This is a genomic window from Allobosea minatitlanensis, assembly GCF_964020775.1.
Genome location: NZ_OZ224509.1, coordinates 3,228,571 through 3,672,414, shown reverse-complemented (window position 1 = coordinate 3,672,414; position 443,844 = coordinate 3,228,571). Strand labels below are relative to the sequence as shown.

Below are 443,844 nucleotides of genomic sequence, written 5' to 3'. Positions count from 1 at the left end.
CCGCGCTCGGCCGCGCGCACGAACATCCGGCGCGGTGAGGCGAGGCGTTCCGGCATGAACTTGAAGCGCAGGGCGGCGAGCGCCGTCTCGCTGGTCTGCGCCTCGGCGACCAGCCCCCGGAAGACGCGTCCTGCCGCGTCCTCGCGCCAGAAGCGCCAGAGATTTATCGTGTAGCGCAGCAGGTCGGCGCGCAGCGAGCCCTCGTCCGGGACGGGAATGGCGGCGTCCTTCTCGACCCCGTAGATCGCGATGAACAGCTCGGCCTTGTTCGGCCACCAGCGATAGATCGTCGGCTTGCCTGCGCCGGCGCGCCGCGCGACCTCCTCGATCGAGAAGCCGGCATAGCCCTTTTCCGCCAGGAGGTCGCGCGCCGCCGCCTTGACGGCGGCTTCGGTCTCCGGGCTGCGTCGCGCGCCGATCGAGGCACGGCGCTTCGGTTTTGTCTCCATTCCCGCGAACCTCATCCGCGCATCGCTCCGGTCCTTGACATAACGAAACGGTCCGTTTAATTCAATCAATAGAAACGGAACGTTTCGTTACATGAAGATGCCCGATGACCCGCCCCTCGTTTTCGCGCCTGGCCTCGCGCTTGCGTTTTCTGATCGTCGCGATCGCCGGGGCCTACGCGGCGATCAATCTCGTCCTCGGGGCGCTGGCGCCCTTCACCGCGGGCTGGTCCATCCCCGGCGTCACGGCCCTGGCCGTGCCGCCCATGGTGGTGGCGATGGTCTACGGCGTGATCCCGATCGCCTTCCGCTTCGGCGCGCCGCGCTGAGCGGATTCCGCCCGCAGGGCAGGGTGCTAGAACGCCTCTTCCCAATTGCGGCTGAGGCGCATGGCGCAGTTGATCATGCCGACCATCGAATAGGTCTGCGGGAAATTGCCCCAGAGCTCGCCGGTCTTGAGGTCGGCGTCCTCCGAGAGCAGGCCGAAGCTGTTGCGCCGCTGCAGGATGCGCTCGAACAGTTCCTTGGCCTCCTCGTGGCGCCCGATCGCGTTCAGCGCATCGACATACCAGAAGGCGCAGATCAGGAAGCCGGTGTGCATGTAGCCGAAATCGTCCTGCGTGGCGTAGCGCAGCAGCAGGTCGCCGCGCTTCAGGTCGCGGCCGATCGCCTCGACCGTGGCGACGAAGCGCGCGTCCTCCGGCTTGACGAAGCCGATCTCGGCCAGCAGCAGCAGCGTCGCGTCGAGATCCTCGCCGTCGAAGGTCGAGACGAAATGGCCCTTCCGCTCGTTCCAGATCCGCTCGGCGATGATTTCCTTGAGCCGGCGGGCATGGTCCTTCCAGTATTCCTTGCGGTCGGCCCGGCCGAGCGTGCCGGCGATGCGGGCCAGCCGGTCGCAGGCCGCCCAGCACATCACGCTGGAGAAGGCGTGCACGGCCTCCTTCTCGCGCAATTCCCAGGGGCCGGCATCGGGCTTGTCGAAGACGGAGAGCGCCAGCTCGCCCATGCGCTCGAGCTGGGCGAAGAGCGTGTCCTTGCCGGGCTGGATCAGGCGCCGGTCGAAGAAGGAATGCGTCGCCGCCAGCACCACCGCGCCATAGCCGTCGTTCTGGATCTGCACGGCCGCGCCGTTGCCGAAGCGCACCGGCCGGTGCCCGCGATAGCCCGAGAGATTGCCGGCCTCGAACTCGGTCAGCGTGCCGCCGCGGGTGATCGGATAGAGCGGCGGCAGGTGCTCGGCGCCGCTTTCCGAGAAGGAATCGACGATATTGGTGATGAAGCCGAGATAGTCCTCCATCGTCCGGGTCGTGCCGAGGCGGTTCAGCGCATGCACCACGAAATAGGCGTCGCGCAGCCAGCAATAGCGATAGTCCCAGTTGCGCTGCGTGCCCGGCGCCTCGGGGATCGAGGTGGTCAGCGCCGCGACGATGGCGCCGGTCTCCTCGAAGGCGCAGAGCTTCAGCGTGATCGCGGCCCGGATCACGGCGGTCTGGTATTCGAAGGGGATCGAGAGCGAGCGCACCCAGTCGCGCCAGTAGTCGGTGGTCTTGTCGAGGAATTCGCGCGAGGTGGTCTCGATCTCGGCACGCAGCGCCTCGTCCGCGCCGATGAAGAAGGAATAGGTCTGGTCGACCGCGAAGGGGATGCCTTCGACGACATAGGAGAGGGGCGCGTTGGTGGTCAGCCGGATGGTCTGGGCGGCGCCGACGAAGCGGACATGGTTGGAGCCGCGCGTGACCTCGTCCGGCTCCTCGCCGATGCCGAGGCAGGGCCTGACCAGGACGCGGATGCGCGGCCGGCCCGAGACCCGCCGCACCCGCCGCACGAGCTGCGGCGGGCGGAAGAAGCGCTCGTAGCGCACGAAGCGCGGCGCGAAATCGAGGATCTCGATGGCGTTGCCCTGGTCGTCGGAGAGGACCGAGGAGAGGATCGCGGTGTTGTCGAGATAGCTCTGCTCGCAGCGCGTCATGCCGACGAGCTCGATCGCGAAGAAGCCCTTCTTCGGCGCCTCGTCGCCGTCATCCGCCTCGTTGTCGATCAGCGAGCAGAAGACGGGGTCGCGGTCGAAGCGCGGAAAGCAGCCCCAGACGATGCGGGCGCGCCGGTCGATGAGCGCGGCGATCGAGCAGTTGCCGATCACGCCGAGGTCGAGCGAGGCGGAGTGATGCCCCGCGGCCGTGGTCGTTACGGTCATGATCAGTCCTGGTTCGTCCGGGCGAAGTCGTCGGCGGAAAGATGGCCGCTTTCGGCGGCTTCGAGAAGGATGTGGCGCAGCGCCGTCGGCGATGCCAGCCGCAGGCCGGCCTGGCTTTCGCGGTCGGCGCCGATCCGCACCGACAGCCCGCCCATCGCATTGACCGCCGCGAAGCCGTCCTCGTCGGTGATGTCGTCGCCGATGAAGACCGGCCGGCGGCCGGCATAGGCCGGCTTCGCCATCAGCCAGGCGATGGCGTGGCCCTTGCTGGCGTTCGCCGGCACGATCTCGGCGACCGACTTGCCCTCCTGCAGGCGCACGCCCGGTCCGATCCGGGCGGCGGTGCGGCGCATCAGCGCCAGCGCCTCGTCCTGGAGCGAGGGGGCGAGCCGCCAGTGCAGCGCGACGGAGACGCGCTTGTCCTCGACGAGAATGCCGACATGGCTGTTGGCGAAGCGGACGAGGTCGCGCAGCGCCTCGCGCAGGCTGCCGGGCTGGGCGGACTGCGCGTGCAGTTCGCCGTCGAGCCGGATCTGCGCGCCGTGCAGGCCGGCGATGTCGAAACGATGAGGCGCGAGCATCGCGTCGAGAAAGGCGATCGGCCGGCCGGACACCAGGGCGAGGGCGCCGCCCAGCGTCCCGCGCAGCGCCGCGAGCGCGGGCGCCACGCGCCGGTCGAGCTTCACGTCTTCCGGCGAGGGGGCGATCTCGACGAGCGTGCCGTCGAAATCCAGGAAGAGAGCGAGCTGCTGGGCGGCGGGAGCGGTATCGGAAGCGCTGCGGGCAGATATGGGTTCGATCAGGGTCGTCATGATTCTGTATCTGTGCGGAGAAGGCGGCAGAAGAACGGCCGCCTGGCCCGCGAATCCTTTCGTTTGAGCGATTTCTCGACCGTGGCCGCTGAAAATTCGTCCTCGGGGTTGTCTCGATCTACTGAGAGCCTAACATAAGGACCACGATTTCCCCGCAGGGTCGCCATCGCTTCGCCACGCTCCCGGCTCTGCTCCACGGAAACATTACGTCTTTTCCGGCGTTCTGTTCCGGCCGCCGGTGGCGAAAATCGGGCGGCCTTCCTTCGGAGAACTCGCCGCCTATGCGCCTGGTCGTCGTTTCCAACCGCGTCACCATCCCCGATCGCCACGAGAAGGCGACGGCAGGGGGGCTCGCGGTCGCCTTGCGCGAGGCGCTGGAACGGCATGGCGGCCTGTGGTTCGGCTGGAGCGGGGTGGTCGGCGCGGCCCGGCAGTTGCGCGAGACCCAGCGCGGCAACGTCACCTATGCGGTGACCGATCTCAGCGAGGCCGAGCGCGAGAGCTATTATCTCGGCTTCTCGAACCGGGCCCTCTGGCCGATCATGCATTACCGGCTCGGGCTGACCGAGTTCCAGCGCAGCGACTATATGGGCTATCTCGGCGTCAACCGCCGCTTCGCGCGCGAGCTGGCCGGGATGATCCGGCCCGACGACGTCATCTGGATCCACGACTACCACCTGATCCCGCTCGCGGCCGAGCTGCGCCGCCGCGGCGTGACCAACCGGATCGGCTATTTCCACCATATCCCCTGGCCCTCGGCCGACACGCTGACCGCCCTGCCGTTCAGCGCCACGCTGGTGCGCACGCTCGCCGCCTACGATCTCGTCGGCGTGCAGACGCGGCTCGACGCCCGCAATCTGGTCGATTGCCTGGTGATGCTGTGCGGCGCGAAGTTCGATGGGCGGCGCGTCCGTCTCGGCTTGCGCGAGACGGCGGTGCGGGCCTTCCCGATCGGCATCGATGTCGAGGCGTTCCGCCGGCTGGCGGCGGCCTCGGTCCGGCAGGCGGCGACGCCGCTGCGAGCGACGCGCGAATCGCTCGGCGAGCGCAAGCTGGTGATCGGCGTCGACCGGCTCGACTATTCCAAGGGCATCGTCCAGCGGCTCGAGGCCTTCGGCCAGTTCCTGCGCAGCCATCCCGAGGAGCGCGGCCGTGTCGGCCTGCTGCAGATCGCCCCGCCGTCGCGCAGCGACGTGCCGGAATATGCCGAGCTCGACCGCATGTCGGACGAGGTCGCCGGCCGGCTCAACGCCCAGCTCGGCGAATTCGACTGGACGCCGATCCGCGTCGTCAAGAAGGCCTATTCCCGCACCGCGCTGGCCGGTCTCTACCGCAGCGCCCAGGTCGGGCTGGTGACGCCGATGCGCGACGGCATGAACCTCGTGGCCAAGGAATATGTCGCGGCCCAGAACCCGGCCGACCCCGGCGTGCTGGTGCTCTCCCGCTTCGCCGGCGCGGCGCAGCAGCTCGGCGAGGCGCTGATCGTCAACCCTTACGACACGCACGAGGTCGCGGAGGCGATCCGCACCGCGCTGGCGATGCCCAAAAGCGAGCGCATCCGCCGCTTCGAGGCGCTCTATCAGATCATCGAGGCGAGCGGCATCCACTGGTGGACGCGGTGCTATCTGGAGGCGCTCGCCGGAGAGCCCGTCGCGGCGGAGGATGTCGAGCCGCCCGGCAAGGCCGGGGCCAAGGCCGAGACGCCGGCCCGGCGCGCGGGCGCGAGATCGGCGCGATCAACGACCCGCCCGGCCGCGCAGGAGCGCGGCGAGGCTCGGGACGCCTCCGCCGGCCCGGGCCGGAAGCGGGCTTCCGCGGCCGGCGAGGCCTCGCATCTGACCCTCGTCCGTTGAGGCGAAGGGGCGGCCGGGCGCCCGCCGAAATCGGCGCGCGATCGTTTCCCGCGCGGCGCCCCGCGCATCAAGCTCTTGCCGAAGGCGGGTTTTGGTCGCTAGAAGGCGCAAGGACCCGAGCGGGCGACTCGGGGGTCTGGACAGGCATCGTATCGTCGATGGCTGAGGAGGCGGGCGGAGGGCTGAGATCGATGCGAGGCGCTCTCGGAGGACCGGGCGTTCTGCTGCGCCGCCTCCGCGAGGTGATGGCCGCATCCATCAGCCCGCAGGAGCGACTGGACCGGCTTGTCGTCCTGATCGCCGGCAATCTCGTCGCGGAAGTCTGCTCCGTCTACGTCCTGCGCGAGGACGGCTCGCTCGAACTCTACGCCACCGAAGGCCTCAACCGCGAGGCGGTGCACCTCACCACCATGCGCGCCGGCGAGGGCCTGGTCGGCCTCATCGCCAGCGAGGCGGAGCCGCTGGCGCTGTCGGATGCGCAGGCGCATCCGGCCTTCTCCTACCGTCCGGAGACGGGCGAGGAGGTCTACCGCTCCTTCCTCGGCGTGCCGATCCTGCGCGGCGGCGCGGTGATGGGCGTGCTCGTCATCCAGAACCGCGCCTCCCGGATCTATTCCGAGGAGGAGATCGAGACGCTGCAGACCACCGCCATGATCATGGCGGAGATGATCGCTGCCGGCGGCCTCAAATCCCTGGCGGCGCCGGGCGCCTCGATCGGCCTCGACCGGCCGATCCATGGCGTCGGCGTCTCGCTGGCCGACGGCGTCGGCCTCGGCCATGCGGTGCTGCACGAGCCGCGCGTCGCCATCACCAACCTCATCGCCGAGAATCCGACCGCCGAGGTCAACCGGCTCGAGGCCGCCATCGGCGAGATGCGCGCCTCGATCGACGAACTAATCGAGCGCGGCGACGTCGCCCATACCGGCGAGCATCGCGACGTGCTCGAGACCTTCCGCATGTTCGCTCATGACCAGGGCTGGCTGCGCCGCATGCGCGAGGTGGTGCTGACCGGCCTCACCGCCGAGGCCGCGGTCGAGCGCGTGCAGTCCGACACGCGCGCCCGGATGCTGCGCCAGACCGACCCCTATCTGCGCGAGCGCCTGCACGATCTCGACGACCTGGCCAACCGCCTGCTGCGGACGCTGACCGGCAAGGCCAACGGCGTCGCGCGCGAGGACCTGCCCGAGAACGCCATCTTGGTGGCGCGCTCAATGGGGCCCGCGGCGCTGCTCGACTACGACAGGGCCCGCCTGCGCGGGGTCCTGCTCGAGGAAGGGGGCCCGGCGAGCCATATCGCGATCGTCGCGCGCGCGCTCGGCATTCCCGCGGTCGGCGAGGTCGTCAACGCCACGGCGCTGGTGCAGCCGGGCGACGCCATCATCGTCGACGGCCAGGCCGGCGAGGTGCAGATCCGCCCGCAGCCCAACGTCGAGAACGCCTACAAGGACAAGGCGCGGCTGCGCGCCCGCAAGCAGAAGCAGTACGAGAAGCTGAAGGAGCTGCCCGCCGTCACCAGGGACGGCGTCGGGATCACCCTGCAGATCAATGCCGGGCTGATCATCGACATGCCGAACATCGCGGCGACGGCGGCCTCCGGCATCGGGCTTTTCCGCACCGAATTGCAGTTCATGGTGGCGCAGCACATGCCGACCACCGCCGAGCAGCAGGCGCTCTATGCTGCCGTGCTCGATGTGGCGGGCGAGCGGCCCGTCACCTTCCGCACCCTCGATATCGGCGGCGACAAGGTGCTGCCCTATATGGAGCGGATCGAGGAGGAGAACCCGGCGCTGGGCTGGCGCGCGATCCGCATCGGCCTCGACAAGCCGCGCCTGCTCAGGGCGCAGTTGCGCGCGATGCTGCGCGCCGGCGCCGGCCGCAACCTCAAGATCATGCTGCCGATGGTCGCGACGACCGAGGAGTTCCGCCGCGCCCGGGTGATCCTGCGCCGCGAGCAGGCGATGCTGGAGAAGCAGGGCGTGGCGCCGCCGCGCGACCTGCGCGTCGGCGTGATGGTCGAGGTACCCTCGCTGCTGTTCGAGCTGCAGGAGATCGCGCGTGAGGCCGATTTCCTCTCGATCGGCACCAACGACCTGATGCAGTTCCTGTTCGCGGCCGACCGCGAGAACAAGCGCGTCGCCGACCGTTTCGACCCGCTCAGCGTCGGCGCCCTGCGCGCCCTGCGGCGCATCGTCGATGCGGCGGAGGAGGCCCGCTGCCCCGTCACGGTCTGCGGCGAGATGGGCGGCAGGCCGCTCGAGACCATGGCCCTGATCGGTCTGGGTTACCGGGCCTTCTCGATGTCGGCGGCCTCGATCGGCCCGGTCAAGGCGATGCTGCGCGCGCTCGATGCCGGCAAGCTCCGCGAGCGGCTCGACTGGATGCTCGCCTCGCCCGAAGGCACGATCAACCTGCGTCCGCAGCTCGCGGCCTTCGCCTCCGAGTTCAAGGTGCCGGTCTAGCGCCGCTCCCCGGCTGCGCGGCCCGCTTTTCCGTTCGTTCCCAGAGTTCCCCCATGTCCCTACAGCTCCCTCAGGATCGTCTCGACGCCATCGTGGCGCGTCATGCCGCGGCGACCGAGGAGATCAACCATGCCGCGGACCCCGCCCGCACCGTCGAGCTCGCCAAGGAATTGTCGGAGCTCGATCCGGTGGTGGCGGCCATCGCCTCCTGGCACCGGGCGCAGGAAACCCTGGCCGAGGCCGAGGCGCTGATCGCGGACCCGGCGACCGAGCCCGAGTTCCGCGATCTCGCCTATGAGGAGCGGGACGGCGCTCGGGCCGAGATCGAGGCGCGCGCCCGCGAGATCCTGATCGCGCTCCTGCCGAAGGACGCCGCCGACGAGCGCGGCGTCATCCTCGAGATCCGCGCCGGCACCGGCGGCGACGAGGCCTCGCTCTTCGCCGGCGACCTGCTGCGGATGTATCAGCGCTACGCCGCCCAGAAGGGCTGGAGCGTCGATGTCCTGACCGAGAGCGAAGGCACGGTCGGCGGCTACAAGGAGGTCATCGCCGAGATCAGCGGCCGCGGCGTCTATGCGCGGCTGAAATTCGAATCCGGCGTCCACCGCGTCCAGCGCGTGCCCGATACCGAGGCGAGCGGGCGCATCCACACCTCGGCGGCGACCGTCGCCATGCTGCCGCTGGCGAGCGAGGTCGACGTCGCCCTCAACGACGCCGATATCCGCATCGACACGCTGCGCTCCGGCGGCGCCGGCGGCCAGCATGTCAACAAGACCGAATCGGCCGTGCGCCTGACCCATATTCCGACCAATACCGTCGTGCTCGTGCAGGACGAGCGCTCCCAGCACAAGAACAAGGCCCGCGCCTACGAATTGCTGCGCGCCCGCCTCTACGATCTGGAGCGCAGCCGCGCCGATGCCGAGCGTGCCGCCGACCGGCGCGCCCAGGTCGGCTCCGGCGACAGGTCCGAACGCATCCGCACCTATAACTTCCCGCAGGGGCGCGTCACCGACCATCGCATCAACCTGACGCTCTACAAGCTCGACGAGATGATGCAGGGCCTCGTTCTCGACGAGATCATCGACGCGCTGACGGCCGAGCATCAGGCGCGGCTTTTGTCGGAAGAAGATGTCGCTTGAAGGGGCGGCGATGAAACCAAAATCTTCTCCTCGCGTTGATGACGCATCGACACCAGGAAAGGGGGCTTCTTCCCATGCTCAAGACCGTATCGATGATCGCGATGGCCGGGCTGATGACGCTGGCGGTCAGCGGCGTCTCGCAGGCGCAGGAGCGGACCATGCGCAAGCTGACCTCCGGCCCGCCGGCCGCGCTTCAGGGCTCGATGACCCAGGCCCAGGCCCGCAAGGCCTGCCGGCTGGAGATGCGCGGCGCCCGCGAGAGCAAGAAGTCGCTGCGCATCAAGATGAAGCAGTGCGTCGACCAGAAGATGCAGGGCAACGGCTGAGGCCGGCTGCCGTTCGCAGCGCCGGATCGGGCGAAGGCGCCGCGCCGACCGTGAGGGAGGCGCGACGCCGCGCCGTGCCGATCCTGCGCGCGGCCGGCATCGCCGCGGCCGGGCTCGAGGCTAGGCTGCTGCTCGAAGGCAGCGTCGGGACGCGCGCGCTCGATCCGGAACGCGCGCTCGACGCCGCCGCGGCGGCCACCTTCGCCGGCTACCTGCAGCGTCGCGCCGCGGGCGAGCCGGTCTGGCGCATCCTGGGCGAGCGCGAATTCTGGGGGCTGACCTTCCGGCTGTCGCCGGCGACGCTGGAGCCGCGCCCGGACAGCGAGACGATCGTCGAGGCGGCCCTGGCGCAACTGGGCGCGCGCCGCGGCGAAAACCTCTCGCTCCTCGATCTCGGCACCGGGACCGGCTGCCTGCTGGTCGCGCTGCTCAGCGAATGCCCGCAGGCGCGGGGGCTGGGCGTCGATCTCTCGGAGGAAGCCTGCCGCACCGCGGCCGGCAATGCGATGCTGAACGGCGTCGCCGCACGGGCCTCCTTCCGCAAGGGGAGCTGGGCCGAAGGCCTTGCTGGCGCCTTCGATCTCATCGTCTCGAACCCGCCCTATATTCCGACCGCCGAGATCGCGACACTGTCGACGGAGGTGCGCGAGCATGACCCGCTCCTCGCGCTCGACGGAGGGGCCGACGGGCTCGGACCCTACCGGATCTTCGCGCGCAGCCTGCCGGCGCTGCTGGCGCCGGGCGGCTTCATCGTCTTCGAGATCGGCGCCGGGCAGAAGAACGACGTTGTTGCGATCATGGCGGCCGGGGGGCTTGAACTCCGGGGCAGCCGTCATGATCTTGGAGGTCATGAGCGCGCGCTGATCTTCGCGCCCGCCTGAAATACACAGGCTTTTGGTCGATTTCGCTTGGAGACGCGGCGAAAAGCGGTTATGCAGCTTCCAGCCGAAGCTGGCGGCGTCAGAGCCGGAGCCTTGGGCGGCCCCTTCATCGGTAGGCCTTTGCCCAGGATCAGCGTTTGTTTGCGGGCATGTTCCCTGAAGCGATGCGACTGACAGGCCAGATTGGACACCGAAGGCGCCGCGGCGCCGGTCGGCTCGCGGGGGATGCCCCCCTTTTGGATAAGAGCGCGTGAAGACCAGAAACGGCGCAAGGCCCCTTCAGGTCCACTCAGTCCGACACAGCGTCGCAACCCGCTGTGTATCGAAACGCGCATGACGACGCCACGGTTGCTTTGAACACAGAAGCGCGAGACAGACGCGAAATGAGACCAGGTCAGAACCGGCGTATGCGCGGCCGTAACAATAACGGCAACAATAACGGCAATCGTAAATCTCCCAACCCGCTGCAGCGTAGCTACGAGTCCAATGGACCGGACGTAAAGGTCCGCGGCACGGCCCAGCATGTCGCCGAGAAATATCTGCAGCTCGCCCGCGATGCGCAGTCCTCGGGCGATACCGTTGCGGCCGAGAGCTATTTCCAGCACGCCGAGCACTATTACCGCATCCTGCTCGCGGCGCAGGAGCAGATGACGCAGCAGTTCGGCCATACCTTCCCGCCGAATCGCGCCTTCGTCGAGGTCGAGGACGAGCTCGAGGAAGAGGGCGACGAGGATGGGCAAGGCGGCTTCGTGCCCGGCTCGGGACCGCAGCCGGATGTCCGCGGCGCCAACGGCCATATGAACGGCAACGGCAACGGCAACGGCTATAACGGTCATGGCGGCCAGCGGGCCGAGGGCGAGGCCGGCGAGGGCCAGCAGCAGGGCGGCCAGCGCTTCGACCGCCAGAACCGCCGCGACCGCTTCAACAACGAGCGCCGCTTCGACCGGCAGGATCGCGGCGAGCGCCGCTTCGATCGCAACGGCGAGGGCGGCCAGGGCGGCTACACCCCGCGTCCCGACGCGCCGCGCTCCGACATCCCCGTCGGCGGAACCGAGGAGGCGGTCGAGGCCGCCGCCGAGCAGCAGCCGCAGGCCGAGCGCGCTGTCGAGCGTGCCGAGCGCCCGCAGCGCAGCGAGCGGCGCCCGCGCCGCGAACGGCAGCCCGAGGCGGAGGCCGAGGACGTCTCCGGCGCCCTGCCGTCCTTCCTGACCAACCCCGTGCGCGCCGCCGCGCCGGCTCCCGCCGAGCCCGCCGCAGCGCCTGCCCCGGCCGAAACCGCCGCGCCGGCTCCGGCGCCAGCGGCGGCGGAAGGCTCCGCCGAGGCGGAGGCCGCTCCGGCCAAGCGGACGCGTCGCCGCCGCTCGCCGCGCGAGGTCATGGACGCGCTCGGCTCCGAGGCTGACGGCCCGGCCGAGTGAGCCGGCGACCAACGGAATGAGAAAGGGCCCGCAAGGGCCCTTTTTCGTATCCGGGCCCCGGCCGCCGCGTCAGGCCGTGTCGAGCGCGGCGGAGGCCTCGGCCGGGACGAGGACGTCGCCCTCCCGCACCACGCCGCCGGCGAGGATGCGGCAATAGATGCCGCAGTCGACATGCCCGTAATTCTTCATCAGGGCCTTTGGGATCTGCATGTCCCGGGCGCCGCTGTCGGGGTCGACATTGGTGGCGGCGCAGCGCTCGATCCGCTTGATGACCTGGAGCTTCAGGCCGCCCGGGCCGCCGATCTCGCGGCCGACGAGCTCGTTCTCGGCCCAGGGCTGCAGGCCGCTGACCATCAGATTGCCGCGGAAGCGCAGCGGATCGACCGGCCGGCCGAGGCGCGCTTCGAGGTCGGCGACGCTGGCGAGGTTGATGATCGAGACGAAGCCCGAACGCGAATCGGTGAAGCGGTAGGTCGGCGGCGCCGTCAGCAGCTTCGGCGCGCCGCGCAGCTCGTCCGGCATGAAGTCTTCGAAGAAGCGGGTGATCGCCGCCCGCCCGCTCTCGCTGTCGGTCGCGGCGCGCAGCACCTCGCGGCCGCCCTGCTGGATGACGAGCTCGCCGGTGGGGTCGTCATAGCGGCTGCGCAGCCGCGCCAGCGACTCGTTGCGCATCAGCATCAGATATTTGATCTTCGGCTGATGCACCGGCTCGCAGGCATCGAAGCCGGAGGGGCCGTTCTCGATGGCGAAGAGCCGGTCGCCCGGAAAATAGCCGCCGGTCGGGAGCGCGGCTTCCGGGATCCGCTCCGGCGAGAGGCCTTTCACGGGGTAGCGGTAGAGCGTCTCGATGCGCATGGTCGGTCCGGCGGTTGGAAGGCTTCGGCCATCGCAGCCTTGGCGAGGGCCGAGGAAGCGGGGCGTTCGGGTCGGCGGGGACCATATCCGCCTTCCAGCCCCCTGACAGATCAAATTCTGTATCCGTTTCGATCATTCCTCCGCATCCTCGCTTTCGCTGACCGAGCGCGTGCAGCCCCAGCCGGCGAGGACGCCGTCGGTGTCGCCGGCGACGAAGAAGCGAGCCGCATCGCGGTCATAGCCCTCCGCCAGCAAGCGGTCGTAATCGGTATAGACGTGGCGGGCATGGCTGCCGAGCGCCAGCCACAGCGCCGTCGCGGGCGGCAGCTCCTTCATGTGCCGCCGCTCGGCGAGAGCGATCACCGCCTCGGCGTCGGAGAGCGGAATGCCCGGTGCCAGCGCCCTCAGCGCCCTGCGAATCGCCTGCTGTCGCCTGGTCCCGGCCATGCCCGATCTGGGCCTGCCGCGGGCGCCGGGTCAATTGTCGGTCGCCCCTCTTCCGTTGCGCCGATGTCACACTATCTTGATGGGCGAGGGGCGGCCCGGAGCGGCGCCCCATCCTGACGGAAGGGCAGCGGAACCCGTCGCCACGGGGCGCGTTTCGCGGGCGGAGTGACGTGAATGAACATCGAGAAATATACGGATCGGGCCAAGGGTTTCCTCCAGGCGGCGCAGACGATCGCCTTGCGCGAGGGCAACCAGCAGTTCACGCCGGAGCATCTGCTCAAGGCGCTCCTCGACGACAATGAGGGCATGGCGGCGGGCCTGATCGACCGGGCCGGCGGCAATTCCAGGCTCGCCCTGCAGCTCACCGACCAGGCGCTGGCCAAGCTCCCGAAAGTTTCGGGCGGCGGCGCCGGCGGCCTCAACCTGACGCAGGGCCTCGCCCGCGTCTTCGACGCGGCGGAGAAGGCGGCGGAGAAGGCCGGCGACTCTTTCGTCACGGTCGAGCGGCTGCTGCTGGCTCTGGCGATCGAGAAGGACACCGAGGCCGGCAAGGCGCTGTCGAAGGCCGGCGTCACGCCGCAGGCGCTCAACGCCGCGATCGAGGCGATCCGCAAGGGCCGCACCGCCGATTCCGCTTCGGCCGAGCAGGCCTATGACGCGCTGAAGAAATACGCCCGCGACCTCACCGCCGCGGCGCGCGAGGGCAAGCTCGATCCCGTGATCGGCCGCGACGAGGAGATCCGCCGCACCATCCAGGTTCTCTCGCGCCGGACCAAGAACAATCCCGTCCTGATCGGCGAGCCCGGCGTCGGCAAGACCGCCATCGCCGAGGGCCTCGCTTTGCGCATCGTCAATGGCGACGTGCCCGAGAGCCTGAAGGACAAGGAACTGCTCGCCCTCGACATGGGCTCGCTGATCGCCGGCGCGAAATATCGCGGCGAGTTCGAGGAGCGGCTGAAGGCCGTGCTGACCGAGGTCTCGGCCTCCGACGGCGGCATCATCCTGTTCATCGACGAGATGCACACGCTCGTCGGCGCCGGCAAGACCGACGGCGCCATGGACGCCTCCAACCTGCTCAAACCCGCGCTCGCCCGCGGCGAACTGCACTGCATCGGCGCGACCACGCTCGACGAGTACCGCAAATATGTCGAGAAGGACGCGGCGCTGGCGCGGCGCTTCCAGCCCGTCTTCGTCGAGGAGCCGACGGTCGAGGACACCATCTCGATCCTGCGCGGCCTGAAGGAGAAGTACGAGCAGCATCACCGCGTCCGCATCACGGATTCGGCGCTGGTCTCGGCCGCGACCTTGTCCAACCGCTACATCACCGACCGCTTCCTGCCCGACAAGGCGATCGACCTCGTCGACGAGGCCTCGGCGCGGCTGCGCATGCAGGTCGATTCCAAGCCCGAGGAGCTGGATTCGATCGACCGCGAGATCGTGCGGCTCAAGATCGAGCAGGAGGCGCTCAAGAAGGAGAACGACGCCGGCTCGAAGGAGCGTTTGAAGCGGCTCGAATCCGAACTGGCCGATCTGGAGGCGCGCTCCGACGCCATCACCACCAAGTGGAAGGCGGAGAAGGACAAGCTCGGCCAGGCGGCGGAGATCAAGACCAAGCTCGACAATGCCCGCAACGAGCTCGCCCAGGCGCAGCGCAAGGGCGAGTACCAGCGCGCCGGCGAGCTCGCCTATGGCGAGATCCCGCAGTTGGAGAAGAAGCTGGCCGAAATCGAGGAGAAGGGCGAGAGCGCCGGCATGGTCGAGGAGGCGGTCACGCCGGACCATGTCGCGCAGGTGGTCTCGCGCTGGACCGGCGTGCCGGTCGACCGCATGCTCGAAGGCGAGAAGGAGAAGCTGCTCCGCATGGAGGAGGTTCTCGGCTCCCGCGTCGTCGGGCAGCGCGAGGCGGTGGAGGCGGTCTCGACCGCCGTCCGCCGGGCGCGAGCCGGCTTGCAGGACCCCAACCGGCCGATCGGCTCCTTCATGTTCCTCGGCCCCACCGGCGTCGGCAAGACGGAACTCACCAAGGCGCTGGCCTCCTTCCTGTTCGACGACGAGACGGCGCTCGTGCGCATCGACATGTCGGAATACATGGAGAAGCACTCGGTCGCCCGGCTCATCGGCGCGCCTCCCGGCTATGTCGGCTATGAGGAGGGCGGCGCCCTGACGGAAGCCGTCCGCCGCCGGCCCTATCAGGTCGTGCTGTTCGACGAGATCGAGAAGGCGCATCCGGACGTGTTCAACGTCCTGCTGCAGGTTCTCGACGACGGGCGCCTGACCGACGGCCAGGGCCGCACGGTCGATTTCCGCAACGTGCTGATCATCATGACCTCGAATCTCGGTTCGGAATTCCTGGTGAACCAGCCCGAGGGGCAGGACAGCGACGCGGTCCGCGACGAGGTGATGGGCGTGGTCCGCCACGCCTTCCGGCCGGAATTCCTGAACCGGATCGATGACATCATCCTGTTCCACCGCCTGCGGCGGCAGGACATGGGCGCGATCGTCGACATCCAGATGAGGCGGCTTCAGAAGCTGCTGACCGATCGCAAGATCACGCTCGAGCTCTCGAAGGAGGCGCGCGAGTGGCTGGCCGACAAGGGCTACGACCCGGCCTATGGCGCGCGCCCGCTGAAGCGCGTGATCCAGAAGTCGGTGCAGGATCCCTTGGCCGAGGCCATCCTCGCCGGCGAGATCAAGGATGGCGAGACGGTGCCCATCACCGTCGGGCCGGGCACGCTGATGCTCGGCCATGTCGCGGCCGTGAAGGAGAAGCGGCCGGCCGGCGTGGCGCTGAACTGAGGCCACGCGCCTTCCCTTCTCCCCTTGCGGGAGCAAGGTGGCTCGGCGAAGCCGAGACGGATGAGGGGTCTCGCTACCTTCGGGAAGAAGCGTCGCTGAAGCTGCACCGACGATTCAGCGCAGTGCGACCCCTCACCCCAACCCTCTCCCGCAAGGGGAGAGGGGGCCGGCCGGCGCTATCCCCGCTTCAGCAGAAACACCGCCTGCGCGCCGAACAGGTTCCAGAACCACCACGGCGCATTGACACCGACCTTGCCGCCGGCGGCGTCGAGCGCCACGGCCCGCTCCTTCTCCGCCCCGACGAGATCGCAGAGCGCGACGAAGTCGCGGATCGTGCAGAAATGGATGTTCGGCGTGTCCCACCAGCTATAGGGCAGGGCCTCCGTCACCGGCATCCGGCCCTGGAAGAAGACCTGCGCCCGCATCCGCCAATGCCCGAAATTCGGGAAGGAGACGATGGCGCGCCGGCCGATCCTGAGCATCTGCTCCAGCACCAGCCGCGGATTGCGCGTCGCCTGGATCGTCTGGGACAGGATGACGTAATCGAACGAATCGTCGGGATAGTCGGCGAGATCGGTATCGGCGTCGCCCTGGATCACGGAAAGACCCCGCGCGACGCAGTCGGCCACGCCTTCGCGCGAGAGCTCGATGCCGCGCGCATCGACCTTGCGGGTCTCCGCGAGCAGGGCGAGCAGCGCCCCGTCGCCGCAGCCGACATCGAGCACGCGCGTCTCCGGCTGCACCATCTCCGCGACGAGCTTGAGGTCGATGCGGTGGGTCTGGGTGTCGGTCAGCGCCATCGTCAAAGCCCCCGCGCCCGCGCCGCCGCGCTCAGGAAGCCGCGCGTGGTGGCGAAGAGGTTCGGCTCGTCGAGCAGGAAGGCGTCGTGGCCCTTGTCGCTCTCCAGCTCGACGAAGGAGACCGAGGCGCCGGCCGCATTGAGCGCATGCACGATCGCGCGGGAATTGGCGGTCGGGAACAGCCAGTCCGAGGTGAAGGAGGCGACGCAGAAGCGCGTCTTGGTGCCGGCGAAGGCGCGCGCCAGCACGCCGTCATGGTCGGCGGCGAGGTCGAAATAATCCATGGCGCGGGTGACGTAGAGATAGGAATTGGCGTCGAAGCGCTCGACGAAGCTCAGCCCCTGATGGCGCAGATAGCTCTCCACCTGGAAATCCGCGTCGAAGGAGAAGGTCGGCGCCTCGCGATCCTGCAGTTTGCGGCCGAACTTCCGGTGCAGCGCCTGTTCCGACAGATAGGTGATATGCGCGCCCATCCGCGCGACCGAGAGCCCCTTGGCGGGCCGGGTGCCCTCTTCGAGATAGCGCCCCTGCCGCCAGTCGGGATCGGCCATCACCGCCTGCCGCCCGACCTCGTGGAAGGCGATGTTCTGGGCCGAATGCTTGGCGCCGGTCGCCAGCGGCAAGGCCGAGAAGACGCGCGCGGGATAGCTCGCCGCCCATTGCAGCACCTGCATGCCGCCCATCGAGCCGCCGGCGACGCAGAACAGCGTCTCGATGCCCAGGCGATCGACCAGCGCAGCCTGCGCCCGCACCATGTCGCGGATGGTCACCACCGGGAAGGACAGGCCCCAGGGCTTGCCCGTCTCGGGGTTGGTCGAGGCCGGGCCGGTGGTGCCCGTGCAGCCGCCGATGACGTTGGCGCAGATGATGAAGAAGCGTTCCGTGTCGATCGGCTTGCCCGGCCCGATCATCGCCGTCCACCAGCCGCCCTTGCCGGTGACCGGGTTGCGGCTGGCGACGTACTGGTCGCCGGTCAAAGCGTGGCAGACCAGGATCGCGTTGGATTTGCCGGCGTTCAGCGTGCCATAGGTCTGGTAGGCGATCTGCCAGCGGTCGAGCACGACGCCGCAATCCATCAGCAGCGGCGCCTCCGGCCCGAAGCGCGCGACGAGGCTCGAAGGCTCGTTCGCTTCCTTCAGCGGGTCGGCCAGGCTGGGGGAAAGATCGCTCATATCGTCAGCTTCGGCAGCGGGATTTGTCTTGCCGGTCCATTCGTTCGGAAAATCGAACTAGCGATGCCGCGTGACGGCGGCGCTGTCAACGCGGGATTGCGCTGCCGGCTTTGCCAAGGCGCGGCGGGAGCGCTAAGGAGCGTGGCTCTGCCGGAAAGCGCGTAGCCCATGACCGAAGCCGCCCCGACCACTCTCGCCGACCTCCGTGCCGGGATCGACCGCATCGACAGCGAGATGCACGCGCTGCTGATGGAGCGCTCGCAGATCATCGAGACGCTGATCGCGGTGAAGAAGACGCAGGCCTCCGGCTCCGCCTTCCGCCCCGGCCGCGAGGCCGACATGATGAAGCGCCTCGCCCTGCGCCATAAGGGGCTTTTGCCGCTCGACACGGTCGAGAGCATCTGGCGCATCATCATCGCCACCTTCACCTATGTGCAGGCGAACTATTCGGTTCATGCCGACGTCTCCGGCGGCGACCCGGCGATGCGCGATTCCGCCCGCTTCCATTTCGGCTTCACGGTCCCCTTCGTTCCGCATGAGGATGCCCGCGCCGTCATCCGCGCCGTGGCGGAATCGGCCGGCGATCTCGGCATCTTCCGCATGGACCAGGGCGCCAGCGCCGGCATCTGGTGGCGCGACCTGATCGGGCCGGACAAGCCCAAGATCATCGCGCGCCTGCCCTTCATCGAGCGGCCGGACCACCCGGCCGGCACGCCGGTCTATTGCGTCGCCAAGCCGCTGGCCGATGCCGCCGTGCGCGAGATCGTGCTCTATGCCGCCCGTGTCGAGCGCTGGTCGGAAGGCTTGCGCCACGGCCTCGCCGAGCATCTCGCCGAGGTCTCGGCCTCGGCCGCCGACGGTTCGCATCTGTCGCTGCTGGTCGCCGCCTCCGGCGAGGTCGACCAGGCCGCGATAAGCGACGCGCTGGCCCCTGCAGGCCTCAGCGACTTCTCGGAAGTCGGCAGCCACGCCGCCCGCTTCGCCGTCGCATCCGCCCGTTCCTAGCCGCGATGATTTTCACCGTCTGAAACCACGACGCGGTCATCCCGGGCGACCGCAGGGAGACCCGGGATCCATGCCTGAACGCTGCCGGTCGACGCTCAGGCATGGATCCCGGATCTTCGCTTCGCTCCGTCCGGGATGACGGCGTGGTGACGAGATCGAAAGAGCTGCATCATGACCGCCTCCCGCCCCATTCCCCGTCCCGGCGTCCTCGACATCGAGGCTTACGTCCCTGGCAAATCCGCCGCGCCCGCCGGCGTGAAGCTGCACAAGCTCTCCTCGAACGAGACGCCGCTCGGCCCGAGCCCGAAGGCGGTCGAGGCCTTCCAGGGCCTTGCCGCCAAGCTGGAGTTCTACCCGGACGGCTCGTCGAGCCGGCTCAAGCAGGCGATCGCCGGCCGCTACGGCCTCGACCCGGCGCGGATCGTCTGCGGCAACGGCTCGGACGAATTGCTCGAGCTCGTCACCAAGGCCTATCTCGGCGCGGGCGACGAGGGCATCTACAGCCAGTACGGCTTCCTGGTCTATCGCATCGCCATTCTCGCGGCCGGCGGTAAGCCGGTCGTCGTGCCCGAAAAGGACTATACCGCCGATGTCGACGGCATCCTCGCCGCGGTGACGCCGAAGACGAAGATCGTCTTCCTCGCCAACCCGAACAACCCGACCGGCACCTATCTGTCCTTCGACGAGGTCAAGCGCCTGCAGGCTGGCCTGCCGCCGCATGTCCTGCTGGTGCTCGACGCCGCCTATGCCGAATATGTCCGCCGCAACGACTACGCCGCCGGCCTCGAGCTCGTAGCCGAGAGCGAGAACGTCGTGATGACACGCACCTTCTCGAAGATCTACGGCCTCGCCAATCTGCGCATCGGCTGGCTCTATGCGCCGGCCGCCATCGTCGATGCGCTCGAGCGCATCCGCGGCCCCTTCAACGTCAACGGCGCGGCGATCGAGGCCGGCGCCGCGGCGATCGCCGACGAGGCCCATGTCGCCGCCGCGATCGAGCACAACGAGACATGGCTCGCCTGGACCACGGCCGAGCTGGAAAAGCTCGGCCTGACCGTCACGCCCTCGGTCGGCAACTTCATCCTCATCCATTTCCCGAAGGAAGCAGGCCGGACGGCGAAGGACGCCGACGCCTTCCTGACGCAGCGCGGCCTGATCCTGCGCGCCGTCGCCTCCTACGGCCTGCCGGACGCGCTGCGCATGACCATCGGCTCCGAGGAGGCGAACCGCCTCGTCGTCGCCGCGCTCGCCGATTTCCTCGCCGGCAAGGCCTGACGCCGATGGCAGAGAGCTTCGCGCCGCGCCGCAGCGAGCCGGTCTTCGGCCGCCTCGCCATCATCGGCATCGGGCTGATCGGCTCCTCGATCGCGCGGACGGCGAAGGAGCTGAACCTCGCCGGCACGATCGTCCTCTCCGATCGCGACGGGGCCGTTCGTCAGCGGGCGCGCGAGCTCGATCTTGGCCATGCCGTCACTGACACGGCGGCCGAGGCCGCGCGCGACGCCGACCATATTGTCCTCTGCGTGCCGGTGGGCGCCTGCGGCGCCGTCGCGGCCGAGATCGCGGCCGCGCTGAAGCCGGGGGCGATCCTCTCGGATGTCGGCTCGGTCAAGGGCGCGGTGGTCGATGCGGTGCTGCCGCATCTGCCGGAGGGCGTCTCCTTCGTCCCGGCGCACCCCGTGGCCGGCACCGAGAATTCCGGTCCCGATGCCGGTTTCCCGAGCCTCTTCCTCAACCGCTGGTGCATCCTGACGCCGCCGGAGGGCACGGATGCCGGCGCGGTGGCGAAGACCCGCCAGCTCTGGGAAGGCATGGGGGCGCTGGTCGAGGTGATGAGCGCGCAGCACCATGATCTCGTGCTCGCCATCACCAGCCACCTGCCGCATCTCATCGCCTACAACATCGTCGGCACGGCCGAGGATCTGGAGGCGGTGACGCAGTCGGAGGTGATCAAGTTCTCGGCCGGCGGCTTCCGCGATTTCACCCGCATCGCGGCCTCGGATCCGACGATGTGGCGCGACGTCTTCCTGCACAACAAGGAGGCGGTGCTGGAGATGCTCGGCCGCTTCAACGAGGATCTGGCGCTGCTGACCCGCGCCATCCGCTACGGCGACGGCGAGACGCTGCACAGGCATTTCACCCGCACCCGCGCCATCCGCCGCGGCATCGTCGCGCTCGGCCAGGAGAAGCCGGAGACCGAGAAGCTGCGCAAGGATTGAGGTGCCGGGCGCCCATCGGCCCGACCTCGCCGGCCGGCCGCATGCGCCGCGCGAAGCTGTCTCGGCCGGGCATTGTGCGCGATATCGAGTATGGCTTGCCAAGCCCCGCGGCGGCTGTTACAGCGCCACCCGTCGCCGCAATAGCTCAGCTGGTAGAGCACCTCATTCGTAATGAGGGGGTCGGGGGTTCGAATCCCTCTTGCGGCACCACTTCTTCTTCCATCATTGTCCATAGACGTGTTGAGGCGGGCGAAAACAGGCCGAAAAGCGCTTGTTTCTCAGTCGGTCCGTCCGCTGCCGTCCAGCGGCGTCCATTGACAGCCAAAAGCTTTGTTGGTCTTTCTGTTGGTATCAGCGCATACCAACGCGGGGTGATACCAACATGCCGCTAACCAACGTGGCGATTCGAAACGCTAAGCCGACCGGGAAGCTTCAGAAACTTTCGGACGGAGCCGGCCTGCAATTGTGGGTGATGCCTGCCGGGTCTCGTCTCTGGCGTCTCGCTTATCGCCATCAGGGCAAGCAGAAACTCTTGGCGTTAGGCGCCTATCCGACAATGGCGTTGTCACAGGCGCGCGACCGGCGTGAGCGGGCGCGCAAACTCCTTGCCGATGGTATCGATCCGGGCGAGCAGAAGAAGGCCGACAAGAGGGCCAAGGCGCTTAGTGACGCAAATACCTTCGGCGCCGTAGCCGACGAGCTCCTTCGGAAGAAGGAAGAGGACGGCAAGGCAGAGCGCACATTGGAAAAGACGCGTTGGTTGTTCGATCTCGCAAAACCGTCGCTAGGCGACCGACCCATCACAGAAATCAGCGCTCGCGAAGTTCTCGACGTTTTGGAGCGTGTTCAAGCCAAGGGGCACCGGGAGACCGCCAAGCGCCTGCGCGCCGTGATTGGTCAGGTTTTCCGGTTCGCCATCGCGACCACGCGAGCCGCCAACGACCCGACCTTCGCGCTTCGGGGCGCGCTACTGGCGCCGAAAGTGAAACATCGTGCGGCCCTGACCAAAGAAGATGACTTCGCCGGGCTGCTGCGGGCGGTTGACGGGTTTCAGGGGCAGCCGACCACGAAGGCCGCGCTTCAACTGATGGCGCTGCTATTTCCTCGGCCCGGCGAACTGCGCCCGGCTGAATGGTCGGAGTTTGATCTGAAGGAAGCGGTTTGGACGATTCCCGCCTCGCGTATGAAGATGCGCCAAGAGCACCGGATTCCTTTGCCGAGTCAGGCGCTAGCGATCCTGAAAGACCTTAAGACCCTGACCGGGAACGGGAAACTGGTCTTTCCGGGCTACGGCATCAGCGGGGGCGAGGGGCGGACAGTAGCCCCGCGTCCGATCAGTGAGAACACGCTGAATGCCGCGCTGCGCCGAATGGGTTTCGGCGCAGACGAGATGACGAGCCACGGCTTCCGGGCTGCTGCGAGCACGCTCCTGAACGAAAGCGGAAAGTGGTCCGCCGACGCAATCGAGCGTGCTTTAGCGCATCAGGATAAGGATGCTGTTCGCCGCGCATATGCTCGCGGCCAGCATTGGGATGAGCGCGTGCAGATGGCTCAGTGGTGGGCCGACGAACTCGATCGGCTAAAGGCCAAGCGGAAGGGCAGGCCCGAATAGCAGGTGCCTCCCTGTCCGAAATTATTGACCAACTGTAGAGTCCGGGCTTTCATTTTCAGGAGGTTTTGGGGAGAAAGTGGCGCTCGATAGTTGGCATCTGCGCTTTCGATTGAAGCTCATATCCCGAGCGGCTAGCCTCCCAAGCGTTTTTGCGATGGGGCGAAGTTGAAATGAGCCGTTGTTTTGTAATTCAGCCCTTTGACGGCAGCGCGTTCGATGCTCGATTTGATGAGGTTATAGCGCCAGCGATCAAGGCGGCGGGGCTTGAGCCTTACCGTGTCGATCGCGACCCGAGCGTTAGCATTCCGATCCAAGATATCGCTGACGGCATTCGCAATTCCGTTCTGTGCGTCGCCGACATTTCGATCGACAACCCAAATGTCTGGTTCGAATTAGGTTATGCGATATCGGCCAATAAAGAAGTCGTCATGATCTGCTCGGACGCTCGGCAATCCGGCCAAGTTTGATCGTGAAGCCCGATCGAACGATGACATGCATTGATCACTTAGGGCGCTTCAGAATCGTGTGCGGCACGGCGCCGTCCTGGATATGAACGATCAGTTCGCGAAGAATGCGGGCGATGTATTCGCTATCGCTGACCCCGAGATGGCTTCCGTCTTCGAGGGAACCCTCTTCGAGAGCAGTGGCGAGTTGAGCCGCGTAGGCAAGATTTTTGAGCATTGTGTTCTCCAAGGCATGGTTCGCCGTTCACCGCGCGGGATTGCGTGGCGTTTTGGGCGGTCGTGTTGAAGGGAAGCGATCCCGACAAATCGGGATGATCAACGAAATCGAGTGACAGTCAAGTTATTGAATTTACAACGGATTTATCCGTTTAGGTCCGTTGGTTATCCGTTGGCGATCCGTTGCGTTAAGGCGGTCGTTCAGCTTTTTTGATTGGGCTGATGATTCCCCCCGCCTATGATCGGTGCGCTTTCGAGGAAGGCGAGCCAGTCCTTCTCAAGCACGAAAGTTGCCCGGCCAATTTTTCGCGCGACCAGACGCCCGGCCGCGATTTCGTTATAGATCGCCGAGCGGCTGATTGGTCCGTGCGGCTTTGCGATTTGACTAATCCGGTAGGCGGTCATTCACTGGCATCCTTGGTCGTCCATGTTCGTCTAAGTTTGCGCGGAACATGAACGGCGACGAGGCTATTTTGGTCGCCTGATCACACATTCGGCCTGCATCGGCCCCGGCGCGGTCAAAGACTCACCGCGCGAAATGTTGGTAGGATTGTTGATATTATAATGAAATTCTGTTCGGAAAATCGTTATTTACCAATTGGATGGAGAATTTTTGCGCAGCCCTCTTGCGCACCATCCTCCTCCTTTCCGCAGCGCATATCGTCCCGGTGGCTCGCTCACCCCGAGGTCGGCCGCATGCCGCCAGGCTTGCGCTTCAATGCGCCACCAGGGCCTGCAGAGCTGTCGGCTGGACCGAGACCTTTCCGATGAAGGGACGGTCATGGGTGAGGATTACGAAATAGGCCGCTGAAACGACGATGACGTAGAGATGCGCGGCGACGATCTGCATGCGGAAGGCGTGGCTGTTGCAGATCACGATCGACAGCAGGGTCGCGGTCGAGATCAGCCACATCGCGAACCATTGCGCCCAGGAGACGCCGGACTGCGACGAGGCGAGCCGGGCGAGCCGCGCCTGCCGGATCTCGATCAACCGGTCGAGCAGCGGCCCATAGGCCGCCGAGCCGCCGGGGGCCGCGTTCTGCCGCGAGACGTGCTCCAGCGCGCCGAGCAGGTGCCGCTCGGACTGGTCGAAGACCGGGTCGTCCGTCGGCGTGCTGGCTGCCATGGCGGGCCAGTCGATGGCGATCACGCCGCTCAGATAGGCGCGCAGGCGCGCGAGAAGCATGGCGCGGGCCTCCTCGGGGAGTGCGGTCGACAGGATCATCGCGCTCTCCACCGCATCCGCCTCGCGCTGGACGGCGTTGCGCGCCGACACCGCGTCGTTCCAGATGCCCGCCGCGGAAAAAGCCACGATCAATGCGAACAGCGCGCCGCTGGTGTTGATGATCGAATCCCGGATCGGCAGAGGCTCGTCCGGCGGATAGCCGAGCCGCGGCACGCAGAAGCGGACGAGCCCGATCAGCAGCCAGCAGACCAGGGTGCTGATCGACAGGATGACGATGAACATCGGTGCCAGCGGCAACTGATGGAAAACGATGAACATGCCCCGAATCCCCCTGCTGCCGGCGAGCGAGCTTACGCCTGATTCCGGGCGGCGATGGAGAGGGCAGGCGCCGTCGCGGCGGCGAAACCTCAGGTTTTTTCGCGCCGGCGAGCCTGGCGGAGCCGTTCGGGGGGAGCCAGGCTAGGCGAAGCGCTTGGCGCCGGCGACGCTGAGCACGACGACGCCCGTCGCGGCGACCATGCTCCAGGCGATCGGCTCGTGCAGCAGCAGCCCGGCCAGCAGCAGCCCGAAGAAGGGTTGCAGGAGCTGGAGCTGGCCGACGCCCGCGATGCCGCCGAGCGCCAGCCCGCGATACCAGAAGACGAAGCCGACCAGCATGCTGAACACCGAGACATAGCCGAGCCCGAGCCAGGCGGCGGCATCGATGCCGTCCCAGGATGCCGGGAGCTGGATCAGCGCGAGCAGCGCCATCGCCGGCAGCGACAGGAACAGCGCCCAGGAAATCACCTGCCAGCCGCCGAGGCGGCGCGAGAGGGTGGCGCCCTCGGCATAGCCGAGCCCGCAGAGCACGACCGCGGCGACCATCAGCCCGTCGCCGGCGAGGGAACCGCCATCGCTGTGGAGCAGCGCGAAGCCCGCGACCGTCGCGCTGCCGAGGAGCGAGAACAGCCAGAAGGCCGGCCTCGGACGCTCGCCACCGCGCAGAACGCCGAAGATCGCTGTCGCCAGCGGCAGCAGCCCGATGAAGACGATCGAGCGCGCCGCCGTGATGTGCAGCAGCGCCAGCGCCGTCAGCAGCGGAAACCCCACGACGACGCCGAGCGCGACGATGGCGAGGGGGAGCAGGTCGCTCCGCGCCGGGGCCTTCTGGCGCAGCAGCGCGAGGAAGACGCCGCCGAGCAGCGCCGCGATGACGGCGCGGGCGCAGGTCAGGAACAGCGGCGAGAAGCCGGCGACGGCGACGCGCGTCGCCGGCAGCGAGCCGCTGAAGATCACCACGCCGAGGAGCCCGCTGCCCCAGCCCTTGCCTGCAAACGACATCCTGCCTCGCTTCCCGCCCCGGCGGCGCCGCGACCGCCGGCGCGGCCCGAAATCCCCCGAAGCCGGCCATGGTCTAGGCGGCCGGGGCCGTGCGCGACAGAAACAATTCCATACGATCGGCCGAAACTGTATGGGTATCATGGGCAATACGGTGACGCAGGATGAGCGACAGGCGCAGGCAGACCCGGACCGAGGACGTCATGGCCGCCATCCGGGCGCAGGCGGCGGCGCGCCAGCTCGCGCCGGGCGAGCGTTTGCCTTCGATCCGCCGCTGCGCCGCGGCGATGCGGGTCTCGCCGTCGACGGTGGTCGAGGCCTATGACCGGCTCGCGGCGGAAGGGCTGATCCGCGCGCGTCCCGGCTCGGGCTTCTACCTGACCGGGCACGGTTTGCCGCCGCTGAGCCTGGCGCGCCCGGCGGTGCCGCGGGCGGTCGATCCCTTCTGGGTCTCGCGGCAGTCGCTCGATGCCGAGGCGGACATGCTCAAGCCCGGCTGCGGCTGGCTGCCGGCCGGCTGGATGCCGGAGGCGGCGCTGCGCCGCGGATTGCGGGCCCTCGCGCGCGGCAGCGACGCGGTCCTCGCCGATTACGGCAGCACGCGCGGCTCGCTGCCGCTGCGCCGGCTCCTGCTCGGGCGTTTCGGCGAGGAGGGGCTGCACCTGTCGCCGGAACAGCTCCTGCTGACGAATTCGGGGACGCAGGCTGTCGACCTCATCTGCCGCTTCCTGCTCCAGCCCGGCGACACCGTGCTGGTGGACGATCCCTGCTACTTCAATTTCCGGGCCTTGCTGCGGGTGCATCGTCTGCGCCTGCTGAGCGTGCCCCGCACGGCTTCGGGCCCGGACCTCGCCGCCTTCGAGGCCGTCGTGGCGGCGGAGCGGCCGCGCCTCTACATCACCAATTCGGCGCTGCACAACCCGACGGGCGCGAGCCTCTCGCCGCAGGCGGCCTATCGGGTGCTCGGCATCGCCGCCGCGCACGACATGACGATCGTCGAGGACGACATCTTCGCCGATTTCGAGCCCGAGCCGTCGCCGCGTCTCGCCGTGCTCGACGGGCTCGAGCGGGTGATCCGCGTCGGCAGCTTCTCCAAGACGCTCTCGGCCTCGGTCCGCTGCGGCTATGTCGCGGCCCGGCCGGACTGGATCGAGGGGCTCGTCGACCTGCAGATCGCGACCAGTTTCGGCGGGCCCAGCCCGCTGGCCGCCGGGCTGGTCGCCGACATCCTGGCGAGCGGCGGCTATCGCAAGCATATGGAGGAGATCCGCCGCCGGCTCGCCCAGGCCCGGCGCGCCGTGGCGCCCAGGCTGGAGGGGCTGGGCATCACGCCCTGGCTGATGCCGCGCGGCGGCTTCTATCTCTGGTGCCGCCTGCCGGAGGGCGCCGATCCGGTGCGGCTCTCGCATCTGGCGCTGGCCGAGGGCGTCGTCCTGGCGCCGGGGAACGTCTTCAGCGTGGCGCAGACGGCGGGCGACTTCATGCGCTTCAACGTGGCGCAGATGGGGGAGCCCCGGGTCTATGCGGTGCTGGAGCGGGCGCTGCGGGCCTTGCGGCAGGGCTGAGACGGGCGCCGGCGGCGCAGGTCCCGGCCGAGACGGGCGCACTCGTCAGCGCGGCGGGCGGCTGGTATAGCGGCGCGACGGAATTGCGGGCCGCCGCGCATCGGCGCGGCCGCGGCCCAGAGAAGGACGGAAGTTCAGCCCATGCATCTGAGGATCGGCACGCGCCGCAGCCCGCTGGCGATGGCCCAGACCCATCATGTCATGGGCTTGATCAAGGCGAAGGTTCCGCAGGCCGAATTCACCCTCTGCCAGATCGCGACGATCGCCGACCGGGACCGGAAGTCGGAGTTCCATCAGTTCGGCATGGTCGGGGTCTTCGCCGTCGAGCACGAGCAGCAGCTCGTCAAGGGCGAGGTCGACTTCGTCGTGCATTCGCTCAAGGACCTGCCGACGACGCTGCATGAAGGGCTGACCCTCGCCTCGGTGCCGGAGCGCGAGGACCCGCGCGACGGTCTCTGCGGCGCCACCATGCTGAGCCTGCGTCAGGGCGCCCATGTCGGCACCGGCTCCCTGCGCCGCCGCGCCCAGATCCTCAGCCTCAGGCCCGACGTGACCGTGGTGCCGATCCGCGGCAATGTCGGCCCGCGCCTCGCCAAGATCGACGGCGAGGACGCGCTCGACGCCGTCATCCTGGCCTGCGCCGGGTTGAAGCGGCTGGGGCTCGACGAGGCTTCTTCGGAGGTGCTCGACGCGATGCGCTTCCCCTATGCCGTCGGGCAGGGCGCGCTGGGGCTCGAGGCGCGGGCCGGCGACGAGGCCGTCATCGCGGTGCTGAAGGCGATCGAATGCCCGAAGGCGCGGGCCGAGGTGGAGGCCGAGCGGGCGATGATGCACGCTCTCGGCGCCGGCTGCAGCCTGCCGGTCGGGGCCTGCGCGGAATGGAAGGACGGTGCGCTGACGCTGCACGCCCAGGTCACTTCGATCGACGGTTCCGAGCATGTCGTCGCTGCCGAGTCCGGTCCGCCGGAGCAGGCGGAGCGGATCGGGGTCGCCGCGGCCGAGGTGCTGAAGCAGCGCGGCGGGGCCAGGATCCTCGAGACCAGCTTCCGCGGCTATTATCCGAGCTTCAAGAGCCTCTGACGCCGTGCGGGCGGCTGCCGGCGCCTGATTGTCGGGAAAGCGGGAGCCCCGGCCACCGCCAGGAGGTCCGGGGCTTGTGAAGGCGTCGCCGCCTATTCGGGGCGGCTGTGGCCTTGCGGCTTGGCGCCTTGGGCTCAGAGCGTCTGCGCGATGTCGCGGTGACGCGCGGCGAAATGCGCCGCCTCCTGCCGGAACAGCATCCAGGCCGGCTGCGGGCTCTCATGCCCGGGCGCCTGCATCGACATGGTGAACGGGCCCTTGTTGCCGGCCGGCTTGTCGGGGTCGATCCGGGCTGCACGGCACATCGCGCGGGCGATCCGCTTGATTCTCTCTTCGTCCATCTCCCTCTCCGCCGTGAAGGTTCAGCAGCGGGGGAACGCCGAATCGGCGCTGCGGGTTCCTCCCTGGAGAGAATTAGTTTATCCAGCGATTCCAGATGATTATGCGGATTTGCTGATTTTTTCGGCACCGCTGCGGCCAGGCTCGCCTTTGCCGGCGCCTCGGGCGTGGCGGCTGCCGGAGATAGGCAGGAACGCCAGGGCGGCGCCTCTCGCCGGGGGAGCCCGGCCAGCTCAAGATGCTCCCCTTAAGTTCAGCATATTCACCGCTGGCGGACAAGCGGTTGCAGCCAGGGGCATGTATGCGCTGAAATCAGTGGTGGCGGTGCCGGTGAACCGCCAAGACTGTCAAAAAAATTGAGCGGGACAAAAAATTGAGCGGGGGATGAATGACGCGGCGCGTGCTGATTGCCGAATTCATGCATGAGACGAATACGTTCAGTGTTCAGCTCACGGACGAGGCCGCCTTCCGGGCGCATGGCGCCTATCGCGACAACGAAATCCCCGAGGCCTTCCGGGGCACCCGCAGCGCGATGGGCGCCGCCTTCGAGGCGGCTGGGAAATTCGGCTGGAGCCTGGTCCATCCGCTGGTGACCGGCGCCAATCCGTCGGGGCGCGTCACCGATGCCGCCTTCGACCTCTTTGCCGGATGGATCGTCGGAGCGGCCGACGGGGTCGACGGCGTGCTGCTGCATCTGCACGGCGCGATGGCGACCGAAAGCTCCGACGACGGCGAGGGCGAATTGCTGGCGCGGCTGCGCAGGCGCATCGGCCCGGACGTGCCCGTGGTCGTGGTGCTCGACCTGCATGCGACCGTCACGCAGCTTATGGCCGACAACGCCAATGCCCTGATCTCCTACCGGACCTATCCGCATATCGACCAGTACGAACGCACCTGGCAGGCGGCCGAATTGCTGGAACGCGCCATGAAGGGCGAGATCCGGCCCAAGGTCGCGCTCGCCCGCCGGCCGATCCTCTATGCGCTCGACGGCGGGCGCACGACCTCGCCGCCCTTCCTGGAGCTGCTGCGCCGCGGCGATACGCTGGAGGCTTCCGGCGAGGCGCTGGTCGTCAGCGTCCAGGCCGGCTTCTCCTCGGCCGACGTTCACGATATCGGCCCTTCGGTCGCGGTCACGGCCGATGATCGCGGCAAGGCTCAAGGCATCGCCGAGGAGCTGATGGACTATGCCTGGGAGCAGCGCCATTTCTCCTCGATCCATTTCACGCCGCTGGCGGAAGCCATCATGCGCGCCAAGGCCGGCGAGGCCGATGCCGGCAAGCCCGGCGCCAAGCCGCTGGTGATCTCCGATTATTCCGACAATCCCGGCTCCGGCGCCTATGGCGACGCCACCCATCTGCTGCGCGCCGTGCTGGCGGCGAAGCTGAAGAATGTCGGCTTCCATGCGATCTGCGACCCGCAAGCCGTGCTTGCGGCGCAGGCTGCCGGCGTCGGCAACCGCGTCCGGCTGAAGCTCGGCGGCAAGGTCGATCCGACGATGGGCGGCGGGCCGCTCGATCTCGACGCCCATGTCGTGGCGCTGACCGACGGCCATTTCATCTGCTACGGCCCGATGGGCGGCGGCACCTGGCGCCATTACGGGCTCTCGGCGCTGCTCAGGGTCGACGATGTCGAGATCGTCGTCATCACCCATAACGGCCAGGCGACGGACCTCGCCCAGTTCACCTCGCTCGGCGTCGATCCGACGCGGAAATCGACGGTGATCGTCAAGTCGATGCAGCATTTCCGCGCCGCCTTCGAGCCGATCGCCCGCGAGGTGCTGGAGGTCGATACCGGCGCGCTCTCGACCCGCAATTTCAAGGAGCGGCCCTACCGGAAGGTGCGCCGGCCGATCTTCCCGCTCGACGACATCTGACCGCGGGCCGGACAGGGCCGGCGCCGCGACAGGCATTCAGGAGGAAACCATGGCAGTGCAGGCCGATATCGTGTTGCGCAACGGCCCGATCTGGTGCGGGCGCGAGGAGGGCGTGGTCGCGGCGCTGGCGATCTTCCGCGACAAGGTTCTGGCCGCCGGAAGCGAGGCCGAGATCGCGCCGCTGATCGGGCCCAGGACCCGCGTGATCGACCTGAAGGGGCGGCTGGCGACGCCGGGCCTCAACGATTCGCACCTGCATCTCGTCTCGCTCGGCATGACCATGGGCTGGGTCGATTCCAAGCCGGAGGCCGCGCCGACGCTGGAGGCGCTGCTCGACGCCATCGCGGCCCGCGCCGCGCAGTCGAAGCCGGGCGAGTGGATCCTCTCGCGCGGCTACGACCAGACCAAGCTCGATGTCGGCCGCCACCCCCGGCGCGAGGAACTCGACCGCGCCGCGCCGGACAATCCCGTCATGCTGGTGCGGACCTGCGGCCATATCGCCATCTGCAACTCGCAGGCGCTGCGCCTCGGCGGCATCGACGAAAGCTCCCCGACGCCGCAGGGCGGGCTGATCGAGCAGGAGAACGGCCGCCTCACCGGCCTGCTCGCCGAGAATGCCCGCGCCCCGGTGCAGGCCGCGATCCCGCCCGCGACCGAGGAGGACATCATCGCCGGCATCGAGCGCGGCGGCCGCTACCTGCTCTCGCTCGGCATCACGAGCTGCATGGACGCCGCCGTCGGCCAGAAGGGCGGCTTCGGCGAGATCGCGGCCTACGCCAGAGCCAAGCGCGACGGGCGCCTGCCAGTGCGCACCTGGCTGACGCTGCTCGGCGACGACGGCCGCTCGATCGTGCCGCAATGCCATGAGGCCGGGCTGATTTCCGGCACCGGCGACGACATGCTGATGATCGGCGCGGTCAAGCTCTTCCTCGACGGCTCGGCCGGCGGCCGCACCGCCTGGATGAGCGAGCCCTATCTCGGCGAGGACAAGACCAAAGGCGTCTGGATGTGGGAGGATGCCGAGCTCGAGCGCATGGTGATGGACGCCCATGTGAAGGGCTACCAGCTCGCCTGCCACGCCATCGGCGACGCCGCGATCGAGCAGCTCATCACCGCATACGAGAAGGCGCTCGCCGCCCATCCCGATCCCGACCGCCGCCATCGCATCGAGCATTGCGGCTTCTCGACGCCGGCCCAGCACGCGCGCATGGTCAAGGCCGGCATCTATCCCTGCCCGCAGCAGGTCTTCATCCATGATTTCGGCGATGCCTATGTGGAGGTGCTCGGGCCGGAGCGGGCGCTGCCGAGCTATCCTTTCCGCACCTGGTTCGATCTCGGCCTGAAGCCGGCGACGGGCAGCGACGCGCCGGTCTGCGACCCGAACCCCTTCCCGAACTTCCACACCATGCTGACCCGCAAGACCTGGAAGGGCACGGTGATGGACGCTGCGCAGCGCGTCTCGATCGAGGAGGCGCTGCAGGCCTATACCGAATACGGCGCCTTCTCGCAGAAGCGGGAGCATGTGAAAGGCCGGCTCGCGCCGGGCTTCCTCGCCGATGTCGCCGTGTTCTCGCGCGACCTGCTGACCGCCGACCCGGCCGATATCCTGAACGATACGCGCTGCGACCTCACCATCCTCGGCGGCGAGGTCGTCTACGAGCGGGCGCCCTGACCGAAGGGCTAAACCGGCAAGGGGCAGACAAGCGCGGCAAAGCCGCTATGGTTCCACTTGGAAGCAAAAACTCCGGATCAGCCGGAGCCGATGAAGAAACGGGAGGAGCAATCGTGTTGTTGAAGAAACTGGCCTTCGCCACCGCATTGACGCTGGCGGCGTTCACCGTGCAGGCGCAGGCCCAGGAGCCGCGCCATGGCGGGACGATCCGCTTCACCGCGCCCTATGGCGCGTCCTTCGTCAGCAATGACAGCCATGTCTCGAACCAGATCCAGGACGAGATCTACGGCTATGCGCTGCACAGCATGCTCTACAAATGGGATGCCAAGAACGGCAAGCCGGCGCTCGACCTCGCCAAGAGCGTGACGGTCTCGCCGGACGGCAAGACCTACACCTACAAGCTGCGCGACGACGCGCTCTTCCATAACGGCCGCAAGATGACGGCCGACGACATCATCTGGTCCTATACCCGCATCATGGACGGGTCGAAGAACTATCCGGGTGCCCGCTACATCGCCCGCATCGTCGGCGCGACCGACGTCCAGAAAGGGACGGCCAAGGAGATCTCCGGCCTCAAGAAGATCGACGACTTCACCCTGGAGATGACGCTGACGGACAAGGCCGATCCCGGCTACTTCCTGTTCCAGGCGACCACCGCGATCATGCCCGCCAAGGAGGCGCAGGCGCCGGACTTCTTCAACAAGCCGATCGGGCTGGGTCCCTTCAAGTTCGTCGAGCACGTCCCCGGCTCGCGCATGGTCTTCGAGAAGTGGGAGAAATACTACCAGCCCGGCAAGCCCTATGCCGACAAGCTGGTGATCTCGCCGATGGGCGAGGCGGCGGCGCGCGACGTCGCCTTCCGCAACAAGGAGATCGACGTCTCGATCCTGGGCTCGACCCAGTATGTCGCCTACAAGGCCGACCCGAACCTGTCGAAGGGCCTGCTTGAAGTCGCGGAAGTCTTCACCCGCAACATGGGCATGAACCCCGCGTTCAAGCCCTTCTCCGACAAGCGCGTGCGCCAGGCGATCAACTACGCGATCGACAGCGACCTGATCATCAAGCGCCTGGTCCGCGACAAGGCCTATCGCGCGGTGAGCTGGCTGCCGCTCTCCTCGCCGGCCTTCGACAAGAACGCCAAGCCCTATGCCTATGATCCGGAGAAGGCCAAGAAGCTGCTGGCCGAGGCCGGCTATCCCGACGGCTTCGAGTTCGAATGGACCGCGACGCCGAACGAGAGCTGGGGCATCCCGATCGTCGAGGCGACGATCCCGATGCTCGCCAAGGTCGGCATCAAGGTGAAGGTCAAGCCGGTCGAGACCTCGGCGCTGGGCGGCGTCATCGTGAAGGGCGATTTCCAGGCCTATATCTGGTCGAACACCTCCGGCCCGGATTCGCTGACGGCGCTGAAATGCTTCCATTCGTCGACGCCGCGCTCCTCCTGCAACTACACCACCTTCAAGAACGCGGCCTATGACAAGCTGATCGACGACGCTTCGGCCGAGACCGATGCGGCCAAGCAGCTCGAACTCCTGAAGAAGGCCAACGCCCTGCTGCAGGACGAGGCCCCCGTCTGGTTCTTCAACTACAACAAGGCGGTCATGGCCTATCAGCCCTGGCTGCACGGCCTCCAGCCGAACGCGACGGAGCTCGCGCTCCAGCGCTATGAGGACCTCTGGGTCGACGCCACCTCGCCCGCGGCGAAATAGGCCGCGCTACGCCACCCGGCCTAGCCGTCCGGGTGGCGGAACCGCTCCGGTCATCCCGGACAAGCGGCAAAGCCGCGCCGATCCGGGATCCATGCCTGAACCGTTCCGGCATGGATCCCGGGTCTGCGCTTCGCTCCGCCCGGGATGACGCTGGAACAAGACCTTTCCGATAGCGGCATGCCGGCCCGCCGCAATCAGGAGCTCGCCATGCTGCCTTATGTCTCTCGCCGCCTGCTGCAGGCGGTCCCGATCCTGCTGGCGGTCGCGGCGCTGATCTTCGTGCTGTTCAGCGTCATCCCCGGCAATTTCGCCACCAGCCAGATGGCCGACGGGCGCAGCAATATCGACGCCGAGACCATCGCGCGGATGAACGAGCAGTTCGGCCTCAACGACCCGCTGCCTTTGCGTTTCGCCAAATATGTCGGCGGGCTCGCCACCTTCGATCTCGGCGATTCCTTCCGCACCCGCCAGCCGGTGACCGGGCTGATCGGCGAGCGGCTCTGGCCGAGCCTGCAGCTCGCCTTCGCCGCCATGCTCTTCGCCGTCGTCGTCGGCGTGCCGCTCGGCTTCCTGGCGGCGCTGAAGCCGGGAAGCTGGGTCGACATGCTCTCGATGGTCTTCGCCGTCTCGGGGCTGTCGCTGCCGATGTTCTGGCTGGGCCTGCTGCTGATGTACGCCTTCGCCCTGACGCTCGGCTGGTTCCCGAGCTTCGGCTATGGCGACGGCGACCCGCGCTACATCGTGCTGCCGGCGATCGCGCTCGGCGTCTCGCCGCTGGCGCTTTTGGCGCGAACGGCCCGGGCGGCGGTGCTGGAGGTGATGCATGCCGATTTCGTCCGCACGGCTCGCGCCAAGGGTGCCGGCTCCTATCGGGTGATGCGCTGGCATGTCGCGCGCAACGCGCTCGTCATCGTGCTGACCACGCTCGGGCTGCAGTTCGGCTCGGTGCTGGGCCAGGCCGTGGTGGTCGAAAAGCTGTTCGCCTGGCCGGGCCTCGGCTCGCTCCTGGTCGACAGCGTCACCTGGCGCGACATCCCGGTCGTGCAGGGCTGCATCCTGACCATCGTCCTGTTCTTCCTCGTCGTGAACATCGCCGTCGACGTGCTCTGCGCCGTCGTCGATCCGCGCATCAAGTACAGCTAGGTCGCCCGCATGAAGTTCCGTGCCAATCTCTGGATCGGCGCCACCTGCTTCGCGCTCGTCGTGGCAGGCGGCGTCTTCGCCCCCTGGTTCGCCCATACCGACCCGGTGATGGACGCCAATCTGATGAATGCCGAGATCCCGCCGGGCTCGGAATTCTGGTTCGGCACCGACGCGCAGGGCCGCGACATCTACAGCCGCGTGCTCTACGGCGCCCGCATCTCGCTGACGGTCGGCATCGTCTCGCAGCTCATCAACACGGTGATCGGCGTGGCGCTCGGGCTCTCGGCCGCCTATTGGGGCGGCTGGTGGGACGATTTCGTCAACGGCCTCACCAATATGATGCTGGCGATCCCCTCGCTGATCTTCGCGCTGGCGATCATGGCGATCCTCAATCCGGGCCTGACCAGCCTGCTGATCGCGCTCGGCCTGACCAACTGGTCCTTCACCTGCCGGCTGACGCGGGCCGCCGCGCTCTCGGTCAAGCAGCTCGGCTATGTCGAGGCGGCGCGCTCGCTCGGCTATGGCACTTTCCGCATCATGCTGACCCAGATTCTGCCCAATGTCGCCGGCCCGATCATCGTCATCGGCACGCTCGGCATGGGCGGCGCGGTGCTGGCGGAGGCTTCGCTCTCCTTCCTCGGCCTCGGCATCCGCCCGCCCTTCCCGAGCTGGGGCTCGATGCTCTCGGATGCGCGCGACCAGATCTCGACCGCGCCCTGGATCTCGATCTTCCCGGGCCTGGCGATTTTCCTCACCGTGCTCGGCCTCAACCTGCTAGGGGACGGCCTGCGCGACATCCTCGATCCGCATTCCCAGCTCCGCAAAGCCTGACCAGAGACCGATGACGACCGAAGACACGCTCGATCCGCCGCTCGAAACCGTCCGCTTCCATGGGCTGAGAGCGGGGCCGAAGCTGCTTGTCTTCGGCGCCGTCCACGGCAACGAGACCTGCGGGCCGAACGCGATCGCGCGCGTGGTCGAGGATTGCCGCGCCGGGCGCGTCTCGATCCGGCGCGGCGAGGTCACCTTCCTGCCGGTCGCCAATCCCAAGGCCTATCGGCAGAACACCCGCGAGGGCGACCGCAACCTCAACCGCGACCTGCGCGTGCGGCCCCAGCCGGCCGACAACGAGGACCGGATCGGCAATCGCCTGACCGCCATCCTCGAAGAGCACGACATGCTGCTCGACGTCCATTCCTTCACGGGGGAGGGCGTGCCCTTCGTCTTCTTCGGGCCGCAGGACAATCGCGGCACGCTCGAGCCCTTCCGCCATGCCGCGGCCGAAATCGCCTTTGCCGGCTGTCTCGGGGTCGAGCTGATGATCCATGGCTGGCTCGACATCTATGTCCGGCTGATCGCGGCGCGCGAGCGGCTGAACCTGCCGCGCCTCGCCGTCACCGAGGGCTTCGGCACCACCGAATACATGCGTTTCGCCGGCGGTTACGGCGTGACGCTCGAATGCGGCCGGCATGACGATCCGGCCTCCGTCGAGGTCGGCTACCGGGCGATCCGCAACGTCCTCGCCCATCTCGGCCTGACCGACGAGGCGCCGCCCGCCGCGGCGAAGCGCACCGTCGTCCATATGGACGACCTCGTCATCTGCGAGGCCGAGGGCGACCGCATCGAGGGAACGTGGAAGACCGGGGATAGCGTCGCCAGCGGTACCCCGATCGCCCGCCGCGCCGACGGCACGGTCGTGACCATGCCGCGCGACGGCTTCATCATTTTCCCCAACCCCAAAGCGAAGCCGGGGGAGGGCATCTGCTATCTCGGCACGCAGAGCACCCGGACGCCGTGACGCGACGGCGCCGCGCCCATTCGATCCCGCTTTCCGCTCCGGGCGCGCCGCCCTGTCGCGGCATCCCGGGATGAAGGCCGAAGGCGGGCGGTTCAGCCTTCGCTCCTGGCCTTGCTCTCGCCTTTGGCCTTGCCGTCTCGGCTCAGGTCGATCTGCTTCTGCAGCCCGAGCAGCAGGTTGAAGGAATCGACCGGCGTCAGCCCGGTCTCCTTGGTCCGGCGCCATTGCCCCGAAGCGGTCGCCGTCAGCCCGTCGCCGAGCGCCCGCTGGTATTCGAGCCCGATGCTCTTCTGGTCGGAGCGGGCGTCGAGCCCGACATAGTCGTCGGTCTTGCGCCGCGCCACCAGGCTCACCGCGTTGCGCTCGTCGATCCTGGCGGTCAGCTTCGCCTCATGCGTGGTGACGAGGTCGATGACCGTGAAGGGCAGCGTGGTGTCCTCGACGGCGCGGTTCGAGCCGAGTTCGAGCGTGAGGGCCTTCCAGGGCAGCTTGAGCTTCGCCGTATAGAGCAGGCTGTCGACGGTATCGAACTCCTTGTCCGGGAAGGTGGCGCGGAAGGGCGACAGCGAGCCTTCCAGCGCGGCCTCGCCGATCAGGGTCGAGAAGAACAGGTTCGGTTGCAGCCGGTAATGGTCGCGGCGCAGCCCGATATAGTCCATGCCGTCGAAATAGCGCAGTTGCGAGGCGCCGAAGGAGAAGCCGATCTCGGTCTGCCCGCTCTTCCAGGCGAGGCCGGCGGTTCCCGCGAGCGTCCCGAAGTTCTGGTTGTGCGGCAGGAAATCGCCGAGATTGAAGACGTTGCGCTCGTTCAGCGCCGTGACGCGCGCCTCGGCGCTGCCGAAGAGGCGAAACGGGCCGATCCCGTGGTCGATCCGCTCGCGCCAGGCCAGGCTGCTCTTGCGGCGCGACCAGGTCTGCTCGTCGCCGGCGGTGAGGGAGGACTGGATCACCGTCGCCGCCCCGGGGCTGAGGCTGTGCCTCAGCGTCAGCGCATGGGCGCGCGAGGCGGCGAGGTTGCGCGGGTCGTATTGCGTTTCCAGCAATGTCAGGTTGAGGCCGTAGCCGTCCTCGATCGTGCCGTGAAGGTAATCCCAGCTTGCATAGAGCGCGGCGACGGGGCTGCCCTTCTCGCCCTCCACGCCTGACGGATTGCTGTCGAAGCCGCCCTTCAGCCCGACGACCGCGACCGAGCGCTCCGGGATTGGCGAAGCATTCTCGGCGCCGGACGCCGTGCGGGCGCTCGCCACAAGGACCAACGCCAGAGGAATGGAGAGAACATGCTTCATGTCGCCCTCGATGATGTGGCGACGTTAGATATCTATACTTAATATTTGGTTTCCATATGTATGTATTCAAATAGGAGTTCAGAATAGTAAATAGATATACATGAACATTGTCTTCATAAGTATTTGTCGATTCCGGGTGGTCCTGCCGTTAACGGTAGCAAGTATGGTTAACCAATGGATAAGGTTGTCTTGGCGGATATATGCAACTTATACGATGTGTCATCGCTTCGATGCCCGGAGCGACACCAGGGGAGAGTGAGATGAAATACGCGTTTGTACTCGCTGCGGTTGCGGCTTTCGCTGTGTCGCCGGCCCTGGCGGGCGGCCGTGGCGGCTCCTTGGCGGGCGGTTCCCTGCTGGGCGGCGTCCTGGCGCCGGTCACGGCGGCCGTCTCCGGCGTCCAGCTCAATGCGCTCAACAATGTCAGCGTGCTGAGCGGCAGCCCGATCGCCAACGGCAACAAGCTCGGCGTCGTCGCGCCGGTCAAGGCGATCGTCAGCAAGAACGGTCTGGTCGGCGGCCTGCTCGGCGGCCTCGGCCTGGGTCACGGCTGCGGCTGCAACTGAGTCGGGTCGGCGGAGGAGGGAGGCCCGGCCTTCCTCCTCTCGTCCCGGTCAGGCCGGCGCGATCGCGATCAGCAATTCGCCGGCCGCGGCCGTCGCGCCCGGCCTGGCCGCGACCCGCATGACGGTTCCGGCCGCCGGGCTTTTCAGGTCCATGAACAGCTTCATCGATTCGAGCACGGCGACGGTCTGCCCCATGGCGACACTGTCGCCTTCCTTCACATGGATGGCGGCGATGGTGCCCGGCATGGTCGCGCGCACCGAATCGCCGGCGCTGCCCGCCGCCTGGCGGGCCGCCGCCTCCGCCGCGACGGCGAGCGCGATCTCGACGCGCCCTTCGCGGGCGCCCCAGCGCAGCCACACCCCGCCCTCGTCCCGCACCGCATCGACCGTCAGGCGCCGGCCGTCGAGCATCGCCGGCCAGCGCGTCGGCTCGCTCCGCTCCGGCAGGGCGACAGTGGTTTCGCCGCTTTCCGCCACGACGCGGAAGCTGCAGTCCCGGCTTTCGACCTTGAGCCGGCGGGACGTGCCGGCATCGCTCAGCGCAAGATGGCTCGTGCCGGGTCTTCCGGCGGTGCCGAGCACCCTGAAATCGCCCAGCGCGCCCCAGGGGCCGGCAGCCCTCGGCCCGGTGCCGCTCAGCCAGATCGCGGCGGCGAGCGCATCGCGCGCGCCAGCCTCCTCCCGGCGCGGCCGCCAGCCGGCGGGCCAGGCCTCGGCGATGAACAGCGTCGTCGCCTCGCCAGCGGCAAAGACCGGCTGGCGCAAGGCGTCGACGAGGAAGGGCCGGATCGTCGCCGGCCCCAATACGGTCATGCGCGCGAGGCCGTCGGCGAGGCGCCGACGCGCCGCCTCGCGGTCGGGGCCATGGGCGATGACCTTGGCCAGCATCGAATCGTAGAAGGGCGAGACCGTGCTGCCGGTTTCGACGCCGCTGTCGACGCGCAGGCCCTCGGGCTCCCGCCAGAGCGCGATCGTGCCGGTGTCGGGCCGGAAGCCCTCATCGGCGCGCTCCGCGGTCAGCCGCGCCTCGATGGCGTGGCCGGTGCAGGCGATCTCCGCCTGGCCGAGCGGCAGCGTTTCGCCGGCGGCGATGCGGATCTGCCATTCGACGAGGTCGAGCCCGGTGATCGCCTCCGTCACCGGATGCTCGACCTGAAGCCGGGTGTTCATCTCGAGGAAGAAGACGTCCTGCGTCACCGCATCGACCAGGAATTCCACCGTGCCGAGATTGTCGTAGGCAATGGCGCGGGAGAGCTTCAGCGCGTGCCCGTGCAGCGCGGCGCGGGTCTCGGGCTTGAGGTTCGGCGCCGGCGCCTCCTCCAGCAGCTTCTGGTTGGAGCGCTGCACCGAGCAGTCGCGCTCGAACAGATGGACGATGTTGCCGTGCCTGTCGCCGGCAACCTGCACCTCGACATGGCGCGGCCGCGTCACGAATTTCTCGATCAGCAGGCGCCCGTCGCCGAAGGCGGCCTCGGCCTCGCGGCCGGCGGCGGTGATCGCGGCGTCGAGATCGGCCTCGGCCTCGACCTTGCGGATGCCCTTGCCGCCGCCGCCGGCCGAGGCTTTCACCATCACCGGCAGGCCGATGCGCAAAGCCTCGCGCTTCAGCGTCGCGGGCGACTGGTCGGCGCCGTCATAGCCCGGTACGCCAGGGACCCCGGCTTCGCGCGCGATCTGCTTGGAGCGGATCTTGTCGCCCATCGCCGCGATGGCGGAAGCGGACGGGCCGATGAAGGCGATGCCGTTCGCCTCGCAGGCGGCGATCAGGTCGAGCCGCTCCGACAGGAAGCCGTAGCCCGGATGGATCGCCTGCGCGCCGGTCTGCAATGCGGCCTCGATGATGCGGTCGGCGCGCAGATAGGAGTCGCGCGCCGGGGCCGGGCCGATCGGCACGGCCGTGTCGGCGAGCCGGACATGCAGCGCGTCCGCGTCGGCCTGCGAATAGACCGCGACGGCGCGGATGCCGAGCTTGCGGCAGGTGCGGATGATGCGGCAGGCGATCTCGCCGCGATTGGCGATGAGGATTGTGTCGAACATCAGTGCACCTTTGTCATTCCGGGGCTTCGCGCAGCGAAGAACCCGGAACCCACGACTGGGCGGGCGTTGAAGTCTGGAATCGGGTTCACCCAGTCGTGGGTTCCGGGTGCGGCCCGTCGGGCCGCCCCGGAATGACGGTGGAGGTTGTCCCGCATCGCCGTCACATCCGGTAGACCGGCCGCTTGCCGGTGTCGCGCGGTTCGCCGGCCGCGAGCGCGAGGCACAGCCCCAGCACGTCGCGCGTCTGCGCCGGCTCGATGATGCCGTCGTCCCAGAGCCGGGCGGTGGCGTAATAGGGGTCGCTCTGCTCCTCGAACTGGGCGCGGGTGCGCCGGTCGAGCTCGGCGATGGCCGCTTCGTCCGCCGTGCCCTTCAGCGATTGCCGGCGCAGTTCCGTCACCACGGTCGCGGCGACCTCCGGGCTCATCGTCGCGATCCGGGCATTGGGCCAGGAGAACAGGAAGCGCGGGCGGAAGCCGCGCCCGCACATGCCGTAATTGCCGGCGCCATAGGAGCCGCCGATCAGCACGGTGTATTTCGGCACCCGCGCATTCGAGACGGCATAGACCAGCTTGGCCGAATGCTTGGCGATGCCGCCGCGCTCGGCCTCGGTGCCGACCATGAAGCCGGTGATGTTCTGCAGGAACAGCAGCGGAATCTGGCGCTGGTCGCAAAGCGCGATGAAATGCGCACCCTTGATCGCGCTTTCCGAGAACAGCACGCCGTTATTGGCGAGGATGCCGACCGGATAGCCGTGGATATGGGCGAAGCCGGTGACGAGCGTCGCGCCGTAATCCGGCTTGAAGGCGCTGAAGGCGCTGTCGTCGACCATGCGGGCGATCACCTCGCGCACGTCATAGGGCCGGCGCAGATCGGTCGGCACGATGTCGACCAGATCGGCCGGGTCGAGCCTCGGTGCGGCGGGCGCCTGCAGCGGCGGCGTGATCCTGCCGATCTCGCCGAGCGCGCCAACGATCTCGCGCAGCTTGGCGAGCCCTTCCATCTCGGTCAGGGCGAGATGGTCGCTGACGCCGGAGGTGAGCGTATGCATTTCCGCCCCGCCCAGCGTCTCGCCGTCGACGATCTCGTGCACCGCCGCCTTCACGATCGGCGGGCCGCCGAGATGAATGCGCCCCGTCCCCTTGACCATGATGACCTGGTCGGACAGCGCCGGGATATAGGCGCCGCCGGCCGTCGCGCCGCCGAAGACGATCGAGATCTGCGGGATGCCTGCGGCCGACATCCGGCACTGGTTGTAGAAGGAGCCGCCGAAATGGTCCCGGTCGGGGAAGACCCGGTCCTGCTCCGGCAGGAAGGCGCCGCCGCAATCGACGAGATAGAGGCAGGGCAGGCGATGCTCCTCGGCGATCTCCTGCGCCCGCAGATGCTTGCGCACCGTCTCGGCGAAGAAGGAGCCGCCTTTCACCGTGGCGTCGTTGGCGATCAGCATGCAGGCGCGGCCCTGCACGATGCCGATGCCGGTGACGATGCCCGCGCCGGGCACCTCGTTGCCGTAGAGCCCCCAGGCCGCCAGCGGCGAGAGTTCGAGGAAAGGCGTCTGCGGATCGAGCAGGAGGTCGATGCGCTCGCGCACCATGATCTTGCCGCGCGCCTCGTGCCGGGCGCGCAGCTTCTCGCCGCCGCCCTGCGCGACGAGGCCGTGGCGCTCACGCAGCGTCTCCAGCATGGCGAAGAGCGGGGGAGGGGTGGCGATCGCTGAAGAGGTTGCTTCCGACATGCCGACTCCCGCTGGTTGTCATCCCGGGCGAGGCCCTTGGGCCGATCTCCGATCGGCCCAAGGATGAACTTCGCGGAGACCCGGGATCCATGCCTGAACCGTTCCGGCAAGGATCCCGGATCGGCGCCGCTATCGCGGCTTGCCCGGGATGGCCTGTTCTTCTTCTGGCAAATGACCGAGCTTGATCTCGCCGCGACATTCACCTACCTTCCGGTAGGTAGTCCGATCGCGGCGCCGCGGTCAAGCAGGGAGGAAGCCATGTCCGCCGTCGAGACGCTTGCAGGCGGGGGCGCGCGCCGCTCGCCCTATTTCACCGAGGAGCACGAGGCGCTGCGCGACCAGGTCCGCCGTTTCGTCGAGACCGAAATCAAGCCGCACGCCCTGCAATGGGAGGAGGACGGCTTCGTTCCGCGCGAATTGCTGCGCAAGATGGGCGCGCTCGGCTTCTTCGGCATCCGCTACCCGGCTGAATATGGCGGCTCGGAGATGGACACGCTCGCGACCGTCGTGCTGGCGGAGGAGCTCGGCCGCTCGACCTTCTCGGGCGTCGCGATCACGGCGCTGGTTCATACCGACATGGCTTCGGTCCATATCGCCAATGCCGGCTCCAAGGCGCAGAAGGACAAGTATCTCCCCGATATCATCGCCGGCGAGAAGATCGTCGCGGTCGCCGTCACCGAGCCCGATGCCGGCTCGGACGTGAAGGGCATCCGCACCACGGCGCGGCGCGAGGGCGACCATTACGTCCTCAACGGCGCCAAGATGTTCATCACCAACGGCGTCCATGCCGATCTCTACTGCGTCGCCGCCAAGACAGATCCGCAGGGGCGCCCCTCGCAATCGGTCTCGATCTTCATCGTCGAGAAGGGCACGCCGGGTTTTTCGGTCTCGCGCGCGCTCGACAAGCATGGCTGGCGCTCCTCCGATACCGCCGAGCTGTCCTTCGTCGATTGCAAGGTGCCGGCCGAGAACCTGCTCGGGCAGGAGGGCCGCGGCTTCTACGCGATCATGAGCAATTTCCAGAACGAGCGCACCGTGATCGGCGCCATGGCGATCGGCGAGTCGCAGGCCGCGATCGACCTGACGCTGGATTATGTGAAGACGCGCAAGGCTTTCGGCGCGCCGCTCTGGGAGAAGCAGGCGATCCGTCAGCGCCTCGCGGAGCTCTCGGGCAAGGTCGAGGCCGGGCGCCAGCTCGTCTATCACGCCGCCTGGCTCGATGCGCAGGGCTTCGACGCCACCCGCGAGGTCTCGATGGTCAAGGCCTATTGCGGCGAGCTGGTCAACGAGGTGATGTATGACTGCCTGCAGTTCCATGGCGGCATGGGTTATATGCGCGAGAGCGCGATCGAGCGCATGACCCGCGACGCCCGCGTCCAGTCCATCGGCGGCGGCGCCACCGAGGTGATGCTCGAAGAGGTGGCGAAGCGGCTGTGATGACGCTCCACCGTCATTCCGGGGCATCGCGTAGCGATGAGCCCGGAACCCGTGCACTCGGGTTTATCCGGACGATGCGCGACGAATCCGGCGCCTCTCGTGGCATGGGCGGTGTTCATGGGTTCCGGGCTCGGGCCTTCGGCCAGCCCCGGAATGACGGGGGCGGACAGTGAGCGCCTCGCCGGAACGACTCCAGCGCGACACCGAAACCGGCTCCCGCCGCCAGATTCTCGACCATGCCGCGCGGCTACTGCGCAATGGCGGCTATCACCAGACGACGTTGCGCGAGATCGCCGAGGCGGTCGGCATCCGCAAGGCGAGCCTCTACTACCACTTCGCCTCGAAGGAGGAGATCGTCGAGGCCGTGGTGAATGACGGCGTGCGCTTCGTGCATGAGGGCGTCGTCGCCGCGCTCGCCGCGACCGAGGGCGAGGCTCCCCGAGTGCGGCTGGAGGCGGCGATCCGCGGCCATCTCGCGGCGCTGCACGGCCATGGCGACTACACCACCGCCAGCATCAAGGTCTTCAATTTCGGTGCCGCGCCGGCCCCGGAGAGCGTGCGCGCCGTGCGTCGTGCCTATGAGGAGGTCTGGCGCGGGCTGATCGCCGAATTGCAGCAGGCCGGCGCGCTGCCGCGAGAGCGCTCGCCCGATGTGCTGCGCAATTTCCTGCTCGGCGCCCTCAACGGCTCGACCGACTGGTACCGCCCGGAACGCCACGACATCGCGACGCTGGCGCGCGAATTCGCGGCGCTGATCTCGCCGGAAGCGGCCTGAGCGCTCCGTCCCGGATGCAGGGGCTCATGGCGTGGAACGACTGGCGGAGGCCGGGCAGCTTGCTACGATGACGGCTGATTGCCGCCATGGCGGCCCTGCCAGAGGATTCTCCAGCCGATGCGTGCCTTCTACCATCCCGAGCAGGCGCTCCACGATCCCCAGCAATATATGCGTTTCGGCAAGGTCGTCGCGCCCAAGGACCTGCCGGAGCGCACGGACAAGCTGCTCGGCGCGCTGAAGAAACACGGCATCGCGCCGGAGCGGCCGGCCGCCCACGGCGTCGCGCCGATCCTCGCCATCCACGACAAGGGCTTCGTCGATTTCCTGCAGACGGCCTGGAGCCGCTGGCAGGAATTGCCGGCCGAGCGCGGGCCCGAGGTCTGGCCGAGCACCTTCCCCTATTGGAGCGGCCGGCCCGAGGAGGATGTCCGCCCGCCCTGCCGCCCGACCGGCTTCATCGGCCAGCTCGGCTGGTATCTGGGCGATCTCTCGGTTCCGATTGGGGAGCATTGCTGGCATTCGACCCTGCGCTCGGCCGAGACGGCGGTCTCCGCTGCCGATGCGGTCCTGTCGGGCGAGCACGCCGTCTATGCGCTCTGCCGCCCGTCCGGCCACCATGCCCGTGCCGACCGCGCCACCGGCTTCTGCTACGTCAACAACACGGCCGTCGCCGCCCAGCGCCTGCGCTCGACATTCGGCAAGGTCGCGATCCTCGACGTCGACGCCCATCACGGCGACGGCACGCAGCAGATCTTCTACCGCCGGCCCGACGTGCTGACGGTCTCGATCCATGCCGACCCGTCGAACTACTATCCCTTCTATACCGGCTACGAGGATGAGCGCGGCAACGGGCCGGGCGAGGGCTTCAACCTCAACCTGCCGCTCGCCCATGGCGCCGGCGGCGCCGAGATGCAGGCGGCCGTCGACTGGGCCGGCAGGGCGATCCGCGATTTCGGTGCCGAGGTACTGGTCGTGGCGCTCGGCTACGACGCCCATAAGGACGACCCGATCGGCGTGCTGAAGCTGGAGGCGTCCGATTTCGGCACGATCGGCCGGCAGGTGAAGGCGCTCGGCCTGCCGACGCTGGTGGTGCAGGAAGGCGGCTACGCCATCGCGGCGATCGGCGATTGCCTCGATGCGTTCCTGGGCGGGTTCAAATAGCGCCCGTCATCCCGTGTCAGCGCCGCAGCGTGAAACGCTGCGGCGCTGACACGGGACCGCGAGCAGAATGAGGCGCCTCTTCCTGAAGGCGGTCCCGCATCTGCGCAGCGGCTGCTCACGTGCCGCGGCGCGTGCGGGATGACACCCTTCAGATCGCCGCCTCGATCAGGAACGGCCCCTTCTTCGCCAGCGCGGCCTTGAACAGGCTGGCGAACTCCTCGGCCGTGGTCGCCCGGGCGGCTTCGACGCCCATGCCGCGCGCCATCGACACCCAGTCCAGCGCCGGCTCGTCGATATTGAGCATCAGCGTGGCGTTGCGGCCGAAATCGTTGACGCCGACGGCGCGCATCTCGCCATGCAGGATCTGATAGGTCCGGTTGGCGAAGACGACCGTGACGACGTCGAGATTCTCGCGCGCCTGCGTCCACAGCCCCTGAACCGTGTACATGCCCGAGCCGTCGGCCTGCATGCCGATGACCTTGCGGTCCGGGCAGGCGACGGCCGCGCCGACGGCGAGCGGGATGCCTTCGCCGATCGCCCCGCCGGTGAGCTGGATGTAGTCGTGCTGCGGCGCGCTGTGGCAATCATAGTAGAAGCTGCGGCCCGACGAGACGGATTCGTCGCAGACGATGCAGTTCTCCGGCAGCAGGGCCGAGACGATGGCGCAGGCCTTGTCGGCGTCGAGCTTGCCGGTCGGCAGGCCGGGCTCATCCTTGCGCGGCGGGGCGATATAGGCCGGCGCCGTCTTCGTCGCGCCCGTCTCCTCGGCGAGGGCGGCGATCGCGGCCGGCAGGTCGTCGCCGGGGCTGGCGAGGGTCGCGACCTCGCAGCCCTCGGGGACGAGCCGGCCGGGCTTGCCGGGATAGGCGAAGAAGCCGACCGGAACCTGCGCGCCGACCAGCACCAGATAGTCGACGTCCTTGAGCTGCTCGAGCGCCTTGTCGATCGGGTAGAAGATCTTCGGCATGGCGACGCGGCCGGCGCCGCGCTGGATGCGCCCGTTCGACATCTGGCTGAAGATCTTCGCGCCCGTCGCGGCGCAGATCCGGGCCGCCATCTCCATCGGCTGCTCGCGCAGCGCAAGGCCGGTCAGCATGATCGCGGCGCGCGCGCCATGCTTGCGCAGCCCGGCGGCGACGGCGCGCAGCGTGGCCGGATCGACCTGCTTCAGCGCCGGCAGCTTCACCGGCTTCAGCGCGGCGGGCTCGACGCTGTTCCAGGCACAGTCGGCCGGCAGGATCACGGTGGTGACGCCGGGAAGGGTCAGGGAGGCGACATAGGCCTCCTCGATCGCCGGGCCGACATCCTGCGCCGAGGCGATGCGCCGGACGAAATGCGACATCGGATGCGCCAGGCTCTCGATGTCGCTGGTCAGCGGCGCGTCGTGCTGGAGGTGATAGGTGGCGTGATCGCCGACGACATTGATCATCGGGGTGCGGGCGCGCCTGGCATTGTGCATGTTGGCGAGCGCGTTGGCCATGCCGGGGCCGCAATGCAGCAGCGTCGCGGCCGGCTTGTCGGCCATGCGGGCATAGCCGTCGGCGGCGCCGGTGACCACGCCCTCGAACAGGCCGAGCACGCAGCGCATCTGCGGCTTGCGGTCGAGCGCCGCCACGAAATGCATCTCCGAGGTGCCCGGATTGGCGAAACAGACATCGACATCGTTGACCAGCAGCGTGTCGCAAAGGCGGTCGGCACCGTTCATCCGGGAAACCTCAGAAAGACTGGAAGAGAACAGAGGCGAAGCGCCTCGCGCGGATGAGGGGAGAAAATTGCGGAGCGGATGTCAAACGAGAGAATGTCATGGCTTTCCCAAGCGGCCGTGATCGGCCGCTTGACGGATTTGCATAGGCATTTAACGTCGCTTGGAACGAGGCTTGCATCGCGCCGGGAATGAGGCTCCGGATCTCCGGGGCGGCGGTGCGGGCCGGACAATGCAGGGGAAGGTTTCAACCATGGCAGCATTCACGCGCATCGGCACCGCGCTCGGCCTCGGCCTCGCGGCATGTCTCGCGGCCGGCGGCGCGCAGGCGCAGACGAAGGTCGCGATCGGCATCTCCGGCTGGACCGGCTTCGCGCCGCTCGTCCTGGCCAAGGAGGCCGGCATCTTCGCCAAGAACGGCCTCGACGTGACGATCAAGAAGATCCCGCAGAAGGACCGCCACCTCGCCATCGCCTCGGGCGACGTCCAGTGCGCCGCGACCACGGTCGAGACCTGGCTGGTCTGGGATGCGGCCGGGATCAAGACCAAGCAGATCTTCCAGCTCGACAAGAGCTACGGTGCCGACGGCATGGTGGTGCGCAAGGACATCGCCGCGATCAAGGACCTGAAGGGCAAGACCGTCGCGGCCTCGGCGCCGGGCACCTCGCCCTATTTCGCGCTCGCCTGGATGCTCAAGGAGAACGGCCTGTCGGTGAAGGACGTCAAGGTCGTCAACATGGAGCCCGGCCCGGCCGCGCAGGCCTTCATCGCCGGCCAGAACGACGCCGCGCTGACCTACGAGCCCTATCTCTCGGCGGTGCGCGAGAAGCCGGATGCCGGCAAGATCATCGCCACCACCCTCGATTATCCGATGGTGATGGACACGGTCGGCTGCACGCCGGCCTTCCTCGCCGACGAGAAGGCCGCGGCCGCGCTGACCAGGAGCTATTTCGAGGCCCTCGACATGATCAAGAAGGACCAGGCCAAGGCCTATGAGATCATGGGCGCCGATGTGAAGCAGACCGGCGAGCAGTTCGGCAAGTCGGCGGCCTATCTGCGCTGGTCGGATGCCGAGGGGAACAGGACGTTCTTCGCCGGCGAGTGGCAGGCCTTCAACGCCAAGGCGGCCGAGGTGCTGCTGGAGATCGGCCTGATCAAGGCGAAGCCCGACCTCGCTTCTCTGGTCGACACCCGCTTCGTCGAGGGCAAGTGAGGCGAGGGCAAGTGAGGCGAGGGGCATTCTGAAAGCAGCGAGCCATTCCGGGCGACCGCAGGGAGGCCCGGGATCCGTGCCGGAGCTTGGCTTGCGGAGGCTCAGGCATGGATCCCGGATCTTCGCTCCGCCGCGTCCGGCATGGCTCCGTCGTTCCGGATATTGCCTGGCATGACCGAACCCGCTTCTCGGCACGAGGGCCGCAAGGCGACCACGGGCTGCGAACAGGCGGCCCCGATCCTGCCGGATGTCCTGGAGCCCGGCCTGCATGTCGTCTTCTGCGGCACGCAGGCCGGCGCCGCCTCGGCGGCGCGCGGCGCCTATTACGCCGGCCCGGGCAACAAGTTCTGGACGATCATCCATCAGGTCGGGCTGGTGCCGGAGCGGTTCGCTCCGGAGCGCTTCCGCGAGCTGCCGCGCTGGGGCATCGGCCTCACCGACGTCGCCAAGCGCAGCTCGGGCCCGGATTCCAACCTGCGCGGCGACCATTTCGACGTCGCCGGCCTGCGGGGGCGGATCGCCGCGCATCGCCCGCGCCTGCTCGCCTTCAACGGCAAGCGCGCGGCGCGGGCCGCGCTCGGCGCGGCCGCCGGCCCGCTCGCCTATGGCCGGCAGCCCGGCACCTTCGCCGGCGCGGGAATCTTCGTCCTGCCCTCGACCTCCGGCGCGGCGGCGGGCTACTGGTCGCCCGAACCCTGGAAGGAGCTGGCGCTCGCCATGACGGAGCTCGACACGCCATGAAACCGCTCAGGCCCGTCTCGGCGACGGAGCGCATCGGCTACGGCATCGCCTTCTTCGCGCTCTTCGTCGCGCTCTGGTCGGCCGCCACCTTCGGCGGCTATGTGCAGCGCCTGTTCCTGGCCGACCCGCTGACCATGGTCGGCGAAGGCTGGAGCCTGATGACCCGCTACGGCTTCGGCTTCGACATCCTGATGACCGTCTGGCGCGTCGTCGGCGGCTTCGTCCTGGCGGCGCTGGTCGCCCTGCCGCTCGGCATCCTGATGGGCGCCTACAAGCCGATCGAGGCGTTCCTGGAGCCCTTCGTCTCCTTCGCGCGCTATCTGCCGGCCTCGGCCTTCATTCCCCTGCTGATCCTCTGGGCCGGCATCGGCGAGACCCAGAAGCTGCTCGTCATCTTCCTCGGCTCGGTCTTCCAGCTCATCCTGATGATCGCGGTCGCGGTCGGCGGGGTCCGGCGCGATCTCGTCGACGCCGCCTACACGCTCGGCGCCAGCGACCGGTCGGTGGTGCGCCGCGTGCTCCTGCCCAATGCGGCGCCGCAGATCGCCGAGATCTTCCGCCTCGTGCTCGGCTGGGCCTGGACCTATGTCATCGTCGCCGAGCTGATCGGCTCGTCCTCCGGCATCGGCCACATGATCACCGACAGCCAGGCGCTGCTCAACACCGGGCAGATCATCTTCGGCATCATCGTCATCGGGCTGATCGGCCTGGTCTCGGATTTCCTGTTCAAGGCGGTCAACCAGCGCCTGTTCCCATGGGCGCGCCTATGAGCAAACTCGTTATCGAGAATGTCGGCAAGGTCTTCCCGGGCCAGCACGGCGCCGAGCCGACGCGGGCGCTGATGCCGACCACGCTCACCGTGGCCGACAACGACTTCATCGCCATCCTCGGTCCCTCGGGCTGCGGCAAGTCCACGCTGCTGCGCATCGTCGGCGGGCTGGAAAGCGCGAGCGAGGGCCGGGTCATGCTCGACGGCGCGGCCGTCGCGGGGCCGGGCGCCGATCGCGGCTTCGTCTTCCAGAGCTACACGCTCTTCCCCTGGCTCACCGTGCAGCAGAACATCGCCTTCGGCCTGCGCGAGAAAGGCTTGCCGGAAGCCGAACGGCTGAAAATCGCCCGCGACTGGGCCGGGCGCGTCGGCCTCTCCGGCTTCGTCGACCATTTCCCGAAGCAGCTTTCCGGCGGCATGCAGCAGCGCACCGCGATCGCCCGCGCGCTCGCCAACGACCCCAAGATCCTGCTGCTCGACGAGCCCTTCGGCGCGCTCGACAACCAGACCCGCTCGCTGATGCAGGAGATGCTGCTCGGCATCTGGGAGCGCGAGCGCAAGACCGTGCTTTTCGTCACCCACGACATCGAGGAGGCGATCTTCGTCGGTTCCCGCGTGGTCGTGATGAGCGCCAGGCCGGGGCGGATCAAGGCCGACATCCCGGTCGAGCTGCCGCATCCGCGACCCTACACGATCAAGACCAGCCGGGAATTCGTGGCGCTGAAGGAGCGGCTGGTCGAGGAAATCCGCGCCGAGGTCGTGGCCGCCGGGCCCTGAACCGGGCTTGCGCTCCCGCAGGGCGGCCATGCTTCCTTTGCGGGCTGTCGGGAATTATGCTGCGCTGTCATGCCGCAGGCGAGGGGCACCCTTGCATTCAAACGGAGTTACGCCCAGCATTTCTCTTGCCATCTTTTGAACAACAAGGGGGCGCTGCCGAAGGTGGGGCCAATGCGTTCACTGGTTGCAAGGATGCTGTCGCGGCTGGCGATCGAGCCGCGGATAGACGTGGTTTTTCCGGACGGGACGCTGCAGACGGTCGGGCATGGCACGGTGCCGCGGCTGCGCATGCGCATCGTCGATACGCCGACCGAGCTCAGGCTCGCGCTCAACCCCGAACTCGCCCTGGGCGAAGCGGTCATGGACGGGCGCGTCGTCGTCGAGCAGGGCTCGCTCTACGACCTGCTCGACGCGCTGGTGGCGGCGGTCCACAAGGCCAGGCCGCGGGGCTGGGGCAAGACGCTCGCCGGGCTGCGCACGGCGCTGCGGCGTTTCCACCAGCACAACACGCCGGCGCTGGCGAAGCGCAACGTCGCGCATCACTACGATCTGAAGAGCGATTTCTTCAGGCTCTTCCTCGATCCCGACATGCAGTATTCCTGCGCCTATTTCGCCCGGCCCGAGATGACGCTGGCCGAGGCGCAGCTCGCCAAGAAGCGCCATATCATGGGCAAGCTCGACCTCGCGCCGGGCCAGCGCGTGCTCGATATCGGCTGCGGCTGGGGCGGGATGGCGCTGTCGATCGCGGGCGAGACGGGAGCTTCCGTCACGGGCATCACCCTGTCCGAGGAGCAGCTCGCCATTGCCAGGCAGCGCGGCGCCGAATCCGGCCTGCCGGTCGAATTCCGGCTGCAGGACTACCGCCACCTGACCGAGAGCTTCGACCGCATCGTCTCGGTCGGCATGTTCGAGCATGTCGGCGTCGGCTACTATCGCGACTATTTCCGCAAGGTCCGCGAACTGCTGACCGATGACGGCGTCGCTTTGATCCACACCATCGGCCGCTCCTCGCCGCCGGGCGCCACCAACCCCTTCATCGCCAAGTACATCTTTCCCGGCGGCTATATTCCCGCCATGTCGGAGGTGGCGGCGGCGATCGAGAAGGAAGGGCTCGTCATCACCGATGTCGAGGTGCTGCGCATCCATTACGCCGAGACGCTGAAGGCCTGGCGCGAGAACTTCCTCGCCCGGCGCAAGGAGGCGGTGGCGATGTATGACGAGCGCTTCGCCCGGATGTGGGAATTCTATCTGGCCGCCTCCGAGGCGAGCTTCCGGCATGACGATCTGGTGGTGTTCCAGTTCCAGCTCGCCAAGAAACTCGACGGCCTGCCGGTCACGCGCGGCTATATCGAGGCGCGCGAGGGCGAGCTTGGGCGGGAGCCGGCTGCGGCGAAGGTTGCCGGGTCGGCTTAGGCAAGCCCCGCCTGCGTCATTCCGGGGCGCCGCTAGGCGGCGAAGCCGGAACCCAGAACCGATGCGGGTCTTCAAAAGGGCTTTTGCCGGTGCGCCTCTCAATCAGGCACGCCGGTTCTGGGTGCCGGGCTCTTTGCTGCGCAAAGCCCCGGAATGACGGCGCGGTTGCAGCTTAAGCCGGCTCCGGCCCGACATAGCGGGCGCGAGGCCGGATCAGCCGGCCGGTCTCGTTCTGCTCCAGCGCATGGGCGATCCAGCCCGTGCAGCGGGCGGCCGCGAAGATCTGGAAGGAAACGTCCGGGGCCAGCCCGAGCCGGGCCGCGATCGCGGTCAGCACGAAGTCGATATTGGGCTCCTCGCCGGTCAGCGCCGCGACGGCCCGGCGCACCTCCTCATAGGCCGGCGGCAAGGTGAAGGCCGCGAGCAGGCCGCGCGCCCGCGCATCGCCGTTAGGGTAGAGCGGGTGGCCGAAGCCGGGCAAGGGCACCCCCGCCGCGAGGCGGGCGGAAATCGCGCCCTTCGTCCCGTCCTCCGCGATCTCCCGCATCAGCCCGAGCACGCGCGACGCCATGCCGCCATGCAGCGGCCCCGAAAGCGTGGCGAGCCCGGCCAGCACGCAGGCTGCCAGCGAGGCGCGCGTCGAGGCCGCGACGCGGACCGCGAAGGTCGAGGCGTTGAGCTCATGGTCGGCGAGCAGAACGAGAGCGCGGCGGATCAGGTCGGCCCCGCGCGCATCGCAGCCCCAGGCCTGCGCCAGCCGAAGATGGATCGGCCCCTGGCCCGGCCGCCCGGCAATGGCGTCGACCAGCGCGTCGAGCACCGAGGCGGCCTCGAGATAGAGCGCCTTCTTCGCGCGCCCGGCCATGGCGGCATCGCCGGCGGCGCGCGCGGCGATGACCGCGAAGATCCGCTGCCGGGCCGGTGCCTCCGGGACGATCGTGAACAGCGGCGGGAAGCGCTGCGAGCCGCAATCCCAGAGCAGCCGCGCGACATCCTCCAGCTTCGCCGTCTCGGCCAGCTTCTCGGCGTCCTGCCCGCGATACCAGAGCCTGCCGCGCTGGATCGTGGCGATGCCCGAGGCCAGGATCGGCTCGCCGAAGGCGATCGCATCCTCGGCGATGGCGGCGGGCTTGCGGCCACGCGCCTTGCGCCGTTCGAGCCGCGCCACGTCCTCGGCCCGGTAGAGGCGGCGTCGCGAATCGGCCGCGTCGCCGCGCACCTCGATCAGCCCGCGGCTGACATAGGCGTAGAGCGTCTGCGGCTTCAGCCCGAGTCGCGCCATTGCCTGTTGCGCCGTCAGCCAGTCGTTCATCGGAATATATATTGATTATATCGATCAAGATTGATTCTAGCGCCGAAGCTCACGATCCTCAAGGCGTCAGATGTTGAGGAGAATCCGCCATGTCCGATGGCCTTGAAGATGTCGTTGCCGCCCATACCGTGCTCTCGGAGGTCGATGGAGCGGCGGGCCGGCTGGTGATGCGCGGCCACAGCCTGGACGCGCTCGCGGGCCACACCTCCTTCGAGGAGATGGCGGCGCTGATGCTCGACGGTTTCGTGCCGAATCTGCCACGACAGAAGCAGTTGCAGGTCGCGCTGGGCGAGGCCCGCAAGGAGCTGTTCGAGACGATCGTCAGCGATGCCGTGCCGGCGGCGCTCTCGCCCGTCGAGATGGTCCGCGCGATGACGGCGCTGATCCCGGACGGCGAGGGCGCCGGCGTGGTCCTGAAGCTGCTGGCGGCGCCGGCGGTCTTCACCCCGGCGGCGCTCAGGCTGCGGCGCGGGCTCGCCCCGGTCGCGCCCGATCCGTCCCTGTCGCAGGCGGCCGATACGCTGCGCATGCTGACCGGCGCGGCGCCGACCCCGCAGCAGGCCGCCGCGCTCGACACCTATCTCGTCACCGTGGCCGATCACGGCCTCAACGCCTCGACCTTCGCCGCGCGCGTGGTCGCCTCGACCCGGGCCGGCCTGGTCTCGGCCGTGCTGGCCGGGATCAGCGCCCTGAAGGGGCCGCTTCATGGCGGCGCGCCCGGCCCGGTCATCGAGATGCTCGACGCCATCGGCGCGCCGGCCGATGCCCGCGCCTGGCTGGAGGCGGCGCTGGACCGGGGCGACCGGCTGATGGGCTTCGGCCACCGCATCTACCGGGTGCGCGATCCGCGCGCCGACGCCCTGAAGGGCGCGATCCGCCGGCTCGGCGCCGATGCCGGGCGGCTCGCCTTGGCCGAGGCGGTCGAGCAGGCGGCGCTCGCCATCCTGCGCGAGCGCAAGCCGAACCGGACGCTGGAGACCAATGTCGAGTTCTACACGGCGCTGCTGCTGGAGGCGCTCGGCTTCACGCCGGATTCCTTCACCTGCGTCTTCGCGCTGGGCCGGACGACGGGTTGGCTCGCCCATGCCCATGAACAGATCGCCGGCGGCAAGCTGATCCGCCCGCAATCGGTCTATGTCGGCCCGCAGCCGCGGCAGGCGGCTTAGGCATCGGACCGGAAAGTGGAATCCGCTTTTCGGAAAAATCCGATGCGCCAGCAATGAGATGGATCATCCGTAAGTACGCGCGATGACCTAGCGCGCCGGGGCCAGCTTCACGACGAACAGCTCGCCGCCGTTCCGGGCGGCGAGTTTTGCTGTGGCGGGAGCTGCGAGGACGGCGCTGTCCCCGGCGGCGAGCGCCGTGCCGTCCACCTGCCAATCGCCTTGATGCGCCACGAGAACCAGCAGTCCCCGCTCGGCCGCGATCTCCCGCGATCCGCCGCTCAGCCTTTCGACGCTGTGGCGCCACGCCCCGCGTCGGCTCATGACATTCAGATCGTCGATCGGCCCGTCGACCAGCACGCCCTTCACGCCCCGGTCCGCGGCGAAGAAGAACGGGGCGGCGGTACGGTCGAGCGAAACCGTCTCGCCGTCGTCGAAGGCGAGGCGGATGCCGTTCCCGGTCAGCACCGACAGCGTCCGGTCGATGCCGGGGAAGGCGGAGAACGGCCCGTCTGCGCCCACATGCGCCATCGAGATGCGCCAGTCGAAATCGCTGAGGGGGGCTCCCTCGGGAAAAACCGCGATCTCGGTGGTGGTGCCGCCGCCGTTCTTCCAGGGCATGACCTTGCAGTCGGCGGCGCGGATGATGCGCATGATCCTTGTTTCTCCGCTCGGAACCGCGTGTCATTCCGGGGCATGGCGAAGCCATGAGCCCGGAACCCGGAACCGATACCCTACCCGAATGAATCGGGGAGTTTGCAGAACCAATGCGAAGATCGGCATCGGTTCCAGGTTCCGGGCTCGGCGCTGGCGCGCCGCCCCGGAATGACACGAAGGCTCAGCCCAGGATGCCCGGCAGGTCGAGCCCCTTCTCGCGGGCGCAGTCCAGCGCGATGTCGTAGCCGGCATCGGCATGGCGCATCACGCCGGTCGCCGGGTCGTTCCAGAGCACGCGCCCGAGGCGGGCGGCGGCGTCCTCCGTGCCGTCGGCGCAGATCACCACGCCCGCATGCTGCGAGAAGCCCATGCCGACGCCGCCGCCATGATGCAGCGAAACCCAGGTCGCGCCGGAGGCCGTGTTGAGCAGGGCGTTGAGCAGCGGCCAGTCGGAAACCGCGTCCGAGCCGTCCTTCATCGCCTCGGTCTCGCGGTTCGGCGAGGCGACCGAGCCGGAATCGAGATGGTCGCGGCCGATCACGACCGGCGCCTTCAATTCGCCCTTGGCGACCATCTCGTTGAAGGCGAGGCCGAGGCGGTGGCGGTCGCCGAGGCCGACCCAGCAGATGCGTGCCGGCAGGCCCTGGAAGGCGATGCGCTCGCGCGCCATGTCGAGCCAGTTGTGCAGGTGCGCGTTGTCGGGCAAGAGCTCCTTCACCTTGGCGTCGGTCTTGTAGATATCCTCCGGATCGCCCGAGAGCGCGGCCCAGCGGAACGGGCCGATGCCGCGGCAGAACAGCGGGCGGATATAGGCCGGGACGAAGCCCGGGAAGGCGAAGGCGTTCTCCAGCCCCTCTTCCTTGGCGACCTGCCGGATGTTGTTGCCGTAGTCGAAGACGGGCAAGCCCATCTGCTGGAAGGCGATCATCGCCTCGACATGCTCGCGCATCGAGGCGCGCGCCGCCTTCTCGACCGCCTTCGGATCGCCCTCGCGGCGCTGCTTCCACTCGCCCATGGTCCAGCCCTTCGGCAGGTAGCCGTTGACCGGGTCGTGCGCCGAGGTCTGGTCGGTGACCATGTCGGGGCGGATGCCGCGGCGGACCATCTCGGGCAGGATCTCGGCGCAGTTGCCGATGAGGCCGACCGACTTCGCCTCGCCGGCCTTGGTCCAACGGGCGATCATCTCCAGCGCCTCGTCGAGCGTCTGCGCCTTCTCGTCGAGATAGCGGGTGCGCAGGCGGAACTCGATCGAATCCGGATTGCACTCGACGGCGAGGCAGGAGGCGCCGGCCATCACCGCGGCCAGCGGCTGCGCGCCGCCCATGCCGCCGAGGCCGCCGGTCAGGACCCATTTGCCCTTGAGGTTGCCGCCATAGTGCTGGCGGCCAGCCTCGACGAAGGTCTCGTAGGTGCCCTGCACGATCCCTTGCGTGCCGATATAGATCCAGGAGCCGGCCGTCATCTGGCCGTACATGGCGAGCCCCTTCCTGTCGAGCTCGTTGAAATGATCCCAGTTGGCCCAGTGCGGCACGAGGTTGGAGTTGGCGATCAGGACGCGCGGCGCGTCCTTGTGCGTGCGGAACACGCCGACCGGCTTGCCGGACTGGACGAGCAGCGTCTCGTCGGCCTCGAGCCCGCGCAGCGCCGCGACGATGCGGTCGAAATCCTCCCAGGAGCGCGCGGCCCGGCCGATGCCGCCATAGACGACCAGCTCATGCGGGTTCTCGGCGACGGTCGGGTCGAGATTGTTCATCAGCATGCGCAGCGGCGCCTCGGTCAGCCAGCTTTTGGCGGTGAGCGCGGTCCCGGTCGCGGCGCGGATGGTGCGGGTGTTGTCGAGGCGGGTCATGAACGGCTCCGTTCGATGGCTGCTGCTGCGGCAAGCGCGGCTTCGATGATGGCGGACAGGGCGCTCTGCAGGCTGGCGGCCTTCGTCGCGTCGAAGGTCCAGGGCGCGGCTTCCTCGGCGAGATAGGCCGAGAGCGCGATCTCCATCTGCAGCGCGTGGACGCCCTCGAAGGGGCGCCCGTAATGGCGCGTGATCCAGCCGCCCTTGAAGCGGCCGTTGAGGATCTGGGTGAGAGGCTGGCCGGCCATGGCGGCGACGGCTGCGGTCTCGACGCCGGGCGCGCAGCTCTGGCCGGAATTGGTGCCGAGGTTGAGCGTCGGCAGCGTGCCCTCGAACAGGCGCGGGATCACCGACTTGATCGAGTGGCAATCCCAGAGCACGCAATAGCCGTGCTCGGCCTTGACCCGTGCGATCTCGTTGGCGAGCGCCGTGTGATAGGGCTGGAAATAGGCCGCCTTGCGCCGCTCGATCTCGGCCGAGTCCGGGGCCGTCCGCCAGATCGGCGCCCCGTCGAAGGTCGTGGTCGGCACCAGCTCGGTCGTCGCCTGGCCCGGATAGAGCGAGACGCCGGCCGGGTCGCGGTTGAGGTCGATGACGAAGCGCGAGAGCTGGGCCTCGACGATGGTCGGCCGGAACGGTGCGGCGAAGCCGTAGAGCTGGCGCATATGCCAGTCGGTATCCTCGACCAGCTTTCCGCGTTCGTTGAGCTGCGCCGTGACCTCCGAGGGAACGCCGGTGCCGGGATGCGGCATCGAGAGGATGAGCGGGGAGGGGCCCCGCGTCACGGTGACGATCTCGGTGCTCATGCGCTGCACTCGGCAAAGCTGTCGAGGCCCGCCGCCTTGCCGACGGCGCCGGAGAGCACGAGCTCGGTCGCGGCCGCGAGGTCGGGAGCGAGATAGCGGTCCTCGGTCAGCGGCGCGATCTTTTCGCGCAGGAGCGCCAGCACCGGCTCCAGCCGGGCGCTGGTCCTGAGCGGGCGGTGATGCTCGATCGCTTCCGCCGCCGCCATCAGTTCGACGCCGATGACGCTGGCGGCATTCTTCGCCATGTCGATCAGGCGGAAGGCGCCATGCGTCGCCATCGAGACATGGTCTTCCTGGTTGGCCGACGTGGGAATGGTGTCGACGGAAGCAGGATAGGCCTTCTGCTTGTTCTCGGAAGCCAGAGCCGCAGCCGTGACCTGCGCGATCATGAAGCCGGAGTTCAGCCCGGCATCGCGGGCGAGGAAGGGCGGCAGGCCGCTCATCACGGGGTCGACCAGCAGCGCCATGCGGCGCTCGGAGAGGTTGCCGATCTCGCAGACCGCCATGGCCAGGATGTCGGCGGCGAAGGCGACGGGCTCGGCGTGGAAATTGCCGCCCGAGACGATCTCGCCGGGGCCGAGCACCAGCGGGTTGTCGGTGACGGCGTTGGCTTCGATCGAGAGCGTCGCGGCGGCGTTGCCGATGAGGTCGCGCACGGCGCCCATCACCTGCGGCTGGCAGCGCAGCGAATAGGGGTCCTGCACCTTCGTATCGCCATGGCGGTGGCTCTCGCGGATGGCGCTGCCGGCGATCAGGTCGAGCAGGATTTTCGCGACCTTGATCTGGCCGGGCTGGCCGCGCAGCGACTGGATGCGCGGGTCGAACGGCGTGTCGGAGCCCTTCAGCGCATCGACGGAGAGCGCGCCGGCGACGAGCGCGGCATCGAAGACGCGGGCTATTGCCGCAAGCCCGGTCAGCGCGATCGTGGTCGAGACCTGCGTGCCGTTGATCAGCGCGAGGCCTTCCTTGGCGCCGAGCGCGAGCGGGGTGAGGCCGGCGCGCTTTAGCGCCTCGGCCGCCGGCAGGGTCTCGCCCTTCAGGCGGATCTCGCCGAAGCCCATCAGGGCCGCGGTCATATGGGCGAGCGGGGCGAGGTCGCCGGAGGCGCCGACCGAGCCCTTGGCCGGGATTACCGGCAGGGCGTCGGCGCCGAGCGCGCCGGTCAGCGCCTCGATCACGGCGGGGCGCACGCCGGAGGCGCCGCGCGCCAGGCTCGCCGCCTTCATCGCCAGCAGCAGGCGCACCACGCCGTCGGGCAGGGCAGGGCCGGTGCCGACCGCATGCGAGAGGATCAGGTTGCGCTGGAGCGTGGCGAGATCGGCATCGGCGATGCGGACGCTGGCGAGCTTGCCGAAGCCGGTATTGACGCCATAGGTCACGGTGCCGGCGGCGACGATCTCCTCGACGATCTTCTGGCCGGAAGCGATGGAGGTGGCGCTGTCGCCGCCGAGCGAGGCGACGGCGCCGTCGAGGATGGCGCGCCAGTCGGTGAGGCGGGCTGCGCCCGGGTTCAGCGAAACCGTGGTCATTGTCCGTTCCAGATGCGGGTGTGAAGCGGGTTGAAGCCGATGCGGTAGGCGAGCTCCGCCGGGCGCTCGATCTCCCAGATCGCGAGATCGCAACGCTTGCCGGCCTCGATCGTGCCGATTTCCTCCTGAAGGCCGAGTGCCTTTGCGGCATGGCGGGTCAGGCCCGCCAGCGCCTCCTCAGGCGTCATGCGGAAGAGCGTGCAGGCCATGTTGAGCACCAGGAGCGGCGAGGTCAGCGGCGAGGAGCCAGGATTGGCGTCGGTCGCCAGCGCGATCGCCGCGCCGTGCTTGCGCATGAGCTCGATCGGCGGCTTCTGCGTCTCGCGCAGGAAATAGAAGGCGCCGGGCAGCACGACCGCGACAGTGCCGGCCTTGGCCATGGCGACGACGCCGTCTTCGTCGAGATATTCGAGATGGTCGGCGGACAGCGCGCCCATCTCGGCCGCGAGCCTGGCGCCGTGGAGATTGGACAACTGCTCGGCATGGAGCTTGATCGCGAGGCCCTTGGCCTTGGCGGCCTCGAAGACCTGCCGCGTCTCCTCCGGCGAGAAGGCGATGCCCTCGCAGAAGACGTCGACGGCGTCCGCCAGCCCCTCGGCCGCGACGGCATCGAGGATCGGGCCGGCGACGAGCGCGGCGTAATCGCCCGAGCGGCCCTTGTATTCCGGCGGCACGGCATGGGCGCCGAGGAAGGTGGTGCGGACGGTGACCGGCCGCTCGCGGCCGATGCGGCGCGCGACGCGCAATTGCTTGAGCTCCGCCTGCTGCTCCAGCCCGTAGCCCGACTTGATCTCGACGGTGGTGACGCCCTCGGCCATCAGCGCGGCGAGGCGCCGGTCGGCGGAGGCGAAGAGCGCGTCCTCGCTCGCCTCGCGCGTCGCCTTGACGGTGGAGAGGATGCCGCCGCCGGCCCGCGCGATCTCCTCATAGGTCGCGCCCTCGAGACGAAGCTCGAACTCATGCGCGCGGTCGCCGCCATAGACCAGATGGGTGTGGCAATCGATCAGGCCGGGCGTGATCCAGCGGCCGGCGCAGTCGACGGTCTCGGCCGCGGCGAAGGCGGGCGCTTCGGCGCGCGGACCGACGTAAAGGATGCGCCCCTCGCGGCTTGCGATCACGCCGTCTTCGATTGTGCCATAGGGTGCGTCGATCGCCGGCGACATCGTCGCCAGCCGCGCATGGGTCCAGAGCTTGTCGCAAGCCAGCGTTTCACCGGGCGCTTTCGCCACCGCGCATCCTCCCGCTACTCTTTGATCGAGGCCTATGCTATCTAATTGCATATGCAAATGGCAAGCGCGTATTTGCATATGCAATTGAACGAGCAGCGAGACAGTGGAGCGAAGCGGTGACCGAGACCCTGCATCTGGCCGAGGCGCTTCTGCCGCAAGGCTTTGCCCGCAACGTGAAATTGACCGTCGATGACGGCTTCGTCACGGCCGTCGAGCCGGATGCGGCGCCGGCCGGCGCGGGGCTCCGCTTTGCGGGTATTGCGCTGCCCGGCATGCCGAACCTGCACAGCCACGCCTTCCAGCGCGGCATGGCGGGGCTATCCGAAGGGCGGGGCGCGCCGGAGGATTCCTTCTGGACCTGGCGCGAGGTGATGTACCGCTTCCTCGACCGGCTCGATCCCGAGGACGTGCAGGCCATCGCAGCCCAGGCCTTCGTCGAGATGCTGGAGGGCGGCTTCACCGCGCTCGCCGAGTTCCACTATCTCCATCACGACAGGGACGGGCGCGCCTACGCCAATATCGCGACGATGGGGCAGGCGATCGCCTCCGCCGCGCAGGAAACCGGCCTCGGCCTCACCTTGCTGCCGGTGCTCTACCGATTCGGCAATTTCGGTCAGGCGCCCTCGGTCCATGGCCAGCGCCGCTTCGTCAACCAGCGCGACGCCTATCAGCGCCTGCTGGAGGGGAGCGCCGCGGCGATCCGCGATCTGCCGGACGCCCGGCTCGGCGTCGCGCCGCATTCGCTGCGCGCGGTCGCGCTCGACGATCTCGGCTGGGTGGCGTCGCTGCGGCCGCATGATCCGGTCCATATCCACGTCGCCGAGCAGGTGCCCGAGGTCGAGGCCAGCCTGAAGATCACCGGCCGGCGGCCGGTCGAATTGCTGATGGATACGGTTCCGCTCGATGGCCGCTGGTGCCTGATCCATGCCACCCACCTCTCCGATGCCGAGCGCGACGGCATCGCCCTGAGCGGCGCGGTCGCGGGCCTGTGCCCGATCACGGAAGCGAGCCTCGGCGACGGCATCTTCGACGGCATCCGCTATGCGCAGGCCGGCGGCGCCTATGGCGTCGGCAGCGATTCCAACATCCAGATCGACGCGGGCGCCGAACTGCGCCAGCTCGAATATTCGCAGCGCCTGCGCGATCGCCGCCGCGCGCTCTTCGCGGCGGAGCATGCTTCGACCGGGCTCGCGCTCTGGCAGGCGGCCTGCGCCGGCGGCGCGCGCGCCTGCGGCCGCGCCATCGGCGCGATCGCGCCGGGCCATCGCGCCGATTTCGTCACGCTCGACGCGGATCACCCGGCCATCCTCGGCAAATCCGGGAGCGAGGCCCTCGACAGCGCGATCTTCGCCGCGAACGCCCTGCCTTTGCGCGATGTCGTCGTCGGTGGCAGGAGTGTCGTCGCAGAGGGGCGGCACATCGCCCGCGATTCGGTGCGGGCGCGCTTCGCCGGGGTGATGCGGCGCCTGCTCGCGGCATAGGCAAGGCAGGTCGGGACAGACGATGGCGGAGACCCAGCCCGACGCGGTGAAGCTGGACGGCGCCGGGCCGGTCTACGACCAGATCCGCCGCGCGATCCGCGACCTCGTCGTCAGCGGGGCCTGGCCGCCGGGCACCGGCGTGCCGCCCGAACATGCGCTGATGGAGCAGCTCGGCGCCTCGCGCATGACCGTGCACCGGGCGCTGGTGCAACTGGCCCGCGAGGGCCTGATCGTCCGCCGCCGCCGTTCCGGCACCATCGTCGCGAGCCCTCCGGCCAGCCACGCCATGCTCGACATCCTGTCGATCCCGGAAGAGGTGGAGCAGCTCGGGCAAGCCTATTCCTACGACGTTCTCGCCCGGGGCGACGGCCGCCCGGCGGCGGAGGTCGCCGAGCGCTTCGGTCTGCGGCGCTCCGACAAGGTGGCCCATCTCCTTGTGCTGCACCGTGCCGACGGCAAGCCGCATGTGCTGGAGGAGCGCGTCATTCACGTCGCGGCCGTGCCGGGCGTGGCCGGGGAGGATTTCGCGAAAACTCCGCCTGGCGACTGGCTGCTGCAGCACAGCCTCTGGTCGCAGGCCGAGCATGCGATCAGCGCCGTCGGCGCGCAGGCAGAGGAGGCGGGGCTGCTCGCCATCGCGGTCGGCGAGCCCTGCCTGCTGGTCGAGCGGCGGACCTGGAACCAGGATCGCCCGGTGACGGCGGTGCGCCTGCTCTATCCCGGCCCGCGCCACCGCTTCGTCGGGCGCTTCGGCCCCTATGGTCAGATCTGACAGGCGGCCAGGTTCTACCCACGCCCATGCTTGAGCGCAGCGTCGCTTCGCCAGCCGCAACGAAAAGGCCCGCCAGTGCTGGCGGGCCTTGCGATGCGTTTCTTCGCGGCGGCGCTCTCAGCAGTCGTAGACCACGCGCCGGCCCCACTCGTCCCGTCCGTAGCAGCGCTGGGGGGTCGCCGCGCCGCCGATGATGGCGCCGCTGGCGCCGCCGATGGCCGCTCCGGCCAGGGCGCCGCCGGCGCGGCCCGTGGCTGCGCCGCCGATGAGAGCGCCCGCGCCCGCGCCGATCAGGGCGCCCGTGCCCGCATTCTGTTCGCGGGGCGTGCAGGCGCCGGCGCCGATCGCGGCGCCCAGCGTGATGATCAGCATCATTTTCTTCATGCAAACTCCTCCTCTCGATTGCGCCTGTCTCTTCCCGATCCCAACGGCGCGGTGCGGCGAAGGTTCCGGTCCGGCTGCGGCGGGAACGGGGCGGGATGGTGGCGGGAGCGGGGAAAGGCCGCCGCCGCAAGCCTCCTCTCCAGGCGCCCGCCTCGCGGCCCCGGACGACCGGCAACGCAGGCGCGATCCGTCGGAACCTTCGCCACGACGGTGAGTTGCTTCGGCGAGTTGGTCAACGGCTCCCGGCCGGCAGGCCGCGGGGCGAGCAAACCGGATGGAGCGAACGATGACGATGTCCAATGCTGCTGGCGGCGCGAATCCGCTGATCGCCGGCGCGCGGGTCGCCGGCACGGACGTTTACAACGTCGCGGGCGATCACCTCGGCGAAATCTACGACATCATGCTCGACAAGCAGACCGGCAAGGTCGCCTACGCCATCATGTCCTTCGGCGGCTTCCTGGGGCTCGGCGAGAAATACCATCCCATCCCCTGGAGCGTGCTCGACTACGACCCGCAGCGCGGCGGCTATGTCGTGCCGCTGACGAAGGAGAAGCTCGAAGCGGCCCCGATGTATGACAGCGAAGGGGAGCCCGACTGGGAGGACAAGGCTTATGGCAAGCGTGTCCACGACTACTACGGCACGATGCCCTACTGGATGATGTAGCGGCAGCCAGACGCAGGTCGCGGCGGTCGCTATCCCCCCAGCCGAACCGTCGCGACGGCGGGATGCGGGCCGAAAGGCCCGCATCTTCTTTTTCCGGGGGCGTTTTCGCGCGGGGCACCGCTTTTTTTGCCGCGGGCCGGAACTTTGCCGACGGGCTCCGCGTCTGATCTGCGGGGGAAACGACGAGCCGCCGCGGCTTCTTCCCGCGGAAGGCTTCCCTTCAATCAGGAAGACACATGCACATCCGCTATGGCTACCGGATCGAGCTCGTCTGCGAGCACGACACGCCGATCGTGACTCTGCTGGACGTCCACCCTTCGCGCCGCCGTGACCTCGTCAGGCCGGACGAGATGCGGGTGACGGCCCTGCGCGATCCTTCGCGCCCGCTCGCCGTCACCCAGCACCGCGACGCTTTCGGCAATATCGGCCGCCGGCTGGTCGCCCCGCCCGGCGGGGTCAGGCTGGAGTCGGAGGGGGTGATCGAGGATTCCGGCGAGCCCGACCGCCAGTTCCCGGAGGCGCAGGAGGTGCCGCCGTCGCAATTGCCGCACGAGGTGCTGCCCTATCTGCTCGGCAGCCGCTACTGCGAGACCGACCGGCTCTGCGACCAGGCCTGGCATCTGTTCGGCGAGGCTGCGCCGGGCTGGGCGCGCGTCCAGGCCATCGCCGATTTCGTGCACAACCATCTCAGCTTCGGCTACCATTTCGCCCGCAGCACGCGCACCGCCGCCGAGGCCTTCCAGGAGCGGGTCGGCGTTTGCCGCGACTTCGCCCATCTCGCGGTCGCGTTCTGCCGCTGCATGAACATCCCGGCCCGCTACTGCAACGGCTATCTCGGCGATATCGGCGTGCCGCCCGATCCGGCGCCGATGGACTTCAATGCCTGGTTCGAGGTTTTCCTCGGCGGGCGCTGGCACACCTTCGACGCCCGCCACAACCGGCCGCGCATCGGCCGGATCGTCATCGCCCGCGGGCGGGACGCGACGGATGTGGCGATGCTCAGCACCTTCGGCCGCCATGCCCTGGGTTGCTTCGAGGTGGTCACCGAGGAGGTCGAGGCCTTGCCGGTGCCGATCGCGCTGCTGGATGCCCCCGCGCGACCTTACGGGGCCGGCCAGGCCGCGGCCTGAGCCGCCTCGCCGCGCGGGGAAGGCCCGGTATTCCGTCACGGTCGAGCGATGCGATACACGGTCGTCGTCAATGCCCGCGCGGGCACGGTTCTCCAGGCGGGCACCGCAGCCTTCGCGGCGCGGCTGCAGGCCGCCTTCGCCGCGCGCGGCGCGCAGGCCGAGGTGAGGCTCGTCCCGCCGCGCGACGTCGCCGGGGCGCTGGCGCTGGCCGTCGCGGACGGCGATGCGGTTCCGGTCGTCGCCGGGGGCGACGGCACCATCAACGGCGTGCTGCCGGTGCTGATCCGGGCGGGGCGGCCCGTCGGCATCCTGCCGCTGGGGACAGTCAACGTGCTCGGGCGCGATCTCGGCCTGTACGGCCCGCTGGAGCGGCAGGTCGCGGCGCTCTGCGACGGCGAGCCGGTGGCGATGGATGTCGGGCGGGTGAACGACCGGCTGTTCCATTCGCTCTCCGGCCTCGGCTTCTTCAGCCTGATGGCGCGCGAGCGCGAATCGGCCCGCCGGCGCATCCCGTTCAGCCGCGGCGCCGCATTTGCGCTCGCGGCGGCGCGCTCGATCCTGTTTACCCGATCGATCGCGGTGGAGATCGGCGTCGGCGGGAACAACCTCGTCGTCGAGGCCGATGCGGTGCTGATCACCGTCAACCGCTTCGACGGGGCCGAATGGCGCCGCGAGGCGCTCGACGGGGGCGTCTTCGAGGTCCATGTCCTGAATGCCGGCGGCCTTTATTCCCGCAGCAAGGCGGCGCTTTCGGTGGTTTCCGGCGGCTGGCGGGCCTCCGGCAACCTTGCCTCCTTCCGCGGCGACGCGGTCGTGCTGCAGCGGCGCGACAAGCGCCGGGGCCACGTCACTTTCGACGGGGAGGTCGAGCGCAAGGCGGGGCCTCTGTCATACAGCCTGCTTCCGCGGGCTTTTCGCGTTATAGCGGCGCGCGCGACGAAACCTTGAGAGAGAAGACCGCATGTCCCGTTCCGCATCCGGCAGGGTTCCCGCCCTGCTGCATCCCAGGCTCGTCGTTCCGGCGGTGGCGGGGCTGCTGTTCCTGGCGCTGGCCGCCGCCATCGCCTCGGGCCGCAGCTTCGCTTTCGACCGGAGCCTGATCCTGCTGTTCCGCGAGCCGGGCAATCCGGCGGTTCCGCTCGGCCCGGCCTGGTTCCAGGAAGCGGTGCGGGACATGACGGGGCTGGGCAGCTTCGTCGGGCTGTTCTTCATGATGGTGGGGGCGACGTTGGGGCTCTGGATCTGCGGCCGGCGCCGCCTCGCCGCCGGGCTGGTCGCCAGCGTGCTCCTGGCCGTGCTCGTCAGCAGCGGGCTGAAGATCGCGATCGCCCGCGAGCGGCCCGACATCGTCGCCCATGCCGCCCTGACCTTCACGGCGAGCTTCCCCAGCGGCCACGCCTTCCTCTCGGCCGCGGTGCTGCTCAGCATCGCCGGCTTCGTCGGGCTCGCCTCGCGGCGCGACGACATCGCCCTGTTCGCGTTGCTCCTCGCCGCGACGATGATCCTGCTGATCGGCCTGAGCCGCATCTATCTCGGCGTCCACTGGCCGACCGACGTGCTTGGCGGCTGGTGCCTCGGCGTGGTCTGGTCGAGCCTGGCGACGGCCTGGGCCGGCCGACGGGCGAGCGATCTCGATCCCGCGTGAGCCGCCTCCCGGTCATGCGAGGGGTCTAGCGCATGTCGATGGTGGCGTTGACGCCGAGATCCGGCGTGCGGCCGAGGATCTTGGCGGTCGCCAGCTTGAAGGCGACGAGCACGCTGCTGGACGGCCCGTCCCAGATTTCCGCGGAGACCGGCGTCAGCGCCAATAGCCCGGCATCCGGGTCGTCCGGGCCGTTCGGGAACCAGGCGCCCGCCATCGGCGTCCAGATCTGGTGGAGCAGCTCGCGGTCCGTGACCTCCGAGGCCGTGCAGGCGATCGCCGCATAGAAGTTGCGGTCTTCCTGGCTGATGGCGACGGAGACGGAGGGCGAGTGCAGCGCCGCCTCGATGATCCCGGTATGGCGGTGGGTGATGAAGAGCAGGCGATGACGCTCGCGGTCGATATGGCCCGCCATCGGACGGGTCTTCAGCATGTCGCCGGCGATCAGCGACACCATGTAGACCGGATGGGCGTCGAGCGCCGTCCAGATCCGTTCCTGCCATTCCGTCTCCGACATCGCCCCCTCCTGCGACGCGATATCCGCTGTCCGAACAGGTGAAACGCGCGGCGGCCGGCGGCGTTCCACGATCACCGAACTTTTGCGCGGAACTTTTGCGCGGACCGGCGGTTTCGCCTCCCGCCGCGGCCCCGGCCGCCTCATTCGGGAAAGCCCATGCCTGCATCGCGCAATCTGCTGATCGTTCTCGTCGTCGTGCTCCTGGCGGCGCTCGCCGTCACCGGCTACTCCCTCTATCAGGAGAAGAAGCAGCCCGACGGGGTCGAGATTTCGGTCGGCAAGAACGGGCTCTCGATCCAGCAGAAATGAACGGCCGAGGCGGCTGCGCGCCTTGCGGGCAGCGGATGGCGGGCAGGCGCGAGGGCATTGGCCTTCGCGGTCCAAAGAGGTTAACACCGCCTGCAGGACACCGTCTTCCGTGGGAGTGAAGCTGATGAATGCGCCCTTCAAGAACCTGATCGACGGCGAATGGACCGCCGCGGCTCACGCGTCGCGCAACATCAACCCCTCCAATACCGGCGACGTCGTCGGCGAATACGCGCAAGGGACGGTCGAGGACCTGAACAACGCCGTCGCGGCGGCCAAGGCCGCCTTCCCGGCCTGGAGCCGCACCACGCCGCAGGAGCGCTACGAGGTCCTGAAGAAGGCCTCCGACGAGATCCTCGCCCGCAAGGACGAGCTCGGCCGGCTGCTTTCGCGCGAGGAGGGCAAGACCCTGGCCGAGGGCATCGGCGAGGCCGCCCGCGCCGGCCAGATATTCGCCTTCTTCGCCGGCGAATGCCTGCGCGCCGGCGGCGAGATGGTTCCCTCGGTGCGCCCGGGCGTCGGTGTCGAGATCACCCGCGAGCCGGTCGGAATCGTCGGCATGATCACGCCCTGGAACTTCCCGATCGCGATCCCGGCCTGGAAGATCGCCCCGGCGCTGGCCTGGGGCAACTGCGTCGTGATCAAGCCGGCCGATCTCGTGCCGGGCTCGGCCTGGGCGCTCGTTGACATCATCCAGCGTGCCGGCCTGCCCAAGGGCGTGCTCAACCTGGTCATGGGCCGCGGCTCGGTCGTCGGCCAGGCGCTGCTCGAGCACAAGGACGTCGCGGCGATCTCCTTCACCGGCTCGGTCGCGACCGGCCGCAAGGTCGCGGCCGCCTGCATCGCCTCGAGCCCGATGAAGAAGGTCCAGCTCGAGATGGGCGGCAAGAACCCGCTCGTCGTGCTCGACGACGCCGACCTGAAGACGGCGGTCGAGGTCGCGGTCAACGGCGCCTTCTTCTCCACCGGCCAGCGCTGCACGGCGTCCTCGCGCCTGATCGTCCAGGCCGGCATCCACGACAGATTCGTCGAGGCCTGCATCGAGCGGCTGAAGGGCGTCGTCGTCGACGACGCGCTCAAGGCCGGCACCCATATCGGCCCGGTCGTCGACCAGAGCCAGCTCGACCAGGACCTGAAATACATCCAGATCGCCAAGGACGAGGGCGGCAGGCTCGCCTTCGGCGGCGAGCTCCTGAAGCGCGAGACTCCCGGCTTCTATCTCCAGCCGGCGTTGTTCACCGAGACCACCAACGCCATGCGCATCTCGCGCGAGGAGGTCTTCGGCCCGGTCGCCAACATCGTCCGCGTCAAGGACTATGACGAGGCGCTCGCCGTGGCCAACGACACCGAGTTCGGCCTCTCCTCGGGCATCTGCACGACCTCGCTGAAATACGCCACGCATTTCAAGCGCAACAGCGAGGCCGGCATGGTGATGGTCAACCTGCCGACGGCGGGCGTCGACTATCACGTGCCGTTCGGCGGCCGGAAGGGCTCCAGCTACGGTCCGCGCGAGCAGGGCGCCTACGCCAAGGAGTTCTACAGCACGGTGAAGACGGCCTACACGCTGGCCTGATCTCGGAACAGGCTGCGGTCGCGGCGGTTGATCGGGAAACGCACTTCTCCCGATCGGAGCCGCGACATGCACCACCCCGACCCGAAGACGCGCGAGATCGTCGATCTCGCGCTCGATTGCTACAAGCACTGCTTCGGCATGGCGACGACGCATTGCCTCGCCGTCGGAGGCGCCCATGCCGAACCGGGGCATCTGACGCTGATGCTGGCCTGTTCCGAGATCTGTCGGACCATGGCCCATCTGCTGATGATGGCCTCGCCGCATGCCAGGCATCTCGCCCCGGAATGTATCGAGATTTGCGAGGCTTGTGCCGCCGATTGCGAGCGCCTCGGCGGCATGGAGGATTGCGTCGCGGCCTGCCGCGCCTGTGCGAAGGCGTGTGCCGCCCTGTCGTGACGGGCGCTCAGCCGACCGGAATCACGTCGACCGCGACCCCGATCTGCTGCGAGCCCGGCCCGATCACCACCCCGTCGAGCGGCGCGACATTGGCATAGTCGCGGCCGATGGCGGTGACGATGTGGTCGTCGGCGACGATCAGGTCGTTGGTCGGGTCGAGCCCGATCCAGCCGGTTTCAGGCCCGCACCAGAGCAGCGCCCAGGCATGGCTGGCATCGGCGCCTTCCAGCCGCCTCTGGCCGGCCGGCGGGATGGTGCGGATATAGCCGCTGACATAGGCCGCCGGCAGGCCGAGGCCGCGCAGGCCCGCGATCATGATATGGGCGAAATCCTGGCAGACGCCGTGGCGCCGGGCGAAGGCCTCGGCCAGGGGGGTCGAGACCTTGGTCGCGTCGGGATCGTAGGCGAAGTCCCGCCGGATCCGCGCCATCAGCTCGCTCGCGGCCTCCAGCACCGGCCGCCTCGCCCCGAAGCTCTCGCGTGCATAGGCGATGACGGAGGCGACCTCGGGCACGAGCCGGCTGGGATAGAGGTGATGGGCGGGAGAGGCGGGCGCGAGGCTGCAGGAGGCGAGCGCCAGCGCCGCGACCTCCTCCCAGCCGCGCGTCAGCCCGGGATAGGGCGGGGCCGGGCGCTCGACGGCGACGCGCGCGCGCATCTCGACCTTGAGTTCGTGATGCGGGCTGGCGATCGTCGCCATCGTCATCCGGTTGCCGAAGAAGCAGGGCGCGTCGCTGCGCTCGGCCGGGCGCGGCGTGATCAGCAGTTCGCTGCTCCGCACGTGCTGGCCCGACCCGTCGCGCGGCAGCAGCCGCATCACGCAGCGCGCGAAGGGCACCTGCCGGCTGTAGTCGTAGGTGGTGACGTGGCGGACGTCGTAGATCACGCGATGCCCGTCAGTCGCGATCCTTCCGGGCCGCTGTTCTGGAGGAAGTACCGGTCGGCGATGGCGGCGGAGAGCCCCATCAGCAATTGCTCGAACAGCAGGATGCTGGTGCGGTCGAGCCGGCCGGCCTCGGCGATGCGGCAATCGGCGGCGAGCCGCAGCACCAGGCGGTAGGGCGTCTCCAGCATGCCGTCCTCGGCCAGCGTCGGCAGGCCCCTGATCTCGGCCTCGAGCCGCTCGACCTGAAAGGCGACCGAGCGGGGATTGTACGGGTCCAGCATGACCAGGTCGAGCACCGGCTGCAGGCTCGCCCCGAGCAGGTAGCGCGAGCGATAGGTGATCTGCGAATCGGTCAGGTCGAGCAGCGCGTCGAGGGCTTCGCCCGAGGGCTCGTTCTCGGTGAATTGCCGGGCGAAGCGGCAGGTCGCGATGCCGCGCTCCAGCCGCCGCCCGATATCGAGGAAGCGCCAGCCCGCGCCGCGCACCATGTTCTCCTGGCTGAGGCCGGAGAAGGCCGCGAGCGTCTTCAGGGCGCGGTCGGCGATCTCGTAGGCCTCGCCCTCCGAGGGCCTGCGCCCGTCCTGCGGCGTGAGCTGCTTCTGCAGGTCGCCGAACAATCGCCAGGCGTCGACCGAGAGCCGCTCGCGGATGACCGAGGCGGTGCGGCGCGCCTCCCGCACCGAGGCGGCGGCGGAGCCGTAGTCGTCGAGGCTGTAGAGCGCCGAATAGGCCTGCGCGGCTGGGTTTCGGCCGCGGTCATGCGGAGCCGCCCCCCAGGCGACGAGAAGCTCGGCCAGCCGGCGCACCGTGTCGCCGCGTCCCGGCGAGGGATCGGAATCGATCAGCCGGCCGAGCAGGGCGCGCACCAGGCGCAGCGTCGCCTCGCCGCGTTCCAGATAGCGCCCGAGCCAGAACAGGTTGTCGGCGGCGCGGCTCGGCAGCGTGCCGGTGACGCGCTGGATGCTGATCCGGTCCGGCGCCGGCAGGAGCGTGATCGGCTCGACCGGCGCGTCGGCGGTGACCCAGACATCGCTGGAGCGCACGCCGTTGCGCAGGCTGACGGCGCGTGCGTCCGGCTCCTCCGAGATCCGGCAGAAGCCGCCGGGCATCACCTTCCAGCCGTCCGGCGTCGCGGCGGCGAAGACGCGCAAGGTCATCGGATGCGGCTCGAGCCGGCCGTTCTGGAACACCGGCATGGTCGAGAGCCTGACGACCTCCTGCCCGACATAGTCCAGGCCGCGCGCAGCGATGCGGGCGCGCAGCGCCGCGCGCCCGGCCGCTGGCAACTCGCCGGCGAGCACCGATTCCCGGCCGAGCTCGCCGCCGGCGCTGCGGAAGGCGGGCGCGACGCTCATCTCGTCGAGTCGCGCCAGCACGGCCTCGCGCTCCCGCGGCTGGCCGCACCACCAGGTCGCGATATTCGGCAGGATCAGCTCCTCGCCCAGCACCTGCCGCGCGAGGGCGGGGAGGAAGCCCATCAGCGCCCGCGCCTCGACGACGCCCGAGCCGAGGCCGTTGGCGACATGGACCTGGCCGCCGCGCACGGCCTGCACCAGCCCGGCGACGCCGAGCGCCGATCGCGCATTGAGCTCGAGCGGGTCGGCGAAATCGCCGTCGATGCGCCGCCAGATCACATCGGCGCGCTTGAGCCCGGCGATGGTGCGCACATGCACCCGGCCCTCCCGCATCAGCAAATCGTCGCCTTCCACCAGCAGGAAGCCGAGATAGCGCGCGAGATAGGCCTGCTCGAAATAGCTCTCGTTGAGCGGGCCGGGCGTCAGCAGGCAGATCCGCGGCTCGACCCGCCGCGACCGTGCCACCAGCCCGGCCCGGAAGCCCTGGAAGAAGGCGGCGAGCCGCTCGATGTTCATGCTGCGGAACATGTCCGGGAAGGCGCGCGTCAGGGCCAGCCGGTTCTCCAGCGCGTAGCCGGCGCCCGAGGGCGCCTGGGCGCGATCCTGCAGCACCCACCAGCGCCCGTCCGGCCCGCGGCCGAGATCGGCGGCGTAGAGCTGCAGCGCGCCGCCGCCCGGCGTGCCGTGCAGGGGGCGCAGGTAATCCGGGCTGCCGGTGACGACCGCCGCCGGCAGCAGGCCCTTCGCGACGAAGTCGCCGGGGCCGTAGACGTCGTCGAGCAGGCGCGCGAGCAGTTGCGCCCGCTGCGCGACGCCGGCGGCGATGCTCTGCCATTCGGCGCCGGGGATGAGAAGCGGCACATGGCTCAGCGGCCAGGCGCGCTCGCCCGCGCTGGGATCGTGCGTATCGATATCGCCGTGGACGCGATAGGAGACGCCGGTATCGTGGACATGCCGGTCGGCGAGGCCGAAGCGCTGCCGCAACTCGTCCGGCGACAGCGCGCACCATTCCTGGAGGAAAGGTTCCCAGTGGGGCCGCACGGCCCCTGCCGCGTCGACGAGCTCGTCATGGGTGCCGGGCAGGGCGCGATAGCCGGCGAGCAGCGCCGCGCGCCGCTCCTCCTTGGTGCGTCCAGACCGGATGCGGCCCTGCACTGCCATGCGCTTCGCTCAGACCCATGCCGGGCGCCGCATATCCGGCCGGGGCGGGACTGCGGCGCTGCGTTCCTCCGGCGGAATCGCCGGACCGGCGGGACTATGACCGATCGCCTCGCGGCGCGCGAGCCGTCACGCCGTCGCCGCGCGGGAATTCGTGCCGGCGCTTCGCCGGCGAAACCGGCCTCGCGCGCCGCGCGGCGCCGGGAGACATGGCGGCGGCGCGTTCTTTCTCCTTTGCAAGCCGGCCGAACCGTCTCACTCTGGCCGCAGCGATCGGCTAGCCGAATCCGGAGAGCCGTACGGAGTTGCGAGTGCCATGGACGCCATCGTCGATCAGGGGCTGCGGCCCGAAACCATTCCCGAGCGCACGCCGGTCCCGCCCTTCGATCTGGTGATCTTCGGCGCCGGCGGCGATCTCGCCCTGCGCAAGCTCTTCCCGGCGCTGGCCCAGCGCAACCGCGAAGGGGTGCTGCCGGAGGAGAGCCGGGTTCTCGCCGTCGTCCGCAAGGAGGAGGATGTCGAGGGCCTGCCCAGACAGATCGCCCAGCGGCTCCGCGAGGAAGGCATCCCGGCCGACCAGGTCGAGACCTTCCTGCGCAGGCTCACCATGGTGCTGCTCGATGCGCTGAAGCCCGAGACCTACACGTCGCTGAAGAAGGCGCTCGGCGAATCGGAGCGGGTGCGCTCCTTCTATCTCTCGACGCCGCCCGACCTGTTCATCCCGATCTGCGAAAACCTCGCCAAGGCGCAGATCCTGACGCCGACCTCGCGCGTCATCCTGGAGAAGCCGCTGGGGCGCGATCTCGCCTCCGCCCGCCAGATCAACGACGCCGTCGCGCGCATCCTGCCGGAAAGCCGGACCTACCGGATCGACCACTATCTCGGCAAGGAGACGGTGCAGAACCTGCTCGTCCTGCGCTTCGCCAACACGCTGTTCGAGCGCTCCTGGTCGAGTCGGGACATCGACCATGTCCAGATCACGGTGGCCGAGACGGTCGGGCTGGAAAGCCGCGCCGGCTATTACGACAAGGCCGGCCATATGCGCGATATGGTGCAGAACCATCTCATGCAGTTGCTGACGCTGTTCGCCATCGAGCCGCCGAACATGCTGGAGGCCGGCGCCGTCCGCGACGAGAAGATCAAGGTGCTCAAGGCGCTGCGCCCCATCGTCGGGCCGGATGTCCAGCGCTACACCGTGCGCGGCCAGTACGGGCCCGGCCAGATCGACGGCCAGCGCGTGCGCGGCTATGCCGAGGAGCTGGGCCATGCCTCCAACACCGAGACCTTCGTCTCGATCCGCTGCGAGCTGGATAGCTGGCGCTGGGCCGGCGTCCCGATCTATCTGCGCACCGGAAAGCGCATGGCGCAGCGCTATTCCGAGATCGTCGTCACCTTCAAGCCGGTGCCGCATTCGATCTTCGGCAACGGCACCTGCGACCGGCTCGACGCCAACCGCCTGTTCATCCGCCTGCAGCCGAACGACGGCGTCCAGCTCCAGCTCATGATGAAGGTGCCGGGCTCCGGCCGGCTCAAGATCGTGCCGCGTCAGCTCGACCTGCGCTATTCCACCGCCTTCGACGAGCGCACGCCCGACGCCTATGAGCGGCTGCTCACCGACGTCATCCGCGGCGACCAGACGCTGTTCATGCATCGCGACGAGGTCGAGCAGGCCTGGGCCTGGGTCGATCCGATCATCGCCGGCTGGCAGGACTACACGCCGCATCCGCACCGCTACGCGGCGGGCTCCTGGGGGCCGTCTCAGGCGATCGGCCTGATCGAGCGCGACGGCCGCTCCTGGGCCGATCCGGACCTGGTCTGATGGCGGGCGGAGCCGTCGCCTGGCAGCGCTTCGCCACGCTCGCCGATGCCTCCGAGGCGCTGGCGGAAGCGGTCGCGATCCGGCTGAAGGATCTGCTGGCCCGCCAGGAGCGGGCCTCGCTGGTGGTGCCAGGCGGCAACACGCCGGCGCTCTTCCTCGCCGCGCTCGGCCGGCAGGAGCTGCCCTGGGAACAGGTCACGCTGCTGCCGACCGACGAGCGCTTCGTCGCCGCCGACGATCCGGCGTCGAACGAGCGGATGCTGCGGACGCAGTTCGCACCGCTGGCGCAGGGGCGCGTCCGGTTCCTGTCCTTCCACGGCCATGGCAGCGACATCGAGGCCGCCGCCTCGCAGCTCTGCGCCGAGCTCGCCGAATTGCCGCCGCTCGACCTCGTCGTCTCCGGCATGGGCGCGGATGGCCACATCGCCTCGCTCTTCCCGGGCGCGGAAGCGAGTTTCGACGCCGTGCCCGACAGCGGCATCGTGGTCGCGCGTCCGCCGGGGCTGCCGCCGCGCCTGTCGCTGTCGCCGAGGAGGCTGGTCGAGGCGGGCTGGGCGGGGCTGCTCGTCTCCGGCGCCGCCAAGGAGGCGGTGCTGAAAGGGGCCGGCAGCCGCTCCGTGCCGCTGCCGGTCGACATGCTGCTTGGCCGCATGCGGGGGCTCGACGTCTATTGGGCGAAGGAGTAGGGCAGGCCAGCGAGCCCGTTTTCCGTCTGCAAATCGATTGAAAGACCAAGCCATGGACGAAGCTGCCGCGATTGCCCGGCTGAAGAGCTGCGGAGTCATCCCCGTCGTCGTGATCGAGGACGCCTCGCGCGCCGTCGATCTCGCCCATGCGCTGGTGGCCGGGGGCATCGACGTCGTCGAGGTCACGCTGCGCCGTCCCGCCGCGCTGGAGGCGCTCGCCGCCATCGCGAAGTCGGTGCCGAAGGCGCTGGCGGTGGCCGGCACGGTCGTCGCCCCGGCGCAGGTCGCGCAGGTGAAGGATGCAGGCGCCCAGGCCGTCGTCAGCCCCGGTTTCAGCGAAAGCGTGGACGAGGCGCTGCGCCAGGCAGGGCTGCCCTGGCTGCCGGGCGTCGCCACGGCGTCCGACTGCATGCGCGCCGTCGCGGCCGGCCGCGTCGCGGCGAAGTTCTTTCCGGCCGAGCAGGCTGGCGGCCCGCCGGCGCTGAAGGCGCTCTCCGGGCCGTTCCCGCAGATGAGCTTCTGCCCGACGGGCGGGGTCGGCCTGAAGAATCTCGGCGATTACCTCGCCCTGCCGCAGGTGATCTGCGTCGGCGGCTCCTGGCTGGTGCCGGCCGACGCCATCGCAGCGGGCGACTGGAAGCGGATCGAGATGTTGGCGCGCGAAGCGAGGGAAGCGTTCCAGAAGGCGCGGGGATAAGAAGCAGGGAAAGAAGCGCGCCATCCCGCATCTGCGCAGCAGCACCGCGTGCCGCGGCGCGTGCGGGATGACATCCTATGACAGCTTCTCGCGCACCATTTCCGCGATCGCGAGCGAGCTGGTCAGCCCCGGGCTCTCGATGCCCAGGAGATTGACCAACTCCGGCACGCCATGCACCTCCGGCCCGTCGATGCGGAAATCCGGCATCGGCTCGCCCGGCCCGTGCAGCTTCGGCCGGATCCCGGCATAATCCGCGACCAGCGCCCCGTCCGGCAGCGCCGGCCAATAGGTCCGGATCGCGGCGTAGAACTTGTCCCCCCGCGCGGGATCGACCACCAGATCCTGGTCGCTCCCGACCCATTCGACATCGGGGCCGAACTTGACCCGCCCGCCCATGTCGATGGTGGCGTGGATGCCGAGGCCCGCGGCCTCCGGCACCGGATAGACCAGATGGGTGAAGGGCTGCCTGCCGGTCAGCGCGAAATAGTTGCCCTTGGCATAATGCTGCGCCGGCACATGTTCAGGCGGAAAGCCGTCGAGCAGGCCGAGCAGCTTCGGTGCGCCATGTCCGGCCGCGTTCACCACCGTCCGCACCGTATAGGTCGCGGGCTCCGCGCCGCCGAAATCGACGCTGAACCCGTCCGCATCGCGCCGCCAGCCGGTGATCGGCGTGTTCAGCGCGAGCGAGCCGCCGGCCGCCTCGCACTCGCCGAGCAGCGACAGCATCAGCGCATGGCTGTCGACCACGCCGGTCTCGGGCGAGAGCAGGGCGATCTCGCAGCGCACCTCCGGCTCCATCGCCCGGGCTTCCGCGCCGGAGAGCCAGCGCAGGGTTTCGACGCCGGAGGCCCGCGCCCGCGCCATGATCGTCTCCAGCGCCGGCTTCTGGCTTTCGGAGGTGGCGACGATCAGCTTGCCGCAGATCCTGTGCGGCAGGCCGCGCTCCTCCAGATAGCGGTAGAGCTTCCTGCGGCCCTCGACGCAGACCTTCGCCTTGAGCGAGCCGGGCGGATAGTAGATCCCGGCATGGATGACTTCGGAATTGCGCGCCGAGGTCTGGGTGCCGATGCCCTCGGCCGCCTCCGCTATCACGACTTCGCGGCCGGCGAGCGCCAGTTCGCGGGCCGCTGCGAGGCCGACGACGCCGGCTCCGATCACCAGGCAATCGATATCGCTCATGCCGTCCTTCTCCGGCCCATCCCGGCTGGCCGGGATGGGCTGCTCGATGGCGAAGCCAGCCGAAGCCGGCCTCGCGGCGCTCAACTGCGCTGCGGCATCGCGATTTCGATCAGGCTCGCCCAGTAGTTCACGCCGACCGGGATCGCCTGGTCGTTGAACTCGTAGGCCGGGTGATGCAGGCCGGCCGAGTCGCCGTTGCCGATATTGATGAAGGCACCGGGGCGCTCCTCGAGCATGAAGGAGAAATCCTCGGAGCCCATGGTCGGCGGGACGTTGGTGGTGATCGAGTCGGAGCCGAACACCTCCTTGGCGACGCTGGTGACGAAGTCGGTCTGGCCGTGATGGTTGAAGGTCACCGGATAGCCGAGATGGTATTCCAGCTCGTATTTCATGCCGAAGGCCTTCATCACGCCGTCGACGATCTCGGTGATGCGCTTCTGCGCGAGGGCGCGGGTCTGCGGCGTTAGCGTCCGCACCGAGCCCTTGATCTCCGCCGTCTGGGGAATGACGTTGAAGGCCTCGCCGGCATTGAGCGCGGTGATCGAGACGACGATCGACTCGAGCGGGTCGGCATTGCGCGAGGCCACCGTCTGCAGGGCGCTGACCAGCGCGCAGGAGGCGACGATCGGGTCGTTGACCCGGTGCGGCGCGGCGGCGTGCCCGCCCAGCCCCTCAATCTTGAGGTGGATGCGGTCGGCGGCGGCCATGGCCGGGCCCTTGGCGATCTCGAACTTGCCGACCGGCACGCCCGGCTTGTTGTGCATGCCGTAGACCTCCTGGACGCCGAAGCGCGAGATCAGCCCGTCGTCGATCATCGCCTTGGCGCCGGCGCCGCCTTCCTCGGCCGGCTGGAAGATCAGCACGGCGGTGCCGTCGAAGTCGCGGGTCTGGGTCAGGTAGCGGGCGGCGCCGAGCAGCATGGCGGTGTGGCCGTCATGGCCGCAGGCATGCATCTTGCCGGGGACGGTCGAGCGGTGCTCGAGATTGGTCTCCTCATGGATCGGCAGGGCATCCATGTCGGCGCGCAGGCCGATGACCTTGCCGGAGCCCTGGCCCTTGCCCTTGATCACGCCGACCACGCCGGTCCGGCCGAGGCCGGTGACGACCTCATCGACGCCCCATTCCTTCAGCTTCTCGGCGACCAGGCCGGCGGTCCGGTGTTCCTCATACATCAGCTCGGGATGGCGGTGGATGTCGCGGCGGATCGCCGTGATTTCGGGGGTCAGCGCCGCGATGATGTCGGTCTTGGGCATCTTGTCCTCTGAGATGGCTTGAGCGACCGCGCAGAAAGCGGGTGCCGCCGCGCAAGCTAGACCAGTCTCCCGCCGCCTGTCCAAGCCGTCCGGCGCGCAGGGGATGGGCATTGGCGGTATGGCGGAAGCGATCGGGAGCCGCAGGCCGTATTGTGAACGAGCGTTCATCGGATCTCCGCAAAGCAGCCGAATAAATAAAACGGCGCTCAGCCATGATTTGGCCTTTTCCAGCCAATAGCGAAGCGGCCTCTCCGCTCAGATCGTTCGCGATTGCCGATCTGACTTGGCTCACCTTCCCCATCATGTCTGGTTGATTATGCGTCGATTAATGTTGCTTGCGTGCCTGTCCGCGCTCTTGCCTGCTGCCGCCCTGGCCGACGAGCCGATCCAGAAAGTCTCCTTCCAGCCGCAGGTGAAAGGCCTGAACTGCCTCAAGCCCGAGACCCGCTCGATGATCACCGAGCTCGTCGCCAAGATCGGCCCGATCCAGATCACCTCGACCTGCGGCGGGCGCCACGCCCGGCATTCGCAACATTATCTCGGACGCGCCATCGATTTCCGGCCGCTCGCGACCTCGCCGCGCAAGGCCGCCGCCGCGGCCCGCTCTCTCGCGGCCGTCGGCGGCGTCGGGACCTATTCGAACGGCCTCGTCCATGCCGATGTCGGCGCGCGCGAGGCCTATTGGCACGGTCACAAGCGCAGCCGCTATGCCGCGGCCCGCAAGCGCGGCCGCTATGCGCGCCTCGCCCGCAATGGCGGCTGACGCAACCTCGGCCCGCCTCAGCGCGGCGCGGCGGCCAGCGGATGCCGGAAGACCAGATCCTCGGGATCGGGCCTTTCGGCGTCGGCGTCGGGCCGCGCGCCCAGCCGCTCCGCCACCGCGGCCGAGGCGGCGTTGCCCCGGGCGACATAGCTCACCAGGCTGGCGGGCCTCAGCGTCCGGACCGCCCAGTCCCGCAGGGCGCCGGCCGCCTCTGTGGCGTAGCCATGCCCCTCATGGCCGTCATAGAGCAGCCAGCCGAGCTCCTTCTCGGGAAAGAGCGGGCCGTCATTGATGCCGACCTGTCCGATGCAGGCGCCGTCCGCGCGCAGCGTCACCATCAGCGCGCCATGCCCGAAGAGCGCCCAGCAGGCGACATCGTGGCAGAACATGCCCCAGGCCTGGCGCAGCGGGAACGGGCCGCCCATCGCCGCCGATCGCGGCGAGGCCATGAAGGCGGCATAGGCGGGAAAATCGGCTTCGGCCAGCGGCCGCAGAATCAGGCGCTGCGTCTGCAACGTTGGAACGGCATGGTCGCTCATGCGGCGGTTTCTAGAGCCCGAGCGCCGGCGCGGCTAGGGTATCGGCCCGAAAAGCGGCGCGCGGTTTTCGGGAAAAGCCGATGCAGGATCGAGGAGCCGGAGCATCGGACTGGATACGATATCCGGTCCGATGCCCTAGACCGCGAATTCGCCGCGCCAGCGCGCCACCTCCTCCAGAGCGACATTCGAGCCGCAGAGCACGAGGCCGATGCGCTCTCCGGGCTGGAAGCTGTCCTTCCGCGCCAGCGCCGCCGCGACGACGCAGGCCGCGGCGGGCTCGACCAGGACGCGCTCGTTCTGCAGCAGCCAGACCAGTTCCCGCACCGCCTCGGCGTCCGGCACCACGACGATCTCCGACAGGAGCTGCCGGGCGGCGGCCATGGTCCGCTCGGTGGCGAAGGGGGCGCCGAGCGTGCGCGCGATCGAGCTTGGGCGGATCGGCACCGGCCTGCCGGCCTCCAGCGCCTGCGTCATCGTCGTCGCGCCTTCGGTCTCGACCCCGTGCAGCCGGACGGCCGGGTCGAGCCCCTTCAGCGCCGTGCCGACGCCGGCCGCGAAACCGCCGCCGCCGATCGCGACGAAGACATGGTCGAGACGGCCGCCGGCATCGCCGGCGAGCTCGAGCCCGAGCGTGCCGTGCCCGGCGATGATCGCCGGGTCGTCATAGGAATGGACATGGACCATGCCCTGCCGCTCGTATTCCTCGGCCCTGGCGAAGGCGGCGAGCGAATCCGCGCAGAGCGCGACCTCGCCGCCGGCCTCCTGCGTCAGGCGGATGTTGAGCGCCGGCGTCGCCTGCGGCATCAGCACCAGCGCGCGGGTACCCATTGCCCGGGCGACCAGCGAGACGGCGATGGCGTGGTTGCCGCCGGAGACGGTGACGACGCCGCGCCTCAGCTCCGCCTCGCTCAGCCCCGTCAGGCGGTTGTAGCAGCCGCGCACCTTGAAGGAGCCGGCGAGCTGCAGGCCTTCCAGCTTGATCCAGGTCTCGACCCCGAGCCGGGCCGAGAGGCCGGCGCTGTGGTAGGTCGGCGTGCGCCGCACCTTGCCGGCGATGCGCGTCGCGGCGGCCTGCACATTGGCGAGGGTGACGTCGAAATCCATGGTCGCGCGGTCCTGTTCGTCTGCCCGGGTTCGGGCGATACGAGAGCGTGCGGCGGGGGCATGCGTCAAGAACCCGCCGCGACCGGGCTTGTCCGCGGCCGGGCTCAGCCTCTAGCCTGCCGGCACGGAATCTGCCTGCGGCGGGATGCGGGAGCCTCGCGGCCCGGCGGCGTCCCGCTACCGGGCCTGATGCGAACGTTCCGAGGGAGAGATGCCGTGACGATGACGCCGAGAGAGATGCTGGCCAGGCTGGTTTCGTTCAATACGGAATCGCAGCGCAGCAATCTCGACCTGATCCATTACTGCCGGGACTATCTGGCCTCGCTCGGCGTCGAGAGCCGGCTGGTCCCCAGCCCCGACGGGGAGAAGGCCAATCTCTATGCGACGATCGGCCCGCAGCGCGACGGCGGCGTCATCCTCTCCGGCCATACCGACGTGGTGCCCGTCGCGGGCCAGAGCTGGACCTCCGACCCCTGGACGCTGACCGAGCGCGACGGCCGGCTCTACGGCCGCGGCGCCTGCGACATGAAGGGCTTCGACGCGATCGCGCTCGCCTTGGTGCCGGAGATGCTGGCGGCGCCGCTGACCCGGCCGATCCATATCGCGCTCTCCTACGACGAGGAGGTCGGCTGCCGCGGCGCGCGGGTCATGATCGCCGCGATGCAGCAGCATGGGCTGAAGCCCTCGGCGGTGATCGTCGGCGAGCCCTCGATGATGCAGGTCGTCACCGGGCACAAGGGCGTGCTGCGCATGCGCACCACGGTGCGCGGCTATGCGGTGCATTCGAGCCGCGTCGACATCGGCGTGCCGGCGGTGATGGTCGCGGGCGAGCTGGTTCACTGGCACACCGCCACCATGGCCGAGAACAGGGCGCGGGCGGCGGCGGAGAGCCTCTTCGAGCCGCCCTATTCGACGCTGCATGTCGGCGAGATCGCCGGCGGCTCGGCGGTCAACATCACGGCGGAGCGCTGCAGCTTCACGCATGAGGTGCGCGGCATTCCCGGCGAATCGCTCGACGACTACCAGGCCCGCTACCGGGCGAAGGCGGCCGAATGCGAGGCGGCGATGCAGGCGATCGCGCCGCAGAGCGGCATCGACATCGAGGTCACCTCCGAAACGGCGGCGATGGGGCCGGAGGAGGCGGGCGCGGCCGAGGCGCTCTGCCGCCGGCTGACCGGCGACAACGGCCGGCACGTCGTCGCCTATGGCACCGAGGGCGGCCTGTTCCAGCAGGCGGGCTGGTCGACGGTGGTCTGCGGTCCCGGCGACATCGCCCAGGCGCATCAGCCCGACGAATTCCTCGCGATCGAGCAGCTCGAGGCCGGGACGCGCTTCGTGCGCCGGCTCATCGCGGAGCTGTCGCGCTGAGCCGGCTGCGGCGGGGCCTGGAACGGCAGGGGCCTTGCCGCGTTGCCGACACAGCAGAGGAGGGGAGATGCCGCGCGGATTGGCTGCCGCCCTTGTGTCTGCGTGGCTGGCCCTTCTCGCCCCGGCCGCGGCGCAGGCTTTCGTCTGGGCGCGCTCGAGCGACGCGCTGACGCTCGACCCGCACGCGGTCGACGAAGGGCCGACCGTCGCCCTGATCCAGAACATCTATGAAGGCCTCACCGAGCGGGACCGCACCGGGCGGCTCGGCCCGTTGCTCGCCGTTTCCTGGCGCATGCTGCCGGAAGATCCGCGGGTCTGGGAGTTCAGGCTGCGCGGCGACGTCTTCTTCCAGGACGGGAGCCGGTTTTCGGCGGACGACGTCGTCTTTTCCTACCGGCGCGCGATGCAGCGGAACTCCGGCTTCCGCGACCATCTCGCCACAGTGGTCGCGGTGGAGAAGCGCGACGAGCTCACCGTGCGCGTGATCACGCGCGGACCCAACCCCGCCTTCATCGAGAGCACGCCGACGATCTTCATCATGAGCCGGGCCTGGACGGAGCGGCATGGAGCCGCGCTCGTCCCGGAGGAGCCGGCCTCCGGCGCCTCTTTCGCCAATGCCCACGCCAACGGCACCGGCGCCTTCATGCTGGTGTCGCGCCAGCCGCGCGTCAGGACCGAGCTGCGGCGCAACGACGGCTACTGGAATCGCGGCCATGTCCCGCTCGGCCTCGCCGAGCTGACCTATCTGCCGATCCCGCAGGCAGGCGCGCGCATCGCCGCGCTGCTCGCCGGCACCGTCGACTTCCTGCAGGACGTGCCGATCCAGGAGCTGCCGCGCCTGCGCGCCCAGCCGGGGCTGACGGTCACCTCCGGCGTCGAGAACCGCGCGATCTTCCTGGGTTTCGACCTGGCCTCGCCGCGCTTGCGGGCGACGGAGGCGGGCGGGCGCAATCCCTTCGCCGATATCCGCGTCAGGCGCGCCCTGGACCTTGCCATCGATCGCGACCAGATCCAGCGTATGGTCATGCGCGGGGAGGCCCTGCCGAGCGGCGTCGTGATCCCGCCCCTCGTCAATGGCTGGACCCGCGAGCTCGACACGCCGCCGCCCTTCGCCCCGGAGCGGGCGAGGCGGCTTCTCGCCGAGGCCGGCTATCCGAAGGGCTTCTCCACCACGCTCTATTGCCCGAACGACCGCTATGTCTTCGGCGAGGAGACCTGCCACGCCGTGGCCTGGATGCTGGGCCGGGTCGGGGTGCGCGTCACCGTCGTCGCCTGGCCGCAGGCCGAACTGTCCCGGGCGCTGCTGCGGACGCCGGGCCCCGACTTCTTCCTCGCCGGCTGGGGCGCGCCGACCTATGACAGCGAGCAGGTCTTCTCGGCGCTCTACCACACCCGCGACCGGCTGCGCGGCTTCTACAACGCGACCGGCTACAGCGACCCGCAGACCGACGAGATGATCGACAGGCTGTCGCGCGAGATCGACCGGGGGCGGCGCGACGCGATCATCGCCGAACTCTGGCAGAAGCTCCGGGGCGAGCTGATCTACCTGCCGCTCTACGACCAGACGCTCAGCTATGCGATGAAGGAGGCCTACGACATCCCCGTCGACGTCTCCAACATGCCCAAGCTCAAGCTGGTCGCGGCGCCGAGCCCGTAGGCCCAGGCCGATTCGAGATTCCAGAGCATCGGCCCGAAAAGTGGAAGGCGGTTTTCGGGAAAAGCCGATGCAGAATCAAAGAGCTAGATGCTCTAGGAGCCGGAGGCCGGAGGCGTCCCCGCCCTGGGGCGGGCAGGGCTGGCATGCCGCGTCGGCAGCGGCACCGCCGGTCGGTCGGTCCGGTACTGTCCGCGCGCGATCGCGCCGAAGATCAGCACCACGGCGGTCAGCGTCATCAGCCACCAGGGCAGCAGCGGCGCGAAGCCGAAGGTGCCGAGCGCGAAGGCGGTGGTGAACGCCGCGACGCCGCCGGCCGAGAGGGCGCCCGGCATCCGCCCCGCCGCCCTGATCGCGAAATACAGGCAGGCGGCGGCCGTGGCGGCGCCGACCAGCCCGAGCTCGTACCAGGTCTCGAACAGCAGCGTCGCCGGGGCCGGCTGCGGCAGCACGCCCGTCATCTGGCCGCGCAGCACGGTGTCGAGGCCGTGGCCGGTGACCAGCTCGACCGGCGACTGCCGGATGACGTCGGCCCAGATCGACAGCATCTGCGCGAAGTCGCTGGAGCCGTCCGGCAGGAGCGAGACGAGCGGCGCCAGCAGGAAGGGCAGCAGCGGCGCGAACAGCATCAGCCCGGCGACGATGGCGGCGATGGCCCGGGTCGCCCCGTCGCGGCTGGCGGTGACCGCCCCGAAGGCGACCGCGCCGAAGATCATCGCCATCGTCTCGCCGTCCTCGAAGCGGGTCAGCGCCAGCAGCCCGACGACCAGGGCGAGCCCGAGCGCGGTCATCCCGCGCTCGCGCGAGAGCAGCCAGGCCAGGGCGGGCCAGGCCATGATGAGGATGATCGAAACGCCGCGCTCGACGGCGCCCTGGGGCGCATCCGCATGGCGCAGCGCCGCGACGACGATCAGCCCGAGCGCGAAGACGCCGGCGATGCCGGTGCCCAGCGCGGCGAGGTTGAGGTTGGAGGCGCGCATCCGCTCCGGCAACGCGGCAAGCCCGACGAAGCCGAGGGCGACGGCGAGCGCCAGATTCCCCGCCTTCTCCGCCGCCGTGCCCGGAAAGGGACTCCAGACCAGCGAGAGCACCGACCAGGCGATCAGCCCGAGCAGGATCAGGCCGGGGCGGCTGAGCAGGGCCGCCTTGAGCGCGGCGAGGAACTGGCCCGGCTCCTCCACCAGGGCCGCGATGATCAGCAGGCTGATCCCGATCGGCACCAGCACCACGGCGGCGCGGCGCGAGACCAGCGCCGCCAGAGGCAGGACCAGGACGAGCGTGGCGAAGCCGATGCGCCGCAGCAGCCGGGCGGCGTCCGCGGCCGGGTCGAGCTGGGTGGGGGGAGAAGGTCGGTTCATGCGTTCCGGATCGATGACGGGCCTCTGGCCAGCCCGGCCGCCCGGATTGAGCCGCCGCCACCCTAGCGGCAGACTCCGGGCCCGGCTGTAGGTGCGCGGCAACACTCGGCCGGCATCTCGCCAGGAGCCGATCCTCGCGCGGAACGCTGGCACCTGCCGCGGCTTCGTGAGATGATTCGCCGATGACCCGCCTGGCCGCCATTCCCTATGCGAGCGATTTCAGCATCGACGCCTTCATGCACGGCGTCGTCGCGCGGCTGCGGCGGCGCGGCCTCAGGCTCGGCGGGGTGATCCAGCACAACGATGCCGAATGCGCCGACCGCTGCATGGCGATGTCGCTCGAGGATCTCGCCAGCGGCGCCCGCTTTCCGATCAGCCAGGATCTCGGCCCCGCCGCCGAGGGATGCCGGCTCGACGCCGCCGGGCTGGCCGCCGCCGCTTCCGCCTTTGCCGGCGCGCTCGCCGAGCGCGCCGATCTCGTCGTCGTCAACAAGTTCGGCAAGCAGGAGGCCCTGGGCGAGGGCCTGCGCGACGAGATCGCGAAGGCGGTGATGGCGGGGCTGCCGGTCCTGCTCGCGGTCCGGCTGGATTTCCTTCCGGCCTGGCGCGCCTTCGTCGGCGAGGACTGGGCCGAGCTCGCCGCCGATGCCGACACCGTCGAGCGCTGGGTCATCGATGCGACGCGCCTTGCGGCCTGACCGCGCCGCAACCCCCGCCGCGCGGTCGCCCGCTGCCGGCGTGCCGCGATGAGCGGCGCCGTGCCGGCGGCGACGCCGGGCCTCGTCCTCGCCGGCGGCCTCTCCCGCCGCATGGGCGGCGGCGACAAGCCGCTCCGGATGCTGGCCGGCCGGCCGATCCTCGCCCATGTCGTGGAGCGGCTGCGCGGGCAGTGCGACGGCCTGCTGATCAACGCCAATGGCGATCCCGCCCGCTTCGCCGCCTACGGCCTGCCGGTGCTGGCCGATACGGTGCCGGGCTTCGCCGGGCCGCTCGCGGGCATCCTCGCCGGGCTGGACTGGCTCGCCGCCGCGCGGCCGGGCGCCGGCTGGCTCGTCAGCGTCGCCGCCGACACGCCTTTCGCCCCGAACGATCTGGTCGCCCGCCTGCATGCCGCCCGCGCCGCGGCCGGGACGGCGCTGGCCTGCGCCGCCTCCGCCGGGCGGCGGCATCACGCCATCGGCCTCTGGCCGGTCGAATTGCGGCACGATCTGCGCGCCGCCCTGGCCTCGGGCGAGCGCCGGCTCGGCCGATGGACCGAAAAGCATGGCGTGGCCGTCGCCGAATGGCCGGCCGAGCCGGTAGACCCCTTCTTCAACATCAACACGCCGGAGGAACTGGCCGAGGCGGATGGCCTTCTGCGGCGACTGCGTTAGCGAAAGCCGAGTTCGGGTCCTCCCGGACGCAGCGCCCGGGTCCGATCTTCGATCGGCCCGAGGATAAACGCCGCGGAGATCCGGGATCCATGCCTTTGCCGGACAGGCTAGCGCATCGGACCGAAAAGTGGAATCCACTTTTCGGAAAAATCCGATGCACTAACAATAAGATAGATCATCGTTACCGCGTCCGAAAGGACGCGCGATGATCTAGGGCACGGATCCCGGGTCAAGCCCGGGATGACCGCGTCTTTCTGAACAGAATCGACAGGCTCTAACGACCTCCGCCCTCCAGCAGCGCCTTCAGCGCCGCGAGGTCGCGCGCCACCATGCCGGCATCGGCGGCCATCTCGTCGTCGGACATGCCGGGGCGCTGGAACAGGGTGAAGATCACCTCGGCGCCGTCGCCATTGGCGACGACGCGCATCGGGTTGTGCATGGCCGGGCCGCCATCGGGGATCACGGCATGGTCGAGGACGCCATGGTTGTTCGGCTCGCTGAACAGCACCCGCATCCGCCCCATCGGCGTCTCCGCCTGCCAGGTCATGCCCTCGACATGGACGAAGCTGTGGCCGAGCCCTTCGGCCCATTGCGGGAAATGCGCGGGGTCGGCGAGGAAGGCGTAGACCTCCTCGGCCGGCCGGGCGATGCCGATGCTGATATGCCGGGTGGGGAAGACGGCCATCGCATGCCCTCCACTGCTCGCGTTTAGAACAAAGGAAGAACATAAAGCCCGCGCCGTCAAGCGCCTTTCGACGCCGGCGGCCGGTGCTCTCGAGGCTGCTCCATGTTCACGGAGGCACGCTGCGGCGCTCGGCGCTCTACTCGATCACGATGCGCGGCGCCGCCCGCGTCGCGCCGCCGAGCGAGGCCTGCACCTGCCGGGCGAGCGCCAGATAGGCCTTGGCATGGGCGCTTTGCGGCTCGCTGGCGACGATCGGCCGGCCGCCGTCGGAGGTCTCGCGGATCGGCATGGCGAGCGGGATCTCGCCGAGGAAGGGCACGCCGAGCCGCTCCGCCTCGTGCCGCGCCCCGCCATGGGCGAAGATGTCGGAGCGGTGCCCGCATTCCGGGCAGATGAAATAGCTCATGTTCTCGACCAGGCCGAGGATCGGCACCGCGACCTTGCGGAACATGGCCACGCCGCGGCGCGCGTCGAGCAGGGCGAGGTCCTGCGGCGTCGAGACGATGACCGCGCCGGCGAGCGGCACCTGCTGGGCCATGGTGAGCTGGGCATCGCCGGTGCCGGGCGGCATGTCGACCACGAGCACGTCGAGATCGCCCCAGGCGACCTCGCGCAGCATCTGCGTGATCGCCGAGATCACCATCGGCCCGCGCCAGATCATCGGCGTCTCCTCGTCGACGAGGAAGCCGATCGACATCACCTTGAGGCCATAGGCCTCCATCGGCGCCAGCGTCCGGCCCGAGACGATCTGCGGCTTGCCGGCGATGCCGAAGATCTTCGGCATGGAGGGGCCGTAGATGTCGGAGTCGAGCACGCCGACCTTGAGCCCGAGCGTCGCCAGGGCGACGGCGAGATTGGCGGCGGTGGTCGACTTGCCGACGCCGCCCTTGCCGCTCGCGACCGCGATGATCTGCCTCACGCCGGGCACGCCCGCGGGCTTCGGCGGCGCGCCGCCGGGGCGATGCGCCTGCTGGCGCGCCTGCATCCCGGCGGAGGCCGGCGCCTTGTCGGCGGTCAGGCCGACCAGCACCTGCGTGACGCCGGGCAGCCCGCCGACCGCGCTTTCCGCCGCCCTGCGCACCGGCTCCATCGCATGGGCCTCGGTCGCGTCGATGCCGATGGCGAAGATCACCTTGCCGCCGTCGATCAGGATGTCCGCGACACGGCCCGACGCCGCGAGCGATTGCCCGCTCGCCGGCAGCTTCACCAGTTCGAGCGCCCGCAGGATGTCGGCTTGGGAAAGGCTCACCTCGGAAGACTCCGTACGTTGCGCGGCCGTCTCAGGCCGCCTTGCGGATGTGGAAGACCAGCGTGCGGCCTTCGCCGGCCCGCTGCTCGATCGCGTCGCCGGTCTCGCGCGCCAGGTTCGGCAGGTCGATCGCCGCCATCGGGTCGGTGCAGCGGACGACGATCAGGCTGCCGGCCGCCGCCGTGCCGAGCGCCTTGCGCACATGCAGCACGGGCAGGGGGCATTTCAGGCCGCGCAGATCGAGCGCAATCGTGTCCATGGTCGCGCCCGGTCGGGTCGTTGAGGTCGTCATGCTTCATATGATGGCTGTCCGGGCCGGGGCAACCTGCCTCGTCGCCGCGGCTTGACCGGCCGGCGCCTGGCAAGGGAGAAAGCGCAGGGGCTGCGGCATCGGCCGCGGCTGCCGGAGAGGCGGATTGCGATGGCAGCGGACGGTCGAGGGCAGCGGGAGCCGCGATGGCGCGCCTGAAGGGCATCGGCCCGGGCCGGGCGATGATGACGGTCGACGAGGCCGGCCGGCGCGCGGCTTCGCTGGCCGCTCCGGTCGCCGGCGTGGAGACGCTGCCGCTGGCCGAGGCCGACGGGCGGGTGCTGGCCGGCGACATCGTCGCCGGGATGCCGCTGCCGCCCTTCGCCAATTCGGCCGTCGACGGCTATGCGCTGCGCTTCGACGATCTGGCGGCGGCTGCCGAGACCCGCCTGCCGCTGCTCGGCCGGGTCACGGCCGGCGAGGCGGCGAACGCGCCGCTCGGCCGCGGCGCCCTGCGCATCTTCACCGGCGCGCCGATTCCGCCGGGAGCCGACACCGTGGTGATGCAGGAGGACGTGACCTGCGACGGCGCCGTCGTGGCGCTGCCGCCGGGCTTGCGCCGTGGCGCCAATCTCAGGCCGGCGGGCGAGGATGTCGCCCAAGGCGAGCGCGTGCTCGCGGACGGGCACCGCCTGCGTCCGCAGGATCTCGCCCTGCTGGCGGCGCTCGGGCTCGCGCGCGTCGCGGTGCGGCGGCGCCCGCGCGTGGCACTGTTCTCCACCGGCGACGAGCTGACCGAGCCCGGCCGCCCCCTGCCGCCGGCCGGGATCTACGACGCGAACAGGGCGTTGCTGCGCGCCCTGCTGGCGCGCGCCGGCATCGAGACTCGCGATCTCGGCATCCTGCGCGACGAGCGCGACAGCCTGGCCGCCCGGCTCGGCGAGGCGGCGCGCGACTGCGATCTCGTGATGACCTCCGGCGGCGTCTCGGTCGGGGAGGAGGACCATGTCAGGGCCGCGCTGACGGCGCTCGGGACGCTCGATTTCTGGCGCGTCGCGATCAAGCCGGGCAAGCCGGTCGCCTTCGGCGCGGTGGCGGGCACGCCTTTCCTCGGCCTGCCGGGCAATCCGGTTGCGGTCTTCGTCACCTTCGCGGTGGTGGCGCGCCCGCTGCTGGCGCGGCTGGCCGGGACGGCCTGCGCGCCGCTTCTGCCGGTGCCGGTGCGGCTTGGCTTCGCGCATCGCAGCAAGCCCGGGCGGCGCGAATATCTGCGCGTCTCGGTCGCGCCCGCGGCGGACGGGGTTGCGCTCGCCCGGCGGCATCCCGGCGAGGGGGCGGGCTCGCTCGCTTCGCTGGCGCAGTCGGACGGGCTGGTCGAGATCGCGGAGGAGCGGCCGCTGGCGGAGGCGGGCGAGATCCGGCCCTTCCTGCCCTATTCCGCCCTTCTCGGCTGAGCCGGCGCGGCCGCTCAGTCCCGCCGGAAGACGACGCTCGCGCCCCAGCCGAAGAACAGCGCGAGCAGGACCGTGACCAGCCCGTAGAGCCAGGGCCAGTCATAGGCGCCGGAGGCGAGGCGCTGTTCCGTGCCGGTCTTGATCACCTCGAAATTGGTCTGCTGGCGCGCCAGCGGCACGCCGCCGGCATAGAGCACCACGTCGACGGTGTAGGAGCCGGTCGGCGCCGTCGCCGGCACGTCGATGGGCGCGCTGAACAGCGCGCTGGAGAGGAAGGTCACGCCCCGCTCCTCATAGGCGTAGAGGCCCTTTCCCTGCATGATCCGCACCAGGCTTTCGCGGAACAGGGTGGTCGAGGCGCTGTCGTCGTACCAGCCCTGCGAGGTGCGTTCGGCGTTGAGCAGGCCGACGCGGTCGCGCCGGGCCGTCTCCGGGCTCATCATCTCGGCGATCGGCCGGCTGCTCGCGACGAGCAGGAAGACCGGGTTTTCCGGGAAGCGGCGCTGGGTGGCGTTGATCCAGATCGGCCCGAGCCGTTCCTTCTGGCGCACCAGCAGCATGCGGCGCGGGCCGCGCACCGTGACGACGATGTCGTAGGGGTCCCCGCGCGAGACGCTGCGCCCGTCGCGCTCGACCTGGCCGAAGACGGTGAGCTGGCTGCCGGTATAGTTGGAGGTGATCTGGATCTGGTGGCTCGACATCGCCGCGATCAGCGTCTCGGCCCGGCCGGCGGCGATCCCCGCGGGGAGGAGCAGGAGCAGCAGGGCGGCGAGATGCGGGAGCCGTCTCATCGCGCGCTCTCCGGCACGACCACGGAGAAGGGCTCGCTCGGCGCCAAGAACAGCTCGATCGCGAAGCGCAGGCCGACCGAGAGGATCAGCAGGGCGAGCAGCAGCCGGAAGGATTCGACGTTGAGGTTGCGCGCCGCCCTGCCGCCGAACTGCGCGCCGATGACGCCGCCGAGCAGGAGCAGGGTGGCGAGGATGATGTCGACGGACTGGTTGGTGACGGCGTGCAGCAGCGTCGCGCCCGTCATCGTCACCAGGATCTGGAAGAGCGAGGTGCCGACGACGACCGCCGGCGGGATGCGGAAGAAATAGATCAGCCCCGGCACCAGGATGAAGCCGCCGCCGACGCCGAGCACCGCGCCGATGAAGCCGATGACGACGGCGAGCAGCGCGATCGGGATCACGCTGCAATACAGGCCGGAGCGCGGAAAGCGCTGCCGGAAGGGCAGGCCCATCCACCAGGGATGCATGCCGCCGCGCCGCCTGCGCCGGGCCGGCTTGCCCGCCCGCACGCGCAGCATCGCCCTGAGCGCGTCGTAGAGCATCAGCCCGCCGATGATCGAGAACAGCGTGACATAGGACAGGGTGATGACCAGCTCGAGCTGTCCGAGCCGCCTCATCGCGTTGAAGAACAGCACGCCGAGCACGGTGCCGACGATGCCGCCGGAGACCAGCACGCCGCCGAGCTTGAGGTCGAGCGCCCTGCGCCGCAGATAGGTCAGCACGCCGGTCATCGAGGAGCCGGCGACCTGCGCCGCGACGGTGGCGACCGCCACCGCCGGGGGAATGTCGAGGAAGATCAGCAGCGGCGTCAGCAAAAAGCCGCCGCCGACGCCGAACAGCCCGGAGATGAACCCGACCGCGCCGCTCAGGCCCAGCACCATCAGCACGCTGATCGGAAGCTCGGCAATCGGCAGGTAGATCTGCACGTCTTTCCCTCACGGACGGCGCCCGGGCGGTCCCTGGGCGCCGCTGATTCTAGGCTAGCCGGGTTAAGGCGAACTGTCGAAAAGAGAAGACGGGCGCTCGCGCGGCCCGTCTCCGGAGACGATTCATCTTCCTGCCGCGCCGATACGTCGGAAGCATGACGTATCGGCGGAGCCCGGCGTATCGGGCTGAACATCGTATCCGGTCAGATCCGCCGGCTCGTCGATCCTGCGGCGGCTCGCCCCGGACAACCGCGTTCCGCTCTTCGGGCCGATGCTCTAGCTGCGCGACGGCTTGCCGGGTTTCGCCGCCGCGGCGGTGGGGCCGGCATCCCAGCCCTTCGGGGGCGGCGCGACCTCGTTGGCGGCGGCGTCGAGCGGCTTCGGCTTCCACTCGGCGGCGCGGGCCTTGGCGGCGGCGAGCTCGTCGGGCTTGAGGCGCTGGGCGACCTCGTCGCGCTTGCGGGCGGCGTCCTCGTCGCCCTGGCCCGCCGCGACGGTGAACCAGACATAGGACTGCGCCAGGTCGGTCGGGGCGCCGAGGCCGCGCCCGAGCAGGACGGCGAGGTTGTACTGGCTGTCGCGCACGCCGAGCTCCGCCGCCTTGGCGAACCAGGCGGTCGCCGTGGCGTAGTCCGGCTTGCCGGCCGCGCCCTCGGCCGAAAGCACGGCGAGGTTGTGCATCGCCTTGGCGTTGCCGCGCTCGGCGGCGCGCTGGTACCAGATCCGCGCGAGCGCGATGTCGCGCGGCGCTCCGACGCCCTTCTCGAACATGTTGCCGAGGCGGAACTGCGCCGGGGCGAGCCCGGCGACGGCGGCGCGCTCGAACAGGCGCAGCGCCAGCTTGGGGTCGCGGCTTCCGACGGGACCGTCGGCGGCGCGGCTCGCCAGCTCGTAGACGGCGCGCGCATCGCCGTCGAGCGCCGCCTTGCGCAGCCCGGCGCTGCCGAGCCCGGCCGGCAGCTCGCCGAGGCCGGTCACCGGCTGGACCGGCTCGGGGGCCGTGGCGGTCTCCGGAGCCGCCTGCGGCGCCTCCAGCGAGGGCAGGTTCGCGGCGGTGGAGGGAGTGGCGAAGGATGCGGCCTCGCCGTTTCCGGCCGTGGCCGTGCCGGAGGGGGCTGAGCCGGAGGCGGGCGACGCGGCCGAGGACCGGTCCTTGGCCGGCACCGGCTCGGCCGGCGCCGGGGCAGGCGCTTCCGAGGGGGTCGCGGCGGGCGCGGCCAGGCCGCGGCTCTGGTTGCTGACCGTCCTGGTGTCCTTGCGCAGCGTGGTGGTCACCACCTGGGCGGTGCCGAGCGCCAGGATCAGGGCGGCGAGGCCGAGCAGCAGCGGCCGCTTGCGCTTCTCCATGATCTCGCGCAGGCGGTTCGGGCTCTTGGCGGCGGGTTCGGCCGTGGGCGCGGGCGCGGCCGCGGCCTCGCTCGCGGCCTTGGCCGAGCGGCGCGCGGCGGCGATCAGGCTCTGGCGCACCGATTGCGCGTCCGGGCTCGGCGCGGCGGCCTCCGGCCGCGGGCGGCCGGAGCCGGGCTCTAGCGGCAGGTCGAAGGCCGAGGCCGGCAGGGCGAGGCTCGGCTCGGTGCGCCTGGCCGCGCCGCCGGCCGGGCCCGGGCGGCCCGGCATGGCGAGGTCCGGCTCGCGCGGCTGCGCGGCCGTCGACTGTGCCGGCTCCGGGCGCATCGCCGCTTCGAGGGTGCGCGCGGTGGCGGAGCGTCCCGCCGCCGGCTTGCGCTCGCCCAGCAGCTCGCCTTCGAGATTGGCGAGGCGGCCCATGATCGCCTCAAGCGTCTGGTTGAGCGCGCCGAGCGCGTCCTGGGTCTGGCGCTCGGACGAGATCTGCGTGTCGCGCAGGCCGGAGACCAGGCTCGACAGCTCGGTGATGCCCTTGCCCGGCGCGGGCGAACCCTTGCCCTGGGCCAGCGCGGCCCGCTCGGCGGCGGTTTCGTCCCGCATCGAGCGCAGATGCACGACGAGGTCCTGCAAGGTGCGCTCGAGGCCGCTTTCGGCGCTGCGCGTCGCGGCGGCCTCGTCGAGCCTCGCGGCGATGCCGGCGATCTGCTGCTCCAGCGCCTCGAAGGAATCGGAATTCGCGCCCGGCGTGCCGGCCTCGTCGATCTTGTCGGCGAGATGGCGCAGCATGTCCTCGATCGGGCGCAGGTCGGCGGAAGCTTCGCGGGTTTCGGCCATGCGGGCGAATTCGCTCGAGGCGGCGATGCTCTCGATCCGCTCGGCCAGCGTTTCGATCTGGCGGATGACGGCGGCCGGGCTCTGCGCGGCGAGCTGCTCGACATGCTGCTGGAGCAGGTCGATGCGCCGGTCGAGCTGGTCGGCGGGGCGCTGCGTCGCGACCTCGTCGAACTTCTGCGACAGCCTGTCGATCTGCTCGGCGAGCGCGGCCAGGGGCGCGGCCTCGAAATCGCGCGGCCGGCTCGAAAGCAGGCTGCCGCGGATGTCGTCGATGGCGGCGGAGAGGCTGCGCATCTCGCGCATGTCGGGCTGGGTCTCGCGCAGGCGGCCGATCTCGAAGCCGAGCATGGCGATCTGCTGCGACAGCTCCTCCAGCCGGTGGTCGCCGTCCTTCTGCGCGAAGAGGCCGCGCAGCTCGGCCATGTCGCGCGCCAGCGGCGCCAGATCGACACCGGCGCCGCCGGAGGCGAGGGCGTCGACCCTGGCGGCCAGCTCGGCGATGTCGTGCTGGAGACGCGGGTGGTCGCCCTGGGCACGATCGCGCGACAGGCGGGAGACCTCGGCCTCGAGCCGGGCGAGCGGCTTCAGGATCGGTTCGAAATGGTCGCGGCCGGAGAGCTTGTCGAGGCGCTCGCCGAGGGCGGCGATCTTGCTTTCCAGCGATGCGGCGCGCTCCGCGGCGAAGGGCGCGGCCGGCCGCTGCTGCGCCGCGCCGCGTCGCGCCTCGGGCGAGAGCCGGGCGCCGAGCTCGCGCAGATCCGCGCGCAGCGCCGAGATGCGCTCCTGGGAGGAGGGCTCGGTCGGTGCCGGTTCGTCCTCGTCGCGGTCGAGCAGGCGCTGGCGCGAGCGGATGTCGGTGACGGCCGCGGCGAGCCCGTCGCGGCTGAAGGCCAGCCGGGGGGAGCGTTCGCCGGCGGCCGGCTGCCGGGTTTCGCCGGCGCGGCGCTCGATTTCGACGATGCGCTCGCCCATCGTCTTGATCGCTTCCGCGATGACGCTGGTGGCCCGCTCCTGGCGTTCGGCGGCGGCCCGCTCGCCGGAGGCGAGGCGATCCTCGGTCTGCTCGATCCAGCGGGCGATCGAGTCGAGCGCGCCCGCAGTGCGTGCGCTGGTCTCGCGCGTCAGCTTCTCGGCGGTGGCGGCCTGGCGCACCAGCGCGTCGATCTCCGAGCGGGAAGGGGTCTGGCGGACGATGCGGGGCGCCGTGTCGGTCTTGCCCTGCGAAAGCTGGGCGAGGCGCTCGGACAGCGCCGCGATGTCGAGCTGCTCCGGCGGTGCTGCCGGCGCCTCGGCCTCGAAGGCGTCCTCATGCGCGTCGCGGATCTTGTGGTCGAGCCACGCGCCCAGCGTCATGCCGGCGCGGCGGGCTGCCGCCTTCGCCGCATCGCGGGTTCTCGGATCGACGCCCTTGACGCTCCAGGGCAAGCTGTTCGCCATCTTCGTGCTCGCCTCCAGGGCCTTGTCTCGCGGCAGGGCGGCTCCCTGCGCACCGCAGCCACCGCGCGATCCGGCGATCCGTGAAAGGAAGGTTGACGAGGTCACGGGACCGGTCCGCGCCTCCGAGATTTCGCCGGCATGGTAAACACCGGGTTAAGAATTCCGCCTCACCCGTTAATTTTCCGCGAAGAGGCGCCGGGCGATGCGTCATTTGGGCACATTTAACCGTAACTTACCCCGCGCCGGGCGGATATTACCTGACGCTAGGAGAGGGCATGCCGCATCATGGCGGCTCAAGCATCGGCGACGCTGCCAGTATGAGTCGGCGGAGCGATCCCTCTTTCTTCAAGGATTGAACGCATGTCGCGCCACAGCACGGCTTTGGCGGGTTCCTCGATTCCTGAGACCCGTGCGGACACAGACCCGGCCGGAGAATCCGACGCCGGCTTCACCATCAGCGATCTCGCCCGCGATTTCGGCGTGACGCTGCGCACCCTGCGCTTCTACGAATCCCGCGGGCTGATCGCCCCGGCGCGCTCGGGCATGACCCGCATCTATTCGGCCCGCGACCGCGCCCGCCTGGCGCTGATCCTCAAGGGCAAGCAGCTCGGCTTCACCCTGGTCGAGATCCGCGCCATGCTCGCCAACGAGGACAAGAAGGCGGCTTCCGCGGACAAGTCGGCGGCGGTCGGCGGCCTCCACCTGTCGCGCGAGCAGATCGTCGAGCAGCTAGATCTGCTGCGCAGCCAGCGCACCGAGATCGAAGACGCCATCAAGGAGCTGGAGGACGCCCTGGGCCGGCTGGGGCCGGCCTGAGCCCGGCTTCCTCCGCCCCCTTTCCCGGCCGGCCTGTCCCGGCTTTCCCGAAACCCCGGCTCCACCGGGGTTTTTTCATGGCGGGCCATGGACCGGCCGGAGCGCGGCGCCCACATTGCGGCGGCGGCCTTGCGGCTGGGCAAGGCCATTGCAAGTCGGCCAAGATTGTTTATATATGAACTATCTTGCGGCGGCACCCCGACGGATGCCGCCCTGCGACGTGAGGGAGGACCACGATGCCGGTCTACAAGGCGCCCGTCGACGATACGCTTTTCCTGCTCAACGACGTTTTCAGCATCGCGCGCTACAACAACCTGCCGGGCTTCGCCGATGCCAGCGCGGATGTGGTTGAGGCCGTGCTCGGCGAGGGCGCCAAGCTTTGCGAGGAAATCCTCCAGCCCCTCAATTATTCCGGCGACCAGGAGGGCTGCACCCGCAACCCCGATGGCAGCGTGACCACGCCGAAGGGGTTCAAGGAAGCTTATGAAGCCTATGCCGGCGGCGGCTGGATCGGCCTCGCCATGGACCCTGAATATGGCGGGCAGGGCCTGCCCTACACGCTCGGCGCCGTGATGAACGAATATGCCTCCTCGGCCAACATGGCCTTCGCCATGTATCCGGGCCTGACCATGGGCGCGATCGCCGCGCTCCATGTCCATGGCTCGGAGGAGCAGAAGCGGGCCTATCTGCCGAAGATGATCGACGGCACCTGGTCGGGCACGATGAACCTGACCGAGCCGCATTGCGGCACCGATCTCGGCCTGCTCAAGACCAAGGCCGTGCCGAACGGCGACGGCTCCTACGCCATCACCGGCACCAAGATCTTCATCTCGGCCGGCGAGCAGGACATCACCGAGAACATCATCCATCTCGTGCTCGCCCGCATCGAGGGCGCGCCGGCCGGCACCAAGGGCATCTCGCTCTTCGTCGTGCCGCGCAACAGGATCGACGAGGATGGCTCGGTGGGCGCCAATAACGGCGTCACCTGCGGCTCGATCGAACACAAGATGGGCATCCACGGCAACGCCACCTGCGTGATGAACTACGACGGCGCGCAGGGCTGGCTGGTCGGCGAGGCGAATCGCGGCCTCAACGCCATGTTCGTGATGATGAACGAGGCCCGCCTCGGCGTCGCCATCCAGGGCCTCGCCCAGTCCGAGGTCGCCTATCAGAACGCGGTGGCCTATGCGAAGGAGCGCCTGCAGGGCCGGGCGCTGACCGGCGCCAAGGAACCGTCCAGGCCGGCCGATCCGATCATCGTCCATCCGGACGTGCGCCGCACGCTGATGTCAATCAAGGCCTTCAACGAGGCGGCCCGCGCCTTCGTGCTCTGGAACGCGCTGAAATCCGATGTCGCCCATCGCTCGGGCGATGCGGCCGAGCGCCAGGCGGCCGACGACCAGCTCGGCCTGATGACCCCGGTGCTCAAGGGCGTGCTCACCGATATCGGCTTCGACAACGCCGTGAAGGCGCAGCAGATGTTCGGCGGCCATGGCTATATCGCCGAGACCGGCGTCGAGCAGTTCGTCCGCGATGCCCGCATCGCCATGATCTACGAGGGCGCCAACGGCGTGCAGGCGATGGACCTCGTCGGCCGCAAGCTCGGCCGCGACGGCGGCCGCGCCATCATGGCCTTCTTCAACGAGGTCGGCGGCTTCATCAAGGACCATGCCGAGGACGAGGGGCTGAAGCCCCTACTCGGGCCGCTCCAGCTCTCGCTCGGCCATCTCCAGCAGGCGGCGATGTGGTTCATGAACAACGCCCTCGCCAAGCCCGACAATGCCGGGGCCGGCGCGACCGACTTCATGCATCTGCTCGGCCTGGTCTCGCTCGGCTATATGTGGGCGAAGATGGCCGGCGCGGCGCAGGAGAAGCTGAAGGCCGGCGCCAATGGCGCGACCGAGCGGATGAACGCCAAGCTGGTGACGGCGCGCTTCTTCATGGAGCGCACCTTGCCGGAGACGGCCGCCCATCTGGCACGGATCACCGCGGGCGCCGACACCACCATGGCGCTCGCCGCCGACCAGTTCTGATACAAGAGGTCGTCGGCAATAGGCTGTCGGCAGTCGGCTTGAGGCGCCCCGACTGCCCATTGCCCACTGCCCATAACGGGAGGCCCCCATGGCAGACGCATTCATCTACGACCACGTCCGCACGCCGCGCGGCAAGGGCAAGGCCGACGGCTCGCTGCACGAGGTCACCGCGATCGAGCTCGGCACGCAGGCGCTGCGCGCGATCAGGGAGCGCAGCAATCTCGATCCGCTCCTGGTCGAGGACGTGGTGATGGGCTGCGTCGACCCGGTCGGCGAGGCCGCCGCCGACATCGCCCGCACCGTCGCGCTCAAGGCCGGCTACGGCAAGGAAGTGCCCGGCGTGCAGATCAACCGTTTCTGCGCCTCCGGCCTCGATGCGGTGAACCTCGCCGCGGCGCAGGTCATGTCCGGCCAGAAGGAGATGGCGATCGGCGGCGGCGTCGAATCGATGTCGCGCGTCGGCATGGGCGCCTCGGGCTTCGGCATCGCGGTCGATCCATCCGTCGCCATCGACACCTATTTCATGCCGCAGGGCGTCTCGGCCGACCTGATCGCGACGAAATACGGTTTCTCGCGCGACGACGTCGACGCCTTCGCCGTGCGCTCGCATCAGCGCGCCGCCCAGGCCTGGAAGGAGGGGCGCTTCCGGAACTCGGTGATCCCGGTCACCGACGTCAACGGCCTCACCATCCTCGACCATGACGAGACCATCCGGCCGGACGCCAACATGCAGGCGCTCGCGAGCCTGAAGCCGTCCTTCGTCCAGATGGGCGAGATGGGCGGCTTCGATGCGGTCGCGACGGCGGCGCATCCCGATGTCGAGTTCATCAACCACGTCCACCATGCCGGCAATTCCTCCGGCATCGTCGACGGCGCGGCGGCCGTGCTCGTCGGCTCGAAGCGGGCCGGCAAGGCCGCCGGCCTGAAGCCGCGCGCCCGCATCCGCGCCTTCGCCACGGTCGGCTCCGACCTCGCGCTGATGCTGACCGGCCCGATCGACGTCACCGAACGCGTGCTGAAGAAGGCCGGGATGACGCTGAAGGATATCGACCTCTTCGAGCTGAACGAGGCCTTCTCCTCGGTCGTGCTGCGCTACCAGCAGGCGCTCGACATCGACGACGCCATCCTCAACGTCAATGGCGGCGCCATCGCCATGGGCCACCCGCTCGGCGCGACCGGCGCGATGGTGCTGGGCACCGTGCTCGACGAGCTGGAGCGGCAGGACAAGCAGACCGCGCTGGTGACGCTCTGCGTCGCGGTCGGCATGGGCGTCGCCACCATCATCGAGCGGGTCTGAGCGGAAGGGCAGGGAGAGAGATCATGAACCTCACCAATTTCCGCTTCGAGACCGACGCAGACGGCATCGCGGTCGCGACCTGGGACATGCCCGGCCGCTCGATGAACGTCATCACCCCAGAGGTGATGGAGGAGCTGGACCGGATCGTCGACAAGGTCGTCTCGGACGAGGCGATCAAGGGCTGCGTCGTCACCTCCGGCAAGGAGAGCTTTTCCGGTGGCGCCGACCTCACCATGCTCCAGGGCCTGCGCGATCTCTATGTGAAACTCGCGAAGGAGAAGGGTGAGGCGGTCGCACTGCAAAACTTCTTCGACGAGAGCCGCAAGCTCTCGCTGCTCTACCGCAAGCTCGAGACCTGCGGAAAGCCCTTCGCCGCCGCGATCCATGGCGTCTGCCTCGGCGGCGCCTTCGAGCTTTCGCTCGCCTGCCAGTACCGCGTCGTCTCGGACGATGCCGCGACCCGGGTCGGCCTGCCGGAGATCAAGGTCGGGCTCTTCCCCGGCGGCGGCGGCACCCAGCGCGTGGCGCGCCTGATGCAGACCGGCGACGCGCTCCAGATGATGTTCAAGGGCGAGCAGGTGAAGCCGCTGCCGGCGCGCAATTCCGGCCTCGTCCACGCCGTCGTGCCGCGCGCCGAACTGATCCAGAACGCCAAGGACTGGCTCAAGGCCAACCCGCAGGCGACGCAGCCCTGGGACCAGAAGGGCTTCAAGCTGCCCTCCAACAAGGTCCATTCGCCGGCCGGCATGCAGATCTGGCCGCCGGCCAACGCGATCTATCGCCGCGAGACCAACGACAACTACCCGGCGGCGCGGGCCATCCTCTCGGCTGTCTATGAGGGGCTGCAGCTTCCGATCGACCTCGCCCTCAAGGTCGAGAGCCGCTATTTCGCGAAAATCCTGCGGACGAAGGAGGCGGCCTCGATGATCCGCTCGCTCTTCGTCTCGATGCAGGAGCTGAACAAGGGCGCCCGCCGCCCGGCCGATGTTCCTCCGTCGAAGCTGAAGAAGGTCGGCGTCGTCGGCGCCGGCTTCATGGGCGCCGGCATCGCCTATGTCACGGCGCTGGCCGGGCTCGAGGTCGTTCTGGTCGATCGCGACATCGAGGCGGCCGAGAAGGGCAAGGCCCATTCCCACAAGCTGGTTTCCGACCAGATCATGAAGGGCCGCGCCAAGACCGCCGACCGCGACGCGCTGCTCGCCCGCATCAAGGCGAGCGCCGATTATGCCGATCTCAAGGGCTGCGACCTGATCGTCGAGGCGGTGTTCGAGGACCCGAAGGTCAAGGCCGAGGTCATCGCCAAGGTCGAGGCGGTGGTCGGCCCGCGCACCATCTTCGGCTCCAACACCTCGACCCTGCCGATCACGGGGCTTGCCCAGTCGAGCCAGCGGCCGAAGAACTTCATCGGCATCCATTTCTTCTCGCCGGTCGAGAAGATGCTGCTGGTCGAGGTCATCATGGCGAAGAAGACCGGCAAGAAGGCGCTGGCCATGGCGCTGGATTTCGTCCGTGCGATCAGGAAGACGCCGATCGTCGTCAACGACACCCGCGGCTTCTACGCCAACCGCTGCGTCGGCAACTATCTGCGCGAAGGCCATCTGATGCTGATGGAGGGCGTGCCGCCGGCGATGATCGAGGCGGCGGGCAAGCAGGCCGGCATGCCGGTCGGGCCGCTCTCGCTCAATGACGAGGTCGCGATCGACCTGGCGCTGAAGATCGTCAAGGCGACCAAGGCGCAGCTCGGCGACGCGGCGGTCGATCCGCAGCAGGAGAAGCTGCTCGTCGCCATGGTCGAGACCAATGGCCGGCTCGGCCGCAAGAACCGCAAGGGCTTCTACGACTACCCGGAATCCGGGCCGAAGCGGCTCTGGCCCGGCCTCGCCGATCTCGTCGGCAAGCGCCTCGATCCCGACAGCGTCGACATGGAGGAGCTGAAGCAGCGCCTCCTGGTGACGCAGGCGCTGGAAGCCGCCAAGACCTATGAGGAAGGCGTCGTCACCGATCCGCGCGAGGCCGATGTCGGCTCGATCATCGGCTTCGGCTTCGCCCCCTTTACCGGCGGCACGCTGTCATACATCGACAATATGGGCGCGGCCGCCTTCGTGAAGCTCTGCGAGCGCCTGGCCAAGAAGCATGGCGAGCGCTTCAAGCCGAACCGGCTGCTGAAGCGCATGGCCAGGACCGGCGAGAGCTTCTACGCCACGGCCGAGGCCAAGGCGGCCTGAGCCTTCCGGTTCAGCCCGCCAGCCGCGCGCGCAACAGCGCCACGAGCCAGTCGGCGAAGACCTGCAGCCGGCGCGACAGGTGCCGGCGGTGGGGATAGAGCAAGGTCATCGGCATCGGCGCCGCCCGGTGCCGGGGCATCACCTCGACGAGCTCGCCGGCGGCGAGATGCTCGGCCACGTCATAGGCCGGGATCTGGATCAGGCCGAGCCCGGCGAGGCAGCAGGCGATATAGGCCTCCGCGCTGTTGACGGTGACGCGCCCGGGCAGGGCCCGCGTCCGCGGCGCGCCGTCTTCCAGCCACTCCCAGGGCTCGATCCGCCCCGTCGTCGGCGAGGCGTAGTTGACCGCCCTGTGTCCGTCGAGATCGGCGGGATGCCGCGGCGTGCCGTGGCCCGCGAGATAGCCGGGGCTGGCGACATTGATCAGCGGCAGTTCCCCGACGGAACGTGCGATCAGCCCCGAGTCGCTCAGCGGGCCGACCCGCAGCACGCAGTCGATGCCGTCCTCGATCAGGTTCGCCGCCTTGTCGGTAACGCTGAGCTCGATGTCGATCTCGGGATAGCGGGCGAGGAAATCGGGCAGGGCGGGCGCGACGATCAACCGCCCGACCCGGCCGGGCACGTCGACCCTGAGCCGTCCCGCGGGGCTGGCGGCGCTGTGGCGGAACAGCGCCTCGGTTTCCTCGACATCGGCGACGAGCCTCGCGCAATGCTCGTAGAAGGCCATGCCGTCCTGCGTCGCCGAGACGCGCCGGGTCGTGCGCTGCAGCAGGCGCGCGCCGATGCGCTGCTCGAGCGTGGCGACCGCTGCCGAAACGGAGGAGCGCGGCAGCCCGAGCGCCTTGGCGGCCTGGGTGAAGCTCTCGCATTCGACGACGCGGGCATAGATGCGGAAGAGATCGATGCGGTCCAATTCCGGCTGTCCGATTGTTCGCGATGCCTGACCAGTGATGTCCCGGATGCGAGCTTTATAGCCGATTTACTGACGATATCTTGCGGCTATCGATGACGAGCGAACAGGAGCAGGCGATGGCCGATCACGGCATCAAGGGTAAGACGGTTCTGATCGCGGGCGGCGCCAAGAATCTCGGCGGCCTGCTGGCGCGGGACCTGGCGCAGCATGGCGCGAAGGCGGTCGCCATCCATTACAACAGCGCCTCGGCCAGGGCCGCGGCCGAGACGACCGTGGCCGCGATCGAGGCGGCCGGCGCGCAAGCTTGCGCCTTCCAGGCCGACCTGACTTCGGCCGCCGCGATGGAGAAGCTCTTCGCCGATGCAAAGGCGGCGATGGGGTCGATCGACATCGCGGTCAACACCGTCGGCAAGGTGCTGAAGAAGCCGATGGTCGAGATCGGCGAGGCCGAGTTCGACGAGATGAGCGCGGTCAATTCGAAGACGGCCTTCTTTTTCCTGAAGGAGGCCGGGAAGCATGTCAGCGACAACGGCAAGGTCTGCACGCTGGTGACCTCGCTGCTCGGCGCCTTCACGCCCTTCTATGCGAGCTATGCCGGCACCAAGGCGCCGGTCGAGCATTACACCCGCGCCGCCTCCAAGGAGTTCGGCGGGCGCGGCATCTCGGTGACGGCGATCGGGCCGGGCCCGATGGACACGCCGTTCTTCTATCCGGCGGAGGGCGCCGATGCTGTCGCCTATCACAAAACGGCCGCCGCGCTCTCGCCTTTCTCGAAGACGGGGCTGACGGATATCGAGGACATCGTGCCCTGGATCCGCTTCCTCGTCTCGGAGGGCTGGTGGATGACCGGCCAGACCATCCTGGTCAATGGCGGCTATACGACGAAGTGAGCTTGCCGCAGGAACGGCGGCAGGCCTGCGGAGCAGGCGCATCATTCGATCGAATGATGCGCCTTCCGGCAACATCGGCAAGCGCTGTCCGGGTTAGGGGCGGCTCCGCGAAGCCTGGAGGCGGGGCCGCGAACGAGAAGTCGGAAGAAGTCCATGCCGTCGCGGCCGATCCTGAGCTTTCCCGATCCGCGTCTGCGCGTGGCGGCAGCGCCCGTCACGCGCTTTGACGCCGATCTGCGCGAGCTTGCGGCCGATCTGCTCGACACGATGCGGGCGGCCCCCGGCATCGGCATCACCGCGCCGCATATCGGTGTGTCGCTGCGGCTGGTGGTGCTGGAGCCGACCCCCGGCGACGTCCGGACCTATGCCAATCCGGTGCTGGACGGCGTCTCGCGCGAGACGATCAGCCATGTCGAGGGCAGTGTCTCGATGCCCGGCGTGACCGAGGAGCTGGAGCGCCACGCGCATGTCCGGGTGCGCTATCACGATCTCGACGGTGTGGAGCGGAGCGAAGAGGCGCACGGCCTGCTCGCCGTCTGCCATCAGCACGAGATCGACCAGCTCGACGGCGTCTTCTGGATCGACCGCCTGTCGCGGCTCAAGCGCGACAGGCTGATTGCCCGCTATCGCAAGCTGCGGCAAGGATAAGAGCGCGACTAGAGGTCTACTTGTCGCCGTAGGTCCGTTGAAGAATGGCCAGCAATTGCCGCCCTGTATCTTTGTCAAATTGGATTGTTTGGCTGAGTTTTCCAGGGATTGCGCGATCCGCAGAGCCAAATGTATCGATTTGGATAATGGGGCCTGCGGCCCCATTCCCAAAAATTTTCAACCGTGCATGAACGGTGCTTGGGTGAAGCACCCCTTCAGCCGGGCCAATTTCAATGGTCTTAATACGGGCCACTGAAACGCTCAGCCTCAGTTCGCGACGGCCCGGATCGTCCGGCGCAGCTTGCCGATCAGCTCGTCGACCTGCGACTCGGTGATGATCAGCGGCGGCGAGAAGGCGATGGTGTCGGCCGCGGTGCGGATCATCAGCCCTTCCTCGTGGAAGGCGCGCTCGATCACCTCGTAGCCGCGCTTGCCCGGGCCCTCCGCGCGCGGGGCGAGGTCGATGGCGCCGACGAGGCCGAGCGTGCGGATGTCGACGACGTTGGGCTCGCCCTTCAGGCTCATCACCGCATCGGCGAAGGCGCCTTCCATGGCGCGTGCCCGCTCGAACAGCCCTTCCTCGCGATAGATGTCGAGCGCCGCCAGCGAGGCGGCCGCCGCCAGCGGATGGCCCGAATAGGTGTAGCCGTGGAACAGCTCGATGACGTTGTCCGGTCCGCCCATGAAGGCCTCGTAGATGTGCTTGCGCACGATCACGCCGCCCATCGGCACGGTGCCGGAGGTGACGCCCTTGGCGAAGGTGATCATGTCCGGGATCACGCCGTAGCGCTCCGCCGCGAAGGCGAAGCCCAGCCGCCCGAAGCCGGTGATGACCTCGTCGAAGATCAGGAGGATGCCGTGCTTGTCGCAGATCTCGCGCAGGCGCTGGAGATAGCCTTTCGGTGGCGGCAGCGCGCCGGTGGAGCCCGCCATCGGCTCGACGATCACGGCGGCGATGGTCGAGGCGTCGTGCAGCGCGACGATCCGTTCGAGGTCGTCGGCGAAATGCGCGCCGTAGTCCGGCTCGCCCTTGCTGAAGGCCTGCTTCTCGCGGTCATAGGTATGGGCGAGATGGTCGACGCCGCTGAGCAGCGAGCCGAAGAACTTGCGGTTGTTCGACATGCCGCCGACCGAGATGCCGCCGAAGCCGACGCCGTGATAGCCGCGCTCGCGGCCGATCAGCCGGGTCTTGGCCGCCTTGCCGGTGACGTTCCAGTAGGCCAGCGCGATCTTGAGCGCCGAATCCGCCGCCTCCGAGCCCGAGCCGGCGAAGAAGACGTGATCGAGATCGCCGGGCGCCAGCGCCGCGATGCGGGCGGCGGCGGCGAAGACCTTGGGGTGGCCGTACTGGAAGGAGGGGGCGTAGTCGAGGTCGCGCGCCTGGGCCTGGATCGCCTGGATGATCGGCTCGCGGGCATGGCCGGCATTGCAGCACCACAGACCCGCCGTGCCGTCCATGACGGGCTTGTTGTCCGGCGTGTAGTAGAACATGCCCTCGGCGCGCGCGACCATGCGCGGATTCCTCTTGAACGACCGGTTGGCCGTGAACGGCATCCAGAAGGCTTCGAGATCGTTCGGCGAGGCGATGGGGGCGGCGGCGGTCATCACGGCATCCTGTGGATTAACGTTCGTTCAACCTAGCAGGTCGATGCAGGGTGTAAATCGCGTCGCTGCGGGGCATGGCTAGGCCGCGCCGCGAATCCGCCATGTCGGATTGGCAAGATGACCTGACGTCACCGACCGCAGACCTGCCCGAAGGGGCGAGAACCGAATGGACCCCCGATGGGCGATAGCGCCGATGATCACGAGCGGCTTGATGAAGAGGCCGTTGCGTCGATTCGGGCCGGTCTCGCTCGCGCTCTGGCTTCGGACGCCTTCAGCGCCGCACCTCAGCTCTCGGCCTTCCTGAGCTTCGTCGTCGAGCGCACGCTCGAGGGCCGCAGCGCCGAGCTGAAGGGCTACACCATCGCGGTCGAGGCGCTGGGCCGTCCGGCCGATTTCGATCCGCAGGCCGATCCGATCGTGCGGGTCGAGGCCGGCCGGCTGCGCCGCGCGCTCACCCAGTATTATGCGGGGGACGGCCAGAACGACCCGGTGCGGATGTCGATGCCGGTCGGCGGCTATGTGCCCGCCTTCGAATTCGTCGCCCCGGGCGCCGGGGCGGAAGGGCAGGAAGCGGAGGCCGGCGAGGAGGAGGCCGGGGAGGGCGAAGACGTCGCCGCCCTCGTCGACCCGGCCGCGCGGCGCTGGCCCGCGGCCGCCCTTGCCGGGCTGGGCTGCGCCCTTCTCGCGCTGCTGGTCTGGTATCTGGAGCCCTTCGGCCGGCATCCCGCGCCGCCGGCTCCGGGTTCGCCGCCGCCGGTGCGTGCGGCGGCGACGGCGCCTGCTCCCTCCTCCGACATGATCCAGACCGTCGCGGTGGCGATCGCCGCGCCGCGGGTTCCCGAGGATCCCCGGATCGCCGATGCGCTGCGCCGCGTCTCGGAAGCGTTCGTCGACGTCATGGCGCGGTTCGACGACATCGTCATCGTCAAGGCGCCCGCGCCCGGCGACGCGGCGCCCAAGGACGTCGACTACGTCTTCGAGATCAGCTCCGTCTCGACCGGCAGCGTGCTCGAGGGCTTCGGCCGGCTGCGCGCCGCGAAGGACGGGCGGATCGTCTGGACCACCTCCGCCACCCGGCCCGCCGGCGAGGAGTTGCAGGATCAGGACCTGGCGGACATCGGCCGGCGCGTCGGCACGCGGCTGGCGGAGCCCTTCGGCATCATCCATGCCGATTTTCGGCAGAACGGAACCTCGTCGGCGATGCAATGCATCTTCCAGGCCCTCGACTATCGCCGTTTCCTGACCGACGAGAAGCGCAACGCCACCCGGGAATGCCTGGCGAAGCTCGTCGAACGGGACCCGGAATTCTATCCGGCCTGGGCGCAGCTCGCCATGCTCGGCGCCGAGGAGGCTGCCGCCGGCCCGGAGGCCGACCGGCGCGCCATGCTCGACAACGCCCTCTCGGCCGCATTGGTGGCGATGCGCCTCGCGCCGTCCGGGGCGCGGGCGCAGCAGGCGATGATGGACGTTCTGTTCCTGCGCGGCACCGCCGGCGATGCGATCAAGGCCGGGCGCGAGGCGCTGAACCGCAACCCCTACGACCCCGACGTCATGGCCGATCTCGGATCGGTCTATGTCCGCCTCAACCGCCCGGCCGAAGGGCTGCCGCTGCTGGAGCGCGCCGTCATGCTGAGCCCCGGCCGGCCGCCCTCCTATGATTTCTACGCCTATCTCGCAGCCTATCTCACCGGGGCGAAGCGCCTGTCGGAGACCTATGCGTCCGTGCTGGCGGCCGACAGCACGCCCTGCAGCCTGCTCGGCCAGGCGCTGCAGGCCGCCGCCAACGGCGATTCCGCCAAGCGCGACGCTGCTCTGCAGGAGCTCGGCAAGCGCATCCCGCGTTTCGCCGCCGATCCCTATCTCTACCTGACGCGGAAGGGCTTCACCGCCGAGCTGGCGCAGCGGATCGTGGCCGATCTCGGATTGCCGGCTCCCTGAACGCGCCGAGGAGCCGGTCCTTCCGGTCTCGCAGGGCGGCTCCGGGTGGCGCCGCGCGGTATGGCTCGCTTGTCGGCGCGCGCGGGCGTATCCTCGCGCAAGCGTTGTGATTCGCCCCTCCATTTCCCGATCAACCCCGACGCGCGAGCGCTGCCTTGGCTCCTGTGCGCCTGAAAGCCCTGCATCCCCTGGCCGGCGCCGTCACCGGCGTTTCGCTCGGCGCCGCCGTCGCCCTTCTCGTGCCGGGCCCGCTCGGGCCGGCGCTGGGCCTGCTGGCGGCGGGGGCCGGTCTGGCGGCGAGCCTCCGGGCGCTGGAGCGGCGCAATGCCGAGCACCGCGAGCTGCTCCTCGCCGGGCTCGGCGAGGTCAAGGTGCGGCTCGCGACCGGGGCCATCCGCATCGATGCCCTGTCGCAGCGCGTCGAGCTGATGCCCATGCGCGACGTCGACGCAGCCCCGGCCCGGGCCGCGATCAACGAGCTGACCGCCGAGGTCGGGCTGCTCGGCGACCTCATCCACCAGGTCGCGACGACGCTCGCCGACCATGACGAGAAGCTGCTGCGCCTGCCGCAGGCCGCGCCGCAGATGCCGGCATCGCCGCTCGCGGCGCCGGCCCCCGCCCCGGAGGTGCGCCTCGATCCCGAGGCGGCGCGCCGGGAGCACGCCGAAAAGCTGGCGGCCGAGCGGGCCGCCGCCGCCCGGGCCGCGCGCGAGGAGGCGCAGGCCGAGCGGGCCGCCCTCATCGGCGCCGCGCTCAGCGACGGGCGGGTCGAGGTGCAGTTGCAGCCGATCGTCTCGCTGCCGCAGCGCCGGACCCGCGGCTACGAGGCGCTGCCGGGCCTGAGGCTCGACGAGAACACGCTGCTGCTGCCGCATGAATTCCTCGAGATCGTCGATGAGCGCGGCCTCGGCCAGACGCTGGACGCGCTCGTCCTGACCCGCGCGCTCGCCATCGCCCGCCATCTTGCCGCCAAGGACGGCGACGTCTTCATCACCTGCAATTTCAGCGCGGCGACCTGGGCGTCCTCGCGGGCCCTGGCCGCGCTGACCCGCATCCTCGAGCGCTATCGCGACCATATCGGGCGCCTCGTCATCGAGATGCCGCAGGCGGTGTTCCGGTCGCTCGACCCGACGAGCCTCGGCCTGCTCGGCGCGATGTCGGCCAATGGCGTGCGCTTCGCGCTCGATCAGGTCGCGGATCTGCGCCTCGATCCGCGTTCGCTGTTCGATCGCGGCATCCGCTTCGTCAAGGTCCGGGCGGCGCTGCTCGGCGCCCATGCCGAGGGGCGCGTCGCCAGCGACATCGCGGCCGGCGACCTCGCGGCGCTGCTCGGGCGTGCCTCGATCGCGCTCGTCGCCGAGGGGGTCGAGGACAATCCGATGGCCGCCGACATGATCGAGCTCGGCGTCGGCATGGGGCAGGGCAACGCCTTCTCGCCGCCGCGCCCGGTGAAGCCCGAGGTCTTCGCCGAACCCGCCCCGGCTGCCCCGGCACGGGCAGAACCGCCGACCGCTCGGCCCACGGCCGAGGTGCTGGATTATCCGCAGCCTTCCGCGCCCGCCGCGGCGGAGGCCCAGCCGAAGCCCGAAAGGCTGCCCTTCCGCGCCGTGCTGCGCCGCGCCAGCGCCTGATCGGCCGTCCCAGCGTCGCGACGGCTCCCTCCAGGCGCGCAACGGAGCCCTCCCGAAAGCGGTTTCCCCTTTCCGGCCCGGTGCTTTGGATCGTCGCGCCTCCTTCCGGATGCGGTAACGATGATCTATCTCATTGCTGGCGCATCGGATTTTTCCGAAAAGTGGATTCCACTTTTCGGTCCGATGCTCTAGAGCAGGCCGCGCTGCCGCCTGGCTTCACCCATGGGAGAGACTATCGTGCCGATGACGGGCTCCGAACCGGTTGCCGCCCTTTCGGGGTTTTCGCAGATCGCCGGACGCTTCGACCTCTGCTTCTGCGATGTCTGGGGCGTCGTCCATAACGGCGTCGCCGCCTTTCCCGGCGCGATCGAGGCCCTGACGAAAATGCGCGCGGACGGTACCGCGGTGGTGCTCATCACCAATGCGCCGCGCCCGCGCGACCTGATCGCGCGGCAGCTCGACGGCTTCGGCGTGCCGCGCGCCGCCTGGGACGCGATCGTGACCTCGGGCGATGTCTGCCGCGCGCTGATCGGCGCGCGCGCCGGCCAGCCGATGTTCCGGCTCGGCCCCGACCGCGACCTGCCGCTGGTCGCCGGGCTCGACGCCCCCGAGGCCGGGCCGGCCGAGGCCTCCTATGTGCTCTGCACCGGGCTCTTCGACGACGAGGCCGACACGCCGGAGACCTATGCCGAACTGCTCGCCGGCTTCGCGGCGCGCGGGCTGACGATGATCTGCGCCAATCCCGATCTCGTCGTCGAGCGCGGCGGCCGGATCGTGCCCTGCGCCGGTTCGGTCGCGCTCGCCTATGAGGAGATCGGCGGCGAGGTGATCTATGCCGGCAAGCCGCACCGCCCGATCTACGACGTGGCGCTGGCGCTTGCCGAGGAGAAGCGCGGCGCGGCGATCGCGCGCGACCGGATCTGCGCCATAGGCGATGCGATCCGCACCGACATCGCCGGCGCGGCGGAATTCGGCGCCGCCGGCATCATGGTGCTGGCCGGCATCCATGCGCAGGACCTGATGCAGGCCTCCTGGGAGGAGCGCCACGGCTGGTTCGGCCGCCAGACGCACCGTCCCGACTACGCCATTCCGCATCTGGTCTGGTGAAGGGCCTCAGGCGGCGCAGACGGATTCGATCTTCGTCTTCAGGGTCTGGGCGTTGAACGGCTTGACGATGTAGTTGCTGACCCCGGCCTTGCGGGCGGCGATGACGTTTTCGGTCTTCGATTCGGCGGTGACGATGATGAAGGGCGTCTGCGCCAGCTTCTCCTCCTCGCGCACCCGCTGCAACAGCTCGAAGCCGCTCATCGGCTCCATGTTCCAGTCGGAAATGACGAGGCCGTAGCGCTTGTCGCGCATCTTCTCGATCGCGGCCGAACCGTCCGAGGCGTCGTCGACATTCTCGAAGCCGAGCTGCTTCAGCAGGTTGCGGATGATGCGGATCATCGTCTGGTAGTCGTCGACGACGAGGATCGGCATGGACGTGTCGAGAGCCATTGGGATGCTCCAGGCATGACGGTTCCGGCACCGGACCGTCCCGGCGCCGCGCCGCGCGATCGAGGCGGCCTCCACTCGTCTCCGGTGATAGCCCCGGCGCGTTGCAAAGGGGTTAATCCGATCTCCGAGTGACCAAAGGGAAGGCGCCCGTCCGCACCAAAGTCCAATTGCCGTTTTTTTGCGGTTGCGAGACGATCGGTCGTCGAGGTCGGGGGTTGGGGGACCGCCAGAAGCCACGAGAGATCCATGACGGTTCAGCCCGTGCCCGGCACGCTCTATACGGTCCATGCTTTCGAGGATCTGGCGATCGGCCAGCGCGAGAGCCTGATGCGCACGGTGATGGAGCGCGACGTCGCGCTCTTCGCCGAGCTCTCGGGCGACGCCAACCCCATCCATCTCTGCGACCGCTTCGCCGCCGGCACCCGCTACGGCCAGCGCATCGCCCATGGCATGCTGAGCGCGAGCCTCGTCTCGGCCCTGCTCGGCACGCGTCTGCCCGGTCCCGGCGCCGTCTATCTCTCGCAGACCCTGACGTTCCTCAGCCCCGTCAAGATCGGCGACGTGGTTACCGCCCGCGTCGAGGTGGTCGAGCTGGTGGCGGAGCGGCGCCGGGCGCGGCTGTTCTGCGAATGCCTCGTCGACGGCAAGGCCGTGATGGAAGGCGAGGCTTGGGTCGCGATGCCGCCCGGAGCCGCGGCCTGACGTCCGCGCGCGGCCTGCGGCCTTGACGCCCCGCCGGCCTTGGCCGCAAAGACGAGCGTCGCCCGGCTGTCCGGGCCAGTGGACGTTCTCGATCGATGCCATCCCCAGCCGATGAGCCGCCGTGCCGTGAGCCGGTGGCCGTGGTCCTCGACCTCGACAAGCCCGTTCCCGACGCCTTGCGCGGCGCCGTCCTGGCGCTGGGCAATTTCGACGGCGTCCATCGCGGCCATGCCGAGCTCGCCCGCGTCGCCGCCGCCATGGCGCGCAATCTCGGCACGCGGCCGGCCGCCTTCACCTTCGAGCCGCATCCGCGCAGCGTCTTCCGCCCGGAGGAGCCGGTCTTCCGGCTGACCTCGCCGCAGCTCAAGCTCGAGGGGCTGGCGCAAGCGGGCTTCGCGCAGGTCTTCGTCCTGCCCTTCGATCGCGACATCGCGGCGATTCCCGCCGAGCGCTTCGTCGACGACCTGCTCGTCGGCCGGCTCGGCGCGGCGGGCCTCGTCTGCGGCTACGACTTCCATTTCGGCAAGGGTCGCACCGGCTCGCCCGAGACGCTGCAGGCCCATGGGCTGGCCGCGGACATCCCGATCGCGGTGGTGCCGCCTCTGTCCTGGCAGGGCGAGCCCGTCTCCTCGACGCTGATCCGCGCCGCGCTGGCGGAGGGGGACGTCGCCCGCGCCGCCGCCTTCCTCGGCCGGCCCTGGACCGTGCGCGGGCTCGTCGTCCATGGCGACAAGCGCGGCCGCGACCTCGGCTATCCCACCGCGAACATGCATCTTGCCCGCGATTGCCGCCTGCGCCACGGCATCTACGCGGTCAGGATGAGGATCGACGGCGTCTGGCATGACGGCGTCGCGAGCTTCGGCAGCCGCCCGACCTTCGACGACGGCGCGCCGCGGCTGGAGACCTTCGTCTTCGATTTCTCGGGCGACCTCTACGGCAAGCGCGTCGACGTCGCCTTCGTCGACTGGCTGCGCGGCGAGGCGAAATTCGACTCGCTCGAGGCGCTGGTCGCCCAGATGGACGCCGACAGCGCCCGCGCGCGCGAGATCCTGGCGAAAACGCCGCCCTTCCTTCCGTGAAGGCTGCCTGCTCGATCGCCCGCGCGTCGATAGGACGCGAGAACGGCGCTCGATCAGGACATGGTCGCATCGGATCGAATCCGAAAAGTGGATTCCACTTTTCGGTCCGATGCGATAGAAGCCCCTCATGCCCGCCGAACGCGCCATTCTGATCGATCTGTCCCGGCGAATTACGGGCCCGGCTGCCGCCTCGCGCTAGACAGGTGCGGGCGCTTGCGCAGTCCGGGTTGAAGACCGCTTTTCCCGTTTCAAATGCGGATGCGCCGGAGCCCGACGAGAGGCCCGCCGTCCCGATTGTCCGAGCCGGAACATGACCGACAAGACGAAGACCGCCCAGGCCCCGCAGGGCGCAGAAGCAACCGCCGACGGCGTCGATTACGCGCAGACGCTGTTCCTGCCCCAGACCGAGTTCCCGATGCGCGCCGGCCTGCCCCAGCGCGAGCCTGAGCTGCTCGCCCGCTGGGCCAGGATCGACCTCTACCGCAAGCTGCGCGAGGCCGGGCAGGGACGCGACCGCTTCGTCCTGCATGACGGCCCCCCCTATGCCAACGGCAACATCCATATCGGCCATGCGCTCAACAAGGTGCTGAAGGACCTGGTCACGCGCTCGCAGCAGATGCTCGGCCACGATTCCAACTATGTGCCGGGCTGGGACTGCCATGGCCTGCCGATCGAATGGAAGATCGAGGAGCAGTATCGCGCCAAGGGGCTGAACAAGGACGACGTCCCGGTCGTCGAGTTCCGCAAGGAATGCCGCGCCTTCGCCGAGCACTGGGTCGACATCCAGCGCAACGAGTTCAAGCGCCTCGGTGTCGAGGGCGACTGGGCCCATCCCTATCTCACCATGGCCTATCCCGCCGAGGCGCAGATCGCCCGCGAGATCATGAAGTTCGCCGAGACCGGCCAGCTCTATCGCGGCTCCAAGCCGGTGATGTGGTCGGTGGTCGAGAAGACCGCGCTGGCCGAGGCCGAGGTCGAGTACGAGGAGCATGTCAGCGACACGGTCCATGTCGCGTTCCCGCTGCTGAATGCACCCGCCGCGCTCGCCGGGGCCTCTGTCGTCATCTGGACGACCACGCCCTGGACGATCCCCGGCAACCGCGCGATCTCCTATCACCACAAGATCGGCTATGGGCTCTACAGGGTCACGGCCGCGCCCGAGACCAACTGGGCCAAGACCGGCGCGACCTATATCCTCGCCAAGAACCTGGCCGAGAGCGTCTTCAAGGCCGCCAAGGTCGAGGCGTTCGAGCTGGTCGCGGATGTGCCTGCCGATCAGCTCGCCGGCCTGACCGCCGCCCATCCCCTGCGCGGCCGCGGCTACGATTTCGACGTGCCGCTGCTCGACGGCGATCACGTCACCGACGACGCCGGCACCGGCTTCGTCCACACCGCGCCGGGCCATGGCCGCGAGGACTTCGACATCTGGATGGCGAATGGCCGCATGCTGGCCGAGCGCGGCATCGAGACCCGCATCCCCTATACCGTCGACGCCGATGGCCGCTTCACCAAGGAAGCGCCGGGCTTCGAGGGCGCGCAGGTCATCACCGACAAGGGCGAGAAGGGCGACGCCAACGAGGTCGTCATCAAGGCGCTGGTCGAGGCCGGCAACCTCGTCGCGCGCGGACGGCTGAAGCACCAGTATCCGCATAGCTGGCGCTCGAAGAAGCCGGTGATCTTCCGCAACACGCCGCAATGGTTCATCGCCATGGACAAGCCGATCGGCGAGGCCGGCGCGCCGGATGCGGCCGATCCCAAGCCCGTCGCCGGCGGCAATGCCGACACGCTGCGCAACCGCGCGCTCAAGGCGATCAAGGAGACCGAATGGGTGCCGGCGGTGGGCGAGAACCGCATCACCGGCATGATCGCCAACCGCCCCGACTGGGTGGTCTCGCGCCAGCGCGCCTGGGGCGTGCCAATCACCGTCTTCGTCGACAGGGAGACCAAGGACATCCTCGTCGATGCCAAGGTCAACGCCGCCATCGCCGCGGCCTTCGAGGCGGAGGGCGCCGATGCCTGGTTCACCGACACGGACGGCGCCCGCTTCCTCAAGCCCTTCGGCTACGATCCGGCCAAATACGAGCGCGTCACCGACGTGCTCGACGTCTGGTTCGATTCCGGCTCGACCCACGCCTTCACCCTGGAGAAGCGCGCCGATCTGAAGACCCATCGCGTCGTCGATGGCGGCAAGGACCGCGTGATGTATCTCGAAGGCTCGGACCAGCATCGCGGCTGGTTCCATTCGAGCCTGCTGGAAAGCTGCGGGACGCGCGGCCAGGCGCCCTTCGACGTCGTCCTCACCCATGGCTTCTGCCTGGACGAGAAGGGCGAGAAGATGTCGAAGTCCAAGGGCAACGTCACCGCCCCGCAGGACGTCATCAAGGATTCGGGCGCCGACATCCTGCGCCTCTGGGTCGCGGCGGCGGATTATTCCGACGATCTGCGCATCGGCAGGGAGATCCTCAAGACCTTCGTCGAGACCTATCGCAAGCTGCGCAACACCCAGCGCTGGATGCTCGGCACGCTCGCCCATTTCAGCGAGGAGATCCGGGTTTCCGATCCGCAGACCATGCCCGAGCTGGAGCGGCTGATGCTGCACCGCCTCGCCGAGCTCGGCCCGCAGGTGATGGAGGCCTACCGGACCTACGACTACAAGAAGGTGGTGTTCCTGCTCTCGCAGTTCATGAACACCGAGCTCTCGGCCTTCTATTTCGACGTGCGCAAGGACGCGCTCTACTGCGATCCGCAATCGAGCCATGTCCGCAGGAGCGCGCTCACCGTCGTCGACCATCTCTTCCGCTGCCTCACGACCTGGCTGGCGCCGATCCTGGTCTTCACCGCCGAGGAGGCCTGGCTGGAGCGTTATCCGCAGGTGAAGGCCGAGGACGGCTCGGTGCATCTCGAGCTCTTCGTCGAGGCGCCGGAAAGCTGGCTCGATCCCGAGCTGGCCGAGCGCTGGAGCAAGATCCGCCGTGTGCGCCGCGTCGTCACCGGCGCGCTGGAGCTGGAGCGCGCCGCCAAGCGCATCGGCTCCTCGCTCGAGGCCGCGCCGCAGGTCTTCGTCTCCGATCCGGATTTGCTCGCGGCGCTGTCCGGCGTCGACCTCGCCGAGGTCAGCATCACCTCCGGCATCGGCATCGACGGCGGGGAGGGACCGGCGGAGGCCTTCCGCCTCGCCAACGTGCCGGGCGTCGCGGTGGTGCCGCACCGCGCCGACGGCGTCAAATGCGCCCGCTCCTGGAAGTATTTCGATCCGGCGACGGCCGATCCGGCCTATCCGCTGGTGACGCCGCGCGACGCCAGGGCGCTCAGGGAACGCGGGGTCCGCGCCTGATGACGCCGGCCCGCCGCCTCGGCCTCGCCACGGTGCTGACCGTCTTCGTGGCGGACCAGCTCCTGAAATGCTGGCTGCTCTACGGCGTCGGCCTCGCCGAGAACGGCCCGTTCGATCTCGCCCCCTTCCTGACGATCGTGCTCGCCTGGAATCGCGGCATCTCCTACGGGCTGTTCCAGCAGGGCACGGATATCGGCCGCTGGCTGCTGGTGGTGGTCTCCGTCGTCGCGGCGGTCTGGCTCTGGCGCTGGATGTGGCGGGCGCAGGCGCGCTTCACGGTGTTCAGCCTGGCGCTGATCATCGGCGGCGCGCTCGGCAACGGGCTCGACCGGGCCTGGTACGGCGCCGTGGTCGATTTCGTCCATCTCCACTGGGGCGGTTTCAGTTGGTATATCTTCAACATCGCCGATGTCGCGATCGTTGTCGGCGTGCTGGGTCTCCTGTATGAGTCCTTCCGGCCGGCTGGGGAAAAGACGGCTTGACGACGATTTCGCCATCCTTTCGCCGTTCGTCTGTGGTTGAGGCAGGGGCGGGATTGTCCAAAGGGAGATTCGACATGGCGCAGCGCATCCGCGTGACGCATCTTTTGCTCGCCGGGGGGCTTGTGCTTGCGGCTCAGCCTGCGCTGGCGCAGGAAGGCATGTTCTTCAAGAATCTGCTGGAAGGCGTCGTCGGCGGCAGGGGCCAGGGCGACGACATCGACTACCGCGAGCGTCCCCCGCTGGTGGTGCCGCCGAATTCGGCCCTGCCGCGTCCGCAGGAGCCCGGTGCCGCCCGCAGCGCCGCCTGGCCGACCGACCCGGACGTCGAGCGCCGCCGGAACGAGAAGAACGTCGTTCCCTATGTGCTGACCGAGAAGGCCCGCAACAACACCCTGCTGTCGCAGGAGGAGCTGCGCCGCGGCCGCATCTCGGCGCGCGCCCCGCAGCAGCCCAACATCCCCGCGGCGGACAACAACAACTACGAGAACCAGATCAAGCCGATCATCATCGGCAAGGAAGTCGCGGCGCATCGCAACCAGGAAGCCGAGACCGCGCTCACCTATGGCTCGGAGCCGCCGCGCCGCATGCTCACCGAGCCGCCCGTCGGCTACCGCATGCCGGCCGCCAGCGCGGCGCTCGGCCCCGGCCGCTCCGGCCCGGTCGAGGACAAGCAGGCCTCCGGCCAGCGTGAATTCGTGACCGGCCAGCGTCCGCTCGTCGAGGCTCCGTCGGAATAGCGCCGGCGGCGGGATCGGGAGGGGCCTGACCCCTTGCCGAATCCCGCTCCTCCGACCAAGTTTCCCTTTCGGGGCGGGCGCGTCGCGCCCGCCCTTTCTCGTCCTGGAGCAGCCTTGCGCGATGCGGCGCGTGCGGGCGATGCGACACAACGCAACCTTGGAGCGGGCCCGCGCCCCGGAACGGCGCGCGACGGCTCGAATGTGGAGACGGCATCCGGTGAAGAGTCATGCGCGCCAGACCGGTCTGGCCGAGCCCGTCGAATCCTTCCGGCTGGATAATGGCCTCGATGTCGTGGTGGTGAGCGACCGGCGCGCCCCGGTGGTGACCCACATGGTCTGGTATCGCAACGGTTCGGCCGACGATCCGGCGGGCAAGTCCGGCATCGCCCATTTCCTCGAGCATCTGATGTTCAAGGGCACGAAAGCGTGGCCGGCGGGCGAGTTCTCCAAGATCGTCGCCGGTTACGGCGGGCAGGAGAACGCCTTCACCTCCTATGACTACACCGCCTATTTCCAGCGCGTGCCGAAGGAGCATCTACGCGCGATGATGGATTACGAGGCCGACCGGATGACCGGCCTGTCCTTCGACGAGAGCGTGGTCGCGCCCGAGCGCGACGTGGTGCTGGAGGAGCGGCGCATGCGCGTCGATTCCGACCCCGCCGCCCAGCTCGGCGAGGAGTTCTCGGCCTCGCTCTTCTTCCACCACCCGTATGGCACGCCGATCATCGGCTGGGAGCACGAGATCGAGCGGCTGAACCGCGACGACGCCTTCGCCTATTACCAGCGCTTCTACACGCCCGAGAACGCCATCCTCGTCGTCGCCGGCGACACCGATGCCGCCGAGGTCCGCCGTCTCGCCGAGGAGACCTATGGCAGGATCGCCGCGCGCGGCGCCGCCCCCGTGCGGGAGCGCCCGATCGAGCCCGAGCCGCGCGCCTCGCGCCGCGTCCAGCTCAACGATCCGCGCGTGCAGCAGCCCGCTCTGCGCCGCGGCTGGCTGACGCCGACCTATACCAGCGGCAAGGCGGAGGAGGTCTTCGCGCTCGAGCTCGTCGCCGAGATCCTCGGCGGCGGCACCACCTCGCGGCTCTATCGCAGGCTCTGCGTCGAGGACGAGGTGGCGGCCGGCGCCAGCGCCTATTTCATGGGCTCGATGGTCGATCGCGCCGCCTTCCAGCTCTCGGTCAGCCCGCGCCCCGGCGTCGCCATGGCGACGCTGGAAGGCGGGCTGGACGAGGCGCTCGCCGCCTTCCTCGCCGAGGGGCCGACCGAGCTGGAGCTGGCCCGCGCCCGCACCCGGCTCGTCGCCGAGACGGTCTTCGCCCGCGACAACCAGGCCTCGCTCGCCCGCATCTTCGGCTCGGCCCTGGCCGTCGGCGAGACGGTCGCCGACGTGCTCGCCTGGCCGCAGCGCATCGAGGCCGTGCCGCGCGAGGCGGTCGTCGAGGCCGCGCGCCTCTACCTCAGGCCGGACCGCAGCGTGACCGGCCTGCTGCTGCCGGCCTGACGCCGCCATTCCGATGCCGCAAAGAGGCGGGGCCCCCGGCCCGGCCGACAGGAAACGCCATGAACGCGCCCCTTCCGACCCCGAAGCTCAACACCGCCGGCCCGGCCATCGCCGTCCAGACCGTGCGCTCGCCCGGCGGCATCGAGGCCTGGCTGGTCGAGGAACACAGCCTGCCGCTGATCGCCGTCGATTTCGCCTTCGACGGCGGCTGCTCGCGCGACCCCGCCGATGCCGCCGGCAGCGCCTATCTGATCTCCGGCCTGCTCGACGAAGGCGCCGGCGATCTCGATGCCGAGGCCTTCCAGGGCCGCATGGCCGATCATGCCATCGGCCTCGGCTTCGATGCCCGCCGCGACGATTTCCACGGCTATCTGCAGACGCTCTCCAGCCATCGCGACACGGCCTTCGAACTGCTCGGCCTCGCGCTCAACAAGCCGCGCTTCGACGCCGACGCGGTCGCGCGCGTCAAGGCGCAGATCGTCGCCGGCCTGCAGCGCCAGGCGCAGAACCCGGAGGCGCTCTGCCGCAACGCGCTCTATGCCGCGGCCTTCCCCGGCCACGCCTATGGCCGCCCGGAGAAGGGCGACATCGACAGCGTCTCCCGGCTCGAAGCGCCGGCGCTGCACGCCCTGGCGCCGACCCTGCTGGATCGCGCCGGCCTGAGGATCGTCGTGGTCGGCGACATCGTGGCCGACGAGCTGGCCGGGCGCCTCGATGCGCTGTTCGGCGGCCTGTCGGCCGGCAGCCCGCGCCCGCGCCCGGCGGCGCCGCTGCCGTTGCAGGGGCTCGGCCAGACCCATGTCCTCGATCTCGACGTGCCGCAGACCGTCATCCGCTTCGCCGGGCCCGGGCTGATGTGGGACGATCCCGATTTCATCCCGGCGAGCGTGCTCAACCATATCCTCGGCGGCTCGGCCTTCACCTCGCGCCTGTTCATGGAGGTGCGCGAGAAGCGCGGCCTCGCCTATGGCGTTTCCTCCAGCCTGCTGCCGCTGCGCGAGAGCGCCATGCTGGTCGGCGGCACCGCCACCCGCAACGATCGAGCCGCGGAATCGATGAAGGTGATCCGCGAGGAGATGGCGAAGCTCGCCACTGAGGGGCCGACCGAGCACGAGGTCGAGGAGGCCAAGCGCTACATCATCGGCTCCTATCCGCTGCGCTTCGACACCTCGCCGAAGATCGCCGGCGAACTGCTCAACCTGGCCCTGCGCGGCGACACGCCCGACTTCCTCGCCACCCGCAACCAGCGCTTCGCCGCCGTCACCCTGGCGGATGTGAAGCGGGTGGCCGGGCGCCTCTTCGGCCAGCCCGACCTGCTGGTCGAGGCGGTCGGCCGGCCGGTCGGGCTCGCCTGAACCGGCCGCCCGGGGCTAAGCTTCGGGCAGGAGAATCGTCTGCGACCATGACCGTCCGCCGCCTCGACCCCGTCCTCGTCGACCGCATCGCCGCCGGCGAGGTGATCGAGCGGCCGGCCGCGGCCGTGAAGGAACTGGTCGAGAACGCCATCGACGCCGGCGCGCGCTCGGTCGCGGTCACCATCGCCGGCGGCGGGCGCGAACTGATCCGCGTCGTCGACGACGGCGCCGGCATGACGCCGGAGGACCTGGCTCTTGCCGTCGAGCGCCACGCCACCTCGAAATTGCCCGACGGCGACCTCTTCGCCATCGGCACATTGGGGTTTCGCGGCGAGGCGCTGCCTTCGATCGGCTCGGTCGCGCGGCTTTCGATCGCGACCCGCCGCCGCGATGCCGAGCAAGGCTGCGGCCTCGTCGTCGAGGCGGGCGAGAAGGGCGTCGTCCGCCCCGTCGCTGCGGCCCCCGGCACGCGCATCGAGGTCAGCGACCTTTTCGTCTTCACCCCGGCGCGGCTCAAATTCCTGAAGAGCGACCGGGCCGAGGCGCAGGCCGTCTCGGAGATGCTGCGGCGCCTCGCCATCGCCCATCCCGAGATCCGCTTCTCGCTCGAAGGCGAGCATGCCGGCCATTTCGACTGGCCGGCCGAGCCGATCGGCGAGGAGGGCCTGCTGCGCCGGCTCGGCCGGGCGCTCGGCCGCGACTTTCCCGAAAACGCGCTCAGGATCGACGCCGAGCGCGAGGGCTTCCGCATTTCCGGCTTCGCCGGCCTGCCGACCTTCCATCGCGGCACCTCGGCCGGCGTCCACATGTCGGTCAATGGCCGGCCGGTACGCGACAAGCTGCTCCTCTCGGCGGTGCGCGGCGCCTATGCCGATGTCGTGCCCTCCGACCGCCATCCGGTGCTCTTCCTCGACATCGGCTGCGATCCGCGCTCGGTCGACGTCAATGTCCATCCGGCCAAGAGCGAGGTGCGTTTCCGCGACCCGGCGCTGGTGCGCGGCCTCGTCGTCTCGGGGCTGAAGGCCGCGCTCGCCGCAGCCGGCCACCGCGCCACCACGACGGGCGGCGCCCGCACGCTTGACGCCTTCCGCGCCGTGCTCTCGATGGCTGGCAGCGGCAACGCGATCCCGCGCCCGGCCTTTCCGGAAACCGCCAATTGGAGCGCCCCGCCTTCGGCCTCCTTCGGGGCCGCGCAGGCCGGCTTCTCGGATTTCGCCGCCTCCTCGGCCGAAGCCCGCGCCCATCTGGCCGAGCCGGCGCCGGACGCGCTCGACCGGCCGCTCGGCGCCGCCCGCGCTCAGCTCCACGAGACCTATATCGTCGCCCAGACCCGCGAGGGCGTGGTCATCGTCGACCAGCACGCCGCCCATGAGCGGCTGGTCTATGAGCGGCTGAAAGCCGAGCGCGCCCGTTCCGGCATCGCCCGCCAGCCGCTGCTGCTGCCGGAAGTCGTCGAGCTCGATCCCGTCGATGCCGATCGTCTCAACGCGGCGGCGGGCGAGCTCGAAGGCCTCGGCCTCGTCCTCGAGCCCTTCGGGCCCGGCGCGGTGCTGGTGCGCGAGGCGCCGAGCCAGCTCGCCGGCGGCAATCTCCAGCGCCTCGTCCGCGACGTCGCCGACGCGCTGGCCGAGCACGGCCAAATCTCTTCAGCTCCCGGTTCGCTGGAGCGCCGGCTCGACCATGTGCTGGCGACGATGGCCTGCCACAACTCGGTCCGCGCCGGCCGGCGCATGCGGCCCGAGGAGATGGATGCGCTGCTGCGCGAGATGGAGGTCACGCCCAATTCCGGCCAGTGCAACCATGGCCGGCCGACCTATGTCGAGCTGAAGCTCGCCGATATCGAGCGGCTGTTCGGGCGGCGCTAGATCATCGCGCGCCGTTCCGGACGCGGTAACGATGGCCTATCTCGTTGCGGGTGCACCGGGTTTTTCCGAAAAGCGGATTCCAGTTCTCGGTTCGATGCCCTGGCGCCATTTACCCTAGCGCCATCATAGATACGATGATATCAACCTTTCATGCTTCTCGATGGAACGTCGCAGGCGATTGCGCATTCCATGAGCATGCTCAGGCAAGCCGAACGCCGCTCTGGTTGCGGACGGCCGGAGCCGAACCGCGAAGGAACGAGCCATGGCGACGCCCAAGAACACGATCTGCGTCTGGTACGAGAAGGATGCCGAAGCCGCCGCCCGCTTCTATGCCGAGACCTTCCCCGACAGTGCGGTGGGCGCCGTTCACCACGCCCCGGCCGACTTCCCCTCCGGCAAGGCGGGCGATGCGCTGGTCGTCCATTTCACCGTCGCGGGCATCCCCTGCATCGGCCTCAATGGCGGGCCGGCTTTCCGGCAGAGCGAGGCCTTCTCCTTTCAGATCGCGACCGACGACCAGGCGGAGACCGACCGCTACTGGAACGCGATCGTCGGCAATGGCGGCCAGGAAAGCGCCTGCGGCTGGTGCAAGGACAGATGGGGCGTCAACTGGCAGATCACCCCGCGGGTGCTGACCGAAGCCCTGGCGGCCGGCGGCGAGGAGGCCAGGCGCGCCTTCACCGCGATGATGGGGATGCGCAGGATCGACGTGGCCGCGATCGAGGCGGCGCGGAAAGGGTGATGGGCGGGCGCGCCGTCTTCACGCCGCCCGCAGGATCGTCACCAGCGTCTCGCCATAGGCGCGCCGCTCCAGCTCCGCGAAGCCGTCCGGCAGCGCGATCTCGGCATCGGCCGCCTCTTCCAGCATGACAAGCGCGTCCTTCTCCAGCCAGCCGCCGGCGCGGGCGGAGGCGAGCGCCTTCTCGCCGAGCCCCTTGCGATAGGGCGGGTCGCAGAAGACGAGGCTAAACGGCGCCATGCCGGTGATCGGGCCGAGCTTCGTGGCGTCGCGCCGGAAGATGCGGCTGAAGCCGGCAAGCCCGAGCGCCATCTGGTTCTCGCGGATCAGGCCGCGTGCCTCGGTTCCGTCATCGACGAGGAGGGCGAAGCCCGCCCCGCGCGAGAGCGCCTCGAAGCCGAGCGCGCCGGTGCCGGCGAAGAGATCGAGCACGCGCGCACCCTCGACCGCGTCGCCATAGGCATGGGCGAGCACGTTGAACAGCGATTCGCGCAGCCGGTCCGAGGTCGGCCTGATGCTGCCGATCCCCGGTTTCGGGCTGGCGAGCGAGCGCCCGCCCAGTCGTCCGCCGACGATCCGCATGGCTCAGCCGCGCTTGCCGCGCGGGCCGCCGGGGCGAGGGCCCTTGCCGCCCGGACGGCTGCCGCCGGGTTTGCCGCCCGGGCGTCCGCCGAAAGGCTTGTCGCCGAAGCCGCGGCCCCGCGGCCTGTCGCCGGCCGGCCGCTCGCCGAAGCGGCGAGCGGGGCGCTCCGCGCCGTCGCGGGGCGCGCGCTCGGAGCGTTCGCCGCGGGGCGCGCGGTCCTGCCAGGGGCGCTCATCGGCGCGATCGCGGCCGCCGGCTTCGTCGCGCGGGCGCCGGGCCGGCCTTTCGCCGACGCTGCGCACGGGCGGGCGCGATAGGCGGGTCTCGCCGCTGCCGCGCTCATTGCGGGGCTTGCGGTCCGGCCTGCGCCGGCTCTCCGGCTCGGCGGCTTCTTCGCGCGCAGGGGCGCTGATGCGCTCGACCAGCACGCGCCGGCCCTTGGGATCGGCGATGGCCTTGTCGCGCTTGCGCTCGACCGCGCCGGTCGCCTCGCGGACCTCGCGCTCGACGCGCGGATCGGCGCCGCGGCGCGGCGGCGCCTTCCGGACGCGCTGCGGCTCGGTCTCGGCGTCGCGCCAGACGCCGCGATTCCAGGACTTGTCGCCGCGCAGTTCGCGCACCGCTTCGCGCTTCGTCTCATGCGCTTCGTCGCCGGCCTCGCGCCGCCGGCGCGGACGATCCTCGGCCGCCGGCGCACGGCGCGGCGCGCTCGGCAGAGCGTCGCGGCGCGGCGCCTCGAAATCGGCGCCCGCCCTGGCCGCGAGCTCTGTGCCGAGCTGGTCCTGCAGCACGCGCGAGCGGACCTCTTCGACCTCGCCTTCCTCGATGTCGCCGAGCTGGAACGGGCCGAAGGAGATGCGGATCAGCCGGTTCACCGCGAGCCCGAGATGCTCGAGGATGGTCTTGACCTCGCGGTTCTTGCCCTCGCGCAGATCGACCGTCAGCCAGGTGTTGAAGCCCTGCTGGCGCTCGAAGCGGGCGATGACCGGGCCGTAATGCACCCCATCGATCTCGACGCCGTCCTTCACGGTGTCGAGCTTGTCCTGCGTCACCTCGCCGAAGGCGCGCACGCGGTAGCGCCTGAGCCAGCCGGTCTCCGGCAGCTCCAGAACCCGCGCCAGCCCGCCATCGTTGGTCAGCAGCAGCAGGCCCTCGGTGTTGATGTCGAGCCGGCCGATCGAGAGCACGCGCGGCAGATCCTCCGGCAGCGCCTCGAACACGGTCGGGCGGCCTTCCGGATCGTGGTTTGTGGTCACCAGGCCGCGCGGCTTGTGGTAGAGCCAGAGCCGGGTGCGCTCGCGCGCCGGCAGGGGCTCGCCATCGACCAGCACGACGTCAGTCGGCTTCACATCGAAGGCCGGGCTGTCCAGCACCGTGCCGTTCACGCTGACGCGGCCTTCCGCGATCATCGCCTCGCTGTCGCGGCGCGAGGCGACGCCCGCCCGCGCCATCACCTTGGCGATGCGCTCCGGCTCCTGCGCCGCGATCAGCTTGCCCTCGGCGGGGGCTTCCTCGCGGGCACGATGTGGCCGCTCGCTGCGCTCGGCCCGCTGCGGCCGGGGACGCGCGAAGCGCCTCTCGCCGTCGCCGGCTTCGTGACGGCGGGGCGGCCGGCCAAAGCCGCCACCTGCCGGTCGTTCCGCCCGTTCAGCGCCCTCGGGACGCTCACGGAAGACACGCTCGCCGCCGCGCTCGCTGCGACGGGGACGCTCCTCGCCGCTCCTTTCGCGGAAGGGGCGGCCTTCGCCTTCGGGCTTGAATCGTGCCGGCCTTTCGCCGTCAGCCCGGCGCGGACGCGGGGCGCTGCCCTCAGTCGGCTTGCTGAAACGGCGGACAAGGCGCTCCTCGCCCTCGGAATGGCCGCGGAAGGAGCGGCGCTCGCCGGCTTCGCGAAAGCCCTTGCGTTCGCCGCGGGCTTCACCATCGCGTCCGCCGAAGCTGCGCCCGCCCGGGCTCTTGCTTCCCGGCCCTCGGCTTCCGGCGCCCTTGCTTCCGGGACCCTTGCTTCCGGGACCCTTGCCGCCGAAGCCTCGGCCGCCGCCACGGCTGCCGGCGCCGCCGCCCTTGCCCGGGCCGCGGCTTCTGTTGTTGTCGTCGTCTTTCATGACTGCTCCTGAGCCGGCCGAGCACATCCGCTTTGCGGGAAAGGCCTGGCTCGCTTATTCGCTATAACCGGCGCTTGTAGCAGAGGCTTTTCCTCGCCGCGAGCACCAAAGCAGGGGTTCTCGATGCCGCAGCCGCAACCATCCTCCGCCATCGACGCCATGGCGCTGGCCTTCGACGAGGCGAAGGCGGCGGCGGCGCGCGGCGAGGTGCCGGTCGGCGCGGTCGTGATGCGCGAGGGCGCGGTGCTGGCCCGGGCCGGCAACCGCACGCTGGAGCTCAGGGACCCGACCGCCCATGCCGAGATGCTGGCGCTGCGGCTGGCCTGCGAGGCGATCGGCAGCGAGCGATTGATCGGCTGCGACCTCTACGTCACGCTCGAGCCCTGCCCGATGTGCGCGGCGGCGATCTCGTTTTCCCGCATCCGGCGGCTCTATTTCGGGGCGGGCGATCCGAAGGGCGGCGCGGTCGAGAACGGCGTCAGGCTCTATGACAGCCCGACCTGCCACCATGTGCCGGAAGTCTATGGCGGGCTGCGCGAGAGCGAGGCGGCGGCGCTGCTGCGGGACTTCTTCCGCGAGCGGCGCTGAATGACGGAGAGTTTGCGCGCAGCTCGGGTCAGGTATCCGACGAGGTGATGCCGAATTTCTGCGCGAGCTGGGCCCGGTCCATGCAGGAGACGTCGTAGGTCACCTGCCGGCCCTTGAGTTCCGGGCGCCTGGCGAATTCCTTGGTCATGGTGTGGGTGATGGCATCGATGCGCGTCTCGCAGGCCTGCGCGGTGGTGAAGCCCATCTCGCTGATCCGCGATGTGGTGCAGTGCGGCTCGCCCGAGACGCAGGCCATGATGACCATGGTGAAGACATCCATGCGGAATGCTCCTGTCGCTTCGGGTTGAGGCTGCGCCGGTATGGTTAGCGAGCGGTTAACGGCAGGCGAGGCGACCCGGACAGCCAAGCAAGAGACGGGCCGTCAGGCAAGGCTGCGCCAGCAGAGATAGGCGCCGAGCGCCAGCAATCCTGTGAAGAAGCAGATCCTGAAGGCCGCGGGCGAGATGCGGTTGCGGACGAATTGCCCGGCGCCCATCCCGAGCAGGGCCGGGGCCAGCGCCAGGGCCGATTGCCAGGCGACCGTCAGGTTGAGCGCGCCGGCCCCGATCAGCCCGAGGGAGAGGGCGAGCGTCGAGACGATGAAGGAGATGCCGAGCGCCTGCACCAGCTCCTCCTTGTCGAAGCCGAGCGCCTGCAGATAGGGCACCGCCGGCAGCACGAAGACGCCGGTCGCGGCGGTGACGACGCCGGTCGCGAAGCCGACGGCCGGGCCGAGCCAGCCCTCCCAGCCGGCGGGCACGCGCAGCTTCGCCGCCTTGAGGCCGACGGCCGCGTAGAGGATCAGCGCCGCGCCGAGCCAGAGCGTCGCCGTGCCGTCCTTCTCCTGCTGGAGCAGCCCGGCGCCGGCCCAGGTGCCGAGGCAGATGGCGAGCAGCATCGGCCAGAGCCGGCGCAAGGTCGCGGCGAGCTTCGGTCCCGTCGCGATCTGCCAGCCATTGGTGACGAGGTTGGGCACGACCAGCAGGGCCGCCGCCTGCGCCGGGGCCATGACGACGCCGAGGATGCCGACCGCGATGGTCGGCAGCCCGAGCCCGATGACGCCCTTGACGAAGCCGGCGAGCACGAAGGTCGCGGTGACGAAGAGAAGCAGAGCCGTGTTGTCCATGTCCCGCTTCTGGCATCGCCATGCCCGCCTGTCGCCGGTCGATGCTACGGCCGTCACCGTAGCGTCCCCGCTTGCGATAGCGCACCGGCGGCGCATCATGCAGCCATGAGCACGCCGAACAGCTATTCCGGTCCCTATCTCGCGGAGATCGCCCATCTGATGGGCGATCCGGCCCGCGCCAACATGCTGCACGCGCTGATGGACGGCCGCGCGCTGACGGCGAAGGAGCTCGCCTGGCTCGCCGGCGTCGCACCGCAGACGGCGAGCGGCCATCTCGCCAAGCTGATGCAGGGCGGGCTGCTCGCGGTCGCGGCGCAGGGCCGCCATCGCTATTACCGCCTCGCCGGGCCGGAGGTTGCGCAGGCCCTCGAAGGGCTGATGGTGCTGGCGAACAGGGAGGGCAGCGGGCGCCGCCTGCCGTCCCGAGTCGGGGCGGAACTGAGCTTCGCCCGCACCTGCTACGACCATTTCGCCGGCAAGCTCGGCATCGCCATCCATGACGCGCTGATGGCGGGCGGCCACCTCGCCGTCAGCGAGGGCGGCTATGCCCTGACCGCCTCCGGCAAGGCGATCTTCGTCGCGCTGGGTGTCGATCCCGACCAGAGCGGCAGGAGCCGCCGCGCGGCCCTGCGCCCCTGTCTCGACTGGAGCGAGCGCCGGCCGCATCTCGCCGGCCATCTCGCCGCCGCGCTCGCCTGCCGCTGCTTCGAGATGGGCTGGACGCGCCGCCGCAAGGACAGCCGCGCCGTGACGCTGACCGGGGAGGGGCGCTCGGTGCTGGAAGCGGCCTTGCCCGGCTTCCGCTGCGATGCGCCGGAACCGGCCGTCACCCCGTCGCGGCGAGAGCCCGCTCCAGCGCCCGCTTGACCTCGTCCTTGACCGGCTCGGCTGCGGCGAGGATCGCTTTCGCCTTGAAGAAGTCGAGCCCGCCGACGCCGTCGAGCCCGCTGCGGATCAGGATGTCGGGCGGCTGCCGCTCGACCATGCGCTGCACCAGCGTGCGCGTCAGGATCTGCGAGGCGCCGACGATCGCCTCCATCGCGCCCGGCACGCGGCCGTCGCTCGCGGCGACGGGCGCCGCGCTGACATCGACCGCCAGCACGATCCGGCCGGGCGCCATCAATCGCTCATAGGGCAGGGGGTTGATCGCCCCGCCGTCGATCAGCACATGGCCGCCGAGCGCGACCGGCCGCACCAGTCCCGGAATCGCGAGCGAGGCGGCGACCGCCGGGGTCAAAGGCCCTTGCGACAGCGTGACCTCGACATGGCGGTGGTAGTCGGCCGCCGTGGCGCTGAAGGGAATGGCGAGCTCCTCGAAACGGTCGGGCACCGCCTCCGGCCAGAACAGGTCGAGCAGGCGCTCGCCATCGATCAAGGCCGGGTTGCCGAGGCCGCGCACGAGATCGGCGATCTTGCCGATGCGGGCATCGAGCAACCTCGCCACGACCCGCGGCCGATCCCGGAAGCTGGCGAGGACGTGCTCGCGCAGTTCGGCGCCCGAAAGCCCGGCGGCATAGGCGGCGCCGATGATCGCGCCGATCGAGCAGCCTGAAATCGCCGCGGGCTTGAGGCCGAGCTCGTCGAGCGCTTCGAGAACGGGAATCTGGCTCAGGCCCCGCGCCCCGCCGGCGCCGAGCACCAGCGCGACCTCGCCCGTGAACGTTTTGGGCGCGGATCGGGACGCGATTGGACGGCGCGGTGACATCAGCCGAATCTGGGCCTTGCCGCCTTCTCAGGCAAGCGGCTGCGCCAGGAAGGGCTTCAGCGCGGCGAGCGTCGCCTGCGGGTTCTCCTCCGGCAGGAAATGGCCGCTCTCGATCGCCTGCCCCTGCGCCTGCGGCGCAAAGCTCTCGCGCCAGATTTCGAGGGGGCTCGCGCCCTTGGCCGGAATGCCGGCCTCGCCCCACAGGATCAGGGTCGGGCAGAGGATGCGCTTGCCGGCGGCGAGATCGGCCTTGTCCTGCGCGACATCGGTGGTGGCGCCGGCCCGGTAGTCCTCGCAGGCCGCATGGATGCGGGAAGGGTCGCTGAACGAGTTGGCATAGGAGCGCAGCGCCAGCGGATCGAACAGGTCGAGCTTCTTGGCCCGGCTCCAGCTCGCGATGGTGTGGTCGAGCCAGCCGACGGGGTCGGCCTTGAGCAGGTTTTCCGGGGTCGGCTCGGGCTGGGCGAGGAAGGTCCAGTGATAGACCTGCATCGCGCGGGACGCATTCATGCCGTCCCACATCGAGACGGTCGGGATGATGTCGAGCAGGGCGAGCCGCTCGACCCGGCCGGGATGGTCGAGCGCCAGCCGATAAGCCACCCGCGCGCCGCGGTCGTGGCCGATCACCCCGAAGCGGAGATGGCCGAGCGCCTGCATCAGGGCGACGATGTCCTCGCCCATGCCGCGCTTCGTATAGGTCGCCGTTCCGCCGTCGCCATGCGGCGCCGCCGACCAGCCATAGCCGCGCAGATCCGGGCAGACGACAGTGTGGCTCCCGGCCAGCTCGGGCGCGATCCGGTGCCATTCGGCATGGGTCTGCGGAAAGCCGTGGATCAGCACGAGCGGGGGGCCTTCGCCGCCGACGCGGGCGAAGATCTTGCCGACCGGACCGTCGATCCAATGGGCCTTGAAGCCGGGAAACAGGCTGTCGATGTTGCTCATGCCGGGAGCATAACCCCGGCATGGGCGGGCTGTCAGCCTTGCTCGCGCTTCACCGCCTGCCAGCCGATGTCGCGGCGGCAGAAGCCTTCGGGCCAGTCGATCAGATCGACGCCCTGATAGGCTTTCGCCTGCGCCTCGCTCGCGCTCTTGCCCAGGCCGACGATGTTGAGCACGCGCCCGCCGCTGGCGACGAGATCGCCGTCCTTGAGCTTGGTGCCGGCATGGAAGACAAGCACGTCGTCGAGCGCTTCCGCCTTCTCGATGCCGCGGATGACGCTGCCGGTCTCCGGCTGGTTGGGATAGCCCCTGGCCGCGAGCACCACGGTCAGCGCCGTCTCGTCCTTCCAGCGCAGGTCGACGGCGCCGAGCACGCCGTCGCAGGCGGCGAGCAGCGCCGGCACGATGTCGCTCTGCAGCCGCGGCATCAGCACCTCGCATTCGGGGTCGCCGAAGCGGACATTGTACTCGATCAGCTTCGGCCCCTCGGCCGTGATCATCAGCCCGGCGAAGAGCACGCCCTGGAACGGCATGCCGCGCCTGGCCATGCCGGCGAGCGTCGGCCTGATGATCTCGTTCATGACGCGCCCTTCCATGGCGGGCGTCATCACCGGGGCGGGCGAATAGGCGCCCATGCCGCCGGTATTGGGGCCGGTGTCGCCGTCGCCGACGCGCTTGTGGTCCTGCGCCGAGGCGAGCGCCAGCGCATGGGCGCCGTCGCAGAGCGCGAAGAAGCTCGCCTCCTCGCCGATCATCCATTCCTCGATCACCACCTCGGCCCCGGCGCTGCCGAGCCCGCCCGCGAACATCATGTCGATCGCCGCGTTGGCCTGGTCGAGCGTCTCGGCCATCACCACGCCCTTGCCGGCGGCGAGCCCGTCGGCCTTGACCACGATCGGCGCGCCCTGCCTTGCGGCATAGGCCTTGGCGGTGTCGGCACTGGTGAAACGGCCGAAGGCGGCGGTCGGGATGGCGAACTGGGCGCAGAGCTCCTTGGTGAAGCCTTTCGAGCCTTCGAGCTGGGCGGCGGCCTTCGAGGGCCCGAAGACCTTGATGCCGGCCTCCCGCAGATCGTCGGCGATGCCGGCGACCAGCGGTCCCTCCGGGCCGACCACGACGAGGCCGATCCCCTGGAGCCGGCAGAAGGCGACGACGGCGGCATGGTCGGAGATGTCGACCGCGACGTTCTCGCCGCATTGCGCCGTGCCGGGGTTGCCGGGGGCGATGAAGAGCTTCTCGCAGAGCGAGGAGGCCGATATCGCCCAGGCGAGCGCATGTTCGCGGCCGCCCGAACCGATCAGAAGAATCTTCATGGCATCCTCTCTGCTCCGTCACCGGCGAAATAGCGGCCCGGCGCCCCGGCGGCAACGCTTCTTCCGGCAGCGCGGTCCCGCTATGGTCCGGCCATGAACAGCGAATCGACCCTGCCGGCCGGCAATGCGCCGGAATGGAGCGTCTCGGATCTCTCCGGCGCGCTGAAGCGCACCATCGAGGACGCCTTCGGCTTCGTGCGCGTGCGCGGCGAGATTTCCGGCTATCGCGGCCCGGTCGCCTCGGGCCATGTCTATTTTTCGCTGAAGGACACCAACGCCAAGATCGACGCGGTGATCTGGAAGGGCGTCTTCGGCCGGCTGAAGACGCGGCCGCAGGAAGGGCTGGAGGTCATCGCCACCGGCAAGATCACCACCTTCGCCGGCAAGTCGAGCTACCAGATCGTCATCGATTCGCTGGAGCCGGCCGGCATCGGCGCGCTGATGGCGCTGCTCGAGGAGCGCCGCCGGAAGCTCGCCGCGGAAGGGCTCTTCGCCGAGGAGCGCAAGCGGCCCATCCCCTATCTGCCGCGGGTGATCGGCGTTGTCACCTCGCCGACCGGCGCGGTCATCCGCGACATCCTGCACCGGCTGGAGGACCGCTTTCCCCGCCATGTCCTGGTCTGGCCGGTGCGCGTGCAGGGCGAGACCAGCGCGGCGGAGGTCGCCAACGCCATCGCCGGCTTCAATGCTCTGGCGCAAGCCGGGCGCATCCCGCGGCCGGACGTCATCATCGTCGCGCGCGGCGGCGGCTCGCTGGAAGACCTGATGAGCTTCAACGAGGAGATCGTCGTGCGCGCCGCCGCGGCCTCCGGGATTCCGCTGGTCTCGGCCGTCGGCCACGAGACCGATACGACGCTGATCGATTTCGCCGCCGATCTGCGGGCGCCGACGCCGACGGGCGCGGCCGAAAAAGTCGTGCCGGTGCGGGCCGAGCTGATGGGCTTCGTCGCCGATCTCGCCCGTCGCCACGACGGCGCCATGCGCCGCCTCTCGGACCGTCGCCGCAGCGACCTGCGCGCGCTGGCCCGCGCTCTGCCCGGGCCGGAGGCGGTGCTCTCCGGGCCGCGCCAGCGGCTCGACCTCGCCTCGACGCGGCTCGCCCCGGCGCTGGCCCGCAACGCGCGCGCCCACGAGCAGGCGCTGCAGGGCCTCGCCCGGCGCCTGGAGGCCCGCTCGCCCCGCATCGCGCTCGCCCGGCTGCGCGCCCAGCTCGACGGCTTCGCCCGCGTGCTGGCGGCGGCGCGCGGCAATGCGATCGCGAGCGAGCGCACCCGCATCGCCCATGCCCGCGACCGGCTGGCGACGCTGGAGCTGCGGGCCGGCAACGCCTTCGGCCAGAGCCTGATCCAGCGCCGCGAGCGGGGGGGCTGCTCGCCGACCGCGCCCTGCGCGCCTTCGGGCAGGGGCTGCACCGGCGCCGCGACCGCCTCGACTCGCTCTGGGCTCTGATCCGCTCGCTCGGTCCCGAGGCCGTGCTGGCGCGCGGCTATGCGCTGATCCGCGACGAGGGCGGCGCGCTCATCCGCAGCGTCGCGCAGGCGCAAGCCGGGCAGGCCCTGACGGTGCAGGTTGGCGACGGGCGCTTCGAGGCGGTGGTCCGCGGAGCGGGAGGAACCCCCTCGAAGCCGCAGCCTCGCCCGGCTCGCAGGGAGTTGCCGAAGTCGGCCCAGGGCGATTTGTTCTAGAGCATCGGACCGAAAAGTGGAATCCACTTTTCGGAAAAATCCGATGCGCCAGCAATGGGATAGATCATCGTTACCGCGTCCGAAAGGACGCGCGATGATCTAGGCGGTTGCCGGCAATCATCGGGCCCTCGTCCTGCGGGACGCGATCCCCGTCGGAATGGCTCCTCAGGATCTCGGAGACCGGACAGGAGAAAATCAAGGCGCCTTCAGGAAGGCGTCGACGCGCTTCAGCGCGTCCTCCCGCGCCGCCGGGTTGGTGCCGACCGTGACCTTGCCGGTGCCGCTGGCGGAATAGGCGATGTTCTCGCGCTCCTTCACCTCCAGCCTGGGATGGTCGAAATCGTGGACCGCCCCGGGATAGAGCACGAATTCGACCTTTTCGCCGCGCCCCTGCGCCGCCTTGGCGAGGTAGCTACACGGGCCGGCGGGGGTCCAGTCGTCGGCTTCGCCCATCAGGATCAGCAGCGGCACTCGTGCGGCGAAGCTCGGCGATTCCGACTGGGCCCGGCAGCTCGGATAGAAGGTGACGGCGCGCGTGAAGTCGGGCCGGCCATCGGCCGGGCGGCGATCCTTGCGGATGGCGGTGAGCACGCTCGAGCCGCCGCCGGCCCAGCCGAGCAGGGCGATGCGGCCCCCCCGGATGTCGTCGCGCTGCTGCAGCCAGATCCGGGCGGCGGCGGCGTCCGCGACGCGCTCGCGCCCGGCCCGCACCGTCAGATCCTTCACGCCGCATTGCGAGCCGAGCCCGCGCGAGCCGTAGCTGTCGGGCATCAGCACCGCGAAGCCTGCGGCGGCGAGCCGCTCGCCCCAGTCGGCATGGCGTAGCGAAAGCTTGCCTTGCTCGCGCCACAGACCGCCGCAACCATGCAGGGCGACGACGGCCGGAAACGGCCCCGTCCCCGGCGGCCGGAAGAAGACGCCGTCGAGATGGCCGCCATCCATGGGAATGGAGACGCGCTCATACCCGCCGGCCAGCGCGGCCGACGCCCAGAGCAGCGCGAGACTCAACACGTACGCCGACAGGCGCCCGATACTGGACATTCCCAACCTGAAGATTATCTCAGACCGGCGAGTATCCCGGCTTTCCGTTTCGCGTTCAATGATTTAATGCGGTTTCGATGAATATCAGCGAGCGTCTTCCCAGCCCCGCTCCCGAGGCGGTCGTCGATTACGGCCATGGCGAGTTCCGCGTGATCAAGCCCGGCGGCTTCGTGCGCTGCGCCGTCACCGGGGCGCCGATCCGTCTCGACGATCTGCGCTATTGGTCGGTCGAGTGGCAGGAGGCCTATGCCTCGCCGGAAGCCGCCCTGCTAAGGCTGCGGCGCGCCGGCCGCGCCTGAAGCCCCTTCCAGCAGCGTCTCGATCCGCTTCGGATCGTCGAAGACCAGCCTGACCGGCACCACGACGAGCCGCTGCCGCTCGGTTTCCGGCCAGAGCGAAGCGAGCTTGGTCATGTCCTTTTCGGTCGTGGCGACGAGCAGATTGCCCGAGCGGGCTTCCGCGATGATGCCGGCCACATCCGCCGCCGTATAGGCATAGTGGTCGCCAAAGGCGCGCTCGCTGGCCACATTCGCGCCGAGCGCTTCCAGCGTCGCCCGGAACTTCTCCGGCCGGCCGATGCCGGACAGCGCCACGATCTTCTGCCCGCGCAGCGCGTCGGCGGCCCGTGCCTCGGGCTCCAGCCGGCCGGCCAGCACCGCTTTGCCCTGCCTCCGGGCCGCTTCCGCGACGCGTTCCCCCGCTGCGCCCGCCCCGATCACGATGACCGCGTCGGTTCGTCCGAGCTGCCCCGCCAGTGGCGCCCGCAAGGGCCCCGCCGGCAGGCAGAGGCCGTTGCCGGTGCCGCTCGCGCCGTCGACGACGGCGAGCCGCAACCGCTTTTCCAATGCCGGGTTCTGCAAGCCGTCATCCATCACGATGACGCTCGCGCCATTGGCGCGGGCCAACGTCGCGCCGGCAATGCGGTCGCGGGAGACGATGGTGCGGGTGTGGCGCGCCATCAGCATCGCCTCGTCGCCGACATCGGCAGGATTATGCCGTGCCGGATCGACCTCGACCGGGCCGGGCAGGCGGCCGCCATAGCCGCGCATCAGCACGAAGGGCATCTCGCCGCGCGCTTTCAGCAGCCCGGCGAGCGTGATGGCGGTCGGCGTCTTGCCGGCCCCGCCCGCGATGAAATTGCCGACGCAGATCACCGGCACGCCGGCATCCGTGCCGGGCCTGCGCATGCGTCCGAGCGTGATGGCGCCGTAGACCCATCCGAGCGGGGAGAGGAGCCGGGCGAGCAGTCCCGGCCGGTCGCGCCACCAGAAGCGCGGGGCGTTGAGCATTAAGAGGCGCTCTCGCGCTGGCCCAGCGCGACGCGCATCAGCAGGGGCTCGATCGCATGCAGGGTGCGGTTGATCGCGCCGCCGAGCTCGGTCGCGGTGTGTCCGGCCGCGCGCGCCGCCTGCCGGGCGCTGGCCGGGTCGCTCAGCCAGCGATGCACCGCGCCGGCCAGCGCCTGCGCGTCGGCGACCGCGCGCGAGCCGCCGTCGCGGTCGAAGGCGGCGAAGATCTCGGCGTTGTTGTGGACATGGGGGCCGTGCAGCAGCGCGCAGCCGAGCTTGGCCGGCTCGATCGGGTTATGCCCGCCGATGCCCTCGACCAGCGAGCCGCCGAGGAAGGCGACCTGCGACAGCCGGTAGAGCAGGCCGAGCTCGTTCAGCGTATCGGCGACGTAGAACTCGACGTCGCGCTCGGGATTCTCGCCATTGGCCCGGCGTGCCGCCGCGACGTCGTTGGCCTGCGCCAGCGCCTCGATCTCGGGGCCGCGCTGCGGATGGCGGGGGGCGACGATGGTGAGCAGCTTCGGCAGATAGGGCTTCAGCGCCAGATGGGCGGAGAGCACGAGCTCGTCCTCGCCCGGATGGGTGCTGGCGGCGATCCAGACCGGGCGCCCGGTGGTCATGCCGTCGAGGATGGCGAGGGTGTCGGCGTCGGCCGGCGGGGCGGGCACGTCGAATTTGAGGTTGCCCGCGACGCTGACGCGCGGCGCGCCGAGCTGCGCCAGCCGCTCGGCATCGGCCTGCGACTGGGCGAGGCAGGCCTCGAAGCAGGAAAGCAGGAAGCGCGCGGCCTGGGGCCGCTTGTACCAGCGCGCGAAGGAGCGCTCCGACATCCGGCCGTTGACCATCACCACCGGCACGTTGCGGCGCTGCGCCTCGATCAGCAGGTTCGGCCAGATCTCGGATTCGCAGATCAGGCAGAGCTCGGGCTGCCAGTGCGCGAGGAAGCGGCGCATGTAGCGCGGCACGTCGAGCGGGAGATACTGGTGGATGGCGCCGGCCGGCAGCCGCGCCGCGAGCAGCCGCGCCGAGGTCACGGTGCCGGACGTCACCAGCACGGCCAGCCCGCGCTTCTGCAGCCTGGCGATCAGCGGCAGCAGGGTCACCGTCTCGCCGACGCTGGCGCCGTGCAGCCAGATGAGCGGGCGGTTCGGCCGCCTGACGCTGGCGAAGCCCCGCCGCTCGGCCAGCCTGTCCGGGTCCTCCTTGCCGCGGCGGCGGCGCCACTGCAGCAGCCCGGCGGCGACGGGTTCGAGCAGGGCGGTCGCCAGCCGGTAGCCGCGGATCAGGGCGCCCTTGCCGCTCATGCCGGCGTCCCGGCCGGCTGCCGGGCGGCTTGCAGCTCGCGCAGCCCGGCGCCGGGGTCGCGGCTGCCGACGAGCTCGTAGGCGCGGGCATGGACGGCGTCGAGGCTGGCCTGGACGGCGAGGCGCGCCGCTTCCTGCGTCTGCGGGTCGGCATCGCGCGCGACCGTGATCGGCTCGCCCACCACGATGGCGCAGCGCCCGAAAGGCAGGCCGATCGAGGCGCGGTCCCAACTGTTGAAGTCGATGCGCCGGCTCGTCACCACCGCGACGGCGCGGATCGGCCGGCCGGAGGCGCGCGCCAGCGAGACGATGCCCGGCCCGGCGATGCGGGCCTGCTTCGGGATATCGGCGGTCAGCACCATCGACTCGCCGGCGGCGAGCCGCTTCACCATGGCGAGGAAGGCGGCGGCGCCGCCCTTCTCGCGGATCTTCCGGCCGAGCGCGCCCGAGCCGCGGATCGCGCCGATGCCAAGCTCGCGCAGGGCGATGGCGTTGAAGCCGCCGTCGCCATGGCGGGAGACCAGCGAGGCGGCCGGCATCCAGTCCGGCCGCGCGAAGGGGATCATGATGTGCTGGCCGTGCCACATCGCATAGATGAGCGGCAGCTCCGGCCTGACCTGGTCGTAGATGTCGGCGGGCTCGAACACGATCCGGTTCGTCCGCCGCACCAGGCGCAGATAGCCGGCCAGCAGCCGGCCGAGCGTTTCCTGTGCCATGCGGGTCTTGAGGATCGAGAAACCCATTTGCCTCTGATCTTGCTTGCGGTCTCGGTTCAGGCCTTGGGCCGTCGCGCGCTTGCCGGGCGCGGTGACGGCGATCTGTCCCATTGTCGTCGCCTCGGATGGCTCCGACAGGCGGCTCCGGCTCCCCGGTTCGGCGCTATGCCGCCTCGGGGTCGAGCAGGCGGTGGAGATGGACGATGAAATAGCGCGTCTGGGCCTGGTCGACCGTCTGCTGGGCCTTGGCCTTCCAGGCCATATGGGCGCTGGCGTAGTTCGGGAAGATGCCGACGATATCGAGCTTCGACAGGTCCCTGAAGGTGATGCCGTCGAGCGAGTCGAGTTCGCCGCCGAAGACGAGGTGAAGAAGCTGCTTCTGGTTCGGTTCCGCGCTCATCGTTCTCTCCAGCAGGATAGCCCCGCGCCCCCATAAGCCATCCCGCGCGCGGGCGCGAGCGGGAGCGGCTCTCCGCGTTGAAAAATTCAGCCCGGCTGCGCCTGGGGGTGCAGTTGCGCCAGGGCGTCGAGCAGGGGCGCCGCGAGGGCGCCGGCGCTCGCCACCAGCATGCCGTGCACCGGCGCCGGCCGGTTGTAGGCGACGGGCGTGCCGTCGCCGCCGCTCAGGCGTCCGCCGGCCTCGCGCAGCACGAGATCGGCGGCGGCGAGGTCCCAGTCGCGCGCGTCGGGCGAGATCAGCCCGGCGTCGATGGTGCCGTCGGCGATGCGCGTCAGCCGCAGGGCCAGCGACGGGATCCTGCCGACGGGCTCGAAGGGCTGCACCCGCGCCAGCGCGTCGAGCATCGGCTTCGGCCCGGCGATCCGGGCGCCGGCGAGCTTCCCGAGCGCCGAGCTGCGGATGGTCTCGCCGTTGCGCCGCGCGCCGCCGCCGATGACGGCGGTATAGGTCGCGGCGCAGGCGGGGGCGTGGACGATGCCGAGGACCGGCGCGCCCTCGTCGAGCAGCGCCACGCAGACCGCCCAGTCCGGCGAGCCGCCGATATAGGCGCGCGTGCCGTCGATCGGGTCGACCACCCAGACGAAGCGGCGGGACAGGCGCTGCGCGTCGTCGACGGTTTCCTCGGACAGCCAGGCGGCCTCGGGAAGCAGCTCCGAGAGGCGTATGCGCAGGAAGGTGTCGACGCCGATATCGGCTTCCGTCACCGGCGAGCCGCCGCTCTTGGACCAGGTCCGCGCGGCGGTCTTCTCTCCCGGGCGGAACAGGTCGAGGGCGATGGCTCCGGCTTCGAGACAGCTCTCGCCCGCCGCCTTCAGCAGGTCGGCGGCGAGGGGTAGCGTGGATGCGCTCATGGCTTCCCTATCGACCGCGAATGCCGCGGTTTCAAGCCGAAAATGCGCCGGCGGATCGAAAGATTTCGTCAAGCATCACGCCGGAAAGCGGCGTTTTCGGGGGCGATCGACCGCAAAACACGCTCCTTTAACCCAACCCATTAAGCGCTCGGACACGCCTGGGACACATCCTCGCAGGGCAAGCACGAGAGCCCCGGCATCGACAGAGGGCTCCGCTGCGGCAGGGATCTAGAGAGGCGTTATTACCGATGGCCAGCGTCACGCCGGCTGCCGGAGAGGGCGGCTTTGCGCCGTACCTCTCCGGTGGACCGACTTCCACCGCGATCGTTTCCCGCAACCCGATGCCGTGCCGCGCCTCGGCGCCTGGCATCGAGCGCGTCGGCTCCGTGCGCATCCTGCGCGGCGCGGCCGGCTGGAGCGGCGTCGCGCTGCGGCTGGCGAATCCGGCCGGGGACGACGAACGTTTCGAGCTCGCCTTGACCGCGGGCGACGGCCGCTCGATCGTCGTCGCCGGGGTCGATCAGGAGGATGCGGTCGCGCTCTGGCGCGATTGCGGCCGCCGGAGCGGCCTGCCGCTCCTGCTCGAATCGGTCGACGGCAAGGTCACGGCGCCGTTTCCGCAGATCGGCCGCGTCGCGCTCGGCCCGGTGCGGATCCGCCGCCGCCACGCCTTCCTCAACGGGCGCCGCCCGCGCTTCCTGACGCGCCGCAAGCCCGGCCGGCTGGCCGAACTGCCGCTCGTCGCCGCGCCCGAGCGGCAGGCCGATTAGGCGAGCAGGTTCCGGGCGACGGCGTCGAGCGCGAAGCCGGCGGCGAGCAGCAGCCCGGCATACTGGTTGGAGCGGAACAGCCTGAGCGCCAGCGCCGCGCCCGCCCCCTCGATCCGGCTGACCTGCCAGGCGAGATGGGCGGCGAAGGCGGCGAAGCCGAGCCAGGCGAAGGCGCCGCCGCCGACCAGCCAGATCGCCGTCCCGCTGAGCAGGGCCGTCAGGGCGAAGCACAGCCCCACCGCCTCGCGCGTATGCTCGCCGAAATAGCGCGCGCTCGACTTGATCCCGACGATGGCGTCGTCCTCGATATCCTGCATCGCGTAGATGGTGTCGTAGCCGACGGTCCAGGCGATGGCGGCGGCATAGGCGAGATAGGCTGGCGCATCGAGCCGGCCGAACACGGCGCTCCAGCCGAGCAGCGCGCCCCAGGAGAAGGCGAGCCCCAGCACGAATTGCGGCAGGTTGGTGATGCGCTTCATGAACGGATAGATCGCCACGATCACCAGCGAGGCGAGCCCCAGCACGACGGTGAAGCGGTTGAACTGCAGCAGGATCGGCAGGGCGAGCAGCGCCTGCGCGATCATGAAGAGCAGCGCCGCGGTGACGCTGACCTGCCCCGAGGGCAGCGGCCGGCCGCGCGTGCGCGCCACCTCGGCGTCGAGCTTGCGGTCGATGATGTCGTTGAAGGTGCAGCCCGCTCCGCGCATCAGGATGGCGCCGAACAGGAACAGCAGGCAATGCCATGGATCGGGATAGGGCCGGCCGGCGGCGATCGCGGCGAGCCCGGCCCCCCACCAGCAGGGCAGGAGGATGAGCCACCAGCCGATCGGGCGCTCGATCCGTGCGAGCTTCAGGAAGGGGCGGCTCGCCCGCGGCGCGCGGGTGTCGACCCAGTGGTCCTTCAGCGCGTCGGGGAGGGGAACGTCGCGCCCCGGAACAGGGCCGGCATGGACGGGGTCGGGCATGGCCGGCGCGACTCCGGCCTAGAGGGCGCCGCGGGGGACCTTCAGCCCGCCTCCGGCGCCGCTGGTGATCGAATCGGCGCCGCCGAACGGGTTGGCGCTCTGCGCCTGCTGCTGCGCGCGGCGCTGCATCGCGGCCTGCTGCTTGACGGCGTTGCAGGCCTGGCCGCGGAAGGTCGCGACCTTCTGGTTATCGGCCTTGAGGCCGTCGATGAACGAGCCCGGGATCTGGCACCAGTCCTGATTGGCGGTGGCGAACTTCACGGTCTCGTTGCCGTTCTTCACCAGCGTGCCGAAGGTGCTGCAGGCTTCCTGCGGGGTCATCTTGCGCTTGGCCTTCTGGGCGGCGGTGATCTTGCCCACCAGCGCCTGCCGCGCCTGCAGCAGCTTCTGGAGCGGTTCGCAGCCCGAGACCTGCGCGCTGGCCGGGGAGGCGATCAAGAGCGAAGCCAGGGCGAGGCTGAGCGTCGCTGCCAATCCCGATGCCATCCTGAGCCGCATGATGTCCCTTCTCCGCTTCCCGGCCGCCCGGGCCGATCCCTGAACATCTCCTTAACAGCAGGCGTCGTTGACGCCAACGACTCTTGCAAGCGACTCGCGAGCGGCTCTTGCAACTGCGTCTGCCATCGTGGAGGAAGCGAAAGCCGTTAGGCCAGGATTGTGGCGGTTTTTGCGCCGCTTTCGAGAGATTCGTTGCCGGAGGAGCGGCCGAGCCGATGTCCATTCCCGATTTCGCCCGCCATCGCCTGCATCTCGACGCGGCTTTCGCGGCCGGCGCGGAGCTGCCGCTGGAGCGCGACCAGGCCAATTATCTCCTCAACGTGCTGCGTCTGCGGACGGGCGATGCGATCCTCGTCTTCAACGGGCGCGACGGCGAATGGCTGGCGCGCGTTGCCCCCGAGGGCCGCAAGCAGGCGCGGCTGTCCTTGGAGAGGCAGGTGAAGGCGCAGCCGCCGGCCGCCGATCTGCACTATCTCTTCGCGCCGCTGAAGCATGCCCGGCTCGACTACATGGTGCAGAAGGCGGTCGAGATGGGCGCCGGCCTCCTCCAGCCGGTCATCACCCGCCGGACGCAGGTGGCCAGGCTCAACGGCGAGCGGATGCGGGCCAATGCGATCGAGGCGGCCGAGCAATGCGGCATCCTCGCCTTGCCGGAGATCGCGGCGGAGAGGCCGCTCGCGGCGGCGCTGGCGGCGCTCGATCCCGACCGCCTCCTGGTCTTCTGCGACGAGGGGGCGGAGCGGGACAGCCCCCTCGCGGCGCTGCGGTCGCGCGCGCCGGCGCCGCTCGCGGTGCTGATCGGCCCGGAGGGCGGCTTCGACGCGGGCGAGCGGCGGCTGATCGGGGCGCGCCCCAACACGCTGGCGATCTCGCTCGGCCCGCGCATCCTGCGCGCCGATACGGCGGCGGTCGCGGCGCTGGCCGTGGTGCAGGCGGCGCTGGGCGACTGGGCGAGCCGCTGAGCGCCTGCCTTCCGGCCCTGCCGCCAGCGCTTGCCGGCTTTTCGAGAATGGCGGCGCCAGGTCGTTGTCGCGCGTCGGGCTCTCGCCTATGTCTGTCTGCCCCACGCCTTGAACCCGCGGCCAGCCGGCTGCCGGGAGCTTTGGCCCTGTCGCCTGTTCTGCCGGAGCGCCCATGGCTCGCGATGTGACCGACACGACCCCGATCGGCTCCAAGGAGGAGCTGATTTCCTGGATCGCCGAGGGCGAGAAACCGGAAGCGCGCTTCCGCATCGGCACCGAGCACGAGAAGTTCCCGTTCTACCGCCAGGATCTCGCTCCGGTGCCCTATGAGGGTCGCGACGGCGCCGGCGGCATCCGCGCCCTGCTCGAAGGCATGCAGCGGCGGCTCGGCTGGGAGCCGATCGTCGATGACGGCCGGATCATCGGCCTCGCCGGCCCGGACGGCGGCGGGGCGATCTCGCTGGAGCCCGGCGGCCAGTTCGAGCTGTCGGGCGCGCCGCTGGAGGACATCCATCAGACGCAGGCCGAGCTCGCCGCCCATCTGGCCGACGTCAAGGCGGTGGCGGAGCCGCACGGCATCGGCTTCGCGGCGCTGGGCGCCTCTCCGCTCTGGACGCGGGCGCAGACGCCGGTGATGCCCAAGGGCCGCTACAGGATCATGGCGAACTACATGCCGAAGGTCGGCACGATGGGGCTCGACATGATGTTCCGGACCTGCACGGTGCAGGTCAATCTCGACTTCGCCAGCGAGGCCGACATGGTGCGCAAGCTGCGCGTCTCGCTGGCGCTGCAGCCGCTGGCGACGGCGCTCTTCGCCTCCTCGCCCTTCCTGGAGCGCAGGCTGAACGGCTTCCAGTCGCTGCGCTCGGAGATCTGGCGCCACACCGACAACGACCGTTCCGGCATGCTCGCCTTCGCCTTCGACGAGGGCATGTCCTACGAGGCCTATGTCGACTGGGCGCTCGACGTGCCGATGTATTTCGTCAAGCGCGGCGAGATCTATCACGACGTCGCCGGCGCCTCCTTCCGCGACCTGCTGGCGGGCCGGCTGCAGCAGCTTCCCGGCGAATGCGCCACCATGTCGGACTGGGCGAACCACCTCTCCACCTTGTTCCCCGAGGTCCGGCTGAAGCGCTTCCTCGAAATGCGCGGCGCCGATGCCGGCCCGGCCGACATGCTGACGGCGCTGCCCGCCTTCTGGGTCGGGCTGCTCTATGATCGCGGCGCGCTCGACGCCGCCTGGGATCTGGTCAAGGGCTGGAGCGCGGAGGACCGCCAGGGCCTGCGCGACGCCGCGCCCAGGCTGGGCCTCGACGCCGTCGTCGCCGGGCGCAGGCTCGGCGAGGTCGCGGCCGACGTGCTCGAGCTGTCGCGCGCCGGCCTCGCCCGCCGGGCGCGCCGCGACGCTTCCGGCCGCGACGAGAGCATCCATCTCGCTCCCTTGCAGGCGATCCTGGCGCGCGGCGAGACGCTCGCACAGCGCCTTGAGGCGCGGTATCGCGGCGAATGGGCGGGCAAGGTCGAGCCGGTCCTGACCGAGCTGGCGCTGTAGGCCGCGCTCGCGGCGGAAAAACGCGCGAAGCGCCGGATTGCAGCGGTCGGATTAACGATTTGGCCGCAGCTCGCGCCTAACCTAGCGGCATGGATCGGATCCGCGCCAGTTCTGTCGTGTTCCGCCGCGATGAGCGCGGCACGACAGCCATCGAGTACGGGCTCGTCGGCGTGCTGGTCTCCCTCGCCATCATCGCGGGGGCGATGCAGACCGGCGAATCCGTCCGCGGCTTCTTCGAGATGGTGCAGAACGCCTTCCTGGCGCTCTGAGCGCCGCTACTCCGCTGCCGTCTTGAAGCTCGCCAGATTGTCGAGGCTCTGGATGATGTGCTCGGCCAGCGCATTGGAGAGCACGGAGGGGTCGAAGCGCGTGCGCAGCAGGCCGATCTTGCAGGAGGGCAGCGTCGCGAAGCCCTCCGACGGCCCGAGGATCCGCATTCCGGGCCTGACCGCGCTCTCGGGCAGCACCGAGACCGCGAGCCCCGCCACCACAGCCGCGCCGACCGCGGTCGAGTTCCAGCTCGCATAAAGCACGCGGAAGCGGCGGCTCTTGGCCTCCAGCGCGTCGACGGCGGCCTGGCGCCAGTTGCAGGTCGGCCGCCCCAGCGCCAGCGGCAGCGGGTCCTCCTCATGCACGGTGTGGCGCGCCGAGGTGACCCAGAGCAGCGGCTCGATGCGGATGATCTCGCCCTGGCCGCGGTTCTCGACATGGGTGATGATGGCGAGGTCGATGTCGCCGGTGGCGATCCGCTCGGCCAGCATCGGCGTCGGCTCGCAGACCACCGTGACCTCGGCGCGCGGGTTCGAGCGCGCGAAGCGGGCGAGGATTTCCGGCAGGTAGCGGTCGGCGTAGTCGTCGGGCACGCCGAGCCGGATGCGCCCCTTCAGATCGGCATCGGTGAAGGTCGCGACGCATTCGAGATTGAGACGGACGATCCGGCGGGCGTAGTCGAGCAGCCGCTCGCCGTCCTCGGTCAGCTTGGCGTGGCGGCCGTCGCGCCCGAAGAGCGGGCGCCCGATGCGTTCCTCGAGCCGCTTCATCTGCATCGAGACGGCCGATTGCGTCTTGAACACGATCTCGGCGGCCCGGGTGAAGGAGCCGGTATCGGCGATGGCGACGAAGGTCTTGAGCTGGTCGGCGTCGAGCACATGGGCCATGGCGATCTCCGGCGAGCGATCATCAATATCCGTGTTGTCAAACATCATAAGCATTCGTTTGGCTGATGACCAGCCTGCCGATACTGTCCAATCGTTCTCCGGGATTTCGGCCAGTGGGTGCGTCCGGGCCGAGGGAGGGCGCCGATCCATCTCGCATTCCGTTGGGAGGCCGTCATGCTGATCATGACCATTGCCGCGAAGTCGCTGTCGTCCGTTCCGGCCGGCGTCCTGCGTCTCGCCGCCGCCGGAGTCCGGATGCCCGTCGTCCTTCTGCGAGCCCTGATCCATCGCCGCGAGGTGATGCGTCTCGCCGAGCTCGACGAGCGCGGCCTCAAGGATATCGGCCTGGTGCGCTCGGACGTTGCCGGAGCGCTGGCGACGTCCTGGCTGCGGGACCCTTCCGCGGTGCTGGCCTCGCGCTCGCGCGCCAGCGCCGACATCGCCCGGGCGCGGCGCGAGCACGCCTCGCGCCATGTCGCCGCTCCGCCGGCCGGGTCCGGGCCGGTGCTGGCGAAGGACGCCGATTTCAGGGTTGCACGCTGCGCCTGACCCCTTGGCGCTGCGTCCCTGCGGGCGGAAGCTTCGTGCTTCCGCCCTTTTTTATGCCCGCAGCCCGCCGGAATGCGCGTGTGGCGCATTCCGGGCGCGCGCCTAACGCATTTTTATCGTTTTGGCTGAAATGTGTCCGCGGGAGCGGCCCGCCGGCCGCCGGACAGGTGGCACGGGCATGACGTTCTCTCTGCGCCTCGCGGATCTGAGGATCCGCACCAAGATCGCGCTTCCGCTGGTGGCGATCGGGCTGATCAGCATCGGCACCGCGCTCTATGCCGGGCGTGAGAACGCCCGCATCCAGAAGAGCTATGCGGAGCTGATCGACCAGCGCTCCACGGCGATCCTGGATTCCGCGCAGTCGACGCTGGCGACGAGCTACGTCCTGCGCGACCTTTACAAGGCGATCGCCTATCCCGAATACATGAAGCAGAACGCGACGAGCATCGAGGATGCCCGCAAGGGCTACGAGCTCGCGCTCCAGCAGCTCGTCGACGCGAAGATCAGCTTCCCCGAGCGCCATGCCGAATTCGACGCCCTCTCGCGCGCGATCGCCGGGCTGAAGCCGAAGATCGACGACGTTCTCGGCCAGGCCTCGCGCGACGAGGACCTGCCGGCCCTGTCGGTGATGTCGGAGCTCGATCGCGCCTTCGCCGCGATCATCGCCGATGCGGTCAGGCTCAACGGCGCGATCAAGAGCCAGACGCAGGCCGACGGCCTCGCCCTCGACGCCGAGGCCAAGCGGCTCGACCTGATCCTGCTGGTCCTCTCCGTCGCCGGTGTGCTGCTCGGCCTGGCCGGGGCGATGCTCCTGGCGCGGCGCTCGATCACCCGGCCGCTCGACACGCTCAAGGCGCGCATGGACGACCTTGCGGCCGGCGACTACGCGGTCGAGGTCGACGGCCAGGGCCGCCGCGACGAGATCGGCGCCATGGCGCGCGCGGTGCAGGTGTTCAAGGAGAACGGCCTCGCCGTCCGCCGCCTCGAGGCCGAGACGGCCGAGGGCCGCGAGGCGACCGAGGCGCAGCGCCGCCTCGCCGAGCAGGAGCGGATCGCCCGCGCCCGCGAGCAGGAGGCGCTCGCCGCCGAGCAGCTCAAGGTGATGGCGGCGCTCGGCGAAGGGCTCGACCGGCTCTCGCAGGGCGACCTGACCTGCCGCATCGAGGCGGAGCTCGCCGCCGAATACGAGAAGCTGCGCGACGATTTCAACCTGGCGGTCGCGCATCTCTCGGAGACGATCCGCACCATCCAGGCGACCTCCGGCGATGTCGCCAACGCCGCCCGGGAGATCAACACCGGCGCCGACGACCTCTCCAGGCGCACCGAGGAGCAGGCCTCATCGCTGGAGGAGACCGCCGCCACCACCGAGCAGCTCGCGGCTTCCGTCAAGGCTTCGGCCCAGGCCTCCCAGCAGGCGGTCGCGCTCGCCGACGAGGCGATGGAGGTCGCGCGCAAGGGCGGGGCGATCGTCCATGACGCGGTCGACGCCATGGCGCGGATCGAGGCGGCCTCGCGCAAGATCTCGGACATCACCACCGTCATCGATGAGATCGCCTTCCAGACCAATCTGCTCGCCCTCAACGCCGCGGTCGAGGCGGCGCGGGCGGGCGATGCCGGCCGCGGCTTCGCGGTGGTCGCTTCCGAAGTGCGCACCCTCGCCCAGCGCTCGGGCGAGGCGGCCAAGAGCATCACGGCGCTCATCACCGAATCCGGGGCCGAGGTCGCCCAGGGCGTCGGCCTCGTGCGCTCGGCGGGGTCCGCCCTGGAGCGGATCGTCGAGGCCTCGCAGAAGGTCTCCGCGACCGTCTCGGACATCTCTTCCGCCGCGGCCGAGCAGTCGAACGGCATCGACGAGATGAGCCAGGCCGTCGCCCATATGGACGAGATGACCCAGCAGAACGCGGCGCTCGCCGAGCAGAGCGCCGCCTCGGCGACCGCGCTCGCCGGCCAGATCCAGCGTCTCAACGAGCTCGTCGCCAGCTTCCGCACCCGCGACGACGCCGCGGAACTGCACGCCATGGCCGCGGCGATGGCGCGGGCGGATCAGGGCTGGTCGCGGCGGCGGCAGGGCTGAGCCGGCGAAGCCTCCGGGTTTTCAGCGAACGACGCCGTCATTCCGGGCTCGATCCGGCATGTTTCCGGGTAGAACCGGCGCGTTCTAGCGCCGCTGGCCCCCGCCGAGCATGGCGTCGAGGATCGATTTCAGCGCGTTCTGGTGGTCGTCCTGGATCTGGCGGCCGTGCTCGAACATCTGGTTCAGGGCATCGAGGCCGATGGAGCCCGGACCGCCGGCGGAGGAGGGCGGCGGCTCGTCCGGCGCGGGCTCCGGCGCGCGACGCTGCTGCGGAGCGCTGCGCGGCTGCGCCTCGGGCGCGGCCCCGCCGGCCGCCGCGCCGCCGAACATGCCGCCCAAAATCTGCCCCAGCATGCCGCCGAACGGGTCGGCGGCGGGGCCGCCGGCATTGCCCTGCGACTGCGGCTGCGGCTGGCCCGGGGCCGCGCCCTGCCCGAACATGCCGCGCAGGATTGCCTCCATCGGGTTGTCGGGCATTTGCGGCTGCGGCTGAGCCTGCGGCGCCGGCTGGGCGCCCGGCATCTGGCCGCGCATCATCTCGGCGAACTGACCGAGAATGCCGCCGAGCCCGCCGCCGCTGGCCGATTTGAACAGGCCGCCCATCAGGATCGAGGCGATCACCGGCAGCATCTGCTTGAGGATGGCCTGGCTGACGCCGCTGGTCGCCGCCGCCTGCGCCGCGATGGCCTGGCTGACCTCGCGCGAGCCGAAGAGCTGGCCGAGCACGTCGTTGCCGGCCGCCTGCGCATCCGGCGGAATGCCGCCGCCGGCCTCGAAGAAGCGCGCATAGGGCGAGGCGGTCATCATCTGGGCGAGCGAGCCGAAGGCGTAGGGGTTCTGCGTCTGGCGCTGGAGCCCCATGGAGAAGGCCGGCAGCAGGGCGTCGAGCGCGGCCTGCGTCTGCTGCAGGCTCAAGCCGTATTGCCGGGCCATGTTCTGCATCGCCTGGCCGTTCTGGGCCGATTGCATGATCTCGAACAGATTCATCGTCGACGCCTCCAGGCCGGCTTCAGCTCCGCGCCTCGGCCGACGATAGCAGGGTGTCCTTGTCTGGCAAATCGAGACCGCCCCGTCGTTGCAGGGCCTCGCGCTCCAGCCGGGCGATGCCGCGATAGGCGAAGGCCAGCGCCAGCACGCCGAAGGCGACCGCGCCCAGCGCCGAGCCGGCGAGCGCGCCCTTCGGCCCGGCCATCTGCGCGCCGGCAAAGGCGAAGGGCATGGTGCCGAGCGTCGCCCGGCCCCAACTGAACAGCGTCGACAGGAACGGCATGCCGAGATTGTTGAAGGCGGCGTTGGCGACGAAGAGCATGCCGACGAAGAGCCACATTGGCCCGGCGATCAGGCAGAAGAAGTCGACCAGCTCCGCCGTCAGCCCCTGCGCCTGGAACACCGCGACGATCACGCCGCGCAGCGACAGCAGCACAAGCCAGGCGACGAGGACGCAGCCGGTCGCGAAGATCGCCGAATTGGTCAGCCCCCGCCGCATCCGGTCGAAGCGCCCCGCGCCCCAGTTCTGCCCGAGGATCGGGCCGACCGCGCCCGAGAGGGCGAAGACGGCGCCGAAGGCGACCGGCACCAGCCGGTCCATGATGGCGAGCGCCGCCACCGCCGCGTCGCCGAAGCGGGCGACGACGCCGGCGAAGACGGCGTTGGCGATCGGGTTGGAAAGATTGGTCAGGATCGCCGGCCCCGCGATCGCGAAGGTCCGGGCGCTGTCCTGCCTCACCCGGCGCCAGCGCGGGCGGGCGACCATGTTGTGGCGGATGACGGCCGCATGGAAGCCGGTCGCGACGATGACGACCCGCGCCAGCACCGTGGCGATCGCCGCGCCGTCGGGTCCGAGGCCGAAGCCGAAGATCAGCAGCGGATCGAGCCCGGCGGTGGCGAGGCCGCCGAACAGCGTCACCAGCATCGCCCGGCGCGCGTCGCCGATGGCGCGCAGAACGGCCGAGAAGCCCATGCCGACCGCCATCAGGACGTTGGAGGGCAGCGCGATATGCAGGAAGGAGAGCGCGACCGCATAGGACTGCTCGCGCGCCCCGATCGCGCGCAGCAGCCAGGGCAGCAGCGGCAGGACGACGAGCGACAGCGCGAGCGCGGCCAGCGCCATCAGGACCAGCGTCGAGGCGGCGATGCGCCGCGCGCCCTCCCTGTCGCCGGCGCCGATGCTGCGCGAGGTCAGGGCCGCGACCGCGATCATCAGCCCGACATTCACCGAGACCATCAGATAAAGCACGATGGTGGCGTAGCCGACGCCCGCCGTCGCCTCCGGCCGCCCGAGCCAGGAGACGTAGAGCAGCGAGAGCAGGTCGACGACGAAGACCGCCATCAGGCCGACAGAGCCGGTCGCCGTCATCACCGCGACGTGGCGCATCAGCGAGCCGTCGACGAAGACGGCCCGCGGCGGGCCGCTCGGAATCCGGGTCATCGTTCCGGCTCGCCCACGCCGCCGACCAAGATCTGCGCGCCGCCGTCCTCGATCACCTCCCGGGTCTCGTCGGTGAGCGCCTTGGGCTTGCCCTTCGGCGTGACGAGGGGTTCGGGCATCACGCGCGGAACCTGGTTGAGCGCCGCCGCGAGCCCCTCGTGGAACTGGATCTCCATGCGCTGCGCGTCGCGGTCGCGGACATGGTCGATGACGAGGTCGGCCTCGTCGCGGGTCAGCCCGACCGCCTCCAGCGTGACCCGGCCGAAATCGAGGGCCGATTCGAAGGTCTCGCGCATCTGGTAGTCGACATTCGCCTTCATCAGCTCGATGGCGTGGATGCGGTCGAAGGCTCGCGCATGCACGCGCACATTCGGGAATTCCGCCTTCACCATTTCGAGGGTGCGCAGCGCGGCGTCCTTATTGTCGACGCAGATGCAGATGATGCGGGCCTTGCCGGCGCCGGCGGCGCGCAGCACGTCGAGGCGGGTGCCGTCGCCGTAATAGACCTTGAAGCCGAAGCGCGCCGCGGCCCGGATCTGCTCCACGTCGGAATCGATCACGGTGATGTTGACGTGCTGCAGCAGCAGCGCCTGCGTCACCACCTGGCCGAAGCGGCCGAAGCCGATCACCATCACCTGGCTGTCGTCGATGCCGTCGAAATCCTCGTCCATCGTCTGCGCGCCGATGCGCGCGAGCAGGGCGCTGTCGAGCAGCTTCGCCACGACCGGGCCGAGCAGCATGCTGATCGCCGCCAGTGCCGTGACGATCGCCGCCTGGCGCGGGGCGAGAAGGCCGTTGGCGAGGCCCAGCGGCAGCAGCACGAAGGCGAATTCGCCGGCCGGCGAGAGCAGGGCGCCGGCGCGCAGCGCCTCCAGCGTGGTCGAGCACGACACGCGCAGGATCGAGGCGACGACGGCGATCTTGAACAGCACCAATAGCGGCGCGGCGACGGCGAGCAGCAGCGCGTTCTCGGCGACGAGCTTGAGGTCGAGCGACATGCCGACCGCCATGAAGAACAGGCCCAGCAGCACGCCGCGGAACGGCTCGATATCGGCCTCGAGCTCATGGCGGAAATGCGAATCGGCCAGCATCACCCCGGCCAGGAAGGCGCCCATCGCCATGGAGAGACCGACATGTTCCATCAGCAGCGCCGCGCCCAGCACGATCAGCAGGGCGGCGGCGGTCATCACCTCCTTGGCGCCGCTATTGGCGAGGATGCGGAAGATCGGGTTGAGCAGGTAGCGCCCGGCGAAGACGATCGCGACCAGGGCCGCGATCGCGATGCCGAGGCTGCCCAGCGCCCGCATCGGGCTGCCGGATTCGGCGCCGGTCGCCGCCAGCAGCGGCAGCAGCGCCAGCACCGGCGCGATCGCGATGTCCTGGAACAGCAGGATCGAGAAGGTGCGCCGGCCATAGGTCTCGTTGCCGTCGCCGCGCTCCTCGAGCAGTTGCAGGGCGATCGAGGTCGCCGACAGCGCGAGCGCCACGCCGACCGCCACAGCGCCCCCGCCCGAAAGGCCGAAATACCAGCCGGCGAAGCCGATGCCGGCGGCGCTCAGCCCCATCTGGGCCAGCCCGAGGCCGAGAATGTCGCGCCGCATCGAATAGAGGCGCGCCGGCTGCAGTTCGAGCCCGACCAGGAAGAGCAGCAGCACGACGCCGATCTCCGCCGTGCCCCGGATGGCGCCCGGGTCCTTGATCACGCTGAGCACGGAGGGGCCGATGAGCACGCCCGCCGCCAGATAGCCCAGCACCGCCGATTGCCCGAGCTTGCGGAACAGCGGCACCGCGATCACGGCGCCGGCGCAGAAGGTCAGGATCGGCGGCAGATAGCTGGCATGGGAGGCGGCATCGGCCATGGGCGGCTCACGCTGAGGGGACAGCCGACTCCGGCGCCGGCCGCTCCTATCTAGGCGCTCGTCCCGCCGAGCGCGAGGGGCAAACGCCGGGGGGCCTGCCCCCCGCGTGCAGCGGGGCGCCGCTCGGCTCAGTTCCCCAGGGCGCCCTCGGGCGATCGCGCCCCTTGCATGTTCTCCTGCATGCTCTCCCGCATGTCCTGCGCGCCCGGCCAGGCCGAAAGCGCGTCGAGCCCGCTGCGCAGCTCGTCGGGGCCGGGCGCGGTCAGCGTCGCCTCCAGCGCCGCATGCTGCGCATGCCAGACGGGCAAGGCGGCGAGCAGCCGGGCGTGTCCGGACGCGGTCAGCGAGATGCGCCGGGCGCGCCTGTCGTCCGGGTCCGGCGCCACGGCGGCGAGGCCCTCGCGCACCAGCGGCTTCAGCGCCGCCGTCAGCGTGGTCCGGTCCGTGCCGAGCAGCTTCGCCACCGCGCCGATGACGGGCGGCTGCGGCCGGTTGAGCGACATCAGCAGCGAGAACTGCTCGTTGGTCAGGCCGTGCGGCCGCAGCGCCTCGTCGAAGCGGCGCGCCAGCGAGCGCGCCGCGCGCTGCACATGCAGGCACAGGCAGCGGTCGCGCACATCCAGCGTGGCCTGGAACGGGACGGTCGGGGCAGGGCTTCGCATCATCCTACTCTGTTGGTATCAACCTATAAGTCAATGCATGCCGGCGTTTCCTTGACATCGCCTCGTTCCCGCCGAATGAAGACGCTGGCCCGACCGGAGACCGCCCCAGACGTGACCAAGCCGCCGCTCGATATCCTGCTCTGCGCCCCGCGCGGCTTCTGCGCCGGGGTCGTGCGCGCCATCGACGCGGTGGAGAAGGCGCTGAGCCTGCATGGCGCGCCGGTCTATGTCCGCCACGAGATCGTGCACAACAAATATGTGGTCGAATCCCTGAAGCGGAAAGGCGCCGTCTTCGTCGCCGAGCTGGACGAGGTGCCGGACGAGACCCGGCCGGTGATCTTCTCCGCCCATGGCGTCGCCAAGGCGGTGCCGGCCGCGGCGAAGGCGCGCAACCTCTTCGCCATCGACGCCACCTGCCCGCTGGTGACCAAGGTCCATCGCGAGGCGGAGGTGCACCACAAGCGCGGCCGCCACATCCTGCTCGTCGGCCATGCCGGCCACCCGGAGGTGATCGGCACGATGGGGCAGCTTCCCGATGGCGCGATCACCCTGATCGAGACGCTCGCCGACGTCGCGGCGCTCGAGCCGCCGCCGGGGGCGGCGCTGGCCTACGTCACCCAGACGACGCTCTCGGTCGACGACACCCGCGGGATCGTGGAGGCGCTGCAGCGGCGCTTCCCCGACCTGATCGCCCCGCACAAGGAAGACATCTGCTACGCCACGACCAACCGCCAGGAGGCGGTGAAGCGCGTCGCCCCGCTGGTCCAGGGGCTGATCGTGGTCGGCTCGCCCAATTCCTCGAACTCGCAGCGCCTGCGCGAGGTCGCCGAGCGCGCCGGCTGCCCGGTGGCGCGCCTCGTCCTGCGTACCGACGAGATCGACTGGTCGGTCTTCGGGGCGATCCGCAGCCTCGGCATCACCGCGGGGGCGAGCGCGCCGGAGGTGCTGGTCGAGGAGATCATCGACGCCTTCGCCGAGCGCTACGAGGTCCGCGTCGAGACGGTCTCGACCGCCAGCGAGGACGTGTTCTTCCCGCTGCCGCGCGAATTGCGCGGTGACGCGGCACCGGCCGCGGCCGAATAATCCCAACGAGAAAGCGACCGCCTTGGCCGTCTATACCGAAGTGCCCGACGACGAGATGGCAGCCTTCGTGGCGCGCTACGGCATCGGCGATCTCCTCTCCGCCAAGGGCATCGCCGAGGGCGTCGAGAATTCCAACTACCTGCTGCGCACGACCCGAGGGGCCTATATCCTCACCCTCTACGAGAAGCGGGTGAACCCGGACGACCTGCCCTTCTTCCTCGGGCTGATGCAGCATCTGGCGGCGCGCGGGCTGATCTGCCCGCAGCCGGTCAAGGACAGCCGCGGCGAGATGCTCGGCCGCCTCGCCGGGCGGCCCGCCGCCATCGTCACCTTCCTCGACGGGCTCTCGGTGCGCCGGCCGACCGCCGCGCATTGCCAGGAGCTTGGCAAGGGGCTGGCGCAGCTCCACGCCGCCGGGGCCGATTTCGCCATGGAGCGGGTGAATGCGCTCTCCGTTCCGGGCTGGCGCCCGCTGGTCGAGCAGGCCGGGGCCGATGCCGACAAGGTCTCGCCCGGGCTGGCGCGCCGCATCGCGGCCGAGGTCGCGGTGCACGAGGCGAGCTGGCCGCAGGCTTTGCCGCGCGGCGTCATCCATGCCGATCTCTTCCCCAACAACGTCTTCTTCATCGGCGACAGGCTCTCGGGGCTGATCGATTTCTACTTCGCCTGCACCGACGCCTTCGCCTACGACCTCGCCATCTGCCTGAATTCCTGGTGCTTCGAGGCCGACAGCTCCTTCAACCTCACCAAGGGCCAGGCGCTGCTGGCGGGCTATGAGAGCGTCCGGCCGCTGGAGGCGGCCGAGGTCGAGGCCCTGCCGCAGCTCTGCCGCGGCTCGGCGCTGCGCTTCCTGCTGACGCGGCTGGTCGACTGGCTGAACGTGCCGCCCGGCGCCCTGGTCAAGCCGCATGATCCGCTCGAATACGACCGCAAGCTCGTCTTCCACCAGCGCGTTGCGGACGCCCGCGAATACGGGCTGAAGCGGTGAGCGGCACTGTCGAGGTCTGGACGGACGGGGCCTGCTCCGGCAAGCCCGGCCCCGGCGCGCTTGGGGCCCGCCCCATTCGCGCAGCCAGGAATCGCCGGGGCCTGCCATGAGCGGCACCGTCGAAGTCTGGACGGACGGCGCCTGCTCGGGCAAGCCCGGCCCCGGCGCGCTTGGGGCCCGCCCCATTCGCGCAGCCAGGAATCGCCGGGGCCTGCCATGAGCGGCACCGTCGAAGTCTGGACGGACGGCGCCTGCTCGGGCAACCCCGGCCCCGGCGGCTGGGGGGCGATCCTGTCCTATAACGGCGTCGAGAAGGAACTCTCCGGCGGCGAGGAGCTCACGACCAACAACCGCATGGAGCTGATGGCGGCGATCGCGGCGCTGGAGGCGCTGAAGCGGCCCGTCACGGTCGCGCTGCATACCGACAGCCAGTATCTGCGCCAGGGCATCACCGGCTGGATCCATGGCTGGAAGAAGAACGGCTGGAAGACCGCCGACCGGAAGCCGGTGAAGAATGTCGAGCTCTGGCAGCGCCTCGACGCGGCGCTCGGCCGCCACAAGATCGAGTGGAAATGGGTCAAGGGCCATGCCGGCGACGCGATGAACGAGCGCGCCGACGCGCTGGCGCGGGCCGGCATGGCGCCGTTCAAGCCCGGGCGTTAGGGCAGCTTCGGGCTGCCCGTGCGCTTGTTGAGATGCTGGCGCTGCGCGGCGATCGTGGTGGCTGGCGGGCTTCGCCGAAGGCCGCGAGGCATGAATCGGGGATCCAGGCCTCGGTCGGAAGCGCTCGGGCATGGATCCGGGTCGAGCCCGGGATGATCCGCGTGCTTCCGACTGAGCTCAGCAGGTTCCCGGAAGAACCCTGGATGGCCTCCAGGCTGCGTGCCGGCCGGAGGAGCCGGCCGTCAGGCCGGCAGGACGACCACCTTCGTCTTGACCGGCGTGCGGTCGTAGAGGTGGATCATGTCCTGGCTGAGCAGGCCGACGCAGCCGCTGGTGATGCCGGAGCCGATCGATTCCGGGTCGCTGCTGGCATAGATCGTATAGAGCGTGTAGGCGCCGTTCTGATAGAGATAGAGCGTGCGGGCGCCGAGCGGGTTATCGAGGCCGCCGGGCATGCCGCGGGCGTATTTGGCGGCCTCGGGCTGGCGCTTGATCATCTCCCTGGGCGGGGTCCAGGTCGCCCATTCGGCCTTGCGCCCGACATAGGCGTCGCCGCTCCAGCGGAAACCGTCGCGGCCGACATTGGCGCCGTAGCGTGTGGCGTTGCCGTCGCCCTCGATGCGGTAGACATAATAGTTGCCGGGGTCGACGATGATCGTGCCGGGCTCTTCCCTGGTCTCGTAGCGCACCGTGCGGCGATAATATTTCGGGTCGACCTTGCTGATGTCGACTGCCGGGATCGGGAATTTCTCCTCGGGCACCGGCCCGTAGACCCGCTGCGCCTCGGCGAAGCTCATGCCGTCGGATGCGCAGCCGGCCAGCCCGAGCGCCCCGAGGCTCGCCGCCGAGCCGACGAGGAAGGAGCGGCGGCCGAGAAGGCCCGGCCGAAGCCCCGGCGAAGCGGCCGCGTTCATATCGCCGGTCGTGGCGTTTCCACCGTCGATGATCATGGTCTGGACTTTCCGTGTCTTGCGGCGCGATGCGAGAACGGGCCGGCCCGCGCCCGCCCGCCATCCTGTGGGGCCGAGATTGCCGCGACATGGTTCGGCTGGCAAGCACGGTCTTTCCACGCTTGCCAGCGCAAGAAGGCGATTTGGGGGCTTGCCGCGCCGACGCGCGTCCGGCGCCTCAGCGCCAGCCGAGCGCCGGCGCGACATGCTTCAGGATCGCCTCGATCACATGCGCGTTGTAGTCGACGCCGAGCTGGTTGGGCACGGTGAGCAGCAGCGTGTCGGCCTCGGCGATGGCCTCGTCCTGCGCCAGCTCCCTGACCAGCCTGTCCGGCTCGGCCGCATAGCTGCGCCCGAAGATGGCGCGGGTGCTCGCGTCGATATAGCCGATCGAATCGTCGCTCTTGCCGTCGCGGCCGAAATAGGCGCGGTCGCGGTCGTCGACCAGCGCGAAGATGCTGCGGCTCACCGAGACGCGCGGCGCGCGGGCATGCCCCGCCTCCTTCCAGGCGTCGCGATAGGCGCGGATCTGCTTCGCCTGCTGGATGTGGAAGGGCTCGCCGGTCTCGTCGTCCTTGAGGGTCGAGCTCTGCAGGTTCATGCCGAGCCTGGCCGCCCAGACCGCCGTCGCGTTCGAGCCGGCGCCCCACCAGATGCGTTCGCGCAAGCCCTCGGAATGCGGCTCCAGCCGCAGCAGCCCGGGCGGGTTGGGGAACATCGGGCGCGGGTTGGGCTGCGCGAAACCCTCGCCGCGCAGCACGTCGAGCAGGACCTCGGCGTGGCGGCGGCCCATATCGGCGTCGCTCTGGCCCTCGGCCGGCTGGTAGCCGAAATGGCGCCAGCCATCGATCACCTGCTCCGGCGAGCCGCGGCTGATGCCGAGCTGGAGCCGCCCGCCGGCGATGAGGTCCGCCGCGCCGGCGTCCTCGGCCATGTAGAGCGGGTTCTCGTAGCGCATGTCGATCACGGCGGTGCCGATCTCGATGCGCTTCGTCCGCGCGCCGATCGCCGCCAGCAGCGGGAAGGGCGAGGCGAGCTGCCGCGCGAAATGGTGGACGCGGACATAGGCGCCGTCCAGGCCCAGCTCCTCCGCCGCGACGGCAAGCTCGATCGATTGCAGCAGCGCGTCGCCGGCCGATCGCGTGCCGGATTGCGGGGAGGGCGTCCAGTGCCCGAACGAGAGGAAGCCGATCTTCTTCATGGCGAGCCTATGGCTGATCGCGGGCGGGCCGCGTTCCGGAAGGGAACCTTCCCGCGGCCCGCTTCTCAAGCCGGCCGCCGAAAAGGCATGCCCCACATATAGGACCCCGATCGCGGCTTAGGATTGCGCCGATGCAAGAACGACCCTGCGCCGGTGCAGGCCGGGCTGCATCGGTGCGCTGACCCGGGGCGCCTCAGCCGAGTGGCTGGCGGTAGACGATGAAGCCCGATTTGTCGGCGACCTTGTTGTAGAGTTCCTGCGCCTGCAGGTTGCTCTCATGCGTCTGCCAGTAGACCCGGAAGCAGTTCTTCTCCCGCGCCATCCGGTTGACGGCCTCGATCAGCCTGCGCCCGACGCCGCTGCCGCGCGCTTCCGGCGCGGTGAACAGGTCCTGCAGATAGCAGATGTCGCGGTCGCTCCAGGTCGAGCGGTGGATCACCCAGTTGGTGATGCCGAGGGCCTTGCCGTCGCGCAAGGCGATGAACCCGCCCATCGGCTCCTGGCCGCCGGTCAACCGCCCGAAGGTGACGTCGTCGATCCGGGCGGGGAGCGTCGCTTTGTAGAAGGTCAGGTAGCCGTGCCAGAGCGGCGTCCAGGCGGCGCGGTCGGCGGCGGTGAGCGGGCGGACGGTGATCTCGGGCATCGGCTGGTTCCTCCGGAGCGTGAGGTTAGCGCTCGCCTGCAATCCTGTCTTATGAGAAGCAGCGATCGAAAGGATCAAAGGAACAGCTTGCTGTTGCGAAAAGGGAGCCCGAAGCTCGGCGAAACAGCCCGCTCCCGATCCGTTGCGGATGCCACAACTCCTTGAAGCCGGAGCTAGAGCAATTCCGCAATTCTTCGAATCGCGGAATTGCTCTAGGCTGTTGTTTTAACGCATTTTCTTCACGCGAACCGGTGTCCACTTCGCTCGAAAATGCTCTAATTGCTCAGCATCCGCTGCCCTTCTGGTAGTCGCATGAACTCGACAGCTTCAACTGTCTCGCCGTTAACGTGGACACGCAGCCCTTCGCAATATGCGAAGGCAGGCCCCTCGATAGGTCTTCCGATCTCGCGTAAAAGGAAGATCGCTCCAATTTCGAGAAGCGTACCGTATGTTATGATCAAACCACAGCCTTTCTCAGGAATTTTTGGTAAAATAGATTTCCAAGATGCAACTTGCTTAGAGGCAAGTATTTGGTGTTCAGGAAATAGAGACAGGCGATGATCAATTTTTTCTAATGACGCAGGCCATTCAAGTTGCTCTGAAAGGGCTTCCGGGTAGAGGCCGATCTCTTCAGAGATATCGTTAAGCGCAAACCCCATCGCTACGGCGGTCTCTATTGCTCGTGCCAAATTGCTCGTGAGGACTGCTTCATAGGGTCCGAGATGTGCGCCCACTCGTCGAGCCAATTCTACCCCATCCTGTGATAGGTGTTGCCCAGGCTTTTGGCGCATCGAATGTCGCCGGATATCCAGTATCTTCACCGAAGTTTCCCTGCGAGAAATTAATCGGTCCTACGGAGACTTCCCTGCTTTCGTCGATCAGTAAAACCGAGCGATGATTGTCGCTTAAATCACCCCTCGCACCGTGTAAAATCCTATGAGACATATCGTAAATGCTATTTTTGTCCGACCGGACAGCGTTCTCCTGGCTCGACGAAGCATACATCGGAAGAGTTATCCCGGCCTATGGAGTTTTCCGGGCGGCCACGTTGAAGCAGGCGAAAGCTTCGACGAGGCGTTGGTGCGGGAAGTCGGGGAGGAACTCGCTGTGGCGCCTGTAAGATTTGAGCCCTTTATGGAGATAGCAGACCCTCATGTCGCAGTAGGAATGATCACGTATCATATGTATCTGGTCAGCGAGTGGCACGGCACTCCTAAGATCCTGGATACAGAACACTCCGAACTTCGCTGGTTCTCAGTTGGAGAAGCCTGCCTGCTAAGCAATCTCGCACTTGAGGAGTACGTCTACCTCTTCGAAAAGCTGCGCGAGCTAAATGGCTGACGGCGACCCGACCAAGACCTGTGCCGGATCAAGTCGATTGCTCTCCGTCGCCCCATAAAACCCGCGCAGCAGCGCCGCGCGGGCTCGAAATGCGTTGGACCTGGCCTCAGAGTTGGCCGAGCATCGCCTCGGCGCCTGAGGCCTCGGCCTTGCCGGCGGCTTCCTCGACGTTGAGGGCCGTGACCACGCCGTCCTCGACCACCATCGAATAGCGCTGCGAGCGGGTGCCGAGGCCGAAGCCGGAGCCGTCCATGGACAGTCCGATGGCCTTGGCGAAGTCGGCGTTGCCGTCGGCCAGGAACTCGATCACGCCGGCGCCGCCCGAGGCCTTGGCCCAGGCGTCCATCACGAAGACGTCGTTGGTCGAGGTTACCATGATCGCATCGACGCCCTTCGCCTTGATCTCGGCCGCCTTGCCGACATAGCCGGGCAGGTGGTTGCGGTGGCAGGTCGGGGTGAAGGCGCCGGGAACGGCGAAGAGCACCACCTTCTTGCCCTTGAACAACTCGTCGGTCGTCTTGGCGGCCGGGCCGTCGGCGGTCATGACCCGGAACGTCGCCTGCGGAAGCCTGTCACCCACCTTGATGGTCATGAGCCTGTTCTCCATGAAGCCTGCGGCTGCCGCGCCGCCTCGAGAACGCGCCGCCCGGATCGCAAGGCGGTCCGGAGGCCCGTTCTCTCCCGATATCTGAGAGACGGATCCGGCTCTCGCCGCTCGACTTACGGCTTGGCGGTCGGGATGTCGAGTTCGAGCCGGGTCTCGACCGGCTTCGGCGTGCCGCGCACGGTGAAGATCAGCGGGATCGGCCCGGAGGCGCCCTTGGGCCGGTCGTTGATGCGGATCTGCGCGGTGATCAGGCCGTCGGCCTGCGGCGTCAGATGGGTCTTGCCGAAGGACCACATGCCCGGCCCCTCGACGAAGACGTCCTCGATCGAGCCGTCCTGCGGCACCTGCAGCGTCAGCTTGATCCCGGGATCGACCACGGTGTCGTCGAGCTTGGCCTCGAGGATGGCGGGCTTGCCGCCATGCGGTCCGGGCTTGACCGGCGCCGGCACGCGCGCCTCGTAGCTTTCCAGCCGCGGCGACACCACCGTCGTCACGCCCGGCTCGAGCCACAGGCTCGCCTCGCCCTTGACCGGAACGCAGATCTTCTCGCAGACGGCGTAGTCGAGCTTCAGCACCACCATCACCGGGCGCGATGGATCGACCGGCTGGACCGAGACCGGGATCACCACCTCGCCGACATAGCCGATCGAGTAGCCGGCCGAATCCTGGAAGCGCTCCGGCACCGGCCAGCGCACGTCGAGCCCGCCGATATTGGTCGAGCCGGCCCAGTCGAAGGCCGGCGGCACGCCGAACTGTCCGGGGCTGCGCCAATAGGTCTTGTAGCCCGGCGACATCACGATCTCGACGCCGACGCGCTGCTTGCCGGTCGGCGCGGTCGGCCCGGCGATGAGCCTGAGCTTGGCGTGCTCGGCGATCGACCATGGCGAGGTCGCGGCCTCGTTGGCCATATCCTGGGCATGGGCGGCGGCGCCGAATGCGAGATGGCCGAGGGCCAGCAGGGACAGAATTCGATTCACAGCCCTGCCTTATCCATTGCCAAGCTGAAAAGCGAACAAAACCTCTGTCCTTCACCCGAACGGGACGGCGCCGAAAACGCTGCCGCCGCGTCCGGGACGGGCGTGGCGGGATGATCGATCATGCGTTTTCGCAGGCGAGATTTGCGCATGATTGGGGCACAATCGCGGTGACGTATTTTTGTGCCCGACGACGATTTCCCGCATGCGGAAAAGTGATCTAGCATGGACGCCATGAAGATTGGTTCGCAATCGAAGCTGGGTGGCCGCAGCTATCTCGACGGGCAGTGCCTGATCGCGATGCCCGGCATGGCCGACACGCGCTTCAGCCGCAGCGTCGTCTATGTCTGCGCGCATTCCGAGGACGGGGCGATGGGCATCATCGTCAACAAGCCGGCGGCGGACACGAAATTCCCCGACCTGCTCGTCCAGCTCGACGTAATCCCCTCCGAGGAGATCATCCGCCTGCCGAGCCGGGCCGAGAAGATGCAGGTGCTGCGCGGCGGCCCGGTCGAGACCAAGCGCGGCTTCGTGCTCCACACGGCCGACTTCTTCCTCGAATCGGCGACGCTGCCGATCGACGACGGCATCTGCCTGACGGCGACGCTCGACATCCTGCGCGCCATCGCCGTCGGCACCGGGCCGGAGAATGCGGTGCTGGCGCTGGGCTATGCCGGCTGGGCGGCGGGCCAGCTCGAAGCCGAGATCCAGTCGAATGGCTGGCTGCATTGCGAGGCCGACCCGGCGCTGCTCTTCGACGAGAGCGTCGAGACGAAATACCAGCGCGCGCTGAACAAGATCGGCATCGACCCCGCCTTCCTGTCGCGGGATGCGGGCCACGCCTGAACCTCTGCCTCCGTCATTCCGGGGCAGGCCGCGGGCCCGAGCCCGGAATCCGGCACCGATGCCTTGTGTCGCGAAGGCGCCGATGGCGCCTGCACGTCACGATGAGCCGCATCGGTTCCGGGTTCCGGGCTCTTCGCTGCGCGAAGCCCCGGAATGACGGCCGCGCTCAAGCCGCCTCGGTCGCGGCGGTCTTGGCGCCCATCAGGCGCCGCGCTTCCGCCGCCGTCATCGGCTGGCCGAAGATGTAGCCCTGCGCATACTGGCAGCCGAGCTGGTAGAGCTCGATCGCATCCGACTCGCTCTCCGCGCCCTCGGCCACGACGTCCATGCCGAGATCGGCGGCGAGCTGGACGATCGAGCGCAGGATCACCGGCGGGCGGCCATTGCCCATCTGGCGCACGAAGCTCTGGTCGATCTTGATCGTGTCGAAGGGGAAGCGCTGCAGATAGGACAGCGAGGAATAGCCCGTGCCGAAATCGTCGAGCGAGAGGCCGGCGCCGAGATCGCGGATGCGCTGCAGCATCTGCGCGGCATATTCGGGGTTCTCCATCACCAGGCTCTCGGTGATTTCGAGCTTGAGCGTGCCGGGCAGCACGCGCCGGCGCCCGAGTACCGTCTTCACGTCATGCAGCAGGTCGTGGCGCAGGAGCTGGCGGCTCGACACGTTGACGCTGGCGAAGATCGGCGGCTCGACCTCGAGCGCCGCCTGCCAGGCCTCGAGCTCGCGGGCGGTCTTGTCCATGACATAGACGCCGAGATCGACGATCAGCCCGGTCTCCTCGGCGATGGCGAGGAAGTCCTGCGGCATCAGCCGGCCTTCGCGCGGATGGTCCCAGCGCACCAGCGCCTCGAAGCCGGCGATGGTCCGGTCCTCCAGCCTGACGATCGGCTGGTACATCACCTGGATCTCGTTGCGCTCGATCGCCCGGCGCAGGTCGCTTTCGAGCGCCAGCCGGTCGTTGCGGTCGGTCCGCATCGCCGGCACGAAGACCTCGATGCGGTTGCCGCCCTGGCGTTTGGCATGGGCCATGGCGAGCTCGGCGTTCTTCAGCGCGTCGTCCCTGCGCGAGGCCGGCGCGGGGTCGAACAAGGCGAGGCCGATCGAGGGCGTCAGCACGATCTCGCGCTCGGCATAGGTGATCGGCGTCGAGACGGCGCGGCGCACCAGCTCCGCCAGCGCCAGGATGCGCTCGGGATCGCGCTCCGAGACGAGGATCATCGCGAAGGTGTCGCCGCCGATGCGGGCGAGCGTGTCCTGCGCCCTGAGCAGGCGCCCGAGCCGGCGCGCCAGCGTCAGCAGGATCGAGTCGCCGGCCGAGAAGCCGACGGATTCGTTGACCTGCTTGAAGCGGTCGACGTCGATGACCAGCACGGTCGGGCGGATATTGTCGTCGGCGCGGGTGAAGCCGAAGATCGCCCCCAGCCGGTCCTGGAACAGCTTGCGGTTGGGCAGGCCGGTCAGGTTGTCGTGCACGGCGTCGTGCAGCATGCGCTCCTGGGCCGTGCGCTGGTCGGTGACGTTGGCCAGCGTGCCGATCACGCGAATGACCTCGCCGTCCGAGCCGATCACCGGCCGCGCCTTGATGTTGAGCCAGTGATAGGCGCCGTTGGCGGCGCGCAGGCGCACGTCGAGATTGAGCTTGCCGCGCCGCTGCTCCAGCATCGCGTCGAGCGTGACGCGATAGCGGTCGCGGTCGGCGACATGCATATGCTCCAGCCAGCGCGCGGCCGAGCCTTCGAGCGCCCCTTTCGGCAGGCCGAGCAGCGTCTCGATCTGCGGCGAGACGAAGACCTTGTCCGAGCTGACGTCCCAGTCGAAGACGAGGTCGCCGGAGCCCGAGAGCGCCAGCGCCCGCCGCTCGGTGTCCGAGACCAGGCCCTGCGAGATCGCGCCGCCGGCGAAGGCGTGCTGGATCACGGTGAAGCCGATCAGCAGCACGATCAGCACGAGGCCGCCCAGCAGGGCAGGCGCCACCAGGTCGCGCTGGAACTGCCCGGTCACGGTGAAGCCGGCCGCCGTCACCCAGACGGCGAGCAGGAACCAGGTGGGGATCAGCATCACCGCGCGCTCGTAGCCATGCGTCGCCAGATGCACGACGAGCACGAAGCCGACCGCCGCGACCGCCGCGATCGAGATGCGCGCGATCCCCGACGCCATCGGCGCGTCGAAGACCGCAAGCCCGATCAGGCCGGCGAGGCCGAGGATCCAGATCGCGGTGACGTGGCCGTAGCGCACATGCCAGCGCTGCAGGTTGAGATAGGCGAAGAGGAAGACCAGCAGCGTCGCGGCCAGCACGACCTCGGCGCCGGCCCGGTAGATGCGCTCGATCTGCGGCGTCAGCGGGAAGAGGCGCTGGAAGAAGCCGAAATCGAGCCCCGCATAGGCCAGAACGGCCCAGGCCAGCGCCGCCGCGGCCGGGAAGATCACCGCGCCCTTGACCACGAAGATGATGGTCAGGAATAGGGCGAGCAGCCCGGCGATGCCGATGATGATGCCCTTGTAGAGGGTCAGCCCGTTGGTCTTCTGGCGGTAGGCTTCCGGCTCGTAGAGATAGAGCTGGGGCAGGTTGGGCGATTTCAGCTCGGCGACGAAGGTGACCGTCGTTCCGGGGTCGAGCGTGATCAGGAAGACGTTGGCGTCGGGGCTCGCCTCGCGGTCGGGCGAGAGGCCCTGGCTCGCGGTGACCGCCTCGATGCGGCGGTCGCCGAGGTCCGGCCAGACCACGCCGGAGCCGATCAGCCGGTGGAAGGGCGCGACCAGCAGCCGGTCGATCTGTTCGTCGGAATCGTTGGTCAGCGCGAAGACGATCCAGTCCGGCCGCGCGCCCGCCTCGCGCGCCTTCACCGCGATGCGCCGGACGATGCCGTCCTGCCCCGGCGCGGTCGAGATCTGGATGACGTCGCCGTCGGATTTGTTGCGCTCGACGATGTTGGTCAGGTCGATGACCGGCGCGTCGATCGGTACCCGCACCGCCTCGACCGCATTCGCCGTCCCGATGCCCGCGCAGCAGAGCCACAGGGCCAGGCCGGCGACGGCGAGGCCGATCCGGAGAATTCGCTCGGAAATGGACAAGCTGCGCTCGGCTATCAGGCGGGATAGGTTCATTCGATATTTAAGCAAAACTCCTACCGGCCGCTCGTGGCGAGGGCAAGGCAAAGCGCGCCTGCCGTCCACCATAGCGGTCACGGGATGAGGCCCGGCAGGCGGTCGGTCGAGAGGGCGGCATAGAGCAGGTGGTCGGCCCAGGCGCCGTTGATCTTGAGATAGGCCCGGGCCAGCCCCTCATGCCGGAAGCCGACGCGCTCCAGCAACCGGCGCGAGGGCTCGTTATTGGGCAGGCAGGCGGCTTCGACGCGGTGGAGCGCCAGCTCCGAGAAGGCGAAGCGCAGCGCCCCGCGCACCGCCTCGGTCATATGGCCCTTGCCGGCATGGGGCTTGCCCATCCAGTAGCCGAGCGTGCAGGCCTGCGCGACGCCGCGCCGGATCAGCCCGAGCGTCAGCCCGCCGAGCAGGGCTTCCGTCTGGCTGTCGAAGACGAAGAGCGAATAGGCCTCGTCGGTGGAGATCTCGCGCGCGGCGCGCTTGGTCCGCAGCCGGAAGGCGGCGCGCGTCAGGTCGTCCTCGTTCCAGCTCGGCTCCCAGGGCGTCAGGAAGGCCCGGCTCTCCATGCGCAGCGCCGCCCAGGCCGGATAGTCGTCGAGCGAGGGCGCGCGCAGATAGAGATTGGGGGTCCGGATCAACGGGCGGCTCTGCGGCTCGCTGGGGAAGCGGAAGAGCGCCATCGCCGGTCAGTCCGCCGCTCGGGCCGCCTGGCGCAGCCGCTTCGCCGGCGGCAGGCCGTGGATGGGCCCGACCGCCGCGATGGTGGGCTGATGCCCGAGCAGCGAGCGGCCCGCGGCGCGCACATCCTCCAGCGTGACGGCGTCGAGCCGGGCCGCGAGCTCCTCGCGCGGGATCGCCCGGCCGAAGAGCAGGACCTGCCGCGCCATCTGCTCGAGCTTGCCGCCGGGGCTCTCGAGCGAGGCGAGCAGCCCGACCTTCATCTGGGCGCGGGCGCGGGCGACCTCGACCTCGCTGACATCCTCCGCCGCCTGGCGCAGGCAGCCGAGCGCGACCTCGATCAGCTCGCCGGCATCTTCCGGCGCGGTGCCGGCGCCGATGCCGAAGACGCCGCAATCGGAGAAGGGCCAGTGGAAGGCGTCGATGGCATAGGCGAGGCCGCGCTGCTCGCGCACCTCCTGGAACAGCCGCGACGACAGCCCGCCGCCGAGCACCGAGGCGAAGATCTGCAGCGGGTAATGCTCGCCCTGCGCGAAGGGCAGGCCGGGCAGGCCGAGCACGAGATGGACCTGCTCCTCGTCGCTGCCGATGCGGGCCTCGCCGCCGCGATATTCGCCCGGCTCCCGCGCGAGCGGCTGGGGCGGCTGCGGCGGCAGTCCGGAGAGGTGCTCGCGGGCGAGGGCGACGAGCGCGGCGTGGTCGACGGCGCCGGAGGCGGCCAGAACCATGTTGCCGGCATGGTAGTTCCGCGCCAGATAGGCGCGGATCGCCTCGGGGGTGAAGTTCTTCACCGTCTTGGCCGTGCCCAGGATCGGCCGGCCGATCGGCTGGTCGGGGAAGGCGGCCTGCAGGAAGCGGTCATACACCAGGTCGTCGGGCGTATCCTGCACCGCCGAGATCTCCTGCAGGATCACGCCCTTCTCGCGCTTCAGCTCCTCGCCGGTCAGGGCCGGCGCGGTGACGATATCGGCGAGGATGTCGACCGCCAGGCCGAGATCGGCGCCGAGCACGCGGGCGGTGTAGCAGGTGTATTCGACGCTGGTCGCGGCGTTGAGGTCGCCGCCGACGCTCTCGATCTCCTCGGCGATCTGGCGCGCGCTGCGCCGGGCCGTGCCCTTGAAGGCCATGTGCTCTAGCAGATGGGCGAGGCCATGCTCGTGCGGCAGCTCGTCGCGCGCGCCGGCGCCGATCCAGATGCCGAGCGAGACGGTCGCGGCATGGTCCATCCGCTGCGAGACCACGCGCAGGCCGGAGGGCAGGGTGGTCAGGCCGACATCGGGATCATGCGCGCCGCGCTTCTCGTCCGGCGCCACGATCTCGGCCGTCTCGGCGGGGTGGGCGATGCTCACGCTGCGGCTCCCCGCACGGCGCGGGCATGCTCGCGCACGAATGTCTCGACCGCGGCGAGGTCGTTCGGCAATTGCGTGACCCGTTCCCTGCGCTCCATCAGATCCGCGAGATGGGCGGGCAGCGCCGGCTCGACGCCGCAGGCCGCCTTCACCGCGGCCGGGAACTTCGCCGGATGCGCCGTGCCGAGCACGATCATCGGCGTCGCCGGATCGCGGGCGAGCTTCTGCCGGGCGGCGCCGATGCCGATCGCGGTGTGCGGATCGGCGAGATAGCCGCTTTCGGTCCAGGTCTCGCGGATCTCGGCCGCGATCTCGGTTTCGCTGAGGGCCGCCGCGTCGAACTCGCTGCGGATGCGGGCGAGCGGCTCGGGCGCGATCTCGAAGCGTCCCGATTGCTGCAGCGACTGCATCAGCCGGCGGACAGTGGCGCCGTCGCGCCCATGCGCCTCGAACAGCAAACGCTCGAAATTCGAGGAGATCTGGATGTCCATAGAGGGCGAGGTCGTCGCCTGGACGCCGCGCATCTCGTAGACGCCGCTCGCCAGCGTGCGGGGCAGGATGTCGTTGCTGTTGGTGGCGATCGCCAGCCGCTCGATCGGCAGGCCCATCCGCTTGGCGACCCAGCCGGCGAGGATGTCGCCGAAATTCCCGGTCGGCACCGTGAAGGAGACCTTGCGGCCCGGCCCGCCCAGCGAGACCGCCGCGGTGAAGTAGTAGACCACCTGCGCCGCGATCCGCGCCCAGTTGATCGAGTTGACGCCGGACAGCCCGATCTCGTCGCGGAAGGCGTGATGGTTGAACATCGCCTTCACCAGGTTCTGGCAGTCGTCGAAAGTGCCTTCGACCGCGATGGCGTGGACGTTCTCCGCATCGACCGTGGTCATCTGCCGGCGCTGCACGTCGGAGACGCGGCCCTGCGGATAGAGGATGAAGACGTCGACGCTCTTCAGCCCCTTGAAGGCGTCGATGGCGGCGCCGCCGGTGTCGCCCGAGGTCGCGCCGACGATGGTGGCGCGCTGGCCGCGCTGGCCGAGCACATGGTCCATCAGCCGCCCGAGCAACTGCATCGCCACGTCCTTGAAGGCGAGCGTCGGGCCGTGGAACAGCTCCAGCACGAAGAGGTTGTCGCCGATCTGCGTCAGCGGGCAGACGGAAGGGTGCCGGAAGGTGGCGTAGGCCTCGCCGATCATCCGGCGCAGCGCGCCGGCTTCGATGTCGCCGTCGCTCAGCGCGCCGAGGATGCGCTCCGCCACCGCCGTATAGGGTTTCCCGGCGAATCCCGCGATCTCGGCCGCGCCGAGCGCCGGCCAGCTCTGCGGCAGATAGAGCCCGCCGTCGCGGGCGAGCCCGGTCAGCAGCGCGTCGGAAAAGCTGAGCGCCGGGGCTTCGCCCCGGGTGGAGACATGCAGCACGATCTTGGGCCTCGATGATCTATGGTGATGCTATAGGCCGCTCCGCCGCTTTCGGCAAAACGGTTTGCGAGGGAGGCGTGCCCGGTCAGGCCGTCCCCGCGCCCGATCCCTTGCGGGATTGCCAGACGAAGGCCGCGAACACGCCGATCAGCGTCAGCGCCAGACCGAACCAGGTCAGCGCATATTGCAGGTGGTTGTCGGGGATGCGGGCGATCAGCTCGCGCACGTCGACGCCGGCCGGCGGCGTCAGCCCGTCGCCCTCGCGCGCGGCTTCGAGATAGAAGGGCGCCGGCGGCAGGCCGAGCGAGCCGGCGATCGCGGCGGGGTCGCGCGTATAGAATTCGCGGATCGCCGGCAGGTCCTCCGGCGTGAAGGCGTTGCGCGTCTCCGGCGCGCGCAGGAAGCCGGCGACCGTCGCCGGGCCCGCAGCCGGGCCGATCTGGCCGAGCCTGCCTTCCGGCACGAAGCCGCGATTGACCAGGATGACGCCGCCATCCGCCAGCCGGAAGCCCTGGAAGATCCAGCGCCCGAAGCCGGAGAGCTGGCGCGTGCCGGGCGGCCCCGAGGCGATCGTGGTGCGCACCCCGGCGACATGGTCGCCGATGAAGCTGCCTGTGGCGACGACATGAGTCAGGTCGAGCGCGGCCGGGTCGAGCTTCGACCAATCGGCGCTGGGCGGCATCGGCGCCGGCGCGCCGGCAGCCTGGGTTTCGAGCCGCTCGATATAGGCGTGCTTCAACTGCATCCGCTCGAGCTGCCAGGCGCCGAGCCCGCAGAGCAGGGCGGCGCCCAGCGCGGTTAGCAGCGCCGGCAGGAGCAGGCGCGGCCGCCTTGGCGTGGGGGCCGGGGCCGTCACGTCCGGCGCCTGCCTTCCTCGGCCTTGTTGGCGTATTGCAGCGCGACTGCGAGCCCCTTCATCGGCCGCAGCAGCGCCAGGCAGACGACCAGCGCCAGCGGAAGCCAGATGACCAGATGCAGCCAGATCGGCGGCTCATAGGCGATCTCGACAGAGAGCGCCGCGCCCAGCACGAGGAAGCCGGCGATGAGCATGATGAAGACGGCGGGGCCGTCGGCCGAATCGGCGAATTTATAGTCGAGCCCGCAGGCGCTGCAGCGCGGCTTGAGCTTCAGGAAGCCGTCGAACAGCGCCCCTTGTCCGCAGCGCGGGCAGCGTCCCGAGAGGCCCGTCGCATAGGGCGAGGGAGGGGAGGGGTGGTGTTCTGCCATCGGAACCTCCTGAACGGAAAAGGCGGCCTCGCGGCCGCCTTTCGTCTGCGCGACCGCCGGGTGCGCGCGGGCAGCCGGTCAGTGCCCGGCCGCGGTCTGGGCGCCGGCGCCCCAGACATAGATCGCGGCGAACAGGAACAGCCAGACGACGTCGACGAAATGCCAGTACCAGGCGGCGAACTCGAAGCCGAGATGCTGGTCCGGCTTGAAGTGGCCGAGATAGGCCCGGTAGAGGCAGACCGCCAGGAAGATCGTGCCGATGATGACATGCGCGCCGTGGAAGCCGGTCGCCATGAAGAAGGTGGCGCCGTAGATGTTGCCGCTGAAGGCGAAGGCGGCGTGCGAATACTCGTAGGCCTGGCACAGCGTGAACACCATGCCGAGGATCACGGTCAGCCACAGTCCCTGCTTCAGGCCGGCCCGGTCGTTGTTGATCAGCGCGTAATGCGCCCAGGTCACGGTGGTGCCCGAGGTCAGCAGGATCAGCGTGTTGAGCAGCGGCAGGTGCCAGGGATCGAAGGTCTCGATGCCCTTCGGCGGCCAGTGCCCGCCGGTGAACTCGTAGCGGAGGAAGTTGATCTTCTCGTAGGAGAACAGGCTGGCGTCGAAATAGGCCCAGAACCAGGCGACGAAGAACATCACCTCGGAGGCGATGAACATGATCATGCCGTAGCGGTGATGGATCTGCACGACGCGGGTGTGGTGGCCTTCGCGCTCCGCCTCGCGGACCACGTCCGTCCACCAGGACAGCATGGTGTAGAGCACGCCGAGCACGCCGACGCCGAAGACCAGCGGGCCCAGATGCATGCCGCCGACCGCCAGCGTCTTCATCCACATCACGGCGCCGATCGCCATGACGGTGGCGCTGGCCGCGCCGACCAGCGGCCACGGGCTCGGATCGACGAGGTGGTAGTCGTGGTGCTTCGTATGGGCCCCGGCCATCGTATTCGGTCTCCGCGTGCGTCTTCTTGTGCGCGCTTCCTGATGAAGGCGCTTTTACAGTTTCGGATTCTTCGCGTCACCCTTGGCGTTGCCCGCCTGGCCCTCGGCGACCGGCTGCCCCGCCTTGGAGGCGAAATAAGTATAGGACAAGGTGATCGCCTTGATGCCGTCGAGCTCGCGATTTCCGGCGATTTCGGGGTCGATGTAGAAGACCACCGGCGCCTCGAAGCTCTCGCCCGGCTTCAGCGTGTGCTCGGTGAAGCAGAAGCACTGGATCTTGACGAAATAGGCGGCGCTCTGCTCCGGCGTGACGTTGTAGGTCGCGATCCCGGTGACCGTGCGGTCCGAGCGATTCGTCATCTTGTAGAACACGGTCTGGGTGACGCCGACCTGGGCCTTGATCTCCGGGCTTTCCGGCTGGAACTTCCAGCCGAGACCGGGCGCGACATTGGCGTCGAAGCGCACGGAGATGGTGCGGTCGAGCACCTTGCCGGTCGCGGCGGTCCCGACCTGCGGCGTGCCGCCGAAGCCGGTGACCTTGCAGAACAGGTCGTAGAGCGGCACCGCCGCGAAGGAGGCGCCGAGCATGCCGAAGGCCACGCCGACGCAGATCAGCGCCGTGCGGGCCGCCTTCCTCGCCTGCCGGTTTTCGGGCGCCCTCGTCATCACAGCGGCCGGTTCAGGATGGCCGGGCCGGTCTTCACCAGCGTGACCACGAAGAAGAAGATCACCAGCCCGCCCAGCACCAGGGCCAGCGCGACCGAGCGGCGGCGGCGGCGGGCCATGTCCTCGGGCGAGAACGGGGCCGGCGCGGGCTGCGGTTTGCGGTTCTCGCTCATCCGATCACCTTCGGCAGCGCCCATAGCAGGCCGAGGCCGTTCTCCGCCAGCAGCACCGCGAAGAGCAGGAACAGGTAGAGGATCGAGAAGCCGAACAGCGAATAGGCCGCCTTGACCGCCGGCTGGCCCTCGGTGCGCCGCCAGACGCGGATCGAAAGCCCGATCATGGCGAGCCCGGTCGTGACCGAGACGACGAGATAGAGCAGCCCGCCGAAGCCCATCAGCGCCGGCAGCACGGCGACCGGCGCCATGATCAGCGAATAGAGCACGATCTGCCGGCGCGTCGCGGCGGGGCCCGCGACATTGGGCATCATCGGGATGCCGGCGCGCGCATAGTCGCCGGACTTGACCAGCGCCAGCGCCCAGAAATGCGGCGGGGTCCACAGGAAGATGATCGCGAACAGCACCAGCGAATGCCAGCCGAACTGGCCGGTCACCACCGCCTCGCCGATCATCGGCGGAAAGGCGCCGGCGGCGCCGCCGATGACGATGTTCTGCGGCGTCCAGCGCTTCAGCCACATCGAATAGACCACGGCGTAGAAGAAGATGGTGAAGGCGAGCATCGCCGCCGCGAGCAGGTTGGCGACGAGGCCGAGCACCAGCACCGAGCCGATCGACAGCGTCAGCCCGAAGGCCAGGGCCTCCGAGGGCAGGATCCGGCCCGCCGGAATCGGCCGCTTGGCGGTCCGGCTCATCAGCCGGTCGATATCGGCGTCGTACCACATGTTGAGGCAGCCCGAGGCGCCGGCCCCGACCGCGATCGCCAGCAGGGCGGCGGCCGCGAGCACCGGATGCACCGAGCCCGGCGCGGTCGCCATGCCGGTCAGCGCCGTCATGATGACGAGCGACATCACCCGCGGCTTCAGCAGCGCGAAGAAGTCGCGGGCCTCGCCGGGCGAGGCGGCCATGACGGCTTCGGAACGGGTCTCGAACGCAGCGGACATCAGTCGGATCGTCTTCGTACTCTTCGAACGGCGCCGTTCGGGCGCGGGTGGCGTCGCGGGCGGGGGTGGAGCGCCCGTCTCCGGAACGCCTCGCCGAGGCGCTCGGGGGAAGGGCGGCGGCGGGCCCGGTGGCCCGCCGCCGGTGGTCTCAGTGGTCCGAGCCGGCGATGCGCGGCAGCGTCTCGAACTGGTGGAAGGGCGGCGGCGAGGACAGGGTCCATTCCAGCGTCGTCGCGCCTTCGCCCCACGGATTGTCGCCGGCGAGCTGCTTGCGGCTGAAGGCGACCACGATGCCATAGAGCCAGATCAGCAGGCCGGCGGCGAAGATGTAGGAGCCGATCGACGACCAGAAATGCCAGCCTGCGAAGGCGTCCGGATAGTCGACATAGTGACGCGGCATGCCGGCGAGGCCCAGGAAGTGCTGGGGGAAGAACAGCAGGTTCGCGCCGATGAAGGCGACCCAGAAATGCAGCCTGCCGATCCAGTCCGGCATGATGTAGCCGCTCATCTTCGGGAACCAGTAGTAGAAGCCCGCGAAGATGCCGAACACGGCGCCGAGCGACAGCACGTAGTGGAAGTGGGCCACCACGTAGTAGGTCGCGTGCAGCGAGCGGTCGAGGCCGGCATTGGCCAGCACCACGCCGGTGACGCCGCCGACGGTGAACAGGAAGATGAAGCCGATCGCCCAGATCATCGGCGCGGTGAAGCGGATCGAACCGCCCCACATCGTCGCGATCCAGGAGAAGATCTTGATGCCCGTCGGCACCGCGATGACCATCGTCGCGAACACGAAATAGCGCTGCGTGTTGAGCGAGAGGCCGGCGGTGTACATGTGGTGCGCCCACACGATGAAGCCGACCACGCCGATCGCGACCATGGCGTAGGCCATGCCGAGATAGCCGAAGATCGGCTTCTTCGAGAAGGTCGAGACGATGTGGCTGATGATGCCGAAGGCCGGCAGGATCATGATGTAGACTTCGGGGTGGCCGAAGAACCAGAACAGGTGCTGGTAGAGCACGGGGTCGCCGCCGCCGGCCGGATCGTAGAAGGTCGTGCCGAAGTTGCGGTCGGTCAGCAGCATGGTGATCGCGCCCGCCAGAACCGGCAGCGACAGCAGCAGCAGGAAGGCGGTGACCAGCACGCCCCAGGCGAAGAGCGGCATCTTGTGCATGGTCATGCCGGGCGCGCGCATGTTCAGGATCGTGGTGATGAAGTTGATCGCGCCCAGGATCGAGGCCGCGCCGGCCAGGTGCAGCGACAGGATGCCGAAATCGACGGCCGGGCCGGGATGGCCCATCGTCGAGAAGGGCGGATAGACCGTCCAGCCGGTGCCGGCGCCGTGGGCGCCCGGCGCGCCCTCCATGAACATCGAGATGATCATCAGGACGAAGGCGGCGACCGTCAGCCAGAACGAGATGTTGTTCATGCGCGGGAAGGCCATGTCCGGCGCGCCGATCATCAGCGGCACGAACCAATTGCCGAAGCCGCCGATGACCGCGGGCATGACCATGAAGAAGATCATGATCAGGCCGTGGCCGGTGACGAAGACGTTGTAGCTCTGGCCGTTGGCGAAGATCTGCACGCCCGGATACATCAGCTCGATGCGCATCATGATCGACAGGAAGCCGCCGACCAGGCCCGCCATGATCGAGAAGATCAGGTAGAGCGTGCCGATATCCTTGTGGTTGGTGGACAGGAGCCAGCGCCGCCATCCGGTCGGATGGTCGTGATGGGCCTCCTCGTGGCCGTGAGCGTGCGATGCCGCGGTTGCCATGATCTCGTCTCCTCGGCGACTTACTTGGACGCGGCAGCGAACTTGCTGCCGGCGTCTTCGGCATTGGCGAATTTCTGCTTGGCCTCGTTCAGCCAGGCGGCGTAGCGCTCCGGGCTGACGACGCGGAAGGCGATCGGCATGTAGGCGTGGTTCTGGCCGCAGATGAAGGAGCACTGGCCGTAATAGATGCCCTCGCGCTCGGCCTTGAACCAGGTCTCGTTCAGGCGGCCGGGGATCGCGTCGATCTTGATGCCGAAGGACGGCACGGTGAACTTGTGGATGACGTTGGCGCCGGTGACCTGGATCCGCACGATCTTGCCGACCGGGACCACGGCCTCGTTGTCGACCGCGAGCAGGCGGGGCGCCTCGGCGGCGGCGATCTTGTTGGAGGAGATCGCCTCGGCGCGGGCCTTCTCGTCGAGCATCAGCGAATCGAAGCCGAAATTGCCGTTGTCCTGGGCGTATTCATAAGACCAGTACCACTGCTTGCCGGTGACCTTGATGGTCATGTCGGCCTGCGGCACCTCGAGCTGCAGCTTGAGCAGGCGGAAGGAGGGGATCGCGATCACGACCAGGATCAGGACCGGAATCACCGTCCAGACCACCTCGATCAGGGCGTTGTGCGTGGTCTTCGAGGGAACCGGATTCTTCTTCTCGTTGAAGCGGAAGACGACATAGACCAGCAGCGCGAGCACGAAGATCGTGACCGAGAAGATGATGATGTTCACCCAGTCGTGGAACCAGTGGATGAACTCGGCGACCGGGGTCGCGGCACCTTGCAGGTTGATCTGCCAGGGCGACGGCATACCGGTGCCCGCCAAGGCAGGAGCGTTCGCCAGCACGATGGCGGCAAGGGCCGCTATGGCGGCGGTTGCAAGGGTCCTGCTCAGAAATCGCATCGGTCCGACTTAGCTCCTCAATCGACCTGCATGGGAGCCGGAGCTCGGGTCCACGCACGAAGGGGCGACCGCGAGGTCGCCCTGCTCTTCGGGATTGCGATAAATCAAAGATCACGCTTGCGCCAGAGGGGCAATGCCGAGAGCGCGGCGGGGCGTGCGGCATAATCACGCGAAGCCGTGTTGGAAGTGCGGCACGAAGGCGCGGGCCGCCTTGACAGGGCCGGGCCTGCATGGTCGGAACGCATTTCATGTTGATGGCGGCGGGATTCCGCGGCGAGGCCGGGCTTTTGCCTGAATTCTGCGCTCCTGCTGAAATTCGTGCGCATGATGCGGTTTGGAAGGATGGCAGGGATGAAGAGGATCCTGGGGGCGTTCGGCGTGCTGGCGCTGACGCTCATCGCGGCGGGGCTCGCCGCCGGCTCCGCTTTCGCGCAGGGGACCGTGCGTTCCACACATGGCGACTGGCAGATGCGCTGCGAGGTGCCCCCCGGCGCCAAGGCCGAGCAATGCGCGCTCGTCCAGAACGTCGCCGCCGAGGACCGCCCGAACCTGACCCTGCTCGTCATCGTGCTGAAGACCGCCGACCAGAAGAGCCGGCTGCTGCGGGTCGTCGCGCCGCTCGGCGTGCTGCTGCCTTCGGGGCTCGGGCTCAAGATCGACGACAAGGATATCGGCCGGGCCGGCTTCGTCCGCTGCCTGACCACGGGTTGCGTCGCCGAGGTCGTCATGGACGACACGCTGCTCAATCAGCTCAAGGGCGGCAAGAACGCGACATTCATCGTATTCCAGACTCCGGAGGAGGGGGTGGGCGTGCCCGTCTCCCTCAACGGCTTCGGACCGGGCGTGGAGGCGCTGCCGTGATCGACCAGACTTTGACTGCGGGCCGCTGGCTCGCTTTGCCGCTGCTCTGCCTGGGCCTCGCCGGTTGCGGCTCGTCCTCCTCGACGGGGGAGCCGAGCGCGGCCCAGAAGCTCGGCAACGTGCTGATGTTCCAGTCCACCACGCCGCCGCCCGTGGACCAGTTGCCGAAGGACGAGGACGACATCACCGTCGTCTGCCCCGAGGTGATCGTCGCCGATGGCGGCGCGGCGCTGCGCGCCCAGTCCGGGCAGGATTCGAGCGGCCTGCGCTACCAGATCTCGATCACCAACGTCGCGCGCGAATGCACGCCGACCGGCAATGGCGGCTTCCGCCTCAAGGTCGGCGTCGAGGGCCGCGTGCTGCTCGGGCCCGCGGGCGGCGCCGGCACCTATGGCGCCACGCTGACGACCACCGTGACGCGCGGCACCAGCGTCGTCGCGCGCCGCGCGGCGCGGGTCGGCGGGACCATTCCCGGCGGCCAGGGCGGGACCGATTTCAGCCATGTCGAGGACGGCATCGTGGTGCCGCCGGGCCAGAGCGATGTCGAGATCATCGTCGGTCTCGGACAGGGCGGCGCCGTCTCCCCGGCGCGCCATCGCCGCCGCTAGCGCGCGGCCGGCCGGCCGCGAGAGGGTCCGGCCGGCGCCGTTCGGCACCGTGACGGCTTTGCCGTGAAAGAAGGCGCCCCCCCCGATTGACTGGGCCGGCGCCTTCTGTATCTCTGCCCCAGCCGCATATCCCCGCGGGAGAGACCGGGCCTGATCCGTCAGGGCCGGCGCCGAAGGCGCAACCGCCCCGGAAACGCTCAGGCAAAAGGACCGCTTGGGGATTTGGCGCTCTGGAAAGCGGCGGGAGCGATCCCGCCCACCGACGGGTGTAACTCGTCCGGCCCGCGGGCCGGGCGGGGAAATCTCTCAGGTTCCGAGACAGAGGGGGCGCGCTCCGGACATCCGTCCGGCGCTTGCGCTCGATTCTGGAAGGGGCCGCCATGGCTGTCGAAGCCGCTGACGCTACCAACGAAGCCTCCGGCGCCGCTGCGCCGCTGAAGACGCCGCTCCACGCCCGCCACGTCGCGCTCGGCGCCCGCATGGTGCCCTTCGCCGGCTACGACATGCCGGTGCAGTACCCGACCGGCATCCTCACCGAGCATAACTGGACGCGCGAGAAGGCCGGGCTCTTCGACGTCTCGCATATGGGCCAATGCTTCCTGATTGGCCCCGATCACGAGACCACGGCCAGGGCGCTCGAAGCGCTGATTCCCGCCGACATCGTCAATCTCGCCCCCGGCAAGCAGCGTTATTCGCAGCTCCTCAACGAGGAAGGCGGCATCCTCGACGACCTGATGGTGACGCGCTCGATCGATCCCGACGAGGATGGCGCGCTCTATCTCGTCGTCAACGCCGCCTGCAAGGATGCCGACTACGCCCATATCGAGGCGCGCCTGCCGGCCGATGTGAAGCTGGTCAAGGCCGAGCACCGCGGCCTGATCGCGCTGCAGGGGCCGGGCGCCGAGGCTGCGCTCGCAAGGATCGCCCCGGAAGCCGCCGAGATGGGCTTCATGACCTCGCGCAGCATGAAGGTCGCCGGCATCAAGGCCAATGTCAGCCGCTCCGGCTATACCGGCGAGGACGGCTTCGAAATCTCGGCGGCCGCGACCCGGATCGGCGAGATCTGGGACACGCTGCTGCTCGACGCCGATGTGAAGCCGATCGGCCTCGGCGCCCGCGATTCGCTGCGCCTCGAAGCGGGCCTGTGCCTCTACGGCCATGACATCGACACCACGACCTCGCCGATCGAGGCGGGGCTGAACTGGTCGATCCAGAAGCGCCGCCGCGAGGAGGGCGGCTTCCCCGGCGCCGCGCGCATCCAGCGCGAGTTGGCCGAGGGCCCGCCCCGCATCCGCGTCGGCCTGAAGCCGGAAGGCCGCGCTCCGGCCCGCGAGGGCACCGAAATCGCGACGCCCGAAGGCGAGGTGATCGGCACCGTGACCTCGGGCGGCTTCGGCCCGACGCTGAACGGCCCCTGCGCCATGGGCTATGTCGTCAGGGCTCATTCCGCGCCGGGCACCCAGCTCAACCTGATCGTCCGCGGCAAGCCGCTGCCGGCGGTCATCGCACCGATGCCCTTCGTGCCCAACGGCTACAAACGCTGATCGCCTTTTCCGATTTTTCGCCAGGAGGAAACCATGGCCGAGACCCGCTACACCAAGGACCACGAATATATCCGCATCGAGGGTGACACCGGCACGGTCGGCATTTCCGACTATGCGCAGGGTCAGCTCGGCGACGTCGTCTTCGTCGAGCTGCCGGCCGTCGGCACGGCGCTGGCCAAGGGCGGCGAGGCCGCGGTGGTCGAGAGCGTCAAGGCCGCCTCCGAGGTCTATGCCCCGGTCTCCGGCGAGGTCGTCGAGGTCAATGCCGAGCTCGAAGGCGCCCCCGGCACCGTCAACGAGGACCCGGCCGGCAAGGGCTGGTTCCTCAAGCTCAAGATCACGGATCCGGCCGAGCTCGACGCCCTGATGAGCGAGGCCGAGTACCAGAACTACGTCAAGACGCTCTGATCCGGCGTCGTCCCGCATGCGCTGCGGCACGTGAGTAGCTGCGCAGATGCGGGACCGCTCTCAGGACAGGCGCCTTCTCGTCGCACGGTCCCATGTCTGCGCAGCGGCATTCACATGCCGCGGCGCGCACGGGATGACACCCGGAACGGAACCATTCCATGCGCTATCTCCCGCTCACCGAGACCGACCGCGAGGACATGCTCGCGCGCATCGGCGTCTCCGATATCGACGCGCTGTTCAGCGACGTGCCGGCCGGCAAGCTTCTGAAAGGCCCGGTCGACCTCCCGCGCGCCAAGGGCGAGCTCGAGGTCGAGCGCATCCTCGGCAAGATGGCCGGCAAGAACGTCGCGGCCTCTTCCGTGCCCTTCTTCGTCGGTGCCGGCGCCTACAAGCACCATGTCCCGGCGACGGTGGATCACCTGATCCAGCGCTCGGAATTCCTGACCAGCTACACGCCCTACCAGCCGGAGATCGCGCAGGGCACGCTGCAATATCTCTTCGAGTTCCAGACCCAGGTCGCGGCGCTGACCGGCATGGAGGTCGCCAACGCCTCGATGTATGACGGCTCGACCGGCACGGCCGAGGCCGTGCTGATGGCGCATCGCGTCACCCGGCGCCGCAAGGCGGTGCTCTCGGGTGGCTTGCATCCGCATTACACCGCGGTGGTGCAGACCCTGTCGGAGATGGCCAGTGACGACGTCGTGGCGCTGCCGCCGGACGTTTCCGCCAGCGAGGACATCCTCTCCCGGATCGACGACAGCGTCTCCTGCGTCGTCGTGCAGTCGCCCGACGTCTTCGGCAATCTGCGCGACCTGAAGCCGATCGCCGAGAAGGCCCATGCCCATGGCGCGCTGCTGATCGCGGTCTTCACAGAGGTCGTCTCGCTCGGCGCTGTGACGCCGCCGGGCGCTCAGGATGCCGACATCGTCGTCGGCGAGGGCCAGTCGATCGGCAATGCGCTGAATTTCGGCGGCCCCTATGTCGGCCTCTTCGCCGCCAAATCGAAATATATCCGCCAGATGCCCGGCCGGCTCTGCGGCGAGACGGTCGATGCTCAAGGCCAGCGCGGCTTCGTCCTGACGCTCTCGACCCGCGAGCAGCATATCCGGCGCGACAAGGCGACCTCGAACATCTGCACCAATTCCGGCCTCTGCGTGCTGGCCTTCACCATCCATATGACGCTGCTCGGGCAGGCGGGCCTCGCCCGCCTCGCCGAAGTGAACCACGCCAATGCCGTGAAGCTCGCCGACATGCTGGCGGGGGTGACGGGCGTGAGCGTGCTCAACGAGAGCTTCTTCAACGAGTTCACGGTGAAGCTGAAGAAGCCGGCGGCCGAGGTCGTCGAGGTGCTGGCGGCCAAGGGCATCCTGGCCGGCGTCCCCGTCTCGCGGCTCCTGCCCGCGGCCGGGCTGGACGATCTGCTGATCATCGCCTCGACCGAGGTGAATACCGATGAAGACCGGGCGGCCCTGGTGGCGGCGCTCGTGGAGGTGCTGTGATGCTGAACCGTCAGGGACGTCCCACCCAGGCCGGCGAGACCGCCCATGAGGAGCGCGCCACCTTCACCGGCAACAAGGCGCTGCAGCAGATCGAGCCGCTGATCTTCGAGATCGGCCATGGCGAGGTGACCGGCGTCGATATCGACAAGCCGGTGCCGTACAAGTCGCGCCTCGGCAAGCATGCGCGCCAGGGCGAGATCGGCCTGCCCGGCCTCTCCGAGCCCGAGGCGATGCGCCATTATGTCCGCCTCAGCCAGAAGAACTACGGCATCGACACCGGGCTCTTTCCGCTCGGCTCCTGCACGATGAAGCACAATGCCCGCCTCAACGAGAAGATGGCGCGGCTGCCTGGCTTCTCCGACGTGCATCCGCTGCAGCCGCTCTCGACCGTGCCCGGCGCGCTCGAGCTGATGCTGGAGCTCGCCCGCTACCTGATGACGCTGACCGGCATGCCGGCCGTGGCGCTGTCGCCGAAGGCCGGCGCCCATGGCGAGGCCTGCGGCATGATGGCGATCAAGGCCGCCATCGCGGCGAAGGGCGAGGGCGCGACCCGCAACGTCGTGCTGGTCCCCGAATCGGCCCATGGCACCAACCCGGCGACCGCGGCCCTGATCGGCTTCTCGGTGAAATCGGTTCCGGCCCGTCCGGACGGCACCGTCGCAGTCGAGGACGTCAAGGCCCTGCTCGGGCCGGACATCGCCGCGATCATGCTGACCAACCCCAATACCTGCGGCATCTTCGAGCCGCAGATCGTCGAGATCGCCGCGGCGATGCATGAGGCCGGCGCCTATTTCTACTGCGACGGCGCCAACTTCAACGCCATCGTCGGCAAGGCTCGGCCCGGCGATCTCGGCGTCGACGCCATGCACATCAACCTGCACAAGACCTTCTCGACGCCCCATGGCGGCGGCGGCCCCGGCGCCGGCCCGGTCGTGTTGTCGGAACGGCTCGCCCCCTTCGCGCCCGTGCCCTTCATCCATGTCGAGAACGACAAGCCGCATCTGGTCGAGACGCGCGAGGAAGCGCCCGCGGGCAACAAGCCCTTCGGCCGCATGACCGCATTTCACGGCCAGATGGGCATGTATGTCCGCGCGCTGGCCTATATGCTCAGCCACGGCTCGGACGGCATGCGCCAGGCTTCCGAGGATGCGGTGCTCAACGCCAACTATATCCGCGCCGGCCTCAGTGACCTGATGTCGCTGCCCTTCCCGGACCACCCCTCGATGCACGAGGTGCTGTTCGACGACGAATGGCTGAAGGGCACTGGCGTCTCGACGCTCGATTTCGCCAAGGCGATGATCGACGAGGGCTACCATCCGATGACGGTGTATTTCCCGCTCGTCGTGCATGGCGCCATGCTGATCGAGCCGACCGAATCGGAATCGAAAGCCTCGCTCGACCTCTTCATCGCGACTTTGCGCGATCTCGCCATGGCGGCCAAGGGCAACGACAAGGAGCGCTTCACGGCCGCTCCGCATCACGCTCCGATCCGGCGCCTCGACGAGACCCGCGCCGCCCGCCAGCCGGTGCTGAAATGGCAGAAGCCGGCTCCGGCGAAGGCGGCGGAGTAAGGAATCCCGGCCCGTGCTGACGGCGTTCGTCAGCATGGTGAAAGGCGCCCGCCGCTTCTTAAGCATTCCTTGACCATGTCGCGGAATGATCCCCCGGTGCCGCTCTCTGCGGCTCGGGGGTTTTCATGTTCATGCGTCCCTTCCTCGCCGCGACGGCCGCCATCCTTCTGGCCTCGACGGCGGTCGTGCGCGCCAACGAGCCGAGCTATGGCCCCAACACCTATGACCGCACCCTCCAGGCGCTGATCGCCCATGAAGAGGTCGCCAATCGCGGCGGCTGGCCGAAGGTGCCGGCCGGTGTCACCGCGCTGAAGCCGGATTCGCAGGGGCCGGACGTCGCCGCGCTGAAGCAGCGCCTCGTCGCCAGCGGCGACCTGGCGGCCGAGGACCAGCCGGGCGATGTCTATGACGCGGCCGTGGTCGAGGCCGTGAAGCGTTTCCAGCGCCGCCACGGCCTCTCCGATCTCGGCACCGTCGGCCGGCTGACGCTGCGGGCGCTGAACACCTCGGTCGAGACGCGGCTCAACCAGCTCACCGCGACGCTGGAGCGGCTCAAGGGCAACGGCTTCAACTTCGCCCATCGCTATGTCGTGGTGAACATTCCCGGCGCCAGCGTCGAGGCGGTGGAGGACGGGCAGGTGCGCGAGCGCCATCTTGCCATCGTCGGCCGCCCGGATCGGCCCTCTCCGGTGATCCAGGCCAACATCACCTCGGTCAACCTCAATCCCTACTGGACGGTGCCGATGTCGATCGTGCGGGCCGACATCATCCCGCATATGCGCAAGGATCCGGGCTTCATCGCCAAGTCGAACATGAAGCTGCTCGGCGCCGAGAACAAGGAGATCGATCCGGCCAGCGTCAACTGGGCCACCCTGACCAACCCCTATTTCTACGTCCGGCAGGAGCCGGGGCCGACCAACTCGCTCGGCCAGCTCAAGATCGACATGCCCAACAGCGACGCGGTCTATATGCACGACACGCCGTCGAAGACGCTGTTCCGCAACGATGTGCGCTTCAATTCCTCCGGCTGCGCCCGGATCGAGGGCGTGCGCGACCTCGCCGCCTGGCTGCTCGAGGGCACGGAGTGGACCCGGCAGGCGATCGAGGATGAGATTGCCAAGGGCGAGCGCAAGAACATCCCGCTCAAGAAGGCGGTGCCGGTGGCCTGGGTCTACCTGACCGGCTGGCAGGGCGCCGACGGCCAGGTCCAGTTCCGCGACGACATCTACGGGCTCGATACGCCGCAGGGCATCGTCACCTCGACGATCCAGCCGCGCAAGCCGAAGCCGAAGGCGGCGGTGGTGCCGCCGGTGCGCCCGGCCGCGGCGCCGATGGCGGCGGCGGGCAATCCGGCGGCCGTCCAGACGACCGCCAGCAACTGACGCCGCCCGAAGCTGCCGCCGGCATCCGCGGGCGGAGCCCGGCGCCGGGCCGGGAGGCCCGCGCGGAAGAGGGCGCCTTCTCGCCCCGGGATGCCCGGAGGCGCGGGGCCCGGCATGACGCCTCTCTCTCGCTCTCTACCCTGCGAAAACAAGAAACGCCGCGCTCCGGGGAGCGCGGCGTCTTCATCTCATGCCGGTCGGCCGGAGGCTCAGTTGAGCTTGGCCTTGACCTCGTCGAGCCCGGAGGCGAAGGCGGCGTCGCCGGCCTTCCCCGCCATCTGGCCGCGCAGGATGCTCTCGGCAGCCTTGGTGGCGGCCTCGGCGGCGGCGGCGCGGACCTCGGCCTCGGCCTGGCTCTCGGCCTGGGCGATCTTCTCCTCGGCCGCCTTGGTGCGGCGGGCGACGAAGTCGGCGAGCTTGGCCTCGGCTTCCGCCGCGAGGCGCTTGGCCTCCTCATTGGCGGAGGAGACGATCTCGGCGGCCTCGGCCTCGGCGGCCTTGCGCTTGGAATCGTACTCGGCCAGCAGCTTTTCGGCCTCCTGGCGCAGGCGGCGGGCCTCCGCCAGCTCCTGAGCCACCTTCTCGCCGCGTGCGTCCAGGCCCTTCACGATCAGCTTCGGCACGCCGAACTTGACCAGGATCGCGAGGAAGATGACGAGTGCGACGCCAACCCAGAAAGTATCCATCAGAACTCTCCTCAGCCGCGGGCCAGGGCCTGGTCGACCGCTTCCGTCGCCTCGGCGGCGGTGGGGGCCTGGCCGGTCAGCTTGGTGACGATCGCGACCGCGACGTCGCTGCCGAGGCCGCGGACATTGCTCATCGCCGCGGTCTTGGTCTTGGCGATGGTCGCCTCGGCCTGGGCCAGCTTGGCGGCGAGCTCGGCCTCGGTCGCGTGGCGCTTGGCATCGCTTTCCTTGGCGCCGGTCTCGCGCGCCGCCTGGGCGATGCCCTGGGCGTTGCTGCGGGCCTCGGCGAGGGCCTTCTCATAGGCCTGCGCCATCTCTTCGGCCTTGGCCTGCATCGCGGCGGCCTGGTCGAGGTCGCGGCCGATGGTGCCGGCGCGCTCTTCCAGGATCTCGCCGATGCGCGGCAGCGCGATCTTCGACATCAGCCAGTAGAGCACCGCGAAGGTGACGGCGAGCCAGAACAGGTTGCTGGCGAAGTGAGCTGGGTCGAAGGGCGGGAAGGAGGCCTTCTCGCCGCTCAGGCCATGCTCGGCAGCCTGCGCCGCTCCCGCCGCCAGAGTGGCGAACGAGACGGCGGCCAGCGGCCATCCTTGTCGCACGAACCCTGAAGATCGAACCGGCATAGCGTGCCTTTCAGCGCAGAGAAAAGGGAACCGTCGCGCGTGTGGCCGGGCGGCCGGGACGCGCGACGCGAAAGCGGTCGACGGAAGGGTCAGACCACGAAGAGCAGCACGAGCGCGACGACGAAGGCGAAGATGCCCAGACCTTCGGCGAGCGCCGCGCCGATGAAGGCGCGCGGGAACTGGCCGTCGGCGGCCGAGGGGTTGCGCAGGGCGCCCGAGAGGAAGTTGCCGAAGATGGTGCCGACGCCGATGGCGGCGAGGCCCATGCCGAGCGAGGCGAGGCCGGCGCCGATGAACTTGGCTGCAACAGGATCCATGATGTTTCTCCAGTGGGAAGGCTAAAGGGCGGGTTGAACTCGTCCGGGCGCTGGCCCGGCCTCAGTGGCCGGGGTGCAGCGCGTCGTTGAGATAGACGCAGGTCAGGATCGCGAAGACATAGGCCTGCAGCACGGCGACGAGGACCTCGAGCGCCGTCAGCGCGACGGCCAGCAGCAGCGGCAGCGGCGCGATCGCATAGTTCAGCACGGCGCCGGAGCCGAGCAGCACGACGACGAAGCCGCCGAAGACCTTGAGCGCGATATGGCCGGCGAGCATGTTGCCGAAGAGACGCAGCGAGAGCGAGACCGGGCGCGACAGGAAGGAGACGGCCTCGATCAGGATCATGAAGGGCAGCAGCCAGCCGGGCACGCCCGACGGCACGAACAGGCCGAAGAAATGGCTGCCGTGCTTGGCGATGCCGTAGATCAGCACGATGCTCATCACCAGCACGGCCAGCGCCGCGGTGACGATGATCTGGCTGGTGACGGTGAAGGAGCCGGGCAGCAGGCCGAGCAGGTTCGAGGCCAGCACGAACATGAACAGCGAGAACACGAAGGGGAAGAATTTCAGCCCTTCCTTGCCCATCACGCCGGTCATCGTCGAGGCGACGAATTCATAGGTCATCTCGGCGAGCGACTGCAGCCGGCCGGGAACGACCGAACGCTGGCTCGAGCCGTAGATCATGATTGCCGAGACGACGGCGAGCACGATCACCATCCACAGCGAGGTGTTGGTGAAGGAGAGGTCGAGGCCGAACGGCTTCAGCTCCACGATCGGAGCGATGTGGAATTGGTGGATCGGATCGATTCCGCCGCCAGCCGCCATGGTCTCGTCCCTCTTCGCGCGGCTTTGCGAGCCGCCCCTTCGGTCAATCTCTCTTCGGGTCCCGCATCGACCCGGAGGTCGGGCGCGAACCGAGCCGATAGACGGATTTGAAGCCCGCGATGGTTCCGATCGCCAGGAAGGCGATCAGCAGGAACGGGGACGTTCCCAGCCACCGGTCGCCGAGGTACCCGATCAGGGCGCCCGCGATGATGCCGCCTGCGAGATCCGTCGCGGCGCGAAAGCCTGAGGACATCGCGCCCGCGAGGGCCTTGTCCTCTCCAGCCGGACCCGCGCCCGGCTTTTCGTTCTCTTCCGCCCGTTTGATCGCGGACTTCAGGGAACCCAGTCTTGCGCGCAACTCCGAGTCTGAGGCGTTTGGGTCGGGTTCGGTCATGGCCTTGGCTCCGTCTCGATCGCGAAAGCGCCGCGATCCGGCGAAAAACCACTATAACCACGACCAAACCCGCGCATCGAGCCGTCGTCAGCACGGCCTCCTTTATTGGCAGCCCCCCGCGCTGTCAAGGCAGGTGGATAATGTCTAACGCATTGGAATATCTATAAATTCTGGCAAAGTGCGACAATCTTGCCGCATTGCGGGACGGAATGTGGCATTTTTTCAGCGGGGCGGGGCCGTGCTGCAACGCATCCGCCGCGCGCCGGGGGCGCGTTGTCGCGCCGCCATTGCCGGAGAAGGAAGCCGGGAAAGCGATCCCGGAAGGCCGGCCGGAGCGCCCGATCCTTCCGGATGGCGCGGCTGCGCAATGCCGGGATGGTTCCCGGTCACATCGGTACGCTCTATCCGGCCTCGCGGATGCGTTCGGCCGTCGCCAGGTCGACGGAAACCATCTGGCTCACCCCGCGCTCGGCCATGGTGACGCCGAACAGGCGCTCCATCCGCGCCATGGTGATCGGGTTGTGGGTGATCAGGATGAAGCGCGTCCGGGTGTTGCGCGCCATCTCCACCAGCAGGTCGCAGTAGCGCTCGACATTGGCGTCGTCGAGCGGGGCGTCGACCTCGTCGAGCACGCAGATCGGCGAGGGATTGGTCAGGAAGACGGCGAAGATCAGCGCCGTCGCGGTCAGCGCCTGCTCGCCGCCGGAGAGCAGCGTCATCACCTGCGGCTTCTTGCCGGGCGGCCGGGCGAAGATCTCGAGCCCGGCCTCGAGCGGATCCTCCGAATCCACCAGCTTCAACTCCGCTTCGCCGCCGCCGAACAGCACGCCGAAAAGCTGCTGGAAATGGCCGTTGACGATCTCGAAGGCGGCGGCCAGGCGCTCGCGCCCCTCGCGGTTGAGCGCCCCGATCGCCTGCCTGAGCCGCCGGATCGCCTCGGTCAGGTCGTCGCGCTCGCTCGACAGCCCCTCGCGCTTGCCTTTCACCTCGGTCAACTCGTCCTCGGCCCGCAGATTGACCGCGCCGAGCCGTTCGCGCTCGCCCTTGAGGTTGCCGAGGCGCCGCTCGACCGCTTCCGCCTCGGGCAGGGGATCGCCGGTCCTGTGTCCGGCGATGGCCTGCAGCCCGTCGAGCCCGGTTTCCAGCCCGTCCTCGATCTGGCGGGCGATGTCGCCGACGCGCTGGCGCGCCGCATCGCGCCGCGCCTCGGCCGAGGCGCGCTGTTCGCGCGCGCCGGAGAGACCTTCGAGCGCGATGCGCGCCTGCCGGTCGGTTTCCGCGAGGGCCGCCTCGCCCGCGGCCAGCCTGTCGGCGGCCTCGCGGCGCGCGGCCTCGGCCTGCTCGATCTCGGCGACGAGGCGCCGCCTTTCCGAGAGAAAGGTATCGGGCGCTTCCAGCAGGAGCTTGCGCTCGTCGGTCGCGGCCGCGATGCGCAGCCGGCTCTCCGCGGCGCTCTGGCTGCTCGCATCGGCACGCTTGCGCCAGGCGGCGATGTCCTCGGCGATGGCGGCGCGGCGCCGGGTCCGCAGCTCGGCTTCCCGCGCCAGCGTCTGGAGCGCCGCACGCGCGTCGGAGGCGGCCGCCCGTCGCTCCCCCAGGAGGGCGCGCGCCTTCAGCAGGCCGGTTTCGAGCGCGGCGGAAGCGGGCAGGGCGGCAAGCGCCCCGGCCTGCTCGGCGGCTTGCGCGCCGGCTTCCGCCGCGTTCTGGCCGAGACGGCTGATCGCCTCCGTCAGGCCCGAAAGCCGCGCCGCCGTCTCGGCCGCCTTGCGCTCGGCCGCGGCGAGCTGGTCGCGGCCCTGGTCGAATTGCCGCCTGGCCTGCCGCGCGGCCTCGATCGCGGCGGCTTCCGCCTGGGCCGCCTCGCGCGTCGCCGCCGTCGCCGCCTCCAGGGCCTTGCGGGCCGCCTCGGCCGCCGCGCGGGCGGCGGCGGCCTCGCGCTGGAGGTCGTCGAGCCGATTCGTCTCGGCCAGCCGACGCGCCGCGGGGGAGGGCGCATCGGCCGCGCTGGTGAAGCCGTCCCAGCGCCAGATATCGCCCTCGCGCGAGACCAGGATCTGCCCCGGGGCGAGCAGGGCGCGCAATCGCTCGCCCTCGGCGCGGGCCACCACGCCGATCTGGGCGAGGCGGCGCCGGAGCACGGCCGGAGCTTCGACATGGCGCGCCAGCGCCTCGGCCCCGGCCGGCAGGGCGGGATCGCCGCTGCCGGGCCCGGTTTCGCGCCAATGCACCGGAGCCGATGGATCGGCGGAGGCGTCGAGATCGTCGCCGAGCGCCGCGCCCAGCGCGACCTCGAAGCCCTTCGCCACCTTGATCGCGGCGAGGATCGCCGGCCAGCGATCTCCCGATGCCGGAGCCAGCAGCTTGCGCAGCGTGCCGATCTCGGTGTCGAGGCGCTGTGCCCTGCGGTCGGCTTCGGCGAGCGGCGCGCGAAGCTGGGTCTCGCGCTCGCGCAGGCCGGCGAGCGCCGCGCGCGACGCGGCCGCCTGCGCATCCGCCTCCCGCATCGCCGCCTCGGCCCGGGCGAGCGCTGCGCGCAAGCCGTCCAGGGGCGCGCCGGTGCTGGCGCTCTCCAGCGCCGCCTGGTCGCGGCGGAGCCTGTCGCGCTCGGCCTGGGCGCGGGCCTCGCGCTCGCGCGTCTCGCGCAGCGCCCCCTCCAGCGCGCCGCGGCGGGCGGCGAGATCGGACAGCGCGGCCTGCGCCGCATTCTGCTCGGCCTCGGCGGCGGCCAGCGCCTGTTCGGCCTCCGCCAGCGCCGCCGAGGCGGCGGTCGTGGCGCCGTCTGCGCCCTCGCTCTCGCGGGCCAGCGTGGCGTCTTCCTCGGCGAGCCGCGCCAGGCTTTCGGCCGCGTCCCGGCCGATGCTCTCCTGTCGCGCCAGATCGGTCTGCAATTCCGCCAGCCGCTTGCCGAGCTCCTCGGCCCGCTGCCTGGCGCGGCGATTCTCGGCTTCCAGCTCGTCGAGCCCGCGCTTCAGCCGGACCAGCGCGGCGGCGGCCTTCGCCTCGCCCTCGCGCAGGGCCGGCATGCCATGGGCGGCGATGGCCTGTCTTTTCGCCGCTTCCGCCTGGATGCCGGTCTGCTCCGCGACGGCGCGCACCGCCTCCTCCAGCACGCGCTCGGCCTGCGCCTGCTGTGCGCGCGCCGCGTGCAGCGCGATCAGCGCCAGCATTGCCTCGGCCCGGCGGATATCGGCGGCGAGGCTGCGATAGCGCCCGGCTTGCCGGGCCTGCCGCTGCAGGCCCTCGATCTGTCCGTCGATCTCGCCGAGCACGTCTTCGAGCCGGGTCAGGTTCTCCTCGGCGCCCTTCAGCCGCAATTCGGCCTCGTGCCGGCGGCTGTGCAGGCCGGCGATGCCGGCGGCGTCCTCGAGGATGCGCCGGCGCGACTGCGGCTTGGCCGAGATGATCTCGCTGATCTGCCCCTGCCGGACGAGCGCGGGCGAGCGCGCGCCGGTCGCCGCATCGGCGAAGAGGAGCTGCACGTCCTTGGCCCGCACCTCCTTGCCGTTGATGCGGTAGGTCGAGCCCTCCTCGCGCTCGATCCTGCGGGTGACCTCGAGAATGTCGGCCTCGTTGAAGGCGGCCGGCGCCTTGCGGTCGCTGTTGTCGAGGGTCAGCGCGACCTCGGCCATGTTGCGGGCCGGGCGCTCGTTCGAGCCGCCGAAGATGACGTCGTCCATCCCGGCGCCGCGCATGTTCTTGAACGAGCTTTCGCCCATCACCCAGCGCAGGGCTTCGACGAGGTTCGACTTGCCGCAGCCGTTCGGCCCGACGATGCCGGTGAGGCCGGGCTCGATCGGGAACTCCGTCGGCTCGACGAAGGTCTTGAAGCCGGTGAGCTTGAGGCGCGTCAGATGCATGGTTGCATCCCGGCGCCCCGAAATCGCCCGGCTCTCATCCGTCGAGGCGCCGCTGCGCGGCTCCTCGCAACGCGGGCCGGGCCGGGTCGGATTTTCCGGGCGTGCGCCGGTGTGTGCCGCTCACTGCGCGAGCAGCGGCTCCAGCACCTTGTCGAACTCGGCGATCGAGACCGCACCGGAGACTCTCTGCCCGTTGACGAAGAAGGTCGGGGTGGAATCGATGCCGGCCTTGGCGCCGGCGTCCTTCACCTGGGTAATGGCGTCATAGATGTCCTGCCTTTTCAAGCAGGCCTCGAAGGATTCCTGGCTGAAGCCGGCCTGCTTCACCAGCGCGGACAGCGCGTCGACCGGCTTGTCGACGAAGGCCCAGTTCTTCTGCTGGGAGAACAGCAGGTCGGTCATCGGGTAGTATTTGTCGTTGCCGTTGCAGCGGGCGAGCATGAAGCCCGCCGTCGCCAGCGGGTCGAGCGGGAATTCGCGCAGCGTGAAGCGGACCTTGCCGGTGTCGACGTATTTCTTCTTCAGCTCCGGCCAGGTCGTCTCGTGGAAATGGGCGCAGTGCGAGCAGGTCATCGAGGCGTATTCGATGATGGTGACCTTGGCGTCCGCCGGGCCGAGCCAGACATCGCCGAGCGGGCCGGCATCGGGCAGCTTGGTCTGGGCCCGCGCGGCGGGCGTGCCGACCAGCGCGGCGGCGGCGATCCCGGCTGCGCCGGTCAGGAGCTGTCGCCTGTTCGTCATCGTCAGGGGTCCTCGAAGGGTCAAAGATCGAAATCGGGAGCTATAGAGGCCGGCGCATTGTGGCAAGAGCGCTTCCGCCTCTGGGCGTGCCTGCTCACGAAGCCGTGTCATTCCCGGCCCGAGCCGGCCTGCCGCTGCCTTTGCGCCACGGCGCGCCCGAGCCGGGCGAGGGCCTCGCGCAGGCCGGGATCGGCGATGGGCGAGACCTGGTCGTCGATCCGCGCGGCGGCGGCTGCCTCCAGGGCGGGCGCCGGGCGGGCGGGGGCGGGGGGCGGCGCCACCGGGCCCTGCTTCAGCACGAGCTTGCCGACGGCGCGCCAGCCGAGATGGGTGTTGACGCGCTCGACCACCAGCGGGCCGAGCTGCTGCATCTCCAGCGCGAAGGCGCCTTCGACGCGCACCACCATCGTCGCCGGCTGGGCCGCCTCGCCGGGGCCGGGCCGTCGCTTCGGCCAGTCGATCCTGAGCGGGCGCGAGCGCGCTGCCAGCCTTTCGCCGACGATCTCCGGCCAGAGCGAGACGATGGCGCGCCCCGCGAAACCCTGCGCGGCGAGCGCAGGGGCGATGCAGTCGTCGATCAGCTCTGCGAGAGGCTTGGCGGACATGGCCGCATTGTGGGCATCGGGCGCGATCGCCGCAAGCGCTGCATCGAGACGTTTGCGGCGATCGCGCACTGCGATACACCGGCGGAATGACGTCACAGGCCCGCGCCTCCGACCTTCTCGCCTGGTACGACCGGCACCGGCGCGCCCTGCCATGGCGCGCCGGTGCCGGCGAGCGGCCCGACCCCTATCGCGTCTGGGCCTCGGAGATCATGCTCCAGCAGACCACGGTCGCGGCGGTGAAGCCCTATTACGAGCGCTTCATGGCCCGCTTCCCGACGGTGAGGGCGCTGGCCGAGGCGCCGTCCGAGGAGGTCATGCAGGCCTGGGCGGGGCTCGGCTATTACTCCCGCGCCCGCAACCTCCATGCCTGCGCGCGGGCCGTGATGGCGAACCATGCCGGCCGCTTCCCCGACACCGAGGAGGCCCTGCGCGCCTTGCCCGGCATCGGCGCCTATACGGCCGGCGCCGTCGCCGCCATCGCCTTCGACCGGCCGGCGGCCGCGGTGGACGGCAATGTCGAGCGCGTCATGACGCGGCTCTTCGCCATCGCGGAGGAACTGCCGGGCGCAAGGCCCCTGATCCGGGAACGGGTGCTGGCATTGCTGCCGCATGACCGGCCGGGCGACTTCGCCCAGGCCCTGATGGATCTCGGCGCCACCATCTGCACGCCGCGCAATCCCGCCTGCGGGATCTGCCCCTGGCGCGAGCCCTGCCGGGCGCGGGCCGAGGGCGTGCAGGAGAGCTTTCCGCGCAAGGCGGCGAAGAAGGCCGGCGTCACCCGCTACGGCGCCGCCTTCGTGCTGACCCGGGCCGATGGCGCGATCCTGCTGCGCACGCGCCCGGCAAAGGGGCTGCTTGGCGGCATGGCCGAGGTGCCGACCAGCGAATGGCGCGCCGATTACGAGCTCGACGGCGCGGCCCAGGACGCGCCGCTGCCGATGCGCTGGAGCCGGCTGCCGGAGCCGGTGCGCCACGTCTTCACGCATTTCCCGCTGGAGCTGACGGTCTTCACCGCCGGGGTGCCGCAAGGCGTCGCGGCGCCGGCGGGGATGCGCTTCACGCCGCTGGCGGCGCTCGCCGGCGAGCCCCTGCCCAGCGTGATGCTCAAGGTGGTCGAGCGGGCGGGCCTTGCCCGCCCGGAGAGGCGATAGCCGTCAGCCCGCCTTAGCGAGCTCGCTGCGGGCGGCGCTGCGGAACACGTCGATCGAGACGAGCTTGTCCTCGCGCTCGACATGCCAGAAGGTCCAGCCATTGCAGGCGGGCAGGCCCTGCGCCAGCGCGCCGACCTTGTGGATCGAGCCGATCGCCGGGCCCAGCATCAGCGTGCCGTCGGCGCGGACCACGGCCTTGTGGCGGCGCTTCTCGTCTATCACGGTCTCGCCGGCCTTGACCAACCCGGATTCGACCAGGCTGAGGAAGGGGATGCGCGGCTCGGTGCGCTTCGACGGCGCCGCGGCGAAGGCCTCCGGCGAAAGCGGCTGCACCGCCGCGATGCGCGCGCGCGCCGCCTCGGCATAGACGGTTTCGCGCTCGAGGCCGATGAAGCGCCGGCCGAGCGCCTTGGCGACGGCGCCCGTCGTGCCCGTCCCGAAGAAGGGGTCGAGCACCACGTCGCCCGGGTTCGAGGCCGACAGCAGCACGCGGGCGAGCAGCGCCTCCGGCTTCTGCGTCGGGTGCACCTTGGCGCCGTCGGCGCCCTTCAGGCGTTCCTCGCCGGTGCAGAGCGGCAGATACCAGTCCGAGCGCATCTGCAGGTCGTCGTTGCCGCCCTTCAGCGCCTCGTAATGGAAGGTGTATTTCGACTGCTCGCCGCGCGCCGCCCAGATCAGCGTCTCATGCGCGTTGGTGAAGCGCCGGCCGCGGAAATTCGGCATCGGATTGGCCTTGCGCCAGACGATGTCGTTCAGCATCCAGAAGCCGAGATCCTGCAGGATCGCGCCGACGCGGAAGATGTTGTGATAGCTGCCGATCACCCACAGCGCGCCGTCGGGCTTCAGCACCCGCCGCGCCGCCTGGAGCCAGGCCCGCGTGAAGGCGTCGTATTCGGCGAAGGAGGCGAACTTGTCCCAATCGTCGTCGACGGCGTCGACGAGGCTGTCGTCGGGTCGGCGCAGATCGCCGCCGAGCTGGAGATTATAGGGCGGATCGGCGAAGACGAGGTCGACGCTGGCCGGCGGCAGCGCGTTCATCGCAGCGACGCAGTCGCCGACCAGGACCTGATCGAGCGGCAGTTCACGCGGAACGCCGATCTGATCGGGAAAGCTGTGATTGGGAAGGCCCTTGGCCTTCATCCGAGCCCCCAGCGCGGGCCGTCCGGTACGCGAAACCTGAATCCGGACGGGAGCGCTGGCGGTCCCGGTACGCGAGATACCCATGACGCCAAGACCGTTACGCAACTTCAACGGGGGCGATACTGGCGAGTCAGGGTAAAGGCTGGGTTTCCGGTTTGAAAAAAATGCGTCCCATTCTGGGGCTGCAACTTTTGCCTAGCTCATTGGCAGAAAAGGGAAATTCGTAAACGCGCGTTAACGCGCGGGGCTTCCCTTGGGGCAGGCCGGAGGTGCCGGCGGCAAGCCCGGACGCCGCCCGGCCCGATGCCCGCGAGCGTTGCCGGAGAGGGGCGCAGGCCGCCTCGACCGCATGCCGCCGGGGGGGCCGGCCCGCCTCCGCCGATGAGGGCCGGGACCGGGCGTGCCTCGCGCGGGATGGGCTGCCGGCGAATCCTGCCCTACCGGAACCAGACGCCCTTCACCGGCGCGAAGGAATAGCGGTGCTCGGGGCAGGGGCCGTGCTCGGCGATGGCGCGGCGGTGACGGGGCGTGGCATAGCCGGCATGGTCGGAGAAGCCATAGGCCGGGTAATGCCGGCACAGCCGCGCCATCATCCGGTCCCGCGTCACCTTGGCGACGATCGAGGCGGCCGCGATCGAGGCGACCTGGCCGTCGCCCTGGATGATCGCCTCGCAGCCGCAGGCGAGCACCGGCGGATCGTTGCCGTCGACGAGGACATGCAGCGGCGGCAGCGGAAGCCCGGCGACGGCCCGGCGCATGGCGAGCAGCGTCGCCTGGCGGATATTGACCGTGTCGATCTCGCTGGCGGTGGCGCTGGCGACGGAAACGGCGAGCGCCCGCTCCATGATCTCGCCGAACAATTCCTCGCGGATGGGCGCCGGCAGCTTCTTGGAATCGTCGAGCCCGGCCGGCACGCGCGCCGGATCGAGGATCACCGCCGCCACCACGACCGGTCCGGCGAGCGGCCCGCGCCCGACCTCGTCGATGCCGGCGAGCGGCCACAGGCCGCCGGCGATGGCGTGAGTCTCGCGGGTGAAATCGGCAGGCATGGCGGGGTTATGCAGCAACGGGCCGTTTCAGGCCAGACCGATACCGTCCTCTTGTGTTTGGTCCTCCGTCGGTGCCGTCCCGGACAGGGCCATCCTGGACAAGTGGCTTCAACGGCGCCGATCCGGGGGCCATGCCGGAGCGCTGCCGCTTACGGCTCGGGCCCGACTTTCGGCCCTCCGCTTCCTCAAGCCTGTGGCGGCCGGGCTTCCGGGACAGGCACCGCCGTCAGAACAGGCTCAACTGCGCCTTCTCCTTTTCCGGCTTGACGAACAGGTCGGTCCTGAGCCGCTTGCGCGTCGTGTTGAAGCCGATGCGCTCCGCCGCCATCTCGAAGCGCCGCCCGACCATCCAGGCATAGGGGCCGGAGCCGACCATGCGCTGGCCCCATTGCGAATCGTAGTCCTTGCCGCCGCGGGTCGAGCGGATCAGCGACATCACGTGGCGGAGCTTGTCGGGGTGATGCGTCAGCAGCCAGTCCTGCACGATGTCGCGCACCTCCAGCGGCAGCCTCAGCAGCACATAGCCGGCCTCCTGCGCGCCGGCGGCCTTGGCGGCGTCGAGGATGCGCTCGATCTCGTGCTCGTTGATCGCCGGGATGATCGGCGCGACCAGCACCGAGACGGGGATGCCGGCCTCGGCGAGCGCCCTGATCGTCTCCAGACGCTTGCGCGGCGAGGCGGCGCGCGGCTCCATGCCGCGCGCGACCTTCGGGTCGAGCGTCGTCACCGAGAGCGCGACCTTGACCAGCCCCTTGGCGGCCATCGGCGCCAGGATGTCGATGTCGCGCTGCACCAGCGCCGATTTCGTCACGATCCCGACCGGGTGGTTGAACCTGGCCAGCACCTCCAGCACCTGCCGCATGATCCTGAGCTTCTTCTCGATCGGCTGGTAGGGATCGGTGTTGGTGCCGATGGCGATGGTGCGCGGCTGGTAGGAGGGGGAGGAGAGCTCCTTCTCCAGCAGTTGCGCGGCATCGGGCTTCGCCGTCAGCTTGCTCTCGAAGTCGATGCCGGGCGAGAGGCCGAGATAGGCGTGGGTCGGCCGGGCGAAGCAGTAGACGCAGCCATGCTCGCAGCCGCGATAGGGATTGATCGAGCGGTCGAAGGAGATGTCGGGCGAATCGTTGCGCGTGATGATGCTGCGCGCCTTCTCATAGGCGATCTCGGTCTTGAAGGCGGGCAGCTCGCCGAGCGAGCCCCAGCCGTCGTCCTCGGCGACCCGCTGCTCGGCCTCGTAGCGCCCGCCCGGATTGATCGTGGCGCCGCGTCCGCGCCGCCGCTCGGGGTCGATGCGATGACCGGCATGGGCGAGCGGGTCGGCCGGCGCGACGCGCGCCGAGATCGACATCGGCTCGCTGTCCTGCCGCCTGAGCGGCTGGGCCGTCGGCATCGGCCGGGAAGTCGGTCTGGCCTGGCGCATGGTGTCCCATCCTGCGGGGCGCCGGGGAATCGCTGCCGGTCGCCGAAGCTGAATGTGAACATAACGAGAACAAAAGGCAAGGGCAGGATTGCGGCATGCTGCGTCGCGTCATAGAGATGGCGGATGCTCACAGCCGTGATCCGCGCGCCCGGCCACGCGCCGGCCCTCGCCGCGACCTTCGCCGTGCTGATTCCGGCGGTGGCGGAGGGGATTCTCGGCCATGCCGTGGTGGTCGACACGGCGGGGGCGGACGACCTCCGGCGCATCGCCGAGGCGACGGGGGCCTGCTATCTGCGCGCCGGCGCCGCCGAGGCCTGGCAGCGCGGGGCCGAACGGGCGAGGGGCGACCGGCTGCTTCTGCTCGACGCCGGCGACGTGCCGCAGCCGGACTGGCTCCCGGCGGTCGAGCGCCATCTGCTGCTCGCGCCTTGCAGGCCGGCCCTGCTGCCGCTTGGCGGCCTTGCGGCCTCGTTGCGCGAACGGGTCGCGATCGCCCGGGCTCCGCGGCAGCTCAGGGCGGGCCTGATCCTGCCCAGGAGCGCGGTGCTCGCCGGTCGGCTGGAGGCTACGGCGCGACGGTTGTCGGCGGAGCGGGAGAGAGCGGGGCGGTAGGGCGCGCCGCCGGGCTTCGGCCCTTCCATGGCTTCGACACGATCATGCCTCACAAAACCCGCGACGGACACATCGCTGGGAGGCGGCATGACGGATTCCGACAGCTATCTGCTCGGCCGGACCGAGGCCGAGGTCGAGCGGCTCAAGCGCCAGATCACGACGCTCGCGCCCGATTCGCAGGAGCAGCTCGACCGGCTCGGCATCAGGCCCGGCGAACGGGTCGTCGATCTCGGCTGCGGGCCCGGCGGAGTCCTGCATCTTCTGGCCGAGCGCGTCGGCCCCGGCGGTTCGGTGCTCGGCCTCGATCGGGGCCATGAATTCGTCGCGCTGGCGCGCCGCTTCGTCGCCGAGCGTGGCCTGACCCAGGTCGAGGTTCGCGAGGGCGACGCCTATGACACCGGCCTGCCGAAGCGGAGCTTCGACGGTGCCCATATGCGGCTGCTGCTGGTCAATGTTCCCGAGCCCGAGCGGGTGGTGCGCGAGGCCGTCTCGCTGGTGCGGCCGGGCGGCTGGGTCGCGAGCTTCGAGGCCGATTACGTGCCGCATTGTTTCGATCCGCCCTTGCCGGCCTGGAGCCGCCTTCTCGAAGCCTATACGGCGCATGCGCGAGCGCAGGGCATCGACCTGTCGGTCGGGCGGCGCATCCACCGGCTGTTCCGGGATGCGGGCGTGACCGACATCCGGGTCGACGCCATCATCCATGTCTTTCCGGCCGGGCACGAGCGCCGCGGCTTTCCGCGAAGCCTGATCGCCAACAGCCGCGGCAAGTTGGTCGAAGGTGGCTTCGTCGCGCGGGACGATCTGAAGCGGGATCTCGCGGCGCTCGAAAGCCACCTCTCCCGGCCGGACGTGCAAGTGACGTCCAACCTGTTCTTCCGCCTCACGGGGCGGCTGCCGGACTGACCGGTCGTCGGCAAGGAAGCGCCCCGCCGGCAGGGCCGACGGGGCGGGAAGGGAATCGAAACGGAGAGCGCCCTCATCGGTCGCCGCTGAGGGCGGGGCGGTTCGACGAGCTCTGCGAAATCCCCGCATGCCGGCAGGGGGACGGCCTCCCGTCAGACCTGATTCCGGAACGTGTCGCAGCTCTGCATCGAGCCCGACTGGAAGCCGGTGTTGAACCACTTCGTCCGCTGCGCCGAGGAGCCGTGGGTGAAGGAATCCGGCACGACGACGCCCTGCGCCGCCTTCTGCAGCTTGTCGTCGCCGATGGCCGAGGCGGTGCGGATCGCCTCCTCGATATCGCCCTGGTCGAGCCGGCCCATCGCCTGGATGTTGTGGGCCCAGACGCCGGCGAAGCAGTCCGCCTGCAATTCGATCCTGACCGAGATCGCGTTCGCATCGCGCTCGGAGGAGCGCTCGCGGATCTGGTTGGCCTTCGGCAGGATGCCGATCAGGTTCTGGACATGGTGCCCGACCTCGTGGGCGATGACATAGGCATAGGCGAAGTCGCCGCCGCCGCCGAGCTTGCGCTGCATCTCCTGGAAGAAGGAGGTGTCGAGATAGACCTTGCGGTCGTTCGGGCAGTAGAACGGCCCCATCGCCGCCTGCGCCACGCCGCAGCCGGAGCGGTTGATGCCGGAGAACAGCACGAGCTGCGGCGCCTGGTAGCGGGTGTTGGCCTGCTGCGGCAGCACCTTGGTCCAGACGTCCTCGTTCTGCGCCAGCACGGCCGAGACGAAGCGGCCCATCTGGTCCTGCGGCGGCCCGGAGGACTGGCGCGTCTGCGGCGTCTGCTCGCGCCCGCCGATGCCGCCGATCATCTCGGCGCCGCCGATCAGCAGGCGCGGGTCGATGCCGAGCGCCCAGCCGAGCAGGCCGAGCACGACGATCGTGCCGAGGCCGAGGCCGCCCCTTCCGCCGGGCATGCCGGCGAAGCCGCCGCCGCTTCCCCGCCGGTCCTCGAGATTGTCGGACTGGCGGTAATCTTCCCACTGCATGGACAGGTCCCCGACGTAGCTTCCCGCAATTTCGCCAACTGTGCCGATGAACTCAAGAGGCGACGGCTTCAAGTCGTCTTTGCCGGCGGCGCCTGAACGCAGGCCGACTGCGCCGGTTCGGCCTCCGCGCTCCTCGCAACGACAATGACGGCTCAGGACGCTTGAGCCGGGCCTTCCAGCGCCGCCCTGAGCGCGCGCAGGTCGCGCCAGCTCAGGCGCTTGTCGAGCGGCCGGCGCAGCAGATAGGCCGGGTGCAGCGTCGCGATCGCGCGGATGCGCCGGGTGCCGGTGTCGTACTCCACCCATTTGCCGCGCGAGGCCATGATGCCCTTGAAGCCGAGCAGGCCCTGGGCCGAGGGCGCGCCGATGCAGACCAGGATGTCGGGGTCTGCGAGCTCGATCTGGCGCTGGATGAAGGGCAGGCAGATCGCCACCTCCTGCGGCGTCGGCGTGCGGTTGCCCGGCGGGCGCCAGGGCAGCAGGTTGGCGATGTAGACGTCCTCCTTCCGCGACAGCCCGATCGCCGCCAGCATGCGGTCGAGGAGCTGGCCGGAGCGGCCGACGAAGGGCAGGCCGATCCGGTCCTCGTCGGCGCCTGGCGCTTCGCCGACGATCATCACGCGGCCTTCGGGGTTGCCGTCGGAGAAAACCAGGTTCTTGGCGGTCGCCTTGAGGGCGCAGCCCTCGAATTTCGCCAGCGCCTCCCTGAGCTCCTCGAGCGTGCCCGCCTCGCGCGCCAGCGCGCGGGCGCTCTGGGTGGCGTCGTCCGGCGCGGTGGCGGCCGCCGCGTTCGGGCGGCTGGCGGCCAGGCGGAGCGGCTGGCCGGGCGCGCGCGCCGGCGCCGCACGCTGCGCCGGCGCGGCGAAATGGTCGTGCGCCTCGTCGTCGAGCGCCTCGGTGACGCCCATCTCGGCGTACCAGCTCAGGAGTTCGTAAGGGCTGGCCTCGTCGGGAGGGGCTGGATCGGACAGGCTCATAGCCTGATCCTATACCTGCTAGAGCCGCTTCGCGAGCCTTCGCGGTTGCAAAACGAACCGGAGGCTTGGATAGAGGGTTTCCAGACTGGCCGCGACCGATCGTTGAGCGGATCGGCGAGATAGTTTATATATAAACAATTGGCGAGGCGGTTTCGCCTGCGGAGGATGGGATGGACCTGAAGGAAGCGCAGAGCGAACCGCGCGAGAGCATGGACTACGACGTCGTGATCGTCGGCGCCGGCCCCGCAGGGCTCGCCGCCGCGATCCGGCTGAAGCAGCTCGACGAGACCATCTCCGTCGTCGTCGTGGAGAAGGGCGCCGAGGTCGGCGCGCATATCCTCTCCGGCGCCGTGATCGACCCGATCGGCCTCGACCGGCTGGTGCCGGACTGGCGCGAGGATCCCGAGCGTCCGCTGACCACCGCGGTCGAGGAAGACGTCTTCTATTTCCTGACCGAGCCCAACGGCATCCGCCTGCCGAATTTCGGGATGCCGTCGCTGATGAACAACCACGGCAATTTCGTCGGCTCGCTCGGGCTGGTGGCGAAGTTCCTGGGCGCGCGGGCCGAGGCGCTCGGCGTCGAGATCTATCCCGGCTTCGCCGCCGCCGAACTGCTCTTCAACGAGGACGGCTCGGTCGCCGGCATCGCCACCGGCGACATGGGTATCGCCAGGGACGGCACGGTCACGGACCGCTTCACCCGCGGCATGGAGCTGCGCGGCCGCTACACGCTGCTGGGCGAGGGCGCGCGCGGCTCGCTCTCCAAGATCGCGATCCGGAAATTCGCTCTCGACGAGGGGCGCGAGCCGCAGAAATACGGCATCGGCCTGAAGGAGCTCTGGCAGGTCAAGCCGGAGAAGTTCCACAAGGGCCGCGTCCAGCATTCCTTCGGCTGGCCGCTCGACAACGGCACCGGCGGCGGCTCCTTCCTCTATCATTTCGACGACAACCTCGTGTCCGTCGGCTTCGTCGTTCACCTGAATTACCAGAATCCGACGCTCTCGCCCTTCGACGAGTTCCAGCGCTTCAAGACCCATCCGCTGATCCGCGACACCTTCGAGGGCGCCAAGCGCATCGCCTATGGCTCGCGCGCGATCACCGAGGGCGGCTTCCAGTCGGTGCCGAAGCTGACCTTCCCGGGCGGGGCGCTGATCGGCTGCGCCGCCGGCTTCGTCAACGTGCCGCGCATCAAGGGCAGCCACAACGCCATCCTCTCCGGCATGCTGGCGGCCGAGAAGCTGGTGCCGGCCTTGCAGGCGGGCCGCCGGCACGACGAGGTCGTCGAGATCGAGAACGAGTGGCGCGACGGCCCGATCGGCAAGGACCTGAAGCCGGTGCGCAACGTCAAGCCGCTCTGGTCGAAGTTCGGCACGCTCATCGGCATCGGGCTCGGCGGCGTCGACATGTGGCTGAACCAGCTCTTCGGCTGGTCGCCCTTCGGCACGCTGAAGCACGGCAAGCCCGATTATGCGACGCTGAAGAAGATCGATGAGGTCAAGCCGATCGTCTATCCGAAGCCGGACGGCAAGCTCTCCTTCGACAAGCTGTCCTCGGTCTTCCTCTCCTCGACCAATCACGAGGAGGACCAGCCGGCGCATCTGAAGCTGACCGACCCGTCGGTCCCGATCACGCAGAACCTGCCGCTCTATGGCGAGCCGGCGCGGCTCTACTGCCCGGCCGGCGTCTATGAGGTCGTCTACGAGAACGCCGAGGCGAAGACCAATCCCCGCTTCGTGATCAACGCGCAGAACTGCGTCCACTGCAAGACCTGCGACATCAAGGACCCGGCCCAGAACATCACCTGGACGGTGCCGGAGGGCGGCGGCGGACCCGGCTACGCGAATATGTGATCGGCCCAGATCCCGCCCGTAAAGGCTCCGGCGTGGATTCCGGGTCGGAACGGGGAAGGCGCGGTGATTCCCCGCAAGCTCCGGAGAACGAACGGAAAAGGGCGCGCCGCAAGGCGCGCCCCTTGCTTTTCGTCAGGCCGGTCAGCCCTTGCGCACGATCGGAGCCGTCGGCTTCGGCTCCTCCTTGGCGCAGCCGGCGGCGAAGCCGGCGAGAAGAGCGACTGCGGCAAAGCTCAGGACAATCTTTTTCATTGCAATAATCCCAGAAAAGAAGCTTGCATGACCTGCGAGCCCAAAGAGTATAGAGGCGATATCCTTGGCTGATGACGGTTATTTCTTTGCGGTATCGCAGGGGCGATCGGTTTTCGTCGAGTGTTGCGCGGCCGCTACGAAAGCGCCGCATTCGCATGGGGGCCGGCTTGCCGGCTCGCCCGGAAACGGCCATCTTGACCGCCTACGCGAGCGATCACGGTCCGCTGGAAGAACGCCCCGGCACCAGAGCAGGATACGAAAAAGTGGGAACCGGTTTTTCGTGAGAATCCTGCGTGGAATTTTTCGAGTCGGGCGGCGGACCGAGGGAGTATGGCAGTCGTGACATTTTTGAAGAAGCTGCGTGCCTCCGGTACGGCTGCCGCGTTGTCTCTGGTCCTGGTGCTGCCCGTCGCCGCCGCGGCGCAGGGCGCGACGCCCAGGGCCTCCGAATTGCTCGAGCCGGCCGATACGCTCGAAGGCAACTATCTGGCGGCGATCGTCGCCGGCGCCTCGCGCGATCTCGGCGCGGCCTCCGTCTATCTGCGCGAGGCGATCAAGGAGGATCCGCGGAACAACGAGCTGCTCGAGCGCGCCTTCGTCGCCTTCCTGGCCGACGGCTCGATGCCGGACGCCTTCCGCGCCGCCGACCGGCTGATCCGCGTCGACCCCGGCAACGGCCTGGCGCAGCTCGTCATCGGCATCCGGGCGATCAAGCAGAAGAGCTACCAGACCGCGCGCAACCACCTGCAGCGCGGCGGGCGCGGCCGCGCCGCCGACATCACCGCGACGCTGCTCTCGGCCTGGTCCTATCTCGGCTCCGGCAATTCCCGCCGCGCCATCGAGATGCTGGAGCGGCTCAAGGGCGAGCCCTCCTACAATCTCTTCCGCGACTATCACGCCGGCCTGATCCTCGACGCGGCCGGGCGCCGCAACGAGGCGTCGAAGCGGCTGAAGAGCGCCTATGACGCCGAGAAGACCACGCTCAGGCTGGTCGACCTCTGGGCGCGCTTCCAGGCCCGCAGCGGCGATTTCGACGGCGCCGCCGCGACCTATGCCGATTTCGACCGCCTGTTGCCGAACCACCCGATCATCCGCGAGGGCATGGCGCTCGTCGGCAAGAAGGAGGCCCCGCCGCGCCAGATCGCGACGGCGCAGCAGGGGGCGGCCGAGGTGCTCTACGGGCTCGCCAGCGCCGGCAACCGCCAGGGCGATGAGGCCGCCGCGCTGCTCTATCTGCGCATGGCGATCTATCTCGACCCCAGCCACGACCTCGCCATCCTGACGCTGGGCGACATCCTCGAGCGCTCGCGCCAGCCCGAGGACGCCGTCGCCGTCTACGACAAGATGCCGCTGGCTTCGCCGTTGCGCCCGAATGCGGAGATCCAGGCCGGGCTCGCGCTGGAAAATCTCGGCAAGCACGACGAGGCGGTGAAGCATCTCGAGAGCGTCATCGCCGAGCGGCCCGACGACGTCGACGCGCTCGCCGCGCTCGGCAACATCTATCGCTCGCGCAAGCAGTTCGCCGAAGCCGCCGCGACCTACGACAAGGCGATCGACAAGATCGCCTCGCCCGGCCGCGCCAACTGGGACCTGTTCTATTTCCGCGGCATCGCCCGCGAGCGCATCAACCGCTGGCCCGAGGCCGAGGCCGATCTGCGCAAGGCGCTGGAGCTGCTGCCCGACCCGCTCGGCCGCGAGCGGGCGCTGGTGCTGAACTATCTCGGCTATTCTCTGGTCGACAAGCACATGAAGCTCGACGAGGCGCTCGACATGCTGCGGCGGGCGGTCGAGCTGCGCCCGCGCGACGGCTACATCATCGATTCGCTCGGCTGGGCCTATTACCGCCTCGGCCGCTACGAGGACGCCTCGCGCGAGATCGAGCGCGCCATGGAACTGCGCCCCTCCGATCCGGTCATCAACGACCATCTCGGCGACGTCTACTGGAAGACCGGCCGCAAGCTCGAGGCGAAGTTCCAGTGGAACCACGCCCGCGACCTCAAGCCGGAGCCCGAGGACCTGCCCAACATCCTGCGCAAGATCGAGCGCGGGCTGGACGAGCCGCCTTCGGCCAATGCCGGCGAGCAGGCGCCGGCCGAGAAGAAGGACGGCGGCTGACGCCCGCCCCGCGATGGAACCGGCACGCGACAGCAGGGCGCCGCCGGCGGCCGTGGCTGCCGCCGGGGTATTGCCCCTGCGGACGCGGGCCCGCGCCAAGGTCAATCTCGACCTGCGCGTGCTCGGCCGGCGCCCGGACGGCTATCACGAGCTGGAGAGCCTGGTGGCCTTCGCCGGGGTCGGCGACGAGCTGAGCCTCACGCCGCATGTCCCGTCCTCCCTCGCCATCGCCGGGCCGCGGGCCGCGGGGCTGGCGGCCGATGACGGCAATCTCGTGCTGCGGGCGGCGCGTGCCTTCAGGGAGGCCTTTCCCGGCGCTTCCATGGGCGCCTTCCGGCTGGTCAAGCGGCTTCCCGTCGCCTCCGGCATCGGCGGGGGCTCGGCCGATGCCGCCGCGGCGCTGCGCCTGCTCGCGCGGCTGAACGGCGTCCCCCTGTCGGACCGGCGCTTGCGAGCGGCCGCGGCGCGCGTCGGCGCCGACGTCCCGGTCTGCCTCGAATCGCGCGCGCGGCTGATGGCCGGCATCGGCGAGCGGCTCGGCCCCGTCCTGCGGCTGCCCGGCCTGTTCGCGGTGCTGGCCAATCCGGGCGTTCCGGTCGGGACGGTCGGCGTCTTCGGCGCGCTGGGGCTGGCCGCGGGCGAGACCTGCGCGCCCGCGCGCTGCGCTGCATCCGCGCCGCCCGCCGGGGCGGCCGAGCTGCACGCGGCGCTGGCCCGCTCCGGCAACGATCTCGCCGCGCCGGCGCAGCGGATCGCGCCGGAGATCGGCGAGGTTCTGGAGCGGCTGGCGGCGCTCCCGGGCAGCCGGCTCGCCCGGATGTCAGGCTCGGGCGCGACCTGTTTCGCCCTGTTCGACGATTGCGCGGCGAGCGCAGCAGCGGCGAAGGCCCTGGCGAGGGAGCGGCCCGGCTGGTGGATCAGGGCGACGTTGCTGCGCTGACCATCTGCGCACCTCAGTGAGCCCGTGCCACGCAGAAGTCGACGGCGTCGTTGAGCGCCTGCTTCATCGGCGAGGCGGGGAAGAGGCCGAGCGCATCCTTCGCCATCTTGGCGTAGTGGCGCGCGCGCTCGATCGTGTCCTCCAGCGCCCTGTGGCTGCGCATCAGCGCCCGCGCCTGCTCCAGGTCGCCGTCCCGGATCTCGCCGTCCTGCAAGGTGCGCTTCCAGAAGGCGCGCTCCTCGTCCGTGCCGCGGCGGAAGGAGAGGACGACCGGCAGGGTGATCTTGCCCTCGCGGAAATCGTCGCCGGTGTTCTTGCCGAGCTTGGCGGCGACGCCGCCATAGTCGAGCGCGTCGTCGATGAGCTGGAAGGCGATGCCGAGATTGAGGCCGTAGCTGCGGCAGGCGGCGTCGTTGGCCTTGGACGAGCCGGCGATCACCGGCCCGACCTCGCAGGCGGCGGCGAAGAGCTCGGCCGTCTTGCCGCGGATCACGGAGAGGTATTCGTCCTCGGTCGTCTCGGTGTTCTTGGCGACGGAGAGCTGCAGCACCTCGCCCTCGGCGATCACGGCCGCCGCCGTCGAGAGGATGTCGAGCGCGCGCAGCGAGCCGACCTCGACCATCATCCTGAAGGCCTGGCCGAGCAGGAAGTCGCCGACCAGCACGCTCGCCTCGTTGCCCCAGAGCATGCGGGCGGCGAGCTTGCCGCGGCGCATGTCGCTCTCGTCGACGACGTCGTCATGCAGCAGCGTGGCGGTGTGCATGAACTCGACCGAGGCCGCGAGCTTGACATGGCCCTCGCCCTCGTAGCCGCAGAGGCTGGCCATGGCGAGCGTCAGCATCGGCCGCAGCCGCTTGCCGCCCGAGGAGATCAGGTGGTTCGCGACCTCGGGGATCATCGTCACATCCGAGCCGGTGCGCGACAGGATCATGGCGTTGACGCGCTCCATGTCCTCGCGCGTCAGCGCCACCAGCGGCTCGATGCCGCTCTGGCCCGATTCCCGTTCCTCGAAGGATACGACGACACCCAATGGATAAACTCCGGCAGGACCCGCGCGCCGGGCGGCGTGCCCGGAGCCATTGCCACAACCGTCGCATGGGACGCCAGCCCCTGCAATCGCCCCGCGATGCCGCAGGCGCGTCAGAAGGCGCTTGCGCGCAGCCCCGGGCTCGCGCTCCATGGCCGCATGTACGAACTCGTCCGCACCAACGATCTGATTCTGCTCGGCGCCCTCGAGGCGCTGCTCGGCGCCGCCGATCTCGATTGCATGGTCGCCGACCAGCATATCAGCGCGCTGGAAGGCATGACCGGCGCCTTCCCCCGCCGGCTGATGGTGCGCGAGGGGGATCGGAAGCGGGCTCGCGCATTGTTGATCGAGGCCGGCTACGGCGCCGAGCTGCGCGATGAGTGAGGCGGACCCGGCCGGCGGCCTCGGCGAGATCGTCGAGGACCGCCTGCTCGGCGGCCGGCTCATCCTGCGCCAGCCGCGCAAGGGCCATCGGGCCGGAAGCGACGCGGTCCTGCTCGCGGCCGCGCTGCCGGCGCTGGGGGAGGGGCGGCTCCTCGATATCGGCGCCGGCGTCGGCACGGTCGGGCTGGCCGCGGCGCTGGCCGAGCCGCGGCTGCGCGTCACGCTGCTGGAGCGCGACCCGGAGCTCGCCGCGCTGGCGGCCGAGAACGCGGCGCTGAACGGCATGGACGAGCGGGTGCGGGTGGTCGCGGCCGATATCGCGGCGCGGGCCTCGGCGCTGTCGGGCCTCGGCCTCGCGCCCGCTGGCTTCGACGCGGTCGCGATGAACCCGCCCTTCTACCCGCCCGGCCGCACGCGCGGCTCGCCCGTGCCGAACCGCCAGGCGGCCCATGTCGCGGAGGGCGGTCTCGATGTCTGGCTGCGCGCGGCCCGCAGGCTGCTGAAGCCCGGCGGGTCGATCGCCGTCATCCATCATGCGCAGGCGCTGCCGGAACTGCTCGCCGGCCTCGGCATCGGCTTCGGCGGGCTCGCCATCCGGCCGGTCCACGCCTCGGCGGAACGTCCGGCGATCCGCGTCATCGTCACGGGGGTTCTGAACAGCAGAAAGCCGGCAGAGCTGCTGCCGGCTTTCGTGCTCAACGGGCCCGACGGGCACCTGACGGAGGCGAGCGAGGCGGTGCATCGCGGCCGGGCGCGCCTCGGCGGGGCCTACCAGTAGCGCGGGCCGTAGAAATAGCGCGGGCCGTAATAGGGGCGGTAGTAGCGCGGCCCGTAATAATAGCGCGGCGGGACCCAGTAGCGCGGGCCGTAATAATAGCGTCGCGGCCCCCAATAGCGCCGCGGCCCGTAATAATACTGCGCCTGCTGGATCAGCCCGCCGGCTGCGGCGACGCCGCCGCCGGAGAGAGCCGAGACCGGAGCGGCGGAGGCCGGGGGGGCGAGCAGCGCCGCGCCGCCGAGCGAGCCGGCCGCCGCAAGGCCCAGAAGCAAGGTCCGTAACATGAGATCCTCCATGAGTGACGCCGGCCTCCTCGGGCCGTCGGATCGTGCGTCGCCAGAACGGGCAGGCTAGGCCTGCGAATCTGAACGGCGCGAAATCGCGCCGTTCAGCCTGTCTTCAGGGAGCGGCCGGAAGGTGGCCGTATTGCGACGTCGCCGCCGGATCAGCGGCAGACGCGGACCGGGCGGACCACCCAGCGCCAGCCGTTCCAGACGCGCCGGTTCGACCAGAAGCAGCGCGGGCGATAATGCGGCCGGCCGTAATAGCGGCGCGGACCGCGATAATACTGCGCCTGCTGCAGCAGGTCGCCGGCAGGCGCGGCCTGGAGGGGCGCCGCGGCGACCGGGGCCGCGACCGGGGCGGCCGAGGCGGGAACCGTGGCGAAAGCGCCGGCGGCGAGGGTGAGGGCGCCGAAGGCGGCGGCGGCGATATGACGGGTCAGCATTGTAGAACTCCTGCTGGCTGTGGCCCGCCAGCCCGCTCGAGCGCTCACCCCGAACGCTGCGGACCGTGCGGATGGAGAGGTGATAGCCCATCGCAAATGAACGGAAGCTGTCTGACGCCGGCCGAGCCGGGCAGGGGCGAATCGGCTGGCCGGAGGGCGGGTGGAGCCGAAGCGCCGGCCCGGCCGGGAAAAGGAGATTCCCCTTTTCCGTCCGATGCTCTAATCACGCCGCCATCATCAGCGTTTTTCGGAAGGCTTTCGGCTCTTGTCCGCCCTCGTTTCGCATCCGCCCGCCTCGCCCTCCCCGGCGATGGACCCGACCCGCTCCTTCCAGGGGCTGCTGCTGACGCTGCAGCGTTTCTGGGCCGAGCGAGGTTGCGTGGTGCTGCAGCCCTACGACATGGAGGTCGGCGCCGGCACCTTCCACCCGGCGACGACTTTGCGCGCGCTGGGCCCCAAGCCGTGGAAGGCGGCCTATGTCCAGCCCTCGCGCCGGCCCAAGGACGGCCGCTACGGCGAGAACCCCAACCGGCTCCAGCACTATTACCAGTTCCAGGTCATCCTGAAGCCGTCGCCGCCGGACCTCCAGCAGCTCTATCTCGACTCGCTCAGGGCCATCGGCGTCGATCTCGGCCTGCACGACGTGCGCTTCGTCGAGGACGACTGGGAGAGCCCGACGCTCGGCGCCTGGGGACTCGGCTGGGAATGCTGGTGCGACGGCATGGAGGTCAGCCAGTTCACCTATTTTCAGCAGGTCGCCGGCGTCGAATGCGCGCCCGTGGCGGGCGAACTGACCTATGGGCTCGAGCGTCTGGCGATGTATGTCCAGGGCGTCGAGAACGTCTACGACCTCAATTTCAACGGCCTCGACGGCGAGGACCGCATCTCCTATGGCGACGTGTTCCTGCAGGCCGAGCAGGAATATTCCCGGCATAATTTCGAATACGCCAACACCGAGATGCTGTTCCGGCACTTCGCGGATGCGGAGGCCGAGTGCAAGGCCCTGCTCGCCGCGGGCGAGCCCGCGGCCGATGCCAACCAGCCCCGCCACGCACTCGCCCTGCCGGCCTATGACCAGTGCATCAAGGCCAGCCACATCTTCAACCTGCTCGATGCGCGCGGCGTGATCTCGGTCACCGAGCGGCAGAGCTACATCCTGCGCGTGCGCGAGCTTGCCAAGGCCTGCGGCGCGGCCTGGCTGAAGACCGCCGGCGGGGGAGCTGCGTGATGCCCGATCTTCTGCTCGAACTCTTTTCCGAGGAAATCCCGGCGCGCATGCAGCGCAAGGCCGGCGAGGACCTGAAGAAGCTCGTCACCGATGCGCTGGTCGAGCGCGGCCTGCTCTATGAGGGCGCGAAGGCCTTCGTCACGCCGCGCCGGCTGGCGCTGCATGTCGCCGGCCTGCCGGTGCGCGGCCGCGACGTCCGCGAGGAGCGCAAGGGCCCGCGCGTCGGCGCCCCCGAGGCCGCGATCCAGGGCTTCCTCAAGGCCGCGGGGCTCAACTCGCTCGACCAGGCCAGCATCGTCAGCGATCCCAAGAAGGGCGACAGCTACGTCGCCGTGATCGAGAAGCCGGGGCAGGAGACGATCCAGGCCATCGCCGAGATCGTGCCGGCGGTGATCCGCTCCTTCCCCTGGCCGAAATCGATGCGCTGGGGCAAGGCCTCGGCCGCAGGCGGCAGCCTGCGCTGGGTGCGCCCGCTGCATTCCATCCTCTGCACCTTCGGCGCCGAGACCGAGGACACGGAGATCGTGCCCTTCGAGGTCGATCGTCTCGTCTCGGGCAACGTCACCCATGGCCACCGCTTCCACGCGCCCGGCCCGATCACGGTGAAGCGCCTGGAGGACTATGTCGCCTCGCTCGAAAAGGCGAAGGTCGTGCTCGATGCCGACCGGCGCAAGGAGATCATCCTCACCGACGCCCGCAACCTCGCCTTCGCGCAGGGGCTCGACCTCGTCGAGGACGAGGGCTTGCTGGAGGAGGTCGCCGGGCTGGTCGAATGGCCGGTCGTGCTGATGGGGCAGTTCGAGGAGCGCTTCCTCGACATCCCCGGCGAGGCGATCCGCGCCACCATCCGCGCCAACCAGAAATGCTTCGTGCTGCGCGATCCCGCGACGGGCGCGCTCGCCAACCGCTTCATCCTGGTCTCGAACCTGATGGCCAGCGACGGCGGCGCGGCGATCACCGCCGGCAATGGCCGCGTCGTACGGGCGCGCCTCTCGGACGCCGCCTATTTCTGGCAGACCGACCGCGGCGCGCTGCCGGATCTCGAGACCTTCAGGGACAGCGCCGAGAAGCTCGGGCTCGATCTGGCCAAGCCGCTGGACCAGCGCATGGCCAAGCTCGACAAGCTCGGCGTCGTCTTCCACGCCAGGCTCGGCACGCAGGGCGAGCGCGTCCAGCGCATCGCCGCGCTGGCCAGGGAGCTTGCGCCGCTCGTCGGCGCCGATCCCGAGAAGGCCGAGCGCGCCGCCAAGCTCGCCAAGGCCGACCTGCCGACCGAGATGGTCGGCGAGTTCCCGGAGCTGCAGGGCCTGATGGGCCGCAAATACGCGGAGTTGCAGGGCGAGGACGCCTCCGTCGCCGCGGCGGTCGAGGAGCACTACAAGCCGCTCGGCCCCTCCGACCGCGTGCCGAGCGATCCGGTTTCGGTGGCGGTGGCGCTGGCTGACAAGCTCGACACGCTCGTCGGCTTTTGGCTGATCGAAGAAAAGCCTACCGGCAGTAAAGATCCTTACGCGCTCAGGCGAGCCGCGCTAGGCGTCATCCGACTGGTTATAGAGAACCAAGTTAGCTTGCTGCTCCGCAAGCACTTGTTTCAGCATGTTGGCAGAATGCCGCTGATAATGGAGATGACTTCAACGTTGGAGGGAGCGACTGGGCGTGTGCTGGGTAACGCCGGTGAACGCCCTGTGATTGCCGCCGACCTCCTCTCCTTCTTCCACGACCGCCTCAAGGTCATGCTCCGCGACCAGGGCGCGCGGCACGATCTCGTCGACGCCGTGCTGGGCGAGGGCGCTTCGGCCAATGACGACCTCCTCCTGATCACCCGCCGCGTCGCCGCGCTCGGCCGCTTCCTCGATACCGAGGACGGCAGGAACCTGCTCGCGGGCTACAAGCGTGCCGCCAACATCCTCAAGGCGGAGGAGAGGAAGGACGGGGAGGGCGCCTTCGCGGGCGCGCCGGACCTGCATCTCATCGCCGATGCCGGGCTGATCGAGGAGAAGGCGCTGGCCGTCGCGCTGGCGCAGGCGACGCCGAAGGCCGAGGCCGCCGTCGCCGCCGAGGATTACGAGGGCGCCATGGCGGCGCTCGCCGAGATCCGCCCGGCGGTCGATGCCTTCTTCGACAAGGTCACGGTCAACGACCCCGATCCGGCCTTGCGCGCCAACCGGCTGAAGCTGCTCAACCAGCTCCGCCAGGCGACCCGCGCCGTCGCGGATTTCGACCGCATCGCCGGCTGATATCCGCCGCCATGCCCGGGTTTCGCCCGGGCATGGCGGCAACCGGCGCCTGGAACCTATTCGCGTCCTGCGACGTTCTGTCCGCGAAGCCGACATGCCGCGAAAGCGTCGCGGCGGGCTCGGGGGGCCGGCGCTTCGGCCGAGACGCGGAGTTTTCAATGAACATCCTGATTTCGCTGCTGATCACCGTTCTCGTCATCGGCCTGGTGCTCTATCTGGTGCGGATGCTACCGCTCGACGGGCAGATCAAGAATGTCGTGCAGATCATCGTGATCGTCATCGGCATCATCTCGCTGCTGCGCTATCTCGCTGTTTTCTAAGGCGATTGACGGCGCGCTCGCGCTCGTCCACACTCGCCTAGGTCCAGAGGGCCCCGGACATGCCGTCGCGGGGCCCTTATCCGTTTCAGGGCGAGATCCGCGATGAACGCGCCGAACCGCACGGGCCATATCAGACTGACCTCCCATCCCGAGCCGGGCAGCGCCGCCGCGCGCTTCCCGATCCGATGGGGCGCCCCGACGGCGGCCGAGCGCGGGCCGATCATCGCATCGACCACCAATCCGGCCGACCGCAACGTGATCGGCGCCCATGGCGGCTCCTATTCGGTCTATCGGGCGCTCGCCATCTCGGCCCGCGCGATGAACCCGTCGCAGCGCCCGGACCTGACCAACACCCATCCCACGGCGGAGATCGCGCCGCAGCCGCAATGGGCCGACCCGAAGAAGATCGTCTCGCTCGACCCGTTCGGCCACACCGTGGCGCAGGATTTCGGCAAGCTGATCGGCGAGGGCATCGACATCCGCCCCTCGATCGCGGTCACCCGGGCAAGGCTCAACCTGCCCGAGATCCTGGCGGCGATGGGCGCGCACCGTCTCGCCGCCGACGGACACATCCTGCATGCCTCGGGCGACATCTCGGTCACCAAGATCGCGGTCGATCCGGTCTGGTACCTGCCCGGCATCGCCGAGCGCTTCGGCACGAGCGAGAACGACTTGCGCCGCACGCTGTTCGAGCAGACCGGCGGCATGTATCCCGAGCTGGTGACGCGGCCGGACCTCAAGGTCTTCCTGCCGCCGATCGGCTCGATCACGGCCTATGTCATGGGCGAGGTCTCGGGCCTCGCCGATCCGCGGCGGCGCATCGCCTGCCGCGTCCATGACGAGTGCAACGGCTCGGACGTCTTCGGCTCCGACATCTGCACCTGCCGGCCCTATCTCATCCACGGCATCGAGGAATGCGTGCGCGAGGCGCAAGGCGGCGGCGTCGGCCTGATCGTCTACAACCGCAAGGAAGGTCGGGCGCTCGGCGAGGTCACCAAGTTCCTCGTCTACAACGCCCGCAAGCGCCAGGAGGGCGGCGATTCCGCCGCGACCTATTTCGAGCGCACCGAATGCGTCGCCGGCGTGCAGGATGCCCGCTTCCAGCAGCTCATGCCCGACGTGCTGCACTGGCTCGGCGTCACCCATATCGATCGGCTGATGTCGATGTCGAACATGAAATACGACGCCATGGTCGAGAGCGGCATCGTCATCGGCGAGCGCGTCGCCATTCCGCCCGAGCTGATCCCGCCCGATGCCTCGGTCGAGATCGAGGCCAAGAAGGCGGCGGGCTATTACGCGCCCGAGGGCCTGCCGGGCGACAACGCGCTGAAGGCCACGGTCGGCCGCGACCTCGACAAGTTCTGAGCGACGAAAGCCGCAGATCCATGCCCGACATGCATTCCGAGGCGTTCCGCGCCCTGCTGAAACCTGCGGCCGTTCGCGCCCGCGCCCGGGAGATGCTGGAGCTCGGCCATGCCGGCCGGCTGCTGCATTTCTCCGTCCGGCCCGAGCGCCTGGAGGCCTGCGCCGACTACGTCCTCGACACCATCCGCGCGAACTACCCGACGCTCGACATCCCCTTCCATGCGCGCTGGCGCCATTTCGTCCTCGACGGGGAGGACCGCTGGAAGCGGCTCGACGCGGCGGCGGGCTTCGCCAATCCCGCTATTCGCGGCCGGGCCGCCTACGACCTCGCCGTGGTCAGCGTCCTGCTCGATGCCGGCGCCGGCCCCGACTGGCGCTATCGCGACGCGGCGGCGGGGCGCGAGATCGGCCGCTCGGAGGGGCTGGCGCTCGCTTCGCTCGACATGTTCGCCGCCGGCCTGTTCTCGAGCGATCCGGCCGAGCCGCTGCGGGCCGATGCGGCCGGGCTGAAGCATCTCGACGCGGCGGCGCTGGCGCAGGGCTTCCAGGTGCGGGCGGACAATCCGCTGCTGGCGCTCGAAGGGCGCGCCGCCCTGCTCAACCGCCTCGGCGAGGAGCTGGAACGGCAGGGCCTGTCGCGCCCCGGCGCGCTGTTCGACCGCTTCGCCGGCGAGGCCGAGACCGGGACCGTGCGGGCCGCGCATATGCTCGGCGAGGTGCTGGCGACCTTCGGCGGCATCTGGCCCTCGCGGCTGACGCTGGCGGGCGTCGCCCTCGGCGATACCTGGCGCCACCCGCTGATCGCGCCGGGCGAGCCGACCGAGGGGCTCGTCCCTTTCCACAAGCTCTCGCAATGGCTGACCTATTCGCTGATCGAGCCGCTGCAATGGGCCGGCATCGCCGTCCTCGACATCGACGCGCTCACCGGCCTGCCGGAATACCGCAATGGCGGGCTCTTCCTCGATCTCGGCGTGATCGCGCTCAAGGACGAGGCCGACCGGACCAGGCCGCACGAGGTCTCCTCGCCGCTGGTCGTCGAGTGGCGGGCGCTGACGGTCGCCCTGCTCGACGCGATCGGCGGCTTGATCCGCGGCAGGCTCGGCCGCTCTGCCGAGGAGCTGCCGCTCGCCAAGGTGCTGGAGGGCGGAACCTGGGCCGCCGGGCGGCGCATCGCGCGCGAAAAGCGTGTGGATGGCGGTCCGCCGCTCGCCATCGTCAGCGACGGCACGGTATTTTGACCCGCGCGGTGCAGGCAAAAGCACCGTCGCTCCGCGGCCTGTCCGGGATGACGCGAGAGAGCTGGGAACGAGAGGGAAACGGCGTATGACTTCGAGCCAGGATGACGGCGTCATCGTCGTCGACCACCCGCTGGTGAAGCACAAGCTGACATTGATGCGGGAGAAGGATCGCTCGACCAAGAGCTTCCGCCAGCTCCTCAACGAGATCGGCATGCTGCTCTGCTACGAGGTGACGCGCGACCTGCCGACCGAGATGGTCGAGATCGAGACGCCGCTGACGAAGTCGATGCAGCCGGTCATCGCCGGCAAGAAGCTGGTCTTCGCGCCGATCCTGCGCGCCGGCGTCGGCTTCCTCGACAGCATGCTGGAGCTGGTTCCGGCCGCCCGCGTCGCCCATATCGGCCTCTATCGCGACCCCGACACGCTGCAGGCGGTCGAATACTACTTCAAAGCCCCCTCCGACATCGCCGACCGCATGATCGTGGTGATGGACCCGATGCTGGCGACCGCCAATTCAGCCGTCGCCGCGGTGGAGCGGCTGAAGGAGCGCGGCGCCAGGGATCTGCGCTTCGTCTGCCTGCTCGCGGCGCCGGAAGGCATCGCCCGCCTGCGCGGCGCCCATCCCGATGTCCGCATCTGGACGGCGGCGATCGACGAGCGGCTCAACGAGCACGGCTATATCGTGCCGGGGCTCGGCGACGCCGGGGACCGCATGTTCGGCACGCGCTGAGGCCGGACAAGGCCCGCACCGTCCGATGCGGGCCCTCCGATGTGGAACTCGGGCCGGAAGGCGGCTGCTATTCGATGATCTCGATCACGCGACGGGTCCGCGGCTCGACGATGACCGCTTCGTCGTTCACCACCGTGTAGCGGTAGCCCGGCGCGCCATAGGCGTCGGGCACGGCGTGATAGGTCACGCCGCGCGCCGGCAGCACCGTGCCGACCTCGACCGGCTGGCGGACATGATACGACCGGACGTGCTGGCTCATCACATAGTCCCGGAAGGCCGAATGATCGGCGATCATCGTCCCGCCGGAAGGGTCGCGCGTCAGCGCGGGGCCGAACATCATCGGGCCGGCCAGGGCCGGGTCGCGGGTCGAGCCGCCCGAGGGATCGCGGATGATCGGGCCGGATGTCGGGCCGGATTGCGAGAAGGCGGTGGCGGGAAGGGCCGCGATGGCGGCCACGATCAGGATACGCTTGATCATCATTGTCCTCCGACATGGATCAGCCCCGTCCCAAGAACGACCTGGCGTCCCGGCGGTTCCCCGGGGCGGCGGCGATTCGAAAAAGCAAGGGCCCGCCGCGTCATCCGCGGCGGGCCCTGGCCGAAGGCGGCCAGACCTGAACGGCAGCGCCTCCGGCGCGGCGGCGTCACTCGATGATCTGGACGACGCGGCGGGTCTGCGGCTCGACGATCACCGGCCGCTCGTTCACGACGGTATAGCGGTAGCGCGAGGCCTGGGGGCCGTATTCGGCCGGCAGCGGGTGGTAGATCACGCCCTGCTCGGGCAGGACGGTGCCGACCGCCACCGGTTCGGCATAGCTGTAGGACGGCACCCGCTGCTCGACGACATAGCTGCGGAAGCGCGGGGTCGCCGCATCGCCGACGATCGCGCCGACCACGGCGCCGCCGACACCGCCGACCACGGCACCGACCGGGCCGCCCACCACCGCGCCGCCGACGGCACCGGCCGCCGCGCCGCTGGTCGCGCCGCCGACCGCACCGCCCGAAGGCTGGTTCTGGGCGAAGGCGACCGCCGGGGCGATGGCCAGGACGGACGCAAGAGCAAGCTTCTTGAACATGGGCTTTCTCCTTTCGAAGCGAACTTCGGCAGGAAAACCAGGGCAGAGCAAAAGCTGTTCCGGAGAAGGCGGGTCACGAGTTGTTAACGTTTCGCAACCCGCTCCGGAATCCGCAGGCCGCGCAAGAGCTTATCCGTTCAACCGGGAGTGATCGCGCCGTTCGCGACGGCCCGATCGTCGCCGGAGCCGAAACGAAAGCGGCGGGGACAGGCCCCGCCGCGCAGATCCTGGGTTTTCGGGCCGCTTATTGCTTCGGCGCGGCCGAGAGCGCGGGAGTCAGCTTGTCGGCGTCGCGCTTGATCAGGGCGGCGAAACCGGCCGGCGTCCGTTCCTCGGCCGTCGGCAGCACGGTGCCGAGATCGAGCAGGCGCTTCTTGGTGCCTTCGTCGTTCAGCGCCTTGTTCAGCGCGTCGACGAGCTTGTCCACGGCCTCCTTCGGCATCCCCTTCGGGCCGGCGATGCCGTTCCACGCCTCGATCTGGTAGTCGGGCAGGCCGGCTTCCTTGGTCGTCGGCACGTCGGGCAGGGCCGGCGAGCGCTGGGCCGAGGCGATGGCATAGGCCTTGATCGTGTTGGCGCGGACCTGCTCGGCGACCGAGACGATCTGGTCGCACATGAAGTCGACCTGGCCGGAGACGAGGTCGTTCAGCGCCGGGCCGGTGCCGCGATAGGCGACGGCGTTGATCTTCGGCGTGCCGAGAATGCCCTTGAGCAGGGTGCAGGTCGTCCAGGAGACCGAGCCGAGGCCGGCATGGGCCTCGTTCACCTTGTCGGTGTTCGCCTTCACATAGGCGACGAACTCCTTGAGGTCCTTCGGCTCGAAGCTCTTGCGCGCCACGATCAGGATCGGCGTGCCGCCGGCGAGCCCGATGGTCTGCATGCCGTTGATCGGGTCGTATTTCAGGCCGGGATAGGTGGCGGGCGCCGCCGAGAAGGTGCCCAGATGCCCCATCGCGATGGTGTAGCCGTCCGGCGCCGCCGTGACCGCGCGGGTGATGCCGGTGGTGCCGCCGGCGCCGGCGACGTTCTCGATCACGATCTGCTGGCCCAGCGTCTTCGACATGTTGTCGGCGACGATGCGCGCGATGATGTCGGTCGGGCCGCCGGCCGCGAAGGGCACGATCATGGTGATCGGCTTGGTCGGGTAGCCTTGCGCCTGCGCGCCGCCGGCGAAGGCCAGCGCGGTGGCGGCCGCGAGGCCGAGAACGAGCTTCTTCATGCGTATTCCTCCCTGTGGTCGTTGATGATGGAGCTTAAGGCGGGGGGCCGCCGCGGCAACCCCCGTCATTCGGTGAAGACCTCCTCGCGCTTCTTCGAGATCGCGGGCAGCAGCGCGATCGCCAGGACGAGCACGGCGACGATCAGCAGCGCCAGCGAGATCGGCCGCTCCTGATAGTCGATGAAGGTGTAGAAGGAGCCGCGCGAGATGATCAGCGCCTGGCGCAGCTTCTCCTCCATCAGCTTGCCGAGGACGAAGCCGAGCAGCATCGGCGCCGGCTCGAAGCCGAGCTTGATCAGGAGGTAGCCGAACAGCCCGAACAGCGCCGTGAAGGCGACGTCGAGCGGCTGGTTGTTCACCGAGTAGATGCCGATGCAGCAGAAGATCAGGATCGCCGGGAACATCAGCCGGTAGGGCACCTGCAGCAGCTTCACCCACATGCCGACCAGCGGCAGGTTGATGACGAGCAGCATCAGGTTGCCGATCCACATCGAGGCGACCATGCCCCAGAACAGCTCCGGGTTGCGGGTCATCACCTGCGGTCCGGGGATGATGCCGTGGATGGTCATCGCGCCGACCATCAGCGCCATCACCGCATTGGGCGGGATGCCGAGCGTCAGCAGCGGGATGAAGGCGGTCTGGGCGCCGGCGTTGTTGGCCGATTCCGGCCCGGCGACGCCCTCGATCGCGCCCTTGCCGAAGCGCGACGGGTCCCTGGCGATCTTCTTCTCCATGGTGTAGCTGGCGAAGGGGCCGAGCACCGCGCCGTTGCCGGGCAGGATGCCGAGGATGCCGCCGACGAAGGTGCCGCGCAGCACCGGCGCCGCCGCCTGTTTGATATCCTCCCAGCCCGGCAGCAGCCGGCCGATCTTGGCCTTGACCACGTCGCGCGCCTCGGGATTTTCGAGGTTGCGCAGCACCTCGGCGAAGCCGAACACGCCCATCGCCAGCACCGAGAAGTCGATGCCGTCCGAGAGCGAGGCGACGCCGAAGGTCAGCCGTTCCTGGCCGGTTTCGAGGTCGGTGCCGACGGTCGAGAACAGCAGGCCCAGCATGATCATGCAGAAGGCCTTGAGGATCGAGCCGCGTGCCAGCACGACCGCGAAGCAAAGCCCCATCACCATCAGCGAGAAATACTCGGCCGGGCCGAAGAGCAGCGCCATCTTGGTCAGCGGCGCGCCGAGCGCGGCGATGATCAGGGTGGCGACGCAGCCGGCGAAGAAGGAGCCGATCGCGGCGATGCCGAGCGCGATGCCGGCGCGGCCCTGCTTGGCCATCTGGTGGCCGTCGAGCGTGGTGACGACGGAGGTCGCCTCGCCGGGGATGTTGACCAGGATCGCCGTGGTCGAGCCGCCATATTGCGCGCCGTAATAGATGCCGGCGAGCATGATCAGCGCGCCCGTCGGGTCGAGGCCGAAGGTGATCGGCAGCAGGATCGAGATCGTCGCGATCGGCCCGACGCCGGGCAGCACGCCGATCAGCGTGCCGACGAGGCAGCCGGCGAAGCACAGCGCGATGTTCTTCAGCGTCAGCGCGACGCCGAAGCCCAGCGAGAGGTGGGAGATCGTCTCCATCATCGCTCAGATCCCCAGGAGCCAGGGCGCGAGCGGGATCGGCAGGCTCAGCGCGTATTTGAACAGCAGGATGCAGGCCGCCGACATCGCCACGGCGAAGATCAGCAGCTCCGGGAGCTTGCGGTCATCGGCGGCGAGCCCGGAGAAGAAGATCAGCAGCGGGCCCGCCACCATCAGCCCGAGCGCCGGAACCCGGATCGGCCCGAACTCGAAGCCGCGGATGGTGAGGCCGAACAGGCAGGCGCCGCCGAGCGCGAAGAAGATGCCCCTCCAGGACCAGCCCGCCAGCTTCTCGCCATGGTAGCGCAGGGCGGAGAGCGACAGCATCAGCCCGAGCAGCCCGCAGATCGCCGCGAAGGCCTTGGGCAGCATGCCCGGCCCGAGCTGGCGCAGCGTGCCGGCCGGCAGCTCCCAGGAGAAGACATAGGCGCCGATCGCCAGCAGGATCATGAACAGGCCGCCGGCGAAATCCTGCGTGGAGCGGATGCGCAAGCCCTGGGCTCGCTCTATCTGGTTCAAACTCATCAGGCTCCTCCGGCAGGCGATGGGGTTCGGGTCCGCTTGGGCGATTGTGCGGGTGGCAGGACGTGGCGCTCCTCGATCAGCGTCACGCTCTCGCGCAGGATCGCGAGGAAGTCGTCGCGGGCCGGCAGCTTCTGCTGCGGCCGCCAGGCGACGCCGACCAGCGCGCCGGGCGGCGGCGGGTCGAGCATCGCGCCGCGCAGGCGCCGCATCGTCACGCCGGGGAAGGAGAGGCGGGAGACCCAGTCGGGCGCCAGCGCCATGCCGAGACCGGCCGCCACCGCCGACATCATCGCCGGCTTCTCGGTCGCCTCGATCACCACGTTCGGCACGGCGCCGACGCTTTCGAAATAGGCCATGACGAGATCGTAAGCATAGGGCCGGATCCGCTTCGAGGGCACCACGAAGGGTTCGCCGACGAGGTCGTGCATGGTCAGGTGCTCGCGCGCGGCGAGCGGATGGTCGTCGCGCAGCACCACGAGCGGGCGCTCGACGCGCAGGATCTCGAAGGCGCAGTCGGTTGGCTTGCGCGGCGGGCGGACCAGGGCAAGGTCGAGCTTGCCGGCCTCCAGCATCTGCACCAGCGCGGCCGTCATCGCCTCGGCGAACTTGATCTCGATGCCGGGGAAACGCTTGCGGAAGGTCATCAGCGCTTCCGGCACGAAGCTCGACGAGGCGGCGTCGATGGCGCCGACGCGCAGCACCTTGCCGGAGGCCAGCGAAGCCTCGCGCACCGCCCGCGAAGCCTGCTCCATCTTGACCAGGATGCCCTTTGATTCCTCGAGCATGATCAGGCCGGCCCGGGTGAGGGCGACCTGCCGCGTGGTACGGGTCAGGAGATTGACGCCGAGCTCGTCCTCGAGCGCGCTGATCTGGCGCGACAGGGCCGGGGGAGCCACGCCCAGACGCTCGGCCGCGCGGCCGAAATGCAGCTCCTCCGCCACCGCGATGAAGCATCGCAGTTGCCGCACGTCCATGGTCGTCCCCTGTTCCCCGTATCGCTTGCCGCGATATCTCAGTCAGTGGGGCGTGCTGATAAAGCCTCCAGCCGACAAATCGACCCTAGGACAATTCATAATCTTTCGGCAATAAAGTCTTTCGGCCTAGGCTGGCCGTCTTGGCTCAGGCCGGCCGCAGGCGCGCCATCCTGAACAGCCGGCCGTCGATCAGGGCAAGCCCGACGAAGATCGCGGCCATGCCGGCGAAATGACGCGGCAGCAGAGCCTCGCCCAGCAGACCCGAGCCCAGCAGGATGGCGCTGACCGGGATCAGGAAGGTGACGAGCATCACATTGCTCGGTCCGGCCGTGCGCATGATCCGGAAGAACAGGAGATAGGCCAGCGCCGTCGAGATCAGTGCCAGCCCGACAAGCGCCAGAACGGCCTGGTGGGACGGCACCGGCAGGGTCCAGGGCGGATGCAGGACGAAGACGATCGGGAACATCATCAGCGTCGAGGCCGAGAGCTGGCCGGTGGCGGCGACCAGCGGCGACACGCCACGGAAGCGCCGGCCGAGCAGGCCGGAGAAGGCGTAGGAGACGGCGGCGAGAATGCAGGCGAGCTGTGCGGCCAGATGGGAGCCGAGGCCGCTGATCGCGTCGGGGCCCATCAGGATGGCGACGCCGACGAGACCGGCCAGCACGCCGCCGAGCTTCAACCCGGTCGCTTTTTCGTTGCCGGAGCAGTGCATCACCAGCACCGCGAAGATCGGCGTCGTCGCGTTCAGGATCGAGGCGAGGCCGCTCGCGATCTGCTGCTGCCCCCAGAGAAACAGGCTGAACGGGATCAGGTTGTTGAGGAGACCCATTCCGAAGAAGGCCAGCCACAGCTCGCGCCCGACGGCCATCGACTGCCCGGCAATGCGGACGACAAGGAGCAGCGCCAGCGCGGCGAGACCGACGCGGACCTGCACCACCGCGAAGGGCGGCCACTCCGCGACGGTCAGCTTGTTGAAGAAGAACGAACCGCCCCACAGGATCGACAGAACGATCAGCAGGAGCCATTCGAGCGGGCCCATACGCAGCGTGGGGGTGGAAATCGGCTGTGTCATGGCGGAAGCTCTGCTCGCTGGCCGGGTCATTCCGCGTCAGTAGGTGGCCGGACGAGGTCCGGCCACCCGGATTCTGGGCGGGCCTTTCCGCTCAGGCGGGCTCGGCGTCGCGCGCCTGCCACATCGCCTGGAAGGCCGGCCGCGCCTGGCAGGCCTCGAGCCAGGCCTTGACGTTCGGATTGGCGTCGAAGAGCTCGCTCGCCGGCCTGGCGTAGCGGATCACCTCGGCGACGTTGATGTCGGCGACAGTGAAGCGGCCGCCCATCACATGGCCCTTGCCGTCGGCCAGCGTCCTGTCGAGCACGGCGAAGGGCGCCTTCAGGGCGGCGAGGGCGGCCTCGGCCACCTCCGGCTTGCGCTTCTCCGGCGGGAAGGCGGCGAGATGCTGCTGCAGGCTGAGCGCGTTCGTCTCGCATTCCGTGGCGGCCCAGAGCGCCCACATGATCGCGAGCCCTTCCTCCTGCGCGTTCTGGGGCGCCAGCGGGCCGCCATGCTTGCGGGCGAGATAGAGGTTGATCGCCAGCGATTCGTGCAGCTTGAAGCCGTTGTCGTCGATGCTGGGGATATGGCCGTTGGGGTTGACCTTCAGGAATTCGGCGCTGCGGGTGTGGAGCGGCGCGCCGGGCGCGTCCGGGTCGGGCAGGCGGTAGGCCTGGATGACCGGCACATGGGTGAAGGGCAGGCCGAGCTCGTTCGCGAGCCAGATGACGCGCGTCGCGCGCGAGCGGTAGCAGCCGTAGATCGTCAGGGTCATCGCGTGAGGTCCGGTGTCGGATGCAGGATGACGGAGGTGCCGGCGGGCTGCCGGTTCCATCCCGGCCAGCATAGGCGGACGCCTCTTTCCGACAAGGCCCCGGAACCATGCTGCGCTGCCAAAAAGAGTTTGACGGCGCCGCCTTGCCGGTGCAGACAGCCGGATGTCGCCGGCCCATGCGGCCGGCACTCACAGGACAACCAGACCCGATGCCAACCGACAGTCCCAGTCGACAGTCGAAGCCGTCTGCTGCCGCCTCGCGCGGCTGATCCGGGTCCCCGGCTCAGCCGGGCGATCGGTGCGGACGGCCGATCGCCAGGATAAGAGCCATGAACGAGATTGAACTCGCCCCCGATCTGCTGTCGGTCGTCGTCGCCAAGACGCTGGCGGAGGAGCATGTCGCGGACATCGTCGAGATGCTCGACGAGCAGGACAGCGCCACCGTCGCGCATATCCTGCAGGAGCTGCCCTTCGAGCGCGCCGTCGACGTGCTCGACCAGCCCGAGCTGACCGACGCCGCCGAAGTGCTGGCGCTGCTCCCGGACGACCGGGCCGGCGCGCTGCTTTCGGCCATGTCGGCCGACCGCGCGGCCGACGTCTTCCAGGAATTCGACGAGGCGACCCGCCAGCGCCTCGGCGCGCGCATGGACCGCCAGATGCGCTCCGACCTGCGCAAGCTGCTGGCCTATCCCGAGCACAGCGCCGGCTCGATCATGACGACGGAGTTCGTCAGCGTGCCGTCGAGCTGGACGGTGCAGCAGACGCTCGACCATATCCGCCGCGTCGAGCGCTCGCGCGAGACGGTCTATGCGATCTACGTGCTCGATCCGGCGACCAAGAAGCTGGTGCGCGCCGTCTCGCTGCGCCGGCTGATCGCCGGCGATCCGTCTGCGCCTGTCGAATCGGTCGTGCCCGCTCACCGGCCGATCACCGTGGCGCCGGAGACCGACCGCGAGGACGTCGCGCGGCTGATCACGAAATACGACCTGCTCTCGGTGCCCGTCGTCGACGGCGAGGACCGCGTCATCGGCATCGTCACCTTCGACGACGTCATCGACGCGATGATCGCCGAGACGACCGAGGACGTGCAGAAGCTCGGCGGCATGGAGGCGCTCGACGAGCCCTATAACGAGATCGGCTTCTTCGCGATGATCCGCAAGCGGGCCGGCTGGCTCTCGATCCTGCTGCTGGGCGAGATGCTCACCGCCTCCGCCATGCAGTTCTTCGAGTCGGAGCTGGAGAAGGCGATCGTGCTGACGCTGTTCATCCCGCTGATCATGAGCTCGGGCGGCAATTCCGGCTCGCAGGCGACCTCGCTGATCATCCGGGCGCTGGCGCTGCGCGAGATCTCGCTGAAGGACTGGTGGCGGGTCATCCTGCGCGAATTGCCGTCGGGCCTCGTGCTGGGCTCGATCCTCGGCGCCATCGGCGTCGCCCGCATCGCGATCTGGCAATGGCTCGGCTTCTACGATTACGGGCCGCACTGGATGCTGATCGCGGCGACGGTCGGCGGCGCGCTGATCGGCATCGTCACCTTCGGCTCGCTGATGGGCTCGATGCTGCCCTTCCTGCTGAAGCGGCTCGGCTTCGACCCGGCCAGCGCCTCGGCGCCGCTGGTGGCGACCATGGTCGACGTCACCGGCCTCGTCATCTATTTCGGCGTGGCGGCGGTGATCCTGAGCGGCACGCTGCTGTAAGGGTGCCCGTCTTCGACCCGGGAATCGCGAGCGAGGGAGCGCCCTCTCGTCACGAGAGGCTCGGGGCAGGCCCGAGCATCAGGCGCCTGCCGGCGGCTCAGCGGCTATGCGACCGCCTCGGCCACCATCTCCGGATGCAGGCCGATCACCCGCACATAGGCGATGGCGAAATCAGGCGCGGTGGCCCGCGCCTGCTCCCAATCGCGCAGCGTGCCGACCGGCACCCGGAACCGGCTGGCGAATTCGGCTTGCGACAGGCCGAGCCCGGTCCGCGTCCGGCGGATCAGGCGCGCGCGCTGGCCCCGATCCAGCGCTTTGGCCGATGCGTCGAAATCCTCGGCGTCGATCGGATCAGCAGGCAGCGCGGTAGGCGCGTTCTTCACCTTTGTTGCTCCTTCTCACCGAGATGAAGCGGGGCAGATCACCCCGCCAGACGAAAACGCCGGTGAACAGCTTCTCCTCGACCAGGCCGACGACCTTGAACCGCTCCTCGCCGTCGATCTCGCGGATGGAGGGAATGATCAGATGATCGCTGTCCTCGAAGATCCGATCGCCGAAGGCTAGCGGCAGCCGGTGCTTCGCACGGTTGGCCGCGTCCTTGACGGGATCGAACCGATCGTCCGTCATCTGTAGCGATTATACGGGATTCCCGTATAGAGCGCAATCCTCTGCAAAACCGCGAGCGGTCGCTTCGATGCAAGGGCAGGCTTCGTCCTTAGGCTGCGCATCGATTGGTCGGCGCTCCTGGAGGGCGACCCATTTCCTGCCGGCCGCTCAGCTCGCCAGCACGCGCTGCGGCGGGAAGGTGATCTCGACCAGCGTACCTTCCTTCTTGACGCTGGTGATCGACATCGCCGCGCGGTTGGCCTCGACCAGCGCTTTGGTCAGCGGCAGGCCGAGCCCGGTGCCGCCCGAGCGGCGCGTCGTCGGCACCTGCCGGAAGGGTTCGAGCGCGAGCTTCAATTCGTCGTCGTCCATGCCGATGCCGGTGTCGCGCACCCGTAGGATCGCCTCGCCCTGGTCGCCCAGCGCCGTCGAGATGATGACCTGCCCGCCGGCATCGGTGAACTTCACCGCGTTGGAGAGCAGGTTGATCGCGATCTGGCGGATCGAGCGCTCATCGGCGACGACGGGCGGCAGCTTCGGCGAAAGCCCCGAGCGCAGCACGACGCGCGCGCGCTGCGCCTCCGGCTGCAGCAGCGCCACGGTCGAGAGCGCGATCTCGTTGAGATTGACCCCGACGAAGTCGAGCTCGAGCTTGCCGGCCTCGATCTTGGCGAGGTCGAGCAGGTCGTTGACCAGGCTGATGACGTAGCCGCCCGACTGGTGGATGTCTCGCAGATATTCCTTGTAGCGCTCGTTCTCGATCGGCCCGAAGCGCTCCTCGGCCATCACCTCGGCGAAGCCGATGATGGCGTTGAGCGGCGTGCGGATCTCGTGGCTGATCTTGGCGAGCACGTCCGATTTCTGGGCGCTCGCCATCTCGGCCGCCTTGCGGGCGTCGACCAGCTCGCCCTCGGTCTTCTTCCAGGCGGTGATGTCGCGCAGCACGGCGCAGAAGCGCGGCTCGGCGCCATGCGCGACCTGGCCCATGGTCATGAACAGCGGGATCCGGCCGCCCTGCCGCACCCGGCCGACGACCTCGCGCCCGTCGTTCAGCACCGAGGCGACGCCGCCGCCCTTGAGCCCTTCGAGATAGTCGAGCGCCGGGGCGTGGCTTTCGGCCGAGAACAGCAGGGTGAACAGCTCGCCCGTGACCTCGCGCTGGTCGTAGCCGAACAGCGCCTCGGCCGCCTTGTTGAGCGACAGGATGCGCCCGCGCTCGTCGATGGTGACGACGCCGTCGGTGGCGGTGTCGAGCATCGCGGTGAGCTCGGCGATGCGCCCGTCCCGCGCCTCGGCATCGAGCCGCAGCGCCTCGACGCGGGCCGCCGATTCCGCTTCCTCCGCCGCGAATTCGGCGGCGAGCTCGGCTTCCTCCGCCTCCTCCGGCGTCAGCACCGGCGCCTCGCCGCCGCCGGCCGGATGGCGGAAGGCCATCAGGGTCGCCGCCTCGCCGAGCCATTCGACGCTCGAGAGCATGGCGTCGACCCCGACCAACTGGCCGACCCGGTCGATCAGCGTCATCGAGCCGCCGCCGCTGCGGGACGCCTCCTTGATCAGCCGGCTGACGCCGCCGGCCTTGAGATCGGCGAGATCGGCGTAGTCCAGCAGGTCGAGCAGGGTGCGGTTGGCGTAGAGCGCCTCGTCGCCGCGATTGACCAGAACGGCGATCGGCAGCCGGTCCAGAATCTCGGCGTGGGAATTGCGCTGGCGGGCCGGCGCCGGCGTGCCGGCCTCGGCAGGGGCGGGAGCGCTCGCCTCCGCCTCCTTCACGCGGAGCTGCGCGACCGGTGGCAGGCGCGGCGCGTCATGCGGCTCGTCCTCGGCGAGCCGCGCGCCCAGCGCCTTGGCGATCTCGCGGAAGGCGTTGCGCTCGGCCGAGGTGAGATGAGCCTTCGACGGCTCCAGGACCGGCCGGATCGCGGCGTGCTGCCCGTTGCGCAGCGGCACGATATTGGCGGCGGGCAGATCCTGCGCTGCCGCTGCCGGCTCCGCCGGCTTCGTCGAGGCCCTGTCCGGGGACGCGGCGGCGTCGGGCGGCGGCGCATCGGCGCTCTCGGGAGGCGCGGGCTGCGTCGGCGCAGGGGGCGCATCGGCCGTGTCGTCGTCGCACTGGCCGGAGATCACCTGCCAGTCGCGGGCGGCGTCGGCTTCCGCAGGACGCGCCGACTCGGATGCGGGCGTCGCGGCGGGCGCGGGGGCGTCCGAGGGCAGGGCGGGGCCCGCCGGCGCCGGTTCGCCGGCGGGAGCGTCAGCGCATGCCGCGGCCGCCGCTTCGGCGGCGTCCATCGGCGGGGCCGGCGCCTCGTCCTGCGGGAAGGGCTCGCGCGCCTCCAGCCGGGCGATGCCGAAGCCGCGGAAGCCGGCGAACTGCCGGTCGGCGCCGAGCACCGGCATGCCGGAGAGCTCGACGGGGGCGGCTTCGCCCGGCGCTTCGGTGCGCCAGAGAACGACATGGCCGCTCCATGTCGCCGGGCTGCCGAGGCGGGCGAGCAGCCCGCCGCTGCGGTCGCTGAACTGGCGGCCGGCGAGATCGTCCCAGCGCTGGCCGACCAGTTGCGAGGCCGCGGAGGCGCCGGTCAGGACGGCGATGTTCTCGGAAAGGCGGGTCAGGCGGCGCTCCGCGTCGCTCTGCCACAGGAAGCGAATCGTCGAGGGCCGGGCAGCCGGGGCGGGCTCGGCCGGGGAAGGCGCTGCCGCCGTCGCCGGCTCGGCCGGGGCGGGAGCCGGCTCATCGGCCTCGGGCGGGACGGTGACGCCGAGGCGGCGCAATTCGGAAGCGGGCACCGCGATGGCGAGCACGCTGTGCCCGTCCTGCGGCCTCAGCAGCGTGACGCCGCAGGTGACGGGCAGCGCCGCGAAGCTCGCGGTCAGCCGCAGGCGCTCCAGCCTGACGCCCAATGTCGGGGCGAGGCCGCCGGCCAGCAGCGAAAGGCGTTGACGGGTGAGCGGCGGCAGCGATACGGCTGCCGGCGCGGCGCCGAGCAGGGCCCGGCCGGCCGCGTTCATGAAGCCCGGCCGGCCGGCCGCGGCGTCCCACAGGATCAGCGCGCCGCCGGCGGCAAAGGTCGTCAGGGCGGGGTCTTCACCCGCCGCAGCTCCCCATCGTGCCCAGTCCTGTCCGGCTTCGCTCATGCTGATCCGCTCGTCCGATCCGCCTCTTTATAGCTAACAAATCTTTAATAGCTTCCAAACGCGGACGAATCCATGGAACCGAAGATAGCTCTCCCGCTTCTCCTCGAAACAGCGTTAACGTAGCCGCGCGCCGGTCCCGTCGCATCGTTGTCATTGCACTGCAGTAATGATATTGCAGTGCACAATCAAATCGAGGCGCCTTTCGCAGCAGGAGGAACGATCATGGACAGCAAGCATTCCTATGAGGTGCCGGCAGAGATGCGCGAATTCGCCGAGCGCAGCGTAGAGCAGGCGCGCAAGGCTTTCGACGGTTTCATCGGTGCCGCGCAGAAGGCTGTGGATAGCGCGCATGGCTCGGCCGAGACCGCCCGCGTCAACACCCAGGAAGCGACCCGCAGGGCCATCGCCTATGCCGAGAACAACGTCACGGCGGCGTTCGACTTCGCCCAGAAGCTGGTGAAGTCGAAGGACCTCACCGAGGTGATGCAGCACCAGTCCGATTTCCTGAAGGCCCAGATGGCGGCGTTCCAGAACCAGATCAAGGATCTCGGCACCGCCGCCCAGGACGCGGCGGCCAAGGCCGCCGAGACCGTCAGCAAGGCCACCCGCGGCCGCTGAGCCCGCCTGCCGGGCAGCCCGCTCCCCGGCGCTGCCCCGAGACCGATGGCCGGGCGCTTCGCCCGGCCTCCCGCCCGTCCGCCGCTGAAGGAGAGCCGTGATGGTCAAGCCGCCTCCGACCCGAACCCGGGCCAAGCTCCCGGTCAGCCTGCCCCCCGTCAACGCGCTGTCCTCGGCCCCGGCCGATGGGAAGAGCGCCCCGCTCGCGCCCGCCGCCGGGCCGTCATCCGCGCCTGTGTCTGCGCCGGCCCCGTCCTCCTCTCCGCCTCCGGTTAGGTCGGCGGCGGCGCCGGCCGCCGCCCCGCCGGCCAGCGCGGCGCCTGCTCGGGCGAAGGCGCCGGGCAAGCCGCCGAGGAAGATCGTCTCTGCGAAGCTGCGGATCGAGAAGCCGGTGGCGAAGCTCGCGGCGGGGAGGCCGGCCGACCCCGTGCCGCCGGCCGCGCGCGAGATCCGGCCGGCTCAGCCCGGCCCTGCCGCGGCCAAACCCGCTGTGGGCAAGCCCGCTGCCGCCAAGCCGGTCGTTGCCAAGCCTGCCGAGCCGCCGAAGCCGGCGCCCGCCGCCCCGGCGGCCGCGCAGCCCGTCGCAGCGGCGCCGGTGGCGCCTGCCGGCAAGGAAGCGGCGAAGCCTGCCTCGCTCGATTCGCTGCCCTTGCCGCGCCCGCCGGAATTCGCCGCGCTCACCGGCGAGACGGTGATGAGCCAGGCGCTGACCATGGCGCGCGCCTTCGGAGCCCTGCAGGCGAAGATGCTGGAGCATGCCTGCTCCGAGCTGAAGGCGACATTGGGCGAGGCCGAGACGCTGGCGCGCAGCGACAGCGCCTCCGAGGCGATCGCGCTCCAGGCCAAGGCCGTGCGCCGCAGCTACGAATCCTATGCCGAGCATCTGAAGGAGCTCGCGCGCATCGCCAACGCGGCTCTGCGCAAGGGCTGAGCGGCCTTTCCGCGCGGTTGAAACGGCCCCGCATCGGCGGGTGCGGCGATGCGGACGGTTTTTCGCCGGGGAAGCGAATTACGCGGTTGCAAAAGCGCGGCGCCGGCACTAGGTTCCGCGCCGCTGGAGACCCCGCCTCGGCGCCGGGTCGGACAGCCTGTCATGGGCAGCCATAGCTCAGTTGGTTAGAGCGCTAGATTGTGGATCTAGAGGTCCCCCGTTCGAGCCGGGGTGGCTGTACCATTTCTTTCCGAAAATCCGTGGGGTTTCCCGAATCGATCGCGCCGCGGCCTGCGGTTGCGGCTCTGCGGCCGGCGCCGAACCGCGCTCTCCGAGATGAACGAAGCTGAACAATCGCGTTCACGAAGCGTTTGGGCTGGAGAGTGTTAAGTCGCCGGGAGCAGAAAGGGAGACCCTTCCATGCATCGGTTCACGATTGCAGCCTTCATCGTCCTCGGGGGCCTGGCCGCCGCGCCCGCCGCCTATGCCGGCGAGGCGCTCGCGCCATCCCTCGCGCAAGGGCTCGACCGGCAGCCGGCCGCCTACGCGATGACGGCGGCCAAGCGCGAGCGCCTGATGATCATCCAGGAGAACATGGCGCGGCAGCGCTATTACGGCCATCGCTACGGTTATCGCGGCGGCTACGGCTACGGCTATGGTTACGGGCGCCCTCCGGGCTACCCGCCCTACGGTCCCGCCTATGGCTACCGGCGCCACTATTACGACCATTGGTAGGAGCGCTCCGGCGCGCTCCGGCATCTGACCGGAAAACGGCTTCCGCGTTTCGCAGGAAGCCGGTGCCGGGACAAAGGGCGGAGCGCCGCTTCGCCCCGTCCTGTCCGCTATCGGCGGCGCGGCTCTCCGGGGCCGCGCCGTTTCATTTCCCCCAGCGCAGCGCCAGCGGGTCGAGCTCGCGCGCGAGTTCGAGCAGCCCTTCGCGAAGCTTGGGATGCAGCGGCGCCAGCGGGTGGCGCACCGCGTCCGACCGGATGACGCCGCCTTCCTTCATCACCGCCTTGGCGGCGCGCAGGCCGCATTGGCGGTTCTCGTAGTTGATGATCGGCAGTACCCGGGCATAGAGCGCCGCCGCCTGCTTGCGGTCGCCCGCGGCATGGGCGGCGAGGATCGGCTTGATCAGGTCGGGAATCAGGGCCGAGGTCATCGTGCCAGTCGCGCCGGCGTCGAGATCGGCCATCAGCGTGATCGCCTCCTCGCCGTCGAAGGGCCCGACGACGGCGTCGCCGCCCGCCTCGATCAGGGCGCGCAGCTTGGCGGCCGTGCCCGGCACCTCGATCTTGAAGTAGCGGACGAGCGGCACCTCCTTCGCCAGCCGGACCATGAAGGGCACTGTCATGGTGACGCCGGAGAGCGGGGCGTCCTGCAGGATGATCGGAATGCCGCAGGCATCGGTCACGGCCTTGAAGTGCTCGATCATGCCCTGCTCGTCGGCCTTGAGCAGCGCGCCGTGATAGGGCGGCATCATCATCAGCATCTTCGCGCCGGCATCGGCCGCGGCCTTGGCGCGGGCGGCGGCGATGCGGGTCGAGAAATGCGAGGTGGTGACGATCACCGGCACGCGGCCCGCGACCTGCTCGATCGAGAGCCGCATCACCTGGTCGCGCTCCTCGTCGGTGAGCAGGAACTGCTCGGAGAAATTGGCGAGGATGCAGATGCCGTCGACACCTTGGTCGACCATCAGGTCCATGACGCGGCGGTTGCCCTCGATATCGAGGTCGCCATTGTCGTGGAAGACGACCGGGGCGATCGGCAGGATGCCGCGATAGGGTTCGTTCATGGGGCAGGACCTTCGGCTGGGCTGAGGGTTAGACGGTGCGTGTTTCGCCCTGGCCGCGCAAGCGCCGCAGGCCCGCGCCGATCAGCGGCATGAACAGCAACACGAGGCCGATCGCCATCAGCGTGCCGACCAGCGCGTTCGACCAGAAGATCGAGAGCGAGCCCTGGCTGAAGATCATCGACTGGCGGAAGGCGTCCTCCGCCTTGTCGCCGATCACCATGGCGAGCACCAGCGGCGCGATCGGGTAGTCGAGCTTCTTGAAGAGATAGCCGACGAGGCCGAAGATCAAGGCGAGCCAGATGTCGAACTCCCGGTTCGCCGCGGTGAAGGCGCCGATGAAGCAGATCACCACGATTACCGGCCCGATGATCGCGAAGGGGATGCGCAGGATCGAGGCGAAGAGCGGCACCGTCGCCAGCACGATCACCACGGCGACGATGTTGCCGAGATACATCGAGGCGATCAGCCCCCAGACGAAGTCGGGCCGGTCGGTGAACAGGGTCGGACCGGGGTTGAGGCCCCAAATCATCAGCCCGCCCATCATCACGGCGGCGGTGGCGGAGCCGGGAATGCCCAGCGCCAGCATCGGCAGCATGGCCGAGGAGCCGGCGGCATGGTCGGCGGTCTCCGGGGCGATTACGCCCTCCGGCTCGCCCTTGCCGAACTTGTCCGGGTCGCGCGAGGAGCGCTTGGCCATGGCGTAGCTCATGAAGGAGGCGGCGGTCGGCCCGCCGGGGGTGATGCCCATCCAGATGCCGATCAGCGAGGACCGGGCCAGGGCGAGCCAGTAGCGCGGCAGCTTGGTCGCCGTGCGCAGCACGTCGCCGATGCGGACCTTGGCGGCGACGCCCTCGAATTTCAGCCCTTCCTCCATGGTCAGCAGCAATTCGCCGATGCCGAACAGGCCGATGACCGCGATCAGGAAGCTGACGCCCGCCAGCAGCACGTCGTATTCGAAGGTGAGGCGGACATTGCCCGAGACCGAATCCATGCCGATCGTCGCGAGCGAGAAGCCGATCCCCATCGAGACCACGGTCTTGAAGGGCGAGGCGCCGCCGAGCCCGATGAAGCTCGCGAAGGTCATGAAATAGACCGCGAAATATTCGGGCGAGGAGAAGCGCAGCGCGAAATTCGCGACCCAGCCGGACAGAAGCGTGATCAGCACGACGCCGCAGAGCGCGCCGAAGCCGGCCGAGAGGAAGGCGAAGGAGAGCGCTTCCGTCGCCTTGCCCTGCTTCGCCATGGGATGGCCGTCGAAGGTGGTGGCGACGGAGGAGGGCTCGCCCGGGATGTTGAACAGGATCGAGGTGGTCGAGCCGCCGAACAGCGCCCCCCAATAGAGCGAGGCGAGCAGGATGATCGCCGAGACCGGGTCCATGCTGAAGGTCAGCGGCAGCAAGAGCGAGACGCCGTTCGGCGCGCCCAGGCCCGGCAGCACGCCGACGAGCACGCCCAGCAGCACACCCGCGATCATCAGCAGGATGTGGTGGGCGGTGAGCGCGACCTCGAAGCCGTGCATCAGGTTGGCGATGTTGTCCATGCCTTGTCGCCGCTCTCAGAGACCGAGGAGGGGTTCGAGCGGCCCCTTGAGCAGGCCGATCTGGAAGAATTTTTCGAGCGCGAAATAGAAGAAGGCCGCCGTCAGAATGGCCGTCGCGAGGCTTGCGATCCAGCCATAGCCGCCCTGGAAGCGCATCGCGAAGACGAGATAGAGGATCGTCGCGACATACATGCCGAGCGTCACGCTCAGCACGACGAAGGCGACGAGCGGCAACAGGAAGGAGAGCACCCGCCTGCCGCGCGCGGCGTCGAGGAAGGCGTCAGCGAGCATCGCCTTGCCCGCCAGCCGCTTGCCGAACGTCAGCGCCAGCGTGCCGAGGCTCGCCAGCGCGACCAGCCCGCCGGCATAGAACGGGAAGGCGCCCGGCTGCGGCCCGCTGGAATCCCAGCCGATGCCGAATTCGAGCGAGCCCTTCACGATGACGAGCCCGAAGGCGAGGGTCAGGATCGCGGTGCCGATCTCGGCCCAGAAACGGGTTATCATGGAGCTGGCTTCCTCGTTGCCTGAGAAGCTGGAAACGCGTTCATGAATGAAAGATGCTGGTCATCCCGGACGGAGCCCTCGGGTCCGATCTTCGATCGGCCCAAGGATAAACTCCGCGGAGATCCGGGATCCATGCCTGAGCCTTGATCGAAAAGCACTTTGGCATGGATCCCGGGTCAAGCCCGGGATGACCCGCGTGTTTCAGAGCCGGATCAGCACGCGCTGATCCCGAGCCTTACTTCACCACCCAGCCTTCCGCCTCGAACACCTTCCTGTTGGCGGCGTCGTCCTTGGCGACGAAGTCGGTGAACTCCTGGCCCTTCATGAACTTCGCCGTCTGGGCGGTGCGCTGGATGAACTCCTTCCACTCCGGCGTCTGGCTGACCTTCTCCAGCACATTGGCGTAGTAGGTCACGGCGTCGGCCGGAACGTCGGCGGGCAGCCAGACGGTGCGCGGCATGCGGAAGGATTCGATCGGGATGCCGGCCGATTTGCAGGTCGGGACGTCGCCCCAGCCCTTGCCGTCATGGATCGGCTCGCTCTTGGCGAGCTGCTCCGGCGCGAACACGCAGAGCGGCTTGACCTGGCCGGCCTTCCACTGGCCGACATTCTCGTTGGGGTTGTTGACGTTGGAATCGATATGGCCGCCGGCGAGCTGCACCGCCGCGGCGCTGCCGCCCTGGAACGGCACGTAGATCCATTTGGCGCCGGTGGCGTCCTGGATCATCGAGGTCAGGGTCTGGTCGGTGTCCTTCGACTGGCTGCCGCCCATCTTGAAGCCCATCGGCTTGGCCTTGACCGCGTCGATATAGGCCTTGGCGTCGGCATAGGGGGCGTCGCCCTTGACCCAGAGCAGGAACTCGTCGAGCGCCATCGCCGCGACCGGCGTCAGGTCGGTGTATTTGTAGCCGAGCTTGGCGACATAGGGCAGCAGATAGGCGTTGTTGGTGCCGAAGATCACTTCGTTCGGGTCGCCCTTCTTGCCCTTGCCGTAGACATAGCCCTCGGCGCCGGAGCCGCCGCCCTTGTTCACCACCACGATCGGCTGTTCCATCAGCTTGTGCTTGGTGATGATCGCCTGGACGAGGCGCGCGAAATTGTCGGTGCCGCCGCCGGCGCCCGAGGTCACGACGAACTCGACGGGCTTGGTCGGCTCCCAGGCCTGCGCGGCACCGAAGCCTCCGAGGGTGAGCGCGCCCGCGAGCGCGGCGGAAATCGCGATGGTCTTCATCTGTTTCTCCCTGGCATGTTGATTGAACGACGCCGCTCTTGGATGGCGGCTTCGGTTGATCGGGGCCGGATCAGGCGGCCGCCTGCGCCTTCTCCCGTGCGTCCCGGGCCATCTTGATCGCCAGCGACAAGGCGGCGCGGCTGGCGCCGAGATTGGCGATGCCCTTGCCCGCGATCTCATAGGCGGTGCCATGGGCCGGCGTGCAGATCGGGAAGGGGAAGCCGCCGATCAGCGTGACGCCGCGGTCGAAGCCCATCAGCTTCATCGCGATCTGGCCCTGGTCGTGATACATCGTCAGCACCGCGTCGAAATCGCCGTTCTTCGCCCGCAGGAAGACGGTGTCCGACGGGAACGGCCCCTCGACGGTGAAGCCCCTGGCCCGAGCGGCCTCGACCGCCGGCGCGATCGTCTCGATCTCGTCGCGGCCGAAATTGCCGCCGTCGCCGGCATGGGGGTTGATGCCCGCCACCGCGATGCGCGGCGGGTTGAAGCCGGCCGCTCGCAGATTGGCGTCGGCCAGGGTCAGCGCCCGCAGGATGCGCTCCTGGGTGATGTTCTGCGCCACCGCCGAGAGCGGGATATGCGAGGTGACGCGCGCATTCCACAGCTTGTCGAGGATGTTGAATTCGCTCGCCGGCCCGTCGAAGCCGATGGCGTCGCGCACGAAGCGGATCTCGTCGTCATAGCCCGGATAGGCGAAGCGCATCGCCGCCTTGTTGAACGGGGTGAAGAACACCGCATCGGCCTTGCCGGCGGCGGCGAATTGCAGCGCCCGGCGGAAATTCTCGGTCGCCGCCTTGCCGCCGGCGAGCGTCGCCTGGCCGCGCCGGAGATCGGCCGGGTCGTGATTGGCGAGGTCGATGAAGAGCGGTTTGTCCGAGGTCGCGGGCAGCGCGTCCTCGGAGGCGACGAGCGCGACGTCCGGATCGACCTTGCCGTCGGCCGCGCCGAGGTCGAGCAGGCGCTTGTCGCCGAAAACGACGTAGCGCGCCGCGTCGCGCAGATCGGGCTCGCACAGCAGCCGCGCCAGCAGTTCCGGGCTGATGCCGGACGGGTCGCCCATCGCGATCGCGATGACCGGCTTTGCGCCGTTTCGGGAACTCTGCACCGCCGCTCTCCTTGGGGCGTGCCAGGGCCGGATCGCGGTACGATCGGGCCGGTCGCCTCCGTTGATGTCACTCGTCCCGGTCTGGCTAACACGGCGCCGGCACCGGCTGCAAGTATGCTGTATGCAGTATAATATGAAGCCGCTACAATGCCGCGAGAGGGCGGGGCAGGAGGCTGGCCGGCCGGGGACGGGAGAGCGAGCCGATGAATGTCCATGCCTGCCACGCGGCTGTTCGCGGGCCGGTCGCGGCCTGCCCGGTGCAGGCGCGGCGGATGCCTGGCCGGGAGGATACGTCCTTCGCCGGGGCGCCGGCCGGGCCGGGTTTGACAGGGCAGGGTGGCCATGGCGTAAACGCAGGCGACCCGGAACCGATGGCGGCACGATGAGCGAGGCAGCGACCGATTACCCCCGCATCACCCGCCGCACGCTGCATGACGAGGTGCTGGAACGCCTCCGCGACATGATCATCGAGGGTCGGCTGCAGCCGGGGCAGCGCATCAACGAGGGGCAGGTCGGCGCGCAGCTCGGCGTCTCGCGCACGCCGCTGCGCGAGGCGATCAAGACGCTGGCCAGCGAAGGGCTCGTCGAGGTCCTGCCCGCCAAGGGCGCGATCGTCCGCAAGTTTTCGGCGCAGGATCTCTACCAGGTGCTCGAGGTGCTGAAGGCGCTCGAGCAGCTTGGCGGCAGGATCGCCTGCGCGCAGGCCTCGGACGAGACGATCGCGGCGATCCATGCGCTGCATCGGCGCATGCTGGAGCTCTACCGGACGCGCGAGCGGCTCGAATATTTCAAGCTCAACCAGGCCATCCACACCGCCACCGTCGCCGCATCCGGCAACCAGGTGCTGGTCGAGATGCACGGCACGCTCCAGTCGCGGATCAAGCGCCTGCGCTTCATCGGCAATGAGGGGCCGGAGAAATGGGCCGGCGCCGTCGCCGAGCACGAGGAGATGATGGCGGCGCTGCTGAAGCGGGACGCGCAGGCCTTGTCGGCCGCGATCGGCAAGCACATGGATTCCACGCTGACGCGCGTCCGCGACGTGCTTTGAGCCGCGCGCTCACCGGGGCATGGGCCGGGCCGTCCCGGCGGGGCCGCGGTCTTGCGCCGGCTCCTCTTGAAGCGCGGCCGCGGCTTCGCCATATCTCGTTCAAGCGGAAGGGTTCGCCTTTCGCCCGCGGGATGCTGCCAGCGGCGGGTCCCGATGGTTCATGAGGCGCCTTTCGAGGGCTTCGGATATGACGCGCACGCCTAGCTTGTCCCACCCGTTCCTGCTCGGCTTCGACGATATCGAGCGCGCGCTGGATCGCGTCGCCAAAGGCGCGAGCGAGGGATATCCGCCCTACAATATCGAGCGGCTGCCCCGGACGGAGGACGAGCCCGACCGCCTGCGGATCACGCTGGCGGTGGCCGGCTTCGCGCGGGAGCAGCTCGAGATCACGCTGGAGGAAAACCAGCTCACGATCCGCGGCCGCCAGAGCGACGACAAGAGCCGGCAGTTCCTGCATCGCGGCATCGCGGCGCGTCAGTTCCAGCGCAGCTTCCTGCTCGCGGACGGCATGCAGGTTCTCGGGGCGGATCTGTCTAACGGCCTGCTCGCGATCGATCTGATCAGGCCGGAACCGGAGAGGTTCGTCAGGCGTATCGATATCATGAGCCGCGAATAGAGGACGGGAAATCGTCCGGCTTTGAAGGATGCGCCAGCGGTTTACGCATCTGTTCATCATTGAAGGCGCAGCATCGAACCGCATTCGCACTGCTCTGAAGGAGGGCGCGATGAAACAGGACAGGATTTTGACCCAGGACAACCCGCTGACCCCGGCCGAATTCGCGGCGCTCGGCACCGGCGAGGTCGCCTATCTCAAGCCGATGACTTCGGACGAGCTGATGCGGATCTTCCCGCAGGCTCCGAAGATCGAATCCGGCCTCAAGCTCTACACCCTGCTCTCGGCGGATGGCGCGCCGATCCTCGTGGCCGACACGCGCGAGGCCGCCACGGCCAATGCCTGGGAGCATGACCTCAAGATGGTCAGCGTCCATTGAGCATCGGCCCGCTGAGCGGATTTCGTTTGGCTGAGCGTTGACCCCGTCACTGCGAGCGTAAGCGAAGCAATCCGGTGTCGTAGAGTTCTACGTCTCGCTGGATTGCTTCGTCGCCGCGCTCCTCGCAATGACGGTTCAGGTCGTGGCCGCCACCGAGGCGACCGCCGCCTGCAGCCTTGCGATATCGGCCGGGGTCGAGAGGCGGTGATCGCCGTCCTTGACCAGCGTCAGCACCACCGGGTCGCCGCTGAGATGCTCCACCAGCTTGATCGCCTGCCGCCAGGGCACATCCGGGTCGCGCATGCCCTGCAGGATATGCACCGGGCAGCCGGCCCTGATCTCGCCGCCGAACATCAGATGCCGGCGCCCGTCCTCGATCAGGGCGCGGGTGATCGGCGTCGGCTCGGGCGAATAGTCCGACGGACGCAGCCAGACGCCTTTGTCGAGGATCGTGCGGCGGATCGAATCGGGCATCTGCGCCCACATCAGCTCCTCGGAGAAGTCGACGGCCGGCGCGATCAGGACAAGCCCCGCCGGCTGCAACGGCGTGCCGAAGAGCCTGCGGGCGGCGAGCAGGGCGATCCAGCCGCCCATCGAGGAGCCGACCAGGACCGGCGGCCGCCGGCACCGGCTCTCGATCATGGCGAGCGCGTCGCCGAGCCAGTCGGAGAGGGTGAAGGCGCCGAAATCGCCGTCGCTCTCGCCATGCCCGCCATAATCGAAGCGCAGATAGGCCCGGCCGTTGTCGCGGGCCCATTCGGCCAGCGCCTCGGCCTTGGTCGCGCGCATGTCGGAGCGGAAGCCGCCGAGCCAGACGACGGGCGCGCCTTCGCCCTCCTGCATCAGGAAGGCGAGGCGGCGGGAGGTTTCACCGACCTCGAGCCATTGCGGGGGCTGGCGCTCCAAGGCAATTCTCCTGTGACGAATCAGGGGGCCGCGGCGAATAGGGGCTGCGGCCGTCATCCGATAGGGGCATATTCGCCTCCGTTCACGAAAGTCCAGACCAACAGCCTCCAGAGCGCATGTCCTTCAAGCCGGGTGCCCATCTCTCACTGCCTTCGACCGAGACGCATCCGCTCGCCGGGCGCACGATCCTGCAGATCATCCCGGAGCTGGAAGCCGGCGGGGCGGAGCGCACCGCGGTCGACATCGCCAGGGGGTTGACCGATGCAGGCGCGCGGGCGCTGGTCGCGACCGAAGGCGGGCGACTCGTCGCCGAGTTGCAGGCAAAGGGCGGCGTCTGGCTGCCTTTCCCGGCCGCCTCGAAGAACCCGATCGCGATGGCGCTCAACGTGCGCAAGCTCGTCATGCTCTGCCGCGAGGAGGAGGTCGAGCTGATCCATGCCCGCTCGCGGGCGCCGGCCTGGGTCGCGCTCGCCGCGGCCAGGTTCCTGAAGCTGCCCTTCGTCACCACCTATCACGGCTCCTATAACAGCCGCTCGGCGGTGAAGACGCTCTATAACTCGGTAATGGCGCGCGGCGACGTCGTCATCGCCAATTCGGCCTATACCGCCGGGCTGATCCTGGCGAAGCACCCGATGGCGCGCGACAAGGTGCGCGTCGTCAATCGCGGCACCAATTTCGCGGCCTTCGCCCCGGCCGCCGTCAGCGCCGAGCGGGTGCAGGCGCTGCGCAAGGCCTGGGGCGTCGAGCCGCATCAGCGCATCGTGCTGCTGCCGGGCCGGCTCACCGGCTGGAAGGGCCAGCGCGTGCTGATCGAGGCGGCGCGCCTGATGCGGGACGCCGGCGACGCCGATACCGCCTTCATCCTGGCCGGCGACGCGCAGGGCCGCGACGGCTACGTCAAGGAGCTCGACGGGCTGATCGCCAAGGCGGGGCTGGAAGGGCGGGTGAAGCGGGTCGGCCATTGCAGCGACATGCCGGCGGCGATGCTCTCCGCCGCGGTGGTCGCCGTGCCTTCGACCGACCCGGAAGCCTTCGGCCGCGTCGCGGTCGAGGCGCAGGCGATGGGCACCCCCGTCGTCGTCTCCGATCTCGGCGCCGTGCCCGAGACCGTGCTCGCGCCGCCGCAGGTCGGGCCCGGCGAGCGGACCGGCTGGCACGTGCCGCCGGACGATGCCGCGGCGCTGGCGGCCGGCCTGCGCGAGGCGCTGGACCTGCGCCCCTCGGCGCGCGAGGCGCTGGCGCGCCGGGCGCGCATCCATGTCGAGCGGCATTTCTCGCTGGAGGCGATGGTCGCGGAAACCCTCGACGTCTATTGCGCGTTGCTGGGGCGCTGACCGGCTTTCGCGGCAGGAGATGCCCGTCGCAGCGGTGTCATGCATTGACAACGCGCATCATTGTGCAATGTGTCTGAATCAACGGCGCGAGCTGCGCCAAACACAGGAGAAGCCCCCATTCGCCGTCCTTACCGCGCCGCCCCCACCCCGACCAAGGAAGGTCCTCGCTCGAACCGTGACATCCGCGGGGTGCGCGAAGTCCAGCTCATCGACGATACCGGCGCAAACCGTGGTGTCGTGTCCTTTTTCGACGCGCTGAAGATTGCCGAGGATGCCGGTCTCGACCTGGTCGAGATCGCCCCGAACTCCGTTCCGCCCGTCTGCAAGATCCTCGATTACGGCCGCTTCCGCTTTCTCGAGCAGAAGAAGGCCGCGGAGGCGCGCAAGAAGCAGCGCACCATCGAGATCAAGGAGATCAAGCTCCGGCCCGGCATCGACAAGCACGATTACGACGTGAAGATGAAGGCCATGCACGGCTTCTTCGAGGAAGGCGACAAGGTGAAGGTCACCCTGCGCTTCCGCGGCCGCGAGATGGCGCATCAGGACCTCGGCGTGAAGGTGCTGGAGCGCGTCAAGGTCGACACCGCCGAGATCGCCAAGGTCGAGAGCGATTGGCAGCTCGAAGGCCGGCAGATGGTCATGGTGCTCGCGCCGCGCTGAGGCGTGCGTCACCCGCGATCGCTGCAGGTCAGGAAAATGGGCGCCGCTGGCGCCCTTTTTCATGATGGCTTGCGCAAGAGGCCGTCGAGCATCGCGCTGAAGGCGTCGGTCGCGCCTTTGAGCGCCGCTTCCGGGTCGGGCGCATGCGCGATCCATTGCGCCGCATGCTGGGTCGCGCCGAAGATCAGCGTCGCCACCGCTTCCGGATCGAGCGGCATCAGAACGCCCTCGGCGACGAGCGCTTCGAGGCTTCGGGCCATCATCCGGATGCAGTCGTTCTGGATCGGCCAGCTCCAGGGGTCTCCCAGCACGGCCGGTCCGTCGCGCAGCATGATGCGCTGGATCTCCGGCTCCAGCGCCATGGCGAGATAGGCGGCGCATTCGTCGCGGAACCCCGTCCAGCGATCCCCGGCCTTGGCGGAGACGACGCGCAGCCTGACCGTCATTTCCGCGTCGATCTGGTCGATCACGGCGGCGAACAGCCCCTTCTTGTCGCCGAAATGGTGATAGAGCGCGCCGCGCGTCAGCCCGGCCGCCGCCGTCATCTCGTCCATCGAGGCGGCGGCATAGCCCACCCTGCCGAACGCCGCGCGCGCGGCGGCGATCAGGCTGGCGCGGGTTTCCGCGATCATGTCGGCGCGAGGCCTGCGTGCCATCACATCCCTTTCACATACGGTCCGTATGTTAATTGACATGCGCCGCGTATGTAAAATAATCATTCACATACGCGGCGTATGCCGATCTCCCTCGGGACCCATCATGTCCAACCCCTATCGCGACATCTTCCGCGCGCCGGGCGCGCTCGCTTTCTCATCGGCCGGATTCATCGCCAGGCTGCCCGCCTCGATGGTCACCCTCGGCATCGTCACCATGCTTTCGGAGCGGCGCGGCGACTATGGCGTGGCCGGCGCCGTCGCCGCGACCTTCGCGCTGGCCAGCGCCCTGATCACGCCGCAGGTCTCGCGCCTCGTCGACCGCTACGGCCAGCGCCGCGTCCTGCTGCCGGCGGCCGGGGCGGGCGCCCTGGCGCTGGGCGGCCTGATGCTCGCGACCCGGGCCGGCGGGCCGAACTGGCTGCTCTTCGGCTTCGCGCTGCTCTCCGGCCTGATGCCGACCATCGGCGCGATGGTCCGGGCCCGCTGGACCGAGTTCTATCGCGGCACGCCGCAACTGCGTACCGCCTATGCCTTCGAATCGGTGGTGGACGAGATCATCTTCATCATCGGCCCGATCATCGCGATCGGGTTCAGCGTCGGCCTGTTCCCGGAGGCAGGCCCGCTCGCCGCCGTGATCTTCCTGGTGGTCGGCGTGCCGCTGCTCTGCGCCCAGCGGCGCACCGAGCCGCCGGTGCGCGCCCGCTCCGCCGAGATCGAGCGGTCGGTCGTCCGGCTCGGCGGGATGCAGGTCGTCGTGCTGGCCATGATCGCGATCGGCGCGATCTTCGGCACCGCCGAGATCTCCGCGGTCGCCTTCGCCGAGGCGCAGGGCCAGAAGGGGATGGCGAGCCTGGCGCTGGCCGTCTATGCGGCGGGCTCCCTGATCGTCGGCCTCGTCTTCGGCACGCTCAGGCTCAAGGCTTCGCTCGCGGCCCAGTTCGCCGCGGCGCTCGCCCTGGCGGCGGCGACGACCCTGCCGCTGCTGGCCGTGTCCGGGCTCGCCTCGCTGGCGGCGGTCTTCTTCCTGGCGGGGGCGGCGGTGTCGCCGACCATCATCATCGCCATGGGGCTGGTCGAGCGCCTGGTGCCGGCGCGTCAGCTCACGGAAGGCATGACCTGGGCCATCACCGGCATCGGCATCGGCATGGCGCTCGGCGCCTCCGCCGCGGGTGCGCTGATCGACCTCCTCGGCGCGCGCGGCGGCTTCTGGGTCTCGGTCTCGGCCGGCTTCGTCGGGCTGCTGATCACCCTCGTCGGCTATCGCCGATTGCAGGGCGAGCCCGAGCCGGCCGCCATCTGCGAGCCGGGCTGAGAGGCGGAAGGCCGGCTGCCGGGAACCCGGCGGCCGGCCCGCGCCGGGCTCAGCGGATCGGCGGGCCGTATTGCAGGCCGCCCTGCGTCCACAGCTTGTTGACGCCGCGCGGCAGCGGGTTGCTGGTCTTCGGCCCGAAATGGCGCTCGAAGCTCTCGCCGTAATTGCCGACGGCCTTGACGATGCGCACCACCCAGTCATTGGTCAGGCCCAGCGCCTCGCCGAACTTGCCCTCGGCGCCGAGCATGCGGCGGATCTCGGGATTCTGCGAATTCTTGGCCAGGTCCTCGACATTGGCTTGGGTCACGCCAAGCTCCTCGGCGTCGATCGTCGCGATCACCGTCCAGCGCACCAGGTCGAACCAGGCCGGATCGTTCTTGCGCACCCAGGGGCCGAGCGGCTCCTTGGAGATCACCTCCTGGAGCAGAACATGCTCGTCCGGATCCTTCAGCCGGCCGCGCGTGCCGGCCAGCGCCGAGAGGTCGGTGGTGTAGGCGTCGCAGCGCCCGGCCTCATAGGCCTGCACCGTGTCCTCCAGCGTGGCGAAGGCGACGGTCTCGAACTTGATGCCGTGGGTGCGGCCGTAATCGGCGAGGTTGAGTTCGGTGGTCGTGCCCTGCGCGACGCAGACCGAGGCGCCGTTGAGGTCCTTGACCGTGTTCACGCCGAGCTTCTTGCGCACGATGAAGCCCTGGCCGTCGTAATAATTGATCGCGGTGAAGCTGACGCCCTGGCCGATGTCGCGGCCGAGCGACCAGGTCGTGGTCCGGGCGAGCACGTCGATCTCGCCGGCCTGCAGCGCGACGAGCCGGTTCTTGCTCGACAGCGAGAGATAGCTCGCCTTGTCCGGATCGTTGAAGATCGCCGCGGCGAGCGCGCGGCAGACATCGGTGTCGAAGCCGTGCCAGACGCCGTCCTTGTCCTGCAGCGAGAAGCCCGGAACGCCTTCGCTGGTGCCGCAGATGATGTTGCCGCGCGCCTTGATCTTCTCGAGCGTCGACTGGGCGAGGGAGGGGCTGGCGGCGGCCGCCAGGGCGAGGCCGGCGGCCAGGCTGAGCAGGATGCGTTTCACGGGTGAGGCTCCGGTTGGAAAGGCGGGCGAGATCAATCTGCCTCTTTTGCGATGAAGCTGTGAAGCCGGTTTCCGCAAGGTCGTCGGCGAAGCCGGCTTTTCGCTTGCCAGCCGGCTTCTTTTCTGCGATAGGCCCGGCCTTCGATCGCCCGGCTGATAAGGGCTGCCGTGGCGGTCGTTCTTTGCTTCCTGAAAGCAAAATCTGGCCAAAGCCGCCGCGAGGCGTGCCGGCCTTATGACCGATAGGAGCTGAAATGCCCAAGATGAAGACCAAATCGGCCGCTAAGAAGCGGTTCAAGATCACCGGTACCGGCAAGGTGCTCTACGCCCAGGCCGGCAAGCGTCACGGGATGATCAAGCGGACCAACAAGCAGATCCGCAATCACCGCGGCACCACGACCCTCTTCGAGGGCGATGCGGCCAACGTGAAGAAGTACTTCCTCCCCAACGGCTGACGCCACCTGACACTCCGGAGATCATGACATGGCTCGCGTGAAACGGGGCGTGACGTCCCACGCCAAGCACAAGAAGACGTTCAAGGCCGCCAAGGGCTTCTATGGCCGCCGCAAGAATACGATCCGCGCCGCCAAGGCGGCCGTCGATCGCTCGATGCAGTACGCCTATCGCGACCGCAAGAACAAGAAGCGCTCCTTCCGCGCTCTCTGGATCCAGCGCCTCAACGCTGCGGTGCGCGAGCACGGCCTGACCTATTCGGTCTTCATCGGCGGCCTGATCAAGGCCGGCATCGAGCTGGACCGCAAGACCCTCTCGGCGATGGCGATCGACGACGTGGCTTCGTTCGCCGCTGTGGTCGAGACCGTCAAGGGCGTGCTCGGCCAGCCGGAGGCCAAGGCCGCCTGAGCGGACCGAACCGATCGGAATTGGAAAAGGCCGGCGGAAACGCCGGCCTTTTTCGTGTCTGCGGAAGCTCGCCCCGTCATTGCTTCGCCGCGCTCGCAGTGACGCCGGTGTCGGCAGACTATGTCTGCACGCTGCCGTTGCCCGGATGGTCCCAGCCGTCGCCGCCGCCGTCGACGATGCAGGCATAGGCTTCCTCCGGCGTGTCGGCATAGGCGAACAGCTTCAGGTCGTCGGGGCGGATGAAGCCGGCTTCGGCCATGGTGTCGAGCTTGAGCAGCCCCTGCCAATAGGCCTTGTCGAACAACACGATCGGCACCGGGTCCATCTTGCCGGTCTGCACCAGCGTCATGATCTCGAACAGCTCGTCGAGCGTGCCGAAGCCGCCGGGGAACACCACCAGCGCCTCCGCCCGCATCGCCAGATGCATCTTGCGCATCGCGAAATAGTGGAAGCGGAAGGTCAGGTCCGGCGTCGACCAGGCGTTCGGCTCTTGCTCGTGCGGCAAGGTGATGTTGAAGCCGATCGAGAGCGCGCCGGCTTCGGTGGCGCCGCGATTGGCCGCCTCCATGATGCCGGGGCCGCCGCCGGTGGCGATGACGTGATGGCGCCCGGCCTCGCCGTCGCGCAGCGCCCCGCCGCGTTCCGAGGCGAGGCGGCCGAAGGCGCGGGCCGCCTCGTACCAGCGGTTGCCCTCCCGCACCCGCGCCGAGCCGAAGACGACGATGGTGGAGACGACGCCGCGCGCCCTGAGATGGTCCTCGGCCTTCTGGTATTCGAGCATGAAGCGGGCGCCGCGGGTCGAATCGCCGAGGATGAAGTCGGGATCGAGGGCGGCGAGCCGGTAGGAGGGCGATTCCTTCTGGGCGGTGTTGTCGGGCAAGGCGTCCTCCTGTGTCGTCGCTCGCATCGCGCGAAAGCCGCCCCTTCTCGGAAGAAACCGCCGCCGAGGCAAACGGGCAGATCGTCGCCCTGCCGGGGAGGAGGGCGCTCGTTTCGATGCGATGCCGCTTCGCACTGGCATATGCCGGCCGTTCCCGCTAGAACGCGGCCGTTCCCACGCCTTCAAACGCTTGCGACCCGTTCATGACCGATATCGCCACCCTGGAACGCGACACCCTCGCCGCGATCGCCGCCGCCGCCGACGAGGCCGCCGTCGAGGAGCTGCGCATCGCGGCGCTCGGCAAGTCGGGCTCGGTCTCGGCCCTGCTCAAGACGCTGGGCGCGATGACGCCCGACGAGCGCAAGGAAAAGGGCCCGCTGATCAACGGCCTGCGCGACCGCGTGCAGGGTGCCATCGCCGCCCGCAAGGAGGCGCTGGGCGAGACGGCGCTGGAGGCGCGGCTCGCCTCCGAGCGTCTCGACGTCTCGCTGCCGGTGCAGGACGGGCCCGAGGCGCGCGGCCGCATCCACCCGATCAGCCAGGTCATCGACGAGATCACCGCGATCTTCGGCGATATGGGCTTCGCCGTCGCCGAGGGGCCGGATGTCGAGACCGACGACCTCAATTTCACCAGGCTCAACTTCCCGGTTGGCCATCCCGCCCGCGAGATGCACGACACCTTCTTCTTCGCGCCGGACTCGAACGGCGAGCGCAAGCTGCTGCGCACGCATACCTCGCCGGTCCAGGTCCGCACCATGCTGGCCGAGGCCCCGCCGATCCGCGTGATCTGCCCGGGCAGGACCTATCGCAACGATTCCGACCAGACCCACACGCCGATGTTCCATCAGGTCGAGGGGCTGGTGATCGACAAATCCGCCAATCTCGGCCACCTCAAATGGATCCTGGAGGAGTTCTGCAAGTCCTTCTTCGAGATCGATGACGTGAAGATGCGCTTCCGTCCGTCCTTCTTCCCCTTCACCGAGCCCTCGATGGAGGTCGACATCCAGTGCTCGCGCAAGGGCGGCGAGATCCGCTTCGGCGAGGGCGAGGACTGGCTGGAGATCCTCGGCTGCGGCATGGTGCATCCGAACGTGCTGCGCAATTGCGGGCTCGACCCGGACGTCTATCAGGGCTTCGCCTGGGGCATGGGCATCGACCGCATCGCCATGCTGAAATACGGCATGCCGGATCTGCGCCCCTTCTTCGAGGCGGATGTGCGCTGGCTCGCGCATTACGGCTTCCGCCCGCTCGACCTGCCGACCCTGACCGGCGGCCTCTCCTCATGACGGCGGCGACCCGGCAGGGGAGGGCGCGATGACGCCTGCGGGCTGGGCGGCGCTGGCCGCGGGGCTGCTGGTCGCGGTGAACCTGGCGAGCCAGGCCATCGCGCTCTGGCGGCTGCGCCGGCCCTTGCAGCGCTCGGCCCTGCTGGCGGAGCTGCCGCCCGTCACCATCGTCAGGCCGGTGCGCGGCATCGAGGCCTTCAGCCGCGAGACCGCCGTCTCGGGGCTGGAGCTCGACTATCCGCGCTACAGCACGATCTTCTGCGTCGCCGACGCAGACGACCCGATCGTGCCGCTGATCGAGGAGCTGATCGCGCAATTCGGGCCCGACAAGGCGCGGCTGCTCGTCGGCGACGTCGCCGTCAGCGCCAATCCCAAGCTCAACAACTGCGTGCGCGGCTGGGAGGCGGCGACGACCGACTGGGTCATCCTCGCCGATTCCAACGTGCTGATGCCGAAGGACTACATCCAGCGGCTGATGGCCGCCTGGCGATCCGATACCGGCCTCGTCTGCTCGACGCCGGCGGGCTCGCGGCCGCAGAATTTCGGCGCCGAGGTCGAATGCGCCTTCCTCAACGCCTTCCAGGCGCGCTGGCAATATGTCGGCGAGGCGCTGGGGCTCGGCTTCGCCCAGGGCAAGTCGATGCTGTGGAACAAGCCCTTCCTCGACGCGAATGGCGGCATCGCCGCGCTCGGCGCCGAGATCGCGGAGGACGCCGCCTCGACCAAGCTGGTGCGCGCCGCCGGCCGGCACGTCCATCTCGTCGGCCAGCCCTTCGAGCAGCCGCTCGGGCCGCGCCGCCTCGCCGATGCGGTGCAGCGCCAGTTCCGCTGGGCCCGCCTGCGGCGCGTCACCTTCCTGCCCTTCTTCGCGCTGGAGATCCTCTCCGCACCGCTGCTGCCGGCGCTGCTCGCGACCGTCGCGGGCGTCGGCTTCGGCCTGCCGTTCTGGCTCGGGCCGCTGCTGGTGCTGGCCGTCTGGTATGCCGGCGACATCGCGCTCTCGGCCGGGGTCGGCTGGTTCCTGAACTGGCGTTCGCCTTTTGCCATGCTGGTGCGCGACATCGCCTTCCCCGGTGTCTGGGCCTATGCCTTCATCGGCGGCGAGGTGAGCTGGCGCGGCAACGCCATGACGATCCGCGCCGACGGCGCCAACGCGCTCAACCAGGCGACGCCGGCCCTTTCGGCCACCAGCGCCAAGATTTCGACCGATCCCGCCCGACACTGATACGACGATGAAATTCACGATCTCCTGGCTCAAAGAGCATCTCGACACCGACGCCTCCGTTGCGGAGATCGCCGAGACCCTGACCCGCATCGGCCTGGAGGTCGAGGCGATCGAGGATCGCGCCGCCGCGCTCTCCGCCTTCACCATCGCCTATGTCGTCGAGGCGAAGCAGCACCCGAACGCCGATCGCCTGCGCGTCTGCATGGTCGACACCGGTGCCGGCGAGCCGGTGCAGGTCGTCTGCGGCGCGCCCAACGCCCGCACCGGCATGAAGGGCGTGTTCTCGCCGCCGGGCAGCTACATCCCCGGCAAGAAGATCACGCTCGGCAAGGGCGTGATCCGCGGCGTCGAATCGAACGGCATGCTGGTCTCGGAAGCCGAGCTGGAGCTCTCCGACGACCATGACGGCATCATCGAGCTGCCCGCCGATGCGCCGGTCGGCCAGCCCTACGCCGCTTATGCGGGGCTCGACGACGCCGTGATCGAGATCGCGGTGACGCCGAACCGGGCCGACGCGCTCGGCGTCGCCGGCATCGCGCGCGACCTCGCCGCCGCCGGCCTCGGCAAGCTGAAGAGTTCAGCCGTCCAGCCGCTGCGCGGCTCCTTCCCGTGCCCGGTCGAGGTCAGGCTCGATTTCACGGACGAGGACCGCAAGCTCTGCCCGGCCTTCGCGCTGCGCCTCGTGCGGGGCGTGAAGAACGGCCCCTCGCCGGACTGGTTGCAGGCGCGGCTGCGCGCCGTCGGCCTGCGTCCGATCAACGCGCTCGTCGACATCACCAATTTCATGACGCTCGACCGCAACAGGCCGCTGCATGTCTTCGACGCGGCCAAGGTGACGGGCGATCTCACCGTGCGCCGCGCGAAGGAGGGCGAGACCATCCTCGCGCTCGACGGCAAGACCTATACGCTGACCGACGAGCAGGTCGTGATCGCCGATGAGCGCGGCGTCGAATCGCTTGCCGGCATCATGGGCGGCGAGGCCTCGGGCAGCGGCGAAGGCACCACCGACGTGCTGATCGAGAGCGCGCTCTGGGACCCGCTCAATGTCGCCCGCTCCGGCCGGGCGCTCGGCATCAACTCGGATGCGCGCTACCGCTTCGAGCGCGGCGTCGATCCCGATTTCGTCCGGCCGGGCCTCGACCTCGCCACCGCCATGGTGATCGCGCTCTGCGGCGGCGAGGCCTCCGAGATCGCATTCGCCGGCGAGTTGCCCGACAGCCCCGGCGCGATCGACTTCCCCTGGTCCGAGGTCAAGCGCCTCACCGGGCTGGAGCTGCCGCAGGCGGAGATGAAGCTGGCGCTGACCTCGCTCGGCTTCCATGTCTCGGGCACGGGCGACCGGGTCAAGGTCGCGCCCCCCTCCTGGCGCGCCGATGTCGGCGGCAAGGCCGATCTCGTCGAGGAGATCGTGCGCATCGCGGGCCTGGACCGCGTCGTCTCGACGCCGCTGCCGCGCATCAGGGGCGAGGTGGTGAAGCCGGTTCTCACCGTTCTCCAGAAGCGCACCCGCACCGCCAAGCGCACGCTGGCCGCGCGCGGCCTGGTCGAGGCCGTGACCTGGTCTTTCATATCGCATGACCAGGCGAAGCTTTTCGGCGGCGGCTCGAGGAAGCTCGCCCTCGCCAACCCGATCGCGGCCGATCTCTCCGACATGCGGCCCTCGCTGCTGCCGGGGCTGATCCGGGCGGCACAGAACAATGCCGATCGCGGCTTCCCCGACGTCGCCCTGTTCGAGGTCGGCCAGATCTTCCTCAGCGACGAGCCGGAAGGCCAGCTCGCCGCCGCCGCCGGCCTGCGCCGCGGCACGGCGCGGCTCGACGGCGTCGGCCGCCACTGGGATGGCGGCGCTCGATCCGTCGACGCCTTCGATGCCAAGGCCGACGTGCTCGGCCTGCTCTCGGGGCTGGGGGTTCCGACCGGCGGCCTGCAGATCGTCGCGGGCGGCCCGGCCTGGGCCCATCCCGGCCGGTCCGCCACGCTGCAGTTCGGCCCCAAGGGCGTGATCGGCGCCTTCGGCGAGGTCCACCCGAAGATCCTGAAGGCGCTCGACGCCAAGGGCCCGCTCGTCGCCTTCGAGATCCATCTCGATGCGCTGCCCCTGCCGAAATACAAGCCGACCAAGGTCAAGCCGAAGCTCACCCTCTCCGATTTCCAGCCGGTGACCCGCGACTTCGCCTTCATCGTCGACAAGGCCGTGGCGGCCGGCGACATGATGAAGACGGGGCAGGGCGCCGACCGCGCGCTGATCGCCCATATCGGCGTCTTCGATCTCTATGAGGGGCAGGGCGTCGAGCCCGGCAAGAAGTCGGTCGCGCTCGCCGTCACGCTGCAGCCGGTAGAGAAGACCCTGACCGAGGCGGAGATCGAGGCTGTCGGCAGCAAGATCGTCGCGGAGATGGCCAAGCGCTACGGCGCGACGCTCCGGGGCTGAGCCGTCTTCCGTCATTGCGAGCCGCGCTCGCAATGACGGCGAGATTCTCACCATTGATCAGGATTATGTAATAATCCGGGGCAGAAGCCCCGGCGCTTTCGGGGTATCGGCAGGCGCATTGTTGCAGAATTCCGGCCTGATGAGTCTCACCGAGCTCCCCGTTTCCGACAATCTGTTCCCCGGCTTTCGCCTGCTCGACGTTCAAACGCCGGGCGCGCGCATCCGCGTGCGCGTCGGCGGCGAGGGGCCGCCGCTCCTGCTGCTGCACGGCTATCCGCAGACCCATGCGCTCTGGCACAAGGTCGCGGCGCGGCTGAGGGACCGCTTCACCCTCGTCTGCGCCGATCTGCGCGGCTATGGCGACAGCGACAAGCCGCCGACCGATTCCGCGCATCAGCCCTATTCCAAGCGCGCCATGGCGCAGGACGTGGCGCAGGTGATGACCGCGCTCGGCCATGAGCGCTTCTGCATCGGCGCGCATGACCGTGGCGCCCGCGTCGCGCATCGTCTCGCGCTCGACCATGCCGGGCGCGTCCTCCGCCTCGCCACGCTCGACATCGCCCCGACGCGGGAGATGTACGCCAACACCACCGATGCCTTCGCCCGCGCCTATTGGCACTGGTTCTTCCTGATCCAGCCCGCCCCCTTCCCGGAGCGGATGATCGGTGCCGACCCGGAGGCCTATTGGCGCAAGAAATGCGGCTCCGGCTCGGCCGGGATGAGCCCCTTCGCGCCGGAAGCGCTCGCCCATTACCTGCGCTGCTTCGCCGATCCGGGCACGATCCACGGCTCCTGCGAGGACTACCGCGCCGCCGCGACCATCGACATCCGCCATGACGACGCGGATGGCGGGCGCAAGCTGGCGCAGCCGCTGCTCGCCCTCTGGGGCGCCGACGGCATCATCGGCAAATGCTTCGACCCTCTGGCCTTGTGGCGCTCGCGTGCGCAGGATGTGCGCGGCCACGCCCTGCCGGGCGGCCACTACCTGGCGGAAGAGGTCCCGGACCTCGTCGCCGCGGAATTCACGTCTTTCTTCGGAGAAGCCGCATGAGCGGGATGACCACCAGCGGGACCAACCGCGTCTATCGGATCGCCGTCATTCCCGGCGACGGCATCGGCAAGGAGGTCATGCCCGAGGGCCTGCGCGTGCTCGAGGCCGCCGCGAAGACATACGGCTTCGAACTGCGTCTCGACCAGTTCGATTTCTCCTCCTGCGACTATTACGCCAAGCACGGCAAGATGCTGCCGGACGACTGGAAGGAGACGATCGGCGGCCATGACGCGATCTATTTCGGCGCCGTCGGCATGCCCGCCCAGGTGCCGGACCATGTTTCGCTCTGGGGCTCGCTGCTGCTGTTCCGGCGCGAATTCGACCAGTACGTCAATCTCCGCCCGGTGCGGCTGATGCCGGGCGTCCCCGGCCCGCTCGCCGGCCGCAAGCCCGGCGACATCGACTTCTTCGTGGTGCGCGAGAACACCGAGGGCGAGTATTCCTCGGTCGGTGGGCGGATGTATGCCGGCACCGAGCGCGAGATCGTTATCCAGGAGACGGTGATGAGCCGCGTCGGCGTCGACCGCGTGCTGAAATACGCCTTCGAGCTCGCGAGCCGCCGGCCGCGCCGGAAGCTGACCTCCGCCACCAAGTCGAACGGCATCTCGATCACCATGCCCTATTGGGACGAGCGGGTGAAGGAGATGGCGAGGAACTATCCCGGCGTCGCTGTCGACCAGTACCATATCGACATCCTGACCGCGCATTTCGTGCTGAACCCGGACCGCTTCGACGTGGTCGTCGCCTCGAACCTGTTCGGCGACATCCTCTCCGATCTCGGCCCGGCCTGCACCGGCACCATCGGCATCGCGCCCTCGGGCAACATCAACCCGACCGGCGACCATCCCTCGCTGTTCGAGCCGGTCCACGGCTCGGCGCCGGATATCGCGGGGCAGGGCATCGCCAATCCGGTCGGCATGATCTGGTCCGGCGCGATGATGCTCGACCATCTCGGCGAGCACGAGGCCGCCAAGGGCATCGAGGCCGCGATCGAGCGGGCGCTGGGCGATGCCCGCACCCGCACGCGCGATCTCGGCGGCACGCTCGGCACCGAAGCGGCCGGCAAGGCGGTCGAGCAGGCGCTGGGCTGAGCTGAGACAAGGGCCGGCGCGGCGCGGGCCGCGCCGGCCGCAGGAAAGGGAGCCGGCACGGGCCGGCGAGGACGTCGCCAACCATGGACCTGACATCGTTTTCTCTGGCCGACCCGCTGCTCTGGGGCAAGCTCTTCGAGATCATCCTGCTGAACGTCGTCCTCTCGGGCGACAATGCGGTGGTGATCGCCCTGGCCTGCCGGGCGCTCGCGCCCGCGCAGCGCACCAAGGGCATCGCGCTCGGCGCGGCCGTGGCCGTGGTGCTGCGCGTCGCCTTCACCGTGATCATCGCCTCGCTGCTCAGCATGCCGTTCCTGCGCATCGTCGGGGCCGGGCTGCTGATCTGGATCGCGGTGAAGCTGCTGGTCGAGGATGGCGAGCAGGACGAGGATTCGATCGCCGCCAGCAGCAAGCTCTGGAAGGCCGTGCAGACGGTCGCCATCGCCGACATCATCATGAGTCTCGACAACGTCCTGGCCATCGCCGGCGTGGCGCGCGACTCGATGGGGCTCCTGGTGGCCGGCCTCGTCATCTCGATCCCGCTGATCGTGGTCGGGGCCTCGCTGATCACCAATCTCCTGACCCGCTTCCCGATCCTGGTCTGGGCCGGCGCGGCGCTGCTCGGCTGGGTCGCGGGCGAGATGCTGGACAGCGACCCCTGGCTCATCGGCCATTTCGGATCGGAGCTTCTGCACCGGCTCGAATATCCCGCGGCGGCGCTCGGTGCGCTCCTGGTGCTGGGACTGGGCTATCTGATCAAATCGCGCCGGCCGGACCCGGCCCTCTGACAAGGGACTGACCGATGGATTTCGCCTCCTCGACCTTCTGGATCTCGCTGCTCCAGATCATCTGGATCGACCTGCTTCTGTCGGGCGACAATGCGGTGGTCATCGCGCTCGCCTGCCGCTCCCTGCCGGAGAACCGCCGCAAGCTCGGCATCTGGCTCGGCGCCGGCGCGGCGGTGGGGCTGCGCATCATCTTCGCGCTGATCGTCACCTATCTGCTCGGCGTGCCCTATCTGAAGATCGTCGGCGGGATCCTGCTGTTCTGGATCGCGATCAAGCTCGCGGTCGGCGAGGAGGAGGCGCATGGCGAGATCGAGGCGAGCTCGAGCCTGTGGAAGGCGGTGCGCACCATCGCCATCGCCGATGCGGTGATGAGCCTCGACAACGTCATCGCCATCGCCGGCGCGGCCAAGGGGCATCCCGAGCTCTTCATCTTCGGCCTGCTGCTCTCGATCCCGCTGATCATCATGGGCGCGCAACTGCTCACCTCGATCATCGAGCGCTTCCCGATCCTGGTCTGGATCGGCGCGGCGCTGCTCGGCTGGATCGCGGCCGAGATGATCCTGGGCGACGTCGCCGTGCTGCAATGGCTGCAGACGAGCCTGCCGGCCTGGGTCAAGACCGTGCCCGTCGACGTCAACCCGCTGGGCATCGGCCCGGCCGACCTGCCGCATTACGCGGCGGCGGCCATCGGCGCGGTCTTCGTCTGCGCGGTCGGCTATGCGCTGAGGCGGAAATCCGGCGGCGCGCCGGCCTGAGCCTCAGGCCCTGTCGAGAACGATCGCTGCGGCGGCCAGGGTTTCCCGGCCGCCGTTTTCGACGGTGCGCAGAAAGCCCTCCGCCGCGATGCCGCGCGAAGGGTCGTCGACATGGAAGCGCTCCGGCGAGGGGAACGACACGGCGAAGCTCTCCGGCGGATGGACGAAGCCGGTGCCGAGCGCCTTCACATAGGCTTCCTTCGCGGCCCAGAGCCGCGCGAAGGCGAGCGGGCGCGCGCCGGCCCCGATCGCGTCCAGCATGCTGAGCTCGTCCGGGTGCAGGGCCTCGCGCGGGACGATGCCGGCAGGGTCGACCAGCTCGACATCGACCCCGACCGGCTGCCGCGCCAGCGCCACCGCGACGATGCCGGCCCGCGTCGCCAGCGAGATGCGCAGGCCGCCCGCGCCGGGCCCGTCGATCCGGGGCTGGCCGGCGGGGTCATGGGCGATGACGCACCCGGCCCCGGCGCTGCCGAGCTGCCGCGCCACGACGAGGCGGGCCGTCCCGCGCCGCAGCCGCGACCGCTCCGCCAGGTTGCCCGGCCGCTCTTGCGTGTCCACCAGCCAGACGGCCGGATAGCTGGGCGCGGTCGCCGCGACGGAGTGGAACCAGTGCATGCCGGCGTTTATGGCATGGAGCCCGCGCCGAAACACGGGGTGGCGGGCCGGAGGCTCTGCTTCGCCTCCGGCCTCTGCCTTGCATGGAGCACATGCGCGGGCGCGGCCGGCATGCGTTGACCGGAACGCCCCTTCGGCCTTTGGAAGACGCCATGCAGCCTCACGATGCCGGATCGCCGCCAGCCGAAAGCGCCGCGCCCCTGACCGGGCGGGGCATGCTGCTCGGCCTGCGCCGGGTTTCGGTGCTGATGCCGGGCGTCGTCGTCTTCGCGGTCGCCTTCGGCGCGGCGGCCTCGGCCAAGGGCATGAGCCTCGCCGAGACCTTGCTGATGAGCGCCTTCGTCTATGGCGGCGTCTCGCAGCTCGTCGCGATGGAGCTGTGGCGGCCCGAATGGAGCTGGGGCGCGATTGCGGGCCTCGCCGTCGTCACCGCCACGGTCAACGCCCGGATGATCCTGCAGGGCGCTTCGCTCCAGCCCTGGTTCGCGCGCTACCCCAAGGCGGTGAACGCCTTCCACCTGTTCTTCTTCACCGATGCGAACTGGCTGATCGGCACGCGCTACCGGTCCGAGGGCGGCCGCGACCTCGGCGTGCTGGTCGGGGCGGGGCTCGCCCTGTGGGCCGTCTGGATCGTCGCGACGGCGCCCGGCCACATGCTCGGCATGCTGGTCTCCGATCCGCGCCGCTACGGCATCGACCTGGTCATGCCGATCTTCTTCGCCGCCATGATCGTGCCGCTCTGGCGCGGCCGGCGCGGCCTCGTCCCCTGGGCCGTCGCCGGCTGCGTCGCGCTGCTCACGGCGAAGCTGGTCGACGGCTACGCCTTCATCATCGCCGGCTCGCTGGCCGGGGCCGTGACCGGGGCCTTCCGCGATGACCCTGCCTGACCCCGGCTCCTGGGGAGCCCTGCTGGCGATCGCCGCCATGGCGGTCGCGACCTATCTCTGCCGCATCGCCGGCGTGGCGGCGATGAGCTTCGTGCCGCTGACGCCGCATGTCCGGCGCGGGCTGGCGGCGCTGCCCGGCTCGATCGTGGTGGCGACGGTGCTGCCCCTGATCGAGCGGCTCGGCCTCGCGGCGGGGCTGGCGCTGCTTGTGGCCGTGGCGGCGATGGCGGTGAGCCGCAGCGAGCTCGTCGCGCTCCTCACCGGCATGGCGGCGATCGCGGCGGCGCGCTTCCTCGGATTCTGATCCATCACCCCGCCCGATGGCTTTCATCACATCCCGTCATCGCGCCATGCGCGGCCGGCTGTTGACGGGGCGCGGCGGCGGGAGGACGGTGCGGCGGAGTAAAACCGACTGGAACGGAGCGCCGCTATGGCATGGTATTCTCAGACCTGGACCTGGTTCGACGGAGCCTGGCATGAAGGCAATCCCGGTCTCGTCGGCCCGCGCAGCCATGCGCTCTGGCAGGCTTCCAGCGTCTTCGACGGCGGCCGCTATTTCGACGGCGTCGCGCCCGATATCGAGCTGCACGCCGCCCGCGTGAACCGCTCCGCCGTGGCGCTCGGGCTCCAGGCCACGGTCACGCCGGACTTCATCGTCGAGAAGATGTATGAGGGCGTGAAGAAGTTCGCCCCCGGCACGGCGATCTATGTGAAGCCGATGTATTGGGGCGAGGCGGACGGCCCCTCCACCATCATGCCCGACCCGGATTCGACCCAGTTCGCGCTCTGCCTGTTCGAGGCCGCGATGCCGCAGCCGAGCAACGGCTTCTCGGTGACCAAGGGCCTCTACCGCCGCCCGACCTACGAGACCGCCCCGACCGATTCCAAGGCCGGCTGCCTCTACCCGAACAATGCCCGCATCCTCAAGGCCGCCAAGGAGGCGGGCTTCGACAACGCGCTGGTGCTCGACATGCTCGGCCATGTCGCCGAGACCGGCACCTCGAACATCTTCCTCGCCAAGGACGGCGTGGTGAAGACCCCGGTTCCGAACGGCACCTTCCTGAACGGCATCACCCGCCAGCGCGTGATCAAGCTGCTGCGCGGCAGCGGCGTCACCGTCGAGGAATGCAGCCTGCGCTACGAGGAGTTCGAGACCGCCGACGAGATCTTCATCTCCGGCAACTACTCGAAATGCATGCCGGTGACCCGGATCGACAACCGCACGCTCCAGCCCGGCCCGCTCTTCCGCAAGGCGCGCGAGCTCTACATGGACTTCGCCCACACCAAGGCCAAGGCCGCCTGAAACCTGCTATGGCGCGCCTCGCCACGCGATTGACCGAGCGGCTCGGCATCGCCCATCCGATCCTGTCGGCGCCCATGGCGCTGGCGGGCGGCGGGGCGCTGGCCGCCGCGGTGACGCGGGCGGGCGGCCTCGGCCTGATCGGCGGTGGCTATGGCGACGCCGATTGGCTGGAGCAGCAATTCACCGCGGCCGGCAATACCCGGATCGGCTGCGGCTTCATCACCTGGTCGATGGCGAAGAAGCCCGAGCTGCTGACGCAGGCGCTGGCGCACGAGCCGGCGGCGCTGATGCTCTCCTTCGGCGATCCGCGCCCCTTCGCCGCCGAGATCGCGGCTTCGGGCGTGCCCCTGATCTGCCAGTGCCAGTCGCTGGAGCATGTCCGGCAGGGGCTGGAGGCCGGCGCCGCGATCATCGTCGCGCAGGGAACGGAGGCGGGCGGCCACGGCGCCAGCCGCGCGACCTTGCCCTTCGTGCCGGAAGTCGCCGATCTCCTCGCCCGCGAGAGCCCGGACACGCTGCTGCTCGCCGCCGGGGGCATCGCCGATGGCCGCGGCCTCGCCGCCGCCCTGATGCTCGGCGCCGACGGCGCGCTGGTCGGCACCCGCTTCTGGGCGAGCCGGGAGGCGCTGGCGCATGAGCGCCACCAGGCCGCCGCCGTCGCCGCGACCGGGGACCGGACGGTGCGCTCCTCGCTGCCCGATATCGCCCGCCAGCTCGACTGGCCGAAACCCTTCGACATCCGCACCGCCAACAACGCCTTCATCGCGCAATGGGCCGGCCGCGATCACGAACTGAAGGCCGCGATCGCCACCGAGGCGCCGGCCTATCGCGAAGCCTTCACGGCCGGCGATCCCGACAGGGCCGCGGTGATCTTCGGCGAGGCCGCGGGGCTGATCGCCGATATCCCCTCGGCCGGCGAGATCGTCGGGCGGATGGCCGGCGAGGCCGCCGCGCTGCTCGGCCGGGCCGGGCGCTTCCTCGCCTGAGCCTCAGCGCACCAGCCTGAACAGCCCGGTCGCCTTCAGTCCGATGCCGGCAAGCGCGGCATAGATCGCCCCGGCCGCGGCCGACAGCGCCAGCACGCCGATCAGCAGCGGCTGGAAGGGCAGGGCGGCCGTCAGGTGCATGGCGCGCGGCGCCAGCCACCAGGCGAACAGGCCCGCCGCGACCGCCGCGCCGCCGACCACGGCGAAGAAGCCCGGCAGGCGCGGATCCGGCGTGGTCCAGCCGCGCTTCAGCCCGAGCACGAACAGGGTCAGCAGGTTGACCCAGGCTCCGGCGGCGGTCGCCAGCGCCAGGCCCGGCGCCCCCCAGTCCCGCCAGAGCAGCAGCTTCAGCGCCAGGTTGCAGGCGATGGCGCCGAGCGCGACCAGCATCGGCGTCATCGTGTCGCCGCGCGCCTGGAACGCCGAAACCTGCGAGCGCATCATCACGATGGCGGGCAGGCCGAGCGCATAGGCGAAAAGAACGGTGCCCGAGGCGATGCTGGCCTGGGCGTCGAAGGCGCCGCGCTGGAACAGCCCCGCGACGATCAGCTCCGGCACCGCGATGAAGGCGGCGACGAAGGGCGCGCTGGCGACGAAGGCGATGGCGAGCGCCCGGTTCTGCGCGCGGTTTGCGGCGGCCTCGTCGCCGCGCGCGATCGCCCGGCTCATCGCCGAGAGCGCGACCGTGCCGACGGCGATGCCGATCAGCCCGATCGGGAGCTGGTAGAGCCGTTCGGCATAATACAGCGCCGAATAGGCGCCGCGCGGCAGGAGCGAGGCGATGATGGTGTCGGCGAAGATCGCGATCTGCACGCCGGCAGAGCCGATCACCGCCGGCCCGAAGGCCTTGAGGAAGCGGCGCACGCCGGCATCCATATGCGGCCTGACCAGCCGGCTCGAGACGCGCGCGCGCCGTGCCGCGACATAGAGCAGGAGCCACTGCGCCAGCCCCGAGATCGAGACGCCCCAGGCCGCGGCATAGGCCGCGCTCGGAAACAGGAACGAGACCGACAGCGCCGCCATCATCCCGACATTCAGCAGGATCGGCGCCGCCGCGAAGGCGGCGAAACGGTCGACCGCGTTGAGCGTCGCGCCGAGGAAGGTCACCATCGTGACGAAGAGGAGATAGGGGAAGGTGATCCGCGTCAGCGCGACCGCGAGCGCGAAGACCGCAGGGTCCTCCTTGAAGCCGGGGGCGAGCAGCGTCACCAGCCAGGGCATCAGCGGCAGCGCCAAGGCCAGCAGCACGACCTGGATCAGGAACAGCACGGTGAACAGCCGGTCGGCGAAGAGATTGGCCGCCTCCTGCCCCTGCTTTTCCGCGACATGGGCATAGGCCGGCACATAGGCCTGGTTGAAGGCGCCTTCGCCGAAGATGGCGCGGAAATGATTCGGCAGGCGCAGCGCCACCGAGAAGGCGTCCATGGTCGCGCCGGCGCCGAGCACGGCCGCGAGCATGATGTCGCGCGCGAAGCCGGTGAGGCGCGAGATCAGCGTGTAGCCGCCGACCGACAGGATGTTTCTGAGCATGAAGGCCTAGCGGATCAGCGGCGGCAGGGCGTCGCCGCGCGGGTGGTCGACGGTGCGCGCCTCGAAGCCGACGCGCTCGCCGATGAGATAGAGCGGCCGGCGCTTCACCTCGGCGAAGATGCGCCCGACATATTCGCCGATCATCCCGAGCGAGACGAGTTGGATGCCGGAGAAGAACATGATCGAGACGATCAGCGAGGGGAAGCCGGGCAAATCGGTGCCGTAGAACAGCGTGCGCAGCAGGAAGTAGAACGCCGAGAGGGTCGCGACGCAGGCGATGATCGCCCCCGACCAGGTCGCGATCTTCAGCGGCACGGTCGAGAAGGAGGAGAGCCCGTCGAAGGCGAAGGAGAACAGCTTGCGGTAGCGGAATTTCGACTGGCCGTGCGCGCGCTCCGCTACCTCGAAGGGCACGCCGATCGAGCGGAAGCCGACCCAGGCGTAGAGCCCCTTGGAGAAGCGCGCCCGCTCCGGCAGGGCGCGCAGGGCGTCGACCGCCTTGCGGTCGAGCAGGCGGAAGTCGCCGGCGCCTTCCGGCAGGTCGGTTTCGCCGAACTGCGCGAAGATGCGGTAGAAGGCCTTGGCGAAATTGCGCTTCAGCCGGGTCTCGCCGATGCGGTCGGTGCGCTGGCCGTAGATGTTGAGATAGCCCTCGCGCCATTTCTCCAGGAAGGCCGGGATCACCTCCGGCGGATGCTGGAGATCGGCGTCCATGATGACGACGGCGTCGCCGAAGGCATGGTCGAGCCCGGCGGCGATGGCGATCTCCTTGCCGAAATTGCGGCTGAAGGAGACGGCGCTGATTCGCGGGTCGGCCGCGTTGAGCGCGCGGATGATGCCGAGGGTGTCGTCGCGGCTGCCGTCGTCGACGAAGACGATCTCCCAGGAGGCGACCTCCTTCGCCAGCACCGCCCGCAGCCGCTCGACCAGCGGACGCAGGTTGTCGGCCTCGTTATGGACGGGCACGACGACCGAGAGTTCCGGCCAGCGGGAGGCGCGGGGTGCGCGCGGGGCCGGTTGGGGCGCGATGTCCGACACGAAGGACCTCTTGCAAGGCGCCGCCGACAGGGTGACGCGCGACGCACAGAACCGTAAAGCTGGGCGGCCGACAAGCCCGTCGCTTCGAGACTTGCCCGGCTGAACCAGGGATTCCGACGACCATGGCGAACGGCTTCGTTCTCTGCGCCGATGATTTCGCCCTGACGGAAGGCGTCAGCCGCTCGATCCTGGAGCTTCTCGGCCGCGGCAGGCTCTCCGCCACCGGGGCGATGACCAACCGCCCGCATTGGCCCAGGCTGGCGCCGGAACTCGGCGCTTTTGCGGACGCAGCCGATCTCGGCCTGCATTTCAACCTGACCTGCGCGGCGCCTCTCTCCGCCATGCCGCGGCTGGCGCCGGGCGGCGCCTTTCCCGCGCTTAGCACGGTGGCGCGGGCGGCCGCGGCATCGGCGGCGGTCCGCCGCGAGATCGCCGCGGAGTTCGGCCGGCAGCTCGACGCCTTCGAGCAGGCGATGGGCCGCCCGCCGGATTTCGTCGACGGCCACCAGCATGTGCATGTCCTGCCGGGCGTGCGGCGCGCCGTCCTCGATGCGCTGGCGCGGCGTTACCCTGCCGGCTCGCTCTATGTGCGCGACCCCGCCGACACGGTCGCCGCGATCCGCCGGCGGGGCGTCGCGGTCGGCAAGGCGCTGGTCATCGCCGGGCTGGCGAGCGGCTTCCGCTCGGCGGCGCTGCGCCGGCAGTTGCGCGCCAACCGCGGCTTCGCCGGCGTCGCCCCCTTCGACCCGGGGCGCGACTTTGCCGCCGATCTCCGGCGCTTCCTGATCGCGCCCGGCCCGGCGCATCTGGTGATGTGCCATCCCGGCTTCATCGACGAGGAGCTGGCGCGCCTCGATCCCGTCGTGGCGACCCGGCCGGTGGAGCATCGCGCCATCGCGGCGTTCGTGCCGCCGGCCGGCCTGCCATTGCGCCGCTTCTCGCAGATCCAGGGCTAGCCTCCGCTGTCTTCTCGCCGGGGCGGTTGCACGGAAGATCGGGTCGCTCCCGGGGGCAGGCGGCCCCGCACAAGCAAATTATTTACCGTCCTGCGCCACTCTTCCGGCCGGGTGGAGGGGGCCGTTCGCTGATGGATGGCGCCGAGTCGAAGGGCGGTCGCTCGATGGCGTGGTTGATGCGGGCGGCCGGGACGGCTGACGACGGGCAGGCGGATCTCCGGATGAAGGGCCCGAGATCGCTCAGCCGGCAGATCGCGCTGGCCGCGGTGATCATCGTCGCGGCCGCGATCATCTTCGTGGTCATGGCCGTGTCCCGCTACAACGACAGCCGCACCCGGGCCGATCTCGACCAGAAGGCGACCGCGCTGACGCTGATGGTGGCGAATGCCGCGCCGTCGCCGATCCTGTCGCGCGACAACGTCATCCTGGGCAACATCCTCGAATCGCTGCGGCGCGACCCCGATTTCGACGCCGCCATCGTCGCCGACGATCTGGTGGCGCTGGCCTCGGCCGGCCGCAGCGAGGAGGCGCGGCTCTCGCTCACGGTGCGCTCGCTGACCAAGGCGCTCGGCCAGGAGCCCTGGGCGAAGCTGCTGAGCGCGGGCGCGATCGACAGCGAGGATGCCACCAGCATCACCAAGATCCAGCCCGTGCGCGTCTCGGGCAGGCAGATCGGCTATGTCGCCGCCCGCTTCGACAAGACCCGGCTGGTCGCGCGTGCCGCCTGGGAGCAGTTCGTCATCATCGGCCTGGGGCTCGGCGTGCTCGTCGTGCTGGGGCCGCTGCTCTGGATCTCGCTGTCGCGCACCATGCGGCCGCTGCGGGGCATGACCAACGCCATCGTCAGCATCTCGGACGGCAATCTCGACACGCCGATCGACGCGCTGGAGCGGCGCGACGAGATCGGCGCCATCGCCCGCGCCCTCGGCGTGCTCAAGATCAGGCTGGCGGAGCGCGCGGCGCTGGAGGAGCGGCAGAACCTCTCCGAATCGGAACGCCGGGTCCGCCAGCAGAATGTCGACGGCGCCATCGCGATGTTCCGCAGCGAGGTCGGCCTGGCGCTGGAGGCGTTCAAGAGCAATGCCGGGCGGATGCTCGAGGCCTCGGACGGGCTGGCGCGCGTCGCGGCGGAATCCTCCGAGCGGGCCGCGCGCGCCGCCGACAACGCCCATGACGCCTCGGGCAATGTCGAGAACGCCGCGCAGGCCGCGGAGGAGATGGGGGCGGCGATCCGCGAGGTCGAGTTCCAGGTGCGGCGGGTCCGCACCGAGATCGTCGAGGCCGCCTCGGCCTCGCGCGACACGGCCGGCTCGGTCCGCGAACTCGACGAGACCGCCCGCACCATCGGCGAGGTGGTCAACCTCATCCGCGACATCGCCGCCCAGACCAACCTGCTGGCGCTCAACGCCACCATCGAGGCGGCGCGTGCCGGCGAGGCCGGGCGCGGCTTCGCGGTGGTCGCCTCCGAGGTCAAGTCCCTCGCCGCGCAGACGGCGGATGCGACCGACCGCATCGTCTCGCAGGTCGCCGCCATCCAGGGCGCCACCGGGCAGGTCGTGCGCGCGATCCAGAACATCGCGGAGCGGATGAACGCCATCGAGACCTTCGCCAATTCCGTCGCGGTCTCGATCGAGCAGCAGGCGCTCGCGACCGGCGAGATCGCCAGCGGCGTGGCCATGGCCAGCTCCTCGGCCCTGTCCGTCTCGAGCGATCTCAGCGTGCTCGCCGACAGCGTCGAGGAGACCGGCCGCTCGGCGGAGCAGGTGAGCGGCGCCGCCGGCGAGGTGGCGGCACAGGCGCAGCGCCTGGATTCGACCGTGGACCAGTTCCTGCGCAGCGTCGCCGTCTGATCGCCAAGGGGCTGTCCCGTCATCGCTTCGCCGCGCCCGCAATGGCGCGCATCCCCGACCATAAAAAACGGGGCCGCGAGGCCCCGTTCCCGTCCCGATCCGCGAAATCGGCTCTTGCGAGGTCAGCCCTTGGCGGCCTTCTCGTAGAGTTCCGCGACGTACTCCCAGTTCACCAGGCTCTCGAGGAAGGCCTTGAGGTAATCGGGGCGGCGGTTGCGGTAGTCGATATAGTAGGAGTGCTCCCAGACGTCGACGCCGAGCACCGGCGTGCCGCCATGGACGAGCGGGTTCTCGCCGTTCGGGGTCTTGCTGACCGCGAGCTTGCCGCCCTTGACCTCGAGCCAGGCCCAGCCCGAGCCGAACTGGCCGACGCCGGCGGCGGTGAAGTCTTCCTTGAACTTGTCGACCGAGCCGAAGGCGTCGACGATCGCCTTCTCGAGCGCGCCCGGAATCTTGCCGCCGCCATTCGGCTTCATCCACTTCCAGAAGTGGAGGTGGTTGTAGTGCTGGCCGGCATTGTTGAAGACGGCGGCGTTCTTGCCATAGGAGCCCTTGACGATCTCCTCGAGCGACTTGCCCTCGAATTCCGTGCCCTTGATGGCGTTGTTGCCGTTGTTGACATAGGCGAGGTGATGCTTGTCGTGATGGTATTCCAGCGTCTCCTTCGACATGAAGGGCTGGAGCGCGTCATGGGCGTAGGGGAGATCAGGAAGAGTAAAGGTCATTAGGCCTCTCCTTGGGCTGTGAAATGGCTTGAATCAGAATGGCTTGCCATTCGGAGGCGGGGCCATGACAACCCTGCCGCTCCGGCTGGATAGTTAAGCGCCCCGGCGCGGCTCGACAACCGCCAAGACTGCGAAAAGCCCATGTTCCCTCGACAGGTGGCCATAATCGGGCCAGATTCCTCTTCTTAAGCCGGGTCGATTGGAAACTCTCTCTTATTCAATACGTTAGATATTGGCGCGTTTCCGCCCGCCTGCTGGGTGAGGCAAGCCCTGCATCGAGGATGCCGAATTGATCGCTGTTTTCTCTCTCGTCGGCCTCGCGCTTTTCGGAGGCGGCCTTTACGCCATCTATGATGGCTGGCCCTATCTGGTGCTGGAGCGCGGCTTCACCGAGGTCATCATCGGCTCGATCGCGGCAGCGGCCGGGCTCGTCATGCTCTCGCTGGCCTGGCTGCTGAGGGAGCTCCGGACGCTCCGCAGGGAGCTGGCCGGGGCGGCCGCGACCCAAGCCGCCGCGGCGCCGGTCGCCGAAGCCGCCTTGACGGCCGCGCCGCGCCAGGCGAGGCCCGAAAGCCCGGCCGCGACCCTGCCGCCGGCCGCGCCGGTCGCCGTCGGAGCCGCTGTGCTGGGCGCGGGAGCCGCCGCGGCCGTCGCCGTCGCGGAAACGCCCGAGGCGGGCTCGCCCGCTCCCGAGACGCTGGAGCGCGACCTGTTCGGCGCGCTGGTCGCGGAGCATCTCATTGCTCCCGACGCGGATGCGGATCTCGCGGAGGAGAAGCCCGAGCCGGCGCGCGACGAAGCCGTGGCGGACATGTTCGGGAAGGAGGCTTTCGGCATCGCGCCGGCCGTTCACGACGAAGCGGCCGCGGGCGAGCTGCCCGCCGAGGCGGCGCAGGCCGACGAGCCCGCCGCGGTCGTGGCCGCGTGGCCGCTACCTGACGAAACGCCTGACGCATCCGACGAGGCGGCGCAGGCGAAGGGCGAAGAAGCCGAAGGCCCGGCCGGTGATGCGGCGGATGACGCGGTTGCCGCGGAGCCTGAACCCGCCGCCGAGCCCGCCGGCCATGACGAATTCGCGGCCCTGCGCGAGAGCCTGACCAGCCAGCTCGGCGGCCTGCATCGCCCGGGCGGGCGGATCGAGCCCGCGCTGGCGCCCGAGGACGACCCCTTCGCCGAAGCGGAAGCCTGGATGGCCTCGCCCGGCGGGCGCCGGGAGCCGCGTTTCGATGCTCCGGCCGCGACGGCGGAAAGCGAAACCGCCCCGCCGGCCCCGGCATGGCCGCCACGAACCGAGCCGGCCCTGCCCGTCGCCCCGGCCGGTCGCGAGCCCGGACCGTCCGAGGAGGACGTCGCTGCGGCGCAGGACGAGCCGGTCGATCTGCCGCATGAGGCGGCGTCCCGCGAAGAGCAGGTCCCCGTCGCCGCAGAGCCGGCGGAGACCGAGGCCTTGCCGCAGGAGGAGCCCGGCCCGGAGCCGGCCGGCACGCAGGCCCAGGCGCCGGCCGCCTCGGATGAGGGGGTCGTCGGCGCCTATCAGGTCGGCGAGACCCATTTCACCATCTATGCCGACGGCTCGATCCGGGCCCGCACGCCGGAGGGCGAATACAGCTTCGCCTCGATGGACGAGCTCAAGGTCTATCTCGCCAGCGAGAAGAGCAGGCTCGGCGTCTGAGGCCGGGCCTCTCCGCGCAACGACGGGCGGTGCCGCTCAGGCGCCCGCCTAGGCCGCCGGCCAGCCTTCGCCTGCCGCCTTGATCGCGAAGGCATAGGCCAGCGCCGTCTCCTTCAGCGAATCGAAGCGCCCGGCGGCGCCGCCATGGCCCGCCTCCATATTGGTATGGAGCAGGACCGGGCCGCCGCCGGTCATGGTCGCCCGCAGCCGCGCCACCCATTTCGCCGGCTCCCAATAGGTGACGCGCGGGTCGGTCAGGCCGCCCATCGCCAGGATCGGCGGGTAGTGCTGCGCCGCGACGTTGTCGTAGGGCGAATAGCTGCGGATGTAGTCGAAGGCCTTGATGTCCCGGATCGGGTCGCCCCATTCCGGCCATTCCGGCGGCGTCAGCGGCAGGGTGTCGTCGAGGATGGTGTTGAGCACGTCGACGAAGGGCACCTCGGCGACGATGCCGGCGAAGAGATCGGGCGCCATGTTGGCGACAGCGCCCATCAGCATGCCGCCGGCGCTGCCGCCTTCGGCGACGATGCGCCCGCGGCTGGTGAAGCCGGCCTGCGCCAGCGCTTCGCCGGCGGCGATGAAGTCGGTGAAGCTGTTGCGCTTCTTCTCGCGCTTGCCGTCGAGATACCAGCGCCAGCCCTTGTCCGTGCCGCCGCGGATATGGGCGATGGCGTAGACGAAGCCGCGGTCGACCAGGCTGAGCGGCCGGGTGCGGAAGGAGGCCGACATCGCCGAGCCGTAGGAGCCGTAGCCGTAGAGCAGGCAGGGCGCGCTGCCGTCGAGCGCGAGATCGGCCCGGTGCAGGATCGAGATCGGCACGCGCTCGCCGTCGGCGGCCGTGGCGAAGATGCGCCGGACCTTGTAGGCGGCCGGATCGTGGCCGGACGGCACCTCCTGCCGCTTGAGCAGAACCCGCTCGCCGGTGACGAGGTCGTAGTCGTAGGTCTCGGTCGGCCGTGCCATCGAGGCGTAGAGGAAGCGCAGCGTATCCGTGTCGAACTCGTAGCCGGCATCCATGCCGAGGCCATAGGCCTCCTCGTCGAAGGCGATGCTGCTCTCGCCGCCGCCGGCCAGATCGCGGATCACGATCCGGGGCAGCCCGTCCTCGCGCTCCAGCCGGATCAGCCGGCCCTTGAGGCAGAGATGGTCGAGGATCAGCCGGCCCTGCCTGTGGGGAACGAGATCGCGCCATTGCTCCGGCGCGGGGTTGTCGAGCGGCGCCGTGACGATCTTGAAGTCCTCGGCACCGTCCGCGTTGGTCAGGATCACGAAATCCGCGCCGTGATGCTCGACGCTGTATTGCCGGCCCGGCCGGCGCGCGGCGACGAGCCGAAGCGCGCCCGCAGGGGAATCGAGGTCGAGCAGCCGGATTTCGGAGGTCTCGTGATCGCTGATCGAGATCAGCAGGAAGCGGCCGGACTGGGTCTTGTCGATATCGACGAACATGCCGGCATCGGCCTCGTCATGCAGCAGCTCGTCCGCCGTGGCGGCCGTGCCGAGACGGTGGCGCAGCACGCGCGACGGCCTGTGGTCGGCATCGAGCGCGACATAGAAGAAGGAGCGTGAATCCCGCGCCCAGACGATGTCGCCGGTGGTGTCGCCGACCGCGTCGGCGAGATCCTCGCCGGTCGCGAGGTCGCGGACTCGGATCCGGTGCAGCTCGGAGCCGGCCTCGTCCGCGCTCCAGGCCAGGAGCCGATGGTCGGGGCTGTGCGCCGTGTCGCCGAGGTCGAAGAAGTCCTTGCCGTCGGCCAGCGCATCGGCGTCGAGCATGATCTGCTCGCGGCCCTTGCGCAAGGGCGCCTTCCGCTCCGGGCGCGGGCGGCGGCAGATCAGCGGGTGCTCGGCGCCCTTGCGGTAGCGCGCATAGTAGAGCCAGGGGCCGTCCGGCTGCGGGACGCTGGAATCGTCCTCCTTGATGCGCCCGCGCATCTCCTTGACGAGCTCGCGCTGCAGCGTGCGGGTCGAGGCCATCAGGCTCCTGCAATAGGCGTTCTCCGCCTCGAGATAGGCGCGGATATCGGCCGGCAGCGTCTCGGGCGCGCGCAGGACCTCCTTCCAGTTCGGCGCGCGCAGCCAGTCGTAGTCGTCGCGCAGGGCGACGCCGTGGACGACGCTTTCCTTCGTCCTGATCTCGGCCCGGGGCGGCGCCGGCAGGCGGCGGGCTCGACGCGGCGCGCCGCTCTGATCGCGAGGGCCGGGGGCAGGGCGCATGACGGGTTCTCCTGGGCGGGTGAGCGAGAGGTAGAGGCCCCTCGGCGCGGTGACAAGACGCACGCGATGCGGGAAGGTTTACCTTGTCGTGTATCTGAAATCGCAGTCATGTCCGCATTTGAATATTGCGGCGGATCGATCTTGTTCCATTCATTTGTTCGCTTGCGTGACTAGTCAGTATCCATTACAGGCTGATCTCGATAGGTCGGGATCAATGATTCTGACGCGGGTAATGCCTGACACTATTGGCAAGAATGGCCAGGAGGCCGCGCTTCCAGAGACGGGCGATCGTCAAAGTCCACGCCAAGAACGATAAAGGAGCGACATAGCCATGGCTGAAAATGAAGGAGCGGACTTCATTGAGCTCACGGCAGACATTGTTTCTGCCTATGTTTCCAACAATTCAGTTCCTGCGTCCGACTTGCCGGCCCTGATCAGCGAAGTTCATTCGGCGCTGAATCGCGTGGTCGGCGGCGCGGCGCCGGTCGTCCCCGTCGAGGCGCCGAAGCCGGCGATCCCGGTCAAGAAGTCGATTACTGCCGATTATCTGATCTGCCTCGAGGACGGCAAGAAGTTCAAGTCGCTGAAGCGCCACCTGCGCACGCAGTACAATATGTCGCCGGAGCAGTACCGCGAGAAGTGGGGCCTGCCGCCCGACTATCCGATGGTCGCGCCGAGCTATGCCGAGGCCCGCTCGCAGCTCGCGAAGAAGATGGGCCTGGGCCAGCAGCGCCGCAAGCGCCGCTGAGACGCGCCGCGGGCTGCATCGCAGACGCATCGCAGCAAGCCATCGGACAAGCAAAGCCGCCGGGGATCCGGCGGCTTTTTTCATGCCGCCTCCAGCCGCGCCGCGGGGATAACCATCGAGCCGGGCTTGCCAAGCTGGATATAGGAATATAATCATATACCCTGCAAGCCGCACCGAAGACGCGCGGCGGGAAGCGAGGAACATATGATGAACAACGTGAGCGCAGTCGCTGACATGGCCTTGCAGGAGGCTGCCGGGGCGCGGCTGGCGGAGATGGCGGTCGCCGCCGCGGCCGGCATCCCGTCGCGCAAGCTCAGGGCCTTCAACCGTGGCCGCCGGCCGGTCGCCCGGGCGCGGCAGCGGGCGATGTACCTCGCCCATGTCGCCTTCGGGCTCACGCTCTCGCGCGTCGGCGTCTGCTTCGGGCGCGATCGCACCACGGTCCGCCATGCCTGCGCGCTGGTCGAGGACAGCCGCGACGATCCGCGCTGCGAGCTCGGCCTCAGCGCGCTCGAGGCGGCGCTCCTCGCCATCCGCTCCAGCCTGTCCGGCGCACCGCAGGAGGCGTCGCGATGACGGACGAGACCTTTCGCCGCGACCGCGACCGGCTGCTGCGGCATCTTGCCGAGCCCGGCGCCTATGGCATCGCCTCGCCGCTCGGCTGCGGCCGGATCGCGCTCTATCGCGAGCGTGGCGGCGCCAGCCTCGGCGCCGGCTATGTCGCGGCCGGGGCGGCGGCCGCGCTCGTCGCCGAGCGGCTGGCCGAATGGAGCGGCGAGGGCAGGCGCGCGCGCCTCGTCGCCCGGGCCGCCGGGCCGCCGCAGCAGGCGGCTCCGGCCGCGGACGCTGCGGCGCCGGCGCCCGCCCCGCGGATGGCGGCGCGCGAAAGCCCCTTGCTCTGGCTGCACCGCCGGCTCGGCCAGGATGGCAAGCCGCAGATCAGCGACGCCGAATTCGCGGCGGGCGAGCGTTTCCGGGCGGATATCACCCGGGCCGGCCTGTTGCCGCGCATGACGATGAACTGGGATGCGGCGCTGACGCCGGACGAGCGTGCGCCGGGGCCGCGCGATCCGGCCGGCGCTTCCGACGCCGCCATCGCCGCGCGCCAGCGCGTCCGGCGCGCCTGCGAGCGTCTGGGGCCGGAATTGTCGGGCCTCGCCATCGATGTCTGCGGCTTCCTCAAGGGGCTCGATCTCGTCGAGCGCGAGCGGCGCTGGCCGGCGCGCTCGGCCAAGGTGGTGCTGCGCGTGGCGCTGGCGACGCTGGCCGCGCATTACGGGACGGATCGCGTCGGCAGGGCTGCGGGACTCACGGCCTGGCTGGAGCCGGGAGCCCGGCCGGAGATCCCGCCCGCGGCCGGGACCTGAGGCGGCCCGGCCGGCGCGGGCGCCGCCTTAGGCCGCGGCGGCGGCCCGGGCGTCGCTCTTGATGCGCTCGATCATGGCGCGCACGCCGTTGGAGCGCTGCGGCGTCAGATGCGCGGCGAGGCCGAGCCGCTCATAGATGGCGAAGGCGTCGGTCGCGAGGATCTCGCCGGCCGGGCGGCCGGAGAAGATCGCGAGGGCGAGCGCGACCAGCCCGCGCACGATATGGGCGTCGCTGTCGCCGCGGAAATGCAGGCGCGTTCCGGTGCCGGGGCCGCCCTCGCTGCGCAGGTCGAGCCAGACCTGGCTGGCGCAGCCGCGGACCTTGTTGGCCTCGTTATGCGCTTCTTCCGGCAGCGGCTCGAGGCCCTTGCCGAGCTCGATCAGATAGCGGTAGCGGTCGTCCCAGTCGTCGAGCAGCTCGAAATTGGCGACGATCTCGTCGAGATTGGTGGTCATGTCCTGCCTTGCCGCCCTCGGCTTGAATGCGGGGCCGGCGCGCTCTCTTCCCGCGGCTCGCAGGCCGGCGTCAAGCATTCAACGCGGGACCGCGCGGCCGGTTGCGGCGGAGGCCATGGCGTCGAGCACGCGCCCGCGCGTTTCGGGGTCGAGCCCGGCCAGGATCTGCGCCGCCTCGCGCGCCGCGGTCAGGCTGCCCGTCGCGAGCCGCGGCTCGGCCTGGACCGCGCTCGCGATCTGGCGGACGGCCTGCGGCAATTCGGCCTCGGCCGGCTTGCCGCCATGGACCGGCGAATTCATCGCGATCAGGCCGATGATCGCGATCTTGCGCAGGAAGTAAGCCATTTCGTTCTCCGTCGCGGTTGGGGGCCGCGAGAGGGACCCTAGCCGGGGATCCGGAAAAATCGCGTCATTTCAAATGCTCAAATACGAGTCGAATGCCGCTGGCGATCTTCAGCTTCCGTTCACCCTGCTTTGAACTGCCCGGTCGGGCGCCGCAGCCGGTCCGGGCGGCGTAAGAGCATGATTTGACGTCATAAAAAACCGAAGCGGGGCAGTCCGGGGGCTTTCCGGCGGCTCCCGCCTTAAGCCCCGCTTAAATTCCCCGTGGCGAGATGGCCGGGAGCGGGCATGTCGGTCCGCGAGAGTTCGGGCGTTGCGTTTTTGATGGCGATGGCAGCACTGAGGACACAGGCGGCGGCACTGGTGCATGCATCGGTGCGGGCCGATTCCTGCGAGAGGGGGCGCCATGAGCGCTTCATCCTGTCGCGCCTGCTCGTCGGCGCCGCGGCGCTCGGCCTCGCCCCGGCCTATCTCGCCTGGCGCGGCACGCTCGGGGCCTTCGAGGCCGCCATGGTCGTGGCCGCGGCCCTGCCGCTGCTCGCCGTCTTCATCCTGTCCCGCAGCGGGCGGCTCGATGTCGCCCATGCGGTCTCGGCGGCGGCGCTGTCGCTCTTCGTCGTGACCCTGGCGGCCGTGACCGGCGGCGCGACCTCGCCGCTGCTCGCCGGGCTCGCCATCGTGCCGGTGGAGGCCGCGAGCTTCGGCGGCCGCAAATTCGTCTTCCGCGCCGGGGTGGTGGCGGTGACGGCGCTGCTCGGCGTCGTCGTGGCCGGCGAGATCGGCGCCTTCGCCGCGCCGCCAGCCTGGATGGGCCAGGCGATGCCGTTGCTCGTCATCGGCGCGCTGGTGCAGGCGCTCGTCGTCACCGCCCTGATGTTGCGCCGGCGCGACGCCGAGCTCGGCGAATACCGCGCCACGGATGCGCGGGCGCGGGCTCTGCTCGACCATGTCGGCGATCTGGTGACCTGGCACGATGCGGACGGCGCGGTCGTCTTCGCCAACGCCGCCGCCCGCAGGCTCGCCGGGGCCGAGCCGCGCGAGCTCGTCGGGCGCGGCCTGTTCGAGCGCGTGCATATCGCCGACCGGCCGCTCTTCCTGAAGGCGCTGAGCGACGCCGCCCATGGCGATGCCGGCGTCAGCGCCTGCTTCCGCACCCTGTTCGTGCCGCTCGATGAAGGCGAGGGGCGCGTCCCGGTCTCGCGCTGGCTCGAGATGCAGGCCCACCGTGTCGAGGACCGCCAGGCCCGCGACGGCGCCACCGTCGTCTGCGTGATGCGCGACGTCACCGAGCGCCGCGCGCAGGAGGAGGAGCGCGCCCGCGGCCATGCCGAGGCGCTGAAGGCCAACGACGTCAAGGCGAGCTTCCTGGCGACGGTCAGCCACGAATTGCGGACCCCGCTCAACGCCATCATCGGTTTCTCCGAGATGCTCAGCATGGACGAGGCCGGCCGGCTGGATGCGCAGAAGCGGGCGGAATATGCCGGTATCATCCACGCCTCGGGCAACCACCTGCTCGACGTCGTCAACACCTTGCTCGACATCTCGAAGATCGAGAGCGGTGCCATGTCGATCGCGCGCGATCCGCTCGACGTCGCGGCCCTCGCCAAGGATTGCTGCGCGCTGATGGCGCTGCGCGCCGAGAGCGGCGGCATCGCGCTCGAGCAGGTGCTGGGGCCGGCGCTGCCGCAGGTCGACGGCGACCGGCGCGCGCTGAAGCAGGTCGTGCTCAACCTGTTGTCCAACGCCATCAAGTTCACCCCTGCGGGCGGGCGCGTCACCCTCGCCGTGGTCCGGGACGGGGATGTGATCGACCTCTCCGTCTCCGACACCGGCATCGGCATCTGTGCCGCGGATCTGCCGCGATTGGGTGATCCCTTCTTCCAGGCCAAGGGCTCCTACGACCGCGCCCATGAAGGCACCGGCCTCGGCCTCTCCGTCGTGCGCGGGCTCGTCGGCCTGCATGGCGGGCGGCTCAGCGTCGAGAGCGCGCCGGGGATCGGCACCCGCGTCTCGGTGCGGCTGCCGATCGGCAGCGCCGGAATCGCCGAGCAGCCGGCCAGGATCGTGACCTTCGCCAGGGCGCCCCGCCGGGGCCTCGACACCAAAGAACCGCTTCGCCTGACCGCCTGAGAACGAGCCGAACCAATGTCCGCTACCATGGCCGCCCGCGCCCGCACCGGCGCCTCCCTGTCCGCCCCGGTCCGGCGGGCGCAGCCGGCGCGCCGCAAATCCTCTCCCTGGCTCGCGTCGCTGCTGCGCGGCGCCAGCCGGCGCCCGGGCCGTGCCCTGGTCTTCCTGGCTTTCGGGCTCGTCTCGCTCGCCATCGTCGTCAACGCGCTGATGTTCCAGAAGGCGCGCCACCCGCATCCGATGCTGTCCCGCTCCGGCGCGACGGAGGAGGCGCGCCCGGCCGCGGCCCTGCGGCGCGCCGAGCCCGCGCCGGCTCCGGCTCCCATGACGGCGCCGGTGGCGCCGCCGCCGGCCGATATCCCGGCGCTGCTGGCGCCGGCCCTGCCGCCGTCGCGGCCGACCGGCCTGTCGCAGGTCCAGCCGGCGCAGCGCGAGGCCGCGCCGCGGCCGCCGGCGGCCGTCACCACGGTCGCCCGCACGCCCGCGCCGGCCGCCGCCGCCCCGCGCGCCGCGGCTCCCGCGCCGCGCGATCCGATCGCCGATCTGATCAATGGCGGCGATTTCCGCCCGCCGGCGGAGATCCGGGGCGCATCGGCGCGTTCGGCCGCCGCCCCGCGCCGCACGGCAGCGAACTGAGGCGGGCGGCGCCGCGATGGCGCGTCTCACCAGCGAATTCTGGGTCTCGGCCTGGCTGCGCCAGGCGGCGCTCGACGGGCTGGTCGCGGTGCTGCGGCGGCGCGGCGCCGCCGAGGCCGGCGCCATTTTCGTCAAGCTCGACCGGCTGGACGGCAGGGCGGCGCTCTACGGCCCGGCACCGCAGGCTCTCGCCGCCGATGACGGGGTGCGCCGCTTCCAGCTCCTGCTCGAATCCGATCCGCTCGCGGTCGAGGATCGCGTCGCGCGCGAACTGCGCTTCGACGGCGATCTCTGGCTCGTCGAGATCGAGAACCGGGCCGGCGATCCGCGTCTGGAGCTGGCGCGGGACTAGGGCATCGGCCCCGAAAACTGGAACGCGGCTTTCGGGAAAAGCCGATACTCTCGCGTTTTCAGCGCTCCGGCGCGTCGCGCGGAGGCGTCAGCCGCGTTCCCGCTGCGGGCCGATCCGGCCGAGCACCTCCGACATCGCCGGCTGGCTCTCCGGCCGGAGGGCGCCGGCGCGCGCCGGCGTGCCGCTCGGGTCCATCGCCGGCTGATGCTGGCCGCGGCGCGGCGGCAGGGCCGGCGCCAGTCCGGCGATCTGCTGGACCAATCGCCGGGCGACGGCCGGCCGGGTCGCGCGCATCAGGGAGACCAGCGCGAAGATGCGTTCGACGGAATGGGCCGCCTCGTCCCCGAGCCGGATCAGAAACCGCGTCGCTTCCTCCACCGTGGCGCCGCTGGCGACGAGGGCCAGCGCGGCCAGCTCGCGCGAGGCGTCGCGCCGCATCGCATCGGCGAAGGCCGGGCCGCCGCCGAAGGAGCGGGCGATCGCGGCGAAGGCCAGCTCGTGATCCTCGCTGGCCAGCGCCAGCCATTCCGCGAAGGTCGCGGCCGCGACCGGCGTGAAGCGCTCGCCCGGATGCAGCGCCTCATGGGCGGCGAGCGAGTCCAGGATGGCGAGCCGCCGCTCGGGGCCCGCCTGCAGGAAGAGCGGCGCGAGGTCGAGATTGGCGAGGTCGGAACGGCCGAGGAGGCCGGGCCGGTAGGCCGGGCGGCTGCGGGCGCGCGCGATCAGGAGCGCGGCCGCCGTCCGGGGCAAAGGCGCCTCGGCATTGGCGATCAGCGCGAGGTCGAGCGCTTCCCGGTCGCGCTCGACCAGCATGAGCGCGGCGACGCCGGTCAGGTCCCGGCGCGCGGCGAGGGCCGCCAGCGTCTCGTCGTCGCCGGTTTCCGCCAGCCTTTCGATCTCGGCGGAGCCGAGCGGCAATCCGTGCCGCAGCATCTCGACGAAGACGGCGCCGCCGCGTGCGCGCAAGGCCAGCAGGACGGGCGCCGGCGCATGGGGCCAGCCGGAGAGCTTGCGCGCGAGGGCGAGGGCCGTCGTCTCGTCGACGGTCGGGATCAGCGCCGTCGCCATCTCCGCGAAGGCGGCGAGATCGTCGCGCTGCGGCTGGGACGCGGTCAGCAGCAGGTCGGCCTTGACGCGCAGCGAGACCTGGCTGAGGTCGAGCCCGCCCTCGCGGGCGAGGCGCGCGAGACGGGCGAGGTCGTGGGCGTCGGGCTTGGTCATCGAGGCAGGGATCCGGTGTCGCCGCGCAGATTATCCCCGAGGGTTTAAGACTGCGTTAACCACATTGGGCCGTATCTCCTTGATTTATCAATAGCATAGGCCGAGAAAGTTTTCACGAATTATCGCGAGTTGATTATTCCCGTTCCGTTCCCGTTCCGCGCGCCGCAGCTTTCTGGTCGATGTGGCGGCTGTATTTCATGACCATCTCGACGGACATCCCGACGATGGCGGCAATGCGCTGATGGCTCTTCCCACTGATCCGTTCATCGCAGACCTTGGTCGCGCGCAGGTCGTGCGGCGTGAAGCCTTTCAGCGCCGATCCTGCCTCGGTGGCAGCGAAATCGTTCCAGACATCTCGCATCGAGTTCGTGTTGTGACGCCTGCCGCTGTCCTGCATCACATAAGCGGCGCCCTTGAACTGCTTCCACCCATCGATGGTCTCGGCCTCCGCCTGGCTGAGGATGCACCAGTGCTGCTTATCCCCGAGCTTCTTGATCCGGCAGTTCAAGCCTTCTTGCTCGCGGCCGGCAGGCGTCATGCGGATGATGTCTGATATGCGCTGGCCTGTGGCCCGCCCGAGAATAGCAAACCGCTTGAGATCGTCGGGCGCGGCATCGGATGTTAGCGCCGCCCACGCCTCAGCGGAAAGAGGCTGCGCTCCATCCGGGTCTTCCTCGAACTTGTCTATCTCGCGGGCCGGGTTGTCCTTGCGCCAACCCTTCTGCACGGCGAGCTTCATCAGGGCACGAAGCTGGATCAGCACCATGTTGCCCATCGATGGGCGGTCGGAAAAGCTGTCCTGCATCTCCATGATGCCCGCCACCGTCGTTTCAGCGGGGTCCAGCTCGCCCCACATCTCTCGGATCGGGTTCAGCGCGGAATCGTAGGTCTTCAGTGTCCCGGCGCTCAGGCCCTTCTTTTCGAGCCGCGTGCGGTAGTCTTTGATCAGGTTCTTGAACGTGTTCGACGGAGCCCGCTGCTCTCCGGTGAGACGAGCGATTTCCGACCAGAACTCCGGGGTCCCGAATTCTGGCAGCTTGACGATAGGCCCAGCGTCAGGCTGCCCGCGACGCTTCTGGAAATACCAGTACGTCTTGTTCGGCTTGACCGTTCTGAAGACCCCGCTAGGCAGCGGCATGGCGACGGCCTTTCGCGGCATTGCGCACCCCCATCACAAAGGGATCATGCTGCTTTGCTTGGCTGTTGTCTGCAAGGTGCGCTTCCAGCGTCGGCCAATGCCAACGGATGATCTGGCCACGCTCGATCTGCGGACTAGGAATGAACCCAGCGCGCAGCCATGTCTCGAACGTGCCCGCGTTGATCGTGGCTGGATGGAGCAGCGCGGCAAGATCTACATGCTGATCCCCGCGAAAGTGGAGGCGGCTCGATGAACCGCCCCCTCTACTTCGGCGCTCTGATCCTCGCCTCCATTCCCGTCGTCCGCTTTGCGACGCTCCTGATGGAGCTGCGCGGATGATGGTTCCCGTTCCTCGCATGCTGGCTTCCTCCCCCTGTGTCCCGCGCGAGTGGTGGGGCGGCCTCAACAGCCGCCCCACCTGCCTTTTCCTCGGTCACGACGCGCAAGCCTGCCAGCACCCGCGCCACGACCTGATCCAACCGCTCCATGAGCGCTCCTTCCTTCGCCGCCTGACGCCCCAAACGTCAGAGATCGAAGGACCGAGATCATGGAAGCCAACCCCAAGAGCTTGGGTGATCTGCCCAAGGCCTATCAGTCGAGTACCCCTGACATGACTGTAGCCATCCAGGCACGTGCCCATATCGGCGCGGTGCTCCAGTTCGTTGCGCCCCAGCTTCCGCTCAAATCGGCTCTGCCGCGTGCGGCGGCCTTCATCGGCATCAACGCCCGCCGCGCTCGCGCGCTCTGGAACCGCGAAGCCCGAGCCGTCCTGGCTGAAGAGATCCACGCCCTTGAAGCCGCCCGCGCCCGGATCGCGGAGCGCATCATCACCCGAGAGATGCACCAGCATGCAAACACGATGGAGCTTTACGCCGCTCGTCTTGCGAGTGTCGATCCAGAGGGCAATCGGGCGGAGATTGATCGCCTTCGCAGAATGGCTCAGCGCGCGAGGCACTTCGCTTCTGACGAGGAGGCGGCGTAAATGATCGCCGTCCGCGAATACGCCTCCGCAGAGGAGATGCTGGCGGCCTATCGGGCGCGCCTTCGGCCGAAGGCTGCTGTCGTGCCGATCGAGCGTGTGCGCGTCATCGAGCCGGAGCCGGCGCCGGAGCCCGAGGAGATCCCCGACTTTCTCGCCATTCGGAAGCGGGAAGATTGGATCGACCTGACGACGAAGGCGGCGCTTCGCCCCGCGACGGCTTGCGTCATCCTCTCCTGCGTTCGCCGGAAGCCCTAACGCCGCTCTCGACGAGAGAAAGGTAAACCTCGTTCGGGAGGTTCGGCGTCGGGGTCGCGTTTCTAGCGGCAGCCACTAGCTCGCTCTCGATTTCATCAATAGTTGCTTTGGCATTGATGCCTGGCTGCTGAGCCAGCTTATCGAGCGTGAACTTGAAGCACAGCTCCATGGCGCTTCCAACAGCCCCCATGCGCAGCAGTTCGACGGTGTTCTTGTCCATATCTCAGCCCTCCCGTCTCGATCCTGACGGCGGCTCCTGAAAGAGTCGAGAGGTCAGGCCGCGAGAGCTTTCAGGGCGAGTTCGGGCTCCTTGGCTATAATCGTGAGGAGTGAACGTGCTGCCGGGTCAGGAGGGGTTCTCCCTTGCTCCCAATTGCGGAGCGTGGCGAGAGGCACCCGGATTGCCGTTGCAAAGCGCTCTTGCGTCATGTGTAGCGACAAACGGATCGTTTTCACGTCCTCGTCCGTGATTTCGCCGTCCTCTACCTGATGGCGGAGGATTTCGGCATCCGTAGTCGCTTCGATCCGAGCCCGGTCAAAAGTGGGGGGATTGTCGCGAAGGTCACTTAAAGACCGGCGAACAGTTGCCATAGCCTTCTCTCCTTCTGTTTGGCGCGTCGCGCGGAAATGATGCGCCTGATGCCGTCGCGGTCAGTGTATATCACCACAAGGATGATGCCTTGGACTGATCCAAGAGCCTTGATGCGAACCTCGCCATAATCATGGCGAGTGTCCTCGGCCTCCAAGACCGGTCCCAAGAATATCGACGCTGCGAGGTCGAAGCCAAATCCGCGCTCTCGCAGATTGCCTTCGCTTTTGCCCTCGTCCCATTCGAAATCCATAGCTCACACTACGCTTCGAGCGCAGAAAGAGCAAGTGAAATTACGCTTCAAGCGTATCTGAAAGAGTCCAGCATGGCTGAACTACCAGCAGGCTTCCAACTGATCGACGAACCGCCCTCCGATACTGGCAGTGGCCCGCTCGTCGTCAATGTCAGGCCGCACCAGAGGCAGAGCCCCGGACCGGCGCCGGCTGCGCTACCCGAAGGTTTCAAACTCATCGAGGATGCCCCGGCGCCAGTCGCGCCGGCCCCAGACGTGTCAATGGGCCGGTCCGCTCTTCTCGGAGCGCTTCAGGGCGCCACCTTCAATTTCGGTGACGAGATCGCCAGCGGCATCAATGCCGGTAGCCGTCATAGCGGCCCTCGTTCTGGCTCGGATTGACGACGTTCCCATCTCGTTCGCGGCGATAAGCCTCAAGGTGCCCATCATCCGAATAGTCGTCACCCATCGTTCTTCTCCTTCGCATCCGCAGGGGTGGACAGGGCAGAGCGGCCGGCTTCGGTGATGTGGTAGCGGAAATGCGTCGGCGAAAGACGCTCGATAGCTACCAGCCCCTTACGTTCGAGCGATGCTCGGCAGGCGCGCGCCGTGCGTTGGGAAGGCATATGCCAGCCGTAAGGCGCATTCGGGTTCTTGTCGTGCTTCGCCCGCAGGAATTGGAGCGCGCGAATTTCTGCTATGCCCAGCTTGCTCATTCTCCCATTCCCTTCTGATCCGGCGCTGGCGCGGGGGAAAGGGCGGCAAGCTTGCGCGCCCGGTCACAGACCGCGTGCCAGTCGGACGGTCGCAACTTGACAGCCTCCTTCGCGGGGAGGGTTCCGGCGCCGTTCTCTGCCCGCTGGACGGCCTTCATGAGAGATTTGATCGCGTATGCCTCCCCACCCGCAAGGGCGGGCTCGGGCGTCGCGGGAGAGGACAGGGCGGCCTCCAACAGCCGCCTCGCTTCATTCAAGCGTCGATCGTAGGACCGTTCCCCGCTGCAATAATCGTCCAGTTCAGTCAGCAGTCCTATGGCCGCCTCCCGCACGGCACCGCCCGCAGGCGAGGGCCAGAGGGCGTCCTTGCGCGTCTCGCGGAGCAGAGTGCCGAGCGACAGGTCGTTCAGGCCCGTCTCGTGATCTTTCGGCCATTCTCCCCCATCCTCAACGGGCGCCGCGGCCGGGGCGGAAGGGGTGGATTTCAGCGCCGCGAGATAGGCATGAACCGCCGCGCTGGCGTCCTTCAGGTAGTCGGGCGCGACGCGCTCTCCCGCCTTCCAGGCGTCACGACGTTTTGCGATAGCCCGCGCCGCGAGGGTGATTGGGGCCTCGTCCGCCTCCACACCGCCCGCCTCGGAGGGCGAGGGGCGGAGGAGTGCGACGATCTCTTCAGCCGCCTCATCGAAGCCTGTGAGGTAATGGCTGGCGACTGCGGGAGCGATCCCAGTCGCGTCGACCTTGATATGGCGCTTGAGGATGGCGAGAACCCTCTCGGCTTCTTCCCTTGCTGCTGGGGTGGGGCGGGTCATGCTGCGGCTCCGAAAAGGTCTGTGACGGGGCCAAGATCGCCCCACTGGTCAGCCATTGCCTCGGCAATGCCGGGGAAGAAGCGCGAGCGCTCGCGCCAGCGGTTCGGGCCGGGGGGCTGACGGTGAACACGGGCCTCGCGGCCATCGACGATGTCTGTCGGCTTCAGCGCCGGCAGGTTCTTCAGCCAGAAGCAGGTGCGCTTCACTTCTCCATGGCCGAACTGCCACGGCTGCACGCTTTGCGCCGGCTCGCGGTAGTTTTCGATCAACGCCTTCGCATGCCGGTGCATGACCGGGTTTTCGACGCAGATGCGGTCGATCGGCGCATTCCAGAACGCGGAGAACAGCGCCGCACCATCGGCAAGCTCATCCTGCATGTCGTCGACTGTCCGGCCCGGCGGTGGGACTGACAGCCAGCGCACCCCGGAATTGCAGAGCCGCGTGCACGGCGGATGAGCGACCATGAGCAGGTCCCACCCGTCGTTCAGGATGTCGCGGGCATCTCCGACGATATGCCGGTTGCTCCTGTCCTCTGCGGGCAGGAGGTCGCACGACCAGGCGTCATGTCCTCGGGCTGAAAAAGCCCTGCGCACCGTACCGCTGAACTCGCAGGCGACGAGCACGCGCATTGTGGGCGCTTCCCGCCCCTTCGTGTGCTCCCGCTCAGACATGGGGGGAGGTCCGGGGTAGGGGTGAAACCTGTTGAAAGCGGACACCCTTCGTTTCGGCTATGTCCCGCTTTGTTCCGGCAAGGCGTGAAAACTCATGCGATGAAAAAACAATCGCATAAGTCGAGGATTGGTAAGACTGCGTTAACCATGTCGGGCCCTGATGGTCTTGAGAGCTGCGACTCGGGGTGCGGCTTGCGCAACCTCCGTGGCTCCAGCGACCGCAACCACGCGCCGGGCAAGGAGGCGCTCATGGCCGACGTCATCCCCTTCGCGCTCTGGCGGCGCCACCGCCCGCGCTTCTGCGCCTTTCCGCAGGAGACGGCCGAGATCCTGTTCTTCACCGGCGTGCGCTACGAGCGCGCAGCCGAACCCGCGGCCGAGCGCAGCGTAAGGGCCGCCGCGGAGCCGGCCGCCGCGTCGCGCGGCCGCCGCCCGGCGCCGGGCAAGGCGGCCGGGCGCAGGAAGGCAAGGCGGCCGGCGTGACGACAGCTCCGTTCGCAAGGGCGTCCGGCCGGTGCCGCCCCGGCAAGATCGCTTCCGCCCTGCTGCCGGCCTGGCTGGCCTGCGCCTGCACCGCGACCACCGGCGATCTCGGCCGGCCGCGCCCGACCGTCTGGTCCCAGCTTCTGGCGCCCGAGGCGGGCTTCGCCGCGGCGGCCGGGCGCGGCGAGGCCGCCTCCCGCTTCCGCCTGACCGACGACGAGGAGCAGATGCGCGACCGCGCCTGGCGCTTCGTCATGCCGGCCAGCCCGAACAGCGTCTTCCAGGGCGAGGTCTCGAACCTGGCCCATACCCGCATCCTGCCGGTGGCGGCCCAGTCGACCGACGTCTCGGATTACTTTCGCGGGCTGACCGGAATCGCCTTCGCCTCGCAGGCCTCGCGCTACAACCGCATGACCGAGGACGCCAATGCCGACCGCCTGCTGATCGGGCCGTTCCGGGCCAATGCCATGCGGGTGGTGAGCATGGACCGGGTGAGGATGCGCACCGTCCAGGCCTCGCCCGATATCGCGCCGGAGAAGCAGGACCCGGCGCTGGCCCGGGTGATCGAGAACGAGGGGCTGATCTTCTGGGTCTGCGAGCGCCTCGATTTCCGCATCAGGAGCTACCGCCACGCGCTCGCCAATCTCGTCGTCGAGATGCCGTCGCGCGAGGCGGTCAGGGCCGAGCGCGCCATCATGGCGCTGGAGGCCGAGGCCGGCCCGCTCTGCAGGATGCCGCTGAACGACGCCTTCGGCGAGGGCGCGAAGCGCCCCGTGGTCTACAAGGGCTGAGAGCGCGGCGAGGCGAGGGGCTCAGTCCGCCGGGCCGCACCGGACGCCGCCGGCGAGGGCTTCCGCATCGCCCCGGTCGGAAGGCCGCTTGGCGAGCACCCGCGCCACGATCAGCCCGCGCTGCGTGTCCGACACCACGCGCAGCTCGCGGCTGGTCTCGCCCTCCTCGTCATTGGCGACGCGCTCGTCATATTGCCCCTCGGTGAGGACGAGGAATTCGAGCACGCCGCGGATCGCCGCCCGATCGGTGATCGCGTAGATCACGCCGCCGCCCTGGCGGTGCAGCGTCAGGCCGAGCGGCAGGGTCCCGGTTCGGGCCAGGACGCGCACGGGGCCGGCCGCGAGATCATAGGCGCAGACCGCGGTGATCACGTTGGGGTCGGCCTCCTGCAGGGCGGGGAGGGCGCCGGAGCCGCGCGCCAGCGGAACGATCTCGGCATGCCCCTCGGCGCCGAGCTCGCGATAGGCATGGGCCGCGTCGCGCTGCGACAGGACCGGAATCAGCAGGATCGTGACGATGTGCACGATCGCCGCGAGCATCAGGCCGGCCAGCGTCGTCAGGACGAGGCGCATGCCGGCGGCGCGCAGCCGCTGCGGCCAGCGGCGCTGCGCGGGTGCGGGCAGGGGCGCCGCGTCGTGGTCGATCGCGCTCATCGGCAATCCAGGCGGGCGATCCGCGGCAGGTTCGCCGCGCGCGTCTCGCCGGTCTGGCTGGAGACGGGCGTGTCGTAGAGCCGCAGCCGGAACTGGAAGCGGCCGGCAGCCGGCAGGGGCAGCCAGTTGCCGGATTGCGGCGCCGCCGCGGCGACGATCGACAGCGCGCCGTCCTCGCCCCGCACGATCTCGGCATCGCTGAAGCTCGCCCGGTCGAGCGGCAGGGCGAAGGGGCGGCCGGCGCCGTCGGTGACGCCGAGCGTCCAGCCGCGCGTCGTCGGCACGTTGCCGCTCAGCCGGTAGCGGCAGCGGCCGTCGAGATGGGCTCCGTCGTCGCTGCGCTCGGCGATCAGCTCGACCCCTTCGCCGGCGCCGAGCGGCAGATGGACGCCGCGCGCCAGATAGGCCCGCATATAGGGATCGACGCCGCGGCTGCCGCTGCCGGGCCAGGCCATCCAGGAGCCGACCTCGACCTTGCCCACCGCCGGCCGGCCGGCGACCGCCCAATGGGCGGAGACCAGCCCGAGGCCGGCGCCGAGCCCGAGGATATAGGCGAGATCGAGAATCCGCACGCTTGCCTTCCGCGCCCGCTCTGCGTCGCAGGCCGCCGGAGTTGAACCTCGCCGCCGCGGATCGTCAACCGCCAGCCGCCGCCTCGTCCTCCGGGGCTGCTTTGCGCAGCCTGTCTCCGGGCCTGCCGAGGGCGAGGCCCGAGGGCCCGCAACGACGGAAAGGACGAGGCCCGCCCCTCAGCGCAGCCGCGTCTCCGGCCCGGACAATTCGCGGATGCCGACCTGGAGCGGGCGGGCGGCGCTGCGCGAGGGCTCGATGGTCCTGAACATCGCCCCGACGGCCGACAGCACCTCGAAGGACTGCCGCGGCATATGGCCCGCGCCCGGCATGCCGGCGCCGAGCGGGTCGGGCGTGCTGGCGCCGGCCTTGGCGACGGCCGCCGCCTTCGGATCGACCGGCACGCCCGGAATCGGCTTCAGCTCCAGCCCGCGATGGGCGAACTGCATGACCTCCTTGAAGGTCATCGCCGGCAGCGCGCCGCCGGTCAGGTTCGCCGTCTCGGAGGAATTGTCGTTGCCGAACCAGACCGCCTCGACGAGGTTGCCGGAGAAGCCGACATACCAGGCGTCCTTGTAGCCGTTGGTCGTGCCGCTCTTGCCGGCCGTGACCACGCCGTCGAGGGCGGCGCGCCGGCCGGTGCCCTCGGTCGGCACCTTGGCGAGCATGAAGTTCATGTCATGCACGACCTGGGTGCTGAGCACCTGCTGCGGCTCCGGCTCGTCGCGGCTGTGGTCGTAGATCAGCTCGCCCTGCGAGTTGGTGATGTCGATCGCGGCATAGGGTTTGGCGCGCTTGCCGCCATTGGCGAAGACGGCGTAGCCGGCGGCCTGGTCGATCACCGTCACCTCCGCCGCGCCGATCGGCAGCGAGACCGTGTCGGTGAGCGGGGTGGTCAGGCCCATCGCGCGCGCCGTCGCCACGATCTTCTTGCGGCCGATCGCGGCGGCGCGCGCCTCATGGGTCTCGCCGGTGGCGCGGCCGATCGCGATCGACATCTGCACCGGGATCGAGTTGATCGACTTCGCCAGCGCCACATAGAGCGGCATCGAGCCCGAGAACGAGCCGCCATAGTTCTTCGGGCACCAGTTGCCGATGCAGACCGGCCGGTCGGTGACGATGCTGTTCGGCCGGTAGAGCCCGGCCGAGAGCGCCGTCGCATAGACATAGGGCTTGAAGGAGGAGCCGGGCTGGCGCAGGCTCGCCGTCGCGCGGTTGAACTGGCTCGCGCCGTAGTCGCGCCCGCCGACGATGGCGCGCACCGCCCCGTCCGGGTCCATCACCACCGTCGCCGCCTGCTTCACGCGATAGGCCGGGCCGTGCTGGCGCAGGATCGTCTCGATCGCCTCGTCGGCGCGCTCCTGGATCGCGGCATCATGCGGGGTCCTGACGGTGAGCACGCGGTCGGAGCCGAGCTTGCCCTCCTCGGCCAGCTCCTTCACCTGGTCGAAGGCCCAGTCGAGATAGTAGTCCGGGCTGGAATCGCGCTTGCGGTCGACCGGCGTCGCCGGGTTGCGCTTGGCGCTGTCGACCTGGCCGGCGGTCATGAAGCCGGCATCGACCATGGCGTTGAGCACGTCGTTGGCCCGCGCGCGGGCGGCCGGCAGGTTGACATGCGGCGCATATTTCGTCGGCGCCTTGAACAGGCCGGCGAGCATCGCCGCCTCCGCCAGCGAGACGTCCTTCACCGACTTGCCGAAATAATACTCCGCCGCCGCCGCGACCCCGAAGGTGCCGCCGCCCATATAGGCGCGGTCGAGATAGAGCTTGAGGATCTCGTTCTTGCTCAGCCGCGCCTCCAGCCAGAGCGCCAGGAAGGCCTCCTTGATCTTGCGGTCGAGCGAGCGCTCGTTGGAGAGGAACAGGTTCTTGGCGAGCTGCTGCGTCAGCGAGGAGCCGCCCTGCACCACGCCGGAAGCGCGGGCGTTGACGGTCAGCGCCCGGAAGGTGCCGATCACGTCGATGCCGAAATGGTCGTAGAAGCGCCGGTCCTCGGTGGCGATCACCGCCTTCAGCAGATGGTCCGGCATCTCCTCGAGCTTCAGCGAGTCGTCGTGCCTTGCGCCGCGATGGCCGATCGGGTTGCCGTAGCGGTCGAGGAAGGAGACGGCGAGCACCTGGCTCTTCAGCGCCTCCTCATTGCCGATGCGGAAGGCCGGCAGCGCCAGCATCAGCAGGAACAGCGCACCGACGATGCCGATGTTCAGCCCTTCGCTGGCAAGCTCGGCGGCGACGCGCCGGACGCCGGTGACGGTGAGGCGGTCGGCCTGGCTGCGGATGCGCTCATAGATCTCGCCGGCCCGGCGACCCGCGCCCCAGAGCCCGGCATCCAGCCATGAATCGACGGCGAGCGCTCCGCGCTTCAGCCGCGTCCTCCAGCCTGCCTTCCTGAACTCCATGGCCGTTCCAGGCTTCCCGAATGGCCCCCGACACAGTCCTGCCGCGCGATTGCCGCCTTGGCAACAGGAGAGCGCCCGGAATCGGACACATAATCACGACGCGCGCCCGATGAAGGGCGGCCCGGCGAAATCCTTATGCCAACGGCGTGAATCGACTGCAGGAAACGGGCCGGCGGCGCCGTCCCGGATCGGGACAGCCGCGGCTCGCGGGCCTGCCGCCCTTCCATCTTCCGCCGCATCGGCGCATAAGCCAGCCATGAAGCCGAGCAGCGCCGCAACCGAACCGTTCTGGCGAACCACGCCGCTGGAGGCGATGGACGCCGCGCAATGGGAGTCGCTCTGCGACGGCTGCGGGCGCTGCTGCCTCGTCAAGCTTCAGGACGAGGACACCGGGCATCTCTACGCCACCGATATCGGCTGCCGCCTGTTCGACGCCGGCAATTGCCGCTGCCGCGACTATCCCAACCGCTCCGCCGTTGTTCCCGACTGCATCACGCTGACGCCGCAGGAGGTGCGCACGCTGCCCTGGCTGCCGCCGACCTGCGCCTACCGCCTCGTGGCGGAGGGGCGGGACCTGCCCTGGTGGCACCCGCTCGTCTCGGGCGATCCCGAGACCGTCGTCGCGGCCGGCGTCTCCGTGCGCGACCGCGTCTTCGCCAATGAGGACGAGGTCCCGGAGGAGGAGGTGGCGGAGCGCATCGTCGCCTGGCCGCTGCGCTGGCCGCGGGCCGCGCGCAACCGGTCCGCGACATGAAACATCGCTATCTGTGCGGCTGCGGAAAGTTTGTTGCACCTGCTCATTGATTGTTCATGTCGTTTTGGGCATGACCGCCCCGTCCCGCCGCCCTGTGCCCATAGGGTAGGGGCGGCTCGCGCACGAAACTTTCGCATTGCCGCGGCGTTTGTTGGCGTCCGGCTGCAAACGAAGAGGTTGAAGTGATGGCAGGTGGGAAGTGGGTCTATACCTTCGGCGACGGCAAGGCCGAAGGTGAGGCCGGAATGAAGAATCTGCTCGGCGGCAAGGGTGCGAACCTGGCCGAAATGAGCAATCTGGGCCTGCCCGTCCCGCCCGGCTTCACCATCACCACCGAGGTCTGCACCTACTACTACGATCACGGCAAGCAGTTCCCGGCCGATCTCGACGCACAGGTCAAGGCCGCGCTCGCCGGCATGGCCAAGCTCACCGGCAAGACCTTCGGCGACCCCGCCAACCCGCTGCTCGTCTCGGTCCGCTCCGGCGCCCGCGCCTCGATGCCCGGCATGATGGACACCGTCCTCAATCTCGGCCTCAACGACGAGACGGTCGAGGCGGTCGCCAGGGCTTCGGGCGACGCCCGCTTCGCCTGGGACAGCTATCGCCGCTTCATCACCATGTATTCCAACGTCGTGCTCGACATCGACCACGGTCTCTTCGAGGAGGCGCTGGAGGACTACAAGGAGCGCAAGGGCTACCACCTCGACACCGACCTCAAAGCCGACGACTGGAAGGTGCTGGTCGGCAAGTACAAGGAGATCGTGAAGAAGGCGCTCGGCTCCGATTTCCCGCAGGATCCCGAGCAGCAGCTCTGGGGCGCGGTCGGCGCCGTCTTCTCCTCCTGGATGAACGCCCGCGCCATCAAGTACCGCGAGCTCAACAGCATCCCGGCCTCCTGGGGCACGGCGGTCAACGTCCAGTCGATGGTGTTCGGCAATATGGGCGACACCTCCGCCACCGGCGTCGCCTTCACCCGTAATCCCTCGACCGGCGAGAACGCGCTCTATGGCGAGTTCCTGATCAACGCCCAGGGCGAGGACGTCGTCGCCGGCATCCGCACGCCGCAGGACATCACGGAGGCGGCCCGCAAGGAGGCCGGCTCCGACAAGCCTTCGATGGAGACGGCGATGCCGGAGGCCTATGCGGAGCTCGTCCGCATCTACGGCATCCTCGAGAAGCACTATCGCGACATGCAGGACATGGAGTTCACCATCCAGGAGGGTAAGCTCTGGATGCTGCAGACCCGCTCCGGCAAGCGCACCGCCAGGGCGGCGCTCAAGATCGCGGTCGACCTCGCCGATGAGGGGCTGATCAGCGAGGAGGAAGCGGTCGGCCGCGTCGAGCCCTCCGCCCTCGACCAGCTCCTGCACCCGACCATCGACCCCAAGGCCGAGCGCCGCGTGCTCACCACCGGCCTGCCGGCTTCGCCCGGTGCAGCCGCCGGCGAGATCGTCTTCAACTCGGACGATGCCGAGGCCGCCAGGAAGGCCGGCAGGAAGGTCATCCTCGTCCGCGTCGAGACCTCGCCGGAGGACATCCACGGCATGCACGCCGCCGAGGGCATCCTCACCACCCGCGGCGGCATGACCTCGCATGCGGCGGTGGTGGCGCGCGGCATGGGCAAGCCCTGCGTCTCGGGCGCCGGCCAGATCCGCGTCGACTACGCCAAGCGCACGCTCTCGATCGGCCCGACGACGCTCAAGGCCGGCGACGTCCTCACCATCGACGGCGGCAACGGCCAGGTGCTGCTCGGCGAGATCAAGATGCAGCAGCCGGAGCTCTCCGGCGACTTCGCCAAGCTGATGAGCTGGGCCGACAAGGTCCGCCGCCTCAAGGTCCGCGCCAATGCCGAGACGCCGGAGGACGCCAGGACCGCCCGCAAATTCGGGGCGGAGGGCATCGGGCTCTGCCGCACCGAGCACATGTTCTTCGACGAGAGCCGCATCCAGTCGGTGCGCGAGATGATCCTCTCCGCTGACGACAGGGGCCGCCGCGCCGCGCTGGCCAAGCTCCTGCCGATGCAGCGCCAGGACTTCGTCCAGCTCTTCACCATCATGAGCGGGCTGCCGGTGACGATCCGCCTGCTCGACCCGCCGCTGCACGAGTTCCTGCCGCAGGGCGAGAAGGAGATCGCCGAGGTCGCCGGCGCGCTCGGCGTCACGCCGGATGCGCTGAAGCACCGCGCCGCCGAGCTGCACGAGTTCAACCCGATGCTCGGCTTCCGCGGCTGCCGCCTCGCCGTCGCCTTCCCCGAGATCGCCGAGATGCAGGCCCGCGCCATCTTCGAGGCGGCGGTGATCGCCGCCAAGGAGACCGGCAAGCCGGTGATCCCGGAGGTGATGGTGCCGCTCGTCATGGGCAAGCCGGAGCTCGACCTCGTCAAGGCGCGCATCGACGCCATGGCCAAGGCGGTGATGCAGGAGAGCGGCACGACCATCGACTATCAGGTCGGCACCATGATCGAGCTGCCGCGCGCCGCTTTGCGCGCCGCGGAGATCGCCGAGAGCGCCGAGTTCTTCTCCTTCGGCACCAACGACTTGACCCAGACGACGCTCGGCATCTCGCGCGACGACGCCTCCTCCTTCCTCGGCTCCTACACCGCCAAGGGCCTGCTGGAGGCCGATCCCTTCGTCACCATCGACCAGGAGGGCGTCGGCGAACTGGTGAAGCTCGCCGCCGAGCGCGGCCGCAGGGCCCGCTCCGGCATCAAGCTCGGCATCTGCGGCGAGCATGGCGGCGACCCGGCCTCGATCGGCTTCTGCGAGAGCGTCGGGCTCGACTACGTTTCCTGCTCGCCCTTCCGCGTGCCGATCGCCCGCCTCGCCGCCGCGCAGGCGGCGTTGGGGGCGATCAAGCCGAAGGACGGCTGAGCCGTGGCGGGCCCGCGGCTCAGCGGCTTCGGCGGCGGGCTGCTGCTCGCTCTCGGCTGCGGTTTCGCAATCCCGTCCGAGGCCGGGACGCCGGATCTTTGCAGCGGTCAGCCCGCCGCCATGCAGCAGCCCTGCCGCGAGGCGCTGAAGCTGCTCGTGCAGGGCGGCCCGCAGGAGTCTGAGCCCGAGCCGCAGCCGGCGCGCCGCATCCTGGCGACCGGCACGCCGGAGGGCTGGCGTTACGACTACGTCCAGCCGGGCGGCATGGGGCCCGACGATGCCTGCGTCGTGGCCGGCGAGCTGGTGGTTCCGGCCGACACGCCGGTGCGTCTTCTGGTGACGGCGAGCGATACGATCCGCCCCTGGCGGCTGCCGCAATTCGGCCTGGCCCTGACCGGGGTTCCCGGCCGGGTCGAGGAGGCGACCGTCAAGCTTCCGGCGGGAGAGGCCGGCGGCGGAGCTTCGGCGCCCGGGGGCGGCGAGCAGCCGGTCGCGGTCCGGGTGCTGGCGCCCGAGGCCTATGCCGAATGGGAGGGAAAGACCCTCCCTCCGTCCTGCTTCGCCTCCGGCTGAGAGGGAGGCGGGCGGCGCCGCGCCGCGCCGGTTTGCGCAGGCCGGCGATCAGTCGATCCAGAGGCCGTGCCTGCGGTGCCAGTCCCCGATCGATTCCTCCGGAGAGTCGTCGAAGCCGAGGTCGTTCGCCCCGATCGCGGGCTCGACCCAGCCGGCCTCGAAGCGCAGCATGACATGCGTCTTCTCGGGAGCCGGCGGCTCTCGACCGAGAAGCGGGCCGCTCCGCAGCGGCAGGAACCCTTCAGCGTCACGGGCATGGTTCAGCCTCCATCCGCCCGTGGACACGCGGTCGCGCGGCGTGGTCCGGCGGCCGTCGGGCGCCTTGCTGGACGTTTCTTGCATTTCGTGCTATCCGCACTGACGTAAGACGAGATGCGGCCGGGTTCTGGCCACTCCTCCGCTTGCTGGTCCCTCCGGCTCGTGGGCATGAATCAGATCCACCACACATCGCTACAAGGCCATGGCGAGGCGTCCGCGCGTCACGTCGTGTCATCACGATAGACGCGGGATCTGAATGCAAGGACATTTGCCATGAACAAGGGCACCGTGAAGTGGTTCAACGCCACCAAGGGCTACGGCTTCATCACCCCTGAGAACGGCGGCCAGGACGTGTTCGTCCACATCTCGGCCGTGGAGCGCGCCGGCCTGCGCGAGCTGCGCGACGGCCAGGTCGTCTCCTACGAACTCGTCGCCGATCGCAAGACCGGCAAGACCTCGGCCGGCAACCTCGTCGCCGAGTGAGATGACCGATCGACCGGGCGCGCTTCGAGCGCCCCGGTCCACGACAAGCCTGCCGGCGCTGTGGCTAGCGGTTCGCCGGCGGGACCGATTCTTCGATATCCAGGCCGGGTACGGGCCGGCGGCGCAGCCGAAACCACATGCGCCCCCCGTCGCCACGGCGCCCAGAAAGCTCCTTCTTGACAAAGTTTACCGATCTCGGCCTCGCCGAGCCCCTTCTCAAGGCGCTCGCGGCCGAGGGCTATGAAACGCCCACGCCGATCCAGGCGCAGGCCATCCCCCATATTCTGCAGGGTCGCGACCTGCTCGGCGCCGCCCAGACCGGCACCGGCAAGACCGCGGCCTTCGCGCTGCCGATGCTGAACAAGCTGCTGGCGACGCCGCGGCGCCTCTCGCCGCGCGCCGTGCGCGTGCTCATCCTGTCGCCGACGCGCGAGCTCGCCGCCCAGATCGAGGCCTCGACCCGCGCCTATGCCCAGTTCACCACGCTGAAATCGACGGTGATCTTCGGCGGCGTGCCGGTCGGCAAGCAGATCCGCGCGCTCGGCGACAAGATCGACATCCTCGTCGCCACGCCCGGCCGCCTGATCGACCTCGTCGACCAGCGGGCCGTCTCGCTGCGCGAGATCGAGTTCCTCGTCCTCGACGAGGCCGACCAGATGCTCGACCTCGGCTTCATCCACGCGCTGCGCCGCATCGCCACGCTGATCCCGAAGGAGCGCCAGACGCTGCTCTTCTCGGCGACCATGCCGAAGCCGATCCGCGAGATCGCCTCCGCCTACCTCACCGACCCGGTCGAGGTCGCGGTGACGCCGGTCGCCACCACGGCGGAGAAGATCGACCAGCGCGTCGTCTTCACCGAGCAGGGCGACAAGCCGGCGCTGCTGGCGAAGACGCTGAACGTGCCCGAGCTCGAGCGCGCCATCGTCTTCACCCGCACCAAGCACGGCGCCGACAAGGTCGTGCGCCAGCTCGGCCAGGCCGGCATCGAGGCCGCCGCGATCCACGGCAACAAGAGCCAGGGCCAGCGCGAGCGCGCGCTCGGCGCCTTCCGCGACGGCTCCTTGCGCATCCTCGTCGCGACCGACATCGCGGCGCGCGGCATCGATGTCGACGGCATCAGCCATGTCGTGAACTTCGACCTGCCGAACGTGCCGGAGACCTATGTCCACCGCATCGGCCGGACGGCCCGCGCCGGGGCGGCGGGCATCGCCATCGCCTTCTGCACGCCGGAGGAGCGCGGCGACCTCGCCGCCATCGAGAAGCTCACCGGCGTCAAGCCGGCGCCGATCGGCGAGGTGCCCTATTGGGACGGCCGCACGCCGAAGAAGCCGCAGCCCAACCGCGGCGGCGGCCGCGGCCAGCAGCAGGCCCGGCCGCAGGGCCAGGGCCGGCCGCAGGGCCAGCAGGCCAAGCGGCAGGATGGCAAGCGACAGGACGGCCCGCGCAGCCATGCCGGCGGCGCTTCGCGCCCGGACCGGACGGAGCGCCACGAGCACCGGCCGCGCAATGCCGAGCGGGCGCAGCGCCCCGATCAGGGCCAGCCGCGAAAAGAAACCGCTTCCGCGAAAGAAGGGCTTGGCGGCGTCGCGTTCTTGCAGCAAAGAACACAGCAACCACGCACCAACGGCGCCCGGCGGCGCGCGCACTGACGCGCGCTCGGCCAGAACGGGGCAGGCCTCTCCGATGACGGCCTGCCTCCGCGCCAGGAGCCGGATCCGGCCAGGTTGTTCGATCTGGCCGGCGAATCCGTCTCCGGACTACTGGTAGGGGCGCGTGCTCCGGTCAGATTGCCACGCAACCTGGCCGGCGCGTAATCCAGGGCTCACGAAGGACGACAGATGGCGAAAGAAGAACTGCTTGAATTCGACGGCACCGTGGTGGAGGTGCTCCCGGACGGCAACTACCGGGTCAAGCTCGACAATGATCACGTCATCCTGGCCTATGCGGCCGGCAAGATGAAGAAGAACCGCATCCGCACCATCGCGGGCGACCGCGTCATCGTCGAGATGTCGCCCTACGACCTCGACCGCGGCCGCATCAACTTCCGCCAGAAGACGGCGGGTCCGGCGCCCGGCGGCCCGCCGCGCCAGAATTTCCGCCGCCGCTGAGCGAAGCGATGCGCCTGTCGCGGAACGAGCTTCTCTTCGTCGCGCTGGGCGCCCTTCTCGGCGCCGTCGTCGCCTGTGCCGCGAAAGCCGGTCTCGTCGCGCGCGACGGGGCCTTTCCGCCTTTCGTCATCGTGCTGCTCGGCCTGGGACTCGCCGAATTGCTGTTCGGCCAGGCCACTGGCCGCTCGCCGGGCACGCTGGTCGGCATGCCGGCCCGCTTCCTCGCCTTCGTCGTCGGGGTCTGCGTTCTCCTGCTCGGCGAACGCTACGTCTGACCGCCGCGCGGCCCGGCGCTTCCCATCCGGACGGGCACAGGCCGCCGCGCCCAGAAAAAACCCCGGCGCGGGGCCGGGGTGTCAGTGGTCGTTTCCGTGGATGAAGGGTCTGCGTGAATCAGTTCGGCGCCGGGCTCAGTAGCGGGCGCGGGACCAGTATTGCGAACCGGGGCTGACCAGGACCTGGCGCTGCCGCGTCGCGTAGACGGCGGGGATCTCCTGCCGGACGACCCGGGTGGGACTCACCATCACCTTGCGCTGGCGCTGCGTGTAGACGGCGGGAATCGTCTCGTAGTCGACGCTCGCCGGCGAAACCTCGACCTGGCGGCTCCGGTAGCCGTATCGGGCGGGGACATCGACCCAGCAGCCGACGGTGTTGCCCCAGGCGTCCCGGGTGACTTCCCAGCGGCGGCCCGCCGGCGCGATCAGCACCTTTTCCGTGACGGTCTCGTAGACCGCCGCCCGGTGATGCGGGATCTGGCGGGCCGGGGCGATCATCACGTTTTCGGTGACGGTCTCGTATTCGGCGGGGACGACATGGCGCTGCACCTGCGCCGGGCGGAGCTGATAGGTCTCGTCCACGGTGCCGTAGACCGGCGGCGTGGTGACGAGGTTGTAGCAGGCCGAGCCGTGGCAGCCGCCGGCCTGGGCGGTGCCGGCGCCGAGCATCAGAAGGATCGTGAAGGCGGAGGCGGCGAGAAGCGGCCGGGATGTGAGCGAGCGCACCATGTTGGACCTGACCTGTCGGTTCCGGCGTCTCTGCGCCGTTTCTTGGGGTCAGGAAGCCCGCTCCGGGTGATGAACGCAAGGTAAACGCTGAAACAAGGTAAAATTAACCACATCCGCGGCGCGGCGGGTGCGGCCCGATCTTGCGTTCAACGACCTGGAATCGCTGGCGATTCCGTTCAGGTCTGGCCGGGGCGGAGCTGGTAGAAGACGTGCTGGCCGATGGTGTCCATCTTCTTCAGCCGCTTCGCCCAGTAGGGCCTGACATAGCGCGCGTGATAATGCGTCGAGGCGCCGACCTCGGCGAGATAGGTCGTGCCCTCATAGACCTCGCGGGCGATGCGCACGGCGTCGCGCCAGGGTCCGGGCTCGGTGATGCGCAGCGACTTGCCCTCGCAGGCGAAGGTGAACTGGCAGGAGAGGTAGCGGTTGGCGTTCTGGTAGACCGTGCCGCAGACGCTGTTCGGATAGAGCCCGCTCTTCACCCGGTTCAGCACCACCTGCGCGACGGCGGCCTGGCCCTCGGCCGATTCCGAGCGGGCCTCGAAATAGACCGCCTCGGCGAGGCAGCGCTGCTCGCGGGCCATGTTCTCCGGTGCGATCAGCCCGGCATAGCTCTGCCGCACGCCCGGCGCCGCGAGGCGCAGGTCCCGGCTGGCGGGGGCGGATGTCAGGGCGATCTGCTCCGGCTGCGCGCCATGCGGCGGCAGGGCGGGCGGCGTCAGCTCCGCCATGGCGATGGCGGAGCGCGGTGTCGAGGAGCCGTTCTGCAAGGCGACCGGCACGGCCGGCGAGGAACCGTCGATGCTGTCGAGATAGAGCTCCGCCTGCCGGGCGGAGGTGATCCGCGGCTTCGGCGAGACCGGCGAGGACTCCGACAGGGCCGGGTCGGTCAGCCCCTCGTCGAAGGGATAGGGCTCGAAATTGCGCGGCGGCCCGTCCACCGCCTCGGCCGCGCGCATCGCGTCGAGCGAGAAGCCGCCCGAGATGAGCCGGGGCTGCGTGTCGCCGAAGACGACCTGCTCCAATTCGAGGGAGGGCTGGCCGGTCAGCCCCGGCCGCAGGCTCGGCAGCATGTCGCCCTTGGCGGTGCGGTCGACCTCCGGGAAGCCGCTCGCCGAACGCTTCAGGTCCTCGCGCGGCTGCCGCGGATCGACCACGATGCGCCGCTCCGGATCCTCGAAGGACAGGCTCGTCCGCACGATCGCCGAGGTCAGCGCCAGCCCCGGCAGGCGGAAGGCGCTCGCCGCCACCAGCATCGAAGGGCCTTCGGCCAGCTCCGAGGCGGGGCCGGGCATGCTGCGCGGAATCAGGCTGGAGGGCAGGCCGGTCGGCCCGAAATTCTGCCCGGCCGAGGCGGTGAAGGACACCAGCAGCCCGACCGACAGCGCCCAGGGCGCGGCCGTGGCCGCGGCCCATCTGAGCCCCGGCGCCCGTCCGCCCCGCTTCCGTCTGTGAAGACGCAAATGACTCAAAACGACGCACCCGTCCCGGCGACACGGAACCGAAGACGGCCGGCGATTCCCCGTGTCCTCGTTGGAATCCGTTATCGCCTCGGTAAGGTTGAGCGGCGGTTAACGACGGAGCGTTCTTCGCTCCGATCGCCCTCGCCGTCGTTGCGCGGAGCAAGGCGACGAAGCGGTCCAGGGCACCGGGTTGAACGTCTCGCCCAGCCCCCTGGATTGCTTCGCTGTGCTCGCAAGGACGGCTGTGGCGTGGTCACCCATATCGCGGCCGTGATGTCGGGTTTCACGAAAACGCGCTGGTTGCAGCCGGGCCGAGCCGTTAACGTGTAGCCACACAGTCGCCATCTCGGAGAAATGCATGAGCTCCACCCCGGCAAGCGCCAGACCGGCGCGCAGCTACGCGCCGGAGATCATCGTCGCGGCCGGTTGCCTGATCGCGCTGATCACCTTCGGGCCGCGGGCCAGCGCGGGCCTGTTCCAGATCCCGATGACGCTGCAGTTCCACTGGGGCCGCGACATCTTCGGCCTGGCCCTGGCGATCCAGAACCTGCTCTGGGGCCTCGGCGCGCCCTTCGCCGGCGCCATCGCCGACCGCTACGGCACGGTGCGGGTGCTCTGCGTCGGCGCGCTGCTCTATGCCGCCGGCCTCGTCGTCATGGCCTATGCGACGACGCCGCTCCAGCTCCATCTCGGCGCCGGCGTGCTGATCGGCTTCGGTCTCTCCGCCTGCTCGTTCAATCTCGTCCTCGCCGCCTTCGGCAAGCTCCTGCCGGAGCAGTGGCGGCCGATGGCCTTCGGCGCCGGCACGGCGGCCGGCTCCTTCGGCCAGTTCCTGTTCCCGCCGATCGGCAACATCCTGATCGATACGCTCGGCTGGCAGCAGGCGCTGGTGGTCTTCGCCATGACGCTGCTGCCGGTGCTGCCGATCTCGGTCATCCTGGCGACGCGCAAGCTCGGGCCGGGAGCCGGCGCGGCCGCCGCGAGCCTGCCCAACCAGACGGTGATGCAGGCGCTGACCGAGGCCTTCCGGCACCGCAGCTACGTGCTGCTCGTGCTCGGCTTCTTCACCTGCGGCTTCCAGCTCGCCTTCATCACCGTCCACATGCCGGCCTATCTGCGCGACACCGGCCTGCCGGCCTGGGTCGGCGGCTGGACGCTCGCCGTGATCGGGCTGGCCAATGCCGCGGGCTCGCTCTCCTCGGGCTGGCTCTCGACCCGGATGCCGAAGCGTCATCTTCTCGCCTGGATCTATTTCGGCCGCGCCGTCGCGATCGCCGCCTTCATCCTGATCCCGGCGAGCCCGCTGACGGCGCTGACCTTCGGCGTGGTCATCGGCCTGTTCTGGCTTTCCACGGTGCCGCCGACCTCCTCGCTGGTCATGCTGATGTTCGGCACGAAATACATGGCGATGCTCTATGGCTTCGCCTTCTTCTCGCATCAGGTCGGCGGGTTCCTCGGCGTCTGGCTCGGCGGCGTCCTCTATGAATCGATGGGCAACTACCAGTTCGTCTGGTGGCTCTCGGTGGCGCTCGGCATCGCCTCGGCGCTGATCAACCTGCCGATCGTCGAGCGCCCGGTCGAGCGGCCGCAGGCGCAGCCGGCCTGATCCGGAAGGGGCTCGCCGCATGGGCGACGGGGTTGCGGCGGCGGCTCGCCCGCCGCTGCGACCTCGTCGGCCGTCGCGGCAATCGCCGCGCTACCCGGAGCCCTCGATCAGCGCCCTCTGCCGCATCAGTTCGCCGAAGCAATAGTCCATGAAGGCCCGCACGCGGGGCACATGGCGGATATCGGGATGGGTCAGCACCCACAGCCCCGTCGCGAAATCGGGATTGGGCGGCATCAGGCGCATCAGCCCCGGCCGCCGGTCGGCGATGAAGCAGGGCAGGGGACCGATGCCGAGCCCCAGCTCGACCGCCTCGGTGATGCCGAGCACGGCGGAGCTCTTCAGCGCGATCCGCTCGGGCGCGACATGCTCGCGCACGAAGCGCGCCGCCTTCACATGGGCGAGCTGGTCGCCGAGCGCGACCCAGTCGCGCCGGTAGAGCGCGGCGGGGTCGGCCTGTTCCGCCGTCGCGCCTTCGGCGGCCCGGCCGTAGATCGCCCAGGCGAGGGTGGCGACGCGCCGCCCGACCAGCGTCTCGCCCGGCGTGTCGCTGGCGCGGATCGCGACATCCGCGTCGCGCTTGGACAGGTTGAGCGCCTGGTTGCCGATCACGACATCGAGCCGGATCCCCGGATGCGCCTGCCGGAAACCGGCGAAGATCGGCAGCAGCAGATGCAGATGCAGCGTGTCGGTGGTCGTGACCCTGACCTCGCCGGAGGGGGCGACGTCGCGCCCGGCGAGGCGGCGGGAGAAGGCGGAGACGTCCTCCTCCATCCGGCCGGCCAGCGCCGCCATCTCGGCGCCGGCGACGGTCGCGACATAGCCGGTCTTGCGCCGCTCGAAGAGCGGCATCCCGACCATCTCCTCGATCTGGCCGAGGCGCCGGAACACGGTGGAGTGATTGACCGACAGCGCCGTGGCGGCGCCGGTCAGCCCGCCATGGTCGCTGATCGCCTTGACCAGGCGGAAATCGTCCCAGGCGAGCTTGGAAGCCATGGCGCGTCTTCTCCCGCCGCAACGCAAGCCGATATCTTGCATCGATGCAAGTTGACCATGCTGTGCCTTGGCCGAATGGCCCGGTCATCCCCGGGTCTTCCTCCGCTCGCCCCGGATGACCGCGCTATCGTGGTGCGGCCGCGCGGCGCAGCCGGTCGTTGATCGCCTCGCCCAGCCCCTGCTCGGGAATGCGGGCGACCGCGATGGTCGCCGGCCCGCTTGCGTCGAGGCGGCGCAGATAGCCGAAGAGATGGGCCGCCGCCTCGCGCAGGTCGCCGCTCGGGCTCAGATTGAGCGCCTGCGGATGGTCCTGCCGGTCGGGGCCGAAGCCGAGCCAGGCCTCGCCGTCGCGCGGCGCCTCGGCATCGAGCCTGACGCGCGCCGCCGGGGCGTAATGGGAGGCCAGCAGGCCGGGCGAGATCGGCGCATGGCCGGCGTCGCCGGCGATCGCCAGCGGGCGCCCGATCGCGTGCTCGATGGCCTCGCGCGGCACCCCGCCGGGACGCAGCAGGCGCGGCGCGCCGTCGAGGCAGGCGACGATGGTCGATTCGACCCCGACCTTGGTCGAGCCGGCGTCGAGCACGGCGTCGATGCGCCCGCCGAGATCGGCGAGGGCATCCTCGGCGCTCGTGGCGCTGATCCGGCCGGAGCGGTTGGCGGAGGGCGCCGCGATCGGCCGCCCGGCCGCCGCCAGCACCGCATGCGCGACGGGATGGGCCGGGACGCGCAGCGCCACGGTGGCGAGGCCCGCCCGGGCGAGGTCGCTCACCGTGCAGCCGGGAGCGGCCGGCACCACCAGCGTCAGCGGCCCCGGCCAGAAGGCTTGCGCCAGCGCCAGCGCATGGGCGTCGAACAGCCCCTGCCGGCGGGCGCTCGCCAGATCGGGCAGATGCGCGATCAGCGGGTTGAAGCTCGGCCGCTCCTTGGCGGCGTAGATGCCGGCGACGGCGGCGCCGGAGGTGGCGTCGGCCGCGAGGCCGTAGACGGTCTCGGTCGGCAGGGCGACGAGCCCGCCCGCCCGCAGCAGCGCCGCCGCCTCGGCGATTCCGGCGGCGTCGGCGGCGAGGCGCCTGGTCGGGCGGGAAGAGGAAGGTTGCTGATTCAAGCGAGATTGACCGGATATGGTTTATACATAAACTAACTCGCCGGCGGCGCGATACGGGACGAAGGTCGCGCTCGTCTGCGCGTGGCATAGGCGATAGTTCCTCGCTACCATCGCGGCAACGGCAAAAGCGGGGCGCGGCGGCGTTTCGGTCCGGCAGCGGCCCCAAGGAGATGATCGATGAGCTATCGCGCCCCGGTTTCGGACATGCTGGCGACCCTGCGCCATGTCGCCGGCCTCGACCGGCTGATCGCCGACGGGCTGGCGCCCGAGCTCGAGGGCGGCGTCGCGGAGGCGGTGCTCGACGAGGCGGCGAAATTCGCCGCGGACGTCATCGCGCCGCTGAACCGTGTCGGTGATCTCAACGGCTCGAAGCTGAAGGACGGCGCCGTCACCACCCCGCCGGGCTGGAAGGAAGCCTACAAGGCCTGGGCCGAGGCCGGCTGGAACGCGCTGCCGGCGCCCGAGGCCTATGGCGGGCAGGGCCTGCCGGCGCTGCTGCAATCGGCCTGCATCGAGATGTGGAACTCGGCCGCCTTCGCCTTCGCGCTCGGCCCGCTGCTGACGGTCGGGGCCATCGAGGCGCTGCATGCCCATGGCTCCGAGCACCTCAAGGAGACCTATCTCGCCAAGCTCGTCTCGGGCGAGTGGATGGGCACGATGAACCTGACCGAGCCGCAGGCCGGCTCCGACCTCAACGCGCTGCGCAGCAAGGCCGAGCGCGCCGGGGACGGCACCTATCGCATCACCGGCCAGAAGATCTTCATCACCTATGGCGAGCACGACCTGACGGACAACATCGTCCATCTGGTGCTGGCGCGCCTGCCCGACGCTCCTGCCGGCACGCGCGGCATCTCGCTCTTCCTGGTGCCGAAATACCTGGTCAATGCCGACGGCTCGCTCGGCGCGCATAACGACCTGCGCTGCTCCGGCATCGAGCACAAGCTCGGCATCCACGCCTCGCCGACCTGCTCCATGGCTTTCGGCGACAATGGCGGCGCGATCGGCTGGCTGATCGGCGAGGAGAATCGCGGCCTCGCCTGCATGTTCACGATGATGAACAATGCCCGGCTCAACGTCGCGCTGCAGGGCGTCGCCATCGCCGAGCGCGCCTATCAGCAGGCGCTGGCCTTCGCTCATGAGCGCAGGCAGGGCACCGCGCTCGACGCGCCGAAGGGCGCCCCGATGAGCCCGATCATCGTCCACCCGGATGTGCGCCGCATGCTGATGGACATGCGCGCCAAGACGCAGGCCGCCCGCGCCATCTCCTATCAGGTCGCCGAGGCGCTCGACCGTTCGCATCGCGAGGCCGACGAGGGCAGGCGCAAGGCGGCGGCCGAGCGCGCCGCCATCCTCACCCCCATCGCCAAGGCCTATTCCACCGATATCGGCATCGACGTCGCCTCGACCGGCGTGCAGGTCCATGGCGGCATGGGCTTCATCGAGGAGACCGGCGCGGCCCAGCATCTGCGCGACGCCCGCATCGCCGCGATCTACGAGGGCACCAACGGCATCCAGGCGATCGACCTCGTCACCCGCAAGCTGCCCCTGTCCGGCGGCGAGGCGGTCAAGGCGCTGATCGCCGAGATGCGCGGCATCGTCGCCGAGGTCGAGCGCGCCAACACGCCGGGCTTCGGCCATGCCGCGGCGCGGCTCGGCGCGGCCGTCGACGCGCTGGAGCGCGCGACGCAGTGGATGCAGGCGGCGCTCGGCGCGGCTCCGGCCGACGCCCTGGCCGGCGCGACGCCCTATCTCAAGCTCTTCGCGCTCGCGCAGGGCGGCACCGGGCTGGCGAGGAAGGCGCTCGCGACCCGCTCGGAGGCGGAGAGCGCCGGCGACCTCGCCACCGCCCGCTTCTATGCCGAATATCTCGCGGCCGAGGCGCCGGCCCTCGAGCTCGCCGTGACGGAGGGCGCCGGCGCCATCGCCGATGCGGCGGCGGTCTTCGCGGCGTGAATGGCTGGCGGCCTCGTTCAGGCCGGCGCGCCTTTGCGTGCGCGGATATGCAGGAACAGCGGCGCGACCCGCGTATCGGCGAGATAGGGCACCGCCCGCGCCGTCTGCGCATCGACGCGGGGCTCGGCCATATGCTCGATGGCGAGCCCGGCCGCGACGATCATCGCAACCCATTCGCTCAGGGTGCGATGGAAGCGCGGCACGCGGAACGGCTTGACCGCCGCCTTGACCTCGGCCGGCGCGGCGCCGAAGCGAAAGGTCTCGATCTCGCCGTCGACGCCGTCGAAATAGCGCCCGACCTCGATCGCGCGGATGCTGCCGTCCGCCTCGCGCAGCACCTTGCGATAGGGCGGTGCGAAGCAGGGATGCAGGATCGAGAACTGCAGGAAGCCGCCGGGCTTCAGCACCCGCGCCGCCTCGCCCAGGGCACGATCCTGCCGGGGCATGTCCATCAGCGACATGAAGGCGGTGGCGAAGTCGAAGCTGGCATCCGCGAAGGGCAGGGCGGTGCCGTCGGCTTCGCGATAGGCGATGCCGAGCGGCTGCGCGTCCTCGGCTTCGCGCGCGTGCCGCACGAAGGTCGGCGCCATGTCGATGGCGGACATGCGGGCTCCCGCCTGCGCCAGCTTGCGGGTGTTGCCGCCTTCGCCGCAGCCGATGTCGAGGCCGCACAGCCCCGCGATCGGCGGCAGGTCGGCCAGGAAGGCGGGCGTGTTCAGGCCGTCGCGATAGAGGTCGTATCCGGCGCGCGCATGCGCCGTCCAGGTTTCGGCATTGGCCTCCCAGAAGGAGGCGGCATCGGCGCTGTCCATGGCTCTGCTCCGGTTCGGGGGGAGGGGGGCTATAGAGCAGCGGTCGGTTCGTGGCTAGCCGATTTCCTTTCCACCCATGCGGGTCATCCCGGGCGCAGCGAAGCGGAGACCCGGGATCCATGCCTGAGCGTCTCCGGCAAAGGTTCAGGCATGGATTCCGGATCGGCGCCGCTGGCGCGGCTTGTCCGGGACGACGACGCTGGGATGGAGCGAGGGAGCCTATCAGGCTCGGGGGGGTCGGCATGAACACCGTCCCGCCGTCCCTCGCCGGCCGCATCTGCCTCGTCGCGGGCGCCTCGCGCGGGCTCGGGCGCGGCATCGCCGCGGCGCTGGGCGCGGCCGGCGCGACGGTCGTCGTCACCGGCCGCTCCAGCGAGGCCGGGCCGCGCACCGACCAGCGGCCCGAGACCTTCGAGGACGCCGCCCGCGAGGTCGAGGCGGCCGGCGGCAAGGGCCATCCCTATCGCTGCGACCACACCCGCGAGCGCGATGTCGACGGGCTGGTCTCCTGGTGTCTGCGCCGCTTCGGCCGGCTGGACTGCGTCGTCGATGCCGTCTGGGGCGGCAACGAGGGCTATGACGGCGAGCGCTACCCCGACGGCTCCGGCTACGGCACGCCGTTCTGGCGCCGTCCCGCGGCACGGCTGGGCGAGAGCTTCGAGAGCGGCGTCTATGCCCAGCTCCTGCTTGCCCGCGCGGTGGCGCCGGCGATGGTGCAGATGCGCTCCGGCCTGATCGTCACGGTGGGCTTCGACACCGGCTCGGGCTATCTCGGCGACGTCTTCTACGACCTCGCCAAGGCGGCGATGAACCGGCTGACCTTCGCGATGGCGGCGGAGCTGGCGCCCTTCGGCGTCACCGCGCTCGGCCTCTCGCCCGGCCATGTCCTGACCGAGCGCGTCCGCGATGCGGGCCTCGCATCCGAGACGACCGAGACGCCGCTCTATGCCGGCCGCGCCGTGGCGGCGCTGGCGGCCGACCGCCAGGTCGCGCGCCATGCCGGGCAGGTGCTGCGCGTCGCCGATCTGGCGCGCCTCTACGGCTTCACCGACCGGGACGGTTCGCAGCCGGGCCGTTTCACCATCACGGACGAACAGGGAGGCGGCGATGTCGCTCAAGGGTAAGACGCTCTTCATCACCGGCGGCTCGCGCGGCATCGGGCTCGCCATCGCGCTCAGGGCCGCGCGCGACGGCGCCAACGTCACCATCGCCGCCAAGACGGCCGAGCCGCATCCGAAACTGCCCGGCACGATCTATACCGCGGCAGCCGAGATCGAGGCCGCCGGCGGCGCATGCCTGCCGCTGATGGTCGATGTCCGCGACGAGGAGAGCGTCGCCGGGGCGATCGCCAAGACGGCCGAGACCTTCGGCGGCATCGACATCGTCGTGAACAACGCCAGCGCGATCCAGCTCACCAACACCGAGGCGACCGACATGAAGCGCTTCGATCTGATGCACCAGATCAACACGCGCGGCACCTTCATGGTCTCGAAATACGCCATTCCCCATCTGGAGAAGGCCGAAAACCCGCATATCCTGATGCTGTCGCCGCCGCTCGACATGAAGACGCAGTGGTTCGCGCCGCATCTGGCCTATTCCATCGCCAAATACGGCATGAGCCTGTGCGTGCTCGGGCTTTCCGGCGAGCTGGCGCGCAAGGGCATCGCGGTCAACGCGCTCTGGCCGCGCACCACCATCGCCACCGCCGCCGTGAAGAACCTGCTCGGCGGCGACAAGATGGTGCAGGCGAGCCGTACCCCCGAGATCCTGGCCGACGCCGCGCATCTGATCTTCTGCAAACCCTCGCGCGAATTCTCCGGCCATTTCCTGATCGACGACAGCTTCATGGCCGGCGAGGGCGTCACCGATTTCACGCCCTATCGCGTCGACCCCTCGGTGCCGCTGATGCCGGACTTCTTCGTGCCGGCCGACAGCCTGCCGCCGCAGGGCGTCAAGGGCGGGGTCTGAGGCAAGGCGCCCCACGCGCCGTCATGGGGAGGGGCGTGGCGACGAGGCAACCCAGGGGGACTGGGCGGCGCTCAGCCCCATCCTTCCCGGATTGCTTCGCTGCGCTCGCAATGACGGTAGCATGACGAGGCACCGTCATCGGTTTGACACGCGGCCCGGATCGGAGTTCCTGCCGATTCCCATCCCGCCCGTGCAGCGAGATTCGCGCCATGCTGACGATTCACGGCATCTGCCCGGATTCGGGCGACAGGCTCCGGCAGGCCAGCGCGGCCTCGGACGGGAGCTTGCCCGCCGATGCGATCTGGATCGACCTGCTCAACCCCACCCATGACGAGGACCGGCGCGTCGAGGAGCATCTCGGCATCGAGATTCCGACGCGCGAGGAGATGCACGACCTCGAGCCCTCGGAGATCATCTACACCGAGAACGGCGCCCGCTACATGACGGCGCGCGTCATCTGCCAGTCGGAGAGCATCGTTCCGAAGCTGGCCGACGTCACCTTCATCCTCACCGAGAAGGCGCTGGTCACCGTGCGCTACGACGAGCCCGGCGCCTTCAACATCTTCCTCAACCGGGCGACCAAGCCGGGCGGCTGCGGCCGGCAGCCCGAGGCGGTGCTCGACGGGCTGATCGAGGCGATCGTCGACCGCGCCGCCGAGGTGCTGCGCGGCGTCGGCGACAAGGTCGACATGGCCTCGCGCCGGATCTTCGCCGGCCGCGCCCAGGACGTCGAGCAGGGCGGCGTCTACCAGGTGGTGATCCAGCGGATCGGCCAGCACGAGCACATCATCTCGAATGTCCGCGAGAGCATGATGTCGATCGAGCGCGTGCTGCTCTTCCTCTCGGCCAACTACAACCGGCCGAAGAAGGCGGCGACCGGCTTCTCGGCCGAATGGCGCTCGGCGGTGCGCGACGTGCAGGCCATCGAGGAGCACGCGACCTTCCTCTCCAGCAAGCTGCAATTCATGCTCGACGCCACGCTCGGCCTCGTCTCGATCGAGCAGAACAAGATCATCAAGCTGTTCTCGGTGGTCTCGGTGGCGCTGATGCCGCCGACCCTGATCGCCTCGATCTATGGCATGAACTTCAGGGCCATGCCGGAGTTGGACTGGCGGTGGGGCTATCCGCTGGCGCTGGTCTCGATGGTCCTCTTCGCGGTGCTGCCCTATCTGTTCTTCCGCTGGAAGCGCTGGCTGTGACGCGGCGTTGCGGGCGGTTGCGCCAGAGCATCGGACCGAGAAGTGGAATCCGCTTTTCGGAGAAATCCGTTGCGCCAACAATGAGATCGATCATCGTTACCGCGTCCGAAAGGACGCGCGATGATCTAGGATCCGGATGACCCAGCCGCAGCTTCTCTCCGTCCTCCTCGTCGCCGGCATGATGGCCGCCTTCCTCTGGGGCCGCCTCCGCTACGACATCGTCGCGATGCTGGCGCTGCTCGCCGCGGTCGCGCTCGGGCTCGTCCCCGCCGCCGAGGCCTTCAAGGGCTTCTCCGACGACATCGTCGTCATCGTCGGCAGCGCGCTGGTGCTGAGCGCCGCGGTCGCCCGCTCGCGGATCATCGAAAGGCTGTTCTCGAAGCTGGGCTCCGGCACGGCCTCGACGCATTGGCAGGTGCCGCTGCTGGTCTTCTCGGTCGCGATCCTGTCGGCGATCATCAAGAACATCGGCGCGCTCGCGATGATGCTACCGATCGCCTACCAGCTCGCGCGCAAGGGTGGAAAATCCCCCTCCGTCTTCCTGATGCCGATGGCCTTCGCCTCGCTGCTCGGCGGCATCGTCACGCTGGTCGGCACCTCGCCGAACGTCATCGTCGCCCGCGTGCGGCAGGAACTCGGCGGCGAGCCGTTCCGCATGTTCGACTTCGCCCCGGTCGGCATCGTCGTGGCGCTCGCGGGCTGCGCCTTCCTCAGCGTCGGCTACCGGCTCCTGCCGCGCGGCCGGCGCGGCGCCGCCTCGCTCGACCAGGCCATCGCGATCAAGGACTACCTCACCGAGGCGCGGCTCGGCCCCAAATCGGCGCTGGCGGGCAAGACCGTCGCCGCGCTCAAGGCGCTGGGCGGCGGCAATGTCGAGATCGTGCAGATCCTGCGCGACGAGCGCCGCGTCAAGGCGCCCTTGCCCGATGCCGGGCTGCGCGCGGGCGACCTGCTGCTGCTGCGCGGCGACGCCGCCCTGCTCGAGCGCGTCGTGGCCGAGGGCGGACTCGACCTGATCGGCAAGGACCGGCCGACGGAGAAGGAGGACGCGCTCGACCCGGACCGCACGGCCGAGGCGATCATCGGCCCGGATTCCGTGCTGGTCGGCCAGTCGGCCGGCGATATCGGCCTGCATGCCCGCTTCGGGGTCAACATGCTGGCGATCAGCCGTTCCGGCGAGCGCTTCAGCCAGCGGCTGCGCGACATCCGGCTGCGGGCCGGCGACGTCGTGGTGATTCAGGGCGACGAGAAGCTGCTGCCGGAGAAGCTCTCGGAGATGGGCCTGCTGCCGCTGGCGGACCGCCTCGTGCCGCTGGGCTCGACCCGGCGCGTGGTGCTGACCGTCGCCATCGCGCTCGCGGCCGTGGCGACGCTGGCAGCCGGGCTCGCGCCGGTGCCGCTGGTCTTCTTCGCGGCGGCCGTGCTGCTCATTGCCTTCCGCTGCGTGCCGCTGCGCGAGGCCTATCGCAACATCGACGCGCCGATCCTGATCATGCTCGCCGCGCTGATCCCGGTCAGCGATTCGTTGCGGACGACGGGCACCACGGAGCTGTTCGCCTCCTGGCTGGCGCTGTTCGGCGCCGGGCTGCCGGGCTGGGCCGCCGTCGCGCTGATCCTGATCGCGGCGATGGCGGTGACGCCCTTCCTCAACAACGCGGCGACCGTGCTGGTGATGGCGCCGATCGGTGCGGGCTTCGCCCGGAACCTGGACTACAATCCCGACGCCTTCCTGATGGCGGTGGCGATCGGCGCGGCCTGCGACTTCCTCACGCCGATCGGCCATCAGTGCAACACGCTGGTGATGGGCCCCGGCGGCTACCGCTTCGGCGATTATGCCCGGCTCGGCGCGCCGCTCTCGCTGATCGTCATCCTGCTCGCCGTGCCGATGATCCTGCTGGTCTGGCCGCTGCGGTAGGGGCTCGGCGCCCGGCGGATGCCGTGCGGGCCCGGCTCAGGCCAGCACCCGCGCCATGACCTGCTTCAGCGCCCGGTCGTCGCGCTCCAGCCAGCCGGGAATCGGCAGGTCCTTCGAGCGCAGGAACTCCGGGTTGAACAGCTTCGACTGGTAGCGCGTGCCGTAGTCGCAGAGCACCGTCACGATGGTATGGCCCGGCCCCATCCGCTGCGCCAGCCGGATCGCGCCGGCGACGTTGATCCCCGACGAGCCGCCGAGGCACAGGCCCTCATGCTCCAGCAGGTCGAAGACGATCCGCACCGCTTCCGCGTCCGGGATCTGGAAGGCGGCGTCGACCGTCAGCCCTTCGAGATTGGCGGTGATCCGGCCCTGGCCGATGCCCTCGGTGATCGAGGAGCCTTCCGCCTTGAGCACGCCGGTCGTGTACCAGGAATAGAGCGCGGCGCCCATCGGATCGGCGAGGCCGATCGTCACCTTGGGGTTGCGCGCCTTCAGCGCCATGCCGACGCCGGCGAGCGTCCCGCCCGAGCCGACCGCGCAGATGAAGCCGTCGACCGCGCCGGCCGTCTGCTCCCAGATCTCCGGCCCGGTGGTGTCGAGATGGCCCTGCCGGTTGGCGACGTTGTCGAACTGGTTGGCCCAGACCGCGCCGTTGGGCCCGGTCTTCGCCAATTCCTCGGCGAGGCGGCCCGAAACCTTCACATAATTGTTCGGATTGGCGTAGGGCGCGGCCGGCACCTCGACCAGCGTCGCGCCGGCGAGCCGCAGCATGTCCTTCTTTTCCTGGCTCTGCGTCTCGGGGATGACGATGACCGAGCGATAGCCCAGCGCATTGCCGACCAGCGCGATGCCGATGCCGGTATTGCCCGCCGTGCCCTCGACGATGACGCCGCCCGGCTTCAGCAGCCCCTTCGCCTCGGCGTCGCGGATGATGGCGAGCGCGGCACGGTCCTTGACCGACTGGCCGGGATTCATGAATTCGGCCTTGCCGAGGACGGTGCAGCCGGTTTCCGCCGAGGCCCTCTGCAACTTGATCAGCGGCGTGTTGCCGATGGCTTCGATGACGCCGTCCTTGAGGTCGATCTTCGCGCGGATGGTCATGGCCGGATTTCCCAATTCGTCCCTGACCTGATAGGCGAAAGCCTTGCAGAGGTCACCAGCAAGCGGTCGGCCCGCCCCGAGTTCGGAACAATGCCAGTCGCCAAGCCGCAAGCCGGAGAGAAATCTTCTCCGAAGCTCGCCATGAACGAAATCCTGTCCGTCGATCGGCTCGGGCAGCGCGGCGACGGCATCGCGCGGGGGCCGTCCGGCAGTGTCTTTATTCCTTATGCGCTGCCGGGAGAGACCGTGCGCGCCGTGGTCGATGGCGAGCGCGGCCAGCTCGTCGAGATCATCGCGCCGGCCGAATCCCGCATCGCCGCGATCTGCCCGCTTTTCACCCGCTGCGGCGGCTGCGCCGCCCAGCACATGGCGCCGGGGCTCTATCGCGAATGGAAGCGCCGGCAGGTCGTGACCGCGCTGGAGCATGCCGGCGTCGCCGCCCCGGTCGGCGATCTGGTCGACGCCCATGGCGCCGGGCGCCGGCGCGTCACCTTCCATGCCCGCCGCCAGGGCGAGGCGATGGTCGCCGGCTTCATGGCGGCGCGCAGCCATGAGCTGATCGCGGTCGAGGCCTGTCCGGTGCTGGCGCCGGGCCTCGACCGCGCGCCGGCCGTGGCGCAGATGCTGGCGAGCCGCATGGGCGGCGCCGGCAAGCCGCTCGACATCCAGATCACGGCCTCGGAGGCCGGGCTCGATGTCGACCTGCGCGGCCACGGCCCGCTCGGCGACAGGCTCAGGCTCGCCCTGACCCAGCTCGCGGAGCGGCTCGACCTCGCCCGGCTCTCCAACCATGGCGAGATCGTCGTCGAGCGCCGCCCGCCCTTGCAGCGCATGGGCAAGGCGCTGGTCGCTCCTGCCGCCGGCGGCTTCCTGCAGGCGACGGCGCTGGGCGAGGAGACTCTGGCGGAGCTCGTCACCGCCGCCCTGCCGAAAGGCAGGCGCGCCGCCGATCTCTTCGCCGGCTGCGGCCCGTTCAGCTTCCGCATCGCGGAGCGGATGCAGGTCACCGCCATCGAGAGCGACAAGGCGGCGATGCTGGCGCTGGCGAAGGGTTTCGGCGCCACGCCGGGCCTGAAGCCGATCGCGACCGAGACGCGCGACCTCTTCCGCCGCCCGCTGCTGGAGCATGAACTCAACGGCTTCGACGTGGTGGTGCTCGATCCGCCGCGTGCCGGCGCCGAGGCGCAGGTCAGGCGGCTGGCGGCCTCGAAGGTCAGGGACGTGATCTATGTTTCCTGCGACGCCGGCAGCTTCGCGCGCGACGCCGCGATTCTGGTTGCGGGCGGCTATGCGCTGGAGGCCGTGACGCCGGTCGACCAGTTCCGCTATTCCGCTCATGTCGAGCTGGTCGGCGTGTTCCGGCGGGGCAGGAAGGGCTAGGGCTTCACGATGAGCGCAATTCTCGATCGTATGGCCGGCATCGTCGGCGCGAAGAACGTCGTCACCGATGCCGACGCGATGGTGCCCTATCTCAAGGAATGGCGCGATCTGTTCCGCGGCAAGGCTCGCGGCGTGGTCCGTCCCGGCTCGACCGCCGAGGTCGCCGAGCTGGTGAAGCTTGCGGCCGAGACCGGTACGACGCTGGTGCCGCAGGGCGGCAATACCGGCCTCGTCGGCGGCCAGATCCCGATCGCGGACGGCAGGGAGATCATCCTCTCGCTGCAGCGCCTGGACAAGGTCCGCGCCGTCGACGCCGAGGGCGACACCATGATCGTCGAGGCCGGCGTCACGCTGAAGCGGGCGCAGGACGCGGCGGAGGCGGCAGGCCGTCTCTTCCCGCTCTCGCTGGCCTCCGAAGGCTCCTGCACCGTCGGCGGCAATCTCTCGACCAATGCCGGCGGCACCGCCGTCCTCGCCTACGGCAATGCCCGCGAGCTCTGCCTCGGGCTTGAGGTCGTGCTGCCGGACGGGCGCATCTGGAACGGCCTGCGCCAGCTCCGCAAGGACAACACCGGCTACGATCTGAAGGACCTCTTCATCGGCGCCGAAGGCACGCTCGGCATCATCACCGCGGCCGTGCTCAAGCTTTTCCCGCTGCCGGCGGTGCGCGCCACGGCCTTCCTCGCCGTGCCGAATCCGGAAGCGGCGCTGGACCTGCTCAACGCCGCCAAGGCCGGCGCCGGCGGCACGCTCACCACTTTCGAGCTGATGCCGCGCATCGGCCTCGACTTCGTCCTGCGCCATGCGTCGGGCGCGCGCGATCCGCTCTCCGAGCCGTCGCCCTGGTATGTGCTGATGGAGGTTTCGGCCCAGTCCGCCGCCGGGCTCGACGCGCATGTCGAGGCCTTCCTCGGCGAGGCGCTGGAGAAGGGCATCGTCACGGATGCGGCGCTGGCCGGCTCGCTGACCCAGCGTGCCGATTTCTGGAAGCTGCGCGAGATGCTCTCGGAGGTGCAGACTTATGAGGGCGGCTCGATCAAGCACGACGTTTCGGTGCCGGTCCATGCCACCCCGGAATTCCTGAAGCGCGCGATCGCGCTGGTCGAGGCGATGGTGCCGGGCTGCCGGCCGGTGCCCTTCGGCCATCTCGGCGACGGCAACATCCATTTCAACGTCAGCCAGCCGGTCGGCGGGGACAAGCAGGCCTTCCTGGCGCGCTGGAGCGAGATGAACGAGGCGGTCCACGCCATCGTCGCCGAGCTGCACGGCTCGATCTCGGCGGAGCACGGCATCGGCCGCCTCAAGCGCGACCTGCTGCCGGGCGTGAAGGACCCGGTCGAGCTCGACCTGATGCGCGCGATCAAGCAGACGCTCGACCCGAAGGGCATCTTCAATCCGGGCGCGGTGCTGGCTACCAGGTAAGCTCGGACAGCGCGGGGAAACCTCTCCCGGAGGGAGAGGGCAGGGTGAGGGGTAGGCCGTTGGACGTTTCGGCTGTGACCTGACCGCTGCTGCGATTGGGACGTGAAAACTGGTCCAGGGGCCTACACCTCACCCCTACCTCTCTCCTTACAGGAGAGGGGATCCCGCGCCCCTTTTTGCAGCGGTGCTCAATTGCGACACCTCAGGGCGTCGCGACATACCCATCCCGGCGCGGATCGGCGGCACCCGTAAACACCCCCGTCTCCGGATCGACCGCGACCGCCTGCATGCCGCCGCAGCGCATGGTCCAGCCGACGTCGAAGGCGCGCGCGTCGTGTCCGCGCCGGACGAGCTCGGCGATCGTCTCGGGCGCGATGCGGTTCTCGATCTCGACGAGGCGGCCGTCCCAGAGCCGGGCGCGCGGCGCCTCGATCGCCTCCTGCAAGGGCAGGCCGAAATCGCAATACTGCACCATCGCCTGCGCCTGCGTCTGCATGATGCCGTAGCTGCCGGGCGTGCCGAGGGCGAGCACGGGGCGACCGTCGCGCGTCGAGATCGAGGGCGACATGCACATCGCCAGCGCGTCGCCGGGCTTCGCCCGGTTCGGGCTGCCGGTCTGCACGTTGGCCCAGTACAGGAAATTGTTGAGGCACAGCCCCGTTCCCGGCACGACGACGCCGCTGCCGAAGGGGCTGCCGAGGCTCTGCGTGATGCAGATCAGGTTGCCGTCGCTGTCCGCGACCGAGAGCGAGGTCGTATGCGCCGGGTCCTCCTTGTCCTGCGGCGTCCACTGCTCGGTCGGGCCGCTCACCGGCTCGCCGTCGGTCAGGCGCCGGCGCAACCGCTCGACCGAGGCGTCCGACAGGATCTCAGCCAGCTTGTCCGGGCCCGGATTGTTGTGGGCGATGCGCTCGCCCGCCGCCAGCCGGATGGCGCGATAGACGAGGTCGAGATGCTCCGGCCCGTCCTTCGGCAGCGAGGCGAGGTCGAGCCCTTCGAGAAGGCGCAGCGTCAGCAGGAACTGGAAGCCCTCGCAAGGCGGCGGCGGCACATGCACCGTGAGCCCGCGATAGGAAGCGGCGAGCGGTTCGCGCCAGACCGTCTTCACCGCGTCGAGATCGGCCATCGTCAGCGTACCGCCGAGCGCCTTGAGATGCGCCACGACCTTTTCGCCGAGCGCACCGCGATAGAAATGGTCCGGCCCCTCGGCCGCGATCTCGCTCAGCGACTGCGCCAGGTCGGATTGGACCAACAGCGAGCCGAGATGCATGGCCTTGCCGTCCGGCTGGTAGTTCCGCGACCAGGCCGGATAAAGCGCGGAATATTTCCGCAGCAGCGGGTCGTTCTCCTCGAACTCCGCCGCGCCGAACTCGGCCAGCGCGAAACCGTCCCGCGCCAGCGCGATCGCCGGTGCGAAGACCTCGGCCAGCGATTTGCGCCCATAGCTCTTCACCAGCTCGCACCAGCCGGCGAGGTTGCCGGGCGAGGCGATGGCGAGCGGGCCGCGCTCCAGATCGGAACGCTTGTTGAAGCGCCCGGCCGGGAAGCTCGCCGGGATCGGCGGCACGAAATCGAGAACCCGGATGCGCCGTTCCGCCCCGACCCACATGGTGGCGAAGCCCATCCCGGCCAGGCCCGACATGAAAGGCTCGACCACGTTGAGCGCGGCGGCGGTCGCAGCCGCCGCGTCGAAGGCGTTGCCGCCCTGGGCCAGCAGCCGCGCGCCGGCCTGCGCCGCGAGCGGATGGGCGGCGGCGACCATGCCGTGGCGGGAGGTCATGGTGGGGCGGCGACCGTGCATCAGCGTTTCCTCATCCTGCTTTTGCGCGATCAGAGCATGATTCCGGCGCTAGAACAGGCTGCCTTGCCCGTCATCGGCGGGAGGCCGGGTCGCTTTGCGCGCATGGCGCGAGGGCTCTGCCTGTGCGGATTCGGGCGCGTGGGCGGCCGGCATCTGCACGTCGGGCGTGTCGTTGGCGACCTTGTTGACCGCCGGGCCGATGGCGACGGCCTCCAGCAGCTCGTCGGGCGGCGGCCTCAGCAGGCGCAGCGTCTGCTGCGGCGTCGCGTCGGCATCGAGCCAGGCGTCATGGTCGCGCGGGTCGAGGATGATCGGGCAGCGATGATGGATCGCGGCCATGGTGCCGTTGGCCGGGCCGGTCAGCATGGCGACGGTGTCGAGCTCGGAGCCGTCCGGCGAATGCCAGGTCTCCCAGAGCGCCGCGAAGGCGAAGAAGCCGCGATCCGGCCGGCGGAAGAGGAAGGCCTCGGCGCGGGCCTGCCGGCCGCTGCCGCTGCGGCGCCATTCGTAGAAGCCGTCCGCGGGCAGCAGGCAGCGGCGCCGGGTCAGCGCGTGGCGGAAGGACGGCTTCTCGGCCGCGCTCTCGCTGCGGATATTGATGACCAGGGGGAAGTCCTTCAGGTCCCTGACCCAGCCGGGGACGAAGCCCCACCGCATCAGCAGGAACTGCCGTCCGCCGTCATGCGGCCGGATGACCGGCACGGGCTGCGTCGGCGCGATGTTGTTGCGCGGCGGGAAGTTCGGCTGCTCGCGATAGCCGAAGGCGGCGCGCATCGCCTCGGGCGGCAGGGTGATGGCATAGCGTCCGCACATGGCGCCTGTTTAGCGCGGGCCGAGCCCCGCGCGGCAACACTTTCTTCGGGGTTCGCTCACCATAATCGGCCCGGTTCGGGACAGGGCATGGTCGCCTCCGCGAGAAAACTGCAGGCTGGGACAGTGGCCGACAGCAAGAAACGGGCGCAGGCGCCGCGGCTTTCCACCGATTTTCTCAACCGTTTCATCGAAGCGCTGATGCTGATCGAGCTTTCCGCGAGCGACGACAGCGTCGTCGACGATCTGCGCCGCTGGCAGGGCATCGGCTATCGCGAGCATTTCGAGGGCTCGGCGCTGCGCTGCGCCGCCGCCGCGCTCGCGGCCTATGACGGCATCGATCCCGCCCGGCGCAGGGCGTTCGAGGAGGTCTGCCGCTCGATGACGCGGCTGGTCGCGACGGTGAACGCGCTGCTCGCCGAGACGCCGCGCCCGGCCGAATTCCCGATGATCGTCGAGGTGGCCGGCGAGGCGATGCGCAAGCTGATCTCGCGCTCGGCGCAGTTCATCAACGCCGATGGCATGATCGACATCGCCACATTCGACGACGCGGCGCTGCAGGGCCGGATCGACGCGCTGCTGGCGCGCTGATCAGGCGCCCCGCCGCGCTCCCGCGAGGAACTCGCGGTTGCCGTCGCCCCCCTCGATCGGGGAGGGGATCGGCCCCGCGACGGCGAAACCCAGCGCGCCCAGCAGCGCCACGATCTCCTCGCAGACCTGCCGCTGCACCGCCTCGTCCCGGACGATGCCCTTCTTCAGCGCGGCGCGCCCGGCCTCGAATTGCGGCTTGATCAACGCGGCGATGCCCGCCTCCGGCGCCAGCAACGCGGCGACGGCCGGCAGCACGAGCTTCAGCGAGATGAAGCTGACGTCGATGACGGCGAGGCTCGGCCGCTCCGGCAAGGCCTCGGCTGCGAGCGTGCGGATGTCCTGTCCCTCGAAGCTGCTGACGCGGGGGTTTTGGCGCAGCGAGGCATGGAGCTGGTCGCGGCCGACATCGACCGCGATCACATGCCGGGCGCCGCGCCTGAGCAGGAGGTCGGTGAAGCCGCCGGTCGAGGCGCCGACATCGAGGCAGATGCGGTCCTTCGGGTCGAAGCCGAAGGCGTCGAGCGCGGCTTCGAGCTTCAGCCCGCCGCGCGAGACGTAAGGATGCGGCGCCTGCGCGCTGAGTTCGGCGTCCTGCGCCACCATTTCGGAAGCCTTGCGCACCGCCGCGCCGTTCGCGGTGACGAGGCCGGCGGCGATGGCGGCCTGGGCCCGCGCCCGGCTTTCGAAGAAGCCGCGCTCGACGAGCAACTGGTCCGCCCGGCTCTTCATGGCGCGGGCCTCAGGCGCGCCGGATCGCGCTCGGGTTGCCCAGCGCGGCCTCGACGGCCTTGACGATGCCGGCGGCATCGAGCCCGGCGGCGGCGTACATCGCCTCGGGCTTGTCGTGGTCCTGGAAGGCGTCCGGCAAGGTCAGCGTCCGCACCTTCAGGCCGGCATCGAGCGCGCCGCTCCGCGCCAGCAGGTGCAGCACATGGCTGCCGAAGCCGCCCACCGAGCCTTCCTCGATGGTGATCAGGATGTCGTGCCCGCGGGCGAGCTTCAGGATCAGCGCCTCGTCGAGCGGCTTGGCGAAGCGCGCATCCGCGACCGTCGCGGACAGGCCGCGCTGCGCCAGCAGCTCGGCCGCCTTGAGGGATTCGGCAAGCCGGGTGCCGAGCGAGATGAGCGCGATCTGCGTGCCTTCCCGCAGGATCCGCCCCTTGCCGATCTCCAGCGGCACGCCGGTATCGGGAATCTCGACGCCGACGCCCTCGCCGCGCGGATAGCGGAAGGCGATCGGACCGGCATCGTAAGCCGCCGCGGTCGCGACCATATGGGTCAGTTCCGCCTCGTCGGCCGCCGCCATCACCACCATCTCGGGCAGGCAGGCGAGATAGGCGATGTCGAAGGAGCCGGCATGGGTGGCGCCATCCGCGCCGACGAGCCCTGCCCGGTCCAGCGCGAAGCGCACTGGCAGCTTCTGGATCGCCACGTCGTGCACGATCTGGTCGTAGGCGCGCTGCATGAAGGTCGAGTAGATCGCGACGAAGGGCTTGTAGCCCTCGGTCGCGAGACCTGCCGCGAAGGTCACCGCATGCTGCTCGGCGATGCCGACATCGAAGGTCCGGCCCGGAAACTCCTTGCCGAAGGCGTCGAGCCCGGTGCCCGACGGCATCGCCGCGGTGACGGCGACGATCTTCTCGTCCTCGCGCGCCTGCTTGATCAGCGCGCCGGCGAAGACGTTGGTGTAGCTCGGCGCATTGGCCGGCGCCTTGGCCTGGAGGCCGGTGACGGGGTCGAACCTGACGACGCCGTGGTACTTGTCGGCGCTGGCCTCGGCCGGGGCGTAGCCCTTGCCCTTCTGGGTCACGACATGGATCAGGATCGGCCCGTTGCCGGCGTCGCGGACATTGCGCAGCACCGGCAGGAGGTGGTCGAGGTTATGCCCGTCGATCGGCCCGACATAGTAGAAGCCGAGCTCCTCGAACATCGTCCCGCCGGTCCAGAAGCCGCGCGCATATTCCTCGGTGCGCCGCGCCTTGTCGTGGAAGAAGCGCGGCAGCTTCTCGGCGAGCTGCTTGGCGACCTCGCGCAGCGAGCGATAGGTCCGGCCCGAGACCAGCCGCGCCAGATAGGCCGACATCGCGCCGACCGGCGGTGCGATCGACATGTCGTTGTCGTTGAGGATGACGACGAGCCGCGAATCGAGCGCGCCGGCGTTGTTCATCGCCTCATAGGCCATGCCGGCCGACATGGCGCCGTCGCCGATCACGGCGATGACGTTGTTCTGGCGCCCGGCGAGGTCGCGCCCGACCGCCATGCCGAGCCCGGCCGAGATCGAGGTCGAGGAATGCGCGGCGCCGAAGGGGTCGTATTCGCTCTCGGAGCGCCTGGTGAAGCCGGAGAGCCCGCCGCCCTGGCGCAGCGTGCGGATGCGGTCGCGCCGTCCGGTCAGGATCTTGTGCGGATAGGCCTGGTGGCCGACATCCCAGATCAACCGGTCGCGCGGCGTGTCGAAGACATGGTGCAGCGCCACCGTCAGCTCGACCACGCCGAGCCCGGCGCCGAGATGGCCGCCCGTGACGGAGACGGCGTCGATCGTCTCCAGCCTGAGCTCGTCGGCGAGCTGGCGGAGCTGCGCGTCGTCGAGCCTGCGCAGATCGGCCGGGTCGTGGATCGTGTCGAGGAGCGGCGTGGCGGGACGGGGCACGAGGAAGACTGATCCTTCGATGAGACGCTCTGGAAATAGAGCTTGCGCGCCGCGCTGGCAAACCGGCCGCGGGATGCCGGCCCGGTCATCCGCCCGGGGCCGTGCCACGAAACGGGTGGTTCCGCTTCCCGGTTGCGCCTTTTGATGCGGTCACGACCACTTCCGGGGATGCCGAGCGATGGAAAATACCGAGACCGCAGCGCTGCCAGCGGCATTCAGGCGCATCGGCTGGTCCAATCTCGCGGCCCAGTTCTCGGAGCAGATCGCGCTCGCCGCCGCGCCTTTGGCCGCGGTCCTGCTGCTGGCGGCCGGGCCGGCCGAGACGGGCTGGCTGCAGACGGCGCAGACCTTGCCCTTTCTGCTGCTGTCGATCCCGGCCGGCCTGATGGTCGACCGGGCCTCGCGGCGCTCGCTGATGGTCGGGACTGAAGCGTTGCGGACCCTGTCGCTGCTGGCGATTCCGCTGCTGCTAGCCGCGGGCGGCCTCGATCTGAACCGGCTCGCCCTGCTCGGTGCCCTCGGCGCCGTCGGCACGGTCTGCTACAGCGTGGCGGCCCCGGCCTTCGTTCCTTCCGTGGTGCCGCGCGCGCGGCTGGCGGAGGCCAATCGCTGGCTCGAGCTCGCGCGCAGCGTCGCCTATGCCGGCGGCCCGGCGCTCGGCGGGGCGCTCGTCGGCTGGATCGGCGTTTCGACGGCCTATGGTCTGGCCGCGGGGCTTTCCCTGCTGGCGGTGCTCTTTCTGGCCGGATTGCCCGGGGATGAGCCGCCATCCGGTCCGCGCCGCCATCTGCTGCACGATCTGGGCGAGGGCGCCCGCTTCGCGGTCGGCCACGATCTGCTCAGGCCGATCCTGCTGACGGCGGTCTTCTTCAATGTCGCCTGGTTCGTCCTCCAGGCGGTCTATGTCGCCTATGCGGTCCAGAATCTCGGCCTCAGCGCGACCGAGGTCGGGGTCACGCTCGGCATCTACGGGGCGGGCATGATCGTGGGGGCCGCTCTCGCGCCCGCCATCGCCCGGCGGGTCTCCTTCGGGACGCTGATCCTGATTGGACCGTTCTTCGGCTTCTGCGCGGCCGGGATCATGCTGGGGACGCTCTGGCTCCCCTCCATCCATCTGGTCGGCGCGAGCTTCTTCCTGTTCGGCGTCGGCCCGATCATCTGGACGATCTCGACCATGACGCTGAGGCAGGCGGTCACGCCCAATGCCATGCTCGGCCGGGTCTCCGCCCTGATCATGACGGCGACCTTCGGCGCGCGGCCTTTGGGCGCCGCGATCGGCGCCACGGTGGCGGCGCATCTCGGCATCGCAGCCTGCCTGGCGCTCGCGGCCGCGGGCTTCCTGGTCCAGCTCCTCGTCATCGGCTTCTCGCAGGTGCCGCGGCTGCGGGACCTGTCCGAGATCGCCTGAACGGGAGGGGCCGTCGCCTCAGCCCTCGGGCAGCGGAATGAATTCCTTGTCATCGCCGGGCACGGTGTCGAAGCGGCCGGTCTTCCACTCCTCCTTGGCCTGCTCGATCCGTTCCTTCGAGGAGGAGACGAAGTTCCACCAGATATGGCGCGGCCCGTCCATGGGCTCGCCGCCGACCACCATCACCCGGCTCTGGTCGATGGCGAGGATCGAGATGCGATCGCCCGGCTTGAAGACGAGGAGCTGGCCGGCGCCGAATTCCTCGCCGGCGATGTCGATCTTGCCCGAGACGATGTAGATCGCCCGCTCGTCGTAATCGGGGTCGAGCGGCAGGATCGCGCCGGGCGAGAGCACGGCCTCGGCATAGAGCGCCTCCCAGGGGAACTGCACCGGCGAGGTCTCGCCATAGGCCGAGCCCATGATCAGGCTGATGCGTTTTCCGCCCTCGACGATGCGCGGCAGCTCCGGCGCGCCGTGATGCGTGAATTCCGGCGCGATCTCCTCATGCGTCTTCGGCAGGGCGAGCCAGGCCTGGATGCCGTAGAGCCTCGGGCCGGTGGCGCGGGCTTCCATGCCGGTGCGCTCGGAATGGACGATGCCGCGCCCGGCGGTCATCAGGTTGACCGCGCCGGGCTTGATCGCCAGCGCCGTGCCCAGCGAGTCGCGGTGCATGACCTCGCCGTCGAAGAGATAGGTCACGGTCGAGAGGCCGATATGCGGATGCGGGCGCACGTCGAGCCCCTCGCCGAGATGGAACTCGGCCGGGCCCATCTGGTCGAAGAAGATGAAGGGGCCGACCATGCGCTGGCCGATGGCCGGCAGCGCCCGGCGGACCTGGAAGCCGCCGAGATCGTGCGTGCGCGGCACGATCACCTTCTCGATCGCGGCGCAGGAGCGGGCATCGCCCAGGATCGGATCTTCGGCTGGCAGTTGCGACATGGCGGTCTCCTTGGCTGGACCGAATCTGAGCCCGGCCGGGCCGATCGGCAAGGGCGCCGGCCGGAACGGCGCTGCCGCGGCGCTGGCGGCCAGGGCCGGGCCGGCGCGCCGAACCGGCTATTCCGCCGCCAGCCGCGTCGCCCGCCACTGCGCCAGCAGGGCCCGCAGCGCCGCCGGCTTCAGCGGCTTGTTGAGCATATGGACGTCGAGCGCGCCCGAGGCCTCGCGCACATGCGGGGTGCGGTCCGCGGTTAAAAGGATCGCCGGCATCGGCGCGCGGGCGCGGGCCCTGAGCGAGCTGATGGCGGTGAGCCCGTTGCCATGGTCGAGATGATAATCGGCGATGACCACGTCCGGCTCGTCGCGGCCGCCGACCAGCGGCAGCGCCTCGTCGAGTCCGGCGGCGGTGGCCACCCGGCACCCCCAGCCCTCGAGCAGGCGCTTCATGCCGTCGAGGATCGCCGGCTCGTTGTCGATCACCAGCAGATGCATCCCGGCGAGCTGCCCGGCCGGCGACTGGCGCGGCGCGGCGGCGGTCGTCATCGCCGGCAGAGGCGCCACGCGCGGCACGGTGAGCGAGAAGCGCGTGCCGCGGCCGGGCGCCGAATCGAGCGTCAGCCCGTGGTCGAGCGCGCGCGCGATGCGCTGCACGATCGAGAGGCCGAGGCCGAGGCCGCGCGCCACCCGCGCGCCCTGGTCGAGCCGCTGGAACTCCCGGAAGACGGTCTTCTGCTTGCTCTGCGGAATGCCGAGGCCGGTATCGATGACCTCGACGGCGATCTGGCCGTTGCGGCGCCGGCAGCCCACCAGCACCTTGCCGTTCGGCGTGTATTTGATCGCGTTGGAGATCAGGTTCTGCAGCAGGCGCCGGAGCAGGCGCCGGTCCGAGCGCACCGCCAGCCCGGTCGGCACGAAGACCAGCTTCAGCCCTTTTTCATGCGCGCTCGGCTCGAATTCGCGCTGGAGCTGGCGCATCAGCTCGTCGAGACGGAAGGAGGAGAGCTCGGGCCTCAGCGCCCCGCCGTCGAGCCGCGAGATCTCGAGCAGCGCGGTCAGGATCTCCTCGACCGCGTCGAGCGAGGCGTCGATGTTCTCGGCGAGCTCGGGCCGGCCGGCGGCGCGGTCCCGCTCCACCAGCGAGGTCGCGTAGAGCCGGGCGGCGTTGAGCGGCTGCAGGATGTCGTGGCTCGCCGCCGCCAGGAAACGGGTCTTCGAGACGTTCGCGGCCTCGGCCTCGGCCTTGGCGCGCTGGAGCTCGGCATTGACGTGCAGCAGCTCCTCCGTGCGCTCGGCGACGCGCCTTTCCAGGCTTTCATTGGCCCGCTCCAGCTTCTCCTCGCCGGCGACGGTCTCGGTGATGTCGGTATAGGTGGTGACGAAGCCGCCATCCGGCAGCGGATTGGTGCGGACCTCGATCACGGTCTTCGACGGGAAGAGCTTGAGGCGGACCGGCTCCCGGTCCCTGACGAAGCTCTCCAGCCGGGCGGCCATCAGGTCGTCCTGCGCGCCGTCGCCATAGGCGCCGCGCGCCGCATTGTAGCGGACGATCTCGTCGAGCCCGGTGCCGAAGCGGACCAGCGAGGGTGGCAGGTCGTAGAGCCGCAGGAAGGCCTGGTTCCAGGCGAGGATCCTGAGGTCGCGGTCGAGCACGGTGATACCCTGGCCGGCATGGTCGAGCCCGTGCTGGAGGATGTCGCGGTTGTACTGGAGCGCGGCCGAGGCGTCGTCGAGCAGCTTGAAGGCGGCTTCGGTCGAGAGGTTGCGCTTCTTCAGCAGCAGCGACAGCACCAGCCGCGAGGAGGCGGCCCCGATCGCCGAGGAGAGCAGATGCTCGCCGAAGCGCAGCAGGTGGATGTCGGCGTCGCGGCCGGGCTCGGATGTCTCGCCGCGGCTCAGATTGAAGCTGTCGAAGGCGCGGGCGGTGCGCTCCTGGCCGAGATAGCGGGCGATCGTCGCCTGCAATTCGCCTTCGCTCACGCTGGTGCGCCAGAGCGAGAAGGTCTGCGCCATGGTGGCGCTGTCCGATTCGACGAAGGCGTTGGCCTGCAGCCGCTCCATCGCATTGGCCGGCCGGAGCAGCGAGAAGCCGACATAGGCGAGGATGTTGAGCCCCAGGCTCCAGACGACGCCATGGGTCAGCGGCGGCATGCGGAGGCCGAACAGCGCCTCCGGCCGCAGCATGTCGGTGCCGAAGGGGCCGTGATTGACCACCTCGCTCCACCAGCTTCCCGGAATGGCGAGGCTCGGCATCAGCAGCGTATAGGCCCAGACCAGGGTGCCGATGGCCAGGCCGGCGACGGCGCCGAGCGCGGTGCCCCGCCGCCAGATCAGGCCGCCGAGGAAGGCCGGCGCGATCTGCGCCGTCGCGGCGAAGGAGAGCAGGCCGATCGAGACCAGCGCCGCTTCGCCGGAGGCGCGGTAATAGGCGTAGCCGAGCAGGATGACGAGGAAGATGCTCGCCCGCCGGATGATCACCACCTGGGAGCCGAGGTCGCCGCCGAGATTGCTGTTCGACGGAACCCGCAGGCTGGCGGGCGCCGCCGCGCCGTTGGGTTCGCTGAGCGCGCGCCGGCCGCGCAGCAGCAGCGGCATGACCAGATGGTTCGAGATCATGATCGCCAGCGCCACGGAGGCGACGATCACCATCGCCGTCGCCGCCGAGAGGCCGCCGACGAAGACGAGCAGCGCCACCGCCCCGGCCCCGTTCTGGAGGGGCAGGAGCAGCACCGTCATGTCGCGGTCGACGCCGCTGCCCGGCATCAGCAATTCGCCGGCCGCCGCCAGCGGCAGGACGAAGAGATTGATCAGCACGAGATAGAGCGGAAACATCCAGGCGGCGCGGCGCACGTCCCGGCGGTCGCGGTTCTCGACGATCGCCATGTGGAACTGCCGCGCCAGCAGCAGCGCCGCGCAGCTCGACAGCAGGGTCAGGGTCAGGAAGCCGGGCAGGCTCGAGGTCCGCTCCCAGATCGGCGGCTGGCCGGGCGGCGGCAGCGCGGCCGCCCGGCCGAGCAGGTCGCCCATGCCGTCGAACAGCCCGTAGACGATGTAGAGCCCGAGCACGAGGAAGGCGACCAGCTTGACCAGGGATTCGACCGCGATGGCCAGCACCAGCCCGTCCTGGTGCTCGGTCGCGTCGATATGGCGCGTGCCGAAGGCGCAGGCGAAGCCGGCGAGCACCATGGCGACCAGGAAGGCGAGATCGCTCAGGATCGGCACGTTCTCGACCGGAGAATGCCCGCCGGTCGCGGCCAGGAAGACCGAGAGCGAGTTGGCGACCGCCTTGAGCTGCAGCGCGATATAGGGCAGGGCGCCGATCACCGCGACGAGGCAGACCAGCGCCGCCACCCGCTCGCTCTTGCCGTAGCGCGCGCCGACGAAATCCGCGACCGAGGTAATGTTCTGCGACTTGGCGATGCCGACGACCCGGTCGACGAAGCGGTGGCCGAGGCCGATCACCAGGATCGGCCCGACATAGATGCCCAGGAAGTCGAAGCCGGCGAGATTGGCGAAACCGACCGAGCCGTAGAAGGTCCAGGAGGTGCAGTAGACGCCCAGCGCCAGCGCGTAGATGGTGGTGCGCGCTCGCCCGGTCATCAGGCGCCGGCCGGACATGTCGGCGGTATGCGCAACGGCGAAGAGCCCGCACAGATAGGCGAGGGCGACCAGGACGACGGACCAGGCTGGAATCACGACGCGACGCCCCGCAAGGATGCCTGCCGTCGAAAACGCAAAGCCGGCGGCATGATCTTCCGTTTCAGGTTTCGCCCCAGTCTAGCGGCCGGCTTTCCGCGGCGCCACAGGTCATTCCGCCGGTTCATCCCCAAAATAGTTTGCGCAAACCGGCCCGAACCCGCCGATTTGCGGGGCGGCGGGCTTTTCCTGTCCCGGCGCCCTGGTCTAGCCTGCACCGGCTGACGGAGACGTCCCGGCGACGACAGGAAGAGGTGCGGCATGCTCGAGGAATTCAAGAAATTCGCTCTGCGGGGCAATGTCATCGATCTCGCGATCGGTGTGATCATCGGCGCCGCTTTCGGCAAGATCGTCGACTCCCTGGTCAACGACATCATCATGCCCTTCATCGGCGCGCTCGGCGGCGTCGATTTCTCGAACTACTTCATCGGGCTGAACAGCGGCGTCACCGCGACGACGCTGGCGGAGGCCAGGAAGCAGGGCGCGGTTCTCGCCTATGGCAACTTCATTACCGTCGCCGTCAACTTCATCATCATCGCCTTCGTGCTGTTCCTCGTCGTCAAGGGCATCAACATGCTCCAGAAGAAGAAGGAAGAGGAGCCCGCCGCCCCGGCCGCCAAGCCCGACGACGTCGTCCTGCTCGGCGAGATCCGCGATCTGCTGAAGCAGAAGGCGGTCTGAGCCCGGGCTCCTTCCGGTCGCGATTCATCACGGCGACCGATCGACCCGATCTCGCGATTTCATGCCCCCGGCCGCCGTCATCGGCTAAAGCTGGGGCCTCACAATCGCGAGGTCGAACCCGATGAGTTTCGTCGTTCCCACGGGCAGCACCCTGATCCCCGATCTGCGGCCGGAGGCGCGCGAGGCGCCCGAGAGCGGCATCGTCGAGGTGATGAACTACGGTCGCCTGCGCCAGGGGCTGATCCCGCTCTGGGTCGGCGAGGGCGACCTGCCGACCCCGGCCTTCATCCGCGAGGCGGCGGCGCGGTCGCTGGCCGCCGGCGAGACGTTCTACACCTGGCAGCGCGGCATCCCCGAACTGCGCGAGGCGCTGGCGCGCTATCACGAGCGCCTCTACGGCCAGCCCTTCTCGCCGGAGCGCTTCTTCGTCACCGGCTCGGGCATGCAGTCGCTCCAGATCGTGGTGCGCATGATCGCGGGCCCGGGCGACGAGCTGATCGTCCCGACCCCGGCCTGGCCCAATTTCGTCGCGGCGGTGAGCGTGGGCGGGGCCACGCCGGTCTGCGTGCCGATGGACTACGAACAGGGCCGCTTCACGCTCGATCTCGGCAAGCTCGAGGCCGCGATCACGCCGCGGACGCGCGCCATGCTGATCAACTCGCCTTCCAACCCCACGGGCTGGACCGCGACGCGCGAGGAGCAGGAGGCGCTGCTCGCGCTCTCGCGCAAGCACGGCATCTGGATCGTCGCCGACGAGATCTATGGCCGCTTCGTCTATGACGGCGCGGCGCGGGCCCCGTCCTTCCACGACATCGTCGCCGCGGAGGACCGCGTCATCTTCGTCCAGACCTTCTCGAAGAACTGGGCGATGACCGGCTGGCGCATCGGCTGGATCGAGGCGCCGGAGGCCTTCGGCCAGGTGATCGAGAACCTGATCCAGTACTCGACCTCCGGCTCGCCGGTCTTCATCCAACGCGGCGCCGTGGCGGCGCTGGACGAGGGCGAGGGCTTCATCGCCGAGCAGATCGCGCGCGCCGCCGAGGGGCGCCGGATCGTCTATGAGGGGCTGAAGGCGACCAACCGGGTTTCGCTCGCGGCCCCGGTCGGAGCCTTCTACCAGTTCTTCTCGGTCGACGGCCGCGACGATTCCCGCGCCCTGGCGCTGGAGCTGGTCGACAAGGCCAATGTCGGGCTGGCGCCGGGCCTCGCCTTCGGCCCCGGCGGCGAGAAGGGCTTGCGCCTCTGTTTCGCCCGCAAGGCGTCCGATCTCGCCGAGGCGGTGGCGCGGCTGCAGAAGGCGCTGGCGGCGGTCTGACCCTGCGCCGCGCAACGCGGCCCTGCGTGGGCCGTTGGACGGTGCGGTTGACCGCCGCGCCCGCCATGGCCATGAACGCCCGGCGTCGCCGTTTCCGCGACGCCTCGGGGCAGAATGAGCGTTTTCGGCTACCCATCCTCGCGCCTGGCGATCCTCGGGCGTGAAGCCGTCGTGATCGCGATCGCGACCGCGGGCGGCGCCCTGTTCGCGACGCTCGGCATGCCGGCTGCCTGGCTGTCCGGCTCGATGCTGCTCAGCACGGCGGTCGCGCTGGTGCGGCCGCTGCCGGCGCTGCGGCGCCCCTGGTTCGATTCGACGATGCTGCTTTCGGGCACCATCCTCGGCTCGGCCGCCACCCCGGAGGCGCTGGCGGCCCTCGGCCGCTACCCGGCCTCCCTGCTGATGCTGCTCGTCGGCGTCGCGGCGATCATGCTGGCGACGGGCGCCTATCTGCACCGCGTCGCGCGCTGGCCCTGGATCGACGCGCTGCTGGCGGCGGCGCCCGGCGCGCTCTCGACCGTGCTGGCGATCGCCCAGGAAAAGGGGGCCAATATCGGCCGCATCTCGGTGATCCAGCTCTTCCGGCTGCTCGTGCTGGTGGCGTTCCTGCCGAGCCTGATGCAGGCGACGGGCGCCTCCGCCGGCGCGCCGATTCCCGTCGTCACCGCCGTCGACCCCGCGGCGATGCTGGGGCTGACGATGGCGGGGCTGCTGACCGGGCTCTGCTTCGAGCGCATCGGGCTCGCCGCGCCGCTGATGTTCGGCGCGACCTTCGCGAGCGCGGCCCTCCACGGCATGGGGCTGGTCGAGGGCAGCCTGCCGATGCCGGTCCAGATCGCGGTGCAGATCCTGCTCGGCTCGACCATGGGCGGGCGCATCGCCCATATTCCGCGCGAGGAGCTGCGCGGCCTCTTCCCGCTGGCGATCGGCGGCTTCGCCGTGTCGATGGGCGTCGCCTTCCTGTTCGCCTGGCCGGCCGCCTGGCTGACCGGCGTGCCCTATGCCAGCGGCATGGCGGCCTTCGCGCCGGGCGGGCTCGAGGCGATGGCGATGCTCGCCTTCGCCATGGGGCTCGACACGCTCTATGTCGGTTCCCACCACCTCGTGCGCTTCGTGGTGATCGGCCTGTCGATGCCGCTCGTTCTGATGCGGATGAAGGGCAAGGCGCCGGAGGCCGGCCCGCCGGGACCGGGGCGTTAGCGTTAACGGTTGATGACGATCGGATCCCGCGATTGCGCGCTGGACGCAAGCCGGGATTCATCCGCTTCTGCTAGGCCGGTGATCGCCGGAAACCACGGCTGCACCCGGGGGCTGTCGTCATGAACTTCGCTGCAAAGGCGCCTGCCATCTGGCGCCGTCTCGCCAAACCCGTCGCGATCATCGGCGCCGGCATCGCCGGCCTGACCGCGGCCTTCGATCTGGAACGGCGCGGCCTGCAGGCGGCGGTGTTCGAATCCGGCCGCGCGGTCGGGGGAATGGCCTCCTCCTTCAAGGATGCCGAAGGCTACACCTATGATTTCGGCGCGCATTTCGTCAGCAACCGGCTGGCCGAGGCGCTCGGCGCGGCCGACATCTCGCGGACGGTCGGCCGCTATGGCGAGGCCGTGGCGCTGGGCGGCCGCAGCTACAGCTATCCCTTCGGCCTCGCCGCCTCGCCGCGCTATGCCGCGAGCGCCGTCGCGGCCAGGCTGCGGCCCGGCGAGGTCGCGAACGCGGCCGACTGGTTCCGCAACGCCTATGGCGCCGCCCTGGCCGAGGATGTCGCGATCCCGCTGGCCGAGGCCTGGTCCGGCGCGCCGGCGAGCAAGCTCTCGCCGGCCGTCGGCCAGAAGCTCTCCGCCGGCGTGCTGAAGACGCTCTATCTCAAGGCCGCCTCGCGGCTGACGGGGCGCGCCGTCTGCAACGGTTATTCGCACGAGATGCCGGAGAGCCCGGGCATCTACCATGTCTATCCCGAGGGGGGCGTCTCGCGCCTGCTCGAGCCGACGATGAAGCAGATCGGCCATCGCATCGCGCTGGAATCGCGGGTCGAGCGCATCTTCGTCGAGCGGGACCGCGTCGTCGCCGTGAAGGTCAACGGCCGCGAGATCGGCGTCTCGGCGGCGATCAGCACGGCGCCGGTCCATCTCCTGCCGCGCCTCGTCGAGGGGACCGACCGGCTCGACGCGCTCGGCGCGTTCCGCTACCGGCCGATGATCTTCGTCAATCTGCGCTTCGAGGGCCGCAACCTCCTGCCGGACACCATGCTCTGGGTGCCGGATCGGTCGCAGCCCTTCTTCCGGATCACGGAAGCGCCGTTCTCGATGCCCTGGCTCGCGCCGGAGGGGCGCACACAGCTCACCTTCGACATCGGCTGCGAGGTCGGCGACGCGCATTGGACGATGTCCGACGAGGAGCTGGCGCGGATTTGCCTGGACGGGCTCTGCCGCATCTATCCGCATCTGCGGGCGCGCTATATCGGCCCGGGCGGGATGCTGAAGACGCCTTTCGCCTATCCCGTCTACCTCGCCAGCTACGAGCGGCGGCGCCAGGACTTCGCCCGCGACACCGGCGTCGCCGGGCTCTACAGCATCGGCCGCAACGGCGAGTTCGCCCATCTGCTGATGGAGGACATCTACTGGCGCACGCTGAAGCGCATGCAGCATGTCGCCGATTACGTCGGGCAGGAGGTGTAGCGCATCGGCGGCTTCCCGGAAACGCAGCCTTCAGCCTGAGGTGCGCCGCAGGCGCGTCTCGAAGGATGTTTCAGGAGGCCCCGGAGACATCTGGACCATCCTTCGAGACGGCCCTTGGGGCTTCCTCGGGATGAGGGCTCGATCAGGTGCCTGGGATGACGGCTTCGCAGAGTTTGGCGGCCTTCAGGGCCGCCGCGCGCCGTTGGTATGGGTCATCACGGCATAGAGCGAGGTCGTGCCGCAGATGAACAGGCGGTTGAGCTTGGGCCCGCCCCAGCAGACATTCGCGACGATCTCGGGGATGGCGATCCTGCCGATCAGCGTGCCGTCCGGGTGGTAGACATGGACGCCGTCCGCGGCGCTCGTCCAGATCCGCCCCTCGACATCGAGGCGGAAGCCGTCGAACAGCCCGTTCGTGCAGGTGGCGAAGACCGTCGAGGCGCCGAGCGTCCTGCCGTCGGCGGCGACGTCGAAGGCGCGGATATGGCGCGGGCCGTTCCCGGGATCGTGGCTGGCGCCGGTGTCGGCGATGTAGAGGATGCGTTCGTCGGGCGAGAAGGCGAGGCCGTTCGGCTTGACGAAATCATCGGCGGCGACGGCGATCTCGCCGCTCTGCCCGTCGATCCGGTAGACATGGCAGGCGCCGATCTCGCCTTCCGCCTTGTCGCCCTCATAGTCGCTGAGGATGCCGTAATCGGGATCGGTGAACCAGATCGAGCCGTCCGACTTCACCACCACGTCGTTGGGCGAGTTCAGCCGCTTGCCGCGGTAATGGCTGGCTAGCACCGTGATCGAGCCGTCATGCTCGGTGCGCGTCACCTGCCGCCCGCCATGCTCGCAGCTCACCAGCCGGCCCTCGCGGTCGACCGTGTTGCCGTTGGAGTTGCGTGCCGGCTGCCGGAAGACGCCGACCTGCCCGGTCAGCGCGTCGAAGCGCAGCATCCGGTCGTTGGGGATGTCGGACCAGACCAGCGTGTTGTGGGCCGGGAACCAGGCCGGCCCCTCCGACCAGCGCGCGCCGGTCCAGAGCCGCTCGATTCGCGCCGAGCCGGGAACGATGCGGTCGAAGCGCGGATCGAGAACCGAAACGCCTGTGCCGTCGAGTACGCCGAACGTCATCTCTTTCCTCCGTGTCGTGCCGGGTCCGCGCGCCGGTGCCTGCCGGTCTCCCGCCGGACGCGGCCCCGGCCTGGCGGCCGGCGCGCCCGCTGCGATGCGGCCCGGACCGCCAGTATGGCGTTCACGGCCGGCTACAATGCAAGCCCCGCATCCCAGTAGGGCGTCGAGCCGTACAATTCGCCGAGATAGTCGACGAAGGCGCGCAGCTTCTGCTCCATGTGCCGGCGGCTCGGATAGACGGCGTAGACCGCGACCCGCGAGCCCACCGCATAGGCCGGCAGCACCCGCTGCAGGGCGCCCGATTTCAGTTCCGGCCCGACATCCCAGGTCGAGCGCAGGGCGATGCCGACGCCGGCCAGCAGCGCCTCCCGCACCACCTCGCTCGAATTGGTCCTGAGCGGGCCGCCGACCCGCACCGAGACCGGGCCCTCCGGCCCGTCGAGGCGCCAATGGTCGGCGTTGTGCGCGATCAGCGTGTGGCGCTGGAGATCGGCGATCTCGCCCGGCGTGCCATGCTCCGCCAGATAGCCCGGCGTCGCGCACAGGACGCGGTGGTTCGGGGCGAGGCGCTTCGCCACCAGGCTCGAATCCTGCAGATCGGCGATGCGGATCGCCAGGTCGAAGCCCTCGCCTACGACATCGACGAAGGCGTCGCTCAGCACGAGCTCGACCGTGACCAGCGGATTGGCGTCGAGGAAACGCTTGAGATGCGGCGCGACATGCAGCCGCCCGAAGGAGGTCGGCGCCGAGACGCGCAGCGTGCCGCGCACCTGGCCCGCGCCGCTCGCCACCCAGGCTTCCGCCTCCTCGATCGAGGCGAGGATCGAGACGACGCGCTCGTAGAAGCCCTGTCCGGCCTCGGTCAGGGCGAGCTGCCGCGTCGTGCGCTGCAGCAGCCTGACCCCGAGCCTTTCCTCGAGGCGGCGGATGCGTTTCGAGACAACCGCCGGCGACAGGCCGAGCTGCCGGCCCGCCGCCGACATGCTGCGGGCGGTGACGACATGGGCAAAGACGTCGAGGTCGCCGAATCGATCCATGGCGCAGCCACCTTTTCCATTCTGGAAATAATGGCTGGCTTTCCACACACGCTGCAAGGGGTCTTGAATTGGTCTAGTCTGCAGCGCAATCAGTGGGACGACCATGCTGGCCGAGGGAGGTAGGAAGATGAGCGCAATCGCTTTTCCGGCGCCGGATGCCGGCATCCTCGCCCGTCGCGACTCGATTCTCGCGGGGCTTTCGCGGCTCGTCCCGCCCCAGGCCCTGATCACCAGCGACGACGAGCGGCGGCCCTACGAGACCGATGCGCTCACCGCCTATCGGCGCCTGCCTCTGGCGGTCGTGCTGCCCTCCACCACGCAGGAGGTCGCGGCGGTGCTGCGCTATTGCCGGGACGAGGGCGTGCCGGTGATCCCGCGCGGCTCCGGCACCTCGCTCGCGGGCGGGGCGATCCCGCAGGAGGACGCGGTGGTGATCGGCGTCTCGAAGATGAGCCGCATCCTCGAGATCGACTATGCCAACCGCGTCGCCCGGGTGCAGGCCGGCGTCACCAATCTCGCCGTCACCGGCGCCGTCTCGGCCGAGGGCTTCTTCTACGCGCCGGATCCGTCCTCGCAGCTCGCCTGCTCGATCGGCGGCAATATCGGCATGAATTCGGGCGGGGCGCATTGCCTGAAATACGGCGTCACCACCAACAACGTGCTGGGCGTGACGATGGTGATGCTCGACGGCTCGGTGGTTGAAATCGGCGGCTCTCACCTCGATGCCCCCGGCTACGACCTGCTCGGCCTGATCAACGGCTCGGAAGGCCAGCTCGGCATCGTCACCGAGGCGACGGTGCGCATCCTGCGCGCGGCGGAGGGGGCGCGGCCCGTGCTCTTCGGCTTTCCGACCAGCGAGCAGGCGGGTGCCGCGGTGGCCGCGATCATCGGCGCCGGCATCATCCCGGTCGCGATGGAATTCATGGACAAGCCGGCGATCGAGATCTGCGAGGCCTTCGCCAAGGCCGGCTACCCGATGGATTGCGGCGCGCTGCTGATCATCGAGGTCGAGGGGTCCGATGCGGAGATGGACGCCCAGCTCGCCCGCATCGTCGCCATCGCCCGCGAGCACGGCGTCACCACGGTCAAGGAATCGAAATCGGCGATGGAGGCGGCGGCGATCTGGAAGGGCCGCAAATCGGCCTTCGGCGCCACCGGGCGCATCGCCGACTACATCTGCATGGACGGCACCATCCCGACCGGGCAACTGCCGCATGTGCTCCGGCGCATGGACGAGATCGTGAAGGGCTATGGCCTGCGCGTCGCCAATGTCTTCCATGCCGGCGACGGCAATCTCCATCCGCTGATCCTCTACAACTGCAACGACCCGGTCGAGGCGCAGAAGGCCGAGGATGCCGGCATGGACATCCTCAAGCTCTGCGTCGAGGTCGGCGGCTGCCTGACCGGGGAGCACGGCGTCGGCATCGAGAAGCGCGACCTGATGACGGTCCAGTTCAACGAAGCCGATCTCGCCCAGCAGATGCGGGTGAGGGCGGTGTTCGACCGGCAATGGCTGCTCAATCCGGCCAAGGTGTTCCCGCTGGAAGGCAGGGTGGCGGCGTGATGAATATCTGTCATTCCGGGGCTCGCGCAGCGAGAACCCGGAACCCACGACCGGGTGAGACCGATGCCGTATTTCGTCTATCTCCTCGCCCGAAAGAAGGACGGCACGCTTTATTTGAGGGTCACCAATGATCTGGCGAGACGTGTCCATGAACACAAGTCGAAGCAAAATATCGGCTTCACGTCTCGATACGATGTCGACCGCCTCGTCTGGTACGAGGAATTCGATCGCATCTACGATGCCATCGACCGGGAAAAGTCGGTGAAGAAATGGCGTCGCGCTTGGAAGATCAAGCTGATCGAGGACATGAACCCCGAATGGACGGATCTCTATGAAGGGCTGGCTTGAGCGCGCCTGCCCAGTCGTGGGTTCCGGGTTCTTCGCTGCGCGAAGCCCCGGAATGACAAAGGGGGGAGAATGACCATCCACACCCCCACCACCGAGGCGCAGGCCTGCGCCGTCGTGAAGTCGGTCGTCGACAATCGCGTGCCGCTCACCCTGCGCGGCGGCGGCACGCGCGCCGGCCTCGGGCGGCCGTCCCAGGCGGCGAGCACGCTCTCCAGCGCCGGCCTCACCGGCATCACCCTCTATGAGCCGGCCGAGATGGTCATCGCCGCCCGCGCCGGCACGCCGCTCGAGACGGTGCAGGAGGCGCTGGCCGAGCGCGGCCAGATGCTGCCCTTCGAGCCGATGGACCACCGCCCGCTCTTCGGCACGGACGGCACGCCGACCATCGGCGCCGTCGCCGCCTGCAACATCTCCGGCCCGCGCCGCATCAATGCGGGGGCGGCGCGCGATTCCCTGATCGGCATCCGCATGGTCAATGGCCGCGGCGAGATGGTGAAGTCGGGCGGGCGGGTGATGAAGAACGTCACGGGCCTCGACCTGGTGAAGCTGGTCTGCGGCAGCCACGGCACGCTCGGCTTCCTGACCGAGGTCACCTTCCGCGTGCTGCCGAAGCCGGCTGAGATCGCGACGCTGCAATGGCGCGGGCTCTCCGACGTGGAGGGCGTCGCGCTGTTGTCGCGGGCGCTGGGTTCGCCTTTCGAGCCGATGGCCGCCGCGCATCTTCCCGCAGGATTGGCCGGCGGGGAGGCCCTGACGCTCTTGCGGCTGGAGAATTTCCCGGACTCCATCGAATACCGCTCGGGGGAGCTTGCGCTGCAGCTCGGCGAATATGGCGTGCCCGACAAGCTGGAAGGCGAGCATGGCGCCACGCTCTGGCGCCATATCCGGGACGCGGCCTTCTTCGCCGGGACGGAGGAGGCGGTCTGGCGCCTGTCGCTCAAGCCGACCGACGGCCCGAAAGCAGCGAGTGCCATCGCGCGCATGCTGCCGGATGCGCGCTGGTTCTACGATTGGGGCGGCGGTCTGGTCTGGCTCGCGGTCCCGGCCGATGGCGATGCCGGGGCCGCGCCCATCCGCGCAGCGCTGAAGCCGCTCGGGGGCTATGCGACGCTGGTGCGGGCGCCGGACGCCGTGCGTGCCTCGGTCGACGTCTTCCAGCCACTGTCCGAGCCGCTGATGCGTGTTACGGCCGGTATCAAGAAGAGCTTTGATCCAGCCGGCATCTTGGAGCCAGGCCGGATGTATGCGGGGGTTTGATGGCGCTGACCGAACCGGTTTCCACTGACTTCGCCGCGTCGCGTGCTAGCTGGGCGCAGGGGCGCCTCGGCCTGCTTGCCATCGCCGGGCTGGCGCTGCTGCTGGTCGCTGCTGCCGCGGCGATCCTGCTCGCCATGGGGCGCGAGCCGATCTGCAAATGCGGTTACGTGAAGTTCTGGCAGGGACAGGTCGTCTCCTCCGAGAATTCCCAGCATATCGCCGACTGGTACAGCTTCTCGCACATCATCCATGGCTTTCTGTTCTACGGGCTGTTCTGGCTGATCCGTCGCGTCACCGGCCTGCCGATCAGCTTCGGCGTAGCCCTCCTGCTCTCCATTGTGGTCGAGAGCGCCTGGGAGATCGCCGAGAACTCGCCGGCCGTGATCGACCATTACCGCTCGGCGACGATCTCGCTCGATTATTACGGCGACAGCGTCCTGAATTCGGTCTGCGACATTCTCTCGATGGTGCTCGGCTTCCTGATCGCCCGCTTGGCGCCGGTCTGGCTGACGGTTTCGAGCGCGCTCGCGATGGAACTGATCGTCGGCTGGCTGATCCGCGACAACCTGACCCTCAACGTCATCATGCTGCTCTGGCCGATGGACTGGATCAAAGCCTGGCAGGGCGGAGCCTGAGCGATGCAGACCAACTTCACCCCCGAGCGCCTCGCTTCCGATCCGCGCATGCCGGCCTCGGAGAAGATCCTCCGGACCTGCGTGCATTGCGGCTTTTGCACCGCGACCTGCCCGACCTATCTGCTGCTCGGCGACGAGCTCGATTCCCCGCGCGGGCGCATCTACCTGATCAAGGACATGCTGGAGAACGGCAAGCCCGCCACCGACGAGGTGGTCAAGCATGTCGACCGCTGCCTCTCCTGCCTCTCCTGCATGTCGACCTGCCCCTCGGGCGTGCATTACATGCACCTCGTCGACCATGCCCGCGCCCATATCGAGGAGACCTATCGGCGCTCCTGGTCCGACCGGCTGCTGCGCAAGCTGCTGGCGGCGATCCTGCCCTATCCGAACCGCTTCCGCGCGGCGATGCTGGCGGCGCTGCCGGCGAAGCCGCTTGCCCCGCTCCTCGGCATGCTGCCGGCCGTCGGGCCGCGCCTGAAGGCGATGCTGGCGCTGGCGCCCGTCCGCCTGCCGACGCGCTCGGCGATGGAAGGGCCGCAGAGCTTCCCGCCGCCGGCCGGGCGATCGAAACGCGTCGCGCTGCTCTCGGGCTGCGCCCAGCCGGTGCTCGACCCGGCGATCAACGAGGCGACGATCCGCCTGCTCAACCGCCACGGCGTCGAGGTGGTGCTGCCGAAGGGGGAGGGCTGCTGCGGCGCGCTCGTCCACCATATGGGCCAGGAGCACGATGCCCTGTCCTTCGCCCGCGCGAACATCGACGCCTGGACGGCGGAGATCGAGGGCGAGGGGCTCGACGCCATCCTGATCACGGCCTCGGGCTGCGGCACGACGATCAAGGATTACGGTTTCATGTTCCGCAACGAGCCCGCCTATGCCGGAAAGGCGGAGACGGTCTCGGGCCTGGCGAAGGACGTCACCGAGTTCCTGGAGACGCTGGAGCTCTCGACAGTGCGCGATGTCGCCATGCCGATCGCCTATCACTCCGCCTGCTCGATGCAGCACGGCCAGCAGCTCAAGGACGGGCCGAAGCGCCTGCTCTCCGGCGCCGGCTTCAAGGTCAAGGAAGTGCCGGAGGGCCATATCTGCTGCGGCTCGGCCGGCGTCTACAACATCCTCCAGCCCGAGATCGCCGGCCGGCTGCGCGAGCGCAAGGTCGGCCATATCGAGCGGACCAAGCCGATGCTGGTCGCGACCGGCAATATCGGCTGCATGACCCAGCTCGCGAAGGGTTTTTCGGACAAGGGCGCCACGACGCCGGTGGTTCATACCGCGGAACTGCTCGACTGGGCGACGGGTGGACCCTTGCCGGAGAAGCTGGCGCGAGCGGGGATCGCGGATCGGCCTTTGCGGGGAGAGGCGCTGACGGCCGCCGAATAGCCGCCTTCTCCCCTCGGGGGAGAAGGGATCGCGCTTGCCCGTCGCGTCTGTGCAGGCTACCGAGCGCGGTGTTGGTTCGTGTTGTCTTTTGTGCTGACCAACACAAACCTACAAAGCGAAACGAATTGCCCATGTCCGCCGACAAATCCGCCCCTGCCAAGCTGAAGGCCCGCCAGCCGCGCGGCTTCGTCGATCGCGGCCCGGCCGATGTCGCCGCGACCGAGCGCATGCTCGCCGTCATCCGCGAGAGCTTCGCGGTCTATGGCTTCGATCCGGTGGAGACGCCCTTCGTCGAGTACACCGACGCGCTCGGAAAATTCCTGCCGGATCAGGACCGGCCGAACGAGGGCGTCTTCTCCTTCCAGGACGATGACGAGCAGTGGCTCTCGCTGCGCTACGACCTGACGGCGCCGCTCGCCCGCTATGTCGCGGAGAATTTCGACGCGCTGCCGAAGCCCTATCGCAGCTATCGCGTCGGCTATGTCTTCCGCAACGAGAAGCCCGGGCCGGGCCGCTTCCGCCAGTTCATGCAGTTCGACGCCGATATCGTCGGTTCGGGCAGCGTCGCCGGCGATGCCGAGATCTGCATGCTCGCCGCCGACACCATGGAGAAGCTCGGCATCAAGCGCGGCGACTATGTCGTGAAGGTCAACAACCGCAAGGTGCTGGACGGCGTGATGGATGCGGCGGGCATCGACCCTGCGGCTCGGCTGACGGTCCTGCGCGCGATCGACAAGGCCGACAAGTTCCCGCTGGAGGAGGTTCGCAAGCTCCTCGGCGACGGCCGCAAGGACGAGAGCGGCGACTTCACCAAGGGCGCGGGCCTGTCCGATGCCCAGTCCGACCGCATCCTGCGCTATCTCGAACTCGGCCAGACGCTCGCCGAGCTGGGCAAGACGAACGCCCAGGACAGCGAAGGCTCGGCCAGACTCTCCGCCTCGGCGCTCGCCGACCTGCGCGGCCTCGTCGAGGGCGCCGAAAACGGCCAGGCCGGCATCGCGGAACTGGAGCAGATCCGCGAATTGATCACCGCGGCCGGCTATCTCGGCCGGATCATCATCGACCCCTCCGTCGTCCGCGGCCTCGAATACTACACCGGCCCGGTCTACGAGGTGGAGCTGACCTTCCCGGTCACCAACGAGGACGGGCAGGTGGTGCGCTTCGGCTCTGTCGCCGGCGGCGGGCGCTATGACGGCCTGGTCGGCCGCTTCCGGCCGGAGCCGGTGCCGGCGACCGGCTTCTCGATCGGCGTCTCGCGGCTCTATTCGGCGCTGAAGGCGGTGAAGTCGCCGATCGTCGACAGCCGGAACGAACTGCCGCTCGTCGTCGTGACCGCGATGGACAACAAGTCGCCGGAGTTCATGCCGGGCTATCAGGCGATGGTCTCGGCGCTGCGGCAGGCGAAGGATGCGGACGGCCGGCCGTTGCTGCGCGCCGATCTCTATCTCGGCGCCTCCGGCTTCAACGCCCAGATGAAATATGCCGACCGGCGCGGCGCGGTCTGCGCGGTCATTCAGGGCTCCTCCGAGCGCGAGGCCGGCACGGTGGTCATCAAGGACCTGGTCCTCGGCGCCGAGCTCGCCGCCGCCGGCCGCGACGTCAAGGATTCGGCCGAGCACAAGGCCAAGCAGGCGCAGGCGCAGTTCGCGGTGCCGGTGGCGGAGCTGGTCGCGGGCGTGAAGCAGGTGCTGGCACGGCACGAATGAGGGCGGCCGTGCTCGGGCTCGATCCGGCATGACGCCGAAAAGTCCCGTTCACCCATTTCCCTCAAATCCCTCGAAAATCCTCCGCACCGCTGCTAGGACGACGCTCGCAACAGGACAGGACGACCCGTGCCCGCAAGCCGCGCCAGCATCGACACCGTGATCGCGCTCCTCGCGGGCGAAGGCTACGCCCGTGCCGAGCCCGCCATTCTCCAGCCCGCCGACGTGTTCCTCGATCTTTCGGGCGAGGACATCCGCCGCCGCATCTTCATGACGCAGGATGCCGAGGGCCGCGACTGGTGCCTGAGGCCCGAATACACCATCCCCGTCGCGCTCGATCATATCGCCTCGGGCTCGACCGAGCCGGCGGCTTACGCCTATGCCGGCCCGGTCTTCCGCATGCGTTCCGGCGAGCCGGGCGAGTTCCGCCAGGCCGGGCTGGAATCCTTCGGCCGCGCCGACTTCACCGCCACCGACGCCGAGATCATGGCGCTGGCCATCGAGGCCGCCGCCGCGCTCGGGCTCGAGGCCCCGCGCATCGTCATGGGCGACGTCGCGCTGCTCGGCGCCCTGCTCGACCGGCTCGCCGTCCCGCAAGGCGCGCGCCGCCGGCTCGCGCGCGCCATCGTGCAGGGCAAGGGCGCCGACGCCGTCGCCGCGCTCGACCCGCCGGCGCCGGACGGGGAGGCGGCCCATGCCGGCCTGCTCAAGGCGCTGGAGGGGCAAGACCCCAAGGCCGCCCGCGCCTTCGTCGAGGACGTGCTCTCGATCGCCGGCATCTCGACGGTCGGCGGGCGCAGCGCCGCCGATATCGCCGAGCGTTTCCTCGCCCGCGCCGCCGAGCGCGAGAATCCGGTGAACGACGACGTCAAGACGCTGCTCGGCCGGGTGCTGGCCGTGTCCGGCGATCCCGACGCCGCCTCCGCCTCGCTCCGGGCCCTGGCCGACCAGGCCGCGCTCGACCTGAACCGCGAGCTCGACGCCTTCGACGAGCGCACCGGCTTCCTCGCCGCGCGCGGCGTCGATGTCGGCGCGATCCAGTTCTCCGCCGGTTTCGCCCGCAATCTCAACTACTACACCGGCTTCATCTTCGAATTGCACGATCCGGCCCGCGGCGACGGCAAGCCGGCGGCCGGCGGCGGGCGCTACGACAACCTGCTCGGCCGCCTCGGCGCGCAGCGGGCGATTCCCGCGGTCGGCGCCTCGCTCTGGCTCGATCGCCTGGCGGGAGAGGCCCCATGACCCAAGCGCCCCAGGCCAATCGCGCGCCGCTCGTCCTCGCCGTTCCCTCCAAGGGACGGCTGCAGGAGAACGCCACGGCCTTCTTCGGCCGGGCCGGGCTGAAATTCGTCAAGGCCAGCGGCGAGCGCGGCTATCGCGGCGCCATCGCGGGCGTGGAGGGAGCCGAGGTCGCCTTCCTCTCGGCCTCGGAGATCGTCGCGCAGCTCGCCTCGGGCGCGGCCCATCTCGGCGTCACCGGCGAGGATCTGGTGCGCGAGCAGTTGTCTGACGCCGATGCGGCGGTGGAGATGCTGACCCCGCTCGGCTTCGGCCACGCCAATGTCGTCGTCGCCGTGCCGCAGGCCTGGATCGACGTCCGCACCATGGCCGATCTCGAGGACGTCGCCTCGACCATGCGCGCCCGCCACGGCCGCAAGCTGCGGGTCGCCACCAAATATGTGAACCTGACCCGCCGCTTCTTCGCGCAGCACGGGCTGGCGGATTACCGCATCGTCGAGAGCCTGGGCGCGACGGAAGGAGCCCCCGCCGCCGGCACGGCCGAGATCGTCGTCGACATCACCACCACCGGCGCGACGCTCGCCGCCAATGCGCTGAAGGTGCTCGACGACGGCGTCATGCTCGCTTCGGAAGCGAATCTCGTCGCCTCGGCGCGCGCCCCCTGGGGGGATCGCGCCCGCGCCGCGGTGCGCACCATCCTCTCCCGCATCGCGGCGGAGGAGGAGGCGCGCACCATCCGCGAGATCCGCGCTAGGCTCGAGCTGGATGCGGCGGCGCTCGCGGCTTTGACGGAACGCTTCGGGGCGCGTCTGCCCTTCGGGCCGCCGACAGCCGGCGCGCCGCTGACCCTGCATTGCCCGGACAAGGCGGTTTTCGCGCTGGTCGAGGAGCTGGCAGGCAGGGGCGCCGACGACATCACCGTCACTGCGCCGGCCTATGTCTTCCGCCGTGCGAACCGGCTGCTGGAGCGGCTCGACGCCCGGATCTGATGCGTGCGCGGGCACCCGGGCTGCACGCTTTTCCATGCGGCAGCCTTGATCCCGAACCAATTGGCCTCTAGGCGTTGAACCATGAAGGGGCCCGTGGCGCTTTCGCGCGCGTGAATGCAGGTATGATGACGATGACTCCACGCCTTGGCTTTGCCGCCGTCCTCGCCGCGCTGGTCGCGCCGATGCTGGTTCCGGGAGAAGCCGCGGCGCAGCGCCGCCAGCAGATGCCGTCCCGCCAGGAGCTGGGCGGCGGCAACACCCCGATCCCGCTGCCGCAGCAGGAGAAGACCTTTCCCGTCGGCGCGAGCTGGAGCGTCGTCCAACTCAACGGCAAGCCGGTCTATGACCGCCGCGCCACTCTGCTGATCGACCAGAATCTGCGCGGCACCGGCTTCGGCGGCTGCAACACCTTCTCGGCTGCCGCCTATCCGCTGCGCCAGCAGGGCTTCGCGGTCGGCCCCATCGCGATCACCAAGCGCAGTTGCGACAAGGCCACCCTCGATTTCGAGCGCTCCTTCCTGATGGCGCTGCGGGCCACCCAGAAATGGGACATGGTCAACGGCCGGCTCGTCCTCAAGGGCGGCGCCGGCGAGCTGGTGCTCAGCCGCTCGCTCTGAGCCGCTTCGGAAACGCCGTTTCGAGCGTCGGCCGCCTTCAGGCGGCCGGCGTTTTTTCCGTGCGGGTCGGCGTATAGGTGCCGTCCTCGTTCGGCTCCATCGTGACGATGGTCTCGTGCATGTCGCGCAGGGTCGCCCGGTGGCCGATCGAGACGATGCGCGCCTCCGGCAGCTCCTGGTCGATCGTCGCGTAGATCTCGCCCTCGAGCTTCTCGTCGAGCGAGGCGGTGGCCTCGTCGAGGAAGAGCCAGTCCGGCTTGCTCAGCAGGGCGCGCGCCACCGCGAGCCGCTGCTGCTCGCCGCCCGAGAGGCGCTGGCCCCAGAGGTCGATCTCGTCGAGCCTGTCGGCGAGATGGCCGAGCCGCACCTTGGCCATCGCCGCGCGGATCGCGTCGTCGTCATAGGCGCTCTCGCGCTCCGGATAGGCGAGGGCGGCGCGCAGCGTGCCCTGCGGCAGATAGGGGCGCTGCGGCAAGAGCATGATCCGCGCATCGGCCGGGATGCCGACCTTGCCGTCGCCGAAGGGCCAGATCCCGGCGATGGCGCGGAACAGGGTCGACTTGCCCGAGCCGGAGGGGCCGATCAGCAGGGTCGAGCGCGCCTGGCCGAGATCGAGCCGGTCGAGCCTGACGATCGGCCGGCCGTTGGGCAGCGCCAGCACCGCCTTGCCGACATGCAGGTTGCCGTCGCGCGAGGTCTCGCGGCCCAGCGCGTCCTCGCTGATCGGGCCGTGCTGCGCTTCGTCGACGGCCTTCTCGAAGGTCGTCAGGCGGCCGATGGCGGCGAGATACTGGGCGATCGAGGAATAGCTGTTGATGATGAAGGACAGCGCCGTCTGCACTCGGTCGAAGGCGCCGGCGACCTGCATCATGATGCCGAGCGTGATGGTGCCGGCGAAATAATAGGGCGCCAGGATCATATAGGGCATCACCACGCTGATCTGGTTGTAGGACAGCGTGAAGGTGTTGAGCTTCAGCCGGCGCCAGACCAGCCGGTAGAAGTTCTCGACGATGGCGCGGAAGCGCTCGGCCAGATGCGCCCGCTCGGTCGGCTCGCCGACCATCAGCGCGATCTGCTCCGAATATTCGCGCAGGCGCGCCAGCGAGAAGCGGAAATTCGCCTCGCGCTTCTCCTGCTCGAATTCGAGGTTGATCAGCGGCCGCCCGATCAGATGCGTCAGCCAGGTCGCGACCGCCGCATAGAGGAAGGCGACCCAGAAGATGTAGCCGGGGATGGCGAGGGAGGTGCCCGGAAAGCTGAAGGCGACCGGGATATTCCAGAGGATGATCGAGAACGAGACCAGCGTCGAAACCTGCGAGAGCAGGGGCAGGGCGAAATTATAGGTCTGGTTGACGAAGGAGCGCGTGTCCTCGGCGATGCGCTGGTCGGGGTTGTCGACGCTGCCGGCGAGCGCGATCCGGTAATGCGTGGCGTGGCTCAGCCAGCGCTCGGTGTATTCCAGCGCCATGAACTGCCGCCAGCGGATCAGGATGGTGTAGTTGGCGAAAACCTCGATCAGGCCCGAGACCACCCAGATTCCCGCCCATAGGCAGAATACCCAGAAGAGCTGGTACCAGAACGCCGCCGCATCCTTGTTCTGCAGCGCGTCGTACATGTCGCGGTTGAAGAAGGAGAGGCGCAGCGTGATGCCGACCTGCGCCTGGTTCAGCACGATCAGGAAGACGAAGAGCGCGACGCCGAGCCGTCCCAGCCGGATCTTGTAGGGGCCGATCGGCCAGAGATTGGCGGTGGTGATCTCGTCGGATTCGAAGAAGGGCGAGGCGAGCCGGCCGATGCGCGCGATCACCGGCACGAAGGAGATCGCGTAGATCAGGATGCCGAAGACGCCGACCGTGGTCGGCAGGCTGGTCGGCACCGCCGGGATACGCAGCTCCGGCGGCCACCAGCCGAGCTGGGCGAGCAGCGCGGCCCCGCCGAACAGCACATATTCGATGGCGAAGACGCTGGAGAAGATGCGCAGGAAGAAGGGCAGGCCGGGCGAGCGGAAGGTCACCACCGCGAGCAGCAGGCCGATCACGCCCATGCCGACGAGGCCGCCCGCATCGGCCTGCTGGCCGACCACCAATGCGGCTGCCGCCATCAGGGCGACGAGAATGCTCAACGGACGCATGGGCTGAAAATCCTGGCGGGAAAGGGTCGATTCCACGATTCGGACCATGTCCCAGCGAGGAAGGCCTTTCAATGGCGCCGGGGGCAGATGAGCGAATTGTCATCTGCCGGAGAGGGCGAGGAAAGCGGCCGTGGCGGCTGCGCGGTCATTCCGCGCGACCGAGGGGAGACCGGGGATCCATGCCGGAATCTCGGTCTGAAAGGCTCCGGCATCGGTGCCGGATCGGCGCTGCCTTGTCCCGGACGGCCCGTGCCCCGGCCCCGTGCGGCGCGCCGGCGCCGGAACGCAAAGCCCCGGACGAGCCGGGCTCGTCCGGGGCGCGAAGCGGGTGGGGCGGGCGGTTCGACCGCCGGCCGGGTTTACTCCGCCGCGACGATCTTGCCGCCTTCCCACTTGTACAGCGAGAAGCTCGGCGAGGTCAGGTCGCCGGTCTTGCCGTAGGTCAGCGTGCCGATCGCGGTCTTGACCGGCAGCCCGGCATGCAGCGCCTTGGCGGTGCCCGACGGGTCGCCGGCCTTGCCGACCTTCTCGATGCCGGCCTTCAGCACCTCGACGGCGGCATAGGCGTTGAGGGTGAAGGCTTCCGGCGGGATGCCCTTCTCCTTCAGCGCCGCGACGGCCGTGGCCGAATCCGGGTTCTTCAGCGCATCGGTGGCGTTGGTGAAGAGGGTGCCGGTGGCGTGGTCGCCGCCGATCGCGGCGAATTCGGTGTTGGACAGGCCCTCGCCGCCGATGATGGTCGCCTTGACGCCGGCATCGGCGAGCTGGCGGGCGAGCAGGCCGCCCTCCGGGTGATAGCCGCCGAAATAGATCACCTCGGCGCCGGCCGATTTCAGCCGGGTGATGACGGCCGAGAGGTCCTTCTCGCCCGGGGTCAGCGTCAGATAGGCCACTTCCTTGATGCCACCGGCATTGATGCCCTTCTGGAAGTTGTCGGCGAGGCCTTTGCCATAGGTGCCCTTGTCGTGGACGATGGCGATCTTCTTGCCCTTGAGGTTCTTCACCGCATAGGCGGCGGCGACCTCGGCCTGCTGGTCGTCGCGGCCGCAGGTGCGGAAGACGTTGCTGAGCCCGCGCGTGGTCAGCGCCGGCGAGGTCGCGGTCGGGGTCACCATCAGCACGCCGCTCTCGGCGAGCGCGTCGGAGGTCGCCATGGCGACGCCGGAGGTCACCGGGCCGACGACGAACTTCACCTTGTCGCCGACGAGCAGGTTGGCGGCGGAGACGCCCTGCTTCGGGTCGCCGGCATCGTCCGCGAGCTTCAGGACGAGCTTCTCGCCGAGCACGCCGCCATTCTTGTTGATCACGTCGACGGCGGTCTGGGCGCCGTTCTTGACCTGCTCGCCATAGGCGGCGACGGGGCCGGTCAGCGGGGCGATCAGCCCGATGGTGATGTCGGCGCGGGCGGCCTGCGCGGCGAGCAGCGTCGCGGCGAGGGCGACGCCGGTGAGGAATTTGGAGGTCTGCATGGGCCTCTCCCGATCGGTTCTGTCGTGTTCGCGCGCTCCTCGTGGAGGCGCTTGCTGCTTTTATAGGCGAGGAGCGGGGAGGAAGACCATCTCTTCGGCTCCCGAGCGGGGCGCTCGGGACGCATGGCGGCGGAGGCGGCTTGTCCGGGAAGACGGCGGAAAGAGCGCAAAAAAGGCCCGGCTTGCGCCGGGCCTTCCTGGTGGCTTGCGAGAAGCTGGACTTCCTCAGAAGTCCATGCCGCCCATGCCGCCGCCGCCCATCGGGGGCATCGGGGCTTCCTTCTTCGGCTGGTCGGCGACCATCGCCTCGGTGGTGATCAGCAGGCCCGCGATCGACGCCGCGTCCTGGATCGCCGTGCGCACGACCTTGGTCGGGTCGATGATGCCGGCCTTGACCAGATCGCCGTACTCGCCGGTCTGGGCGTTGTAGCCGTGGGCGTAGTCCTTGGCCTCGAGCAGCTTGCCGACCACGACCGCGCCGTCATCGCCGGCGTTGTCGACGATCTGGCGGGCCGGAGCGCTGATCGCCTTGCGGACGATCTCGACGCCGGTCTTCTGGTCGTCATTGGCGGTCTTGATCGACTTGACCGAGTTGAGGGCGCGCAGCAGGGCGACGCCGCCGCCCGGCAGGATGCCTTCTTCCACCGCGGCGCGGGTGGCGTTCAGGGCATCGTCGACGCGGTCCTTCTTCTCCTTGACCTCGACCTCGGTCGCGCCGCCGACGCGGATCACCGCGACGCCGCCGGCGAGCTTGGCCAGGCGCTCCTGGAGCTTCTCGCGGTCGTAGTCCGAGGTGGTCTCCTCGATCTGCGCCTTGATCTGCGCGACGCGGGCCTCGATGTCCTTCTTCTTGCCGGCGCCGTCGATGATCGTGGTGTTCTCCTTCTCGATGCGCACGCGCTTGGCGCGGCCGAGCATGTCGAGCGTCACGGTCTCGAGCTTGATGCCGAGGTCTTCCGAGATCATCTGGCCGGCGGTCAGGATCGAGATGTCCTCGAGCATGGCCTTGCGGCGGTCACCGAAGCCCGGAGCCTTGACGGCCGCGACCTTGAGGCCGCCGCGGAGCTTGTTGACGACGAGCGTGGCGAGCGCCTCGCCCTCGACGTCCTCGGCGATGATCAGCAGCGGCTTGCCGGTCTGCACCACGGCCTCGAGGATCGGCAGCATCGCCTGGAGCGAGGAGAGCTTCTTCTCGAAGACGAGGATGTAGGGGTCGTCGAGCTCGGCGACCATCTTCTCGGAGTTGGTGATGAAGTAGGGCGAGAGATAGCCGCGGTCGAACTGCATGCCCTCGACGACGTCGAGCTCGGTCTCGGCGGTCTTGGCTTCCTCGACGGTGATGACGCCCTCGTTGCCGACCTTCTGCATGGCCTTCGAGATCATCTCGCCGACCGACGAATCGCCGTTGGCCGAGATGGTGCCGACCTGCGCGACTTCCGCGTTCGAGGTGACCTTCTTCGAGTTCTTCTTGAGGTCGGCGACGACGGCCTCGACGGCCAGGTCGATGCCGCGCTTCAGGTCCATCGGGTTCATGCCGGCGGCAACCGCCTTGGCGCCCTCGCGGACGATGGCCTGGGCGAGCACGGTCGCGGTGGTGGTGCCGTCGCCGGCATGGTCGTTCTGGCGCGAAGCGACTTCGCGGACCATCTGGGCGCCCATGTTCTCGAACTTGTCGGACAGCTCGATCTCCTTGGCGACGGTGACGCCGTCCTTGGTGATGCGGGGAGCGCCGAACGACTTCTCGATCACGACGTTGCGGCCCTTCGGACCGAGCGTGACCTTCACGGCATTGGCGAGGACATCCACGCCGCGCAGCATCTTGTCGCGGGCGTCGGTGCCGAACTTAACGTCTTTGGCAGCCATGAGAGCTACTCCTTGGACTGGAACTGGAAAGGTGGGAAGAGGCTCAGCCGGCGATCAGCCGACGACGCCCATGATGTCGGATTCCTTCATGATCAGGAGGTCCTGACCATCGATCTTGACCTCGGTGCCCGACCACTTGCCGAACAGGACGCGGTCGCCCTTCTTGACGTCGAGGGCGACGAGCTTGCCGGCCTCGTCACGGGCGCCGGGGCCCACGGCGACGATCTCGCCCTCCTGGGGCTTCTCCTTGGCGGTCTCGGGGATGATGATGCCACCCTTGGTCTTCTCCTCGCTGTCGAGGCGGCGGACCACGACGCGGTCATGCAAAGGACGGAACTTCATGGTTCTGTCTTCCTCTTGTCATATTCGGTTCGGGCGCCGCAGGGGCCCCGGGGTGAGACTGTTAGCAGTCCTCCCAGGAGAGTGCTAACAGATGGCAGGGCAGATAGGCACGGGCTCCGGGAGAGTCAAGCAAGCCGCGAAGGATAAAGTGAACGCGTCCGGATGCGGCGTCGCGGCCGGTCGCTTGCCGGCTGCCGTGACGAGCCGAACACGCTAGGATGGCAGGATGACGACATCAGCGACGAGCCCTGCGTCCGACCTGCGCCTCGACGACATCGCCCGTTCCTGCGTGGCGCTGCATATCCGCATGACCGCCCGGGCGGTCACCCGCGCCTATGACGAGGCGATGCGGCCGAGCGGGCTCAAGATCACCCAGTTCGTGCTGCTCTCGGCGCTGAGCACCGGCCATTGGCGGTCGATCACCGAGCTGGCCGAGCGCTTCGCGCTGGAGCGCACCTCGCTGACGCGCAATCTCCAGCTCCTGGCGGCCGAGGGCATGGTCGAGCCGGTCGCGGGCCGCGGCCGCGCCGCGGTCTATGCCGTGACGGAGAAGGGCCGGGCGGCGATCGCGTCGGCGATCCCGTTCTGGCGGGCGGCGCAGGACAAGATCGAGAAGGGTTTCGGCGAGGAGCGCTGGCGCGAGACCAGGGACGGGCTCAAGGCGCTGCGGCGTGCGGCGCGGGGCGCGCGCTGAGCCGCAGGGCCGGCGAGAGGCTGGTCGATGCGGAGCGCTGCCGGCGAAGAGGCTGCGGGTCGTCGCGGGCGACCATGGGCAGATCCGGTAACCATGCCGGGGCCTTCATCGGACGTGCTCCGGCATGGATCCCGGATCGTCGCCCCGCTTCGCCCGGGACGACCGGGTTCGAGGTCGAGGATCATCCTCCTGGAATGCGCAGGCCATGTCCGGCTGGAACCGTGACGCCCCTCCTCGCCGTCTTCTCCGGTTGACGCGCCTGCAGGATCTTCCATATCGTGCAGATACACGTTTTGAGAGGCGGCGATGGATCGGACCTTTGGAGTGGTGTCGCGCGAGGTGCTGACCGCGGGCGATGGCTTGAGCTTCCTGCGCGGCATCGTCGACGGCTCGCATCCGGCCCCGCCCTTCGCCGGGGCCATGGATTTCGAGTTGGTCGAGGCGGATGAAGGCCGCGTCGTCTTCATCGGCCGGCCGTCGCCGCGCTTCTTCAATCCGCTCGGCACGATCCATGGCGGCTGGACCGCGACCATCCTCGATTCCGCCATGGCCTGCGCCGCCCATTCGACGCTCAGGCCCGGCGAGGGCTACACCACGCTGGAGATGAAGCTGAACTATGTCCGCCCGGTCATGCCGGAGAGCGGCACGGTGCGCTGCGAGGGCCGGCTGATCCACCGCGGTGGCTCGGTCATCACCAGCGAAGGCAGCCTCCTCGACGCGCGCGGCAAGCTGCTGGCCCACGGCACCGAGACCTGCATCGTGCTGCCGGCCCGCAAGGCGAAGTCCTAGCCGGAGCCGGAAGAGCCCTCTCGCAGCGCTTCCGGCATGGATCCCCGGGGCTTCGCCGCGCCGGGCGGCCGCGCGGCTATCGCCGGCTGACGGCGACGGCGCCGGCGATGATCAGCAGCGCGCCGAGATAGGTGGTGTAGAGCGGCACCTCCCCGAAGAGATGGAAGCCGAGCAGGCTCGCCCAGATCAGCGCGGTGTATTCGATGGCGGCGAGCCGCGATGCGGCCGCCCGGGCATAGGCCGAGGTCAGCGTCAGATGGCCGGCGACGCCGAGCGCGCCGGCGAAGAGATAGAGCGCGAGGTCGGCCGGCGCGATCGGCTCGAACAGGCTCGCCGCCGGCACGGCGAGGCAGAGCGCCGGCCCGACATTCTGGAAGGCGACGATCACCGTCGGATGCTCGCGCATCGCGATGCGCCGCAGCAGGACGAGGTTGAAGGCGTAGCTCACCGCCGAGAACAGGGCGGCCGCGACCCCGAGCCCGGCGCCGCTGACATGGCCCTGAAGGCGCGGCCAGACCATCACCAGCATGCCGGCGAGGCCGAAGGCGAGCGCCTGCAGCACGCGCTTGTCGATTCTCTCCCTGAGCAGCAATCCGCCCAGCAGCGCCACGAAGACGGGCGCGAGGAAGGACAGCGTCAGCGCCTCCGCCAGCGGCAGCACCGAGATCGAGTAGAAGAAGCTTCCGGCCGTGAGCACGACCAGCGGCACGCGGGCGAGGTTGCCGATCACGCTGTCGCGCGTCGGCCGCGCCGGGCGGGCGACGGCCAGCACCGCGAGCGCGCAGAGCCCGCCCATGGCGAAGCGCATGAACAGCGCCAGCGCGAAGGGGTGCTGCCGCATCTGCCCCTTCATCACCGCGTCCATGCCGGTGAGGAGCGCGATGCCGAGCGCGGCGCGCAGCGCTGTCGACCAGCTCATGCGGCGCCGCGCAGCGGCTTGCGGAAATGGATTTCCCAACTGGCGGAGACGTCCGCGAGGTAGCGCTCGCCCGGCCAGCGCCGGAAGCCGAGCTTTTCATAGAAGCGGTGGCCGCGCGCGAAGCGCGTATCCGACCACAGCATGATGTCCGCGAAGCCGCCCGCCTCGGCGAAGGCCAGCGCTTCCGCGAACAGGGCCTGCGCCAGCCCGGTGCCGCGAAAGGCCGGGTCGGCATAGAGCTTGGTGAGCTCGACGGCGTTCTGCTCGGCGACCGGCGTGACGCCGAGCGAGCCGGCGATGCCGCCGCCCGGCGCGTCGACGACCCAGAGCTGGCCGCCCTTGGCCGCGAAGGCGCTCGCGGGCCGGCGCAGCTCCGGGAACTCCTCCCACAGGAAATGGCAGTCCGGATATTCCGCGAAACACGCCGCGATCAGGGCGGCGAGGGGCTCCGAATCGGCGTCGCGGGCGGGGCGGATCGGCGGAAGCACGGTCATGATCAGCCTCTAGGCACAAAGCCGGCGCGCGCCTAGGGGGTGCAAGGCATTGCCGAGGCCTCCGCCATGCCGCCGCCGCATCCGCGCGCGCCCCGTGCCTTGCGCTTGGAAAACCGTCGATGGCCCGCTACGCCATGTCCTGCTGCGCCGGCCGGGCCCGGGCCGAGTCGCGGGGCGCCTTCCGGACGGGGCCGTGGCGGGAGGAGACGAGCGAGAGATGACCATCCTCCTGCCCTTCCTCGTCAATGCGGCGCTGAATTTCGCCCTCGGCCTGCTGATCGCGCTGTTTCTCGGCCCTGCGGCCTTCGGGCTCTATGCGATCGGCGCGGCGCTGGTCGTGCTGGTCAACACGGCCGCGCTCGACTGGCTGAAGCTCTCGGCGGTGCGCTTCTATACGGCGCAGGCGCGGGAGAGCGATCCCGGCATCCGCGCGACGCTCGACCTGCTCTTCGCCGCCGTCGCCCTGACGCTTTGCCTGCTGCTCGCCGTGGCGCTGCTCGCGGGCTTCGAGGGCGGCCTGCCGGCCTCCCTGCTCGGCGCCGCCGTTTTCGCTGCGATCGGCGCCGGCTGGTTCGACTATCACGGCGCCATCGCGCGAGCCCGCTTCCTCGACACGACTTATGCCCGGCTGATCTTCGTCCGGGCCGTGGTCGTCCTCGTGCTGATGGTGGGGGGGGCCTGGCTGACGCGCGATCCGGCGCTCGTGCTCCTCGCCGGCCTCGCCGGCACCGTCGCTTCCGTGCTCAGCGTGCGGCGCCGGCTCTCCGACGGGCCGCTCTCTATGACCGCCGCGCGCCGGGAGCTGGCGCGCGATTTCCTGCGCTACGGGCTGCCGCTCGTCGCGGGCAACGCCGTCTATTCGCTGATTCCGCTGCTCAACCGCAGCCTGCTGGCGCAGGCGCATGGGCTGGCCGAATCCGGCTATTTCTCGCTCGCCTCGGATATCGGGCTGCGCCTCTTCCCGATGCTGGCGACGATGCTGGAGATCGTGCTGCTGCGCGAGGTCATCCGCCTGGACGAGACGCGCGGGCGCCGGGCGGCCCAAAGGCGCATCGCCGGCAACATGGTGCTCGTCCTCGCCGTCGTCCTGCCCGCCGCGCTCGGCTTCTGGCTCGTCCTGCCGGCCTTCGAGGCGCTGTTCGTGCCGCCGGGCTTCCGCGGCCATTTCGCGCGCTTCATGGCGCCGCTATTGCCGGGCTTCGCCGCGATCGCGCTGTTCCAGGCGGCGATCTACCCGGTCTTCCTGCTCGAGAAGCGCACCTGGGTCGCCGCCGTCGTCGCCGTCATCGGCCTCGCCGCGAACCTGACATGGCTGTTCGGCGCGCCGGGGGCGGCGGAGCCCCTGCGCTTCGCCGCCGCGCAGAGCGCGGGCTTCCTCGCCGTGCTGCTGGTCACCGCCTTGATCGCCCTGCGCGCGCTGCCCTTCCGGCCGCCGCTGCGCGATCTCGCCGGCCTCATGCTGGCGTCCGGCGCGATGGCGCTGGCGGTTTGGCCCTTGCAGGGACGCCTGCCGCCGCTGCCGGAACTCGCTCTCCAGATCGGGCTGGGCGGGCTGGCCTATGGCGCGGTCCTCCTCGCCTGCGACGTCGCCCGCTGGCGGACCGGGCTCAGGCTGCGCTGGCTGGCCCGCCGGGCGAGGGCGCCGCGCAACCCTGTCTGAGGGGCTGGCGGAAAGCTTTCCTTCACCCTGTCTCTTCGGCGGATGCTAAGGTTAATTCCGCGAATTCGCGCTTTCGCCGGCGGTTTCCGGCTGCGGGCGCCGGCGATTCACCATTCCTTTGACGCCGCTCCGCAGGCTTTCCGGCACAGGTTCCGCCGAGAGAGTTCACGTCATGCGCCGCGCGTCCGTCCTCCCCTTGCTGGCTGTCGCCGCCGGCCTGGCCGCAACGGCCCCGGCCATCGCCCAGGGCTACGGCTATCCGAACGACCCGGTGCTGCAGGCCGGGCGCGGCCGCGCCAATTACGGCGGCGGGCTGATCGAGATGCTGATGACCGGGCGCGACCCGACGCCCTATGGCCGCGGCGGCGCCGTCTACAATCGCCCGGCCGGCTATGCCTATGGCGCGGCGGTCCGGGCTCCCTCCCGCTACGAGCCCGATCCTTTCGCGGAGGCGCGCCGGCCGCAGGCCGCTCCGCAGGCGGGCCGGCAGGTCGCGGCGCTCGGCCAGCCGGCCGAGCCGCGGGCTGGCATCCCCTATGTCATCGAGCCGCGCTTCCGCAAGCAGGAGGTCGCCTATGACGGGCCGCACAGGCCCGGCACCATCATCGTCGACACGCCGAACCGCTTCCTCTTCCTGGTCCAGCCCGGCGGCCGGGCGCTGCGCTACGGCATCGGCGTCGGCCGGCCCGGCTTTTCCTGGGCCGGCACCAAGACCGTGACGCGCAAGGCCGAATGGCCGAGCTGGACGCCGCCGGCCGAGATGCTGAAGCGCCGGCCCGACCTGCCGCGCTTCATGGCCGGCGGCCCGGAGAATCCGCTCGGCGCCCGCGCCCTCTATCTCGGCTCGACGCTCTACCGCATCCACGGCACCAACGAGCCGAACACCATCGGCCGCGAGGTTTCCTCGGGCTGCATCCGCATGACCAATGAGGACGTGGTCGACCTCTACGGCAAGGTCGGCGTCGGGACCAAGGTGATCGTGATCTGAGGGCGATCGCCCTCAGGAACTGCCGATCAGGATGCCGACGGCCAGCACCGCGAGGCCGCCGAGGATGATCTGCACGATCGCCGCGGTGAACGGCGTCTCCATGTAGCGGAAGCGCACCCAGGCGATGACGACGAGCTCGCAGGCGACGACGACGCCGGCGATGGCCGTGGCCAGCCAGAAATCCGGGATCAGATAGGGCAGGGTGTGCCCGAGCCCGCCGATAGCGGTGGCGAGGCCGCAGGCGGCGCCGCGCACCCAGGGATGGCCGCGCCCGGTCACCACGCCGTCGTCGGAGAGCGCCTCGGTCAGCCCCATGCTGATGCCGGCGCCGATCGAGGCGGCGAGGCCGACGACGAAGGCGTTCCAGGAATCATGCGTGGCGAAGGCGGCGGCGAAGATCGGCGCCAGCGTCGAGACCGAGCCGTCGATCAGCCCGGCCAGCGCCGGCTGGACGATCTGCAGCACGAAGAGGCGCTTGCGGGTTTCCTCCTCCTCGCCGGCCGCGCCCGAGCTCTTGAGCGTGCTGTCGAGCTGTTCCGCCAGCTTTTCGTGGCCGCGTTCGGCTTCCGCCAGATCGGCCAGCAGCTTGCGGGTGCCGGTGTCGTGGGCGCGCTCGGCGGCGCGCGCATAGAACCGGCTCGCCTCCATCTCCATCACCGCGGCGTGGCGGCGCGCCGCCTCGAGCTGGAGATCCTCGTGCAGCCAGACCGGGTTGCGCTTGAGGAAGCCCTTGACGTCCTGGCGCGTGATCAGCGGCAATTCCGTGCCGAACCGGCTCTCATATTGCGTCAGCAGCCGGTGGCGATGGCCGCTTTCCTCGGCGGCCATATCCTCGAACATCCTGGCGGAGTGCGGATAATGAGCCCGCAGCTTCTGCGCGAAGGTCAGGTAGATCCGCGCATCCTCCTCCTCGCTGGCGATGGCAAGGGCAAGGAGCTCGGCTTCGTCGAGATCGTCGAGGCGCTTCATGGAAGGTCCATAGATTAGAATAATTCTAATCTATATCCGGCCCATCCGTTTGTGAAGCCCGCCTATGCAAAAAGCCCGCCTCGGCGAGGCGGGCTCCATGGCCGGTCCGAGCCGTCGTCAGACCCAGCTATCGTCGTCCGCCGCGCCGCCGTCATCGTAGTCGGCGTCGTCGTAACCGGCCTGGTCGAAGGAGGCGTCCTGATGGTTGTCGCGGGCCTGGTCGTCGGCCCCGCGATCAGCGGCGGCCTGGTCGGACGCGCCCTTGTCGTAAGCCGCCTGCTGCGCCTTCGTGCCCGATCCGAAAGTGTCGACCGAGCTCGCCAGGCTGTTCGTGGCTCCGCTCGCGCCGCTGCCGCCGAAGGCGCGGGAGAGCACATTGCCGAGCATCATGCCGCCGGCGACGCCCGCCGCGGTGGTGAGAGCGCTGGCCATGAAGCCGCCGCCCGCGCCCTGCGCCTGCGCAGGCTGGCTGCTCCAGGGACCCGGCTGGGGCGGCGGAGGCTGGTCGGGCGGGCCGCCCTGGATGTTGGTCCAGGCGGCGGAAGGCGCGCCCTCCGGGCGGGGCGGGACCGGCGGCACCGAGCCGGTCCGCGTCTGGGCGGGGGCGCCACCGAAGATGCCGGACAGGAAGCCGCCCGAGGCCGGCGGCGCCTCGCTGGCCCGGTTCTGGAGCTCGCGAAGCTGCGCCTGCAGGCTCTCGACCTGCTGGTGCAGGTTGGTCAGCGCCTGTTCCTGCACATAGACGGTCTGCGCCATGGCGTAGGGCGCATAGGGCTGCTCGCGCAGGCGCTCGGCAATGAAAGCCTCCGCCTCCGGGTCGCGGGGCTGGTTGGCGGCCTGCCGGAGCCGATCGAAAATCCCGGCGATCACGTCGCGTTCCTGCGGCGTCATCGTCATCTCCTCTGGTTGGACGGCGCGGTTGCGCCGCCCTCAAGAGGTGGAACGGGCCTGTGACGGTATCAAGGCGGGGTGCGGCGGCGTGCCGCGCCCGCCTCAGAAATCGGTTTCGGGCGGCAGGAAGTCGTCGTCCGGCGGCGGCGCCTCGTCGGTCGCTTCCGGCGCCGACAGCTTGCCGCGGTTGAGGACGAGCACGTTGGTCCCGGTGGGGACGCGGCTGTAGAGGTCGATGATGTCCTGGTTGAACAGGCGGATGCAGCCCGAGGACATCGACTTGCCGATCGACCAGGGCTCCGAGGTGCCGTGGATGCGGTAGAGCGTGTCGCGGTCGCCCTGGTAGAGATAGAGCGCGCGGGCGCCGAGCGGGTTGTCGAGACCGCCCTTCATGCCGCCGGCCCAGGGGCCGTTCTTCTTCGGCTCGCGGCGGATCATGTCCGGCGTCGGGGTCCAGCGCGGCCATTCGGCCTTGCGCTGCACGCGGGCGCGGCCGCGCCAGGACATGCCCTGCTTGCCGACGCCGATGCCGTAGCGGATCGCCTTGCCGCCAGGCTGGACGAGGTAGAGGAAGTGGTTGTCGGTATCGACGACGATCGTGCCGGGATGCTCCGCCGTCGGGTAGGAGACGATCTGGCGCAGGAAGCGCGGATTGACCTCGGAGACGTCCGTGGCCGGCAGCGGGAAGCGCTCATTGGGGCGCTCGCCATACATTTCCAGATATTCCGGGCTGACAGCGAAGCCCCGGGGAGTCTGCACTTCGTAGGGCTGCTGGCGCTGGCTGACGCAGGCCGCCAGGAACAGCGGCGTCATGGCGGCGAAGACCCGGCGGGTCGGCCGGGCGAGGGGGGAGGCGTCTGGGCGGGAGGACATTGACGGCAACTCTGTCTGGGCGGCGGGCGGAGGCGGGCGGCGAGGCGACGGCGCATCTGCCTGCGTTGTCGCCCTGGCCGTTTCAAGGGGCCGGAGATGGCTGCGGGGTGAATACCGCGTGGCGAAATTGTGGCGGTCGATGAGTGTTGTGAATGAGCAACAATGTCTCCGTCCTGCCACAAACGCCTCCGGCAGACGCCGCGTTGGGTGGGATGGGCGCATTTTCGAGCCGAAAACGCCATTCTCCCTTAGGTTGAGGAAAACGGCGCGACGTTAACAAAACGTGACGGCCTGCCCGCCGGAATGCCGCCATGGCGCGGCAGGCCTTCACGTCTCTGTGAGTCATGCGCTGCGGGCATGGAGCGCTTGGCCGCGATCATCCCTGCCGCCGCGGCGGTCGGGCGCGGATCAGAAGGCCGCCGCCCGCGCCCTGGCGACGAGGCCGAGCCGCTCCCGTGCCGCCCAGCGCCCGAGCATCAGCGCGGCGACGATGGCGAGCCCGATCGCCAGGCCGATCCAGATGCCGCGCCCGGCGAGCGGGGTCAGGAAGCCGAGCGCGGCCGAGAGCGGCAGCCCGATGCCCCAATAGCCTAGGCCGGCGAAGATCATCGGCAGGCGCGTGTCGCCGAGCCCGCGCAGGATGGCGGAGCCGACGACCTGCGCCCCGTCCGCGAGCTGGAAGATCGCGGCGTAGGACAGGAAGACCATCGCCAGCGCCGCGACCTCCTCGGCGCCCGGCTTCGCCCGGTCGAGGAAGGGGGCGACGAGCCATTGCGGCGCCAGCGCCATCGTCAGCGCCGTCATGGCCATGAAGCCGAGCGCGAGGATCAGCGCCACCGCGCCGGCGCGCCGGATGCCCTCGGAGTCGCCGGCGCCGAAGGCGCGCCCGACCCGGACGGTGCCGGCCTGCCCGATGCCGAGCGGCACCATGAAGGTGAGGGAGGCGATCTGGATGGCGATGGCATGCGCCGCGAGCGGGGTCTGGCCGATCAGCCCCATCATGAAGGCGGCGCCGTTGAAGATCACCACCTCGAAGGCGACCGTCAGCCCGATCGGGAAGCCGATGCGCCAATAGCTCCGGTAGCGCGGCCAGTCCGGCACCCAGAAGCGCCCGAGCAGATGATAGCGCCGGAAGCGCCGGTCGCGCGAGACGACGAAAGCGAGGCCGGCGAACATCAGCCCCGAGGACAGCGCCGTCGCGAAGCCGGAGCCGGGCAGGCCGAGCGCCGGAAAGCCGAGATTGCCGAACATCAGGCACCAGTTGGCGAAGGCGTTGAACGGCACGGCGAAGAGCACGACGATGAAGGCCCAGCGCGGCCGCTGCAGCGCCGCCACGAAGCCGCGCAGGCACAGATAGAGGAAGAAGGGCAGCAGCCCCCATTGCAGCGTGTGGACATAGGAGGCGGCGGCCTTCGCCAGCGCCGGGTCCTGGCCCATGGCGTTCAGGATCGCCTCCGCCTGCCAGAGGAACAGCCACATTGGCACCGCCATGGTCGCGGCCGCCCAGAAGCCCTGCCGCACGGTCCGGCGCAGGTCGCGCACCGCATGGCGGTTGCGGCCGAGCTCGATTGCGATCATCGGCGAGACGGCGCTCATCACGCCGATGCCGAAGATCAGGAACGCGGTGTAGAGATTGCCGCCGAGCGCGCCCGCCGCCAGCGCCTGCGGGCCGAGATGGCCCATCATCACCACATCCGTCGCCGTCATCGCCGTCTGCGCGACATTGGTCAGCACCATCGGCCAGCTCAGGGCGAGCATCGCCCGCATTTCGGCGAGCCAGGGATGGGACGAGGCTGGGATCGTGGCGGCTGTAGACATGGGGCCCCGCTTCTAGCCGTGTTCGCACGGCGCAGACAGCCCCCTCTCAAAGGGCGCGGATGCGCGCCGGGCGGGTCGACAAGCCGGGGCGCGGCCTGCATCCTGCCCGCCGAAGCGAGAAGGACCGGCGCCCATGAGCACCAATCTGCGGATCGACGGCGGGCGGCTGACGTCGCGGCTGGCGGAGCTGGCGCGCATCGGCGCGACGCCGGAGGGCGGCTGCCGCCGGCTGGCGTTGACGGACGCCGACAGGCAGGGGCGCGACTGGCTCGTCGGCCAGCTCGAGGCGCTCGGCCTCGACGTCCGCGTCGATGCGATCGGCAACATCGTCGGCATCCTCAAGGGGCAGGAGGACGGCCCGGCGCTGATCATGGGCTCGCATATCGACACGGTCGGCACCGGCGGGCGCTTCGACGGGGCGCTCGGCGTCGTAGCCGGCGTCGAGGTGCTGGCGGCGCTGCGCGATGCCGGGCTGAAGCCGAAGCGCGACATGGCCGTCATCGCCTTCACCAACGAGGAGGGCGCGCGTTTCCATCCCGACATGCTGGGCTCCTATGTCTGGGCGGGCGGAATGAGCGTCGAGGCCGCCCATGCCGAAGCCGATTCCGAGGGCGTCGGCCTCGGAAGCGAGCTGAGGCGCATCGGCTATGACGGCGCCGAGAAGCCGGGCTTCCTGCCGGCCCACGCCTATCTGGAATTGCATATCGAGCAGGGGCCGGTGCTGGAGAACGAGGGCGGCGGGCTCGGCGCCGTCACCGGCATCCAGGGCATCACCTGGCTGGAGCTCACCCTGAAGGGCCGCCCAAGCCATGCCGGCACGACGCCGATGGCCTATCGCAGGGACCCCGGCCTTGCCGCCGCGCGCATCAACATCTTCGCCAACGAACTGACCAAGACCATCCCGCACCAGCTCGCCAATATGGGCGTCATCCGGGTGACGCCGGCCAATGTCAACGTGGTGCCCGAGACGGTGGTGATGACGCTCGACCTGCGCAATCCGCAGGACGAGCCGCTGGCCCGGGCCGAGGAGGCGGTGCGGCGCTTCTGCGCCGAGCTCTGCGAGCGCGACGGCATCGGGATCGCCTTCCGCGACCTCGCCCGCTTCCCGGCGACGCCCTTCGCCGAGGGGCTGATCGCCGAGGTCGAGCGCAGCGCGGCGGAGTTCGGTCTGCCGATCCGGCGCATGATCTCGGGCGCCGGGCACGACGCCCAGATGATGGCGCGGCTCTGCCCGACCGCCATGGTCTTCATCCCCTCGATCGGCGGGCTCTCCCACAACCCGGCCGAATTCAGCACCGAGGCGGACATGGTCGCCGGCGCCAATGTGCTGCTCGCCACCGCCTGGCGCGTCGCCAACGCCTGAGGATCCCGCATGACGACGATCGCTTCGCTCTCGGCCGCCGAACTCGGCCCGCTCTATGCCAGCAAGGACCTGTCGCCGGTCGAGGTCGCGAAGGACGCGCTCGCCCGCATCGCGCGCTTCGAGCCCGCGATCAACGCCTTCGTCCACCGCGACGAGGCGGCGACGCTGGCCATGGCCGAGGCCTCGCAGGCGCGCTGGCTGAAAGGCGAGGCGACCGGTCCGCTCGACGGCGTGCCGGTGACGATCAAGGACAACATCGCCGTCGCCGGCTGGCCGATGCGGCGCGGCACCACGCTCGCTTCCGGCGAGCCCGTCGCCGAGGACGCCCCGGCCGCCGCGCGCCTGCGCGAGGCCGGCACGGTCTTCCTCGGCAAGACCACCATGCCGGAATTCGGCTGGAAGGGCGTCGGCGATTCGCCGCTCACCGGCATCACCCGCAATCCCTGGAACACCGGCACCGGGCCGGGCGGCTCCTCGTCGGGGGCGGCGGCCTGCGCGGCGCTCAATCTCGGCTGCATCCATCTCGGCACGGATGGGGCCGGCTCGGTGCGCATCCCGGCCGCCTTCACCGGCGTGGTCGGGCTGAAGCCGAGCTATGGCCGCGTCCCGGCCTGGCCGGTCTCGACCATGGGCTTCCTCGCCCATCTCGGCCCGCTGACCCGCACCGTGACCGACACGGCGCTGGCGATGCAGGTGATCGGCCAGCCCGACGAGCGCGACATGACCGCGCTGACGGACCGTCCGCCCGACTATGTCGACGGATTGCAGGGCAGCCTCAGGGGGCTGCGCGTTGCCTGGTCGCCGCGGCTCGGCCTCGACGTGGCGGTCGATCCCGAGATCGCCGCTCTCACCGGCGCGGCGGCGCAGGTCTTCGCCGAGCTGGGCGCCACGGTCGAGGAGGCCGAGCCCGGCTTCGAGGACCCGATCGAGACGCTGCGGACGCTGTGGTCGGCGGGCGCGGCGCTGGCGCTGCGGGATGTCGACGCCGCCGGCCGGGCCCGCATGGACCCCGGCCTGGTCGCCGTGGCGGAACATGGCGAGCGCATCCCCGCCTCGAGCTATGTCGAGGCGCTGCTCTACCGCCGCAACGAACTGGCGCTGCTGATGGCGCGATTCCACGCCCGCTACGACCTGCTGCTGACGCCGGCCCTGCCGCTGCCGGCCTTCGCCGTCGGCCGCAACACGCCCGGGCATGGCGCCTATGGCGACGACTGGACCCGCTGGACGCCGTTCTCCTACCCCTTCAACATCACCGAGCAGCCGGCGGTCTCCGTACCTTGCGGCCTGACCGGCGGCGGCCTGCCGGCCGGGCTGCAGATCGTCGGCGCCTTCGGCCGCGACGCGCTGGTGCTGCGGGCGGCCGCGGCCTTCGAGCAGGCCAGGCCGTTCGCGCGCGTCGACGAGCCGGTCGAGCCGATGTGACCGCTTTTTTCGAGCGATCCTTCGCCATGCGAAAAGGGCCGGGTTTTCCGGCCCTTTTCGCGTTTCGGCACCGTCTGGCACGAACTCTGCAAGCCCCTGCCGTGCCTCGTGCGGCCGGAACCGGCGTGTTGTCAGGGATGCTTTTTCTGCTCACACTCGCCGCAAGGCCGCACGTCAGAGGCAGCCGTTTCAGGGGAGAGGACGATGGATCGCAGGAGATTTCTGAAATCCACGGTCGGCGCCGGCATTGCCGCCGCGACCGCAGGATTGTCGATGCCCGCCGTGGCGCAAGGCGCGGCCGGCAAGACGCTACGCTTCGTGCCGCAGGCCAATCTCGCCAATTTCGACCCGATCTGGGGAACGCAATACGTCGTCCGCAACGCCGCGGCGCTGGTCTGGGACACGCTCTACGGCATCGATTCGCAATTCCGGCCGCAGCGCCAGATGGTCGAGGGCGAGGAAGTCTCCTCCGACGGCCTGACCTGGACCTTCAAGCTGCGGGAGGGGCTCAAATTCCATGACGGCAGCCCGGTTCTCGCCCGGGACGTGGTCCAGAGCCTGAAGCGCTGGCAGGCCCGCGACCCGATGGGCCTGATGATCAAGGCGATCGAGAACGAGCTCGCCGCGACCGACGACCGTAGCTGGAAGTGGCAATTGAAGCAGCCTTTCCCGAAGATGCTGCTGGCGCTCGCCAAGAACAACGCGCCCTGTTCCTTCATCATGCCGGAGCGCATCGCCAGGACCGATCCCTTCCAGCAGATCACCGAATATGTCGGCTCCGGGCCGATGAAGTTCGCCCGGAGCGAATGGGTGCCCGGCGCCAAGGCGGTGTTCGAGAAATTCGCCGATTACGTCCCGCGTTCCGAGAAGGCGGACTGGCTCGCCGGCGGCAAGCGCATCCTGATCGACCGCGTCGAATGGGTGATCATGCCCGACCCGGCGACGGCCGCGGCGGCGCTGCAGAACGGCGAGGTCGACTGGTGGGAGACACCGCTCGCCGACCTCATCCCCGTGCTCAAGGGCAATGCCAGCATCAATGTCGATATCGGCGATCCGCTCGGCAATATCGGCGCCTTCCGGATGAACCACCTCTTCCCGCCCTTCAACAACCTGAAGGTGCGCCAGGCGGTGATGACCGCGCTGAACCAGGAGGACTACATGCGCGCCGTCGTCGGCGACGACGACAAGCTCTGGAAGGAGCTGGGCGGCTTCTTCACGCCCGGCACACCGCTCTACACCGAGGAGGGCGGCGCGATGATGAAGGCCAAGAACGTCGCCGCCGCCAAGAAGCTCCTGGCCGAATCCGGCTACAAGGGCGAGCCGGTGGTCTGCGTCGTGGCGCAGGACATGGCGGCGACCAAGTCGATGGGCGACGTCACCGCCGAATTGCTGAAGAGCATCGGCATGAATGTCGATTTCGTCGCCACCGACTGGGGCACGGTCGGCGCCCGCCGCGCCCAGAAGACGCCGCCGGACAAGGGCGGCTGGAGCATGTTCCACACCTGGCATGCCGGCGCCGACTGCATCAACCCGGCCGCCTACACCGCGATCCGCGCCAATGGCGACAAGGCCTGGTTCGGCTGGCCGGACGTGCCGGCGGTCGAGACCGAGGTGGCGAACTGGTTCGACGCCAGGGACCTCGCCGCGGAGAAGGCCGCGCTCGGCCGGCTCAACAAGGCCGCTGTCGAGAACGTCGTCTACGCGCCGACCGGCTTCTATCTCAACTACCAGGCCTGGCGAAAGAACGTCTCCGGCGTGGTGTCCGGCCCGCTGCCGTTCTTCTGGGACGTCTCGAAGGCCTGAGGATTGCGGGGCGCGGCGCCGCCGCCTCCCGCCTTCGGGGCCGCCGGCTCCGCCATTTCGCCTCGCCGCGACCGGGACTGCGTTCCGGCCGCGGCGCCCGCTCAGATGTGAACGAGGTTCGGACGGCTCCATGCTTTCATTCATCGTCAGACGCATCGTCGCGACCATCCCGGTGATGGCGCTCGTTGCGCTGTTCGTGTTTTCGCTGCTCTACATCGCGCCGGGCGACCCCGCGGCGATCATCGCCGGGGACCAGGCCTCGCCGGCCGACGTCGCCCGCATCCGCGAGAGCCTGGGGCTGGACCGGCCCTATCTGATCCGCTTCGGCGAATGGTCCTGGCGCATCCTGCAGGGCGACCTCGGCACCTCGATCTTCACCAACCTGCCGGTGACGCAGCTCATCGGCCAGCGCATCGAGCCGACCGTCTCGCTGATGGTGCTGACCCTGATCTTCGCCGTGGTGATCGCGGTGCCCATGGGCGTGATCGCCGCCTGGAAGGCCGGGACCTGGGTCGACAAGGGCGCGATGGCCTTCGCCGTTTTGGGCTTCTCGGTGCCGGTCTTCGTCGTCGGCTACCTGCTCGCCTGGATCTTCGCGCTCAAGCTCGACTGGCTGCCGGTGCAGGGCTACACGCCGCTGGCGGAGGGCTTCTGGCCCTGGCTCAGGAACCTGATCCTGCCGACCGTGACGCTCGGGCTGGTCTATGTCGCCCTGATCGCGCGCATCACGCGGGCCACCATGCTCGAGGTGCTCCAGCAGGACTATGTCCGCACCGCCAACGCCAAGGGCGTGGCGCAGAAGGACGTGCTCTTCCTGCATTCGCTCAAGAACGCGGCGGTGCCGATCGTCACCATCATCGGCATCGGCATCGCGCTGCTGATCGGCGGCGCGGTCGTCACCGAGAGCGTCTTCGCCATTCCCGGCCTCGGCCGGCTCACGGTCGATGCCATCCTGCGGCGCGACTACCCCGTCATCCAGGGCGTCGTGCTGATGTTCAGCCTGGTCTACGTGCTCGTGAACCTGCTGATCGACCTCACCTATACGCTCGTCGACCCGAGGATCCGGTATTGACCTTGCAGCCCCCCCTCTCGGCGGCCGCCGCCCCGGCCGTCCCGGCGCAGCCGGCCACGCCCGGCCGGCTCGCGCTGTTCCTGCGCTATCTGCGCCGCCACCCCTCCGTCGCGATCGGCGGCGGGCTGCTCGTGCTGATGGCGCTGGTCGCCGTCTTCGCCGGCTTCCTCGGCACGGTCGACCCGACCGCGATCTCGCCGGCCCGGCGCACGCGCGTGCCCTCCGAGCTCTACTGGTTCGGCACCGACATGCTCGGCCGCGACGTCTATTCGCGCGTGATCTACGGGGCGCGCGTCTCGCTGCTGGTCGGCTTCAGCGTGGCGGTGCTGGCCTCGGCGGCCGGGCTCGCCATCGGCCTCTTCGCCGGCTTCATGCGCTGGGCCGACGGCATCATCATGCGGATCATCGACGGCTGGATGTCGATTCCGCCGATCCTGCTCGCCATCGCCCTGATGGCGCTGACGCGGGGCTCGATCGGCAACGTCATCATCGCCATCACCATCGCCGAGATCCCGCGCGTCGCCCGCCTCGTGCGCGGCGTCGTGCTGAGCCTGCGCGAGCAGCCCTATGTCGAGGCGGCGGTCGCCAACGGCGCCAAGGCGCCGCGCATCATCTGGCGCCATATCCTGCCCAACACCTTCGCGCCGATGAGCGTGCAGGCGACCTATATCTGCGCCAGCGCCATGATCGTCGAGGCGATCCTGTCCTTCATCGGCGCCGGCGTGCCGCCGGCGACGCCCTCCTGGGGCAACATCATGGCCGAGGGCAGGGCGCTCTGGCAGGTCAAGCCGCACATCATCCTGTTCCCGGCGGTGTTCCTCTCGATCACCGTGCTTGCCGTCAATCTGCTCGGCGACGGCCTGCGCGACTCGCTCGACCCGCGCATCGCCAAGCGGCTTTGAACCCGCTTCCCGCAATCCGGGCCGGCGCCGCGCCGGCCCGGCCTTCCGTCCCGATCCTTCCCGGAGCATCCGCCGTGAGCCGAATCCTGACCATCGCCGCAGCCCAGCTCGGCCCGATCCAGCGTAGCGAGACCCGCGCCTCGGCGGTGGCGCGGATGATCGCGCTGATGCGGCAGGCGAAGGCGCATGGCGTCGATCTCGTCGTCTATCCGGAAGCCGCTCTGACCGCCTTCTTCCCGCATTGGTGGATCGAGGACGAGGCCGAGATCGACAGCTATTTCGAGGCGGCGATGCCCTCGAACGAGACCGCGCCGCTCTTCGAGGAGAGCAGGCGCCTCGGCATCGGCTTCCATCTGGGCTTCTGCGAGCTCGCCCATGAGGAGGGCCGCAGGCGCCGCTTCAACACAGCGATCCTGGTCGACAAGAGCGGCGCGATCGTCGGCAAGTACCGCAAGATCCATCTGCCCGGCCATCCCGAGCACCGACCCGAGGCGCCGTTCCAGAACCTCGAGAAGCGCTATTTCGAGACCGGCAATCTCGGCTGGCCGGTCTGGCGGACGATGGACGCGAATATCGGCATGATGATCTGCAACGACCGGCGCTGGCCGGAGAGCTACCGCGTCATGGGCCTGCAGGACGTGGAGCTGATCGTGCTCGGCTACAACACCCCGAAGCACAACCCGCCGGCGCCCGACCATGACCGGCTCGGAAACTTCCACAACCAGCTCGTGATGCAGGCCGGCGCCTATCAGAACGCCTGCTGGGTGGTCGGCGCCGCCAAGGCGGGGCCCGAAGCCGGCGTCGACCAGATCGGCGGCTCCTGCATCATCGCGCCCACCGGCGAGGTCGTGGCGCAGGCCGTGACGGAAGGCGACGAGCTCGTCATCGCCCGCTGCGACATGGATCTCGGCAGGAGCTACAAGGCCTCGACCTTCAATTTCGCGAAGCATCGCGAGCCGCAGGCCTATGGGATGATCGTCGAGCGCAAGGGCGCCGGGCCCCTGCTTTCGGCATGAGACCCGATCGCCGCCTTGCCGGACCGAATTCCCGCCGCGATCCGCGCCGGGGTCCGGCCCCGAGCTTTACGCAACGCATCATTCCCGAAACGCATCTGTCTTTCGGGCGCGCCTTCTCTATCGTGCCGTCCGGGACCGGGCGCCTCCTTCCGAGCGGCGGTGCCGTCGTCTCGCCGATTGGCCTGCGGAGCAGTTTTCGATGACCCATGACATCATCCTCAAAGGCGGACGCGTCATCGACCCGTCCCAGAAGCACGACGGCGTCATCGACGTCGCCTTCACCGACGGGAAGGTGTCCGGCTTCGGCAAGGATCTGAAGGGCGCCAGGGAGATCCGCGACGTCTCCGGCTACATCGTCACGCCGGGCCTGATCGACCTGCACACCCATGTCTACTGGGGCGGCACCTCGCTCGGCATCGACGCCGACGAATTCTGCCGGCTCTCGGGCGTCACCACCTCGGTCGACACCGGCTCGGCCGGCCCCGGCAACTGGGCGGGCTTCCGCAAGCACGTCATCGAGCAGAGCCAGGCCCGCATCCTCGCCTATCTCCACGTCTCGCATGCCGGCATCTACGGCTTCGACCATCGCGTCATGGTCGGCGAGAGCGGCGACCTGCGCATGATGAACCCGATCGACGCCGTCGCCGTGGCCGACGCCAACCGCGACTATATCGTCGGCATCAAGGTCCGCGTCGGGCTGCATGCCTCGGGCACTTCCGGCACGGTGCCGCTCAACATCGCGCTGCAGGTCGCCAACGAGGTCGGCATGCCGCTGATGTGCCATATCGACCATCCGCCGCCGTCCTATGAGGAGGTCATCGGCATGCTGCGGCCGGGCGATGTGCTGACCCACGCTTTCCGCCCCTTCCCGAACGCGCCGGCCACCGCGCAGGGCACGGTGAAGCCGGAGGTGCTGGCCGCCCGCAAGCGGGGCGTCATCTTCGACATCGGCCACGGCAAGGGCTCCTTCTCCTTCAAGACCACGCGCGCCATGCTGGCCAACGGCTTCGAGCCGGACGTGATTTCGTCGGACGTGCACAAGCTCTGCATCGACGGCCCGGCCTATGACCAGGTCACCACCATGTCGAAATTCCTCTGCATGGGCATGAGCCTGAACAATGTCATTGCCGCCTCGACCGTGAACGCCGCGATGGCGCTGAAGCGCCCGGAATACGGCTCGCTCAAGGTCGGCTCGCTCGGCGACGCGACCATCCTGACGATCAAGGAAGGCAAGTTCGACTATGTCGACGTGGTCGGCGAGCACCTGATCGGCGACAGGAAATTCGTCTCCGAGGGCGTCGTGCTCAAGGGCAAGTGGTGGCATCCGAAGCGGACGAGCAAGTTCCCGAAGGTCGCGGCGTAGGATTCCTCGCCGTCATTGCGAGGAGCGGAGCGACGAAGCAATCCAGGGGCGGCCGGGCTGGGCGTTTCACCCAGTCCTGCTGGATTGCTTCGCTCCGCTCGCAATGACGGCAAGCGCGGGACCGCGACGTGGCGAACGACGCTTTTCCAGCATGGCGCCCGATGGCGCCGGCCGACTTGCCGGCCGTGATGACGATCGCGGCGCGCGTCCATCCGGACTATCCGGAGGACGAGGCCGTCTTCGCCGAGCGGCTGCGGCTCGCGCCCGCGGGCTGCCATGTGCTGGACGACGGGCAGGGCGCGCTGCTCGGCTATCTCGTCAGCCATCCATGGCCGGCGGGGGCCGTGCCGGCGCTGAATTCCCTGCTCGGCGAGATCCCGCCCGGCGCGGCGAACTGGTATATCCACGACCTGGCGCTCCTGCCCGGGGGCAGGGGCACGGGCGCCGCCGGACGCATCGTCGCCCGGATCACCGATGAAGCCGCCCGCGCAGGCTGTTCCAGCCTGGCGCTGGTCGCGGTCAACGATTCGACCGGCTTCTGGCGGAAGCACGGCTTTCGCGCGGTGCATGACCCCGCGCTTGATCGCAAGCTCGCAAGCTACGACGATGCCGCCCGCTACATGCGCCGTGATTTGCCGGGCTGAGGCAGCCCGCATCGAGAGCGTCCGAGGAGAAGAGCATGAGTGTCGATGACAAGCTGAAGGAACTGGGGCTGACCCTGCCGGAGGTGCCGACCCCGGTCGCGACCTATGTCAGCTTCAAGCAGGTCGGCGACATGATCTATCTGTCGGGGCAGGGCCCCAAGCGCGCCGACGGCACCTATCCGACCGGCAAGGTCGGCGCCGACGTCAGCATCGAGCAGGCCTATGAGCACGCCAGGCAGACCGGCCTCGGCCTGCTCGCCGCGATGAAGAAGGCGGCGGGCTCGCTCGACAAGGTCGAGATCGTCAAGCTGCTCGGCATGGTCAATGCCGCGCCGGATTTCTCCGACCATCCCAAGGTCATCAATGGCTGCTCGGACCTGTTCGTCGCCGTGCTCGGCGAGCGCGGCCGCCATGCCCGCTCGGCTGTCGGCATGGGCTCGCTGCCGAACCGCATGACCGTCGAGATCGAGGTGATCGTGAAGGTGCTGTCATGAGCGTGACCGCCACCACGTCCCAGTCCCTCGACCAGCCGGCCGCGACGCCGCTTGCCGCCGAGATCGCCCGGATATACGGCACGCCGGCCGTGGTGATCGATCTCGACATAGTCGAGGCGAATATCGCCCGTCTCCAGGCCGCCTGTGACGCAGCCGGCGTCGCCAACCGTCCGCATATCAAGACGCACAAGTCGCCGGTGCTGGCGCGCCTTCAGGTCGAGGCCGGCGCGCGTGGCATCACCTGCCAGAAGCTCGGCGAGGCCGAGGTGATGGCCGATGGCGGGCTCGACGACATTCTGATCAGCTACAACATCCTCGGCGAGGAAAAGCTCGGGCGCCTCGGAGCCCTGCAACGCCGTGTCCGCATGATCGTCGCCGCCGACAATCCCGTCACCATCTCCGGCCTGCCGCGCGCGGCCGAGATCGCCGGGCGCGATCTGGAGGTCGTCATCGAATGCGACACCGGCCGCAAGCGCGCCGGCGTCGAGACGCCGGGCGAGGCCGTCGAGCTCGCCAAGATGGTCGCCGCTTCGCCGGGGCTGCGCTTCGCCGGCTTCCTGATGTATCCGCCGGAAAACGGCTGGGAGCGCACGCAGACCTTCCTCGACACTGCCAATGCCGGCCTGCACGATGCCGGCCTCAAGGCCGACATCGTCTCGACCGGCGGCTCGCCCAATATCCCCAATATCGGCAAGCTCAAGGGAGCGACGGAGCACCGCGCCGGCACCTCGATCTTCAACGACCGCATGCAGGTGGCGGCCGGCGTCGCGACGCTCGAGAATTGCGCGCTTAACGTCTATGCCACGGTGGTGAGCCGGGCGGCGCCCGAGCGCGGCATCCTCGATGCCGGCTCGAAGACGCTGACCAGCGATGTCGGCGGCCTCGACGGCCATGGGCTGATCCTCGAATATCCGCGGGCGCGGATCGCGCAATTCGCCGAGGAGCATGGCTTCCTCGACCTCTCCGGCACGAATGAGCGGCCGGTCGTCGGCGAGGTGGTGCGCATCGTGCCGAACCATGTCTGCGTCGTCGTCAACATGGTCGACCGGCTGATCACCGTGCGCGGCGACAAGCTGGTCGGCGAGCTGCCGGTCGCGGCGCGCGGCAAGCTCACCTGAGCTTTCCCTCTCCGCTGGCGAATCCTTCTCCCCTCGGGGGAGAAGGGCGCTATTCCGGATGTCGCGCGTTCCACGCCGCGGCATATTCCGCACAGAGCCGGTCGAGCTCGGCCCGGTCGGTGACGCCGGCCGGACGGCTGCGCGAGGGCGAGGCCTGCTGGAAGGGCACCGCGCGCTGATGCGCGACGCGCCAGAGCCGGCGCAGTTCCGCGAGCGGGTCGGCATGGTCGTCGACGCGGATGTCGAGGCTCGGCACCGGCTCGCCGCTCCAGATCCGGATCGCGGCGGATTGCCTGCCGCGCTTGTCGCCGCCGGCCTTCTCGCCCGCTTCGAGCGCGACCAGCAGGCGCTCGTCGAAATCGAGAGCCGAGGCGGCGATATAGGCCTTGAGCGTCTCCTGCACGACCTCGGGACCGGCCAGCATATTGCCGGCCACCGAGACCTGCGGCCCGTCCACGGCGCCGCACCAGTCGATGCAGGCCGCGCCCGTATGGGCGGCGATCTTGCCGTCGCGGTCGATGACATGGAGCTGGCGATGGGCGCGGCCCTCGTCGGCGGCCGTCAGGGTGGCGACGATCTCGACGGCCGAGCGCCCTTCCTGCAGCAGCCTCAGCCCGTCGATCCCGTAGAGCGGATTGGCGAAGGCCTGCGTCGCGATCGCCCCGACACGCCCGCCGCCATAGGGCACGCGGGCGCCGACGGCGAAGGCGCAGGTCGAGACGGCGACGCCATAGGCGCCGGTCGCGGCGTCGCGGGCGACGATGGACCAGGTCATATGGAATTCCTCGTTATACGGTCGATCTCAATCTTTCCGCGTCATCCCGGACAAGCCGCGGGAGCGACGCCGATCCGGGATCCATGCCTGACCCGTTCCGGCATGGATCCCGGGTCTGCGCTTCGCTCCGCCCGGGATGACGGCGGAGAGGGACGAACGAAAATCAGCGGCCGGCAGCATAGGCCTGCATCAGACGCGGCGTCGCGGCGGCGCGCAAGAGGCCGTTGCCGTCGCGCTCCGCCGCGGTGAGCCGGCCGACGGTCCAGGCCGGAGCCTTCTCGACCACGTGGCCGCGGCGCGTGAGCTCGGCCAGTGCAGCAGCGCCGATGCTCTCCTCGATCATCAGATGCCCCGGCCGCGAGCCGCGCGGGTAGAAGGAGGAGGGGAAATGCTGGGTGTGGAACAGCGGCAGGTCGATCGCCTCCTGCAAATTGAGCCCGTGATGGACCCGGCGCAGGAACAGCCCGAGCTGCCACTGCTCCTGCTGGTCGCCACCCGGCGTGCCGAAGGCGAGGCGCGGCTCGCCCCGTTCGAAGGCGATCGACGGCGTCAGGGTCGTGCGCGGACGCTTGCCCGGCGCGAGCGAGGCCGGCAGGCCCTCTTCCAGCCAGAACATCTGCGCCCGCGAGTTGAGCGGGAAACCGAGCTCCGGGATGACCGGCGAGGATTGCAGCCAGCCGCCCGAGGGCGTGGCCGCGATCATGTTGCCCCATTTGTCGATGACGTCGATATGGACGGTGTCGCCCTTGCGCCCGGCCGCGACCATCGAGGCCATGGTCGGCTCGCCCACGGCGGCACTGGTCTCTCCCGGTTGGGCGATGGCGCCGAGCGCCTTCAGCGCATGTGCCACCTGCGCCTCGAAGCCCGGCACGATGCCGGGGCGCAGCTCCAGCGAGGCGCGTTCGCCGATCAGGCTGCGCCGCCCCGCGGCGTAGTCCTCTGAGAGCAGCGTGGCGAGCGGCACCTTCACGAAATCCGGGTCGCCGTAATAGGCCTCGCGGTCGGCGAAGGCGAGCTTCATCGCCTCGACGATGGAGTGCACGAATTCCGGGCTCGCCGGGCCCATGCTTCCGAGGTCGATGCCTTCGAGGATCTTCAGCGTCTGCAGGAAGACCGGGCCCTGGCCCCAGGGACCGATCTTGAAGACCTCCCAGTCGTGATAGGTCGCCGAAGCCGGCGTCTCGTAGGCGGGCTGCCAGCGCGCCATGTCGTCGGCGGTGAGCAGGCCCTTGTTGCGCCGGCCGGAGGAATCCATCGCCTCTGTGCTGCGGCAGAAGCGGTCCATCGCCTCGGCGACGAAGCCCTTGTACCAGGCGTCGTAGGCGGCCCGGATCTGCTCCTGACGGTCGGAGCCGGCGGCCTCCGCCTCGTCGAGGATCCGGCGGTAGGTCGCGGCCGCCGCCTTGTTGGCGAAGAGCTTGCGCGCCTCCGGCACATTGCCGCCGGGCAGATAGACCGCGCCGGAGGTCGGCCACTCATGGGTGAAAAGGTCGGTCAGCTCGCGGATCGAATCCGAGACGCGCGGCAGCATCGGGTGGCCGTTCTCGAAATAGCCGATCGCGGGTTCCAGCACCTCGCGCAGCCTGAGCCGGCCATGGTCGCGCAGCAGCGTCATCCAGCCGCCGAAGGCGCCGGGCACCACGGTCGCGAGCAGGCCCGAGCCGGGAATCATGTCGAGCCCGAGCGCCTTGTAGGCGGCGATGGTGGCGGCCTGCGGCGCCGGCCCCTGGGCGCAGAGAACCTCGACCTTCTTCGTCTGCGCCGAATAGAACACGGCGGGCATGTCGCCGGCCGGGCCGACGAGATGGGGCTCCACCACCTGGAGCACGAAGGCGGCCGCCGCGCAGGCGTCGAAGGCGTTGCCGCCCTTCTCGAGCATCGCCATGCCGGAAGCGGTGGCGAGCCAGTGCGTCGAGGTCACGACGCCGAAGGTGCCGAGGATTTCGGGGCGGGTGGTGAACATGGGCTATTCCTGTGGCGATGCAGCAGCCTGCCTCATATCGATCGCGGCGTCGATGCGGGGACATCGCTTCGCGCATGCGGCTCCTGCGTGTGGCGCCCGGCGGGCGGCATCGCCATGCCCGGTTCATCTGTCTAAAAGACCGCATGGTCCGCTTGCGTTGCCGGGCGGGGAAGGAGGACGCGATGCTTCTGGGTGTGATTGCCGACGATATGACGGGTGCGACCGATGTCGCGCTGATGCTGAACCGGGCCGGGATGCGTACGGTGCAGGTCATCGGCGTGCCGGCGCCCGGCGCGGCCCTGCCCGAGGCGGATGCGGTGGTCGTCGCGCTGAAGTCGCGCACCAACCCGGTCGCCGAGGCGGTCGCCGATTCGCTCGCGGCCTGCGAGGCGCTGCTGGCGGCGGGCGCCCGCCAGATCCTGTTCAAATACTGCTCCACCTTCGATTCCACCGCGGAAGGCAATATCGGCCCGGTGGCGAACGCGCTGATGCGGCGGCTCGGCGCGAAGCTCGCCATCGTCTGCCCGGCCTTTCCCGCCAATGGCCGCTCGATCTATCAGGGCTATCTCTTCGTCGGCGCCGTGCCGCTGCACGAGAGCTCGATGAAGGACCACCCGCTGACGCCGATGCGGGATTCGAACCTGATGCGGCTGATGGCGGCGCAGGCCGGGACCGAGGTCGGCCTCGTCGATTACACGACCGTGCTCGCCGGCCCCGCCGCGGTGAAGGCGCGGCTGGCGAAGCTGGAGGCCGACGGCGTTCGTTACGCGGTGACCGACGCCCTCACCAACGAGGACCTGATGACGCTCGGCCATGCCGTGTCCGAGCAGGTCCTGCTGACCGGCGGCTCCGGCATCGCGATGGGCCTGCCGCAGAATTTCCGCCGCGCCGGCCTGCTGCCCGAGCGCCCCGGGCCGCAGGACATCCAGGCGCCGGCCGGCCGCGCCGGCATCATCTCGGGCAGTTGCTCGACGGCGACGCGCGGGCAGATCAAGGCGGCGCTGGAAGCCGGCTATCCGGCGCTCAAGGTCGATCCCTTCGCCCTGGTCGAGGGGCGCCAGGACGCCGCCGGGCTCGCCGCCTGGGCGCTGGCGCAGCCGGCGGACAAGCCCTTCCTGCTCTATTCGAGCGACGATCCGGCCGAGGTCGCGGCGGTGCAGGACAAGCTCGGCCGCGAGAAGGCCGGCGGCATCGTCGAGCACGCCTTCGCCGAGGCGGCGCGGCTTCTGGCGGAGGGCGGCGTCACGCGCCTCCTGGTCGCGGGCGGCGAAACCTCGGGCGCGACGGTGCTCGGCCTCGGCGTCCGCACGCTGGAGATCGGCCCCGAGATCGACCCGGGCGTGCCCTGGACCCGCGTCGTCGACGGGCCGGAGATGGTTGTCGCGCTCAAATCCGGCAATTTCGGCGCGCCCGACTTCTTCCTGAAGGCCTGGAGCCTGTTGCGCTGAGCCGCGGTTTGCCGCGGGCGAAACTCGTATAGGATCGCGGTGCAACTCAAGGAGCCCGCATGGATATGGCGTTTCTCGGCGAACTCCTAACGAATGTCGCCGATCGCGGCCGCGCGCTGATCGGCATGGAGCGCTTTCTCGGCAAGGGCGCCCGGCCGATCGACCGGCTCTGCGAGGACCTGCTTTCCGGCAAGGGCGAGGCCTCGGGCATGGCGCTGGCCCAGGCCGTGCTGGAAGCCTGGCAGCGGCTCGACAAGCCGGGCCGGCTCGCCTTCTTCACCGTTCTGATGGAGCGCTTCGGCCCGGATGCCGAAAGGCTCGACGCCGCCGTCGAGCGCTACCGCGAAACGGGGGACGCGGCTGCCGTCGCGGCGCTGCATCTCGCCTCCGAGCCGCGCCGGCAGGAGCTGTTCCGCCGGCTCAACCTCGCGCCGGAAGGCACGCATGTGCTGGTGCAGATGCGCGAGGCGCTGTTCGAGGCGATGGAGGCGGAACCGGCGCTCAAGGCGGTCGACGCCGATTTCCGCCACCTCTTCGGCTCCTGGTTCAACCGCGGCTTCCTGGTGCTGCGGCGCATCGACTGGCGCACCCCGGCGAACGTGCTCGAGAAGATCATCCGCTACGAGGCGGTGCACGAGATCCAGGGCTGGGACGATCTGCGCCGGCGCCTGGAGCCCCCCGACCGGCGCTGCTTCGCCTTCTTCCATCCCCAGCTCGTCGACGAGCCGCTGATCTTCGTCGAGGTGGCGCTGACCACCGCGATCCCGCGCTCGATCGGCGAATTGCTGGAGCCCGAGCGCGAGGCCCTGCCGGCGCAGCAGGCGACGACGGCGGTGTTCTACTCGATCTCGAACTGCCAGGAGGGCCTGCGCGGCATCTCCTTCGGCAATTTCCTGATCAAGCAGGTCGCCGAGGACCTGAAGCGCGAATTGCCGGGGCTCGACACCTTCGTCACGCTCTCGCCGCTGCCGGGCTTCGCCCGCTGGCTCGCCGCGGTCGCGGCCGATCCGGGCGCCCTGAACCTGAGCAACGAGGAGCGCGCGGAGCTCGCCCGCCCGGCCGGCGAGACGATCTCGCTCGAGGAGGCGGCGAGGGCCGCCCGCGACAAGCTGCTCGGCCAGATGGCGGCGCAATATCTGCTGCGGGCGCGCAGCGCCTCCGGCCGGGTGGTCGATCCGGTGGCGCGCTTCCATCTCGGCAACGGGGCGCGGCTGGAGCGGATCAATGTCGGCGGCAACCTGTCGGCGCGGGGCCTGCGCGAATCGCATGGCGTGATGGTGAACTACCGCTACGACCTCGGCGACATCGAGACCAATCACGAGGCCTTCGCCACGCGCAACACGGTCGTGGCCTCGTCGCAGGTGCGCAAGCTGCTGCGGCCGGTCGCGAACTGAGACGGAAACGCCTGAAAGGACCCGAAAACATGGGCAACCACCTGTTCGACCTGATCCGCTCGCGCATGCCGGCGCCGGAGGCGCGGTTCGCGCTGCTCGATGACGGGCGCCAGTACAGCTATCGCGACGTGCTCGACGCTTCCGCCCGCTTCGCCAACGCGCTGGCGGCGCTCGGCGTGAAGCCGGGGGACCGCGTCGCGGTGCAGGTGGAGAAGAGCATCGAGGCGCTGATGCTCTATCTCGGCGCGGTGAGGGCGGGCGCGATCTTCCTGCCGCTGAATTCGGCCTATACCCCGGCCGAGATCGCGTATTTCCTCGGGGATGCCGAGCCCGCCGTCTTCGTCTGCGACCCGGCCAAGGCCGACGCGCTGCGCCCCCATGCGGAAAAGGCCGGCGCCAGGCTGGAGACGCTCGGCGTCGGCCATGGCAGCCTGCGCGACAAGGCCGAGGCGGCCTCGGCCAGCTTCGCGGATGTCGCGCGCGGGCCGGACGATCTCGCCGCCATCCTCTATACCTCCGGCACGACGGGCCGGTCGAAGGGGGCGATGCTCAGCCATGACAACCTGTCGTCCAATTCGCTGACGCTGGTTGACTACTGGCGCTTCACCCGCGACGACGTGCTGCTGCACGCCCTGCCGATCTTCCACACCCACGGCCTCTTTGTCGCGACCAATGTCGTGCTGTTCTCCGGCGCCTCGATGATCCTGCTGCCGAAATTCGATCCGGAGCAGATCTTCCGATACCTGCCGGAGGCGACCAGCATGATGGGCGTGCCGACCTTCTATGTGCGGCTCCTGCAGGATCAAAGACTGACACCTGCATCGACCAAGCATATGCGCCTCTTCGTCTCCGGCTCGGCGCCGCTCCTGGCCGAGACGCATCGCGAATGGCGCGAGCGCACCGGCCACGCCATCCTCGAGCGCTACGGCATGACCGAGACCAACATGAACACCTCGAACCCCTATGACGGGGACAGGGTCGCCGGCACGGTCGGCTTCCCGCTGCCCGGCGTCTCGGCGCGCGTCGTCGATCCCGAGACCGGCAAGCCGCTGGCGGCCGAGGAGATCGGCATGATCGAGGTCAAGGGGCCGAACGTCTTCAAGGGCTACTGGCGCAATCCCGAGAAGACCGCGGCCGAGTTCCGCCCGGACGGCTTCTTCATCACCGGCGATCTCGGCAAGATCGATCGCGCCGGCTATGTCCACATCGTCGGGCGCGGCAAGGACCTGATCATCACCGGCGGCTACAACGTCTATCCGAAGGAGGTCGAGACCGAGATCGACGAGATGCCGGGCGTGATCGAGAGCGCCGTCATCGGCGTGCCGCATCCGGATTTCGGCGAGGGCGTCACCGCGGTCGTGGTCTGCCGGCCCGGCGCGGAGATCACGGCGAAGGGCATCGCCGCGGCGCTGGAGCAGCGGCTCGCGAAGTTCAAGCAGCCCAAGCAGGTCTTCATCGTGCCGGAGCTGCCGCGCAACACCATGGGCAAGGTCCAGAAGAACCTGCTGCGCGAGCAGTACAAGGACATCTACGCCGCGAAGCTGAAGGCGGGCGAGTAGGGGCGCTCGCCGGCATTTCCGGGCTGCCCCGGGGCAAGCCCGGGACCGGCGGTCAGGCCATCGCCGGAACGGGTATGTCCAGCGCCTCGCCATCGGCGGGGATGCGCAGCCGCCCGCTGTCGATGCCGTGCTCCTTCGCCGCCTTGCGCAGGGCGGCGCGGCTCACCGTGCAATGGTCCAGCGCCTCCATATGGGTCGTGACCACGATGGCGCGTGGAAAGGCCTCGGCGAGGGCGAGCGTCTGCGCGATGTCCATGATGATCGGCGTGCCGTCCCAGAGCGCGCCGCCGGAATGGCTGACGATCACATCGGGATCGGTCGCCGCGATGGCGTCCCGCAGCGGCGGATAGAGCACGCTGTCGCCGCACCAGTAGAGCGTCGGCTCGCCCGGCGCCTCGAAGCTCAGCCCCATCACCGGGCCCATCGCTTCCGCCACCGCGCCGGTGCCGTGCCGGGCCGGATGGCGCTTCAGCACGATGGGGCCGAGCCGGAGATAGCAGTCCACGGCGGTGACGGCGGCGAAGCCGGCCTCGGCGATCGCCGGCTCCTGGCCGGGCTGGCAGATCACCGGCAGGGTCTTGGGCAGGCGCGCCTTGGCGATGTCGTCGAAATGGTCGGCATGCAGGTGGGAGACGATCACCGTATCGACGCCGGCGACGATGTCCTCGATCGGCTCGGGCAGCGGCACCATCGGATTCTGCGAGCGGCCGGTGAAGGAGCGGCGGCTGAGCGGCACCCCGAAATCCGGGTCGATCAGGAAGGTCCTGCCGCCATAATCGAGCTTCAGCGTGGCGTTGCGGAGAAGTTTGAGCTTCATATCCGTTCCGGCTCCGTTGCTTGGCTGGGCATTGTTCAGCCCCGCAGGCACGGACGCCAGTTCGGATTTGTGAAGCGCTCCGCACGCTCGCGTGAGGTATCAGGCCGGAGCGAACTGGCCGTAGGGCACGGTTTGCCGGGCGTTCCGCAGCGCGCTCGCCCACCAGTGAAGCTGCGCCAGCATCGTCGCCATCGCCTGTTCGGCCCGATCGGCGTCGATCAGCGTGCCCTCGGAGTCGAAGCGGTTCCAGGCGTCGGAGAAGGCGACGCCGTCGCGGATCGGCGCGGCGTGCAATTCGCCGAAGACGAGCCGGAGCTGCTCGACCGCGCGCAATCCGCCCGAGATGCCGCCATAGGAGACGAAGCCGACCGGCTTGCCGCGCCATTCCGGGCCGATCGAATCGATCAGGAACTTCAGGATCGCCGGATAGGCGCGGTTGTATTCCGGCGTGACGACGATGAAGCCGTCGGCCCAGTCGATCACCTGCCGCGCCTCCTCGAGTGCCGGATGGCCGCTGCCGACATGGCGCGGCGGCAGCTCCAGCGTGCCGGGGTCGATGATCGCCAGCTCGAACGGGCCGTCGCCTTCCACCTGCGAGACCGCCCAGCCGGCGACCTTGTCGCAGAAGCGGCCTTCGCGGCCGCTGCCGTAGATCAGCGCCAGCCTGATCCGGGTGTCGAGCTTCTTGAGCATGAATCCGCTCCGGTTTGCATCACGGGAGCAAGGCTTATAAAACCTCAAGTAAGGTTGAGGTCAAGCATGAAGACGGAACGCCCCGGGAAGCCTGCCGCGAGGCGCCTGCCCTTGGAACTGAGTGTCGGCGAAGTCGCGCGCCGCAGCGGGATCGCCGTCTCGGCGCTGCATTTCTACGAGGCGGAAGGGCTGATCCGCAGCCACCGCACCGGCGGCAACCAGCGCCGCTACGCGCGCGAGGTGCTGCGCCGGGTCGCGATCATCAAGGTGGCGCAGCGCGCCGGCATTCCGCTGAAGACGATCGCCGAGGCGTTCCGGGCGCTGCCGCAGGAGCGCACGCCGACCGTGGCGGACTGGACGCGCCTGTCCTCGGCCTGGAAGCTGGAGCTCGACCGGCGCATCGAGCGGCTGACGCATCTGCGCGACCATCTCACCGGCTGCATCGGCTGCGGCTGCCTCTCGGTGAAGGACTGCCCGCTCCACAACCCCTGGGACCGGCTGTCGCAGGAGGGGGCGGGCGCGCGCCTGCTCGATCCCGACTGAGCCGGAAGCCGGCGGCGCCGGTCCGGTTTCAGCCGGCCTCGTGCAATCTGTCCAGCGGGAAGCGCGCCACCTCCGCCATCAGCGCGGCGAAGCCCTTCGCCTGCAGCGCGGCGGTCGCCTTGCCCTTCTCGGCGGTGGCGAGGCTGGCGTCGCCGGCCGCGCCTGACGGGTGCACGTCCTGCGCCATCCAGGCGAAGGCATGCGGGCCGGTCGGCCTCAGCCAGCGATAGCCTTCCTCGGCCATCGGCAGCATCAGCGGCTCGAAGCGCCCGGCCTTGCTCATATCGACGAGATCGGGCCGGAAATGCAGCATCAGCGCCGTCTCGGCGTCGCCGCCATGGATGCCGTGGCGGATGTCGAGATCGGCATAGAGCCCCTCCGGCAGGCCGAAGGACATCCAGGCGCTGGTCACCGCCAGCATGCCGTGGTCGACGCGCAATTCGCGCGCCGCGATCTTCATCGGGTCGACATTGCCGCCATGCGAGGTCAGCAGCACCAGCTTGCGGAAGCCGGCCCGCTTCACGCTCCGGCCGATCTCGATCCAGGAGCGGACCGCGCTCTCCCAGCCGATGGTCAGGGTGCCGGGCGAATGCAGATGCTCGTTCGACTTGCAAATAGCCTGTGTCGGCAGCACCAGCACGTCGATATCGGCCCCGACCAGCGGCATCGCCTCGGCCAGCATGCCGTTCATGATGGCGGTGTCGGTCGAGACCGGCAGATGCGGTCCGTGCTGCTCGATCGCGGCCAGCGGCAGCACCGCGACGGTGCTCTCGCGCGGAAGCGTCGCGAAATCGGAGCTCTTCAGGTCGCCCCAGAAGCGTGCGGTCATGATCGGGCCTGTCGATGGCGGTGCGCGGCCGCCGCAGCCTGTGCATGCGGCAGCCCGGCGTTGCGATTTATGCCACGCTATCGCATGGCATCAGGATATAAGGCCAGAGGTCGCCGGTCCCGATATGCGGAGTGTCTGAGATGACGAGCATGAAATTTCGCCTGAGCCGGCGCGCCGCGCTCGGCCTGATCGGCGGTTCCGCCGCCGCTTCGCTGGTTCCGGTGCCGGGCGCGCGGGTCAGCGCGCAGACGCTCGACAAGCTCAGCTTCCAGACCAACTGGCGCGCCCAGGCCGAGCATGGCGGCTTCTATCTCGCGCTCGCCAACGGCATCTACAGGAAATACGGCATCGACGCCGAGATCCGGCCGGGCGGCCCGCAGCAGAACCCGTCCCAGCTCCTGCTCGGCGGGCGTGTCGACATGACGATGTCGACGAGCTTCGAGGCGATTCGCTTCGCGCAGGAGAACATCCCCTTCCTGGCGATCGCCTCGATCTTCCAGAAGGACCCGCAGGTGATCATCTCGCATCCGAACCAGGGCAATGATTCGCTGGAGGCGCTGAAGGGCAAGCCGATCCTGATCGGCGCCGAGGCCCGCACCGCCTTCTGGCCGTTCCTGCGCGCCAAGTTCGGCTATACCGACGAGCAGATCCGGCCCTACACCTACAACATGGCGCCCTTCCTCGCGGACAAGAAGCTCTCGCAGCAGGGCTTCCTCTCCGCCGAGCCCTTCGTCGTGCAGAAGGCGGGCGTCACCCCGGTCGTGCATCTCCTCGCCGATCACGGCTTCGACGCCTACAACACGACGATCAACGTCTCGCGCAAGCTGATGGATGCGAAGAAGGACCTGGTCCAGCGCTTCATCACGGCGACGCTCGAGGGCTGGGACCTGTATCTGAAGGCCGGCCCCGAGGCCGCCGCCGCCAATGCCCTGATCCTGAAGGACAATCCCGACATGGATCAGGAGAAGATCGACTACGCGGTCAGGATGATGAACGAGCGCGGCATCGTCCGCTCGGGCGACGCGCTGACGCTCGGCATCGGCACCATGAGCGACGCGCGCTGGGCGAATTTCTACAAGACGATGAGCGAGGTCGGCGTCTTCCCGGCCGGGGTCGACGTGAAGAAGGCCTATACGCTCGATTTCGTGAACAAGGGCGTGGGCAAGGCCTGAGCGCGGCGGATCACCAGTTTCGATGACGGCTGTCACACTATCGGGCGCGGGCGGCACGCTGCCGGCCGGCGCCGCCCCGCTCGTCGCCCTGCGCGGCGTCTCGAAGCGTTTCGGCAACGGCACGCTCGCCGTCCGCGACGTCGATCTCGACCTTGCGGCGGGGGAGTTCGTCAGCCTGCTCGGCCCCTCCGGCTGCGGCAAGTCGACCCTGCTGCGCATGATCGCGGGCCTCGGCGCCCCCTCGGCGGGGACGATCGCCTGGCCCGGCCGCGACGAGGGCGCGGCGGGGCGGGGCTTCGATCTCGGCTTCGTCTTTCAGGACCCGACATTGATGCCCTGGGCGAACGCGCTCGCCAACGTCATGCTGCCGCTGACCTTGAAGAAGGTGCCGCGCGGCGAGGCCGAGGCGCGGGCGGCGGAGATGCTGGCGCTGGTCGGCCTCGCCGGTTTCGAGCGCGCCTATCCGCGGGAATTGTCCGGCGGCATGAAGATGCGCGTCTCGATCGCGCGGGCGCTGGTGATGAAGCCGCGCATCCTGCTGATGGACGAGCCCTTCGCCGCGCTCGACGAGATCACGCGCCACCGGCTGAACAACGATCTGCTGGAGCTTTGGGCGCATGAGCGCTTCACCGCGGTCTTCGTCACCCATTCGGTGTTCGAGTCGGTCTATCTCTCGCAGCGCATCGTGGTGATGGCGGCCCGGCCCGGCCGCGTCATGGCCGATCTGCCGGTCGACGCGCCCTATCCGCGCAACGAACTCTTCCGCACCTCCGGCGAATACGCCCATCTCTGCCGGATCGCATCCGGCAAGCTCGAGGAAGCGATCGGCTCATGAGCACGCCCCAGGACAGCATCGCGCGCGCCTCCGCCGCGGCCGAGGCCTTGCCCGTTCCGGCGGAGCCCCGCTTCCTCGGCCTGCCCGCCGGCATCTGGCCGCGCATCTTCGCGCCGCTCGCCATCGGCGTGCTGGTGCTGGCGCTCTGGGAGTTCGCGGTGCGCTGGAACGGGATTCCGCCCTATGTGCTCCCCGGGCCGCTGCTCGTCGGCCAGACCCTGGTGGCGGACTGGGCGACGCTCTCGGTCTCGCTCTGGGTGACGCTGCGCATCACCTTCCTGGCGCTGGCGGCCGCGGTGGTGGTCGGCGTGGCGCTGGCGGTGCTGTTCAGCCAGTCGAAATGGCTGGAGATGGCGCTTCTGCCCTATGCCATCGTGCTGCAGGTGACGCCGGTCGTCGCCATCGCCCCGCTGATCATCATCTGGGCCGACGACATCGACCTGTCGCTGCTGATCTGCGCCTGGATCGTCGCCTTCTTCCCGATCCTGTCGAACACCATCCTCGGCCTGAGCGCCGCCGACCACAACCTCGTCAACCTGTTCGAGCTCTATGGCGCGAGCCGCTGGCAGACCCTGCGCTATCTCAGGCTGCCGGCGGCGCTGCCCTATTTCCTGGCGGGGCTGAAGGTCTCGGGCGGCCTGGCGCTGATCGGCGCGGTCGTCGCCGAATTCGTCGCCGGAACCGGCGGCAACGCCTCGGGATTGGCCTATCGCATCCTCGAGGCCGGCTACCAGCTCAAGATCCCGCGCGTCTTCGCGGCGCTGGCGATGATCTCGCTCTCGGGCGTGGCGATCTTCCTGGCGACGAGCCTGATCTCGCATCTCCTGCTGCGCCGCTGGCACGAAAGCGCGATCCGGCGGGAGAACTGAGGCGGCGCGCTTGGCGTCCCCGCTCAGGCGAAGAAGGCGAGCTTGCGCTCGACCGGCAGGGCGTCGATCTCGCGCAGGCCGGTTTCGGACGAGCCCGGGACGGCCGTGGCGGGCCGCGCCGATGGCGGCTCGCTGAAGACGATGTCGTCGTCGAGCAGTTCGATCGTCCCGATGCGCGGCGCGCCGTTCGGAAGGTCGTCGATCTGATGGGCCTGCCGGTCGCTCCCGGCTCCGGCCGCGTCCGCAGGATTCCGGTCCGGCTTGCGCTCGGCGCGGGGCGGCAGACCGGCGAGCTCCGTCGCCGTCAGGTAATGCGGGCTCGGATCGCGCGCGACCTCGCCGAAGGCGCGCAGGCTCGAATCCAGCATGGCGATCGTGTCGGCGATCTTGTCGATGCGCTGGACGAGGCCGTCGACCAGGCCGACCGCCTGGCAGGCCTCGGCCGCATGCCGGTCGAGCCTGTCGCAGAGCCCGCTATCGGCGCCGCTCTCGCGCAGGTTCCAGCCGACCTCCTGGATGCTCTCTGTGGCGCCGAGGATGGCGCCCGCCGCCCTTTCGATCTGCGCCGCGAGGCCGGAGGAGCGCTCCTGCGTCCTGCCGCTGATCCGTTCGAGATCGGCGCGCAGGTCGCTGATCAGGGCCGCGGCCTCGATCAGGCCGCTGTCCCGGCTGGTCTCCTGGACGCCGAGCCCGACGACGCGCTCGATCCGGCCGATGGCGCTCAGGAGCTGGAGCGTGTCGGCCTGCCGGTTGCGCCTGGCATATTCGGCCATGAACCAGCGTCCGCGGGCGGTCTCCAGCACCGCCGCCTCGATGGCGTCGTAATCGGCCTGGCTCAGCGGTGTCAGGGAGCGGGCGTCGCTCATGACCGGACTGCCTTCGATCAAGGGGCCGAATCAGCGCGGCCGCGGATGACGATTCGGCAACCCTGCGCGACGATTGCTTAAGGAATTGCTGCTGCTGCCCTTGGGGCAACAGGGTCGCTTCGCGCCTCGGCTATGGCGGTTGGGCAACGGTCGGGGCCGGGCGGCGCCCCGGCGGGGCTGCCTCGGCTTGCCAAGCGCGGCCGGCGCGGCAATACAGGACGGCAGGGGTGGATCCGGCGCCGGACGGTGCCGAGGCGGCAGGAGATTGCCGTTCGGTCGGGTGAGGGACATCACGGGCAGATGCCGAGCGTTGACACTGCCGAGCCGCAAGCGATCTACCGCGACGAGGCCGGGACCCTTTCGGTCGCGCTCGCGGGGTCCTGGAGCGCCGATCGCGCCCCGCGGCTGGAGAAGCTGATCGGCGAGATCGCCGCCCATCTGCAGCGGGGCGTGCCGGTCCGCCTCGATCTTTCGGACGTCACCCGGCTCGACACCCTCGGCGCCTATGTCCTCAACCGGCTGAAGGCGCGGCAGCAGCGCGGCGGCGCCTCGCTCGAGATCGTCAGCCGCAGGCCGGAGCACGGCGTCCTGCTCGCCGAGGTCAAGGTCCACGACCAGGACAAGCTGCGCCCGCCGGATCGCTTCAGCCTGGTCGGCCTGCTCGCCAATATCGGCGAGGCGGTGGTGCGCTTCGGCCGCGACATGGTCGGCGGGGCGATGTTCCTCGGCGAGGTGGTGGTCGCCTCGTCCGCGGTGGTGCTCGGGCCGCGCAAGTTCCGCGGCCCGTCGCTGGTCAACCAGATCGAGCTGATCGCCTTCAACGGCGCGCCGATCATCATGCTGATCTCGTTCCTGGTCGGCTGCATCGTCTCGCAGCAGGGCATCTTCCAGCTCCAGCAGTTCGGCGCGACCGCCTTCGTCGTGAACCTGACCGGCATCCTCGTCCTGCGCGAGCTCTCCGTGCTGCTGACCTCGATCATGATCGCCGGCCGCTCCGGCTCAGCCTTCACCGCCGAGATCGGCTCGATGAAGATGCGCGAGGAGATCGACGCGCTGCGCGTGATGGGGCTCGACCCGATCGAGGTGCTGGTGGTGCCGCGCATCCTGGCGCTGATCATCTCGCTGCCGATCCTGACCTTCATCTCCTCGATGGCGGGCCTGACCGGCGCCGGCCTCGTCGCCTGGCTCTATGGCGGCATCGGCGTCGACACCTTCCTCGCCCGGCTGCAATCCGTCATCACCTGGAAGCATTTCGCCGTCGGCCTGATCAAGGCGCCGTTCATGGCCTTCATCATCGGGCTGATCGCCTCGATCGAGGGCCTCGCGGTCAAGGGATCGGCGGAGTCGCTCGGGCGGCAGGTCACGGCCTCCGTGGTCAAGGCGATCTTCATGGTCATCGTCGTCGACGGGCTCTTCGCCATGTTCTTCGCCTCGATCGAGTTCTGACGATGGGCGAGCACGGCATCAGGCCCGCGGCGGCACGGCACGGCGAGGATGGTGACCCCTCCGGCCGGCAGGCGCCCGAGGTCGTCATCCGCGTGCGCAACCTCAAGGTCGCCTTCGGCGAGAAGGTCATCATGGACGGGCTCGACCTCGACGTGATGCGCGGCGAGATCCTCGGCTTCGTCGGCGGCTCCGGCCAGGGCAAGTCGGTGCTGACCCGCACGATCCTCGGGCTGGTGCGCAAGCAGCGCGGCACCATCGACATCTTCGGCGAGAACGTCGACCGGCTCGCGTCGCAGCAGCGGCGCCGGCTGGAGCGGCGCATCGGCGTGATGTTCCAGCAGGGCGCGCTGTTCTCGGCCCTGACCGTGAAGCAGAACATCCAGGTGCCGATGCGGGAATATCTCGCCTTGCCGCCGGACCTGCTCGACGAATTGGCGATGGTGAAGCTCGATCTCGTCGGCCTGCCGCAGGACGCCGCCGACAAGGCGCCCTCCGAGCTCTCGGGCGGCATGATCAAGCGTGCGGCGCTGGCGCGTGCGCTCGCCCTCGACCCCGAGATCGTCTTTCTCGACGAGCCGACCTCGGGGCTGGACCCGATCGGCGCGGCCGAGTTCGACGATCTCATCGTCACGCTGAAGCAGACTCTGGGGCTGACCGTGTTCATGGTGACCCACGATCTCGACAGCCTGTATGATGCCTGCGACCGAATCGCCGCCTTGGCGGACAGGAAGGTGATCGCCGTCGGCCCGCTGGCCACGATGCTGGCATCCGACCATCCGTGGCTGAAAGCCTATTTCGGCGGAGAGCGCGCCATGGCCCGGCAGCCCGCCGGGGAGCGGGAGCAGAACGGCTAGACCATGGAATCGCGTGCGAACTACGCCCTTGTCGGCCTTTTCACCCTGGCGGTGCTCGCGGCGGCCTTCGGCTTCGTCTACTGGTTCAACAGCGGCGGCGCCGGGCACCGGGAGAGCATCCGCGTCATCTTCACCGGCTCGGTGACGGGGCTCGGCCGCGGCTCGAGCGTGCTGTTCAACGGCCTGCGCGTCGGCGAGGTCACCAATATCGAGCTCCAGCCCGACGATCCGCGCCGGATCTACGCCGTGATCCAGGTGTCGGCCACCACGCCGGTTCGCGACGACACCCGCGCCCGCATCGAGGCGCAGGGGCTCGCCGGCGTGGTCGCGCTCCAGCTCATCGGCGGAGCGCCCGATGCGCCGGTCCTGCAGGCCAAGCCCGGCGAGCCGATGCCGACGATCATCGCCGAGCGCTCCGAATTGCAGGACATCATCGAGACCGTCCGCAACGTCGCGCAGCGGGCCGATACAGTGCTGGCCTCGCTCGACGGCCTGATCCAGCAGAACCGGGGGCCGATCAACAACACGGTCCGCAATGTCGAGAAGTTCTCCGAGGCGCTGGGCAAGAACTCCGACGGTCTCGACAAGCTGATGGCCGGCTTCGGCAACATCGCCGACACCATTCAGCCGCTGTCGCAGAAGCTGCAGAGCCTCAGCGAGGAGCTGACGGAGGTGGTCAAGTCGGTCGACCGGCAGAAGGTCGCGAACATCGTCGACAATGTCGACAAGTTCACCGGCGCGCTCGGCGGCTCCAGCGAGGACGTCAGCAAGGCGGTCAAGGACGTCGCCTCGATCACCGAAAAGCTCAACCGCGCCGCCGACCAGGTCGAGGGCGTGCTGAAAGGCGCGCAGGCCTTCCTGAACACGGCCTCCGGCCCCGACGGCCGCAGCGCCCTGACCGAGGTCGCGGATGCGGCGAAGTCGATCCGCGTCCTGGCCGACAATCTCGACAAGCGCACCGCCGAGATCTCGGTCGGCATCAACCGCTTCACCCGCTCGGGCCTGCGTAATGTCGATTCGACCGTTTCGGAGGCCAAGCGCGTGCTGACGGAACTCAACCGCACCCTGCGGACTTTCGAACGCAACCCGCAGCAGTTCATCTTCGGCGGCAAGCCGCCGCTTCCCCAGTACAACGGATCCCGCTAGCCGATGACGATCGAGGCCTCCCAGACTGTCACGACCGGCCGCGGCCCGCGCGGTCTCCGCGCCGTCGCGATGCTGTCCATGGCGCTCGCCTTGGCCGGCTGCGGCGGCGGCCCGACGCCGACGACCTTCGACCTCAGCGCGCCGAGCGGCTTCGGACGGGTCGGCGGCTCGCACGCCACCCTGGTCGTCGCGCGCCCGACCGCCGTGCAGACGCTCGATTCGGACCGCGTGATCGTCAAGGATTCGAGCGGGGCGCTCTCCTTCCTCGGCGGGGCGCAATGGGCGGACCAGGTGCCGGCGCTGGTGCAGACCCGGCTGATCCAGACTTTCGAGAACGCCAGCCGCATCGGCTCCGTCTCGGCGCCGGGGCAGGGCATCACGCCGAGCCTCCAGCTCGTGACCGACATCCGCAGCTTCAACATCGACGCGGCGTCCGGCGCGGCCGTGGTCGAGATCACCGCCAAGATCGTCGGCGATACCAGCGGCCGGATCCAGCGGGCGCGCCTGTTCTCGGCACGCGTCCCGGTCGGCGCGATGGACGGGCCGGGCGCGGCACGGGCGCTCGACCGCGCCCTGTCGCAGGTTCTCATCGACATCGTCCGCTGGGCGCGCTGAACCGCCGTTCGGCGGGCCGCCCGGCCATGTCCCGGCGCGGCGAATCGCGATAGGTTCTGCGCACGGCTTGGCCCGAGCCGCCCCCCTCCAGCGGGGAAGCATCGGCATGCGGGGCCTTCGAGACGTTCCGACCGACTGTTCGGGCTCTACGCATGAGGAGGGATTGCGCCGTCGGCCCGCAATAGGAGGTCTCCGCATGAAGCTCCCGGTGCCGATCCATCACCTCAAACGCAGGGCGAAGCTCCTGCATCGTCGCGAACAGATCCCGCTCCACGCCGCGCTTGACCGCATCGCCACGGCCGAAGGCTATCGGAGATGGAGCTTGCTGGCGGCCAGGCAACCCGTCGCCAGCGTGGCGACGGCGCTCTATCGCCGGCTCGATCCGGGCGATCTGGTCTTGGTCGCAGGGCGTCCGGGGCAGGGCAAGACGCTGGTCAGCCTCGCGCTTGCCGCCGAGGCGGCCAGGGCAGGGCGCCGGAGCGCCTTCTTCTCGCTGGAATATACGCCGGGCGACGTGGTCGAGCGCCTGCGTGCGCTCGGTTTCGAAACCGGCGAGCTCGCGGGCTTCTTCGATCTCGACTGTTCCGATGCGATCAGCGCCGATTATGTCGGGGCGGCGCTGGCGGCGGCGCCGGCCGGCACGCTCGCCGTGATCGACTATCTGCAACTGCTCGATCAGCGCCGCGATAGGCCGGAGCTGTCGCGGCAGGTGGGCGACCTCAAGGCGCTGGCCCGCCAACGCGGACTGATCATCGTCCTGCTCTCGCAGGTCGACCGGTCCTACGATCCCGCGGCCAAGCCGTTTCCGGACATCACCGATATCCACCTGCCCAATCCGGTCGATCTGCGGCTCTTCGACAAGAGATGCTTTCTGAACGGCGGCGAGATCCGGTTCGAGGCTGCGGCCTGACGCCGATCGATCATGCACCGTCGCCCCGGATCGTCGCGGAGTTCATCCTTGGGCCGATCGAAGATCGCACCCGAGGGTTCCGCCCGGGATGACCCGCCCGATGGCCGGACAACATAGGCTCGAAAGGGAGAAGGCCGCCCGGAGGGGGCGGCCTTCGTCGTTTTCGCGATCCGAGCGGCGCGGCGCCTATTCGAAGCGCCCGCTGGCATGGGCCAGCATGGTGTAGACCTTGCCGGTCTCCGAGGTGAGGTAGGTCTTCGCCACCATCGAGTCGCGGTCGTCCTTGGAGGCCTCGCCGAGCAGCCGCTCGAACTCGTCGATATAGCGGTCGACGGTCTCGCGGAACTCGTTGTCGCGCCGGTATTTGCGGCGGATCTCGTCGAAGGTCTGCTGGCCCTGCAGCGTGTAGAGCCGGCGGGTGAAGACGTTGCGCTCGCCGCGCTTGTAGCGGTCCCACAATTCGACGGCGGCGTCATGGTCGATCATCCGCGCGATGTCGACCGAAAGCGAGTCGAGCTTCTCGATCGAATGCGTCGTCGGCTTGCTCGCCTCCGGCGCCTTGTCCTCGCGGGAGGCGCGCACCAGCAGGTCCGAGAGCCAGCCGGACTTGGCCGGCTGCTGCGGCTCGGACGCCCGGCGCGGGCCCTCCTGGACCGGGGCGGGGCGGGGCGCCGGCTTCGGCTCGGCCTGCGCCGCTGCGCTCCGTGCCGCGGGCTCGCCGCGGACCGGCTCGGCCGTGGCGTCGAGCGACGGGCGCAGGGCAGGGCCTTCGACCGCCGCCGGCTTGGGCGACGGCGGCGCGGCGGCATAGGCCGGGGCCGCCGGGGCAGGGGCAGGGGCCGCTGCGGTCGCCCGGCGCGGAGCGCCATGGTCGATCGGCAGCGAGACGTCGCCGCGACGGCCGGCGCGGGTGACGATCTCGGTCAGATCGTTCAGCGCCTTGATCTGCTCGGCCACGACCCGGCGCATGGCCGAGGTCGATTCCTGCGTCTCCTGAGGCAGCTCGAGCACGCCGCGCTTCAGCTCGGCGCGGGTGGCTTCCAGCTCGCGCTGGATCTCGCCGGTGACGCCGCGCATGTCCTGCGCCGCCTTCTGGAAGCGCTCGGTGACCTTGGACAGCTCGCTGCCGATCTCGGCCGTGACCTCGGCATAGGCCGCGCGCAGGGCCTCGGCCGTGCGCTCGCGCTCCTTGCCGGTCGTGGCGCGGATCGTCTCGAACTGCTGGGCGATGGCGCTGGTCGTCGCCTCGGCCGAGTCGGAGAGCACGGCCCCGATCTGCCGGGCGCGGGCTTCCGCGGTGCCGAGCGATTCGTCGATCAGCGAGGCGAAGGAGCGGGTGATCGCCTCGACATCCTCGGTGCGGCTGCTGATCAGGCCATGCAGCTCCTCCAGAGAGTCGCGACGTTCGGCCAGCGCCTTGCCGACGCGGGCCTCGACCTGCTCCAGCCGGCCGACCACGGCGTTGAGCGCCGCGCTGCTGGCCTGCGAGACCTCGCTGAGCGAGGTGCCCTTGTCGTCGAGCTGGGCGATGAGGGCGGTGGCGTCGCGCAGCGTGCCTTCCGAGAAGCCCTTGAGATCGGCGATCTGCGCGGTGACCTGCTGCGAGGCGCGGTTGGCCTCCGCCATCACCGTGCTTATCACGGTCTGCAATTCGCCGACGCGGGTCGACAGGCCGTTCTCGACGGCGGCGAGGTTCTTGTTCGCGCCATTGACGATCTGCTGCATCAGCTTGTTGGCCTCGCCGAGGCGGCCGAGCATGCCGCCCAGCTCCTCGCGCAACTGCTCGTTGGTGCCGACCAGCGCCTCGATCGACTGGCGCGAGCCGGATTCGAGCGTCTCGCGCAGCGCGTTGGACGAGGCCTCGACCGCATCGGCGATCGCGGCGCCGCGATCGCGCAGCCCGGCGACGACGGCGTTGCCGCGGGCTTCGAGAGCCCGCACGACGGTCTCGCCCGCCGCGGCGAAGGCGGCGGCCAGAGCCTCGCCGCGCTCGCCGAGGGCGTCGACCATGCCGCCGCCCTTGGCGTCGAACAGGGCGCGCAGCGCTTCGGTGCGCTCGTCGAGCGAGGCGGAGACCGTCTCGCCATGGCGCTCCAGCGCATCGACGATGACGGCGCCCTTGCGGTCGAACAGCGCCTGCAGCGTGTCGGTCTGCTCGTCGAGCGCATGCGAGATGGCCGTGCCCTGCTGGCCGAGCGCCGCGACGATGTCGCCGCCCTTGCCCTCGAACAGGGCGCGGAGCTGCTCGGCCCGCGTGTCGAGCGCGGTCGAGATCGCGTCGCCGCGGCGGCCGAGGGCGGCGACGATGCCGAGCCCGCGATCGTCGAACAGGGTGCGCAACTGCTCGGCGCGCTCGTTGAGCGCCGCGGCGAGGGCTTCGCTCTGCTCGGCCAGCGCCGAGACCATGCCGCTGCCATTGTGCTCGAACAGGGCGCGCAGCTCCTGGGCCCGCTCGCTGAGCGCGGCCGCGATCGCCTCGGAGCGGCCCTGCAGCGTCGTCGCGATCTCCTCGCCGCGGCTGTCGAGCGTGTGCGAGACCGTATCGAGCCGGCCGACGACGCGCTCCTCGAAGCGCGCCACGCTCTGGTCGAGCGTGTCGGCGATCTGGAGGGCGCGGCCGCCGAGCGTGGCGTTGATCGTGTCGGCCTTGTCGCTGAGCGTGCGGGTGAGCGACTCGCTCTTGGAGGTGACGACCTCGCCGATCTCGTCCGCCTTGGCGGCGAGCGCGCGGGTGACCTCGCGCCCGCCTTCCGCCAGCACGCGGGCGATGTCGACCGTGCGTTCGACCAGCGCCTCGTTGAGGGCGGTGGCGCGCGAGCCGAGGCTGCCGTCGATGCGGGCGATCAGGCTGTCGAGCGCGCCGGCGATCTCGGCGCTCTTGGCGCCGGAGCGCTCCTCGAACAGCTTGATCTGGCCTTCCATTGCGTCCGCCGCCTCGCGGGTGCGGTTGGCGAGCAATTCGGCCGCTTCCAGCGCACGGGTGCCGACCTTGTCGGCCAGCGAGACGCCGTCCTGCGAGATCAGCTTCTCGACCTGCGCGATGCCGGTGTTGAGCGCTTCGGTGAGCTCGCGGGCGTCGCCCGAGATCTTGGCCGTGAGCGCGCCGCCCTGATGGACGATGAGGTCCTCGAAGGCGGAAAGGCGCGCTGCGAGGTTCTCCTCGACCTGGCGGCCCTGGCTGTCGAAGAGATGCGAGAGCGCGCTAAGGCGCACCCCGATCGCCGACTCGATCTCGTGGCCGCGCTCGTCGAAGAGGCGGCTCAGCGCGTCGTGGCGGCTGGCGAGCGCGTCGGTGAGCGCCTGGGCGCGCTCCTCGACCGAGCGCAGCATGGTGTCGGCGTTGGCGGCCAGCACCTCGCCGACGCGGCCGCTCTGGTCGCTCAGCGCCAGCACGAGTTCGCTGCCGCGCTCGTCGAAGAGCCTGGTCAGGGCGTCGTGGCGCAGCGCCAGCGCCTCGGTGAGCGCCTGGGCGCGGTCCTCGACCGAGCGCAGCATCGACTGGGCGTTGGCGGTGAGCGCCTCGTTGACGCGCCCGCCCTGCTGGGTCAGCGCCAGCACGATCTCGCGGCCGGTGCCGGCGAGCATGGTGCGGGCGTCCTCGGCATGGACGGTGAAGGTGTCGCGCAGGCCCTGCGTCGCCTCGACGACCCGGTCGGCGACATGGCGGCCGTCGACATTGATCGTCTCGGTGAGGGTGCGGGTCGCCTCCGTCATGCGGCGCGCCAGCTCCTCGCTCTGCTCGCCGAGCAAGGTGTGGACCTCGCGGCCGGTGCTGACGAGGTCGCGGACCATGGTCTCGCGCTGCTCGCCGAGGAGCTGGCCGACCTTCTCGCCGGTCTCGCCGACGCTGGCGAGGAAGCCGGTCTGCTGCTGCTCCAGCGCGGCGCGCGCGCCCTCGACCGCATCGGTGATGCGGGAGGCCAGCGCCAGGCCGCGCTCGTCGAGCGTCCGGTCGATGCTCTCGCCGGTCTCGGCGAGGCGGCTGATCAGGGCGCCGCTGCGCTCCGACAGGATGCCGTGCACGGAACGGCCGACATCGGCGATGCGGCTGGCCACGGCCTGGCTCTCGCTGCCGAGCAGGTCCTTGAGCTCGAGCCCGGCCTGCGAAACCTTCACGGTCATGGCGCCGGCCTGCTCCTCGAGCAGGGCGCTGACGCGCTCGCCGGTCTCCGACAGGCCGGAGATCATGCGCTCGCTCTCCTGGCCGACGACGCGGCTGACGTCCTGGCCGGCCTGGGTCAGGCGGGTGACCAGGATCTCGCTCTCGTCGCGCAGGCGGGTCTCGACGGCGTTGACGGCGCCGGAGACGCTGGAGACCAGCGCCTCGCTGCGCTCCTCCAGCAGCCGCGCCACATCGGCGCCGGCGCCGGAGACGCGGGCGACGACGCTGTCGCTCTGCTCGCCCACGAGCTGGGCGAGGTCGCGGCCGGCGCCCGAGACGCGCCCGACGAGCGCATCGGCCTGCTGGTCGAGCAAGGCATGGACGGTCTCGCCGGTCTCGTTGAGGCGCGTGACCAGCTTGCCGCCATGCTCGTTGAACAGGCCGTTCACCCGGTCGGCGACCTCGGTGATGCGGTGGGTCAGCGTATCGCCATGTCTGTCGACGGCGGAGCCGAGCGACTGGCCGGCGTCGTTGACGCGCAGGACGATCGATTCGCCGCGCTCGCGCAGCACGTCGTCGACGGTCTTGACCGTCTCGTTGAGGCGCCCGACCAGCGCGTCGCCATGCGTGCCGATGAGGTTGTGGACGGTCTCGCCGACCTCGTTGAGGCGCGCGGCGATGGCCTCGTTCTGGCGGGTGAGCAGGTTGTTGACGCCGCGGCCGACCTCGGTCAGGCGCACCGTGACGCTCTCGCCCTCGCTGGACAGCGCGCTGCGCAGGGCTTCGCCCGATTCCGCCAGCCGCTGCTGCAGCGCCTCGCTCTGGCTCTCGATCAGCGAGACCATGCTGCGGCTGCTGACCTCGAAGCGCTCGGCCGCCTCGACGCCGCGCGCGGAGATGTCCTTGGCCAGCGTCTCGCCGGTGGTCTTCAGCGTCTCGTTGACGGTCGCGACCCGGGCGGTCAGCGTCTCCGCGACCTGCATGCCGGTCTCGCTGATGGCCCGGGTGACGTTCTGCGCCTCGCTGGTCAGGCCCGCCGTGAGGGCGAGGCCGGTCTTCTCCAGCGAGCCGGCGATCTCCTGGGCGCGGCCGTCGAGCATGGTGGAGAGGGTGTCGCTGGCGCCGGCCAGCCGCTCGGAGACCTCGCCCGAGGTGACCTGCAGCCGCTCGACGAGGTCGTGGCTGCGGCCGCTGATCTCCTCGATCATCTTTTCTCCGGCGCGGCCGAGCGCCTGGGTGATCTGGTCGCCCTTGGCGCCGAGCGAGCCGGTGACGCGGTCGCCGGCCTGCGCGATGGCCTCGGCGATGCTGCGGCTGGCGCCGTCGAGATCCCTGGCGATGCCTTCATGCGCGCCGCTGATGGCGAGCTTGACGCGCTCGGCATTGCCGACCACGGCCTCGCGCTGCGTCACCAGCTCGTCGATCAGCGAGCGCAGCCGGATCTCGTTGTCGGCATAGGCGCGCTCCAGCGTCGAGATCTCGCCGCGGACGATGGTTTCGAGCTCGCCGGCGCGCGCCACGGCGCGCTCGATGCCGTCGCCCATGGCGGCGACCTCGCGGCGGATGGTCTGGCTGAGCGAGAGCACGGAATCGGCGCCGGCCACCTCCGGCTCGGCGAGGCGCAGCGCGACATCGGTCATCGCGCGCGAGATCAGCCGCATCTCCTGGGTGCGGCGATAGAGCGCCGCGAGCACGAAGAAGAACACCACCGGCGCGCCGATCGAGAGCGCGAGCAGGGTCCACTCCCCGATGCCGAAGGAGGCGACCGGCTCCGGCAGGCCGTCGCTGAAGGAGCCGAAGCGGTGGAGCAGCACGAAGGCGGCGCCGCCCAGCCAGGCGAGCGAGGCCAGCGCGGCGAACCAGTAGGGCTTGCGCGAGGGTCGGACGGCGAAGGCCTGGACGAGCGAGCTGGAATCGCGCCGGTCGTCATTGGCGACGCGGCTGGTGTCGGGGGCGATGGCGGGGCGGGCAGGCTGCGGCGCCTGCTGCGCCGGCGGCGGCGCGGCCGCCGCCGCGGCGGGCTCGACGCGGGGCAGATCGAGCTTCAGGTCGTTCTCGCTGGTGGTCGGCAGGCGCGGCTCGGCCGCGACCGGAGTCTCCGTCTCGCCCTGCAGCTGCTCGAGGCGCAGCGCCTCCTCGATCGCCGACATCGCAGCTTCAGTGGGATCCTGGAGCTTCTTGGGTCGATTCATGGTTGCCGCCTCGCCACGCTACTGAAGATGGTCGCGAACACATGTCCCGCCGTCCCGGCCGCCTCTGGCCGGGAGAGGGGACACTGCGCCCATCATTTACCAATTGGAAGGGTACTGAAGCCCCAGACCCTTGGAAACCCATTTGAGTGCCTGATTCACAAACGTCGTTAACGCCTCGTTCACCATCAAGGCGCTTCCTGGAGGGGGTCGGACCGCCCCGGCGGCCCGGCGATGTCCATGCGTTCATGCGTTTTTCGAGTTCGCCATGCCCCAGACGGCCATCGACACCGCGCATCTCTCCCGCCAGACCGGCGGCGACCATGCGCTCGAGCGCGAATTGCTCACGCTCTTCGCCCAGCAATGCGCGCGGCATCTGCGCACCATCCACGGCAGCGCCGACACCCAGGCGCGGCTGGACGCGGCGCACAGCCTGAAGGGCGCCGCCCGCGCCGTCGGCGCCTGGCAGGTCGCCGAGGCCGCCGAGCGGATCGAGCAGAGCCTCGCGGCTCCCGACCAGCGCGGCACCGAGGCGGCGATGGACGCGCTCGCCCTCGCCGCCGCCGAGGCGCGCGCGGTGATCTGCCGCTCCGACTGCGCGGCCTAGACAACCCGCCGCTGCGCGAGGGCCGTTTCGCGCTGACTGGAAATGCTCTAAGCGGAGCCGGTCGTTCCTCCCCGCGCGAAGGCTGCGCGCGGACGCGCCGCTTCGGAGACCCGCATGCCCAACATCACCTATATCGATGCACATGGCGAAAGCCGCACCGTGGAGGGCGAGGTCGGCGCGACCGTGATGGAGACCGCTGTCCGCAACGAGATTCCCGGCATCGAGGCCGAATGCGGCGGCGCCTGCGCCTGCGCGACCTGCCATGTCTATGTCGACGAGGCCTGGATGGAGAAGGTCGGCCAGCCGGAGCCGATGGAGGAGGACATGCTCGACTTCGCCTTCGACGTCAGGCCGAACTCGCGCCTCTCCTGCCAGATCCGCATCCGCGAGGAGCTCGACGGGCTCGTGGTCCGCACGCCCGAGCGGCAAGGATAGGGGCGGTCGGGAGCAGGCAGTCGGAAACTGCCGGAGCAGCCGTGCACCGACGGCCTGTTGCCGACTGCCCATTTTTGCGTTGGATCAATGCGCCGGGTCGGGCAGACTTCAGGATGGTGCTGCAACCAGCCTTGAGGAGGTCGCGATGTACAAGTCGATCATGGTTCCCGTCGATCTGGCCGAGGCCGACCTCGCCCAGCCGGCCATCGCCAGCGCGGTCTCCTTCGCCAAGGCTTCCGGGGGCACGGTGCGGCTGGTCTATGTCCGCTCGCTGGTTCCGGTCACCTATATGGAATTCGTACCGGCCGATTTCGACGCCGAGCAGCAGCAGGACGCCGAGGCCAAGCTGGCCGAGCTCGCCGCCAAGATCGACCTGCCGGCCGAGCAGGTTTCGGCCAAGGTGCTGATCGGCTCGGTGCATGGCGAGGTTCTGGCCGAGGCCGACGCCAGCGGCGCCGACCTCATCGTCATCGGCTCGCATGAGCCGGGCATGCTGGCCTATGTCATCGGCTCGAACGCCTCGGCGATCGTTCGCCGGGCCAAATGCTCGGTGCTGGTGGTCCGCTAGAGTATCGAGCTGAATATCGTAATCCGTCCGATGCTCCAGCCGTTTGATCTTGCATCGGCTTTTCCCGAAAACGAGGTTCCGCTTTTCGGGCCGATGCTTGGCCGCAAACGGCTCAGGCGCCGGGCGTCCGTCCCGGCACCAGCTCGTCCGGCACCTCGCCGGGCGCGAGCTCGCGCGGCCGGTTGAGCGCGATCAGCGGCCAGACCTGCCAGGCCGAAGCCGCCAGCAGCAGAAGCGCGAAGAGGCCGGCCTGGGTCTGGCCCTCCTGGAAGGCCCGCAGCGCGAAGAACACGATCATGGCGAGCGACAGGCCGCCGACGAGCGCCATGCCGAGCCAGATCGGCCGCGGCTTGCCACCGATGAAGCGCGCCCGCGGATTGGCCTTGGCGATCGCCTGCGCCAGCGCCGAGACGAAGCGGTGGTAGCGCGCATCGTCCCGGTCGAGATCGGTCATGGAGCGCCAGGACAGGTTGCCGAAGGTGACGCTCTTGCCGTCCCGGAGGCGCAACTGCGTCCGGTAGCCCTTCGCCGAGATGTTGCCCGGCGCGAAGACGAAGCGGACCTGCTCGACGGCGCCGAGCCGGACGCGGTCGACCGCGCGGGTGCGGTCGATCTCCAGCACGTCGCCGTCGAGCCTGTAGAGGATCTCGAAGCCCACCGGCTTCGGGCGCTGGCGCCAGCTCGGGGCCGGGGCGTCGTCGGGGTCGTCGGTCATGGCTCGCAGTTAGAGCATTCCGGCGGCTGAAGGGAAGCGGCTCGAAACGCCCGTCAGCGCGCCAGCAGCTTCATCGCGCCGTCGAGCCCGTCCAGGGTCAGCGGGAACATGCGCCCGCCCATCAGCCCGCCGATCTGGCGGATCGACTGGGTGTAGCTCCACAGATGCTGCTGGACCGGGTTGAGCCAGACCGATTTCGGGAACTTGCCGACCAGCCGCTCCATCCAGACCTGGCCGGCTTCCTCGTTCCAGTGCTCGACCGAGCCGCCGGGCATCGCGATCTCGTAGGGGCTCATCGAGGCGTCGCCGACGAAGACGAGGCGGTAATCGGCGGGATAGGTCCGCAGCACCTCCCAGGTCGGAATCTGCTGTTCGTGGCGGCGGCGGTTCTCCTTCCAGACACGCTCATAAGGGCAGTTGTGGAAGTAGAAATGCTCGAAATGCTTGAACTCGGCCCGCGCCGCGGAGAACAGCTCCTCGGCCAGCTCGACATGCCAGTCCATCGAGCCGCCGACATCGAGGAAGAGCAGCACCTTCACGGCGTTGTGCCGCTCCGGCCGGAGCCTGAGGTCGAGATAGCCGTGCTTGGCGGTCTCCGCGATGGTGTTGTCGAGGTCGAGTTCCTCGGCCGCCCCGGTGCGGGCGAAGCGGCGCAGGCGCCGCAGCGCGACGCGCAGATTGCGCACCCCCAGTTCGCGCCCGTCGTCGAAATCCTTGAAGTCGCGCCTGTTCCAGACCTTCACCGCCCGGAAATTGCGGTTCTTGTCCTGGCCGATGCGGATGCCTTCGGGATTGTAGCCATAGGCGCCGTAGGGCGAGGTGCCGGCGGTGCCGATCCATTTGTTGCCGCCCTGATGGCGGCCCTTCTGCTCCTCGAGGCGTGCTTTCAGCGTCTCCCAGAGCTTGTCCCAGCCCATCGCGTCGATCTGGGCCTTCTCTTCGTCCGTCAGGAATTTCTCGGCGAGCTTGCGCAGCCATTCCTCGGGAATGCCGGCCTGCTCGATCGCCTGCTGAAGCGTCTCCATGCCCTTGAAGACCTGGGCGAAGACCTTGTCGAACCTGTCGAGATGACGCTCGTCCTTCACCAGCGTGGCGCGGGCGAGGTAGTAGAATTCATCGACCCTGTGCTCGGCGAGATCGGCCTCGACTCCTTCGAGCAGCGTCAGATATTCCCGCAGGGTGACCGGGACCTTGTTGGCGCGCAGATCGGTGAAGAGGCGAAGGAACATGCGCTTGCTTCATTCTCGGGCAATGCGGCGTCAGGCCCTGAGAATCCCGCGGGGAAGCTGCCCGGGTCAAGTCCGGCCCCGGCGAAAGGCCCCAGGCAGCGCCCGCATCGGGTGCGCGAACGCTGCCTGATTCCGATCCGCAGGCTTACGCGACCGCGTCGGCGAGGTCCTTGGTGACCTTGAACTTCACCACGGTCTTGGCCGGCACCTTGATGGTGGCGCCCGTGGAGGGGTTGCGCGCCTCGCGGGCCTCGCGCTTGGCGGCGGAGAGCTTGCCGATGCCGCCGAGCGTGACGTCGTCGCCCTTCTTCAGGGTCTTGGCGACGGTCGCGCCAAGGGAGGTCAGGATGGCCGAAACGTTGGCCTTGGTCTTCCCGGTCTCCTCCGCGATCGCGGCGATCAGTTCGTTCTTGGTCATGAAATCCTCCTTGAGAAGGTGTGATAGGCGTCGCGTACAGGACTGCGGTCGTTCATGTCAGATGCCGTCACGAGCGACCGCGCGATGAGATATTCGCGGCGCGCAACTCAGGCAGTTGCCATGGTTATTGCGGAAAGACGATGCCCACGGCGCTAGATACGCACAGGAAACGGCTTCGTTCCGTGCCGAATCGCCGGATTTTTGCGTTTTCGGCGAGAGCGGGAGGCGGAAGGGAGGAGGCGGGCCCGCGCGCGGCGCCCTGATTCGGCGGTGGCGGCGGGGCGCGAAACCGCGCCCGCCGCCCCTGACGGGATCAGGCCTGGATGCCGTCGACGTACCAGTCCATCTTCGAGAGCATCTCGTCGGTGGCGGTCTCGCCGGCCTTGACGCGGACCTCGCCCTTCTGGTCCTTGAGCTCGCCGGTGAAGGGGTGGAGCTTGCCCGACGCGATGGCCTGCGTGACCTCGTCGGCCGCCTTGCGCGCCTCGGGTGTCACCGCGTCGTTATAGGGCGCGAGCTTGACGAAGCCGTCCTTGATGCCGCCCCAGACGGCGCCGCTCTTCCAGGAGCCGTCCATCACCTCCTTGACGCGCTTGATGTAGTAGCCCGACCAGTCGTCGACGATGGCGCTGAGATGGGCCTTCGGCGCGAAGGAGCGCATGTCGGAGGCCTGGCCGAAGGCGTAGACGCCGCGCTGCTCGGCCGCCTGGAGCGGGGCCGGCGAGTCGGTGTGCTGGGTGATCATGTCGGCGCCCTGGTCGATCAGCGCCTTGGCGGCGTCGGCCTCCTTGGCGGGGTCGTACCAGGTCGAGCACCAGACCACCTTGGTCTTGAAGTTCGGGTTCACCTTGCGCGCCGCGAGGTGGAAGGCGTTGATGCCCATCACCACCTCCGGGATCGGGAAGGAGGCGACATAGCCGGCCTGCCCGGTCTTCGACATATGGCCGGCGATGGTGCCGATCACGGCGCGGCCTTCGTAGAAGCGGGCGTCGTAGGTGGCGACGTTCTCGGCGCGCATATAGCCGGTGGCGTGCTCGAACTTGATCTTCGGGAACTGCTTGGCGACCTGGATCGTGGGGTTCATGAAGCCGAAGGAGGTCGCGAAGATGAGCTGGTTGCCGGCCTGGGCGAGCTGGCGCAGCGCGCGTGCCGCGTCGGGACCCTCGGCGACGTTCTCGATGAAGCTGGTCTTGACCTTGGCGCCGTATTCCTTCTCCAGCGCGAGGCGGCCCTGGTCGTGGGTCCAGCTATAGCCGTGGTCGCCGATCGGACCGACATAGATGAAGCCGACGCCGAGCGGGGCCTGCGCCGAGGCGCCGCGGCCGAGGATCGGCAGGGTCGAGGCCGCGGCCGCGCCGAAGGTCAGCCTCCGGCGGGTGATGATGCTGGTCATGTTGAACTCCCCGTTGTCGGTTGCGGCGTCAGGACGCCGAGAAGGGTTTGCCGAGGCAGGCGGGCGCGTCGAGCCGGCCGGTCTTTCGTCCTAACGACATCATGGTCAGAACCGCAATGGTCGCAAGATAGGGAGCCATCGCCAGCACCTCCGGCGCGAGCCAGGCGACGCCCGCCGCCTTGGCCTGCAGTTCCAGCGTCATCACCGCGCCGAAGAGATAGGCGCCGAGCAGCAGCCGCCCCGGCTTCCAGGCCGAGAACACGACCAGCGCCAGCGCGATCCAGCCGCGCCCGGCGGTGAGCCGGTCGGCCCACATTGGCGTCAGCGCCAGCGAGAAATAGGCTCCACCCAGCCCGGCGAGCGCGCCGCCGAAGGCGACCGCCGCATAGCGGATCGCGATCACCGGATAGCCGATCGCATGGGCGGAGGCGTCGTTCTCGCCGACCGCGCGCAGGATCAGCCCCGCCCGCGTCCGGCGCAGCACATAGGCGACGCCCGCCACCAGCGCGAGCGAGAGATAGACCAGGATGTCCTGCCCGAAGACGACGCGCAGGACGGGATGCTCGGACAGCGCGGCCGGGAAGACCGGCCCGAGCCGCTGCACCGTGCGCCCGACGAAGCCGGCGCCGATCAGCGAGGAGGCGCCGATGCCGAAGATCGTCAGCGCCAAGCCTGTCGCGACCTGGTTGGCGCCGAGCGAGAGCGCCAGCACCGCGAAGATCATCGCGGCGGCGACGCCGGCCAGCAGCGCGGCGACGAGACCTAGCGCCGTCGAGCCGCTGGAGAAGGCGACGGCGAAGCCGGCGACCGCGCCGCACAGCATCATGCCCTCGACGCCGAGATTGAGCACGCCGGCCTTCTCGGCGACCAGCTCGCCCAGCGCCGCCAGCAGCAGCGGCGTCGAGGCCGCGATCAGGGTCATCAGGATGGAGACGAGCATGGCGGTGGTCATTCGCCCCACCTCGTCATTTCGGGGCAGCGCGCAGCGATGAGCCCGGAACCCATGAACTCAGGTTTCAGACCATATATCTCCGTTCGATGATGCAGGATTCCTCGGCATGGCCGGTGTGCATGGGTTCCGGGCTCAAGCCTTCGGCTTGCCCCGGAATGACGGAAAGGTTCGGTCGCGAGCTGCCTCAAGCCGCCCTCCGCTTCCAGACGATGCGCCAGCGCACCAGCACATCCGTCGCCAGCAGCATGAACAGCAGCATGGCCTGGAACAGGCCGGTCGCCGCCTGCGGCAGGCGCACGGTCGATTGCGCGATCTCGCCGCCGACATAGGTTCCGGCCAGGACGAGGCCGCCGAAGATGATGCCGAGCGGGCTGAGCCGCCCGAGGAAGGCGACGATGATCGCGGTGAAGCCGTAGCCGACCGGGAATTGTGGGGTGAGCTGGCCGAAGGGGCCCGCCGCCTCGAACAGCCCGGCGAGTCCGGCGAGGCCGCCGCTGAGCAGCATCGTCGCCCAGGTCGTGCGCGCCGCGCTGAAGCCGCCATGGCGGGCGGCGGCGGGGGCGAGGCCGACGACCTTCACCGCATAGCCGGCCGTGGTCTTCTCCATCAGCAGCCAGGCGATGACCGCCAGCAGGAGCGCGACGGGAATGCCGATATGGACGAGCGAGCCCTCCATGATCGTGGGCAGCGTCTGGTCGGCCGTGAACATCCGCGTCTGCGGGAAGTTGAAGCCGTCCGGGTCCTTCCACGGGCCGCGCACCAGGAAGAACAGGAACTGCACCGCGACATAGGTCAGCATCAGGCTGGTCAGGATCTCGCTGACCTGCAGCTTCACGCGCAGCAGGGCCGGGATCGCGGCCCAGGCCATGCCGCCGAGGATGCCGGCCAGCGCCATGGCGGGCAGGATCCACCAGCCGCTCATGTCGTAGGTCGCGAGCGCGACGCCGGTGCCGGCGATGGCGCCCATGACATATTGCCCCTCGGCGCCGATGTTCCAGACATTGGCGCGGAAGCCGATGGCGAGCCCGAGCGCGATCAGCACCAGCGGCGCCGCCTTGACGCCGATATCGGCCCAGCGCTGCGGCTCGGCGAAGGGCGTGACGAAGATGCTGCCGACGGCGTGGAAGCCGTCATAGCCCATCGCCGTGAAGACCAGCATGCCGGCCAGCATGGTCAGCCCGATCGCGATCAGGGGGCTGAGCCAGAGCATCGGCGTGCTCGGCTCGCGGCGGCGGCGCCATTCAAGCATGGGCTGCCTCCGCCTGCTCGCCGGCGCCGTGGATGCCGCCCATCATCAGCCCGATCTCGTCGATGCCGAGGCTGGCGACCGGCCGCGGCGTCGAGAGCCGGCCCTCGTTGATCACGCAGAGCCGGTCGGCCAGTTCGAGCAGCTCGTCGAGGTCCTGCGAGATCACCACCACGGCCGAGCCCTTGGCGGCGAGATCGACGAGCTCCTGCCGGATGGCGGCGGCCGCTCCGGCATCGACGCCCCAGGTCGGCTGCGAGACCACGAGCACGGCGGGCTGCTGGCCGATCTCGCGGCCCATGATGAATTTCTGCAGGTTGCCGCCCGAGAGCGAGCGGGCGGGCGCGGCGCTGCCGGTGGTACGCACGTCGAAGAGCTTGATGACGCCATCGGCGAAGCGCCGGACGGCGCCGCGGCTGATGATGCCGTGCGGCGCCAGCGGCAGGCGGTGGCGCGCGGTCAGGATGCCGTTCTCGGCCAGCGAGAAATCCGGGACGGCGGCATGGCCGTTGCGCTCTTCCGGCACGCAGGAGAGGCCGAGCGTCCGGCGCGCCCCGGCGCCTTCGAGGCCGATCGGCTTGCCGTCGAGCCTGATCGCATCCGGCGCCGTCGCGGGCCGCTCGCCCGAGAGCGCGGTGAGCAGCTCGGCCTGCCCGTTGCCGGCGACGCCGGCGATGCCGAGGATCTCGCCGGCCCGCGCCTCGAAGGCGATCTCCCTGAGATCGGTGCCGAAGGGCGGCGCGCCGGGCAGCGAAAGCCCGCTGACGGCGAGCCGGACCGCCCCGGCCCCGCTCGCGCGGCCATGCTCGATCCTGCGCAGTTCGGCGCCGATCATCAGCTCGGCCATGCGCCGCGTCGTCTCGACCTTGGGATCGCAGGTCGCGACGACCCGCCCGCCGCGCAGGATGGTGGCGCTGTCGCAGAGCGCCTTGATCTCGGAGAGCTTGTGCGAAATGTAGAGGATCGAGCAGCCTTCCGCCGCGATCTGGCGCAAGGTCGCGAACAGGCGCTCGACCTCCTGCGGCGTCAGCACCGAGGTCGGCTCGTCCATGATCAGCAGCTTCGGCTTCTGGAGGAGGCAGCGCACGATCTCGATGCGCTGGCGCTCGCCGACCGAAAGCGTATGCACCTCGCGCTCCGGATCGAGCGGCAGCGAATAGGATTGCAGGATCGCCGCGACTTGGCCCTTCAGCGCCTCGCGATCGACCGCCTCGTCGAGCCCGAGCGCGATGTTCTCGATCACCGTCATCGCGTCGAACAGCGAGAAATGCTGGAAGACCATGCCGATGCCGAGCCTGCGCGCGGCCTTGGGCGAGGGGATCGAGACGGGCGAGCCGTTCCAGGAGATCGTGCCTTCGTCGGCCTGCTGGACGCCGTAGATGATCTTGACCAGCGTCGACTTGCCGGCGCCGTTCTCGCCGAGCAGGGCGTGGATCTCGCCGGGCCTGACGCTCAGGCTGATGTCGTCATTGGCCTTCACGCCCGGAAAGCTCTTGGAGATATGGGCGAGCGCCAGCCGCGGCGGCACTTCCTGCTCACGCGGCTGGTTCATGTCTCGCTTGTCTCCCCTTCGCCGGCTTCCGGCGGCCAAGCAAGCAACGCACCAGCTCGGCTGCCGTCAAGGCCGCGATCACCTCGGGACGCTTGTCGTCCACATCGGAACCGCCGATCGGGCAGGTCAGCCGCGCGAGCGTCTGGCGCCGGCCGCCGCTGCGCAGGAAGCCCGCCTCGAAGCGGGCGCGCTTGGTGGCCGAGCCGATCATGCCGACATAAGCCGCGTCGCCGCGCGCCAGCGCCGCCTCCGCCAGCCGGTAGTCGAGCGCATGGCTGTGCGACAGCACGACGAAAGCCGCCTTCGCCGGCGCATGCGCGACGGCATCGACGGGATCGGCCATGCGGATGCAGGTCACGGCGGGCGGCAAACCGCTCATCACGTCGTCGCGGTCGTCGATCAGCGTGACGGCGAAGGGCAGGGCGGCGAGCGCCTTCGTCAAAGCGCGGCCGGTATGCCCGGCGCCGAAGACGAGGATCGCCGGCCGCGCGCTCGCCTCGGCCTTCTCGCGCGCCGCCATCACGGCCGCCTCGGAGGAGGAGCAGTGCCGCAGCGAGACGCGCACGCGCCCGCCGCAGCACTGGCCCATCTGCGGCCCGAGCGGAATGTCGAGGATCTGGTCGGGGGCGCCCTCGCTCAGCATGTGCCGGGCGAGGTCGATGCAGTGGAATTCGAGCTGGCCGCCGCCGATGGTGCCAGCGATGGCGGTGGGGCTGACCGCCATGCAGGCTCCCGCCTCGCGCGGCGTCGAGCCATCCGCGGCTTCGATCCGCACCAGCACGATGCCTTCCTGCCGATGCATGTCCAGAAATGCGGCGAGGCTCATCGTCCTGCCTCCGCTCTGACCCGCTCCACCGCGTCCAGCACCCGCTCCGGCGTCGCCGGCGCATCGAGACGCGGGCAGATGCGGTGATCCCCGACGCTCGCCACCGCGTCCGAGAGCGCCTGCAAGACCGAGATCGCCAGCATCAATGGCGGCTCGCCGACAGCCTTGGAGCGGTGGATCGTCGGCTCGCGGTTGGGCGCGTTCTCCAGCAGATGCACGTTGAAGATGCGCGGCCGGTCGGAAGCGACGGGGATCTTGTAGGTCGAGGGGGCGTGCGTCAGGAGCCGGCCCTTCCTGTCCCAGACCAGCTCCTCCGTCGTCAGCCAGCCCATGCCCTGAACGAAGCCGCCCTCGATCTGCCCCTTGTCGATCGCCGGGTTCAGCGACTGCCCGCAATCGTGGAGGATATCGACGCGCTCGACCTTGTACTCGCCGGTCAGCGTGTCGATCGCGACCTCGGCCGCCGCCGCGCCATAGGCGAAATAGTAGAAGGGATGGCCGCGACCGGCCTTGCGGTCCCAATGGATATTGGGCGTCGCGTAGAAGCCCGTCGCCGAGAGCTGGACGCGGGCCATATAGGCCGCTGCGATCACGTCCTTGAAGGCGATCTCGCGGGCGCCGACCTTCACCCGTCCCGGCAGGAACGCGACCTCCTCCGGCCGCGCCTGCCAGTGCTTCGCCGCGAATTCCGCTAGCCGCTTCTTGATCGTCTCGCAGGCGTCGAGCGCCGCCATGCCGTTGAGATCCGAGCCGGAGGAGGCGGCGGTGGCCGAGGTGTTCGGCACCTTGCCGGTGGTGGTGGCGGTGATCTTGACCTGATCGAGCCCGATGCCGAAGGCGTGCGCCACCACCTGCGCCACCTTGATGTAGAGCCCTTGCCCCATCTCGGTGCCGCCATGGTTCAGCGCGACCGTGCCGTCGGTATAGACATGCACCAGCGCCCCGGCCTGGTTGAACCAGGTCGCGGTGAAGGAGATGCCGAATTTCACCGGCGTCAGGGCGATGCCCCGCTTGACGACGGGACTCGTCGCATTGGCCTCCCGGATCGCCGCCTTCCGCGCCTGGTAGTCGCAGCGCCGTTCCAGCTCGGCGATGACGTCGCCGGCGATATTGTCCTCGACCCTCTGGTGATAGGGCGTGAGGTCGCGACCGGCGCCGCCGTAGAGATTGCGCCGGCGCACCTCCAGCGGGTCGAGCCCGGTGGCATAGGCGACCTCCTCGATGAAGCGCTCGGCCCCGACCATGCCCTGCGGCCCGCCGAAGCCGCGGAAGGCGGTGTTCGAGCAGGTATTGGTGAACAGCGGCTCGGAGCGGGCCCGCACCGCCGGGTAGAAATAGCAATTGTCCATGTGGAACAGGGCGCGGTCGGTCACCGGCCCGGAGAGATCCGCATTCCAGCCGCAGCGCGCCGCATAGACCGCATCGACCGCATGGATGCGGCCCTCTTCGTCGAAGCCGATCTCGTAGTCGCAGACGAAGTCGTGGCGTTTTCCCGTGATCGCCATGTCGTCGTCGCGGTCGGGCCGGAGCTTGACCGGGCGCCTGAGCTTGCGGGCGCAGAGCGCGGCGACGCAGGCGAAGAGATTGGCCTGCGTCTCCTTGCCGCCGAAGCCGCCGCCCATGCGCCGGACCTCGACCGTCACCGCATGCGAGCCGATGCCGAGCACGGCGGCGACCATGTGCTGGACCTCGCTCGGATGCTGGGTCGAGACCAGCACCGCCATGTCCTCGTCCTCGCCGGGGATCGCCAGCGCGACCTGGCCCTCGAGGTAGAAATGCTCCTGGCCGCCGATCGCCATCGTGCCCTTCAGCCGGCGCGGGCTCGCTGCCATGGCGGCCGCGACATCGCCGCGCTCCAGCTTGAGCGGCTCGGTAACGAGCCTGCCGCCGGCCGCGCGCGCGGCGGCGATGTCGATCTGCGGAGCCTCCTCGGCATGGTCGGCCTTCGCCAGCGTGGCGGCATGGCGCGCCTGCTCGCGCGTCCCGGCGACGACGGCGAAAAGTGGCTGGCCGTGGAACAGGATGCGTTCCGTCGCGAAGACCGGTTCGTCGTGCAGATGCGTCGAGGAGATGTCGTTGGCGCCGGGGATATCGGCTGCCGTCAGCACGGCGACGACTCCCGGCGCCGCCCGCACCGCGTCGAGATCGAGCGAGAGCAGCTTGCCATGGGCGATCGTGCTCGTGCCGAGATAGGCGTGCAGCAGCCCTTCCGGCGCGGCGATGTCGTCGATGTAGAGGGCCTCGCCCGCGACATGCTTCGGCGCGGAATCATGGGCGCGGGCGGAACCGACCGGGCCGGTTTCCGGAGCGAGATCGAGCTTGCGGCGCGCGTCAGCCATGGCCGGTCTCCGTCAGCAGGCCGGCGACCCGCGTCTGCGTCCTCGCTTGCGTCGTCTCGATCAGGAAGCGCCGCAGCAGGTTGCCGGCGACCTTCATGCGATACTGCGCCGAGGCGCGCATGTCGTCGAGCGGCGCGAAGTCCTGCGGCAGCGCGGCGATGGCCGCCGCAGCGGCGGTTTCGGTCCAGCGTCGACCGACGAGAGCCGCTTCCGCCGCCTTCACCCGCTTCGGGATGCCGGCCATGCCGCCATAGGCGAGGCGGGCTTCGCCGATGCGCCCGTCATCGCCGAGCGTCAGGCGGAAGGCGCCGCAGACGGCGGAGATATCCTCGTCGAAGCGCTTCGACACCTTGGAGGCGTGGAACAGCATGCCGCTCGCCAGCTTCGGCACCAGCACGGCCTCGACGAATTCGCCGGGCCGCCGATCCTGCTTGCGATAGTCGAGGAAGAAGCTCTCGAGCGGGATGGCGCGGCGGGCCAAGCCATCCCCTGCCGTCATCGCGCGCGCAGCGAAGCGATCCAGATGGGGCGGGTTCGACGCCTCGCCCGGTCCTTCCTGGATCGCTCCGCTGCGCTCGCAATGACGGGAGCGGGCCAGAACCAGCGTCGCATCGAGCGCGATCAGGGCCGGCGGCAGGTCGCCGATCGGCGAGCCGTTGGCGATGTTGCCGCCGATCGTGCCGGCATTGCGGACCTGCTCGCCGCCGAAGCGCCGCATCAGCTCGTCGAGCTGCGGCGAGAGGGCGGCCAGGGCGGTGCGGACATCGCTATTGTTCGCCATCGCGCCGAAGCGCAGATGATCGCCTTCATCGGTGATCGCACGCAATGCCTCGATCCGGCCAAGGTAAATCACCGGATCGAGCCGCTTCATCGCCTTGGTCACCCAGAGCCCGACATCGGTGGCGCCGGCTACCAGCGTCGCCTGCGGATGCGCGACGACGAGCTCTGCCAGCGCCGCGACGGTCGCGGGGGCGTAGAAGCAGCCGCTTTCGCCTCGCAGGGCCAGCGTCTCGCTGTCGCCGAGGGCGGCGAGGCGCGCCGCGACCGCCTCGCGCGCCCGCAGGAAGCGATCGGCCCCCCGCGGCGCGAGCTCGTCCATGCGGCGGCCCGCGGCGATGATCGGCTCGTAGCCGGTGCAGCGGCAGAGATTGCCGGCGAGCGCGTCCTCGATGCGCGCAATGCTGGGTTCCGCCTCGTTCAACCTGAGCGCCAGCAGCGACATCACGAAGCCGGGCGTGCAGAAGCCGCATTGCGAGCCGTGGCAGTCCACCATCGCCTGCTGGACGGGATGCAGGCTGCCGTCGGCGCCCTTCAGATGCTCGACGGTGAGGAGCTGGCAGCCGTCCAGCGTCGGCAGGAAGCGGATGCAGGCATTGACCGCCTCGTAGCGCAGCCGGCCGCGGTCGAGCCGGCCGACGACGACGGTGCAGGCGCCGCAATCGCCCTCGGCGCAGCCTTCCTTGGTGCCGGTCATGCGCCGGCCGAGGCGCAGCCAGTCGAGCACCGTCAGCGTCGGTTCGCAGCGCTCGATCTCGATGAGCGCGTCGCCCAGGAGGAAGCGCAGCCTGTCACGCATTCCGCCCGCTCCGCTCGCAACCCCAGACCATGCCCGTAGATTAGGCATGTTCCGCGCTTGGCCGGAAGCTTTGATTTGGTGCAGATGTGATGTGAATTTGCGCCGGAGCTGCCCATCGTGACCGCATCGACCATCCTGCGCGCCCTGCGCGGCCGCCTGCTCTGGTTCCTCGACGATCCGCAGATTGCGGGCGAGGCGGCGCATCGCTTCATCGCGGACGGCCTGCTCGTCGTCGAGAACGGGCTGGTCAAGGCGGCGGGCGAGGCGCGGGACCTGCTGCGGACGCTGCCGTCGGAGGCCGACATCGTCGACCATCGCCCGCATCTGATCATGCCGGGCTTCATCGACGCCCATATCCACATGCCGCAGACGCAGGTCGTCGCCTCCTATGGCGCCCAGCTCATGGAGTGGCTGAACAGATACACCTTCGTCGAGGAGCAGAAGCTCGGCGAACAGGGCCATGCCGAAAAGCTCTCGCGCTTCTTTCTGGCTGAGCTGCTCGCCAGCGGTACCACCACGGCGGCCGTCTACTGCTCGGTGCATCCGCAATCGGCCGAGGCCTTCTTCGCCGAGTCGCAGCGGCGCAACACGCGGATGATCGCCGGCAAGGTGATGATGGATCGCAACGCGCCCGAGGCGCTGACCGACACGGCCGAGAGCGGCTATCGCGATTCGAAGGCGCTGATCGCGCGCTGGCACGGCAGGGGCCGGCAGCTCTATGCGGTCACGCCCCGCTTCGCGATCACCTCGACGCCGGAGCAGTTGGCGGCGGCCGGCCGTCTCGCGGCCGAGCACCCCGATTGCCACGTCCAGACCCATATCGACGAGAACCGGGCCGAGATCGCCTTCGCCCGCGAGCTCCATCCCGAGGCAGCGGACTATGCCGACATCTACCGGCGCCACGGCCTGCTCGGCCCCAGGAGCCTGATGGGCCATTGCATCCACATGACCCATAACGAGTGGCAGGCCTTCGCCGAGACCGGCGCGGTCGCCGTGTTCTGCCCGACCTCGAACCTGTTCCTCGGCTCGGGGCTGTTCGACTGGGCCCAGGCGAGGCGACACGGCGTGAAGGTCGCGGTCGCGACCGATATCGGCGGCGGCACCTCCTATTCGATGCTGAGGACGATGGCCGAGGCCTACAAGGTGCTGCAATTGCAGGGGCAGTCGCTGCCGGCCTTCGCGGCGCTGCATGCGATCACGCGCGGCAATGCGGTGGCGCTCGGGCTCGATCGCTGGATCGGGAGCTTCGAGGCCGGACGCGAGGCGGATGTCGTCGTGCTCGATGCGGGAGCGACCCGGGCGATGGCGCACCGCATGGAGACGGTGCGCGATCTGGCGGAGGAGCTTTTCGTCCTCGTCACGCTGGGCGACGAGCGCAATGTCGCGGCGACCTATGTGATGGGGGAGCGGGTGGGGCTGTAACGACCTTTCCGTCACCTCGAGTCATCCCGGGCGACCGACGGGAGGCCCCGGATCCATTCCGGAACGGTCCAGGCATGGATCCCGGATCGGCGCGGCCCCGCCGCTTGTCCGGGATGACCCGCGCGGGGATTTAGCCCAGCACGCCGCCCTTGCGGGCGTAGTCGATATAGATCTCGCGCAGGCGCAGCGCGGTCGGGCCCGGCGCGCCGTTATGGATCGTGTGGCCGTCGATCGAGGTCACCGGCATGACGAGGCTGGTCGCGGAGGTGATGAAGGCCTCCTCGGCGTCGAGCGCCTCTTCCAGCGTGAACTCGCGCTCCTCGAAGGTGAAGCCGGATTCCGCGAGATAGGCCAGCACGGCCTTGCGGGTGATGCCCGGCAGGACCTTGTGCGAGAGCGGACGCGAGATCAGCGTCTTGCCCTTGACGATCCAGGCCGTGGAGGAGGCGCCCTCGGTCACCACGCCGTCCTCGGTGAGCCAGGCCTCCTGCGCGCCGCTCTCCAGCGCGAACTGCTTGGCGAGGACGGGAGCGAGCAGGTTGACGCTCTTGATGTCGCGGCGGGCCCAGCGCAGGTCCGGCGTCGAGACGACCTTGATGCCGGTCTTCGCGCCCGGCGCGTCGACGAAGTTGCGGGCCTGGGTGAACAGCACCAGCGTCGGCTGCACGTCCTTCGGGAAAGGGAAGTCGCGATCGGCGGCGCCGCGCGAGACCTGCAGGTAGATGCCGCCCTCGTCGAGATTGTTGCGCCTGATCAGCTCCTCGTGGATCGCGACGAGCTCGGCCTTCGACCAGGGCAGGGCGAGGCGGATCTCGCCGCAGGAGCGCTCGAGGCGGGCGAGATGCGCCTCGCAGTCGACGAGCTTGCCGCCGATCACCGCCGAAACCTCGTAAATCCCGTCGCCGAAGATGAAGCCGCGGTCGAAGATCGAGATCTTCGCCTCCTCCTCCGGGAGATAGGCGCCATTGACATAGACGATACGGCTCATCGCTGCGGACCCGCTGGGTGGGGAAAGGAACGCGTCCTTCCTAGCCGAGCTTCGCGGGGGTTGCGAGCGTCAAGGCAGGGAAACCGTCCGGCGTCTGGCGCAGGGCCGGACGGGTGTCCGTTGCCGGCGCCGGCCCTATTGGCCCGCGGCCAGGGCCGCCCGCTCCTGCGCCTCGACGACCGCGAGCGCGGTCATGTTGACCACGCCGCGCGCCGTCACCGAGCCGGTGAGGATATGGGCGGGCTTGTTCGTGCCGATCAGGATCGGCCCGACCGGCAGCGCATCGGCGAGGACCTTGGCGAACTGGTAGGCGACATTGGCGGCGTCGAGATTGGGGAAGATCAGCACGTTCGCCATGCCCTTGAGCGAGGAGGAGGGCAGCACGCGCTCGCGGATCAGCGGCACCAGCGCGGTGCCGGCCTCCATCTCGCCGTCGCATTCCAGATGCGGCGCGCGCTGGCGGATCAGGGCCAGCGCCCTGCGCATCTTGAGCGCGCTCGGCGTATCGGCCGCGCCGAAGTCGGAATGGGAGAGCAGCGCGATCTTGGGGTCGATGCCGAAGCGCTGGACATGGTTCGCCGTGAGCACGGTCATGTCGGCGATCTCCTCCGCCGTCGGATCGTGCTTCACATGGGTGTCGGTGAGGAAGAAGGCGCCCTTGTTGGTGATGACGAGCGTCATCGCCGCGAGGTCGCAGACGCCCGGCGCCAGGCCGATGATGTCCTTGACGTGCCTGAGCCGCGACATGAAGCGGCCTTCGAGGCCGGTGATCATCGCGTCCGCCTCGCCGCGGGCCACGGCGAGCGCCGCGATCACGGTGTTGTTGGTGCGCACCAGCGCGCGGGCCGCTTCCGGGGTGATGCCGCGCCGGCCGGCGATGTCGAGATAGGTCTGGACATAGTCGCGATAGCGCGGATCGTCCTCGGGATTGACGATCTGGAAGTCGACGCCGGGCTTGAGCGTCAGGCCGAAGCGCTCGATGCGGGTCTCGATGACGCCGGGGCGGCCGATCAGGATCGGCACGGCGAGCCCTTCCTCCAGCGCCACCTGGGCGGCGCGCAGCACGCGCTCGTCCTCGCCCTCGGCGTAGATGACGCGCTTGGGGTCGGCCTTGGCCTGCTGGAACAGCGGCTTCATGATGAAGCCGGAGCGGAAGACGAAGCGCGAGAGCTGGTCGCGATAGGCTTCCACGTCGACCAGCGGCTTGCGCGCCACGCCCGTGGTCATGGCGGCTTCCGCCACCGCCGGGGCGATGCGCATGATCAGGCGCGGGTCGAACGGGTTCGGGATCAGCGAGGTCGCGCCGAAGGTCGAGGTCTCGCCGCCATAGGCGCGCGCCGCCACGTCCGAGCTCGCCTCGCGGGCCAGCGCCGCGATGGCGCGCACCGCCGCGAGCTTCATCGCCTCGTTGATCGTCGTCGCCTGGACGTCGAGCGCGCCGCGGAAGATGTAGGGGAAGCACAGGACGTTGTTGACCTGGTTCGGATAGTCCGAGCGGCCGGTGCAGATCATCGCGTCGGGGCGCACGGCGAGCGCGTCCTCGGGCGTGATCTCGGGGCTGGGATTGGCGAGCGCCAGGATCAGCGGCTTCGGCGCCATGCGCTTGGCCATCTCCGGCTTCAGCACGCCCGCGGCCGAGACGCCGAGGAAGATGTCGGCGCCGCCGATGATGTCGTCCAGCGTGCGGGCCTCGGTGTCCTGCGCATAGGCCTCCTTCCAGCGGTCCATCAGCGTGTTGCGGCCCTTGTAGACCACGCCGTCGATGTCGGAGACCCAGATGTTCCTGCGCTGGGCGCCGAGCTCGACCAGCAGGTTGATGCAGGCGATGGCCGCAGCACCTGCGCCGGAGACGACGATCTTGACGTCGGCGATCTTCTTGCCCGCGAGGTCGAGCCCGTTCAGCGCCGCCGCCCCGACGATGATCGCGGTGCCGTGCTGGTCGTCATGGAAGACCGGGATGTTCATCCGGGCCTTGAGCTGCTCCTCGATCTCGAAGCATTCCGGCCCCTTGATGTCCTCGAGATTGATGCCGCCGAAGGTCGGTTCCAGCGCCGCGACGACCTCGACGAATTTCTCGATGTTCTTCTGCTCGACCTCGATGTCGAAGCAGTCGATGCCGGCGAATTTCTTGAACAGGACCGCCTTGCCCTCCATCACCGGCTTGGAGGCCAGCGGGCCGATATCGCCGAGGCCGAGCACGGCGGTGCCGTTGGTGACGACGGCGACGAGGTTCTGGCGGGAGGTCAGCTCGGCCGCCTCGGCCGGGTCGTCGACGATGGCCTCGCAGGCGGCGGCGACGCCGGGCGAATAGGCGAGCGCCAGGTCGCGCTGGTTGCCGAGCGGCTTGGTCGCCTGGATCTCGAGCTTACCGGGGCGGGGCTGGCGATGATAGACGAGGGCGCCCGAGCGCAGATCGGTGGAGAGCGTGCTTTTCATGGCGCGAGGGTCCCTACGGTCGGAGGGATGCTGGTCGCGCGAAAGCCCCCATGCCGTCAAGCCGTCGCAACGCCGCTGCCGGTTTTTGCGGGGTTGAGAACCGTGTGCCGCCGCAGCTCGGTGAGCCGGCAGGCCCTCGGGGGGCCGCAGCCGGTCGGGCGGCCGTGTTTCGGCGCTCAGAACGCCTTGAAGGTGATGATCGTATGGGTGTCGGCGATCTCGGGGATCGACTGCACCTTCTGCGCGACGAAATGCCCGACATCGACATCCGCCGCGACGTGGAATTTCGCGAGGATGTCGTAATTGCCGGCGGTCGAATAGATCTCGGAGGCGATCTCGCGGTCGGCGAGCTCGCTGGCGACCTCGTAGGTCTTGCCGAGCTTGCATTTGATCTCGACGAAGAAGGTCTGCATCGCGCGCTCCGCAACTCTCGGGCAGGGACTGATTCGCCGACGGGGCCGTCGACCCGGCCGGCTCCGGTTCTGGATAGAGCCCCGGAGGCCCGAAGATCAAGCGCCGGCGAGCGCCGCGATCCGCCGCGTCATCGCTGTGTCGGGATCGCTGAGGCCGGCGACGATCGTGAAATGATTGGCGCCGGCGATCTCCTCGTAGCGCGTCTGCACGCCTTCCAGGCCCCAGACATCGACCAGGCGGCGGCTCTGCCTGTGGTATTCGGCGCTTTCCGCTTCGCCGACGACCGCGTCCATCGTCAGCCGCGACGGCGCCGGCCAGAACAGCGGGCTCTCCCGCTCCGCCGCTTCGAGACTGAGCCCGAGCGCGGCGTTGAGGCTGGTCTCGGTGAGCGGCTTGAGGTTGTAGAGCCCGGACATGCCGTAGGCGGCGGGCACCAACCGGTCGGGCAGGGCGGGGTCGACATTGCGCCAGTCGGTCGCCAGGGTGCAGGCGGCGAGATGCCCGCCGGCCGAATGCCCGGTCGCGACCACGGGCAGGCCGAAGCGGCGCCACAAGGCGGCGGCCGCCTGCTGCAGCTCCCAGACGATATGGCCGAGATGGACCTGCGGCGAGAGATCGTAGCCGACCACCGCGACCGGCAGGCCGAGCCGGTTCGGCCCGCGCGCCAGATGCGAGAAGAAGCTGCGGTCGAGCGCCTGCCAGTAGCCGCCATGGATGAACATGACGAGCGCGTTGCCTCGTACCGTCTCGGGCTTGAACAGGTCGTAGCGCTGGCGCTCGCCCTCGCCATAGGCGATGCCGAGCTCGCAGAACGCGGTGGCCCGGTAGGCGGCCGCATCGGCCTGCCAGCCGGCGATGATGCCGGGATGCTCCGGCACGCGGGCGCGGTTGTTGTATTCGGCTTCGTAGTCGGGGCTGGGCGCGGCCTGGCTCATGGCGGCCCAGCGTGGCAGCACTTGCGGCTTTGCGCCAGAGCGGGCGGGTGCGATGCGCGCATTCCGCCGCGCAGATCGGGAGCTGCGTCGGAAGGCCGGCGGGCGCCCGCCGGCCTTCCGGTCTTTGACAGGGGGCATCGCCGGCGGCAAAAGCGATGCGCCCGCCAGCCGGGCTGCGGAGGCCGTCATGGAAAATCCCGTCCTCGCCGAAGTCACGCGCGGCAACACCGTGGAATCGCGCCACCGCGGCTCGGCGATCGTCGTCGATGCCGATGGCGGCGTCGTGTTCTCGGCGGGCGATGTCGAGCGCCCCGTTTTCCCGCGTTCGGCGGTCAAGGCGATCCAGGCGCTGCCGCTGCTGGAGAGCGGCGCCGCCGACCGCTACGGGCTGACCGAGGCGGAGATCGCGCTCGCCGTTTCCTCCCATTCCGGCGAGCCGCTTCATGCGCAGACCTCGCTTTCCATGCTGCGGAAGGCCGGGCGGGACGCCGGCTGCCTCGAATGCGGCGCGCATTGGCCGATGAACGAGGCGGCGGCGCGGGCGCTGGCGATAGCGGGGGGCGAGCCCAGCGCGCTCAACAACAACTGTTCCGGCAAGCATGCCGGCTTCGTCTGCCTGTCCTGCGGGCTCGACGCCGATCCCGCCGGCTATGTGAAGCCGGATCATGCCGTCCAGCAGGCCGTGCGCGGCGCGCTGGAGGAGGTGACCGGCGCGGCCCATACCGGCGAGCGCATGGGCATCGACGGCTGCTCCATCCCCTCCTATGCCGTCCCGCTCAAGGCGCTGGCGCTCGGCTTCGCCCGGCTCGGCAGCGGCCGGGGGCTCGGCCCCGCCCGGGCGCGGGCGGCCGCCCGCATCCGCGCCGCCGCGGCGGCCCACCCCTTCATGGTGGCCGGTACCGACCGCTTCGACACGCGGCTGATGGGCCTGCTCGGCGCCCGCGCCTTCACCAAGACCGGCGCGGAAGGCGTCTATTGCGCGGCCCTGCCGGAGCTGGGCTTGGGGCTCGCGCTCAAATGCGACGACGGGGCCGGCCGGGCCGCCGAGGTCGCGCTGGCGGCGCTGCTCGGCCGCTTCCTGCCGATGGACGAGCCGACGCAGGCGGCCTTCGCGCCGCTGCGCGAGGCCGTCCTGAAGAACTGGAACGGCATCGAGGTCGGGCGGGTGAGGGCGCCGGCCGCTAACTGACCGCGTTGTTCTCGACCCGGACGCCGGCCGCCCGCGCGTCCGGGGCCCTGGTCAGGTCGCCGGTGACGGGCTTGCCGTATTCGGTGCCGACCACGGCGCCGTTGCGGGCTTCGGCGATGACGTTGTTGGCGATGAGGGCGTTGCGCTCCTTCGGCACCAGCGAGACCGAGATGCCGATGCCCGCCTTGCGCACGATGTTGCCGGTCGCGGCGAGGTTGCGCATGCCCCAGGACCAGCCCAGCGAGATGCCGGTCTCGCTGGCGTTCTCGATGACGTTGCCGGTCACGGCGGCCTCCGCCTCGACATGGACGCCGAGCCCGCCGACGGGCTCCTTGCCGTTCGGGGCGACGGCCTTGCGCGCATTGCGGATGATGTTGTTGGCGAAGACGGCGAGCCGTCCGCCATGGTCGAGATTGGTGATGTTGGCGCCCTGCGCGCAATCCTCGACCAGGTTGTTGGCGATGATCGCGCCCTCGAAGGCGAACTCCGAGTAGAGCGCCGTCTCGCCGCAGCGGCGGCCCTGATTGCCCAGCATCTGCACGCCGGAGCCCGAATTGTTGCGGATGAAGGTCATCGCGCAGTCGCGTAGCTGGTTGCCCTCGATCACGACACCGCCCGCACGATAGAGGCTGATGCCGTTGCCGTTCGGCCCGTCGCCGCCGGCATCGGCGCGGATGCGCTCGACCCGGTTGCCCCGGACGATCGAGCCGTCGTCCCCGGCCTCGCCGCGCCAGATCTGGATGCCGTTGTTGCCGCAATCCTCGACGGCGTTGCCCTCGATCGCCAGCCCGCGCGAATCCAGCGAGAACAGGGCGGCGTCCCGCATCTTCCGGAAGCTGCTCGCGCCGATGCTCCCGCCGCAGCGGTTCAGCGTCATCCCGACCGAGCCGGCATTGACGAAGACGAGATCCGCGACCGTGATCGCGCCGACGGCGTCGGCTTCGAGCAGGGCGGAGCGCTGCGGGGAGGGGATGTCGAGCCCGTCCAGCACGAGGCCGGAGAGGCTCGCCCGCCCGAGATGGCGCGCGATCAGGATCGGCCCGCCATCGGCCGTCACCAGCCGGGTCGCCTCCGGCACGCCGACGAGGCGCGCCCCGTCCGGCAGCGCGACCTTGCCGACGCGGTAGCGGCCCGGCGGCAGCAGCAGGGGAGCCGAGCGTTTCGCCGCCTCGCCGAGCGCGGCCTGGAGGCGCTGCGACTGGTCCTCGCCCGCTCCGGGCCGCAGGCCGAACTGGGTCGCGTCGAGCCCGAGCTGGCCGAGCGGCGCGGCCGCGGGACCGCGGGATTGCGCCTGCGCCGGCAGGCGCAGCGAAACCGCGCCGCAGAGGCCGGCGGCCAGGAGATGACGGCGGGACGGGTTCATGCTGCCTCCTGTTCCGGCGCCATCAAGGAGCGGGCCAACCCGATTGTCCCGGATCGGGACGATCGGCCGCCCATGCCGGTCACAGCCCCAGGGCGCTGGCGATCTCCTCGGCCGCCGCCGTCGGGGCGAGCGAGCCGGCGGCCACGGCGGCCTCGAGCGCCGGTGTCCGCGCCTTCAGCCCGGGATCGTTCCTGAGCTTGGCCTGCAGCCGGTCCTGCACCATCGCCCACATCCATTTCACGTCCTGCTGGCGGCGCTTGCGCGCGACGAGGCCTTTCTCGCCGAAGCGGCGATGATGCTCCTCGATCCTGCTCCACATCGCGTCGAGCCCTTCGCCGGTGAGGCCCGAAATCGTGACGACCGGGGTCGACCAGAGCGGCGAGGCCGGCGCCAGGATATGCAGCGCGGCCTTGTACTGCGCGGCCGCCGCCCGCGCCGCCGTGGCGCCGGGACCGTCGGCCTTGTTGACGGCGATCATGTCGGCGAGCTCGATGATGCCCTTCTTGATGCCCTGCAATTCGTCGCCGGCATTGGGCAGCATCAGCACCAGGAAGAAGTCGGTGAGGTCGGCCACCGCCGTCTCGGACTGGCCGACGCCGACCGTCTCCACCAGGATGACGTCGAAGCCCGCCGCCTCGCAGAGCAGCATCGTCTCGCGCGTCTTCGCCGCGACGCCGCCGAGCGTGCCGGAGGAGGGCGAGGGGCGGATATAGGCGTGCGGATCGACCGAGAGCCGGGCCATCCGCGTCTTGTCGCCAAGGATCGAGCCGCCGGTGCGGGTCGAGGAGGGATCGACGGCCAGCACCGCGACCTTGTGGCCCTGCGCCGTCAGATAGCTGCCCAGCGCGTCGATGGTGGTCGATTTGCCGACGCCGGGCACGCCGGTGATTCCGACCCGGATCGCGCCGCCCGTCCGGGGCAGCAGGCGCTGGATCAGCGCGCGGGCCAGCTCGCGATGGTCGGGCCGGCGCGATTCGGCCAGCGTGATGGCGCGCGCCAGGGCGGCGCGTTCGCCGGCCAGGATGGCGTCGGCCAGCGTTTCGTGGCGGGAGGCGGTGTCGACCATGACGCCAGTTAGCAAGCCGGTCGGGCCGGCGGCAAGGCGCCCCGCCACCGCGCCTCTGTCGTGAAGCTGTCACGGTGGCATCTTGAACATTCGTCGATTCGATGAGACGACAGGGCGATGACCGGCGTGACGACGTGGCTTCGGGGGCTTTTTCTGGCGTTGCTCGCGCCGCTGTTGCTGGCGGCCTGCGCCGCGCCGCGCGTGCTGGAGATCAGCCAGGCGCCGCGGCAGGACATCGCCGGCAAGGTCGAGATCTACGTCGCCACGACGCGCGAGGCCTCGGCCGCGCCGGTCTATTTCGACGGCGAGCGCGCGCCGAAGCTGGCTTTCGCCAAGCTCGAGATCACCGTGCCGCGCAGCCACAGACCCGGCGAGCTGGAGCTGCCGGATTCGGGGCCCGGCGACCCGGCCAAGCACTTCACCGCGACCAATATCGAGCGGCTCGACCTCGCCCCTGTCGTGGCCGACGTCCGCCGGGACATCATGCGCCGGCCGGCGGGCCAGCGCGACGTCCTGGTCTTCGTCCATGGCTACAACACCAATTTCGCCGATGCGGTCTACCGTTTCGCGCAGATCGTCTACGATTCCGGCTTCAAGGGCGTTCCGGTGCTGTTCTCCTGGCCCTCGCGCGGCCAGCTCCTCGCCTATCCCTACGATCGCGAGAGCGCCTACTACTCCCGCGACTTCCTCGAGGCCAACCTGCGCGGCATCGCCCGCGACATTGGCCCGGGGCGGATGGACATCCTCGCCCATTCGATGGGCACGATCCTGACGCTCGAGACCCTGCGCCAGGCCGCGATCCGCGGCGACGGCACCTTCGGCGGCAAGCTGCGCGACGTCATGCTCGCCGCGCCCGACGTCGATCTCGACCTGTTCAAGACCCTGATGAACGTGATCCGGCGGCCGGTGACGGTCTTCGTCTCGGCCGACGACCGGGCGCTCGACTTCTCGCGCCGCTTCGCCGGCGACAAGACCCGGCTCGGCGCCGTCTCCGCCAAGGACACGGAGACGATCGCCTCGCTGGAGAAGCTCGGCGCGCGCATCATCGACCTCTCCGAAGTCTCCTCGGGCGACAGCCTGAACCACGCCAAGTTCGCCTCCTCGCCGAAGGTGGTGCAGCTCATCGGCAACCGGCTGAGGGCGGACAGGGGCATCGGCTTCGCGGGACCGCAGCTCGGCGACAGGCTGGGCGACATCGCCGGCGGGGTCGTCGGCACGGTCGGCTCGACCGTCGGGCTGGTGGTCTCCCCGGTCACGATCATCTCCGGCGGCCGTTGATGTGACCGCGCGGGCACGGCCGGGCCGTTTTTGCGCCCGCCCGGCCGCTTCGCCGCATTCTGGCCGCGTTGGCCTGCCTTTAAGGCGGCATTCTCCTGATCGGCCTCCTGCGATTGACCCGGACACCCGCTTCCATGCCTGTCACAAGGCGCGACTTCTCCCGCCTCTCCCTGGGCCTGGCCGCCCTGCTGCCATTGGGGCTGGCGGCCTGTGCGCAAAGCGAGGCGACCGTCTCGCCGTTTTCGGTGCCGGAGCGGGCCGACCTGTCGGCCCTCGGCAAGGATCCGCGGCTGCTGGTAATGACCACGCGCCAATCGACCGGCAACGCCGCCCCCTATTTCGGCACCGATCGCGGCCCGCTGACCTTCGCCGAGGTCCGGCTCTCGCCGCCGGGACGGGGCATCGCCGGGCGCGTCTCCTCGGCCGTCAGCGGCGACTGGGCGATCCTCGGCATCGAGCGCGAGACCACGACCGACGCGGCCCGCGTATTCTCGAACGCGGCGAACGGCCGCGACGTGCTGCTCTATGTCCACGGCTACAATGAGAGCTTCGAATCGGCCGTGCGCAGCGCCGGCCAATTGTCGCATTCGCTCGCCTTCCAGGGCCGCACGGCGCTCTTCACCTGGCCCTCGGGCGGCAAGCTGCTCGACTACGCCTATGACCGCGAAAGCGCGCTCTGGTCGCGCGACGGCTTCGTCGAGACGCTGCGGGCACTGGTCGCCAACCCGACCATCGGGCGCATCCACATCGTGGCGCATTCGATGGGCACCTTCCTCACCCTGGAAGGGCTGCGGGAGCTGCGCGATTCCCCGGAGGTCTATGCGCGGATCGGCTCGGTCGTCCTGGCCTCGCCGGATGTCGACATCGACGCCTTCGAGCAGACGGTGAAGCGGATCGGCCCGCTGGCCAGGCGCATGACCGTGATCATCGATCCCGGCGACCGGGCGCTCGCCGTCTCGGCCCGCATCGCCGGCGGCGTGGCGCGGGCGGGGGCGGCCGACCGCGCGCGCCTCGACGCGCTCGGCATCCGCGTGGCGGATACGGCCGGCCGCGGCTGGAGCCTGCTGCGGCACGACCTCTTCCTCTCCGACAGCGAGGTCACGCAGGTCGTGCGCCGCGCCATGGACCGCGGCGAGAGCTGAATGCGGGCCGCCCTGCGCCTCGCTCCGGCGCTGTTCGGCCTGGTCGCATGGCTCGGCCCCTCGGCCGCCGCGGCGCAGGGGCAGGGGCTCTTCGCGGCTGCGGGGCGGGGCGAATGGACATTCGACGACCCCGTCTGGCAGGCGATCCAGGTCGAGACCTATACGCCCGAGGCCTGCGCGGCCCGGCCATGCCCGCTGCTGATCGTGATCCATGGCAACGGCCGCGATGCGGCGCGGTCGCGGGACGACTGGGTCGCGGCGGCGGAACGCCACGGCGTGCTCGTCGCCGCGCCGCGTTTCGACAAGGCGCGGTTCTCCGGGCGGCTTTTCCAGCAGGGCAATGCGCGCGGCGAGCCGGACCGGACGAAATGGACCTTCGGCATTGTCGAAAGGCTGTTCGACGCGGCGCGGGCGGCGGGCCGTGCGGAAGGCGCGGGCTACAGGCTCTTCGGCCATTCGGCCGGCGGGCAGTTCGTCCACCGCATGGCGCTGCTGATGCCGCAGGCCCGCTTCTCGAAGGCCGTCGCCGCGAATGCCGGCTATTACACGCTCCCGCTCGACGCGGCCGCGGCGGGAGGCTTCGCCTATCCCTATTCGCTGGGCGGCACGCCGGCGACCGACGCGACCCTGCGCGCTGCGCTCGGCAAGCATGTCACGGTGATGCTGGGGGATCGCGACATCAATCCGGCCCATCGCGAACTCAACCGATCGCCGGGCGCCGAGGAGCAGGGGGCGACCCGCTTCGCGCGCGGCAGGCGCTTCATGGCGGATATCCGGGCGGCGGCCGCCCGGCTCGGCCTGACCCCCGAATGGCGCGAGGTCGTCGTGCCGGGCGTGGCGCATCAGCAGAAGCGGATGGCCCGGGCCGCCGCGCCCGAGCTGCTCGGGCCCTGAGCGGCGTCAGATCGGCGGCAGGCCGGCGCCCTTCTTGATCGTCGCCAGCGCGAAATTCGACTCGACCGACTGGATGCATTTCAGCCGGGTCACCTTCTGCTTGAGGAAGCGCTCATAGCCCTCGATGCCGTCGGTGACGACGCGCAGCAGATAGTCCTGCGAGCCGGTCATCAGGTAGCATTCGGCGACCTCGCTCCAGCTCTCGATCGCCTTCTCGAACTCGGCGATGTGCTCCTGGTTCTGCTGGATGAGCCGCACCGAGACGAAGACGCTGAACGGCAGCCCATAGGCCTTGGGATCGACGACCGCTGTATAGCCCTGGATGACGCCGGTCTCCTCCAGCCGCTTCAGCCGGCGCAGGCAGGGCGTCGGCGACAGACCGACCCGCTGCGACAGCTCCTGATTGGTGATCCGCCCGTCCTCCCGGAGCAGGGCGAGAATGCGGCGGTCGATCGTGTCGAGCATCATATGCTCCGTGAGGAGGAATAGTAAGCAGAAACCTGCGCGGATGACGGTAACGCGAGTGTGTTCGACCAAGCAATCGCGCCGATGCGGGATTATCCTGTCCGCAGCACGACATGCCGGGCCGCAGCAAACGACGGGCCAAGGAGGACAGCCATGAGCAACGACAGCTATCACAAGGACCGGATCGCCAACCGCAAGCTGCATCCCGAGACGCTGATGATGGGATTCGGCTATTCGCCGGCCATGTCGGAAGGCTCGCTGAAGCCGCCGGTGTTCCTGACCTCGACCTTCGTCTTCGAGAACGCCCAGCAGGGCAAGGACTTCTTCGACCTGACGGCGGGGCGCCGCCAGCTCCGGCCGGGCGAGAAATCCGGCCTCGTCTATTCCCGCTTCAACCACCCGAACATGGAGATCCTCGAGGATCGCCTGGCGATCTGGGACGAGGCCGAGAAATGCGCCGTCTTCGCCTCCGGCATGGCGGCGATCGCGACGACCTGCTTCGCCTTCCTGCGCCCCGGCGACACCATCATCCATTCGCGCCCGCTCTATGGCGGCACCGAGACGCTGCTGAAGAACCAGATGGGCGCCTTCGGCATCACCCCCTTTGGCTTCACCGACGGGCTCGACGTGACGCAGATGCGGGCGGTCGCCGAGGCCGCCGCCGCCAAGGGCCGCGTCGCGATGATTCTGGTCGAGACCCCGGCCAACCCGACCAACGGGCTGGTCGACCTGGCCGCCTGCAAGCAGATCGCCGACGAACTCGGCCGGTCGCAGGGCCACCGCCCGCCGGTCGTGGTCGACAACACGCTGCTCGGCCCGAAATACCAGAAGCCGCTGAAGCTCGGCGCCGACCTCACCCTGCTGTCGCTGACCAAATATGTCGGCGGCCATTCCGACCTCGTCGGCGGCTCGATCAGCGGTTCCGAGGCGCTGGTCCGGCAGGTCAAGGGCTGGCGCGGCTCGCTCGGCACGCAGCTCGATCCGAATTCCTGCTGGATGCTGATGCGCTCGCTGGAGACGCTCGACATCCGCATGAGCCGCGCCAACGAGAATGCGAGGCTCGTCGCCGATTACCTGGAGAGCCATCCCAAGGTGGCGAAGGTGCATTATCTCGGCAATCTCAAGGCGGGCGATCCGCGCAAGGCCGTCTTCGACCGGCAATGCGTCGAGCCCGGCTCGACCTTCGCCTTCGACGTCAAGGGCGGCGAGAAGGAGGCTTTCGCGCTGCTCGACAACCTCCAGATCATGAAGCTCGCGGTCAGCCTCGGCGGCACCGAGACGCTGGTCTCCCATCCCGCCGCCATGACCCATTCCGGCGTCGCCAGGGAACTGCGCGAGGAGATCGGCCTGACCGACGCCCTGATCCGCATCTCGGTCGGCATCGAGAACATCGAGGATCTGATCTCGGATCTGGCCCAGGCCTTCGAGGCGGTGTGAAGCCAACGGGCCGTCCGGCCGGGGCGCCGTCGCGGGATTTGCACGCCCCGCAACCGCGCTTCGGCCGGCTTCGCGGCGCCGTTTCTGCCTTCTCCGTCATGCCTGTGCGTGACCGTCCGGCTTATCAATCGGCATGTTGATGCCGAAGGGAAAGCTGATAGCGTGCGCGCGCCTGAGCGTGATGGAGGGGCAGATTGGGTAAGACGACGAAACGACTGACCGAGGCGATCGCGGCCTGCGCGATCGGATTGGGACTTCTCGCCGCGCCGGCCGCGGCACAGGACAAGCAACTGCGGATCTTCAACTGGTCCGACTATGTCGATCCCGAGGTGCTCGACGCCTTCAAGAAGGAAACCGGGATCACCGTCGTCTACGACACCTTCGACCAGATGGAGACGGTCGAGACCAAGCTTCTCGCCGGCAAGACCGGCTATGACCTGATCGTCGTCACCGCCTCCTTCCTGCCGCGCCATATCCCGCTCGGGCTCTATCAGCCGGTCGACAAGGCCAAGGTGCCGAATCTCAGGAACATCTGGCCCGAGATCCAGAACCGGCTCGCCAAATACGACCCCGGCAACACCTACGCCGTGAACTACATGTGGGGCACCACGGGGATCGGCTACAACGTCGCCAAGATCAAGGAGCGGCTCGGCCCCGATGCGGTGGTCGATAGCTGGAAGATCGTCTTCGAGCCGGAGCAGCTCAAGAAGCTCTCCAATTGCGGCGTCCATGTGCTGGACGCGACCGAGGAGATGTTCCCGGCGGCGCTGCGCTATCTCGGCCTCGACCCGGATTCGAAGAAGGAGGCCGATCTCAACAAGGCCGGCGAGTTGCTGCGCAAGATCAGGCCCTATATCCAGAAGTTCCACTCCTCCGAATACATCAACGCGCTGGCGAACGGCGACATTTGCCTCGCCGTCGGCTATTCGGGCGACATCCTGCAGGCCAAGAAGCGTGCCGAGGAGGCCAAGAACGGCGTCGAGCTCGCCTATGCCATCCCGAAGGAGGGCGCGCTGATGTGGTTCGATTCCTTCGTGATCCCGAAGGATGCCGGCAATGTCGATGCCGCGCTGAAGTTCATCGACTTCGTCAACCGGCCCGAGATGGCGGCGAAGAACTCGGACTTCATCCAGTACGCCAACGGCAACATCGCCTCGAAGCCGCTCCTCTCCGCCGCCGTGCGCGACAATCCGGGCATCTACCCCTCGGACGAGGTGATGAAGCTGCTCTATACGATCACGCCTTACGACCAGAAGGCGCAGCGCCTGGTCAACCGGCTGTGGACGCGCGTCAAGACCGGCAAGTGAAAAGGCCGGCAATTGAAAAGGCCGGTCAGTAAACCTCGCGAAGCGGACGGCTCCGGACAGGGCGCGGCACCATGAAGAAGACGTCGCCCGGCAGCGTGCGCCGGGCTTTCCAGCCCTGGAACGACCCGGCGGCGAGGCCGCTGGTCGCGTTCCAGGGCGTGACCAAGCGCTTCGGCGACGTCACGGCCGTCGGCGACCTGTCGCTCTCGCTCTACCCGAGCGAGTTCTTCGCCCTGCTGGGGCCGTCCGGCTGCGGCAAGACCACGCTGATGCGCATGCTCGCCGGCTTCGAGACGCCGGATGCCGGCACGATCCTGCTCGACGGGCAGGACATCACCGCCGTGCCGCCGCACTTAAGACCGATCAACATGATGTTCCAGTCCTATGCGCTGTTCCCGCATCTCAGCGTCGCGGGCAACATCGCCTATGGCCTGAAGCGCGAGGGGCTGCCGCGCGCCGAGATCGCGCGCCGCGTCGAGGAGATGCTGGCGCTGGTCAAGCTCTCCGGCTTCGGCGGGCGCAAGCCGCACCAGCTCTCCGGCGGCCAGCGCCAGCGCGTCGCGCTCGCCCGCTCGCTCGCCAAGCGGCCGAAGCTCCTGCTGCTCGACGAGCCGATGGCGGCGCTCGACCGCAAGCTGCGCGAACAGACCCAGTTCGAGCTGATGGATCTGCAGAGCGAGCTCGGCCTCACCTTCATGGTCGTGACCCACGACCAGGACGAGGCGATGACCATGGCCGACCGCATGGCGGTGATGGACCATGGCAAGCTCGTGCAGATCGGCCCGCCCGACGTGATCTACGAGGCGCCGGCCAACCGCCACGTCGCCGAGTTCGTCGGCGACATCAATATCTTCGAGGGGCGCGCCGAGGCGATCGACGGCGAGATCGTCCGGGCGCGGGTTCCGCGGCTCGGCACGGTCGAGCTGGACGAGGACGCGCCGGCGCTGAAAGCCGGCGAGGCCCTGCTCATCGGCATCCGGCCGGAGAAGATCGAGATCGCCCATGACGAGCCGCCCCAGGCCGTCAACAAGGTCGCCGGCGAGATCTGGGACATCGGCTATCTCGGCGATTTCACCATGATCCAGGTGATGATCGGCGGGCAGGGCGAGGACCGGGAAGGGGGCCAGCTCGTCAAGGTCGCGCTGGCCAACCGCACCCGCCGGCTCGCGCGCCCCTTCGCCTGGGACGACACGGTCTGGCTCTCCTGGGACGTCGAGGCCGGCGTGGTGCTGCCGCCGTGAGGGAGGGACGGAAACACCTCCGTCATTCCGGGGCGCCGCGGAGCGGCGAGCCCGGAACCCATATCCGCTGTGCGGCCCGAAAGGGGTACGGCGAGTACCGCTTCTACTCTCGGCGTCGTGTTCATGGGTTCCGGGCTCGGGCCCGCGGCCTGCCCCGGAATGTCGGCGGAGTGCGGGCATGAGTGCTGGGCCAACTCATCTGGCCGGTCTCCGCCGGCTCGTCGTGATCGTGCCCTATCTCTGGCTCGCGCTGTTCTTCCTCGCGCCCTTCGCCATCGTGCTGCGCATGGCCTTCTCGCAGGCGGCGACGGCGCTGCCGCCCTATGCGCCGCATTGGGAAGGCCTCGCCCGGCTCGGCGATTTCCTGTCGCAGCTCGATCTGGCGAATTTCAGCCTGCTCGCAGACGACCCGCTCTACTGGCAGAGCTATCTCTATTCGCTGCGGCTGGCGGCGATGACGACGCTCGCCGCCCTCGCGATCGGCTATCCGCTGGCCTATGCCATGGCATCGGCGCCGCCGCGCTGGCGCGGGCTGCTGCTGGTGCTCGTCATCCTGCCCTTCTGGACTTCCTTCCTGATCCGCGTCTACGCCTGGATCGGCATCCTGAGGCCGGACGGGCTGCTCGACGCCGCGCTCGCGTCGCTCGGCTTCGAGGGCGAGCCGCTGCGCCTGCTCAACACCGAGGCCGCCGTGCTGATCGGCATGGTCTATTCCTACCTCCCCTTCATGGTGCTGCCGCTCTTCGCCACGCTGGAGAAGCTCGACCGCGGCCTGCTGGAGGCGGCGGCCGATCTCGGCGCGAGGCCTCTGACCGCCTTCCTGACCGTGACCCTGCCGCTCTCGCTGCCCGGCATCCTCGCCGGCGCGGCGCTGGTCTTCATCCCGGCGGTGGGCGAGTTCGTCATCCCCGACCTGCTCGGCGGCCCCGATACGGTGATGATCGGCAAGGTGCTGTGGAGCGAGTTCTTCTCGAACCGCGACTGGCCATTGGCCTCGGCTGTGGCGGTGGTGCTGCTCGTCGTCCTCGTCCTGCCGCTGGTGCTGCTCCAGCGGGCGCGCCTGCGGCGGGAGATGGCGGCATGAAGCGCCTCGGTCCCGGCCTCATCCTGGCGCTGATGCTGGGCTTCGCCTTCCTCTATCTGCCGATCGTCACGCTGATCGCCTATTCCTTCAACGCCTCGCGGCTGGTCACGGTCTGGGGCGGCTTCTCGACGCATTGGTACGGCGCGCTGATGGCGAACGAGCCGCTGCTCGACGCCGCCTGGCTCTCGATCCGCCTCGGCGTGGTCTCGGCGACGCTGGCGACCGCGCTCGGCACGCTGGCCGCGCTCGCGCTCACCCGCCACGGCCGCTTTCCTGGGCGCACGCTGTTCTCAGGCATGGTGCTGGCGCCGCTGGTCATGCCGGAGGTGGTGACGGGGCTTTCGCTGCTGCTGCTCTTCGTGGCGGCCGATGTCGAGCGCGGCTTCTGGACCGTGACCGTCGCCCACGCCACCTTCAGCCTCGGCTTCGCCTGCATCGTCGTGCAGGCACGGCTGGCCGGCTTCGACCGCTCGCTGGAGGAGGCGGCGCAGGATCTCGGCGCGACGCCCTTCGTCACCTTCTGGACGGTGACGCTGCCGCTGATCTGGCCGGCGGTGGCGGCGGCCTGGATGCTCGCCTTCACCCTCTCCCTCGACGACCTCGTGGTGGCGAGCTTCACCACCGGCCCGGGCGCGACCACGCTGCCGATGCGGCTCTATTCGGCGGTCAAGCTCGGCGTCTCGCCGGAGATCAACGCCGCCTGCACGATCATGATCGGGGCCGTCGCGGTCGTCGTGGTCGGCGCCTCGCTCCTGCTCAAGCGCGAACAGCTTTCCGCCGGCTAAAGCATCGGCCCGAAAAGTGGAACGCGGTTTTCGGGAAAAGCCGATGCAAAATCAAGGAGCGAGCGTATCGGACTGAATACGATATTCAGTCCGATACGCTAAACGGGAGCTGAACGGCGTCCTCAAAACCCGTTCAGCCGGGGCCTGCGAATATCCGTGCCGTGGCGAGGAATTGTCCCGCCGGAACAGGATATCGACCATGCTCGGCCATCGTGCCCGGATCGGTTTTGCCGCGCTTGCTCTCGGCGGCGCGGTGCTCGCAGCCTCGGCCCTGGCCGGCGCGGGCGAGGCACAGGCCTTCGGCGGCCGCTACGAGCGCCGCCATGAGCGGCCGGTCTACGATTATGGCTGGCGCCCGGCGCCGCCGGCCGTGCACGGCTTCTGGGGCCAGCGCCGCTGGCATCGCTATTCCAACGATTTTGGCATGCGGCCGCCTGCGCCGCGTTCCAGCTATGGTTACGGCTGGCGGTAAGTGTCGCCACGCCGGTCGTAATCATGGGGCGGGCGCGGCCCTCGGGCAGCGCCCGCCTTTTTTCGGATGCTATTCTGCCGCCGTTTTCTGGACGTAGCCCAGCCGCGCATTGAGCTCCTGGAGCAGCTTTTCGGCCGCATCGGCGATGACGGTGCCGGGCGGGAAGATCGCCGAGGCGCCGGCTTCGATCAGCGCCTCGAAATCCTGCGGCGGGATGACGCCGCCGACCACGATCATGATGTCGGGCCGGCCCGCCTTGGCGAGCGCCGCCTTCAATTCCGGCACCAGCGTCAGATGCCCCGCCGCGAGCGAGGAGACGCCGACGATATGCACGTCGTTCTCGACCGCCTGCCGCGCCGCTTCCTCGGGCGTCGCGAAGAGCGGGCCGATATCGACGTCGAAGCCGAGATCGGCGAAGGCCGAGGCGATCACCTTCTGGCCGCGGTCGTGCCCGTCCTGCCCCATCTTGGCGACGAGGATGCGCGGGCGGCGCCCGTCCGCCTCCTCGAAGTCCTGGCACATCAACTGGACGCGCGTGACGGCTGGATTCATCTCGCCGACCTCCCGCTTGTAGACCCCCGAGATCGCCTTGATCTCGGCCCGGTGGCGCCCGAACACCTGCTCCATCGCCAGCGAGATCTCGCCGACCGTCGCCTTGGCCCGCGCGGCCTTGACCGCGAGGTCGAGCAAATTGCCGTTGCCGGCCGCGCCGTTGGTGAGCGCGGTCAGTGCGGCCTGCACCTCGCTCTCGTCGCGCTCGGCCTTGAGGCGCCTGAGCTTGTCGAGCTGCTGGGCGCGCACGGCGGCATTGTCGACCTTCAGCACCTCGATCGCGGCTTCGTTGTCGGGCTTGTAGCAGTTGACGCCGATGATCGCCTGCTGGCCGGCATCGATGCGCGCCTGCGTCTTCGCCGCGGCTTCCTCGATGCGCAGCTTCGGGATGCCGGCCTCGATCGCCTTGGCCATGCCGCCGAGCTTCTCGACCTCCTGGATATGGCCCCAGGCCTTTTCGGCGAGCTCCGCCGTCAATCGCTCGACGTAATAGGAGCCGCCCCAGGGGTCGATGATCCGCGTCGTGCCGCTCTCCTGCTGGAGCAGGATCTGGGTGTTGCGGGCGATGCGGGCGGAGAAGTCGGTCGGCAGCGCCAGCGCCTCGTCGAGGGCGTTGGTGTGCAGCGACTGGGTGTGCCCCTGCGTCGCCGCCATCGCCTCGATCATCGTGCGCGGCACGTTGTTGAACACGTCCTGCGCCGTCAGCGACCAGCCCGAAGTCTGGCAATGGGTGCGCAGCGGCAGGGACTTCTCGTTCTGCGCGCCGAAATCCTTGACGAGCTTGGCCCAGATCAGCCGGGCGGCGCGCATCTTGGCGATTTCCATGAAGAAGTTCATGCCGATCGCCCAGAAGAAGGACAGCCGCGGCGCGAAGATATCGACGCCGAGGCCCGCCCGCTGTCCGGCACGGATATATTCGACGCCGTCGGCCAGCGTGTAGCCGAGTTCCAGGTCCTGCGTCGCTCCCGCCTCCTGCATATGATAGCCGGAGATCGAGATCGAATTGAACTTCGGCATGTTCGCCGAGGTGAAGGCGAAGATGTCGCCGATGATCCGCATCGAGGGCGAGGGCGGATAGATATAGGTATTGCGGACCATGAACTCCTTGAGGATGTCGTTCTGGATGGTCCCGGAGAGCTTGGCCTGCGGCACCCCCTGTTCTTCCGCCGCGACGATGTAGAGCGCCAGCACCGGCAGCACCGCGCCGTTCATCGTCATCGACACGCTCATCTGGTCGAGCGGGATGCCGGAGAACAGCGTGCGCATGTCGTAGATCGAGTCGATCGCGACGCCGGCCATGCCGACATCGCCGGCGACGCGCGGATGGTCGGAATCATAGCCGCGATGGGTGGCGAGATCGAAGGCGACCGAGAGCCCCTTCTGCCCGGCGGCGAGATTGCGCCGGTAGAAGGCGTTGGAATCCTCCGCCGTGGAGAATCCGGCATATTGCCGGATCGTCCAGGGCTGGTTGACGTACATCGTCGGGTAGGGGCCGCGCAGATAGGGCGCGATGCCCGGCAGCGTCTCGACGAAGGGCAGGCCGGCGCGGTCATCCGGCCCATAGGCCGGCTTCACCGGGATGTCCTCCGGCGTCCGCCAGGAATCGCCTTGCGGCAGGGGCGTCCGCGCCGGGGCTCCGGCGCCGGCGAAGGCGAGCTTCGTGAAATCCGGGATCGCGGTCATGGCTGGCTCCCGTCGGTCATGGGTGCTGACCCTTGCCCCACCAGTGATGGAAATGATGCACCGGTCCGTGGCCATGGCCAACCGGAACCTGGTCCGCGGCGGCGATGGCGGCCGAAATATAGCTCTTGGCGTTGCCAAGCGCCTCGGGCAGCGGCTGGCCCCTGGCGAGATTGGCGGCGATCGCCGAGGACAGGGTGCAGCCGGTGCCGTGGGTGTTGCGGGTCGCCAGCCGCGGCGCGTTGAAGCGCTGGCGCTTGCCGCCCGCGAGCAGGAGCAGGTCGCTGCTGACCTCGCCATGGCCGTGGCCGCCCTTGATCAGGACATTCGCCGCTCCCAGCGCCGCCAGCCTGTCCGCCTGCTCCTCCACCGCCTCATCCGTCTCGGCGGCGCTGGATTCGAGCAGGGCGGCCGCCTCGGGCAGGTTCGGCGTGATCAGGGTCGCGAGCGGGAACAGGTGGCGGCGGATCGCCTGGACGGCCTCGCGCTCAAGGAGGCGGGCGCCGGAAGCCGCGATCATCACCGGATCGAGCACGATGTTCCTGGCCTTGTGCTTCTGGAGCCCGGCCGCGACCGTCTCGATCAGCTCCACCGTCGCGAGCATGCCGATCTTGACCGCGCCGATGTCGAGATCCTCGAAGACGGCGTCCATCTGCCGGGAGACGAAGGCGCGCGGCACGGCGTGGATGGCGCTGACGCCTTTCGTGTTCTGCGCCGTCAGGGCGACGATCACGCTGGCGCCGTAGACCTCATGCGCCGCGAAGGTCTTCAGATCGGCCTGGATACCGGCGCCGCCGCTGGAATCCGAGCCGGCGATGGTGAGGGCGATGGCGGTCACTGCGCGTCTCCGGTCAAGCGTTCGCGATGGCGTGCGCGCGTTCGAGCGTCTCGACCACGTCGCAGCCCACGAAGATGAACGACGAGACGCCGGCCTTGTTCAGAGCCTCGCTCTCGGCCGGGCGCCCGGCGAGCCAGACCGTCGCGCCGGCCCGGGCCAGCGCCTCGGCCGCGGCGGCGCCTTCCTCGGCATAGGCGTCGTCGGAGCCGCACAGGCAGGCGAGCCTCGCGCCCGAATCGCGGAAGGCGCCGACCAGCGCGTCGAGATCGGTCGCGCCGTCCGGGGCGAAGCCGTCGCCGCTCGGCGCGGCGAAGCCGCCGGCCTCGAACAGGTTGCGGGCGAAGCCGGCGCGCGCCGTGAAGGCGGCGATGCTGCCCAGCGTCGCCAGGAAGACGGCCGGGCGTTGCGGCAGCGCGTCGGCCTTGTCGCGCAGGGCCTCGAACGGCTCGGCGAGCCGGTAGGAGGGCAGGGCGTCGACGGCCTGGACATGGCTCGGCGGGATCAGGGCCTCGGCGCGCTTGGCGCCGTCGAGGAGCGACCTGACGATCTCCCCGGGATTGCGCTCGGTCATGCTGCCCTGCGGGCGGACGGAGCTCTTCGCCACCGGGGCGACGTCGAGGACCGGGACGGCGTTTTCGCGGATGTTCGGGAACTCGCTCGTGCCGGTGATCGGGCTGCGCCGGGTCGCGATCGCCCTGGCCGCCGCCGCCCGCTCGCGCGCGAGCCCCTGTTGGACATGGCCGTTGGCGAGGCCGGCGAGCACGCCTTGCAGATCATCCGTACGCTCGCGTTCCAGATCCTGGAAGCGGCTCCAGCCCTCTTCGCACAGCGCCTGGGTCAGCGCCTCGAAGCCGCCCGCGCCGGCCGCCGGATCGGCGACGCGCCAGAGATTGGATTCCTCCAGCAGGATGAGCTGGGTGTTGCGCGCCACGCGGCGGGCGAAAGCGTCCGGCAGGCCGAGGGCCGCGGTGAAGGGCAGCACGCCGAGCGAATCGGCGCCGCCGACCCCGGCCGAGAAGGCGGCGATGGTGCCGCGCAGCAGGTTGACCCAGGGGTCGCGCCGGGTCAGGGCGCGCCAGGCCGTCTCGGCATGGATGGTCGCAGGCTTCGGCGCGAGCCCGCAGGCCTGCTGCACGCGGTTCCAGAGCAGGCGGGCGGCGCGCAGCTTCGCCACGGTCAGGAACTCGTCGGTATCGGCGACGAGGGTGAAGGCGATGGCGTCGCGCGCCTCGGCCAGCGTCAGCCCCCGCGCCTCCAGGGCGCGCAGATAGGCGACGGCCGTGGCCAGGGCGGCGCCGAGTTCCTGGGCCTCGCTGGCGCCGGCTTCATGCCAGGGGCGCGTGTCGACCGTGATGAAGGGGCCCTTGAAGCCGCGCTGCTTCAGCGCCGCGATGACGCTGGCCAGCCGGCGGCCGATCTCCGGCCAGGGGGCGGGGAAGGAGCCGTGGCTGGCGAGGACGCCGATCGGATCGAGGCCGAATTCCAGCGAGAGCTCGGCCGGCGCATGGCCGCGCTTCTCGATCAGGGCGGCGAGCATCAGCGCGTTGACCCGGCCCTGCGGCGCCGGGTCGAGCCGGAGCCGGATGAGGTCGAGCATCACGCCGTCGAGCGCCCGGTCCAGCGTCGCGACGTCGTCCGCGACGAGCCCGTAGCCGCGCGCGGCGCGCGCGCCGGCGAAGGCGAGCGTCAGCATGTCCGCGCCGCCTTCGAGATCGGCGATGGCGAGGGCCTGCGCTTCCTCCGCCTGCGGGTGGTCGAGCCGCGCTGCGACATGCCAGCGTCCGGCCTCGGCCCTGAAGGCCCGCTCGCCGGTGCCGGCGGCGTAGAGCGGCTCGATGCGGATGCCGTCGGCGCTGCGCCCCACCAGCTTCTCCTCGAAATCGGCGCCCTTCAGCACCTTGTCCACGGCCGCGCGCCACGCTTCGCGCGACGGCGCCGGAAAGGCGTCGAGATAGGGAAGCTCGGATGGGGCAGCCGTGTTCATGCGCGCTGAGGCTCCTTCCCGCACACTGTGCCGCGACGACAGGCTGATTGCCATGAGCGCAGGCGCACGACCATCCCTACTTCGTCGCAGCCTGGGTGCGCAAATGCGGGGCCGGCCTCGTGCGAAAACAGGAACACCGCCCGAAGGCGGTGTTCGAAGGCGGACCGCGCGGCGCCCCGTGGCTCAGACGAACTGGCCGAGCCCCGGAATCGCGCCGACGATGGCGCCCATCGCGTCCTCCCCGGCCTTCTCGCGGCCGACGGCGAACATCTCCTTCGAGACGCTCTGGATCTGGCCCATCGAGAGCCCGGCGCCCATGAGCTGGCCGCCCAGCGCCATCACGCCGCCGCCGCCCATCAGCCCGCCGATGGCGCCGAGCATGCCGCCCTTGGCGCCGCCTTCGGCATCGGCGAGCTCCTGGGCGCCCGGCAGCGCCGCCATGAGCTGGCCGATCTCGCCGGCCGGGCCTTCCTTCTGCAGGAAGGCGAGGATGATGCCGACCGCCTTGCGGGCCAGATTCTCGTCGATGCCGGCCGCCGCCACGACGCGCGTGAGCAATTCTTCCATGGTGTCGAACCCCTCGCCAACGGCTTCGTCACGAAGCCTTCCGAAAATAGTTTACATATTTACGATCTGTTTCCAACTGCCTCCGCGCCGGCCCGGAAGGAGGGCGCGGTTTTCGCGAAAACCCGATCCGGGCTTCCGCCCCCGGCGGGGTTTGGCTACATCCTTGCTGTGACACTTCGGAACCCGATAGGCGGATGCAATGGCGGATGACGGTACGATTCTGATCGGCAAGAGCGGCAAGCCGGAGAATCTCCTGCTGAAGCTGGCGAACCGTCACGGGCTGGTGACGGGGGCGACCGGCACCGGCAAGACCGTGACCCTGCAGGTGATGGCGGAAGGCTTCGCCCGCCATGGCGTGCCGGTCTTCGCGGCCGACATCAAGGGCGACCTCTCGGGCATCGTCGCGCCGGGCGACGGCAAGCCCGCTTTCGTCAACCGGGCCAAGGAGCTCGGCCTCAAATACGAGCCCGATCGCTTCACCACCGTGTTCTGGGACGTGTTCGGCGAGCAGGGCCACCCGGTCCGCGCCACCATCTCCGAGATGGGGCCGCTCCTGCTGTCGCGGCTGCTCGATCTCAACGATACGGCTGAGGGCGTGCTCAACATCGCCTTCCGCATCGCCGACGAGCAGAAGCTCCTGCTGCTCGACCTCAAGGATCTGCGCGCGATCCTGAGCCACATCGCCGAGAACGCCTCGGACTTGACCACGAAATACGGCAATGTCAGCCCGGCGACCGTCGGCACGATCCAGCGCGCCTTGCTGGTGCTGGAGAACCAGAAGGGCGACCTCTTCTTCGGCGAGCCGGCGCTGGAGATTGCCGATCTGATGAAGACCGACCGCGACGGCCGCGGCATCGTCAACATCCTCGCCGCCGACAAGCTGATGAACAATCCGCGGCTCTACGCCACCTTCCTGCTCTGGCTGCTCTCCGAGCTGTTCGAGCAGTTGCCGGAGGTCGGCGACCTCGACAAGCCCAAGCTCGTCTTCTTCTTCGACGAGGCGCATCTGCTCTTCAACGGCGCCCCGAAGGCGCTGCTGACGGCGGTCGAGCAGGTCGTCCGCCTGATCCGCTCCAAGGGCGTCGGCGTCTATTTCGTCACGCAGAACCCCCTCGACGTGCCCGATACGGTGCTGGCCCAGCTCGGCAACCGCGTCCAGCATGCGCTGCGCGCCTTCACGCCGCGCGACCAGAAGGCCGTGCGCGCCGCCGCCGAGACCTTCCGCCAGAACCCCAAGCTCAACACCGAGCAGGCGATCACCCAGCTCGGCGTCGGCGAGGCGCTGGTCTCGATGCTGGAAGGCAAGGGCTCGCCGGAGATCGTCGAGCGCGCGCTGATCGCCCCGCCCATGGCCCAGGTCGGCCCCTGCACGCCGCAGCAGCGCCGGCAGGCCATCGACGGCTCGGCGCTCAAGGGCAAGTACGACACGATGGTCGACCGCGAGTCGGCCTATGAGGTGCTGATGAAGCGCAAGAACCTCAATCCGGACGGCTCGCCCGTCGAGGCGGCGACGGAAGGCGGCGGCGGGATCCTCGACACAATCGGCGGCTGGCTCGGCGGCGGCGCGCCGCGCGAGCGGCCCAAGACCGGCCCGGGCTCGCGCGGCGGCCCGCTGCCGCAGAGCATGGCCGAGAAGGTCATTACCTCGGCGGCACGCTCGGCCGCGACCTCGATCGGCCGGCAGGTCGGGACCGCGATCCTGCGCGGCATTCTGGGGTCGATGTCCGGGAAGCGGTAGGTCGCAAGAACCACGCCGTCATTCCGGGCTCTTCGCTGCGCGAAGCCCCGGAATGACGGCGTTTGTGCTCGCTGTTCACGCCCCCGTGGCGACGTCGAAGATCAGCTTCAGGTTGAGCACGATGATGATCGCCGCGACGATGGCGGCGAGGACCGTCAGCCAGCGCGGCGCCACCAGCTCGCCCATCCTGGCCCTGGAGGCGGTGAGCGTGACCAGCGGCACCACGGCGAAGGGGAGCTGCAGGCTGAGCACCACCTGGCTGAGGATCAGCAGCTTCGCCGTCTGCCCCTCGCCATAGATCAGCGTCACGGCGATCGCCGGAACGATAGCCACCAGGCGGGTCACCAGCCGCCTGAGCCAGGCGGCGAGGCGCAGGCGCAGGAAGCCTTCCATCACGATCTGCCCGGCCATGGTCGCGGTCACGGTCGAGTTGAGGCCGCAGCAGAGCAGGGCGATGGCGAAGAGCGAGGGCGCGATCGAGGCGCCGAGCAGGGGCTGGAGCAGTTCCTGCGCCTTGCCGAGCTCGGCGACGTCGTGCTGCCCGGCCTTGTGGAAGGTCGCGGCGGCGAGGATCAGGATCGAGGCGTTGATCAGCAGCGCGAAGGTCAAGGCCACGGTCGAGTCGAGCGTGGCGTATTTCAGCGCCTCGCGCTTCTCCGGCAGGGTGTGGCCATAGGCGCGCGTCTGCACGATGCCGGAATGCAGGTAGAGGTTGTGCGGCATCACCGTCGCGCCGATGATGCCGAGCGCGATGTAGAGCATGTTCGGATCGGTGACGATCGCCGCGGTCGGGGCGAAGCCGCGGATGACCTCGCCCCAGTTCGGATCGGCGAGCGCGATCTGGATGCCGAAGCACAGCGCGATCACGCCCAGAAGCGTGATGATGAAGGCCTCGACCCAGCGAAAGCCCTTGGTCTGCAGCCAGAGGATGATGAAGACGTCGAGGCCGGTGATCAGCACGCCGATCTCGAGCGGGATGCCGAAGAGCAGGTTGAGGCCGATGGCGGTGCCGATGACCTCGGCCAGGTCGGTGGCGCAGATCGCGAGCTCCGCCAGCAGCCAGAGCGGCCAGGCCATGAAGGAGGGATAGGCGTCGCGGCAGGCCTGGGCGAGGTCGCGCCCGCTCGCGACCGCCAGCCGCGCGCAGAGCGATTGCAGGATCACCGCCATGATGTTGGAGACGAGCGCGACGGTGAGCAGCGTATAGCCGAACTGCGCGCCGCCCGCGAGCGAGGTCGCCCAGTTGCCGGGGTCCATATAGCCGACCGCGACCAGATAGCCCGGACCGAGGAAGGTGATGAACTTGCGCCAGGACGAGGCCGTCGGCGCCACCGAGACCGTGCGGAAGACATCGGCGAGGGAGGGCTCGCCGCGCGATCTCAGCCAGATCGAGGGGGAATCCGGGGAGCCTTGAGGCATGGGCGCGACTTTACTGCAACTTGTTCGCAAGAAAGGAATATAGGGGCGCGACGGAGCTTGTCAATGCAGTTGCGAAGCGTTGTCAATTGAGCGGTGGGACGCGGCCCGCCTCGCGTATTCGCGGCCGATGGAGCCAGCGAGCGCGGCTGCGCCCGGGCGCGCCGGGGCCGAGATGCGGTCATGGCGCATCGCCGGAGGGCCGGGCTGCAATGCGCGATCGGGGGCTGACGCCGGCCCGGCCCCTTGCCATGATGCCGTCATCAGAATCGCATCCGATGGTCGTCATGTCCCAGCTCCCCGCAATCCTCGCCCGTCTCGATGCCGGGCTCGACGCTTCGCTCGACCGCCTGTCCTCCTGGCTGGAGATCCCGTCGATCGGCACCGACCCGGCCTTCAACGCCCAGACGCGGGCGGCGGCCGAATGGCTCCGGGCCGATCTGGAGGAGCTGGGATTCAAGGCCGAATTGCGCGAGACCGGCGGCCATCCGGTCGTGCTGGCGCATCGGCCCAAGCCCGGCGCGCCGCATGCGCTGTTCTACGGGCATTACGACGTGCAGCCGGTCGATCCGCTCAACCTCTGGGAGACGGAGCCGTTCAAGCCCGTCCTCCGCGAGATCGAGCCGGGCCGCAAGGTCATCTCGGCGCGCGGCGCCTGCGACGACAAGGGCCAGGTGATGACCTTCATCGAGGCCGTGCGCGCCACGCTGGCGGAGACCGGCGACCTGCCGATCGGCCTGACCATCCTGGTCGAGGGCGAGGAGGAATCGGGCTCGGTCAACCTGCCGGGCTACATCAAGGCCAATGCCGCCGAGCTCAAGGCCGATTACGCGCTGATCTGCGACACCGGCATGTGGGATCGCGAGACGCCGCTGATCACCTCGACGCTGCGCGGCATGGTCTACCAGGAGGTGACGCTCACCGCCGCCGACCGCGACCTGCATTCCGGCCTGTTCGGCGGTGCCGCCGCCAACCCGATCCATATCCTGGCGCGGATCCTCGGCGAACTGCACGACGAGACCGGCCGCATCACCGTTCCCGGCTTCTATGAGGGCGTGCACGAGCCGACCAATGCCCAGAAGGCGGAATGGGCCGATCTCGACCTGACCGAGAAGGACTTCCTCGGCCAGGTCGGCCTGAAGCATTCGATCGGCGAGAAGGGGCGCATGCTGATCGAGCAGATCCAGTCGCGCCCGACCTGCGACGTCAACGGCATCTGGGGCGGCTATACCGGGGAGGGCAGCAAGACGGTCATCCCGGGCCAGGCCTCGGCCAAGGTCTCCTTCCGCCTCGTCGGCGACCAGGACCCGGCCAGGATCGCCGCCGCCTTCCAGCAATTCGTCCGCGACCGCCTGCCGGAGGATGTGAGCGCCGAATTCATCAGCCATTCCGGCTCGCCGGCGCTGGCGGTGCCGCCGGATTCGCCGGTGCTCCAGAAGGCGCGCAAGGCGCTCGCCGACGAATGGGGCGGGCGCGTGGTCTCGATCGGCAGCGGCGGCTCGATTCCCGTCGGCGGCGATTTCAAGCGCACGCTCGGCATCGACACGCTCTTCGTCGGCTTCGGCCTCGACGACGACCGCGTCCATTCGCCGAACGAGAAATACGACCTCTCCTCCTTCCACAAGGGCCAGCGTTCCTGGGCCCGCATCCTGCAAGCTCTCGGTTCATGAAATCGGTCTGTGTCTTCTGCGGCTCCAATCCCGGCAACGATCCCGTCTATGCGGCCGGCGCCCGCGCCATGGGCGCCGAGATCGCCCGGCGCGGCCTGACGCTGGTCTATGGCGGCGGCGCCGTCGGGCTGATGGGCGTCGTCGCCAATGCGGCGATGGAGGCCGGCGGCGAGGTCCATGGCGTCATTCCCAAGGCGCTGCGCGACAAGGAGGTCGGCCATGTCGGGCTGACCCGGCTCGAAGTCGTCGACACCATGCATACGCGCAAGGCGAGGATGGCGGAGCTGTCCGAGGGCTTCATCGCCATGCCCGGCGGCATCGGCACCTTCGAGGAGCTGTTCGAGATCTGGACCTGGGGCCAGCTCGGCATCCACGCCAAGCCGCTCGGCCTGCTCAACGTCGCCGGCTTCTACGATCCGCTGGCGACCTTCCTCGACCGGACGGTCGAGGCGGGCTTCCTGAAGCAGGGGCACCGCGCCATGGCGATGACCGATACGGAGCCCGCGACCCTGCTCGACCGGATGGCGGCCTATGTCCCGGCCGCGACCTATAAATGGGTCGAGAAGGAAGAGGTCTGACTTATCCCCGGAACTGCGCCTCAAGGTTGTAGGAATATTGTCTTGACATCGCGGCGCTGATCCTGTAGAGATCGGGAACGCTCACGAAATATGCCTTGAACGAAGCCGCCGCGCGCTCCGCCGGCGGCTTTTTCGCGGCTGCCATCCGGAGACGGAAGACCATGGCCGAAGAGGACGGCGCCACGTCGCAGCGGGGAACGCCGGCGCCGAAGCCGCGGCGGCCTGCGGTCTCGCGCAAGGCGGTGGTGGGCCAGCTCTGGCGCGCGGCCAAGCGCCAGCTCGACGCCCATGAGGACCACCTCGCCGATCTCCCTAAGGGTACGGCGGCGAGCGAGGCCGACGCCAAGGCGCTGGCGACGCTGGCGCGGACGGTGCGCGAGCTGGTCGCGATCGAGGAGCCGCAGGGCGCGAAGAGGGACAAGCAGACGGATGAACTCTCCGCCGCCGACGGCCTGCGACATGTCGCACAGCTCCGTGAGGAGCTTGCTCGACGCCTTGATGCCCTTGCCGCTGGCGGAGCGGGTGAGGCTGTTGAAGCGGCTGGCGGAGACGGCTCCGCCTGACTGGATCGAGGTCATCAAGGCGCAGTGGACGATCTGGGCCCGTCCCGACCAGTTGCCGCCTTCCCCCTGGAAGCCGGTCTGGCTGGTTCTCGGCGGGCGCGGCGCGGGCAAGACCCGCACCGGCGCCGAATGGGTGAAGGGCATGGCTCTGGGCCATCCCCCTTTCGCCGGCAGGCGGACGGATCGCATCGCCCTGGTGGGCGAGACGCAGGGGCAGGTGCGCGATGTGATGATCGAGGGCGTCTCCGGGCTGCTCTCGATCCATACGCGCTGGGAGCGGCCGGTCTGGCAGCCTTCGCTGCGCCGTCTGCAATGGCCCAACGGGGCGATCGCGCAGGTCTTCTCCGCCGAGGACCCCGAGGGGCTGCGCGGGCCGCAATTCGGCGCCGCCTGGTGTGACGAATTGGCGAAATGGCCGAATCTTCAGGAGTGCTGGGACATGCTGCAATTCGGCCTTCGCCTCGGCGAGCTGCCGCGGCAGGTGATCACGACGACGCCCCGCCCGGTGCCGTTGCTCAAGCGCCTGCTGGTCGAGCCGCATATCGCCGTCAGCCGGGCGAGGACGCAGGACAACCGCTACAATCTCGCGGCGGAATTCGTCCGCGCCGTCACCGAAACCTATGGCGGGACCCGGCTCGGCCGGCAGGAGCTCGACGGCGAGATCGTCGAGGAGAGCCCCGACGCGCTCTGGACGCGGGCGATGCTGGAAGCCGTCCGCGAGCGGCAGCATCCGCCGCTCGCCCGGATCGCGGTCGCGGTCGATCCGCCGGCGACATCCTCGCAGCGGGCCGACCGTTGCGGCCTCGTCGTCGCCGGCATCGACGAGGCCGGCCTCGGCCATGTCCTGGAGGATGCGACGATGGCCGGCGCCCGGCCGCAGGAATGGGCCGAGAAGGCGGTCGCTCTCTATCGCCGCCACGAGGCCGATGCGCTGGTCGTCGAGGTCAACCAGGGCGGCGAGATGGTCGAGAGCGTCATCCGCGAGGTCGATGCCGGCGTGCCGGTCGTCTCCGTCCGGGCGACGCGCGGCAAATATCTGCGCGCCGAGCCGGTCGCGGCCCTCTATGCGCAGGGCCGGGTACGCCATGCCGGCGCCTTTCCCGAGCTGGAGGACGAGATATGTTCCTTCGGCCCGGGCGGGCTCGAAGGCGGGCGCTCGCCGGACCGGCTCGACGCGCTCGTCTGGGCGCTGACCCATCTGATGCTCGCGCCCAGGGGTCGGCCGCGGGTGAGGGGGATGTAGCTTTCCGCCAGCCGTCATTGCGGGGAGCGTCAGCGGCGAAGCGATCCAGGGGGGCGTAGAGCTCTGCGACCCTGGATTGCTTCGCTGCGCTCGCAATCACGGCTGGCGAACGTCGTTTCACGCTCCAACAGCGAGACTTCCATGTTCGATTTCCTTCGCAGCCTGCGCGGTCGTGCCGCGCCGGACCAGAAGCGCTCGCGCGTCGGGCCGCTCATCGCCCTGCACGAGGCGGGGCGCGCGATCTGGACGCCCCGCGACTACGTCGCCCTGTCGCGGGAGGGCTATGAGCGCAACCCGGTGGTGCATCGCTGCGTGCGTCTCATCGCGGAAGCTGCCGCGCAGACGCCGCTCGTCGCCAAGGTCGGATCGCGCGAGATGCCGGAGCACCCGGCGCTCGCCCTGATCGAGAAGCCCAATCCGCGCCAGGGCGGCATCGCCTTCCGCGAGATGCTGTTCGGCCATCTCCTCGTCGCCGGCAACGGCTATGTCGAGGCGGTCGGCGCCGGGCGCGAGCCGCGCGAGCTCTATGCGCTCAGGCCCGACCGGATGCGGGTGGTGCCCGGCCGCGACGGCTGGCCGGAGGCCTATGACTACACGGTCGGCGGCGACACGGTGCGCTTCCGCCAGGACGAGGGCGAGATGCCGCCGATCCTGCATCTTACCCTCTTCCATCCGGTCGACGACCATTACGGGCTGTCGCCGGTCGAATCGGCGGCAAGCGCGCTCGACATCCACAACGCCGCCAGCAACTGGCACAAGGCCCTGCTCGACAACGCCGCGAGGCCGTCGGGCGCGCTGGTCTATGACGGGCCGGACGGGGCCTCGCTGACCGAGGCGCAGTTCGACCGGCTGAAGCAGGAACTGGAGGATTCCTTCCAGGGGGCCCGCAATGCCGGCCGGCCGCTGCTGCTCGAGGGCGGGCTCGACTGGAAGCCGCTGTCGCTGACCCCGGCGGAGCTGGATTTCGTCGCGGCGAAGGGCGTGGCGGCGCGCGAGATCGCGCTCGCCTTCGGCGTCCCGCCGCTGCTGCTCGGCCTGCCGGGCGACAACACCCACGCCAACTTCGCCGAGGCGAACCGCGCGCTCTGGCGCCAGACGGTGATCCCTCTGGTCAGGCGCACGGCGCAGTCGCTGGCGCAGTGGCTCGGCCCAGCCTTCGGCGACGAACTCGCGCTGGAGCCCGACCTCGATGCCGTCGAAGCGCTGGCCGACGAGCGGGAATCGCTCTGGCGGCGCCTCGGCGCGGCGGATTTCCTCGACGAGGACGAGAAGCGCGAGGCGGTCGGCTACGGCCGGCGCGCCTCCGGAAAGGAGGAGCCATGAACCTGCTCGACCAGATCGTCACGGCCTTCGTCGGCCGGGCCGATGTCGGCCATCTCGGCCTGCTGCTCTGGGCCGCGAGCGCATCGGGGCTCGCCTGGCTGGTCCTGCGCGAGCTGACCGCGGCCAACCGCCGCTTCGACGATTTCGTCCGCGAGCTCAACCGCTTCAACGCACGTCACGAGGGGGACCCGTCATGAAGGCCACGAGCGATGCCAAACCTCCGTCTGCCCGCCAGGGCGCCGCGCGGCCGCAGCCGGCCAAGGCGCGCCCCGGCGGCGTGACCGCCGAGACCTTCAGCCGCTTCGTCCGCAACCTGGCGAAGCTCGAGGGCGGGCGCGCGCAGTCCGGCAGCACGGGGCGCGGCGGGGAGGGCGGCCGATGAGCGGCCCCTTTCGCCTGCCGCTCGAGGCCAAGCTCCTGCCGCTGCAGCCGGCGCGCGTTCTGCCGGACGGGGTCTTCGAGGGCTATGCCAGCCTCTTCCGCATTCCCGATCTGGGCAAGGACGTGGTCGAGCCCGGAGCCTTCCGCGACAGCCTCGCAAGGCGCGGCCCCTCCGGAGTCAAGCTGCTCTGGCAGCACGATCCGGCCGAGCCGCTCGGACGCTGGCTCAGCCTCGCCGAGGACAGCCGCGGCCTGTTCGTCCGCGGCCGGCTCTCGCTCGCCGTCGCCCGCGCCCGCGAGATCCTCGCGCTCATGCGGGAAGGCGCGATCGACGGCCTCTCGATCGGCTTCCGCCCGGAGCGGGCCCGCAACGAGCCGCGCACCGGGCTTCGCCGGCTCGAGCGCGTCGACCTCTGGGAGGTCTCGATCGTGACCTTCCCGATGCTGCCCCAGGCCCGGATCAGTGCCGTGAAGGCGGCCTGCCGCGGCCCCGCCTTCGCCTGAGCCTCCCTTTCTCTGCCACCCCGAGGAGAATCCATGACCCATCTCGACCATGCCCCCCAGACCAAGGCGGCCGGCGCCGATCTCGCGCTCGCCTTCGAGGATCTGCGCTATACGGTGGAGAGCTACCGCGCCACCAATGACGAGCGCCTCGCCGGGATCGAGGCGCGCGGCGGCTCCGATCCGCTGACCGAGGAGAAGCTCGCCCGCATGGATGCGGCGCTCGACGACGCCATGCGCCGCATCGACCGGCTGACGCTGGAGCGCGCCCGCCCGCCCCTGGGGCAGGAGGGCGAGAATGGCCTCCATCGCGACCCGCTCGTCGCCGAGCACAAGGCGGCCTTCGCCGCCTATGTCCGCACCGGCGAGGCCGGCGGGCTGAAGCGGCTGGAGGCCAAGGCGCTCTCGGCCGGCTCCGGCCCGGATGGCGGCTATCTCGCGCCCTCGACCGTCGAGGGCGAGATCCTGCGCCGCCTCGCCGCCGTCTCGCCGATCCGTTCGCTCGCCACCGTGCGGACGATCTCGTCGGGCACCTACAAGAAGGCCTTCTCCACCGGCGGCCCGGCTTCCGGCTGGGTGGCGGAGACCGCGGCGCGGCCGCAGACCGGCTCCCCGGCCCTGGCCGAGCTCTCCTTCCCGGCGATGGAGCTCTACGCCATGCCGGCCGCGACCCAGACCCTGCTCGACGACGCCGTGGTCAATATCGACCAGTGGATCGCCGAGGAGGTCGAGAGCGCCTTCGCCGAGCAGGAGGGCGCCGCCTTCGTCCACGGCGACGGCACCGACAAGCCCAAGGGCTTTCTCGCCTATCCGACCGTGGCGGAGGGGAGCTGGAGCTGGGGCAATATCGGGGTGCTGAACACCGGCCTCGCCGGCGCCTTCCCGGCCTCGAGCCCGGCCGATGTGCTGGTCGACCTGGTCTATGCGCTGAAGGCCGGCTACCGCCAGAACGCCTCCTTCGTGATGAACCGCAAGACGCAAGGCGCGATCCGCAAGTTCAAGGACGCCAACGGCAACTATCTCTGGCAGCCGCCGGCCTCGGCGGGGGCGGCGGCGACGCTGCTCGGCTTCCCGCTGGTCGAGGCGGAGGACATGCCCAATGTCGCGGCCGATGCCGTTGCGATCGCCTTCGGCGATTTCCGGCGCGGCTACCTCGTCGTCGACCGGGCCGGCGTGCGCATCCTGCGCGATCCCTATTCCGCCAAGCCCTATGTGCTGTTCTACACCACCAAGCGCGTCGGCGGCGGAGTGCAGGACTTCGCCGCGATCAAGGGGCTGAAGTTCGCCGCCTGACCGCGCCGCGCGCTTCGCCTCCGGGCGGATGCGGGGCGCGCGGCCATCGCCTCAGCGCGAGAACCACCAGCTCCAGCCGGAGTCCATCTGCGGCTGGACCGCCTGGTTCGAGCGCTGATCCGCGCCGAGCGCCAGCAACTGGGCGCTCCCGGTCGCGATCCAGTTCTGGTGGTCGCTCACCGGCGTGATCGCGGTGAAGCCGCCGCAGATGCGCCGCGCGCGCGTCTTCAGAGGCCCGCTCGACCAGCTCACGATGCCGACCAGGTCGCGCGAGCGCGCCGCGCCGCGCAGGACCGGGCCGCCGGAATCGCCGCGGCAGGCGCCGGCGCCGGGCGTCTCGCCGCGGGCGCGGATGTCGACCGCGACCTTCACCGTGTTCTGCGTAGTGTAGTTGCCGGCATTGACCAGCCGCGTCTCGCGCAGGCGCCGCGCCGTCTTGCTGTTGTTCTCGGAGGAGAGGCCGTAGCCCGCCATGGTAACGGTCTCTCCCTGCGAGAGGCGCCCGCCCACGGTCAGCGCTTCCATGTCGTCCGGCAGCGGCTGGGCGAGTCGCAGCAGGGCGAGGTCGGTTCCCGGCTGGGTGCGCGGCGTCGTGCCGGGCACGAAGCTCGGATGCGGCAGCACGGCGACCACGAGCTGGCGCCGCGCCCGGAAGCGCGTATCGAGGCTGACGACGCTGACCGAGCCGCCATCCATCAGGCAATGCGCGGCGGTCAGCACGATCTCGGGTGCGATGACCGCCCCGGAGCAGAGTTCGCCCCGGCTGGTCTCGATCCTGACGGTCGAGGCACGGGCGCCCGCGACATCGCGCGAGCTGACGCCGCCGACGACGGCGGATGCGGGCTGCGCCGCGCTCGCGAGAGCGCAGGACAGGGAGAGGATGGCAAGGGAGCGCGCGAGCATGGATCAGATCAACGGAAACGGCAGGACAATCTAGAAGCTGCGCGCCACCAGTCCAGCCCTTCCGTCAGCGCATGCTCGTCCAGCGTGCATTTTCGCGCCACTGTGCCAGCGTTGCGTCGATCCAGCCGCGCTGCGGCCCGACGAGAATGCCCTGGCTGAGCAGGCCGCAACGGCGCCTGCCCGGGCCGGTCGACCAACTGCTCACGGCGACGACACCGGAGCCGCTGAAGATCGGGCCGCCCGAATCGCCCTGGCAGGCCCCCGCGCCGGGCCGCTTGCCCGCACCGGCCGGGTCGGCGGCCCAGAGCAGCACGCGGCCGGGTCCGTAAGGCTCGATCGCCGCCAGCGCGGCGGAGCGATAGGTGCCCGTCGTCCTGGCCTCGCCCTCCTGCGAGACGCCGTAGCCCGCGAGGGTGACCGGAGCGCCGGCGCGCGGCTGGGTGCCGTCGTCGAGCGTCGCGGCGGCGAAGCGTGCCGGCAGTGGCTCCGCCATCCGGATCAGCGCGAGGTCGATCGAACGGCGCCGGTTGCTGACCGCCTGGGCGTCGAATGCGGGGTGCAGGCTGACGGCGGCCGGGGTGATCAGAACCGGCTCGCCCCCGGCGCGCCAGTGAATGCGCAGCTCCGTGCCGCCGGCCGCGCAATGCGCCGCGGTCAGGATGGCGCGGGGCGAGAGCACGATCCCGGTGCAGACGCCGCCGCGGGCGTTCAGCACCATCAGCGTCGCGGCTTCGGCCGGGCCGCCCTCGCGGCCGCCGACGACCGCCTGCGCCGGGGAAAGCCCGAGCCCGCAGGCCAGGCCGAGGCCGAGAAACCAGTTCGCGATCCGCATCGGGGCGCTCCTCCAGGGAGCGCTGATAGCGCGTCGCTTTCCGCAAATGAACCCTCGAAGGGAGCGATCATGACGCCGCTTGCCCTGGAGCCGCCGGCCGTCGAGCCGGTCTCGCTGGCCGAAGCCCGGCTCTTCCTGCGCCTCGACCAGACGGAGGAGGACGAGCTGCTGGCGATGCTGATCACGGCCGCGCGCCTGCTGATCGAGGCGGCTTCGGGCCGCTGCCTCATCGACCAGCACTGGCGGATCGTGCTCGACCGCTGGCCGCAAGGCGCGATTCGCCTGCCGCTGTCCCCCGTCGGCGCGATCCTCGGCGCGCGCGTCTATGACGCGCTCGGCATCGCCCGGCCCGTGGACGCCGCGGCGCTGGTGCTCGACGGGCTGGCCGATCCGCCGCTGATCCGGCTCGCCGGCGAATTGCCCGAGATCGGCCGGGCGCACGGCGCCATCGAGATCGACCTTCGTGCCGGCTATGGCGCGGCCGCCGACGCGGTCCCCGCGCCCCTGCGCCAGGCTGTGCTGCGCCTCGCGGCGCGCTGGTTCGAGGAGCGCGGCGATGTCGCCGGCCGCGACGCGCAGGCGTTGCCGGCGGAGATCATGGCGCTGGTCGCGCCTTACCGCCGCGCGAGGCTCTGATCATGGCGCAGACCAACCCCTCGGCCCTCGGCCGGATGCGGCGCAGGCTCGTGCTGGAAGCCCCGGTCGCGGCGTCGGACGGGCTCGGCGGCGCGACGCGGAGCTTCGCGGCCATCGGGGCCTTCTGGGCGCAGCTCGAATGGCTGTCCGGCGTCGAGCAATGGCGCGAGGGGCGGCCCGAACAGGTTAGGCGCTACCGCGTCACCCTGCGCTGGCGCGGCGATGTCGATGCCGGCAAGCGCCTGCGCGACGGCCCGCGCCTCTTCGATATCCGCACGGCGGCCGATCCCGACGGTTCGCGCCGGCGGCTCGTCTGCCTGGTCGAGGAGATCGTGCCATGAGCGACGCGGTTCTGGCCCTGCGGGCCGCGGTCCAGGCGCGGCTCGCCGCCGATGCGCCGCTGACGGCCCTGATCGGTCCCGATCGCGTCTTCGACGAGGCGCCGCGCGCCCTGCGCGGCCTCTATGTCGTCCATGGCGAGGTCGAGGCGCGCGACTGGTCGGCCGGCGCCGAGCGCGGCTGCGAGCAGGATTTCGCGCTCGTGGTCTGGGCGGCGCAGAGCGGCTCCGCCCGACAGGCGCTGGAAGCCGCCGGGCTGATCGTCGCGGCGCTCGACGAGGCCGATCTCGGGCTCGCGGGCCATAGCCTGGTCAATCTGCGCTGGCTGTCGAGCCGGCTCGCGCGCGAACCGCGCGGCGGGCTGCCCAGCGTGACGATCCGTTTCCGCGCGGCGACCGAGCCGCTCTGAAGATCCGAAACATCGCGACCATCGCAGGAGGCGCCGCATGTCGGCACAGAAGGGCAAGGATCTGCTGCTCAAGGCGGCGGATGGGGAGGGCGGTTTCGCCACCGTCGCGGGCCTGCGCGCCCGCCAGATCGCGTTCAATGCCGAGACGGTCGACGTCACCCATGCGGAATCGGCCGGGCGCTGGCGCGAATTGCTGGAAGGCGCCGGCGTGCGCCGCGCCAGCATCAGCGGCTCGGGCATCTTCAAGGACGCGGCCTCGGACGCGCTGGTGCGCCAGATCTTCTTCGACGGCGCGATCCGCGGCTGGCAGGTGGTCGTACCCGATTTCGGCATCGTCGAAGGGCCGTTCCAGCTCACCAGCCTCGAATATCGCGGCGACCATGCGGCGGAGGTGACCTTCGACCTCTCGCTGGAATCGGCCGGCGCGCTGGCCTTCGCCGTGCTCTGAGGAGGCTCGCATGGTCAATCGTCATCGCGGCGAAACCGCGCTCATGGTCGCGGGCGAGGCCCTGCCGATGCGGCTCACGCTCGGCGCCCTCGCCGAGCTCGAGCACGCCTTCGCGGTCGACAGCCTGCCGGCGCTCGGCCAGCGTTTCGTCTCCGGCCAGCTTTCGGCGCGCGACATCGTCCGCATCATCGCCGCCGGCCTGCGCGGCGCGGGGCAGGCGATCCGCGACGAGGAGGTCGCCGGGCTCGCCTTCGACGGCGGGCTCGCCGGGGCGATCCGGGCCGCCA

The 443,844-nt window shown here is 69.5% G+C and carries 414 protein-coding genes, 2 tRNA genes, 2 pseudogenes and 1 riboswitch (2 of these 419 cut by a window edge); of the genes and pseudogenes, 230 read left to right on the top strand and 188 right to left on the bottom strand.

Going from position 1 to position 443,844, the window contains the following annotated elements:
- Positions 1 to 449, bottom strand: partial view of a TetR/AcrR family transcriptional regulator gene (locus ACWH43_RS18120; RefSeq protein WP_158443599.1) — the 5' portion only. Its footprint begins 133 nt before the window's first position; the window shows 449 of its 582 coding nt (coding positions 1-449); its start codon is at positions 447 to 449; the stop codon falls past the left edge of the window.
- A 104-nt stretch (positions 450 to 553) separates the two neighbouring features.
- Here ACWH43_RS18120 and ACWH43_RS18115 point away from each other — a divergent pair, with 104 nt between their 5' ends.
- Positions 554 to 775: a hypothetical protein gene (locus ACWH43_RS18115; RefSeq protein ID WP_158443598.1), complete on the top strand. Its 222-nt coding sequence runs from the start codon at positions 554 to 556 to the stop codon at positions 773 to 775.
- 26 nt (positions 776 to 801) lie between these two features.
- On the opposite strand, the gene ACWH43_RS18110 is transcribed toward ACWH43_RS18115, so the two are convergent.
- Both ACWH43_RS18110 and otsB read right to left on the bottom strand, forming a co-directional pair.
- Positions 802 to 2,643: a glycoside hydrolase family 15 protein gene (locus ACWH43_RS18110; RefSeq protein WP_158443597.1), complete on the bottom strand. Its 1,842-nt coding sequence runs from the start codon at positions 2,641 to 2,643 to the stop codon at positions 802 to 804.
- Positions 2,644 to 2,645: 2 nt separating this feature from the next.
- The gene (gene otsB / locus ACWH43_RS18105; RefSeq protein ID WP_158443596.1) at positions 2,646 to 3,455 is read right to left on the bottom strand and encodes a trehalose-phosphatase; all 810 of its coding nucleotides are present in this window, start codon (positions 3,453 to 3,455) and stop codon (positions 2,646 to 2,648) included.
- Between the two features lie 281 nt (positions 3,456 to 3,736).
- Between otsB and ACWH43_RS18100 the strand changes: the two genes are divergently transcribed.
- From ACWH43_RS18100 to ACWH43_RS18075, 6 genes are all read left to right on the top strand, one after another.
- Positions 3,737 to 5,308 carry an alpha,alpha-trehalose-phosphate synthase (UDP-forming) gene (locus ACWH43_RS18100; RefSeq protein WP_158448145.1) on the top strand — a complete coding sequence of 524 codons (1,572 nt, stop codon included), beginning with the start codon at positions 3,737 to 3,739 and terminating at the stop codon, positions 5,306 to 5,308.
- Between the two features lie 191 nt (positions 5,309 to 5,499).
- Positions 5,500 to 7,767: a phosphoenolpyruvate--protein phosphotransferase gene (gene ptsP, locus ACWH43_RS18095; RefSeq protein ID WP_448153573.1), complete on the top strand. Its 2,268-nt coding sequence runs from the start codon at positions 5,500 to 5,502 to the stop codon at positions 7,765 to 7,767.
- Between the two features lie 53 nt (positions 7,768 to 7,820).
- Positions 7,821 to 8,906, top strand: coding sequence for a peptide chain release factor 1 (gene prfA / locus ACWH43_RS18090; RefSeq protein WP_158445619.1), 1,086 nt, complete (start codon positions 7,821 to 7,823; stop codon positions 8,904 to 8,906).
- Positions 8,907 to 8,980: 74 nt separating this feature from the next.
- Positions 8,981 to 9,232, top strand: a complete 252-nt coding sequence (locus ACWH43_RS18085) for a hypothetical protein (RefSeq protein WP_260348092.1) — start codon at positions 8,981 to 8,983, stop codon at positions 9,230 to 9,232.
- A gap of 50 nt (positions 9,233 to 9,282) precedes the next feature.
- Positions 9,283 to 10,113 carry a peptide chain release factor N(5)-glutamine methyltransferase gene (gene prmC / locus ACWH43_RS18080; protein WP_260348093.1) on the top strand — a complete coding sequence of 277 codons (831 nt, stop codon included), beginning with the start codon at positions 9,283 to 9,285 and terminating at the stop codon, positions 10,111 to 10,113.
- Between the two features lie 407 nt (positions 10,114 to 10,520).
- On the top strand, positions 10,521 to 11,531 hold the full coding sequence (locus ACWH43_RS18075) for a DUF4167 domain-containing protein (protein WP_260348094.1): 1,011 nt from the start codon (positions 10,521 to 10,523) through the stop codon (positions 11,529 to 11,531).
- A gap of 69 nt (positions 11,532 to 11,600) precedes the next feature.
- Here the strand turns inward: ACWH43_RS18075 and ACWH43_RS18070 are convergent, their stop codons facing one another.
- On the bottom strand, positions 11,601 to 12,386 hold the full coding sequence (locus ACWH43_RS18070) for an MOSC domain-containing protein (RefSeq protein WP_158445053.1): 786 nt from the start codon (positions 12,384 to 12,386) through the stop codon (positions 11,601 to 11,603).
- Positions 12,387 to 12,518: 132 nt separating this feature from the next.
- The gene (locus ACWH43_RS18065) at positions 12,519 to 12,833 is read right to left on the bottom strand and encodes a DUF2293 domain-containing protein (RefSeq protein ID WP_158445052.1); all 315 of its coding nucleotides are present in this window, start codon (positions 12,831 to 12,833) and stop codon (positions 12,519 to 12,521) included.
- A gap of 174 nt (positions 12,834 to 13,007) precedes the next feature.
- Between ACWH43_RS18065 and clpB the strand changes: the two genes are divergently transcribed.
- Positions 13,008 to 15,629: an ATP-dependent chaperone ClpB gene (clpB, locus tag ACWH43_RS18060; protein ID WP_158445051.1), complete on the top strand. Its 2,622-nt coding sequence runs from the start codon at positions 13,008 to 13,010 to the stop codon at positions 15,627 to 15,629.
- Between the two features lie 176 nt (positions 15,630 to 15,805).
- Here clpB and metW read toward each other — a convergent pair whose 3' ends face one another.
- The gene (metW, locus tag ACWH43_RS18055; RefSeq protein ID WP_158445050.1) at positions 15,806 to 16,429 is read right to left on the bottom strand and encodes a methionine biosynthesis protein MetW; all 624 of its coding nucleotides are present in this window, start codon (positions 16,427 to 16,429) and stop codon (positions 15,806 to 15,808) included.
- Between the two features lie 2 nt (positions 16,430 to 16,431).
- Positions 16,432 to 17,601 (bottom strand): homoserine O-acetyltransferase MetX, encoded by a 1,170-nt coding sequence (gene metX / locus ACWH43_RS18050; protein WP_448153572.1) that lies wholly within the window; start codon positions 17,599 to 17,601, stop codon positions 16,432 to 16,434.
- Between the two features lie 168 nt (positions 17,602 to 17,769).
- On the opposite strand from metX, the gene ACWH43_RS18045 reads away from it, so the two are divergent.
- The 6 genes from ACWH43_RS18045 to ACWH43_RS18020 all read left to right on the top strand — a co-directional run bounded on the left by ACWH43_RS18045 (position 17,770) and on the right by ACWH43_RS18020 (position 22,904).
- On the top strand, positions 17,770 to 18,606 hold the full coding sequence (locus ACWH43_RS18045; protein ID WP_158445048.1) for a chorismate mutase: 837 nt from the start codon (positions 17,770 to 17,772) through the stop codon (positions 18,604 to 18,606).
- A gap of 168 nt (positions 18,607 to 18,774) precedes the next feature.
- The gene (hisC, locus tag ACWH43_RS18040; RefSeq protein WP_158445047.1) at positions 18,775 to 19,881 is read left to right on the top strand and encodes a histidinol-phosphate transaminase; all 1,107 of its coding nucleotides are present in this window, start codon (positions 18,775 to 18,777) and stop codon (positions 19,879 to 19,881) included.
- A 5-nt stretch (positions 19,882 to 19,886) separates the two neighbouring features.
- A complete protein-coding gene (locus ACWH43_RS18035; protein ID WP_158445046.1) occupies positions 19,887 to 20,825 on the top strand; it encodes a prephenate/arogenate dehydrogenase family protein in 939 nt (312 codons plus the stop codon).
- 134 nt (positions 20,826 to 20,959) lie between these two features.
- Positions 20,960 to 21,035 (top strand) — tRNA-Thr (locus ACWH43_RS18030).
- Positions 21,036 to 21,207: 172 nt separating this feature from the next.
- Complete coding sequence (locus ACWH43_RS18025) at positions 21,208 to 22,437, top strand: tyrosine-type recombinase/integrase (RefSeq protein WP_448153570.1); 1,230 nt, start codon at positions 21,208 to 21,210, stop codon at positions 22,435 to 22,437.
- Positions 22,438 to 22,607: 170 nt separating this feature from the next.
- Positions 22,608 to 22,904, top strand: a complete 297-nt coding sequence (locus tag ACWH43_RS18020; RefSeq protein WP_260348097.1) for a nucleoside 2-deoxyribosyltransferase — start codon at positions 22,608 to 22,610, stop codon at positions 22,902 to 22,904.
- Positions 22,905 to 22,938: 34 nt separating this feature from the next.
- On the opposite strand, the gene ACWH43_RS18015 is transcribed toward ACWH43_RS18020, so the two are convergent.
- From ACWH43_RS18015 to ACWH43_RS18000, 4 genes are all read right to left on the bottom strand, one after another.
- Positions 22,939 to 23,118, bottom strand: a complete 180-nt coding sequence (locus ACWH43_RS18015; protein WP_158445043.1) for a hypothetical protein — start codon at positions 23,116 to 23,118, stop codon at positions 22,939 to 22,941.
- A 200-nt stretch (positions 23,119 to 23,318) separates the two neighbouring features.
- Entirely contained in the window at positions 23,319 to 23,522 is a 204-nt protein-coding gene (locus ACWH43_RS18010; protein ID WP_158445042.1) for a helix-turn-helix domain-containing protein, read from the bottom strand.
- A gap of 310 nt (positions 23,523 to 23,832) precedes the next feature.
- A complete protein-coding gene (locus ACWH43_RS18005; protein WP_158445041.1) occupies positions 23,833 to 24,621 on the bottom strand; it encodes a bestrophin-like domain in 789 nt (262 codons plus the stop codon).
- A gap of 141 nt (positions 24,622 to 24,762) precedes the next feature.
- Entirely contained in the window at positions 24,763 to 25,623 is an 861-nt protein-coding gene (locus ACWH43_RS18000) for a DMT family transporter (RefSeq protein ID WP_158448146.1), read from the bottom strand.
- Between the two features lie 161 nt (positions 25,624 to 25,784).
- On the opposite strand from ACWH43_RS18000, the gene ACWH43_RS17995 reads away from it, so the two are divergent.
- A complete protein-coding gene (locus ACWH43_RS17995; protein ID WP_260348098.1) occupies positions 25,785 to 27,185 on the top strand; it encodes an aminotransferase-like domain-containing protein in 1,401 nt (466 codons plus the stop codon).
- 141 nt (positions 27,186 to 27,326) lie between these two features.
- Positions 27,327 to 28,265, top strand: coding sequence for a hydroxymethylbilane synthase (hemC, locus tag ACWH43_RS17990; protein WP_158443893.1), 939 nt, complete (start codon positions 27,327 to 27,329; stop codon positions 28,263 to 28,265).
- Positions 28,266 to 28,399: 134 nt separating this feature from the next.
- Here hemC and ACWH43_RS17985 read toward each other — a convergent pair whose 3' ends face one another.
- The gene (locus tag ACWH43_RS17985) at positions 28,400 to 28,606 is read right to left on the bottom strand and encodes a hypothetical protein (RefSeq protein WP_158443894.1); all 207 of its coding nucleotides are present in this window, start codon (positions 28,604 to 28,606) and stop codon (positions 28,400 to 28,402) included.
- A 386-nt stretch (positions 28,607 to 28,992) separates the two neighbouring features.
- Between ACWH43_RS17985 and ACWH43_RS17980 the strand changes: the two genes are divergently transcribed.
- The 6 genes from ACWH43_RS17980 (at position 28,993) to ACWH43_RS17955 (ending at position 36,799) form a co-directional block, all read left to right on the top strand.
- Positions 28,993 to 30,477 carry a M81 family metallopeptidase gene (locus tag ACWH43_RS17980; RefSeq protein WP_158443895.1) on the top strand — a complete coding sequence of 495 codons (1,485 nt, stop codon included), beginning with the start codon at positions 28,993 to 28,995 and terminating at the stop codon, positions 30,475 to 30,477.
- A gap of 49 nt (positions 30,478 to 30,526) precedes the next feature.
- Complete coding sequence (locus tag ACWH43_RS17975) at positions 30,527 to 32,149, top strand: amidohydrolase (protein ID WP_158443896.1); 1,623 nt, start codon at positions 30,527 to 30,529, stop codon at positions 32,147 to 32,149.
- 119 nt (positions 32,150 to 32,268) lie between these two features.
- Positions 32,269 to 33,858, top strand: a complete 1,590-nt coding sequence (locus ACWH43_RS17970; RefSeq protein WP_260348163.1) for an ABC transporter substrate-binding protein — start codon at positions 32,269 to 32,271, stop codon at positions 33,856 to 33,858.
- Positions 33,859 to 34,065: 207 nt separating this feature from the next.
- Positions 34,066 to 35,001, top strand: a complete 936-nt coding sequence (locus ACWH43_RS17965) for an ABC transporter permease (protein ID WP_158446752.1) — start codon at positions 34,066 to 34,068, stop codon at positions 34,999 to 35,001.
- Between the two features lie 9 nt (positions 35,002 to 35,010).
- Complete coding sequence (locus ACWH43_RS17960) at positions 35,011 to 35,832, top strand: ABC transporter permease (RefSeq protein ID WP_158446751.1); 822 nt, start codon at positions 35,011 to 35,013, stop codon at positions 35,830 to 35,832.
- A gap of 10 nt (positions 35,833 to 35,842) precedes the next feature.
- Complete coding sequence (locus ACWH43_RS17955) at positions 35,843 to 36,799, top strand: succinylglutamate desuccinylase/aspartoacylase family protein (RefSeq protein ID WP_158446750.1); 957 nt, start codon at positions 35,843 to 35,845, stop codon at positions 36,797 to 36,799.
- A gap of 92 nt (positions 36,800 to 36,891) precedes the next feature.
- Here the strand turns inward: ACWH43_RS17955 and ACWH43_RS17950 are convergent, their stop codons facing one another.
- Entirely contained in the window at positions 36,892 to 38,085 is a 1,194-nt protein-coding gene (locus tag ACWH43_RS17950; protein WP_158446749.1) for a hypothetical protein, read from the bottom strand.
- Positions 38,086 to 38,345: 260 nt separating this feature from the next.
- Here ACWH43_RS17950 and ACWH43_RS17945 point away from each other — a divergent pair, with 260 nt between their 5' ends.
- Entirely contained in the window at positions 38,346 to 38,651 is a 306-nt protein-coding gene (locus tag ACWH43_RS17945) for a hypothetical protein (protein WP_158446748.1), read from the top strand.
- 48 nt (positions 38,652 to 38,699) lie between these two features.
- Here the strand turns inward: ACWH43_RS17945 and ACWH43_RS17940 are convergent, their stop codons facing one another.
- Together ACWH43_RS17940 and ACWH43_RS17935 are read right to left on the bottom strand one after the other, a co-directional pair.
- Positions 38,700 to 40,688, bottom strand: coding sequence for an acetyl/propionyl/methylcrotonyl-CoA carboxylase subunit alpha (locus ACWH43_RS17940; protein ID WP_158448147.1), 1,989 nt, complete (start codon positions 40,686 to 40,688; stop codon positions 38,700 to 38,702).
- Between the two features lie 160 nt (positions 40,689 to 40,848).
- Entirely contained in the window at positions 40,849 to 42,426 is a 1,578-nt protein-coding gene (locus tag ACWH43_RS17935; RefSeq protein WP_158444530.1) for an acyl-CoA carboxylase subunit beta, read from the bottom strand.
- A 258-nt stretch (positions 42,427 to 42,684) separates the two neighbouring features.
- Between ACWH43_RS17935 and ACWH43_RS17930 the strand changes: the two genes are divergently transcribed.
- From ACWH43_RS17930 to ACWH43_RS17920, 3 genes are all read left to right on the top strand, one after another.
- Entirely contained in the window at positions 42,685 to 43,863 is a 1,179-nt protein-coding gene (locus ACWH43_RS17930; RefSeq protein ID WP_158444531.1) for an acyl-CoA dehydrogenase family protein, read from the top strand.
- 169 nt (positions 43,864 to 44,032) lie between these two features.
- Positions 44,033 to 44,638 (top strand): TetR/AcrR family transcriptional regulator, encoded by a 606-nt coding sequence (locus tag ACWH43_RS17925; protein ID WP_158444532.1) that lies wholly within the window; start codon positions 44,033 to 44,035, stop codon positions 44,636 to 44,638.
- A 117-nt stretch (positions 44,639 to 44,755) separates the two neighbouring features.
- The gene (locus ACWH43_RS17920; protein ID WP_158444533.1) at positions 44,756 to 45,799 is read left to right on the top strand and encodes a histone deacetylase family protein; all 1,044 of its coding nucleotides are present in this window, start codon (positions 44,756 to 44,758) and stop codon (positions 45,797 to 45,799) included.
- Positions 45,800 to 45,947: 148 nt separating this feature from the next.
- On the opposite strand, the gene ACWH43_RS17915 is transcribed toward ACWH43_RS17920, so the two are convergent.
- Positions 45,948 to 47,504 (bottom strand): acetolactate synthase large subunit, encoded by a 1,557-nt coding sequence (locus ACWH43_RS17915; RefSeq protein WP_158444534.1) that lies wholly within the window; start codon positions 47,502 to 47,504, stop codon positions 45,948 to 45,950.
- A gap of 250 nt (positions 47,505 to 47,754) precedes the next feature.
- On the opposite strand from ACWH43_RS17915, the gene ACWH43_RS17910 reads away from it, so the two are divergent.
- From ACWH43_RS17910 to ACWH43_RS17890, 5 genes are all read left to right on the top strand, one after another.
- Positions 47,755 to 48,714, top strand: coding sequence for an ABC transporter substrate-binding protein (locus ACWH43_RS17910; protein ID WP_158444535.1), 960 nt, complete (start codon positions 47,755 to 47,757; stop codon positions 48,712 to 48,714).
- Positions 48,715 to 48,885: 171 nt separating this feature from the next.
- Positions 48,886 to 49,455 carry a mismatch-specific DNA-glycosylase gene (locus ACWH43_RS17905; protein WP_158444536.1) on the top strand — a complete coding sequence of 190 codons (570 nt, stop codon included), beginning with the start codon at positions 48,886 to 48,888 and terminating at the stop codon, positions 49,453 to 49,455.
- A complete protein-coding gene (locus tag ACWH43_RS17900) occupies positions 49,452 to 50,225 on the top strand; it encodes an ABC transporter permease (protein ID WP_158444537.1) in 774 nt (257 codons plus the stop codon). The genes ACWH43_RS17905 and ACWH43_RS17900 overlap by 4 nt, the downstream gene beginning before the upstream one ends.
- The gene (locus ACWH43_RS17895) at positions 50,222 to 51,001 is read left to right on the top strand and encodes an ABC transporter ATP-binding protein (RefSeq protein WP_260348100.1); all 780 of its coding nucleotides are present in this window, start codon (positions 50,222 to 50,224) and stop codon (positions 50,999 to 51,001) included. Before ACWH43_RS17900 ends, ACWH43_RS17895 begins: the two co-directional genes overlap by 4 nt.
- 171 nt (positions 51,002 to 51,172) lie before the next feature.
- Complete coding sequence (locus ACWH43_RS17890) at positions 51,173 to 52,414, top strand: SAM-dependent methyltransferase (RefSeq protein ID WP_158444539.1); 1,242 nt, start codon at positions 51,173 to 51,175, stop codon at positions 52,412 to 52,414.
- Between the two features lie 172 nt (positions 52,415 to 52,586).
- Here the strand turns inward: ACWH43_RS17890 and ACWH43_RS17885 are convergent, their stop codons facing one another.
- The gene (locus tag ACWH43_RS17885; protein ID WP_158444540.1) at positions 52,587 to 53,726 is read right to left on the bottom strand and encodes a citrate/2-methylcitrate synthase; all 1,140 of its coding nucleotides are present in this window, start codon (positions 53,724 to 53,726) and stop codon (positions 52,587 to 52,589) included.
- 89 nt (positions 53,727 to 53,815) lie between these two features.
- Between ACWH43_RS17885 and ACWH43_RS17880 the strand changes: the two genes are divergently transcribed.
- Positions 53,816 to 54,892, top strand: coding sequence for a citrate synthase/methylcitrate synthase (locus ACWH43_RS17880; protein WP_158444541.1), 1,077 nt, complete (start codon positions 53,816 to 53,818; stop codon positions 54,890 to 54,892).
- Between the two features lie 87 nt (positions 54,893 to 54,979).
- Here the strand turns inward: ACWH43_RS17880 and ACWH43_RS17875 are convergent, their stop codons facing one another.
- From ACWH43_RS17875 to hutI, 5 genes are all read right to left on the bottom strand, one after another.
- Positions 54,980 to 55,543 carry a HutD/Ves family protein gene (locus ACWH43_RS17875; protein WP_158444542.1) on the bottom strand — a complete coding sequence of 188 codons (564 nt, stop codon included), beginning with the start codon at positions 55,541 to 55,543 and terminating at the stop codon, positions 54,980 to 54,982.
- A gap of 184 nt (positions 55,544 to 55,727) precedes the next feature.
- Entirely contained in the window at positions 55,728 to 57,395 is a 1,668-nt protein-coding gene (gene hutU / locus ACWH43_RS17870; protein ID WP_158444543.1) for a urocanate hydratase, read from the bottom strand.
- Entirely contained in the window at positions 57,392 to 58,201 is an 810-nt protein-coding gene (gene hutG, locus ACWH43_RS17865; protein ID WP_158444544.1) for an N-formylglutamate deformylase, read from the bottom strand. Before hutG ends, hutU begins: the two co-directional genes overlap by 4 nt.
- Positions 58,198 to 59,730 carry a histidine ammonia-lyase gene (gene hutH, locus ACWH43_RS17860; protein WP_158444545.1) on the bottom strand — a complete coding sequence of 511 codons (1,533 nt, stop codon included), beginning with the start codon at positions 59,728 to 59,730 and terminating at the stop codon, positions 58,198 to 58,200. The genes hutG and hutH overlap by 4 nt, the downstream gene beginning before the upstream one ends.
- Positions 59,727 to 60,935, bottom strand: a complete 1,209-nt coding sequence (gene hutI / locus ACWH43_RS17855) for an imidazolonepropionase (RefSeq protein WP_260348165.1) — start codon at positions 60,933 to 60,935, stop codon at positions 59,727 to 59,729. Before hutI ends, hutH begins: the two co-directional genes overlap by 4 nt.
- Before the next feature lie 140 nt (positions 60,936 to 61,075).
- On the opposite strand from hutI, the gene ACWH43_RS17850 reads away from it, so the two are divergent.
- Together ACWH43_RS17850 and hutC are read left to right on the top strand one after the other, a co-directional pair.
- On the top strand, positions 61,076 to 62,440 hold the full coding sequence (locus ACWH43_RS17850; RefSeq protein ID WP_260348101.1) for a formimidoylglutamate deiminase: 1,365 nt from the start codon (positions 61,076 to 61,078) through the stop codon (positions 62,438 to 62,440).
- 22 nt (positions 62,441 to 62,462) lie between these two features.
- The gene (hutC, locus tag ACWH43_RS17845; protein WP_158444547.1) at positions 62,463 to 63,212 is read left to right on the top strand and encodes a histidine utilization repressor; all 750 of its coding nucleotides are present in this window, start codon (positions 62,463 to 62,465) and stop codon (positions 63,210 to 63,212) included.
- A 117-nt stretch (positions 63,213 to 63,329) separates the two neighbouring features.
- Here hutC and ACWH43_RS17840 read toward each other — a convergent pair whose 3' ends face one another.
- A complete protein-coding gene (locus ACWH43_RS17840) occupies positions 63,330 to 63,596 on the bottom strand; it encodes a glycine zipper domain-containing protein (protein ID WP_158444548.1) in 267 nt (88 codons plus the stop codon).
- 286 nt (positions 63,597 to 63,882) lie between these two features.
- On the opposite strand from ACWH43_RS17840, the gene ACWH43_RS17835 reads away from it, so the two are divergent.
- The 4 genes from ACWH43_RS17835 (at position 63,883) to ACWH43_RS17820 (ending at position 67,035) form a co-directional block, all read left to right on the top strand.
- Complete coding sequence (locus ACWH43_RS17835) at positions 63,883 to 64,260, top strand: PRC-barrel domain-containing protein (RefSeq protein ID WP_260348102.1); 378 nt, start codon at positions 63,883 to 63,885, stop codon at positions 64,258 to 64,260.
- 236 nt (positions 64,261 to 64,496) lie between these two features.
- Positions 64,497 to 65,390: a transglutaminase-like domain-containing protein gene (locus ACWH43_RS17830; RefSeq protein ID WP_158444550.1), complete on the top strand. Its 894-nt coding sequence runs from the start codon at positions 64,497 to 64,499 to the stop codon at positions 65,388 to 65,390.
- A 48-nt stretch (positions 65,391 to 65,438) separates the two neighbouring features.
- Positions 65,439 to 66,338 (top strand): diacylglycerol/lipid kinase family protein, encoded by a 900-nt coding sequence (locus tag ACWH43_RS17825; RefSeq protein ID WP_158444551.1) that lies wholly within the window; start codon positions 65,439 to 65,441, stop codon positions 66,336 to 66,338.
- Between the two features lie 13 nt (positions 66,339 to 66,351).
- Entirely contained in the window at positions 66,352 to 67,035 is a 684-nt protein-coding gene (locus ACWH43_RS17820; RefSeq protein ID WP_158444552.1) for a phosphatase PAP2 family protein, read from the top strand.
- 25 nt (positions 67,036 to 67,060) lie between these two features.
- Here the strand turns inward: ACWH43_RS17820 and ACWH43_RS17815 are convergent, their stop codons facing one another.
- Complete coding sequence (locus ACWH43_RS17815) at positions 67,061 to 67,549, bottom strand: pyridoxamine 5'-phosphate oxidase family protein (protein WP_260348103.1); 489 nt, start codon at positions 67,547 to 67,549, stop codon at positions 67,061 to 67,063.
- 156 nt (positions 67,550 to 67,705) lie between these two features.
- Between ACWH43_RS17815 and ACWH43_RS17810 the strand changes: the two genes are divergently transcribed.
- The 3 genes from ACWH43_RS17810 to ACWH43_RS17800 all read left to right on the top strand — a co-directional run bounded on the left by ACWH43_RS17810 (position 67,706) and on the right by ACWH43_RS17800 (position 69,824).
- Positions 67,706 to 67,858: a hypothetical protein gene (locus ACWH43_RS17810; RefSeq protein ID WP_260348104.1), complete on the top strand. Its 153-nt coding sequence runs from the start codon at positions 67,706 to 67,708 to the stop codon at positions 67,856 to 67,858.
- Positions 67,859 to 67,982: 124 nt separating this feature from the next.
- Positions 67,983 to 69,428, top strand: coding sequence for an aldehyde dehydrogenase family protein (locus ACWH43_RS17805; protein ID WP_158444554.1), 1,446 nt, complete (start codon positions 67,983 to 67,985; stop codon positions 69,426 to 69,428).
- Positions 69,429 to 69,494: 66 nt separating this feature from the next.
- Positions 69,495 to 69,824, top strand: coding sequence for a four-helix bundle copper-binding protein (locus tag ACWH43_RS17800; RefSeq protein WP_158444555.1), 330 nt, complete (start codon positions 69,495 to 69,497; stop codon positions 69,822 to 69,824).
- Positions 69,825 to 69,831: 7 nt separating this feature from the next.
- On the opposite strand, the gene ACWH43_RS17795 is transcribed toward ACWH43_RS17800, so the two are convergent.
- Together ACWH43_RS17795 and ACWH43_RS17790 are read right to left on the bottom strand one after the other, a co-directional pair.
- A complete protein-coding gene (locus ACWH43_RS17795) occupies positions 69,832 to 70,710 on the bottom strand; it encodes a transglutaminase family protein (protein ID WP_448153568.1) in 879 nt (292 codons plus the stop codon).
- A complete protein-coding gene (locus ACWH43_RS17790; protein WP_158448148.1) occupies positions 70,707 to 73,226 on the bottom strand; it encodes a circularly permuted type 2 ATP-grasp protein in 2,520 nt (839 codons plus the stop codon). Before ACWH43_RS17790 ends, ACWH43_RS17795 begins: the two co-directional genes overlap by 4 nt.
- A gap of 313 nt (positions 73,227 to 73,539) precedes the next feature.
- On the opposite strand from ACWH43_RS17790, the gene zwf reads away from it, so the two are divergent.
- From zwf to eda, 3 genes are read left to right on the top strand one after another with little or no spacing between them, the layout of a single operon-like run.
- Positions 73,540 to 75,042 carry a glucose-6-phosphate dehydrogenase gene (zwf, locus tag ACWH43_RS17785; protein WP_158444558.1) on the top strand — a complete coding sequence of 501 codons (1,503 nt, stop codon included), beginning with the start codon at positions 73,540 to 73,542 and terminating at the stop codon, positions 75,040 to 75,042.
- Complete coding sequence (locus ACWH43_RS17780) at positions 75,042 to 75,728, top strand: 6-phosphogluconolactonase (RefSeq protein WP_158444559.1); 687 nt, start codon at positions 75,042 to 75,044, stop codon at positions 75,726 to 75,728. The genes zwf and ACWH43_RS17780 overlap by 1 nt, the downstream gene beginning before the upstream one ends.
- Positions 75,729 to 75,780: 52 nt before the next feature.
- The gene (eda, locus tag ACWH43_RS17775; protein WP_158444560.1) at positions 75,781 to 76,425 is read left to right on the top strand and encodes a bifunctional 4-hydroxy-2-oxoglutarate aldolase/2-dehydro-3-deoxy-phosphogluconate aldolase; all 645 of its coding nucleotides are present in this window, start codon (positions 75,781 to 75,783) and stop codon (positions 76,423 to 76,425) included.
- A 75-nt stretch (positions 76,426 to 76,500) separates the two neighbouring features.
- Here eda and ACWH43_RS17770 read toward each other — a convergent pair whose 3' ends face one another.
- Both ACWH43_RS17770 and ACWH43_RS17765 read right to left on the bottom strand, forming a co-directional pair.
- Positions 76,501 to 77,604, bottom strand: coding sequence for an NAD(P)/FAD-dependent oxidoreductase (locus ACWH43_RS17770; RefSeq protein ID WP_158444561.1), 1,104 nt, complete (start codon positions 77,602 to 77,604; stop codon positions 76,501 to 76,503).
- Between the two features lie 80 nt (positions 77,605 to 77,684).
- Positions 77,685 to 78,857 carry a M20 aminoacylase family protein gene (locus ACWH43_RS17765; RefSeq protein ID WP_448153567.1) on the bottom strand — a complete coding sequence of 391 codons (1,173 nt, stop codon included), beginning with the start codon at positions 78,855 to 78,857 and terminating at the stop codon, positions 77,685 to 77,687.
- A gap of 355 nt (positions 78,858 to 79,212) precedes the next feature.
- Here ACWH43_RS17765 and ACWH43_RS17760 point away from each other — a divergent pair, with 355 nt between their 5' ends.
- Positions 79,213 to 79,620, top strand: coding sequence for a DUF882 domain-containing protein (locus ACWH43_RS17760; protein WP_260348107.1), 408 nt, complete (start codon positions 79,213 to 79,215; stop codon positions 79,618 to 79,620).
- Between the two features lie 17 nt (positions 79,621 to 79,637).
- Here the strand turns inward: ACWH43_RS17760 and ACWH43_RS17755 are convergent, their stop codons facing one another.
- Together ACWH43_RS17755 and ACWH43_RS17750 are read right to left on the bottom strand one after the other, a co-directional pair.
- Positions 79,638 to 80,159 (bottom strand): GNAT family N-acetyltransferase, encoded by a 522-nt coding sequence (locus ACWH43_RS17755; RefSeq protein ID WP_158444564.1) that lies wholly within the window; start codon positions 80,157 to 80,159, stop codon positions 79,638 to 79,640.
- A gap of 135 nt (positions 80,160 to 80,294) precedes the next feature.
- Positions 80,295 to 81,263 (bottom strand): threonine ammonia-lyase, encoded by a 969-nt coding sequence (locus tag ACWH43_RS17750; protein WP_448153566.1) that lies wholly within the window; start codon positions 81,261 to 81,263, stop codon positions 80,295 to 80,297.
- A 222-nt stretch (positions 81,264 to 81,485) separates the two neighbouring features.
- Here ACWH43_RS17750 and argE point away from each other — a divergent pair, with 222 nt between their 5' ends.
- The gene (gene argE / locus ACWH43_RS17745) at positions 81,486 to 82,631 is read left to right on the top strand and encodes an acetylornithine deacetylase (protein ID WP_260348166.1); all 1,146 of its coding nucleotides are present in this window, start codon (positions 81,486 to 81,488) and stop codon (positions 82,629 to 82,631) included.
- 67 nt (positions 82,632 to 82,698) lie between these two features.
- Positions 82,699 to 84,288 carry an ABC transporter substrate-binding protein gene (locus tag ACWH43_RS17740; RefSeq protein ID WP_158444567.1) on the top strand — a complete coding sequence of 530 codons (1,590 nt, stop codon included), beginning with the start codon at positions 82,699 to 82,701 and terminating at the stop codon, positions 84,286 to 84,288.
- A 92-nt stretch (positions 84,289 to 84,380) separates the two neighbouring features.
- Here the strand turns inward: ACWH43_RS17740 and ACWH43_RS17735 are convergent, their stop codons facing one another.
- Positions 84,381 to 85,643 carry a peptide ABC transporter permease gene (locus ACWH43_RS17735; protein WP_158444568.1) on the bottom strand — a complete coding sequence of 421 codons (1,263 nt, stop codon included), beginning with the start codon at positions 85,641 to 85,643 and terminating at the stop codon, positions 84,381 to 84,383.
- Positions 85,644 to 85,825: 182 nt separating this feature from the next.
- Here ACWH43_RS17735 and ACWH43_RS17730 point away from each other — a divergent pair, with 182 nt between their 5' ends.
- Positions 85,826 to 86,341, top strand: a complete 516-nt coding sequence (locus tag ACWH43_RS17730) for a DUF2478 domain-containing protein (RefSeq protein WP_158444569.1) — start codon at positions 85,826 to 85,828, stop codon at positions 86,339 to 86,341.
- Between the two features lie 48 nt (positions 86,342 to 86,389).
- Positions 86,390 to 87,016 carry a molybdenum cofactor guanylyltransferase MobA gene (gene mobA / locus ACWH43_RS17725; protein WP_158448149.1) on the top strand — a complete coding sequence of 209 codons (627 nt, stop codon included), beginning with the start codon at positions 86,390 to 86,392 and terminating at the stop codon, positions 87,014 to 87,016.
- 274 nt (positions 87,017 to 87,290) lie between these two features.
- Here the strand turns inward: mobA and ACWH43_RS17720 are convergent, their stop codons facing one another.
- From ACWH43_RS17720 to ACWH43_RS17710, 3 genes are all read right to left on the bottom strand, one after another.
- A complete protein-coding gene (locus ACWH43_RS17720) occupies positions 87,291 to 87,701 on the bottom strand; it encodes an SRPBCC family protein (protein WP_158446877.1) in 411 nt (136 codons plus the stop codon).
- 136 nt (positions 87,702 to 87,837) lie between these two features.
- A complete protein-coding gene (locus ACWH43_RS17715) occupies positions 87,838 to 88,950 on the bottom strand; it encodes an Mrp/NBP35 family ATP-binding protein (RefSeq protein ID WP_158446876.1) in 1,113 nt (370 codons plus the stop codon).
- A gap of 31 nt (positions 88,951 to 88,981) precedes the next feature.
- Positions 88,982 to 89,209, bottom strand: a complete 228-nt coding sequence (locus ACWH43_RS17710; RefSeq protein ID WP_158446875.1) for a sulfurtransferase TusA family protein — start codon at positions 89,207 to 89,209, stop codon at positions 88,982 to 88,984.
- A 197-nt stretch (positions 89,210 to 89,406) separates the two neighbouring features.
- Here ACWH43_RS17710 and ACWH43_RS17705 point away from each other — a divergent pair, with 197 nt between their 5' ends.
- Complete coding sequence (locus tag ACWH43_RS17705) at positions 89,407 to 90,654, top strand: molybdopterin molybdotransferase MoeA (RefSeq protein ID WP_375797002.1); 1,248 nt, start codon at positions 89,407 to 89,409, stop codon at positions 90,652 to 90,654.
- Between the two features lie 14 nt (positions 90,655 to 90,668).
- Here ACWH43_RS17705 and ACWH43_RS17700 read toward each other — a convergent pair whose 3' ends face one another.
- The 3 genes from ACWH43_RS17700 to ACWH43_RS17690 all read right to left on the bottom strand — a co-directional run bounded on the left by ACWH43_RS17700 (position 90,669) and on the right by ACWH43_RS17690 (position 95,989).
- Positions 90,669 to 91,445, bottom strand: coding sequence for a TIGR02186 family protein (locus ACWH43_RS17700; RefSeq protein WP_158446830.1), 777 nt, complete (start codon positions 91,443 to 91,445; stop codon positions 90,669 to 90,671).
- Positions 91,442 to 92,371 carry a sulfite exporter TauE/SafE family protein gene (locus ACWH43_RS17695; protein WP_158446829.1) on the bottom strand — a complete coding sequence of 310 codons (930 nt, stop codon included), beginning with the start codon at positions 92,369 to 92,371 and terminating at the stop codon, positions 91,442 to 91,444. The genes ACWH43_RS17700 and ACWH43_RS17695 overlap by 4 nt, the downstream gene beginning before the upstream one ends.
- Before the next feature lie 276 nt (positions 92,372 to 92,647).
- The gene (locus ACWH43_RS17690; protein WP_158448204.1) at positions 92,648 to 95,989 is read right to left on the bottom strand and encodes an SEL1-like repeat protein; all 3,342 of its coding nucleotides are present in this window, start codon (positions 95,987 to 95,989) and stop codon (positions 92,648 to 92,650) included.
- Positions 95,990 to 96,349: 360 nt separating this feature from the next.
- On the opposite strand from ACWH43_RS17690, the gene ACWH43_RS17685 reads away from it, so the two are divergent.
- From ACWH43_RS17685 to ACWH43_RS17670, 4 genes are all read left to right on the top strand, one after another.
- A complete protein-coding gene (locus ACWH43_RS17685; RefSeq protein ID WP_158444083.1) occupies positions 96,350 to 96,805 on the top strand; it encodes a MerR family transcriptional regulator in 456 nt (151 codons plus the stop codon).
- A 236-nt stretch (positions 96,806 to 97,041) separates the two neighbouring features.
- Positions 97,042 to 98,838: an acyl-CoA dehydrogenase C-terminal domain-containing protein gene (locus tag ACWH43_RS17680; protein WP_158444084.1), complete on the top strand. Its 1,797-nt coding sequence runs from the start codon at positions 97,042 to 97,044 to the stop codon at positions 98,836 to 98,838.
- Between the two features lie 88 nt (positions 98,839 to 98,926).
- The gene (locus ACWH43_RS17675) at positions 98,927 to 100,135 is read left to right on the top strand and encodes an acetyl-CoA C-acetyltransferase (protein ID WP_158444085.1); all 1,209 of its coding nucleotides are present in this window, start codon (positions 98,927 to 98,929) and stop codon (positions 100,133 to 100,135) included.
- A gap of 23 nt (positions 100,136 to 100,158) precedes the next feature.
- Entirely contained in the window at positions 100,159 to 102,360 is a 2,202-nt protein-coding gene (locus ACWH43_RS17670; protein ID WP_158444086.1) for an FAD-dependent oxidoreductase, read from the top strand.
- 10 nt (positions 102,361 to 102,370) lie between these two features.
- Here the strand turns inward: ACWH43_RS17670 and ACWH43_RS17665 are convergent, their stop codons facing one another.
- Positions 102,371 to 103,273: a LysR family transcriptional regulator gene (locus ACWH43_RS17665; protein ID WP_158444087.1), complete on the bottom strand. Its 903-nt coding sequence runs from the start codon at positions 103,271 to 103,273 to the stop codon at positions 102,371 to 102,373.
- Between the two features lie 116 nt (positions 103,274 to 103,389).
- Between ACWH43_RS17665 and ACWH43_RS17660 the strand changes: the two genes are divergently transcribed.
- Positions 103,390 to 104,163, top strand: a complete 774-nt coding sequence (locus tag ACWH43_RS17660) for an SDR family oxidoreductase (protein ID WP_158444116.1) — start codon at positions 103,390 to 103,392, stop codon at positions 104,161 to 104,163.
- A 153-nt stretch (positions 104,164 to 104,316) separates the two neighbouring features.
- Positions 104,317 to 104,811 carry a peptide deformylase gene (locus tag ACWH43_RS17655; protein WP_158444088.1) on the top strand — a complete coding sequence of 165 codons (495 nt, stop codon included), beginning with the start codon at positions 104,317 to 104,319 and terminating at the stop codon, positions 104,809 to 104,811.
- A gap of 267 nt (positions 104,812 to 105,078) precedes the next feature.
- On the opposite strand, the gene ACWH43_RS17650 is transcribed toward ACWH43_RS17655, so the two are convergent.
- Positions 105,079 to 106,416, bottom strand: coding sequence for an aspartate aminotransferase family protein (locus ACWH43_RS17650; RefSeq protein WP_158444089.1), 1,338 nt, complete (start codon positions 106,414 to 106,416; stop codon positions 105,079 to 105,081).
- A gap of 177 nt (positions 106,417 to 106,593) precedes the next feature.
- Here ACWH43_RS17650 and ACWH43_RS17645 point away from each other — a divergent pair, with 177 nt between their 5' ends.
- From ACWH43_RS17645 to ACWH43_RS17635, 3 genes are all read left to right on the top strand, one after another.
- Positions 106,594 to 108,354: a hypothetical protein gene (locus ACWH43_RS17645; protein WP_158444090.1), complete on the top strand. Its 1,761-nt coding sequence runs from the start codon at positions 106,594 to 106,596 to the stop codon at positions 108,352 to 108,354.
- 164 nt (positions 108,355 to 108,518) lie between these two features.
- Entirely contained in the window at positions 108,519 to 109,985 is a 1,467-nt protein-coding gene (locus ACWH43_RS17640) for an EAL domain-containing protein (protein ID WP_260348167.1), read from the top strand.
- 243 nt (positions 109,986 to 110,228) lie between these two features.
- Positions 110,229 to 111,092, top strand: coding sequence for a TIGR01459 family HAD-type hydrolase (locus tag ACWH43_RS17635; protein ID WP_260348110.1), 864 nt, complete (start codon positions 110,229 to 110,231; stop codon positions 111,090 to 111,092).
- Between the two features lie 6 nt (positions 111,093 to 111,098).
- On the opposite strand, the gene ACWH43_RS17630 is transcribed toward ACWH43_RS17635, so the two are convergent.
- Positions 111,099 to 111,482 (bottom strand): response regulator, encoded by a 384-nt coding sequence (locus ACWH43_RS17630; protein ID WP_158444093.1) that lies wholly within the window; start codon positions 111,480 to 111,482, stop codon positions 111,099 to 111,101.
- A gap of 246 nt (positions 111,483 to 111,728) precedes the next feature.
- Between ACWH43_RS17630 and ACWH43_RS17625 the strand changes: the two genes are divergently transcribed.
- From ACWH43_RS17625 to ACWH43_RS17585, 9 genes are all read left to right on the top strand, one after another.
- Entirely contained in the window at positions 111,729 to 112,184 is a 456-nt protein-coding gene (locus ACWH43_RS17625; RefSeq protein WP_158444094.1) for a MaoC family dehydratase, read from the top strand.
- 95 nt (positions 112,185 to 112,279) lie between these two features.
- Entirely contained in the window at positions 112,280 to 113,263 is a 984-nt protein-coding gene (locus ACWH43_RS17620; protein WP_158444095.1) for a bifunctional riboflavin kinase/FAD synthetase, read from the top strand.
- A gap of 310 nt (positions 113,264 to 113,573) precedes the next feature.
- Entirely contained in the window at positions 113,574 to 116,597 is a 3,024-nt protein-coding gene (gene ileS / locus ACWH43_RS17615) for an isoleucine--tRNA ligase (RefSeq protein WP_448153564.1), read from the top strand.
- Positions 116,597 to 117,079, top strand: a complete 483-nt coding sequence (lspA, locus tag ACWH43_RS17610; protein ID WP_158444097.1) for a signal peptidase II — start codon at positions 116,597 to 116,599, stop codon at positions 117,077 to 117,079. The genes ileS and lspA overlap by 1 nt, the downstream gene beginning before the upstream one ends.
- Before the next feature lie 74 nt (positions 117,080 to 117,153).
- Positions 117,154 to 117,816 (top strand): hypothetical protein, encoded by a 663-nt coding sequence (locus ACWH43_RS17605; protein WP_158444098.1) that lies wholly within the window; start codon positions 117,154 to 117,156, stop codon positions 117,814 to 117,816.
- Positions 117,817 to 118,015: 199 nt separating this feature from the next.
- Complete coding sequence (locus ACWH43_RS17600) at positions 118,016 to 119,323, top strand: M16 family metallopeptidase (RefSeq protein WP_158444099.1); 1,308 nt, start codon at positions 118,016 to 118,018, stop codon at positions 119,321 to 119,323.
- 59 nt (positions 119,324 to 119,382) lie between these two features.
- Positions 119,383 to 120,678: a M16 family metallopeptidase gene (locus tag ACWH43_RS17595; RefSeq protein ID WP_158444100.1), complete on the top strand. Its 1,296-nt coding sequence runs from the start codon at positions 119,383 to 119,385 to the stop codon at positions 120,676 to 120,678.
- A 47-nt stretch (positions 120,679 to 120,725) separates the two neighbouring features.
- Positions 120,726 to 122,543 (top strand): DNA mismatch repair endonuclease MutL, encoded by a 1,818-nt coding sequence (mutL, locus tag ACWH43_RS17590; RefSeq protein WP_158444101.1) that lies wholly within the window; start codon positions 120,726 to 120,728, stop codon positions 122,541 to 122,543.
- 262 nt (positions 122,544 to 122,805) lie between these two features.
- Positions 122,806 to 123,285, top strand: coding sequence for a VOC family protein (locus tag ACWH43_RS17585; protein WP_158444102.1), 480 nt, complete (start codon positions 122,806 to 122,808; stop codon positions 123,283 to 123,285).
- 18 nt (positions 123,286 to 123,303) lie between these two features.
- Here the strand turns inward: ACWH43_RS17585 and rsmD are convergent, their stop codons facing one another.
- Both rsmD and ACWH43_RS17575 read right to left on the bottom strand, forming a co-directional pair.
- Positions 123,304 to 123,864, bottom strand: coding sequence for a 16S rRNA (guanine(966)-N(2))-methyltransferase RsmD (rsmD, locus tag ACWH43_RS17580; protein ID WP_158444103.1), 561 nt, complete (start codon positions 123,862 to 123,864; stop codon positions 123,304 to 123,306).
- A gap of 3 nt (positions 123,865 to 123,867) precedes the next feature.
- The gene (locus tag ACWH43_RS17575; protein ID WP_260348168.1) at positions 123,868 to 125,355 is read right to left on the bottom strand and encodes a pseudouridine synthase; all 1,488 of its coding nucleotides are present in this window, start codon (positions 125,353 to 125,355) and stop codon (positions 123,868 to 123,870) included.
- A gap of 33 nt (positions 125,356 to 125,388) precedes the next feature.
- On the opposite strand from ACWH43_RS17575, the gene ACWH43_RS17570 reads away from it, so the two are divergent.
- Together ACWH43_RS17570 and ACWH43_RS17565 are read left to right on the top strand one after the other, a co-directional pair.
- Positions 125,389 to 125,982 (top strand): hypothetical protein, encoded by a 594-nt coding sequence (locus tag ACWH43_RS17570; protein WP_158477017.1) that lies wholly within the window; start codon positions 125,389 to 125,391, stop codon positions 125,980 to 125,982.
- A gap of 111 nt (positions 125,983 to 126,093) precedes the next feature.
- The gene (locus tag ACWH43_RS17565; RefSeq protein ID WP_158444104.1) at positions 126,094 to 126,558 is read left to right on the top strand and encodes a nucleoside deaminase; all 465 of its coding nucleotides are present in this window, start codon (positions 126,094 to 126,096) and stop codon (positions 126,556 to 126,558) included.
- 28 nt (positions 126,559 to 126,586) lie between these two features.
- Here ACWH43_RS17565 and ACWH43_RS17560 read toward each other — a convergent pair whose 3' ends face one another.
- Both ACWH43_RS17560 and ACWH43_RS17555 read right to left on the bottom strand, forming a co-directional pair.
- Positions 126,587 to 126,838 carry a hypothetical protein gene (locus ACWH43_RS17560; protein WP_158444105.1) on the bottom strand — a complete coding sequence of 84 codons (252 nt, stop codon included), beginning with the start codon at positions 126,836 to 126,838 and terminating at the stop codon, positions 126,587 to 126,589.
- Positions 126,839 to 126,940: 102 nt separating this feature from the next.
- Complete coding sequence (locus tag ACWH43_RS17555; RefSeq protein WP_158444106.1) at positions 126,941 to 127,684, bottom strand: sulfite exporter TauE/SafE family protein; 744 nt, start codon at positions 127,682 to 127,684, stop codon at positions 126,941 to 126,943.
- A 105-nt stretch (positions 127,685 to 127,789) separates the two neighbouring features.
- Here ACWH43_RS17555 and ACWH43_RS17550 point away from each other — a divergent pair, with 105 nt between their 5' ends.
- Positions 127,790 to 128,551 (top strand): ArsR/SmtB family transcription factor, encoded by a 762-nt coding sequence (locus ACWH43_RS17550; RefSeq protein WP_158444107.1) that lies wholly within the window; start codon positions 127,790 to 127,792, stop codon positions 128,549 to 128,551.
- Here ACWH43_RS17550 and ACWH43_RS17545 read toward each other — a convergent pair.
- The 3 genes from ACWH43_RS17545 to purD are packed head-to-tail and all read right to left on the bottom strand — an operon-like array spanning position 128,511 to position 131,641.
- Positions 128,511 to 129,389 (bottom strand): patatin-like phospholipase family protein, encoded by an 879-nt coding sequence (locus tag ACWH43_RS17545; protein WP_158444108.1) that lies wholly within the window; start codon positions 129,387 to 129,389, stop codon positions 128,511 to 128,513. The two genes, ACWH43_RS17550 and ACWH43_RS17545, sit on opposite strands and share 41 nt — an antisense overlap.
- Positions 129,390 to 129,416: 27 nt before the next feature.
- Positions 129,417 to 130,331, bottom strand: a complete 915-nt coding sequence (locus ACWH43_RS17540) for an alpha/beta fold hydrolase (protein WP_448153562.1) — start codon at positions 130,329 to 130,331, stop codon at positions 129,417 to 129,419.
- Between the two features lie 32 nt (positions 130,332 to 130,363).
- Complete coding sequence (purD, locus tag ACWH43_RS17535; protein WP_158444110.1) at positions 130,364 to 131,641, bottom strand: phosphoribosylamine--glycine ligase; 1,278 nt, start codon at positions 131,639 to 131,641, stop codon at positions 130,364 to 130,366.
- Between the two features lie 93 nt (positions 131,642 to 131,734).
- Between purD and xseA the strand changes: the two genes are divergently transcribed.
- Both xseA and ACWH43_RS17525 read left to right on the top strand, forming a co-directional pair.
- Complete coding sequence (gene xseA, locus ACWH43_RS17530; protein ID WP_448153561.1) at positions 131,735 to 133,090, top strand: exodeoxyribonuclease VII large subunit; 1,356 nt, start codon at positions 131,735 to 131,737, stop codon at positions 133,088 to 133,090.
- 23 nt (positions 133,091 to 133,113) lie between these two features.
- On the top strand, positions 133,114 to 133,326 hold the full coding sequence (locus ACWH43_RS17525; protein WP_448153560.1) for a hypothetical protein: 213 nt from the start codon (positions 133,114 to 133,116) through the stop codon (positions 133,324 to 133,326).
- Positions 133,327 to 133,521: 195 nt separating this feature from the next.
- Here ACWH43_RS17525 and ACWH43_RS17520 read toward each other — a convergent pair whose 3' ends face one another.
- Positions 133,522 to 134,337: a dienelactone hydrolase family protein gene (locus ACWH43_RS17520; protein WP_260348114.1), complete on the bottom strand. Its 816-nt coding sequence runs from the start codon at positions 134,335 to 134,337 to the stop codon at positions 133,522 to 133,524.
- A 107-nt stretch (positions 134,338 to 134,444) separates the two neighbouring features.
- On the opposite strand from ACWH43_RS17520, the gene ACWH43_RS17515 reads away from it, so the two are divergent.
- Complete coding sequence (locus tag ACWH43_RS17515) at positions 134,445 to 134,666, top strand: DUF2093 domain-containing protein (RefSeq protein WP_158444113.1); 222 nt, start codon at positions 134,445 to 134,447, stop codon at positions 134,664 to 134,666.
- Here the strand turns inward: ACWH43_RS17515 and lpxK are convergent.
- From lpxK to ACWH43_RS17490, 5 genes are all read right to left on the bottom strand, one after another.
- Positions 134,637 to 135,656: a tetraacyldisaccharide 4'-kinase gene (gene lpxK, locus ACWH43_RS17510; protein WP_158444114.1), complete on the bottom strand. Its 1,020-nt coding sequence runs from the start codon at positions 135,654 to 135,656 to the stop codon at positions 134,637 to 134,639. The genes ACWH43_RS17515 and lpxK overlap by 30 nt on opposite strands.
- Positions 135,656 to 136,960, bottom strand: a complete 1,305-nt coding sequence (locus ACWH43_RS17505) for a 3-deoxy-D-manno-octulosonic acid transferase (RefSeq protein ID WP_158448206.1) — start codon at positions 136,958 to 136,960, stop codon at positions 135,656 to 135,658. The genes lpxK and ACWH43_RS17505 overlap by 1 nt, the downstream gene beginning before the upstream one ends.
- Positions 136,957 to 137,703: a lysophospholipid acyltransferase family protein gene (locus tag ACWH43_RS17500; protein WP_158448207.1), complete on the bottom strand. Its 747-nt coding sequence runs from the start codon at positions 137,701 to 137,703 to the stop codon at positions 136,957 to 136,959. Before ACWH43_RS17500 ends, ACWH43_RS17505 begins: the two co-directional genes overlap by 4 nt.
- A 136-nt stretch (positions 137,704 to 137,839) precedes the next feature.
- Positions 137,840 to 138,076: a DUF4170 domain-containing protein gene (locus ACWH43_RS17495; protein WP_158446928.1), complete on the bottom strand. Its 237-nt coding sequence runs from the start codon at positions 138,074 to 138,076 to the stop codon at positions 137,840 to 137,842.
- Positions 138,077 to 138,162: 86 nt separating this feature from the next.
- Positions 138,163 to 138,987: a 3'(2'),5'-bisphosphate nucleotidase CysQ gene (locus tag ACWH43_RS17490; protein ID WP_158448208.1), complete on the bottom strand. Its 825-nt coding sequence runs from the start codon at positions 138,985 to 138,987 to the stop codon at positions 138,163 to 138,165.
- Between the two features lie 248 nt (positions 138,988 to 139,235).
- Between ACWH43_RS17490 and ACWH43_RS17485 the strand changes: the two genes are divergently transcribed.
- Complete coding sequence (locus ACWH43_RS17485) at positions 139,236 to 139,757, top strand: DUF6101 family protein (RefSeq protein WP_158446930.1); 522 nt, start codon at positions 139,236 to 139,238, stop codon at positions 139,755 to 139,757.
- Here the strand turns inward: ACWH43_RS17485 and ubiA are convergent.
- Entirely contained in the window at positions 139,754 to 140,722 is a 969-nt protein-coding gene (ubiA, locus tag ACWH43_RS17480; protein ID WP_158446931.1) for a 4-hydroxybenzoate octaprenyltransferase, read from the bottom strand. The two genes, ACWH43_RS17485 and ubiA, sit on opposite strands and share 4 nt — an antisense overlap.
- An 18-nt stretch (positions 140,723 to 140,740) precedes the next feature.
- Positions 140,741 to 141,196 carry a hypothetical protein gene (locus ACWH43_RS17475; protein ID WP_158446932.1) on the bottom strand — a complete coding sequence of 152 codons (456 nt, stop codon included), beginning with the start codon at positions 141,194 to 141,196 and terminating at the stop codon, positions 140,741 to 140,743.
- 239 nt (positions 141,197 to 141,435) lie between these two features.
- Between ACWH43_RS17475 and ACWH43_RS17470 the strand changes: the two genes are divergently transcribed.
- The 3 genes from ACWH43_RS17470 to ACWH43_RS17460 all read left to right on the top strand — a co-directional run bounded on the left by ACWH43_RS17470 (position 141,436) and on the right by ACWH43_RS17460 (position 144,003).
- On the top strand, positions 141,436 to 142,182 hold the full coding sequence (locus ACWH43_RS17470) for a 16S rRNA (uracil(1498)-N(3))-methyltransferase (RefSeq protein WP_158448209.1): 747 nt from the start codon (positions 141,436 to 141,438) through the stop codon (positions 142,180 to 142,182).
- Between the two features lie 172 nt (positions 142,183 to 142,354).
- On the top strand, positions 142,355 to 143,734 hold the full coding sequence (locus ACWH43_RS17465) for a glutamate--cysteine ligase (protein ID WP_158446934.1): 1,380 nt from the start codon (positions 142,355 to 142,357) through the stop codon (positions 143,732 to 143,734).
- Positions 143,735 to 143,850: 116 nt separating this feature from the next.
- Positions 143,851 to 144,003: a Flp family type IVb pilin gene (locus tag ACWH43_RS17460; RefSeq protein WP_260348118.1), complete on the top strand. Its 153-nt coding sequence runs from the start codon at positions 143,851 to 143,853 to the stop codon at positions 144,001 to 144,003.
- 6 nt (positions 144,004 to 144,009) lie between these two features.
- On the opposite strand, the gene ACWH43_RS17455 is transcribed toward ACWH43_RS17460, so the two are convergent.
- Positions 144,010 to 144,891 (bottom strand): LysR substrate-binding domain-containing protein, encoded by an 882-nt coding sequence (locus tag ACWH43_RS17455; RefSeq protein WP_158446938.1) that lies wholly within the window; start codon positions 144,889 to 144,891, stop codon positions 144,010 to 144,012.
- A gap of 174 nt (positions 144,892 to 145,065) precedes the next feature.
- On the opposite strand from ACWH43_RS17455, the gene ACWH43_RS17450 reads away from it, so the two are divergent.
- Both ACWH43_RS17450 and ACWH43_RS17445 read left to right on the top strand, forming a co-directional pair.
- Positions 145,066 to 145,440, top strand: a complete 375-nt coding sequence (locus tag ACWH43_RS17450; RefSeq protein ID WP_158446936.1) for a DUF1127 domain-containing protein — start codon at positions 145,066 to 145,068, stop codon at positions 145,438 to 145,440.
- 178 nt (positions 145,441 to 145,618) lie between these two features.
- Positions 145,619 to 147,514 carry a methyl-accepting chemotaxis protein gene (locus ACWH43_RS17445; RefSeq protein ID WP_260348119.1) on the top strand — a complete coding sequence of 632 codons (1,896 nt, stop codon included), beginning with the start codon at positions 145,619 to 145,621 and terminating at the stop codon, positions 147,512 to 147,514.
- 84 nt (positions 147,515 to 147,598) lie between these two features.
- Here the strand turns inward: ACWH43_RS17445 and ACWH43_RS17440 are convergent, their stop codons facing one another.
- The 4 genes from ACWH43_RS17440 to ACWH43_RS17425 all read right to left on the bottom strand — a co-directional run bounded on the left by ACWH43_RS17440 (position 147,599) and on the right by ACWH43_RS17425 (position 152,463).
- Positions 147,599 to 148,501, bottom strand: a complete 903-nt coding sequence (locus ACWH43_RS17440; protein WP_158448210.1) for a DUF937 domain-containing protein — start codon at positions 148,499 to 148,501, stop codon at positions 147,599 to 147,601.
- 22 nt (positions 148,502 to 148,523) lie between these two features.
- The gene (locus tag ACWH43_RS17435) at positions 148,524 to 149,942 is read right to left on the bottom strand and encodes an MATE family efflux transporter (protein WP_448153559.1); all 1,419 of its coding nucleotides are present in this window, start codon (positions 149,940 to 149,942) and stop codon (positions 148,524 to 148,526) included.
- Entirely contained in the window at positions 149,939 to 151,801 is a 1,863-nt protein-coding gene (locus ACWH43_RS17430) for a monovalent cation:proton antiporter-2 (CPA2) family protein (RefSeq protein WP_158446226.1), read from the bottom strand. The genes ACWH43_RS17435 and ACWH43_RS17430 overlap by 4 nt, the downstream gene beginning before the upstream one ends.
- A gap of 128 nt (positions 151,802 to 151,929) precedes the next feature.
- Positions 151,930 to 152,463 carry a MarR family winged helix-turn-helix transcriptional regulator gene (locus tag ACWH43_RS17425; protein WP_375797004.1) on the bottom strand — a complete coding sequence of 178 codons (534 nt, stop codon included), beginning with the start codon at positions 152,461 to 152,463 and terminating at the stop codon, positions 151,930 to 151,932.
- A gap of 75 nt (positions 152,464 to 152,538) precedes the next feature.
- Here ACWH43_RS17425 and ispH point away from each other — a divergent pair, with 75 nt between their 5' ends.
- From ispH to rnhA, 3 genes are all read left to right on the top strand, one after another.
- Complete coding sequence (gene ispH / locus ACWH43_RS17420) at positions 152,539 to 153,546, top strand: 4-hydroxy-3-methylbut-2-enyl diphosphate reductase (RefSeq protein WP_260348121.1); 1,008 nt, start codon at positions 152,539 to 152,541, stop codon at positions 153,544 to 153,546.
- A gap of 22 nt (positions 153,547 to 153,568) precedes the next feature.
- Positions 153,569 to 154,534, top strand: coding sequence for a homoserine kinase (locus ACWH43_RS17415; protein ID WP_158446229.1), 966 nt, complete (start codon positions 153,569 to 153,571; stop codon positions 154,532 to 154,534).
- Between the two features lie 216 nt (positions 154,535 to 154,750).
- Entirely contained in the window at positions 154,751 to 155,197 is a 447-nt protein-coding gene (rnhA, locus tag ACWH43_RS17410; protein ID WP_260348122.1) for a ribonuclease HI, read from the top strand.
- A gap of 242 nt (positions 155,198 to 155,439) precedes the next feature.
- Here the strand turns inward: rnhA and ACWH43_RS17405 are convergent, their stop codons facing one another.
- From ACWH43_RS17405 to ACWH43_RS17390, 4 genes are all read right to left on the bottom strand, one after another.
- Complete coding sequence (locus tag ACWH43_RS17405) at positions 155,440 to 156,147, bottom strand: L,D-transpeptidase (protein ID WP_158445487.1); 708 nt, start codon at positions 156,145 to 156,147, stop codon at positions 155,440 to 155,442.
- Between the two features lie 178 nt (positions 156,148 to 156,325).
- Positions 156,326 to 157,348, bottom strand: a complete 1,023-nt coding sequence (locus ACWH43_RS17400; protein ID WP_158445488.1) for an LLM class flavin-dependent oxidoreductase — start codon at positions 157,346 to 157,348, stop codon at positions 156,326 to 156,328.
- A gap of 193 nt (positions 157,349 to 157,541) precedes the next feature.
- Entirely contained in the window at positions 157,542 to 157,991 is a 450-nt protein-coding gene (locus tag ACWH43_RS17395) for a GNAT family N-acetyltransferase (protein ID WP_158445489.1), read from the bottom strand.
- 275 nt (positions 157,992 to 158,266) lie between these two features.
- Positions 158,267 to 158,812 carry a hypothetical protein gene (locus ACWH43_RS17390; protein WP_158445490.1) on the bottom strand — a complete coding sequence of 182 codons (546 nt, stop codon included), beginning with the start codon at positions 158,810 to 158,812 and terminating at the stop codon, positions 158,267 to 158,269.
- Positions 158,813 to 158,927: 115 nt separating this feature from the next.
- Between ACWH43_RS17390 and ACWH43_RS17385 the strand changes: the two genes are divergently transcribed.
- Entirely contained in the window at positions 158,928 to 159,332 is a 405-nt protein-coding gene (locus ACWH43_RS17385) for an NUDIX domain-containing protein (RefSeq protein WP_158445491.1), read from the top strand.
- 106 nt (positions 159,333 to 159,438) lie between these two features.
- Here ACWH43_RS17385 and ACWH43_RS17380 read toward each other — a convergent pair whose 3' ends face one another.
- Together ACWH43_RS17380 and ACWH43_RS17375 are read right to left on the bottom strand one after the other, a co-directional pair.
- Positions 159,439 to 159,924: a peroxiredoxin gene (locus ACWH43_RS17380; RefSeq protein WP_158445492.1), complete on the bottom strand. Its 486-nt coding sequence runs from the start codon at positions 159,922 to 159,924 to the stop codon at positions 159,439 to 159,441.
- A gap of 128 nt (positions 159,925 to 160,052) precedes the next feature.
- Positions 160,053 to 160,916: a protein-disulfide reductase DsbD domain-containing protein gene (locus ACWH43_RS17375; RefSeq protein WP_158445493.1), complete on the bottom strand. Its 864-nt coding sequence runs from the start codon at positions 160,914 to 160,916 to the stop codon at positions 160,053 to 160,055.
- Between the two features lie 231 nt (positions 160,917 to 161,147).
- Here ACWH43_RS17375 and ACWH43_RS17370 point away from each other — a divergent pair, with 231 nt between their 5' ends.
- On the top strand, positions 161,148 to 161,759 hold the full coding sequence (locus ACWH43_RS17370) for a YqgE/AlgH family protein (RefSeq protein ID WP_158445494.1): 612 nt from the start codon (positions 161,148 to 161,150) through the stop codon (positions 161,757 to 161,759).
- Positions 161,760 to 161,925: 166 nt separating this feature from the next.
- Here ACWH43_RS17370 and ACWH43_RS17365 read toward each other — a convergent pair whose 3' ends face one another.
- From ACWH43_RS17365 to coxB, 12 genes are all read right to left on the bottom strand, one after another.
- A complete protein-coding gene (locus ACWH43_RS17365; RefSeq protein ID WP_448153558.1) occupies positions 161,926 to 164,865 on the bottom strand; it encodes an EAL domain-containing protein in 2,940 nt (979 codons plus the stop codon).
- A 77-nt stretch (positions 164,866 to 164,942) separates the two neighbouring features.
- Positions 164,943 to 165,542, bottom strand: coding sequence for a GNAT family N-acetyltransferase (locus ACWH43_RS17360; RefSeq protein WP_158445496.1), 600 nt, complete (start codon positions 165,540 to 165,542; stop codon positions 164,943 to 164,945).
- Positions 165,543 to 165,548: 6 nt separating this feature from the next.
- Positions 165,549 to 166,853, bottom strand: a complete 1,305-nt coding sequence (locus tag ACWH43_RS17355) for a M16 family metallopeptidase (protein WP_260348170.1) — start codon at positions 166,851 to 166,853, stop codon at positions 165,549 to 165,551.
- Between the two features lie 32 nt (positions 166,854 to 166,885).
- On the bottom strand, positions 166,886 to 168,301 hold the full coding sequence (gene thrC / locus ACWH43_RS17350) for a threonine synthase (protein ID WP_158445497.1): 1,416 nt from the start codon (positions 168,299 to 168,301) through the stop codon (positions 166,886 to 166,888).
- 85 nt (positions 168,302 to 168,386) lie between these two features.
- The gene (locus tag ACWH43_RS17345) at positions 168,387 to 169,157 is read right to left on the bottom strand and encodes an SURF1 family protein (protein ID WP_158445498.1); all 771 of its coding nucleotides are present in this window, start codon (positions 169,155 to 169,157) and stop codon (positions 168,387 to 168,389) included.
- Positions 169,154 to 169,528, bottom strand: coding sequence for a DUF983 domain-containing protein (locus tag ACWH43_RS17340; RefSeq protein WP_158445499.1), 375 nt, complete (start codon positions 169,526 to 169,528; stop codon positions 169,154 to 169,156). Before ACWH43_RS17340 ends, ACWH43_RS17345 begins: the two co-directional genes overlap by 4 nt.
- A 78-nt stretch (positions 169,529 to 169,606) precedes the next feature.
- Complete coding sequence (locus ACWH43_RS17335; RefSeq protein ID WP_158445500.1) at positions 169,607 to 170,470, bottom strand: cytochrome c oxidase subunit 3; 864 nt, start codon at positions 170,468 to 170,470, stop codon at positions 169,607 to 169,609.
- A gap of 54 nt (positions 170,471 to 170,524) precedes the next feature.
- A complete protein-coding gene (locus tag ACWH43_RS17330; RefSeq protein ID WP_158445501.1) occupies positions 170,525 to 171,136 on the bottom strand; it encodes a cytochrome c oxidase assembly protein in 612 nt (203 codons plus the stop codon).
- Positions 171,136 to 171,309: a hypothetical protein gene (locus ACWH43_RS17325; RefSeq protein ID WP_260348127.1), complete on the bottom strand. Its 174-nt coding sequence runs from the start codon at positions 171,307 to 171,309 to the stop codon at positions 171,136 to 171,138. Before ACWH43_RS17325 ends, ACWH43_RS17330 begins: the two co-directional genes overlap by 1 nt.
- The gene (locus tag ACWH43_RS17320; RefSeq protein WP_158448212.1) at positions 171,306 to 172,253 is read right to left on the bottom strand and encodes a heme o synthase; all 948 of its coding nucleotides are present in this window, start codon (positions 172,251 to 172,253) and stop codon (positions 171,306 to 171,308) included. The genes ACWH43_RS17325 and ACWH43_RS17320 overlap by 4 nt, the downstream gene beginning before the upstream one ends.
- A gap of 148 nt (positions 172,254 to 172,401) precedes the next feature.
- Positions 172,402 to 174,027 (bottom strand): cytochrome c oxidase subunit I, encoded by a 1,626-nt coding sequence (ctaD, locus tag ACWH43_RS17315; protein ID WP_158448213.1) that lies wholly within the window; start codon positions 174,025 to 174,027, stop codon positions 172,402 to 172,404.
- 20 nt (positions 174,028 to 174,047) lie between these two features.
- Entirely contained in the window at positions 174,048 to 174,926 is an 879-nt protein-coding gene (coxB, locus tag ACWH43_RS17310; RefSeq protein ID WP_448153557.1) for a cytochrome c oxidase subunit II, read from the bottom strand.
- Positions 174,927 to 175,277: 351 nt separating this feature from the next.
- Here coxB and ACWH43_RS17305 point away from each other — a divergent pair, with 351 nt between their 5' ends.
- The 7 genes from ACWH43_RS17305 (at position 175,278) to ACWH43_RS17275 (ending at position 182,799) form a co-directional block, all read left to right on the top strand.
- A complete protein-coding gene (locus ACWH43_RS17305) occupies positions 175,278 to 175,787 on the top strand; it encodes an invasion associated locus B family protein (RefSeq protein WP_260348129.1) in 510 nt (169 codons plus the stop codon).
- Positions 175,784 to 176,395: a hypothetical protein gene (locus tag ACWH43_RS17300; RefSeq protein ID WP_158443805.1), complete on the top strand. Its 612-nt coding sequence runs from the start codon at positions 175,784 to 175,786 to the stop codon at positions 176,393 to 176,395. Before ACWH43_RS17305 ends, ACWH43_RS17300 begins: the two co-directional genes overlap by 4 nt.
- 125 nt (positions 176,396 to 176,520) lie before the next feature.
- Positions 176,521 to 176,618: riboswitch (glycine riboswitch) on the top strand.
- A gap of 157 nt (positions 176,619 to 176,775) precedes the next feature.
- Complete coding sequence (gcvT, locus tag ACWH43_RS17295) at positions 176,776 to 177,939, top strand: glycine cleavage system aminomethyltransferase GcvT (protein ID WP_158443804.1); 1,164 nt, start codon at positions 176,776 to 176,778, stop codon at positions 177,937 to 177,939.
- A gap of 33 nt (positions 177,940 to 177,972) precedes the next feature.
- Positions 177,973 to 178,347 (top strand): glycine cleavage system protein GcvH, encoded by a 375-nt coding sequence (gene gcvH, locus ACWH43_RS17290; protein WP_158443803.1) that lies wholly within the window; start codon positions 177,973 to 177,975, stop codon positions 178,345 to 178,347.
- 158 nt (positions 178,348 to 178,505) lie between these two features.
- Positions 178,506 to 179,846: an aminomethyl-transferring glycine dehydrogenase subunit GcvPA gene (gene gcvPA, locus ACWH43_RS17285; protein ID WP_158443802.1), complete on the top strand. Its 1,341-nt coding sequence runs from the start codon at positions 178,506 to 178,508 to the stop codon at positions 179,844 to 179,846.
- Positions 179,846 to 181,417, top strand: a complete 1,572-nt coding sequence (gene gcvPB, locus ACWH43_RS17280; RefSeq protein ID WP_158443801.1) for an aminomethyl-transferring glycine dehydrogenase subunit GcvPB — start codon at positions 179,846 to 179,848, stop codon at positions 181,415 to 181,417. The genes gcvPA and gcvPB overlap by 1 nt, the downstream gene beginning before the upstream one ends.
- Positions 181,418 to 181,542: 125 nt before the next feature.
- Positions 181,543 to 182,799: a L,D-transpeptidase family protein gene (locus ACWH43_RS17275; RefSeq protein WP_158443800.1), complete on the top strand. Its 1,257-nt coding sequence runs from the start codon at positions 181,543 to 181,545 to the stop codon at positions 182,797 to 182,799.
- Between the two features lie 209 nt (positions 182,800 to 183,008).
- Here the strand turns inward: ACWH43_RS17275 and ACWH43_RS17270 are convergent, their stop codons facing one another.
- The 8 genes from ACWH43_RS17270 to ACWH43_RS17235 form a co-directional block, all read right to left on the bottom strand.
- Positions 183,009 to 183,485 (bottom strand): F0F1 ATP synthase subunit B family protein, encoded by a 477-nt coding sequence (locus ACWH43_RS17270; protein WP_158443799.1) that lies wholly within the window; start codon positions 183,483 to 183,485, stop codon positions 183,009 to 183,011.
- Positions 183,486 to 183,496: 11 nt separating this feature from the next.
- On the bottom strand, positions 183,497 to 184,084 hold the full coding sequence (locus tag ACWH43_RS17265) for a F0F1 ATP synthase subunit B family protein (RefSeq protein WP_260348131.1): 588 nt from the start codon (positions 184,082 to 184,084) through the stop codon (positions 183,497 to 183,499).
- A 113-nt stretch (positions 184,085 to 184,197) separates the two neighbouring features.
- A complete protein-coding gene (locus ACWH43_RS17260; RefSeq protein WP_038360954.1) occupies positions 184,198 to 184,425 on the bottom strand; it encodes a F0F1 ATP synthase subunit C in 228 nt (75 codons plus the stop codon).
- Positions 184,426 to 184,486: 61 nt separating this feature from the next.
- On the bottom strand, positions 184,487 to 185,251 hold the full coding sequence (locus ACWH43_RS17255; RefSeq protein ID WP_260348135.1) for a F0F1 ATP synthase subunit A: 765 nt from the start codon (positions 185,249 to 185,251) through the stop codon (positions 184,487 to 184,489).
- A 43-nt stretch (positions 185,252 to 185,294) separates the two neighbouring features.
- Positions 185,295 to 185,645, bottom strand: a complete 351-nt coding sequence (locus ACWH43_RS17250; RefSeq protein ID WP_158443796.1) for an AtpZ/AtpI family protein — start codon at positions 185,643 to 185,645, stop codon at positions 185,295 to 185,297.
- A 401-nt stretch (positions 185,646 to 186,046) separates the two neighbouring features.
- Positions 186,047 to 189,502, bottom strand: a complete 3,456-nt coding sequence (locus ACWH43_RS17245; RefSeq protein ID WP_158448214.1) for a chromosome segregation SMC family protein — start codon at positions 189,500 to 189,502, stop codon at positions 186,047 to 186,049.
- Positions 189,503 to 189,622: 120 nt separating this feature from the next.
- On the bottom strand, positions 189,623 to 190,243 hold the full coding sequence (locus tag ACWH43_RS17240) for a DsbA family protein (protein WP_158446434.1): 621 nt from the start codon (positions 190,241 to 190,243) through the stop codon (positions 189,623 to 189,625).
- Between the two features lie 107 nt (positions 190,244 to 190,350).
- A complete protein-coding gene (locus ACWH43_RS17235; RefSeq protein ID WP_260348137.1) occupies positions 190,351 to 190,848 on the bottom strand; it encodes a DUF721 domain-containing protein in 498 nt (165 codons plus the stop codon).
- An 86-nt stretch (positions 190,849 to 190,934) separates the two neighbouring features.
- Here ACWH43_RS17235 and mutY point away from each other — a divergent pair.
- A pseudogene (gene mutY, locus ACWH43_RS17230) lies at positions 190,935 to 191,972 on the top strand (A/G-specific adenine glycosylase); the annotation flags it as partial.
- Positions 191,973 to 192,002: 30 nt separating this feature from the next.
- Here the strand turns inward: mutY and ACWH43_RS17225 are convergent.
- The 3 genes from ACWH43_RS17225 to ACWH43_RS17215 all read right to left on the bottom strand — a co-directional run bounded on the left by ACWH43_RS17225 (position 192,003) and on the right by ACWH43_RS17215 (position 195,536).
- Positions 192,003 to 193,223: a site-specific DNA-methyltransferase gene (locus tag ACWH43_RS17225; RefSeq protein WP_158447067.1), complete on the bottom strand. Its 1,221-nt coding sequence runs from the start codon at positions 193,221 to 193,223 to the stop codon at positions 192,003 to 192,005.
- 353 nt (positions 193,224 to 193,576) lie between these two features.
- Entirely contained in the window at positions 193,577 to 194,188 is a 612-nt protein-coding gene (locus ACWH43_RS17220; protein WP_158447066.1) for a ribonuclease HII, read from the bottom strand.
- A 226-nt stretch (positions 194,189 to 194,414) separates the two neighbouring features.
- On the bottom strand, positions 194,415 to 195,536 hold the full coding sequence (locus tag ACWH43_RS17215; RefSeq protein WP_158447069.1) for a PA0069 family radical SAM protein: 1,122 nt from the start codon (positions 195,534 to 195,536) through the stop codon (positions 194,415 to 194,417).
- 195 nt (positions 195,537 to 195,731) lie between these two features.
- On the opposite strand from ACWH43_RS17215, the gene ACWH43_RS17210 reads away from it, so the two are divergent.
- Entirely contained in the window at positions 195,732 to 196,220 is a 489-nt protein-coding gene (locus tag ACWH43_RS17210) for a glycosyltransferase family A protein (RefSeq protein ID WP_158448341.1), read from the top strand.
- A gap of 87 nt (positions 196,221 to 196,307) precedes the next feature.
- Positions 196,308 to 197,123, top strand: coding sequence for a methyltransferase domain-containing protein (locus ACWH43_RS17205; protein ID WP_158445404.1), 816 nt, complete (start codon positions 196,308 to 196,310; stop codon positions 197,121 to 197,123).
- A 152-nt stretch (positions 197,124 to 197,275) separates the two neighbouring features.
- On the opposite strand, the gene ypfJ is transcribed toward ACWH43_RS17205, so the two are convergent.
- Together ypfJ and ACWH43_RS17195 are read right to left on the bottom strand one after the other, a co-directional pair.
- The gene (gene ypfJ, locus ACWH43_RS17200) at positions 197,276 to 198,157 is read right to left on the bottom strand and encodes a KPN_02809 family neutral zinc metallopeptidase (protein ID WP_158445405.1); all 882 of its coding nucleotides are present in this window, start codon (positions 198,155 to 198,157) and stop codon (positions 197,276 to 197,278) included.
- Positions 198,158 to 198,309: 152 nt separating this feature from the next.
- Positions 198,310 to 199,134 carry a uracil-DNA glycosylase gene (locus ACWH43_RS17195; protein WP_158445406.1) on the bottom strand — a complete coding sequence of 275 codons (825 nt, stop codon included), beginning with the start codon at positions 199,132 to 199,134 and terminating at the stop codon, positions 198,310 to 198,312.
- Between the two features lie 170 nt (positions 199,135 to 199,304).
- Here ACWH43_RS17195 and ACWH43_RS17190 point away from each other — a divergent pair, with 170 nt between their 5' ends.
- From ACWH43_RS17190 to ACWH43_RS17180, 3 genes are all read left to right on the top strand, one after another.
- Complete coding sequence (locus tag ACWH43_RS17190; RefSeq protein ID WP_260348139.1) at positions 199,305 to 200,984, top strand: electron transfer flavoprotein-ubiquinone oxidoreductase; 1,680 nt, start codon at positions 199,305 to 199,307, stop codon at positions 200,982 to 200,984.
- A 591-nt stretch (positions 200,985 to 201,575) separates the two neighbouring features.
- Positions 201,576 to 203,351 (top strand): tetratricopeptide repeat protein, encoded by a 1,776-nt coding sequence (locus ACWH43_RS17185; RefSeq protein ID WP_448153556.1) that lies wholly within the window; start codon positions 201,576 to 201,578, stop codon positions 203,349 to 203,351.
- 52 nt (positions 203,352 to 203,403) lie between these two features.
- Positions 203,404 to 204,291, top strand: coding sequence for a 4-(cytidine 5'-diphospho)-2-C-methyl-D-erythritol kinase (locus ACWH43_RS17180; protein ID WP_260348141.1), 888 nt, complete (start codon positions 203,404 to 203,406; stop codon positions 204,289 to 204,291).
- A gap of 13 nt (positions 204,292 to 204,304) precedes the next feature.
- Here the strand turns inward: ACWH43_RS17180 and ACWH43_RS17175 are convergent, their stop codons facing one another.
- Complete coding sequence (locus ACWH43_RS17175) at positions 204,305 to 205,321, bottom strand: polyprenyl synthetase family protein (protein ID WP_158445409.1); 1,017 nt, start codon at positions 205,319 to 205,321, stop codon at positions 204,305 to 204,307.
- 36 nt (positions 205,322 to 205,357) lie between these two features.
- Here ACWH43_RS17175 and ACWH43_RS17170 point away from each other — a divergent pair, with 36 nt between their 5' ends.
- On the top strand, positions 205,358 to 205,702 hold the full coding sequence (locus tag ACWH43_RS17170) for a putative signal transducing protein (RefSeq protein ID WP_311734795.1): 345 nt from the start codon (positions 205,358 to 205,360) through the stop codon (positions 205,700 to 205,702).
- Complete coding sequence (locus ACWH43_RS17165; protein ID WP_158448340.1) at positions 205,695 to 206,480, top strand: tRNA1(Val) (adenine(37)-N6)-methyltransferase; 786 nt, start codon at positions 205,695 to 205,697, stop codon at positions 206,478 to 206,480. The genes ACWH43_RS17170 and ACWH43_RS17165 overlap by 8 nt, the downstream gene beginning before the upstream one ends.
- Here ACWH43_RS17165 and ACWH43_RS17160 read toward each other — a convergent pair.
- Both ACWH43_RS17160 and ACWH43_RS17155 read right to left on the bottom strand, forming a co-directional pair.
- Positions 206,471 to 206,764, bottom strand: coding sequence for a hypothetical protein (locus ACWH43_RS17160; protein ID WP_158445055.1), 294 nt, complete (start codon positions 206,762 to 206,764; stop codon positions 206,471 to 206,473). The genes ACWH43_RS17165 and ACWH43_RS17160 overlap by 10 nt on opposite strands.
- 161 nt (positions 206,765 to 206,925) lie before the next feature.
- Entirely contained in the window at positions 206,926 to 207,207 is a 282-nt protein-coding gene (locus tag ACWH43_RS17155) for a hypothetical protein (RefSeq protein WP_158445056.1), read from the bottom strand.
- Positions 207,208 to 207,517: 310 nt separating this feature from the next.
- Here ACWH43_RS17155 and ACWH43_RS17150 point away from each other — a divergent pair, with 310 nt between their 5' ends.
- The 6 genes from ACWH43_RS17150 to upp all read left to right on the top strand — a co-directional run bounded on the left by ACWH43_RS17150 (position 207,518) and on the right by upp (position 214,325).
- Entirely contained in the window at positions 207,518 to 208,435 is a 918-nt protein-coding gene (locus tag ACWH43_RS17150; protein WP_158445072.1) for a glycine--tRNA ligase subunit alpha, read from the top strand.
- Positions 208,435 to 210,672 carry a glycine--tRNA ligase subunit beta gene (glyS, locus tag ACWH43_RS17145; protein ID WP_158445057.1) on the top strand — a complete coding sequence of 746 codons (2,238 nt, stop codon included), beginning with the start codon at positions 208,435 to 208,437 and terminating at the stop codon, positions 210,670 to 210,672. Before ACWH43_RS17150 ends, glyS begins: the two co-directional genes overlap by 1 nt.
- Before the next feature lie 158 nt (positions 210,673 to 210,830).
- Entirely contained in the window at positions 210,831 to 210,992 is a 162-nt protein-coding gene (locus ACWH43_RS17140) for a Thivi_2564 family membrane protein (protein ID WP_260348142.1), read from the top strand.
- A 102-nt stretch (positions 210,993 to 211,094) separates the two neighbouring features.
- Positions 211,095 to 212,357 (top strand): GTP cyclohydrolase II, encoded by a 1,263-nt coding sequence (locus tag ACWH43_RS17135; protein ID WP_158445058.1) that lies wholly within the window; start codon positions 211,095 to 211,097, stop codon positions 212,355 to 212,357.
- Between the two features lie 20 nt (positions 212,358 to 212,377).
- A complete protein-coding gene (locus ACWH43_RS17130) occupies positions 212,378 to 213,595 on the top strand; it encodes a URC4/urg3 family protein (protein WP_158445059.1) in 1,218 nt (405 codons plus the stop codon).
- A gap of 85 nt (positions 213,596 to 213,680) precedes the next feature.
- A complete protein-coding gene (gene upp / locus ACWH43_RS17125; protein ID WP_158445060.1) occupies positions 213,681 to 214,325 on the top strand; it encodes a uracil phosphoribosyltransferase in 645 nt (214 codons plus the stop codon).
- Positions 214,326 to 214,392: 67 nt separating this feature from the next.
- Here upp and ACWH43_RS17120 read toward each other — a convergent pair whose 3' ends face one another.
- The 8 genes from ACWH43_RS17120 to ACWH43_RS17085 all read right to left on the bottom strand — a co-directional run bounded on the left by ACWH43_RS17120 (position 214,393) and on the right by ACWH43_RS17085 (position 221,519).
- A complete protein-coding gene (locus tag ACWH43_RS17120) occupies positions 214,393 to 214,803 on the bottom strand; it encodes a DUF1236 domain-containing protein (RefSeq protein WP_260348144.1) in 411 nt (136 codons plus the stop codon).
- Positions 214,804 to 214,969: 166 nt separating this feature from the next.
- Positions 214,970 to 215,401 carry a DUF1236 domain-containing protein gene (locus ACWH43_RS17115; protein ID WP_260348145.1) on the bottom strand — a complete coding sequence of 144 codons (432 nt, stop codon included), beginning with the start codon at positions 215,399 to 215,401 and terminating at the stop codon, positions 214,970 to 214,972.
- A gap of 244 nt (positions 215,402 to 215,645) precedes the next feature.
- Positions 215,646 to 216,620 carry a tripartite tricarboxylate transporter substrate-binding protein gene (locus tag ACWH43_RS17110; protein ID WP_158445063.1) on the bottom strand — a complete coding sequence of 325 codons (975 nt, stop codon included), beginning with the start codon at positions 216,618 to 216,620 and terminating at the stop codon, positions 215,646 to 215,648.
- Positions 216,621 to 216,685: 65 nt separating this feature from the next.
- Positions 216,686 to 218,197 carry a tripartite tricarboxylate transporter permease gene (locus ACWH43_RS17105; protein ID WP_158445064.1) on the bottom strand — a complete coding sequence of 504 codons (1,512 nt, stop codon included), beginning with the start codon at positions 218,195 to 218,197 and terminating at the stop codon, positions 216,686 to 216,688.
- Between the two features lie 3 nt (positions 218,198 to 218,200).
- Complete coding sequence (locus ACWH43_RS17100) at positions 218,201 to 218,719, bottom strand: tripartite tricarboxylate transporter TctB family protein (RefSeq protein WP_158445065.1); 519 nt, start codon at positions 218,717 to 218,719, stop codon at positions 218,201 to 218,203.
- Positions 218,719 to 219,693 carry a LysR family transcriptional regulator gene (locus ACWH43_RS17095; RefSeq protein ID WP_158445066.1) on the bottom strand — a complete coding sequence of 325 codons (975 nt, stop codon included), beginning with the start codon at positions 219,691 to 219,693 and terminating at the stop codon, positions 218,719 to 218,721. The genes ACWH43_RS17100 and ACWH43_RS17095 overlap by 1 nt, the downstream gene beginning before the upstream one ends.
- 145 nt (positions 219,694 to 219,838) lie before the next feature.
- Positions 219,839 to 220,765: a DMT family transporter gene (locus ACWH43_RS17090; protein WP_260348146.1), complete on the bottom strand. Its 927-nt coding sequence runs from the start codon at positions 220,763 to 220,765 to the stop codon at positions 219,839 to 219,841.
- Between the two features lie 91 nt (positions 220,766 to 220,856).
- Positions 220,857 to 221,519 carry a glutathione S-transferase family protein gene (locus tag ACWH43_RS17085; RefSeq protein WP_158445067.1) on the bottom strand — a complete coding sequence of 221 codons (663 nt, stop codon included), beginning with the start codon at positions 221,517 to 221,519 and terminating at the stop codon, positions 220,857 to 220,859.
- A gap of 329 nt (positions 221,520 to 221,848) precedes the next feature.
- Here ACWH43_RS17085 and mgtE point away from each other — a divergent pair, with 329 nt between their 5' ends.
- Positions 221,849 to 223,216: a magnesium transporter gene (mgtE, locus tag ACWH43_RS17080; RefSeq protein ID WP_158445068.1), complete on the top strand. Its 1,368-nt coding sequence runs from the start codon at positions 221,849 to 221,851 to the stop codon at positions 223,214 to 223,216.
- Between the two features lie 104 nt (positions 223,217 to 223,320).
- Here the strand turns inward: mgtE and ACWH43_RS17075 are convergent, their stop codons facing one another.
- From ACWH43_RS17075 to ACWH43_RS17065, 3 genes are all read right to left on the bottom strand, one after another.
- Positions 223,321 to 223,599, bottom strand: a complete 279-nt coding sequence (locus ACWH43_RS17075) for a helix-turn-helix domain-containing protein (RefSeq protein WP_158445069.1) — start codon at positions 223,597 to 223,599, stop codon at positions 223,321 to 223,323.
- Positions 223,568 to 223,843, bottom strand: a complete 276-nt coding sequence (locus ACWH43_RS17070; protein WP_158445070.1) for a BrnT family toxin — start codon at positions 223,841 to 223,843, stop codon at positions 223,568 to 223,570. Before ACWH43_RS17070 ends, ACWH43_RS17075 begins: the two co-directional genes overlap by 32 nt.
- Before the next feature lie 147 nt (positions 223,844 to 223,990).
- Entirely contained in the window at positions 223,991 to 226,954 is a 2,964-nt protein-coding gene (locus tag ACWH43_RS17065) for a PAS domain-containing sensor histidine kinase (RefSeq protein ID WP_448153555.1), read from the bottom strand.
- A gap of 222 nt (positions 226,955 to 227,176) precedes the next feature.
- On the opposite strand from ACWH43_RS17065, the gene ACWH43_RS17060 reads away from it, so the two are divergent.
- The 4 genes from ACWH43_RS17060 (at position 227,177) to ACWH43_RS17045 (ending at position 229,238) form a co-directional block, all read left to right on the top strand.
- Positions 227,177 to 227,572, top strand: coding sequence for a phasin (locus tag ACWH43_RS17060; RefSeq protein ID WP_158443837.1), 396 nt, complete (start codon positions 227,177 to 227,179; stop codon positions 227,570 to 227,572).
- A gap of 391 nt (positions 227,573 to 227,963) precedes the next feature.
- Positions 227,964 to 228,503, top strand: a complete 540-nt coding sequence (locus tag ACWH43_RS17055; protein WP_158443836.1) for a phasin family protein — start codon at positions 227,964 to 227,966, stop codon at positions 228,501 to 228,503.
- Between the two features lie 166 nt (positions 228,504 to 228,669).
- Positions 228,670 to 228,746, top strand: a tRNA-His gene (locus ACWH43_RS17050).
- 177 nt (positions 228,747 to 228,923) lie between these two features.
- Positions 228,924 to 229,238, top strand: a complete 315-nt coding sequence (locus tag ACWH43_RS17045) for a hypothetical protein (protein ID WP_158443835.1) — start codon at positions 228,924 to 228,926, stop codon at positions 229,236 to 229,238.
- Positions 229,239 to 229,380: 142 nt separating this feature from the next.
- Here ACWH43_RS17045 and ACWH43_RS17040 read toward each other — a convergent pair whose 3' ends face one another.
- The 5 genes from ACWH43_RS17040 to ACWH43_RS17020 form a co-directional block, all read right to left on the bottom strand.
- A complete protein-coding gene (locus ACWH43_RS17040; protein WP_158443834.1) occupies positions 229,381 to 230,298 on the bottom strand; it encodes a dihydrodipicolinate synthase family protein in 918 nt (305 codons plus the stop codon).
- 28 nt (positions 230,299 to 230,326) lie between these two features.
- Positions 230,327 to 231,838 (bottom strand): tripartite tricarboxylate transporter permease, encoded by a 1,512-nt coding sequence (locus tag ACWH43_RS17035; protein WP_158443833.1) that lies wholly within the window; start codon positions 231,836 to 231,838, stop codon positions 230,327 to 230,329.
- 15 nt (positions 231,839 to 231,853) lie between these two features.
- Positions 231,854 to 232,342, bottom strand: a complete 489-nt coding sequence (locus tag ACWH43_RS17030) for a tripartite tricarboxylate transporter TctB family protein (RefSeq protein WP_158443832.1) — start codon at positions 232,340 to 232,342, stop codon at positions 231,854 to 231,856.
- A gap of 235 nt (positions 232,343 to 232,577) precedes the next feature.
- Positions 232,578 to 233,573 carry a Bug family tripartite tricarboxylate transporter substrate binding protein gene (locus tag ACWH43_RS17025; RefSeq protein WP_158443831.1) on the bottom strand — a complete coding sequence of 332 codons (996 nt, stop codon included), beginning with the start codon at positions 233,571 to 233,573 and terminating at the stop codon, positions 232,578 to 232,580.
- 70 nt (positions 233,574 to 233,643) lie between these two features.
- Positions 233,644 to 234,636 carry a 4-hydroxythreonine-4-phosphate dehydrogenase PdxA gene (locus ACWH43_RS17020; protein ID WP_158443841.1) on the bottom strand — a complete coding sequence of 331 codons (993 nt, stop codon included), beginning with the start codon at positions 234,634 to 234,636 and terminating at the stop codon, positions 233,644 to 233,646.
- Between the two features lie 427 nt (positions 234,637 to 235,063).
- Between ACWH43_RS17020 and ACWH43_RS17015 the strand changes: the two genes are divergently transcribed.
- The 3 genes from ACWH43_RS17015 to ACWH43_RS17005 all read left to right on the top strand — a co-directional run bounded on the left by ACWH43_RS17015 (position 235,064) and on the right by ACWH43_RS17005 (position 236,721).
- Positions 235,064 to 235,729, top strand: coding sequence for a GntR family transcriptional regulator (locus tag ACWH43_RS17015; RefSeq protein ID WP_158443830.1), 666 nt, complete (start codon positions 235,064 to 235,066; stop codon positions 235,727 to 235,729).
- A 187-nt stretch (positions 235,730 to 235,916) separates the two neighbouring features.
- Positions 235,917 to 236,345, top strand: coding sequence for an Hsp20 family protein (locus tag ACWH43_RS17010; protein ID WP_158443829.1), 429 nt, complete (start codon positions 235,917 to 235,919; stop codon positions 236,343 to 236,345).
- A gap of 109 nt (positions 236,346 to 236,454) precedes the next feature.
- Positions 236,455 to 236,721: a BQ00720 family protein gene (locus ACWH43_RS17005; protein ID WP_158443828.1), complete on the top strand. Its 267-nt coding sequence runs from the start codon at positions 236,455 to 236,457 to the stop codon at positions 236,719 to 236,721.
- Between the two features lie 135 nt (positions 236,722 to 236,856).
- Here ACWH43_RS17005 and ACWH43_RS17000 read toward each other — a convergent pair whose 3' ends face one another.
- Complete coding sequence (locus ACWH43_RS17000) at positions 236,857 to 237,564, bottom strand: alpha/beta hydrolase (protein WP_260348176.1); 708 nt, start codon at positions 237,562 to 237,564, stop codon at positions 236,857 to 236,859.
- 179 nt (positions 237,565 to 237,743) lie between these two features.
- Here ACWH43_RS17000 and ACWH43_RS16995 point away from each other — a divergent pair, with 179 nt between their 5' ends.
- Entirely contained in the window at positions 237,744 to 238,961 is a 1,218-nt protein-coding gene (locus ACWH43_RS16995; RefSeq protein WP_158443826.1) for a glycosyltransferase family 4 protein, read from the top strand.
- Between the two features lie 117 nt (positions 238,962 to 239,078).
- Complete coding sequence (infC, locus tag ACWH43_RS16990; RefSeq protein WP_158443840.1) at positions 239,079 to 239,621, top strand: translation initiation factor IF-3; 543 nt, start codon at positions 239,079 to 239,081, stop codon at positions 239,619 to 239,621.
- A 59-nt stretch (positions 239,622 to 239,680) separates the two neighbouring features.
- Here infC and ACWH43_RS16985 read toward each other — a convergent pair whose 3' ends face one another.
- The gene (locus ACWH43_RS16985) at positions 239,681 to 240,277 is read right to left on the bottom strand and encodes a TetR/AcrR family transcriptional regulator (RefSeq protein ID WP_158443825.1); all 597 of its coding nucleotides are present in this window, start codon (positions 240,275 to 240,277) and stop codon (positions 239,681 to 239,683) included.
- Positions 240,278 to 240,380: 103 nt separating this feature from the next.
- Between ACWH43_RS16985 and ACWH43_RS16980 the strand changes: the two genes are divergently transcribed.
- Complete coding sequence (locus ACWH43_RS16980; protein ID WP_158443824.1) at positions 240,381 to 241,589, top strand: MFS transporter; 1,209 nt, start codon at positions 240,381 to 240,383, stop codon at positions 241,587 to 241,589.
- A 49-nt stretch (positions 241,590 to 241,638) separates the two neighbouring features.
- On the opposite strand, the gene ACWH43_RS16975 is transcribed toward ACWH43_RS16980, so the two are convergent.
- Positions 241,639 to 242,661: an amino acid ABC transporter substrate-binding protein gene (locus tag ACWH43_RS16975; protein ID WP_158443823.1), complete on the bottom strand. Its 1,023-nt coding sequence runs from the start codon at positions 242,659 to 242,661 to the stop codon at positions 241,639 to 241,641.
- Between the two features lie 254 nt (positions 242,662 to 242,915).
- Here ACWH43_RS16975 and rpmI point away from each other — a divergent pair, with 254 nt between their 5' ends.
- Both rpmI and rplT read left to right on the top strand, forming a co-directional pair.
- Positions 242,916 to 243,116 (top strand): 50S ribosomal protein L35, encoded by a 201-nt coding sequence (gene rpmI / locus ACWH43_RS16970; protein ID WP_038361062.1) that lies wholly within the window; start codon positions 242,916 to 242,918, stop codon positions 243,114 to 243,116.
- Positions 243,117 to 243,144: 28 nt separating this feature from the next.
- Positions 243,145 to 243,522 (top strand): 50S ribosomal protein L20, encoded by a 378-nt coding sequence (gene rplT / locus ACWH43_RS16965; protein ID WP_158443822.1) that lies wholly within the window; start codon positions 243,145 to 243,147, stop codon positions 243,520 to 243,522.
- A gap of 118 nt (positions 243,523 to 243,640) precedes the next feature.
- Here the strand turns inward: rplT and ACWH43_RS16960 are convergent, their stop codons facing one another.
- On the bottom strand, positions 243,641 to 244,429 hold the full coding sequence (locus ACWH43_RS16960; RefSeq protein WP_158443821.1) for an LOG family protein: 789 nt from the start codon (positions 244,427 to 244,429) through the stop codon (positions 243,641 to 243,643).
- A 176-nt stretch (positions 244,430 to 244,605) separates the two neighbouring features.
- Here ACWH43_RS16960 and pheS point away from each other — a divergent pair, with 176 nt between their 5' ends.
- The 7 genes from pheS (at position 244,606) to ACWH43_RS16925 (ending at position 253,029) form a co-directional block, all read left to right on the top strand.
- Complete coding sequence (pheS, locus tag ACWH43_RS16955) at positions 244,606 to 245,688, top strand: phenylalanine--tRNA ligase subunit alpha (RefSeq protein WP_158443820.1); 1,083 nt, start codon at positions 244,606 to 244,608, stop codon at positions 245,686 to 245,688.
- A 28-nt stretch (positions 245,689 to 245,716) separates the two neighbouring features.
- The gene (locus ACWH43_RS16950) at positions 245,717 to 246,913 is read left to right on the top strand and encodes a ceramide glucosyltransferase (protein ID WP_158443819.1); all 1,197 of its coding nucleotides are present in this window, start codon (positions 245,717 to 245,719) and stop codon (positions 246,911 to 246,913) included.
- Positions 246,914 to 246,920: 7 nt separating this feature from the next.
- Positions 246,921 to 249,344, top strand: a complete 2,424-nt coding sequence (gene pheT, locus ACWH43_RS16945; RefSeq protein ID WP_260348151.1) for a phenylalanine--tRNA ligase subunit beta — start codon at positions 246,921 to 246,923, stop codon at positions 249,342 to 249,344.
- 139 nt (positions 249,345 to 249,483) lie between these two features.
- Positions 249,484 to 250,395 carry an alpha/beta fold hydrolase gene (locus tag ACWH43_RS16940; protein ID WP_158443817.1) on the top strand — a complete coding sequence of 304 codons (912 nt, stop codon included), beginning with the start codon at positions 249,484 to 249,486 and terminating at the stop codon, positions 250,393 to 250,395.
- Positions 250,396 to 250,400: 5 nt separating this feature from the next.
- On the top strand, positions 250,401 to 251,486 hold the full coding sequence (locus tag ACWH43_RS16935; RefSeq protein WP_158443839.1) for a tartrate dehydrogenase: 1,086 nt from the start codon (positions 250,401 to 250,403) through the stop codon (positions 251,484 to 251,486).
- An 83-nt stretch (positions 251,487 to 251,569) separates the two neighbouring features.
- The gene (locus ACWH43_RS16930) at positions 251,570 to 252,274 is read left to right on the top strand and encodes a TerC family protein (protein ID WP_158443816.1); all 705 of its coding nucleotides are present in this window, start codon (positions 251,570 to 251,572) and stop codon (positions 252,272 to 252,274) included.
- A gap of 14 nt (positions 252,275 to 252,288) precedes the next feature.
- Positions 252,289 to 253,029 carry a TerC family protein gene (locus ACWH43_RS16925; protein ID WP_158443815.1) on the top strand — a complete coding sequence of 247 codons (741 nt, stop codon included), beginning with the start codon at positions 252,289 to 252,291 and terminating at the stop codon, positions 253,027 to 253,029.
- A 3-nt stretch (positions 253,030 to 253,032) separates the two neighbouring features.
- Here the strand turns inward: ACWH43_RS16925 and ACWH43_RS16920 are convergent, their stop codons facing one another.
- Positions 253,033 to 253,647 (bottom strand): 4'-phosphopantetheinyl transferase family protein, encoded by a 615-nt coding sequence (locus ACWH43_RS16920; RefSeq protein ID WP_158443814.1) that lies wholly within the window; start codon positions 253,645 to 253,647, stop codon positions 253,033 to 253,035.
- A gap of 152 nt (positions 253,648 to 253,799) precedes the next feature.
- Here ACWH43_RS16920 and ACWH43_RS16915 point away from each other — a divergent pair, with 152 nt between their 5' ends.
- The 4 genes from ACWH43_RS16915 to ACWH43_RS16900 all read left to right on the top strand — a co-directional run bounded on the left by ACWH43_RS16915 (position 253,800) and on the right by ACWH43_RS16900 (position 256,823).
- The gene (locus ACWH43_RS16915; RefSeq protein WP_158443813.1) at positions 253,800 to 254,534 is read left to right on the top strand and encodes an AzlC family ABC transporter permease; all 735 of its coding nucleotides are present in this window, start codon (positions 253,800 to 253,802) and stop codon (positions 254,532 to 254,534) included.
- The gene (locus ACWH43_RS16910) at positions 254,521 to 254,838 is read left to right on the top strand and encodes an AzlD family protein (RefSeq protein ID WP_158443812.1); all 318 of its coding nucleotides are present in this window, start codon (positions 254,521 to 254,523) and stop codon (positions 254,836 to 254,838) included. Before ACWH43_RS16915 ends, ACWH43_RS16910 begins: the two co-directional genes overlap by 14 nt.
- 126 nt (positions 254,839 to 254,964) lie before the next feature.
- The gene (locus ACWH43_RS16905) at positions 254,965 to 255,837 is read left to right on the top strand and encodes a branched-chain amino acid aminotransferase (RefSeq protein WP_158443811.1); all 873 of its coding nucleotides are present in this window, start codon (positions 254,965 to 254,967) and stop codon (positions 255,835 to 255,837) included.
- 8 nt (positions 255,838 to 255,845) lie between these two features.
- Entirely contained in the window at positions 255,846 to 256,823 is a 978-nt protein-coding gene (locus ACWH43_RS16900) for an NAD(P)H-dependent flavin oxidoreductase (RefSeq protein ID WP_158443810.1), read from the top strand.
- A gap of 3 nt (positions 256,824 to 256,826) precedes the next feature.
- Here the strand turns inward: ACWH43_RS16900 and murJ are convergent, their stop codons facing one another.
- Together murJ and ACWH43_RS16890 are read right to left on the bottom strand one after the other, a co-directional pair.
- Complete coding sequence (gene murJ, locus ACWH43_RS16895; protein WP_158443809.1) at positions 256,827 to 258,353, bottom strand: murein biosynthesis integral membrane protein MurJ; 1,527 nt, start codon at positions 258,351 to 258,353, stop codon at positions 256,827 to 256,829.
- A 6-nt stretch (positions 258,354 to 258,359) separates the two neighbouring features.
- Positions 258,360 to 259,391: a glycosyltransferase family 2 protein gene (locus ACWH43_RS16890; RefSeq protein WP_260348152.1), complete on the bottom strand. Its 1,032-nt coding sequence runs from the start codon at positions 259,389 to 259,391 to the stop codon at positions 258,360 to 258,362.
- A 122-nt stretch (positions 259,392 to 259,513) separates the two neighbouring features.
- Here ACWH43_RS16890 and ACWH43_RS16885 point away from each other — a divergent pair, with 122 nt between their 5' ends.
- A complete protein-coding gene (locus ACWH43_RS16885) occupies positions 259,514 to 260,347 on the top strand; it encodes a ChbG/HpnK family deacetylase (RefSeq protein WP_158448225.1) in 834 nt (277 codons plus the stop codon).
- 221 nt (positions 260,348 to 260,568) lie between these two features.
- On the top strand, positions 260,569 to 262,197 hold the full coding sequence (locus ACWH43_RS16880) for a methyl-accepting chemotaxis protein (protein WP_260348153.1): 1,629 nt from the start codon (positions 260,569 to 260,571) through the stop codon (positions 262,195 to 262,197).
- Between the two features lie 122 nt (positions 262,198 to 262,319).
- On the opposite strand, the gene ACWH43_RS16875 is transcribed toward ACWH43_RS16880, so the two are convergent.
- Entirely contained in the window at positions 262,320 to 262,922 is a 603-nt protein-coding gene (locus ACWH43_RS16875; protein WP_158446731.1) for a superoxide dismutase, read from the bottom strand.
- A gap of 289 nt (positions 262,923 to 263,211) precedes the next feature.
- On the opposite strand from ACWH43_RS16875, the gene ACWH43_RS16870 reads away from it, so the two are divergent.
- Positions 263,212 to 264,594, top strand: a complete 1,383-nt coding sequence (locus tag ACWH43_RS16870; protein WP_158446732.1) for a hypothetical protein — start codon at positions 263,212 to 263,214, stop codon at positions 264,592 to 264,594.
- A gap of 48 nt (positions 264,595 to 264,642) precedes the next feature.
- Here the strand turns inward: ACWH43_RS16870 and ACWH43_RS16865 are convergent, their stop codons facing one another.
- Positions 264,643 to 266,808 (bottom strand): S9 family peptidase, encoded by a 2,166-nt coding sequence (locus tag ACWH43_RS16865; protein WP_158446733.1) that lies wholly within the window; start codon positions 266,806 to 266,808, stop codon positions 264,643 to 264,645.
- A gap of 331 nt (positions 266,809 to 267,139) precedes the next feature.
- On the opposite strand from ACWH43_RS16865, the gene ACWH43_RS16860 reads away from it, so the two are divergent.
- The 3 genes from ACWH43_RS16860 (at position 267,140) to ACWH43_RS16850 (ending at position 268,923) form a co-directional block, all read left to right on the top strand.
- Positions 267,140 to 267,556, top strand: a complete 417-nt coding sequence (locus ACWH43_RS16860) for a MucR family transcriptional regulator (protein ID WP_158446734.1) — start codon at positions 267,140 to 267,142, stop codon at positions 267,554 to 267,556.
- Positions 267,557 to 267,772: 216 nt separating this feature from the next.
- Entirely contained in the window at positions 267,773 to 268,132 is a 360-nt protein-coding gene (locus tag ACWH43_RS16855) for a helix-turn-helix domain-containing protein (RefSeq protein ID WP_260348154.1), read from the top strand.
- Positions 268,129 to 268,923, top strand: coding sequence for a DUF6456 domain-containing protein (locus tag ACWH43_RS16850; protein WP_158448223.1), 795 nt, complete (start codon positions 268,129 to 268,131; stop codon positions 268,921 to 268,923). Before ACWH43_RS16855 ends, ACWH43_RS16850 begins: the two co-directional genes overlap by 4 nt.
- Before the next feature lie 27 nt (positions 268,924 to 268,950).
- Here the strand turns inward: ACWH43_RS16850 and ACWH43_RS16845 are convergent, their stop codons facing one another.
- Complete coding sequence (locus ACWH43_RS16845) at positions 268,951 to 269,379, bottom strand: SufE family protein (protein WP_158446958.1); 429 nt, start codon at positions 269,377 to 269,379, stop codon at positions 268,951 to 268,953.
- Between the two features lie 78 nt (positions 269,380 to 269,457).
- Positions 269,458 to 269,724 carry a hypothetical protein gene (locus tag ACWH43_RS16840; RefSeq protein ID WP_158446957.1) on the bottom strand — a complete coding sequence of 89 codons (267 nt, stop codon included), beginning with the start codon at positions 269,722 to 269,724 and terminating at the stop codon, positions 269,458 to 269,460.
- A 321-nt stretch (positions 269,725 to 270,045) separates the two neighbouring features.
- Between ACWH43_RS16840 and ACWH43_RS16835 the strand changes: the two genes are divergently transcribed.
- From ACWH43_RS16835 to ACWH43_RS16825, 3 genes are read left to right on the top strand one after another with little or no spacing between them, the layout of a single operon-like run.
- On the top strand, positions 270,046 to 271,851 hold the full coding sequence (locus ACWH43_RS16835; protein WP_158472012.1) for an ATP-binding protein: 1,806 nt from the start codon (positions 270,046 to 270,048) through the stop codon (positions 271,849 to 271,851).
- A gap of 15 nt (positions 271,852 to 271,866) precedes the next feature.
- Positions 271,867 to 272,487, top strand: a complete 621-nt coding sequence (locus ACWH43_RS16830; RefSeq protein WP_158448222.1) for a hypothetical protein — start codon at positions 271,867 to 271,869, stop codon at positions 272,485 to 272,487.
- Between the two features lie 16 nt (positions 272,488 to 272,503).
- On the top strand, positions 272,504 to 272,839 hold the full coding sequence (locus ACWH43_RS16825; RefSeq protein ID WP_158448221.1) for a DUF1491 family protein: 336 nt from the start codon (positions 272,504 to 272,506) through the stop codon (positions 272,837 to 272,839).
- Positions 272,840 to 272,926: 87 nt separating this feature from the next.
- Here the strand turns inward: ACWH43_RS16825 and ACWH43_RS16820 are convergent, their stop codons facing one another.
- Positions 272,927 to 274,060, bottom strand: a complete 1,134-nt coding sequence (locus tag ACWH43_RS16820; RefSeq protein WP_158446783.1) for a hypothetical protein — start codon at positions 274,058 to 274,060, stop codon at positions 272,927 to 272,929.
- 133 nt (positions 274,061 to 274,193) lie between these two features.
- Entirely contained in the window at positions 274,194 to 275,198 is a 1,005-nt protein-coding gene (locus tag ACWH43_RS16815) for a tyrosine-type recombinase/integrase (RefSeq protein WP_260348049.1), read from the bottom strand.
- Here ACWH43_RS16815 and ACWH43_RS16810 point away from each other — a divergent pair.
- The 3 genes from ACWH43_RS16810 to ACWH43_RS16800 all read left to right on the top strand — a co-directional run bounded on the left by ACWH43_RS16810 (position 275,197) and on the right by ACWH43_RS16800 (position 276,435).
- Positions 275,197 to 275,451: a hypothetical protein gene (locus ACWH43_RS16810; RefSeq protein ID WP_260348048.1), complete on the top strand. Its 255-nt coding sequence runs from the start codon at positions 275,197 to 275,199 to the stop codon at positions 275,449 to 275,451. The two genes, ACWH43_RS16815 and ACWH43_RS16810, sit on opposite strands and share 2 nt — an antisense overlap.
- A 294-nt stretch (positions 275,452 to 275,745) precedes the next feature.
- On the top strand, positions 275,746 to 276,180 hold the full coding sequence (locus ACWH43_RS16805) for a hypothetical protein (RefSeq protein ID WP_260348047.1): 435 nt from the start codon (positions 275,746 to 275,748) through the stop codon (positions 276,178 to 276,180).
- Positions 276,181 to 276,435: a hypothetical protein gene (locus ACWH43_RS16800; protein WP_260348046.1), complete on the top strand. Its 255-nt coding sequence runs from the start codon at positions 276,181 to 276,183 to the stop codon at positions 276,433 to 276,435.
- Here ACWH43_RS16800 and ACWH43_RS16795 read toward each other — a convergent pair.
- The 6 genes from ACWH43_RS16795 to ACWH43_RS16770 all read right to left on the bottom strand — a co-directional run bounded on the left by ACWH43_RS16795 (position 276,404) and on the right by ACWH43_RS16770 (position 279,413).
- On the bottom strand, positions 276,404 to 276,655 hold the full coding sequence (locus ACWH43_RS16795; protein WP_260348045.1) for a hypothetical protein: 252 nt from the start codon (positions 276,653 to 276,655) through the stop codon (positions 276,404 to 276,406). The genes ACWH43_RS16800 and ACWH43_RS16795 overlap by 32 nt on opposite strands.
- Before the next feature lie 53 nt (positions 276,656 to 276,708).
- Complete coding sequence (locus ACWH43_RS16790; protein WP_260348044.1) at positions 276,709 to 277,026, bottom strand: helix-turn-helix domain-containing protein; 318 nt, start codon at positions 277,024 to 277,026, stop codon at positions 276,709 to 276,711.
- On the bottom strand, positions 277,002 to 277,277 hold the full coding sequence (locus ACWH43_RS16785) for a BrnT family toxin (RefSeq protein ID WP_260348043.1): 276 nt from the start codon (positions 277,275 to 277,277) through the stop codon (positions 277,002 to 277,004). The genes ACWH43_RS16790 and ACWH43_RS16785 overlap by 25 nt, the downstream gene beginning before the upstream one ends.
- A gap of 440 nt (positions 277,278 to 277,717) precedes the next feature.
- Positions 277,718 to 277,972 carry a hypothetical protein gene (locus ACWH43_RS16780; RefSeq protein WP_260348042.1) on the bottom strand — a complete coding sequence of 85 codons (255 nt, stop codon included), beginning with the start codon at positions 277,970 to 277,972 and terminating at the stop codon, positions 277,718 to 277,720.
- Positions 277,969 to 278,784 (bottom strand): hypothetical protein, encoded by an 816-nt coding sequence (locus ACWH43_RS16775; RefSeq protein ID WP_260348041.1) that lies wholly within the window; start codon positions 278,782 to 278,784, stop codon positions 277,969 to 277,971. Before ACWH43_RS16775 ends, ACWH43_RS16780 begins: the two co-directional genes overlap by 4 nt.
- Positions 278,781 to 279,413, bottom strand: coding sequence for a hypothetical protein (locus tag ACWH43_RS16770; RefSeq protein ID WP_260348040.1), 633 nt, complete (start codon positions 279,411 to 279,413; stop codon positions 278,781 to 278,783). The genes ACWH43_RS16775 and ACWH43_RS16770 overlap by 4 nt, the downstream gene beginning before the upstream one ends.
- 291 nt (positions 279,414 to 279,704) lie before the next feature.
- Here ACWH43_RS16770 and ACWH43_RS16765 point away from each other — a divergent pair, with 291 nt between their 5' ends.
- Positions 279,705 to 279,938, top strand: coding sequence for a hypothetical protein (locus ACWH43_RS16765; RefSeq protein ID WP_158446784.1), 234 nt, complete (start codon positions 279,705 to 279,707; stop codon positions 279,936 to 279,938).
- Positions 279,935 to 280,729 carry a hypothetical protein gene (locus ACWH43_RS16760; protein WP_158446785.1) on the top strand — a complete coding sequence of 265 codons (795 nt, stop codon included), beginning with the start codon at positions 279,935 to 279,937 and terminating at the stop codon, positions 280,727 to 280,729. Before ACWH43_RS16765 ends, ACWH43_RS16760 begins: the two co-directional genes overlap by 4 nt.
- Positions 280,730 to 280,750: 21 nt before the next feature.
- On the opposite strand, the gene ACWH43_RS16755 is transcribed toward ACWH43_RS16760, so the two are convergent.
- The 3 genes from ACWH43_RS16755 to ACWH43_RS16745 all read right to left on the bottom strand — a co-directional run bounded on the left by ACWH43_RS16755 (position 280,751) and on the right by ACWH43_RS16745 (position 284,352).
- The gene (locus tag ACWH43_RS16755; RefSeq protein ID WP_448153550.1) at positions 280,751 to 281,383 is read right to left on the bottom strand and encodes a DUF1254 domain-containing protein; all 633 of its coding nucleotides are present in this window, start codon (positions 281,381 to 281,383) and stop codon (positions 280,751 to 280,753) included.
- Positions 281,380 to 281,955 carry a DUF1214 domain-containing protein gene (locus tag ACWH43_RS16750; protein ID WP_158448219.1) on the bottom strand — a complete coding sequence of 192 codons (576 nt, stop codon included), beginning with the start codon at positions 281,953 to 281,955 and terminating at the stop codon, positions 281,380 to 281,382. The genes ACWH43_RS16755 and ACWH43_RS16750 overlap by 4 nt, the downstream gene beginning before the upstream one ends.
- Positions 281,956 to 282,132: 177 nt before the next feature.
- On the bottom strand, positions 282,133 to 284,352 hold the full coding sequence (locus ACWH43_RS16745) for a transglycosylase domain-containing protein (protein WP_448153549.1): 2,220 nt from the start codon (positions 284,350 to 284,352) through the stop codon (positions 282,133 to 282,135).
- A 256-nt stretch (positions 284,353 to 284,608) separates the two neighbouring features.
- Between ACWH43_RS16745 and ACWH43_RS16740 the strand changes: the two genes are divergently transcribed.
- The 3 genes from ACWH43_RS16740 to ACWH43_RS16730 all read left to right on the top strand — a co-directional run bounded on the left by ACWH43_RS16740 (position 284,609) and on the right by ACWH43_RS16730 (position 288,549).
- On the top strand, positions 284,609 to 285,106 hold the full coding sequence (locus tag ACWH43_RS16740) for a YcgN family cysteine cluster protein (protein ID WP_158443652.1): 498 nt from the start codon (positions 284,609 to 284,611) through the stop codon (positions 285,104 to 285,106).
- A 185-nt stretch (positions 285,107 to 285,291) separates the two neighbouring features.
- Positions 285,292 to 287,976, top strand: coding sequence for a pyruvate, phosphate dikinase (gene ppdK, locus ACWH43_RS16735; RefSeq protein ID WP_158443653.1), 2,685 nt, complete (start codon positions 285,292 to 285,294; stop codon positions 287,974 to 287,976).
- Between the two features lie 3 nt (positions 287,977 to 287,979).
- Positions 287,980 to 288,549 (top strand): hypothetical protein, encoded by a 570-nt coding sequence (locus tag ACWH43_RS16730; protein WP_158443654.1) that lies wholly within the window; start codon positions 287,980 to 287,982, stop codon positions 288,547 to 288,549.
- Between the two features lie 48 nt (positions 288,550 to 288,597).
- On the opposite strand, the gene ACWH43_RS16725 is transcribed toward ACWH43_RS16730, so the two are convergent.
- Positions 288,598 to 288,720 (bottom strand): hypothetical protein, encoded by a 123-nt coding sequence (locus ACWH43_RS16725; protein WP_260348039.1) that lies wholly within the window; start codon positions 288,718 to 288,720, stop codon positions 288,598 to 288,600.
- 360 nt (positions 288,721 to 289,080) lie between these two features.
- On the opposite strand from ACWH43_RS16725, the gene ACWH43_RS16720 reads away from it, so the two are divergent.
- The 4 genes from ACWH43_RS16720 to ACWH43_RS16705 all read left to right on the top strand — a co-directional run bounded on the left by ACWH43_RS16720 (position 289,081) and on the right by ACWH43_RS16705 (position 291,673).
- Complete coding sequence (locus tag ACWH43_RS16720) at positions 289,081 to 289,290, top strand: cold-shock protein (protein WP_158443655.1); 210 nt, start codon at positions 289,081 to 289,083, stop codon at positions 289,288 to 289,290.
- Between the two features lie 176 nt (positions 289,291 to 289,466).
- Positions 289,467 to 290,939, top strand: coding sequence for a DEAD/DEAH box helicase (locus ACWH43_RS16715; RefSeq protein ID WP_158443656.1), 1,473 nt, complete (start codon positions 289,467 to 289,469; stop codon positions 290,937 to 290,939).
- 189 nt (positions 290,940 to 291,128) lie between these two features.
- The gene (infA, locus tag ACWH43_RS16710) at positions 291,129 to 291,398 is read left to right on the top strand and encodes a translation initiation factor IF-1 (RefSeq protein WP_047578165.1); all 270 of its coding nucleotides are present in this window, start codon (positions 291,129 to 291,131) and stop codon (positions 291,396 to 291,398) included.
- 8 nt (positions 291,399 to 291,406) lie between these two features.
- Positions 291,407 to 291,673, top strand: coding sequence for a hypothetical protein (locus ACWH43_RS16705; protein ID WP_158443657.1), 267 nt, complete (start codon positions 291,407 to 291,409; stop codon positions 291,671 to 291,673).
- A 135-nt stretch (positions 291,674 to 291,808) separates the two neighbouring features.
- On the opposite strand, the gene ACWH43_RS16700 is transcribed toward ACWH43_RS16705, so the two are convergent.
- Together ACWH43_RS16700 and ACWH43_RS16695 are read right to left on the bottom strand one after the other, a co-directional pair.
- Complete coding sequence (locus ACWH43_RS16700; RefSeq protein ID WP_158443658.1) at positions 291,809 to 292,402, bottom strand: hypothetical protein; 594 nt, start codon at positions 292,400 to 292,402, stop codon at positions 291,809 to 291,811.
- A 176-nt stretch (positions 292,403 to 292,578) separates the two neighbouring features.
- Positions 292,579 to 293,697 (bottom strand): cell wall hydrolase, encoded by a 1,119-nt coding sequence (locus tag ACWH43_RS16695; RefSeq protein ID WP_260348038.1) that lies wholly within the window; start codon positions 293,695 to 293,697, stop codon positions 292,579 to 292,581.
- Here ACWH43_RS16695 and ACWH43_RS16690 point away from each other — a divergent pair.
- Together ACWH43_RS16690 and ACWH43_RS16685 are read left to right on the top strand one after the other, a co-directional pair.
- Positions 293,696 to 293,857: a hypothetical protein gene (locus tag ACWH43_RS16690; RefSeq protein WP_260348037.1), complete on the top strand. Its 162-nt coding sequence runs from the start codon at positions 293,696 to 293,698 to the stop codon at positions 293,855 to 293,857. The genes ACWH43_RS16695 and ACWH43_RS16690 overlap by 2 nt on opposite strands.
- A gap of 366 nt (positions 293,858 to 294,223) precedes the next feature.
- Positions 294,224 to 295,471, top strand: a complete 1,248-nt coding sequence (locus ACWH43_RS16685) for an MFS transporter (protein WP_158443660.1) — start codon at positions 294,224 to 294,226, stop codon at positions 295,469 to 295,471.
- A gap of 90 nt (positions 295,472 to 295,561) precedes the next feature.
- On the opposite strand, the gene ACWH43_RS16680 is transcribed toward ACWH43_RS16685, so the two are convergent.
- Positions 295,562 to 296,464 carry a LysR family transcriptional regulator gene (locus ACWH43_RS16680; RefSeq protein ID WP_158443661.1) on the bottom strand — a complete coding sequence of 301 codons (903 nt, stop codon included), beginning with the start codon at positions 296,462 to 296,464 and terminating at the stop codon, positions 295,562 to 295,564.
- A gap of 124 nt (positions 296,465 to 296,588) precedes the next feature.
- Positions 296,589 to 297,569 carry an L-threonylcarbamoyladenylate synthase gene (locus ACWH43_RS16675; protein WP_448153548.1) on the bottom strand — a complete coding sequence of 327 codons (981 nt, stop codon included), beginning with the start codon at positions 297,567 to 297,569 and terminating at the stop codon, positions 296,589 to 296,591.
- Between the two features lie 177 nt (positions 297,570 to 297,746).
- On the opposite strand from ACWH43_RS16675, the gene ACWH43_RS16670 reads away from it, so the two are divergent.
- The gene (locus ACWH43_RS16670; protein ID WP_158443663.1) at positions 297,747 to 299,522 is read left to right on the top strand and encodes an acyl-CoA dehydrogenase; all 1,776 of its coding nucleotides are present in this window, start codon (positions 297,747 to 297,749) and stop codon (positions 299,520 to 299,522) included.
- 17 nt (positions 299,523 to 299,539) lie between these two features.
- Here ACWH43_RS16670 and ACWH43_RS16665 read toward each other — a convergent pair whose 3' ends face one another.
- Positions 299,540 to 300,334, bottom strand: a complete 795-nt coding sequence (locus ACWH43_RS16665) for a class I SAM-dependent methyltransferase (protein WP_158448218.1) — start codon at positions 300,332 to 300,334, stop codon at positions 299,540 to 299,542.
- A gap of 242 nt (positions 300,335 to 300,576) precedes the next feature.
- On the opposite strand from ACWH43_RS16665, the gene ACWH43_RS16660 reads away from it, so the two are divergent.
- The 4 genes from ACWH43_RS16660 to ACWH43_RS16645 all read left to right on the top strand — a co-directional run bounded on the left by ACWH43_RS16660 (position 300,577) and on the right by ACWH43_RS16645 (position 305,416).
- A complete protein-coding gene (locus tag ACWH43_RS16660; RefSeq protein WP_158443880.1) occupies positions 300,577 to 301,458 on the top strand; it encodes an SDR family NAD(P)-dependent oxidoreductase in 882 nt (293 codons plus the stop codon).
- Positions 301,442 to 302,302, top strand: a complete 861-nt coding sequence (locus tag ACWH43_RS16655; protein ID WP_158443881.1) for an SDR family oxidoreductase — start codon at positions 301,442 to 301,444, stop codon at positions 302,300 to 302,302. Before ACWH43_RS16660 ends, ACWH43_RS16655 begins: the two co-directional genes overlap by 17 nt.
- Before the next feature lie 209 nt (positions 302,303 to 302,511).
- Complete coding sequence (locus tag ACWH43_RS16650) at positions 302,512 to 303,501, top strand: magnesium transporter CorA family protein (protein WP_158443882.1); 990 nt, start codon at positions 302,512 to 302,514, stop codon at positions 303,499 to 303,501.
- A gap of 136 nt (positions 303,502 to 303,637) precedes the next feature.
- On the top strand, positions 303,638 to 305,416 hold the full coding sequence (locus ACWH43_RS16645; protein WP_158443883.1) for an SLC13 family permease: 1,779 nt from the start codon (positions 303,638 to 303,640) through the stop codon (positions 305,414 to 305,416).
- 36 nt (positions 305,417 to 305,452) lie between these two features.
- Here ACWH43_RS16645 and ACWH43_RS16640 read toward each other — a convergent pair whose 3' ends face one another.
- Positions 305,453 to 306,517, bottom strand: a complete 1,065-nt coding sequence (locus ACWH43_RS16640) for a cysteine synthase A (protein ID WP_375796995.1) — start codon at positions 306,515 to 306,517, stop codon at positions 305,453 to 305,455.
- 141 nt (positions 306,518 to 306,658) lie between these two features.
- Between ACWH43_RS16640 and ACWH43_RS16635 the strand changes: the two genes are divergently transcribed.
- Together ACWH43_RS16635 and ACWH43_RS16630 are read left to right on the top strand one after the other, a co-directional pair.
- Complete coding sequence (locus ACWH43_RS16635; protein WP_158443884.1) at positions 306,659 to 307,897, top strand: class I SAM-dependent RNA methyltransferase; 1,239 nt, start codon at positions 306,659 to 306,661, stop codon at positions 307,895 to 307,897.
- 9 nt (positions 307,898 to 307,906) lie between these two features.
- The gene (locus ACWH43_RS16630; protein ID WP_158443885.1) at positions 307,907 to 309,319 is read left to right on the top strand and encodes an FAD-binding oxidoreductase; all 1,413 of its coding nucleotides are present in this window, start codon (positions 307,907 to 307,909) and stop codon (positions 309,317 to 309,319) included.
- Between the two features lie 202 nt (positions 309,320 to 309,521).
- Here ACWH43_RS16630 and ACWH43_RS16625 read toward each other — a convergent pair whose 3' ends face one another.
- Positions 309,522 to 311,120 carry a gamma-glutamyltransferase family protein gene (locus tag ACWH43_RS16625; protein WP_448153547.1) on the bottom strand — a complete coding sequence of 533 codons (1,599 nt, stop codon included), beginning with the start codon at positions 311,118 to 311,120 and terminating at the stop codon, positions 309,522 to 309,524.
- A gap of 48 nt (positions 311,121 to 311,168) precedes the next feature.
- Complete coding sequence (locus ACWH43_RS16620; protein WP_158443887.1) at positions 311,169 to 311,933, bottom strand: SOS response-associated peptidase; 765 nt, start codon at positions 311,931 to 311,933, stop codon at positions 311,169 to 311,171.
- 123 nt (positions 311,934 to 312,056) lie between these two features.
- On the opposite strand from ACWH43_RS16620, the gene ACWH43_RS16615 reads away from it, so the two are divergent.
- Positions 312,057 to 312,521 (top strand): hypothetical protein, encoded by a 465-nt coding sequence (locus ACWH43_RS16615; protein WP_158443888.1) that lies wholly within the window; start codon positions 312,057 to 312,059, stop codon positions 312,519 to 312,521.
- Here ACWH43_RS16615 and ACWH43_RS16610 read toward each other — a convergent pair whose 3' ends face one another.
- Entirely contained in the window at positions 312,522 to 313,250 is a 729-nt protein-coding gene (locus ACWH43_RS16610) for a TlyA family RNA methyltransferase (protein WP_260348035.1), read from the bottom strand.
- Positions 313,251 to 313,260: 10 nt separating this feature from the next.
- Positions 313,261 to 315,171, bottom strand: coding sequence for a 1-deoxy-D-xylulose-5-phosphate synthase (dxs, locus tag ACWH43_RS16605; RefSeq protein ID WP_260348034.1), 1,911 nt, complete (start codon positions 315,169 to 315,171; stop codon positions 313,261 to 313,263).
- A gap of 178 nt (positions 315,172 to 315,349) precedes the next feature.
- Between dxs and ACWH43_RS16600 the strand changes: the two genes are divergently transcribed.
- Positions 315,350 to 316,579, top strand: coding sequence for an MFS transporter (locus tag ACWH43_RS16600; protein WP_158446353.1), 1,230 nt, complete (start codon positions 315,350 to 315,352; stop codon positions 316,577 to 316,579).
- A gap of 18 nt (positions 316,580 to 316,597) precedes the next feature.
- On the opposite strand, the gene ACWH43_RS16595 is transcribed toward ACWH43_RS16600, so the two are convergent.
- Together ACWH43_RS16595 and ACWH43_RS16590 are read right to left on the bottom strand one after the other, a co-directional pair.
- Complete coding sequence (locus ACWH43_RS16595) at positions 316,598 to 317,518, bottom strand: pirin family protein (RefSeq protein WP_158446354.1); 921 nt, start codon at positions 317,516 to 317,518, stop codon at positions 316,598 to 316,600.
- Between the two features lie 117 nt (positions 317,519 to 317,635).
- Entirely contained in the window at positions 317,636 to 321,211 is a 3,576-nt protein-coding gene (locus ACWH43_RS16590; protein ID WP_158446355.1) for a NahK/ErcS family hybrid sensor histidine kinase/response regulator, read from the bottom strand.
- 261 nt (positions 321,212 to 321,472) lie between these two features.
- Between ACWH43_RS16590 and mscL the strand changes: the two genes are divergently transcribed.
- The 4 genes from mscL (at position 321,473) to ACWH43_RS16570 (ending at position 325,882) form a co-directional block, all read left to right on the top strand.
- Complete coding sequence (gene mscL, locus ACWH43_RS16585) at positions 321,473 to 321,892, top strand: large conductance mechanosensitive channel protein MscL (protein ID WP_158446356.1); 420 nt, start codon at positions 321,473 to 321,475, stop codon at positions 321,890 to 321,892.
- A gap of 121 nt (positions 321,893 to 322,013) precedes the next feature.
- Positions 322,014 to 323,207, top strand: coding sequence for a pyridoxal phosphate-dependent aminotransferase (locus ACWH43_RS16580; RefSeq protein WP_158446357.1), 1,194 nt, complete (start codon positions 322,014 to 322,016; stop codon positions 323,205 to 323,207).
- Positions 323,208 to 323,321: 114 nt separating this feature from the next.
- Complete coding sequence (locus tag ACWH43_RS16575; RefSeq protein ID WP_158446358.1) at positions 323,322 to 324,407, top strand: AbrB family transcriptional regulator; 1,086 nt, start codon at positions 323,322 to 323,324, stop codon at positions 324,405 to 324,407.
- 119 nt (positions 324,408 to 324,526) lie between these two features.
- Positions 324,527 to 325,882, top strand: coding sequence for a protoporphyrinogen/coproporphyrinogen oxidase (locus ACWH43_RS16570; protein ID WP_158446359.1), 1,356 nt, complete (start codon positions 324,527 to 324,529; stop codon positions 325,880 to 325,882).
- Positions 325,883 to 326,065: 183 nt separating this feature from the next.
- On the opposite strand, the gene ACWH43_RS16565 is transcribed toward ACWH43_RS16570, so the two are convergent.
- On the bottom strand, positions 326,066 to 327,001 hold the full coding sequence (locus ACWH43_RS16565; protein WP_158446360.1) for an SMP-30/gluconolactonase/LRE family protein: 936 nt from the start codon (positions 326,999 to 327,001) through the stop codon (positions 326,066 to 326,068).
- Between the two features lie 131 nt (positions 327,002 to 327,132).
- Complete coding sequence (locus ACWH43_RS16560; RefSeq protein ID WP_158446361.1) at positions 327,133 to 328,038, bottom strand: LysR family transcriptional regulator; 906 nt, start codon at positions 328,036 to 328,038, stop codon at positions 327,133 to 327,135.
- A 127-nt stretch (positions 328,039 to 328,165) separates the two neighbouring features.
- Between ACWH43_RS16560 and ACWH43_RS16555 the strand changes: the two genes are divergently transcribed.
- The 9 genes from ACWH43_RS16555 to ACWH43_RS16515 all read left to right on the top strand — a co-directional run bounded on the left by ACWH43_RS16555 (position 328,166) and on the right by ACWH43_RS16515 (position 337,767).
- A complete protein-coding gene (locus ACWH43_RS16555; RefSeq protein ID WP_158446362.1) occupies positions 328,166 to 329,602 on the top strand; it encodes an FAD-binding oxidoreductase in 1,437 nt (478 codons plus the stop codon).
- A gap of 63 nt (positions 329,603 to 329,665) precedes the next feature.
- Positions 329,666 to 329,950: a GIY-YIG nuclease family protein gene (locus tag ACWH43_RS16550; protein ID WP_158446363.1), complete on the top strand. Its 285-nt coding sequence runs from the start codon at positions 329,666 to 329,668 to the stop codon at positions 329,948 to 329,950.
- A 69-nt stretch (positions 329,951 to 330,019) separates the two neighbouring features.
- Entirely contained in the window at positions 330,020 to 331,207 is a 1,188-nt protein-coding gene (locus ACWH43_RS16545; RefSeq protein ID WP_158446364.1) for an FAD-binding protein, read from the top strand.
- On the top strand, positions 331,207 to 331,842 hold the full coding sequence (locus ACWH43_RS16540; protein ID WP_158446365.1) for a DUF2585 domain-containing protein: 636 nt from the start codon (positions 331,207 to 331,209) through the stop codon (positions 331,840 to 331,842). The genes ACWH43_RS16545 and ACWH43_RS16540 overlap by 1 nt, the downstream gene beginning before the upstream one ends.
- Before the next feature lie 3 nt (positions 331,843 to 331,845).
- Entirely contained in the window at positions 331,846 to 333,219 is a 1,374-nt protein-coding gene (glcF, locus tag ACWH43_RS16535; protein WP_158446366.1) for a glycolate oxidase subunit GlcF, read from the top strand.
- Between the two features lie 131 nt (positions 333,220 to 333,350).
- Positions 333,351 to 334,925 (top strand): histidine--tRNA ligase, encoded by a 1,575-nt coding sequence (gene hisS / locus ACWH43_RS16530; RefSeq protein ID WP_158446367.1) that lies wholly within the window; start codon positions 333,351 to 333,353, stop codon positions 334,923 to 334,925.
- Between the two features lie 126 nt (positions 334,926 to 335,051).
- The gene (locus ACWH43_RS16525; protein ID WP_158448216.1) at positions 335,052 to 336,164 is read left to right on the top strand and encodes an ATP phosphoribosyltransferase regulatory subunit; all 1,113 of its coding nucleotides are present in this window, start codon (positions 335,052 to 335,054) and stop codon (positions 336,162 to 336,164) included.
- The gene (gene hisG / locus ACWH43_RS16520) at positions 336,161 to 337,150 is read left to right on the top strand and encodes an ATP phosphoribosyltransferase (RefSeq protein WP_158446369.1); all 990 of its coding nucleotides are present in this window, start codon (positions 336,161 to 336,163) and stop codon (positions 337,148 to 337,150) included. The genes ACWH43_RS16525 and hisG overlap by 4 nt, the downstream gene beginning before the upstream one ends.
- Positions 337,151 to 337,281: 131 nt before the next feature.
- On the top strand, positions 337,282 to 337,767 hold the full coding sequence (locus ACWH43_RS16515) for an META domain-containing protein (protein WP_260348032.1): 486 nt from the start codon (positions 337,282 to 337,284) through the stop codon (positions 337,765 to 337,767).
- A gap of 37 nt (positions 337,768 to 337,804) precedes the next feature.
- Here ACWH43_RS16515 and ACWH43_RS16510 read toward each other — a convergent pair whose 3' ends face one another.
- From ACWH43_RS16510 to groES, 4 genes are all read right to left on the bottom strand, one after another.
- The gene (locus tag ACWH43_RS16510) at positions 337,805 to 339,898 is read right to left on the bottom strand and encodes an ABC transporter ATP-binding protein/permease (protein WP_311734781.1); all 2,094 of its coding nucleotides are present in this window, start codon (positions 339,896 to 339,898) and stop codon (positions 337,805 to 337,807) included.
- 359 nt (positions 339,899 to 340,257) lie between these two features.
- Complete coding sequence (locus ACWH43_RS16505; protein WP_158446371.1) at positions 340,258 to 341,367, bottom strand: branched-chain amino acid ABC transporter substrate-binding protein; 1,110 nt, start codon at positions 341,365 to 341,367, stop codon at positions 340,258 to 340,260.
- 225 nt (positions 341,368 to 341,592) lie between these two features.
- On the bottom strand, positions 341,593 to 343,230 hold the full coding sequence (gene groL / locus ACWH43_RS16500) for a chaperonin GroEL (protein WP_158446372.1): 1,638 nt from the start codon (positions 343,228 to 343,230) through the stop codon (positions 341,593 to 341,595).
- Between the two features lie 54 nt (positions 343,231 to 343,284).
- Positions 343,285 to 343,572 carry a co-chaperone GroES gene (gene groES / locus ACWH43_RS16495; RefSeq protein WP_089176366.1) on the bottom strand — a complete coding sequence of 96 codons (288 nt, stop codon included), beginning with the start codon at positions 343,570 to 343,572 and terminating at the stop codon, positions 343,285 to 343,287.
- 226 nt (positions 343,573 to 343,798) lie between these two features.
- Between groES and ACWH43_RS16490 the strand changes: the two genes are divergently transcribed.
- Both ACWH43_RS16490 and ACWH43_RS16485 read left to right on the top strand, forming a co-directional pair.
- Positions 343,799 to 344,266: a MarR family winged helix-turn-helix transcriptional regulator gene (locus ACWH43_RS16490; protein ID WP_158446373.1), complete on the top strand. Its 468-nt coding sequence runs from the start codon at positions 343,799 to 343,801 to the stop codon at positions 344,264 to 344,266.
- Between the two features lie 306 nt (positions 344,267 to 344,572).
- Entirely contained in the window at positions 344,573 to 345,055 is a 483-nt protein-coding gene (locus ACWH43_RS16485; RefSeq protein ID WP_158446374.1) for a PaaI family thioesterase, read from the top strand.
- A 76-nt stretch (positions 345,056 to 345,131) separates the two neighbouring features.
- On the opposite strand, the gene ACWH43_RS16480 is transcribed toward ACWH43_RS16485, so the two are convergent.
- Positions 345,132 to 345,974 carry a DMT family transporter gene (locus ACWH43_RS16480; RefSeq protein ID WP_158446375.1) on the bottom strand — a complete coding sequence of 281 codons (843 nt, stop codon included), beginning with the start codon at positions 345,972 to 345,974 and terminating at the stop codon, positions 345,132 to 345,134.
- A complete protein-coding gene (locus ACWH43_RS16475) occupies positions 345,971 to 346,468 on the bottom strand; it encodes a GNAT family N-acetyltransferase (RefSeq protein ID WP_158446376.1) in 498 nt (165 codons plus the stop codon). Before ACWH43_RS16475 ends, ACWH43_RS16480 begins: the two co-directional genes overlap by 4 nt.
- 217 nt (positions 346,469 to 346,685) lie before the next feature.
- Here ACWH43_RS16475 and ACWH43_RS16470 point away from each other — a divergent pair, with 217 nt between their 5' ends.
- Both ACWH43_RS16470 and ACWH43_RS16465 read left to right on the top strand, forming a co-directional pair.
- Positions 346,686 to 348,128 (top strand): oligosaccharide flippase family protein, encoded by a 1,443-nt coding sequence (locus ACWH43_RS16470; protein ID WP_158446377.1) that lies wholly within the window; start codon positions 346,686 to 346,688, stop codon positions 348,126 to 348,128.
- Between the two features lie 172 nt (positions 348,129 to 348,300).
- Positions 348,301 to 349,116 (top strand): L,D-transpeptidase, encoded by an 816-nt coding sequence (locus ACWH43_RS16465; protein WP_158446378.1) that lies wholly within the window; start codon positions 348,301 to 348,303, stop codon positions 349,114 to 349,116.
- A gap of 12 nt (positions 349,117 to 349,128) precedes the next feature.
- Here ACWH43_RS16465 and mbfA read toward each other — a convergent pair whose 3' ends face one another.
- From mbfA to ACWH43_RS16445, 4 genes are all read right to left on the bottom strand, one after another.
- Positions 349,129 to 350,085 carry an iron exporter MbfA gene (gene mbfA / locus ACWH43_RS16460; protein WP_158446847.1) on the bottom strand — a complete coding sequence of 319 codons (957 nt, stop codon included), beginning with the start codon at positions 350,083 to 350,085 and terminating at the stop codon, positions 349,129 to 349,131.
- A gap of 117 nt (positions 350,086 to 350,202) precedes the next feature.
- Positions 350,203 to 350,976 (bottom strand): DUF2076 domain-containing protein, encoded by a 774-nt coding sequence (locus tag ACWH43_RS16455; RefSeq protein ID WP_158448134.1) that lies wholly within the window; start codon positions 350,974 to 350,976, stop codon positions 350,203 to 350,205.
- A 102-nt stretch (positions 350,977 to 351,078) separates the two neighbouring features.
- The gene (locus ACWH43_RS16450) at positions 351,079 to 351,789 is read right to left on the bottom strand and encodes a L,D-transpeptidase (RefSeq protein ID WP_375796998.1); all 711 of its coding nucleotides are present in this window, start codon (positions 351,787 to 351,789) and stop codon (positions 351,079 to 351,081) included.
- A gap of 468 nt (positions 351,790 to 352,257) precedes the next feature.
- Positions 352,258 to 353,667 (bottom strand): MATE family efflux transporter, encoded by a 1,410-nt coding sequence (locus ACWH43_RS16445; RefSeq protein ID WP_260348030.1) that lies wholly within the window; start codon positions 353,665 to 353,667, stop codon positions 352,258 to 352,260.
- Positions 353,668 to 353,800: 133 nt separating this feature from the next.
- Here ACWH43_RS16445 and ACWH43_RS16440 point away from each other — a divergent pair, with 133 nt between their 5' ends.
- The 10 genes from ACWH43_RS16440 (at position 353,801) to ACWH43_RS16395 (ending at position 364,864) form a co-directional block, all read left to right on the top strand.
- Positions 353,801 to 355,030: a M20 family metallo-hydrolase gene (locus ACWH43_RS16440; RefSeq protein ID WP_158448290.1), complete on the top strand. Its 1,230-nt coding sequence runs from the start codon at positions 353,801 to 353,803 to the stop codon at positions 355,028 to 355,030.
- Positions 355,031 to 355,039: 9 nt separating this feature from the next.
- The gene (locus tag ACWH43_RS16435) at positions 355,040 to 356,452 is read left to right on the top strand and encodes an amidase (protein WP_158448289.1); all 1,413 of its coding nucleotides are present in this window, start codon (positions 355,040 to 355,042) and stop codon (positions 356,450 to 356,452) included.
- A 204-nt stretch (positions 356,453 to 356,656) separates the two neighbouring features.
- A complete protein-coding gene (locus ACWH43_RS16430) occupies positions 356,657 to 358,255 on the top strand; it encodes an ABC transporter substrate-binding protein (RefSeq protein WP_158445450.1) in 1,599 nt (532 codons plus the stop codon).
- A 130-nt stretch (positions 358,256 to 358,385) separates the two neighbouring features.
- Positions 358,386 to 359,327: an ABC transporter permease gene (locus ACWH43_RS16425; RefSeq protein WP_158445451.1), complete on the top strand. Its 942-nt coding sequence runs from the start codon at positions 358,386 to 358,388 to the stop codon at positions 359,325 to 359,327.
- On the top strand, positions 359,324 to 360,229 hold the full coding sequence (locus ACWH43_RS16420) for an ABC transporter permease (RefSeq protein ID WP_260348029.1): 906 nt from the start codon (positions 359,324 to 359,326) through the stop codon (positions 360,227 to 360,229). Before ACWH43_RS16425 ends, ACWH43_RS16420 begins: the two co-directional genes overlap by 4 nt.
- A gap of 74 nt (positions 360,230 to 360,303) precedes the next feature.
- Positions 360,304 to 361,245, top strand: a complete 942-nt coding sequence (locus ACWH43_RS16415; RefSeq protein WP_158445452.1) for an N-carbamoyl-D-amino-acid hydrolase — start codon at positions 360,304 to 360,306, stop codon at positions 361,243 to 361,245.
- A gap of 199 nt (positions 361,246 to 361,444) precedes the next feature.
- The gene (locus tag ACWH43_RS16410) at positions 361,445 to 362,608 is read left to right on the top strand and encodes an amidohydrolase/deacetylase family metallohydrolase (RefSeq protein WP_158445453.1); all 1,164 of its coding nucleotides are present in this window, start codon (positions 361,445 to 361,447) and stop codon (positions 362,606 to 362,608) included.
- Between the two features lie 161 nt (positions 362,609 to 362,769).
- Entirely contained in the window at positions 362,770 to 363,252 is a 483-nt protein-coding gene (locus ACWH43_RS16405) for a GNAT family N-acetyltransferase (protein WP_158445454.1), read from the top strand.
- Positions 363,253 to 363,287: 35 nt separating this feature from the next.
- Positions 363,288 to 363,746: a RidA family protein gene (locus tag ACWH43_RS16400; RefSeq protein WP_158445455.1), complete on the top strand. Its 459-nt coding sequence runs from the start codon at positions 363,288 to 363,290 to the stop codon at positions 363,744 to 363,746.
- Positions 363,743 to 364,864: a D-TA family PLP-dependent enzyme gene (locus tag ACWH43_RS16395; protein ID WP_158445456.1), complete on the top strand. Its 1,122-nt coding sequence runs from the start codon at positions 363,743 to 363,745 to the stop codon at positions 364,862 to 364,864. The genes ACWH43_RS16400 and ACWH43_RS16395 overlap by 4 nt, the downstream gene beginning before the upstream one ends.
- Positions 364,865 to 364,913: 49 nt before the next feature.
- Here ACWH43_RS16395 and ACWH43_RS16390 read toward each other — a convergent pair whose 3' ends face one another.
- Together ACWH43_RS16390 and ACWH43_RS16385 are read right to left on the bottom strand one after the other, a co-directional pair.
- Entirely contained in the window at positions 364,914 to 365,639 is a 726-nt protein-coding gene (locus ACWH43_RS16390; RefSeq protein ID WP_158445457.1) for a DUF1028 domain-containing protein, read from the bottom strand.
- A gap of 163 nt (positions 365,640 to 365,802) precedes the next feature.
- Positions 365,803 to 367,602 (bottom strand): gamma-glutamyltransferase family protein, encoded by a 1,800-nt coding sequence (locus ACWH43_RS16385; protein WP_158445458.1) that lies wholly within the window; start codon positions 367,600 to 367,602, stop codon positions 365,803 to 365,805.
- Positions 367,603 to 367,784: 182 nt separating this feature from the next.
- Here ACWH43_RS16385 and otnK point away from each other — a divergent pair, with 182 nt between their 5' ends.
- The 3 genes from otnK (at position 367,785) to ACWH43_RS16370 (ending at position 372,003) form a co-directional block, all read left to right on the top strand.
- The gene (otnK, locus tag ACWH43_RS16380; RefSeq protein ID WP_158445459.1) at positions 367,785 to 369,050 is read left to right on the top strand and encodes a 3-oxo-tetronate kinase; all 1,266 of its coding nucleotides are present in this window, start codon (positions 367,785 to 367,787) and stop codon (positions 369,048 to 369,050) included.
- Between the two features lie 59 nt (positions 369,051 to 369,109).
- Positions 369,110 to 370,444 carry a malonyl-CoA decarboxylase gene (locus tag ACWH43_RS16375; protein WP_158445460.1) on the top strand — a complete coding sequence of 445 codons (1,335 nt, stop codon included), beginning with the start codon at positions 369,110 to 369,112 and terminating at the stop codon, positions 370,442 to 370,444.
- 65 nt (positions 370,445 to 370,509) lie between these two features.
- The gene (locus ACWH43_RS16370; protein ID WP_375796997.1) at positions 370,510 to 372,003 is read left to right on the top strand and encodes a malonate--CoA ligase; all 1,494 of its coding nucleotides are present in this window, start codon (positions 370,510 to 370,512) and stop codon (positions 372,001 to 372,003) included.
- A 52-nt stretch (positions 372,004 to 372,055) separates the two neighbouring features.
- Here ACWH43_RS16370 and ACWH43_RS16365 read toward each other — a convergent pair whose 3' ends face one another.
- Together ACWH43_RS16365 and ACWH43_RS16360 are read right to left on the bottom strand one after the other, a co-directional pair.
- Positions 372,056 to 372,820, bottom strand: coding sequence for an MBL fold metallo-hydrolase (locus ACWH43_RS16365; RefSeq protein WP_158445462.1), 765 nt, complete (start codon positions 372,818 to 372,820; stop codon positions 372,056 to 372,058).
- Between the two features lie 99 nt (positions 372,821 to 372,919).
- Positions 372,920 to 373,513, bottom strand: a complete 594-nt coding sequence (locus ACWH43_RS16360) for an NADPH-dependent FMN reductase (protein ID WP_158445463.1) — start codon at positions 373,511 to 373,513, stop codon at positions 372,920 to 372,922.
- A gap of 66 nt (positions 373,514 to 373,579) precedes the next feature.
- Between ACWH43_RS16360 and soxR the strand changes: the two genes are divergently transcribed.
- The gene (soxR, locus tag ACWH43_RS16355; protein WP_158445464.1) at positions 373,580 to 374,056 is read left to right on the top strand and encodes a redox-sensitive transcriptional activator SoxR; all 477 of its coding nucleotides are present in this window, start codon (positions 373,580 to 373,582) and stop codon (positions 374,054 to 374,056) included.
- 28 nt (positions 374,057 to 374,084) lie between these two features.
- Here soxR and ACWH43_RS16350 read toward each other — a convergent pair whose 3' ends face one another.
- Positions 374,085 to 374,885 (bottom strand): creatininase family protein, encoded by an 801-nt coding sequence (locus tag ACWH43_RS16350; RefSeq protein WP_158445465.1) that lies wholly within the window; start codon positions 374,883 to 374,885, stop codon positions 374,085 to 374,087.
- 140 nt (positions 374,886 to 375,025) lie between these two features.
- On the opposite strand from ACWH43_RS16350, the gene ACWH43_RS16345 reads away from it, so the two are divergent.
- Genes ACWH43_RS16345 through ACWH43_RS16335 form a run of 3 tightly spaced genes read left to right on the top strand, consistent with a single transcriptional unit; the run spans position 375,026 to position 377,761 of the window.
- Positions 375,026 to 376,057: an ABC transporter substrate-binding protein gene (locus ACWH43_RS16345; protein ID WP_158445466.1), complete on the top strand. Its 1,032-nt coding sequence runs from the start codon at positions 375,026 to 375,028 to the stop codon at positions 376,055 to 376,057.
- Between the two features lie 22 nt (positions 376,058 to 376,079).
- Positions 376,080 to 376,892 carry an ABC transporter ATP-binding protein gene (locus ACWH43_RS16340; protein ID WP_158445467.1) on the top strand — a complete coding sequence of 271 codons (813 nt, stop codon included), beginning with the start codon at positions 376,080 to 376,082 and terminating at the stop codon, positions 376,890 to 376,892.
- Positions 376,889 to 377,761 carry an ABC transporter permease gene (locus ACWH43_RS16335; protein WP_158445468.1) on the top strand — a complete coding sequence of 291 codons (873 nt, stop codon included), beginning with the start codon at positions 376,889 to 376,891 and terminating at the stop codon, positions 377,759 to 377,761. Before ACWH43_RS16340 ends, ACWH43_RS16335 begins: the two co-directional genes overlap by 4 nt.
- A gap of 23 nt (positions 377,762 to 377,784) precedes the next feature.
- Here ACWH43_RS16335 and ACWH43_RS16330 read toward each other — a convergent pair whose 3' ends face one another.
- Complete coding sequence (locus ACWH43_RS16330) at positions 377,785 to 378,627, bottom strand: hypothetical protein (RefSeq protein WP_158445469.1); 843 nt, start codon at positions 378,625 to 378,627, stop codon at positions 377,785 to 377,787.
- Positions 378,628 to 378,927: 300 nt separating this feature from the next.
- Here ACWH43_RS16330 and ACWH43_RS16325 point away from each other — a divergent pair, with 300 nt between their 5' ends.
- From ACWH43_RS16325 to ACWH43_RS16305, 5 genes are all read left to right on the top strand, one after another.
- Positions 378,928 to 380,073 carry an ABC transporter permease gene (locus tag ACWH43_RS16325; protein WP_158445470.1) on the top strand — a complete coding sequence of 382 codons (1,146 nt, stop codon included), beginning with the start codon at positions 378,928 to 378,930 and terminating at the stop codon, positions 380,071 to 380,073.
- Positions 380,074 to 380,075: 2 nt separating this feature from the next.
- Positions 380,076 to 380,927 carry an ABC transporter ATP-binding protein gene (locus ACWH43_RS16320; protein ID WP_158445471.1) on the top strand — a complete coding sequence of 284 codons (852 nt, stop codon included), beginning with the start codon at positions 380,076 to 380,078 and terminating at the stop codon, positions 380,925 to 380,927.
- 3 nt (positions 380,928 to 380,930) lie between these two features.
- Positions 380,931 to 382,073 (top strand): MlaD family protein, encoded by a 1,143-nt coding sequence (locus ACWH43_RS16315; protein ID WP_158445472.1) that lies wholly within the window; start codon positions 380,931 to 380,933, stop codon positions 382,071 to 382,073.
- 3 nt (positions 382,074 to 382,076) lie between these two features.
- Entirely contained in the window at positions 382,077 to 382,688 is a 612-nt protein-coding gene (locus ACWH43_RS16310; RefSeq protein ID WP_158445473.1) for an ABC-type transport auxiliary lipoprotein family protein, read from the top strand.
- Between the two features lie 196 nt (positions 382,689 to 382,884).
- Positions 382,885 to 383,598 (top strand): DNA helicase, encoded by a 714-nt coding sequence (locus ACWH43_RS16305; RefSeq protein ID WP_158445474.1) that lies wholly within the window; start codon positions 382,885 to 382,887, stop codon positions 383,596 to 383,598.
- Between the two features lie 186 nt (positions 383,599 to 383,784).
- Here the strand turns inward: ACWH43_RS16305 and ACWH43_RS16300 are convergent, their stop codons facing one another.
- Positions 383,785 to 389,892 carry an apolipoprotein A-IV repeat region-like domain-containing protein gene (locus ACWH43_RS16300; RefSeq protein ID WP_158445475.1) on the bottom strand — a complete coding sequence of 2,036 codons (6,108 nt, stop codon included), beginning with the start codon at positions 389,890 to 389,892 and terminating at the stop codon, positions 383,785 to 383,787.
- 265 nt (positions 389,893 to 390,157) lie between these two features.
- Here ACWH43_RS16300 and ACWH43_RS16295 point away from each other — a divergent pair, with 265 nt between their 5' ends.
- From ACWH43_RS16295 to ACWH43_RS16285, 3 genes are all read left to right on the top strand, one after another.
- Entirely contained in the window at positions 390,158 to 390,496 is a 339-nt protein-coding gene (locus tag ACWH43_RS16295) for an Hpt domain-containing protein (RefSeq protein WP_158445476.1), read from the top strand.
- A 114-nt stretch (positions 390,497 to 390,610) separates the two neighbouring features.
- The gene (locus tag ACWH43_RS16290; protein WP_158445477.1) at positions 390,611 to 390,931 is read left to right on the top strand and encodes a 2Fe-2S iron-sulfur cluster-binding protein; all 321 of its coding nucleotides are present in this window, start codon (positions 390,611 to 390,613) and stop codon (positions 390,929 to 390,931) included.
- Positions 390,932 to 391,076: 145 nt separating this feature from the next.
- Positions 391,077 to 391,499, top strand: a complete 423-nt coding sequence (locus ACWH43_RS16285) for a universal stress protein (RefSeq protein WP_158445478.1) — start codon at positions 391,077 to 391,079, stop codon at positions 391,497 to 391,499.
- A 112-nt stretch (positions 391,500 to 391,611) separates the two neighbouring features.
- Here the strand turns inward: ACWH43_RS16285 and ACWH43_RS16280 are convergent, their stop codons facing one another.
- From ACWH43_RS16280 to ACWH43_RS16235, 10 genes and pseudogenes are all read right to left on the bottom strand, one after another.
- Entirely contained in the window at positions 391,612 to 392,214 is a 603-nt protein-coding gene (locus ACWH43_RS16280) for a hypothetical protein (protein WP_158445479.1), read from the bottom strand.
- Positions 392,215 to 392,267: 53 nt separating this feature from the next.
- A complete protein-coding gene (locus ACWH43_RS16275; RefSeq protein ID WP_158445480.1) occupies positions 392,268 to 393,443 on the bottom strand; it encodes a vWA domain-containing protein in 1,176 nt (391 codons plus the stop codon).
- Between the two features lie 145 nt (positions 393,444 to 393,588).
- Positions 393,589 to 393,867 (bottom strand): annotated as a pseudogene (locus ACWH43_RS16270) (HU family DNA-binding protein); the annotation flags it as partial.
- 307 nt (positions 393,868 to 394,174) lie between these two features.
- Positions 394,175 to 395,254: a BMP family ABC transporter substrate-binding protein gene (locus ACWH43_RS16265; RefSeq protein ID WP_158445482.1), complete on the bottom strand. Its 1,080-nt coding sequence runs from the start codon at positions 395,252 to 395,254 to the stop codon at positions 394,175 to 394,177.
- A 28-nt stretch (positions 395,255 to 395,282) separates the two neighbouring features.
- Positions 395,283 to 396,206, bottom strand: a complete 924-nt coding sequence (locus ACWH43_RS16260) for an ABC transporter permease (protein ID WP_158445483.1) — start codon at positions 396,204 to 396,206, stop codon at positions 395,283 to 395,285.
- Between the two features lie 184 nt (positions 396,207 to 396,390).
- Positions 396,391 to 397,455 (bottom strand): ABC transporter permease, encoded by a 1,065-nt coding sequence (locus ACWH43_RS16255; protein ID WP_158445484.1) that lies wholly within the window; start codon positions 397,453 to 397,455, stop codon positions 396,391 to 396,393.
- Positions 397,448 to 399,004, bottom strand: a complete 1,557-nt coding sequence (locus tag ACWH43_RS16250) for an ABC transporter ATP-binding protein (RefSeq protein WP_158448288.1) — start codon at positions 399,002 to 399,004, stop codon at positions 397,448 to 397,450. The genes ACWH43_RS16255 and ACWH43_RS16250 overlap by 8 nt, the downstream gene beginning before the upstream one ends.
- The gene (gene xdhC, locus ACWH43_RS16245) at positions 398,988 to 399,830 is read right to left on the bottom strand and encodes a xanthine dehydrogenase accessory protein XdhC (protein WP_158448287.1); all 843 of its coding nucleotides are present in this window, start codon (positions 399,828 to 399,830) and stop codon (positions 398,988 to 398,990) included. Before xdhC ends, ACWH43_RS16250 begins: the two co-directional genes overlap by 17 nt.
- A complete protein-coding gene (gene xdhB, locus ACWH43_RS16240) occupies positions 399,827 to 402,169 on the bottom strand; it encodes a xanthine dehydrogenase molybdopterin binding subunit (protein ID WP_158445218.1) in 2,343 nt (780 codons plus the stop codon). Before xdhB ends, xdhC begins: the two co-directional genes overlap by 4 nt.
- Complete coding sequence (locus tag ACWH43_RS16235; RefSeq protein ID WP_158445217.1) at positions 402,162 to 403,745, bottom strand: xanthine dehydrogenase small subunit; 1,584 nt, start codon at positions 403,743 to 403,745, stop codon at positions 402,162 to 402,164. The genes xdhB and ACWH43_RS16235 overlap by 8 nt, the downstream gene beginning before the upstream one ends.
- 117 nt (positions 403,746 to 403,862) lie before the next feature.
- Between ACWH43_RS16235 and guaD the strand changes: the two genes are divergently transcribed.
- Positions 403,863 to 405,167, top strand: coding sequence for a guanine deaminase (gene guaD / locus ACWH43_RS16230; protein WP_260348026.1), 1,305 nt, complete (start codon positions 403,863 to 403,865; stop codon positions 405,165 to 405,167).
- A gap of 130 nt (positions 405,168 to 405,297) precedes the next feature.
- On the opposite strand, the gene ACWH43_RS16225 is transcribed toward guaD, so the two are convergent.
- From ACWH43_RS16225 to ACWH43_RS16210, 4 genes are all read right to left on the bottom strand, one after another.
- Positions 405,298 to 406,155, bottom strand: a complete 858-nt coding sequence (locus ACWH43_RS16225) for a D-amino-acid transaminase (protein WP_158445216.1) — start codon at positions 406,153 to 406,155, stop codon at positions 405,298 to 405,300.
- Between the two features lie 135 nt (positions 406,156 to 406,290).
- The gene (locus ACWH43_RS16220; protein WP_158445215.1) at positions 406,291 to 408,591 is read right to left on the bottom strand and encodes an NADP-dependent malic enzyme; all 2,301 of its coding nucleotides are present in this window, start codon (positions 408,589 to 408,591) and stop codon (positions 406,291 to 406,293) included.
- 176 nt (positions 408,592 to 408,767) lie between these two features.
- On the bottom strand, positions 408,768 to 409,004 hold the full coding sequence (locus ACWH43_RS16215; protein WP_158445214.1) for an Lrp/AsnC ligand binding domain-containing protein: 237 nt from the start codon (positions 409,002 to 409,004) through the stop codon (positions 408,768 to 408,770).
- Between the two features lie 96 nt (positions 409,005 to 409,100).
- Entirely contained in the window at positions 409,101 to 409,940 is an 840-nt protein-coding gene (locus ACWH43_RS16210; protein ID WP_158445213.1) for an alpha/beta hydrolase, read from the bottom strand.
- A gap of 187 nt (positions 409,941 to 410,127) precedes the next feature.
- On the opposite strand from ACWH43_RS16210, the gene ACWH43_RS16205 reads away from it, so the two are divergent.
- Positions 410,128 to 411,129, top strand: coding sequence for an asparaginase (locus ACWH43_RS16205; protein ID WP_158445212.1), 1,002 nt, complete (start codon positions 410,128 to 410,130; stop codon positions 411,127 to 411,129).
- Here the strand turns inward: ACWH43_RS16205 and ACWH43_RS16200 are convergent.
- Positions 411,122 to 412,492, bottom strand: a complete 1,371-nt coding sequence (locus ACWH43_RS16200) for a TIGR03808 family TAT-translocated repetitive protein (protein ID WP_158445211.1) — start codon at positions 412,490 to 412,492, stop codon at positions 411,122 to 411,124. The genes ACWH43_RS16205 and ACWH43_RS16200 overlap by 8 nt on opposite strands.
- 79 nt (positions 412,493 to 412,571) lie before the next feature.
- Positions 412,572 to 413,558 (bottom strand): methylmalonyl Co-A mutase-associated GTPase MeaB, encoded by a 987-nt coding sequence (gene meaB / locus ACWH43_RS16195; RefSeq protein ID WP_158445222.1) that lies wholly within the window; start codon positions 413,556 to 413,558, stop codon positions 412,572 to 412,574.
- Positions 413,559 to 413,684: 126 nt separating this feature from the next.
- Between meaB and ACWH43_RS16190 the strand changes: the two genes are divergently transcribed.
- From ACWH43_RS16190 to ACWH43_RS16180, 3 genes are all read left to right on the top strand, one after another.
- On the top strand, positions 413,685 to 414,836 hold the full coding sequence (locus ACWH43_RS16190; RefSeq protein WP_260348025.1) for an alpha/beta hydrolase: 1,152 nt from the start codon (positions 413,685 to 413,687) through the stop codon (positions 414,834 to 414,836).
- Between the two features lie 134 nt (positions 414,837 to 414,970).
- Positions 414,971 to 415,978, top strand: a complete 1,008-nt coding sequence (locus tag ACWH43_RS16185) for an alpha/beta hydrolase (protein WP_158445209.1) — start codon at positions 414,971 to 414,973, stop codon at positions 415,976 to 415,978.
- Positions 415,979 to 416,872 (top strand): alpha/beta hydrolase-fold protein, encoded by an 894-nt coding sequence (locus ACWH43_RS16180; protein WP_158445208.1) that lies wholly within the window; start codon positions 415,979 to 415,981, stop codon positions 416,870 to 416,872.
- 6 nt (positions 416,873 to 416,878) lie between these two features.
- On the opposite strand, the gene ACWH43_RS16175 is transcribed toward ACWH43_RS16180, so the two are convergent.
- Positions 416,879 to 417,337 carry an Lrp/AsnC family transcriptional regulator gene (locus ACWH43_RS16175; RefSeq protein ID WP_260348024.1) on the bottom strand — a complete coding sequence of 153 codons (459 nt, stop codon included), beginning with the start codon at positions 417,335 to 417,337 and terminating at the stop codon, positions 416,879 to 416,881.
- A 153-nt stretch (positions 417,338 to 417,490) separates the two neighbouring features.
- Between ACWH43_RS16175 and ACWH43_RS16170 the strand changes: the two genes are divergently transcribed.
- From ACWH43_RS16170 to ACWH43_RS16145, 6 genes are all read left to right on the top strand, one after another.
- Entirely contained in the window at positions 417,491 to 418,774 is a 1,284-nt protein-coding gene (locus ACWH43_RS16170) for a cystathionine gamma-synthase family protein (protein ID WP_158445206.1), read from the top strand.
- 194 nt (positions 418,775 to 418,968) lie between these two features.
- Positions 418,969 to 420,081 (top strand): polyamine ABC transporter substrate-binding protein, encoded by a 1,113-nt coding sequence (locus tag ACWH43_RS16165; RefSeq protein WP_311734780.1) that lies wholly within the window; start codon positions 418,969 to 418,971, stop codon positions 420,079 to 420,081.
- Positions 420,082 to 420,152: 71 nt separating this feature from the next.
- Positions 420,153 to 421,322, top strand: a complete 1,170-nt coding sequence (locus ACWH43_RS16160; protein ID WP_158445205.1) for an ABC transporter ATP-binding protein — start codon at positions 420,153 to 420,155, stop codon at positions 421,320 to 421,322.
- 178 nt (positions 421,323 to 421,500) lie between these two features.
- On the top strand, positions 421,501 to 422,406 hold the full coding sequence (locus ACWH43_RS16155) for an ABC transporter permease subunit (protein WP_158445204.1): 906 nt from the start codon (positions 421,501 to 421,503) through the stop codon (positions 422,404 to 422,406).
- Entirely contained in the window at positions 422,403 to 423,191 is a 789-nt protein-coding gene (locus ACWH43_RS16150; RefSeq protein ID WP_158445203.1) for an ABC transporter permease, read from the top strand. The genes ACWH43_RS16155 and ACWH43_RS16150 overlap by 4 nt, the downstream gene beginning before the upstream one ends.
- Positions 423,192 to 423,390: 199 nt before the next feature.
- Positions 423,391 to 423,663, top strand: a complete 273-nt coding sequence (locus tag ACWH43_RS16145; RefSeq protein WP_158445202.1) for a hypothetical protein — start codon at positions 423,391 to 423,393, stop codon at positions 423,661 to 423,663.
- A 69-nt stretch (positions 423,664 to 423,732) separates the two neighbouring features.
- On the opposite strand, the gene scpA is transcribed toward ACWH43_RS16145, so the two are convergent.
- The 4 genes from scpA to ACWH43_RS16125 form a co-directional block, all read right to left on the bottom strand.
- Entirely contained in the window at positions 423,733 to 425,898 is a 2,166-nt protein-coding gene (gene scpA, locus ACWH43_RS16140) for a methylmalonyl-CoA mutase (RefSeq protein WP_158445201.1), read from the bottom strand.
- Positions 425,899 to 425,914: 16 nt separating this feature from the next.
- The gene (thiD, locus tag ACWH43_RS16135; RefSeq protein WP_158445200.1) at positions 425,915 to 426,733 is read right to left on the bottom strand and encodes a bifunctional hydroxymethylpyrimidine kinase/phosphomethylpyrimidine kinase; all 819 of its coding nucleotides are present in this window, start codon (positions 426,731 to 426,733) and stop codon (positions 425,915 to 425,917) included.
- A 13-nt stretch (positions 426,734 to 426,746) separates the two neighbouring features.
- The gene (locus ACWH43_RS16130; RefSeq protein WP_158445199.1) at positions 426,747 to 428,717 is read right to left on the bottom strand and encodes a methylmalonyl-CoA mutase subunit beta; all 1,971 of its coding nucleotides are present in this window, start codon (positions 428,715 to 428,717) and stop codon (positions 426,747 to 426,749) included.
- 183 nt (positions 428,718 to 428,900) lie between these two features.
- Entirely contained in the window at positions 428,901 to 429,284 is a 384-nt protein-coding gene (locus ACWH43_RS16125) for a DUF2267 domain-containing protein (RefSeq protein WP_158445198.1), read from the bottom strand.
- A gap of 199 nt (positions 429,285 to 429,483) precedes the next feature.
- Between ACWH43_RS16125 and ACWH43_RS16120 the strand changes: the two genes are divergently transcribed.
- Positions 429,484 to 431,022: a helicase HerA-like domain-containing protein gene (locus ACWH43_RS16120; RefSeq protein ID WP_158445197.1), complete on the top strand. Its 1,539-nt coding sequence runs from the start codon at positions 429,484 to 429,486 to the stop codon at positions 431,020 to 431,022.
- Between the two features lie 75 nt (positions 431,023 to 431,097).
- Here the strand turns inward: ACWH43_RS16120 and ACWH43_RS16115 are convergent, their stop codons facing one another.
- Positions 431,098 to 432,441 (bottom strand): Nramp family divalent metal transporter, encoded by a 1,344-nt coding sequence (locus ACWH43_RS16115; protein ID WP_158445196.1) that lies wholly within the window; start codon positions 432,439 to 432,441, stop codon positions 431,098 to 431,100.
- Between the two features lie 284 nt (positions 432,442 to 432,725).
- Here ACWH43_RS16115 and ACWH43_RS16110 point away from each other — a divergent pair, with 284 nt between their 5' ends.
- The 9 genes from ACWH43_RS16110 (at position 432,726) to ACWH43_RS16070 (ending at position 439,990) form a co-directional block, all read left to right on the top strand.
- Positions 432,726 to 434,108 carry a dipeptidase gene (locus ACWH43_RS16110; RefSeq protein ID WP_158445195.1) on the top strand — a complete coding sequence of 461 codons (1,383 nt, stop codon included), beginning with the start codon at positions 432,726 to 432,728 and terminating at the stop codon, positions 434,106 to 434,108.
- Positions 434,105 to 434,686 carry an LOG family protein gene (locus ACWH43_RS16105; RefSeq protein ID WP_158445194.1) on the top strand — a complete coding sequence of 194 codons (582 nt, stop codon included), beginning with the start codon at positions 434,105 to 434,107 and terminating at the stop codon, positions 434,684 to 434,686. Before ACWH43_RS16110 ends, ACWH43_RS16105 begins: the two co-directional genes overlap by 4 nt.
- A gap of 95 nt (positions 434,687 to 434,781) precedes the next feature.
- Positions 434,782 to 435,249, top strand: a complete 468-nt coding sequence (locus ACWH43_RS16100) for a hypothetical protein (protein ID WP_158445193.1) — start codon at positions 434,782 to 434,784, stop codon at positions 435,247 to 435,249.
- Positions 435,185 to 436,492: a DNA-packaging protein gene (locus ACWH43_RS16095; protein WP_260348063.1), complete on the top strand. Its 1,308-nt coding sequence runs from the start codon at positions 435,185 to 435,187 to the stop codon at positions 436,490 to 436,492. Before ACWH43_RS16100 ends, ACWH43_RS16095 begins: the two co-directional genes overlap by 65 nt.
- A 141-nt stretch (positions 436,493 to 436,633) precedes the next feature.
- Positions 436,634 to 437,815 carry a phage portal protein gene (locus ACWH43_RS16090; RefSeq protein ID WP_158445192.1) on the top strand — a complete coding sequence of 394 codons (1,182 nt, stop codon included), beginning with the start codon at positions 436,634 to 436,636 and terminating at the stop codon, positions 437,813 to 437,815.
- On the top strand, positions 437,812 to 438,012 hold the full coding sequence (locus ACWH43_RS16085; protein ID WP_158445191.1) for a hypothetical protein: 201 nt from the start codon (positions 437,812 to 437,814) through the stop codon (positions 438,010 to 438,012). Before ACWH43_RS16090 ends, ACWH43_RS16085 begins: the two co-directional genes overlap by 4 nt.
- Positions 438,009 to 438,197: a hypothetical protein gene (locus tag ACWH43_RS16080; RefSeq protein WP_158448286.1), complete on the top strand. Its 189-nt coding sequence runs from the start codon at positions 438,009 to 438,011 to the stop codon at positions 438,195 to 438,197. The genes ACWH43_RS16085 and ACWH43_RS16080 overlap by 4 nt, the downstream gene beginning before the upstream one ends.
- A complete protein-coding gene (locus ACWH43_RS16075) occupies positions 438,194 to 438,700 on the top strand; it encodes an HK97 family phage prohead protease (RefSeq protein WP_158448285.1) in 507 nt (168 codons plus the stop codon). Before ACWH43_RS16080 ends, ACWH43_RS16075 begins: the two co-directional genes overlap by 4 nt.
- Positions 438,701 to 438,733: 33 nt before the next feature.
- Positions 438,734 to 439,990, top strand: a complete 1,257-nt coding sequence (locus tag ACWH43_RS16070; RefSeq protein ID WP_158447041.1) for a phage major capsid protein — start codon at positions 438,734 to 438,736, stop codon at positions 439,988 to 439,990.
- A 51-nt stretch (positions 439,991 to 440,041) separates the two neighbouring features.
- Here ACWH43_RS16070 and ACWH43_RS16065 read toward each other — a convergent pair whose 3' ends face one another.
- Positions 440,042 to 440,893 (bottom strand): S1 family peptidase, encoded by an 852-nt coding sequence (locus ACWH43_RS16065; protein WP_158447042.1) that lies wholly within the window; start codon positions 440,891 to 440,893, stop codon positions 440,042 to 440,044.
- A 64-nt stretch (positions 440,894 to 440,957) separates the two neighbouring features.
- Positions 440,958 to 441,725 carry a S1 family peptidase gene (locus ACWH43_RS16060; protein WP_158447043.1) on the bottom strand — a complete coding sequence of 256 codons (768 nt, stop codon included), beginning with the start codon at positions 441,723 to 441,725 and terminating at the stop codon, positions 440,958 to 440,960.
- A gap of 69 nt (positions 441,726 to 441,794) precedes the next feature.
- Between ACWH43_RS16060 and ACWH43_RS16055 the strand changes: the two genes are divergently transcribed.
- The 5 genes in view from ACWH43_RS16055 to ACWH43_RS16035 are tightly spaced (at most 37 nt apart) and all read left to right on the top strand, a layout consistent with a single transcriptional unit that may run on beyond the window.
- The gene (locus ACWH43_RS16055; protein ID WP_158447044.1) at positions 441,795 to 442,361 is read left to right on the top strand and encodes a head-tail connector protein; all 567 of its coding nucleotides are present in this window, start codon (positions 441,795 to 441,797) and stop codon (positions 442,359 to 442,361) included.
- Positions 442,362 to 442,363: 2 nt separating this feature from the next.
- Entirely contained in the window at positions 442,364 to 442,702 is a 339-nt protein-coding gene (locus tag ACWH43_RS16050; protein ID WP_158447045.1) for a phage head closure protein, read from the top strand.
- A complete protein-coding gene (locus ACWH43_RS16045) occupies positions 442,699 to 443,109 on the top strand; it encodes a DUF3168 domain-containing protein (protein ID WP_158447046.1) in 411 nt (136 codons plus the stop codon). The genes ACWH43_RS16050 and ACWH43_RS16045 overlap by 4 nt, the downstream gene beginning before the upstream one ends.
- Before the next feature lie 37 nt (positions 443,110 to 443,146).
- Complete coding sequence (locus ACWH43_RS16040) at positions 443,147 to 443,557, top strand: phage major tail protein, TP901-1 family (RefSeq protein ID WP_158447047.1); 411 nt, start codon at positions 443,147 to 443,149, stop codon at positions 443,555 to 443,557.
- 10 nt (positions 443,558 to 443,567) lie between these two features.
- On the top strand, positions 443,568 to 443,844 hold the 5' portion of the coding sequence (locus ACWH43_RS16035) for a gene transfer agent family protein (RefSeq protein WP_158447048.1). Its footprint extends 68 nt past the window's final position; 277 of the gene's 345 nt are visible here — the first part of the coding sequence; its start codon is at positions 443,568 to 443,570; the stop codon falls past the right edge of the window.

Excerpts from the sequence above, each read along its gene's own strand:
- ACWH43_RS17885 (WP_158444540.1), bottom strand. The coding sequence starts at position 53,726 with ATGAACGACTGGCTGACGGCGCAACAGGCAATGGCGCGACTCGGGCTG.
- ACWH43_RS16935 (WP_158443839.1), top strand. The coding sequence starts at position 250,401 with ATGACCACCAGCGGGACCAACCGCGTCTATCGGATCGCCGTCATTCCC.
- clpB (WP_158445051.1), top strand. The coding sequence starts at position 13,008 with ATGAACATCGAGAAATATACGGATCGGGCCAAGGGTTTCCTCCAGGCG.
- ACWH43_RS16780 (WP_260348042.1), bottom strand. The coding sequence starts at position 277,972 with ATGAGCAAGCTGGGCATAGCAGAAATTCGCGCGCTCCAATTCCTGCGG.
- hisS (WP_158446367.1), top strand. The coding sequence starts at position 333,351 with ATGTCCGCCGACAAATCCGCCCCTGCCAAGCTGAAGGCCCGCCAGCCG.
- ACWH43_RS16275 (WP_158445480.1), bottom strand. The coding sequence starts at position 393,443 with ATGTTCCTTCGCCTCTTCACCGATCTGCGCGCCAACAAGGTCCCGGTC.
- ACWH43_RS17070 (WP_158445070.1), bottom strand. The coding sequence starts at position 223,843 with ATGACGGACGATCGGTTCGATCCCGTCAAGGACGCGGCCAACCGTGCG.
- rplT (WP_158443822.1), top strand. The coding sequence starts at position 243,145 with ATGGCTCGCGTGAAACGGGGCGTGACGTCCCACGCCAAGCACAAGAAG.
- ACWH43_RS17815 (WP_260348103.1), bottom strand. The coding sequence starts at position 67,549 with ATGTCGGAGACGGAATGGCAGGAACGGATCTGGACGGCGCTCGACGCC.
- ACWH43_RS16510 (WP_311734781.1), bottom strand. The coding sequence starts at position 339,898 with ATGCGTCCGTTGAGCATTCTCGTCGCCCTGATGGCGGCAGCCGCATTG.
- ACWH43_RS17820 (WP_158444552.1), top strand. The coding sequence starts at position 66,352 with ATGTCCCGTTCCGCATCCGGCAGGGTTCCCGCCCTGCTGCATCCCAGG.
- ACWH43_RS17320 (WP_158448212.1), bottom strand. The coding sequence starts at position 172,253 with ATGTCCGCTGCGTTCGAGACCCGTTCCGAAGCCGTCATGGCCGCCTCG.
- ACWH43_RS16925 (WP_158443815.1), top strand. The coding sequence starts at position 252,289 with ATGGATTTCGCCTCCTCGACCTTCTGGATCTCGCTGCTCCAGATCATC.
- meaB (WP_158445222.1), bottom strand. The coding sequence starts at position 413,558 with ATGGTCGACACCGCCTCCCGCCACGAAACGCTGGCCGACGCCATCCTG.
- ACWH43_RS16810 (WP_260348048.1), top strand. The coding sequence starts at position 275,197 with ATGGCGACGGCCTTTCGCGGCATTGCGCACCCCCATCACAAAGGGATC.
- ACWH43_RS16465 (WP_158446378.1), top strand. The coding sequence starts at position 348,301 with ATGCGCCGCGCGTCCGTCCTCCCCTTGCTGGCTGTCGCCGCCGGCCTG.
- ACWH43_RS16405 (WP_158445454.1), top strand. The coding sequence starts at position 362,770 with ATGGCGCCGGCCGACTTGCCGGCCGTGATGACGATCGCGGCGCGCGTC.
- ACWH43_RS18070 (WP_158445053.1), bottom strand. The coding sequence starts at position 12,386 with ATGCGCATCGAGACGCTCTACCGCTACCCCGTGAAAGGCCTCTCGCCG.
- ACWH43_RS17485 (WP_158446930.1), top strand. The coding sequence starts at position 139,236 with ATGGCCAGCGTCACGCCGGCTGCCGGAGAGGGCGGCTTTGCGCCGTAC.
- ACWH43_RS16115 (WP_158445196.1), bottom strand. The coding sequence starts at position 432,441 with ATGCCTCAAGGCTCCCCGGATTCCCCCTCGATCTGGCTGAGATCGCGC.
- ACWH43_RS17000 (WP_260348176.1), bottom strand. The coding sequence starts at position 237,564 with ATGCAGGAGGGCGAAGGCGCGCCCGTCGTCTGGCTCGGCGGCTTCCGC.
- ACWH43_RS17830 (WP_158444550.1), top strand. The coding sequence starts at position 64,497 with ATGCACATCCGCTATGGCTACCGGATCGAGCTCGTCTGCGAGCACGAC.
- ACWH43_RS17245 (WP_158448214.1), bottom strand. The coding sequence starts at position 189,502 with ATGCATCTGACGCGCCTCAAGCTCACCGGCTTCAAGACCTTCGTCGAG.
- ACWH43_RS16330 (WP_158445469.1), bottom strand. The coding sequence starts at position 378,627 with ATGAGCGACGCCCGCTCCCTGACACCGCTGAGCCAGGCCGATTACGAC.
- hisG (WP_158446369.1), top strand. The coding sequence starts at position 336,161 with ATGACCCAAGCGCCCCAGGCCAATCGCGCGCCGCTCGTCCTCGCCGTT.
- ACWH43_RS16555 (WP_158446362.1), top strand. The coding sequence starts at position 328,166 with ATGAGCGCAATCGCTTTTCCGGCGCCGGATGCCGGCATCCTCGCCCGT.
- ACWH43_RS17560 (WP_158444105.1), bottom strand. The coding sequence starts at position 126,838 with ATGGATGTCTTCACCATGGTCATCATGGCCTGCGTCTCGGGCGAGCCG.
- ACWH43_RS17335 (WP_158445500.1), bottom strand. The coding sequence starts at position 170,470 with ATGGCCGGGGCCCATACGAAGCACCACGACTACCACCTCGTCGATCCG.
- ACWH43_RS17505 (WP_158448206.1), bottom strand. The coding sequence starts at position 136,960 with ATGAGCGGCAAGGGCGCCCTGATCCGCGGCTACCGGCTGGCGACCGCC.
- ACWH43_RS16310 (WP_158445473.1), top strand. The coding sequence starts at position 382,077 with ATGACGATCGAGGCCTCCCAGACTGTCACGACCGGCCGCGGCCCGCGC.
- hemC (WP_158443893.1), top strand. The coding sequence starts at position 27,327 with ATGCATCTGAGGATCGGCACGCGCCGCAGCCCGCTGGCGATGGCCCAG.
- rnhA (WP_260348122.1), top strand. The coding sequence starts at position 154,751 with ATGAGCGGCACCGTCGAAGTCTGGACGGACGGCGCCTGCTCGGGCAAC.
- ACWH43_RS16580 (WP_158446357.1), top strand. The coding sequence starts at position 322,014 with ATGAGTTTCGTCGTTCCCACGGGCAGCACCCTGATCCCCGATCTGCGG.
- ACWH43_RS16220 (WP_158445215.1), bottom strand. The coding sequence starts at position 408,591 with ATGAAAAGCACGCTCTCCACCGATCTGCGCTCGGGCGCCCTCGTCTAT.
- ACWH43_RS18110 (WP_158443597.1), bottom strand. The coding sequence starts at position 2,643 with ATGACCGTAACGACCACGGCCGCGGGGCATCACTCCGCCTCGCTCGAC.
- ACWH43_RS17750 (WP_448153566.1), bottom strand. The coding sequence starts at position 81,263 with ATGGATTTCGACGTCACCCTCGCCAATGTGCAGGCCGCCGCGACGCGC.
- ACWH43_RS17630 (WP_158444093.1), bottom strand. The coding sequence starts at position 111,482 with ATGGCTCTCGACACGTCCATGCCGATCCTCGTCGTCGACGACTACCAG.
- ACWH43_RS17210 (WP_158448341.1), top strand. The coding sequence starts at position 195,732 with ATGCTCACAGCCGTGATCCGCGCGCCCGGCCACGCGCCGGCCCTCGCC.
- ACWH43_RS16060 (WP_158447043.1), bottom strand. The coding sequence starts at position 441,725 with ATGCGGATCGCGAACTGGTTTCTCGGCCTCGGCCTGGCCTGCGGGCTC.
- ACWH43_RS17365 (WP_448153558.1), bottom strand. The coding sequence starts at position 164,865 with ATGAACCTATCCCGCCTGATAGCCGAGCGCAGCTTGTCCATTTCCGAG.
- ispH (WP_260348121.1), top strand. The coding sequence starts at position 152,539 with ATGAAGACGCTGGCCCGACCGGAGACCGCCCCAGACGTGACCAAGCCG.
- ACWH43_RS17740 (WP_158444567.1), top strand. The coding sequence starts at position 82,699 with ATGCCGCGCGGATTGGCTGCCGCCCTTGTGTCTGCGTGGCTGGCCCTT.
- ACWH43_RS17980 (WP_158443895.1), top strand. The coding sequence starts at position 28,993 with ATGACGCGGCGCGTGCTGATTGCCGAATTCATGCATGAGACGAATACG.
- mbfA (WP_158446847.1), bottom strand. The coding sequence starts at position 350,085 with ATGAAGCGCCTCGACGATCTCGACGAAGCCGAGCTCCTTGCCCTTGCC.
- ACWH43_RS17910 (WP_158444535.1), top strand. The coding sequence starts at position 47,755 with ATGGCAGCATTCACGCGCATCGGCACCGCGCTCGGCCTCGGCCTCGCG.
- ACWH43_RS17260 (WP_038360954.1), bottom strand. The coding sequence starts at position 184,425 with ATGGATCCTGTTGCAGCCAAGTTCATCGGCGCCGGCCTCGCCTCGCTC.
- ACWH43_RS17435 (WP_448153559.1), bottom strand. The coding sequence starts at position 149,942 with ATGACCCGGATTCCGAGCGGCCCGCCGCGGGCCGTCTTCGTCGACGGC.
- ACWH43_RS16985 (WP_158443825.1), bottom strand. The coding sequence starts at position 240,277 with ATGGCACGCAGGCCTCGCGCCGACATGATCGCGGAAACCCGCGCCAGC.
- ACWH43_RS16260 (WP_158445483.1), bottom strand. The coding sequence starts at position 396,206 with ATGACCACCGCCATGCTCGTCTCCATCCTGATGACCCTGATCGCGGCC.
- ACWH43_RS16565 (WP_158446360.1), bottom strand. The coding sequence starts at position 327,001 with ATGACGTTCGGCGTACTCGACGGCACAGGCGTTTCGGTTCTCGATCCG.
- ACWH43_RS17360 (WP_158445496.1), bottom strand. The coding sequence starts at position 165,542 with ATGGCGCTCTTCCGCTTCCCCAGCGAGCCGCAGAGCCGCCCGTTGATC.
- ACWH43_RS16825 (WP_158448221.1), top strand. The coding sequence starts at position 272,504 with ATGGCGCGTCTCACCAGCGAATTCTGGGTCTCGGCCTGGCTGCGCCAG.
- ACWH43_RS16410 (WP_158445453.1), top strand. The coding sequence starts at position 361,445 with ATGACCCATGACATCATCCTCAAAGGCGGACGCGTCATCGACCCGTCC.
- prfA (WP_158445619.1), top strand. The coding sequence starts at position 7,821 with ATGTCCCTACAGCTCCCTCAGGATCGTCTCGACGCCATCGTGGCGCGT.
- ACWH43_RS17565 (WP_158444104.1), top strand. The coding sequence starts at position 126,094 with ATGCCGCAGCCGCAACCATCCTCCGCCATCGACGCCATGGCGCTGGCC.
- coxB (WP_448153557.1), bottom strand. The coding sequence starts at position 174,926 with ATGCGATTTCTGAGCAGGACCCTTGCAACCGCCGCCATAGCGGCCCTT.
- ACWH43_RS16680 (WP_158443661.1), bottom strand. The coding sequence starts at position 296,464 with ATGGCTTCCAAGCTCGCCTGGGACGATTTCCGCCTGGTCAAGGCGATC.
- ACWH43_RS17680 (WP_158444084.1), top strand. The coding sequence starts at position 97,042 with ATGCCGGTCTACAAGGCGCCCGTCGACGATACGCTTTTCCTGCTCAAC.
- ACWH43_RS16265 (WP_158445482.1), bottom strand. The coding sequence starts at position 395,254 with ATGACCAGCATCATCACCCGCCGGAGGCTGACCTTCGGCGCGGCCGCG.
- ACWH43_RS16705 (WP_158443657.1), top strand. The coding sequence starts at position 291,407 with ATGCGCCTGTCGCGGAACGAGCTTCTCTTCGTCGCGCTGGGCGCCCTT.
- ACWH43_RS16320 (WP_158445471.1), top strand. The coding sequence starts at position 380,076 with ATGGGCGAGCACGGCATCAGGCCCGCGGCGGCACGGCACGGCGAGGAT.
- ACWH43_RS18010 (WP_158445042.1), bottom strand. The coding sequence starts at position 23,522 with ATGACCGCCTACCGGATTAGTCAAATCGCAAAGCCGCACGGACCAATC.
- ACWH43_RS17425 (WP_375797004.1), bottom strand. The coding sequence starts at position 152,463 with ATGCGAAGCCCTGCCCCGACCGTCCCGTTCCAGGCCACGCTGGATGTG.
- ACWH43_RS17950 (WP_158446749.1), bottom strand. The coding sequence starts at position 38,085 with ATGAAGCATGTTCTCTCCATTCCTCTGGCGTTGGTCCTTGTGGCGAGC.
- ACWH43_RS17190 (WP_260348139.1), top strand. The coding sequence starts at position 199,305 with ATGGACCTGAAGGAAGCGCAGAGCGAACCGCGCGAGAGCATGGACTAC.
- ACWH43_RS16475 (WP_158446376.1), bottom strand. The coding sequence starts at position 346,468 with ATGACCGTGCTTCCGCCGATCCGCCCCGCCCGCGACGCCGATTCGGAG.
- ACWH43_RS16180 (WP_158445208.1), top strand. The coding sequence starts at position 415,979 with ATGCGGGCCGCCCTGCGCCTCGCTCCGGCGCTGTTCGGCCTGGTCGCA.
- ACWH43_RS16300 (WP_158445475.1), bottom strand. The coding sequence starts at position 389,892 with ATGAATCGACCCAAGAAGCTCCAGGATCCCACTGAAGCTGCGATGTCG.
- ACWH43_RS16660 (WP_158443880.1), top strand. The coding sequence starts at position 300,577 with ATGAACACCGTCCCGCCGTCCCTCGCCGGCCGCATCTGCCTCGTCGCG.
- ACWH43_RS16850 (WP_158448223.1), top strand. The coding sequence starts at position 268,129 with ATGACGGACGAGACCTTTCGCCGCGACCGCGACCGGCTGCTGCGGCAT.
- ACWH43_RS17550 (WP_158444107.1), top strand. The coding sequence starts at position 127,790 with ATGAGCACGCCGAACAGCTATTCCGGTCCCTATCTCGCGGAGATCGCC.
- ACWH43_RS17690 (WP_158448204.1), bottom strand. The coding sequence starts at position 95,989 with ATGGCGAACAGCTTGCCCTGGAGCGTCAAGGGCGTCGATCCGAGAACC.
- ACWH43_RS16960 (WP_158443821.1), bottom strand. The coding sequence starts at position 244,429 with ATGCGAGCGACGACACAGGAGGACGCCTTGCCCGACAACACCGCCCAG.
- ACWH43_RS16820 (WP_158446783.1), bottom strand. The coding sequence starts at position 274,060 with ATGACCAAGCCCGACGCCCACGACCTCGCCCGTCTCGCGCGCCTCGCC.
- ACWH43_RS16350 (WP_158445465.1), bottom strand. The coding sequence starts at position 374,885 with ATGACCGCACGCTTCTGGGGCGACCTGAAGAGCTCCGATTTCGCGACG.
- ACWH43_RS17905 (WP_158444536.1), top strand. The coding sequence starts at position 48,886 with ATGACCGAACCCGCTTCTCGGCACGAGGGCCGCAAGGCGACCACGGGC.
- ACWH43_RS18100 (WP_158448145.1), top strand. The coding sequence starts at position 3,737 with ATGCGCCTGGTCGTCGTTTCCAACCGCGTCACCATCCCCGATCGCCAC.
- ACWH43_RS17205 (WP_158445404.1), top strand. The coding sequence starts at position 196,308 with ATGACGGATTCCGACAGCTATCTGCTCGGCCGGACCGAGGCCGAGGTC.
- ACWH43_RS17700 (WP_158446830.1), bottom strand. The coding sequence starts at position 91,445 with ATGAGACGGCTCCCGCATCTCGCCGCCCTGCTGCTCCTGCTCCTCCCC.
- ACWH43_RS17195 (WP_158445406.1), bottom strand. The coding sequence starts at position 199,134 with ATGAGCCTGTCCGATCCAGCCCCTCCCGACGAGGCCAGCCCTTACGAA.
- ACWH43_RS16485 (WP_158446374.1), top strand. The coding sequence starts at position 344,573 with ATGGATCGGACCTTTGGAGTGGTGTCGCGCGAGGTGCTGACCGCGGGC.
- ACWH43_RS17605 (WP_158444098.1), top strand. The coding sequence starts at position 117,154 with ATGGCGCAGCGCATCCGCGTGACGCATCTTTTGCTCGCCGGGGGGCTT.
- ACWH43_RS17920 (WP_158444533.1), top strand. The coding sequence starts at position 44,756 with ATGCGTGCCTTCTACCATCCCGAGCAGGCGCTCCACGATCCCCAGCAA.
- ACWH43_RS17825 (WP_158444551.1), top strand. The coding sequence starts at position 65,439 with ATGCGATACACGGTCGTCGTCAATGCCCGCGCGGGCACGGTTCTCCAG.
- ACWH43_RS16490 (WP_158446373.1), top strand. The coding sequence starts at position 343,799 with ATGACGACATCAGCGACGAGCCCTGCGTCCGACCTGCGCCTCGACGAC.
- ACWH43_RS16515 (WP_260348032.1), top strand. The coding sequence starts at position 337,282 with ATGACTCCACGCCTTGGCTTTGCCGCCGTCCTCGCCGCGCTGGTCGCG.
- glcF (WP_158446366.1), top strand. The coding sequence starts at position 331,846 with ATGCAGACCAACTTCACCCCCGAGCGCCTCGCTTCCGATCCGCGCATG.
- ACWH43_RS16315 (WP_158445472.1), top strand. The coding sequence starts at position 380,931 with ATGGAATCGCGTGCGAACTACGCCCTTGTCGGCCTTTTCACCCTGGCG.
- ACWH43_RS17455 (WP_158446938.1), bottom strand. The coding sequence starts at position 144,891 with ATGGCCCATGTGCTCGACGCCGACCAGCTCAAGACCTTCGTCGCCATC.
- glyS (WP_158445057.1), top strand. The coding sequence starts at position 208,435 with ATGCCCGATCTTCTGCTCGAACTCTTTTCCGAGGAAATCCCGGCGCGC.
- ACWH43_RS16650 (WP_158443882.1), top strand. The coding sequence starts at position 302,512 with ATGCTGACGATTCACGGCATCTGCCCGGATTCGGGCGACAGGCTCCGG.
- ACWH43_RS17305 (WP_260348129.1), top strand. The coding sequence starts at position 175,278 with ATGAAGAGGATCCTGGGGGCGTTCGGCGTGCTGGCGCTGACGCTCATC.
- ACWH43_RS17450 (WP_158446936.1), top strand. The coding sequence starts at position 145,066 with ATGCTGATCATGACCATTGCCGCGAAGTCGCTGTCGTCCGTTCCGGCC.
- ACWH43_RS16470 (WP_158446377.1), top strand. The coding sequence starts at position 346,686 with ATGACCATCCTCCTGCCCTTCCTCGTCAATGCGGCGCTGAATTTCGCC.
- ACWH43_RS16655 (WP_158443881.1), top strand. The coding sequence starts at position 301,442 with ATGTCGCTCAAGGGTAAGACGCTCTTCATCACCGGCGGCTCGCGCGGC.
- ACWH43_RS17470 (WP_158448209.1), top strand. The coding sequence starts at position 141,436 with ATGTCCATTCCCGATTTCGCCCGCCATCGCCTGCATCTCGACGCGGCT.
- eda (WP_158444560.1), top strand. The coding sequence starts at position 75,781 with ATGGACGAAGCTGCCGCGATTGCCCGGCTGAAGAGCTGCGGAGTCATC.
- ACWH43_RS16885 (WP_158448225.1), top strand. The coding sequence starts at position 259,514 with ATGGCGAACGGCTTCGTTCTCTGCGCCGATGATTTCGCCCTGACGGAA.
- ACWH43_RS16055 (WP_158447044.1), top strand. The coding sequence starts at position 441,795 with ATGACGCCGCTTGCCCTGGAGCCGCCGGCCGTCGAGCCGGTCTCGCTG.
- ACWH43_RS17555 (WP_158444106.1), bottom strand. The coding sequence starts at position 127,684 with ATGGACAACACGGCTCTGCTTCTCTTCGTCACCGCGACCTTCGTGCTC.
- mgtE (WP_158445068.1), top strand. The coding sequence starts at position 221,849 with ATGAACGAGATTGAACTCGCCCCCGATCTGCTGTCGGTCGTCGTCGCC.
- ACWH43_RS16940 (WP_158443817.1), top strand. The coding sequence starts at position 249,484 with ATGAGTCTCACCGAGCTCCCCGTTTCCGACAATCTGTTCCCCGGCTTT.
- gcvT (WP_158443804.1), top strand. The coding sequence starts at position 176,776 with ATGGCTGTCGAAGCCGCTGACGCTACCAACGAAGCCTCCGGCGCCGCT.
- ACWH43_RS17105 (WP_158445064.1), bottom strand. The coding sequence starts at position 218,197 with ATGATGGAGACGATCTCCCACCTCTCGCTGGGCTTCGGCGTCGCGCTG.
- ACWH43_RS16215 (WP_158445214.1), bottom strand. The coding sequence starts at position 409,004 with ATGCAGACCTTCTTCGTCGAGATCAAATGCAAGCTCGGCAAGACCTAC.
- ACWH43_RS16250 (WP_158448288.1), bottom strand. The coding sequence starts at position 399,004 with ATGAACCAGCCGCGTGAGCAGGAAGTGCCGCCGCGGCTGGCGCTCGCC.
- ACWH43_RS16745 (WP_448153549.1), bottom strand. The coding sequence starts at position 284,352 with ATGGAGTTCAGGAAGGCAGGCTGGAGGACGCGGCTGAAGCGCGGAGCG.
- ACWH43_RS17035 (WP_158443833.1), bottom strand. The coding sequence starts at position 231,838 with ATGGACAACATCGCCAACCTGATGCACGGCTTCGAGGTCGCGCTCACC.
- mscL (WP_158446356.1), top strand. The coding sequence starts at position 321,473 with ATGCTCGAGGAATTCAAGAAATTCGCTCTGCGGGGCAATGTCATCGAT.
- ACWH43_RS16345 (WP_158445466.1), top strand. The coding sequence starts at position 375,026 with ATGACGAGCATGAAATTTCGCCTGAGCCGGCGCGCCGCGCTCGGCCTG.
- ACWH43_RS17720 (WP_158446877.1), bottom strand. The coding sequence starts at position 87,701 with ATGGCCGTCTTCCCCACCCGGCATATCAGCATCGGCATCGCCCGGCCG.
- ACWH43_RS16365 (WP_158445462.1), bottom strand. The coding sequence starts at position 372,820 with ATGAAGCTCAAACTTCTCCGCAACGCCACGCTGAAGCTCGATTATGGC.
- ACWH43_RS17065 (WP_448153555.1), bottom strand. The coding sequence starts at position 226,954 with ATGAGCGAAGCCGGACAGGACTGGGCACGATGGGGAGCTGCGGCGGGT.
- ACWH43_RS16430 (WP_158445450.1), top strand. The coding sequence starts at position 356,657 with ATGGATCGCAGGAGATTTCTGAAATCCACGGTCGGCGCCGGCATTGCC.
- ACWH43_RS17490 (WP_158448208.1), bottom strand. The coding sequence starts at position 138,987 with ATGAGCGCATCCACGCTACCCCTCGCCGCCGACCTGCTGAAGGCGGCG.
- murJ (WP_158443809.1), bottom strand. The coding sequence starts at position 258,353 with ATGCTCAGAAACATCCTGTCGGTCGGCGGCTACACGCTGATCTCGCGC.
- ACWH43_RS17915 (WP_158444534.1), bottom strand. The coding sequence starts at position 47,504 with ATGAACGGTGCCGACCGCCTTTGCGACACGCTGCTGGTCAACGATGTC.
- ACWH43_RS16455 (WP_158448134.1), bottom strand. The coding sequence starts at position 350,976 with ATGACGCCGCAGGAACGCGACGTGATCGCCGGGATTTTCGATCGGCTC.
- ACWH43_RS16505 (WP_158446371.1), bottom strand. The coding sequence starts at position 341,367 with ATGCAGACCTCCAAATTCCTCACCGGCGTCGCCCTCGCCGCGACGCTG.
- ACWH43_RS17430 (WP_158446226.1), bottom strand. The coding sequence starts at position 151,801 with ATGGCCGATGCCGCCTCCCATGCCAGCTATCTGCCGCCGATCCTGACC.
- ACWH43_RS16560 (WP_158446361.1), bottom strand. The coding sequence starts at position 328,038 with ATGGATCGATTCGGCGACCTCGACGTCTTTGCCCATGTCGTCACCGCC.
- ACWH43_RS17340 (WP_158445499.1), bottom strand. The coding sequence starts at position 169,528 with ATGGCAGAACACCACCCCTCCCCTCCCTCGCCCTATGCGACGGGCCTC.
- ACWH43_RS16170 (WP_158445206.1), top strand. The coding sequence starts at position 417,491 with ATGAGCAACGACAGCTATCACAAGGACCGGATCGCCAACCGCAAGCTG.
- ACWH43_RS16340 (WP_158445467.1), top strand. The coding sequence starts at position 376,080 with ATGACGGCTGTCACACTATCGGGCGCGGGCGGCACGCTGCCGGCCGGC.
- ACWH43_RS16685 (WP_158443660.1), top strand. The coding sequence starts at position 294,224 with ATGAGCTCCACCCCGGCAAGCGCCAGACCGGCGCGCAGCTACGCGCCG.
- ACWH43_RS16610 (WP_260348035.1), bottom strand. The coding sequence starts at position 313,250 with ATGAAGAGCCGGGCGGACCAGTTGCTCGTCGAGCGCGGCTTCTTCGAA.
- ACWH43_RS16905 (WP_158443811.1), top strand. The coding sequence starts at position 254,965 with ATGGCATGGTATTCTCAGACCTGGACCTGGTTCGACGGAGCCTGGCAT.
- ACWH43_RS16910 (WP_158443812.1), top strand. The coding sequence starts at position 254,521 with ATGACCCTGCCTGACCCCGGCTCCTGGGGAGCCCTGCTGGCGATCGCC.
- purD (WP_158444110.1), bottom strand. The coding sequence starts at position 131,641 with ATGAAGATTCTTCTGATCGGTTCGGGCGGCCGCGAACATGCGCTCGCC.
- ACWH43_RS16145 (WP_158445202.1), top strand. The coding sequence starts at position 423,391 with ATGCTCGGCCATCGTGCCCGGATCGGTTTTGCCGCGCTTGCTCTCGGC.
- ACWH43_RS17770 (WP_158444561.1), bottom strand. The coding sequence starts at position 77,604 with ATGAGCGATATCGATTGCCTGGTGATCGGAGCCGGCGTCGTCGGCCTC.
- ACWH43_RS16200 (WP_158445211.1), bottom strand. The coding sequence starts at position 412,492 with ATGAACCCGTCCCGCCGTCATCTCCTGGCCGCCGGCCTCTGCGGCGCG.
- ubiA (WP_158446931.1), bottom strand. The coding sequence starts at position 140,722 with ATGCCCGACCCCGTCCATGCCGGCCCTGTTCCGGGGCGCGACGTTCCC.
- ACWH43_RS17090 (WP_260348146.1), bottom strand. The coding sequence starts at position 220,765 with ATGACACAGCCGATTTCCACCCCCACGCTGCGTATGGGCCCGCTCGAA.
- ACWH43_RS17985 (WP_158443894.1), bottom strand. The coding sequence starts at position 28,606 with ATGGACGAAGAGAGAATCAAGCGGATCGCCCGCGCGATGTGCCGTGCA.
- ACWH43_RS17685 (WP_158444083.1), top strand. The coding sequence starts at position 96,350 with ATGTCGCGCCACAGCACGGCTTTGGCGGGTTCCTCGATTCCTGAGACC.
- ACWH43_RS17235 (WP_260348137.1), bottom strand. The coding sequence starts at position 190,848 with ATGTCCGCCAAGCCTCTCGCAGAGCTGATCGACGACTGCATCGCCCCT.
- ACWH43_RS16080 (WP_158448286.1), top strand. The coding sequence starts at position 438,009 with ATGAAGGCCACGAGCGATGCCAAACCTCCGTCTGCCCGCCAGGGCGCC.
- ACWH43_RS16635 (WP_158443884.1), top strand. The coding sequence starts at position 306,659 with ATGAACGAAATCCTGTCCGTCGATCGGCTCGGGCAGCGCGGCGACGGC.
- otnK (WP_158445459.1), top strand. The coding sequence starts at position 367,785 with ATGCTTCTGGGTGTGATTGCCGACGATATGACGGGTGCGACCGATGTC.
- ACWH43_RS17810 (WP_260348104.1), top strand. The coding sequence starts at position 67,706 with ATGCCTGCATCGCGCAATCTGCTGATCGTTCTCGTCGTCGTGCTCCTG.
- ACWH43_RS17405 (WP_158445487.1), bottom strand. The coding sequence starts at position 156,147 with ATGATCATCGACGGTGGAAACGCCACGACCGGCGATATGAACGCGGCC.
- upp (WP_158445060.1), top strand. The coding sequence starts at position 213,681 with ATGACTTCGAGCCAGGATGACGGCGTCATCGTCGTCGACCACCCGCTG.
- ACWH43_RS16570 (WP_158446359.1), top strand. The coding sequence starts at position 324,527 with ATGAACTTCGCTGCAAAGGCGCCTGCCATCTGGCGCCGTCTCGCCAAA.
- ACWH43_RS17025 (WP_158443831.1), bottom strand. The coding sequence starts at position 233,573 with ATGAAGACCATCGCGATTTCCGCCGCGCTCGCGGGCGCGCTCACCCTC.
- hutU (WP_158444543.1), bottom strand. The coding sequence starts at position 57,395 with ATGACCCGCCTCGACAACACCCGCACCATCCGCGCCGCGACCGGGACC.
- ACWH43_RS17705 (WP_375797002.1), top strand. The coding sequence starts at position 89,407 with ATGGCGCGCCTGAAGGGCATCGGCCCGGGCCGGGCGATGATGACGGTC.
- ACWH43_RS17585 (WP_158444102.1), top strand. The coding sequence starts at position 122,806 with ATGGCGACGCCCAAGAACACGATCTGCGTCTGGTACGAGAAGGATGCC.
- ACWH43_RS17840 (WP_158444548.1), bottom strand. The coding sequence starts at position 63,596 with ATGAAGAAAATGATGCTGATCATCACGCTGGGCGCCGCGATCGGCGCC.
- ctaD (WP_158448213.1), bottom strand. The coding sequence starts at position 174,027 with ATGGCAACCGCGGCATCGCACGCTCACGGCCACGAGGAGGCCCATCAC.
- ACWH43_RS16450 (WP_375796998.1), bottom strand. The coding sequence starts at position 351,789 with ATGACGCCGCTGTTCCTGGCGGCCTGCGTCAGCCAGCGCCAGCAGCCC.
- ACWH43_RS16950 (WP_158443819.1), top strand. The coding sequence starts at position 245,717 with ATGACGCCTGCGGGCTGGGCGGCGCTGGCCGCGGGGCTGCTGGTCGCG.
- ACWH43_RS17135 (WP_158445058.1), top strand. The coding sequence starts at position 211,095 with ATGAACGCGCCGAACCGCACGGGCCATATCAGACTGACCTCCCATCCC.
- ACWH43_RS17370 (WP_158445494.1), top strand. The coding sequence starts at position 161,148 with ATGAAGATTGGTTCGCAATCGAAGCTGGGTGGCCGCAGCTATCTCGAC.
- ACWH43_RS16370 (WP_375796997.1), top strand. The coding sequence starts at position 370,510 with ATGCCGGCGCCGGAGGCGCGGTTCGCGCTGCTCGATGACGGGCGCCAG.
- ACWH43_RS16205 (WP_158445212.1), top strand. The coding sequence starts at position 410,128 with ATGGAAAATCCCGTCCTCGCCGAAGTCACGCGCGGCAACACCGTGGAA.
- zwf (WP_158444558.1), top strand. The coding sequence starts at position 73,540 with ATGGACGCCATCGTCGATCAGGGGCTGCGGCCCGAAACCATTCCCGAG.
- ACWH43_RS17625 (WP_158444094.1), top strand. The coding sequence starts at position 111,729 with ATGACGGTTCAGCCCGTGCCCGGCACGCTCTATACGGTCCATGCTTTC.
- lpxK (WP_158444114.1), bottom strand. The coding sequence starts at position 135,656 with ATGCTCAACGCCCCGCGCTTCTGGTGGCGCGACCGGCCGGGACTGCTC.
- ACWH43_RS17095 (WP_158445066.1), bottom strand. The coding sequence starts at position 219,693 with ATGGACGTGCGGCAACTGCGATGCTTCATCGCGGTGGCGGAGGAGCTG.
- ACWH43_RS16845 (WP_158446958.1), bottom strand. The coding sequence starts at position 269,379 with ATGACCACCAATCTCGACGAGATCGTCGCCAATTTCGAGCTGCTCGAC.
- ACWH43_RS16150 (WP_158445203.1), top strand. The coding sequence starts at position 422,403 with ATGAAGCGCCTCGGTCCCGGCCTCATCCTGGCGCTGATGCTGGGCTTC.
- ACWH43_RS16545 (WP_158446364.1), top strand. The coding sequence starts at position 330,020 with ATGACCATCCACACCCCCACCACCGAGGCGCAGGCCTGCGCCGTCGTG.
- ACWH43_RS18020 (WP_260348097.1), top strand. The coding sequence starts at position 22,608 with ATGAGCCGTTGTTTTGTAATTCAGCCCTTTGACGGCAGCGCGTTCGAT.
- ACWH43_RS17140 (WP_260348142.1), top strand. The coding sequence starts at position 210,831 with ATGAACATCCTGATTTCGCTGCTGATCACCGTTCTCGTCATCGGCCTG.
- ACWH43_RS16700 (WP_158443658.1), bottom strand. The coding sequence starts at position 292,402 with ATGGTGCGCTCGCTCACATCCCGGCCGCTTCTCGCCGCCTCCGCCTTC.
- ACWH43_RS17060 (WP_158443837.1), top strand. The coding sequence starts at position 227,177 with ATGGACAGCAAGCATTCCTATGAGGTGCCGGCAGAGATGCGCGAATTC.
- ACWH43_RS16695 (WP_260348038.1), bottom strand. The coding sequence starts at position 293,697 with ATGCCCGGCCCCGCCTCGGAGCTGGCCGAAGGCCCTTCGATGCTGGTG.
- ACWH43_RS17495 (WP_158446928.1), bottom strand. The coding sequence starts at position 138,076 with ATGAGCGCGGAACCGAACCAGAAGCAGCTTCTTCACCTCGTCTTCGGC.
- ACWH43_RS17545 (WP_158444108.1), bottom strand. The coding sequence starts at position 129,389 with ATGTCACCGCGCCGTCCAATCGCGTCCCGATCCGCGCCCAAAACGTTC.
- gcvPB (WP_158443801.1), top strand. The coding sequence starts at position 179,846 with ATGCTGAACCGTCAGGGACGTCCCACCCAGGCCGGCGAGACCGCCCAT.
- ACWH43_RS17975 (WP_158443896.1), top strand. The coding sequence starts at position 30,527 with ATGGCAGTGCAGGCCGATATCGTGTTGCGCAACGGCCCGATCTGGTGC.
- ACWH43_RS17660 (WP_158444116.1), top strand. The coding sequence starts at position 103,390 with ATGGCCGATCACGGCATCAAGGGTAAGACGGTTCTGATCGCGGGCGGC.
- ACWH43_RS16050 (WP_158447045.1), top strand. The coding sequence starts at position 442,364 with ATGGCGCAGACCAACCCCTCGGCCCTCGGCCGGATGCGGCGCAGGCTC.
- ACWH43_RS16295 (WP_158445476.1), top strand. The coding sequence starts at position 390,158 with ATGCCCCAGACGGCCATCGACACCGCGCATCTCTCCCGCCAGACCGGC.
- scpA (WP_158445201.1), bottom strand. The coding sequence starts at position 425,898 with ATGACCGCGATCCCGGATTTCACGAAGCTCGCCTTCGCCGGCGCCGGA.
- ACWH43_RS16120 (WP_158445197.1), top strand. The coding sequence starts at position 429,484 with ATGGCGGATGACGGTACGATTCTGATCGGCAAGAGCGGCAAGCCGGAG.
- ACWH43_RS16915 (WP_158443813.1), top strand. The coding sequence starts at position 253,800 with ATGCAGCCTCACGATGCCGGATCGCCGCCAGCCGAAAGCGCCGCGCCC.
- ACWH43_RS16835 (WP_158472012.1), top strand. The coding sequence starts at position 270,046 with ATGGCGATGGCAGCACTGAGGACACAGGCGGCGGCACTGGTGCATGCA.
- ACWH43_RS17965 (WP_158446752.1), top strand. The coding sequence starts at position 34,066 with ATGCTGCCTTATGTCTCTCGCCGCCTGCTGCAGGCGGTCCCGATCCTG.
- ACWH43_RS16600 (WP_158446353.1), top strand. The coding sequence starts at position 315,350 with ATGGAAAATACCGAGACCGCAGCGCTGCCAGCGGCATTCAGGCGCATC.
- ACWH43_RS18000 (WP_158448146.1), bottom strand. The coding sequence starts at position 25,623 with ATGTCGTTTGCAGGCAAGGGCTGGGGCAGCGGGCTCCTCGGCGTGGTG.
- ACWH43_RS16875 (WP_158446731.1), bottom strand. The coding sequence starts at position 262,922 with ATGACCTTTACTCTTCCTGATCTCCCCTACGCCCATGACGCGCTCCAG.
- ACWH43_RS16070 (WP_158447041.1), top strand. The coding sequence starts at position 438,734 with ATGACCCATCTCGACCATGCCCCCCAGACCAAGGCGGCCGGCGCCGAT.
- ACWH43_RS17600 (WP_158444099.1), top strand. The coding sequence starts at position 118,016 with ATGTGGAGACGGCATCCGGTGAAGAGTCATGCGCGCCAGACCGGTCTG.
- ACWH43_RS16085 (WP_158445191.1), top strand. The coding sequence starts at position 437,812 with ATGAACCTGCTCGACCAGATCGTCACGGCCTTCGTCGGCCGGGCCGAT.
- ACWH43_RS16285 (WP_158445478.1), top strand. The coding sequence starts at position 391,077 with ATGTACAAGTCGATCATGGTTCCCGTCGATCTGGCCGAGGCCGACCTC.
- ACWH43_RS16900 (WP_158443810.1), top strand. The coding sequence starts at position 255,846 with ATGGCGCGCCTCGCCACGCGATTGACCGAGCGGCTCGGCATCGCCCAT.
- ACWH43_RS16375 (WP_158445460.1), top strand. The coding sequence starts at position 369,110 with ATGGATATGGCGTTTCTCGGCGAACTCCTAACGAATGTCGCCGATCGC.
- rpmI (WP_038361062.1), top strand. The coding sequence starts at position 242,916 with ATGCCCAAGATGAAGACCAAATCGGCCGCTAAGAAGCGGTTCAAGATC.
- ACWH43_RS16800 (WP_260348046.1), top strand. The coding sequence starts at position 276,181 with ATGATCGCCGTCCGCGAATACGCCTCCGCAGAGGAGATGCTGGCGGCC.
- ACWH43_RS16645 (WP_158443883.1), top strand. The coding sequence starts at position 303,638 with ATGACCCAGCCGCAGCTTCTCTCCGTCCTCCTCGTCGCCGGCATGATG.
- ACWH43_RS18025 (WP_448153570.1), top strand. The coding sequence starts at position 21,208 with ATGCCGCTAACCAACGTGGCGATTCGAAACGCTAAGCCGACCGGGAAG.
- ACWH43_RS16385 (WP_158445458.1), bottom strand. The coding sequence starts at position 367,602 with ATGTTCACCACCCGCCCCGAAATCCTCGGCACCTTCGGCGTCGTGACC.
- xseA (WP_448153561.1), top strand. The coding sequence starts at position 131,735 with ATGAACAGCGAATCGACCCTGCCGGCCGGCAATGCGCCGGAATGGAGC.
- ACWH43_RS16670 (WP_158443663.1), top strand. The coding sequence starts at position 297,747 with ATGAGCTATCGCGCCCCGGTTTCGGACATGCTGGCGACCCTGCGCCAT.
- ACWH43_RS17955 (WP_158446750.1), top strand. The coding sequence starts at position 35,843 with ATGACGACCGAAGACACGCTCGATCCGCCGCTCGAAACCGTCCGCTTC.
- otsB (WP_158443596.1), bottom strand. The coding sequence starts at position 3,455 with ATGACGACCCTGATCGAACCCATATCTGCCCGCAGCGCTTCCGATACC.
- ACWH43_RS17595 (WP_158444100.1), top strand. The coding sequence starts at position 119,383 with ATGAACGCGCCCCTTCCGACCCCGAAGCTCAACACCGCCGGCCCGGCC.
- ACWH43_RS17020 (WP_158443841.1), bottom strand. The coding sequence starts at position 234,636 with ATGGGCGACCCGTCCGGCATCAGCCCGGAACTGCTGGCGCGGCTGCTG.
- ACWH43_RS18005 (WP_158445041.1), bottom strand. The coding sequence starts at position 24,621 with ATGTTCATCGTTTTCCATCAGTTGCCGCTGGCACCGATGTTCATCGTC.
- ptsP (WP_448153573.1), top strand. The coding sequence starts at position 5,500 with ATGCGAGGCGCTCTCGGAGGACCGGGCGTTCTGCTGCGCCGCCTCCGC.
- ACWH43_RS16620 (WP_158443887.1), bottom strand. The coding sequence starts at position 311,933 with ATGTGCGGACGCTATGCCATCACCCTGCCGCCCGAGGCGATGCGCGCC.
- ACWH43_RS16625 (WP_448153547.1), bottom strand. The coding sequence starts at position 311,120 with ATGCACGGTCGCCGCCCCACCATGACCTCCCGCCACGGCATGGTCGCC.
- ACWH43_RS16720 (WP_158443655.1), top strand. The coding sequence starts at position 289,081 with ATGAACAAGGGCACCGTGAAGTGGTTCAACGCCACCAAGGGCTACGGC.
- ppdK (WP_158443653.1), top strand. The coding sequence starts at position 285,292 with ATGGCAGGTGGGAAGTGGGTCTATACCTTCGGCGACGGCAAGGCCGAA.
- ACWH43_RS17935 (WP_158444530.1), bottom strand. The coding sequence starts at position 42,426 with ATGTCGGAAGCAACCTCTTCAGCGATCGCCACCCCTCCCCCGCTCTTC.
- ACWH43_RS18065 (WP_158445052.1), bottom strand. The coding sequence starts at position 12,833 with ATGGCCGGGACCAGGCGACAGCAGGCGATTCGCAGGGCGCTGAGGGCG.
- ACWH43_RS16840 (WP_158446957.1), bottom strand. The coding sequence starts at position 269,724 with ATGGCTTACTTCCTGCGCAAGATCGCGATCATCGGCCTGATCGCGATG.
- ACWH43_RS16225 (WP_158445216.1), bottom strand. The coding sequence starts at position 406,155 with ATGAGCCGTATCGTCTATGTCAATGGCGCCTATCTCCCGGAGGAGGAG.
- ACWH43_RS16065 (WP_158447042.1), bottom strand. The coding sequence starts at position 440,893 with ATGCTCGCGCGCTCCCTTGCCATCCTCTCCCTGTCCTGCGCTCTCGCG.
- ACWH43_RS17130 (WP_158445059.1), top strand. The coding sequence starts at position 212,378 with ATGCCCGACATGCATTCCGAGGCGTTCCGCGCCCTGCTGAAACCTGCG.
- mobA (WP_158448149.1), top strand. The coding sequence starts at position 86,390 with ATGAGCGGCGCCGTGCCGGCGGCGACGCCGGGCCTCGTCCTCGCCGGC.
- ACWH43_RS17995 (WP_260348098.1), top strand. The coding sequence starts at position 25,785 with ATGAGCGACAGGCGCAGGCAGACCCGGACCGAGGACGTCATGGCCGCC.
- ACWH43_RS16280 (WP_158445479.1), bottom strand. The coding sequence starts at position 392,214 with ATGACCGACGACCCCGACGACGCCCCGGCCCCGAGCTGGCGCCAGCGC.
- metW (WP_158445050.1), bottom strand. The coding sequence starts at position 16,429 with ATGGCGCTGACCGACACCCAGACCCACCGCATCGACCTCAAGCTCGTC.
- ACWH43_RS16765 (WP_158446784.1), top strand. The coding sequence starts at position 279,705 with ATGGCCGACGTCATCCCCTTCGCGCTCTGGCGGCGCCACCGCCCGCGC.
- ACWH43_RS16255 (WP_158445484.1), bottom strand. The coding sequence starts at position 397,455 with ATGCTTGAATGGCGCCGCCGCCGCGAGCCGAGCACGCCGATGCTCTGG.
- ACWH43_RS16770 (WP_260348040.1), bottom strand. The coding sequence starts at position 279,413 with ATGCGCGTGCTCGTCGCCTGCGAGTTCAGCGGTACGGTGCGCAGGGCT.
- ACWH43_RS16540 (WP_158446365.1), top strand. The coding sequence starts at position 331,207 with ATGGCGCTGACCGAACCGGTTTCCACTGACTTCGCCGCGTCGCGTGCT.
- ACWH43_RS17100 (WP_158445065.1), bottom strand. The coding sequence starts at position 218,719 with ATGAGTTTGAACCAGATAGAGCGAGCCCAGGGCTTGCGCATCCGCTCC.
- ACWH43_RS16335 (WP_158445468.1), top strand. The coding sequence starts at position 376,889 with ATGAGCACGCCCCAGGACAGCATCGCGCGCGCCTCCGCCGCGGCCGAG.
- ACWH43_RS17670 (WP_158444086.1), top strand. The coding sequence starts at position 100,159 with ATGAACCTCACCAATTTCCGCTTCGAGACCGACGCAGACGGCATCGCG.
- ACWH43_RS16325 (WP_158445470.1), top strand. The coding sequence starts at position 378,928 with ATGCCGAGCGTTGACACTGCCGAGCCGCAAGCGATCTACCGCGACGAG.
- ACWH43_RS17800 (WP_158444555.1), top strand. The coding sequence starts at position 69,495 with ATGCACCACCCCGACCCGAAGACGCGCGAGATCGTCGATCTCGCGCTC.
- ACWH43_RS16110 (WP_158445195.1), top strand. The coding sequence starts at position 432,726 with ATGTCCCAGCTCCCCGCAATCCTCGCCCGTCTCGATGCCGGGCTCGAC.
- ACWH43_RS16880 (WP_260348153.1), top strand. The coding sequence starts at position 260,569 with ATGAAGGGCCCGAGATCGCTCAGCCGGCAGATCGCGCTGGCCGCGGTG.
- gcvPA (WP_158443802.1), top strand. The coding sequence starts at position 178,506 with ATGCGCTATCTCCCGCTCACCGAGACCGACCGCGAGGACATGCTCGCG.
- ACWH43_RS17110 (WP_158445063.1), bottom strand. The coding sequence starts at position 216,620 with ATGAAGAAGCTCGTTCTCGGCCTCGCGGCCGCCACCGCGCTGGCCTTC.
- ACWH43_RS16360 (WP_158445463.1), bottom strand. The coding sequence starts at position 373,513 with ATGCTCAAGAAGCTCGACACCCGGATCAGGCTGGCGCTGATCTACGGC.
- ACWH43_RS17765 (WP_448153567.1), bottom strand. The coding sequence starts at position 78,857 with ATGCCCAAGACCGACATCATCGCGGCGCTGACCCCCGAAATCACGGCG.
- ACWH43_RS16775 (WP_260348041.1), bottom strand. The coding sequence starts at position 278,784 with ATGACCCGCCCCACCCCAGCAGCAAGGGAAGAAGCCGAGAGGGTTCTC.
- ACWH43_RS16830 (WP_158448222.1), top strand. The coding sequence starts at position 271,867 with ATGTCCGCTACCATGGCCGCCCGCGCCCGCACCGGCGCCTCCCTGTCC.
- ACWH43_RS18035 (WP_158445046.1), top strand. The coding sequence starts at position 19,887 with ATGGCAGAGAGCTTCGCGCCGCGCCGCAGCGAGCCGGTCTTCGGCCGC.
- ACWH43_RS18075 (WP_260348094.1), top strand. The coding sequence starts at position 10,521 with ATGCGCGGCCGTAACAATAACGGCAACAATAACGGCAATCGTAAATCT.
- ACWH43_RS17735 (WP_158444568.1), bottom strand. The coding sequence starts at position 85,643 with ATGAACCGACCTTCTCCCCCCACCCAGCTCGACCCGGCCGCGGACGCC.
- ACWH43_RS17005 (WP_158443828.1), top strand. The coding sequence starts at position 236,455 with ATGAAACAGGACAGGATTTTGACCCAGGACAACCCGCTGACCCCGGCC.
- ileS (WP_448153564.1), top strand. The coding sequence starts at position 113,574 with ATGACCGACAAGACGAAGACCGCCCAGGCCCCGCAGGGCGCAGAAGCA.
- ACWH43_RS17465 (WP_158446934.1), top strand. The coding sequence starts at position 142,355 with ATGGCTCGCGATGTGACCGACACGACCCCGATCGGCTCCAAGGAGGAG.
- ACWH43_RS16550 (WP_158446363.1), top strand. The coding sequence starts at position 329,666 with ATGCCGTATTTCGTCTATCTCCTCGCCCGAAAGAAGGACGGCACGCTT.
- ACWH43_RS17880 (WP_158444541.1), top strand. The coding sequence starts at position 53,816 with ATGTCCGATGGCCTTGAAGATGTCGTTGCCGCCCATACCGTGCTCTCG.
- ACWH43_RS17400 (WP_158445488.1), bottom strand. The coding sequence starts at position 157,348 with ATGAAGAAGATCGGCTTCCTCTCGTTCGGGCACTGGACGCCCTCCCCG.
- ACWH43_RS16090 (WP_158445192.1), top strand. The coding sequence starts at position 436,634 with ATGTTCGATTTCCTTCGCAGCCTGCGCGGTCGTGCCGCGCCGGACCAG.
- ACWH43_RS17500 (WP_158448207.1), bottom strand. The coding sequence starts at position 137,703 with ATGGGTTTCTCGATCCTCAAGACCCGCATGGCACAGGAAACGCTCGGC.
- ACWH43_RS17730 (WP_158444569.1), top strand. The coding sequence starts at position 85,826 with ATGACCCGCCTGGCCGCCATTCCCTATGCGAGCGATTTCAGCATCGAC.
- ACWH43_RS17835 (WP_260348102.1), top strand. The coding sequence starts at position 63,883 with ATGACGATGTCCAATGCTGCTGGCGGCGCGAATCCGCTGATCGCCGGC.
- ACWH43_RS17250 (WP_158443796.1), bottom strand. The coding sequence starts at position 185,645 with ATGACCGAACCCGACCCAAACGCCTCAGACTCGGAGTTGCGCGCAAGA.
- ACWH43_RS16095 (WP_260348063.1), top strand. The coding sequence starts at position 435,185 with ATGCCCTTGCCGCTGGCGGAGCGGGTGAGGCTGTTGAAGCGGCTGGCG.
- ACWH43_RS16435 (WP_158448289.1), top strand. The coding sequence starts at position 355,040 with ATGACGACGATCGCTTCGCTCTCGGCCGCCGAACTCGGCCCGCTCTAT.
- ACWH43_RS17330 (WP_158445501.1), bottom strand. The coding sequence starts at position 171,136 with ATGACGAGGGCGCCCGAAAACCGGCAGGCGAGGAAGGCGGCCCGCACG.
- ACWH43_RS17790 (WP_158448148.1), bottom strand. The coding sequence starts at position 73,226 with ATGGCAGTGCAGGGCCGCATCCGGTCTGGACGCACCAAGGAGGAGCGG.
- ACWH43_RS17040 (WP_158443834.1), bottom strand. The coding sequence starts at position 230,298 with ATGAACGAACCCTATCGCGGCATCCTGCCGATCGCCCCGGTCGTCTTC.
- ACWH43_RS17620 (WP_158444095.1), top strand. The coding sequence starts at position 112,280 with ATGCCATCCCCAGCCGATGAGCCGCCGTGCCGTGAGCCGGTGGCCGTG.
- ACWH43_RS17240 (WP_158446434.1), bottom strand. The coding sequence starts at position 190,243 with ATGACGAACAGGCGACAGCTCCTGACCGGCGCAGCCGGGATCGCCGCC.
- ACWH43_RS17930 (WP_158444531.1), top strand. The coding sequence starts at position 42,685 with ATGTCCGCCGTCGAGACGCTTGCAGGCGGGGGCGCGCGCCGCTCGCCC.
- mutL (WP_158444101.1), top strand. The coding sequence starts at position 120,726 with ATGACCGTCCGCCGCCTCGACCCCGTCCTCGTCGACCGCATCGCCGCC.
- ACWH43_RS17710 (WP_158446875.1), bottom strand. The coding sequence starts at position 89,209 with ATGGACACGATTGCGCTCGATCTGCGCGGCCTGAAATGCCCCCTGCCC.
- ACWH43_RS16210 (WP_158445213.1), bottom strand. The coding sequence starts at position 409,940 with ATGAGCCAGGCCGCGCCCAGCCCCGACTACGAAGCCGAATACAACAAC.
- ACWH43_RS17085 (WP_158445067.1), bottom strand. The coding sequence starts at position 221,519 with ATGACCCTGACGATCTACGGCTGCTACCGCTCGCGCGCGACGCGCGTC.
- ACWH43_RS16755 (WP_448153550.1), bottom strand. The coding sequence starts at position 281,383 with ATGAGCGCGATCGACCACGACGCGGCGCCCCTGCCCGCACCCGCGCAG.
- ACWH43_RS16400 (WP_158445455.1), top strand. The coding sequence starts at position 363,288 with ATGAGTGTCGATGACAAGCTGAAGGAACTGGGGCTGACCCTGCCGGAG.
- soxR (WP_158445464.1), top strand. The coding sequence starts at position 373,580 with ATGAAGACGGAACGCCCCGGGAAGCCTGCCGCGAGGCGCCTGCCCTTG.
- ACWH43_RS18115 (WP_158443598.1), top strand. The coding sequence starts at position 554 with ATGACCCGCCCCTCGTTTTCGCGCCTGGCCTCGCGCTTGCGTTTTCTG.
- ACWH43_RS16640 (WP_375796995.1), bottom strand. The coding sequence starts at position 306,517 with ATGACCATCCGCGCGAAGATCGACCTCAAGGACGGCGTCATCGAAGCC.
- ypfJ (WP_158445405.1), bottom strand. The coding sequence starts at position 198,157 with ATGCAGTGGGAAGATTACCGCCAGTCCGACAATCTCGAGGACCGGCGG.
- ACWH43_RS16395 (WP_158445456.1), top strand. The coding sequence starts at position 363,743 with ATGAGCGTGACCGCCACCACGTCCCAGTCCCTCGACCAGCCGGCCGCG.
- ACWH43_RS16130 (WP_158445199.1), bottom strand. The coding sequence starts at position 428,717 with ATGAACACGGCTGCCCCATCCGAGCTTCCCTATCTCGACGCCTTTCCG.
- ACWH43_RS18015 (WP_158445043.1), bottom strand. The coding sequence starts at position 23,118 with ATGCTCAAAAATCTTGCCTACGCGGCTCAACTCGCCACTGCTCTCGAA.
- ACWH43_RS16390 (WP_158445457.1), bottom strand. The coding sequence starts at position 365,639 with ATGACCTGGTCCATCGTCGCCCGCGACGCCGCGACCGGCGCCTATGGC.
- ACWH43_RS17655 (WP_158444088.1), top strand. The coding sequence starts at position 104,317 with ATGCCGTCGCGGCCGATCCTGAGCTTTCCCGATCCGCGTCTGCGCGTG.
- ACWH43_RS17010 (WP_158443829.1), top strand. The coding sequence starts at position 235,917 with ATGACGCGCACGCCTAGCTTGTCCCACCCGTTCCTGCTCGGCTTCGAC.
- pheS (WP_158443820.1), top strand. The coding sequence starts at position 244,606 with ATGACCGATATCGCCACCCTGGAACGCGACACCCTCGCCGCGATCGCC.
- ACWH43_RS16665 (WP_158448218.1), bottom strand. The coding sequence starts at position 300,334 with ATGGACAGCGCCGATGCCGCCTCCTTCTGGGAGGCCAATGCCGAAACC.
- ACWH43_RS17275 (WP_158443800.1), top strand. The coding sequence starts at position 181,543 with ATGTTCATGCGTCCCTTCCTCGCCGCGACGGCCGCCATCCTTCTGGCC.
- ACWH43_RS16740 (WP_158443652.1), top strand. The coding sequence starts at position 284,609 with ATGAAGCCGAGCAGCGCCGCAACCGAACCGTTCTGGCGAACCACGCCG.
- ACWH43_RS17380 (WP_158445492.1), bottom strand. The coding sequence starts at position 159,924 with ATGACCATCAAGGTGGGTGACAGGCTTCCGCAGGCGACGTTCCGGGTC.
- ACWH43_RS16185 (WP_158445209.1), top strand. The coding sequence starts at position 414,971 with ATGCCTGTCACAAGGCGCGACTTCTCCCGCCTCTCCCTGGGCCTGGCC.
- ACWH43_RS17900 (WP_158444537.1), top strand. The coding sequence starts at position 49,452 with ATGAAACCGCTCAGGCCCGTCTCGGCGACGGAGCGCATCGGCTACGGC.
- ACWH43_RS16930 (WP_158443816.1), top strand. The coding sequence starts at position 251,570 with ATGGACCTGACATCGTTTTCTCTGGCCGACCCGCTGCTCTGGGGCAAG.
- ACWH43_RS17395 (WP_158445489.1), bottom strand. The coding sequence starts at position 157,991 with ATGCCCGAGATCACCGTCCGCCCGCTCACCGCCGCCGACCGCGCCGCC.
- ACWH43_RS16075 (WP_158448285.1), top strand. The coding sequence starts at position 438,194 with ATGAGCGGCCCCTTTCGCCTGCCGCTCGAGGCCAAGCTCCTGCCGCTG.
- ACWH43_RS17645 (WP_158444090.1), top strand. The coding sequence starts at position 106,594 with ATGGGCGATAGCGCCGATGATCACGAGCGGCTTGATGAAGAGGCCGTT.
- ACWH43_RS16480 (WP_158446375.1), bottom strand. The coding sequence starts at position 345,974 with ATGAGCTGGTCGACAGCGCTGCGCGCCGCGCTCGGCATCGCGCTCCTC.
- ACWH43_RS17270 (WP_158443799.1), bottom strand. The coding sequence starts at position 183,485 with ATGGATACTTTCTGGGTTGGCGTCGCACTCGTCATCTTCCTCGCGATC.
- ACWH43_RS17805 (WP_158444554.1), top strand. The coding sequence starts at position 67,983 with ATGAATGCGCCCTTCAAGAACCTGATCGACGGCGAATGGACCGCCGCG.
- ACWH43_RS16175 (WP_260348024.1), bottom strand. The coding sequence starts at position 417,337 with ATGCTCGACACGATCGACCGCCGCATTCTCGCCCTGCTCCGGGAGGAC.
- ACWH43_RS16920 (WP_158443814.1), bottom strand. The coding sequence starts at position 253,647 with ATGCACTGGTTCCACTCCGTCGCGGCGACCGCGCCCAGCTATCCGGCC.
- ACWH43_RS17635 (WP_260348110.1), top strand. The coding sequence starts at position 110,229 with ATGACGGGCTCCGAACCGGTTGCCGCCCTTTCGGGGTTTTCGCAGATC.
- ACWH43_RS17755 (WP_158444564.1), bottom strand. The coding sequence starts at position 80,159 with ATGAGCGACCATGCCGTTCCAACGTTGCAGACGCAGCGCCTGATTCTG.
- ACWH43_RS17570 (WP_158477017.1), top strand. The coding sequence starts at position 125,389 with ATGTGGCCGCTCGCTGCGCTCGGCCCGCTGCGGCCGGGGACGCGCGAA.
- ACWH43_RS17440 (WP_158448210.1), bottom strand. The coding sequence starts at position 148,501 with ATGAATCTGTTCGAGATCATGCAATCGGCCCAGAACGGCCAGGCGATG.
- ACWH43_RS17650 (WP_158444089.1), bottom strand. The coding sequence starts at position 106,416 with ATGACCGCCGCCGCCCCCATCGCCTCGCCGAACGATCTCGAAGCCTTC.
- ACWH43_RS17215 (WP_158447069.1), bottom strand. The coding sequence starts at position 195,536 with ATGTCGATCTCGGCGCGCGTCGCGCCGGCCGACCCGCTCGCCCATGCC.
- ACWH43_RS16045 (WP_158447046.1), top strand. The coding sequence starts at position 442,699 with ATGAGCGACGCGGTTCTGGCCCTGCGGGCCGCGGTCCAGGCGCGGCTC.
- ACWH43_RS17160 (WP_158445055.1), bottom strand. The coding sequence starts at position 206,764 with ATGTTACGGACCTTGCTTCTGGGCCTTGCGGCGGCCGGCTCGCTCGGC.
- ACWH43_RS16690 (WP_260348037.1), top strand. The coding sequence starts at position 293,696 with ATGCTGCGCGGAATCAGGCTGGAGGGCAGGCCGGTCGGCCCGAAATTC.
- pheT (WP_260348151.1), top strand. The coding sequence starts at position 246,921 with ATGAAATTCACGATCTCCTGGCTCAAAGAGCATCTCGACACCGACGCC.
- hutH (WP_158444545.1), bottom strand. The coding sequence starts at position 59,730 with ATGACCACGGTTTCGCTGAACCCGGGCGCAGCCCGCCTCACCGACTGG.
- xdhB (WP_158445218.1), bottom strand. The coding sequence starts at position 402,169 with ATGGCTGACGCGCGCCGCAAGCTCGATCTCGCTCCGGAAACCGGCCCG.
- ACWH43_RS17165 (WP_158448340.1), top strand. The coding sequence starts at position 205,695 with ATGAGTGAGGCGGACCCGGCCGGCGGCCTCGGCGAGATCGTCGAGGAC.
- argE (WP_260348166.1), top strand. The coding sequence starts at position 81,486 with ATGACGCCGAGAGAGATGCTGGCCAGGCTGGTTTCGTTCAATACGGAA.
- ACWH43_RS17940 (WP_158448147.1), bottom strand. The coding sequence starts at position 40,688 with ATGTTCGACACAATCCTCATCGCCAATCGCGGCGAGATCGCCTGCCGC.
- ACWH43_RS17255 (WP_260348135.1), bottom strand. The coding sequence starts at position 185,251 with ATGGCGGCTGGCGGCGGAATCGATCCGATCCACCAATTCCACATCGCT.
- ACWH43_RS17150 (WP_158445072.1), top strand. The coding sequence starts at position 207,518 with ATGGACCCGACCCGCTCCTTCCAGGGGCTGCTGCTGACGCTGCAGCGT.
- ACWH43_RS16125 (WP_158445198.1), bottom strand. The coding sequence starts at position 429,284 with ATGGAAGAATTGCTCACGCGCGTCGTGGCGGCGGCCGGCATCGACGAG.
- ACWH43_RS17960 (WP_158446751.1), top strand. The coding sequence starts at position 35,011 with ATGAAGTTCCGTGCCAATCTCTGGATCGGCGCCACCTGCTTCGCGCTC.
- ACWH43_RS17385 (WP_158445491.1), top strand. The coding sequence starts at position 158,928 with ATGAGACATATCGTAAATGCTATTTTTGTCCGACCGGACAGCGTTCTC.
- ACWH43_RS17515 (WP_158444113.1), top strand. The coding sequence starts at position 134,445 with ATGAATATCAGCGAGCGTCTTCCCAGCCCCGCTCCCGAGGCGGTCGTC.
- ACWH43_RS17945 (WP_158446748.1), top strand. The coding sequence starts at position 38,346 with ATGAAATACGCGTTTGTACTCGCTGCGGTTGCGGCTTTCGCTGTGTCG.
- hutC (WP_158444547.1), top strand. The coding sequence starts at position 62,463 with ATGGCGGAGACCCAGCCCGACGCGGTGAAGCTGGACGGCGCCGGGCCG.
- ACWH43_RS16815 (WP_260348049.1), bottom strand. The coding sequence starts at position 275,198 with ATGCCGCTGCCTAGCGGGGTCTTCAGAACGGTCAAGCCGAACAAGACG.
- ACWH43_RS16865 (WP_158446733.1), bottom strand. The coding sequence starts at position 266,808 with ATGCGCCCTGCCCCCGGCCCTCGCGATCAGAGCGGCGCGCCGCGTCGA.
- ACWH43_RS16795 (WP_260348045.1), bottom strand. The coding sequence starts at position 276,655 with ATGGACAAGAACACCGTCGAACTGCTGCGCATGGGGGCTGTTGGAAGC.
- groES (WP_089176366.1), bottom strand. The coding sequence starts at position 343,572 with ATGAAGTTCCGTCCTTTGCATGACCGCGTCGTGGTCCGCCGCCTCGAC.
- xdhC (WP_158448287.1), bottom strand. The coding sequence starts at position 399,830 with ATGAGCCTCGCCGCATTTCTGGACATGCATCGGCAGGAAGGCATCGTG.
- lspA (WP_158444097.1), top strand. The coding sequence starts at position 116,597 with ATGACGCCGGCCCGCCGCCTCGGCCTCGCCACGGTGCTGACCGTCTTC.
- ACWH43_RS16995 (WP_158443826.1), top strand. The coding sequence starts at position 237,744 with ATGTCCTTCAAGCCGGGTGCCCATCTCTCACTGCCTTCGACCGAGACG.
- infA (WP_047578165.1), top strand. The coding sequence starts at position 291,129 with ATGGCGAAAGAAGAACTGCTTGAATTCGACGGCACCGTGGTGGAGGTG.
- ACWH43_RS16575 (WP_158446358.1), top strand. The coding sequence starts at position 323,322 with ATGAGCGTTTTCGGCTACCCATCCTCGCGCCTGGCGATCCTCGGGCGT.
- ACWH43_RS17445 (WP_260348119.1), top strand. The coding sequence starts at position 145,619 with ATGACGTTCTCTCTGCGCCTCGCGGATCTGAGGATCCGCACCAAGATC.
- ACWH43_RS16425 (WP_158445451.1), top strand. The coding sequence starts at position 358,386 with ATGCTTTCATTCATCGTCAGACGCATCGTCGCGACCATCCCGGTGATG.
- ACWH43_RS16860 (WP_158446734.1), top strand. The coding sequence starts at position 267,140 with ATGGCTGAAAATGAAGGAGCGGACTTCATTGAGCTCACGGCAGACATT.
- ACWH43_RS16155 (WP_158445204.1), top strand. The coding sequence starts at position 421,501 with ATGAGTGCTGGGCCAACTCATCTGGCCGGTCTCCGCCGGCTCGTCGTG.
- ACWH43_RS17875 (WP_158444542.1), bottom strand. The coding sequence starts at position 55,543 with ATGCGCATCATCCGCGCCGCCGACTGCAAGGTCATGCCCTGGAAGAAC.
- ACWH43_RS17045 (WP_158443835.1), top strand. The coding sequence starts at position 228,924 with ATGCATCGGTTCACGATTGCAGCCTTCATCGTCCTCGGGGGCCTGGCC.
- ACWH43_RS16160 (WP_158445205.1), top strand. The coding sequence starts at position 420,153 with ATGAAGAAGACGTCGCCCGGCAGCGTGCGCCGGGCTTTCCAGCCCTGG.
- ACWH43_RS16595 (WP_158446354.1), bottom strand. The coding sequence starts at position 317,518 with ATGTCGCAACTGCCAGCCGAAGATCCGATCCTGGGCGATGCCCGCTCC.
- gcvH (WP_158443803.1), top strand. The coding sequence starts at position 177,973 with ATGGCCGAGACCCGCTACACCAAGGACCACGAATATATCCGCATCGAG.
- ACWH43_RS16445 (WP_260348030.1), bottom strand. The coding sequence starts at position 353,667 with ATGTCTACAGCCGCCACGATCCCAGCCTCGTCCCATCCCTGGCTCGCC.
- ACWH43_RS16785 (WP_260348043.1), bottom strand. The coding sequence starts at position 277,277 with ATGGATTTCGAATGGGACGAGGGCAAAAGCGAAGGCAATCTGCGAGAG.
- hutG (WP_158444544.1), bottom strand. The coding sequence starts at position 58,201 with ATGAGCACCGAGATCGTCACCGTGACGCGGGGCCCCTCCCCGCTCATC.
- ACWH43_RS17225 (WP_158447067.1), bottom strand. The coding sequence starts at position 193,223 with ATGGGTATCTCGCGTACCGGGACCGCCAGCGCTCCCGTCCGGATTCAG.
- ACWH43_RS17155 (WP_158445056.1), bottom strand. The coding sequence starts at position 207,207 with ATGCTGACCCGTCATATCGCCGCCGCCGCCTTCGGCGCCCTCACCCTC.
- ACWH43_RS17220 (WP_158447066.1), bottom strand. The coding sequence starts at position 194,188 with ATGCCTGCCGATTTCACCCGCGAGACTCACGCCATCGCCGGCGGCCTG.
- ACWH43_RS16980 (WP_158443824.1), top strand. The coding sequence starts at position 240,381 with ATGTCCAACCCCTATCGCGACATCTTCCGCGCGCCGGGCGCGCTCGCT.
- ACWH43_RS17015 (WP_158443830.1), top strand. The coding sequence starts at position 235,064 with ATGAGCGAGGCAGCGACCGATTACCCCCGCATCACCCGCCGCACGCTG.
- ACWH43_RS16305 (WP_158445474.1), top strand. The coding sequence starts at position 382,885 with ATGAAGCTCCCGGTGCCGATCCATCACCTCAAACGCAGGGCGAAGCTC.
- ACWH43_RS16440 (WP_158448290.1), top strand. The coding sequence starts at position 353,801 with ATGAGCACCAATCTGCGGATCGACGGCGGGCGGCTGACGTCGCGGCTG.
- ACWH43_RS16290 (WP_158445477.1), top strand. The coding sequence starts at position 390,611 with ATGCCCAACATCACCTATATCGATGCACATGGCGAAAGCCGCACCGTG.
- ACWH43_RS17890 (WP_158444539.1), top strand. The coding sequence starts at position 51,173 with ATGCGTTCACTGGTTGCAAGGATGCTGTCGCGGCTGGCGATCGAGCCG.
- ACWH43_RS17115 (WP_260348145.1), bottom strand. The coding sequence starts at position 215,401 with ATGTTCAAGAAGCTTGCTCTTGCGTCCGTCCTGGCCATCGCCCCGGCG.
- ACWH43_RS16630 (WP_158443885.1), top strand. The coding sequence starts at position 307,907 with ATGAGCGCAATTCTCGATCGTATGGCCGGCATCGTCGGCGCGAAGAAC.
- ACWH43_RS16040 (WP_158447047.1), top strand. The coding sequence starts at position 443,147 with ATGTCGGCACAGAAGGGCAAGGATCTGCTGCTCAAGGCGGCGGATGGG.
- ACWH43_RS17325 (WP_260348127.1), bottom strand. The coding sequence starts at position 171,309 with ATGAGCGAGAACCGCAAACCGCAGCCCGCGCCGGCCCCGTTCTCGCCC.
- ACWH43_RS16235 (WP_158445217.1), bottom strand. The coding sequence starts at position 403,745 with ATGCGTGACAGGCTGCGCTTCCTCCTGGGCGACGCGCTCATCGAGATC.
- ACWH43_RS17895 (WP_260348100.1), top strand. The coding sequence starts at position 50,222 with ATGAGCAAACTCGTTATCGAGAATGTCGGCAAGGTCTTCCCGGGCCAG.
- ACWH43_RS17030 (WP_158443832.1), bottom strand. The coding sequence starts at position 232,342 with ATGATAACCCGTTTCTGGGCCGAGATCGGCACCGCGATCCTGACCCTC.
- ACWH43_RS17675 (WP_158444085.1), top strand. The coding sequence starts at position 98,927 with ATGGCAGACGCATTCATCTACGACCACGTCCGCACGCCGCGCGGCAAG.
- ACWH43_RS16105 (WP_158445194.1), top strand. The coding sequence starts at position 434,105 with ATGAAATCGGTCTGTGTCTTCTGCGGCTCCAATCCCGGCAACGATCCC.
- ACWH43_RS18045 (WP_158445048.1), top strand. The coding sequence starts at position 17,770 with ATGACCGAAGCCGCCCCGACCACTCTCGCCGACCTCCGTGCCGGGATC.
- metX (WP_448153572.1), bottom strand. The coding sequence starts at position 17,601 with ATGAGCGATCTTTCCCCCAGCCTGGCCGACCCGCTGAAGGAAGCGAAC.
- ACWH43_RS17120 (WP_260348144.1), bottom strand. The coding sequence starts at position 214,803 with ATGATCAAGCGTATCCTGATCGTGGCCGCCATCGCGGCCCTTCCCGCC.
- ACWH43_RS17780 (WP_158444559.1), top strand. The coding sequence starts at position 75,042 with ATGGCGGGCGGAGCCGTCGCCTGGCAGCGCTTCGCCACGCTCGCCGAT.
- rsmD (WP_158444103.1), bottom strand. The coding sequence starts at position 123,864 with ATGCGGATCGTCGGCGGACGACTGGGCGGGCGCTCGCTCGCCAGCCCG.
- ACWH43_RS16725 (WP_260348039.1), bottom strand. The coding sequence starts at position 288,720 with ATGCTGCGCTTCGAGGCCGGCTGGGTCGAGCCCGCGATCGGGGCGAAC.
- ACWH43_RS16805 (WP_260348047.1), top strand. The coding sequence starts at position 275,746 with ATGGAAGCCAACCCCAAGAGCTTGGGTGATCTGCCCAAGGCCTATCAG.
- ACWH43_RS17540 (WP_448153562.1), bottom strand. The coding sequence starts at position 130,331 with ATGAGCAACATCGACAGCCTGTTTCCCGGCTTCAAGGCCCATTGGATC.
- ACWH43_RS16790 (WP_260348044.1), bottom strand. The coding sequence starts at position 277,026 with ATGGCAACTGTTCGCCGGTCTTTAAGTGACCTTCGCGACAATCCCCCC.
- ACWH43_RS18085 (WP_260348092.1), top strand. The coding sequence starts at position 8,981 with ATGCTCAAGACCGTATCGATGATCGCGATGGCCGGGCTGATGACGCTG.
- groL (WP_158446372.1), bottom strand. The coding sequence starts at position 343,230 with ATGGCTGCCAAAGACGTTAAGTTCGGCACCGACGCCCGCGACAAGATG.